We start from the raw sequence: 461,373 nt of genomic DNA, 5'->3' as shown, positions 1-461,373 counted from the left end.
CCCGCTAAATGAATCGAGCGATCCGCAGCACTTAACTGTAACTCAGGATAAATTATTTTTCACCGTTGCCACCGCTTCAGGGCGAGAACTGTGGGTGAGCGACGGTACGCCCGATGGAAGCCGACGCTTAGCCGACGTAGTGGGCGTTTCGGTAGGGGCCAATGATCCGACAGGGTTGACTGCGGTAGGCAATAAACTCTTTTATACGGCCACAGTAGTTGTTAATGGCGATAGAAGCCCCGGTTTATGGGTAACCGATGGAACGAGCGGTGGTACTCGTCTGGTAAAAGGAGGGCGGGAATCCATAGGGCAAATGGACCCTTTCTGGCGTACCAACCCAAGATCATTGACTGACTTCAACGGAAAAGTTGTATTTGTTGCCAGTGGAAGAAATAACGCTAATCAGGTTACCGACGACGAACTATGGGTTAGCGACGGAACCCCCGAAGGAACTGATGGCTTCGATCTACATGCTTTCTCCGGCGTATTTGTTGGGGTTAGTGCACCCAATTTTACCGTGTTGAATAACCTGGTTTATTTCCGGCCGAACGATGGTAAATTGTGGGTTTCTGATGGAACCTTTGCCGGTACAAAAGCTTTAAAATCAGTTGTTGGCTTTGAATCTGCCCGCGCTTTTGGAGGTAAACTTTTTTTCTCGGCGGGTAATGAGTTGTGGGAATCCGATGGTTCGGAAGCGGGCACGCGGGCTGTGAGTGGCGCTGCGGGCGGAGCGAGAAATCTGACCGTAGCCAACGGTAGGCTTTATTATACCAGTACTACAGGCAGTCCGGGAGGAGCTTTGTGGAGTACCGATGGAACAGCTACCGGAGCGTATCGGGTAGCTGAAGGAAGTGGTATTCTGGAAAATCGCGTTAAATCGCTACTTGTTTTCAACGACCAGCTTTATCTGACGGCGTTTCCATTTAGCTCGGCATCCATTGCCGAACTGTATCGATTGAATGCCAATCGCCCACCTATTGCGCCAGCCATTGCCAATGCAACCGGCACTGTCGGAACCTGGTTTAATCAAGTCATACCAGCCTTTACAGATCCTGATGGAGGTCCATTGTCCTATAACGTAGTGGGACTTCCGGCAGGTCTTTCGTTTAGTGGAGGTTCTGGTGGGATTGTAGGCGGAAATCCAACTATGGCTGGCGTATATACAGTAACGGTAACGGCCACAGATCGTGGTGGTTTATCGGCTAGTGCTACGTATACACTCACCATAAATGCCAGTGGTAGCGGAAATTTGGCTCCTATTCCGGCTCTTATTCCTGACCAGACTATTGGTGTAAATCAGCCTTTTAGTTTTGATATTCCGGCATTCACTGACCCTGAGGGGAGGTCGTTGGCTTATTTAGTGACGGGGTTGCCTGCCGGTTTCAGTCATTTTTGGAGTGCTGTAAATGGCGGACGGATTAGTGGTCAGACGCCGGTGGCTGGGCGTTATACAATAACCGTTAAGGCAACCGATCCGCAGGGAGCTTTTGCGATTGCTACGTTTCAGTTGACTGTTGGTACATCATCGTCGACATTACAGTTACTAACACCGAGCTACGAGTGCTGGAATGGATTCATTCGGTTCAATACCAGTGGGGGCGATGGATCACCCATTACCTACGTAACACCAGGTATTACCCGTGTTTCGGCCACAGCCAATACGGGTATAGTGGAGGCAGACCTTCGGCGAGACCCTAAACCGATTGTTATTCAGGCCATTCAAAATGGGGTTTCCGTTAGCTATACGTTCGATTTGCCCAATGCCTGTCGGGGCGGTGTTTCTCAGGCTCTTCAACTACTAGCGCCCACTTATGATTGTAGTACAGGAGCCATTCGGTTCAATACCAACGGCGGCAATGGAATGCCAATTACCTACGTAGCACCGGGTATCAGCCGGGGGGCACTTACCGATAATTTCGGTATTGTAGAAGCCGACCTTCGACGAGACCCAAAACCGATTCGTTTACAGGCTATTCAGAATGCATACACTGTCAGCTACACCTTCGATTTGCCCAATGCATGTGGGCGCGCTCGTGTGGCAGTTGCTGAAGAACTTACTACTGATCTGTCGGTGAAAGTGCTGGGGAATCCGGTAATCGGCGAAACGGTCGATATCGAAATTCGGGGTGCAGAAGGTAAGCCTTTAGTACTGAATGGTAGTGATATGAAAGGGAATTCCTTTGTGAATCAGCGAATTGAACACGCAACAGCCGTAGAACGGCATACAATCCGTCTGGGTCAGACGCCGGGCGTTTACCTGCTTCGCGTTGCTACGCCGACTAAAAATCAGGCCATTAAACTAATCAAGGCTCAGTAAACCAATTAGTTTGGAAAGCCAACGCTGCTATGTTTTGAGGACGTAGCAACGTTGGCTTTCCAAACTAAACTACCTATCGAATCGCTGCCAAAACAGTACGTAGCACACAAGTATTAACCAAAACTCAATGGAACTAACTCTACATCGTCTGTTGCTGGGCTTGTTGATGATAAGTGGTGTTTGGGCACAGGCGCTTGCGCAACCGTGTTATGCACCCTCATCCGTATGGATTACCAACACTAGTTCAACATCGGCCCAGATGAACTGGGCTAGTGGGTATACAACTGATGCTACGTATGAAATTAGCATTAAAGAAGGCGTAAACGTGCCGAATTCATACACTTATGTGGGCAGTGTCGAATCGGCCACTACGTCTACTTATGCGCTTACGGGGCTCACCAACAATACCGAATACACGGCCCGAATACGCACGTTTTGCGGGAATGGCGGCATTTCGGATTATAACTATGCAATCATACGAACGGGTTGCCGGGAAGTTTTCAGCCTGTATGCGGGTGGAGGCACATCGACAACCAAAATTTTGCAGTGGACGGGGCAGGGTGATCCTCTACATCAGGCGTTTAACATTCGCTATCGGCAGGTTGGAACCGCAGACTGGACATTGATTCCGAATCTGACGCTTGCACCAACATACAATTATAGTTATACACTGACCGGATTGACCGGCAACGTTACCTATGAATGGGAGTTACAAGGCGTCTGCGACTTTGGCCCATCGGCATACGTAGCAGGCAATACGTTTCAGACGATTTGCAACGTGAATAATTTTTATACAAGTGTTGGGCCTTCCTATTATCAGATAGCCTGGACGCCCAACGATCCGGGCCAGACCTACACTATAAGTTGGGCTCCGCAAAGTAACCCAACGAGCGTAAGTACAGCTACAGGTGTAACAACATCATACTATAACTTTACCGGGCTGATGCCAGCCACAACATACACCTATAGTTTTCAGGCTTTTTGCCCCAATGGAGCACAACCTACAACAGGAACGAGCACGTTTCAAACAACTAGCTGCGTCAACCCATTTAATTTAACGACTAGTAATCTGACCGGAACAACGGCCCGGCTGGCCTGGATAAATCCCTACCAGAACGCAACTGCGGCTGCCCAGATTCGGTATCGGCCAACGGGAACAGGAAGTTGGAGTAATCCTGTTAGTACCACCGTAAATTCGCATACGCTTACCGGTTTATCGCCTGCTACTACGTATGAATGGGAGGTGGCGGCAGTTTGTGCACCGGGTTATCCATCAGCATATGTAACAGGCAGTAACTTCACTACGTCCAGCCCGCCACCTTGTCCTCCGCCAATTGTTTATGGCAATAGTTCCGGCTCTGACCGAGTCTGGACTGTAAACTGGGGTAGAACCACTGGCGAGTTGTATAATGTGCGCTATCGTCCTGTTGGTTCGTCGGTGTGGGAAACCAAAAATCGTGTATCATCTACATATGGTTCGTATACTATTCGAGGGTTAAGTGCCAGTACTACGTATGAATATCAGCTACAGACAGAATGTTACGACGCGGGCACATTTTCGGGCTGGACAGCATCCAATACGTTTACAACTTCAGCGCAACAGCCTTGTCTGGTGCCAGTGAGTGCTGGGATTGACCAAGTTACAGATCGCCGGGCGTACTTATATTGGACGGATGGGGGGTATTTAAATGCTTACGAATTTGACTGGCAATGGCGATCTGTGGGTAGTGCTACGTGGCAACCGTCGACCTCTATTCCCGTAAATTACTCGACTCTCACGGGGCTGAACGCCAACACGGCTTATGAGTATCAGGTACGTGCCGTTTGTTCGCCGGGCTACTTTTCCGCATTTACGACACCAGTTTCGTTTACTACGTTGCCGCCTATTAACTGTGCTACGTTGACCCCAACAAACCTCACCAATAGCGAAATAACCCGTAGTAATGCTCGGTTTTCATGGAACGATATGATTTCAGGAACAACCGTAGAAAGCTATAATCTACGCTGGAGACCTATTAATATGAGCAACTGGATAGGTAACGTAACCAATCACATGGTCAATACCTACCCACCCGGTTTTCAGAATCTGACACCGAACACTACGTATGAATGGCAGGTACAAACGGTTTGTCCGGAAGGTGATTTTTCGCCCTGGTCGGGACTGGCGCAGTTTACGACTCCGCTTTGCGAAGAACTGACTGAACCCACTACGTTGGTTTATAATGAAGGAAAAGCATTGCTTCAATGGACGGTGCAGATTGGTTCAACTACGTATCCGGTTACCGTGCAATACCGAACCAAAAGTCCGGTTGGGGCATGGATTCTGGTTTCTAATTTTAATAACGGTGGGTTCTTAACCGGACTAACCCCGAACGTAGCATATGAATGGCAGGTACGTAACAATTGTAGTAACCCAGTCTCTACCTCCGACTGGACGCCCATTCAGTCGTTCACGGCTTTAGGCTGTATTCCTCCGCCAAATGCGAATCTGATTGATGGTGGAATTAGTGGAAATGTGGCGTATGCCAGTATTGTCTGGCGCCGGGGTTTTAATTTCGACAATCAGACAACGTTTAACACGCGCTGGCGGAAACTAGGGTCTGCTACGTGGCTCACGGCCAACAATATCACGGCGGGTGGTTTTGGGCAATACATTGGTAATCTGGACGTAAACGCTACGTATGAATGGCAGATTCAGACCAACTGCACAGGTGGTGGTACGTCGGCGTTTAGTAACTCATACATCTTCAGCATCATTCCGGGATTCTATCCATCCGGCAATTTCTACACCGTAAAAAACGGCGACTGGTCTGACTACAGCGTTTGGTCGACGGGGCGGGTGCCGGAGTTGAGTTTTCCGGGTGGTTACGCCACTCCCGTCGAAATCCGTCATCAGATTACGCTTCCTGCAGGCTACGTAGCACCGGCACGTACTGTTCGATACACGGCGGGCAGCCGCCTGTTGTATGGAACGGGTGCGCGAATACTGCTTGGTAACTGATTTTGTACTACGTAATACCCAAGTTTCACCTAAACCAATTCTTTATCGTGAGAAATTTTCTGGTTATTATCATTGCTCTCCTGACAAATGTAGGTACCTATGCGCAACAATCGTGGGCATTGAAACCCTATGCCATTACGTTACCCAAAGTAACTACCGCTCAACAGAGTTCAACCGCAACGGTACCTCAGCAGGTTGGTAATATGGTTTATAATACAGAACAACAGGCTGTTGCGGTGCATAACGGTTCTAACTGGGCATACCTTGATGTGGGTGATACTGGCGAGTTCAAGAATTTTAAAGCGTTTCCTTATATCGGCTATCCATTAGCTGAAACCTATGTCTGGTCGATTCCGGCAGGCGTAAAAGAGTTTATGGTAGAGGTTTGGGGGGGCGGTAGCGCGGGAGGGCGTTATAATGCTTTAGTTGGCGTAGGTGCACTTCAGATTGCCTGTGTTGGCACCATTGGCAATGGCGATGGATACTCGGGTGGGTATGCCAGACTACTGGAAAATGTAGTACCGGGTGTAAACTCAATGACCATTACAGTTGGAAAAGGGGGAGTTACATCAACAACTGCTGTGATAGGTTCATTAAGCTGGGTGAAGTATAATGATAAATTTATAGTTGGTTATGGAAGTGATTATTATGGGAGCCAATATGGCGGTTCTTATAAAGCAGGCGCGTTATTTGGGGAAAATGTAACTGATGCTCGTACCATGTTTGTGCGGTCTAGGTCCATGGGTAATTCTACTATCGTTAACTATGTTCAGAAAGACGCAAGTAACTACCTCATAGGCGTGAAACTAGCCAACGGAGGGTTGTCTTACGGAGCACTGCCAGAACAGGGAAATCAGGGTGGTACGGTCGTGGCTTTGAACGGGGGCAGTGCCGTGGCTACAACTAATCCTACAAGCAGTTTTGCCTATCCGGGCGTTGGTGGGGGATGTGGCTTTTGGGGCGGGTCAAACGGTTCTGATGGTCTGGTTATCATTCGCTGGTAATAATAACCAGACTATCAGATGTAACGGTTTTATTCGTCAGCTATGAAATAAAAGCCCATCGGATGTTCCTGCGTTCGTAAAGCTCCGCCCAGCTTTAGAATTGTAAAGAAATGATGCGCTTCGTGAAGCAGAAAAAATTCGGTCCAGCCTTCTACCGTCATGGGGCCAAAAGCCGGATGAAGCCCAACACACATAAGCTGCTCTTCATGTAGAATACTCAAAAACGCATTTAACGTAGCGCGTTCGAGATGCATCCGGTCAACTAAGGTCGGGAAAGACAACTGTGTCCAGTCGGCAAAACCGGGGTCTTCATCGGCAACGTAGCGGCTAAAGCTTGGCGTTTCGTTCGCAATGATACGTTGTAAACGATCTGTGAAAACTTCCTGATAACGACCCAGATGCGCCAGATTTTCGAAAATAGACCATTTATCGGGCTGAGGGCGTTGCCGGATTTGATCTTCGCTGAGATTAAAAAGCAAATGATTAAGCGCATGAGGCTGTTCGGCCAGCCGAGTCAATAAGGATTGTTTCACAGCGTACTTTTTGTTATTGGTTGATAATTGCCCGTTCCATCAAATCGTAGAAACCTTCTAAACTATTTACTGAAGGGGAAGTTCTCTACAAAACAAATGGAGTAAACTAATAAAACAAATTACGTTATGAGCTATATTAAAGCAGGCACCGATGCCTCCGGTAATGACATCAAGCTTTTTTATCAGGATTTAGGCACTGGCAATCCTGTTGTTCTTATACATGGCTGGCCACTCAGTCACGAAATGTGGGATTACCAACTGGCCGAATTGCCAGCGCATGGTCTGCGCGTTGTTGCTTATGACCGGCGTGGTTTTGGAAAATCCTCTCAAACCTGGGATGGCTATGATTATGATACGTTGGCCGATGATCTGAAAGCGGTTCTGGACGAGCTAAATCTCCAGAACGTAACGCTGGTAGGCTTTTCGATGGGCGGTGGTGAAGTGGCTCGTTACATGAGCCGTCATGGTGGAGCACGCATAGCAAAGGTAGCTTTTGTTAGTGCCGTAACACCCTATTTGCTGAAAACAGAAGACAATCCAGATGGTGTGGATAAAGAAGTTTTCGACGAAATTTCGGAGAACATAAAGAAAGATCGAGCCGATTTTCTGCAAACCTTTGGTAAGCAGTTTTATGGCGTAAATTTGATTAGCCAGCCTGTGAGTCAGGCGCATCTCGATGGTGATTTTGCGCGGGCATACGTAGCATCGCACAAGGCCACACTGGAATGTGCTACGTCATTTTCGACAACAGACTTCCGTGACGATCTGGCCCAAATCAACGTACCGACGCTAATCATTCACGGCGACTCCGACAAAACAGTTCCCATCGAATCGTCGGGTGAATTAACGGCAAATGCAATTCCAACCGCCGAATATATTGTGTACGAAGGTGCTCCACACGGCTTGTTTGTGACCGAAAAAGATCGACTGAACGGAGATCTGCTGACATTTATTAAATCAGGCGTTTCGATTCCTGAGCCAGCGAGTTCTGTAACGTATTAATAAGGTGGTTGTAGAGACAAGGCATGCCTTGTCTCTACGCTATTCACAACTCCCGATATGTTTTAACGTAGTTGGAAGGCGTTTGGCCGGTTATATCTTTAAACTGACGATTGAAATTTGAGAGTGTTCGAAATCCGCTTTCAAAGCTGATTTGCGTAATATTCAGCTTCCCCCTCATCAACAACTTGCAGGCATGGCCAATACGTACTTCCGACACAAATTCGGAGAACGTTTTGTTGGCACGTGCCTTAAAATACCGACAGAATGCCGGTGGTGTCATCCCAGCCAGATCAGCCACCGTATCTAAACTAAGATCATCCGGAAAATGCTCTAATACGTAGTCATGCACAAGCTGCATCCGATCGGTCTCGGAGGGTTTCACCGTATTCGTGTAGCCCGCACTGGTCAGAATACGGTAATCCGGTGCATGAGATAACGTACTGAACAGACTTAATAAACTAATTACCCGGTCAAAATCAATGGTTTGCTGGGCCATCTGACGTAGTGCCGCTTCTACCTGATTACGCGTTTTGCCAGTCCACTCAAGACCTTGCCTTGACTGATCGAGCAGTTGCCGGATAAGCCTCATTTCCGGTTTATGGAAAAAATCACTTCCCAGAAAATCCTCCGCGAAATAAATAACAATGCCTTTTGTTTTCAGGCCCGAAAGTTTGTCAAAATAAGGCTGGTCACTTCGCCACAGATGCGGTAAATTGGGTCCCAGAAAAACCAGATCGCCTGGCCCAAACGGTTTTATCGAATCACCAATAAAACGCATTCCCGTTCCTTCCTCAACCAGAAACAATTGGTAATGGGGATGAAAATGCCAGTTGGGATCGAAATGTGGCTCTACCAGTTCTTTTACAATGAACGAAGCCGCTACGGGTTCAATGTCTTTGCGTAAAGGTTGTTTCATTGTTTTTATTTAACGTAAACTGGGACAAAAGTAGCGTTTTTGTGTGAAAAAAGAGTCGGTATTCGCTAATAAAAGCTAAGCGATATATTTAGTTACTGATTAAGTTTGTGTAATTTTTTAGAGACGTAATATGAATAAGATAGGAATGAATCTGTTCGTCTGGACAGCTTCGATGAACGAAGACTTGTCGGAAACGTTCGCGTTTCTGGAAGAGAATGGATTCGATTTTGTGGAAGTGCCCATCAGCGAACCCAACGAAACCCCTGATCTGGCAAAATGGCAACGAATAGGTCAGCAACTAAATAAATTAGGGTTAGGTATTCAGGCCTGTACCATCTGTGCACCTGAAGTGAGCCTTATTAGCCCCGATGAAGCTATTCGGCAAGCAGGCATTACGTACCTGAAAAAAATAATTGATTGTGCGGCAGCTATGGGAGCAGCGATTCTGATGGGTCCCATGAATGCTGGTTTCAAAACATTTACGGGCAAACCCGCGACCGAACAGGAATGGATGTGGTCGGTAAAGGGCATGCGCGAAGTAGCTGAATATGCCCAGAAGAAGGACATCGTGCTGGCGGTTGAATACCTGAATCGGTTCGAGACGTACCTGCTTACGTGTGCCGATGACCTGGTTCGCTACGTCGAAGCGGTTGATCATCCCAATTGCCGGGCGGCATTTGATACGTTCCATGCCAATATGGAAGAAAAGAACATAGCCGACGCTATCCGGCATGTAGCACCGTATCTGGTTCATGTTCAGATTTCGGAAAACGACCGATCAACACCGGGGCAGGGGCATATCAATTTCAACGACGTATTCATAACCTTGCAGGAAGTTGGCTACGAAGGCCCGATTGCGATTGAAGCGTTTGGCCCAAATCCGCCCGATCTGGCAGCTGCTACGCATATTTTCAGACCCATGTTTGCCTCGCCCGAGCAACTGGCGGTAGATGGGCTGGCCTTTATTAATAGTCAAATGATTGAATTGTTGAATGATTAATTTAAAACCGTTCAGCATATCCGTCAATAAGTCAATCATTCAGTAATTCAACCATTTTCATGATAAACATAGCCATTGTTGGCCTTGGTTTTGGGGCCGAATTTATTCCAATCTATCAGCGTCATCCTAACGCGAACATGTACGCCATTTGCCAACGTAACGTCGAGAATCTGAACAAGATTGGCGATGCATATGGCATCGAAAAACGATACAGCAGCTACGACGAACTTCTGGCCGACCCAAATGTAGATGCGGTTCACATTAACTCGCCGATTCCGAACCATGCCGAACAAAGCCTGAAAGCGTTACGTGCCGGAAAACACGTAGCATGTACGGTACCGATGGCTACGAGCGTTGAGGATTGTCTGGAAATTGTAAAAGTTACCAAAGAAACAGGCAAAAAATATATGATGATGGAAACGGTGGTGTATAGCCGTGAGTTTCTGTTTGTCAAAGAGTTATACGAAAAGGGAGAACTTGGGAAAGTGCAGTTTCTGAAAGCCAGCCACCAGCAGGATATGGACGGATGGCCGGATTACTGGCCGGGTTTGCCGCCTATGCATTACGCGACGCACTGCGTTGGCCCTGTGGCAGGTTTACTAAAACTGGAAGCTGAATACGTATCGTGCTTTGGGTCGGGCACCATTCGCGAAGAACTGGCAAAGATTCACAACTCGCCATTTGCGGTTGAATCGGCGCATATCAAATTTAAAGACAGCGATTTGTCGGCCTACGTATATCGGTCATTGTTCGACGTAGCACGGCAGTATCGCGAGAGTTTCGAGGTGTATGGCGACAAAAAATCGTTTGAATGGCAGCTTATAGAAGATGAACAGCCAGTTATTCACACAGCTAAGAAACCGGAGCCTGAAATTCCCGAAAAAGTGACGGTGCCCGACTACGCGCATTACCTGCCCGAAGAAATTCAGCGATTTACAACCAAGGGCGTTTATGATGCCGATGACGCGCAGCACCTTTCGTTTACGCAGGGTGGAGGTCACGGTGGTTCGCACCCGCACATGGTGCATGAATTTGTATCGGCTATTGCTGAAGATCGTGATCCATTCCCGAACGCAGCGCAATCGGCCAACTGGACAAGTGTCGGTATTCTGGCCCACGAATCGGCTCTACAGGGTGGAAAACTGATTCCGTTGCCTGATTTTAGCGCGATATGAGTGAGTCGCCGGTTCGTCTTCAATTCGATAAGCATCTTCCCGAAGATTTGGTGAATGGACGACTAGCGGCAGACCAATATCAGATTGTTGAAAAAGAGACGAATCGACAGGCAGGTGCAATTCGCTTACGTGTAGGTAATAGTCTTGAAATTCAGTTATATGCCGGAAATATTGGCTATAATATTAATGAAGAGTACCGAGGCAGGCGTTACGCTACGTATGCCTGCCTCGAACTAAAATCCATTGCCTTACAGCGTGGATTAACGGAAGTTTGGATTACCTGCGACCCGCTTAACCTGGCTTCGCGTCGAACCTGCGAACGTATCGGAGCTGAGCTGGTCGACATTATTGATCTGCCAGAAGATATAGATATGTATCGCGATGGCGAACGACAAAAGTGCCGTTATCGGTGGCGACTCAAATGAAACAGCTTTATTGAAACAAACAGACCTATGTGGAGTAAGCAAACAAAATTTTTGCTGGGTATCATGCTCATGGCAGCGTTTACCCAATGCGCCCGTCAGTCGGCCAGTCATACGTCTGTCCGGCAGGAATCTACGCGGCCCCGCCGGGTCGAGATTCTATTTCTGGGCGATAACGGCCATCATCGACCCGTTGAGCGGGTGCCGCAACTAATGGCCGCGCTGGGCAACAAGGGTATCAACATTACGTATACCGATAAACTTGAAGACCTGAACCCCGACAACCTCAACAAGTACGACGGCCTACTGATCTACGCCAACTGGGATAGTATTCCGAAACCGCAGGAAAAAGCCTTGCTCGACTACGTAGCATCGGGCAAAGGCGTTATTCCGGTGCACTGTGCGTCGTACTGTTTCCGAAACTCAGCCGAATACGTCGATAAAGTGGTTGGGGGCCAGTTCTGGCGGCACCGAATGGATACCATTCAAACCCGGTTTACGCAGCCTGAGAATCCACTCGTGATGGGGTTGCAGTCGTTCAAGGCTTACGACGAAACGTATCTGCACAGCCATCTTCAGGACGATAACAACGTACTGGCTGTTCGCGAAATCAAGGAAGATCAGCGTCAGGATCGCCCCGACCAGAAAGAGGAACCCTATACCTGGACCCGGAAATATGGAAAAGGTCGCGTTTTTTACACGGCTTATGGCCACGACGAACGTACCTGGAGCCAGCCCGGTTTTCAGCAATTGCTCGAACGCGGTATTCTCTGGGCCGTGGGCGATAAAGTGAAAAAACTTCACGACGATCTGAATCCGCAACCGTTTGCCTATAGCGAAGCTGTTCTGCCAAACTACGAAAAACGGCCCGGTACGCAGTATCAGCAGGCGCCACTTTCGCCCGAAGAGTCGATGAAACACATTCAGGTACCTGTCGATTTCACGCTCGAACTGTTTGCGCACGAACCCAACGTAATGCACCCTATTGCCATGACGTGGGATGAGCGGGGCCGGTTGTTTGTCCTGATTACGAAAGATTATCCCAACGAGCGCAAGCGTGAAGGAGGTTCTGATTACATCGTCATTTGTGAGGATACCAACAAAGATGGTAAAGCCGACAAGTTCACCAATTTCGCCGAAGGTCTGAGCATTCCAACTGGCATGGTGTTCGCTAACGGGGGGCTATACGTATCTCAGGCACCACACATGCTGTTTTTGCAGGACACCAATGGTGACGATAAAGCTGATTTGACCAAAATTATGTTTACGGGTTTTGGTACGTTCGATACCCATGCCGGACCAAGCAATCTGCACTACGGCTTCGACAACTGGATTTGGGGGAGCGTTGGGTATTCAGGTTTCAAAGGAAAAGTTGGTGCCGATAGCGTTAAATTCGGTCAGGGATTTTTTCGATTTAAAGTCGATGGCTCAGAACTGCAATACGTAACAAGTACCTCTAACAATACGTGGGGCTTGGGCTTCACTGAAACTGGCGATATTTTCGGCTCGACCGCTAACAATTCGCACGGCTGGTACATGGCCATTCCGAACCAGTATTATAACGGAGCCCCTCACATCCGCGAAAACGGTAGCCGAAGCACCGATACGCACAAAGACATGAAACCCATCACTGAAAAAGTACGGCAGGTCGATGTGTTTGGCGGATTTACGGCGGCAGCGGGCCATAATTTTTACACAGCCCGTGCTTTCCCAAAAAAATACTGGAACAACGTAGCATTTGTATCCGAACCAACTGGCCACATTCTGCACCAGAACGTAATGCAGAAATCCGGTACCGATTTTGCCGATGCCGATGGGTTTAACCTGATGGCCGGTGCCGACGAATGGTTTGCGCCCGTTTTTGCCGAAGTAGGTCCCGACGGAGCTGTTTGGGTTGTAGACTGGTATAGCTTTATCATTCAGCACAATCCAACACCAAAAGGTGGTTCTAATGGCAACGGTAATGCCTACGAAACGCCATTACGTGATTTCACGCACGGACGAATCTACCGGGTGGCTTACAAAGATGCGCCTTCGTATACGCCCATTACGTTGAGCAAAGAGCAGCCTAATCAACTGGTAGCCGCGTTGAGAAACTCAAATATGTTCTGGCGTATGACGGCCCAGCGACTGCTTATCGAACGTAACAATAAAGACGTAGTGCCGCAGTTGCTCGAAATCCTAAATGATACGTCGCTTGATGAAATCGGTAATGCACCCGGCGTTCTTCATGCCCTCTGGACGTTGCACGGACTGGGTGCACTTACTGATCCTAACGTATCAGGAGCGGTTACGAAGGCATTGCACCATCCGGCTCCTGCTGTTCGTAGAGCGGTGGTACGTATGCTGCCCACCGACCGCGATGGCTGGCTAGCTCCCTACGTTTTGCGTGAAAAATTGCTGGAAGACAAAGAGCCGCTGGTTGTACTTGAAACATTACTAAAGCTTTCGAAAACAACCATCGATCCTGTAGCTCAGCAAGCAGTACTGACGCATCTTCAGAACAATAATTTCGTGAACGACCGCTGGATACCCGAAGCGTTTGCGTTATTGCTGAGTGGCAATAATGGCGAACTGTTGAAAACCTATATGCGTCAGTTGGCTCAGAAAGGTTCAGGTTCTTCTTCGGCAATGCAACACGACATGAGCGCTCATAACCATGCTGAACAACAGACTGCTACGTCGACGTCGGTCAGCCAGCAAACAACTTCGCGCAACCAGCCCGATTTGTTAGTGGCGGCCATTCGGACAACGCCAGCAGCGCCTTCAGTTCGGGAACGGGCACAGTTATTCGTAGATGTAAAAAATGCGGGTGGCGTAGCTATTCCGGCTGGAACCCCGATTCCGCTATCGCTACGTGTCGAAGGTCCATCGGGACCGGGTGAAAAAGCTAAAATTGATTTTGTGAGCGTAACCCATGAGTCAGGAATTGCTCCCGGCGAAACCGTCACGATTAGCAAATCGAACAATGGCCCGTGGGTAGGCGATATGGGTGTGATGTTTGAGCGGGCTGGGCAATACACTGTTACGGTTATGCTCGATCGTGACAATAAAATTGCTGAAGGTAATGAGCAGAACAACAATGCTACTCATAAACTAACGTATCGCGCTCCGCAAAGTCTGGGTACTTTTGCACTCGAACGGGCCACCCGCAGTTACGTTTCTGTAGCTCCGCTCGATTCGGTAGTGGCGTTGTTACGTCAGGTTCAAAAACTACCAACGGCTGAAAGCGAAGCATTGGTGAAAGGCGTAGCAGAAGGCTGGAACATGAAGCAGAAAGGTAATATAGCGGAAGCTGACAAAGCATTTCTGGCAAGCTTAAGCAATACCGTTTCGGTAGATAATAAGGAACGTCTGGCGCGTCTCTACGAGGTTTGGGGAATGAAAAAGGCTGAGCCAGAAGACCCTAACGTTGAAGTAGTACGTCTGAAAACGGTTCGGGAAGAGATGCGTTACGACAAAAAAGAATTTACAGTAACGGCTGGAAAACAAATCGAACTGGTGCTGGAAAATCCTGACGCTATGCAGCATAACCTGGTAATTGGTAAGCCAAGAAGTATGGATGCTATTGGAGCGGCTGCCGACAAGATGATAACTGCTAAAGATGGTGCTGAACGGAATTACGTGCCCTCCATTTCGCAGGTGATTGCCTCAACGCCACTGGTAAACCCTGACCAAACGTATCGTCTGAAATTTACGGCACCAACCACGCCGGGCGATTATCCATACATCTGCACATTCCCTGGCCACTGGCGGCTGATGAATGGTGTGATGAAGGTCGTAAAAGCTGGACAGGCAATGAATAGCAAGTAAGTACTGGAGAGTCATAAAAGTAAAGCCGTTGATACGTAGCAAAATCTAGTACGTTTCAACGGCTTTATTTATAGTTACTCGAATTTGTAATCGACGTATGTTTTCTGTCGATTACAAATTCGAGTAACTAATGATCGGCCTTTCGGGATAGCGATTCGTGGTCCTTAGCTGTGATAGAAAGGAGGGAAGATGGAGGTATCTGAATCATAAATTCGCTGCCTTTACCAACTTCACTTTTGACCCAGATTGTCCATTTGTGCGCATGTACAATACGTTGGACATAGCTTAATCCAAGCCCAAAACCTTTTACACTAGGCTGATTTTGGTCGTGTACCCGGAAAAAAGGCTGAAAAATCTGAGTAACCAGCTTGGGAGGAATGCCAACGCCCCGATCTTTCACGGCAATGGTAAGGCCATCCCGGTTGGTTGTAGTCTGAATTGTTATTACCGGGTCGCCTGCACTATATTTTATGGCATTATCCAGCAGATTATAAAACACGTTGGTAATGTGGAGCCGGTCGGCAAGCATGTGGGGTTCGGTACCCATAAGCGTTAGCTGGAGGTAATCGCCGTGACGCTCGGCTACGGAGCGTAGCAGTTGGTGTACCTGAATCGGTTCGGGGTTTAATACCAGCGTATTACGGTCGGCACGTGCCAGCGTGAGCATGGTTTCAACCTGTTGCTGGAGCCGATCCGCTTCTTCCCGAATAATTCGGACGTATTTTTCCGTGCGCTCAGGTTGATTACGGGCAATAGGGGAGTCGAGAATATCGACAGCCATGCGGATAGCACTAATTGGAGTTTGAAACTCATGCACAAGCGAGTTCAGAACGTCGGTTTGTACAACTGATGACGGCCGACGACGAAGGAGCCACCATACAAGGTAACCAATAACGGATTGGGTTAGTAGTACCAAACCGAATAAGGTCAACCAACGCACTGACGGAGATAGGGACGAAACGGTTGCAACCAAAGCATCCCAGTTCCAGAAGACCAATCCTGCCGTGCCAAAGAAGACCAAAAGCAGTATAGTTAATATTCGATAGGCTGTAGAGCGATGCAGCATATAGCTGTCTTTTGTGGTACGTAAAGAAGCTAAATTAATTACATAGGCACAAAATAAAACGAGTTAAAAGCCAATAAATGTTACGTTGACATCTATTAACTATGCGTTCTTACCAAAAGAGCCAGCATGTGCTGGCTCTTTTGGTAAGAACAGGAAGCTTAAGCTTCACTATCAGTCGTGGCTGCTGCTGGTGCCGGAGTTGCGGGAGCTTTTGGCTTAGGGGCTGGCGATTTCTTTGGTGCTGCTTTGGTTGTAGCGGCTGGCTTAGGCGCTGGAGTAACTGCTTTTGCGGTTTCTTTTGCTGATTCGGCCGCTTTATCGATCGCTTTATTGGCGGTACGTTGTGCGTTTTTCTCAGCTTTCGCTACATTTTTCTTTGCTTTAGCCGCTTCCTTTTTTACTTTCTTAACAGGTTTAGCTGTTTTCTTCTCAGCTTTGTGCATGAGTTTGGCTAGTTTCTTCGCCAGTTTGTCTGCCGATTTCTCGATAGACTTTTTCATTTTCTTAGTGGCTTCACCGGCTTCGCTAAGCTTCGTTTCAATCGAACTAACGATTTCAGAGGCTAACGACTTCTGTTTCGTTTTTATGGTTTTGTTTGCCATTGGATTGGTAGGAAAAAAATTTACAAAGAAATACGAATTTTTTGGGACAATCAAAAGCCTAATGTTAAGTTTTTGTTACATTTTCTGTAGAAAATCCCAGCAAATAATGCCCGTTGTGACAGCAATATTCAGCGAGTGTTTTGTGCCGAATTGAGGTACTTCGAGAACCAGATCTGCCTGTTGCACAACCTCATCCCGAACACCCGCTACTTCGTTACCCAACACAAAAGCATACCGTTTGTTTGATTCCGGCACAAAATCATTTAAAAGGGTGCTTCCTTCGGCTTGTTCAACAGCGGCAACTGCCCAGCCATCAGCCTGCAATTGATCGACAAGTTGCGTAACGTCTGCAACGTACTCCCATTCGACCGATTCGGTAGCACCAAGGGCTGTTTTTGTAATATCGCGGTGGGGAGGCTGGCCGGTAATACCACATAAATAAAGTTTCTGAGCCCGAAATGCATCAGCCGTCCGAAATACCGATCCAACATTGTTCAGGCTGCGAACATCGTCTAGAATAAGACAATAAGAAAATTTGGAAGACGCTTTAAAATCGTTGACCGATAAACGATTTAGTTCAGTTAGTGAAAGTTTACGCATTAGTTTGATTAAGATTATCACGGAGAAGCTGCCGAATGTCGTTCAACGTATCACGCATTTCAGACAGAACTTTCTGCTCCGTGTCAACAGGTGTTTGGCCGGTTCGTGAAGCCAGTAATTTCTGCCGTTGCTCGAGAATCTGGTTTCGGAAATTTTGCGCGTCGATAATACCAATCAATTCCATATTATGCGCTTGATTGGGGCTCTGTCCGGCTGTTTCAAATTTGAGAATACAAAGATCGAAGTAACGTAACAGCGGGCCTGCAACAAACGTAACATCATGAATATTTTCGAGCGGAATCGTTTTCTCTACGTGCACAAGAATACCTTTCTGGAAACGTAGCGAACGTTCGGTCAATTCACATTCGAGATTTTTGAAATAATGCCCACTCCACCATTGCCCAACACCTAACAACCAGAACGGTAGCAACACAATACCGATTACGGTTATCAATAACATAAACGCAATGTAGAGTAATAAGTACGTTCGAATGATTGGATTGAAGCGTACTTTTATGGGTAGTGTTACGTCCGATTCCGTCATGGTTGGTGACTAGTGAATATGTTTGTCATGTACCTAATAAAGGCGAAAATGGCCATTTTTTCGCTAAAATTTGTTATTTTTGTTTAGTACATTCCCGCAGAAATCAGTGAAAACCGCCACCGCAGCAAAACCCCAGTCGAAGAAAAACGAAACTCCCCTCAACCGTCAATACAACCAGATTAAAGCCAAATATCCCGGCGCTCTGCTGCTGTTTCGCGTTGGTGATTTTTACGAAACCTTCGGCGAAGATGCGGTAAGAGCCAGTAAAATTCTGGGCATTACCCTTACCAAACGGAACAACGGAGGCTCCAACGAAGAACTGGCTGGTTTTCCGCATCACTCCCTCGATACGCACTTGCCCAAACTCGTTCGGGCAGGCGAACGAGTAGCCATCTGCGATCAGTTGGAAGACCCTGCACAGGCCAAAGGTATTGTTCGGCGGGGGGTAACAGAACTCGTAACGCCCGGTGTGTCATTTAACGATAATGTACTCGATACCCGCCGTAACAATTATCTGGCTGCGGTTCATTTTGGTAAGGGCGATGACCAGTTTGGTATATCGTTTCTGGATATTTCAACCGGCGAGTTTCTGGCGTCGCAGGGTAATGCGGCCTATGTCGATAAACTGCTGCAAAGTTTTAATCCGTCGGAAGTGCTTTACTGCAAACGGAATCGGGTAGAATTTGGCGCGTTGTTTGGTGATAAATTTCATACCTACACACTCGAAGACTGGGCGTTTACCTACGATTTTGGCTACAATTTCCTGAAACAACATTTTCAGACTACGTCGCTGAAAGGGTTTGGTATTGAAGGATTACCCGATGGCATCGTTGCGGCTGGCGTTATTCTACATTACCTCAACGAAACCGAACACAAAGATCTTCAGCATATTACCCGTGTTACGCGGCTTGAAGAAGACCGCTACGTATGGCTCGACCGTTTCACGATTCGCAATCTTGAACTGACGGCGGCACAGCAGGAGGGGGGCGTTCCGCTCATTCAGATTCTCGACCAGACCGTTACGCCAATGGGGGCACGGTTGCTACGTAAATGGCTGAGTCTGCCACTGAAAGAAAAAGCGTTGATCGATGAACGACTGAACATGGTGGAGTTGCTCGTTAACGATATCGATCTGTCGGAAACGCTGGTGAATCACCTTCGGCAAATTGGTGATCTGGAGCGACTGGTTTCTAAAGTGGCAGTTCGACGTATCAATCCGCGGGAGTTGTTGCAGTTAAAGCGTTCGTTACAACACATATTGCCCATTAAGGAACTACTGATTACGGCGCTTGGCCAGACGGCATCGCCATCGCTACGTAAATACGCCGACCAACTTAATCCCGTCGCGTTTCTGCTCGACCGGATCGAAGCCGAACTGCGCGAAGATCCTCCAACGCTGTCGAATCAGGGTGGTATAATTAAGGCCGGAATAAATGCTGAGCTGGACGAACTAACCGCCATTGCGTATTCGGGTAAAGATTATCTGCTTCAACTTCAGGAGCGAGAGGTAGAACGTACTGGTATTAGTTCACTGAAAGTAGCATACAATAAAGTGTTCGGGTACTACTTGGAAGTAACCCACGCTCACAAAAACCGCGTACCTGAAGACTGGATTCGGAAGCAGACACTCGTAAACGCCGAACGCTACATTACGCCCGAACTGAAAGAATACGAGGAAAAAATCCTGAATGCGGAAGAGCAGATTTTCCAGATTGAGGCCCGGATGTTCAATGAAATGATATTGGCGGCTGGCGAATACGTAGGAGCGATTCAGCAGAATGCCCGCGTATTGTCGGTGCTGGACGTACTGGCATCGTTCGCTCGTATTGCTGTGAAGAATAGATACGTTCGCCCACAGATTAATGAAAGTAAAAAGCTGAATATCAAAGATGGTCGTCACCCCGTTATCGAGCAACAGTTACCACCGGGGGAGCCTTACATTCCGAACGATATTTTTCTGGACGACGAAACCCAGCAGATCATCATTATTACAGGGCCAAACATGGCTGGTAAATCGGCTTTGCTACGTCAGACAGCGCTAATTGTACTGATGGCGCAATCGGGAAGTTTCGTACCTGCTACGTTAGCTGAAATAGGTCTTGTCGACAAAATTTTTACGCGCGTTGGTGCCAGCGACAATCTGTCACGGGGGGAAAGTACGTTCATGGTCGAAATGACCGAAACGGCAAGCATTCTGAATAACCTGAGCGAACGTAGTCTGGTGTTGATGGACGAAATTGGCCGGGGAACCAGTACGTACGACGGTGTGTCGATTGCCTGGGCCATTACGGAATATCTGCACAACAAAACCGACTGTCGCCCTAAAACGCTGTTCGCTACACATTACCACGAACTGAACGATTTAGCAACGGATAACCAACGAATCAAGAACTTTAACGTAGCGGTTAAAGAGCTAGGTAACAAGGTTATTTTCCTGCGAAAATTGAAAGAAGGCGGTTCTGAACACAGCTTCGGAATACACGTAGCACAAATGGCCGGTATGCCTGCTCAGATTGTGAGTCGCGCCAACGAAATCCTGAAACAACTCGAATCGTCGCACCGACGTGAAGATAACAAAGAGCGTATTCGCGAGGCTGTTCCGCAGGAACGTGAACTGGCGCTACGTATCATCGAATCGGGTGACCCGAAATCCGAAGCCATCAAAGAGAAACTGCGCGCTATCGACGTAAACCGGCTTACACCTATTGAAGCACTTCTGAAATTGAACGAGTTGATGAAGTTATTGGAGTAATGGAAAAGAGACAGTTAACCTTTGATAGTAATGGCTATTTGTTTCCGTATGATGTTATTGTGATTGATTGGGAAGCCATTATAAATACGTTTGGCGTTACTCTAGTACGACAGAGTTTACTAGCTGACTATGAGCGTTTTCTTGATGCGCTACGTACTTTTTTTCCTATTCCACATAAACAGTGGATCGACGGGAGTTTTATTAGTAAACAAGAAAACCCTAGAGATATAGATGTGGTACTGTTTATACCATATACTCATTTTTCTACCATTGCAGATAAGCTAAAACAGCTAAAAGCAGAATGGGTAGGTAGAATAGACTGTTACTTTGTAGAAATCTTTCCGCCAGATCATATAAAATCTGATATTGGTAGGGCTGACGAGTTAACTTGGTATTACTTTTTACGAACTGATCGTCGGAAACGACAGAAAGGACTTCTAGAGTTACACATCGGTTATGGAAATTAATGATGAACTAGAGATTCGAATTTTTCATACGCTTGAACAGGTAAAGCGAATGAACGAGGCCATTCGTCGTCATCAGCAAACTGACGAGCCAAACGGATTTATAATAGAGCAATTCCTAGAAGTTCGGCAGCGACTTAATATCGAACTTCAGGATTTACTATCTCAGGTAACTGAAACCCGCTGGCAAATAGCCGCTTGAACTGGCGCTACGTATCATCGAATCGGGCGATCCAAAATCGGAAGCCATCAAAGAGAAACTGCGAGCCATTGACGTAAACCGGCTTACACCCATTGAAGCACTTCTGAAATTGAACGAGTTGATGAAGTTGCTAGAGTAATTAGTGATTGAACAGCAAATACATAAACTAAATGGAGTTGAACGTACTAATAGCCCCCATATCGGCACAGGAAATAGAATGGCGCGTACAGAGCCAAACCAAAGACGGTCAGAAGATTATTGTGGTGCCGTATATTACAAACCGTTGTGTCATGCAGCGCTTCGACGATCAGTTTGGCTGGGCGGGCTGGCAAAATGAAATAAAGGAGATTGAGGGCGGTTTCCTGTGTACTATTTCGGCCGTATTGCCCGGTGGTGAAATTATTAAGAAAACCGACGGAGCAAGTCGAACAGCCGTTGAACCCGTGAAAGGCGGCATTAGCGATGCTATGAAACGTTGTGCTGTTCAGTTTGGATTAGGCCGTGCATTGTATGACTTTCCGAAAGTGATGATCGAAACAACCGATAAATACATTCCAAATTGGGCCACCCCGCTACTTGATAAAATGGTTGAGAAAATAAATGGCGGAGGTCTTGTGCGCGACGTAGTGGTGCTTAAGCCTGAACATGCCAAACCAACAACTAAATAAGTTAGTGTAAGTCTGTATACGTAGTTTGTAACGTATCGCGAATTTACTACGTTGTTTGTTTCTGTAAAATGCTGATTGATTGGCTGAAAGGTCGCTTTTTAGAGACTTTTTGCAGGGATTAACCTAACAACAGTACTGCCAGCCAATTAGAGAAACAAGTTGGGCATATACTACCCAACTTGTTTCTCTGTCTGCTCACTTTAATTTGATTAAACAGGTCAAACTGTTCGCGACCATGCCTGTCGTGCGTGTATAACGACCGTAGCGAAGCTCGAAACTCTGCCAATGCCCAATACCAAGCATTCCTTCGGGTGGAGCCAGTCGGATACCTAATCCCATAAACTGGCTGTTGAATCCCGAAATGTCGTAATCGCTGGTGAAGTACGTTTGTTTCTGAGTATGCTGTCCATAGGGCGCAAAATACCGAACGGCGGTCTGATGGCTGAACCGATAAAATGGACTTACTGACACAAATGAGGTGACTTTAATGGGCGCTTCCAGATTGATTGTATGCGCCTGCATACCCCAATCATCGACGTAATATCGGTAAAAGGTTCGGACGATAACCCGGTCGCCCATAAAATAGTGCAGCCGGACACTAATGGGCAGTTTCATTCGATTTCCGGGCAATCGTTCCACCGTTTCGCCCCCATCCTGAAAGTAAATTCGGTGGAAAGGTGTACTTAACAAACCTTGCTGAAAAGCGGGTTCAACGGTAATCAGCATCTGCAAACGCTTATTAATAACCTGCGACAGTGCCAGTGCTACGTTGTAGGAATTACGGGGCTTGTAATCAATCGGATCTCTATCGCGCTCGGCCCCAGAGCCGTAACCATCGGGCCGAAGTTCGGGCGGTAAAATTGCTTTCCACGTATCAAAAAAAGCACCTGCTTTGAGGCTTATTTCGCGGTTGTTATCGGCTGATGCTTTCACAAAACTGAGATTGATGCCATACGATTTGTAGTCATATTCGGTCGAATAATTCAAGGCAATTCCCTTAGTTGTGCGGTTGTCGTCGTTCCGTACGCTCCAGGCAATCGACGGATAAATATGGGTGTCGCTGCGGGATGCTGACGAAACCGTGAGCGGGTCGATGTTGTCGGAAGAAGCCGAGGTGTAGTGGTCAATATTGAAATCGAAGGCCAGTGTATGCTGCCGATTACGCCGGTCTGTTGTTTTCAGGACCAGATCAATCGACTGGGCAACATCCGTGAGTCGTTCGGTTCCGATGCCTCCCGTAACGGCCGAATTATTTCCGTCCTGTTGGTAATAGCTCGTTACCAGATTTACTTCTTCGACCTTCAGTTTACGTATTTCGTAGGTTGGTTGAGTGACCGATTGGCTATAGCCAGCTTTGAGCAAACTGAGTAGAATGCCTGCTGATATCCAGATTTTTTTCATTGTCTCTGTCGATTAATTACAGCCGCATCCGCCACCACTTTTGCCACCATTAGCGCCAGCGGCCCCTTCGCGATAGAGATAAAAATTTTGCTCAAACTTTTCGGACTTACGGGCCGAGAGTTCCATTTCCGAATCGTTGATCCGGTTCTTCTGATATTCTTTGACGGATACACAACCCGACACGCTCACCAGAAGAAAACTGCCCATTAGGAGCGATAGGCGACTTAAATTATTCATCATCATAGGTTTAAATGCTTGGTCAAGTTGCAGTTGGGGCAACAAGTCGAATAGTATTCGACGTATAAAGCGTATCGTTATCATCAATAATAATGCAGGCGATGTGCTTCATCTGGTTAATCATATCCAGACCCACCCGAACGCCCATCACCATCACCGGAGTGGCCAGCGCGTCGGCTAGTTCAGCGTTTGGTGCAATGATGGTCACGCTTTTGATACCACTCACCGGATAGCCCGTTTTGGGATCTATGGTATGGGCGTAGCGTTTCCCATTAATGAGGACGTATTTCTCGTAATTCCCCGACGTAGCAACGGCCATATTGCTGATAGCCAGCCAAGAAAAGGCCTGCCGAGCCATACCGTTAGGATCGGCAATACCGATGGTCCAGTCCTGTCCGTTAGGTTGTTGTCCCCACGTAGTCAGATCACCGGCGGCATTCACAATGCCACTTTCAACGCCTTCCTGACGTAGCACCTGTCTGGCTCGTTCGGCAGCGTAGCCTTTTCCGATACCGCCAAAGCCTATACGCATCCCTTTTTCTTTGAGAAATACGGTGCCTTCTGCGGAATTCAGCACTACGTTCCGGTAGTTGATAAGCCGGACTAACTGCTGAGCCGTTTTCGGACTTGGTAGCGCGGTCATGGACGTATCGAAATTCCAGAACCGCTTGTCAATAGAGCCATATGTAATATCGAAAGCGCCCTGCGTGAGTGCCGATAAACGAAGCGACCGTTCAATCAGGGCAAACAATTCCGGATCTACTTTTACAGCGCAAACGCCCGCACAGGCATTTATCTGAGCCGTCTGGCTATCATCACGATACGTTGTCAATAGCTGTTCAATGCGGCTGATTTCTGCGACGGCTTTATCCAGCCAGGTATTGGCCTGACCCTCATCTGAACCGACAACACTTAGTTCAAATCGGTTACCCATCAGCCGCTGAACGCGCTGAAAGATGTGAAGCGATGGCGTCATTTAGGGCCAACAACAGACTGGATCGACTCGACAAAAGCCGCCGTTGTAAGCGATGGCTTGTAACCATCCCACTCCTTGAGCACTTTCCCGTCGGCATTCAGCAACACCGTAAACGGAAATTTTCCCTGCCGGTTGTATTTTTCGGCCAATGCTTCATTGTGAGCAACCTGTTGCGCATCGAGCTGATTTTTAGCTAATCGTGGAAAATCGGCCCGTACAAGCACTAAATAATTCTGCGCATACTGATTAAATTCGTTCGATTCGAAAATGTCGCGCTTCATTTTTATACAGGGCGCACACCAATCGGAACCCGAAAAATTGAGAAGAATAAACTTATGGTTCTGTGAGGCTTCTGTTTTAGCCTGATCGAAATTAAGCTCCCATTTGGGCGTCATAAACCACAGGAAAAAGAGGCTGGTTAAAAGCGTTTTCATGGTAATTTTTTAATAGGTTGGTTAACTATAAACGACGAGCGTTTTGCCATCGGTGGCTACTTTATACACAGCAATGCCTTTGCTGCCAAAGCTATTTTTCCCTTTACCCGTCAGGTCGAAGCGAGCGCCGTGCACGGTGCAGTAAAATTCGGTCTTGTTGAAAATGATATTTTTTTTAGGCTCATGGCTGCACGTTTGCGTTACCGCTACGTATACACCTGCACTGACCTGTGCCACCACAATACCACTCTGTGCCAGATAGCCGCCAACGGTTTTCAAGGCTGAAGCAGCCGCTGATGTCAAATCAATGGTTAACAACCGATTGGTAATTTTACTCAAATCAACTCCGGTCGACGTAGTATTAGTTGTTGGCGTCGATGTTGTGCCACTTGTGGGGGCTGTAGTTGTTCCATCTGTCGGTGTTGTTGTCGTCCCGTTCTGGGTTCCAGATAGTGTCAGGGCATTTACTACCGTATCTTCCTTATGAATACAGGATGTTAAAGCCGCCATGAGCGCAGCACCTGTAAATCCCATTGATTTTAAAAAATCGTAACGTGTCATCCTTGCCGAGCTAATTTATCATAGGTATTTATACTAGCTTACGCGGAATCGTTTCAAAACGTGGAGTTATTAACTGCTTTTTAATCTCTTTTGTCGGCAATGCCTTTGGGGACGATTTCTTCGAAGTACGTCTCCGTAGTGGCGGGGTCTAGTAATTGAACAATTCGTTTGGTTGGACTAATCCCTATTTGTAGCTGGCGAAACAGGCTGTCCGGGTTTTTCCAGTCATCAGGATGCACCAAAAACGGTTTGATGACGGAATCAAGGCGCTCAAAAATGGCTCCATCAACATAGAGCGTACCATCAATCCAAATTTGATATGTTGGTCTTAGGCGGTTTAGCTTACTTCGCACTACGTCCGAAATAGGCGTTGGATGCCGTCGTCGCTTGGTTAGAGATGACCGGCGAACAGGCCATACCGTCTGGCTCGTCTGAAGTAACCCGATATAGTCTTCCAGATTATACCAGACAGCGTCCTGATACCGAAAAAAACGAATAGGTTTCATTTCGTAGATGTTAACTGAAAAAACGAGCTACGCCAAACGCGGCCATAGCCGCTAATGCACCGATAAACATTACCTTAAATGCGCCCTGCAACGGTGGTTGACCGGTTACTTTACTTTTGAAATACCCGAATAAAAACAGACAGATCAGGGTCAGACCAGCGGAAAAAAGAAGCGCCGACTGCGGTGAGTCGATAAAAAAATACGGGGCCAGTGGCAGCAAACCACCCGCTATGTAGGCTAGTCCAATCGTGAGGGCACTTTGACTGGCTCGGTTCGGATCTGGCTCGTCGAGCCCCAATTCGTATTTCATCATAAAATCTACCCATTTCGTCTTGTCTTTGGCAAGCTCGTCGGCAATGGCGATTTGCAAAGCGGGTGATAAACCCATATCGGCAAATACCTCTCGCACTTCTTCTTTTTCGCGTTCGGGCACGGTTTCTACTTCTTGAATTTCACGCCGACGTTCCGATTCATAGTGATCTACTTCGGTTCGGCCCGCCAGATAGCCTCCCAATCCCATAGCAATGGAACCGGCTACGATTTCGGCAATGCCCGCCGTAACGACCAGCGATGAGCTGGCAACGGCACCGCTTAGTCCTGCGGCCAATGCAAACGGAACAGTGAGCCCGTCAGACATACCAATAACGATATCGGCAATGAAGTCGGAACTTCGCAGGTGCTGTTCGTGATGATGCTGATTGTTCGTTGCTTCCATATCACTCTTCTTCACTATTGTTAAGTTTTGCCAACAGACTATAAGCTCCTTTTACCACAACAGGCGTTTTGGCAGGGTTGATGGTAGGCGGCAACGTAACGGCTAAGTAGCCATTTTCGCGAATACCGGTTTTCAGCTCTATTTGCCGAAACTGATACGTAGCAGGGCTGGACTGTTTTTTCTCCAGTACGTAGATAAGTGCTTTTCCGCCATAGCTCACAATAGCTGATTCGGGCAGAGAAGCCATTGGTTCTGTTTTCACCTGAATCTGAGCCGCTACGTATCCTCCCGGAATCAAATCAGTCGAATAGGTTTCCGGGTGAGCCAGTACGTTGATGGTTCGGTCTTCGGTAATGGATTTTCCGATTAGGAAAATAGTGGCCGGATGAATCAGCGATGCGTCGCCACCCATGCCGAAACGTAGTTTTTGCCCGACCTGTACGCGGCTGATGTCTTTCTCGAAAACACGAAGCTGTACGTGCAGATGGTCCAGACTGACAATTTCAGCCACTACGTCGGAAGGATTGGCAAACCGGCCTTTGTTGACGGGTACGCTGGTAATAAACCCCGCAACGGGCGACGGAATGACAACGGTACGGGTAAGGCGCTCCGGGCTCAACGTAGTAGGATTGATACGTAGCATAGCTAATCGCTGGGCGAGTCCGGCCAGTTGAGCCTGTAAGCTCTGACGGGAGGAACGAGTCTGCTGAAAAACTTTCAATGCCGATACGTTGTCCCGGCTCAACTCCAGCTGGCGCGCAAATTCCAGGTCGGCATATTCCAGTTTGGCTTTCGTGTCCAGATAATCCTGCTGAAGCTGGATGTAATCGGGATTTTCGAGAACCACCAGCGACTGCCCTTGTCGGACTTTCATGCCCGGCTCCAGATTAATCTGTCGGATATACCCCCCAAACGGAACCGACACCGATACCCGGTTTTGAGCCGGTACGTCAATTGTTCCGTTTACTTTCAACGTAGTACTTAACGTTCGGTCGGTCGGTGCGCCCAGTTCTATACCAGCTACGTCGTATTGAGCCTGCGTCAGCGATACCGCAACGGGGCTTTGGGAGGATGAATCAGCCGACGTTTTAGTTGAATCTGTTTTCTCGGACAGATCAGTCGTATGGGTCGCGTTTTCGTCGGATTGGCACGCCCACAGCAGACCGAAAACGATCAGCAAAACGGCGACAATGCCACAATGGCGTATGCAGAAATTAACTAAAATCATGATGAGCTTAGGCATTGCCTAGTAAATAATTGATGTACAAGACCGATTGATTGTATTGGTTCAGTAAGTCGAGAAAGTTCGACCGGATGGTAAACGCCTGTTGCAGTGCCAGCGAAAACTCTACGTAGCCAATATCGCCCGCGTTAAACGCACGTCGGGCATTTTGCTGAATAAGCGTTGCCTGCTGAAGCCCATTTTGTTCGTAATACGTAAGCGCTTCCCGATACTTATTGTATTGCTGAACGGCTTGCCGGAGTTGCTGATCAAGCTCAAAGCGTTGATTCTGAAGGTCTGTCTGCGCCATTTGTTCGCCTATTCGGGCCGCATTTACGCGCGCTTTCTGCGCTTGACTCAGCAACGGAAACGAAACGCCAACCTGTCCGCCATAGAACCGATAACCCGGACCGAAGTAAAGCTCCTGCCCGCCAATGAGCTGATTGCCAGTCAGTGTCTGACTAAACATACCAACAATAAAGTCGGGTTTCAGGCGTGCCTGTTCCACCCGACGACTTTCTTCTGCCACTGAAATTTGCTGCTCGCGTTGTTTTACGAGTGGATTACTGACTAGCATCGTGCTGTCGGGCAGCGCGCTCAACTGCAAGCGGGGTAGTGCCTGCGTTGACACCGCAATTGGCTGGTTGCTGTATAAAAGTGTTTGTAATTGACTACGAGTTGCGGCCAGACTGGCTTCGTGTTGGGCCAACCGAACGCGGTGGTCGGCTAGCTGGCTCTCGGCAGTTGCTTTTTCAAGACTACCACTTTCACCTGTTCGAACGCGAAGGGTGGCTGCTTTCACAAATTCACGGAGCAACGTATCCTGTTGTTGTAAAACCTGCGTTTTCTGGTAGAGGTAATTTAGTTCATAATAGGCCGATTTGACCTGATAGTGAATTGTGTTACGGGTTACCGCCACGCCCGTCTGCTGCACCGCCACCGTTCGGTCGTTTAACGTAGCCTGCCGACGCATCAGTGCCGGATTCGGAATGGTTTGATTGAGTGTCAGGTTGTTATCGAAGTGGCGACTGTTATACTGACCGAGCATGGCCACTACCGACAATCGGTCGATTTCGAAAGCCGTAGAACGTAGCGCCTGTTGACGATTTACGATCAAACCGGAAAGTTGCAACTGTCCGTTTCGATTCGTTGCCTGTTGCACCGCTTGCTCTAGTGTAAGACCCGGAATCTGTGCCCAACCGTTTGTTGCCAGCGAAAGCAATAGCACAATCACACCTGTCGACATGACCGATTTCGTTCCCGACCGACTTGCCGCCTGCGCTTCTCTGGCAATAGCTTTTCGTTCAGAAAGCGAGTATAGAATGGGTAATACAATCAGTGTCAGCAACGTAGCGGTAAACAGGCCGCCGATCACTACGGTAGCCAGCGGCTTCTGTACTTCGGCCCCCGCCGAGTTGGAAATCGCCATCGGAATAAACCCAAACGAAGCCACCAGCGCCGTCATAATGACCGGACGCAAACGCACTTCGGCACCCTGTCGAATAATTTCGGTCAGGTCGGTAAGCCCTTCTTCGTGGCGAAGTCGGTTGAATTCAGCAATCAGTACAATGCCATTGAGCACCGCTACGCCAAACAGAGCGATGAACCCGACGCCCGCCGATATACTAAACGGCATACCACGTAGCAGCAAGGCAAAAACGCCCCCAATAGCCGCCATTGGAATAGCCATAAAAATTAACAGACTCTGGCGCACCGAACCGAACGTGAAAAAGAGCAGCGAAAAAATGAGAGCCAACGCAACGGGTACGGCAATAGCCAGGCGTTTTTTCGCATCGAGCAGGTTTTGAAATTGCCCCCCATACGTAATCGAATAGCCCGGCGGGAACTTGATCTTCTGACTTACTTTTTGCTGTAACTCGGTCACGATACTTTCCACATCGCGCCCCCGCACGTTGAAACCTAGCGTAATACGTCGGTGCGTATTATCGCGCTGAATCTGGTTTGGGGCCAACTCCATCGACACCTGTGCAATCTGCCCCAGTGGAATTTGCTGCTCCATTGTGTTGCCGCTGGCCGGTACCGATACGTACACATTACGGATATCGTCTATACTTTGTCGTTTGTCGGCGGCCAGACGTACTACTAAATCAAAGCGTTTTTCACCTTCAAAAACCAGCCCCGCCGATTGTCCGGCAAAGGCCGTATTGATGACCCGGTTCACATCCGTTACGTTCAGGCCATATTTGGCAATCTGTGCCCGGTCGAGTTTGATCAGAATTTGCGACAGTCCCCCAACCTGCTCAACGTACAGATCCTTGGCCCCGGTAATGGTGTGTATAATATTTCCGACTTCACCCGCCAGTTTGGTCAGTTTCCCTAAATCATCGCCGTATATTTTGAGTGCTACGTCCTGACGAGCCCCGGTCATGAGTTCGTTAAACCGCATCTGTACGGGTTGCTGAAAACCGAACGTAACACCCGGTATTACCGATAACGCTTCGGCCATTTTTCCCGCCAGTTCGTCGCGCGTTTTCGCCGAAGTCCACTGATCTTTGGGTTTAAGAATCACCATCTGGTCAGCCGCTTCAATCGGCATCGGGTCGGTAGGAATTTCGCCGGAACCGATTTTAGCGACAACCTGCTCTACTTCAGGAAATTGCTTCAACAGAATCCGTTCGGCTTTCAACGTAGCATCTACCGTTTCAGAAAGCGAACTCCCGGTTAAGGTTCGGGTATCAACGGCAAAATCACCTTCGTCTAGTTGAGGAATAAACTCTCCGCCCATGCGGCTAAACAGAAAACCCGCTAGAATCAGCAAGGCCACCGCGCTGCTCAGGATCAGCAATCGATGTTGAAGCGAACGTAGCAACACGGGCTCATAAACCCGCTGGATTCGCTTCATGAACCGGTCTGACAAGGTTTCTTTGTGTTCGATTTTTTTGTTGAGCAGCAACGCCGAAACCATCGGAACGTAGGTGAGTGAGAGAATAAAAGCGCCCAGAATGGCAAAGGCCACCGTCAGCGCCATTGGCCGAAACATCTTACCTTCGATACCCGATAAAGCCAGAATCGGCAGGTATACGATCAGAATGATGATCTCGCCAAATGCCGCCGATGACCGAATACGCCCTGCCGACAGAAACACTTCTTCATCCATTTCATCCTGCGTCAGTGTTCGGTTCAGGTTACGTAGCGTGATGTGGTGCAGCGTGGCTTCAACAATAATAACGGCCCCATCCACAATCAGCCCGAAGTCAATAGCGCCCAGACTCATCAGGTTTCCCGATACGCCAAACAAATTCATCATGGCAATGGCAAACAGCAACGCAAGCGGAATAACGGACGCCACCACAAAACCCGCCCGAAAGTTGCCCAGCAACAGGACCAGTACCACAATGACAATAGTTGCGCCTTCGAGCAGGTTACGCTCAACAGTGCCGATGGCGCTGTTGACCATCTTGGTCCGGTCCAGAAACGGAATGATCTGTATGCCGGGGGGAAGGGTTTGCTGGATTTGGGCGATTTTCTCTTTCACCCGTTTAATTACCGCCGATGAGTTTTCGCCTTTAATCATCATCACAACAGCGCCAACGGTTTCGTCCTGTCCGTTACGTGTCACCGCACCGTAGCGAACCGCTTCGCCAATACGTATCTGCGCTACGTCGCGCACCCGAACGGGTAATCCTCTCGCGTTCAACCGGATAACAATGTCAGCAATATCATCGGGCGAATGAATCAGGCCATCCGACCGGATAAAAAAAGCATTGGGTTGCTTATCGATGTAAGCCCCGCCCGTGTTCTGATTATTTTGCTGAAGAGCCGTAAAAATCTCGGACATAGAAACCCCAACACTCTGGAGCCGATCAGGATCTACAGCGATTTCGTATTGTTTCAGTTTCCCTCCGAAGCCACTTACATCGGCCACGCCGGGCGTACCGAGCAGAGCCCGGCGAATAGTCCAATCCTGAATCGTTCGGAGTTCTGTTAGCGAATAGCGGCTTTCAAACCCTTTTTTTGGCACTACTGTATACTGAAATATCTCACCCAGTCCGGTGGTTACCGGAGCCATTGTGGGGGTGCCAACACCGGGTGGAATTTGCCCCGTTACGTTCTGTAACCGTTCGCTGATTTGTTGTCTGGCCCAGTACACATCGGTGGCATCGGTAAAAACGACCGTAACAATAGACAGGCCAAATCGGGAAAAAGAGCGAATCTCGGTCAGCCCCGGAATGTTCGACAAACTGACTTCAATCGGAAACGTAACCAGCCGTTCAATATCTTCGGCCGCCAGCGACGGACTACTGGTAATAACCTGAACCTGATTGTTGGTGATATCAGGAACAGCATCGATAGGAAGTTGCGTGGCAGACCAGGCTCCCCAGCCAATCAAGGCCAGCGTAAGCAAACCGATCACCACTTTATTCCGGATGGAGAAATAAATAATTGCGTTCAACATGAAAGCGCGAAGGAAGAATTTTATCAGGGCCTCGTCTGCAAATCGAGCGTTACTGAATCGGTCTATACCACTACGTAGTACGACGTGTGCCGAACCATTAGCCGCAACAAACCGACAGCAGTATGCTCCTGAAAGCTAAATGAGGTAAGAAATCTGAATAGATTGATACTAAGTATGTTACCGCAGAAAAGGGCACAATACGGCCAACAGGCAACTTTTTACTACGCTCGGGGTGGATTGATCAGCGACGTAACGCTGACAAAGGAATAAAGATTGGCGTAGTTGAAACGCGCTTTTCGTCTCAATAGAAGAATGACCGAAGCCGCCAGCGTAAAAAACTGTGTCGCAAATGAGGTAAAAGTTGGAACCGCGTGGCCTACTGTCGGTAAATTGTGATGACTATGATTAGGGTGTTTGTGGTGCTCCGAATTAACTCCGTAGTGCATCACAATAAAATCGAGAAAGCCCAACTCTGGCTCAGTTTGTTGGTGCTCTTTGTAATGTTTGAGCAAATCGACCACTTTATATGACTGATCAACGCCAAACCCTGGAAGCAAACTGCTTCCGAGCATGAACATTGCCAACCATAAAGCCAGTATCGATTTCATCACAACTATCAATATACGTCCTTAACGTAAAGATTGTCAGAAAGTTTACTATGAGCAACTACATAGTTTAATTTAGAAATAGACCATTCATCAGTTGTACCTGAAGAAAGCCCGAACCCTTATTCTGGTTTTTGTTTTGCAGGATAATTAGGAGCCTGATTGGTATCAGGCAAATTGGGTTCGAATAAAAGGGGCATAAATAATTAATCCGGTGTACATACTAAAAAATATGTACACCGGATTGGCAGACTCAAAGACTATCTTTAGCTATTTCCCTCCACCAACTGAGGCTGGTGAACCCATACCCTGTGAGAGTGCTAATAATTTGTCGCTCAATGTTTGAATCGCCTTTTTATAGCGAGCTTCCAGATCGGGTAAGTTGGCCGTTGATTTAAGTGAAGCTTCATAGAGTAGCCCCGGCAACATCCATGATGCGTAACCGCTGTTCGGGTCCGAAGAAGCATAGAGCGATTTATACCAGCCGCCGAATGCGTTGCCTTTAGGGTCGATAAATGACCGCTCGAGCAAACGTAGTTCTTTATTTAACTCAATCAATTTGTCAGTACGTCCGGTCTGAAGATACGTTTGGCGAGCTGTTTCACAGGCGTCGGCATTCTTTTTCAGGGCGTCAACAGCTGTGAGCAACGTAGCAATTGAATACGTTGGCGCATACGCCTGAATTGCTTTTTCGGCAGCTTTCAGGTGAATGGCCAGATCGGCGGGGTAACGTGCTACGTCGTAAGGAACCAGATCGGCGTTGGCGAGACGTAGCGTCATCGTTCCTACCACCTGTTCCATCGTTGGCCCCATTTTGTAGGTCGGATCAGCGAACTTATCGTAGAAATATAAATCGTCGTATTGAGAGTGATAAAGCGTTGGTCCTTCCATGCCAGCGCTTAGTGACGGAATGCCAATGTGCATATAGGGAGCAATGTGGTCGGAACCACCGCCGAGGTTGCCAATGGTTGGTTCGCCAGCCAAAACTGCCGGAGCTGATGAACCCGTTACGCGGGTTGGATTTCCTGCCGCTTTTTGCCCCATCCAGTGCTGATAAACCGTTTTGTTCGAATCGGGATATTGAACCGACTGCGTGGCTTCGATGATGAGTTTTTTCATCGAGGGAGATGCACTGGCACCGAATTTACGGCCCGATACGGCGGCATCGTAATTCATATACGCCACTGCCTTCTGACTTAATTCGTCGCGGAATTGCTCGCTCCACTCAGCCGAACCAATCACACCCGGTTCTTCGGCATCCCAGTGGCACACCTTAATTGTTCGGCGGGGACGTTGCCCTGCTTTGGCTAATTTGCCCAATGATTCGGTCATACTCAGCAACATAGCCGTGCCTGAGTTTGGATCAGTAGCTCCGTAAGACCAGGCATCGTAATGGCAACCGGCAATAATCCATTCATCTGGAAATTCGGCTCCTGTTAACGTACCAACAACCTGGTAAATACGCTGAATCGCTTTTTCCTGCTTCACCATCAGGCGAACCTTCAGTTCTTTGCCACCTTCGAGCCGATACGTATACGGCAAACCGCCTTGCCAACCAGCCGGAACAGCCTGAGCACCAGTCATGCGTTTCAGGATTTCCGTAGCAGAACCGTAGGGGAGGGGTGTTACGGGAATCTTGTGAAGTACTACGTCCTTTAAATCCAACCGTTTTGGTGTGTTTTTAGCGTCCATTGGCAGAGCCGCTTCACCGGGTGTTAACGGATCGCCGGTGTAAGGCGTTGTGATTAACGAACCCCGCTGAATTACACTTTCGCTGTAGTATGGCCCTTCGGGAAAGGTAAGCCCGCGCATGTAACCACTGTCGGCCGGGTCGGTGAAAATGATAACGCCGATGGCTCCGGCAGCCTGCGCCCATTGTGCTTTATAGCCCCGAAAATTACCTCCGTAGCGTGTCAGCACAATTTTATCCTTTACCGAAATGCCTAATGCTTTCAGTTGCTCAAAATCTTCTTTGCGACCGTAATTTGCATACACAACTTCAGCCGTTACGTCGCCCGAACCAGACCAGGCATTATAACCGGGAGTTAGTCGTGGGTCGCTGCTGTATTTATCTTCCTTGAATAAAAACTCTCTGATATTTAGTGGCTGACGTATTGGTTCGACCAGTTCAACAGCAATGTCGCCGGGGCCTTTGGGAAGCAGTACGTCGTGCGGATAAATATCGACCTGCCAGCCAGCCCGACGCATGGTTTCGGCAATGTAATCGCGTACCTGTTCATTTTCTTTTGACCCCGTAATGTGCGGTACGCTGCTGAGCTTTTCGAGATGATTTTTAAACGCAGCCGACGATTGCTTGGTTTTAAACTCCGATTCGAGCTTGATTTGAGCCGCTTGTCGATTTGGTATAAAACCGGACAGGTTCTGCGCATATGTCCCTACAGCAGCCACGCTCAAAATAGCAATAGAGAAACTAAATTTGGATTGTAACGCCTTTCTCATATAGTTCAGGTTGTAATTGGTCAAATATCGGAATTAGATTTTGTAATGCTACTAAACACATACTGAATTGACTACAATAAAAAAAGAGACGCATTATACGTCTCTTTTATAAAGGAAAAATGAAATTTATTACTTCGGCATCGCGAAAATAGCAGGGTCTACAGTCGGATTTAGCGCAACATTTGATACCGTGAGGGTGAGCGAGCCAGGCATACTGGGGTTTTCTAAATCAAGCGAGGTTGGAAGTGTAAGTCCTTCCAAGGTTTGGTAATTGCTATATTTAATCTTTATTTCTCCCGATTGTCCTTGCACACTAACCTTCGCTTTCATACCCGCTAACTGATACGTAGTAGCATCGACGTAGTAATTTGCTTCACCCTCAGGCCGGGTTACTTTCAGGTTAAAAGCATCTTTGTTGTCTATTTTTTCTTTGCCAACCAGTTCAATCGGGTATTTTTTTGCCTTAGCCACAGCCAGATCGGTGCCGAAAAGGTGCATATTACCCTTCTGCATTTTTAGCTGATCTTCTGGGAGCGGTTGAGGAGTTGTGCCTCCCGACATAGGGTTAATACTCCAGCCCTTATCGCCATCTACAACGGTAGTCATTTGCTGACCCATTGCCGAAACATCGTTACGTATCGACTTGTCGACAACAACGGTTGTTTTTCCCGTCATATCCATGCCCATGATGCTAAGCTTCTGGTCGAACTTAAATGATTTGATGGCCGCAAGCTTGTCAGCACCACCGAGGGCCGCAATATTTTTATCAATAATTTCATTGGCTGTCTGAGCGAAGGAAAGAAGCGGTATAGCGACAAACGTAACGAGAGTAATGAGTTGTTTTTTCATGAATATTTTCATCGGAAGTTAGTCCAAATATACTTATTCCAAGATGCAAAACTGTGATACGTTCAGGGTAAATGAATAGGAGTGAAGTCCGTTTTTGCTGCATTAGAAACATTCAAACGCAATCAGCTTGCAGGGCTGACGAGTGTTTTCTACCTTCATTGGTTAAAACCTTAAACGTATTAATTTCCGATGTTATCAACGACTCGTGTCAAACTTTCCGTTATGATGTTTCTCCAGTTTTTTGTTTGGGGAGCGTGGTACGGTCAGATGAGTAAATATCTCTTAACCGAATTAAAAGCCACTGGCGATCAGGTGGGTAATGCGTATGCTGCTTTTTCGCTGGCCATGATTATTGCGCCTTTCTTTGTGGGCATGATTGCCGATCGTTATTTTGCTGCCCAGAAAGTGCTTGGTATTCTGAATTTGTTGGGCGCTGTTATTCTCTATTTTATTACTCAAAACACCGAAGCTGATAACTTTTTTTACCTGATTCTGGCCTATTGTATTACGTTTGCCCCCACGCTGGCTCTGGGTTCGTCGATTGCCATGCAGCAAATGACAAGTCCCGAAAAAGAATTTCCGGGTATTCGGGTGCTGGGAACGGTGGCCTGGATTATCGTTACGAACATTGTAGGTTTTTATGGCTTCGGAGATAAGGTAACGATTTTCCAACTGTCAATGTATTCGGCGGCTGCGCTGGGCGTTTTTTCGTTCTTCCTGCCCGATACACCTCCCAAAGCCACTACGTCGACATCGTTTTCACAGATTCTTGGCCTCGATGCATTCAAACTATTTAAGGACCGCTCGTTTGCGATTTTCTTTCTGTCATCTGTATTGATCTGTATCCCCCTGTCTTTCTACTACGCTATGGCAAACCCATCGTTGACCGACGGCGGTATGCAAAATGTAGAAAATAAAATGTCGCTGGGGCAGGCTTCGGAAGTGATATTTATGCTCCTTATTCCGCTGGCGTATACCCGGCTTGGCGTAAAGAAAATGCTGATCGTTGGGTTGATTGCCTGGATTATTCGCTTTGTTTGCTTCGGTTATGGCGACGCATCAACCGAGTGGATGCTCTACATTGCTATTGTACTACACGGCGTATGCTACGATTTCTTCTTTGTAACGGGCCAGATTTATACTGACAACAAGGCCGGAGAAAAAATTAAATCGTCGGCACAGGGGCTGATTTCTCTCGCTACGTATGGTATTGGAATGGGTATCGGCTCCAAAATTTCGGGTATCGTGCTCGATATGTATACGCGTCCCGATGGGAGCAAAGACTGGTTGAGTGTATGGCTGGTTCCGGCTGGTATTGCCGCCGTAGTTCTGATCCTGTTTTTGCTGCTGTTTACGGATAAAAAAACAACGCTGGCAAAAGAAGACGAACTCGTAACCGGTACGATGTAAATAACGCAGTAATCTGCTACGTAGTGGCCCGTCTGCATCAGGCTTTATGCTGGGATGTCGACGGGTTGTTTTTTGCGGAAAACTGATCGCCGATTTTTCTCCTTGGTCGCGTTGTCGAACAGTACGGTTTTAAGCGTCTTTGCTTGTGTCGAAAATTTCTCCCAGGTTTCAATGTTCAGAAATTTGAGTGTATAATCGCTGAGGAGGCCAATTATAACGGTAAGCGCCTTGAAGATTGATAATGCCTATGGCCAAATCCGACGAAACGCAAAATTCATTTTCATGCTGGCAGAGGAATAAAAACGGTGTGAACCAATCAGTCAGGAAGAACTGTATTATTTTAAAAATTAACTAAATAGTAATCGAGTGCAACTTATCTCCTATAACCTGAATGGTATCCGGGCGGCCATGCGTAACGGCCTGATTGACTGGTTGTCGCAACATTCGTTCGACATTCTTTGCTTTCAGGAAGTGAAAGCTACCGCCGACGTAGTAGACCTTACGCCGTTTGAGCAATTGGGCTATCAATACCACTGGCACGCTGCCGAAAAGAAAGGGTATTCGGGCGTGGCTACGTTCTCGAAAATTGCGCCGACAAACGTAGTACTTGGCTGCGGCTTGCCGGTTTACGACTGCGAAGGGCGCATACTACGTACCGATTTTGGTGACATTACGTTACTGAACTGCTACTTCCCGTCGGGAACGAGTGGCGATCTGCGGCAAGGCGTGAAGATGGAATTCCTGCGTGATTTTCATGAATACGTACTGAATCTACGAAAAACGCGCCCGAATGTGATTATTATTGGCGATTATAACATTGCACATACTGCTATTGATATTCACGATCCGGTACGTAACAAAAACACAACGGGTTTTCTGCCCGAAGAACGAGCCTGGATGGACCAATGGTTTGGTTCAGGAATAACGGATGCCTTTCGCTATAAAAATCCTGAATCAGTCGGCTACAGTTGGTGGAGTTATCGGGCGGGTGCTCGTGCGAATAACAAAGGCTGGCGTATTGATTACGCTTCGGTGAGCGATACAATGCGCGATCAGATTATTGATTGTCAGATGCTTCCCGATGCCGTTCATGCCGACCATTGCCCGGTGTGGCTGTCAATGAGCGAAGGAGTGAATGAGTGAAAGAGCGATTATTGTTTGCGTCAGCTTTTCGCCCTTTCACTCATTCACTTTTTCGCTCGTTAACTATGTATTTCCTCATCTACAAACCCTACCTGATGCTGTCGCAGTTTAGCCGGGAGGGCGATAAACCGACACTGGCCGATCTGGACTATGATTTCCCGAAGGATGTTTATCCAGTTGGGCGGCTCGATGCCGATAGCGAAGGTTTGCTATTGCTCAGCAGTGATAAACAGTTGAACCACAGGTTGCTAAATCCAAAATTTCGGCATAGTCGAACGTACTACGTACAAGTAGATGGCGCACTGACCGAAGAAGCCTGTCGACAGTTGTCGGACGGGGTAACGATTTCGGTTGATGGGAAACCGTATCATTCGTTACCGGCTCTGGCGAAGGTAATTGATGAGCCAATATTACCAGAACGGAATCCACCGATACGTTATCGGGCGTCTGTTCCTACATCCTGGTTGTCTATTTCATTACACGAAGGTAAAAATCGGCAGGTGCGTAAAATGACGGCGGCCGTTGGTTTCCCGACGCTACGTCTGGTACGGTGGTCCATTGAAAATCTGACTGCCGAGAATATGATATCCGGACAGATACGTGAGTTGAGTAAAGCGGAGGTGTTACGTGGGTTGAGGTTAAGCTAAACGTAGCACTACGTAGATTTCGCCGAGACTTATAAAATTCCCTCATCGGCAAAGCTATAATATGCTTTGTCGGTGAAAATCAGGTGGTCGAGAACCGGAATATCGAGCAAACGCCCGGCGTCTTTGAGCTTTTTGGTAAGGTCTTTGTCTGCCTGAGAAGGTAATAAATTGCCCGATGGATGATTATGAAATAGAATCATCGACGAAGCCAGATGCTCAATCGCTTGTTTGAAAATGAGCCTTGGGTCGGCCACAGTCCCTGAAATTCCACCTGTACTGATTTGGACGGGACGTAGCACTTCGTTAGCCCGATTCATGAGCAAAATCCAGAATTCTTCGTGCGGTTTATCGATCAGATGTGGAACCATCTCGTTATACGCATCGCGTGAACACGTAATACGGGCACGTACCGGCCGATCCTGTTCTTTACGTCGGCGTCCGAGTTCAAGTGCGGCCACAATACTGATCGCTTTTGCTTCGCCAATGCCCCGAAATTTCGAGAGGTCTTTGATACTTAGTCTGGCTAGCTCATTCAGATTATTGTTAACGCTTTTCAGAATAATCTTTGCTACGTCAACGGCTGTCAGGTCAACCGTTCCGGAATTTATTAGGATTGCAATCAACTCTGCTTCCGACAAAGCCGCTTTGCCTTTAAGCATAAGTTTTTCGCGGGGGCGATCCTCTTCGGCCCAGCTCTGAATGGTACCAGAAGTTTGATACGTCATAAGTGCAAGTAATCGATAGGTGAATTCCTGGCGACAAAATGCACAAAAAAACCTTACCCACAAAAAGGTAAGGTTTTGATGGAAGCAGAATTTGACTCTATTGAAAAGATAGGGCCAAAATGCCTAAAAATTAAGCCGTAGCTAAACCGTTTACAAAGCGAGCCAATTTCGATTTGTTATTGGAAGCTTTGTTTTTATGGATGATGTTGCGTTTTGCGAGTTTGTCAAGTGCAGAAGCAACCGTTTTGAACAGCTCAACAGCCATTGCGTGATCGGTAGTAGCACGAAGTTTTTTCACCATGTTCCGGGTTGTAACGTGCTGATAACGGTTCTGAAGCCGCTTCTTTGCGCTTGACCGGATTGCTTTTTTTGATGACTTGTGATTTGCCATTGGTATATAAATGAGATCGTTGTATCGATATGAGGGCGCAAAAATAAAAAATTCGGCTGGAATAGTCAATATCCCAAGCCGAATTTCTTTTACTTATCTGTGGTTTACTGCCGGATGTCAGCATTGACAGTTAGGGTTGTTTCCCAGATGTCCTTGTTTTGCTGAACGAATTCTTTGTAAGGTTCGCTTTTTTCAAAAGTTTTTATGTCATCGATTGACTGAAACGTAATGTAATGCACTACGTCATAGTCTGAAACGGCCTGATTTGGCAAAATTGTCTCGCCAGATGCATAACCAATCACCTGTGGAATTTCGTGCTTTAGGGCTGCAAAACTGGCCATATGCTGTTCAATGGCTTTGCTTTCGACACCTTTTTTGAATTTTATGCACACAATTTGCTGTTTCTGGGCTTTTCGCGCAGGTGAGTATGCACCATAGATTATTAAAGCGAAAGCAGAAAGTAACACAATGACTAAGGTATATCCCTTTGATTTAGCATTCATGATTATTCGAGGTTTCTCTATTTTTCGAAATATTATTCTGAATAACATGGTCGTTTAAATGAATAGTTAATTATTTTCTCTTTAAAGTACCACGTTTTGTCAAATGTACAACTGTTTTATTTGGTTGTTGGTTTCGAGTAATATTTTTTTTGGAAGTTTAGTAAATGGTAGGCCTGTTCCGTCTGGAGAATTGCCCGAGAGCCAGAGATTTCGGCCGGTATGGGGCTTCTATGGGCATCAGCAAATAAACCGCTTGGCCGTGTTTACGTTGCCGACTGATATGATGCCATTTTTTAAAAAATATATTGTTTATCTCACCGATAATGCCGTCAACCCAGATAAACGCCGGTATGCAGTGGTTGGCGAAGCACCCCGTCATTTTATTGATCTGGATGTGTATCCTGATACATCGACGGCTACGTTGCCGCGCTATTATAAAGATGCAGTAGAACGTTACGGAGCTGATACGTTGGCATTACATGGCATTGTGCCGTGGCAGATTCAACTCACAAAATATCAGCTCACTGAAGCGTTTAAACAGCGAAACGTGCGAAGAATTCTGCGTCTGTCTGCTGATTTAGGCCATTATATTGCCGATGCCAACGTACCACTCCATACCACTCGTAACTACAACGGTCAATTAACGAACCAGCAGGGAATTCACGGATTTTGGGAGTCGCGTTTGCCCGAATTGTTCAGTACTTCGTATGATTTTCTGGTTGGGCCAGCCGAATACGTAGAGTTGCCACAGAAAGCGGCCTGGCGTGCTGTATTCAGGGCAAACGCGGCTTTAGATTCTGTGCTACGTATTGAGCAACAACTGACAGCCGATGTAGGAGAGGCCCGTAAGTTTGGCTTTGAAGAACGTAACGGTATAACGTCGAAAATGTATTCGACCGATTTTTCACGGCAATATCACGAACAGTTAAAAGGGCAGGTCGAACGCCAGATGCGGGCTTCAGTAAAAATGGTCGGCGATTTTTGGTATACCTGTTGGATAGATGCTGGACAGCCAGATTTACGCACGCTGGCAATGTATCAGTTTACTGAAAGCGAGCGAAAAGAAGAAATAGAAGAGAAAAAAACTTGGCTGAAACGTTTGTTTTCAGCACGGGAAGAGTCAGAACCATGATTGTTTCAGGATTATAAAGATTTTCGAGATTTTGTTTTTTCGCTATTTCTAACAATCTAAACCAATCCTAACAATCTTTATAATCCTGAAAAAAATCCCGGTTCGGAGATTTAGATACTTAATTTCTTCATGTATTCTGCATCGTTTTTCATACTGACCATGGGCGATTGCGGGTATTCTTCCTGTTCAACCAGAAAATATTTGATACCGCTGTCTTTAGCCACACGTAGCGTTTTTGTGAAATCGACGCTGCCTTTGCCGAGGTCGTTCTGCACCGGCTTGCCGTTTTCTTTCTTGTAATCTTTTATGTGGCAAAGTTCATACCGTTTGCCGTATTTCTGAAGGTGCTCCGCTGTATTAACACCTGCTACGTCGATCCAGCATAAATCTAACTCAAACATTACGTTCTTGGGGTCGGTGTTGTCGAGCAGATATTCCTGCGGAAGTTTTCCATCCAGCGGGCGGAATGAATAATCGTGGTTATGATAGCCAAATTTTAGATCGCTTTTCCGGGCTTCTTCGCCAAACGTATTCAGTTCGTCGGCAATTTTTTTCCAGTCATCCCATGTTTTTTGTGGACCAATGTAAGGGCACAACAGATAACTCAGTCCAGCACCTTTAGCCATCTCGATGCTCTTTTGGAGCGCGCCGGGTTTGCTCAATTCACCGCGAAAATTAAAGTGCGTACTTACCATCTCTACGCCCAATCCGTCGAGAAAAGATTTTATTTCTTTCGGTTCCATGCCCCACAAAAAACCCTGCGGGCCACCATAGCTTTCAAACTGTTTATAGCCCATTTGTGCCAGTTGGGTCATAATACCTTTGGGATCTTTTGGTATTACGTCGCGAACGCTATAAAGCTGAACACCAAACGGATTGATAGGTGCTACGTTATTAGTCAGGAAGTTAGCGGCTGTCGATACTGACTGGCCAAGGGTTAGGGCTCCGGCTGCTACTAAGCCAGATTGTTTCAAAAAACTACGTCGTTGCATAGGTTGAAAAGTTTACGCAGATAAAACGAAAACGGTTATTGATTTTATCTGCAGCGGAAAAATAGAGAATAAATCGGACAATGCGAACGGTAATGATTTCTACGTTATCCTGAACGTATCGCCTTCAATTGTCGGCATCCTGTCTATCTTTGCGATCTTTTCTGAATACGAATGACGTTTTCTAAAATCTATCTGCAAGCCGGGCGTGATGAGGCTGTTCGACGGTTTCACCCCTGGATATTTTCGCGGGCTATCAGCCGTTACGAAGGTAACCTGGCCGATGGCGACGTAGTAGAAGTATTCGACAACAAACAGCGGTATCTGGCTACTGGTCATTATCACGATGGAAATATTGTGGTTCGGCTTTTTTCGTTTGCTGCTACCTCAGATGGGCCCGTTACGCCCGATTTGCCATACTGGACTGAAAAACTGACCCACATACGTAGCATTCGTCGATCCACAGTAGGCAGTAATCCGGCCAATGGCCTAACCAACTGTTACCGGCTTGTGCACGGCGAAGGCGATAATTGTACTGGCCTGATCATCGACGTATATAATGGTGTGGCTGTGTTACAGGCTCATTCTATTGGTATGCACCGCGAACGAATGATTATTACGGATGCGTTGAAAGCCGTTTATGGCGATGAGTTAGAAGCCGTTTATGACAAAAGTGCCGATACGTTGCCTGACGAATATGGTGCTACGGTTACAAATGGGTATCTGTATGGTCGTACTCCCGTGCCGCATCCGGTTCAGGAAAATGGTAACACGTTTCTGGTGAACTGGATTACGGGCCAGAAAACCGGCTTTTTTCTCGATCAACGCGATAACCGGGCGTTGCTGGCGCAGTATGCACGTAGCAAGCGGGTATTGAATGCCTTCTGTTATTCAGGTGGTTTTTCGGTATACGCGCTCAAAGCTGGTGCCGATCTGGTACATTCGGTCGACGTATCGCAGAAAGCTATCGACCTGACCAATCAGAATATTGTTGCCAATTTTGGGGAAGAAGCCGTTCCGCACGAAGCGTTTGCTGAAGATGTGATGCACTATTTAAAAGCGCACGACCATGAGTATGACGTAGTGGTGCTCGACCCGCCAGCGTATGCCAAAAGTATGTCAGCCCGTCATCGGGCAGTGCAGGGCTATAAGCGTCTGAACGCCGAAGGATTTCGCCGGGTGGCTAAGGGGGGAATTTTATTCACGTTTTCGTGTTCTCAGGTTGTAGACCGCGAACTGTTTTATAATACGGTTGTAGCGGCTGCCATTGAAGCAGGCCGACAGGTACGCGTACTGCATCACCTGAGCCAGCCTGCCGACCACCCAGTGAATCTATTCCATCCAGAAGGAGGATATTTGAAAGGACTGGTGCTTTGGGTTGAATAGTAGAGATAAACGATAAGAGATGAGTGATGAATAGTAGTTTTATTTTTCACTCATCTCTTATCGTTCATCACTCATCACTATTTTCGCTAATTTTGGGTCTCAACCGGAGCGCCGGACCGATCCTTTTGTATAACCCGATTACATATAGCTAAATTATGGCTGAATTGATTCGAATGCCCAAGATGAGCGACACCATGACCGAAGGCGTCATTGCGGAGTGGCATAAAAAAGTGGGCGATAAAGTGAAATCTGGCGATGTGCTGGCCGAAGTTGAAACCGACAAAGCCACCATGGATCTGGAGTCGTACGAAGAAGGTACGTTGCTCTATATCGGTGTAGAAAAAGGAGCATCGGTACCTGTTGACGGCGTACTGGCTATTATTGGTGCTGAAGGTGAAGATTATAAAGCTTTGCTAAATGGTTCGAGCGGTGGAAGTCAGGAAGCTGCTCCTGCCCCAAAACCAGAACCCGCTCCGGCCCCCGCCAACAGCGCAAGTGGTGAAGTTGCAACTAAATTACCCGAAGAAAAAGCGGTTTCGGCGGCTCCTGCTGAAAATGTGAACGCATCGGTAATTCGGATGCCGAAAATGAGTGATACCATGACCGAAGGTACCATTGTAGCCTGGCACAAAAAAGAAGGCGACACGGTGAAATCGGGCGACGTACTGGCTGAAGTTGAAACCGACAAAGCTACTATGGACCTCGAAGCCTATGAAGAGGGTACATTGCTTTATATCGGCGCCAAGGAAGGTTCGTCTGTAGCGGTTGATGATGTAATTGCTGTTGTCGGCGAAAAAGGCGCAAACTTCAAAGTGCTTCTTGAAGGAGGTAGTGCTGCACCTGCTCCCGCTGCAGAAAGTGCTCCTGCTACGTCGGATGCGTCAACTTCTCAGCCTACGGCTGCGCCTTCTAACGATAACGGAGCCGATTCGAACGGTCGTGTGAAAGCGTCGCCATTAGCGAAAGCAATTGCTGCTGAAAAAGGTATTGATCTAGGACAGGTAAAAGGAAGCGGCCCTGAAGGACGTATCGTGAAAAGCGATGTTGAATCGTTTGTTCCGGGTTCGGCTCCTGCTGCAAAACCTGCTACGTCTCAACCCGCTGCTCCACCTTCTCAGGCGCCAGCCGCTACGTCGGCACCGGCAGCTCCAACCCCATCGGGCGAATACGAAGACATTCCGGTGAGCCAGATGCGGAAAACCATTGCCCGTCGGTTGAGCGAAAGCCTGTTTACGGCTCCGCATTTCTACCTGACCATGGAAATTAACATGGATAAAGCAATGGATCTGCGCGGAACTGTCAACGGCCTTAGCCCAGTAAAAGTATCGTTCAATGATTTCGTTATCAAGGCCGCTGCTCTGGCGTTGAAACAACATCCGAACGTAAACTCATCGTGGCTGGGTGATAAAATTAGGAAATATAAATACGTAAATATTGGCGTAGCTGTGGCCGTTGACGAAGGTCTATTGGTTCCCGTAGTACGTAACGCCGACCAGAAAACACTGTCGACCATCTCTGGCGAAGTAAAAGATCTGGCTGGTAAAGCGAAAGACAAGAAACTCCAGCCGAAAGATTGGGAAGGCAGTACGTTCTCGATCTCTAACCTGGGTATGTTTGGCATTGACGAGTTTACGGCGATCATCAACCCACCTGATTCCTGTATTCTGGCCGTTGGCGCTATCAAACAAACCGTGAAGTTTGAGGGAGACGTGGCGAAACCAACTAACGTAATGAAAGTAACGCTCTCCTGCGACCACCGCGTAGTGGATGGCGCAACAGGAGCCGCTTTCTTGCAAACGGTGAAGCAACTCCTCGAAGATCCGATGCGGATGCTGGTATAACGTTTAATTTTGTACTTTTTCTCAACGAGAAAAAGTACAAAATCCTACAAAAAGAGCCGTCCCGAAATTCGGGACGGCTCTTTTTGTAAAAACCTGAACGGTTAAACTTTAGCAGGCTCCATTGCACCTTGTAGCTTTTGCTCCAGTACGTTTTTGGGAACTGCTCCAATTACTTTATCGACTAACTGACCATTTTTGAAAATCATCAGTGTTGGAATGCTGCGGATACCGAATTTGGCAGGCGTCTGCGAATGTTGATCAACGTCCATCTTAGCGACAACGGCTTTACCATCATATTCGCCAGCAAGCTGCTCCACAATTGGACCAACCATCCGGCAAGGACCACACCATTCGGCCCAGAAATCTACTAAAACAGGTTTGTCAGAATTTATGAGTTCGTTGAAGTTCGCGTCGGTCGCTTCTACGGCAAGAGATCCTGCTGCCATGACTGAAATGAGTTTATGTATGTTTAACTTGTTTCTGCTACATAAACCCTTTTCATGGCGTTTAGTTCCGATTATTTGGTAACCCGACTTTTCTGGATATTGAGACTTTGCCTATTCGCCGTAACCTGATAAAATAGGGAAGTTCATTATTGAAAATCGGATAAAAACGCTAGTTGTGAGATAACAAGATAGCTTTCACCCTGTAGAAATTCAAAATGACTATACCTCACATTCAGAACTCAAAAAGCATCAGTCATGGCATATCCCTGGCTTCTATTCTCTTTTGATAGAAAATGTATTACCCGCCTTAATGACTGCCTGATTTACTTCACGAATCCGATCTACATCCATTTTTTCAACCTCGCGGTCGTAGGTGAGCAAGCCATTCACTTCATGCTCAACATCCGTGGTTTGCGTGTAAATGGCTACACTAAGTCCCCGATAACGTATCAACTGTTCTACCTGATCAAGTAGAAAAATATAACGATCTGTCAGGGCTGTTTTGGTTGGTTCGTATGCGTATGCATTGTTTTCAACCGGCCACATATGACCGCGTACAAACAGGCCAACCCCGCCAAATTCGCCTAGTGAAGCAGCTCGCTGGCTATCGGGTACTGATGCTTTATAGGGCCCAACATAGATGTGGGTATCCACAAAATCGCCGTTTTTAGGATCACCATACGCTTTTTGATAAGGTGGATTATTATTAAATCCGGAGTTGCCATTGACCAGACGTGAAGGATCGTATTGTTTGACCCAGTCGGTAATATTCTTGACGTCGAAAGCGCCCCAGTTTTCATTAAATGGAACCCAGCAAATCACCGATGGTGAGTTATAATGATCATCAATAATCGCTTTGAACTCTTTGCGGAAAGCAGACCGAGAGTTTAACGTATCTTCATCGGGGTACCAGATGGCGGGCATATCCTGCCAGACCAGCAGCCCCATCTTGTCTGCCCAATAATAAAACCGCTGAGGTTCGGTTTTCATGTGCTTGCGAATCAGGTTATACCCGGCTTTTTTCGTAAATTCAATATCCGATTTTAAGGCATCCTCTGTGGGAGCTGTTAAAATGCCGTCGGGCCAGTATCCCTGATCAAGCAAGCCAAGTTGCATCACAAAACGACCATTCAGCAAGGGACGGACAATGCCATTTACTTTGCCAAGTGCTACGTCGCGCATCCCGAAATAGCTCATCACTTCATCCGAAGTTGTTCCATTAGCAGATTTGAGCGAGATTTTTAGATCATACAGGAAGGGCGAATCCGGGGTCCAGGTTTGGGGATTAGCAATTGGAATGTAGAAAGCTGTTCCGGTGTTTCCTTCTGAGCGGGTAATTTCTCTTTTGCCATCAAGAACGAGGGTGAATACCTTAGCTGGAGAATTGGAATTTACCTCAATTTTCAGCCGTTTACCGGCCAGATCAGGCAGTATGCGTATGTTTTTGATGTAGGTTTTAGGGACTGGTTCGAGCCATACCGTCTGCCAGATACCGGACGTAAAGGTATAATCGCCACGAGGCCCGTTTTTTCCTGAAGGTGTGCGTCCGTCATTTGAATCATAAGCAGCCACCACCAGACTGTTTTCTCCATTTACTAGCAGAGAGGTAATATCGAACGAAAAAGCATCGTATCCACCGGTATGACTCCCCGCTTTTTGACCGTTGACAAATACAGTCGTATTATAATCGACGGCCTCAAAGTGAAGAATGATCTGGTTATTTTTCCAGGCTGAAGGAAGGGTAAATGTGCGTTGGTACCACATATTGATTTCCTGCTTTCGCTTGACTCCCGACAGAACAGATTCAGGGCAATAGGGTACCCGTATTTTTTCTGAATTGGTTGAGAAGCGCAAGGCTGTTACTGGATTGAGAGCAGATGAGACTGATTTACCGCCCTGATAATTCCAGGTGCCGTTCAGGCAGAGCCATTCGCTACGTTGAAGTTGGGGGCGTGGGTATTCGTTCAGGGGTATTTGAGTGGCCATGGCCGATTTTGTCCAGCGAGTTGGCAACTCGGCCTCCTGTGCTTGAGCGTTTTGCCCGAAAAAAACAGGAGTTATAGTGAAAAGGATAATTGAGATAAAAATAAAATTCTTCATCAATTTATCAGGAGCTTTTAGCGGTAGCTAACGTTTGAAATAAGCAAGTTGTCTGTATAGTCATCTTCGATCAAACGGCTTTTTAGAAGCCAGATGATCTATCTTAAAAAATTCTTTTGGGGTTGATTTGGTGCTACGTTGCCAGTAGTGCAGGGCTTATTTTTTGAGCCAGTCGTTACGTTTCATCCAGCTAAAAAGGGGGTGCATCCATTCGTCAGTGGGAAGTTTTAAGACAAATCCGTGGTCGCCCTTGGGGTAGAGATGCAATTCCGCTGCTACGTTGTGATGACGTAGTGCTTCATAAAAAACGATGCTATTGTCTACATCAACAACTTTATCATCACCGGCATGTGTAAGATAGGTAGGCGGAATTTGGTTCGTTACGTGCAATTCATTCGAAAACCGTTCGATCTGAACAGGGGTAGGGGTGGCTCCCAATAGGTTCGTTCTTGACCCTTTATGACCGAGTGTCTCATTCATGGAAATGACCGGGTAAATGAGAATCATAAAATCAGGTCGTAAACTGGTCTTGTTTGTATTTTCGATTAACGGTTCCTGAAATTTCGTTCCGGCTGTCGCTGCCAGATGCCCACCTGCCGAAAAGCCCATGATACCAATTTTGTTGGGATTTATTCTCCATTCGGCGGCACGCTCCCGTACTACTTTTATGGCCCGTTGAGCATCCTGAAGTGGGCCAATGCTTTTATCGACCATTATCGAATCGCTTGGTAGGCGGTATTTTACGATAAAAGCCGCTACTCCCTGTTTAATAAACGCTTCAGCAATTTTTAACCCTTCTGCATCATAGCTTTCCCCTGAATAACCACCTCCCGGAAAAATAATAACCCCGGTACCATTCGCACTCTCTTTTGCTGGTAAAAAAATGGTCAGTGTTGGTTTCGACACCTTTCTGTACCAAACTATTCTACCATCTTTTTCCTGCACCAGTTCTTTCATCTCGTATGACGTAGCATTCGGAATCGGATCTGTATATAAGGGGGTTATCTGCTGAGCATTAACGTGGCTGGTTAGTAGCAGTATGAAAAAATAAAAACCAAATTTCATTGTGTTAAAGTAGTTGTAGAGGAGCTTCATGCTGATTTTTGATAACTTTTGTAGGAGACCAATAGTGCTAGTTAAATGTAATTGATTTGATGGCTAACAAAGGCCTGCCAGAGAGTTAAGCTAAATGAGCCGTCAGTTTATGAATTAAAAGAGTAGAGAAAAGGATTATCGGTAGGTTTCTCAGGTCGAGAAAAATCTAGTATCAGCTTGTTTGAGGGTAAATACAATGGCTTGGGTCGCCCCGTCGCGCTTCAATAAATTTAGTCTTCTTCATGGCAATCGTTTGTTTGTTAAAGTACAACAAATAGCCCGTTTTTCCCTACTTTAAGTTGGTGCGCTTTTCTGAGGGATGTCAGTAGTTGGCTTACATTCTGGTACTTAGGCCAACATATTTATCAGTAGAAACGTGACGCTGACAATTCATCGAAAGAATAAACTCCTCCACTAAAGACAAAAGGTCCTTGTTGTTCCATTTTTAGTCATACAGTTGTTGCGCACAACTTTATGCAACCGCTTACTCTTTATTTAGTTTTTGTGGATAGTAGAGCATTCACAAAACAGATGAGTTAATCGTTGGGTTGTAGAGCAGAATCAGAAACATCTTTATGCAATTTGACTTAAAAAACCTGTTAATCCGTGATCTGGATTGGCTTATGGCGGTTGAAATTGTGACCAGAACGTTGGTCATGTTTACTCTAATTCTTGTCTTTCTACGCATGACAGGAAAGAAAGGCATTCGGCAGTTATCCATTTTTGAGGTAGCCATTATCATTGGGCTGGGATCAGCGGTTGGCGACCCTATGGTAAATGAGGAGCATGCTATTCTGCCGGCTTTTCTGGTCATTGTGACAATTTTACTTCTTTACCGATTGCTAACCTGGCTAGCGGCCCGGCGGGAACGCTTTGAGCGGCTTTTGGAAGGAGAACCTTTATATATTATTGAAGAGGGCAAGTTTGTGCTTCAGACCCAGGCTGATCACACCTACGCAAAGGATGAGTTTTTTGCCGAAATGCGTCAGCAAAACATTGAGCACGTAGGCCAAGTGCGATTAGCCATTCTGGAAACCAGTGGCAATGTAAGTTTTTATTATTACGCAAACGAAGATGTAAAGTCAGGATTACCCATACTACCCAAAGCCTATCAGAAACGGCGGAAGGAAATTCAACAGGCCGGTAAGTATGCCTGTACAACTTGTGGGCAGATAGAAGAAATTACCGCCAGACAACATGCCTGTCCGCGCTGCCAGCAGACGGAATGGGTGGAAGCTATACAAACAATAAGGAGGACATAATCCTTACGATCATAGTTGAGATGATGGGGTATTGTGGCCATTCTTTAGCAAAAGTGAATCGGCCTAATTCAACGATCTAAAATCTATGGTCAACCGCTTCTACTACAATAAAAATTGGTAGATATTCATTAAATGCTTTTCGGTTGTTTGCCTTTGGCTAATTTCCATTCATAACGAAGGATATCCGCTTGTTGAATAGCGTCATATAATGCCTTGTCGCTTTCGAAGGTCAATTGTTTTAATTGAAAGGCTTCTATACCAATCACAAACGAACTAATCTCAAAAGGCCAGGGGTCCACGCATAACGAATGGTCGTCTCTTTGAGAGACGTAATACGGTATCTCATCTGGCCCGGGACTTATTTCTAATCGACGGCCACCGGGCGGTACCAGGTCTTGGCATAAGAGTAACGAAAAGGCATCGCACCATTGCAGAAAGGCATACGCATAACGTGCCTCCGCCAACGTTACTTTCATCGTACGTAACCAATCTCGCTGATTCTGCCGTTGCTGGTCCAGAAAGTCAGCCATGGCCTTTTGGTCTTCTCGTAGTGGTTCATATAAAAACGACGCATGCATCGAGACCATCAGCGCATTCCAGCGACTTTTCTCCAGAGCGATTTCGACCATTCGGCGTGCCTGTTCCACTGAATACTGCTGAATGTTAAAATCCAGCGGAGCACCCACCTGGGTGAGATGATGGCGCCCTTCCCAATTATCCTGTCCGTCATCGTGTTCGGTGAGCGCCACTAGGGTCTCCGCCCAGTTCACCGGCCGTTTGTCTGGCGCCCAGTGAAGGGCAAGCTGGAGGGCCAGCAAGCCATGAGCCTGCTGATGAATAACCTCCCAGCCAAAATCTTTACTGCGAACTATCATAGAGTTGGGAATGCTACGTCTACTTTTATTTTGCTACGTTATCGTCAGAACGTAGCACGTTTGAGCTAAATCATCAGGCTTTCGGATTGTCCTTCAGTAGCCGTTGACCAATGCGATCCGAAGCGGCTTCCGCAAAATCCAGCCCTGAGTAATCGGGATTGTAGCCCCCGATATGAGGTACTGCCATAATATACAGCCGAGGGTTGGGTTGGCCCTGCGAATCGATTACCTGAAAGTGGTCATTGATGGCCAAACCAGGTACGGTCAGGTAATACGTACCGTCTGCAAGTTGCTCCACTTCGTCATTACCTTCTTGCTGAGCAACCCGGCCCCGCTCCTCTGATTGAAAGGCTAAACGGGCTGGACTAATCACTTGATCAACGACTAAGCTCTTGAATGGAAAATCCTCAAACGCCAGATGTGGTTGCCCAATACAATCGACGAATGTTTGATAATGCACCGATTGCGTCTGATCGGCTGGTTCCATGTAGTGATACGTTGCTCCGCCTTGTGGATGGGGCGTAACAGAACTATCTTCTCCAGCCGCTTTCAGGGTTAATACTCCGGCTTCATGCAGCGCTAACAGCTCTCGGGCTGACTGTTGAGGCACAAAAGCGATGACAATAGAAATCAATGGCATCAGCACTTTTTTCAACCGCTGCCAATCTTCAGCTGAAAAATATTTGGCCGGGTAATTCAATGCATAACTCAGTACCGCTAGCATTTCTTTCCAGTATATAGACTGGTGTTGGTTAATAGACTGTTCGGCCTGTTGGTATTCGTTGGCAAAAAGTACAAATGGATCCTGTCGCTCCCGCATACCCATCATTGCGTCGACGAAAGATTCCAGATTCAGGTCTTTGATCTGCGCATAAAAAGCTGGATCTTTTTTCCGGAATGCATCTTTGAATGCTTTTTCAAAGACAAAATCAAGAGAGAGAAATCCTTGATTTTGCTGCCGGTTGGCTTCGATCAACTCCGTACTGAGTTGGTCGTCCGGCGAGACCAGTGGTTCTTCAAGGTGAAAACGAATGGCAGGTAACAGGCCTTCCCGAGAATGTAGCACTAACTGGAAGGCAGGAGATGTTTCTGATCGGGAATACCACAGCCGGCCCGTTGAATCGCTTTCGAATTGCCCATTATGACGCGCCAGCGTACGTATGGCATCAATAGCCGTCAGCGAAGCTCCCCGAATGGCAACCGCATGATTGAGCGACAAAGCCAATTTGGTCGGCGGGTACGGCGAATCAAAATACCGAGGGACAGTACCTTCGTGTCGGATCGGCCAGTGATGACCCGTACAAACGATTACCACGTCAAAACTGTGTTTTTGTTGGTCTACCGTTTCTATCCATATCGTCTGGCTTGCTGGTTCATCATGGATGTCTGTTACGTTGCAGTTGAGATGAACACGAGTTTCTACGCCCCGAACCAGTGCCCGCTGTCGCAGCATATCAAACTGAGCCGTTAGGTATTGACCAAATAATAACCGAGGTACGACGCGGTATGGACTAACTTGTTGAGGATCGAGTTGAAACGATTCTAGCAACTTGGCTGGTTGGGTTTTTAGCCAGTCTGGCAGAGCGGTTACCAATGGGGGAATCTCATTGCCGGATACATTAGTTACATGTTCGGTGTTAGCTCCAGCTGTACTATAAGGCATCCCGGCGCCAAGTTGGTTGGATCGTTCAAAAATCTCAATATGCAGGTCCGACCGCTTGGATTCGATTAGGCGTTTATACATAAATAATGCGCTAGGCCCTCCACCCAGAATGGCAATGCGCTGTCGACGTACTAGCGATAACATACTAATACGTGAATAGAGCTTTATATTTAGTAAATCCAGAAATAGTCACTTGGGATACTGAATCAAGTGTAACTAAAAATACATTGACTTGTAGAAAAAAGCAGGTGTTCATTTGAATTAATGGTTTACAGCTTAAGTCCATGATGAACCAAATTGTTTTTACGGGATGATCAACAATTCCTGTGCTCCTCCAGTCTACAAAGTCAGTTCCTTTATGTAGCAGTCCTTTAGTTAAGCAAGTTTAATGAATGGTAATTCTATAAACATTGAGGTAATGGCCCCTTCCATTATCTCAAATTCCTTGATCCCGATTCAGTATAAATCGTTTGATAGAGTTATGTTGGATCTATACACGAATAATGTGATAGGCTGACCTTGATTAATCTTATAACAAACTACAATCCACTCGGCAAAATTGCCAGTCAACGCATCAAATACTTGTATTCAGGTTGCTTCGATTTTCGTTAAGGATACTCTATTACGTATTTTGAGTTTATAAATCAAATAAAGGCTTGCCTCAGCGTAAGCAGTTGTAGTCATCACCACGGGTTTCAAAATGTTATGCTAGGTGGGTAGCAGTAGACTTCTTGCCAACAATTCATGACGCCATTGCTATTAGCAACAATGCCCAAAGTAGCCATCAATAATGCAATCGTTCTGGAGGGCAGAAAACACCAGTATAGCAGCCGACATTAGTCCCCAATTTTCGCTGGATGTGCGGGGACAATTAATTTGTGGGATAACGGTTAAGTAACCACTTGTTTGAAGGCACGACTAACCGATTCCTGACCGTTAATGTGCAGGGTGAAACGGTGCTTGCCAAACACTGACTAAAGATTGCCCATGTGAATCAGAGGATTGATAAAGTGTTTGCTTCTGTTGTAGCTTTCATAAAGCAACATGGTTATTTGCCCGGTATCCCATCAGCGGGTGAGGTGCTAAAAGCAGGAGGGGTAGATCTGGTAAAAATGAACGCTTCGTTACTGGAAAATATAGAAGAGTTGACTCTATGTAGCCTTCAGCACGGAACATCAACAGCAGCGCGTAGATCAACTAGAACTGCTATACAAAAAGAAATCGCCGAAATCACAGCGCTAGTCAAATAACTCGTGAAGAAAAAGTAGGAGTTGTTTGACTAGAATAACTTTCACAGGTAGTTCAACATATTTTTGTCCTAACTGATTTTTAAACACGTAGTGCTCATACTCATAAAATGCTCAGCTTTCAAACTGAAAAATTTGCTCCATGAGCACCCATTTCTCGCCTGTTTTAGCCCAGGGTAATGGTTGTTGAAACCGCCACATCAGGTGTTCCCATTCCTGCACGTGCGGATTGTGAGCATCCATTTCCATTTTCTTTTCGAACGTAAACTGATCGTCCGTTTCCAGAATCATGAACATTCGATTACCAGTTCGATAAATCTGAAGATCCAGAATACCGGCATTCAGATCATTCTGTCGCACCTCTGGCCAGCCTTTCCCTTTAGCATGCCACTGTTCATATTCGGCAATTAATTCAGGGTCATCTTTCAGGTCGAGCGCTAAGCAAAATCGTTGCATAGTAAAGTTGATTAGTTAATGGGAGCCTTGTGGTTGGTAATCAAGCGACTTACCGAAAGAAGGTTTTGAAGGATGAAATGGTCTGTTGGGCGGCCAGGTCGGGCGTAGGAAAGGGGAAGGCTTCGGCCGAAACGTAGCCATTATAACCGATCTCTTTCAACGCTGTGGCTATCTCCGCCATAGCAAGGTGACCCAAACCTATGGGGCGACGGTTGCTATCGGCAAAGTGAACATGTCCAATCGAAGAGCCTGCCAAACGGATACTGTCGGGCAACGAAATCTCTTCAATGTTCATGTGAAACAAATCAGCCAGCAACACGACATGCCTTGTATTTAATTCATTGATAAAACCCGTAGCTGTCCCCAGATCATTGATCAGATTGGTTTCATAGCGATTTAAGGGTTCATAAATCAAGTTTACACGTTGTTCTTCTGCCTGTTTTCCAAGAATTTCTAGTCCATCGGCCAGCCAACGTAGCGCCTGCTCTTTTTCTACGCCCGGTGCTACGTTCCCCTGCATAGAACCTATGATAGCTGGAGCACCAAAGTTGGCGCCGAACGTGATCATATCGGCAATAAAGGCAATCGCTTTCGTCCGAATTGTCGGATCGGGATCGGTTAGCGTTAGTCCCTGAATGACTTTTCCTGCTCCTGTGCCCACAGCCGCGAGTTGAAGATTCGTGTGTTCGAGCAGGCTAGTCAATCGAGTTGGATTGATTGCGTCTGCCGAAGCCGTAAACAACTCAACTGCATCAAATCCTAGCGAAGCCGCTTTAGTCAGACTGGTTTCCAGATCATCCCAGTAGATCCATGGGCCGGTTTTGATCTGTGGTGCCAGAGCAATTGTTACACAGGATTTCATTGGGTAGACTCGTTATCAAGATTGACCATGATTTTTGTAATAGGCCCTGGATTCGCCGACCAGTCGGCCAGTGCGGCTCCGGCTTCGGTCAGTGACACCTCCCGGCTAATTACAGCATCGACGGGGAATCTTCCAGATTCTAGGTAGTTAATCACGTCAGGGAAATCGCCAAGACAATTTCGTGATCCCAAGATTTCGATTTCCTTACGGACAAACGTACCAGTATTATAATCCACCGGCTTTTTAGCATACCCGATATAAACAACGCGCCCGGTGTAAGCAACCTCGTCGACGGCGGCACGATACGTAGCGGGATTGCCAACTGCTTCGATAATTACATCCGGCCCATCGCCATTCGTGATTTTCTGCAATGCCTCATGCAGATCGACGGTGGTTGTGTTGATGGTATGGGCTGCCCCAGCTAGTTTGGCTATTCGCATTTTGGCGTCGTCAATATCGATGGCAATTACCTCGGCACCCCGATGAACTGCAGCGGCTACAGCTCCCAAACCGACAATACCACAGCCAATAACAGCTACTTTTTCGCCTGCTATCACACGCCCTCGATCTACGGCATGAAAACCCACAGTTAGCGGTTCCACCAGGGCCAATTCGCGAACGGATAACTGGGAGGAAGCATGTAGTTTTTGCCAGGGAACACTGATAAATTTTGTCATGGCACCGGGTCGACGTACGCCCATCGTTTTGTTATCCTGACAGGCGTTGGGGCGACCTCTACGACAGGAAAGGCAGGTTCCGCAATTTAGATACGGATTTAACGTAACGTGCATTCCGGGCTGAAATTGATCTGGCACCTGGCTGCCGGTTTTCAGAACTGTGGCCCCCACTTCATGGCCCAGTACATTCGGGTATTCCTGAAGTTCGAACAACCCCCGAAAGCCGTTGAGATCGCCCCCGCAAAACCCGACCCGATTGATCTGTAACAATACGTCCTCTGGGCCGGGTTCGGATATCTCAATCTCACGTATTTCTGTTTTTCCTGGTTCTACTAATACCAGAGCAGGTTGTTTATTCATGTTGACCGTTCGATTTAGGAATATTGTTTTCTGATTTCCCTTCAAACCACATCTGATTTTTTACCGGAGCAACCATTGTCTCAATACGTAGCAGCAATTCATCAGGAATACTGATCTGGAGTGCGCGCAGATTCTGTTCAACCTGATGCTGCTCCGACATACCCACGATGGTGGTCGCAATTACCGGATGCTGAACAGCAAAGTTCAACGCTACGTCGCTCAATGCCAGACCGTATTCGCTGCACAGGGCCACTAGTTTCGGTTGCATATCTTTCACTGCCTGTGGAGAACTTTGCCAGGAGGGAACTGGAGCATCTGATAAAATCCGCTGCATCAGCGGAGCGGCATTCATCAACCCAAACCCTTTCTTTTGAGAAAGTGGCACCAGTTCGTCATTAATTTCATTTTCCAGCAGGTTATAATGCCCCCAGGATAAAACCGTATCGACATCCACTTGCCGGGCAATCTGCGCCAGATAACGTACCGGTAGCCCTGAAAAACCAACGTAGCGCGCTTTACCTATCTCCTTGACCTTTAGCGCTGCGGGAATAGCCTCAGATAGCACCTGCTGCCGGTCGCCAAACTCAATGTCGTGTACTGTAAGTAGGTCAACATAATCGACCTGTAATCGCTCCAGCGACTCATCGATGCTTCTCAGAACCCGCTCGTAGGAAAAATCGAATACACTGTTGCCATATCGACAGCATTTTGTGGCCAGAAATACGGAATTTCGTCTATTTTTCAAGGCTTTACCTAACCTGATTTCAGCCAACGTATCGCCATAAAACGGGGCTACGTCAAAGAAGTTAATGCCGTGATCGATGGCTGTATGGACGGCTCGTATACTTTCGGTCTCGGTAACGTCATTAAACACATTCCCCAAAGGTGATGCCCCAAAGCTGAGCCTCGAAACGGTTAAATTGGTATTTCCAAGTTGGCGATACTGCATTGTTTATGTTTTGTAGCCAATTTCTATAGTGGTAGACAGCCTACTTCATAGCGATTATAAAACGATTGAACTGGCTCCCCGGTACACTGATAGCAAATACTCCTAAGTAGCATTTCTACTACTCAGTAGTATTTATTCAACGTTTACTTAACGATTTAGTAAGATAAGTGCTTGATTAATAGTAAAATGAAGTAATCTGTTTGTTATTCAGCTTATAGATACGGCAATAACTAGGGTTGCAAAACTATTATTCATTAACTATGTGCCGGAACATGACGAGTTTTCTTTTCAAGCTGAGAACTTGAAATCATAGAATAGATCGCTTAAAATGGCTACAAGTATTGAGGCTTGAGAGTCGCATTTAAGCTAAATCCAGTATATAAGTGATAAGTAGCTCTCTGCTATTCAATATCTATCACCCCTGAGTCAATCTGCTTCTGGTTTGCTTAGACGTAATTGAAGAAGGCCGTCTATACTGGAATTTCGCTCGTTTGATTATAGCTTCTACAAAACTTGTTCGCCCTCATACCGAAGTAGTTGCATTTCCTGAATAATCTGAAACCCCCAAACAGGCGATTTTTGAGGTAGAAAAAGTAAAGGGTAGCCGTTGCAAACTAATTTGCAACGGCTACAAACGCTTTTGAGCATTATTATTGACATCCTCAGGCAAAACTCTAACTGCGTATGAGCAAAGTCTGTGTCGGTAAACCGCCTGCCTACTCTCATCTTAGAGTCAGTTATCCTAACAGCGGTTCGGTAGGCGTTACTTACTGGTAAGTGATTGTATAGGTAAAGTGACCCATAACGCCTACCGGAGCGATCCGGCTAAGAGGGAAACCAGCCTCATTGACTTGTATTGTCTCACATTTTAACGTACTGGTCTGACAACCATACAAAGCAGTACAATACTTTTTAGTACGACTGAGCAGGTTATTACTAGTGAGTACATCTAAACCAGTCAATCCCGTGGATGACGCGACACTTCGATTGAAAGAGGCCAGTAAAGCCGCCAGAATCTGATATTCTTTACTCTGGGCAAATACCGTCTGGTAGTGATCATACTGCTGATCAAGCACTTCATAGAAGACATTTGGATTACGAGACTTACTATCTTTTGATTCCGCTTCCAGATCAAAATGGCCTTGGTTATTCAGATAGAGTCTGCCTAGCTTAACATTGGATTTTAGGGGATAACCTTCCTGGTCGAGCCCAAAGCTGACCCTTTTCACTTCCTGATTATCAATGACCAGACGAGCACTAAGAGTTTGGCCTTCATAAGTTAATTCGAAGCGGGCTGGTTTGTCCCAGCTATAGGCGATCGAATCCAGATCGTTAGATAAGGATCGTAGACTAACGCCGATTAAGCGATTATTCAGATAGGAAAACTTTACCCAGGGGATAATGGGTCTACTAACCGCTGAGGGCGCGAGCAACGAATCGCGAACGGACTCAAGTTGATTGACCGAGTTATAGGTAAATTGAGCCCGATAAACCAGATGAGATAATGTTCCGTCAGCATGGTAATCAATAAAAGCCGGACGAGTTAACCCCTTAGTCGATTTACCAGGCTCGATACGCGAGATAGTCTGACAAGATGCCATCAGAATACCTACACTACTAAGCAGACAAAGAAAAGGGAAGCGGGAAAAACAAAGCATAATAATTCGCATAAAAGGATTGATTGTTGGATCGGGGCGGTTGGTTTGCTGCCCCTTCCCAAAGACTAGTACCAACCGACAAAGTGTTGCAGTAGGAGGCATAAAAATTAAGATTCTTTGCAACACTTTGTCGGTCAACGTCAGTCTATACAAGTGACAGGGATTTAAAACCTATCCATCTCGCCTGTCGAGCGAACTACATAATTGCCCTGCTTATGAGACCATCGCCTACGTTACGGTTTTTCGTGCTGTGTCTGCTGGCTAGTGCCTGCAACCGTGTGATTGACTCCCAACAGACGCCTGTGCCAGCCGATAAGCTGATTCCCACTAGTGCCATCCAAGCTCTGGTGGCCCGTTTTCCTCAAGCGGAAATGATGGTGTTTACCCCCTTGGAGAAAAACCAGGTCTGGCGGGTTAGCTTCCAGCAAAAAACCGTACCCTACCAAGCCGTAACCAATTCCCAGCAGTTATTAGTAGCCTTCCAAACTGATAAGTCTGCCATACCAGATTCGCTGCAAGCTACCCTGACCAACTCGGTGGTGGAGGGGGGCGTCTTATCGAACCTACGACTTCAGGCCTATAGTCCTCTGACCAGTCCTAACGACCGCGTGGTGCTGGCGGATTACGACTGGCAAAACACCCGTTATACGTTTCGCTGGACCATTACGAACTTAAGTGGCCAGATAACCTACCTGACCGAACTCCTGCCCGAACTCCAGCTTCAGTTTCGCACGGAAGCCCTGAACGATCTGCCCCCCCTGATTCAGCAATCGCTGGCCGAGCAACAAGTTGATTTCGACAATGCGCAGGTGCAGGTGGATGGGCAGGGTAAAAAACGGTACAGCCTGACGGTACGCCAAAACAGTTCGTTTTATACGCTGCTGTATGACGACGCGGGCCAGCTACTGGGTGCGACCAACCTGAGCATCGCTCAACGGTATACGACCGTCGAACAACTACCTGCCGATATTCGAGCCTATCTAAGCCGTACGCCCGAACTGGCTAACTTTACCCTGGGAGGGCAATTTAGTCTCCTTGCTAAAACAACCTATCGCGGACTGGAAACCTATACAGTCAATTTGCAGAAAGGGCGGCAGGCTTGGTTGATGACCTTCAATGGGCAAGGGCAATTTGTGACGCGTTTGTATGTAAATAGGGTGTAATTTACCCGCAACCAACTTTACTAAATGCCCCTGTTTGGCAAGAAAAAGTATTCGACCTTATCGGCCTTGGTAGTGGGTTGTCAGCAACTGGAGCCCCGGGCGCAGCACCTGTTTTATGAGCGCTATAAAGGGCGCTTATTAGGCATGTGTCTGCGCTACGCGCAAACCAGAGCCGAAGCCGATGATATTTTCCAAGAAGCGTTCGTCAAAATATTTGCCCATATTCACGAACTTCAGCAACCGGAAGCCGCCGATAGATGGGTCAAGTCGATTGTCGTACGAACGGCGATTACGCACTACCGCAGTAACCTTCGTTCCACCCAACTCCGTAGTCCGCTCGAGGAGGAAATAGAAACCCTAGCCAGCGATGAATATGACCAATTTATTAAGCAACTGACGCTGGACGCCCTGACGGTATTCATTAAAAGCCTACCAGACAGCCAACGGTTGGTCGTAAATTTGTATTTGATTGAAGGCTACACGCATGCCGAAATTGCCGAGCTGCTAGCCTTCCCCCCAGCCACGGTCCGCTCCCAGTATAGCCGGGCTCGTCAACGGTTGCTTACCTTGTTTCAGCAAAACGGTCTTACGCGACATGAACTTTTCGAATGAACCACTAGATAAGCGGTTGCGGCAACGTTTTCAGCAGCTCTTTGCCAGCGAGCATGCCGAAGTCGATGATGCGCTCAAGCAACAAATTTGGAACCGACTTCCCCCGCCTGCCCCGCGTAATTACCTGCCCATTGGCTTCTTGTTCTTGGGGGTGTTGTTTTGCGCAAGCATTGCCTTTTATTACGGGGCAGCGCCAGTTGTTAGGGCGTCGAAGTCGGCTTATTCATCAATGCAGTCCTCCACTGGACAGCCCACAGCCAGCCACGCCCATACCATACGGACTAAACCATCCAGCCCTCCAGTGGAGTTGGTGGGTACTCGTCTACCAGAAGCTATATCCAATAACGACTCAAAGTCCGCCACCCTTTCAATCGGGTCGCCCGATGCGCCCGTAGTTAATGTGGCCGTGGCTACCCTACCCACTATCAGAAGCGGTAGCGTATTAGCTAATTCGGTTGTTGTCAGTGGTTGCAAGGATCGTAGGCAGATTGGTTTACAACTGAACAGTTTTCGTTCGGTTGATCCCGTAAGTGGTACTAGACTTTCAATCAGTCAATTAGTTGGCAAACGTAACCAGCATCGTGTTCTAGCTTTGTCCACGGCTGGCGCAAACAAGCTAGCTGGTTCATCGGTGAAGAATGATCGTAGAAACAACTCATTAACCAACGAGCCTGTAACCAATAGAGTAGCATTACCACTAGCCTCTCTTGAGGTTGTCGGACAATTAAGTAACACGCTTTCGGCTCGTTTAAGCCGGCAGATGGACTTTATCCCTTTGGTAGATAGACCCACCAAGACGACATCTAGCTATCCCATCAGCCCGGTCGACTGGTTTTTCACGGCTGCCCCCTTCAGTACATACCAGCGCATGACGATTGTCTCCAAAACGGACACCTACGTGCAGCAGGTAGCATCCCCTGCCCCCTGGTCCTCCCAAACATGGGGCTACCAGCTCAGCGGGGGTGTTCACTGGTCTGGGTGGGATGTAGCCCTGTCCTATGGGCAACTTCGGCGCTGGGCGTATTATGAGCGAGCCACCGAAGCCTATCAGGTTGAGCCATCAGGCCCCACCGCGTATCAGGTAAGGCGTCGGACCGAAGCGGTGGTAGAAAACGTTTCGCTATCACTGGTGGGTGTGGGCATTGCCCGGTCCTATGAGTGGGGTAGGCACCAACGGTACTTCGCGCGAGCCGGGGCTCAGCTTTCTTATGTCTTGCCGACTCATCAGGAATTGGGATGGCTAGAGGCTAGTTGGGGTCTAGCCCTACCTTTAGGAAATCGACACCAGCTTCTGGTTGGGCCAAAGCTAGCCTATAGTCTGAGCGATGTGTGGAGCACCGACCGGCAGCTTCGCATTCAACCGTACACAGCGGGTGTCTCGCTAACGATTCGTCCCTAGGCCGTCTCCACGCCGTGGAGCATCTACTTCATAGACTGCCCTATGGTTAACTCGCGATGAATCACCTTGACCAAGCCACAAAAACCTGGCTCGATATCACACAAAAGCTAGCATTTCTGCATACGACCTGTAAGTGCCGTTATGTTAGCTAAAGTACAGAAAGTTAGGTCATTACTTGAATTGTCCGTCTCTTCAAACTCCCCAGTGATAGACGAAGACACTGCCAGGTAACTGTTTATATAAACGGTTCTTAAAAAGATAGCGAAACCGCAAGAGTCTAACGTAGACATACTTCAGTTGGCTGTCTGGGCTGTTTTAGAAAAATTGAAGTTGGCTTAGAAAAACATAGCCTGGCTTACCGGAGTAAACCAGGCTAATTCCCCTCCAAATAGCTAAAAATCTTTGGGGGTGGCTTGAATCAACAAGTTTATTCCTCCTTCTCATCCTGGTCGACGTGTCCATGAATATAGCCGTCAGCCAATTCTTCCTGATCGTCTAAAGGCGTATTTCCGGGTTGGTGCTGTTCTTGCTGATCCTGAACAGACGCACTGTCATTACCCGTATTGCCACCTTGTTCTGCTTCGCCCCCCGGTGAATACCATCGAATCGTTTTCATATAAGTTTTAAGTTTAGTTTTAAGCAAGTTATTTCCTGCAAAACTCAGGAATGAAGATAAAGTTTAGTCCGGAGCAGATTTAGCGAATGCACAATGCAATATCTATACATATACAGTTCATCATAAGCCGCTCAAAATGAACCAAGCCGTTTTCTTTTGACTTATCTCAGTAGAGCAAACCTATTTTTCATCTAATTACAATCAGTATGAAAACCATTGCGTTGCACGGGTTCGGCCGTATCGGACGACAATTTCTTCGAGTTGGACTTGGAAAACATCTGTTTATTCCCCGATCCATTTCCGATATACGGGATGAACCTACCTTGGCTGCATTGTTTGAAGTAGATACCAATTATGGTCGTTGGCCGGAATCTGTTTCAGGCAACGAAGGTTCCATCATCATTGGTGGCCAGCAAATTCAATACATTAATTCATCGAAGGAAATTCCGGACTGGGCAGCACTCGGTGTCGACCTGGTTGTTGATTGCACGGGTAGGGCGACCACACGGGCTGGTGCTCAGGCGCACCTCGATCGGGGAGCCAACTATGTACTTGTCAGCGCTCCCAGCAAGACGTTGGCCGACTGCGATGCGGTGTTGCTGAAAGGAATCAATCTGGATGATTTTGACCCAAAAAAGCACCAGATTATCAGTATGGCTAGTTGTACCACCAATGGTCTGGCGTCTCCGATCAAAGTCATTAAAGAGAATTTTGGTATCCAGTATGGCCTTTTTTCGACCGTGCATTCATATACTAATACACAGTCGCTGACTGACCAGCCAATGAAAGACCGACGTGATTCTTGGGCTGCCACCGAAAATATCATTCCGTCTTCATCGGGGGCTGCGCGTGCGTTGCAATTCATCTGGCCGGATCTGAAGATTACTGGTAAGGCCTATCGGGTTCCCACCCGAACCGGAAGTATTGCTGAATTAAACCTGATCACGGAAAAATCCTGCACGGTACAGGAAGTCAACGATGCCTTCCGTCAGGCTGCCGCCGAAGGTCCATTGAAAGGTGTAATGGCCGTATTGGAAGACGAATGGGCCTCGTCTCGTATTGTAGCCGACCCTCATTCCTCCCTGATCGATCTACCGCTAACGGCTAAAGAAGGCAATTTGCTGTCGGTGGCTTCGTGGTATGATAATGAGTGGGGATTCTCGAATCGGTTAGCTGAGGTAGCGGCTTATATCGCAGATCGGATTTGATCAGCATTTTCCTGATGCGTATTTGGTCGCAATTGTAACGAATACGCATCAGGAAATTACAAACGGAAGTCCATCTGACAGAAAATCTGATCAAAATTAGCTAGTGGCTTATAGTACGTTCTGGTTAGGCCTGTTTGGCTGGACACTTTACTTATGAGAGTTTAATAGAAACAGTTTGATAAAATTGATTTTCAAAGTCAATTGGTGAACGGTAGCCTAACGATGAGTGCAGCCGATGGTCGTTATGATACCCTCGCTCCGCGCCCCAGCCAATATAATTAAACAACTCATTATGGGCATCCTGTAGGTTCATAAAACAGCCGCACGGGCGCCCCGCATCCTACAACAATTCCGCTTGTCATGGCTAGATAACTATCTGCCCGAGTGAATGTTGCTCTATTACGATGTGTGTGTAATGTGGAATATTGTTGATATTCAACATTTTATAGGAAAATATTGCGGGAGAGCTGGCCTCCTAAGTCTAAATAAACCCATAAGTCAGCTTCAGGTTTGTTGACTGAAAATGGCGACAGCTTTTTTAATATCTCGCGCTCCATCTCCGATTGCCTCAGTTGCCGACGTAAGCTATCGACTTCTTGCTGAAGATCTAGATCGGTTTTCTATCTCCCCTTTTTATTAATAGAACTGCTAGCGAAAAATTGTTAACAAGGCGAACAGCAAAAAATCTTTCAACTGCAGACGTAATAGTTTTAGTGCCCGTGTAATATGGTACTCAATCGCTTTTGGCGATAAATTCAGACGTTGGGCAATATCAACTACAGGTAAGTAATCGAATCGACTTAGTTTGAAGATTGTTTGCGTCGGTTGAGGAAGCTGAGCCACTGCCTGGGTGAGTTGCGTTTGTAAATCGGTATAGGCTACAATTTCATCGGTCGTATAAATGGCCTCTGTTCCCAATAAGCGTAATTGCTCATGGACCCGGTGACGAACTGCCTGTTTATCCAGGTGGTCGTAGATGTGATTCCGAATGGCTCGAAATAAATAGGCCTTCAGTGAACTTTGAATAGTTAGTTGATGCCGCTTCAGCCAGAGCGTAGTGAATAAATCCTGGACCATTTCTTCAGCCGTAGCCTGGTCCCGAGTATAATTATACGCCACCGAGTAAAGACCGGGCCAAAACCGTTCGTAGATGGCTCTAAACGCCTGCTCATCACCAGCCTGTAAGCCAGCTAGCCAAGTATCCTCCTTATCTGAGTCGGCGTTGATGAACATGGATTTAGGAAAGGCTTTTCCGAGTAAAGCAGCTAACAAAGGTAAAATTTATCCTCGCTAATACGCCTTGGCTCAATAATTTTTTGAATAGTTCGAAGATTTTATAAAAAAGTTTAGGGTTTAGACGGACTGAACCGTCTTACAGGAAAGAGGCCTCGTAAAACCGTATGGACCCTAAAAAACTACAGGAATTAATTCATCGCTATCAAAATGGGTTAGCAACGCCCCAGGAGCATCAACTTCTTGAAGCCTATTGGCAGCAGATGCTTCAGCAAGATGCGCTACGGAACGTATCAGATCAAGAAAAAGGGAAGCTTGGTCATAAAATGTATCAGACTATCCGGCAAACGATTCAAACCCAGGAACCAGCCAGTTTCACACCGATGCATCGTTGGCTGGGACAACCCTGGATGACAATGGCCGCTAGTCTGACAGGGTTCTTGCTTCTGTTAGGGGCAATATGGCTTTGGTTATATCCCCGCTCTTCCGCTCTGCACTATGAAACCGCTTACGGAGAAAAACAGCATATTGTTTTACCTGAAGGGTCTGAAGTCTGGTTGAATGGTCATTCAGTTTTACGCTACGTCCCTGACTCAGCAGGAAACCGGCAGGTCTGGTTAGAGGGAGAAGCGCAATTTTTGGTAAGACATACGGCTACGCACCAGAAATTTATTGTGCATACAGCCAACCAACTTGCGGTCGAAGTTCTGGGGACGGTCTTCAATGTGGTAAATCGCCGGGGGGCAGTAAACGTAGTATTACACTCGGGCTCGGTGCGTATTGTTGATGGAACTCATCTGCAACCCGATGTGCTGCTAAAACCCAATGAGATGGTCAGTCAAACCCGTAAAAAGGTATTCTTGACCAAAAGCTCAGTAAAAGCTCAACAACGGCTAGCTTGGAAAGACGGGGCTATGTATGTAGAAAATAAACCGTTGGGAGAGATTTTTGACTGGATTCAAGATACTTACGGCATATCAGTAACCTGTCCGCCCAGCCTACGCGACGAAACGTTCGCTGGAACGGTTCCGACGGACTCGATCGAGTCGTTCTTCACTATTATTCCTAAACTCTATCAGGTAAACGTCCAGAAAGACGGGCAGCTCTACCGGATCGAGTAACGATATCCGCCTGCCCTCCGGTCCCGGCCAAGGTTTGGAGCAGCAGGCGGTACTTTAATCAATCATAAACCCTAAAATTAGGCATACCATGAAAAAAAACCTACTCGTTTGTAGTAGTTGGTTCCTGCTTGGTGTCTGTATGTTCTCCCATACGTACGCAAATGCCCAAACATTAGCCCGGCTGAATCAGAATCCGCCGTACGCGAATCCGACTCAGTCCACTCAGTTGGCCTTGCCGAAAGTGCTAAAAGAGTTAGCCAGACGGTATCACGTCGACTTTACCTACAATTATCGGCAACTTAGTCAGAAGGCCGTTGATGCCTCCCTGCTTGGTCGGCCGAATGAGAAGCTGGAATCGGTATTGGCGGACGTATTAACGCCCCTGTCCTTAACCTTTGAGAAGTTTAATGAACGGACTTATTTAATCTATCCCCGTACATCGCCAGCAGGCCAACCGCATTCCTCAATCCCTCAGCCCAAACCGATTGGTGTTAACGACAACATCGCTTCTGCTCAGACGGACAATTCATCCGATCAGACGATTGTGGGGAAGGTCAATGATGAAAAGGGAAGCGGCTTGCCCGGCGTTAGTGTCGTGATAAAAGGTTCTTCCCGAGGGACAACTACCGATTCCCAGGGACGATTTCGTCTGGACGTTGCGGATGCAAACGCCGTACTGGTATTCAGTTTTGTCGGTTACCAAACGCAGGAAGTAACCGTTGGGAATCAAACTGATCTGACTATTCAGATGGCTACCGATGACAAAGCACTGAACGAAGTCGTGGTGATAGGCTACGGTGCCGTCAAAAAGCGGGACTTAACAGGCTCGGTCAGTTCAATTGGAGCGACTGAGCTGAAAGCCCAACCCATCGCTTCCTTCAACCAGGCTTTACAGGGCCGTGTGGCGGGAGTACAGATCACCAATTCATCCAATGCACCAGGTGGGGGTATAACGGTACGAATTCGGGGTGGTAATTCCATTTCAGCCAGCAACGACCCCTTGTATGTCATTGATGGGTTTCCTGTCACCAATCCGGCCTCGGCACAGGGGGCTGGTAATTCCACCAATTTTCCCAACGTCTTATCGACCATTAACCCCAACGACATTGAAAGCATTGAGGTGTTGAAAGATGCCTCAGCCACCGCTATTTATGGGTCCCGTGGAGCTAATGGGGTTGTGCTGGTGACGACCCGGCGTGGCAAGGAGGGCCAGTCTAACATTGATTTTGAAGCCTACTACGGTGTTTCGACTATTACTAAAATGCTCGATCTGGCCACGGCCGAGGAGCAAACGGCGCTCAAAAATGAACAATTACGCAATCTTGGCTTTGCCGAACGATATGGCTACACACCTGCCTATCCCAAAAAACCGTCGGAATATGGCGTTGGTACCAATTGGCAGAAAGAGATTTACCGGGCAGCTCCTATGCAGAATTACCAACTTTCGGCTTCGGGCGGCACGGAAAAACTCCGCTACATGGTAAGTGGGAATTATTTTAATCAGGATGGAATCGTCATTGCCAACAATTTTAAGCGTTATACAGGGCGCATGAATCTGGATGCCAAACTCAGCAACCGGCTGAAAATCGGAACCTCCTTCCTGATTACCTACAGCATCAATAATGGTATTAATGAAGTTGGGACCAATGGACCGGTTGGCGCGGCACGTACCATTTCTCCTGCTAGCCCGGTCTATGATGCCAATGGCAACTGGCAATTGCTGAATGTTGGCCCTGGCTCAGGCATGGCCAGTATTCCTAATCCTGTGGCGGTGCTACGTACCTCCACCAATACATTATTCACCAACCGGACGTTGGGTAATGTTTTCGGTGAATACCAGATTATGGATGGTTTGACGGCGCGTATTAGTGCCGGTGCTGACCTGCTGACTACCCGACGCTACGTATTCTATACGCCCCAGACACTGGTTGCCAATACGTTAAATGGGTATGGCTCGAATGGAAACGCCAGCAATATTAACCTGCTCAATGAAAATACCCTTACCTACTCAAAAGCCCTCGGCACGGATCACGCTTTCGACGTAGTGGCAGGGGTAACCTTTCAGTCGAACCGGGAAGATCGAACGTATCAGGAAGCTCAGAATTTTGCCAACTATACTCTGGGAGCGAATAGTTTAGGACAAGGTTCGGTACTGCTTGCTCCTACCACATCCATTCAGAAATGGGGACTGAACTCGTATTTGGGCCGTGTCAATTACCGATTCAAGGACCGGTACCTGTTTACCATAACCGGACGGATCGACGGCTCATCCCGATTCGGTATCAACAGTAAGTATGGCTTTTTTCCATCCGGAGCCTTCGCCTGGCGCGTGTCAGACGAGCCATTCTTGAAAGCAATACAAGCGATAAGCGACCTGAAACTGCGTCTGAGTTACGGATTTACCGGCAACGATGGCATTGGTCTTTATAACTCGCTGTCCTCCTACGTAACGTCACGTACTGTTTTTGCGGATATGGAAGTGCTTACGACCCAGGCTGGTACGATTGGCAATCCGGATTTACGCTGGGAAAAAACGGGCCAGTTTGATGCTGGCCTTGATTTGGGTTTATTCAATAACCGCTTACAGCTAACGGCGGATTATTACCTCAAAAAAACGACAGATTTGCTACTCAGTGTCGATCTGCCCGCCACCACTGGTTTCACGACGGTAACCCGCAATATTGGTAGTCTCCAGAATCAGGGAGTTGAACTAGGTATTACCTCAGTCAATGTAAACGGAAAGATCAAGTGGACTACGTCGGGCAACATCTCGGCCAACCGGAATAAAGTGACCCGGCTGGCCGATGCCGACCAATATCTAGTGACTGATCCTAATTCAAGTATGCAGACGATTGTGAAAGTGGGCGAACCGATTGGCTCATTCTATGGACGTGTTTTCGACGGTGTATGGCAAACTACAGACGCCGTCAAAGCGGCTGGCCCACTGGCACAGGCGGGCGATATCGGCGGAGCGCCCCGCTTCAACGATGTCAACGGAGATGGCGTGTTCAACAACGCTACCGATCGCACCATCATCGGTAATGGCTTGCCAAAATTCATCTATGGACTAACTAACACCGTATCGTTTAAGGGGGTAGACTTTTCTGTTTTCATTCAGGGTGTAAAGGGGAATCAAATTTTCAATTATACCCGTAGCACAACAGAGATTGATCCGGGTGCAACGGCCCTGAAAAGCTTTATCGATGACCACTGGCAACCCGAAAAACCATCGAATAATCGCCCTTCGGCCCGGCAATGGAATTTTACCAATAGTTCGTATCTGATTGAGAGTGGGTCATTTTTACGGATAAAAAACGTATCGCTGGGGTATCGGCTCCCCTTGAAAACAAAAGCCATCCGAGCCGCCAGGTTGTATGTCAGTGGGCAAAATCTGTTTACTCTCACCAACTATACGGGCTACGATCCGGAGGTAAACTCAAGCTTTACCAGCAACACTACCTATGGGATTGATAACTACGCTTATCCCGCATCCCGTACGTACACGCTGGGAGGGACCATCACATTCTGATAACTTATTTTCTACCAAAATATAAACCTATTATCACCATGAATCGATTTACCTATCTACTCAACCTGTTACTGCTAGTGGGCGGCTGCCAGAGTAATCTGGAAGAAGTGCCGATCAGTTTTTTGAGTGAATCCAACTCATTCAATTCGGCGGCTGATGCAACAACGGCCATCAATGCCGTATATGACCGGGCAAAGGTTATTTATCAGATACCGATAATTATGCTGGGCGATTTAAGTGGTGATGATCTTATGGTTCGGCCCGATGGCGATCCCATTGCCAACGAAATTGATCAGTTTAAATATACCGCTTCGACAAACTACTTCGATAGCTTTTATACGTTTTCCTACATTGCTATTGACCGCTCCAACCGGGTCATTGAAAACGTACCACGGATTGCGATGGATACCAAACTCCGCGACCAGATTGTTGGCGAGGCTAAATTTCTGCGGGCTTTGCATTACTTTAATCTGGTTCGGGCATTCGGCGACGTACCACTGGTGATTAAAACCAGTTCGGATGTCGTCAACGTCAAAGTCCCCCGCGACCCGACCGAGAAAGTATACCAACAGATTATTCAGGATTTACAGGACGCCGAGAAGGTTCTCCCAGTAAGTTACACGACCACTGGTGAAGTGGGTCGGGCAACTGTAGGCGCAGCTAAGTCGATACTGGCAAAGGTGTATCTGACGCGCAAGGACTGGACCAATGCGGCTGCCAAAGCCAAAGAGGTGATCGACTCAAAAACGTATAGCCTGGTGGCTGACTTTCGGGATGTATTCCTACCCGAAAAAGAGAATGGCCCTGAACATATTTTCTCTATTCAATTCAGTTGCGTGCAGCCGAAATACGGAAGTTCGATGGCCGAAAATTTTGCCATTTATTTCAGTTATCCAATCAACCTAACTGGTGGTTCTTTGCAGGTGACTGAATCGTATGCCAATTCGTTTGTAGCTGGCGACTACCGGAAACAGGTGGCTGTGATTACCCAGAAAACCATTGCCAACGGTACGGTTGTTCAGTCGCGGACAGGACCTCATCTGGATAAATATTGGGACCCACAGGCCTGCGGTGCCAGCGCTGCCCGAAATAATTTTCTGGTCATTCGCTACGCAGACGTACTGCTATTGTATGCCGAAGCTCTAAATGAGTTGAATGGCCCTAATGCCGACGCCTATAACGTCATCAATCAGGTGCGGACGCGCGCCCGAAAAGGCGTAAACACAACTGGACCGCAAGATCTTAGCGGTCTTACGCAGGCGCAGTTTCGCGATGCCGTTTTACAGGAACGTAGTTGGGAACTAGCCGGAGAAGGGCATCGTCGATGGGATTTGCTACGTACCGGAAAGCTGCTGGAAGCTGCCCGGAAACAAGGCTACAACGTAGCAGAAAAATACCTGCTCTTCCCAATTCCTACGTTTGAGCGCGACGCTAATCCTGCGTTGAGCCAAAATCCTGGATTTTAAAAGAGTTAGGTTGGCTTTCAGCTAGTCATCAGCTGGTGGCTAGCTGATTTATCCAATGTATAATTCCATTCAATACGTATCTAAACAGTTACTATGAAACTCATTCTCTCCGTTTGTCTCATACTTCTCTCCTGTATTTTACAATCATTTGCACCGCATCAGACCAATTCATACGATGTGGTCGTCTATGGAGGAACACCCGGTGGAGTCATCGCTGCGGTGGCTGCTGCCCGTGAAGGAGCCAGAGTCGTTTTGCTGGAACAGACCCGACATGTTGGGGGCTTAAACACAAGTGGAATTGGCACGGCGGAATCCGAACACATGATTGAGGAAACTATTTCCGGATTACCATTGGAATTTTACCAGCGGCTGGGCAAATTTTATGGGAAAGATGGTCCTGCGTTTTATTTTGAATCGCACGTAGCTGAAAAAACGTTTCTTGATTTATTGAAAGAAGCCAACGTAACAGTTGTTTATGACGCCTGGGTGCAGTCGGTAGCCAAGCAGAATACCGCGATTCAGTCGATCTCGTTAACAAATGGCAATCGGTATTCAGGCAAGGTGTTTATCGACGCTACGTATGAAGGCGATTTGATGGAACGGGCTGGTGTTTCACATACGCATGGCCGGGAAAGTCGGGAGCAATATGGAGAGTCATTGGCTGGGGTTCGGTTTATTGATACGCCTATTGAAGCGGCTCCCTATGATGACAACGGCAAGTTACTTCCCGGTTTCGTTGAACGATCTACCTTAACCGAAGGACAAGCCAGCGACCGAGTTATGAATTATAATTTCCGGCTGATGCTGTCGTCCAATGCTGATAGACGTCCGTTCCCTAAACCGGCTGCGTATAAGCCTGAGCGTTATGTTTTGTTGACCCGATTGCTGAAAAATCATCCAGAAACGAAATTGCAAGACATTATCGATATGTATTCCTGGACTTACCCTAAGGGCAAGTTCGAGACGAATAATAAACAAAAAGCCGTCATATCATTAGGTCATTTTGGTGGAAATGTCGATTACCCCGATGCGAGTTACAGCCGTCGAAAAGCCATTTATGACGACCACAAAGCCTGGTCACTTGGCCTAATGTACTATCTGGCTAACGATCCGTCAGTACCGGAAACGCTACGTACCGAAACTGCTTCATACGGATTTAGTGCTGACGAATTTACTGATAACGAAAACTTCCCGTATTACCTCTACGTGCGCGAAGCCCGGCGTATGGTGGGGGCTTATGTACAGAAGCAGAAGGATATTTTAGAGGAACGTACTAAGCCAGATGCCATTTGCCTGGGCTCGCACTGGATCGACAGTCATCATGTGCAGCGGGTAGCGGTTTCTAAAACGCAGTTTGTTAATGAAGGACGAATCTGGGAATCAATAACGCAACCCTATGAAGTATCCTATCGAGCCATCACCCCCAAAGCTGCTGAATGTACCAATCTATTGGTACCTGTTTGTGTATCAGCCTCACACGTTGGTTTTTGTTCGTTACGTGTCGAATCAACCTGGATGCAACTGGGAAATAGTGCTGGCTTGGCAGCGGCTTTAGCTATTCAACAGAAAAAAACCATTCAGGCCTTATCAACGACCGAACTGCAAAACAAGCTTAAGCAGAAAGGGGTCATTATCAGTATCAATCATCAAGTCTGGGACGGCACAAAAGATATTAAATGATTGTAAGAATCACTAATCGTTGCCTTAGTATAAGCTTAGCCAAACTATGAATTGATTTAGACCAGTGTTTATTCATACAGATGCTGGTCTAAAACCCCGTTATTCTTTTTGGATATAGTTAGTTGTGTGGGTCACGACCAAGGCTCACAAAAAAAGGACGTTTATATTTACTCCTTACTATCCGTACAGGAAAGTCAAGTACGGAAATGTACAATACAAGGTCGCTTATTGGTGATTTTAATATCTGTCCCACTCAATCAGTGGTATAGGCTCCTTTTCGGTAATTTGAATGGCGTCAGCTTTGAAGGATTTTATTTTCTTCTTTAGTATCGGCCAGTAGTTGTTCCAGAGCTTTTACATAGGCGTCTTTGTCATGTTTTTTCATGGATTTGTAACAGCGATATGGATACAAATAAGGGGCTAATTTCTGCTTAAAATACTATCGGTTCAACAGCCTTCGGTCAGGGCAATGTGCAGGTATTGCTGAATGTGTGCAGGCCGAGCGATTTTAGCTCGATAGACTTCCACAACTAGTCGCTTAAAATGAATGGTTTTATAATACCGTACGGAGATGCTTTCGGGCATTTTACCTGCTGTCAGTCAAACTCTTACTATTTGTTTCGTATTCATCTACCTAAAATCAATTCACTTTAATCAGTACAGTCAATTTACTCATAACCATTTGATCTTTGGCGAGTTTTACTATAACTCAACGATATTTAATGAACTATGGATTTTCAGGAACTTATGCTCACTTACGGCTACCCCATGCTGTTTTTCGGCGTAATGCTGGAAAGTGAAGCGTTTTTATTAGTAGGGGTATATCTAGCTCACCGAGGCTACTTTTCCTTACCAGCGGTCATTACGCTGGCGGCCTTTTCTTCGTTTTGTGTCACCCAGCTCTGTTTTCTACTGGGTTATCGCTACGGCCCGACCTTTATTCGAACACGGCCTCGCTGGCAGCTTCGTTACCAGCGAATTGAACAATTGATGAATCGATACGGTACGGGGCTAGTGATCGGCTTCCGTGCATTTTATGGCTTACGTGGTGCTATACCAGCTGCTGTGGGGTTGGCCGGATTTTCCTCGAGTCGGTTTATGATTTACAACGCACTAGGTGCGTTTATTTGGTCGATTACGATAGCACTTTTGGGCAACAACTTAGCTCAGGGGCTTCAGCAGCTTTATAATGACTTCCAACTTTCTGAGACAAGTGCACTTTCTGCTATGGTCGCCTTAGTCGGTCTTATACTTGTCTATCAACTGGTCAGACGATTTCGTTTGAAAAAACAGCCGATTAGTAAGTCCGTGGTTCGGCAACTGGATAACAAAGGTTTTTCCGACATTAATAATCTTGGCTACAACCTGGCTTTTCAGAAGATGCCTGAGAAAAGTGCACTCCCTGCGGATAGTACTATGTCAAAACCCATAAAAACATAAATGGACTAATCTAACGAGAATAAGGGTTGGCAACGGCCTACCAGCCAGTCATGCCTTAACTGTAGAACTACCTCCCTATACCCATTCAATGTTGTCGGTTTTGAGATAAAGTCATTGGCCTTTAATTGCCGGGCTTGCTGTTGATCTTGGGCCTCGGATGAAGTCGTTAATATGACAACCGGTAGCTCTTGATTGGTAGCCTTTTGGCGAATAGCGTGCAATGTTTCAAATCCATTCAGGAGAGGCATATTCAAATCAAGCAGAATCAAACTAGGTAGGCTACCCCTACTTGCTAAGCTGTTCAATAGTTCAGCTCCATTATCTAAAAGCTGAAGCTGGCATTCGGGGCTATAGTGACGGAAGGCTTGTTCAATGATAAAGCGGTCATCTGCATCATCATCGACTACGATCACACAAAAAGAACAGGACTGAAGCATTTAGTATTGATTTACAAATACTTGGCAACGTGGTCGTCTATAGTTAAGTTCCTATCTCAGCTAGGGTAGAAAACCAGTTATCCATATATAAAAAATGGCTTGCTGCTGCCAGCAGAACAGAATCTCATACGTAGCAGCAAGGATTTTACATCAGCTTGCAAACAGAAAAATAATCAATTGCAGCCTATCTTCCCTAAAGTGTATTTACTTGATATTTGTACATTATACTGGCCTTTAAAGCGGATTGTAATTGTTTCGCCAATGCATCCATATAAGAAAACGCTAACCACTGTGCAGAATTGCGACTTTTGGCGAATAGAATTGGCGTACCTTGGGTAGATGAGGGTAGCGTTTCGTCAGTTGGAACTTCCATCAACCGACCTGTTAACTCAACCACTCCCGCATTTATCTTTAACTGCCCCAAAAACACCAGTCCGCTGGCTGCAAAGGTCGACTTGCTTTGTGAACGGATTAGCAGCCGGTTTTCGGCACCAGTAAAGGAAAGCGACTGCTGGGTCAATACCGCTGAAACGGCAGCGTGTGCCTGCTTATCGGCTAAAAAAGTAGACAATAAAATTGTGTTGGCCCCCACAAATGGAGCATACTGAGCTTGAGCCTTACCCGCAAATAAGCAGAGAAATAAGGCTAGTCGGAAACTTGTTGGAACGTAAATAATGTGTTTCATACTTGTAAAGACGTAATGGTTTTTAGACTGCTTAAGGCGATACATCTGATAAAGACAATGAGCACTAAAAACGCAGCCAGTTGGCTGCGTTTTTACGTATATTGGCTCAACTAACATTTGGTCACTAACTAAATTTATCTTAGTCGACTCCGGCCGCCTTTTTAGTTTTATCCTTGGCAACGGCTTTCAGTTCTTTCGCATCACTTTTCAATGCTTTTTTGTGGGCATGTTTCATTTTTCGATCAGCTTTTGCGTTACGTGTTTTCGCATCCGAAACACCGGCAATTTCAATGCCTTTGCCGGTAGCTGCATTTGATCGAAGCTCACGGGCTTTAGCCACTTTTTTCTCAGCCTTTTGTTCTTTCTTTTCAGCTTTAGCTACCTGAGTTGCCTGACCAAAACTAGTTTGAGCAACAGCTAATAGGGCAATAAGTGAAGTGGTTAAAATGATCTTTTTCATAACTGTAGTTTTTATTTAGTGATAGGTTTATTTACGCTGCATTCTGTTTATTGGTAAGTAGTGAATTGTGAGTTGGAAAGCGAAACAGCTAACTATTTCAGGCGTTGTGAACGAGTAGACAGCCAGCTAGTTGATTCCGCTCCTGGCTTTGACAGAGTAGCTGACGCCGTCATCTTACGGAGTAGGCTATACGAATGCCTTAACGAACGACTCTTACGGTCTTGATTCTGAGTGTCGTTAGTATGCTGAGTGCTAGTCATTCTCGCCTGAATAAATCGGTAGGCCAGATAACAATAAGCTACGATTACTCCCATCTCAACCAACGTATTTATAGGCTCTCGTTCATAGCGTCCCAATTTCATATCCTGAAGCCAATCAATGAGTAACCAGCCATAACCGATAAACACCAACACACTGGCCAGAATGATACTTTGCTTTATTCTTGAGTTTTTCATAATCGGATTAATTAAGGTTACTAACTGTCCGTTGTGAATAGCGCAGGGAAAGTCGAAACACCTTCAGTTTGATCAGGACAGGCTCAATACGTCTGCGAGAAACTTTGATGACCAGTTGGTTAGGCAGACTTAAGTTGAGTGTTTTGGTGTTGAGGCAATCCAGTGTTTGCACGAAACAGGGGTTAATCAAATCTGACTTATGGACACGCACAAAGTCGGGTAAGAGTTGCTCAAACCAGATCAGACTTTTAGCGACCAGCAATGGTTTATCCGCCTGCTGGTGAATCCAGGTGTAATTACCAAACCCTTGCAAACGAACAATAGTGTTTAATTGAATTGGCCTTTCGAAACCTGGGATTTTGATAGATGCGTCGAATGGATTGGCAGCAGGAGCCATAACAAAACTGATTGACAATAAGAGTGAGTGATAAATACGCGTACACAGTTGCTCGTCCAACGAAATGCATCGTTGAATACAGACCCTAGAAAATGTGAGCCTAAGCCGACTTAGTTGATTCGGTATACTATCACACGGCACACACCCGCTCAACCAGCGTTATTTCATTACGTTAGCTGATTGGAAAGTATAAATAATCAACTGGCCCTTAAGGGTAAATCGGCAGATAACAAGTAAGATAGACAAGAGAGGAACGACTCATAGCCGCCAGACGGCAAGCATTACTTGTGGGCGCTTACCTTTAGGGGGACGATGTTCCCTACAGACGTACATAGCCAGCGGAGCTAATGCTAATACAAATGCCCAATTTACAGACAAAGATAATGGACGTTTGTATGGGGTTATAATCGGTTGAGCTGGCAGAAATTTTCCACAAGCACCCATCGTTGGTTTGGGCGTTTGCACCGGTGCTGAGTGCATATACGTATCATATACATCCCCAAAGCTATCACCAGTCTCGCCCAGATCAACCTCCAGTACCGCACTCATAAAAAACATACCCACCAGCACTGCCGTCAGTTGAATCGTTATCTGACGTATCCAACCAACCAGTATAGCTATCCGCTCGAGCGAATTGTACTGAATGATCGGGTTATTAGTGGCGTAAGCTTTCGTGGTGCTCAACATAGACGATTAACAACTGAGATGACGTAACACAGATTGACTGCAAATAGATTAAGTATTAATTGAGCCATTGCTAAAATCGCAAAGCATTCTTATATACGTACTAATCACATTTGGTGAATTAGAAGTTTTGTCAATCGGGAAGTTGAACTGGATGGCTAATATGTTGGCAAAACACCTGCCAACTCGTTGGTTGAAGGCGACTGATTGTAACACTTTGATGAAAAAACGTGGATGCTCTCATAATTAGCTAGTTTTTGCTATTTAATTATAGGCATATATTACTTCAATTTGCTATGTATCATGGGGGTTTTAATGGCTAAGTAGTACTACTTATGTAGAAATTATTCTACATAATTGAGAAGGATCTTGGTCGGTGTGAAAATATAAATAAATTTATTTGTTCTAAATTAACATGTATATCTGTAAGTAATTAATTTTTATTTATTTTAATTAAAATGTTATCATTATAGTAATTAGGTCATAACAATAGACTGACTTTCTGACAAATCAGACGGAGCGCTATTTTTAAAATTTCATGGATTAATACTCAACAAAACAATATAAATCAGTTGTGAGTTAGATATGACATTCACTAAACACACGTCAACTCATGGGTAATCTCTTGTATACAATCGCTGTTGTTTTGATCATCATTTGGCTCTTAGGGTTCTTAGGAGTTTTAGGAGCCGGTATCGGTGGTAGTGGGCTAATTCACATTCTGTTAGTTATTGCAGTGATCGCTATCATTTTGCGATTGATTCAGGGGCGTGGTATCTGAAAGCTTTTACCTATACAACTGGCCAATTTTATAGAGCATACCAGTAGTGCTAGTTAAATGTAATTGATTTGATGGCTAACAAAGGCCTGCCAAAGTGTTCAGCTAAATCGGTTTGGGTGTGAGCAGTCAGTTTATGAATCAGCCGATTCCTCAAATCCCAAGCCGATTTAGCTCGAGTATAGACACATTGAATTGTTCAATCCACTAGATATCGGTCGTCTCACTCAATTGATGAAACTGAACCAGAAAGGCTCCTAAGAGCTTGGTTTCGCAAGGTGATTCTATTTAATGGGCATGATGATCTGACATTTTGATGAGTAAGCCCTTTAGGCAACAACATAAAACCTTTGTCAGCACCGACCACAACACCTGACCGATACGTCTCTAGTAATTCGCTGGCAACCGTGATGTCATATTGTACTGGCAGGAGCCAACACAAAATGAGTAATAACTCTTTGAGTTGTAATAAGCATCTGGAGAGGAAAGTCATAAAAAATTGGTTGTTTGAGGGCACAATAGCTATAGAGTGCGTTATGACTGCCCCAAAATCAGCGGCAAACCGATAGGTACGTCCAAGGCGCGTTTAACCACAAACCGACACGGGCATATCTCTTTCGGCTCTATTTTACAACTAGCAATATTGATAGGATTTTTCAGATTATAACAAATCCTGTATTGTAAGGTCTACTAGGTTTATTTACATTAAATCGCTCAGACACCAAATGTAAACCCTGACGTATTCGTACTAAAAGAGTGCGAATACGTCAGGGTTTACAAGTTTGTTAGTCGTAACCGGAGAGGATATTAATCAATCCGACGAGTTTGAGAAATCATCGTGGCATAATAACTGTTTTAATACCCCGGATTTTGAGAAAATTCGCCTTGGTTCAGATCCAGCGCACGCGTAGGAATCGGCCGTAAAATCTTGTTTTGTCCGCCAATGCCCTGAAACGGATCTACGCCGTTGTTATACCATTTGTTCACATCTTTATTATACTGACGGGCGCGGGCAACGAGCGTTCCGGTACGTTTGAGGTCGAACCAGCGGTGATATTCACCAACCAGCTCCCGTCCTCGTTCGTCCAGAATATAGTTAATCGTTACGTCCGAAGCTTCAATTTTCATACTGGCTTCGGCACCGGCTTTGGCTGCCCGACGTCGAACCTCGTTGATACGTTCGGCGGCTTTGGCCGTATTGCCCGATTTAAAATACGCTTCAGCCGCAATCAGATACGTCTCCCCTAAGCGGGCGATGAAGAAATCGCGGGTGCTGGTGTTACCACCAAATTGGGCCGTAGGGTCATCAAACTTTTTAACTGATGGGGTGAAGTTATCCAGTGTTACGGTCTGGCTGGCTTCCCAAAGCGTTCCTGAATATGGATACACAATGGCGTTATTCCGTCGAGTCGGATCAGCCGCTTTCCAGGCCGCAATGGCGGCTGGTGTATTAGCCCATTTCGGAGCGTAATAGTATTTCACGTTCAGGGTGTTACGTTCATTCTGACGGGTATAATAGTCATAATACCGTTGGTAATACGTAATCATGAACGTAGCGTCGAAGCGGGCGTCGTTCTGCGTGAACAGATCGAACGTATACATCGTTGGGCAAAGGGTATAGGTCCGGTACGGATATCCTTCTACAGCGCCTTGTCCTCCAAAATAAGGCCCAAAGAAAGCAGCCTGCGAGTTACCGCCTGTAGTTGCCGTTGGCAGTGAGGAAGCATCCCATTGAATTGAGAACAGAATCTCTGAGTTCTTTTCATTGCCAGGATAGAACAGCGTCTCGAACGACGTAGTGAGCGCTTGTGACGCAATGGTGGCATCGGCAAACGTAGCCGCGTTTTTGAAATCGTCGGCACCGGCAAAGGTTTCGTAACCCCGCGTCAGGTAAATTTTTGACAGCATATGCCGAACTGCCCGTTTAGTGACGCGGCCGAAATTTGGCGTTGTTTCTGGAACCAATTCCAGCGATTCGGTCATCTCTTTGATAATGAAATCATACACTTCCTGCGCCGTATTGCGCTTGAATGATTCGACCGGTGCCGTGAAACGATCCGTAACCAGACTCACTCCCCCAAACGTCTGTACCAGAAGGAAATAATCGTAAGCTCTCAAAAACTTCATTTCTCCTTTGCGCGCACTCAACGTTGATACGTTGGTCGTTTTATCATTGAAATAAAGAGCCGTATTGATGAGCTGAAGTGATTTGTAGACGTTCGTGTAAAACGCCAGCACTTCCGGATCGTCGGGAATCAGGTTTCGGTATTCACTCAGGCCCTCAGGTTGTGTAGAACGACCCGTTACGTACATGTCGGTTCCGGCACAGAACACCCAAGGCTGGGCGTAAATGGTACGTAGCGACGAATAGGAAGCGTTAATTAGTTTTTCGTAGCCTTCATTGGTTGCATAATATTGATCAGCAACGATATTGGATTTATTCTGTTCGTCCAGAAAGTCTTTACAGCCGCCTGCCGAAAATAGCAGACCGAATAGCAGTCCGGCAATTTTTATAGTCTTCATAAGTTTGTGTCTCGATTAGAATTTAAGGTTCAGGCCAAACTGATACGTAATTGTGCTGGGACCTGTGTTATTCACCGAACCAGTGGTGGTATTGGTAACTGTCGAGCTGGTTGTAGGATCGATACCACTTGCGTATTCAGGGTCGAAACCGTCATATTTGGTCCAGACGAACGGATTCAGTACGTTGGCATATACACGCAGACTACGAACGCCCACCCGGTTCAGCAACGTCGATGGGAGATTATACCCCAGCACAATATTCTGCACTTTCACAAATGATACGTCTTTATAGAATCCCACACCCGAAACACCTGTCCAGTAAGGGCCGATATTGTTTGGTTGTGGATACGTATTAGATGAGCGGGTTGGCGTCACTTTGTTGGCCGACATGTAGTAATCCGTGTACAGCTTATCCGTGCCCCGGTCAGAATAGTTGAGGAACTGGCTGTGAAACGCACTGAAAACCTGCGCACCCTGACGGGCAAACATAGAGGCCGATAAATCGAAATTCTTGAACGTTAATTGTGTTGAGAAACCACCAGTCCATTTCGGATCTTTCTGCCCAATGATGGCCCGGTCATTGGTGCTACTGATTTTGCCGTCATTGTTAAGGTCTTTCACCTTCGCCTGGCCGGGCGACTGACCGAATTTCAGGGCTTGTTCGCGCTCGCTTTCCTGCCAGATACCATCAAAAACGTAGGTGTAGTTAACGTTAATTGGCTTGCCGATGAACCACCAGTTACCCACCAAATCTTCTTTTTTGTCGAGAAGATCGACGATGGCATTTTTATTATGAGAGAACGTAAACGTAGTGTTCCAGGTGAAGTTTTTAGTCGATACGTTCACCGTTCGTAATGAAAACTCAACCCCCTTGTTACGTACCGAACCAACGTTATCCTTGATGGCTGTCCAGCCGGTTTCAATAGGAATATCCCGGTTCATCAATACACCCCTCGACAGCTTATCATACACGTCGATAGTACCAGAAACCCGCCCATTTAGGAACGCATAATCCAATCCTAAATCAAACTCACGGGTACGTTCCCAGGTGAGAGAGGGGTTCGGTAATCGGCTTGGCGCGTAACCAAGTGCAACCGTGCCACCGTAGTCATAAAAAGCTGGATCGCTCAGTGTCATCTGGCTTTCATAGGGGAAAATGTTGTTGTTGTTACCTGCAATCCCAGCGCTGAAACGTAGTTTTAATTCCGTAATATAACTCGCCGATTTGAGGAAGTTTTCGTCAGACATCTGCCAGGCAACAGCCGCCGATGGGAACGTCGACCATTTGTGTCCATCGGCCAGTTTCGATGAGCCATCCCAGCGGGTAGCCAACGTAGCGAAGTACTTGCCTTTGTATGCGTAATTCAGGCGGGCCATGTACGAGATGATCGAAAACTGGCTGAATGCGCTATTTCCCGACTGGCGATTGGTTGACGATCCGAGGTTATAGAACGACGAATTGAATGGCAAATCATTCACCCGTAGACCGTCGCTTTCGAACCGATCTTTCTGCATACTATACAGTCCCGTAACGGTAAAATTATGCTCGCCGATGGACTTACGAATGGTCGCTATGTTGTCGAAAATATAGGAAAGTGTCTGCTGGTTTGTGCGTTGAGCATCTGGTAATAAACCTTCACCTACACCTGTAAGAGAGCCCCAATAGCGGCCATTACGTTCAAAATTCATGCTTGGCGAAAACGTCGACTTCAAGTCAAGCCAGCTCACCGGCGCAAACTTCAGATAGATATTACCAACCCCGAACATCCGGCGGGTGTTGTTTTCGCTGTTAGGGATTTCGAGTAATGGGTTAACGGTACTGGTTATACTCGATATGGTCGTACTACCCGGCACCGGAATCTGGCCAGGCCGGAAGATCAGGTTGCCATTATCGTCGTAGGGCTTGAAAATTGGGGCCATGTTAAACGCATTGCGAACGGCATCATCGCTACCACGTTCCGTTTGAGTTAGCGACAGGTTTACGCTCATTCCTGCCGACCAATAATCATTGATTTTGCCGTCTATGCTGGCTTTGAAATTATACCGGTCGAGGTCTTCATTGAGCAAATTTCCTTTTTCTTTCTGATACCCGGCCCCGATCAGATATTGAATAGTATTCTTGTCGCTAGCCCCCGAAAACGTCAGCCAATGGTTTGCCTGTGTTCCGGTACGTAGCACCAGATCGCGCCAGTTGGTATAGTCATTGTTTGCCACACGTTGCTGAACGAGCGGGTTGCCCAGTGAGCCAATTGTATTATCATAGTTGGTACGTCCGGCAATTAATTCTGGCGAAATGAACGTATTCTGGCGATATTCCCACCATTCTGGGCCGGTCATGAAACGTGGCATACGAGCTACTTCGCGGATACCCATGTAGCCATCGTAGGAAATGGTGGAACGACCTTTAACCGATGCCCCCCCTTTGGTGGTTATCAATATTACCCCATTAGACCCCCGAGATCCGTAAATTGCTGTCGATGCCGCATCTTTCAATACGTCCATTTTGGCAATATCCTGCGGATTCAGGAAGTTGATATCCGGCACAATAACCCCATCGACAACGTAGAGCGGCTGCCCGCCTGCCAGTGAATTCTGGCCCCGAATCTGTACGGAATAATTACTGCCCGCCCGTCCGGAACCTGCCGAAATATCGACACCCGCAATCTGACCCTGAACAGCCTGCATGGGGTTTACCGTACCGCGCTCGGCAATAGTTCGGCCTTCTATACTACCAACCGCCGTTGCCACTTCGGCTTTTTGTTGCGTACCATACCCAACAACAACTACCTCATTCAGCGATTTTGTATCGGTTTTGAGGACAACATTTAAGGTCGAATTGTTTCCCAGAACAATCTCCTCCGTGAGGTAGCCAATGTAGGAGAAAATCAGTGTGACACCCTCTCCGGTGATTGGAAGGGAGTATTTTCCATTCGCATCAGTTGTTGTGCCCTGTTGTGAACCCTTCCTGACAATGCTTACGCCGGGTAATGCGACGCCCTGTTCATCAGCTATCTGTCCGGTAATTTGTCGTACTCCCTGCGCCTGTACGGAAACGACGATCAGGAATAGAAGTAAAGTAGAAAAAACGTATCTCACTTGGTATGAAGTTTACTTATTTTAAGAATGAAGCTAACGGTCGTTTAGCAGTGCTTTAATCATTTTTTAACAAGGCTACATCTATATAGGATTTATCCCAAGGTGATATTTGATTATTTCTACGCAATCGTTCCCGGTATCGATTGCAGTTTGGCTGTTTCAAAGAAAATAGTGTCTTTATGTAATATAGTTTGTGAACTGTTATGCCAAAAATATCCTGTTTTATTAGGCTATTGAATAGGATTATTTTAATATGAAGTGTGTATCTATTGGCACAATAATATAGTTTAAGTTAGAATGACAGCCAGCGTTTTTACTCAAGAGCTTGGGAGTTACCGTATGAATACAATTGAGAAAATGGACAGCCAACAGAACGATATTAGTTCGGGTAGGAGAGGACTGGAAGTAGTATGCCTGAATAGATAAAATAAGCCTAACACTTATTGGACTTTCACTCCAACAAGTGTTAGGCGACTTACTCAATTGGCCAGTAAAGCGATTTAAGAATTTAGAAGAATAAAGCCTAAGCCACCTTACACGTAACGCCATCGATGGCTTCTAGTGCTTTTAGAAACGAGTTGGCGGGGGAGACTTTCAACGTTTTCGCCTGCAAACTTATTTCGATACGTTCGATGGGATCAACTACGTTGAACGAAAGCGTACAGGAGCCGGGGTGCGCATTGGCTAACTCGTTAATTTTGGCTATAAGCTGTGCGTTTAGCGAGTCAATGGTTAAGGATACGCGGAGTTCCTTACAGAATTTCTCACGCATATCGTTCAATAAGCGGATACTTACAGGCTTAAATTCCAGTTGTTCGGAACCCCATTTATTTTGCGTTTTTCCTGTAATGTGAAGGAACCGGCCTACCTCGATGTATTGCACCAGCCGAACGTAGTCATCGCCAAACAGGGCCATCTCCAATGAGGTATTGTAATCTTCAAACTTGAAGATACAGAAAGGGTTTCCGCTTTTAGTAACGCGCATTTGTACGGCCGATACAATGCCGCCCACTTTAATTTCAGCTTGTTTTGTTTCGAAAAGATTGGTCAGGTTGCAATTGCAGAAACCGTCCATTTCGAGTTTAAACTCGTCAAGTGGGTGGCCCGTCAGGTAAAAGCCTACTACGTCTTTTTCGTACTTCAGTTTTTCAATCTGATTCCATTCCTCTACAGTAGGAGCTTTGGGTCGGTTAAGCATTGGCTCACCGTTCATCATTGCGCCAAATAAAGACTGCTGAGCGGCTGCCTTTTCAGCGTGGTAATTGTTTGCATAGCGAATAATTTTATCCAGAAATGGCGACGTATCGCCCTCGCCCATAGCAAAATACTGTGCCCTATGATAGTCTTCGATAGCGTCGAATGCACCCGCGTAAGCCAACGATTCCCAGGTTTTCTTGTTCACCGTACGAAGGTTAATCCGGGTGGCAAAGTCGAAAATATCTTTAAATGGCCCACCTGCTTTACGCTCTTCGATAATCGCTTCAACAGCCGCATCGCCCGCGCCTTTGATACCGCCCAAACCAAACCGGATTTCACCTTTACTATTCACGCCAAATACCCGTTCCGACTCATTCACATCGGGGCCAAGCACTGGAATGCCGAGGTTTTTACACTCTTCGAGGAAGAACGTAATTTTCTCGATATTGCCTAAGCTGCTGGTTAATACAGCAGCCATATACTCAGACTGGTAATACGTTTTTAGGTAGGCAGTCTGATATGCTACGAAGGCGTAACAGGTTGAGTGCGATTTGTTAAAGGCATACGATGCGAACGCTTCCCAGTCTGTCCAGACCTTTTCACAGGTTTTCAGAGGCAGGTTATTGGCTGCGCAACCGTCCATAAACTTGCCCTTCATCTTATCGAGCGTAGCGCGGTCTTTCTTACCCATGGCTTTCCGCAGTACGTCGGCATCACCTTTGGTGAAATTGCCGAGTTTTTGAGAAAGCAGCATCAACTGCTCCTGATAAACCGTAATGCCGTATGTATCTGCCAGAAATTCTTCCATTTCCGGCATGTCGTATTTTACTTCCTCACGGCCATGTTTGCGGTTGATGTAGTTCGGAATGTACTGAATTGGCCCCGGTCTGTACAAGGCGTTCATAGCAATGAGGTCCCCAAAACGGTCGGGTTTTAGGTCCTTCATGTGCTTCTTCATTCCGTCGGATTCGAACTGGAAAATGGCGTTGGTTTCGCCCCGTTGGAAGAGTTCGTATGCCTTCGGGTCATCGAGCGGAATATCGTCAATGTCAGTTTCGACACCATTGATCAGCAGACCGCCATGATTTTGTTTGAGTAACCGCAGACATTCCTTAATGATGGTCAGGTTTCGCAGACCCAGAAAGTCCATCTTAATAACGCCCGCATCCTCAATTACCTTTCCCTCATACTGGGTGATAATCAGGTTTGTATCTTTCGACGTAGAGACGGGTACGATGTTCGATAGATCGTCGGGAGCAATGATAATACCAGCCGCGTGAACGCCTGTGTTACGTACTGTCCCTTCGAGCCGACGAGCCTGTTGTAATACGTTCTGTACCTTTTCGGTATCGATCAGCTTCATGCTACGTCCTACCGACTGATCACCCGCTTCGAGCGCGCGCATCCGCTTCACATTGTCAACTTCCTCCGGTTGAATAATGCCCGCAAGTCCGCCTGGCCCGTCGATCGGGTCTTCGAAAATGCGTTTCAGCGTCATGTTGTAGGTCGGCTTGTCGGGCACGAGCTTCGCCAATGCGTTGGCATCCGACAGGGGTAAATCCATTACCCGGCTTACGTCTTTGATCGACGATTTAGCGGCCATCGTACCATACGTAACAATAGCTGCAACCTGCTGTTTGCCGTATTTATCGACTACGTAATCAATAACCCGTTGGCGACCTTCGTCATCGAAATCGGTATCGATATCGGGCATTGACTTCCGGTCGGGATTCAAAAACCGCTCGAACAGCAAATCGTACTTGATAGGGTCAATATTGGTAATACCTATACAGTACGCTACGGCACTTCCGGCGGCACTTCCCCGGCCGGGCCCTACCATCACACCGAGGTCACGTCCGGCCTTGATAAAGTCGGCCACAATAAGGAAGTACCCGGCAAATCCCATTGTTTTAATGGTAAACAACTCAAAGTCAAGACGCTCCTGCGACTTCTGGTCGATGTCAGTCCAGCGTTTTTTTGCACCCTCGTAGGTGAGGTGTTTGAGGTATTCCCACTGATTTGCTACGTCGTCGGTATGGATCTGAAATTCTTGCGGAATCGGGAAGTTGGGCAGGAGAATATCCCGCTTTAACTTCAGCACTTCCACTTTATCGACAATCTCGTTGGTATTATCGATGGCTTCGGGCATGTCATGAAACAGGGTGCTCATCTCCTGCGTGTTCTTGAAATAGAACTGATCGGAGAAGAACGCAAAGCGCGTATTCTTGGGCATTGCTTCCTCGTCGTTGAACTCCTTCATCGACGGCGTACTCTGCTTTTCGCCCGTATTTACGCAGAGCAGAATATCGTGTGCAACCCAATCATCGCGGTCAACGTAGTGCGAGTCGTTCGAGGCAATGATTTTGACATTGTATTTTCTGGCAAACTTGACCAATACCTCATTAGCTTTAATCTGGTCAGGAATTTCGTGCCGTTGTAGCTCAACGTAGTAATCTTCGCCAAAGCGGTCGAGCCACCATTTAAATTCGATTTCGGCGGCTTCCTCGCCTTTTTTAAGAATCGTTTTCGGAACAATAGCGCCAATGCAACACGTAGTGGCAATTAACCCCTCTTTGTACTGATCAATCAGCGCTTTTGTAACTCGCGGATATTTACCGTACAACCCTTCCATATAACCCAGCGAACAGAGTTTCGCCAGATTTTTATAGCCCTGCGGATTTTTGGCCAACAGCAACTGGTGATACCGAATGTCTTTCTGCTCTTTGGTAAATTGTTTGCGGGTATGGTCTTCTACTACGTAGAATTCGCAGCCAACAATGGGCTTGATCCCCTGCTTGCTGGCTTCGGCCACAAACTCGAATACACCAAACATATTGCCATGATCGGTGATAGCAACAGCGGGCATATTGTCACCTTTCGCCTTCTTTATCAGCTTTTTAATGTCGGCCTGACCGTCGAGCAGAGAGTATTGTGTGTGGCAATGGAGATGAGAGAATTGCATATTCTAATCCGGGATTTATCAGATTTATGGATTAAAGCTGATTTTGTTCCTTTGGTAAAAATAGTCAATCCAGTGGGTTCTGCGGTTGATATGAAAAGGGAAATTTGAAAAGATTCTGGTAAGATACTGACCGTGAAAAGGGTACATAAAAACAAAATGCGTTCGAGAGAATGAATTTCCAAACGCATTTTCACTACGTTGTTTAGATGAACTTTATGGCACAAACAGGCTCCGGCTGTTTAGCCGAAGGCTAATCGTTTGCTATTCAAACAGCCGGAGCCTGTTTGAGCCACACCTTAAGCTGTTACAGCAAAGCCGCGCCAAAAACACCCGCGCTGTCGCCGAGTTTGGGTTTGAGAAACAACGTATTGAGCCGTCCACTGTTGAATACGTATTTTTTTGCACGTTCCACCCCTTCGGTATATAACAAGTCGACATTACCGACACCACCACCCAGCACAATAGCATCCGGGTCGAGCATATTGACGATGGTTGATATGGACCGGCCGAAATTCTCCAATAATCGCTCTACAGTAGCCGCAGCAAACGTATCGCTGCCAGTCTGATAGCGGTCGAGAATGGCTTTTAGATTATGGCTTTCACCGCTTTGTTCGCGATAAAATCGTTCGAGTGCTGGACCAGAAATGACCTGCTCATTACAGCCACGTTTGCCGCAATAACAGGGATAGCCATTTTCTTCCAGAATATTGTGGCCCCACTCGCCACCGATTCCCTGCCGACCCGCCTGAACTACGGCTCGTCCGTCAAGACCACGAAAAACGACGCCCCCGCCAACGCCTGTTCCCAGAATAACGCCGAAAACCATCCGAAAATCAGGAATGACATCCTGCACGCTGCCCATCGTTGCTTCAGATAGGGCGAAACAGTTAGCATCGTTGGTTGTTAGTACGTCGACGCCTAGCGCACGAATCAGATCATCGCGGAAAGGTTGCCCATTGATACAGACCATGTTGGAGTTTTTCATGGTAGCCGTTCCGGGGTCGATTGTGCCAGGTGTGCAGAAGCCAATTTTCTCAGGCTTGAGGCCTGTTTCGGCTCTAAGCTGATTGATTAGCTTGGTAATCTGACTAATAATATGCTGGTAACCGAGATGCGCTTCGGTGGCAATTCGTCTACGGATAATAATAGCATCGGGCGAAGGTGCACTCAAAATAACCGCTTCGATTTTGGTCCCTCCTAAATCAACCCCCCAATAGTTCTGCATGCGCTACGACACAAAAAAGCAATAAATGATAGCAGAGAAGCAACCAGTTGTGGTTGCTTCTCTGTAAAATGACAAAATTATACGGGAGCGCGATATGTTTATTTGACTTTGTAAAATTTTGCTCCGAATAGAAAAATAACCGCGTAGCAGATGATTGGCAGATAGTAGGCATTTGCTACGTCTTTTTCGGCAGCCATACCCATTAAAAACGGAAAAACAGCCCCCCCAACAACACCCATCGAAATAAACGACGATGCCTGTTGCGTGTGCGCTCCCAGATTTTTCAGACCCAAACTAAAGATGGTCGGGAACATGATACTGAAAAAGAAATTCAGCATCAATAGGGCAATAAAGGAAGGCCAGCCCAGACTCTGACTGATAATGAGACACATCAGAATATTGCAGGCGGCAAAAATGGCCAGCAATGTATGGGGTGCTATAATCCGCATCAGAAACGTGCCAACAAAGCGTCCGGCCAGCATAAGCCCCATAAACAGCACCATGTAGTTTCCTGCAACAGCATCTGAAAACCCCATTTTTTCATGACCATAGTTGATAAAGAACGCCCATGTTCCGCCTTGTGCCGCTACGTTGAAAAATTGGGCAATAACAGCCCAAATGAAATGGGTATGCTGAAAGAGGGTTTTACCCGGCTCAACGTCTACATTGGCGGCTTCAGGATCAGCTACTACCGCATGTGGATCGGTTACGGGAGGAACTTTTACGAATGAAAAAAGAATCGCAATTGTTGCGATAACACTGCCAATGGCAATATATAACACCTTTACCGAGGTCAGGTCGGTGCTGCCTTCAGTGTTGTTTCGTAACAGGAAAAAAGATCCGATTGCTGGCCCGATAATGGCACCCAACGCATTGAAAGCCTGCGCAAAATTGATACGTTGATCACTAGTACGCTGATCGCCAAGAGAGGCCACGAACGGGTGGGCAACGGTTTCGAGGGTGGATAGTCCGCAACCAAGAATAAAGAGAGCAATACCAAAGTAGGTAAAGGACGCAGCGGCTGCGGCAGGTACAAACAAAAATGCCCCTGTTGCAAAAAGCGATAGTCCTAGTAACACGCCGTTTTTGTACCCAAATCGCTTCATAAATAAGCCCGCCGGGATACCCATAACAAAATAAGCACCAAAAATAGCGAACTGGACAAAGGCCGATTGAGTCTTGGTGAGGTTCAGTACGTGTTGAAAGTGCTTGTTCAAAACGTCGCCCATAGTGATTGCAACTCCCCAGAACATGAAGAGCGACGTAACAAAGACGAGCGTAACGAGGTATTTTTTATCGGTAAAAGCGGCTTTGGTTGCCGGATTAACTGCGGTTGCCTGCATGAGAAAGGATAAGTGAACGTAATAACCGGCTTGCTATTACAAGCCTTCGTTGCCTGATACATTGTTTGACGGAGTAAAGTAAAGTATTTTCATAGGCTAAACTACCTTTCTCTAAAGAGGATAATTACGGGCAACGTATCAGCCCACTCATGCGTATCCTATTACGTATGGTATCTCAAGCAGTCGCTCCAAGCAATTGGTAAAGCCCTGATTCTATGAAAAACACACCAGTTACGATAAAGGACATTGCCCGGTCGCTGAATATCTCGATTTCAACGGTTTCGCGGGCACTACGTGGTATGCAGGAAATTAATTCAGACACACGTAACGCCGTTTTGAAGGTTGCTGAAGAACTTGATTATCAGCCGAATCAATTAGCGAAAAATCTGGCAAAAAGCCGAACGAAAACGATTGGCGTAATAGTGCCTAACCTGAGTTATCATTACTTTTCAGCTATGCTTAATAGTATCGAAGAGGCTGCACTACAGGCGGGTTATAGCGTACTGGTTTGCCAAACGAATGAGTCGTATCTGCGTGAGATGACTAATATTCAGAATCTGCTACGTAGTCAGGTCGAAGGATTTATTATTTCACTTTCGCGGGATACCGATAATTATGATCATGTGGAGCGACTAGTACGTAAAAATGTGCCGCTAGTATTATTTGATCGCTACGCAGACAGCATCGACGTATCGAAAGTTATTGTCGATAATTATGCAGCTTCGTTCAAGGCAACCGAGCATCTTATCGAAAATGGCTGTCAACGGATTGGTTTTCTGGCAGGGCCTTCGCAACTGGTGTTAAGTAATCAGCGCATTGCAGGATATAGAGCAGCTCTGGAAAAACATAACCTGCTGGTTGGCGATCAGTACGTAGTGCATTGCGATTACACGCAGGAAACAGCAATTATGCAGACACTCGCGCTGATAAATTTGTCGCAACCGCCCGATGGTATTGTTTGTATAAGCGACCGAATGGCGTTTTCGGCTATCTACGCCATGAAGCAGAAAGGGATGCGTATTCCTGAGGACATAGCCGTTGTAAGTTTCAATAACGAGCCAGTTTCGGCTTATTTCTCGCCCCCATTGAGCAGTATTAGCCAGCCTATTCAGGAAATGGGTACTGAAACGGTTCGGTTGTTGCTCAACGAAATTAACGCTGTAGAAGATATAGTGCCGAAAGAAACGAAGATTATGGAGACGCAGCTTATGGTCCGGGCGTCGTCAATGAAAAAAGGGTAGGTTCCTCTTCAGGACCTACCCTTATATAATCAATTGGGCTCGTCAATCATCGATGGGTCAGGTTCAGTACCATCGTTATTCCCTAATGTATCGCCATTACCGTAGTCTCTGGTGTCAGGCTCCATATTGGGACTTCCCGAAAAGGCACCTGCATTGCCCGATTGCTGTTCCTGCTCATCGGTTGGCGTAGAAGGCACCGTATTGGCATCGCCCGAAAGATCAGTTGGGTTGTAGTCCTGATTCAGCATTTCACCCTCGTCGGGAACTTGAATCGGCCCACCTGTTTCGGGGTTGACTGTTTGCGACTGTTGGTTCAACATCGCATCCTGATTTACATTTTCCATGACGTATTGCTTTACGTAGTACATATTATGTTCTACGATAGACGAATTCCTACCCCCTATTGTTTAGAGAATTTCGCTTAACTGCATTCGCTGTAGAAACCGTATGCACCTATTAGCCACGAGTGAAAACCTCCCAAAGTCGACTGTGCAGCTTGGTGGCATAGGCCCGAATGTCATTGCAGGATGTATGAATTGAAAACGCCGAAAATTGATTCGAAGCGCTGGGTAATGGTTCAACCTGAATTGTTCGCTCACTGGCTCCGCGACCTGCCTGCCGACGTACTGTTCCTGTTAGCCGAAGGCCCGCGTCCATCAGGTCTGTTTGAAACGACTGTGACTGACTGGCAGCAATAATTTCCCGCGAAAACCGCTGAAGCCGGTTGGCGTCGAACCAGGTAAGTGTAGGTATCTGCAACTGGCGGATGTATCGGTTCTGACGGCATAACACCTTTACCGATAATAGCGATTGGTCGACGCTACGTCGAGACGAAACCTGAAGGTCCAGAAATTCCAGCGGAGCGACTTCGGATGCGGTGGCGAGTTCAATTTCCATAGTTGATGAACGAATAAACAGTTGCAGCTAAAGACAACAAAGGTAATAGGTGTATCAATGGGCTGGCCGTTGCATGTAGTAACACTTATTGAGTGGCCCTTGTTAGCTGACTAAATACATTTTTGTTTAATCGTTAGACATAGATCATTTTGCGGGTCATGCCGCCGTCGACAATAAAATTCTGTCCGGTAATAAAACTGTTCTCAGGGGCAATCAGAAACAGAATCATACGGGCAATATCGTCGGCCTGCCCCACACGCCCGGCTGGGTGCTGGAGGTGATCTTCGGGGGTAAGGTCTTCTGACTTTGCTTTAGCTTTTTTCTTCAGTACCGATACGTCGATCCAGCCCGGACTGATGGCATTTACTCGCACATCAGGCCCAAGACTTACGGCTAATGAATGTGTTAGAGCCAAAATTCCGCCTTTACTGGCCGAATACGCAAACGTATCGGATTCTGACTGCATTGCCCTTGTAGAGCACATATTAATGATGGTTCCTTTTTGAGCGGCCAGATAGCTCGCCGTATGTTTAGCGCACAGAAATGCTCCCGTTAAGTTTGTGCCAATCACACGATTCCATTCATCGAGAGTAAACTTATCGAGTGATCGCTCAATCATAATAGCCGCATTGTTGATCAGCGCGTCGATCTGGCCGAAATGAGAAATGGTTTGTTCGGCAGCCTTACGGACATTGGCCTCACTCGATACGTCGCAGTTAACGAATAAAATCTGGGCCGACGACGCTTTGAATGCTTCCCGCAATTCGGCAAGTGCGTCGGTGTCCGATTCCCAGATGGCTACCCGGTAGCCATGAGTCAATAAGTATTGGGTAGTAACGCGGCCAATTCCCTGGCCACCTCCGGTAATGATAGCAGTTTTCATACGAGTTGGATAAACCCTATCAACGAACAATTGACGTGTCTTGGTAACACAAGCCGACGGAGATGCGTTAAAGAAAAGCATATCCTTATCGAACGGGACAAGCCTGGCTTATCTGCTCATCGCATGCTTCAAATTGCTTTTTCGCCGGTTTATCGGCTTCGATTACCTGAAGGACATCGGTTTCCGATGCTTAAATACGAGTTGATTTACGAACAGTTAGTATACGAAGGCACTTGTACCGACGCTAATTTTTTTGCCCCCGATCCTGTCGATGACCATTGGGTTTTGGGCGTACATACACCCGACTACGTTCGGTCGCTGAAAGAGTTGACTGTATCTCCTGCCATGATGCGTCGGATTGGTTTTCCGTTAACCGCCGAACTGATTGCGCGTGAATGGATTATTACGCAGGGAACGATTGACTGTACGCAAATTGCCCGTCGGGAGGGTGTAGCGATGAACGTAGCGGGCGGTACGCATCATGCTTATCCTGAACGGGGAGAAGGTTTTTGTATGCTCAATGATGCAGGCGTAGCGGCTCATTATCTGCTCGAAACAGGACAAGCTCAGAAAATTCTCGTTATTGATTTAGACGTGCATCAGGGCAACGGAACGGCGGTTATGTTTCAGAATGAACCACGTGTGTTTACGTTCAGTATGCATGGGAAAGACAATTATCCGCTAAAGAAAGAAACGTCTGATCTGGACATTGAGCTACAGACCCAGACATCGGACGCGGATTATCTGAATACGTTGTCTGATACGTTGCCAAAACTAATCCAGCGCGAACAACCTGATTTTCTGTTCTATAATTCGGGTGTTGATATACTGTCTTCTGATCGACTTGGAAAATTAAACGTAAGCCGGGAAGGGTGTAAACAACGTGATACGTTTGTATTTGAACAGGCGATAAAAAACGGACTGCCTATTGCAGTTTCGATGGGTGGGGGCTATTCTCCTCGCCTTGCCGATATTGTAGAAGCTCATTGCAATACGTTCCGGGTAGCTTCCAGTCTGTTTTTCTAAACGGAAAAGTGCGAAAGCCGCTCCTTTAGAACGGCTTTCGATACGTGACGATACGTAGTTGAAGACTTACTTACGGGTGTGGATAGAAGCCTTACAAATTTCGCTACGTAGCAGATAGTCGTCAATACCATGATCATGGTATATTTTGCGTAACATACTGATTTTTTTGGCAGTTTGGAATCTTTATTTCGGCTCGAATCGCGTTTGATTCACGTTTCTGCCAACTTTTTTAGTTATTTGGTCATGTTGTTACGTATCATCAATACGTAGTAGAACACGAGTGCGATGGCGTTTTAGAAGTAATTATGAAGCAAAATATTGTGAAAACCCGGCTGAAAAACGGCCAGCCTGTATTAGGTGTCTTAGCGAACAGTACCGATCCGACCATCGCCGAAATTTGCGGCTTTTCTGGATTGGACTTTTATATGATCGATGGCGAACATGGGGCTGTTTCGATGGCGCAGGTTCTGGATATTGTTCGGGCTTGCGAAGTGAGCGGTATTACGCCATTAGCCCGCGTACGTAGCAATGATCCCAAATTGATAGTACAGTTTCTGGATGCTGGCGTTATGGGTATTATGATGCCGGGCATCAGTACTGTTTCGGAACTCGAAACGTTAGTCAAAGCTGTCAATTATCCGCCAGTGGGCACACGCGGATTCGGCATTGTACGAGCGAATGATTATTTGCTGGGAGAAATGAATCAGGGTGAGTACGTAACGTTCGCCAACGAACAAATACTGGTGTTGCCTCAGATTGAAACCAGGGAAGCTGTCGATAATCTGGATGAACTACTTCAGGTTGAGGGTGTTGATGGCTTTATTATTGGTCCGCGAGATTTAGCGATGTCAATGGGTTATTATGATGGTTTAGGCCATGACGAAGTGAAACGTACCATTGCGGGTGTGGTAGAGAAAATCAAAAAAGCAGGTTTAGTGGCCGGAACCACAGCAGCAACTGGCGATCAGGCCCGCGCGCTTATTGACCGGGGTGTATTGTTTTGCTTAAATACGCTCTCAGGCTTAATGAAATCGGCTGCCAGTGATTATATGAAGGGGAGAGAGTGATGAGTGATGTTCCTTTGGGGTCTGATTAGAAATCATAAAATAATTCATCATTCATGGTTCATCATTCATCATTTTATGCTTACCTTTGCACCCTCATTTCCAAATTTATACAATAAAATGTACGCAATCGTAGAGATCGCAGGGCAGCAATTCAAGATCCAGAAAGGACGCTTTATCTATACCCACCGGTTAGAGGGCGACGTGGACGCTGCACTTGCCTCCGACAAGGTGAAAGTTCTCCTTGTTGACAACGAAGGGAGCATTACCATCGGTGCTCCAACCGTAGCAGGCGCTTCGGTATCGGTTAAAATCGTTGAACACCTGAAAGGCGAAAAAGTACTCGTCTTCAAAAAGAAACGCCGGAAAGGATACAAAAAGAAAAACGGTCACCGTCAGTACCTGACGAAAGTCCTGATTGAAGATATTACACTCTAAGTTATAAAGTCGTAAGGTTATAAAGCTGTAAATTTTGCTTCGGCTCAACCCAACTCTATAACGCTACAACTGTAAAACTTTACAACTTCTTTAAAAGAAAATGGCACACAAGAAAGGTGTAGGTAGTTCCAAAAACGGCCGCGACTCGATAAGCAAGCGCTTAGGTGTCAAATTATACGGCGGCCAGTCAGCAATTGCTGGCAATATCATTGTCCGTCAACGCGGTACAAAACACCATCCTGGCAAAAATGTCGGATTGGGTAAAGATTATACATTGTTTGCATTGGTCGATGGTGTTGTAAAATTCCGTCCTGGCCGTGCAAGCCGTTCTTACGTAGACATTATTCCTGCAGGTCCGTCGGCTGTTGAAGCCGCTCCTGTAGCTGCGGCACCGGCAACTTCGGCTAAAGAAGCTGCTGCTGAAGCCTAATCCGTAAGTTATAAAGGTAAAGAACCCGTCAGCCCCATACTGACGGGTTTTTTTATGCGAAAAAACTAAAAAAATACTTGGGGTGTTACCCATACGCACATACGATTGTTGAAACGCACATATAGCTTATGAATCCGACATTAAGCCGCCCCGTATCTATATTTACCGAAGGAAGTCCGAACCCAAACTCGATGAAGTTTGTGGTTAATTTTGAACTTGTACCAACCGGACTTTCGTTCGATTACGCTACTCCGGGCGATGCATTGCTGGAAGGAAAAGCATCGCCATTGGCTGTTGCTTTATTTGGTTTTGACTTTGTTCGTCGGATATTTATCTCCGGTAACTTCGTTACGGTGACGAAAGACGACGAAACCGAATGGGACGACGTGCTGTTCGAAATGAAGTTATTCCTGAAAGATTATTTCAGCGAGCAGAAGCCTGTTTTTGCGCAACGGACTATGGATGCCAACACCACCAAGCTGGACATGGATTCTGAAACCGTGCAAAAAATCAAAGCCGTTCTGGATCAATACATTAAGCCTGCTGTTGAATCAGATGGTGGCGCTATTAACTTTTACTCTTTCGATGAGCCCAGCGGTACTGTTAAAGTTCTGTTACAGGGTTCATGCAGCGGTTGCCCATCATCGACACTTACGCTCAAATCGGGTATCGAAAACTTACTGACCCGGCTGGTTCCCGAAGTGAAACTGGTGGAAGCGGAAGGCGTGTAAATTTTTAGTGAAATAGAAGAATAATTGGTGCGGGAATTTAGCTTTTACTAAATGATTTAATATCCGTGACCGTTCAAAAAGGAATCCGTCATTGGTTAATGCCAGTGGCGGATTTCTTTTGGAAAAACGTTCTAATATGTATTGTAACCACAGTTTAGTTGCTTTCCTTTCCTCGATACGTAGCCAGGTTTACAATAAGAATGACACTGGAACGTATATGACTCATAGTACAGAATTTTGAACAATCTTGCCCAATTAGACTTATTTATTACATGAAATATTCACTCTGGATTGGGTTGTTTCTAGCAGGCACAACGCCCATTTTTGCGCAGAACTTACTGGGGATTTCAACAAGTCGTTTTGGAGGAACCAACCAATTATATATTAATCCGGCGTTGGCTGCCGATTCGCCGAGCAAATTTCATTTAAATATTGCTACGGTTAATCTGCACGCAAATAACAACTACGTTCGGTACCAGGCTCCGTTTTCGTTACTTACCCTGATTAGTGGGAACGTACCAAACCAGTACCGAAATTCGGATGGTACAGTGCATTTCGAAACGAGTTATACGCGTGAGACACTTGATGGAAATCCTAAAAATGGAATGCTGGCTGGCGAGGTACGTGGGCCAGCGTTTCTGGTTCGGTCAGGCGAACGTAGTGCTTTTGCTGTTACAACCCGTTTTCGGGCGGTAGGGCAGATTACGGGCGCGTCGGAGTCGATGCTGGCGGCTGTGCGGGCTGGGTTGGGTGATGGCGCTTTGTATGGAATTCCGAGTGGAAACAATCAATTTGCGGCCAATACCAACACGTATGCCGAGCTAGGATTTACGTATGCAGGTACCGTTTGGGATAATGAAGATGGGCAGAAACTTTTACTGGGTGCAACTGCCAAGTTCTTGCTGGGTTATAATGCTCAACAACTTATCAATCGGGGAATGCAGTACCGGATTGCTTCCGATCCTAATAATCCGAACAGTGCCTTTTTGGAGGCTACTCAACTCGATGCTACGTTGAATTATACTACGTTTCTTCAAAATCGTAAACTATCTATCCCCAATTTATTAAGCTCATCGTTGCCGGGCCGTGGTCTTGGCCTTGACTTAGGATTTACCTACATCAATCAGTACGATGCTGACAGCCCAGCGCTACGTTTAGGTGCCGCAATGACCGACATTGGCGGTATATCATATAAGGGAGAAGCCTATAATTACGCTAATATTGAGCAAAATCCGGTTCGTTTCCGAAGCAGTGATTTTAACAATCTGAATGGTAGCTTAGATATTGTTCGGGTGATCCAGACTAAACTTAACAACGGACGTAGTCCTGATAAAAACAGTTTTCAGGCAGGCTTACCAACTTCGTTGAATCTGTCTATGGATTATCAACAGCCTGGTGGCTTAGGTATCAACGTAACGTATTGGCAGGATATGCGGGCACAGTCGGCAATGGCGATTCACCAGCCGAGTATGTTGGCCGTTACGCCCCGCTATGATGTTCGTTGGCTAGGCATTTCTATTCCGATTGCTTATCTGAATCGGGGGCTCACCGCCGGCGCATCGCTACGTGTAGGACCCGCCTGGCTAGGAACCGACAACCTGCTGGGACTGATGGGAACCCGGTCGAATAGTATAGCCCCTCGTGGTTTAGATATTTATGGAGGGCTGTCGTTTGGCATTGGTGAAGTAGACGATTAACGTAGTGAATTTATCGGGAAATGCGTATTTTTGATCAAATCACGATGTATACCGCGATTTGATGGTCAATTCAAATCCGGCCCGTTATGACCGAACGAGCTACTTTTTTTGATACACCACTTCTTTACCTGAAAGGGTTAGGCCCCCAGCGAACCGAAATGCTCAATAAAGAGCTTAACCTGTTCACGTTTGGCGACCTGATCCAGTATTATCCGTTTCGTTACGATGACCGGAGCCGTTATTATACCATCAGCGAGCTAATGGAATCGATGCCGTCGGCGCAGATAAGGGGGCGGCTTCGCGATTGGTATCTTGAAGGTGAAGGACCTAAAAAGCGACTCGTTGGTACGTTTGAAGACAGTACAGGGTCGATGAGTCTGGTCTGGTTTCAAGGTATTACGTACATCGAGAAAACACTACGTCGCGACGGTGAATATATAGCGTACGGCAAACCCCAATCATTTAACGGCCAGTTCAGTATTGTTCACCCGGAGTTGGAGAACATGGCCACTAGTTCGGAGCAGGAAGCGGGCTTCTTCCCGGTTTATAATCTCACTGAAAAGCTACGGAAGCGACATCTCGACAGTAAAGCCATTGCAAAAATAATGCGAGGGTTGCTGGAACAGTCGTGGACGCATATTCACGAAACTCTACCGACGGCGTTGGTAGAGCAATATCGGTTAATTGGAAAGCGAGAAGCTATCTGGAATATTCACCTGCCTCAAAATCAGGGATGGCTGAAGCAGGCACAGCGCCGGTTGAAATTTGAAGAACTATTTTATAATCAGCTACGACTGATTAAGAATAAGCTTATTCAGAAAGAAGAATTTCCGGGGCAGATTTTTCGTGATACATCGCTGATGAAGCATTTCTATAACGAATTGCTGCCATTTGAATTGACGAGTGCCCAACAGCGGGTAATCAAGGAGGTTTATGCCGACTTTCTGACGGGTAAACAGATGAATCGGCTTCTTCAGGGCGATGTGGGCAGTGGTAAAACCATTGTGGCTTTTATTGCCTGTCTGCTGGCCATTGGCAACGGGGCGCAGGCTTGCCTGATGGCTCCAACCGAAATTCTGGCCGATCAGCATTATAATGGACTAAAGCCGTTTGCCGATGCGATGGGCTTAAACCTAGGTATTCTGACGGGTTCGACCAACAAGAAACGACGGGTGGTTATCCATGATGAGCTTCAGTCGGGCAAAATGCATATTCTGGTCGGCACGCACGCGTTGCTGGAGGACGTAGTGCAGTATAAAAATCTCGGCTTATGTATTATTGATGAGCAACACCGTTTTGGCGTAGCGCAACGGGCTAAACTCTGGCGTAAAAACGAAGTTGTTCCACCACATATTCTGGTGATGACTGCTACCCCAATTCCCCGTACACTGGCTATGACGCTCTATGGGAATCTGGACGTATCGGTCATTGATGAATTGCCGAAAGGACGGAAGCCAATTAAAACGGTGCATAAATTTGACAAACACCGCTCCGAAATATTTGGGTTTATTCGCCAGCAGATTGAACTGGGGCGTCAGGTATACGTAGTATATCCGTTGATTGAAGAATCGGAGAAGCTGGATTACAAAGACCTGATGGATGGTTTTGAGAGTATGCAGCGTGCTTTTCCTCGCCCAAAATACGAGATTGGGATTTTGCACGGTAAAATGTTGCCCTACGAAAAAGACGATGAGATGAAGCGGTTTCTGAAAAACGAAACCCAGATTTTGGTGGCTACTACGGTTATTGAAGTTGGAGTGAACGTACCGAATGCCAGTGTGATGATTATTGAGAGTGCCGAACGGTTTGGCCTATCGCAATTGCACCAGTTACGTGGCCGGGTTGGCCGTGGCGCTGAACAGTCGTACTGCATTATGATGACGGGCTACAAACTGAGCAGCGACACGCGCACCCGGCTTGAAACAATGGTGCGTACTAATAATGGCTTTGAGATTGCTGATGTTGATCTGCAGCTACGTGGCCCCGGTGATTTGAGCGGTACGCAACAAAGTGGCGTAATGGATCTTATGATTGCTGATCTGGCAAAAGATGGTGCTATTCTAACTGCCGCCCGAGAGTCGGCACAAGCCATTCTGACTGAAGACCCCGAATTGGTATTACCTCAACATGCCCCAATTCGGAACCATCTGGATAACATCAAAAAGACAGACAGTAACTGGGGGCGCATTAGTTAACGTAGTTCTTATTTCCTGTTTTACATCTAATAGGCACACCAGAAGGCTTAAAAGTAACTAGTTGCTTTTAAGCCTTCTGGTGTGTTACTGTTTAAAGCTAATCGTATCAAACTAAGTTATACTTAAGTAATTAATTTATGATACTTTATTGATAGGATAATAATGGGTTTGTATAGGAATATTGTTAAAAAAAAGTAGAAATTGGGTAATAAAAGCTAAGTATATTTAACTAGAAACTAGGCTTTGTACTACGTAATTACGCTTAAAAACCTATGCTTATGCAAAACCAATCTACCAAACAGAAAGTCCTCGAAAAAGACAGGGCCAACTGTGTAGACCACGCAAACTGGCTTCAGCGAAGTGCGTTCGGTTTACTGCTTTTACTTTTTTGTTCAGTCAGTGCAATGGCTCAGTCGAAGGTTACTGGAAAGGTGACCGATGATCAGGGGCAGGGACTCCCCGGTGTGAGTATTGTAGTAAAAGGAACAACAACCGGTACCGTTTCATCGGCCGATGGTGGTTATACGGTAAACGTTCCAAGTCGTACTACTACGTTGATTTACTCGTTCATTGGCTACACTAGCCAGGAAGTGCCCGTAAATAACCGGACCGAGATAAACATCACTTTAGCTTCCGACGATAAAATGTTGAATGAAGTTATTGTGGTGGGTTATGGCGAACAAAAGAAAGAAACCGTAACTGGTTCTGTGGCTACCGTTAAAGGTCAGGATCTGGTAAAATCGCCAGCCGTTAACCTGACAAATTCCATTGCTGGCCGGATGCCAGGCGTTATTGCGACTAACCGCAGTGGCGAGCCTGGTGCCGATGGGTCGGCCATCCGGATTCGTGGCTCTAATACGTTGGGGAACAACGATGCGCTTGTCGTAATTGACGGAGTGCCGGCGCGGGCTGGAGGTATCGACCGTCTGAACCCAGCCGATATTGAAAGTATTTCAGTACTGAAAGATGCGTCGGCTGCCATTTATGGTTCGCGGGCGGCTAACGGCGTTATTCTGGTAACAACCAAGCGTGGTAAAACGGGTAAACCTGAACTGTCGTATTCTTTCAATCAGGGTTGGGCACAGCCGACGGTTATTCCTAAAATGGCGTCAGCCGCTGAGTATGCGCAGTTGAACAACGAAATCAACGCGTACAACCTGCCTTCGCAGTATTGGAAGCCAGCGCTCGATGCGTTCAACACAACGGGAACATACACCCGCCCCGACAACGGTGCTGTGGCTAAAGCTGCCTTTACGCCTGACGAAATCAAAAAGTTTCAGGATGGCTCCGATCCATGGAAATACCCCAACACCGATTGGTTCGGTGATGCGTTGAAAACCTGGTCTCCGCAGACGCGCCACACGTTGCAGCTCAACGGGGGTGGTGAAAATATCAAATACCTAGTTTCGGCCAACTATCAGAATCAGGATGCGTATTACAAAAACTCGGCAACGGGGTACAAGCAGTATGACTTCCGTCTGAATCTGGATGCCAAGATTAGTAAGCACATAAGTTTGGTAACGGGTGTGGTTGGTCGTCAGGAAAATCGCTTCTACCCAACCGTAGGTGCGGGAGCCATCTTCCGGATGCTGATGCGGGGGTATCCTAACCGGCCTGCTTACTGGCCTAATGGCTTACCTGCTCCCGACATTGAAAACGGTCAGCAACCGGTACTGGTAACAACGAGTGCCACGGGCTACGATAGAGACACACGCTACTACCTCCAAAGCAATGCCACCGTGAACGTTACAAACCCCTGGATTCCCGGTTTGAAATTTAGTGGTAGTATTGCGCTGGACAAATACATCCAGCAGGGTAAGCGGTGGCAGACACCCTGGTACGTTTACAGCTGGGATTATACATCCTACGATGCCAATAAACAACCCGTTCTGACGCGCGTTGCCAAAGGCCCAGCTCAGGCTGAACTCAACCAGTATACCAACGATCAGTTTAACTCATTGCTGTCGGGTATCCTGTCGTATGACCGCACCATCGCTGGCGACCACGCCATTACGTTGCTGGCTGGTATTACGAAAGAACAGAGTAACTCAAACGGCTTCTTCGCGTTTCGGAAGTACTTTGCGTCAACGGCAATCGATCAGCTGTTTGCTGGTGGTAGCGCCGAGAAAAACTCTGGAAACAGCCCTACACAAACCCCACTCTGGGAGCGTGCGCGCATGAGCTATTTCGGTCGTGCTGCGTATAACTACAAAGAACGTTATCTGGTTGAATTTCTGGGCCGTTACGATGGGTCGTACATGTTCCCAGCATCTAGCCGATGGGGTTTTTTCCCTGGCGTATCGGCGGGCTGGCGTATCTCCGAAGAAAATTTCTTCAAGAAAGCCCTACCCGTGGTCAGCAACCTCAAACTGCGCGCATCATGGGGGCAGTTGGGTAACGATCAGGTTTACTTCAATGACGTACTGCGTGAATATGATTACTTACCAACTTATGCCTACGGGGACGTAGTAAATGCCAACTGGGGCTATGTGGTTGGTAATCAGGTTGCTCAGACGCTTTATGAAAACGGAGTGCCGAACACAAACCTGACCTGGGAAGTAGCGAACAACGCCAACATCGGTCTGGAAGGCTCATTGCTGAACGGCAAAGTCTTTTTCGAATTCGACGTCTTCCAGAACAAGCGCTCGAACATTCTGTGGCGGAAAAGTGCTTCTATTCCCCAAACAACGGGCGCTACGTTACCCGCTACAAACATCGGGAAAGTTAGCAACAGCGGATATGAATTCAACGTGGGATACAACGGTCAGGCTGGTGATTTCAAATACAGTGTGAGCGTAAACGGTGGTTATGCCAAGAATACCATTACCTTCTGGGACGAAACTCCGGGAGCTCCCGAGTGGCAACGGTCGACTGGGAAGCCTATCCCGACGAACGTTAACGATCCGAACCAGCAAAATGGATCGCTGATGTACCAGTATGATGGTATTTTCTCGACCCAGGCTGAGATCGACGCCAACAGAATCGACTATAGTGGAGTAGGAGCCAGCACGTTACGTCCAGGCGACATGCGGCTCAAGGACATCGATGGTAACGGTAAAATCGACGCTCAGGACCGAGTACGCGCCGACCGGAACAACCTGCCGCGCTTTCAGGGTGGTATCAATGGAAACATCCGTTGGAAAAACTTCGATCTGACGGTGCTGTTTCAGGCTGCAACGGGTGGGCAAATCTTCCTGCAAACTGAGTCGGGTACGATTGGTAACTTCCTCAAATACAACTACGATAATCGCTGGACGGTAGATAATCCGAGCACGGTTCACCCCCGTATCGTTGACCGTAGCAACCAGTATTTCTCGAACGGAACTACGTACTGGCTGAAGAGCACGGACTACATCCGCCTGAAAAACCTGGAGCTGGGCTACACGCTGCCTGCCGCAATAGGCAACAAGATTGGCCTGAGTAGCCTGCGGGTTTATGTAAACGCGCTGAACCTCGCTACGTACGCACCGGATATGAAAGGATTGTTCGATCCGGAGTCGGCTGGAGGTAATGCTCAGTACTATCCGCAGTCGCGTATTATCAACACGGGTCTGGCTTTGAGCTTCTAATCAATGAGTTTAATGGCTGAGGATCAGGATTCGATTGCGTCAATAAATACCAAGAAAAGTACTGATTATCAGCCTTAAAATAAGAAACACAAATGAATCATATAGTAAAAAACCTGATTGGGGGAGTGCTGCTGGGGGCATCGATGATCAGTTGTAACCATGAATTCCTCAATACCCAGCCCGTTGATAAGGTATCGGGTAGTGCGGTCTGGTCAGATCCTTCCTTGTCGGACGCTTTTGTAACAGACGTCTATAATGGTCTGAGGGATGGTATTCTGGATCAGATGAGCTTCGATTGCCAGACCGACAATGCCTTGTACAGCTTCGGTAAGCAGGATGTAAACGAAGCGAACGTGAGCCCTTCCAACATAGGAACGGTTAAAACTACGATGGATTGGGCTTCCATGTACCAGCGCATCCGGGCCGCCAACATCGCACTGGCGAACCTGGCCAAGCCGAAGTTTGATAACACGAACGGCATTGCCGACCGAATGAAAGGCGAAATGTATTTCTTACGTGGCTATTATCACAATCAGTTGTTGCGTTACTATGGCGGTATCCCGATTGCCAAAACAGCCTACACACTAAACGAAGCCGACTTCAACGTCTCCCGTAATACGTATGAGGAATGTGTGAATGCTATCGTTAGCGATCTGGATTCGGCTTCGATTCTGCTCAAAGGCAGAACGATGGCTGCCGGTCGGGCTACACAAGGTGCCGCTATGGCACTGAAAGCTCGCGTACTGCTTTATGCCGCCAGTGATTTGCACGACATTCCGACGGCTAAAACCAAGTCGAGCGTAATCGCTGCTGCCGCCAATCCGGAACTGCTGGGATACGTCAGTGGTGACCGGGCTGCCCGTTGGCAGAAAGCCAAAGATGCTGCGAAAGCCGTTATGGATCTGAATCAGTATGGCTATAAGCTCAACCTAAGCGCGCCCGTTACGGCTTCCGAAGGCCAGCAGAACTACCTCAATATATCGTTGTCGCGTAATGGCGGAGAAGCCGATGGTATTTTCCTGAAATACTACATCCGGGCATCGTTCGACGATTGGGGTTCCTGGTATCCACGTAACAACATGCCCAACGGTTACCACGGCTGGACGTCCAGCCAACCGACGCAGCAGCTTGTTGATAGCTACGAGATGATGGACGGCTCGAAGTTCGACTGGAAAAACCCAACACACGCGGCTGCTCCTTACGAAAACCGTGATCCCCGTTTTTACCAGTCGATTCTGTACGACGGAGCACAGTGGAAACCCCGGACGCCCGATGCCATAGGTATCGACCCGGCTGGTCAGATTCAGATGGGCTTCTACGAAACCGGAACAGGTGGCGGAACGGTTACTGCATTTGCTGGGCTAGACACACGTAACAGTACTATCGAAAACTGGAATGGCACCTGGACGGGCTACGGTATCCGTCGCTTTATGGACCCAGATCCGGCGCTGGTCGACATGAGCATCCGTCAGGAAGTTCCATCGATTCAGATCCGGTATACGGAAGTTGTGCTGAACTACGCTGAAGCTTGTATGGCACTCGGTCAGGATGCCGAAGCAAAAACCTGGATCAACCGGGTTCGTTTCCGGGCAGGTATGCCAGCGATAACGGAATCGGGTGCTGCTCTCATGACCCGTTATCAGAACGAAAGAAATGTTGAGATGCTTTTCGAGGATCAGCGGTTCTATGATGTCCGGCGTTGGATGATTGCCCCAACGGCCTTGGGTAGCCAGGCAAAAATCATCGTGATCAACGGCAAACTCAAAGCGGGTAAAACGGTATCGACCTACAAGTACAGCAAGGATAACTACAATTATACCTATAGTGTACAGGATCTGGGCGTCGGTAAAGAAAACCGGAAGTGGAACGACAAGCTTTACTTCCTGCCGATCAACCGCGATGAAATAAACCGAAACAATAAACTGGTACAAAATCCAGGTTATTAAGTAAATAAATAATGGATAATGTAAAATGAATAATGCTCGGTCTTACTAATTCTTCATTATCCATTTTCATTAAACTAATGCCTTCAAAAATGCCAGTACTACGTGGGTGCTGGCATTTTTGGCTTATTTTTATAAAAAGATAAAATTACCCTTCTGTGAATACAATTAGCCGTTTCGTTTTAGTATTTGGACTTATTTATGTTGCTGGTTGTCAGTCATCTGATAAAACTGAACAAACAAGCGATAAAGATGGCCCTCCTCTGTTTACGTCACTCACGCCCGAACAAACGGGCGTTACGTTTGCCAATAATTTGAACGAAGGACTGAATACGAACGTACTGATGTACGAATATTTCTACAATGGCGGTGGAGTGGCTGTTGGCGATCTGAATAACGACGGGCTGGAAGATATTTTCTTTACCGGAAACATGCTGCCAAACCAGCTTTACATCAACAAAGGAAGCTTAAAATTTACCGACGTAACAGCTCAGGCAGGTGTGGCTGGTCGAGAAGGCCCCTGGCGAACGGGGGCGTCGATGGCCGATGTAAATGGTGATGGGCTTCTTGATCTATTTGTTTCGTATTCGGGTAGTTTACCGCCACATAAACGCATCCCTCAACTCTTCATCAACGACGGCCCTGATACACAGGGTGTACCGCATTTTTCCGAACGAACAATTGAATGGGGCCTTGATCAACCGGGTCAGACAACACAGGGAACGTTCTTCGACTATGACCGCGATGGCGATCTGGACCTATTTCTGTTGAACCATAACCCCCGCCTTTTACCCGTACTTGACCCCGGTCCAACGGCCGCGCTTCTCAAAGAAAAGAATCCTGAAATTGGTGTTCGGCTATTACGTAACAATGGCAAACGATTCGAGGACGTAACGGCAAAAGCTGGACTGAGTAGTTCCGTGCTGACGTATGGATTAGGGTTGGGTGTATCTGATTTCAACGCCGATGGCTGGCCAGATTTCTATATTTCCAATGATTACACGATTCCTGATTATCTCTACATCAATAATCAGGACGGTACGTTTACCAATCAACTCGAAAACAGCATTCGGCATACGTCTCATTTTTCGATGGGGAACGACGTAGCAGATCTAAACAATGATGCGCTCCCCGACATCATGACGCTCGATATGTTGCCTGAAGATAACCGTCGGCAGAAACTGCTGATGGCCCCCGACAATTACGAAAAATTCGATTTGGCCGTAGCGTCGGGATTTCACTATCAGCATATGCGGAATATGCTGCAACTCAATACAGGCACAGGGCAGGGGGCTATAGGTAACGGGAAAGCGAAATTGCCAATGTTTTCCGAAACAGGTCAGTTGGCCGGAATCTCGAATACCGATTGGAGTTGGGCTCCGTTGCTGGCCGATTATGATAACGATGGCTGGAAAGATATCTACGTAACAAACGGCTACGTTCGCGATTATACCAATCTGGATTTTCTGAAATATATGACCGACTATATGCAGAATCGTCCGCCTAATTTTAGCCGAAATGATGTGCTGGAACTGGTGCATAAAATTCCGTCGTCGAACGTAATGAACTATATGTTTCGCAATCGGGGAGGGGAGTCGGCCGGAAACGTTACGTTCGCGAATGTAGGAGCCGCCTGGGGGCTTTCGCAAACGTCGAATAGCACGGGTGCCGCCTACGCCGACCTAGACAATGATGGCGACCTCGATCTGATTGTTAACAATACGAATCAACCTGCATTTATTTTTCAGAACGAAGCGAATAAAGAGCGTAAACACCATTATCTGTCGGTAAAACTGGTCGGACTGGGCGGTAATACGCAGGGAATAGGAGCAAAAATGACTGTATATCAAGCTGGTAATCAGCAGTACGTCGAGCAAATGCCGACACGTGGCTATCAGTCAACCGTATCGCAGCGGTTGCACGTAGGTTTAGGAACAAAACCGACTATCGATTCACTACGTATCGTTTGGCCAACTGGAAAACAGCAGCTTCTTAAGAATGTAAAACCCGACCAGTTGCTGACGCTTCAGGAGAAAGACGCGCAGGTAACGTATCGGGCTTCACTTACTTCGCCAACGGCGTTTAATGAGGTAAAATCGCCTATTGCGTTTACGGATGCGATCAATAAAACAAACGATTTCAAGCGGCAAGCCCAACTCGTTAATGCGCAATCATTCAGCGGGCCGTGTATGGCGAAAGCCGATGTGAATGGTGATGGCCGCGAGGATGTATATGTGGGTGGTGGCAATGGTCAGGCAGGAGTTTTATTTATTCAATCGGCTGATAACCAGTTTTCTCGAAAGGCTCAAGGCGCATTTGAAGGCGACAAAACCAATATGGATACCGATGCCGTGTTTTTCGATGCCAATGCCGACGGCTTTCCTGATTTATACGTAGTGAGTGGCGGCTATGGCGACGTATTGCCTGACGATCCACTACGTTTGCAGGATCGACTTTATCTGAACGATGGTAAAGGGAATTTTACGAAAAGTCCGAACGCACTCCCTGCATTACGTTCGAGTAAAAGCTGTGTTCGGTTAAGCGATCTAAACGGCGATGGTAAGCCAGATTTGTTTATTGGAGGGCGGGTTGTACCGGGTCGTTACCCCGAAACTCCCCAGAGTTATCTGCTCATTAACGATGGTAAAGGCAAGTTTACCGATCAAACCGCTACGTTGGCACCGACTCTTGCAACTATCGGAATGGTTTCGGATGCGGCCTGGGTCGATCTGAACGCCGATAAAAAAGCCGAACTGGTGCTTGTAGGTGAGTGGATGCCTGTAACGGTGCTTGGTTGGTCAGAAGGTAAACTTATTGATCAGACCAAAACCTATTTCGAGAAAGAATATCGGGGATGGTGGAATAAATTGCTGATCGACGACCTGAACGGCGACGGGCGCCCTGATCTGGTTGTTGGTAATCAGGGGTTAAACACTCAATGTCGGGCCAGCGATGCCGAACCAGCCGAACTGATTTATAAAGACTTCGACAACAACGGTAAACTCGATCCGATTCTTTGCCTGTACGTACAAGGCAAAAGCTATCCGCACGCCACCCGCGACGAAATCCTCGAACAGGTTGGTATGCTACGTCATCGCTTCACCAATTACGACAGTTACTCCAACGCTACGTTGACTGATGTGTTTAAGGAGGAAGAACTAAAAGATGCTCAGAAACTAACGGCGAATGATCTGAAAACCAGTTGTTTTCTTAGTACGCCAGCTGGTAAACTGACTGAAAAACCGTTGCCGCTGGCCGCTCAGGTATCGCCTGTTTTTACCATTACATCCTTAGATTATGATCGGGATGGACATAAAGATCTGTTATTGTGTGGAAATACAAATCAGGTTCGATTACGTTTCGGTCGGGCAGATGCCAACTACGGGTTGTTGTTGCATGGCGACGGTCGCGGTAATTTTACGGCCGTGCCACAATCGCAATCTGGGTTCCATCTGACGGGAGATATACGTAGCGTACTACCATTGGGTAATACGCTACTGTTTGGCATTAACCAGCAAGCGCTCCGTGCCTACCGGCTAAAATGATTGATTACGTTTGCAAGTAATATATGGCAGTAATCTATTCTGTACCTGAAAATGGGCTGGTTGGTAGTGTACATCAATGGGCCGATGCACCTCCGGGCGGTGTGCTGGTACCAGATGATGCGTTTCAGTTGCTACGTCGGTTTGCGTTCGAAGCGGAGCAGGCCGATGCCCTGTTGACCTATACGATACAGAAAGGGCGTGAATTGATTCGTGTGCGGAATTATGTGGGGCTGCTGCCGTTGTCGAGTCGGGTGTATCTCGAAATTCTTCCTAAGATCGATACGGTAGCCAGTACGCGGTCGGTGTTGCTCCGAATGCTACGTCGGTTGCGCAACAGTCCGTTTCGGGTACTTTCCGATACAAATACCGGAACTACTCAATTGCCGTTGTGGGACGTTTTTATCGGTGCTTTTCTGGCAGCAACCGAAACTGTATTACAACAGGGCGTACAACGGGCCTACGTAGCCGAAGAAAGGAATGAGCGATTCTGGAAAGGAAAACTTCAAATACCTCGCCAGTTACGTGAAAATAGGCTACACGCTGAACGGCTGGCTGTAGTTTATGATACGTTAACTGCGGACGTAGCACCGAACCGAATCCTGAAAACCACACTGGTTTACTTGAAAAATCAGACGGACTCACAGGCAAACCTGCGACGTATCGAGATGCTACTGAGTCTTTTGGGTGAGATTCCCGTTGCTACTTCGATTACCCGCGATCGGAATGCAATTCGGCGTGCCGGGCGTCTGTTTATGCGTTACGAGCGGGCACTAGCCTGGGCCGATGCCTTGCTGAGTGGTCAGGGAATGGGTATTGAAACTGGCTCAATCAACAGCTTGTCGCTACTGTTTTCGATGGAGCGGGTTTTCGAAGATTACGTAGCGTATGGTATCCGAACCTATTGGTCGGAAAACAGCGAGGTGCGGATTCAGGAGTCATCGGCACATTTAGTTGAGGAACATGTAGGCGTCCCTAAGTTTAAACTCCGCCCCGATATTCTTATTCGGCATGAAAACCGCACGTTAGTTCTTGACACAAAATGGAAAGAAATAAATGGCAACGTAACAGGTTATGGTATTGAACAGGCCGATTTATACCAGTTATATGCGTACGGAAAGAAATACGGAGCAGACGATCTGTTTCTGGTTTATCCGGCCAATGATACGTTCCGAAAACCACTCGACGTGTTCGGCTACGATGCTACTACCCGGCTGCACGTAGTACCGTTCGATTTAGCTAATTCGTTGGCCAGTGAAGTAGAAAAGCTGGCACAATACGCTTTGTCTTATCAGCAATAAGCCGTTTATTGGGTCGTTTAAGCTGCCAATTTCCTTATTGTTAATTGACCATCATCCATCGTAACAGACTTTACTTCTCCATTCATGCCCTTATTTCTAACGCTTATCGGCATTCTAACGCTCGTTTTACTCGTTGCTTTCGTGCGGTTAGATACCTTCATTTCGTTTGTTATTGTCTCGCTCGGTATTGGACTGGCATCGGGTATGGACGTAATGGCCGTCGGAAAATCTATTCAAACTGGAATCGGCAGTACTCTTGGCGATCTTGTGTTAATTATTGGTTTTGGTGCCATGCTGGGCCGTCTGGTTGCCGAAAGTGGAGCCGCCCGACGAATTACCAATGTATTAATTGGCCTTTTTGGTATTAAAAATATTCGCTGGGGGTTGGCACTCGCGGGTTTTGTGGTTGGTATTCCACTTTTCTATAATGCCGGTTTTATTATTGTAGCGCCATTGATTTTCACGATTGCCGCTTCGTCGCGATTGCCATTGTTGTCGGTTGCGGTGCCAATGTTGTCGGCCCTTTCGGTTGCTCATGGTTATCTGCCTCCCCACCCATCGCCTTCGGCGGTAGCAGCACAGTTGAACGCCGATATTGGTCAGACACTCCTTTACGGAATCATCGTTGCGATTCCAGCCATTATCATTGCTGGGCCGATATTTGGTAAAACGCTGGTGAACATGAAGATTTCGCCCGATAAGGATTTGTTTGACATTAAGGAGGTGCCAAATGAAAACCTGCCGAGTGCTGGTATCAGTTTTCTGGTTGCGTTACTGCCGGTGTTGCTGCTCACTACGTTTGGCCCGCTAAAAGGTGCATTACCTGATGGGTCGCCCTTTAAAACGGCCGTTGTAATGTTGGCTGAGCCTTATATCGGCATGATGTTATCAGTATTGGTCGCGATTTATTTTCTGGGAATTCGGCGGGGACAGTCGATGAAAGCCGTAACGAAAGATCTTGAAGAAGCGGTAAAAGCGGTAGCCCCGATTCTGCTCGTTATTGCTGGTGCTGGTGCATTGAAACAGATTTTTACCGACAGCGGCACGAGCAAATACATTGGTAGCCTGCTGGCCGATGCATCGATTCCGCCATTGGTGCTGGCCTGGGGTATTGCCGCATTCATCCGGGTTTGTGTTGGTTCAGCTACAGTAGCGGGCCTTACTACGTCGGGAATTATCTGGCCACTTATTCAAAATCAGCCTATTAAACCTGAATTGATGGTGCTGGCCATTGGCTCGGGAAGCCTGATGTTTTCGCACATCAACGATGGTGGCTTCTGGCTGTTTAAAGAGTATTTTAACCTGACCATTGGCCAAACCATTCGTACCTGGTCACTGATGGAATCCATCGTATCAATTGTTGGGTTGCTCGGTGTTCTGGCATTGAATATGGTGGTGTAATCGTCTGTGATTCCATCGGTGATCTAGCATTCTTATCTGTATTAAACGAAGTGAGGAGTTGGCGATACGTCAAAAACGTATTTCCAACTCCTCACTTCGTTTAGGTAGCTGGAAATTTTTCCTGCAAGTAAGCTTCCCAATTTTTAGATCCGACTGCTTTTTCTGGGCATGTATTTTCGCCTTTTTCCAGACTTTTCATGAGAACCCCTACAGTTGGTATTGAGACAATAGGTTTCGAAATATTCTGCGCTTTCATCCAGAGTTTTGCCATTGTTCCCAGATCGTACAGCTCCGGGCCACCCAGATTTCGGACATTTTTTTGAGGTCCCGCCTGAGCCAATCGATATAATTCAATCGTAACAGCTTCTACGTGTATCGGTTGTACCAGCAGCTTCTTCGGCACGAATCCGATGGGTAGAGAAAGCAGCTTACTGATAACAAAATCGATCAGGTTGTGAAACTGAGTGGCGCGTAAAATGCTGAATGGAAACCCACTTTGCTGAATCAATTTTTCAGCGTCCAGCTTAGACCGATGATAGCTAAATGGTATTTTGTCGACACCCACAATAGAACTATAAATCAGGTGCTTGACCTCCGATTTCTTTAGCGCGTTCAACAGATTTCGCGTTGTTACGACCTCGAAGGATTCTTTACCAATTTTTGTAGGAGCACTGGCCAGATGAAAAACCGTATCGACATTTGTTAGCGCTTGGGCCAACCCTTCGCCAGTGGTCAGATCAATACGTGTCCAGGCTACCTGTTGAGACTGAATCAACTGGCTAAAAGCACCCGTTTTGATCGGATTTCGACTGCCAATGACAAAATCAATAGTATGCTGTTGCAACGTATTGACAATCGACGTACCTAATACGCCCGTTCCGCCAATGACTAAAACTTTTTTCATGACGTACTACTGATTTACAGATGATTGGTGAGAGGTCAGTTGAGTTAGCAAGAGAGGAATTGGGAGCAAAGCCGCGAGTGATAGAACCACTACGTTGCCCACCTGATCGATTGGCGGAAGCATGTGCAGGTGTTGAAGATGATAGAGCAGATGCGGTACGTTGAATACCAGCAGGCAAATTGCCGTAGCTTTTATCAGCAGAGGCTGACGCAAGGCTAGAACACAGAGTGTAGTTATAGCCATAAAGAATGCGCCTACATCTCGAATAAGATGCTCATTGTAAGGGCCATCTACAGAAACCCACGTGTGGCCGAAGCCAGGGAAATGAGCATAAAACTCATACGGAAAAAATAAAGCCCAAATGCCCGGAACGCTATTGGTGATGGCAAAGTACAGTAATAGAAACTGTATTTGGCGAGTTTGTTTGGTCTGCATAAAACACGAGAAAGTTTTGTGCTAGACAAACCAACTCGAACTTTTGTGACAGAACGCTATAAAAAAAAATTACTGAACATGGACAAGTTTGTCAGGATTGCGAACCGTAAAAATCTGACTAATACCTGCATCATCAATCTCAAAGACCATAACTGTATCTACTTGTCCGGTCTCTTTTTGAGTAAATAAAAGAGCTATTTCCCCATTGATCAGGGTTGGCTCAACGGTCAATGCATGCCCATATTTTTGAGAAATTGAGCGAAGGAACTGACCAACTGCCTGAGCACCAATGAGCGGACGAACAGCCGCAATTGCTTTTCCGCCACCATCGGAATAAAGCACTACGTCGTTTTTGAGCAATTGAACCAGTTCAGAAACGTCTCCCTCTTTACTGGCATTTGTAAATGCCTCTAGCAGAAACGCTTTTTGTTGATTATCAAGAGAGAAGCGTCGTTTTTCGCTGGCTATTTTTTCTTTTGCCCGTCGATAGAGCTGTCGGCAATTTGCTTCGTTGGTGTCGAATAATTGAGCTATCTCGGTATAGGGAATGTCGAAACTTTCTTTGAGAACAAACACCGCCCGTTCCAGTGGCGAGAGTTTTTCGAGCAGGAGCATGAAACCATAGGAAATGTCAAGTCTGGCATCAACAGCGCGATGACTTTCCAGAACGGGTTCGGCAAGCCAAATGCCCTTATAGGCGTCGCGCTGTCGTTTCATCTGAGCCAGATGATTCAGCGCGGCATTGGTAACGCTTTTGGCGAGATACGCGTTCGAGTCCTGAATATCGGTTTGCGAATGATTGAGCCATTTCAATAATACGTCCTGAACAATGTCTTCGCTCGTCATCACTTCGCCCGTCATACGATACGCAATACCGAGTAACGTTGATCGGAACGTAGCATTTACTTCGGGTGCATTCATAAACAATCAGCGGTTGCTACGTAGTAATCTGCGCAAATTACTACGTAGCAACCGCTGATTGGAATTCGGTCTGCCAAAATTTATAATCAGTACGTTGGTTGTCGTTAAAACATGAATTCTGGAAAGGAATATTTATGGGTATCTTTTTCGGTCTGCCAGGGCGCAACCGGAAAGGTCCAGTAAGGTTGATCGTCGTTCAGAAAATGGCAATCGCCCCACTCATATTCGAATGGAATGGCGTTTTCGTTGGGGGTAAGAAGGGTGCCGGTTACCAGCGTCGTTTGTACGCTGCTCATACCGTTCTTGAAGAGTAATACTTTCTCAATCTGAAGGTTAGTTCCAACCGCAAGTGTACGAATGTGTTTTGCTTCATCATTAAGCGGGATGCCGGGCTCTGTTAGGGTATACGGGTTTATTTTAACGTCGTTCTGGTGATTTCTGACCAGCCACATTTTCCGTTTTAAGACCATCGTTTTTCCCTTGATTCCAGCAAATGGAGCTTTTCCGGTTACATCCTTTTTTCGGGTACGTAGTGCTATGTAAATTACGGCTATAAACAGCAAACCCAATAGAATAAGAATGATGACGATTTTGTGAAGCAGTAGCATAGGTAAGTAGAGGTGTTTATTCAAATAGACTGATTTTAGTAAGTTTACTAGAATAGGTTAATTGTATTCTTGAGCTATAATGAGAACCTTATTTTTCGATTACTAGCACGAGTATTTTAACCGTTGGGCAAATTTAATCACATTAGTTTTAGATTAAAAAGTTATTAAAAAGTCATTTTTCAGATTGAAAAAAAATGCTTCAGGGCTGCTGAGGGATCTTATTACGTCCGATCAACCAATGAGCCCGAAGGGCCGGATATTCGCAAATTTGAAAGTTTGGGTACACGTTCGTTTGCAACGGAAATAGCCATTGGTACGGCGGTCGATTTTCAGAATACTCTTGGTACAGCCGTAGTACAGCCCGTAAATTTGCTCGTGCACATTATCTTAAAAACTACTGGATGGAGCGGGTTCGAAACGTACCGGGCGTGAAAATCCATACTTCACTCAAGCCGCAATATGCCGGTGCTGTTGGTTTATTTTCCATCGGTGGTATGAAACCGGCCGAGATTGACGGGCAGTTGATGAATAAATACAAGATTCATACGGTGAGAATCGAGTGGGAGAATATTCGCGGGGTTCGGGTGACGACACACGTATATCACTCGCCCAAAGATTTAGATCGGCTGGTAACAGCAATTAAGGCCATTGCAGAGAAACAAGCGACAGCCAGTAAGCAGAAAAAAAGCTGAGGATAGGCATGCATCATGGTGAAGCTCGAAGTTTCGTCCGCGATACAATCGCGGACGAACAGAAACGCTACGTATAAATTATGGCTTCTTGTGATATCGATTTACCTGAATACCTTGTCCATTGATGGCTGTCAGTAATAGTTTAGTGTTTTCTGAAGTCGCTATAAGTTTAGAGGTTCGGGCGTCTCCTTGAATAAACAAGCCATTTTCCCGATTGGGGGAAACGTTGAAATTGCCGTGTCCGTCTCCCAGCAACAGCATCCCAATCGAAGCATCCTGGCGGCCCATATTTACTTCATTTGGGTGAAAATTTCCTGTTAACATTACGTCTAAATTTCCGTCCTGATTAAAGTCGTAGGGAACGATGCCGTAGATAGGCGATTGTTGAGCAAGGCGGGGGAGGGGTTTGATACGGAATTGTCCGTTTCCCCGATTTTCGATGTAAGCACTTTGCAAATAAGTTGCCTGTGTTTGATAAGCTCCTTTCAGGTCGTCGTCCGAAAAAAGATCAGCATACGTAACGGTAGCGTAGTCGGCATAATGCTGGTATTTCCGCCGATACTGAATTACTTGCTGGATAAGCGCATCGCGCGGCACGGCTGGATAAGAAGTTCCTTTTATATAATATCCCATAATTGGGTCGAACGTACCGTCGTTGTTAAAATCCTTGGCAGTCATTCTGACAGGCTCCCTTTCCGATGCTGAATAAAGAGTATTCAGCCCTTCATTTCCAACAATAAAGTCCATATCGCCATCATTGTCGAAATCTCCCTGAGCCAGACTCTGCCACCAACCAGTAGGCAAGGATAGCTTAGATGGCGAGGGTTGCAAGGTATAATTAACCTTACTTTTTCCAGCTCCCTGCAAAATCGTAATTGGCATCCATTCCCCCGCAAGTACCAGATCGGCCAGACCATCGCGGTTTGTATCAGTCCAGAGGGCACTGCAAACCAAACCTGCCTGCATCAGCCAAGGACATACTTCTTTTGTTACGTCGGTAAACTTGACCATGCCGTTTTGCTGATCGTTTCGGAGTAGATAGCTACGGGCTGGAAGTGGATATTGACCGGGAATCATTCGACTACCCACAAACAGATCCATATCGCCATCTTTATCAAAATCCTGTGCTACCACACATGAACCGCTGCCCGACAAATCGGGTAAAGAATTAGGCGGAGCCGGACTAAAATTGCCTTTGCCGTTGTTGAGGTATAGTTCATCCTGATAAAACGCTTTATCTGATGCAGGACGCTGACAGCCACCACGTACTACGTATAAATCCAGATCATGATCGCCATCCGCATCAAAAAGCAAAGCAGCCGTATCGTCGTGATCGGCCTGAATAGGAAAAGCTTTTTGCACAAAACGCCCCTGTTCTGTTTGTACCAGAAAACAGGCATGGCTACCCTGATACGTACCGCCTACAAAACAATCATCGAGTCCATCGCCATTGATGTCGCCCGTTGCTAATGCAAAACCACTACGTGACAGCATTTTATGTAAAGCGGCCGTCTGCTTGAAATCGACAAAACTGGTAGATAGCTGATGCTGAAAAGCTGGTTGGATCGGGGTTGCTACGTTTGTAAATAACGGTTGTGGAAACGATTTTTCGGGCGTTACGTTGTTGGCGTTAGCCTTTTCGTAGTCAAATGGTAGCGCCTGATCAACAGGAAGTTTATAACGAGTTTCGGTTTTTCCACCGGGCCATTCGATACGTAGTGAGTCAATCTGTTTGGTTTCTCCAAGGCCAAAATGAAGAATGGGTTCAACTGACGATTGAAAACCACGTACTACGGATAATTCGGCGTATTGCATTTGTCCATTCGCCCACAACGTAGCTTTCAAGCCAATACCCTGACGATTTCCCTGAGGGCCGGTAGCACGTATCGATACGTAGTGCGAATTCGATTGCTGGCGGGTGTGATTCTGGTAAATAAGTGATTCAGAATCAATAGTGTTGACTACTAAATCAAGGTCGCCATCATTGTCCAGATCGGCGTAGGCTGCGCCATTTGAATACGCCACAGAATTCAACCCCCACTCATTTGCTACGTTGGTAAACGACAAATCGCTGGTGTTGCGAAAAGCATAGTTTGGTACCTGTACTTCCGGGACTTTCTTCATTAACTCTTCCCGCTTTTCCTGCTGCACTTCCGTGGTACCGAACCCCGAAAACTCCTCGGTATACTGGATGAAATCACGATCTGTTACGTCCCGACGATAGCCATTCGTGATAAACAGGTCTTTATTTCCATCGTTGTCATAATCGGCAAACAGCGCGGCCCAGCTCCAGTCGGTTTTGGCAACGCCAGCCAGCAAGCCAATTTCAGAGAACAAAGGCGTAGTGCTTAGAGCAGAGGGCGAAGGGCTGTTCTTAGAAGATTCCCCATGCCCCATACTCCACGCCCTTTTCCCAACCCCCAAATTCAATTGCAATGAATTCCGCATGTACTGCATCTGGTAGTTATACGGAGGGTTGATACTTAACTCTTTACGGTCGTAATCCTGACCGGCCAGCATCTTTTTCTGTCGTTCGTTTTCTTCGGGCAGCATGTCGAGCTGAAAAATATCGGGTAGCCCATCGTTATTGAAATCAGCAATGTCTACGCCCATACCATATAAACTAGTATGAGCCGTTGCGTCGTGAATTACGTTGGCAAAAGCGAGCTCACTTCCACCGGCTGATGATTTTCCCTGATTTAGGTAAAGTATATCGCTGCTAATGAAGTCGTTGGAACAATAAATATCTGGGTAGCCGTCTTTATTCAGGTCACTAATGGCTAATCCAAGGCCCAGCCCTTCATAGCGAATGCCAGCCTGTTTTGATACGTTGGTAAACGTTGGATGACCTTTGGAGCCAAAACCATCGTTCCGATACAGTTTGCCGGTGCTGGGATACGTACCATCGTTGTAGGTTTGGCGGAGAATGTTCGGGTTTTGCAGATCGGGGCCTGTATTGAGGAGGTAAGCGTCTAAATCGCCGTCGAGGTCATAATCAAAAAAAGCCGTTTGAGTCGTATAAGCGTCATCGGCCAATCCATAGGCTTCCGCCATGTCGAGAAAAAACGGTTTTCCATTTTTTAGACCCTGATTAACAAAAAGCTGATTTTTCGAATTGGGCATTCCAGCATGTTTGGCCACACTTACGTAAATATCAAGCCAGCCATCGCCATTGAGGTCAATCATTGAAATTCCCGTACACCAACGATTGGTTGAAACGCCCGCCGATTCGGTGATGTCTTCAAATTTCCACTGATGAGTAGTGGAGTCTATCTGGTTGATATACAGCCGGCAGCTTACCTGATTTCCACCCAGAAAGATATCGGGTTTTCCATCTCTGTTCACATCGCCAATACCCACTCCGCCACCGCTGTAAAAGTTGGTGAATGTAAAAGCGTTGAGTGCATTGGTTTGTGTAAGTGTGTTGGTAAACGTAACGCTCGTCTGGCTGGATGGCATCGATTCAAACCGGGTTGGGTTGGTCTGGCGACAGGACGTAGTGAATAAACCTAAACTCACCAGTAAAACAGAGACAACAAATCGACGCATAGTACTCCTTTTTGTTACGATAAGTATTGGTCAGAAAAGCGAAAAGGAGCCATACTATAATGGACTCCCTTCGCTACTCTATCAAATCAACAGGTTGGTTGTTCCTGATTAATAGCCGGGGTTCTGATCGGCAGGTTCAATTTTCGGATTGTTGTCGACTTCGGTTTGCGGAATCGGTAGCAATTCGTGTTTCCCTTTCTGGAAGTACGAGAACGGTTCGGTCGTTAGTTTACCCGCTTTCCGCCAGCGCAGAATGTCGCGATTCCGAATTTGCTCACCGCTTAACTCAACCCGGCGTTCGTGAACGATAGCGGCAAAAACCTGATCCTTGGTACTGACCGGATAGGTAGCCGTTGGGTATGCAGGCATGGCTACACTTTTACGGGCACGCGTCATGTTCAGGTAATTAACCGCCGATGCAATATTACCAAGCTCATTTTCGCATTCAGCCATCGCCAGCAAGGTTTCGGCGTAACGCATAACCCGTTGGTTGATTCCGCCCGTCATGAACGACTGGTCGGTTTTGTACATCAACGAGAATTTCCGCCAGCTTACTTTCAACGTAGCACCACCCACCAGCGATGCGTTGCCATTTTGCGCGGCATCGGTCAGCGTGTTCTTGTCACTATTGTACTTGTCGCCGGTAAAATAGAACGACTTAGCGTAGCGAGGGTCGGTTTTGGCATCGCCTTTGGTCGTTTTCTCGAACTCGTTCAGAATGCTATTCGACGGAATGACGTTACGCCAGCCGATGGCCGAATACTCCTGCGTACGTACCGTTTCTGTACCTGCTGTGGCACCGTTACCATCGGCATCCCAGTTATACGTACCATTCGACGGATAAAAATTAATCTCCCAGATCGACTCTTTGTTGAACTCGGTTTCTTCCAGAAAATTGTCGCTGTATTCATCAACCAGACTATAAGTGCCCGACGTAATGATTTTCTGAAGTTCGGTTTTAGCGTTCGTGTAATCGGCTTGTTGCAGGTATACTTTAGCCAGTAGCATCTGGGCAGCTCCTTTGGTGGCACGACCGAAACTGGCGGCTTCATACGTAGCGGGTAGGGCATCCTGAGCCGCCTTCAGGTCGGCAATGATGAAATCATACACGTCTTTCTCCGGAGAACGGGCTAACGAGCCTTCTACCGACGTTACGTAGTTTTTATAAAGAGGCACACCGCCCCACATCGCAACCAGATCGAAATAAGCCCAGGCACGCAGAAAACGGGCTTCGGCCAGCAAACGGCTTTTAGTTGCGGCTGCCATGTCGGTCACTTTGGTCGATAGGTCGAGAACCGAATTGGCCCGGTGAATAAGCCGGTAATAACCTGCCCAAACGTTGCTCATTACCGCATTGCCGGGATCATGGCTTCCGAGCAGCAACTGGTTGCGGGGTGTTTCCAACTGCCCTCCGCCCGATGTTACGTCGTCGCTACGCAGGTCGTGCAGGAAAAACCATTCGCGTGAGGTCAGGAAGTTGGACTTGGCCGACGCGTAAATAGCAGTTACGGCGCTGGTTAGTTCGGTACCATTTTTATAGAAATTATCGACCGTTACACCATTCGGGTTCGATTTCTCCAGAATGTCGTCTTTACATCCGGAAATCAGGCCCAGAAATAAGATTCCAGTTATTAAAAATCCTTTTTTCATGTTCTTCTCAAATTTATTATCCAGAACGGAATGCGCTTAAAAACCAAAGTTTAACCCAACCTGCATCGTGCGTGGCTGCGGATATTGCCCGTAATCGATGCCATTGGTCAGCAGTGTGCTGGTATTCCCGGAGGAACCATTTACACCTATCTCAGGGTCTAGACCTGTGTATTTCGTGAACGTAAGCAGGTTAGTTGCTGATACGTAGACACGTAGTTTGCTCAGGGTATTTTTCGATATACGGTTCAGCAATTCGGTCGGTACAGTGTAGCCGATGCTCAGGTTTTTCAGACGCATATACGAACCATCTTCAATGAACCGGTCGGATGTACGGCTGTTGTTGTTAGGATCGCCATTTACGGCCCGTGGTACGTTGGTGTTCGTATTGGTTGGTGTCCAGGCGTTTAATACGTCGGTACCAGCGTTGAACAAACGTAGCATACCTTGTTCAATCACTTTCGTACCATTATAAATTTTGTTGCCCTGCACCCCTTGCAGATAAAGCGTCAGGTCGAAATTTTTATAGTTTCCACCGAAGTTGAGGCCGTAGCTGAATTTAGGAATGAAACTGCCCAGATACGTCCGGTCGTTTGCATTAATAACCCCGTCGCCGTTCAGATCTTTAAAGCGAATATCACCCGCCGATGTGTTTTTGGTCGGATCGTGCGCATCACGGGTAGCGGCCGGATTCTGACGAGGTGACGAATATACCTGATCAACCGACTGGAAAATACCATCGACCTGCCAACCATAGAACGACTGAATAGGCTGTCCTGCTTCCGTTTTGGTAATATCGAATCCGCCAAAATCCTGATTTAGACCCGAATAAATCGTAGCGCTGGGTGTCGCCAGGCTTAAGATTCGGTTCCGGGTAATATCGAGGTTGCCGGAAACATTCCAGCGGAAATTCCCTTGATTCTGATTGTAACCCACCTGAAACTCATAACCCCAGTTTTTCATGCTGCCAATGTTGGCCAGCGGGGCCGACGTATACCCGAGCGAACTTGGAATCGGTACGTTAAGCAACAGACCGTCAGTTAGGCGATTATAAACTTCAGCCGTAAAGGTGATTTTGTTATTAAACAAGCCCAGATCAACACCCACATTCGTCATTTTGGTTGTTTCCCACTTTAAGTCGGTGTTACCAATAGCGTTGAAGTAAGAACCCAGATTGCGGTCGGTTCCGAAGATGTAGTTGGTATTATCGGCCTGCACGAGCGACTGCCAGGCGTAGCTGCCAATACCGTTGAATCCGGTTTCGCCATAACTGGCCCGTAGCTTCAGTTCCGAAATGCTTGGAACGGATTTCAGGAAGCTTTCTTCACTGATCCGCCAGCCTACCGACGCGGAGGGGAAAGTACCCCATTTATTGCCAGGAGCAAAACGCGATGAACCATCGCGACGTACCGATGCACTTAACAGGTATTTGCCGCTAAACTCGTAGTTAACCCGTGCTACGTAGGAAATGAGCGCACTTTCATCAAGCGAACTGGTTGTTCCGGGGTTTGTAATGCCCTGTAAAACAGTAATGTCATTATTTGGGCGATAACCTGTAGAGTTAAGGTTTGAACTGCGGAATGTTTGCTGTTCCGCAATTACGGTTGCATTCAGAATGTGCTTGCCAAACGTTTTATCAAACGTTAACTGATTGGTTAGTATAGGCGAATAATAGAGCGTCCGATTGTCGTTTAGTTGTTGTTGCGGACGGCTCTTATAGCCATCGTTGTAGATAGGGAATATATCGTTGGTGCGAGCCGAAACAATATCTGCCCCAAAACTAAACCGATACTTCAGGAAATCGGTAAACTTGATCTCGGTGTATAGCGAGCCCAGTAGTTTAATACGTTGCGTATAGCTCTGGTCCATCAGGGCGATACGTACCGGATTGTCGGGGTCCGAACCATCGGCTGCCGTTGGCGAGCTGTAACCGCCGGGCTTGGTTGGGTCATTCACAGGCCAGTATGGGAGATTTCGGATGGTTTGCATGACAGCCGTACGACCACCGCCAAAACCTTGTTCACCCCGCATTTTATCATACGAAATCATCAGCGTTTGACCAAACGAAATGGCTTTGGTAATCTGATGATCAGAGTTGAGCCGAACGTTGCCGCGCTTGTAGTTGGTACCAATTAGAATACCTTCCTGATCGAAATAGCCTGCCGACGCAAAAAAGCGCGATTTCGCACCACCGCCCGACACCGAAACCTGATGCTGCTGAATCGGAGCGGTGCGGAACATAACACTCTGCCAGTCGGTATTGGTTTGCGCAAACGTTTGCGAAGCACCGTCATAGATTGGCGTATTCAGGTTGCCAAGCCGACCGGGAAGAGCGATTCCTGCATTGCCATTCAGGGCTGTTGCGTATTGAACGTATTGCTGCGTATTGAGTAGATCCAGGCGTTTCCAGGCACTCTGTGAACCAACGTATGAATCAAAATTAACGTGAAGTTGTCCGTCTTTAGAGCCCCGCTTCGTGGTAATGATAACCACACCGTTCGATGCCCGCGAACCGTAAATAGCGGCTGAACTGGCATCTTTCAACACCTCCAGCGACTCGATGTCTTTGGGATCTAAGTTATTCAGATCACCCGATGGAATGCCATCGATAACGTAAAGCGGCCCCGACGCAAAGTTGATGGAACCAATCCCCCGGATACGAACGATAGGTGCTTGACCGGGGCTACCATTGTTAACCACCCGAACACCGGGCACGCGCCCCTGTAAAGCCGATTCTGCACTAACTACAGGTAATGCCGTTAAATCTTTCGGTGTTACTGATGATACGGCTCCGGTTACGGATGCCCGTTTCTGAGTTCCATAACCAACCACAACTACTTCTTCCAGTGCCCGGTCGTCCTGTTGTAGCGTTACGTTGAGGATGCTACGTCCGTTAATTTGCATTTCCTGCGATACGTATCCAACAAAGCTGAAAACCAACGTAGCGTTAGCATCGGCGCTGAGTGTAAAATCGCCTTCGCTGTTAGTCGTAGTGCCACGGGTTGTTCCCTTAATGACAACGCTAACGCCTGGAATGCCCTGCCCATTGGCATCCGAAACTTTGCCCCTAATATCGGCCAGCGGGCGTTCGCTCGATAGCAGCGAATAACCGGCATTTTGCAGACGGGCTACGTTTACCGTACCAGAACTCAGTTCGTCGGGAGCTTGTTTGTCAAGCCCTTTTGATTCAATTTGATTGACTTTCGGCGAAACGCTTTTGTCAGATTCTTTGCTGGTAATTACGTAAAAGTTGTTTTGGATTTTTGCGAATTTCAGGCCCGTATCGTCCAGCAAATTCGTTAACGCATTCTCTAAAGACCATTTACGACGAGACGTCAACACGACTTTAATGTTGACCTGATCGGGGCGGTAAAGGAACGATACGTTATATTGTTTTTCTAATTCTGCCAACGCATCCTTAAGCATCAATACGTTACGCTCTTTGGGTTGCTGAGCATTATGGCGCGCGTTAAACGCCAATAGCTGAGCCTGGGTCGGTACGTTACCAACCAGCATCAAGCCCATTATACAGAATAGTAAGTGCTTCATATAAATTGGATTTACTCGATTATTACTTGGTTATTTTGCTGGGTAATAGTTAGGTTGAAAAGCCCTGACAGGCCTTTCAGGATTGTGGCTACGTTTTTACTGGGAATAGTACCCGAGAATTTCTGATTGCTTAACTTTTGATCCCGGATTTGAACATCGAGGCCGTAGGTGTCGTGAAGTAACGTAGCGATTTCGGCCAGTGTCGTGCCGTCGAAAATCAGCTTGTCCGTACGCCAGGATGAATGAGCCTGCGCATTAACGATCTTTTTATAAAAAACCTTATTCTGTTTATCGGCAAAGAACATCTCTCCCGGCTTCATGTCGAGGTGATTGTTCTGGTTATCAGCTACCTGTAACTGAATATGCCCTTCATTTAAGACCACTTTGGTTGCCTTCGAACGAGTGTACACATTGAAGCGTGTGCCTAACACTTCCACATTCATCTGGTCGGGCAAATGCACCCGAAAGGGCTGGTGGTTTTTGGTGTGAACCACCTCGAAGAAGGCTTCTCCATCCACCCATACTTCACGGGGTGTAGTAGCCTGCCAGTCTTTCACGTAGCGGATCGACGAGTTGCCGTTCATCGTAATTACCGATTGATCGGGCAAAACAATACGGCGTATCTGTCCATACTTGGTACGTTCGGTGTACCACGTATCGGCCTCGTTACGTTGGGTAAGCCACCAGGTTCCGGTAGCCAAGAGTAGCAGACTTACGGTAGCTGCAACCAGCCACGTCCATCGTTGCCCGAAGACGTTTCTGGAATGATCTGGAGTTGCTACGTCATAGAATGACCCATACAGTTTTGCCGATTTGCGCGCCTGAATCTGTGAGAAGAGTTGTTCTGCCCGTTGCTGATCGTCGGCTGTTGGCGAACTTGGCTGTAACGTAGCGAGGTCATTCTCCAGCAGTGTTTGTAATTGCTGTTGGCCTTCGTCAGTTGCCAGGTATTGCAGAACAATACGCGATTCTTCGGGTGTGCAGTTGTTTTGTAAATACTTCTGTAGAAGCTTTATATCCATTCGAATTTAGGAATAGTTCAACTTGTTCCTAAATGGATACACAATAGGCAGGCGAAAGTATGATTGGTTGAAGAAAAAAAATTAAAAAATAAATAGGATGCACAACGAGAGCAGCGCACTTTCCAGATCGGCGTGCTTACTCAGATAGTCTTTGATAAACTTGGTAGCCTGCGAAAACTGGAATTTTACCGTATTGACCGAAATAGCTAATTGTTGGGCTATCTGTTCGTTATTAAGCCCGTTGAACACCCGGAGCCGGAAAATCTTCTCCCGTTGAGGTGGGAGTTTCTTCAAACCCTGCTCCAGAATGGACCGATACTCCTGTAATTGATACGTATTGCTGGTCGAATCTTCGCCGACTAGCTCTGCTGAATCGTTATATAAATACTCCCAGATGGCGGCATGATTGTCCCGAATAATATTCAGAACATGGTTTTTCATGGTAACCGATAAAAAACTCTTGATTGAATATGCCTCGTTCAGCGTGTGGCGGTTATCCCAGAGTTTCAGAAAAACGTCCTGCACGGCATCGTCGGCCAGATCGGGGCTTTTCAAAAACTTCACCCCAATTGAGTGCAAATGTGTGAAGTATCGAAAATAAATCTCCTCAAACGCTTTTTCGTCTCCTGTTTTCAGGCGTAGCGAAAGAGCCGTTTCCGAGTCATGCTGCAAAATGGTTGGGCGTCTTCGGATGCGCATGAAGAGGATGGGTAGTGGTAGTGGTTGAGTCAATAAGACCAGTTTGGATAGCAAATTATAAAAATTTCTACCACAAATGGTTCTCTTTATAAAATTAAGAGGATTAAAATGGATAAAATGCTTGTAAGAAGTATCCTTAAATTAATACAAAGTTGTCGTTGTTAACAGTTTTAATGCTGCTACGTAGTACATTTTTCCACGTATCAGCCTTGGCCACGACGTAGTAGAATATGAATGCCGACCAGAAGTGAAATAAGCGTATCAGCGCGCAAAAACTTTCTTGAGTCTGGCTACCCAACCCGGCTCTTCAAGTTCATTTTCCAGTAAATATCGATAAGGGCTTAGTTCTGGTATGTGTGCGCATATAATACGGGTAACAGCAAAAAGCGGTTCGAAAAGAATCATGCCGGGAACTCCCCAAATCAGTTCGCCCAGTACAACCGCAATGATGGTGAATATGGGGCTTAGGTCTAATTCGGCCCCCATCACCAATGGTTCGATAATATTATTGTCGATCACCTGAGCCGATACCAGAACGGCAACTGTTGGAATCAACAAATCGGGCGTACCAGTGAGCAAGGCCATAAGCACCGGAAAAAAACCACCGACAAACGCGCCAACATACGGAATCAGCGTGGGCAGAACCGCAACCATACTCATCAAAATAGCTTTGTCGAGTCCTACTATAGAAAGGCCAATGCTATAATAAATGCCTAGAAAAGCCATTGAGAAAATACGCCCTGACAGGTAGCGGGCCGATACGCGGCTAATCTGGCCGAGTGCATCAGCCATAGCGGCTTTATTCTCTGCCGGAGTAAGCTTGAGAATGAAATTTTTATACTTTTCCCGTTTCCAGAGCAGAAAGAAAAGATAAAGCACGATAAGCACCAGTTCTGTTATAATCGTTCCCAGAACACCCATAAAGGCAGATATGGAACGGCCTGACGACTCTAGTAACGTAGCGAGTTTCTTTTTTATAAACTGCAACTGTTCTTCCGAACTAATGTCGAAACGTTGCTCAATCTGGGCTTGTAACTGATTGAATACCTTAACCAGTCGGGGAATATCTTCGGCGAAACTGGCTGCCTGTGCGTAGAGAACTCCCAGAAAAACAGCGATAAACAAGAGGAAAAGTAAAACGCATAGGAACGTAGCCCAGATTCGTCCGATACCCCATCGCTCTAATCGCCGACTAATCGGAAGAAGCAGCAAGGCCAGCAATCCTGCAAAGGCCAACGGTATCAGAAATGGACGGCCAACATACAGAATGAGCACACTTAAGACGGCAAATGCCAGAACCGCATTAATTCGGCTCAGCGGGATCAACTTCGTAAAATCAGGCTTCATAGATGGTGAGCTATCGGCTCGAAATTATTCCTCAGCGTGGTATACTGGCATGAGCCGGTTAAACCTATATCTCTGAAACTGTCATCAGGACGGGAAGTTTTAACTCATATTTATAAGACTAGCTCACCTAGTTCTATAATATCTCTGATCAACAGAGTTAGCGCGCTCGTCTGCGATTGCATCGCGGACGCTTGAAAACAGCCTATAAATTCATCGTAGTGATTACCAAAAACAATGATTCTAAATTTTACATACAAATACTGAATTAATCATTTTTATTTTACATACATTTGATGAATTAATAGCATTGTCTGAAAATTATAGCCAATGAAAGGAGAAAATCTGGGTGAATTTGAGGAACTGGTTCTGCTAACCATTGCCGCACTGGTGAACGATGCGTATAGCGTAGCCATTTGCGATGAACTGGAAAAACATACTGGCCGGGGTGCTAAACTGGGCGTAGTACATGCCGTTCTGAATCGACTGGAAGAAAAGGGGCTGGCAAAAAGTCGGATGGGTGAAGCAACCAGTGCGCGAGGGGGCAAACGTAAACGCTATTACGAAGTCACGCATGCGGGCAAAGTGGGTCTGGTAAAGGCCAGAGAAGCTCGTGAATCGCTGTGGAATAGTATTCCCGGTTTTAATCTGGAAGGCTCGATATGAAACAGGTAACCAGCGCCCAAAACCAGCCCAAATCCGAACGTAACGCAGAAATGAGGCACACCATCGACAAAACTAGTAAGCCACCCCGGTTGGCGCAGCGGCTGCTAAACTGGTACTGTCGGCCGGAGATTGCAGAAGATTTACAGGGCGACCTGAATGAATATTTTGAGCGTAATCTGAAAACAAAAAGTCTTCGCCGGGCGCGGCTCATTTACTGGCTCGACGTACTGAAATTCTTTCGACCCTATACTGTCCGTAAACTCAATTTCATTCACCTTTTCATTCACTGGATCATGCTAGGCAGCTATCTCAAAACGTCCCGACGGAGTCTGGTACGTAACAAACTGTTTTCATTTATCAACATAATCGGGCTGGCTGTCAGTATGTCAGTTGGTTTGCTGGTTATTGGCTTTGTTACGGATTTACGTTCCTACGACGATTTTCAGGAAAAGAAAGACCGAACATATCGGGTAATTACTACGTATAAAACGCCCGAAATACCGCCTGTAGAGTTGGCTTCTACGTCAATAAAAATCGGAACCAGCATTCGTAAGAACGTAGCAGGTGTAGAAGATGTAACGATTCTACGTAGTGGTTTCTGGAGTGATGCTACGGTAGGCGAAACAACCCTGCCGCTCGGTGCTCTGTGGGCCGATGCTTCCTTTTTCAACGTGTTCACATTTCCCATGATTGAAGGCAATCCGGCAACGGCGTTGAAAGAGCCTTATTCGTTGGTATTGACCGAAAAAACGGCGAAAAAGCTATTTGGCGAAGAAAATCCCGTAGGTAAAACAGTCCGGTTCGATACGTTGGCTTACAAAGTGACGGGACTATTGAAAGATATTCCAAAACTGTCGCACATGCAATTCGAAGCGTTGGTTTCGTTTGCAACTGTCGATGCACAGCATGGAGCAAAAGACCCTAGTTTTTATAGTTGGGATAACATCTGGCAGAATTATGTGTATCTGACATTGCCAGAAAATAGCGCGCCCGAGCCGATGTTGGCCAGTTTAACTAACATAAGCAAAGCAGAAAATGCACAGCTTACCGGACATAGATCGGTGAACGTAACGTTGCAGCCGCTCAAGGAAATAGCACTTGGCCCGAAGCTCGAAAATCAGATAGGACCGAATCTGATTCCTTTAGTAGTCTGGATTCTGGCGGGACTAGCCTTTATTATTATGCTGTCGGCCTGTTTTAATTACATGAATCTGTCCATTGCCCGGTCGCTACGTCGCTCGCGCGAAGTGGGCATTCGTAAAATTATGGGTGCTTTGAAAAGTCACGTACTGGGCCAGTTTATGACCGAATCGGTACTTATAGCCCTGATGGCGCTTGTTTTTTCGTTTGTGCTGTTTCTGTTTTTACGCGGCCAGTTTCTTGCGCTCGATCCGAAGCTCAGCGAACTGGTTGCTCTGGAGATGTCTCCAGAAATGATTCTTTACTTTATCATGCTGGCTATTGGGGTGGGTTTGGTAGCGGGCTTTCTGCCAGCCGTGTATTTTTCCCGAATCAACGCACTTCAGGTCATCAAAGACGTATCGGCCCTGAAAGTATTCCGACGAGTTACGTTGCGTAAAGCCTTGATTACGATTCAGTATACTTTTTCGCTGGTCTTCATTGCTACTACGTTGGTTGGCTACTCGCAGTATCGGGGTTTTCTGTCGTTCGATTTGGGGTTTACTACCGATAATATTCTGAATATCAATTTGAAAGGTAATAAGGGCGACGTACTGAAAAAGCATCTGGCCGAAATTCCGGAAGTAACCGAACTGTCTAAATCAATGATGATAACTAGCCTGGGCAGTATGCATGGCAGCACCATGAAATACACCAATCCGAACGATTCGGCAATGGTATGGCTCAATATGGTTGATGAACAGTATTTACCCATTCATAAACATAAACTGCTGGCGGGCAACAATTTTCGATTACGTCCTCAGAAAGGGGAGGAGAGTGAAGTGATCGTTAATGAGCAGGTCTTGAAACGGTTCAATATAGCCAGACGAAATCCCGAAAAAGCCATCGGCGAGCGTGTAACTGTGGATAAGAAAAAACTGACCATTATTGGGGTGCTGAAAGATTTTCATTACGGCACTATGGACAAGCAGATTGAGCCCGTTATACTACGTTATTCGGCGGAACCCAGTGGCTATCTGAATGTTAAAATTGCCTCGTCAGATTTACCGGCTACAATGGCTAAAATTGAGAATGTCTGGCGGGAAATTGATAAAATACACCCGCTCGAAGCCAAATTCTATAACGATCAGATTGAACATGCCTATCGTCAATTCTCGGTTATGATTAAGGTGATTGGCTTCGTGGCTTTTCTGGCGGTTTGTATCGCCTTTCTTGGATTGCTCGGCATGGTGGTATTCACTACCGAAACCAGATTGAAAGAAATTAGTATTCGCAAAGTGCTGGGTGCGAGCGAAGAAGGCCTGATTTTTCTATTAAGCAAAGGCTTTTTGGGCTTATTGTTGCTAGCCGCTCTGGTAGCCCTTCCGGCAACCTATCTCTTCTTCGACCAATTTTTGCTGACCAAATTTGCTTATCATCAACCCGTTGGCCTTACTGAACTGCTGCTCTGCGTGATTATTGTACTGCTGCCGGCCATTTTGATGATTAGTTCACAAACGCTACGTGCTGCCTGTAAAAATCCGGCCAACGTATTAAAAAGCGAGTAAGCCAAATTGAGAATTATAGAAATACTCCAATGCCCGTTCGTAATCATATCGCGAACGGGCATTGGACTTAAAACGGATTCATTTATAAATCTGCGCAAGCCTAATTAGCTAGTTATCAATTAGTACTACTATTGCGCATTACCCCCACTCTCCGGAGGAACGGTGGGGGTAATGCGCAATAGTTCGTTTAAAATGGTACAAAATCTTCAGTATGAATACAAATGGGAGTATATGTTGGCAAATGCATCCGAATAGTAAATAATAACTTACATTAATGTGAGTACCTGTATTTTCGTTTTATCGAACGGCTTTCAACACCATATTCGACGGATTTAGTAGTTATGTTCGCCCACCTTCCACTCTCAAATTCTACGCAATGGCAACAACGCAGGCACAGTACACCAAAACCCAGCAAGGTAATGGATACGTTTTTTATGTAACGCCAGCTTCGGTTCCCAAAAGTATCTTTCTACTTTTCGTTGTGGGCATACCAAGCTTTGTACTAATTACATTAGTGTTTTCCATGACTAATAGTATTATTTATAAGTTAATCGTATTGGCTCTGGTATGGTATGTATTTAAATGGGCATTGTCTGACAGACGTCCCAAAAACCACCATAATCCCAGCACGTTTATGGTAACATCTGATTATGTTGACGTAAATGGGAAGCGATTTGCCAAATCAGACATTCATGCCATACTGACGCAAAATATCTACAACGATAATGCTCCTAATATGGCTTATATGACTAGTAATCAGCAAATGGGGGCAGGCGTTCGCGAAGAATCAGCCAGAGTAAGTTATGCGTTGAATCTGGAGTCTGGGGGAAGGCCTATCAACTGGCAGGTGGTATGGACGACGTAACGGCCCGAGGATTACAAACCGACGTGAATCGTATTATTGGGATTGCCTAAATCAGCGCTACGTTATACATCATCACTGCTTCTCTTCTATCCATGTATTTTAAATTACACAGCACACTCAGTGCTACGTTAGTATGTTTCGGGCTGTGGCTTCATCCGGCAAAAGGTCAATCGGAACAGAACCTGATCAAAAACCCCGATTGTGAACTACCGCTGGTAAACAAACAAATTCCTTACTGGACAAATGTGCAGGGAAACCGTTGGGGAGTTCGTTCGCGTGATCCGCTGCCTCAAAGTGGTAAGAATTATTTTTTCCCCTGGGCGGTGCCCGAAGCCGAATTGGCGCAAACCGTTGACGTAGCAAATTACGCTGATTTACTAGCGCAAAATGGTATTCGCTTTCGCTTTTCGGGGTATGTTCGGTCGTGGCCGCAACGGCCTGCCGATCAGTCTCAAATCATTATTGACTTACTCGATAACCGTGAGACTGTGTTGATCTCGTACGACTTAGGGGTATACGATCAATACAGTGAATGGAAGTTGTTAACCAAGTTGTTTGTTCCTCCTGTTCAAACGAAGCAGATTAAAATCAGGTTGTTGAGTCACCGTAAAAACGGCGCAAACAATGATGGCTATTTCGATAATTTGTCGTTAGTGCCAGAAATAACAAAGGGAAATTCGACTCCAGCAATCGCTACGGTGCAGTCGACAATATCGGGGCAGGTTTTTGATAAGCAAACGCTAAAACCACTAAACGCCACACTGGTTGTTGTTGGTGATAAATCGCCCATGCAAACGATTACTACGAATCGTGATGGTACTTACGCTCTTACATCATCCACGAAAGACACATATATCGTTTCCATAACAAAAGACGGCTACCAATCACTACGTGAATCGGTTTCTATTGATAAAGCCAGTCAGATCAAGAACTTTTTCCTGTCGCCAGCTATAACCGAACCGAGGAAAGAACAAGAACCCATCCTTAATGAGCATGTAGTTCTGAAAAACGTACTGTTTAAGCTATCGACGGCAACTCTACTGTCAGAATCATTCCCTGAATTAGATAAACTGGCCGATTTGATGCAATCGAAGTCGACAATGAAAGTTCGTCTGGAAGGCCATACCGACCGAATAGGGGATGCCGCCAGTAACCTCAAACTGTCGCATGATCGGGTTGCGGAGGTCAAGCGTTATTTAACCAGAAAAGGAATTAATGCTACCCGCATCACAATAAAAGGATATGGGGATATGAAAACGATTTGCGCTCCTCCCTGCGAAGCCAACCGACGGGTCGAATTTATCATCACAGACCAATGAAAATTTGCCTTTTTACGCCTTCCTGAACGTAGCACTTCAGTACCATACGAGTGTAGCCAGACTCCATCCTAACAAAAACCAAACACCAACGGGCAGGCCAAACATGATAACGAGTAAACCAATGGCAAAGGCAGCAATAATACCCGTTAGCCAGTTATCGGGCATAATCTCATATCGATAAGCGAGACTGTGCATCATCAGCAACCAGCCCCAGCCTGTTAGCCATGCCAGAACAACGTAGTAAAGTGATACGTCAACAGGGCAGTTACGTAGTAAAATAAGGAGTTCGGGAAGCCAGAGCAGGCCATATGTCACTACGTATCGTCCGAAACGTTGAGCCCATGACAGCGGCAGGTTGGGTAGCAAAAGCAAATATTTTCGTTCGAACGAACTCACTTGCCCACCCACCTGTGCGTGCCCGAGAACAGCTAATAAAAGCCCGATCAGTAAAAGCCGTTCATCATAATCATCGGTCGGGTATAACCTGCAAACACCTGCGAGCAACAAACCCGAAAACGCTTTTGTCAGCACCAGCGAAAGGGGTTCATAGCGGAGCCAGTAAGCCGGAAAGAAAAGCTCGTAAGGTAACGTAATACGTAGTTGGGGTAGTCGAATGGCTTCGGGACTTGGGTTTCGAAGTCGGTAATCGTTGAGCCATGTTCCCCCCAGAATCAGGCAACTAATATAGCTTATTATAGCACTTAGCGAATCCCATTTCTGATACGTAGTAGCCAACTGAACCATCCAGCCAGCGTAAATAATAATAGGTGCCAGCAAACCGATTTGAATCGTCAGCCAGAGTGTCCATCGTTTAAAAGTTGGAACCAGCCAGAAGGTTTGCAGAAAGAGGTGTTCGGGAGCCGATAATTCCTGCCAGACAAACGAAACGGTTTTTAGTAGATATAAACTCCAAAGCACAAACACCAATGCCAGCAAAAACGGCGAGCCCAGTGCGGCCGTAATCAATGCCTTATGCTCACGGCCACTTAAAAAACCAAAAGCCAGCAAAACCAGCACGAGAAACGTACCAGCGTTGCGAGCATAAAACGGCCCTACGAAAACCCGATTGAGAAACGTAAGCATTAGCCTTGTATGGTTACAGGTGAAATAACGCCGTTTCCAACCTGCCAGATGCCTGTTAATTCCAGGCCCGTCAGTGCAACATCCTGATGTGATGTCAGAAAGAACGTAACGTTTTGTTCAGTGCGTAGTTGCTGAATGTATCCGAACAGTTTTGCCGCCGTTGCTACGTCCAGCGTAGTAAGCGGCTCGTCGAGTAAAACCAATTTGGGCGTACCGAGCAGTGCCAATAGCAGCGATAACTTTTTAAGCATACCACTCGAAAAGGTGCCCGTAGGTTGCGTCCAGAACGCATTTACACCCAATACGCCGGTCAATAAGTCAATTTGGCCCGCTGGCGACTGTTTAGCTTTTCCGACAAACTCCACCAGATCGCGAGGGGTTAGAAACGACGGATACAACGGTTCGGCTTCGGCATAGTTTACATACATCCGATAATCTACCGGATTCCGATTAATCTCATACTGATTGTTCAGTAAGACCTCTCCTGAAAAAGGCAGAAGGCCCGCCACAGTCCGAAAAAACGTTGTTTTACCAGAACCATTGCCGCCCCGGAAATAATGAACGCCAGCAGCCAGATGCAACTGCGGAACAGTCAAAACAGTACGCCCAGAATAGGCTTTGGTAAGATTGGTAATAGTGAGCACGAGGGAAGAAAAAATTGCGATTACGAGTTGGCAAAGTAACGGAATGGTTCTAAATACTTGTCCCCATTCGGCCCAGATATAGGCCATTTGTCAAAAATGAGCGTCCTTATACTCGTGAATCGGTTTGCAAAAACGTATCAATTCCACACTCTCAAAGCTGCTTACGAACGGATTCTATAGTGAATGATAATATCCTATACATTGGCGAAAAAATGATATAGATATTCCGCTATTTTTTAGCCTTATTTTGAACTTGATATACAATCTGAACGGACGCCTAAGTCAAGAAACTGGCCCCATGCAGATTTTTTCGTTAGAAATTAGCGATTATGAAAAAGCTGACTATTCCTGTTGCCCTTGCTGCTGCTCTACTTTTTATACAATATTCGGCTTCGGCCCAATACCCGACCATTCCGGCGGATGTGCAGAAAGAAAGCGATGAACTTCTGAAAGAAAGTCGTCGTCAGTCAGATGTCGCCTGGGAAAAAGCGAAACCGATCATCGAAAAAGAAGCAAAGGAAGGAAAACCGTACATTCCCTGGGCAGCGCGTCCGGTCGATCTACCACAGGCGAGCATTCCGGCATTTCCGGGTGCCGAAGGTGGTGGTGCTTATACGTTTGGCGGACGCGGTGGGAAAGTTATTGTAGTAACGAGTCTGGCCGATAGCGGCCCCGGTACGTTGCGCGAAGCCTGCGAACAGGGCGGTGCTCGCACAATTGTTTTCAACGTAGCAGGTATTATTAAACTGAAAACTCCACTGATAATCAGAGCACCATACATCACCATTGCGGGTCAGACGGCCCCCGGTGATGGTGTTTGTGTGGCCGGTGAATCGGTCTGGATCAACACCCACGACGTACTGATTCGGTTCATGCGTTTCCGGCGGGGTGAAACTGGTGTTGGCCGTCGCGATGATTCGATTGGTGGTAACCCGATTGGCAACATCATGATCGACCACGTATCGGCAAGCTGGGGTTTAGACGAGAATATGTCGATGTACCGGCACATGTACAACGATAGCACTGGCAAGACGATAGAAGAGAAACTGCCCACGGTGAACATCACGATTCAGAATTCGATTTTCTCGGAAGCGCTTGATACGTGGAACCACGCATTTGGCAGTACGTTGGGTGGTGAAAACTGTACGTTTACACGCAACCTCTGGGCCGACAACGCGGGCCGAAATCCGTCGATTGGCTGGAATGGGATTTTCAATTTCACCAACAACGTAATCTTCAACTGGGTACATCGCTCGATTGATGGCGGAGATTACACAGCTATGTACAATATTATCAATAACTACTTTAAGCCCGGTCCGCTAACCCCGAAAGATTCACCCCTTGCATACCGCATTTTGAAACCCGAATCCGGACGTAGCAAACTGCCGTATCGTGTCTACGGACGAGCTTTCGTTGCGGGCAATATTATGGAGGGCAACGAAAAAGTAACGAAAGATAACTGGGCAGGTGGTGTTCAGGTCGAAGATCTAGCCGATGCGGGTCAGTACACAGCCAATATTAAGTGGAAAGAACCGCTTCCGATGCCCAAAATGACGATTTTGCCAGCCAAACAGGCTTACGATTTTGTGCTGGCTAATGCTGGAGCGACGCTTCCCAAACGCGACCCAGTCGATACGCGCGTCATTGAGCAGGTACGTACTGGCAAGATTACGTATAAAGAAGGTGTGAAATTGCCCGAAACTCAGTTCAAGCATCGTCGTCTGCCAATTGATTCGTACAAAAACGGAATCATCACCGATCCGATTCAGGTAGGTGGTTACCCTGACTACAAAGGCACGCCGTACGTTGATTCAGACAAAGACGGCATGCCCGATGCGTGGGAAACCAAAAACGGCCTGAATCCTAAAGATGCCTCTGATGCGAGTCAGGACAAGAACAAAGATGGTTATACCAACATCGAAGATTACCTGAACAGCGTAGTATCGGTGCAACAGGTAAGACCGAGAACGTAGTAAAGATTGTCATCGTGTCGGACGGTCGGCTGCTGCCGTTCTCAAACCCGATACAATACTTAGCAATATGTCGGACGGTCGGCCACTGCCGTTCTCAAACCCGACACCATAACTTTCCAAACCCGTGCTTAAACCTATTCTTTTTGCCGCAATCACTACGTTACTTTTCGCCTTTTTGCGAATTGAAGAAACGTATGCGCAAAAGAATAAGCCAGTTCCGCCCAAACCGGTGGCGTTGGGAAAAGATGGACGCTTGACGTACACACCTGATGAACGAGGGAATCGTATTCCTGATTTTTCGTACTGTGGCTACAAAGCTGGCGAACAGACTATTCCGAACGTAGCGATTAAAGTTGTTGTACCCGCTCGGAAAGGCGACGCAACTCGGCGGATTCAGGCCGCAATCGACTACGTAGCATCGCTGCCCGTGGATAAAGATGGTTTTCGTGGGGCTGTTTTGCTCGAAAAAGGAACGCACGAAGTGGCTGGCAGCTTAAGAATTACAGCTTCAGGCGTAGTGCTACAGGGTAGTGGGATCAATGCTACTACGTTGCTTGGCACCGGATTCAGCCGTGATAATCTCATCACTATTTCTGGCAAAAACGACCGTCAGCTTTCTGCATCAATCAAGGTTTCGGATCACTACGTTCCAGTCAATTCTACTAAAATCAACGTAGCAAATTCAACTGATTTTAACGTTGGTGATTACGTTCAGATTCGGCGGCCATCGACCAAAGAGTGGATTCAGAAACTCGATACCGATACGTTTGGCGGAGGGATTTCGGCGTTAGGCTGGAAACCCGGCCAGCGTGACCTGTTCTGGGATCGACAGATTACAGCCATCAACGGTTCCGAACTTACCCTCGATGCCCCATTGACAACGGCACTGGATTCGGCCTATGGTGGCGGAACGGTTTCGCGCTACGTATGGCAGGGACGTATCAATCAATCAGGTATTGAAAATCTAATGCTTGAATCAACTTACGATAAAACCAATCCCAAAGACGAAGATCATCGCTGGATGGCCATTGTGATTAATAATGTGCAGGATGCGTGGGTTCGACAGATAGTTTTTCGGCACTTTGCGGGTTCGGCGGTGAACGTACAGGAAACGGCAAAACGAATTACCATAGAAGATTGTCAGTCGCTAGAGCCGGTTTCGGAGATCGGCGGAGAACGACGTAATACGTTCTTTGTGAGGGGGCAACAAGTTCTTTGTCAGCGAGTTTATGCTGAGTCAGGTATTCATGATTTTGCCGTTGGCTATTGTAGTGCGGGGCCGAATGCCTTTGTACAGTGTGAATCGCATTTGCCTTTCAGTTTTAGTGGTAGTATTGATAGCTGGGCATCGGGCGTGTTGTTCGACGTAGTGAATATAGATGGCAATGCGCTACGTTTCGCCAATCGGGGGCAGGACGAGCAAGGTGCGGGATGGAATGCTGCGAACAGCGTTTTCTGGCAATGTACAGCTTCGCGCGTCGATTGTTACCAGCCGCCTACAGCGCAAAACTGGGCGTTCGGTACGTGGGCGCAGTTTGCGGGCGATGGCTATTGGGATAACTCAAACGAGCATATTCAACCTCGTAGTTTGTATTACGCTCAGTTGAAAGACCGACTGGGGGATCAGATTGCAGGTAGAACAATTCTGTTGCCCGTTGAGTCAGAAGCGTCGAGCAGTCCGAAAATCGACGTAGCGGCCGAGTTAACAAAACAGGCGGTTAAGTCCGCACCGACATTATACGATTTTATCACTGCCGCATCTCAGCGTCAACCCATTCCTGCTACGTCATCGGCAAAGCCAATCGACGTTATTGGATTACCCAAAGAGCAGCTAGCTAAAAAATCTGAGCCAATGCTGATTCAGCAGGGGAAACTGGTTCGTGGCGGTACGTTGCTGACGGGGCGTCGGCAGGAAATTCAGTGGTGGAATGGTAGCGCCCGCCCGCATGGACTCGCCAATGCTAAACCGCATATCACACGCTACGTGCCGGGTATGACGGGGCGCGGATTGACCGATGATCTGGACATAATGACCGATTCTATGAAGGCCGACAACGTACTGGCCATCGATCATAACTACGGACTTTGGTACGACCGTAGGCGCGACGATCACGAACGAATTCGCCGGATGGATGGCGATGTTTGGCCCCCGTTTTATGAGTTGCCTTTTGCCCGAAGTGGCAAAGAAACCGCTTGGGATGGTCTCAGTAAATACGATTTAACGAAATACAATCACTGGTACTGGAATCGCCTGAAGCAATACGCTGATCTGGCCGACCAGAAAGGGCTGGCGTTGATTCACGAAAATTATTTCCAGCACAATATCATCGAAGCGGGCGCGCACTACGCCGATTTCCCATGGCGACCCGCTAATAACATCAACAATACCGGCTTCCCCGAACCAGTCCCCTACGCGGGCGACAAGCGAATTTTCATGGCCGAACAGTTTTACGACGTAGCACATCCGGTTCGTCGGGCGTTGCATCGGGCTTACATTCGTCAGTGTCTCAACAATTTTGTTGGCAATTCGGGGGTCATTCAGCTTATTAGTGCCGAGTATACCGGGCCGTTGGCTTTCGTGCAATTCTGGCTTGATACGATTGGTGAGTGGGAAAAGGAAACGGGTAAAAACGCTATTGTTGGCCTGAGTACGACCAAAGATGTGCAGGACGCAATTCTGGCCGATGCCAAACGTAGCGCAATCGTTGATCTGATCGATATTCGGTACTGGCATTATCAGGCTAATGGCACTACGTATGCACCCGCTGGTGGACAAAATCTTGCTCCACGCCAGCACGCCCGACTGACGCCACCTAAGAAAAGTTCGTTTGAGCAAGTCTATCGGGCGGTGCAGGAATATCGGCAAAAATTTCCCGCCAAAGCCGTTACGTATGCCGCCGACAGTTACGATTTGATGGGCTGGGCGGTGCTGCTGGCAGGCGGTTCCATGCCCAATGTTCCGTCAATAAGTGATCCGCAATTTCTGGCCGATATGGCTCAAATGCAGCCATTCGAATTGTCACAGAAACCAGCCAATCAATGGGCAATGGGTAGCGAAAAAACAGGATACGTGTTGTACAACGAATCACCCAACCCGACCGAACTTGACCTGAGTAAATCAGTTGGTTCGTTCACGGTAAGTTATATCAATCCCAAAACAGGTCAGATTTCAAAATCGAAAGAAGTCCTGAAAGGCGGAAGCGTCGTCAACCTAAAAAAGCAGGGCGACGGTGCGGAGGTAATTTGGGTTAAAAAAACTAAAGGATTATGAAGTTTATCCGCAAAAAATACTCAGAGGAAACCCCACCCCAACCCCTCCCTCGTAGGGAGGGGCTTAAAAAGCTACTGAAGGCAAGCCCCTCCCTGCGGGGTTGGGGTGGGGTTTTATTGGGGTTCATATTCTATTCCCTCCAAACCCACGCCCAGGACACCGTTCGCTACGTTGGTACTACGTTGTCGAACGTTGATTATCATCATGGGCAGTTGAGCCCGGCGGTGGGTGTGCATAACATTCAGGTATTTCGTGCCAATCGCGAGCATCCAGAACTGGCGGGTGGTCTGAACTGGACGTACAACCACGCGCCCATGCTGGCTTACTGGAATAGTACTTACTACGTTCAGTTTCTGAGCAATCCGGTTGGCGAGCACGAACCTCCGGGCGAAACGCTGCTGCTTAGTTCGAAAGATGGTCAGACCTGGTCGAAACCGACGGTGGTTTTTCCGCCTTATAAAATTCCCGACGGTTGGAAAAAGGAAGGTCGGCCAGAAGTTGCCAAAAACTTATCGGCGGTTATGCACCAGCGGATGGGTTTTTACGTAGCGAAAAACAAACGTCTGTTGACCCTTGGCTTTTACGGTATTGTGATGGGGCCGAAAGATGACCCCAATGATGGAAACGGCATTGGCCGGGTTGTTCGCGAAGTATATCCCGACGGCAAATTCGGACCAATCTACTTCATTCGAAACAATACGTCCTGGGACAAAAGCAAGTTAGCATATCCATTTTACACGACTTCGAAAGACAAGGGATTCGTGGAAGCCTGTAACGAACTACTGGCTAATCCGCTGATGATGCAACAGTGGCTCGAAGAAGCTGATCGCAACGACCCGCTTGTAAATCTGAAAGGCGAATTCAAAGCATTTAGTTACTATCATTTGCCTGACAATCGGGTGGTTGGTTTGTGGAAACATGCCTTAACCAGTATTAGCCCCGACGGTGGTAAAACGTGGTCGTACAAGCCGGTTCGGGCGCCGGGTTTTGTGAATAGTAACGCCAAAATATGGGGCCAACGTATCGCTGATGGTCAGTACGTTACGGTTTATAATCCATCGGAGTTTCGCTGGCCGCTGGCGCTGTCGACCAGTAAAGACGGCCTGAATTATACGAATCTGTTGTTGGTCAATGGCGAGATTACATCCATGCGTTACGGTGGCGCTTACAAATCATATGGCCCGCAGTACGTTCGGGGTATCGAAGAAGGAAATGGTACGCCACCCGACAATAATCTCTGGGTGACCTACAGTGTGAATAAAGAAGATATCTGGGTATCGAAAATTCCGGTGCCAGTCGCCGACAACGTAACGACTCATTCGAACGAAACCTTTGCTACGTTGCCTGCGGGGGAGGAATTGAAATTCTGGAACATCTATAGTCCCGTTTACGCATCGGCCAAAATCGAATCCAGCAATGGTGCCAAAGCACTGGTGCTACGTGACAAAGACCCGTTCGATTACGCCAAAGCTGAGCGCGTAATTCCTGATTCAAAAAAGCTAACCGTCGAGTTTTCGATAGTGCCGCAGCAAGCCAATAACGGTACGTTGCAGATTGAATTTCAGGATGCGAAAGGCAACGCAGCGGTACGGCTGATGTTCGATGCCGACAGCCTGTTCAAAGCCAAAGTGGGCTATCGTGATGCAACCATTCAGAAATACGAAGCAGGGAAACAATACGATGTTCGTATTGAGCTGGACCGCGACAAACGGATGTTTACAACGTTCGTGAACGGCCAGTCGAGAGGTAATCGAATCTTTTTTGCGCCTGTAGCTTCGTTTCAGCGAGTGGTTTTTCGTACTGGCGGCATTCGTCGTTTCCCCGATGCCGATACGCCGACTGATCAAAATTACGACCTGCCGAAAGGTGGAGAACTAGAAACTAGCGAAGCCGTCTACGTAATCAAGTCATTTAAAACGAGTTCGTTGCAAAATCGGGCGGAGTGATAGCTTAAAATAATAGAACGCGGATTATTATGATCGTTTATGATTCTAAATGAGCTGCTTTCTATACCCTGATAATCATAATCATCATAAAAATCTGTGTTCCATAAACTGTTAGCTACCACTCTCTTTCTCCTTTCAGCCCAACTGAAAGCGGAGATTGTGTTGCCTCGGATTCTGGGGCATAACATGGTGCTGCAACAGGGAAAACCATTGGTTATTTGGGGGAAGGCGTCGGTAGGTGAAACCGTAACGGTACAGTTTGCCGGTCAGAAGCAGCAAACGTCTGCCGATGTTTCGGGCAACTGGCGCGTTACGTTACAACCGCTGAAAGCGTCGGCTACACCTTCAGAATTAGTGATTTCGGGGACGAATACTATCCGACTGCAAAACATTTTGGTAGGAGAAGTCTGGCTTTGTTCGGGGCAGTCGAATATGGAGTACACGATGCGGAAAAACAGCAAAGTGAAACCATCGCTGGCCAACGATTCTATCGATGGGCACAACCCGGTTGATGAACTGAACTTCGCCAACAATCCGCAGATTCGAGTCTTTCTGGTCAATCGGAAAGAGTTAAACAAACCCGATTCGCTGCATCGTGGCTGGAACGTTGCACAGGATTCGGCACTACGTTCGTTCTCGGCTCCGGCTTATTTTTTCGCGAAAGAACTGCACAAAAATCTGAACGTACCGATTGGTGTGATTTCGTCGGCGGTTCCCGGTAGCCGCATTGAGCCGTGGGTTTCGGAGACTGCTTTTCAGGATGATACGTATTACGTTGGACAAAAAATAGACGGTGAACCGGGTAAGTTTTACGAGCCAATGATACGTCCGCTGGTGCCGTTTGCGCTGAGTGGTTTCTTGTGGTATCAGGGTGAATCTAACTGCTTCCTGAAAGAAACCACTACGTATTCGCACAAGCTCAAAACGCTCATTACCAGTTGGCGAAGTGCTTGGCAAAATCAGACTCTGCCGTTTTACTACGTATCGCTGGCCCCGTTCAAGTATTCCGAATCGAAGCAAAAAGTCGCGCTGAACACCCAAACATTACCGGAGTTTCGGGAAGCGCAGGAACTGGTGTTAACGCTTCCGAAAACGGGCATGATCGTGACGACGGATTTAGCCGATGATCTGTCCGATATTCACCCGCCCTTTAAATGGGAGATTGGTAAGCGGCTGGCGTTGCTGGCTCTGGTCGATACGTATCAGAAAAACGACGTAGTAGGCGAGGGGCCAGTTTACGAAAAAATGAAACGCAAAGGCCGATCACTAGAACTGCATTTTACGCATATCGGCAGCGGATTGACGAGCCGAGACGACAAACCACTGACAGGCTTTACGATTGCGGGGAGCGATGGCGTTTTTGTTCCGGCGAAGGCCCAGATTCGGGGCAAACGTATCGTAGTGTCGTCGGCTGACGTAGCGCATCCGGTGGCGGTACGTTTTGCGTGGGATGAAACTGCCCAGCCGAATCTGTTCAATAAAGAAGGATTGCCTGCGCGCCCATTTCGAACCGATAATCCATTGAAAGCGAGTTTGCTGTCTGACGAAGTTTCAGGGCAAACGCTCTCCGCTACCACAAATTCCAAACCCCAATAACCAGCATGAATCGTAAACTCATACCGATTGCCCTACTCATCAGTCTGACCCTGTCTGGGACTGCCTTTGCGCAGTTAGCCAAATGGCAATCGGGGCTGGTTGTCGATGAATTTGTGGTCGAAAATCCGCCGTTCCCGGAGAGTCACGCATCGACCATTGTTGAGACCCCAACTGGACTCGTATCGTCCTGGTTTGGTGGTACAAAGGAGCGGAATCCAGATGTCTGTATCTGGGTAAGTCGGCAGGAAAAAGGCAAATGGTTACCCCCGCAGAACGTAGCGAATGGTATCATCAACGATACGTTACGGTATGCCTGCTGGAATCCGGTTCTGTTTCAGATTCCGAAAGGCGACCTGATGCTGTTCTACAAAGTCGGGCCAAGTCCGTCGAAATGGTGGGGCCTTTTGAAAACGTCGTCAGATGGTGGTCGAACGTGGTCGGAAGCGAAAAAATTACCGGAAGGCTATCTCGGACCGATTAAAAACAAACCGGTTCTACTGTCGAATGGCAACCTGTTTTGCCCGACCAGTACGGAAGGTGACGGCTGGAAAATACACTTCGAAGTAACGCCTGATTTCGGCAAAACCTGGCGAAAAATAGGGCCACTAAACGACGGTAAATCGCTTAATGCCATCCAGCCAAGCATTTTGTCGTATGGAAACGGAAAACTCCAGATTCTGGCCCGTAGCCGCGACCGCGCCATTCTCGAATCGTGGTCGACGGATAATGGCGAAACATGGTCGCCCTTGACAAAAACTAATTTGCCGAACAACAATTCCGGCACCGATGCTGTGACACTGAAAGACGGCCGGCAAGCGCTGGTGTATAACCACGTATTGCCACCGGGCAATCTGGCGAAAGGGCCACGCACGCCGTTAAATCTAGCTATTTCGAACGATGGTAAAAACTGGTCGGCGGCTGTGATTCTGGAAGATTCGCCTATCAGTCAGTATTCCTATCCGTCTATTATTCAGACCAGTGATGGCATGATTCACGTGATTTATACCTGGCGTCGACAAAAAATTAAGCACGCGGTTGTTGACCCGAAAAAGCTAAAACTAAAACCCATCGAAAAGGGCATCTGGCCACAACTCGATGGCTACTCAGCACCTATTGCAAAGGAAATAACGAAAGATTGACGAGCGGCTTAGAAGTGGCTGAGCATTTATTCTAATGACACAACTACTAAACATACATTTTCCCGGTAAACTGGTCTTTGGCAACGGCTCGCTGGCGAATCTGGCCGATGAGGTGATTCGTCTAGCACCCAAAAAGCTATTGTTGGTGACGATTAGTCCGTTGCTGGAGCAGCTTAAAAATCTGGTGAATACACTGGAAGCCAACGCTATTGCTGTTCAGATTGACACCAGCATTGTACAGGAGCCTACGTTTGCCGATTTCACTACGTTGATGCAGACCGTTACACCGTTCAATCCCGACGTAGTGCTGGGCATCGGTGGCGGAAGTGTGCTGGACGTAGCAAAACTGGTTGCGGCCCAACTTGAAAACGACCAGACGCTGGCCGATATGGTGGGCATTGGCAATCTGAGTGGACGTAGCAAGAAACTCATTTGCGTACCCGCTACGTCGGGAACGGGTAGTGAAGCATCGCCCAACGCGATTCTGGTCGATGATGCTGATAATCAGAAGAAAGGTATTATTAGCCCATATCTGGTGCCCGATATCGTCTACGTCGATCCGCTGCTGACTATCAGCGTACCGCCCGCCATTACAGCCGCTACCGGCATCGATGCGCTCACGCATTGTCTGGAAGCGTATACCAACAAGTTTGCTCAGCCCTTTATCGACATGTATGCCTACGAAGGCATGCGCCTGATTGCTAGTAACATCGTTCAGGCCGTTCGCGAGGGAGCAAACGAAGAAGCCCGGTCGCAGGTGGCAATGGGCAGTTTGCTCGGTGGTTTTTGTCTGGGTCCAGTCAATACAGCGGGTGTGCATGCATTGTCATATCCGCTGGGCAGCATGTTTCACTTAGCGCATGGCCTGTCGAATGCGTTGCTGCTGCCTTATGTGATGGAGTTCAACATTCCATCCGCAACCGATCGGTATGCACAGGTGGCCGTAGCATTAGGTTGCGAACGTACTGCCGATTCACTGGAAACAGCCATGAATGGCGTACTGAAAATTAGAGAGTTGATTCGTGAGTGTGGCATTCCGGCCCGTTTGCGCGATGTAAATATTCCAAAAGAAGCTATTCCACAAATGGCCGACGATGCTCTGAAAATCACGCGATTATTGAAAAATAATCCGCGTGAGATTAGCCGGGAAGACGCCATTGCCATTTATACAGCCGCATATTAGCTATGACTATGAAAAAGAAATACCGGGGTGTTGTTGTTCCGCTGGTTACGCCCTTAACGGAAACGTATCGGTTGGATGTGGGTGCTGTCGAAAAGATGGTTGCCAACCTTCAATCGAATGAGGCCCAGCCATTTGTGTTAGGAACAACGGGAGAAGCGACGTCATTGCCATTAGCGGTGAAAAAGGCTTATGTGAAGGAAACGGCCCGACTGAAAACGGCCAATACGGTTCTTTACGCAGGAATTTCGTCGAACTGTCTGGAGGAGTCCGTCGATTTTGCCAACTACTGTTTCGATGTCGGAGTCGATGCGGTTTGTGCTACGTTGCCCAGCTATTATACGTTGTCGGAGAGTCAGATGCATCGTTATTTTGAACAGTTGGCCGACAAGCTGAATGGTCCGCTGATTATCTATAACATTCTGGCAACCACTCGGATGTCGATTCCTATTCCGTTGATTGATGAGTTGAGCTATCACCCAACTATTGTTGGTGTGAAAGATTCCGAACGTAGCACCGACCGGCTAACCGAATCGCTGGCGTTGTGGGCAAATCGACCCGATTTTAGCCATTTTATGGGATGGGCCGCTTGTTCGGCGCAGGCATTGCTGGAAGGCAGCGACGGCTTGGTGCCAAGTACGGGCAATCTATTTCCCGGCATCTACCGCGATATGGTGAAAGCGGTGGAAGAAGGGGATACCGAAAAGGCGTTTTTCTACCAGAATCAGTCCGATGTGTTCGGCTCTGTTTATCAATCGGGTCGAACGCTGGGCGAGTCGTTATGGGCCTTGAAAGTGCTGATGCAGGAACATGGTTTGTGTGGACCAACCATGATGCCGCCGTTGCAAATGCTTTCGGACGAGGAAGAAATACAGCTTAAAGCAAACTTTGCCGAAGCATTACAAAAAGAAGAAATACAACTTTGAACTGAGAACCGAAGACTGTTTGACTATGAATACGAACAACAAACCAATCGTCGGTATTACGATGGGCGATCCGGCTAGTATCGGGCCTGAAATCGCCGTCAAAGCGTTATTGAATCCGGCCATTTACGATATCTGTAACCCGATTCTGGTGGGCGATGCTGGTGTTTTTCAGGATATTTCCTCCCGATTGAACCTGAACGTTACGTTCAATACGGTTCAATCAGTGGCCGACGCTACGTTCCAGTTTGGGGTAGTTGACGTATATGATCTTAACAACGTTGATCTGAGTCAATTGAAGTTTGGCGAAATTTCGGCGATGGCGGGCGAAGCGGCTTTTGCGTCGGTAAAAACCGTTATTGATCTGGCGTTGGCCGATGAAGTCGACGCGACCGTAACGGGGCCGATCAACAAGAAATCCATTAACGAAGCGGGTCACCATTTTGCGGGTCATACCGAAATCTACGCGCATTATACCAACACAAAAAAGTATGGTATGTTGCTCGTTGAGGACAATCTCAAAGTTATTCACGTATCGACGCACGTATCATTACGTCAGGCCTGCGATCTGGTGAAAAAAGACCGGATTCTGGAAGTTACCGAGTTATTGCACAACGGCTTGATTTCGCTGGGTGAAACGAACCTGAAAATTGGCATTGCTGGACTAAATCCACATGCTGGTGATTCGGGCCTTTTCGGTACAGAAGATGATCAGGAGATTGCGCCAGCCGTAGAAGAAGCCAAACGGCGTGGTTTCGATGTAGAGGGCCCAGTTCCGGCTGATACGTTGTTTTCGAAAGCAGCAACGGGTTATTACGGTGGTGTAGTGGCGATGTATCACGATCAGGGTCATATTCCATTCAAGCTTACGGGTTTCAAATGGAACGCCGAGAAAAAACAAATGGATAGCGTAAAAGGCGTAAACATCACGATGGGTCTGCCCATCATCCGTACATCAGTCGATCACGGAACGGCGTTTGAGATTGCCGGAAAAGGCGTCGCCAGCCCCGATGCAATGATTCTGGCGATAGAATCAGCCGTTCAATTATCAAAAGAGCGAAAGGGCAAAAGAGCGAAAGAGCGGCAGTTCGCCTAAGCATCTTCGTTCATTCATTCTTTCGCTCTTTCACTCATTCAACCATGATCGCCGTCATTGCAGACGATTTAACGGGAGCCGCTGAACTGGCGGGTATTGGCAAAACGTATGGTTTGACCGTTGAGCTTGCTATTGGGCGGCACTCCGCGTCAGTCAATCAACAATCAACGGCCGATTTGCTCGTTATTGCTACCGATGCCCGGTCGGTTTCGGAAGCAGAAGCGGTACAGGAAATGACCGCCGTGAGCGAAATGCTACGTACCATGAAGCCCCAATTGATTTTCAAAAAAGTCGATTCTGTGCTACGTGGTCACGTTGTTGCCGAAACCAAAGCGCAACTAAAGGTTCTAGGTTTAGCCAAAGCACTTATCGTTCCGGCAAACCCGGCGCTGGGTAGAATTCTGATCGACGGACATTATTACGTTCAGGGCGAGCTCATTCACGAAACCCACTTTTCGAAAGATCCGGAATTCCCGATCACCGAATCGAACGTACTGAAACGGCTGGCTGTCAACGATGCTTCACTGAGTGTACAACCCCCTACGGTACCTTCGCTCCAGTCCGGAATTGTGATTGGTGAAGTGGGAACACAGGGCGATTTGAAAGCCTGGGCTAGTCGAGTTGATGAGCAGACGTTACCGGGGGGCGGAGCTGGTTTTTTTACCGCAATCCTGAGTACAGCTTATACCGCCAGATGCTCGTCGGTACCTTCGTTTGGTAGCTGCAAGCTGTTTGTGTGTGGAAGTGCGTTCGGGTACAGCGTTGATTTAGTGAAAAAAGCGGCTATGACCGGCAATTTCGTTTGCTACATGCCGAAAGCTTTGATGCAATCTGACGATCAGGAACCCGTCGAACTGGCGAATTGGGTCGCTCAAATTGTTAGCTGTTTTCAGCGAAATGAACAAGTTATTATGGCTGTTCCTGCCGAATCGGTCGTAGATTCCTGTAAGCCTGCCGTTTGTCTACGTACATTGATGGCAAAAGCGGTGAAGCAGGTTCTCGATCAGGTTTCTGTTGATGAACTGATCATTGAAGGCGGCTCGACGGCGTCGGCAGTACTACGTGAAATTGATGTAACGCGGCTTGCCGTGGCACAGGAACTGGCGGCTGGAGCTGTGCGAAGCCGAGCCCTTGAAAAACCGGAATTACACATTACCGTAAAACCCGGAAGCTATCAATGGCCGACGGATTTGTGGACATTTTGATTCTCTTTTTTGATAGGATTTATTTTGCTGTAATCCTGTCAAAAATAATCCTAGACTACATGTCAGACCCAACCTTGAGCGTAATTGATTATCTGATAATCGTTACGGTATTGATTATCAATCTATTTTTCGGACTACGGTACGCTAAAAACCAACGTACCACCGAAACGTATTTTGCCGCGAAAGGCCGGGTTCCTGCCTGGGCTATTGGCATGTCGTTGCTGGCTACGTTGATCAGCAGTGTTACATTTCTGGGTTACCCAAGCGAAGGCTATTCCTCGAACTGGATTTTGCTGGTGCAGGGGCTGATGGTGCCCATTGTGTTGCTTGGAACGATCTGGTTTATTGTGCCGCTGTATCGCAAGGTGATTGGCCTGAGTACGTACGAATATTTTGAAAAACGGTTTGGTGGCTTTGCTCGTTACTATAGCTCTATTGCCTTCGTTCTCAGACAGTTTTCATCCATGGGGACTGTCTTCTTTTTGCTTTCGGTTGCGCTTACCAACATGACCGGAGCCGATACGTTCTACATCATTCTTGTGGTCGGGCTGATAATCATTACCGTTAATTTATTGGGTGGTATTGAGGCCGTTATCTGGCTCGATGTGTTTCAGGGATTCATGCTTTTTGCCAGTGGAATACTCTGCGTAACGGTTATTATTTTCTCAGTAGAAGGCGGTCTGCCTGAAATTTTCAATATCGCATCAGCCAACAATCGAACGGGTTTTGGGCCGTATGACATGGACTTTACGAAGCTCACGTTCGTCGTTATGGTAATTAACGGCGCGTTTTACGCAATCCAGAAATACGGTACCGACCAGACCGTAGTACAACGGTATCTAACCGCCAAAACCGACAAAGCCGCCATCAAAGCATCGATTCTGGGCATTTCGCTGACGGTGCCAGTTTGGGCATTATTTATGTTTATCGGAACGGCCCTGTTCGTGTATTACAAACAGCAACCACTACCCGAAAATATTCGTCCTGATGCGGTTTTCCCGTATTTCATCATGACCAAATTCCCGACGGGCGTAGTTGGTTTCATTCTGGCGGCTATGATTTCGGCGGCAATTTGCAGTCTGAGTGCTGACCTGAATTCACTGGCGGCTGTTGGTCTGGAAGATTTCTATAAAAAATTCCGCCCGGCACGCGCTGATAAAGAATACCTGACCGTCAGCAAAACGATTGTGGTTATCTCTGGGCTGATTGCCATTGGAATTGGTGCAATTTACTTACAGGCTGGAAATGAGGGTGTTTTGGGGATTGTCTTTACGCTGTACGCCATTTTTTCGGGTGGTATTGTCGGGATTTTTTTGTTGGGGATTTTCAGTGCACGAGCCAATCGGCAGGGCGTCAACATCGCCATTATCGTCTGTATTTTATTCACGTCCTACGCCTTCCTGACCTCGACGCAAATTGGTATAGGCGATAGTAAAAAACTTCTACTTGATCTGGGTAATTACAATTTCACGCATCATAAACTGATGCTGGGCGTTTATAGTCACTTGGTTGTGATTGGCGTGGGTTACGTAGCGAGTTTGTTTTTTCCGAAACCTGAACTAGATCAAAATCTGCTCTACAGCGGCTGGCGAAATTCGTCCAAAGAAAATTCGTCAAAGCTCGAAACAGTTGGAAAGGCAGGAAAGATTACCGCTCTGCTTCTGCTTGTTAGCAGTCTTACTACGTTTGCACAAACGGCTGACGAGCAGTTTAAAAAACCACTAAAAGACGTAATTACTCAGATTGAAAACCGTTATTCGGTGAAGATTCGTTATCCCGAAGAACTGGTAAAAGACAAATTCGTTACGTATGCCGACTGGCGTTTTCGTCCGGCCGATGTCGAGAAAACGATGACGAATATTCTGTCGTCGCAGGACATTACGTTTGCCAAAGAGGGCGATAAAAAATACAAGCTTCAGCCGTTTCAATATCACCTGAAAACGCCCGAGGAAGGCAAACTACAACTCGACTATCTAGCTACGTTGTATCAGGACGTAGCGAGTTGGGAGAAACGCAAAACCGAACTACGTAACTGCATTTCGGATGCGTTAAAACTCTCGCACCTGCCCGCCAAACCAAACAGCCAGCCTATCGTTACCAACAAACGTACATACGATGGTTATACTGTTGAAAACGTAGCGATTGAAACATTGCCGGGTCTATACGTAGCGGGTTCGCTTTACAAACCGCTGAATACAAAAAGTCTGATGCCGGTGATTCTGAATCCCGACGGCCATTTCGGCGATGGACGTTACCGGGCCGACAGCCAATATCGTTGCGCGATGCAGGCACGGATGGGCGCGATGGCATTCAGCTATGATCTCTTTGCATGGGGCGAATCAGAATTGCAGTTTTCTTCTGCCGATCACCGAAAAAGCCTGGCTCAAACGGTTCAGATTCTGAACGGAATGCGTATTCTCGATTGGCTATTGACGCAAAAAAATGCCGATTCCAAACGGGTAGCCATTAGTGGCGGTTCGGGCGGGGGCAGTCAGACAATGTTGCTCACGGCGCTGGATGAACGTATTACGTTGAGTGTGCCCGTCGTGATGCTGTCGTCGTATCATAGTGGCGGTTGCCCTTGCGAGAGTGGTATGGGCGTTCATCTGTGCGGCAGTGGCACCAACAACGTAGAGATTGCGGCTATGGCCGCTCCGCGTCCGCAACTGGTGATTTCTGACGGAAAAGACTGGACGCAGCACGTACCGGAAACCGAATTCCCGTTTCTGCAACGCGTTTATGGTTTCTACGGAAAAACGGACGTACTGAAAAACGTACATCTGCCGCAGGAAGGCCACGATTATGGCAAAAACAAACGACTCGCTTTATATGATTTTCTGGCGCAAAACTTCTCGCTCGATCTGAAAAAAGTAAAAGACAGCGCCGGAACTATCGACGAATCGAAATGTACGATTGAGAAATACCCCATGATGTACGTCTTCGGCGAGAAAGGCGAAAACCTGCCTGCCAACGCCATTCGCAAATTTGAGGATTTAGAAAAGTTAGTACAGTAATCCCGAAAGAAATGCTGAAATTCACTCGCCGTCAATTCATTACGTCTGGATCGCTACTTGCTGCTGGCTTATTATTGCCCGATGAATGGCTTCTGGCAAAATCTGCCGATAAGCAACCCTATAAAATCGCCGTAGTCGATTTGATGATTCTGAAACGGCAGAAATTAGGTGCATTTCAACTGACAAAAGACATTGGTGCCGATGGGCTGGAACTCGATATGGGCGGTTTAGGTCAGCGCGAAACGTTTGATAATCAACTCGCCAACCCCGAAATCAGGCAGCAGTTTCTGGACAAAGCGAAAGAACTGAATCTGCAAATCTGTTCGCTGGCCATGACGGGTTTCTATGCCCAGTCATTTGCAACGCGACCAACGTATCAGCGCATGATTCAGGACTGTTTCGATACCATGAAGGCCATGAACGTGAACGTAGCGTTTCTGCCATTAGGCACGCAGGGCGATCTGGTGAAAAATCCCGAACTGCGCCCGGCTATTGTTGAACGGTTGAAAGTGGTGGGCAAGATGGCGAAAAAAGCGGGTGTCGTCGTGGGTATTGAAACGTCGCTGGATGCCAAAGGAGAGGTGGAATTGCTACGTGAAATCGGCTCAAAAAACATTCAGATTTACTTCAATTTCTCGAATCCACTCAAAGCTGGTCGCGATCTACACGAAGAGTTACGGATACTCGGTAAAAAACGAATTTGTCAAATTCACTGCACCGATGAAGATGGTGTCTGGCTTCAGAACAACCCACGTATCGACCTGAAAAAAGTGAAGCAAACCCTCGACGATATGGGCTGGACAGGCTGGCTGGTCATTGAACGGTCGCGCGACGCCAACGACCCACGTAATGTCAAGAAGAATTTTGGTGCCAACGCTACGTATCTGAAATCAGTGTTTCAGGTGAGTTGATTTAGGCTCAGTGAATTGAACACGATTGGTCTATTAGTCTTCACGTTTTTGTAAAGTAGCGATTTGTATTTCGTTGATTATGAGAAGGATAGATCGAAATTTTAGTCAGTTTTAGGACGTATCGGTTTGTTAAACGGGAGGCAAAAACCAGCGGAATTCATGGGTTCGGGTTATGGCGTCATATGTATACGTAGCCGTACTACCATGTTGTTCAGCAATTTGTTTAACCAGTGCTAAGCCCAAACCAGTTGATTCGGGCTTACCCGGATTTTTTACGAAGCGCTGAAAAAGCTGATCTGCCGGAAATGGTAAAGCAGGTGCTACGTTCCGGGTAATTAAATTAGTTTCGGTCAGAATCACTTCTGCATTGGTAGATTTATCGGCATGCATTAGCGTATTTTTCAACAGATTAACAAGTAGAATATCGACCAGATACGGGCTTAGATTTCGGTAGATAGCCGGGCTGATCTGACTGTGCCAGTTGATGTTGCGATAGTCGGCATACGGCATAAACTGGCGAAACTGATGCTGGACCATATCGCTAAGATTGACCGTTTCTCGTTCCGAAAACTGCTGATTGTCGAGCTTCGTTAATAAAAGAAGCCCTTTGTTCAGGTTTGCCAGTCGACGGATGGCGTGTTGAGAAAGCTCCATTAATTCTACCTGCTCGCCCGTAAGCGGTTCTGTTGCCAGTAAGTTGTCGATCTGTGTCGTGAGTAAAGCAAGTGGTGTCTGCATCTCGTGCGCGGCATTATCGGCAAACTCTTTCTGCGCTTTGTATTGATGATAAACATTGCTGCTCATGCTGTTCAGTACGTTGCTCAACTGGTTGAACTCACGAATCGTACTCGGTGTGAATGTTGTAGGCACCGGATCATCGAGCCGATAGCGGCCTAATTCTTCAATGAGCTGATAAAAAGGTTGCCAAAGCTTACGCGATACCCAGCCGTTGAGCAGAACCAGTAACCCTAGCAAAAGCACCAGTCCAACCGTAACGATCAGCGATAACAATCGCGCAATTTCGTTCAACTCGCCCATCGCATGGCGGACTGTGATTCGATAGGCTTTGTTGTTGACAAGAATCGTTGCCACGAGCTTGCGAACAGGTATTTGTTGATTTTCTCGCCAATCAAATTCCTGTGTGTTGGAGAATACGGGTGAAACAGGCGTTGTTGCAGAAATGGGTTCAATTTGCGGATTGTCTAACGGGAATTGCCCGTTTAATGAGTGTCCCTGTTTTAGTTGCTGGTGAATAAAGGCCAGATCGCTGCTGAGTTGTTCATCAATTTCGTACTGAATACCTCTGTCGATGAGCAGATGAAACAGCCAGCCACCCCCAACCACAACCGGTATGGATGCTAATAGTAAGTATAACAGGGTTTTATGGAGTAGGCTCATGCGAGAGTGCTGAAGATATAGCCCGCTCCATACCGGGTTTTAATGTAATCCGGACAACCCTGATCCATCAATTTTCGTCGCAAATTCCGAATGTGTGTATAGAGAAATTCGTGGGAATCGGCTCCGTCCATATAATCGCCCCAAACCGACTCGGCTATGGCCGATTTGGTCAATAACCTATTGACGTTCGCAATAAAAAACAAAAGCAATTGATACTCTTTTTCAGTCAGTTCCACTCGGTTTCCCTGAACGCTTACACTGTGCGCCTGGGTGTTGATACCGATAACACCCGCCGTAAGCTGTAAATGACCATTGAACGAACGCCGACGTAGCACGGATTTGATACGAGCATTGAGTTCGGGCAGGTGAAACGGCTTGGTCAGGTAGTCGTCGGAGCCGAGTTCCAGCCCCATTAGTTTGTCGTCTAGTGAATTTTTGGCAGAAATAATAATCAGGCCGGGAGTCGCTATTTCGGAAGCTGCTGAACCGGAAATCGACGTAGCATTTGACTGACTCTGCTGTTGCGTAGTACGTACCTGCTGAATCAAATTGAGGCCGTTGCCATCGGGCAATCCAATATCGACCACAATGCAATCATAATCATAGTCGTGAATGGCCCGACTTGCCTGCGCGTAGGTCGACGTGGCCGTAACAACGTACTTCTCCGACTCCAGAAAAGATTGCATGGCCTTCAGTAAATCGGGTTCGTCTTCAACCAACAGGAGTTTCATTGTCTTGATAATTTACCAATAATACGGCTGAAATCTGAAGCAAATCTGTATCCATACTTCAGATTTGCTTCGGAATCTAGCGGTTATTTCGTGGGTCAAGTTAACCGAATACGCCGATGAAAATAGCTCATATTGTTATCCTGTTTCTTATGTCGATGCCTGTTGCGATGGCCCAGATGCCCAGCGTAACCTTGTCGGGTACTGTTAAAGAAGCCAAAAACAAAGCCCTGCTTCCGTTTGTGAACGTAACACTGCTGACACCAGCCGACAGCGCGTTTGTGACGGGAGCAATCACGAACGAAGCGGGTATTTTTTCAATCACGGGTGTAAAACCGGGCGACTATCTGTTGAAAGTTACGTACATCGGCTACCGAACCCAGATCCAGCCCGTGTTGGTGGGCCAGTTGAACGCATTTCTGAATCTGGGAACCATTGAACTGACGGAGGAAGAGGCTCAGTTGGGAGAAGTGGTTGTAACAGCTCAGCACGAAGCCATTGCGAATGCGATGGATAAAAAGACGTTTACGCTGGCCGAAAATCTCAGTCAGGCGGGTGGTTCGGCGCTGGAAGCCATGAAAAATTTGCCGGGGGTTACCGTAGCCGACGATGGCAAGCTTCAATTGCGCGGCAGCACAAACGTAATGGTGCTCATCGATGGGAAGCAGACGGCATTAACGGGTTTTGGTAGCCAATCGGGGTTGGACAATATTCCGGCATCGGCCATCGAACGAATCGAAATCATCAACAATCCGTCGGCTAAATATGACGCCAATGGCAATGCCGGGATTATCAACATCATCTATAAAAAAGAGAAAAAAGAAGGTTTCAATGGGAAGATTGGGCTGGCTGGAGGGCTGGGCGCACTCTGGATAAAACAGGAAAATTACCCAACCATTCGTCCACAGTATCAGCGAACGCCCAAAATAAATCCCTCACTTTCGCTCAATTACCGCAAAAACAAAGTCAATCTGTTTTTACAGGCCGACAATCTCTACACACAAACGTTGAACAAAAATGAATTTGCCGACCGATTTTACGATACGGGCGAGGTAGTGCGTCAGCAAACAAAACGGAACCGAAATACCAATATTGTTACGTCGAAAGCGGGGCTTGACTGGTATATCGATCCCGATAATACGATTACCGTTTCGGGGCTTTTCAGCAGCGAAAAAATCATTGATCGGGGCGATGAACCGTTCTTTAATGCTACGTTGTCGGAGCGGCTGCGGCTGTGGCAGTTTCTGGAAGATGAGTTAAAAACGACCGTAACCGCTACCGCTAGCTGGCAACACCGATTTAAACAACCCGGCCGACTGCTTAACGTGGGACTGAATTATACCTTTCATCGGGAAGATGAGAAGTATTTCTTCACTAATATCCTGCCGACCTATACCGGCACCGATTCGTTTAAATTGCTGTCGGATGAGAACGTAGCGGATTTAACGGTCGATTATGTTCAGCCACTAAAATACGGTCGTCTGGAGTTGGGTACTAAATTTCGCCGTCGCTACATTCCGACTAATATGCAGTTTTTTCCGGGCCTGAATTCGCCCATTGACGTGAATGCGGGCGGCTGGGCAACGTACAGCGAAACCATTCCGGCTCTGTATGGAACCTACGTACTGGAAACCCGTCGGCTTGAGGTGGAAGCGGGCCTGCGAACAGAATACGTAGACCTGCGTTATAACGTAAACCCGAATCATAATACGTATCGCAGCGATGGCTATCACTACGGTCAGCCGTTTCCGAATGTGCGGATGGCGTACAAACTCAACGACCGTGCTCAGCTATCGCTCTTCTACAACCGACGCGTAGACCGCCCTAATGAGGTGGATATTCGCATTTTCCCGAAGTATGACGATGCCGAAATTATTAAAGTGGGTAACCCCGGTCTGCGTCCGCAATTCACGACGTCGTATGAGTTAGGGTTCAAACAAAACTGGAAAGCGGGCTATCTCTATCTAGCTGCTTACCACAAGGAAATGCAGGCAACCATCACGCGGATTGCCAGTATCGTTCCCGGCAGCACGCTGATTTACAATATCTTCCAAAACGCGGGCAACAGCCGAAATTCGGGTGCCGAACTGGTTTTCTCGCAGAAAGTAGGGAAATGGACGACGCTGAACCTGAACCTGAACGGATATCAGACTACAATTGATGCGTTTTCGGTTGTTAATCTGTATCCGGTCGTAAATACGTTTTCGGCCGAGCGCCAGCAATTGATTTCGGGAAATGTGAAACTGAATGGCGTGTTCCAGCTTCCCCGCCAGTTCGACGCGCAGCTTACCATGATCTATCTGGCTCCCGATCTGGTTCCGCAGGGCCGAATCGACTCACGATTTTCGATTGATGTGGGGCTGAAAAAAAGCGTTCGAAAAGGGGAGTGGTTCCTGAATGCCACCGACATTGCTAATACGCTACGTATCCGACGGAATGTGCAAGGCGACGGTTTCCGCTACGTTAGCACCGATTATTACGAGACACAGGTAGTACGTCTGGGCTACAATCATAAGTTCTGAAAACCCCACGGCAACGGCCGACCGTCCTAAATCTCTGCCTACAGGCTAATCTTGTCGGGGTTTTGATTTTAACACCCCCTGCCCCCTCCTAAAACAGTAGGGGGTGAGAGAAAAGGGCCGCTTCTGTATGTTCCCCTCCTGTTTTAGGAGGGGCTAGGGGTGGTAAGTCCTGCCACGCTAACATTATACAATATTTCGGGAAAATGGTAGAGAGGTATGTTCTTTATCGCGGATAGTTTTGTATTCTGAAGTTGTCAGATGCTTTAACCAGCCCGCGTAATGATTTCCCGGTTCCTGCGAATTGTACTTCTTTGCCTTGTATCCATATCCGGTTTCGCGCAACATCTCCCCATTTCTGACGCGGAGATGCAGCGTGTTTATGAGGAAGTCAAAACGCCGTTCAAGTACGGATTGGTGATGACGCCCGCCGATAACGACCACAAAATGGATTGCCCAACGGTATTTCGGAAGGGGAAACAGTGGTACATGACCTATCTGCTCTACAATGGGCGTGGTTACGAAACCTGGCTGGCGAAAAGTAAAGACCTGCTGAACTGGGAAACGCAGGGACGTATCATGTCGTTTTCGAGCGATACAACATTGTGGGATGCCAATCAGAAAGCGGGTTATAATGCCTTGCAGAATTACAAGTGGGGCGGTTCCTATGAACTGGAGAAATTCCAGAATAAATACTGGATGTCGTATTTCGGCGGTTCGGCCAAAGGCTACGAAGCGGGCGATCTGTCGATTGGTATAGCCAGCACAACAAAAGACCCGGCAACACCCCACGAATGGCAGCGACAGCCGAAGCCCGTATTAACAGCCAAAGACACCGATACGCGTTGGTGGGAAAACCGGAAACTCTACAAAAGCACCGTTATTCGCGATCCAAAAAAGCTAACGGGTCACCCGTTTGTGATGTACTACAACGCCAACGGCGACACGACGGGCGTACCAAAAACGCGCTGGTTCGAACGGATCGGAATGGCCGTTTCTGACGATATGATTCATTGGCAACGTTTTCAGAAAGAGCCGGTTATGATGCATCCCGTTGGCATTACGGGCGATGCCGTAATTCAGCAAATAGGCGACCGCTACGTTATGTTCTATTTCGGTGCGTTCTGGCAGGATCGCAAAGGCGCTTTTAACCGGTTCGCGGTGTCGAATGATTTAGTAAACTGGACCGATTGGACGGGCGAAAACCTCATCGAACCATCGGAAGAATACGATAATCTTTACGCCCATAAGTCGTACGTACTGAAACATAAAGGTGTCGTTTATCACTTCTATTGTGCTGTAAATAAGCACGATCAGCGCGGTATCGCTGTTGCTACGTCCGCCGATTTAGGAAAAAGTAAAAAGAATTTTGTACCCGCTCCACCGAAGAAATGAGAAACGTATTTGGCTTTCTTTTTGACAGGAAAAACATGAAGAGTTTAGTAGGAAAAAAATCATGTCAGAAAATAATTTTACTCCTGTCATTTATCACAACCGCTACGTTTGCTCAACCACGTAGCGTTCAGGATTTCAACAAAAACTGGCGGTTTTATCTGGGTGATGAGCCGAACGCAAAAAATGCTACGTTTGCCGACGCTGACTGGCGAAAGCTGACTTTACCGCACGACTGGAGCATCGAAGGCCAATTCAGTGAACATCACCTCGGCACAACGCAGGAAGGCGCATTACCAACGGGCATTGGCTGGTATCGGAAAACGTTTACCGTACCCGCTACGTCCAAAAACAAAAGCGTTTTTATCGAATTTGATGGCGTTTACCGGAATAGCGAAGTCTGGATTAATGGCCAATCGCTGGGTGTTCGTCCGTATGGCTATAGTTCGTTTCGGTATGAGTTAACCAAGTATCTGAAATTTGGTAAGGCTCCGAACGTAGTGTCTGTTCGGGTCGATAATTCGGCGCAACCTAATTCACGCTGGTATTCAGGATCAGGTATTTATCGGAATGTGCGGCTGGTCACTACGTCGCCCGTAAGCGTTGCGCAGTGGGGTACTTTTGTAACAACGCCAAACGTGACAGATCAGCAGGCTACGGTGTTGCTGGAAACGCAGATACGTAATGCTGTCGGTCGGCGCTCCGATGGGAAATCGCAAACGGTTCGGGTGGTGAGTGTGATTCAGGACGTAGCAGGGCAAGAAGTAGCCACGGCTGCTACGTCGTCGGTTCGATTAGTCGATACGTTAGCTACCGTTTCGCAGTCGTTCACCGTGAAAAATCCGATGTTATGGACCATCGAAAAACCGTATCTCTACCAGATCGTAACCCGGATTTATAACCAGAATCAACTGGAAGACAGCTACGTAACGCCGTTGGGGATTCGCTATTTCAACTTCGATGCTGCAACGGGTTTTTCGCTGAATGGTAAACCGACGAAAATTCTGGGTGTTTGTCTACATCATGATCTGGGAGCCTTGGGCGCGGCTGTCAATCTTCGGGCCATGCAACGGCAACTCGAATTGCTGAAAACAATGGGTTGCAACGGCATCCGAACGGCGCACAATCCACCCGCTCCCGAGTTTCTCGATCTCTGCGATCAGATGGGTTTTATCGTGATGGATGAAGCCTTCGATATGTGGAAGAAAAAGAAAACGAAGCAGGATTACGGCCTGAACTGGGATGCGTGGCACAAAACCGACCTGGAAGCTATGCTACGTCGCGACCGCAACCATCCGTCGATTTTTATGTGGAGCATCGGCAACGAAATTCGCGAACAGTTTGATTCTACGGGTATTACAATCACGAAAGAACTTGCTAGTATCGTTAAAAAACTTGATGCTACGCGCCCCGTTACGTCGGCGTTGACTGAGAACATTGTCGAGAAAAACTTCATTTATAAGTCGGGAGCGTTGGATTTGCTGGGGTTCAATTACAAACACGAAGCCTATGCCGATTTGCCCAAACAGTTTCCCAATATTCCGATAATTGCTTCAGAAACAGGCTCGTCGCTGCAAACACGCGGTCATTACGATATGCCGTCCGATTCGGTACGGTTCTGGGGAAAAGGCGGCCCGGCAAATTTCAAAGATGGGAATCCCGATTGGACAGCTTCGGCCTATGACAACGAAGCGGCTTACTGGGGTTCGACGCACGAAGCCGTTTGGAAAACAGTGAAAAAATACCCACACATGGCTGGTATTTATGTCTGGACTGGCTTCGATTATCTGGGCGAACCGCATCCGTATCCGTGGCCTGCCCGAAGCTCGTATTTCGGTATTTTCGATCTGGCCGGATTTCCGAAAGATGCGTATTACCTCTATAAGTCGGAGTGGACAAACGAACCGGTTCTGCAAATTTTGCCACACTGGAATTGGAAAAAAGGGCAGACCGTAGATGTGTGGGCGTATTACAGCCAGGCCGATGAAGTAGAGTTATTTTTAAATGATAAATCACTGGGCGTCAGAAAGAAATCGGGCGACGATATGCACGTACTATGGCGTGTTACGTACGAAGCCGGTACGTTGAAAGCCATCTCGCGAAAAGATGGAAAAACGGTGCTAACCCAGACCATTCAAACCGCCGGAAAACCTGCCAAAATTCAATTGATTGCCGACCGCACTACGTTAAAAGCAACTGGTAAAGACTTGTCGTTTGTAACGGTTAACGTAGTGGATGAACAGGGAAATCTTATTCCCGACGCGAGCCATCTCGTTACGTTCAAGCTGGAAGGAGAAGGCGAGATCGTTGGTGTCGATAATGGCTATCAAGCCAGTCTGGAACCCTTCAAAGCCAATTACCGACGCGCTTACAATGGAAAAGCACTAGCCATTATTCAGACAACTGAAAAGGCGGGAAAGATTGTCTTGAAAGCAACGTCGGAAGGGTTACAGAACGCTGTGGTTGAGCTGGTTAGTAAATAGATAAATAGAACACAGATTTTTATGATGGTCATGATCATAACCATCATAAAAATCTGTGTTCCATAAATACCGTTTATGAAAATCCGTTTTAAGCTTGGAATTGTAGGGGTACTCTTATTTGTAACGGCTAATACGTTTGCTCAATCGTCGGGCGGATTATCAAAAATAATCTCTATTGAAAAGCAATCGAAAGATGCCAAGCCGTGGGTGTTCTGGTACTGGATGCAGGGCGGTGTGTCGAAAGAAGGCATTACCGCCGATCTGGAAGCCATGAAAGAGGTGGGGATTGGCGGGGCGTATCTGATGCCAATTAAAGGTGTTCCAAACCCACCTGTTTATACGCCTGCAACCGAGCAACTGAGTCCACGCTGGTGGGAGATGGTTCGGTTTTCGATGCAGGAGGCCAAGAGGCTAGGATTGGAAATGGGTATGCACGTAAGCGATGGTTTTGCGCTGGCGGGTGGCCCGTGGATTACGCCCGAATTGTCGATGCAGAAAGTTGTTTATTCGTCAGTAAAAGTGTCTGGTAGCCAGCGTATTTCGCCGAAAATACCGCAGCCTGTAACCAACGAAGGCTATTACAAAGACATTGCGATACTGGCGTTTCCGTCGCTGGTACCGGGACAGCTATCAGCCAAGCAGTTGCCTAAAATAACGTCCAGCAAAACGGGCACAAATCCGCAATTTCTGGCCGATCCGACAAATAAAAAAGAAAGTTTTCGAAGTGATACAGCTTGCTGGATTCAATACGCGTTCGATCAGCCGTTTACGTGCCGATCCATTCTAATTCGAACGGGTGGCAATAATTATCAGGCGCATCGGCTGAAAATTGAGGTGAGCGACGATGGTAAAACCTTTCGTTCAGTTGGCAGACTAGAACCACCCCGGCACGGCTGGCAGGACACCGATGCCGACGTAACACACGCGATTCCGGCTACGACAGCACGTTATTTTCGGTTTGTGTATGACAAAGCCGGGTCGGAACCGGGTGCCGAAGATCTGGATGCGGCCAAATGGAAATCCAGTTTGAAATTGATCGGGCTGGAATTGTCGTCGGAACCGCGTATCAATCAGTTTGAAGGAAAATCAGCGGCTGTCTGGCGAGTTGGAAAGCGCGATTTGCCGGGTGGAACTGAAAATCTGGCGATCCCAGCTAACAAAATCATTAATCTGACCGACAAGCTGACCAACGACGGGCAACTAAACTGGGAAGTGCCTGCGGGTGAGTGGACTATACTACGTATCGGATATACGTCGACGGGGCATACCAACGCAACGGCTGGAGCAGGTAAGGGACTCGAATGTGATAAATTCAATCCGGCGGCTGTTACGTTACAATTTAATAGCTGGTTCGGCGAAGCGGTAAAACAGATTGGGCCAGAATTGAGAAAAGACGTATTGAAAGTTTTTCACGTCGATAGTTGGGAGTGTGGGAGCCAGAACTGGTCTGCTACGTTCCCGGCGGAGTTCAAAAAACGGCGAGGTTATGATCTGATGCCGTATTTGCCCGTCATGGCAGGAATTCCGGTGGAGAGCATGACCGTTTCGGAGCAGGTGCTGTACGATATTCGCCGGACGGTGGCCGAACTGATTGTGGATGTTTTCTACAAAACGCTGGCCGATCTGGCACATCAGAAAGGTGCTACGTTCACGGCTGAAAGTGTTGCCCCAACAATGACCAGTGATGGATTAGCTCATTACAAGCTGGTTGACGTACCGATGGGCGAATTCTGGCTCAACAGCCCCACACACGACAAACCCAACGACATGCTCGATGCTACGTCGGCGGCTCATATCTACGGAAAAAATATTATTCATGCCGAAGGGTTTACGACAGTTCGAATGGACTGGAGCGAGCATCCGGGTATGTTAAAAACACTTCAGGATCGGAACTATGCACTGGGAATCAACAAACTGGTGTATCACGTCTTTACGCATAACCCGTGGACCGACCGTAAGCCGGGGATGACATTGGATGGGGTAGGGCTGTATTTCCAGCGAGACCAGACCTGGTGGAAATCGGCCAAAGCGTGGGTCGATTATGCGCAACGTTGTCAGACGCTATTGCAATGGGGAAAACCCGTTGCCGACGTAGCGGTTTTTACGGGCGAAGACATCCCACGCCGTGCCGTATTGCCCGACCGATTGGTTGCTACGTTACCCGGAATTTTTGGAAAAGACGTAGTAGAAAAGGAAGCAAAACGGTTGGCTAATCAGAGCGAGCCACTACGTCAGAAACCGGCTGGCGTAACGCATTCGGCCAATATGGCTGATCCCGAAAACTGGGTCGATCCGCTACGTGGGTATGCCTATGATTCGTTTAGCCCCGATGCACTTACTACGTTGGCGAAGGTGCAGAATGGCAAAGTCTCGTTTGCGCCGGGTACGGATTATTCGCTGCTGGTACTGCCCCGTCGAAATCCGCTGCAAGTGAATACTACGTTTGCCACACCCGAAACATTGGAAAAATTGACTAGGTTGGTGAAAGATGGTGCAACGGTTTTGATCGGTGAAAAGCCACTCTATACGGCAGGAAAGACGGCTGGCAGTCAGGATAAAATCAAGTCGTTGGCCGACGAACTATGGGGTGGATTATTTCAGAGCGTAACAGAAGGAGACGCTACGTATCAGCAGAAACGCTTGGGGCAAGGCAAAGTAATTCGGACACCTTTTGCCGGAAATACGTTTGATAAGCTAGGAGTAATACGTGATGTCGCATTTACAGATTCGGCGGGGCAATACGTTCGCGATATGGCCTGGACACACCGTAGTGATGGCGAAACAGATATTTATTTCATTGCCAATCAGCAGAATAAACCACGCAATCTGATGGCCGCTTTTCGGGTGATTGGTAAAACGCCTGAACTTTACAATGCCGTTACCGACGACTTGACCGATGCACGGGAATGGAACTTGCGGGGGTCTCATACACACCTACCAATTCGGCTGGAACCGAACGAATCGCTGTTTGTGATTTTTCGAAAACCGACCCGCCAAATCAGCCAGGTACTTAAAAACAAAACTACTTTGCCGACGGCACAAACGCTTGATGCTACGTGGCAGGTGCAGTTTGATACGGCTTACGGTGGGCCAAAAGAAAAACAGTTATTCGCTCAGTTGACCAATTGGGGTAAATCCACCGATTCGTCGATTCGGTATTATTCTGGTACTGCTACGTATACAAATACCTTTACATGGTCGGGTGCTACGTCGGAACAAATTTGGCTGGATTTGGGACGTATCGCCAACATCGCGAACGTAACACTAAACGGTCATTCCTGCGGTACCGTCTGGACGGCCCCTTATCGAATCGATATTACCAAATTCCTGAAATCGGGCCAGAATCAGTTAACGATCAACGTTAGTAATACGTGGGCTAATCGGCTGATTGGCGATCAGTTTCTGCCCGAAACAAAACGGATTACCCGAACAACAGCACCGTTTCGGTTGCAGGGAAAGCCTTTGCTTGAAGCCGGTTTACTGGGCCCAGTTCGGATTGTGACGGTGGACTAATTGATTCAAATGCTCGTTTGCGAGACAATTGCGTATGAGCAGGCTATTTGTTAAACAACCATTTCGGAATGTCGGAAGAAAGCAGGAAAGGTATAGTAATGTTGTTGTGATCTAGGTTCGAATACGTTGTAAAAAGTAGTTTTTTGTTCTTATTGAGTTTATCGAATAAAGCGACACTTCCCGCATATGGATTTTCATCATCCCGTTTGCCGTGAATCAACCATATTTTTTTCTTGCTCATCTCGTCAATATTGGAAACGTCGGGAACTCCAGCCATCGACACCACAGCCGCAAATGTTTCTGGCTCACGATTGAGTAAATTTTGTGCAGTTGACCCTCCCATAGAATAGCCTACAAGATAAACCCGTCTACGATCAATAGCGGGGTATTCTTTTTTGAGATCTTTTATAAGTTCTAATACGTTTGGAACGTCGGAAGACGGTGTGGAAACAAGGATATTTTCAGCGTTTGGTTTATAATTCGAGGAGCGTTCTTTGAACTGTGGTGCTACAACAAAACACTTATAGTTTGTGTAAATATCGGCTCTCAACCAGATTCTGGACAGAGGTTCTAGTTGGTTTTCATTATCAGAACCCAGCCTGGTCGAATTATGCAACGTAATGACTAATGGGTATGTCTCGTTAGGTGAATAATCGCTAGGGAGCAACAAACGGTAAGGGATTTCTACGCTGTTTTTATTGAAAATTCTTTTTTGAAATTTATCAGTTGGGATGGCATTAACTGCCTGTCTTGTTTTTGCGAAAGTCAAGCTATCAATTTCAATTTCGTTATGTGTGTGTGTTTGAGCAAGCGAATAACTTGAGGTGAATAATGGTAAAAAACTGAACGCTAAAAATAGGCTTCTCATGTAAAAATGGGTCGTAAAAATGGCGGTTAATTCTCAACTAAATCCCTATTCTGATTTGCATTGCAATAGTAACTAAAAACTGAAATAGTGAGATATATTTGATTGAATGTAAGCTTCGTTTCACCAGATACTCTGCTGGAAGCCGGTTTGCTGGGGTGAGTCCGGATTGTGACAGCGCAATAATTGACAGTTCTCGCCCGCGATTGCATCGCGGATGCTTGAGGTTCGCGTCTGCGACGCACAGGACAAGCCAATACATCGCGTCATAGACGCGGTTCTCGAGCATCCGTGATGCAATCGCGGACGAGCACCCTACTTTAACAAATTCACTACGTCGCTACGTCTCGATTCAGGTGTTACGTTCAGCGATTCGAGCTTGCCGTTTTTGAGAACAGCTTCAACGGTAGTGTTGTATGGCGCGTGCAGTTTGACATGTACATCCCAGTTTTTGGGCCAGGCCGGAAACAGATAGATTTTTTTGCCGTCGGTTTGCAAGAGCATCTCCTGAAGGCCAATCATACCCGAACCACCCCAGTTATGATCGGGCGTCCAGTCGAAACCGGGGCCCCAGAAGGTAGGAAATCGGCGGGGGGCGTTTCCTAATTTGAGGAGTGTCAGGCGGGCCGCTTCATCGGTCAGGCCCAAGCGAGCCGCGAAAATATTGTCCTGCTTCCAGCCAACATGACTCCGAAATTTCAACGCGTCTTTGTCGTACCGATACGTATTGATGGCCGTATCCAAACCTGGTTTGCCGATGCCGTAAATACCCCACGGATAAACCGGATAGAGTTGGGGCGATTCTACATTGTTGATACGTTCCCAAAGTTTGGCGGGCGCAATGGTCGGATGCCCATCGAACGACCGGAACGAAATGGCTGGAATCCGGTCGAGCATGGCCTTCCAATTCACTCGTTTTTCGGTTGTCAGATACGTATCAGGAAGTTCCAGTAATCGGGTTAAAACAGTACGTAGCGCCGAAACGGTTGAGGTCGAATTATAGGTCATTTTGTACGTTTCGGCGGCCGAACCGGGATACAGAATCAGCTTTTTATCGCCATCCAATGCTTTGCTGCCGCGTTTCCTGGCCAGATACTGGTAATGTTCATCAAAGAACGTCAGACAGCTTTCAATGAACGGTACGTATTCCGCTACGTTCTGACCGGCGTAACGTTCAGTTTCGAGCATCATCAGGCAAAACTCCAGTACCGTATCCCATTCATATTCGAGCCAGGCGTTGTATTCCATGCCTTTGTCGTAACCTGCTGGACGTTTGGTGCCGTATTCAGCAAAATTGGGCAGGCCAAAGTTTTCGATCTGTTCGGTAAAACTCGCTCCTTTGTGTTTCCAATAAAACTCAGTTCGTAACTCCGCATTTTTGAGCATGTTCAGGTAAAAATCGAACTGTGGTTTCATCAGTTGCCAGTCGCCACTTTTGAGCATCGGCCAATAAACGAGTCGTTGATTCTGAGCCGTATGAATGCCACCACCCCAGTTGCGGAAATCGGGCGTAAACCGCATCGTAGAGTCAATTGTCGACGGATCGTAGGTAAACAAGCCACCGTTGAATTTAGTCGGGTAGTTGCCAAACGCGTTGCAGCCGAGCATGTAGCGAAATAACTGATAATTACGTGCGATTTCCCATTCGGGTGAGTTTGGTGATGCGTTGATGTAGATATAACTTTTCGACCAGAAATCCTGCCACCACTTTTGCGTTTTCAACTGAGCCGTTTTCGCCGACGTAACGACTTCTTTTTGAACCTCCTCCAGCCCCTGTTTCCAGTCGGCTACGTTGGCCGATTGAGCGGTATGCACCGTAAGAACAAGCGAATGATTTCGGGCGGGTGACGTACTGGCGAGTTTCCAACCCTGAAAATCAGCGTCCAGATACCGACCCTGATACGTTCCGGCGGACTTCATCCCGTTTCCTGATAAACCTCCGCCAAAGGTCAAATTCTTGATGGGGTTATATAGATGATTCTTAATGCTATCCAAGCCTTGTTGCTCTACTGTTGCGTCGAAAGCGGAGCGTTCTGAGCCGTTTCGATGGAAAAACAAAACGGTGTTATTGTCAAAGTCAATCGAATCTTTCAGCGTTTTTACCTCTCCCTGTGGGGCAAATTTGTACGAATTGGCATTGTTTTCTTTGCCTTTCGTTACGTGGTCGACATAGCGCCAGCTTTCAAAAGCGGCTTCCGCCTTGATCGCTCTATTGCTCGCTACGTCAACGTGAACAACCGGCCGGAACACATCGACCCAAACCGTTACGTTAGCCGACAGCCCCGACGTAGCACCCTTGATTTCAATGTGTCCTTTGTTCAACATTAATTCCTGCCGGAACGTAGCACCGTCGGCAAACGGATTGGGTGAAAGTTTCAACCGAACACGTCCGAGTTTCAGGACCGTATTATTGTGATCGAACGTACCGCTTTTTGCTACGTAGAACAGCAAGTCGCCGTTTTCAACCCAGACATTCAGACCAATATCGCCACCACCGCAAGGCATTGATTCTGACGAATTTTTGCTTTGACTCGTCCACGCTACGTTATACTGATCGATTGGATTTACTTGCGCAAAACCGTTCGTTAATACGTTTATAATTAATGAGATAACCAGTAATAAACGTAGTATATTTTGATACGTTGGCTGGCGGTTAGTGATGCGTGTCAAGGCTAATATGGTATAATTAAAAGGGAAAATAGTAGAGATTGAGGACAAATTTAGGAAGTAGCTTTGTGAAGAGCCTTTATGCGTTGATAGTTTTGACCTGAGATGCTGAAAAATTATTGTTTACTGATTTGCTTACTCCAAACCACGCTGGGCTGGTCGCAGTCGGCGAAGGTGTTATCGACGGAACCTCTGAAACAGTACGTTATGTACTTCAATGTGCTGGATCAGGAAGAAGCGGTGAAGAATTACGTGCCTAATGATCAGTCGTTTGCGTGGTTGTCTAACAATATTCCGTTGTTCGATTGCCCTGATACGTCGCTGCGGGAGATGTACTATTACCGTTGGTGGGCGTTTCGGAAACACCTGAAAGAAACGCCGGAGGGCTTTATTTTTACCGAATTTATTACGCCCGTCAAACACGCCGGAAAATACAATGCCGTCAGCAGTGCGCTCGGTCATCATATCTACGAAGGTCGCTGGCTGCACAATCCTAAGTTCATAGACGACTATATTTCGTTCTGGCTCTATGTCGATCCGAAGCATACGGCGCAACGGTTTCATGGATTCAGTAGCTGGGTCGATGATGCCGTTTACAATCGCTACCTTGTTAATCTCGACAAGACATTTATTCAGAAAAATCTGCCTGCACTTGATGCCGATTACCGGAAATGGCAGGAGGAAAAACAACTGCCGAGCGGTTTGTTCTGGCAGTTCGATGTGAAAGATGCCATGGAGGAATCCATCAGCGGGTCGCGGAAGGATAAAAATCGTCGGCCAACGATCAACAGCTATATGTACGGCAATGCCAAAGCACTGGTGGCAATGGCCGAACTGGCGAAAAACGATACGTTAAAACGTCGCTATGAACAACTTGCGGTTAATCTGAAAAAACTGACGCAGGATAGTTTGTGGAATACGACGAATCAGTTTTTTGAGGTAAAACATCCCAACGGTACGTTCGCTAACGTCCGCGAAGCGATTGGCTTCATTCCCTGGTATTTCAACCTGCCCAACGATACGCCCGAATACGCCAAACAATGGGCGCAACTGACTGATACAACGGGTTTCTGCGCGCCTTGGGGCATTACCACCGCCGAACGTCGGCATCCGCAGTTTCGCACGCATGGATCAGGGCACAGTTGTGAATGGGATGGTGCATTATGGCCATTTGCCACTACCCAAACGTTGAAAGCGTTATCGAATCTGCTCACGAATTATACGCATCAGAGCGGTATGACGAAGGATGTGTTTTACAGAGAGTTATTGAAATACAGTCGTTCGCATACCATGAACGGAAAGTTGTATCTGGGTGAATATCAGGATGAAAAAACGGGTGAATGGCTGAAGGGTGATAACCCACGTAGCAAGTTTTACAATCATTCCGGTTTTGCGGATCTGATCATTAATGACCTGATTGGCCTGAAGCCGCGCGCCGACAACGTACTGGAAATTCAGCCACTCGTTCCCGATAATAAATGGGGTTGGTTTTGTCTGGACAACGTACTGTATCACGGCAAAACCCTGACCATTCTTTACGATAAAACCGGAAAACATTACGGTAAAGGAAAGGGGTTCATAGTCTTTTCGAACGGAAAGCAAGTATTTAAAGGAAATACGTTGCAGAACGTAACGATTCGTAAGTTTTAGCCTTCCATGAAAAACCTACCCTTATTCGACCTAAGTATTATTGCCGCTTATCTGGTGGCAATGGTGCTGGTGGGCGTGTACTTTTCCCGAAAAAACAAAAATGCCGATCAGTTTACGACGGCTTCAGGCCTGATTCCGGGCTGGGCTACGGGCCTGTCGATTTATGCTACGTTCCTGAGTAGCAATACGTTTCTGGGCGTTCCGGGTAAGGCATTTGGCGGAAACTGGAACTCGTTTGTGTTCAGCTTGTCGATGCCGATTGCTGCCTACGTAGCGTCGCGGTTTTTTGTGCCATTTTACCGGAGTACGGGCGAAGTGTCGGCCTATACCCATTTCGAACATCGGTTTGGTCCCTGGGCCAGAACCTACGCCGTCGTCTGTTTTCTGTTAACGCAATTGGCCCGTATGGGGTCGATTTTTCTTGGAATCGCGCTGAGTTTACAGGCACTCACAGGCTACTCGATGCAAACGATTATGCTGGTGATGGGCGTTTGTATTATCATTTACACCGTAATGGGCGGGATTGAAGCCGTTATCTGGACCGAAGTGGTGCAGGGCGTTATCAAAACGTTCGGGGCCCTTCTGATTCTATACCTGATTGTTGAAGCTATGCCGGGGGGCGTTTCTACCATTGTCGATATTGGCAACGCGAACGATAAGTTTAGTCTGGGAAGTTTATCGCCCGATTTTACACAATCGACGTTTTGGGTCGTGTTGTTGTATGGTTTCTTTATTAACCTGAACAATTTCGGGATGGACCAGAATTACATTCAACGGTATCATACTACGGCATCGGCGGAAGAAGCGCGGAAATCGTTGTGGTTGTGTGTCTGGCTCTACGTACCGGCGTCGTTGTTGTTTTTTATTATTGGTGCCTGTCTGTTTGCGTACTATCAGCAACACCCCGAATTACTTGAAACTATCCGACGGAACGTAGCACTCGAACGCTTACCCGCTTCGGCATCGGCTGCGGAGATTTCGCGACTGGCTGCTACGTTGCAGCCCGCTGATTATGGCGATAAAGTGATGCCGAATTTTATGGTGACCAACGTACCGGCTGGCTTGATGGGGCTAATTATTTCGGCCATTCTGTCAGCGGCCATGAGCACAATTAGCTCGGGCATGAACGCATCAGCAACGGTCTTTACCGAAGATATTTACAAACGCTACGTTAACCCGAATCCATCGGCCAAAAAACAGCTTCGGCTTTTACACATTGCCACCGTTATTGTTGGCGTGATGGGATTGGGAGCAGGATTGGCCATGATTGGGGTAAAAAGCATTCTGGATGCCTGGTGGACACTGTCGGGCATTTTTGCGGCTGGTATGCTTGGTCTGTTTTTACTTGGTCTCATCAGCCGACAAACGCAAAACCGCGAAGCTATTCTCGCAACTACCATTGGCGTGCTGGTGATTGTCTGGATGACATTTTCGAGCAAACTACCCGACGAATATGGCTATCTCCGCAATCCGCTACACAGCAATATGATTATCGTGATCGGTACGCTCACCATTTTTCTGGTTGGTGTGCTGCTTACAAAACTAAAAGGTCGTTCTCTTGAACAAACAAAGGAAGCTACGCTACTCTCCAATGAATAACCCACATTCCGCCCAAAAAGGATTTATTCCTGTAATGCTTACGCCATTTACCGACAGTGGCGCTATTGATTTCGATGCACTGACCCGACTCACCGAGCTGTATTTGCAAGCCGGAGCGGCTGGTCTGTTTGCCAATTGTTTATCGAGTGAAATGTTCGAGTTAAGCGAAGCCGAACGGATTCAGATTATCGAACATGTAATTAAGGTAACGAATGGAGCCGTGCCGGTGGTGGCTACCGGAACCTTCGGTGGACCTATCGATACACAGGCTGATTTTGTGAAACGCGTACACGCTACAGGTACCGACGCCGTAATTCTGATTACGGGTTTGCTGGCTGAGGAAAGCGATTCAGATGCGGTTTTCAATGAGCGAGTTCTTCAATTGCTGGATCGTACGGAGAACGTTCCAGTTGGGTTTTACGAATGCCCGGTTCCTTACAAACGACTGATTTCACCTGACCAACTGAAGCTTTTTGTTGATACAGGACGGGTGATTTATCATAAAGATACCTGCCTTGATATTGAGCAGATCAAGGAAAAACTTCGGTTAGCAAGCCGTCCCGGTTTTGGCCTTTACGATGCCTACATGGTACACGCCGTTGAGTCGTTGAAAGCGGGTTCGGCGGGGCTTTCGTGCATTCAGGGTAACTTCTTCCCTGAACTCATCGTGTGGCTTTGTCAGAATTATAACAACACTGATTTGCAGGGCAACGTAGCAAAAGTGCAGCAATTCCTGATCGATAGTATGGACGTAATACATAACGTATATCCTACCGTATCGAAGTACTTCCTGCAATTGCGCGGCTTCGAGATGTCGACGTTTACCCGACGTAACGTTGGTACATTCGCACCCGCCGTTGCGAAACAGGTGGAAGAATTGTTTGCTACGTATCGCCAATTGCAGGAAGAACTGGAGTTGGAAATAGCGTAATGTGACTGCTTATAGGTAGTAGAGCGAGCTATTGATGCACTAAGTAGATTTTAGTAGTGTATGCTGGATTTTTTGGATATTCCCCGTAATTTGGAAGCCAACTCTTAAAATTCGATTAAAAGACTAGGTATGAATTTCGAGACAATATTCAAAAATAACGGGGATTGGATAAAACGACAATTATCGCTTGATCCAGAGTATTTCAATACACTGTCTAAGGGGCAAAAGCCTGAAATACTGTACATTGGCTGTTCAGATAGCCGCGTTACGGCCGAAGAACTGATGGGGGCAAAACCCGGCGAGGTGTTTATTCATAGAAACATTGCCAACATGGTGATTTCTATTGATTTAAGCTCTATGTCGGTGATCAACTACGCGGTTCGGCACCTGAAGGTTAACCATATCGTTGTTTGCGGACATTATGAATGCGGAGGTGTGAAAGCATCGCTGGAAGCTGCCGATTTGGGTATTCTGAATCCCTGGTTGCGGAATATTCGGGATGTATACCGGATTCACATGGACGAACTGGACGCTATCGAAGAAAGACAAAAACGGTTCGATCGGTTAGTTGAACTAAACGTGCAGGAGCAGTGCATCAACGTACTGAAAACGGCCGAAGTACAGGAAGCTTTTAAAGAAAGAGGACTGACCGTAAGCGGATGGGTATTTGATATTCGCAGTGGAAAAATTGTTGACCTGAATATCGATTCTACTGCTGTGATGAAGAATATCCAGAAGATTTACGATCTGGGTTAATTCAAAAATCTGCAATAAATAAAATTACCCCGCCCAAAGTCCCTACGGGGGAGGACTTTGGGCGGGGTAATTTTTGAAGTCCCTACGGGGGAGAGACTTAGGGTGGGGTAACTGCGAATAAGAATGAGCGTTCTGTCTAGTTCTTGTTTCCTTTTAGAATATAACTTAGGGCGACTACCACTAATAGCAATGCTAAAAGCCCTAAAGCCGTAGTCAAGGAAGAACGCTGGGCGATAAATCCTAGCAATGCCGGACCAGCCAGCATACCTGTATAGCCCATGGTTGTGATGGCCGATAGACTTACCGTGGGCGCAATACCGGGCAGTCGTCCGGCTGCACTGAAAAAGATTGGAACAATGTTGGCTGCGCCCAAACCAAGCAATATAAAACCCGCCAGCGACCCGTATGCCCACGGACTCAAGATCGCTATGAACAAGCCCGCTGCACCCAGCAAACTACCGCCTACTACTACCGTTCTCCCGTTCAGTCGAGAAACGATTTTGTCGCCAATAAGCCGCATCGTTGCCATAGCGATAGAAAAAGCGGCATAGCCTGTACCGGCCAATTCGGGTTCTATTCCTTTCGTGTCGCGCAGAAAAATGGCGCTCCAGTCGAGAACGGCACCTTCGGCCAGAAAAACGGCGAAACACATCACACCCAGAAATAAAACGCTGCCGTTCAACCAGCTAAACCGCGTGCTACGTTCGGCAGGCTCATCGGTTGTTGCTGAAAAACTTGCTATGATCTTTTTTTCTTCATCGGCGGGGAATAAATTGTTGTACTGAGTGAACGTGATAATGAGCATTAACGCGGCAATGCTGATGATGGCGTAGACCGGATTCAAACCCAGCTTGATAAGAAAGCCCAAACCTAATGAACCAAACAGGCCGCCCACGCTAAAAAGACCATGCAACGACGACATGATGGGTTTATCGTACAAGTTTTGCACCTGAACGCCATGCGAATTCATCGCTACGTCGATAGCACCCACACCTGACCCGAACAGAAACAACGTAACAGCCATCGCCGTGACAGACGATAATGTAAGTAGTAACGGCAGGGTAATAGCCAGCATCAGCACCGAACAGCCCATAACGACGCGGCTCCCGTATCGACTCACGAGCCAGCCCGACGTAGGCATCATCACCATAGCCCCAGCGCCTAACAACAGTAGTAATAAGCCGAGATCTGCATCATTAAGTGCCAGCCGATCTTTGGCATACGGAACCATCGGTGCCCAACTGGCCATGCCCAGACCACAGACGAGAAAAATTAATTGAGTGGCGATACGTGCCTTTGTAATACGTACTGACGGAATTGCTACGTCCATTGAGGGGTAAGAACTGGTTAAATCAGCCAAAAGTAGATAAACTTTTAGAAGGGGCTACACAGCAGGATTCACTGTTTATAAGCCCCTCCTAAAACAGGAGGGGGCAGGGGGTGGTAAAATCCTAACAGCAAAAGCTATTTTCTATCGTCAAACAACTTTTATAATACGTAGGAGACTCGAGGATGGGTTCAGGCCATTACAACCGTTCGGCCTTTTTTCAGATACTGCCGTTTGTATTCGAGTGGAGTTAGGCCCGTTACTTTTTTGAAATGACGGTAGAAATTCGATACGTTGTTGAATCCACAGTCGAAACAAATCACTTCCGTCGGAATTTTGTCTTCGATCAACGCCCTACACGCGTGACTGATACGTATCTCAATCAGAAAATCGTAATACGTTTTGTTCGTCATCAATTTAAAATAACGGCAAAACGACGTAACACTGAGGTTACTAACGGCGGCAATATCCTCTAAGGTAATGTCCTGTTTGTAATTCGTGAGTGTGTAATTACAAACCTTATTCAGACGTAACGTATCGGATTCGTTCGATTGGTAGAAAGCTGTTTGCCCGTTCACAATGGTTTCATATTCATCGGTTTCGGCCAGCATCTTAAGAATCGAGAACAGAATCAGTATTTTATCAAGATTGGTTGCGTCGATAGCCCGGTGCATCAGTTCTGCCAGTTTCTCGCTGGTTTTGCCAGTGAAAACCAGCCCGCTTTTCGCCTTCTCGAAAAGCCGGGGTAGCAGGTAAGCTTCGGGAAGTTTCAATAAATGATCTCCCAGACAGTTTGGCAGAAAATGAACAACGATAATCTCGATGTTCCGGTCGGGATCGTTCTGAAAATATTCGTCACTGCTACGCCACGTATGCGGCAGATTTTCGCCCACTAAAACAATCTCTCCAGGTGAAAAATTGCTGATTTTGTCACCGATAAACCGGACACCTTCTCCCTTAATAATATAGTGCAGCTCAAGTTCAGGGTGGTAATGCCAGATGTTTTTGAAATGAGGTAATACGTCGTGCCGCGCGCTATACGAGCTGGCTGAACTGGCAGTTACTTTCCGAAAAAGAGGTTTCATAGTAGAAGTGGGTATTTTGGTTTTGTTGTTTCCGGCTACATGTTGACCGATGCGTACACGAACCCAGAAATTTGAAAACCGAAACAGTAAATCATTTTCTAATACAAACCTAAACGAAATATCGTAGATAATTCATATTTTCTCTATGATAATTTCCTATAATGAATTGGTAAAAAAATGCATTTGTAGCCATAAAATGTACTATATTTTTGTGTCGTATTATAGAAAAGTATTGTTTATTCCTGTTTTCGTCTGCTTTTAGTGAAGATTGTTAGCTAGTAGAAGTAGCATTGACAGCATTGCCTGAGCCACTTCCAAATATCCACCGTCAGGAAGAAAATAGAAGTACATATTCCGTTCAACATAGCCGAATTTATCCATGAATTATCGCCTGAAATACGTATTCCAGACTGCTCTGTTGGGCTTAATCAGTATGACTTTGGTGTTTGGTCAGGAAGTAGCTTCGGAGAGTAAAGAAGCTGCTTATACGCGTGTCACCAACGAACGAGCCGGAAAAATCATAACAGCAATGGGGCTTTCCGATTCACAAAAAGCGGAGCGGGTTAAAAATACAATTGCACAACAATACTGGAATCTCAATGCTATTCACGAAAACCGGAAAGCGGCCCTGAGCAATCTTACAGAACAGGCACAAAAAGAGAAACTGGAGAAAGAAACGGCTAGCAAAATCGCAACTCTGCATACAGCTTACCTGAAGAGCCTCGCTGTCGATCTTACCCCTGAGCAGATTGAACAGGTAAAAGACGGCATGACCTACGGTGTAGTACCTATTACGTATAAAGGCTACCAGCAAATGCTGCCTGATTTGACCGACGAACAGAAAAAGCAGATTCTGGCCTGGCTGACTGAAGCGCGTGAACGTGCTATGGACGAAGGCACGTCGGATAAAAAACACGCCATGTTCGGCAAATACAAAGGACGTATCAATAATTACCTGTCGGCGGCTGGTATCGACATGAAAAAGGCCAGCAAAGAGTGGGAGGCACGTATTGCACGAGAAGCCGGAAAATCCTCGAAATAACAACCTTAGTAATCTATAGACACCTTTTTTACCAGACCTTATTTAACATGAAATTGGCTTTGCGAACGCAGAAACAACACCTGTTCACCAGCACCGTGAAGCTGGTTTGTGCGCTGGTGATCAGTGGCCTCGCCGAAGAGTCTGCTTATGCCGAAACCGGAACCCGTACTACGTATCGGCATTCGGTAAACGTAGCGGCTCCGCTTGAAAACATCACCGGAACCGTAAACGACGATAAAGGACAGCCTCTACCGGGCGTAAACGTATTGATCAAGGGTACCAAAACCGGTACGGTGACCGATATAAAAGGAAACTTCCGTATCAATCTGCCAACTGGCAATGAGACGCTGATTTTCAGCTACATTGGGTTTAAGCCTCAGGAAGTTGCAGTTGGTGGACGTAAATCAATCAGCGTTCAGCTTGAGGAAGATGCGGCTGCATTGGGTGAGGTTGTGGTGGTTGGTTATGGCGTCCAGAAAAAAGTGAGCCTGACCGGAGCCGTTGCAACTGTTGATATGAAATCCATTCAGGATTTACCCGTAAACAGCCTGTCGGCGGCATTAACTGGCCAGTTGCCGGGTGTGGGCGTTTCGGGTGGAACGAGCCGTCCGGGTGAAAATGCCCAGATTACGGTACGTAACCCAATTGTTCTTTCGAAAGACGGCGGAACGCTACGTCCGCTCTACGTTATCGACAACGTAATTCGTTCGGAAGATGATTTCAACGCGCTCGACGTATCGGAAGTTGAAAATATTTCGGTGCTGAAAGATGCCGCTGCTGCCATTTACGGTGCTCGCTCGAACCAGGGCGTAGTGGTAATCAGCACCAAACGCGGTAAAGCAGGCGCACCGAAGTTCAGCTACAGTGGCTCAACAGGTACGTCAACCGCTACGTTGCCAAACATGATGAACGGGGTTCAGCACGCTACGTACATGAACGACCTCAACTACGCGGCTGGCCGGCCTGCTACTGATCCGCTTATTTATACACCCGACGAGCTGGCTCATTTCCAGAATAACAATACCGACTGGTTACGGATGGCGTGGAAACCTTCGACAGTACAGCGTCATGCGCTCAACGTGAGCGGTGGTAATGAGAAAGCAACATACTTCGCTGGTGCCTCGTACAATGCACAGAATGCCAATTTCGATAATATCAATTTCGATAAATGGACGTTCCGCGCCAGTGTCGATATGCAGGTGACCAAAAGCCTGAAGGCAGCTCTCTCGTTGAGCGGTGATTTGTCGAGTAAGCGGATGTATTATCTCAAACAGGGGGGCGAAAATGCCGAAAACGACATGAAGAGCCTGCTTTATACGCCCCAATTCAATCCGCCTTACGTAAACGGGTTGCCTGTTTTGTTGTCGAATAACAGCAATGTCAACACCGTTGATGCGTTTCACTTTTTTGAGATTCAAAACTCAAACAACTACACCCAGACACGTAACAGCGGTATAAACGTAACAGCTAATCTGGATTACGAAGTGCCATTTGTAAAAGGGTTGAAAGCCAGACTTTTATATAGTCGGACGTATGATAACAGCTTCGGAAAACAATATGGTACCAAATACAACGTATACAGCTTTTCGATGCTGGGAGACCATAAACATATCTACGGTGGCGACGTACTAAGATTGGTTACGCTCAACAACGGCGACCGTGTACGTATCAATCCGGGTTATACCGATACGTATCAGTTAAACGGGTATCTGAACTATGACCGTCAGTTTGGGAAGCATCAGCTATCGGCGATTGCGTTCTTCGAGCAGTCAGAAATGCATTCCGATCAGGTGGCGGCTATGGCAGAAGGTGTAATTATCGGTGGTTTGGATAATATGCGCTACGCGATTGGTACGCAAACCGCCAACGAAACCGAAACCGAAGCCGGATTTTTGTCGTATGCCGGACGTATCAATTACAACTACGCCAACAAATACCTGTTCGAAACGGCTATCCGCTATGATGCCTCGACCAAATTTGCACCTGAATATCGTTGGGGCCTTTTCCCTTCGTTCTCAGCGGGTTGGGTAATGTCGGAAGAACCATTTTTCCGGAACAACGTACGCTTTGTCGACTTCCTGAAACTGCGTGGTTCGCTAGGTTTCTTGGGTGGAGATGCTACCAAACCATATAACTGGCTGACCAGCTATTCGATTCAGACGGGTAAAGGCGCTGTATTTGGCGGTAATACCGACCGACCACTGGTGGTTACCCCAAACAATGCAATGGCAAACCGCCAGGCTCGTTGGGATGATAACACGAAATACAACATCGGTATCGACGCACAATTCCTGAAAAATCGTCTGTCGTTTGGTTTCGACTGGTTTTACGATCACCGATACAACATGCTGACGGCGCTAACTTCTTCGGTTCCACTGGTGGTAGGTGCTACGTTACCATCTGAAAACTACGCTACGGTCGATGGATTTGGAACAGAAATTTCGCTGGGATGGAGCGATAAGATTACTAACGACTGGTCGTATAAAGTGAACGCCTTCCTGAGCTGGAGCGACAACAAGCAAGTTAAAATAGACGTCGAGAGAGGTAAAATCGGTACGTATGAAGACCCGATTGGCAAATCGTCGGATATGGGCGTGCAGGGCTACAAATACGCCGGGATGTTCCGCTCGCAACAGGAAGTAGAAACGTATCTGGCCGCAAATCCGGGCTACACGCTGTTCGGTGCTGTACCGAAACCGGGTATGTTGTACTATGAAGACGTACGCGGACCGAAAGATGCTTCGGGTCAGTACACGGCACCAGACGGAAAAATTACCGACGCCGATATGCAGTTTCTGACCCGCAAGGCGAACAACCATTACGGATTTGGTTTCAATTTCAGTACGTCATACAAGAATCTGTCGGTAGCGGCTGTGATCAGTGGTTCGTTTGGCGGACAGGACGTAGTGGAGTCGACAGCCCGGAATCAGGCCACGTTGACGGCGAACCGTCCGGCTTTCTGGGCCGATCACTGGACACCCGAAAATCCGAATGCTACGTATCCGAGCCCGTTCTACAAAGACACGTATCAGGTAGTGTCGGATTACTGGTTCCGCAGCTCAACGCAGGTGGCCGTCCGTAATATCAACGTCTCATACGGCATTCCCTCTCGTATTTCCAGCAAGCTGGGTATGAGCAACGTACGGGTTTATCTGGTGGCAACTAACCCGCTAAACCTGTATAATCCTTACGATTATAAATCGTATTCGGGTAGCTACGATGCTTATCCGGTACTACGTTCTTTCTCGCTTGGTTTAAACCTTGGTCTCTAAATTCCAGCCGATACCAATGAAACGATCTTATAAATATCTCCTTACCTGCTGCACCGCGCTGAGCCTGACGGGCTGCATGAAAGTACTCGACAAAACCGACCTCAATTCGACCAACGGTGAGTTGATCTTCAAGGATTCGTCGCTGGCGCAGATGAATCTGGATTATATCTACGACCAGAATCTACCCGCCGGAATTCCGACGCTTGGGCCCAATACGCCCAGCATTACAACCCTGACAGATGAATCATTTGGGGAAAGTAAACTGCTTGAAGGGTCGTTGCTGGTCAATGAAGTGGGCGATTTTGGTACAGCCTTGAGTGCCACCAACAACTACGGTAAAATACGGGTAATTAACATGTTCCTGAACGATGTGAACGCCGGTACGTTGCTCCAGTCGACCAAAAACAAACTACGTTCGCAGGCCCAGTTTTTCCGGGCGTGGCGCTATTTCGAACTGGTACGTTTGTATGGCGGTGTGCCGTTGGTGTTATCGCCACTGGCTGCCGTAGGCGTTGAAGCACGGGATAAAGCGTTTTTACCACGTAACACCACCGCCGAAAGTTTTGCGCAGATTGTGAAAGATCTGGATTCTACGATGATGTATGTACCGGGCCGCTGGACGTCGGCGAGCGATTGGGGACGTATCACCAAAGGTTCGGCCGCAGCATTTAAAGGTCGGGTTCTGCTCACGGCTGCCAGCCCGCAGTTTAACCCAACCGATGACGTAACGAAATGGCAGGCTTCGTACGATGCCAACAAACAGGCTCTTGACTTGCTGACTGCCAACGGATTCGGCCTAAATACATCATTCGATCAGCTTTGGTTTCAGGAGGTCAATAACCCGGAAGCGGTACTCATAACTGGCTATAACACCGCTACGGGTGATCAGACCAGAAAAAACAACGGCTACGATAACGCAACGCGCCCATCGTATACCGGAACCGCTGGCGGCTCGAACCAGCCATCCTGGGAAATGGTGAAAGCGTTCCCGATGCTCGACGGTAAGAAACCCGGTGAATCGACCAAGTACACCTATTCCGATCAGCTTTTCTATAAAAACCGCGATCCTCGTTTCGACAAAACTATCGCTTATAACGGCGTCACGTGGCCATTGAACGGCAATAACTCGTATAAACTCTGGACGTATTTCGTTGGTGGCAAAACTATCGAACCAAAGGCAACAAACACAGGTTTTTATGCTCGGAAAGCCGTTAATCCAATGCCTTCAATTGGTGATGCACAGTTTTCGGGTACCGACTGGATTGAACTTCGGTTTGCCGAAGTGCTGCTCAATCTGGCCGAAAGTGCTGTAGGTGTCAGCAAGTTAGATGAAGCGTATACGCAGTTGAAAGCCGTTCGCAAACGGGCCGGAATCGAAGCCGGAACTGACGGTTTGTATGGTCTGAAAGCCAATATGACCCGCGCTGAATTGTTTGATGCCATTCTGTACGAACGTCAGATCGAATTTGCGTTCGAAGGCAAGCGTTTCTGGGATCTACGTCGTTGGAAACTCATCGAAAAAACCCTAAACGGCACACGCAGAACGGGTGTAACCATCAATCTGAAAACGACGGGCGTACCTGCCGATTTCGCTACCACCCGCGACAATGTGAATCTGGATCAGGCGTATACCAATTATTTCACGCTCACGTTCAAACAGTTGGATACACGTTATGCAATTGCTTGGAAACCTGAGTATTATTTCTTCCCAATTCCGCAAAGCGCCATAGATAACAACCCCAAATTGATTCAAAACAATACGTGGGGTGGGGCATTTGACCCTTTAAAATAAATATAGGTTGGAGTTTTTACTGCCCGAGCGTCTGGAACACTCGTTCAGTTTTATACAGAGAGTAAGTAGGTTTGCATTCACCCTGCCCGCATGGCACTTTGCTAGCTGTTGGCAGGGTTGATTTTTTTCAATCGTATGAGACAACTTCTGTTATTTCTTTTCTGCATTCCGGCTTGTTTTACTACGTCGGCGCAGCAATCGGGTATTTACCACAACGTAGTGCAATACGGCGCTAAAAACGATAGTAGCCAATTGGCAACAACGGCGATTAAAAAAGCCATCGACGCGGCCAGTAAGGCAGGCGGGGGCACAATTTATTTCCCGCCCGGCAAATATCTGACCGGGGCAATTCACCTCAAAAGCAATATTACCATCCTGATTGATGCCGGTGCCGAATTACATTTTAGTGACAACTTCGATGATTATTTGCCAATGGTAGCGTCGCGCTGGGAAGGTACCGACGTAACGAATTTTTCTCCGTTGTTCTATGCCTACAAAGCCGAAAATATAGCTATCAGAGGGCGTGGGTTAATTGATGGACATGGCAAAAATTGGTGGAAGTATTCGGAAGTAACCGTTAAAAAAACACCGAATTCGAAATGGCAGGATGAGTTTCATCGGGTAAACAAAGACATACTCCGGCCCGATTTGCCCGGCTGGGTCGAAAAAGGTTTTTTGCGTCCGCCATTTATTCAGCCTATGCATTGCAAGAACGTATTGATTGAGGGCATTACCATTCGTAATTCGCCGTTCTGGACCGTAAATCCGGAATTTTGCGAGAACGTAACGATTACGGGCGTAACGATCAACAATCCACAATCGCCAAATACTGATGGCATCAATCCCGAATCGTGCCGCTACGTTCATATTTCAAACTGCCATATCAGCGTGGGCGACGATTGTATTACGATCAAATCGGGCAAAGATCGGGCTGGTCGAAAAATGAACGTACCGGCAGAGAATTATACCATCACAAACTGCACGATGCTATCGGGACACGGTGGTGTAGTAATCGGGAGTGAAATGTCGGGTGGAGTGAAAAAGATTGCTATTTCGAACTGCATATTTGATGGCACCGACCGGGGAATACGTATCAAAACGGCTCGCGGTCGGGGAGGGGTTGTCGAAGATATTCGGGTCGATAATGTTATCATGAAAAACATTCGGGATCAGGCAATTGTGCTGGATATGCAATACGCCAAAACGCAGCCTGAACCGGTTTCGGAACGCACGCCCGCTTTCCGGAATATTCATTTCAGCAATATCACCGCCGAAACCAATCAGGCTGGGTTCCTGAACGGACTGGAAGAAATGCCGATTGAAAATGTTAGTTTTAGTGGTCTGGAGTTTCGGGCGAAAACCGGCTTTGTGATCAATCAGGCGCGGCAAATTGCGTTTCACAACGTAACTGTCAATACGTCGACTGGTGCGAGCATCAAGGCCAATACGGTACGTGATCTGGAAATTGATGGCGTAACAACCCGAACTCCACACGCCAACGTACCAGTTGTTGAGCTGACCAATGCCGAAGATGTGTTTGTCTACGATTGTTTCCCGAAGGCAGGAACCGATGTATTTCTGAAACTGGATGGGGAACAAACCCAAAACATTACGGTAAGCGGCAATAATTTTCGGCACGTTAAAACGCCCATTCAGAAAGAAGGCAAACTGGAAAGCCTGAAGATTGACTAGAGAAGACCTACACTCCAGTTTGGTGGTATTTGTTCTGAAGGAGCCAAGCCAGAGCTTGGCTGAAACAAAAACAGCCCGATACGTTGAAGGTATCGGGCTGTTGTCAATTAGAATAGGGAGGTTGAATCAGGTTGTACTCTTGAAATCAGGTATGATTTAGGCGGCTATTCCGAGGCTTCGCTGAATGGTACGTTCGGCTTCAACACTGGCGTTCACCTTCTTGTGATAGAAGTAATACGAAGCAAAACCCAACGCCACAAAAATAAAAATAGGCGCCCACTGGTCGATAGTTTTACCGCTATTCGCGACGGAATACGTAGCGCCCAATAAATCAAACATAAGTCCGGCATAGGCCCACTCTTTAAGCCTCGGAAAACCCGGAACCAGAATGGTAATGCCACCCAGCAACTTGGCCCAGCCCAGAAACGGAATGATATAAACGGGGTAGCCCATTTCCTTAAAACCCTGCACCGACATCGGGTTGACCATAATATTTGGAATGGCCGAGCCAATCATGACGAAAGCAAATAAACCAGTCAGAATCCAATAGGTGATTTTTATCTTTTTCATGGTTTTGGGGTTTGCGTTTAACGAACGAATACGTGCCATTATAGTAGTTGTTGTCTAATTGATTACCTATCAAAATTACCACTTTTGAGAGTGTAAATAGGGGTTGAAAACGGCAATAATGGGGTGTTTTCCGACATTTTACTATTTACCAATCAGACACAATATGCCGCCCGAAGTAACCCGATACCAGGTTTACTACGTGTAAATGATACGAAGCAAAAAATTGACTAATTTGTGGAAAAGACCTGTTCGTTGTTGCTCGCTCGTGATGATCAGGTACGAGCAATGCATTTACACCGGCACCTGACTAATATGCGCTGCGGTTACTCGCCAGCGCCCCTGTTGTTGTGTCCAGACGCGCGTATACCGAAACCGGCCAGAAGCTGGTTGGTTGTTAATGGAGCCTTGAATATCCATCAGCACAAACGTAACCACAATCCCATCCTGAATGGGTTTTATGGTTAAATCCTGCCGATTTATAGTTTCAATCCGAAACACCTTTGCGCGATGCGCAGCCAGATCGTCCGCTTTTCCCAACAATTGTCCATCTGGCCCAACTGCAATGAGATCGTCGGCTAAAAGAGCATCTAACGTATCGACGTCGCTAATCAATTGAGCGTTCATGAGTTGATCTTCAACGGCTTGAATCAGTTCTGAAACATTCATAACTACGTAGTGTAAATTCCTACGCAAGAATAGCACTAATCGTCAGGTAGTACCCTCGGCCTGAATTGATTTTTTATCGATAAAAGCGATGGAATGAGCAGGGTGGCACGTAGCATGACTACGTGCCAGAGTGAATCTGTAAAAGAGATAGCTACGTTACGTTTACGCAGGTAAATACACGCTGAACGTAGCGCCCTGTCCTGGTTTGCTGGTAGCGGAAATAGCCCCACCGTGATTGGTTACTACTTTTTCGCAGATGGCCAGTCCAATGCCTGTTCCGGCAAATTCACTACGTCCATGTAATCGCTGAAATACCTGAAAAATCCGATCCAGATACTTTTCATCAAAACCAATGCCATTATCCGTTACGTCGATCTGATGGAATTGTGCTGAGGAACGGTTCGATTTTATAATAGAGGGTAAGTCGCCTGCGTCAACCAGTTGATGACGAACAGTTATTTGCGGGATGGCCGGATTACCTGACGTATTGACCCGGCTAAACTTCAGGGCGTTGCTGAGCAGGTTCTGGAAAAGCTGACCCAATTGAGAGGAATCACCTGAAATCTTCGGCAATGGATCGACGTGAATCTGCGCACCCGTTTCGGAAATGACCAGTTCTAAATCAGTTAATACGCTACGTAGTACGTCATCGAGCGAAAGAAGGCGGCTTTCATCAGGGCGGGTGGAGATACGCGAAAAGTTGAGCAAATCTTTAATGAGCATTGACATTCGGCGAGCTGCCGACTGCATTCGCTCCAGATAATTCAGTTGATCTGTAGTCGAATCGGCAAGTTGTGTTTTTAAAAGATCACCGAATTGCTGAATTTTACGGAGGGGTTCCTGCAAATCATGGCTGGCAACGTAGGCAAACGTTTGCAGGTTTTCATTGGAGCGGCTTAGTAGCTCATTAGCTTCCTGCAACTCTTCGTTGAGGGCTTCATATTCTTCATTACTGGCTGATAGTTCTTCGTTGATAGCTGCCAGTTCTTCGTTGGTAGAGGCCAGTTCTTCATTGGTAGAGGCTAGTTCTTCGGTTCTGTTTTGTACCTCATACTCTAGTGCCAGTTTTAGTTCCTGTTGTATGGTTACGTCCTGTGCTGTACCAGACAGTGAAAGAGCGTTACCGTCGTTGTCAAATAAAACCTGCCCATTAGCATGAATGATACGTTCCTGGCCAGTAATGGCATGTGTAATGGTATATATTTCATCATAACGTCCGGTCCCACTTTTTTCCAGGGATTTATCTAGTGCAAGTTTGATACGTTCCCGGTCTTTTGGGTGCACGCGGGGAGAAGCTTCTTTTCCCAACACAGCGCCCTGAACACCCAGCCAGCTTTGCATGCGTTCTGAATAGGTCATTTGACCGGTGGCTACATCCATTTTCCAGGTACCTAATTCGGCCAGCTCAATGGCGTTACGTAGGGTAGATTCATTTTCCTGAATTGTCTGACGTGCCGTTTCCAGTGGTGTTACATCTGCTGCCGTATTCATTACCCCATACACCTTTCCGCTGGCATCAAATAACGGGGTGAAGTTGTAGTTGAAATAGTAGGGGACGAGTGCTCCGTTATGTTCAATATCGACCCGGCGAGTGCCGCTGTCGAAGGGTATACCCGTATCGTAAACGGCTCTGAGTTGTTCAAAGATTTCCTGAGTTGCCAGTTCCGGCAATATTTCCGTATAGAGTTTGCCAATAACATCATTGCCTTTGCCATATACGTCTATGATAGCCTGATTAGCGAACTGGATACGCATTTCTCTACCAATATAAACCCCAATTGGAAATGGCGCACTTTCAACCATGCTGCGCATCTGATTGGTTGATTCTTCCAGTGCTTGCCGCGAAAGCACCTGCTCTGTTACGTCGACAGCCATGCTGATGATTCCGTATACTTCACCAGTCTGATTGCGTACGGGTTTGTACGTGAAATCGAAATAATGAATGGATGCTATACCATCGGCCCACAATTCGCCCGGCATCGCTTTGGCTTCATGGGCAACACCCGAGGAGTATACCTTGTCAAGCAGTTGCAGATAGCGTTGAGAGGCTAATTCCGGTACGGCTGCAGTAGCGGGCTGCCCTACAAGTGACGACCCTTTACCCAACATTTGAACCATCGTTTCGTTGGCGATCTCAATTGTATGATTGGGGCCAACCATGAGCATTGTGGCCATGGGTGCTTCCTGAATCAGTGTTCGGAATTTGGCTTCGCTGGCCCGTAGAAATTCTTCAGCTCGTTTTTGATCTGTAATATCCTGAAGTGTACCATTCAGGCGAAGTGCCGTCTGGTCACTGCTAAATTGTGTTTTGCCTTTAGCGCGTACACGCCGTTCCTGCCCTGTGTGTGGGTGAATAATGCTATATTCTGAATCATACACTCCGCCCGATTCAAAACGTAGCGCGTGTTCTATAGCGTCTGCCACACGCTGACGATCTTTGTCGGCAATAGTTTGAAGTGCCAGCGTTAGTGGAATTTCTTCGTGGGGACGTAGTCCAAACCAATCTTTCAGACGGGCATTGCCTTTGAAGCGATTCGTCAGCGGGTCTAAATCCCACACGCCCAGTTCTGCTGCATTAATGGCAAAAGTTAATTCCGCTTCACTCTCCTCAATTTTTTGCCGGGCTATTACCTGATCGGTGATTTCGTTAGCTACTACGGTTACGCCGATGATGGAACCGTCTTCACTACGTAGTGGATGATAGGTAAAGTTTAGATAGACCTTTTCCATCTGACCTTTACGGAGCAATGGAGCGCTTAATTCCAGCGCATAGTATGGCTGGCCAGTTGCCAGTACGTTGGCCAGTAACTCTTCATAGCCATAGCCTTTTATTTCAGGCATCGCATCAAACATCGGCTTACCCAGCAAATCGTTTGCCTTCCGTCCTACCAGTTGTTGATACGCTTCATTGGCCATTTCGATAATATGGTCAGATCCACGAAATACAGCCATGGCAACCGGAGTCTGATCTATCATAGTTCGAAAACGCTGCTCAGATTCCTGTAAACGTTGCTGACTAATAACAATGGATGTAGTTTCTGTGCAGGTCACAAACACGCCAGCAATCTGGCCAGCATCGTCATAGGCCGGGCTGTAGCTAAACGTCCAATATACATCTTCCAGTTTGCCATTGCGGTAGATAGGCACCAGTTGGTCTTCATACCAGACTGGTTGGCCGGTAGCCATCACCTGCTTAATAATTGGGCCGATAAAGTCCCAGGTTTCAGGCCATACCGTCTTTGCGGATTTACCGAGAGCTGGATGTTTGCCGTTGGTGCCGAGGCTGGGCCGATAAGCGTCGTTATAAAAACAAAGCAAATCGCTACCCCAGAACAGGAACATAGGAAATGCAGAATGCAAAATAAGTCCTAGTGTAGTTTGCAGGCTCCGGGGCCATTGATCGGGCGTGCCTAAAGCAGTTTTCGACCAGTCGTAGGTTCGGGTGAGTTCCCCCATTTCCCCACCGTCCTGTAAAAATGGATACGGTTCCGGACTAAATTCAGACATGACAAATGACTTGATTCAATGTGAACAGGCGAAAAGTAGGAAAACCTGTTTTTTGACTACTATAATCTGATAATTGACGAGCATTAACCGTATCAGATCGACTGGTGTGTGTATTAAGTAAACTGAAGAACGGTAGATGGTCGGTCATAGAAATTGATTACATAACAAAGGTTCGGCCACCCATGACTGGGCTAAATTGCGCAATTTTTAACGTAAACGATTAAATGAACATGAAAGTTAGGGCAAAATTGATTTTCAGGTGCCCAACCTCAATCCAGAAGCGTTTCCTGCTCAATTGTATTTACACTCTGTGGGCTATTTAGGAGTGAAGGAGTTAGTTTATAAAGGCATTTGTCTTATATAGACTCAATCTCTACTTTATATGGTTCTCAGACTATCTGCGTTTAGTTTTTTTATGTGTCTTTGTGGTGTAATCGCTCAGGCACAATCCCTCAATACGTTGTCGGCTCAGGAGAAGAAGGAAGGCTGGAAACTGTTGTTCAATGGCCGTGATCTGACAGGCTGGCACCGCTACAATGGTAAAGACGTACCGTCGTCCTGGAAGGTGGAACAGGGCGTATTGCATCTGGACGTACCGAAAACTGCTACTGATAAACCACGCGATTCAGGCGATCTGGCAACCGATGCCGTGGTGTCGGGCGATTTTGAATTTAAGGCTGAATTTAAGATCGAAAAGTATACCAATAGTGGCTTCTTTTTCTTTGTGGAAGAAGCACCTAAAAATGAGAAGATTTATACGACAGCTCTTGAGGTTCAGGTCGGTGATGATAAACTCTATCAGAAAGCCGTTGAGCATCCACATAGTTCGGGCGATCTGTTCGGTATTGCCGATGTGCGTATTCAGGAGCCACAGCCGCTCGGAAGCTGGAATAAAGTTGACGTTTCGTTGAAAAAAAATAAGCTCATCGTTACTATCAATGGCTACGTAGTGCAGGAACATGACGTAACTAGTGCTGATTGGAAAAAACGTGTGGCTGCCAAGGCGCAAAAAGGCGTACCGTTTGCCAATGGTAAATTTACCGGACGGATTGGCTTACAGGATTGGAACACAAGCGTTTGGTTTCGAAACATTAAACTGAAGACCCTTTAATCAAACAAAACATGGAAAATCAATCATCACGCCGTCAGTTTTTAGGAACTACGGCAGCGCTTATTTCAGGCATAGTTGTCAGCAACAGCAAAGTTTTTGGTATGCCTGCTCTGATCCGTAGCCTGGGCGATAAACCCAACTCGCTATTGAAAGGTGTGCAAATTGGCGTCATTACGTATTCGTATCGCGACATGCCCGATCAAAGCGCCGAAGCTACGTTGCAATATATTCTCGACAGTGGCATAAGCGCTATTGAGCTAATGGGCGGCCCAGCCGAATCATTTGCGGGTGCGCCAAAAAATACGGTCGATATGAAGGTTATGTTTCCGTTGATGCGTAAAAAACGCGAAAATCAGACCTTAACTGAAGACGAGCAAAAGACGTTATCCGAACTGGAAACGCAGCAGAAAGCGTATCGGCAGGAAGTGGCCAAATGGCGTGAGTCGGCGTCGATGAGCAAATTTGAGCAGCTTAAGAAAATGTATAATCAGGCAGGTATCCAGATTTACGGCTTTAAACCCGATGCCTTTGGTATGCAGAATTCAGATGCCGAAATTAATTACGGTATGAAAGCGGCTAAAACATTAGGAGCCAATCAGGTTACGCTCGAGCATCCTGCTAACGACGCGCATACGTTGAAGCTGGGTAAAATGGCCGAAAAGAATGGTATCCGTGTCGGCTATCATGGTCACGAGCAGCAAACGCCAACTTTCTGGGATACGGCACTGGCACAATCACCCGGAAATGCCATGAATTTTGATCTGGGTCACTACGTAGCAGCTGGTCAGCCCGATCCGATTGGCCTGATCAAGCAGAAGCATACCCGTATTTCGAGTATGCATATCAAAGACCGGCAGACAGCCGCGCACGGCAAAGGCAACCTTCCGTGGGGGCAAGGCGATACGCCATTGACCGAAGTACTGAAATTGATGAGCGATCAAAAATACACGTTCCCCGCTACGGTTGAACTGGAATACAAAGTGCCAGAAGGCTCAACGTCAGTGGCGGAGGTGAAAAAATGCGTGAACTACTGCAAGAATATCCTGAGTTAGATAAAACGGTTTTTCGACAGGATTAACATGATTTACAAGATTTTTACACCGGACCAATCTTGTAAATCATGTTAATCCTGTCAAAAAAAGAACTGGTAGTATATTTGTAACTACCCAAACAAAAAGGGTTGTATAGTATGCAAACAGACGTATTACTAAAGCAGATTGAGTTCATCAAAGAGATTGATAAACTCAAATATATCCAGCGAAAGACTAAGCTATTTAATAGTGATCGAAACGAAAATGATGCTGAACATAGCTGGCATCTGGCCGTGATGGCGATTGTACTGGCCCAACACGCCAATTTCCCCGTTGATACGTTGAAAGTTGTGAAGATGCTGCTGATTCATGATATTGTTGAAATCGATGCGGGCGATACGTTCATTTATAATACCCAAAAAAGCCATGATAACACGGAAGAGGAACGCTTGGCGGCTAACCGTATTTTTGGCCTGTTGCCTGCGGAACAAGCCGCTGACTTTATAGACGTTTGGGAGGAATTTGAAGCACAGCAGACCAACGAAGCCAAGTTTGCCCGCGCCATGGATCGACTCGAACCGTTACTTCAAAATGTGTCCAATAATGGAGGAACCTGGCTGGAATTTGGAATCGATTTCGATAAAGTTTATCAGAAAAAGCAAGTCATAAAACACGGTTCTACTTCGATATGGGACTATGCCGAACAACTGATTAATGACAGCGTTGAAAGCGGTATTCTGCAAAAACGTAACTAATAGCATCCTGAATTGAATCAATACTACTATCAAATAGATGTCAAATTGTTATCCAACCCAGGCTAAACCTCATTTTGCATAACTTCTATTTCTCTCTTCAAATAAGAGAGACTCCTCAAATATGTCGATTAATAAACGTGTAATCGGTTTGGGGGGCATCTGTTTTTTTTTACATTTGCCTAAATTTTTAAAAGATTATGTACGTTTCAGCTCTGGTTAGACTCAGAAAAATTTTACCATCTTCTGTCTACAATATACTTAAACCCATCTCTAAATCTATACAAAAAGGGTATTTCAGTTTTCTAGATGGTGTTGAAAGCCTTCTTAATCTACGCGATCCGCTAATTCCACCCCGTACTATGATCTTTGTTGGTCACGGTGATTTTAAACAGACTGGAATTGAATTCAAAAGCCATTTTATAAAGCTGGCAGGATTAAAACCCGACGAACGAGTATTGGATATTGGTTGCGGAATCGGGCGAATCGCTGTACCATTAACTAGCTATTTAAGTAATAAAGGCTCCTACGAAGGATTTGATATTGTTCCGTATGGTATTGAGTGGGCTCAGAAAAATATTACTTCTCGACACCCAAATTTCCGATTTCAGCTAGCAGATATCCATAATGACCATTATAACCCTAAAGGCCGCTATCAGGCAAAGGAATATAAATTTCCGTATCCTGATGGTAGTTTTGATTTCGCTTTTTTAACATCAGTTTTTACCCACATGCCAAAACTGGAGGTTGAACATTATATAAGTGAAATCAGTCGGGTATTAGCTCCTAATGGCCGGGCACTGATCACTTTCTTTCTCCTGAATGATGAATCGCGGGAACTGATGAAAACTAGTGACAGTACGCATAATATTCAATATCCTGACAATGGCCGTTATATCGCATATCCCGATGATCCCGAAATATGCGTTGGTTTTGACGAATCGCTTGTGAAAGAGATATTTAATAAGAATGGTATGGAAGTTCAAGTCTATCCTGGAGCTTGGTGCGGCCGGAAATCATTTACGTCATTTCAAGATATTGTCATAGTTAGAAAAGCTTGAATATTCCCCATCAGAACCTAGTACTAATTCTGTAAAGATTGAGATATTTTGCTGGTGTCTGATGAGTCCCTTGCGTCGATATGGGATGATTAACGATGGAGCCAGATCGACACTTGTTGACTAAGTAAATCCGTTATATAGACTTTTGTCACCTACCAATTCGCACTCTCTTCGAGAAAGACCACGATAGTGCGAATTGGTAGGTGACAAAAGTGCGTTACAAAAAACAAAACCGTTTAGAGCGAACTCGATAGCAAAGCGCATCTAAATATTGGGAGCCTTAGTGGGCTACTATCTTTATAAGAGTACATTCTCTCGTTTACGTAGATCTTTCGTTCTTAATCTTGAGTTTACGTTAATCTAATTGTAACAGTAACATTTCATCGAGCCGATACGTTTTGCCTTTTTGGGTGGTGAGCTGAATTTGTCTTTCGCCGTAACGTAGCACGCAAGGCTGTCCTGCTTTCGACGTAATATCAACCCCGCTTAATTTTCCGTTTTGCCAGCGGATGTTCAATACAAAACCACCGTTTGCGCAGATACCGTTGATATATCCCGTTGGCAAATCAGATGGTAGAGCCGGTAGTAAATCAATCGTTTGGCCTTGACTTTGAAGCAGCATTTCGCCAATTCCGCTCGCTCCGCCGAAGTTGCCGTCAATCTGAAACGGCGGATGTGCATCGAACAGATTCGGATAGGAGCCGCCACCTGTTGTTCCTTCGGGCGAAATAGCCGGACGAAAGAGCAATTTGAGCATGTTGTAGGCATGATTTCCATCGCGAAAACGTGCCCAGAAATTGATTTTCCAGGCAAGGCTCCAGCCGGTTCCGTCGTCACCACGTTCCAGCAACGATTGTTTAGCGGCTTTCATCAGGTCGGGCGTATCATTCCACGTAATGTCAGTGCCGGGATGCACTCCCCAGAGGTGCGATACGTGTCGGTGATGGTCGTTCGGATCGTCTATGTCCTGAAGCCACTCCTGTAATTGACCGTGTTTGCCAATCTGATTTGGCGCAATCTGTCTATACATCGTTTTTAACGTATCGCGAAACGTAGCATCGGTGTTTAGGACTTCACTGGCTGCTATACAATTTTTGAACAAATCACGAATAATCTGATGGTCCATTGTTGGGCCAGCCACCAGACCACCATGCTCAGGCGAATTAGATGGCGTGCTGATTAACCAACCAGTTTTTGGGTCTTTTACCAGAAAATCGACGAAAAACTGAGCAGCCTCTTTCATGATCGGATACGCTCGTTTTTGCAGAAAACCCCGGTCCTGTGAGTACCGATAATGTTCCCATAAATGCCTGGATACCCACGCGCCACCTGTCACCCAGATACCGTGATTGGATGCATTGATTGGAGCCGTTCCACGCCACAAATCCGTATTATGGTGTAATACCCAACCGCGTGCGTTGTAGTGTGCTTTCGCCGTTTTTCGCCCCGATTCAACCAACTCGTCAATGGCGTTGAAAAGCGGTTCGTGACAAGCCGACAGGTTCAGTATTTCGGTGGGCCAGTAATTCATTTCCATATTGATGTTCGTGGTGTATTTACTGCCCCAGGGCGGTGTCAGCAGATCGTTCCAGATACCCTGTAAATTGGCTGGTTGCGCCGATATACCGTTGCGGTTAGGTCGTGAAGCTGAGATCAGCAAATATCGACCGTATTGGACGTATAAAGCTGCCAAATCCGGGTCGGCCGATTGTTCAAAACGTTGAAGTCGTTCGTCGGTTGGAAGCACTTCATTCGGTGAATGCCCCAGATCGAGTGACAACGTATTGAAATACGATTGATAATCTCGTACGTGCTCGGTCTTGACCGTAGCGAATGATTGAGTACGTAACGCCTGCAACGGTTTCTGACTCAATACCGATGGGTCGCCTGATACGTCTTTATAATTTTTGAAGTTCGTACCCGCCGTCAAATACAACGTAGCGTCGTCAGCACCAGTTACGACGAGCTTCCCATTTGATACGTTTATCTTCCCTTTTTTGGTCTGGATACGTAGTAGACTTTCGCCTTTCAGTGCGCCATTTTTTACCTCAACGGTCAAGGCGATGGTTTGATTATCAACGATACGTATCAACGATTTTTGGTGTGGGCTTGTTAACGTAGCGTCAAAGCTGATTTTACCCGGCTGGCTGGCCGTGAGATGAATGGCAATGGTTTGTGAAGGAGCGCTGGCCAGATACTCGCGTGTAAAGCTGACACCGTTTGCCTGATACGTAACGCGGGAGAGTGCCGTAGCCAAATCCAGTTCACGCCGATAATTCGTTACGTTATTCTGGTTTTTAAAATTGAGCCACAAATCGCCAAATGGCTGATAGTCGGCCTGATAGCGAGGTGATGCAGGCGGATTATCATCCTGAATCCAATACTTGAATGGCCGAGCAAGGGGAATGCCATTGGCTGGTTGCTGGCCATCCTGATAGACTACAAACGTTGGCTGACTGGTTTTTACGCCAATGAACCCGCCTTTATCGAACAGATTGATCACCTGAATCGCCAATTGATTTTTTCCGATACGTAGTTTACTCGCCGGTATTTTGTAGCGCCGATTTTTGGCTATCCCTTCTTCAGAACCAATGAGTTCGCCGTTCAGATATGTAAAATCCTGATCGCGAATCCGACCCATGTCGAGCACTACATCCTTGCCAGCCCAGGTTTCGGGCAATTCGAACGTAGTACGAAACCAAACCGCTCCGTCTAGTCCCTCAAATCCTGCTTTTTCCCAGCCGTCTGGTGTGGGAATGGGCATCGTTTTCCAGGCCCGATCATCAAACGTAGCAGACGTCGGATTGGTCGTTACGTTGTTCAGGTTTCGAACGCTGGAGAACCAGGCCTCTTTTTTATGCGCATACCCGTCTTCATTGCTTTGTTTGCCCATAAACTTTTCCTGCGCCAGTTTTTCGGCTTCTGCCTGTTTCCCTTCGGCAATCAACTGACGGATTTGAGGCAGATACGTAGCGGCTCCTTCGCGCTGATACTCACGTGGTTCGCCCGTCCAGAGCGTTGCTTCATTAAACTGAATATGATCGGTTTCAAGGCCACCAAACACCATTCCGCCTAATCGCCCATTCCCAATTGGCAGAGCCTCAACCCACTGGCTGGCTGGCTGTTTATACCAGAGTACAAGCGACTTTTTAGCCGGTGGTTGAGCCTGGGCAGTCTGGATAGTTAGTAGTACTAAGACGCTTAATCGAAACATGGTTTGTCGGTTTACTGTGGTGTCGGACGGTCGCCCGTAGGCGTTCTCAAACCCGACAATCTGATACTCAGTATACTATTTTAATGAAATGCTACGTATAACCCCACCATCACGATAGCCAGCAAAATCCAGACAATCCAGACGGTTTGAGTGGGCTTTGCCATTGTGCTACGTTCCGTTTCATCGGCTATGTATACAGATGGATTCTTATCGAGCAACGAAACCAGTATGGCGCTCAGGAATAACGTAGCAAAAATGCTGAACGACAACAGCAGGTAATGCGGCCAGAAGCTGTGTTGGGCAGCAGGGAAGACCCATAAATACAGAATGCCAATGCCCAGACTAAATACTGAACCAAGTGATAATATGGCGTTTACAGCCGTTCGTGTAGTGCGTTTCCAGAAAACGGTTAGCAGAAAAACAACAGATAGGGGCGGAGCGATGAACCCCAGTACCGACTGAAAAACGTCGAATAGATTCAGGCCTTTGATACTGTCTATTGCCAGCGCCATGCCAATGGCAAATACGCAACCTGCCAACACCGTCAGCTTCCCGACACGTATCAAATCCTTATTAGTTGCCTTTGGATTTATTTTCTTGGCGTATACGTCCATTGTAAACACCGTACTCAGCGAATTCAATGACGAGCCAATAGTACCCACTAGCACCGCAATCAGCACCACAATAACGAGTCCGTTCATACCCGGTGGAAACAGGTTTGTCACCATCGTCATGTAGGCTTCGTCGGGGTTTTTAAGATTTGGGAACAGAATAAAACACAGAATACCGGGCAGGATGAACAGCGGCAGCGACAGAATTTTGAGCCAGCCGATAAAGCTGACGCCCAGTTGCCCCTGTTCCAGATTTCGCGCGCCTAGCACCGACTGCACCATGGCCTGATCGGTGCAGAAAAACGCAATGGCGGCCACCGGATAGCCGAGCAGAATGGCAGGCCAAGGGTATTTTGTATCGCTGGCCGGGTGAATCAGACTCCAGTAATCAGTTGGCGCTTTCTGAAAAACGGCATCTAAACCACCCACTTTATTGATGCCCAGAATAGTTAATGTCAGCGATACGCCAATAAGCAACAGCATCTGAAATACGTTGACGCGCGCAATGGCTTTCAGACCGCCGGTATACGCAAATAATCCGGCAAATAGTACCAGCACAATTACTGACTGCCACATCGAAATGCCCAGAATCTGACGGACCAGAAATCCGCCCGCAAACAATCCGAGCGATAGCCACGAAATCAGGATTTTGATCAGCGCGTACCACGCCAGAATCGTTTGGGTCGATTCGCCGTAGCGTTTTCCCATAAACTCGGGCATGGTCATTACGTTGGCAGCCAGGTATTTGGGAGCAAACACGATAGCCAGTAAAAATAGAAACACAAAGGCGTACCAGTCGAAATTAATGGCGACGATTCCTGTGCTGTAGCCGATACTCGCAAATGCCAGTAGCATCGACGGCCCGACGTTGGTGCCCCACATATTGAACCCAATACTCGTCCACCCCAGCGATTTATTGGCCAGAAACAGCGTTTCGTCTCCCTGCCCTTGTTTCGGACGGCTGGCTCGATACCCGATGATTGCCAGAATGATCAGGTAAGCCAGTACGATACCGTAGTCGAGTAGGGTTAACCGGTCGGTGATGTTGTTCATGGTTTAGGAAATGCTGGCAGGTAACGATACATTTGAAAAGCCCTTATAAATTCTTTCGTTAAGTGAAAAAAGTTAAAATCTTAGCCCTTGATTTTGAAGTTGATAGATTAACCAACTCGATTGAAAATGTACGTACTGGCGAAGTTTTCGATACGGAGGTTATTAGGCTGACTGATAAGGACACGCAACAGATTAAACAAGTAAATTGGTTGTTTAACTGGCATAAAGAACTTCGGGATAAAACCAAAGAGGTCTATAAGCTCACAACGGTTAATAATCCGTCTATCATTCAAGGGCTTATTAGCATTGAAGACAAGCAGGATCACGTTTTTATGCATCTTATTTTCAATAAAGGAGCCGAAAAGGTTTACGTTGGCGTTCCGGGAAACCTTGTAGCCTATGCCTGTAAAGTATCGGTCGACAAGGGGTATGAAGGCTTTGTGGCCTTTGATGCTAAATCGGCTTTGATCAAACATTATCAGGAATCGCTTCAGGCTACTCATTTTCGTGGGTTAAGAATGTTTATTGAAACTCGTGCAGCTTTACGCTTGATTGCTCACTATTTTAAAAGCTAACGTTATGGGACTTATAAAAGAACCGCTGGAAATAGATATGTCAACTAAGTCGGAACCCTGGACTGAGCAGGAGCTGGCTGAATTCCGCGAGATCATGCAGCAGATTAAAGCCAGAAATGCGAAACAGAAAACCAACACATCGCGCCTGAAAAAGAGTGAGAAACAGAACACGTAAACGCGTGCTAGTCTGCCCTACGCCCCTTACCCGTTGCTTTTTACAAACCGTGTTCGCTCAATACGTCCTGCACCTTTATGGGCTGACCGGTTTGCAGTGATTTGTCCATCGCCTGCAAAAGTGCTACGGTGCCGATGCCTTCGCGAATGTCGGGGTAAGCGGTTTGGTTGGTTTCGAGACACGTAGCGAAATAATCGAGGTAATTCTGGTACTCGCCCGCGTGGTGGCTTTTGCCCTCAAACCGGAAATAATGCTTCAATTTATGCTCCCAGGTCTGTACAATTTCTTCGCCCGTGTTGGTTGTGATGGCATAGCGCAAATCCATGTAATCGGCCTGACTACACCCTTCCGTACCACGTAGTATACAACTCATTTCTGAGTCGCGCACGACGGGCTGGACAGGACCTGTGTACGCGCCACTCACCCGAGCGATACGTCCGTCGGTGGCTTTGAAAATGAAGTGCATGGTATCGGCGTTTTTCAGTCCGCCTTTTAACCCGTTGGCGCTGAGCATTCCGTAGCCCATCACCTCTTCAATGTTCGGCAAATACCAGCGGATAAAATCGACCGGGTGGCTCAGTCCGCCGTACAGCCACTTGAACGCATTTTCCAGCGACCAGCCTTTGGCCAGAAACCAGCGATGATCGGCGTGGTAATACCCTTCAATCGTGATCAGTTCGCCAATCAGGCCGGCTTCGAAATCACTACGTTGCTTTTTCATTGGCTCGAAAAAACGGGAACTCTGCCCGACGAACACCTTTTTACCAGTTTTTTCACTGATGTCGATTAGCTCTTTCGCTTTTGATAAATCATCAATAAATGGCTTTGTACACACGACGTGCTTACCGTGCAGCATAGCCTGTTTGGTATGTTCGGCGTGAAGATGATCGGGCGTATAAATGGCGATGACGTCGATGGTTGGATCATCGAGCAAGTCCTGATAATTCGTTGTATAGCTGTGAAAATCAAACTCTTTTTCACGTTGCTGGCACATTTCCAGTTTCTGATCGCAGACTCTGACCAGTTCATAATTCGGGCTCGACAATGCCGCCGACATCGTGCTACGTCCCTCGCCTAATCCTAAAATACCTAATCGTAACATAGTTTTGGTTTTATCATTTCTCCAATTCACCCCTCCCTAAATCCCTTCCCTTGAAAAAAGGAGAGGGACTTCACAGAGTCCGAAGACAAAGCCCCTCCCCTTATTTCAAGGGGAGGGGTTGGGGAGGGGTAATTAATTAACCACTTTCAATTCCACCCAAACCTCGCCCAGCTTTGTACCCGGAATCCCTTCCTGATATTTTTTCATTCGGGCGTTCCACTCATCGACGCGCGGGTTGTTTTCGGTGGTTTTGGGATTGAGTTTATCCAGACTTTCGCCTTTCGGAATGCTGATTACCAGCATCAGTTGCCGACCGTTTCGGTACAGAAGCAGTTGCTGAAACTGAGCATTGCAAAAGCCTTTCGATACTTCTGGCCACTTCTCAAACTGTGTTGCGTGGTAGTCCAGATATTCCTGCTGAAGCTTCGGATCGGCAACCAGATTGGCGGTTAAAATCGTGTGTTCCCAGTCACCGGAAGCGGGTCCGTTGGCGCAGTGACTGCGGTTGAATTCGTAGAACAGGTCGTAATACGTTTTGACGTTTGCGGTGGGAAACGTGGCCTTCAATCGCTCGCTGAGTACGAAAACATCGGGCACTTTGTCGAAAATAACGTAATGATTTTGCCACTGATACACCGCATTTGGATTGACCTTGCTTTTCACCAGAACCGCGTTTAATTTCTGTCTGTCAAGCGATTGGTTATCCTTCGTGGTCAACTCCACAATGACCGGATTTTCTTTGTTAATGCGCCAGTTGGCATCCATCGGCGCTTTTTCACGTAGCAAATACTGATACGTTGGCTGTAAACCCGCTTTCGTTCGGATGCTGTCGGCTACGGTCGGGCCGTTACGTTCCCAGACATTGTTGGGGCCGTTGGCGTTTTGCAGGTATTTTTCCGAAGGCGTCCAGTTGTCTCTGATCGTGAAATACGACGAACCTTCGTCGGTATAGAGATAAAACCAATGCGCAGGCAAATGTGCGTAAGGCGCTTTATAGACGCTGTCGATGTAGTTTTCGGCGATGATCGAACCGGGTTGCGCGGAGAGCGTATAAATGGCGGCTGCATCGTACATGTGTTTGGCGTAGCGATGTATTTTGTTTGCCACGACCTTGTTATTGCGCATGGCGTTGATGGTGCGTGTCCAGCCCCATCCCATACTAATCCCGCTATAACCGACTTCGCTGATGTCGTTGTGTTCAATGTTGATACTGCGAACGTAACCCGCCCCGATGCCTACCGCTCCCCAATCTTCATTCGTTACGTTGGTAATCAGGTTGTTGCTGATGACCAGATTCGTACACACTTCCCGCTCATCGCTGGGATTGTAAGGTAAGTGAATCTCCGTGGCTTCGTCGGCAAAAACACCCACTTGAATGCCCGTTCCGCCAATGTCGCTGAACAGATTTCCGCGAATCAGATTGTGCTGAACGCCTTTGTGATAATCCAGACCCGTAGCGGCCAGGTGTTCAAATCGGCAGTTTTCGAACGTAGTGTGCTGCGCAAAATTGACATCGACCCCCGCAGACGGGCGACCTACCCACGCCTGATTTTCGAGCGTTTTTTTATCGGCCGTTCCGGGAATTTTCAGTTTGTAGGCATCGAGCATCGGCAAACCGGCCTGATGCGGTACGTGCCCCTGCTGCGATGGACGTAGCCAACTCGTGTGCTGAAAAGAAACTCCTTTGAACGCTACGTTGGTTACGGGATAATCAATCGTTCCGGCGATACGTACCAGCGTTTCGAGCGCGGGAGCAATGACCTGAGCAGTGACGATATTTTCGTTCGGACGCGGGATGTAATAGATTTTTTCGGCTTTACTGTCCAGAAACCACTCGCCCGGCTGGTTCAGAAACTGAATGGCGTTGGTCAGATAAAAGGCGGAGTTACCCGTTTCTTTGGAAATCCAGGGCGCGGGCCACGGATGCTCCGATTGAATCCGGCTTTCGGGCTGATGAAACCATAGTTTGGCACTATCTCCCTGTACGTCAATCCGTTTGACGCGCAGATTCGCAATTGCCCACCACTGATGAATGAGCATTTCCAGTCCGTCGGCCTTCGACAGATCGTTGAATTTTGGGACCGGAATCCAGCAGGTTTGCTCCTGTTTATTCCACGACAGAATCCGGTTCATGAGCGGGTACGGCGTGTCTTTGGCACGTATCGCTTTGTCGCCGTTCACCCACAACTGCCGAAATTCCAAGAGTCGTCCACCTACTTTCGGCGCATCAGCCACCCAGACTTTCCCAGCCGCTTCTTTCGGCAAACCCGCTACGTTACCTGTCAGTTTTTGCCAGTTTTTGATCGCTACGCCACCACTCAAAACCGGCTTCTCATTCGGAGCCGCTTCAATAATCGTGGGGCTGGCAGACGTTCCCGAATCCTCTGGTCGAATGAAAACGGGTTCGCTCAACGCATACAAACCGTTACGTAGGTAAATGTGCGCGCCGTTCGCTACGCTTGCATCATTCAGCCGTCGTAATTCGCGAACCTTACGAATCGCCAGTTGCAAACTCGCCATCGGCTTTTCTTTCGTTCCCGCATTCGCATCCGACCCATCCGGCGCGACCCAGATTTCAGCCTGTTGCGCCAGAAGAAGTGAAGGAAAGAGATAGAGTATGATAAAGACAAATTTCATAAGACTGTTAGAATTAATAGAACGCTGATTTTTATGATGATTATGATCTGTGTAAATCATAATCATCATAAAAATCAGCGTTCCATCACTTCCCCGAAAAGTCAAAATACAACGTCATTTCGATAGCGCGGGCGGGTTCTTTTTCGTAATCGTAAAACGCATATTTCTGGCCCATTGGTCCGGTGGTTTCGTTCCGTTGGGTTTTCGTTCCGATGCTGGGAATTCCCTGCATGAACGAAATGTCGCCCGACGGAAAAATGGGTTCGTAGTTGTGCCACTGGTCGGTTTTCCAGGCGGGTGTGAAGAGTCGGAAAAATACATCCTCGTTCTCGGTCGCTACGGTAAACGGATTGCCATTGGCTTCAAATCGACACCAGTACATATTGGCGTGATAGCCTTTAAATTCAGGGTAAACCAGCGGTTGTTCGCCGGTTTCGGTGTTGTTATAGGTTTTGTTCCAGACGCCCAGGGCACCACCTTTCAGCCGATTTTTCCAGACGCGGTAAGGCCCTTTGCCCATCCACGTAACGGCTTTCATCTCTTTTTCGGGAAACGAAAAATTGACCCCGTTCATAAACGTGAAATAGGCATTCGGGAAATAGCGCACCTTCATTTTTACCCAACCCGACGGATAAATAGTCCATTGTAACGTATTGAAAGCCGTTTTTCGGTCGAAGGTCGATTCGATGATAAGATTTTTACCGTCGCTACGTTGTGTGAAGTTGCTGAAATTGTTGGCGGCTTCCTGCAAAATTGGTCCGTTGGTCAGCAACACGTTTCCATTGGCATTCGAAACCTGACGTAACGCGCCGTTCCGCCTGCTGATTGATACCTGAATGCCGTTTGCTACTACGTTATACAGAGAATCGGTTTCGGTGAGTGCTACGTTGCCCGCGTCTTCGGTTTTTACCAGTGATGCCGCTACGTTGGTTGGCAGCGAAATCGCGAAACTCCACGTGAACAGCTCGCGTTTGTGTGGGTCGATGGCGGTGATGTACAGAAAATCGTAACCCTTCCAATCCGTTGGCAGATTGGCTTTTAGCAACCCTTTCTCCAGCGGTTTCAGATTCGGCGACGTAACGGCAAATGTCTTTTCAACGGGCTTCGCTACGTTGTATGGCCTGGAGACTTTTACCAGTTTTCCGGTAAACGAGCACTGCGCTACGTTAGTATAATGATAGCGGTTCTCAATCGGGAACGTACCGTCGAACGAGGGCGTAATTTCCCGGCGTGCCAGCTTTATGGGCGACCAGACTTCCTTGATCGTAAAGAAACTGCCTTCCTTTTCCCGATACGGCCCTACGATGCCATCGGCCCCGCGATTTTTGTCCGTATCGAGCGGGCCTTTTCCATTGTTCAGATCGGTACGTACTACGCCCTGATCGGCAAAATCCCAGAGGAAACCACCGGCCGCCAGGGGTTCGTGCCACATCGTTTCCCAGTAATCATCCAGCCCCGCGCCGTGACCGCCATCGTACATACCATGCAGAAACTCGGTGGGTAACGTAATGGAATGGCCCAGGTTGTAGTTGCCAATTCCGTAGTTGAATTCGCGGTAATGCTGCGTATCAAAACCGTTGAAATCTTCCCAGGCATGCAGTACGTGCCGTTTCTGAATATCCTGGGCGAAAAGCGCGTCGAGCTCGCGATTATGACCCCCCTCGTTGCCGTTGATCCAGCCAATCACCGACGGATGATTGACGTCGTGCGTAATGAGTTCGTTGAGCAGTTTCGTTCCGGTGGGCGTGTCGTAATGGCCGTGCCAACCCGCCAGTTCATCGAATACGAACAGGCCCAGCGAATCGCAAACGTCCAGAAAATGATCGTCGGGCGGGTAGTGCGACATTCGGACGGCGTTCATGTTCATGTCTTTCATCAGATTCACGTCCAGCACGCTGATTTTTTTGCTCAGCGCCCGGCCCGATGTTGGCCAGAACGAATGCCGGTTTACACCCTTAAGCTTGATTTTTGTACCATTGACGTAAATACCGTCTCGCTGTCTGATCTCCACCGTCCGAAAACCGAACGTCTTTGTTACAACATGAACGGGCTTGCCAGCCTGCCGTAACTGGAACTCAACTTTGTAACGATTCGGTGTTTCGGAAGTCCATAACAGCGGGTTGTGAATCATTTTTGTCAACGTAACAGACTTGGTTCCGGCACCGATTTTTTCGGTAAACGGTGTACCGACCTTTTGCCCGGACGTAGTGAATAGCTGGGCCGCTACGTCGGTCGCTTTGCTGCTTGTGTTCAGTTGAAGCTGGGCCATAAACGTACCGTTCGCTTTGGCGTCAATTGCTACGTTCGCTACGTGATCGGCGGGAAGAATTTCGAGATAAACGGGCCGGAAGATGCCGCCGAAAATCCAGAAATCGCCCTTGCGTTCGGCTTCGTTGACCGATGCGTTGGCGGAGTGTTTCGATACGGTCGCTTCGAGCAAATTACTTGCGCCATAATTGAGTAAATCCGTTACGTCGTAGTTGAAGGCGTAGTACGCTCCCTGATGAATTGGCCCGGCTGACTTACCGTTTATTTTTACGTCGACGTCGGTCATAACGCCCTCAAAAACAAGGTTTATGCGTTTGCCTTTCCACGTAGTGGGAGCCTGAAAGTCGTATTTATAAAGTCCCTGTTCCTTGCCCTTCGCGCTGTCTTTCGCAAAGCCATAATTGTATTTTCCGAAGCCCTGCAACTCCCAGTTCGACGGTACAGGAATGGTCGTCCACCTGCCCGAATTTTGTCCGGCCGTGCAGTAGAATTGCCAGTTCACGGTGTTGTCGTTCCCCGTTCCTGACAGGTAGCGTTTTTCCGTTTGCTGGGCTTGAGCGAACTGAGCGAGGGAAAGCAGTAAGATTATGACCCCACCCCAACCCCTGCCCCTGAAAACAGGGGAGGGGCTTAAAACAACCCGGAGGCAAAGCCCCTCCCCTGTTTTCAGGGGCAGGGGTTGGGGTGGGGCTTCTAAGTGTATTGGTCTGAAATTCATTAAAAATGATATTGTTACTCTTTCAACAATCCCTTCAAAATCGTTTTCTTCGCTTTGAAAATCGTACCGTGTTTGTGGCCTTCCGGAATGGCTATTTCTGACTTCACATCGGTAAAGGTTTTGAAGTCGCGGGTTCTGACAGCATCGTAGGTTTTATCCTGATACGAATCGAAATAGATCAGCCACTCGTTACCGACTTTAGCCACGGATGGGCCTTCGGTAAATTTCTTCGTGAAGGGCGCCGATACGTTCGTAAATGGACCGGTTGGTTTATTGCCGAAGGCTACTTTGATGTTACGTTCCGGGCGGGTATTATCTTTCAGAACCAGTACGTAATCAGACGATTTGCGCTTCACAATCACGGCGTCGATCACGCTGAATTTTGGATCGAGAAAGAGTTTAGTCGGTGCGAACGTAGTGAAATCTTTGGTCGTCGTGTAGTACATCCGGTGGTTGTTGTTCTCGTCTTCAACACCCCGTTCAAAGCGGTTGGGGATCGTTGATGCCCAGATGATCACAAATTCGTTGGCTTCGTCGTCGTAAAACAGTTCGGGTGCCCAGACATTCACGGTTGTAGGCTCGTGTTCCATTACCGGAAGAAATCGCTCCGGCGACCAGTGAATCAGGTCTTTAGAGCTGGCATAACCAAAGCCTTTGTCGCCTTTCCAACTACTCGTCCAGACCAGATGAAACGTACCGTCTTTCCCCTTTGCCATCGACGGGTCTCGCATCACTTTCTGACTGCCGATTTCGGGTTTCAGAAACGTGCGATTTAGATCGGTCCATTTGTAGCCATCGTAGCTATAGAGCATCCGAAGTCCTTCGTTTGCAGGCTCATGGAAGGACGTGAACATGTACACATCTTTGGAGCAGGACGTGAGGAGGAAAAGGAGAACCGTAGCGATATACCCCACCCTAAATCCTTCCCCTTGAAATAAGGGGAGGGACTTTAAAACGACTGAGGGCAAGTCCCTCCCTTGTTTTTCAGGAGAGGGCGGTCCGGCGGTCCGGTTGGAGCGGGATTGACTTATGGTCTTCATTTCTTCTGAATAACTAATACCCAGTCGTTGCCATTTTTGGGTTCGGCGGGTGGGTTGAACTCCTTAATACCTGTGTTTGCTACGTCGCCAATGGCGGTTGTTTTGCCATCGCGCGGGCTGAACCACGACGCTGCTACGTTGTCGCCGGGAAGTTGGCCCATATTCAGTTTGATGTTACGTCCGGTATATGTGTAAATCAGCGCGTGATCCGGGCCGCGACTGGCGACCAGATAATCGTATCGTTCGCCCTGATTGGCGATGAGCGATTGATCAGGGACGCGGTCGAAAAAGGAGTGAGCCAGCATTAGATTTTTTAGGTGAACCATCTGATTCGCTCCCGGCGAATCAAGTGCTTTTGTCCAGTCGTCGATGGCTCCAAACGAACTCTTTTTGTCGCCTTTTCTATAAAACTGCATGATCGAATTATGCCCGTAGGTGTAACCGAATGCACCTGACAGAACGGACCAGTATCCATATCGACGCACATCATCGGCTGTCCAGCGCGGGTCTTCAGGATTGTGCAAACCGTGTGGAATCTGCTCATAAGACGGCTCGCCGTCGATAGTTGGTTTGGTTGGTTTCAAGGCTAAATCGTATTGGATATGCCGCCAGTTGTCTTCACCGTAATGCTGTTTGTCTTTTGCCGACGTGTCTTGTGCGTACGATTTATGACCCGATTGCACCATGTTGAAATCTAGCCACGGCTCATTATGGAACCACTCCGTAGAGGAAGAACGTCCGCGCGGATGGAACGTAATGAGATGGGTTGAATCAAGTTGATTAATGGTGTTGCCAATCGTTTTCCAGACTTCCAGCGAGTCGTTGCCTTTGATGTCGCCCCCGTCCAGCCAGATGATGTTTGGCCGGTTCTTGTAGCGATTGGCAATGAAATCGGCATAAGCTTTGGCGCGCTCCTGATTGACGCGCTTACTTTTTACATTGTTGCCCCAAAGTGGTACAAGTGCCATGTAAATCCCTTTTTCGGCCGCTTTATCGACCACAAAATCAACGTGATCCCAGAAATCGTACTGCGTTGAATCGGTAAACGAACTCCCCTCCGTTAGTTTGGGCGTGGCAATATTTTTACCAACCAATGCAGAATCGCCGTAAACGTTAGTGGCACCTAACGTATGAAGCACCATTACCTGAACCACATTGAAGCCTTTTTGCTTCCGGTTTTCCAGATACGTTTCGGCTTCTTCACGGTTTAATCGAGTAAATAACAGCCAGCCCGTATCACCCAGCCAGAAAAATGGTTTGTTGTCGCCCTGCGCCACAAAGCGATTATTATCGGAAACCTTCAATTGGTTTGGATCGGTTTCGTCAGCCTTTTTTTCGGATGTACAAGCCCAAAAAGTAGCTAGAAAGAAGACAAAGCTTAAGGCTCGGTAAAAACTACAAATTCGCATGTACAAAGAATGCGTTTTTTTAGTGTTGCATTCTGTATGATTTTTTCGATGGATTGTATGATTTTATCAGCCATGTATTTTTCTGAAATGGCCCATAGTTATGGTCATTCGGATAGGTTCTCAGCTTATTTACCCCTAAATCCCCTGAAGGGGACTTTGTTCAAATGCGAGCAAAGTTCCCTTCAGGGGATTTAGGGGTGTTCGTGTGTGAAAACTATCTGTACACAGCCTAATACCCCGGATTTTGCGTGATAGCTTCGTTTTGAGTCCGTACAATTTGCGGAATGGGCCACAGCAATTTCGTCTGGCTGATAGCTTTGCCTTTTGCCGTCAGTACGGTAATGGCGCGGTTCGTACGCTTCAGATCGAACCAGCGATTGAACTCAATTGCCAACTCTACCCGACGTTCGTGTTCGATGGCTAAATCGAGTGTAGCATATTTGGCTGATGGATACGTAGCGTCGCCGAATTTAGGAAGTTTAGAACGAGTCCGAACCAGATTTAGGTACGTAGCGTCGCCGGTCGCTTCAGTCAGAAGCAGTAGCGCGTCGGCATAACGTAGTATCATGAAGTTGTTGTTAGACAATGGGTTGCCGCCAACCTGTGTCGCTTTTGTATCGGTCCATTTGATGGTATATTTCTGCGCAACATACGTACCAGCGTTGTTGTAGCCCGGTGCAATTGACAAATCCCGACGAGGGTCGTTCGCTTCGTATTCGTTAAACAGATCGTCGGTTACCTGATTCATACCACCGCCGTAGAAGCCCAGCGTATTGGTATTTGGGTAAAAGAATTGATAGTAACGGCTATAGGGTGCCGACGCATTTCCGCCCAGAAACTGAACCTCAAAAATCGATTCTTTCGTATTTTTCACACTTGGCCCCCACAAATCGGCATAGTTAGGGAGCAACGAATATTGATTACTATCATACAGACTTTTTAGTACTGTAGCCGCCGATGTTTTGTCGCCCAGAGTAAGGTAAACCTTTCCCAAAAGCAGTTGAGCGGCCCCTTTCGATGCCCGACCCGCCATTGTAACCGCCGATGCCAGTGGAAGCTTATCAACGGCAAACTGGAGGTCTTTTTTGATCTGATCATAGATGGCAGTTTGTGGCGAACGTAGCACCGCATAACTCTGCTCACCAGTTAACGGAGTGGTTACGAGCGGCACATCGCCCCAGAGCTGAACCATGTTAAAATAGTATAATCCACGAAGGAACATCATCTGCGCTTTCACGCCGTCTTTATACGTAGCGTCGAGGGTTGCGCCTTCAATTTTATCGAGTACAATGTTGGCGTTGAAAATGGCTTTGTAATATTCCTGCCAGAACTGATACACCATCGTATTCGACGTAGCGAGGCTGTAATCTTTAAATTGCCATTTATCGGCCTGAATTCCCGAAATGTTGAACATAATGGCGTTATCGCTCATTTGCTCGTTGGCGTACGAAACCGCACCTTCGGGATGATAAATTGTGTAGAGCGACGCATAGGCTGCGTTGACGGCCAGCTCGAAATCGTCTCTCGACCGGAAGTTATCGGCCGTTGGGTTAGAGAGGGGCTTCAGTTCCAGAAATGATTCTTTGCAACCCGTTGCTAACAGGCCAACGCAAAGAAGTGTAAGAAGTGATTTTATGGTTTTCATCGGATTAAAGAGCGAATGAGTGAATGAGCGAAAGAGTGCCATAATGGACAAATACGACTAAATTCACTACGTTAATTCAAGTTTTTCTAAGCGTATCAGATCGTTAAAAATCAAGCTTTAAGCCCATCGTAACAACGCGAGGTAACGGATACGAACCGTAATCCACACCGATGAAAGCTCCGTTTGGCGCGTTCCCTGATGCATTCAACCCATTGCCGCCACTGCTGAAACTACTTGCGCCATAGGTCGTATTTTCTGGGTCATAATTGGTATACGAACTCCACAGATACACGTTCTCGGCATTCACATACACACGGGCAATTTTGAAGGGTGTTTTGCTCATCAGACTCGTTGGAAGCGTATACGAAATGCGGATGTTTTTCAGGCGGGTAAAGGATGCGTCTTCAACCCACATGCTATGAAACTGATCCTGCAAACCGGTCAGGCCCAACGTAGCGCGGAAGTGCTTGCCATCGCCCGGATTAGCTTCTGACCGCCAACGATTATCGACGCTGGTAAACATGTTACGTCCGTTGTTCCAGAAGCCCAGATAACGGAAATTCTGATTCACAATTTCGCCACCGTAGGCACCTTGCAGGAAGAACGAAAAATCGAAGCCTTTCCAGGAAAATGAGTTTGTAATACCGGCCATAAAATCAGGCTGAAAATTGCCGAGACTGGTACGATCATCGACCGTAATTTTACCGTCGCCGTTCACATCGCGGATAATTGGATCGCCGGGTTTGGTAGTGCTGTAGTGCGGATAGGCATCAACGGCAGCCTGATTTTTAAATACGCCATCCACTACGTAGCCAAAGTAGTTCGAAATTGGCTGACCTACTTCGGTTTTCACTGCTACTACGTAATCCGTATAAATAATCGGCGCATTGCCGGGGCCTAACTGGAGTACTTTGTTGCGGTTGAGACTGAAATTGAAATCGGTGGTCCAGACGAGTTTGCCCGTTGTATTTTTCGTGTTCAGATTCAACTCGATACCCTGATTCCGCATCCGGCCGATGTTGGTCAACTGAGTCGAGAAACCGGAAATGTCGGGCACTGGTACATTCAACAGCATGTCGCGGGTAATGGAACTGTAATATTCAGCCGACAGCCCAATCCGGTCGCCCAGCAATCTGACATCCAGGCCAATATTCAATTGTCCAGTACGTTCCCATTTCAAGCCCGTATTCGCAATATTGCCAATTGCCAGCCCCGATGCGAGGGTTGCGCCTGATACGTAATTTGATGCATTCAGTAGACTAATTGCCCCGTAGTTTGGAATCTGATTATTTCCGGCAATACCATAGCTGGCCCGTATTTTTAGGCTGTTAATCAGTTTGATATTCTTCATGAAATTCTCGTCTGAAATCAACCAGCCTGCCGATACCGACGGGAAATAACCCCAGCGTGTGTCGGTTCCGAAGCGAGAGCTACCATCCCGACGAATGGCACCGGTCAGGAAATATTTGTTCTGGAAATTGTACTGAGCACGAGCCAGATACGAAATCATAGCCCATTCAGAAGCCGTACTGGAGCCGCTTGTTACCACACCCGCGTTGAGGGTTTCAACCAGATCATTAGGGAAACTTCCCGACGTAACAGTAGCAAATTCGTCGCGCTGTTGTTGTACCGAATAACCGGCCAATACGTTCAGATTATGGTCGCCAAACTGCTTGTCATACGTCAGCGTATTTTCCGACAGCCAGTTCAGCATGTACGATGTTTGAACATTTCCTTCGGCTGGTAGTAAACTCGAGTAGCCATAGCCTTGATTTTTAACCCGATACGAGTTCAGACGGGTATTGAACAGGTTGCCGCTGATGCTTGTCCGAAACTTCAGGTCGTCGGTGATATAGTACTCGGCAAAAGCCGTTGCCAACGTATTGAATGATTTATTCTGCTTATGATAAAAACGAGTGAGCGAATACGGATGCCAGAGATTTAAGTCATTGTAGGCGAGGTATTTATTCCAGACTGAATTGGGGTCGCGATAACCGAGATTACCGTTTTCGTTGTAGACCGGAAAAATTGGGTCACTTTGTTGAGCAAGGCTAATTACGTCGCTTTTTCCCTGCGTACCTTCAGTACGGTCGAAGATGGTTGTTGCGCCCAGATTCAAGCCAAGGCTGAATTTATCCGACACTTTATGCTTGATATTGGTACGTAGCGATAGTCGTTTGTAGTAGTTCTGATCCAGAACTGCCTGCTGATCGAGGTAAGCGCCTGAAAAGAGGAATTGTGTTTTTTCCGTGCCTCCCGAAACCGACAATTGCGCATTATGTGAGGGCGCTACGCGAAACATAACATCCTGCCAGTCAGTGCCATTGCCAAACTGTTGCGGGTTGGTAATGAACTCGTCGGGAATCCGGTAAGCGGCTGTACGAACACTGTTGGGGTCCGTTGCTTTATTTACGGCTGGATTCAGATCGACCCAGGCGTTGTTGTGTGCATCGACGTAGTAATTAATCCACTGCTGGGCATTCATGAGAGGCACTTTTCGAGTAACTTCCTGAATACCATATTCATATCCTGCACTGATGTTTGTTTTACCAACTTTACCCAGCTTAGTTGTTACCAGCACAACCCCGTTGGCACCCCGCGAACCATAAATAGCTGCCGACGATGCATCTTTCAATACGTCGACCGACTCAATATCCTGTGGGTTAATCAGATTGAGGTTAAAGTTTTCAAGCGGAACGCCATCCACAACGAATAGGGGAGTCGTTCCTGCCGTAATCGAGCTTACTCCCCGAATTCTGATTATGGGCGAAACACCCGGTGCACCTTGTCCTTGTGTAATGTTTACGCCAGCTACTTTACCCGCCAGCGATTGTGCTACGTTGCTAAACGAGCGGTCTTTAAATTCACCAAAACCAATCGAAGAAACGGCTCCGGTGATGGCGCGTTTACTTTGCGTACCGTAACCAACTACCACTACTTCATTCAGCGTTTTGTTGGAGGGCTGCATCGCTACGTCAATTACAGACCGATTGCTAACCGGAACTTCCTGTGTTTCGAAACTAATGGAGCTAAATACTAACACCGCATTTTCAGGAGCCGAAATCGTGAATTGGCCATCCTGATTCGATATCGTTCCGGTTGTTGCCGACTTCACCACCACTGATGCGCCCGGTAAGGGTTTGCCTGCCTCATCGGTAATTTTACCGCTTATCGAAACTGATCTTCCTTGCCCAATTGCCTGAGCAAAAGAAAAACAAAGCAAAAGGAAGGCTATAGAAAATAGCCGCAATCGCTGTAAAGTTAGAATTGGATACATACAGGTAGATTTATTCGTAAACAAAGATGGGAATCACGAAAAATTGCTAAAAAATATACGTAAATGTACGTATTTCTGCTGATCCTAGCTCTCCTGTACTCTCCTGTATTTTCTGTTATTTAATTTCTATTTGTTTCTTTTACTTTTTTATTTTTATGTTTTTCTATCAAGAAAGTTCGATTTTTGAATTGGAACTTATAGTATTGGTATGTGTTGTTTACGGTTTTTATCAATCGTTTCGATCACGTATAGGCTTTGTATATGAACCGAAACTAACACGAACCAGCATAACGACATGAACGTAACGAGCATCGATTACGGTGTAGTGGATACGTAGTATAGACGAATTTTGGGGAGTTTTGAACAAGTTAGTATACAGATCAAATTCGATACATATACCAACCCTTTACATTATACAGAAGCATAGCTAACCGTTAGTAAAGATCAGTATATCGATGTGCTATCTAATTGGAAAGAATTGGTAGGATATTTGAAATGAGTTATTTATTTCTATTGCTTTCTTTTCCAAGATCCCTCTCAAAGGTTTTAAAATCTTTTCCCCGTAAATCAATAATTTGGCTCTAACTGAATAGGAATTCACTATTTGCTTCATGATTTATTAAAGCTAAAATTACAGTGATAGTCTGCTCTTTTATGTTCCCTTCACATTTTACTAAGCGAACTCCAATGTCATCCTGCTCCAGTAATTTTATTGGTTTTAAAACATTGATAGATTTTCTCCGATAATCATTTTCTGCTTGAATTTTTTGTCCATTCGCATTACAAATAGCTAAATCAGATTTAAGCAAGCGAAGTCGAAGAAAAAAGAGTCATTAATCCCACAATTGTGGTTTTCATAATTAAAATTAAGATTGTACTTAGCAAGCAAAAGTTAGCTTAAGGAATGTTTGACTTGTGGTAGAAGGCTGGTAAACGTACATCAGACCCGTCTAACCGGGCGTTTCCTTTGTCAACTACACCTGCTAATTCAAGCTTAGACATGCATTGTAAGATGGGCAATATATCAACCAAAATCCGAAAAATAGAAACCTAAGCTCAAAGGCAGGAGTTTTTGACTTGTCAATCGAAGTCGACTAATGAGCCATAAAGCTGCCTGTCGGAGACTTACAACCTATCGCACGGAACCCAGCTCACAAGCACGGCTTTTTGGTAACACCCAACATATAGTTTGATGGAAAAAGTGGAATATGAGACGGTCTTATGTGGGTAACGATCTATTTCTATTTTGCCTAGCCAGATGACTATGAGCAATATTTAAAACTGTCAATTTTGTTCAAACAGGTTCTATGTTTACTACAAAGCTCACGAAGTGAATTTACCTGACAAATTCTGCGAAAAACGTAGCACTCTTTGCAGCTTTAAACGTTAAATGCTTTTCGTACTTACATGAATTTTGACCTGATTGCCCCGGTTTATGACATATTGGCGACGCTTGTTTTTGGCCGACGGCTGCTGCGGGCACAGGTTGTATGGCTTACTCAAATTCCGGCCAATGCATCGGTGCTTATTGTTGGCGGAGGAACTGGTTGGTTGCTGGAACAGGTGCTGAAACGCTGCCAGCCTAAACGGGTTGTATACCTCGAAAAATCACAAAAAATGATTGATCTGGCCACGCAACGGATGGCGAAACGTAAGTTGCTTGGCCGGGTTGAATTTAGGGTAGGAGATGAGTTGTTGCTCAGCGCAGATGAACGTTTTAACGTAGTAATGACCCCGTTTGTACTCGACCTGTTTACGGAGAATACGCTACGTAGTCGGTTCATTCCTCAACTCAGGAATGTACTGAAAACGGATAGCTATTGGTTCGTAACAGATTTTGTGCGGCCTCTGGTTTGGTGGCAGAAACTATTGCTCTGGTTGATGCTGCGATTCTTTCGTACAACGGCCCATATCGAAGCAAAGCAACTGGCCGACTGGCAAAAACTACTTACTGAAACAGAACTAAAGTTACTACTACGTAGCGCACAGGTGAGCGGCATGGTTTCGTCCGAAGTATGGATTTTACAGAGTGAAACCCCAGTTTAGTCATCCTACTTATTTAAGCGATTGTATTTTTTTAATACGTAACGCAATCGGTCGTGAGGCAGGGCATAAACTTTGTTATGATCAATACCTTCCATTGTTTCGGCAGAAACTAGCGCATTGATAATGGCCTCTTCGGTGGCTTCAACAGTTACCTTAAATACTGGATCAAGGCTCGATTTGTCGAAGGCTTTATACGTAGTAACTTTTGTAATGGGGTCTGTTTGAGTTGATTGTGTTGAAAAAGCTAGGAAAATATCGCCGGAGCTATTGGTACCATACGTACCGGTGCGGGCAATGCCCATCGTAACGCGTTTGGCAACTAGATTCAATTGCGACGAAACAAGTGGTGCATCTGTACCTACAATGGCAATTATCGACCCATCTTTTTCATTAACCACCGGCGTCAAATCGCTGATTTCCTGCCCTATGGGTGAACCCGCAATGAGAAGATCAGCACGTCGCCCAAAGTTCGCCTGAACCAATACGCCCACTGTATACGACTGATTACCAATTTTGAAAATGCGCGACGACGTACCAGTACCTCCCTTGAAACCATAACAGATCATCCCCGTTCCGCCACCAACATTACCCTCCTGAACCGAGCCCGACGTAGCACCGTTCAGCGCCGACGTAACGTGGTCTTTCTGGATATGTAAACCGTTGATGTCATTCAGTGCACCATCCCAGGTTTCGCCGACAAGAGGAAGGCCAAACGAAAAGTCAAGCGCACTTTTTGACTTGAACTGCTGATAGCACCAGGCTCCAATAGCATCACGAACTACACCCACACTGTTGGTATTGGTAATGCCAATAGGGCCAAATCCCGATCCATAATCATGGACGTAAGAAATTCCGGTCATTTCACCATCGCCATTGAAAATGAAATAACCTGCCGGGTAAGTTTTATCCGTCTTTCCTGTAGGCATCACCACCGTAACTCCTGTTCGGATAGGCCCATTACCTACCTTCCAAACGCCTTCGCCCTCAATTAGCGTCGTATACCCAACCAGCACGCCTGGTATATCAGTAATTGCGTTGAATTTACCCGGCTCCCCATTAAAAGGAACGCCTAAGTCACGCGCTCTCGATTTTTTGGGTTGCGCTATACCAGTTGATACGTTAAAAAGCAGAGCAATAAGCAGATAACGCATAGTGTGGACGGAGATTGTTAGCCTTCAATAAGGCGACGTAGTGCTTTTTGCAAGGCGGGTTTGTCGCTCACATCATACCATTCTTCGCTGCCAATATTCAGCCACTGACCATCGCGACGGGGTCGTTTGGAAAGTGCTTCCTCCGGATCGTAATCGTACTTATAAACTTGAGACATAATCTGTTGTAATGACGACCAGGGCACTGTTCGTGTACGCTCCTGACGATTTAAGGTCGTGTTGAGCGTGACACTACGTTCGGCAAAAGAAGCTGTCAAATGAAGTTCGGTATCAGTCCGGCGACTGTTTAAATCCAGAAATGTTAACCGAAAAGGGTGCTCGCGCCCAATGGCTTCATAGGACGCCTGTATTAATTCCTGCGTCAGATATTGCCATTGATCAGCATTGGCAGGCGTTCCCTGCTGCTCATCTTTGCCCGAACTATCGAGCGTAATTTCCCAGAAATCATCGTCTTCGCCCAGTTCATCTTCATTGAGCGATTGAAGGCGGGTTTTCGTAACTAACGTAGTGATTGTGTCCAGCCATGTTTTGGGTAATACGCCCGACCAACTGAAATCATCGTCGCGGGTGTATCCTTCGGCAATCAGCTCGTCATCATCAATATCGTCGCGGTCGGGATACGTAATGGCTAAATCTACCTGTATGGCAGACGAACCCGAAGGTGTCATTGCAAGTGTGTAGAAATAAGCGTAAGGTGCTGGCAATGAGCGAGCTGTCTGGTAGCGAATCTGGAGACGTTTAAATGCCATACGTTATGTGCAGTGCAAAATCGGAACTACGTAAAAATAGCAGCTTCGGTAGCTTTTCGGTCGATTTTTCCCGTAGCCGTTTCTACAAAGGTACTACGTAACAAAATGGTTTCTTTCGGAACGGCATACGGACCGATGCGATTTCGTATGACGTTGGCAATACTGGCCTTGTCAATATGGTCAATTGTGGATGAGGACGGAACTTCGTAAACAGCCGTAATCCGTTGGCCCAGTACGTTGTCTGGTCGACCAAGAATCAGCACCCGCCACGATAAACCGGCCTGACGTAGTACGTCGCTGATGATCTGTTCAACCTGTTCTGGCTGGATTTTTACGCCACCACTATTAATAATTGTATCGGCACGACCCAGCAATCGAAAGTGCGTATTGTCGATTAATTCCACTACGTCGTTGGTCTGAACAAGCTCCAAATTTGTAGCTGCCGACCGGATGTGCAGACAGCTACGTTCGTCGGTGCCCAGTTCAACTCCGTTGAGAGCGGTAAATATGTTTGTTGCAGAAGGGCCGTTTAGCCGACGTAGTGCAATATGTGACACCGTTTCGGTCATACCGTATGTAGCATAAACAGGCGATGTAATCACCTGTAACGCTTCTTCAAGTGCCGGACTTGTGGCCGCACCACCCACGATAATCGCACGCATACCGTTCAGAATCGGTACTTTTTCGGGAGAATCGTTCAGAATGGTTTGCAACTGAAGCGGAACCAGTGCTGTAAATCGAAATAAGGTATCCGCCACATCAAAACTCACCAATGGATTACTGGCTGGTTCAATTATGACCATTGGCAAGCCTAGTTCAAGCCCTCGAACAAGCATCATAACACCTGCTACGTAGTGAATATTGAGGCAAACCAGTGACGTATCATTGGCTTGTAAACCAAGGGTTTGGCCGGTTAAGTGAGCACTGGCTTTCATCTGCGCACGGGAAAGCAGAATTGGCTTGGGTGTGCCGGTTGAGCCAGACGTATGAAGTGTAAAAGTTGATTGCTTGCTTAGCCAGGCATGGCAAAACGCCAGCGCATCGGCTTCATACGGAGTTTGGGGTAAAGGCCACTTATCGGGCGAAGAAGGTAAAAGTAACATGGGTTTGGGGCAGGGATGGCATAGAGTGCAAGGATTGAATGAATACCACGCGTCATCCCTGCCCTTTGTCCCATGCCTAGTTATGTATGCGCAACGTACCGGCGGTCAGATTAGAATCGATGGTGTAAACAGAAAGCGGTTTTGCGGCCGGACCAGCTATGACTTTACCCGAAGCATCAAAACGGGATAAGTCAAGTGCGCAGTAAAATTCATTCTGGGCTGCCCGGTAAACGAGCCGGGTTCCTTCGTGCGTACATTTAGACGAAACGGCCAAAAATTTGCCATCGTTCGTTTGGGCAACCAACACGTTATTAACCACCACATAGCCGCCTTTGGTTGCTAAATTCTGGTTGGCGTTGTCGTCGAGACGTAGTGTAAAGTCAACTTTCTGGATAGCCTCACCTTCTACCGTCGGATTTTCTTCCCAGGCGCAACCAGAGGCAGATTGCGTTAATAGAAAAGCGCCGATGCTGGTGCCAAGAAGGCGGAAAAAGGTATGCCGGGGCATAACCGGCTGTTCGTTGGAGGAATATATGGTTTCCATGGCGGTTTTCGCGTATTTTTGTGGCTCTGTACCGAAACTCGGTATAAATATGCGTTATTTTTTGTCATTCAACGACAGTGAACCACTACGTTCGCCGGGCGGTTACCCCAATTAACAGTTATGGAAGAAGCGAAAGTTTTTATCAACCCGATTTCGCCAGATAAAGTAGCGGATGCGCCGGGATTACTGGAATATGCGCACACAGCCGGTGGGGCTGTAATCCGGCCCGAAGATAAAGGTAAAATTACGGGTCGTGCGGTTGCCGCCATGCGTGAGCAAACGGATATGCAGCTTAGCCAGCTTTATAAGCAGATGCAGTTGCTGGCCGAGCAAGCCACGGCAATACGGCACCGGGTCGAAATATCGGAGCGGATTTATGCCGCACAGATGAGTTTTGAACCCGTAGTAGGTCACACGTATCATTTTTATACCCGCAAAAATGGTCAGGACGTACTGTCGATGGTTGGGCCAACCGAATGGGGACGCATATTTCCGTTCGAACGTTGTCTTGCCACCGTCCGGATGATGGCCGACCACACCTGGGATGTGCAGTATCACGAAGTTTCATATAATGAGTGAAAGAGTGAAAGAGCAAAAGAGCGCGTTGAATGAGAGGCTCTTTCACTCTTTCACTCTTTCGCACTTTCTTTCTTTAAAATATGCAAAGTAATTACCCCTGGCAAACCATTAAAGAATATCAGGAAATCCTGTTTAGTTATTACGACGGTATTGCCAAAATCAGTATCAATCGACCTCATAAACGAAATGCCTTTACGCCCCAGACCGTAAAGGAAATGTCGGAAGCAATGGAAATTGCCCGGCAAGACGAGCGCGTTGGCGTTGTTATTCTGACTGGCGAAGGTGGCGAAGCGTTCTGCTCCGGTGGCGATCAATCGGTGCGTGGCCATGGCGGTTACGTTGGCGAAGATAAAGTGCCCCGTTTGAACGTACTGGATTTACAAATGCAGATTCGGCGGATTCCGAAGCCAGTGGTGGCGATGGTAGCCGGTTATGCCATTGGTGGCGGACACGTATTACACGTAGTATGCGACCTGTCGATTGCTGCTGAAAACGCTCGTTTCGGTCAGACTGGCCCTAAAGTGGGTTCGTTCGACGGTGGATTTGGTGCCAGCTATCTGGCGCGGGTTGTTGGTCAGAAAAAAGCCCGCGAAATCTGGTTCCTCTGCGATCAATATGATGCTCGGGAAGCTCTGGATATGGGACTGGTCAATAAAGTTGTACCGCTCGAACAGCTCGAAGAGACAACAATTGCGTGGTGTCGGAAAATGCTGGAAAAGAGTCCTATTGCGCTACGTATGCTCAAAGCATCGTTCAACGCCGAACTTGATGGACAAGCTGGTATTCAGCAACTGGCGGGCGATGCTACGTTATTGTATTATCTGTCGGAAGAAGCGAAAGAAGGAAAAGATGCCTTTCTGGAAAAACGGAAACCTGATTTCAGTAAGTTTCCAAAATTTCCGTAGTTAGAACTCATATTATAATTAATTGAACTAGGTTTCATGGGCGATAAATACGTATTTGCCCGATGAAACCTAGTTCATTTTATAGGTACTACAGGTAGTCACTTTGTGTTTTTTTAGACACTTTATTGAAGGGCTGATTTTCTATTTTTTTGAACTTGTATCTATTTTTTATAACAGACAAGCCATTTGGCCTGCTTCGAAAGTAAACCAACGAGTTCATCAAACGGATTGGTGGACTCGGTCGTGTGGTTAACTAAGCTATATGCTATGGGAGTAATCATAAGTAGGGTGCTGCCCATAGTAGCTATAGTTATTTGTTTTATCTGTTCCTCCGTAAAAGCTCAAAATGTCCCTATTCCGCAAGAACTGAAACAACAGTTGCGTGTTGCTGAGGCTCACTTGCTGGCATTTAGGAATGATAGCGCAATTGCCATCACGGGAAAGTTGCTGAAAACAATAAACGCGAGAAATCGGGTTGATAGTCCTTTTGGGATTCAGACAGAGTTGATCGAAGCGATGGCCTACGAAAACGATGAAAAGGGCGACCTCGCTTTGAATAAATTGCTACGTGTAGAGCAGCAGAGCAAGAAAAAAGGTCTTAGAGAGATCCATGCCAGAACCTGTCTGGCACTGGCTTTATTATATGAAAAGAATGGCCGGAAAGCAAGCAGTAATGACCAACTGAAGTTGGCTAAGGCCGACATTGATCGCTACGGGTTAGATTCGATATTTCCGTATTACGCTATCCGAAAGGCTTCATGGGAACGTTTGTTTGGGACCAACGCTACCGCCCTTTATTTTGCCTGGTCGGCGCTGAATTCAGCAACGAAATACAAGTTAGTTTTTGAGGAAGCAGTTAGTCATATGCTTCTGAATATGTTATTGCCTAAATCGGCCTTAGCTGAACGGATGCGCCACAGTCAGGCTGGTGTTAAACTTTATCAGCAATTGGGCGATCACACGGGCACGAGTTATATGTTTGGCGCCATTGCCAGCCTTTATTTTCAACAAAAGCACGTTAGGCAGGCTCTGGCCTATAATGATTCCACTATTATTTCGGCCAATCGGGCCATTGCCGAAGGGAATGAACAGCATGTAAGCATTGCGGGAGTATATCGATTTCGCAGCGAGATTTACAAACAGATGGGCTTGTTAGATTCAGCTATGATAAACCTTCAAAAAGGGTATAAGATGGAGCTGGATTTAAAAGAAAAAGATGTTAGGGATAAGATAGCCGAGATCGATGCACGCTATCAGACTAAATATAAAGAACAACTGCTGGAGGAAAATCAATTGGCGTTGCGACTAAAGAGCAACCAGCTCCGATTTTCTATTATAATCGTGTTTCTGGTTTCTGTTTCGGCTATGGTCTTATTGTTCGGGTATCGAAAACAACGGCAGGACAAACGTAAACTGATCGAACAAAACACGCTTATTCATAATCAGGCAACCAAACTCAAGGCACTTGATGCAACCAAGTCCCGCTTTTTTGCCAATGTTTCGCATGAGTTGCGTACGCCACTTGCGTTAATGCTTGGCCCGGTTAGTACATTGTTGAACGAGAATCGACTTACGGCAAAACAAACCAGTCTGTTGCAGTTCGCCCACCGGAGCGGTAAACAGCTCGAACAGTTGGTTACCGATATACTGGATCTGGGCAAAATAGAAATGGGTAAAATGGAGCTGGACAAGAAACCTACCCATATCGCCCCATTTTTTTGCAGTCATTTCGCCCAGTTTGAGTCATTGGCCGAAAGCCGAAACCTGCATTACTCGTTTGTTATAAATGTGCCGGACGATGCATGGGTCAATCTTGATCAGATTAAATGTCGTCAAATCCTGAATAATCTGCTCAGTAATGCGTTCAAGTTTACAACGGCAGGAGGGCACATCACCACTCATTTAGCATTGTCGGATGGTATGCTGCAACTGGACATTGCCGATACTGGCTTGGGTATCCATCCCGACGATTTACCCCATATTTTCGACCGTTATTACCAAACCATGCGGCCCGATAGGTCGGCTGAAGGAGGTACAGGTATCGGGCTGGCACTTTGTCGCGAATATATTCAGTTAATGGATGGTAAAATCGCTGCGACAAGTACCGTTGGAAATGGCTCAACTTTTCATCTGGTTTTTCCGGTTGTGCTCATTGCTGATGCCGACCTTCCTGAAATTGATAAAGAAATTTTCCTGCAAACCGTTAGTGCCTTCGGCAAAGAAGACCCATTACGCGACTTAGCCGAAGGTAAAACGGGGGGAGCTTTGCCGCAAACCACAAAACCCACCATTCTCGTTGTTGAGGATAATACCGATCTACAGGGCTATATCAATCTGATTTTGTCAGAGAAATATCGGGTAGTAACTGCCGAAAATGGAAAAGCTGCATTGGAATATTTACGGGCCGAAAAAACGGAAGTCTCGCTCATTCTCTCCGATTTGATGATGCCTGTGATGGATGGCTACCAACTGCTTGAACAACTCAAATCAGAAGATGCCACTCGTCATATTCCCATTATTATGCTCACTGCCAGAGCTGATGTGCAGGATAAATTGCGGGCGCTACGTATTGGAGTTGACGATTATTTGCTGAAACCCTTTGAGGAGGAAGAACTGCTGGCTCGTATCGAAAATCTGCTAATTAATCGCTCGGCTCGTTTACAGGCCGTTGCCGAAGCATCACAAGCTGAGCCGCTACGTCCTCAGATGTCACAAGCAGACCGGGAATGGCTGGAAACCTTTGAGGAGTATGTACAGATCCATCTTGCCGACCCTACACTTACAGTGCCGGGATTAGCGTATCGATTTGCCATGAGCGAATCGACTTTACTACGTCAGTTGAAACGTCTTACAGGACTTTCGCCTATGCAATACGTGCAAACTGTCAGGCTCGAGAGTGCTCGACGTTTGCTGGAAAAACGTACCTATCAGTCAGTTACTCAACTTGCGGCTCAGGTAGGCTACGATGATGTTCGTTCGTTTTCTCGCAGCTTTCGAACTCGGTTTGGCAAACTACCCTCTGAACTGCTTGCGACCTAAACAAATCCTGCCTGATTAAATGTATTTATTTAAGCAGGCAGGAGCAGGAACGTAGCAACTAACTATTGAATGCGCTCAAACTTCCAGAGCTGGCCCGAAACGTTTTGGCACGTATTCAAAAAAGCATTGCCGTTTTTAATACCCTTCATTTGGTTACCTTCCAGGCAGTGATCCTTACCTTGAAACAGCGTACTTAAGCGGTAAAAATTTCCTGAAGGTTCCAGCTTCCAAAGTTGCCCGGTAACATTCTTACAAGGCATCATAAACGCAACTCCGTCTTTTACGTTGCTGGATTTTTGATTGCCTTCAAGGCATTCGTTTTCACCACGATCCATTGTTTTTAAGCGGTAGTAGCCCTGCTTTCCCGGTTCTGCTACAACCTTCCAGCGTTGGCCCGTTGCTCCTTTTTGTGGCGACATAAACGCTGATCCGTTCATGGTTGGGCTAGCAGATCCATTGCCTTCTAATGATTCGCCATCGCCCCGAAACTGGGTTTTCAGCAGATAATATCCTTTGTAATTAGGATCGAACTGTGCTTGTAAATTTGAAAGACTAATTGCTACAAAAAGAGGAGCGAGGAGCAATCGGGAAAATTTCATTGAGGGAATAAGTTAAATAAAAATTAGTGCTTACTCTGATTCGGGATTTTCAGCTTTCTCCCGTTGTTGATCTGGTGGGCTTGTCAACAACGCTGCAAACATCCGCCAGCTCAAGGGACTTTTTCCGTCAATTGTGTCGCTTTTTCCGTCAAATCATTGTCGTTTTGATGAAAATGGATGAAAGAATACTCATTCCAAAGCGTTTTTCATTAGATCACCTGTGTAAGGCAATAGGTTGACCTTTACCAGAATAATGCAAACAGCTTCTAAAGAAGATCGTGATCAATAAAGTAGTGGGTTGAATCTCTATTCTTTTGGTACTGATCAGGTGGAAGATTGGCGGTGTAGACCGACTTTTTTAGCCCTACTGCCTATATTTGTGTCAATATATTCCTGAAAACGTACAATACGTAGCGTTTTTAAGGAAACTAGTTAATTAGTCGACATGCGCATCTGGCAACATCGAACATACGGGAATTTAATAGGCTGGTGTATCGGACTTTTTCTGTTGGTGCAGGGATGTACGAGCGTTGACAAACCCGCCGAAATTGCGCAACTCGACGATCAACTGCCGGAATCTATCGACTTTAATCGACATGTAAAGCCAATTTTATCGGACAAGTGCTTTTTCTGTCATGGACCTGATAAAGCCAGCCAGAAAGGCGGGTTGGAACTGGCAACGGCCGAAGGAGCGTATGCCGCTCTGAAAAAGTCGAAGGGTAAGCACGCCATCGTGCCCGGCGATCTGGGCGAAAGTGAAGTATATCATCGGCTCATTGCTACCGAACCCGATGTGATGATGCCCCCGCCATCGTCGAACCGTTTTCTGACGCCTTACGAAAAAGCGGTGTTGATGAAATGGATTGAACAGGGCGCTACGTATAAACCGCACTGGGCACTTATCAAACCCGAAATTGCTACGTTACCCACGGTGAAAAACACAAGCTGGCCCAAAAATCCTATCGATTTTTTTGTGTTGAGTTCGCTGGAAAAAGCTGGCCTTAAACCATCGCCCGAAGCCGATAAAGAAACGTTGCTACGTCGGGTTACGCTTGACCTAACAGGCTTACCGCCAACCGTTGAGGGGATCGACGCGTTTCTGGCCGACCGTTCGCCCAAAGCCTATGAGAACGTAGTAAACCGATTGCTTAATTCTCCGCATTACGGCGAAAAAATGGCCGTCGACTGGCTCGACGTATCCCGCTTTGCCGATACGCACGGCTATACCGTTGATCGGTACAGACCTATGTGGCCCTGGCGCGACTGGGTCATAAAGGCGTTTAATCAGAATATGCCGTTCGACCAGTTCACGACCTGGCAACTGGCGGGCGATATGTTACCCAAAGCCACAAAAGAACAGCGACTGGCGACGGCGTTCAACCGGAATCATGCGCAAAATATGGAAGGGGGTATTGTGAATGAGGAGTTTAGGGTAGAATATGTTGCTGATCGGACCAACACTGTAGGGACGGCATTTCTGGGGTTGACCGTAGAATGCGCCCGCTGTCATGACCATAAATTCGATCCGATTTCGCAGAAGGATTATTACTCGCTCTTTGCCTTTTTTAATAACGTTGACGAAGCCGGACAGATTTCCTGGGATAATTCGATGCCCGTGCCCACCATGCTGCTGACTGAGTCTAAACAGGATAGTTTGTTGAACTTTCTGGATGGTCAGATTCGGGTTAGTGAGGCCGCACTACGTAGTACTGCCGAACAGGAAAAAGCTGCTTTTGAAAACTGGCAGATTTCGGGAGGTAAAAACCCGACGTTTGATTTACAGAAAGGTTTACAGGCGCATTATACGTTTGATGGACTGGTGAATGGGCAGTTTGTGAACAAGGCTTCGGCGAAGGACAAAGGCGTAGTCGAAGAGCCTAAATTGGTAGCTGGAAAGGTAGGTAAGGCGTTTCAATCGAACGGTGACGACGTATTAAAACTGGGCAAAGTTGGCATTTTCGACCGGGCGCAACCGTTTTCGGTCGGGCTGTGGGTGAATATTCCGAAAGAGCTAAATAAAGGCGTAATTGCTCACAAAGGGATGGGCGATATTCTGTATAATTTCCGGGGCTATTTTCTGAATCTGCGCGATGGTCGGGCCGAATTGCTGATGGCGCACACGTGGCCCTATAACAGTATTGTTCGCGTAAGTCGTCAGGTACTCCCGAAACAGAAATGGGTGCATCTGATGATGACTTATGACGGTTCCAGCAAAGCCAGTGGCCTCCGGCTTTTTGTGGATGGGCGAGAGACGCAAATGGTTACTGAAAAAGATAATCTCTATAAAGACATTCTGCTCAGCAAGGAAAATCTGATTGGCAATGAACAACCGGGTTTGCAACTCGGGGCCGATATGCGCGGAGCTGGATTCAAAAATGGGCTGATGGATGAACTGGTCATTTACACCCGCGAACTTACCGCACCCGAAGTGGCACAACTGGTTCGAATACAGGGTAATACGAATCCTTTGCCGACCTTTTCTGCCAGTGATTTAACAAAATACTACGTAGCAAATCATTCGAAGACGTATCAGGAGCAAACTGCTACGTTACAGCAACTACGTACCCGTCGAAATCGCTACGTTGAGGACATTCCTGAAATTATGGTGATGGACGAAATGAAAACGCGCCGTCATACCTACCTGCTCAAACGGGGCGTTTATGATGCGCAAGGCCCAGAGGTTCAGCCTGATGTTCCAGCGAGCGTGTTGTCATTTCAAACGTTTCCGAAGAACCGTGTCGGCCTGGCGCAGTGGCTGCTTCATCCCGATAATCCATTGACGGCGCGGGTTATTGTGAATCGGTATTGGCAAAACTATTTTGGGGCTGGACTTCAGAAAAATGCCAATAATTTCGGGAATCAGGGTGGTTTACCATCGCATCCCGAACTGCTCGACTGGCTGGCCGTTACGTTCCGGGAACCGGCAGCAGGACAGTCGCATGGCTGGAACGTAAAAGCGTTACAAAAACTGATTGTACTGTCGGCAACGTATCGCCAGTCATCGCAGGCATCGCCCGAATTACTCCGAAAAGATCCCGATAATACGTTGCTGGCTCGCGGCCCGTCGTTTCGGCTGACGGCTGAAATGGTACGTGACAATGCACTCGCTGCCAGTGGATTGCTGGTACGTCGGATTGGTGGGCCGAGTGTAAAACCCTATCAGCCTGAAGGACTTTGGGCGGTCAATAATGCTGTTTATGAACCTGATACGGGTTCTGGTTTGTACCGACGGAGCTTGTACACCTTCTGGCGACGTACCAATCCTCCGCCGTCAATGAATACGTTCGACGGGCCTTCTCGTAGCTATTGCGTAGTACAACGTCAGAAAACCAGTACACCGTTGCAGGCGCTCGTATTGCTGAATGACCCGCAATTTGTGGAGGCCGCCCGACGGGTTGCCGAACGTAGCGCGATACGTTATTCAACTCCTAAAGAACAGATTCAGTATAGCTATCGACTGCTTACAGCGCATCAACCAATTGCCCGTGAGATGGACGTATTAATGCAGTTGTATCAGTCTGAATATAAGAAGTTTAAACAATCACCCGCGAAAATGGCAGGTTGGCTCAAGGCCGGTACGTATCATGCTCAGAAACAGACTGATTTACCTGCTTTGGCGGCTACAACGGTAGTGGCCAGTGCAATAATGAATTCGGACGCATTTATCACCCGACGTTAGCTTTTTTACGCAATAGTGAAATGAAAGAACAACTGGATCAGGTCATTGCCGATACGTTCAACCGACGGGCTTTTCTTCAAAAAACATCGTTGGGTCTGGGCGCTATGGCGTTGGGTTCGCTCTTGCCCGAAACACTACGTTCGGCTCCATTGAGTGATGGAACTTCTCCACACCGGGCTCCAAAGGCCAAACGGGTAGTTTATCTGTTTCAGAGTGGCGGGCCATCGCAACTGGAAATGTTTGATTACAAGCCGATGCTTACGAAAATGCATGGGCAGGATTTGCCAGCATCGGTACGGAAAGGCCAGCGACTGACCAGCATGAGCGCCCAGCAATCGGCGTTGCCGCTGGTACGTTCGCCCTATGCTTTTCAGCAACACGGTAAAAGCGGAGCCTGGATGAGTGAATTGTTGCCGTATACGAGTCGGGTTGCCGATGAGTTGTGTATCATCAAGTCGATGTACACCGAGCAGATCAATCATGACCCGGCGTTAACGTTTTTTCAAACGGGTAATCAACTGGCAGGGCGGCCCAGTATTGGCTCGTGGGTGAGCTACGGACTTGGTTCGGCCAATCAGAATTTGCCTACGTTTATTGTGCTTGTCTCGAAAAATGCCCCGCAAGATCAGCCATTGTATGCCCGGTTGTGGGGAAATGGTTTTTTGCCGTCCAAACATCAGGGCGTGCAGTTTCGATCCGGTGCCGACCCGGTTCTTTATCTCAACAATCCGGGAGGGTACGCTGGTAACGACCGGCGGGCCATGCTCGATGCACTGAAGCAACTAAATCAGGTGCAGGCCGACCGATTCGGAGATCCTGAAATAGCCAACCGGATTGCCCAATATGAAATGGCGTATCGAATGCAAACATCGGTGCCCGACGTAACAGACTTGTCGAAAGAACCTGATTGGGTATTTGATCTTTACGGCCCCGATGCCAGAAATCCCGGTACGTATGCATCTAACTGCCTGATGGCCCGTCGATTGCTGGAGCGTGATGTACGGTTTGTTCAGTTATATCATCAGGGCTGGGATCAGCATGGAAACCTGCCGTCGGGCTTAACCAAGCAGTGTAAAGCCACCGATCGGGCATCGGCTGCACTGGTTCTCGACCTCAAACAGCGTGGTTTATTAGATGATACCGTAGTTGTTTGGGGTGGTGAGTTTGGCCGGACAAACTACTCACAGGGAAAACTTACCAAAGACAATTACGGTCGCGACCATCATCCGCGTTGCTTCACGATGTGGATGACCGGGGGAGGAGTAAAATCGGGTATTACGTATGGCGAAACCGACGAATTTGGCTACAACGTTGCTAGGAATCCAGTACATGTTCATGATTTTCAGGCCACGTTGCTCCACTTGCTTGGTATCGAACATGAAAAACTAACCTATGAATTTCAGGGTCGTCGGTTCCGGCTGACCGACGTAGCAGGAAAACTGGTAAAAGGAATTCTTGCCTGAATAGAACTTTATCAACAGCGTTAACTATATCGCTGGGTTTACTGTAAAATTGGACGTTCAATAAGAAAACAACGGAATCACTACGCGAAATACGGAGCAGGTACCCGTAGACACCTATTGTTTGCGAAAAGTAATGTATTTTTGGGTGAACCAAATCAACTCGTTTTGATAGTTCGTTCCTTGTTTACTCGCCCGGTTTCACGCGGCCCCTCTCTTTACACGCTGTCTTTCTGGTTATTGTCGGTCAGCAACTTCCTGTTTTCGGCTAGTTTTTCGATGATGATTCCTGAGTTGCCCAACTACCTGACAAAACTGGGTGGTCGGGAATATGTCGGGTTGATAATTGCACTTTTTACATTGACGGCAGGCGTATCGAGACCGTTTAGCGGTAAACTTACCGATACCATTGGGCGGGTGCCGGTAATGGCCTTTGGCTCACTGGTCTGCTTTGTCTGCGGTCTGCTTTATCCCTATCTGATTACGGTGTGGGGATTTCTGACGCTCCGGCTCATTCACGGTTTTTCGACAGGCACAAAACCAACGGCAACCGCAGCCTACGTTGCCGACGTAGTACCAGCCAACCGACGGGGCGAAGCGATGGGTATGCTGGGTTTGTTTACGGCCATGGGTATGTCGCTGGGACCAGCTATCGGGAGTTGGCTGGCAACCGATTTTTCGATGAATGTCATGTTCTGGACGTCGTCGGCTTTCGCGCTTCTTTCCATTGGTATTCTGCTTAGAATGCCCGAAACACTGATCAATAAGCAACCATTTCGGTTCGGTTTACTACGTCTGAAAAAAGCGGAAATTTTTGATAAGCAGGCACTTCCGCCTTTCATTGTTCTGCTACTGCAATCGTTTTCTTCGGGCGTAGTGCTGACGGTTATTTCTGACCTGAGTGCTACGTTGGGCATTGCCAACAAAGGGTTGTTTTTTACCGTCTACACTGTTGCCTCACTGGCGGTTCGACTCGTTTTCAGCCGCACTTCCGACCAGTATGGACGTGTGCCGGTATTGGCTATTTCAACGGCCGTACTGGCGGTGTCGATGGGAATCTTAGTGATAACCGATACTACGTTTCTGTTCTGGACGGCGGCTATTTTCTACGGAATGTCATGGGGAATGAACTCGCCAACGGTACAAGCCTGGACAGCCGATTTAAGCGATGAACATACGCGAGGTCGTGCTATGGCAACCATGTATATTGCGCTGGAAGCTGGTATCGGGCTGGGTGCGGTTGGGGCTGGCTGGATGCTAAATCATGTAGGTGAAGTCGGTATTGAAGCGTCGTTTGGTGCTTCGGGCTTGATGGCGTTAGTAGCTGTGGCGTATCTGGCCTGGTTCTGGCGCAAAGACCCAAAATCCGGAAAACACGTAATGAACGATGCCGATGAAGTGGCTTTGCTTGATAATGATCCCTCATGAATGATCTGGAACCCAAAATCAGACCCCTTGTCGATGTCTTGAATCAGATTGGTATCATTCAAACTTTTTCGAGCTGTGAGGGACACTTTGATACGTTACGTAGCGATGGTTCCACTACGTCACTCGTTGATCGGAGCCACGCTGAAGTTCGATTCGTACCCGCTCCTAATGTAGCATTATCTACGGTAGAACAACTACTGGCTTTTGTACTGACGCGATTTAAAGCAAAACATGGTTTGATTCCGGTAAAAATCAGCGGCTACAAACTCTATACACCCATCGACGAAAAAACGGTTGAAGAAACGTTCGTACTCGAACTACGTCCCTTCAACCGTTTCGATTCGCCCGAACGCAAACGTAGCGACATAGACCGGGCAATCGAGCAAACAACAGAACTGGTAAAGATGTATGAAGTATGATATAGGATGTATAAACTGTAATTGAAAAACATCATATATCATACTTCCTATTTCCTATTTCCTACATCATAATATATACTGGCTCAAATCCCGATTTTTGACTAGCCCGCTCAGTTTTTCGCTGACCAGTTCGCGGGTTACAACCACTTTTGCGTTGGCACCTATTACGTCGGGAATGTCGAACATGAAGTCGTTCATCAGATGACTGAGTACGGTTTGTAATCGACGGGCACCAATATTCTCGACTTCGCCGTTGACTTCGAAGGCAATACGTGCCAGTTCGCGCAGGGCTTCATCCTGAAACGTCAATTCCACATCCTCAGCAGCGAGCATCGCTTCGTATTGCTTCGTTAACGCGTTACGTGGCTCTTTCAGAATATGGTAAAAATCATTTTCCGACAAGCTTTGAAGTTCTACCCGAATCGGGAAACGACCCTGTAACTCAGGGATTAAATCGCTGGGTTTTGCTACGTGGAAGGCACCTGCAGCGATAAACAGAATATGATCGGTATGAATAACGCCGTACTTTGTATTTACGGCGCTGCCTTCAACAATGGGCAGTAAATCGCGCTGAACACCTTCGCGGCTTACGTCGGGGCCACTTCCGTTGCCCGAACGGGCCGACGCTACTTTGTCGATTTCATCGATAAAAATAATACCCGCATCTTCCGCTTTTCGAATCGCTTCTTCTTTTACCTCATCCATATCGATGAGTTTAGCGGCTTCTTCTTCGAGCAGAATTTTTCGGGCTTCGGCAATACTTACCTTGCGCTTTTTACCGCGTTTGGGCATCATATTGCCAAGCATTTCCTGAATATTCATCATCGAAAGATCGTCAACAGCACCGCCCATAACTCCAATATTTGGCGTCTGACTTTGTTGAACGTCAATATCGATTTTGCGGTCGTCCATTTCGCCGGAGCGGATTTTTTCGCGGAACCGTTCGCGCGTCCGTTCGTTCAATTCGGCGTCCGGATCATTTTTTTTCTCGTTCTCGAAGCCTAAATGGCCATTTGCCGATTTAACGGGGGGAATAAGAATGTCCAGTATCGCATCTTCAACTAATTGCTGAGCCTGTTCACGAACGGCTTCTTTGCGGGCCGCACGAACCAGGTTTACTGATTGCTCAACCAGATCGCGAACCATGCTTTCGACATCGCGACCGACGTAGCCAACTTCGGTGAATTTAGAGGCTTCAACTTTAACAAAAGGCGCATTGGCAATTTTAGCGAGCCGTCGGGCAATTTCGGTTTTACCGACGCCCGTTGCACCAATCATCAGAATGTTGTTAGGAGTTATTTCGCGCTGCATGTCTGCCGCACTGTTCATCCGGCGCCAGCGATTTCGCAACGCAATCGCTACGTTACGTTTGGCATCGCCCTGACCAATAATGTACTGGTCTAGTTCGGCAACAATCTGCCGGGGAGTAAGGTCTTTAAGTGATAGGGTCATTGACTCTTGATAGCGTTATGAAACCGACGCTTTAGAGAAAGTAACGCAGGAATTTTAAAATTGTGCCAAAACGTACAGGAAAAGACTTTAAAAAGAGTGCACAATACAACAAATTCCGTTTTATGGAAATGTGATATTTAGCTGAAAATTCGTTTCCAATTACACAAAAAACATTGCTGTAATGAAGAATAAAATAACCTGTTATAGCAGGTTTAGCGCGCTCGAATCGATGAAAGAATAATAGTATTACAACCTTGCCGCGATGGATCGCCCTGATAGGTTATCCAAACGGGTAGGTTCTCTTTCTGGTAATCCTTTGGTACACTATTTTCTAAGCCGTACACTCGGTATTCTTCTTTGTCAATCTGAATAAGCCAGCTAAATCCACAATAGTGCTTCGATGCGTTGAATCGTAGGATGGTGGCGGGCAACTCTTGCGATGAAGCCATTAATGGAGTAGGGGTTGCCGTTTCAGACGCAGTCTGACAACTCCAAAAACTACCGACAGCTACCAGTGTAAAGAATAACTTTTTCATGCTACCAAGACCCACTATAGCACGAAATAGTTGTAGGTATTAACGTTAATTTGTTGACTGTCAGTTGCATGGAAAAAGCGACAACCAGTTTGGTCATCGCTTTAAAAAAATAGTTGCTAATTGACTCAGTAATTACGCCAGTCTGGTAATTCATCGCGAGTAATTACATCATTGTCAAAGTAAACGGATTTTAGCCGGTCGATAGGTTGTTTTTTAATCCAGTCGGAGCCATTCCAGACAGCAAACCACGACCACCACGTATTGAGTCCGCGAATCTGATCGGGTTGGGGGAGGTGGCCTGTCTCGGAAAGAGCAACCAGTTTTTTGCCGTTGAAACGAGTCTGTGTGTCACTCCAGTTATTGTTTAACGTAGCAGTTGGATCACTGTAAATATCAAGACTTACGATGTCAACGTATTGATCGCCGGGATACCATTCCTGAGCCAGCTTGTCCGTACCTGTATACACCCAGATGAGGTTATGGAGTTGATGATGATTTGTCAGACGGTCATGTAAAATTTGCCAGAGTTCCTTTAATGGCTCTGCACCTTTGGCACCCCACCAGAACCAACCACCAGCCGCTTCATGGAGTGGTCGCCAGAGCACAGGTACATCGGCGGCCTGAAATTTCTTCAACTGTTCGGCAATGGCGTCTATATCACGTAGCAAAAGTTTGTACCGTTCGCCCTGTTTGTCTGCCAGCGTATTGGCTAGGTCGAAGGTTGTAGCTCTTGTATAAAAACCACTCCACCAGAGTTTATCCGGTGCCTGATTGAGTAGGTCGGTTGGAGCGTTCCAATGCCAGCATAGGCTAACAATTCCCCGCCCATTCCCCTGTTTTGCCCACTTTATACAATCTTCTGTGCTACGTAGTGGCTTGCTCCCAAATGGAACCCGACTGGGCGAATAGTCCATCAAATCGAATGCGCCAATAGCGGGCTCTCTGCCCGTTTTCTCCACTACGTATTCAATATCATCCTGCTGCCCCGAAATTACTTTTTGACCGTATTGACTCACCAGAAAACTGTAAAGCCCTTTTGTTGACGTAGTGGCTTGATTATCTGAAAGGTGATTTTTAGGTGCAAGTGGAAGCGACGATTTGGTAGCCTTTTGCACGCTATCGGATAACGTAACGGATTCAGCAGCTTTACAGCCTGATAAACTGCCGAAAATGCACCATGCGAGTAACAAAGCGGGCAGTTTCCTACGAACTAATTTGGTTCCTGTCCGTATAAATAAATGCATAATATAGGAGAGTCTTTGTAACTCGGTCGGACTGGCGTACCAGCATTCTGTCCGCACTGATTAAACACTTATCAGTGTGGTTAGAATCCTGGTACGCCAGTCCGACCGAGTTACTTATTTGACCAGCATAATGTCGTCGAAATAGAATGTTTCGTCTTTTGCATCGGGACCTTTGATGCGGAAACCGACTTGCTTCAGCGTTTTGCCAGCCAGCCAGAAATCCATGTCCGACAGCTTAATCTTGAAGTAATTCCAGACGCCCGCTTTGACATCAATCTTGTTTGCTTCCACGAAATCACCAAAACCAGCTTTACCGGCATCGGTCGTTAAATAGAGCGAATAATCGGCCGAAGCACCTTTAATCCAGCCCGTTACGTAGGTGTAATCCGGTGAGTAAGCAATGGCCGACGAAGACCAGTTGGCAAACACAACCATGTGCCAGTTGCCTTTCTGGTAATTTTTGCCAGCCGAAGCGGTTCCCGAAATAAATTCTTTTGTCGATATAGCACCCGCATCACCCCACGAACCATCCTGGAAACCCGTTCCATACGTATCGGTGAAAATCTTGTACGCTTTGTCGACGTTAATAAACTCCTGCTGCGTCCGCAAACGGCCCGTTCCGTTTGTAATCACCAATTTTCCGCGATCAAGCGTAGAGGTGGGCATCTGAACCACCAGTTGCGTTTTGCTTTTCGATACCACCGTAGCCGCGTCAGAAATGCCTTTCACCGAGTCGGCAATGGCCACGGCTGTTACGTCGTCGAAGTTGTTGCCGGTCAACGTAATGACGGTTCCTTTCGTGAAATTGTAGTTCGATACCGACGTAACGCTTGGATAAGCCAGTGCTTTAAAAGCTACTTTTAACGTATTACCCGCGCTGTTGGTAAAAATGATGTTCTGTTGGCCGCCCAGTACTTCGGTCGGTATCCGGAAAATCAGTACGTTGTCGGTGTTGAGCGTAGGCTGAAAACCGGCCGGTACGTTCTGTTTCTCGAAAACGATGGTTCGCATGTCGCCAAGTCCGGTTCCGGTTAGCGTAACCATAGAGCCTCCGGCGGCTGAGTCCGGCATGATCTTAGTGGCAACGGGATTCCCCGGCGAAATCTGTGGTCGCCCGTCAGTATCTTTCGTGCAGGAACTCATCCAGAAACCGCTGATTACGGTCAGGAGAAAAAGCCCTGTTAGTTGGTTTATTTTATTGATTTTCATGGATGTTGCTCAGTAAGGTTTAGTTGTAATACGGAACCGGATCTTTTCCTAATTCGGGGTCCTGTACGATCTCGCCCGCTGGAATTGGAAGAAACATTTTGTCTTCCGTGAAATTGGTTAGATACGTAGCGCCCGTAACCGTACCACGATTCTGTTTTTCGATGATAGCTTTGGCCTTCGCGAAACCCTGCCGCTGAATGTCGTACCAGTAATCACCTTCGAACGCAAACTCAACCCGACGTTCGTGCAGAATGTCATCGTTTGTAATCGACGTTTTTGGCGTCAGTCCAGCCCGGCGTCGTACTTGATTCAGCGCATCGAGTGCTTTGGCATCGTTAGTCGAAGCGCCACCTGCCAATACTGCTTCTGCATAGATCAGCAGAATATCAGCATAACGTAGCAGTACTACGTTATTGCCCGAATTCTGGCCCAGAACCGGATCGCCACCAAAGCTTTTACCCGGACCGGCGAAGTACTTGACAATGTTGGAACGGGTGGCGTTTTTGTTACCGCCGTCGTCTGCTGGCTGCAACGTATCGTACTTGAAACCGTTGGCCATAAACGCATTGTATTTGGCTGCGTTGGTACGTTGGGGTTTCCAGGTCGGGTTCGTCCAGCCGTGTTCCATAACCGACCATTTCCGGCGTAAATCACCAAATTCATACTCTTTCAGCATATCGAGCGAAGGAACGTACATTTCCCAGGCATCGGCTTCGGCAGTACGTAGTGAACCCGCGCCCCGATCAGGATTTTTGATGTTGCCCGTGCCCCAGGGGTCCTGCGCAAACTGATGCTGAATCGAGAAAATTGATTCGGCGTTGTTGTTCATGCTCATTTTGGTGAACATGCCCGTGTAGTCTTCTACTAGCCGGTACTTGCCCGAATTGATAACCTCTTCGGCTTTTATTTTGGCATTTGCGTAGTCTTTGCTGTACAAATACAGCTTCGACATCATGCCTTTCGCGGAGTACTTCGTCAGCCGACCCGGTACGTCCGATTCAGGCAGACCCGCTTCGGCCATTTTCAATTCTTCGAGCGCGAAACGTAGTACGTCTTTCTGGAGATAACGCGGAATGTTGAAGTTGCCCGACAGCGCCGTAGCACCCGGATCGGTGATAATGGGAGCGGCTCCCCAGGTCCGGGCGATGTAGAAATACAACGTACCGCGAATGAAATGGCATTCGGCAATGGCTGGGTCGAGGTAAGCGGCTCCACCACCAGCGGCTTTCTTTTCCTCGAACGTTTTAATCATTACGTTGGCATAACCAATGATTTTGTAAAACGCGCCCCAGGCCGCTCCAATCCGTTCGGAGGCCGACGACACCGAGAAATTCAGGTATTCGACGTCGGTATAGGTGAACATATTACCCGACATTACGTCGCCAATGGCGTCTTGTGCTCGGCTTTCGTAATTGCGCCAGGGCAGACCGCTATATAACGTACTGGTAGCCGCCCGAACTTCGTCGGCATTGTTGTAATAGTTGCCCGTGGTTGTTCCCGACAGCGACGGACGTTCGATAAAGTCCTTCGAACAGGCCGATAAAAGCACTGCCGGAAGAATCAATGTATATAATGGCTTGATTTTCATTTTTTAATAAGCGAAAGAGTGAATGAGCGAAAGAGCGATTACCGCTTCCCGGAAAGAGAAATGAAGTGTCAGGGGCATGCGTCAGCAATCCGCTGGAACGCCAGCCCGGTCTTTCACTCATTCGCACTTTCGCTCTTTAGTTTTAGAATTGCAAATTCGCGCCTACCGTAAACGTCCGTGGGTTCGGATAGTGGCCCGTGTCTACGTTCATGAGTTTGATACTGTTGTTGAACGCGCCGATTTCGGGGTCATAGCCTGAGTAGTTAGTGAACGTTTTCAGGTTCTGGATCGATCCGTAAATCCGTAGATTCGAAATTTTAACCTTGTTCAACAGCGTTTTCGGAAGCCGATACCCCAACGTAATGTTCTGAATACGAGCATACGATGCGTCCTCTACGTAGCGGTCCGACATGGCCGTATTGTTTTTGTTCGTATTCGTAAAGCGTGGCAACGCTCCATCAGTATTATTGGCTGTGTACCGATCGTTAACGGTTTTCAACTGATTGGTATAGGCATTGTTAAGCCCTTCCAATTGCCAGCGCAGGAAGTTATAGGCTTTAGCACCCTGACTGCCTTGCAGGAACAGCGAGAAATCGAGGTCACCGAAGTTTAGAGTGTTGGTGAAACCCCAGGTGAATTTTGGCAGCGGACTTCCGATGAAGGTGTAGTCTGATGCGTCGATTTTCTTATCACCGTTAATGTCTTTGTAACGAATGTCGCCCAGCCATGTTTCGGTTTGATTTACCTTATAACCAAATTGAGGCAGACTGGCATCCAATTCGGCCTGTGTGCGGAATAATCCATCCGTAACCAGTCCCCAGAACGAACCGACAGGGCGGCCCGGTGTGGTGTGCGTAATCAAGTAGTTGTTGTAATATACTTTTCCATCCAAAGCAGAGGCTGCACTGGCGGCCCGGTCGTAGCGGTTGGTAAACTGGGTTACTACTACGTTGGTCTTCCAACTGAAATTGCCTTTCTTGATGTTGGTGCTGGTCAGACCAATATCAACCCCGGTGTTGGTCATTTGTCCGGCGTTGCCTAGTGGTGCTTTCAGGTCATCCCATTGGTCACCCACGCCAATCAGGTTGGGGCCAGTCAGGAAGATAATCATGTCAGACGTTACTTTTTTGTATACGTCAATCGTTGCGTCGATACGTCCGTTCAGGAAGCCGAGATCAACACCTGCGTTGGTCGTTTTAACCGATTCCCATTTCAAATTCGGGTTTGGAATACCGTTGATCATGTTCGACGAACCGAAACCCACCGGACCGGTGAAGAACTGAACAGCACCTACGTAGGCAGGGTTTGGCGCACCACCTGGAAAGTTCTGGTTACCAACAGCACCGTAACCAACCCGGAGTTTCGCGTAATTGAGCACTTTCGAAACGGAACCTTTCATGAATTTCTCGTTCGAAAGAGTCCAGCCAGCCGATACGCCGGGGAAGTAGCCCCAACGGTTGTTCGGGCCAAAGTTGGACGAACCATCAGCACGGAAACTTGCCGACAACGAGAACCGATCGTCGAAAGTGTAGTTGGCGCGGGCGAAAAACGATTCCATAGCCCACTGACCTTTTCCACCGCTCAAGCCCCAGGTTGTCTGGTCGGAACTACCCGTGTTGAGGTCGAAAATATTGGCTTGTAAATCAACTTTCGTACCCGAAATCGACTGATAGTAAGAATTTTGAGCCTGATGACCCACCGTTACCTGAACACCGTGTTTCTTGATGTACTTGTTATAGGTCAGGTAGTTTGTTAGCGACCAGTAATAGCTATCCGAACGCGAATCGATCAATTTACTCCGAAACGACGTACTGCCCACGTTCCCCGCTTTTTGATACGCTACGTTGTTGTCCTGGCCAAGCGAATACGATAGTTCGTTACGTAGCGAGAGGTCTTTTAAAAGTTGTACTTCGGCGTAAAGGCTACCAAATACGTTGTTGGAGGTTTTGGTGTTTCCCCGGAACTGGCTGTTACCCACCAGATTGGCTCCGAAATATTGTACACCACCCACTGTCTGTCCACCTCCCCAGCTACCGTCCAGATTTTTTACGGGCGTGAGCGGACTGGTCGAAGCACCCCACCAAATGGTTCCTTCGGCAGCATCGGCCAGTGATACGTTCTGAATGCTACGTGAAACGTTGGCACTCAAGCCTACTTTAATCCAGCTTTTGAGCTGATTGTCGAGGCTGAAACGGCTGGAGTACCGTTTGAAATCGGAGCCAAGCAGAATACCTTTCTGGTCGAAATAGTTCAGCGACAGATAATACGTAGTACGATCTTTTCCGCCCGAGAAACTCAACTGATGGTTGTTGATACGTCCGTGCTGAAACATAGCCTCCTGCCAGTCGGTACCGGTACCTAACAAATCCGGATTTTTGAACTCGTCGGCTACGGGGTTGCCGATAATGGGCAACACCTCGTTCTGGTAACGGGCAAAATCCCGAAGGTCCATCAAATCCAGCCGCTTAGCCACTTCCGAAACGCCCGTATACATTTCGTAATTGACCTTACCTTCGCCCGATTTGCCTTTCTTGGTCGTGACCAAGATTACACCATTAGCCGCTTGTGAGCCATAAATAGCCTGCGCCGATGCGTCTTTCAGTACGTCGATACTCTCAATATCATTGGGGTTTAGCATCGCCATAACGCTGTTCCCGGTTTGACCGTCGCCACCGCCCAGACCAGCATAACCTGTACTGTTCGACGTATTGCCACGAACAAATGGAACGCCGTCGATTACAAAAAGCGGGTCATTGCTGTTGATCGACGTAACGCCACGTACCTGAACCGATACGCCACCGCCCGGCTGACCGCCGTTGCTGGTAACGGTTACACCTGCGGCTTTACCCTGTAACAATTGGTCGATACCGGCGGCAGGAATATCTTTTAAATCCGTCGTTTTTACAGTCGTTATAGACGACGTAACGTCTGCACGTTTGGCCGTTCCATAACCAATTACCACCACTTCATCCAGCGATTGATCGCCCGTTTGGAGGGTGATATTCAGCGTAGTACGTGTGCCAACCACAACCTCCTGCGTTTTCATGCCAATAAAGGAGATCACCAATACCTTGGCACCGTCGGGCATAGTGATCGAGAAGCGGCCTTCTACGTCGGTGGTGGTACCCAATTGCGTGCCTTTTACCGAAACGGTGGCACCGGGAAGGGTATTCCCTTTCTCGTCGGAAACGACACCACGTACCAGTGCTTTTACATCGGAAGATGCGCTGGCAGTTGATTTGGGTCGTTTTATAGTGGCTAGTACAGACGGGTTTTGGGCCTCGGCTGCGCTGTTCATGGCTCGCTCCTGTGCGTGGATGCTTATCCAACTGCTCAGGACGAAGGCCCCAGAAAGCACATGTTTAATCATAGACTATAAATTTGATAGTTAACTTGTTTTATAGAAAAAGTAGGGTATTTTGGTTTCTGACTGTTGATTGGCCTGATGTCATTTTCGGGATTATTCTAGTGGAATGGCTGCGGATTTGATGAGTTTCTGCATCGGTAGAGAAATCATGACCGACGTACCTTTGCCTACTTCGCTTTGCCACATCACCTGACCGCCCAGATACGAAATCCGGGATTTTATGTTTGCAATACCGTTGCCCTGTGTTGCTTCATCCGCAAAATTTCCGCCCTGACCGTCGTCGTCTACACTGATAAGCGCGGTTTCGTCATTGGTAACAATTTGTATTGTAATGGTCTGAGCATGAGCGTGTTTTAAAGCATTGTTCAATAACTCCTGCACCACCCTGTACAACATAGCCGACGCTTCTTCGCCCAAAGGAGGTAACTCGCCGTAATGCTCCATGACCAGCGTTGTTTCGTTGACCAGATTGAGCTTCTGTACTAAATCTTCCAGCGCAGGAATCAGACCAAAAGTCGATAAAGCGTAAGGGCGTAAATCGTTGGAAATCAGGCGAGTTTCGTTGCAGGCTTCGTCCAGGAACTGGTTGAGTGGCTCTTTCACCGAGTAGGGCAACTGCTCCTGATGAGCCTCAACAAACAGCTTGATTCGGGATAATTGAATACCCAGCCCGTCGTGCAGATCGCGTGCAATCCGGCTACGTTCGCCTTCCTGTCCTTCAATCATGGCACGTAGCGATTTTAGTTCCAGTTGTCGGATTTGTTGCTGGGCAATTACCGCCTGCTGCCGGGCAATCAATTTCTGCTGACGACGTAGAAAAACTAGAGCCGCTACGCCTACAATGCTGATTATCAGAATACCGACAAGCACAGAGTTTAAAAAACGCTCGCTCTGGTTCTGTTCTTCGGCTAGTTGCTTTTCAACGGCCAGCGTTTTGATCTGACTGTCAAGCTCCTGCAAACGAATGCTTTTGGTTTGCTCTGACTGATAAAACTGATTGGCAAAATCGAGCGTTTTCAGCGACGATTCATAGGCACGTTTGTAATCGCCCATATGAAAGTAGCTATCTGCCGAATGCTTCGACAATTCACGTAGCATAGCTACGTTATGCTCGACTTCGGCCAGTTGATAACTCTTTTGATAGGTGCCAATCGCTTTCTTCGACTCATTTCTGAACTGCTCTACAATACCCAGATAAAAATAGTTGAGGCTAATTAACCACTTGACATTCAGGCGTTCGGCAATTGTCAGGCTGCGACTGGCGAAATACTGAGCCGAGTCGGGGTTTTTGAGTCGGGAATACGAATTGGCCAGCAGATTCAACGCGTAAGCCTGCGAAAATGCCTGCTTATACTGGGCACTCAGGCGTTCTGTATTTCGTAATTCCGTCAGCAGATTAGCCGGAAGCGGGTCTTTTTGTTGGGCGATGTTAGCCAATCCGAGCCGGCACTCAATCAGTTTAGGAATGTTCTGGGTTCGTTCAAAAAATGACTTTGCTTTGTTCAGATATTTTTCGGCGTGGGGTTGCATAAAGTCATCATGCGTATAATAATCGCCGATTACCAGATGCTGAGTATAGTATCCTGTCGAATCGCCCATCAGATTGTAGTATTTCAAACTGTTGAAATACGAATCCATGGTATACTTGTTGTATCCATACAATTGATGATATAACCGCCCTAAACGGTCATAGGCGTCAGCGGCTGGCCCGTATTTTTTCTTCTGAATTAACTGCCTGATTTCCCGTTTTAGACTGTCGATAGTAGGCGTATCTGTTTCACTACGTACCGACTGCCCAAACAGATTCACACTCAGGAGTAGCAAAACTCCTAAGCTTGTCTGGTGCATGAACATACGTAGTGCAATCATAATTTAGTAAAAACGTATTAATCGATATACTGCATTTCCATGGCCGTTTTAATAAGCAGAGCCGTGTTTGGTACGCTAAATTTCATGAGTAAGCTACTACGGTGAAATTCAACCGCTTTGGCACTAACAAAGAGTTGGGTCGCCATTTGTTGAGTGGTAAGTCCCTGGGCAATGAGCGTAAGAACTTCTGATTCACGCGGAGTCAGGCTGGGCCGCACACCGGCTGCAGCCGTAGGTTTTTTACTACGTGGGCCATCGTGCAGGAGAATCGACGTAATGGCTTCGTTGAAATATTGTTTTCCCTGATGCACCATCCTGATGGCCTGAAGAAGCTCCATTTTGGTGGTATTCTTTAGTAAATAACCTTTTGCCCCTTTTTTGACCATTCGTTTAATCAAACTGGCGTCGTCGTGCATGGTTAGGGCAATTACGCTTGTTTGCGGATACGTGCGGGTGATGTATTCGCAGAGCCCAAGGCCATCGTCGATTTGTGGAAACGAAATATCCAGTAACACTACGTCGATAGGTGTTATAGCCAACTGACCGATAACAGACGATACGCTATAACAACGCTGCGTCACTTCAATTTCAGGAGAACCGGAAATAAGCGATTCGATGCCTTCGACAAACACATTATGGTCATCTGCTATTAATACCCGTATCATACCTTCACTACTAATAATTGCCGCCATTCGTACATACTCATTGTTAATTTACAGTTAACCAATCAACCAATTTAAACGTGCAACGCACGAACGAACAATTAGTAAATAGAATTTTGTTTAGCAAAATTAGGATTTGGTGTAGTGGTTTGGGAATAGTGAAAACCCGACTTTGGATAAATTTAGGGAAAACCCTAAGTACAAAAAAACGCTTGACGTGATTCGGGTTTGTAGCGATTTTACCTTCAACTGCTCCGTTATACGTAACGTTTATGGAAAATAATGAGAGTGATTTACACGGTAACGTACCAGACGTATCGTCGGTGGTATTACTGATTATTGACATGATTAATGACCTGGAATTTCCGGGAGGAGAAGAATTATTGGAACCAGCCTGCATTATTGCCGAGCGCATCGCTGCGCTAAAACGAAAGGCTAAATCACTACGTATCCCAGTCATATACGCCAATGACAATTTTGGCCGCTGGCGTTCCGATTTTAGGGAAGTTATCGACCACGTATTAAAAGACGGCGTTCGGGGGCAGTTGCTGGCGGAAGTTTTAGAGCCTGAAGAAGACGATTATTTTGTGCTAAAGCCAAAAAACTCTGCTTTTTACGCCACTACGTTAGATACGTTACTGACTTATTTAAAAGCGAAACACCTCATTCTGACGGGTCTACGTGCCGATTCCTGTGTGCTATTTACAGCCAATGATGCATTTATGCGCGACCTTACTTTAAGCATACCGTCAGACTGTGTAGCTGCCATGAAACTCACGCACACTAGCGATGCACTAGCGTTTGTGAAACGCGTACTTCAGGCTGATACAACAGCCACAGACGAACTTGATCTGAACGTATTAATAAAGCGTGAATGTTGATGAAATTACCCCACGGCAGCGGCCGTCCTAAATTCCTCCCCCGTAGGGAGGAATTTAGGACGGGGTTTCAAACTGACTGATAAACAGTAACGTAGCATTTGACGTGCTACGTCAACGCTGATTCTGACTAAGCGAACTCTTACCGAAAACCATCGGATGTCCTTCTTTCGGAACCACAAAACGATCGGGGGCTACGTTCTTTTCCTGAAGTGCCTTTTTTAAATCATCGGCGGGTTCAAACAATCCGTCGTCGCCCTGTTGAAACGTGCCAAAGTGAATACCAACGGCCTGTTGCGGATTAAGGTCGATAAAGGCTTGTACGGCACCGGCGGGTGATACGTGTACGGGAGCCATAAACCATTCGGGGCGGTACGAACCGATGGGCAACAGAGCGAGTTTGATAGGGCCAGTTGTGCTACGTTCGGCCAGTGCGGCAATCTTCTTGAAATGAGGGCCATAGCCGCTGTCTCCGCAGAAATACGTAGTGCCGAAACTAGTATGAAGCAGATAGCCACACCAGAGCGTTTCGTCACGGTCGCCCATGCCCCGGTTGCTGAAATGCTGCGCCTGAGTACAAGTCAGCGAGAGTTTATCATTGATACGTAACGTATCGTTCCAATCGAGTTCACGCGTGGTACGTCCATCTACCGATTTAGGAAGATAAGATACACCCAACGGCGTAACAAACAGTGGGTTATGGGTCTTTGCTAATTTTTTAATTGTGGGTAAATCAAGATGATCGTAGTGATTATGGCTCAGTAGCACTACGTCGATAGGAGGAAGTTCGTCGAGTTTAAGCCCCGGTGGGCGTTTGCGCTTAATGCCTAACCACGATGTAGGACCAACCCGTTTCGACCAGACCGGGTCGGTCAGGATATTCAGGCCATTGGTTTGAATCAGAAACGTTGAATGATTGACGAAGGTAAGGACCAGACTATCGCCTTCGATTCGGGTGGCGGGTTTTGAGCCAACATAAGCGTCGGGTTGTTCGGGCCAGGGGCCTTTATCCCGGTTGAACATCCATTTCAAGACTCCGCCTTCACTACGTTCTGGCATTCCCGGATTAAAAAATTTCTTACCATTGAAATGATCCGTTACCGGACCTTTATATCGTGGAGCGCAAGCCGACATGGATAGTAGAAAGAAGGCCACAACAGCCACAGAAATAAATGAATTCATGCCCTCAAAATACGAAGAATGTGCAACTTTCAAACGTAGCGAGTAACGTAACAGATATGCCAGCCTATTTTGAACAATTACTGTGAACCTGATTCGCCAGATAATTGCCAATCGCTGAAACACATCCTATCTTTGGGTTATCCCGTTCCTCTACACTGATCCACGTACGTATGTCCACACCCATTCGCGTTGTTTTAACCGATGATCATGAAATTATTTTAGACAGTTTGTCGCTGTTGCTGAGCCGTATTGATGGAATCGAAGTGGTTGGTACGTTCAATGACAGCCGGGACGTAGCTGGTTTTCTGGAAGAGAATGAGGCCGATATTCTGCTGACCGATCTGGATATGCCCGATCTTAATGGCATCAATCTGACCTTACAAATCCGCCAGCAGTATCCGCAACTTAGAGTGTTGATGCTAACCGTTTCGGAAGATGCCGACAAAATTCGGGAAGCTTTTCGGGCTGGTATTTCAGGGTACGTGATGAAAAAGGCCGGTAAAGCCGAGCTGGAACGTGCGCTGAAAACACTGGCCAGGGGCGAAAAATATTTCTCGGAATCTGTAATGACGCAACTGATGGCATTACCCGTTGAATCGGCACGTCCGACCGACGAAGCGCCTGCTCCGCTGGTTCCACTCACCGACCGCGAAATTGAAATTATCAAACTGATTGCTCAGGAATTATCGACCAACGCCATTGCCGAAAAGCTATTTATCAGCCCTGGAACTGTTGAGACGCACCGACACAATATCCTTCGGAAGCTAGGTGTCAAAAATTCAATCGGTATAATTAAATATGCTGTGAAACATGGGTTGTTGTAAGGAAATATGGCTTACGCAGCAATCGGAATCTGAATATTGACCTGCGTACCACCCTGTTCCCGATTTGAAATTCGACACGTACCGCCCAGCCGTTCTAACCGCGACTGGATATTTTGTAAACCTATACCATTCTGGGTTTTCCCATTGGGTATGCCCTGACCGTCGTCCTGAACGGTTAAAGCGAGGAAGCCATTCCGACGTAGCAGGGAAATATCAGCCTGACGTGCTTTAGCGTGTTTGAGAATGTTATTGACCAATTCGAGCGTAATGGCATAGATTTCATAAGCCGTTTTGCCCCGTACATCCTCGCCCGATTGCTCTACTTCGAGCAAGAACCGGGTTCGATTTTGAACATTCAACGTATCGGTTAATTTAATAAGTGCAGCCTGCAACCCCTGTTTCTCCAGAATTTCGGGCATCAGGTTGTGCGAGATGGCGCGTATATCATCGTAAACTTCTCCCATATGATCGAGCAAGCGAGCATGCTCCCGTAACTGGCCTTCATCGAACCGGGCCATATCGAATGCTTCGAATCGCCATTTTAGGGCCGATACTTTAGCGGCTACGCTGTCGTGCAGCTCGCTGGCAACTCGCTTGCGCTCAATGGTTTGTCCGCGATAAAGTGCTGCTTCGATTTCGGCGTTTTTCTCTGATAATTCTGCATTTTTATTCTTTAACTGTCGATTGGTCCAGAATACGTAACCAAGTGCCCCCGCGCCGACAACGAGTGTAGCAATCAGAAAATTACGGAGTTGTTCGAGCTTGTCGTTTTCCAATGATTGGATGCGAGTTTCCTGTTGAGCCTGTTTCAGGCGTGTTCCTTGTTGTTTTTTCTCAAAATCGAATGTCATGCTGGCAACCGTAGCCTTTTGCAATGCTTCTTCATTTAGCATGGTATCGGCTTCGGCTTTATACCATTTAAAATAACGTAGTGCCTGTGCTGGTTGCCCTAAATGATCGTAAGCTTCAGCTAGTTGATGGAGGTATTCAGTACGTTCGGGGCGCATTTCTCGAACGTCTTTCGTCCAGGCAAGGCCAACTTTAGCAGATTCTACGGCCTTGGCGTATTGCTTTTTGGCCAGATATATCTGGCCAAAATTAGATTGTGCACTGTGGTCGAGCGTTTCGATATCTTCAGCCACAATCTTTCGGTTGAGGTCTTGGGCTAGATTGCTATAATAAAGTGCCTTGTCGTATTGATTTAGCTTAATGTACATTCGACCGATAGCACCATAAAGGCGACAAAGCGAATTCGACTGTTCGGCTTTGGCCCATTGTTTAGCGTCTTTCAGATAGATGTCTAACGCCTGCTGATACTTGCCTTCTTTTTCGAGCACTTCGGCCTTTCTGCGCACAATGAAGCTCTTGACCGTATTGTCATTCAGACGGTCGGCAATTTTTTCGGCTTCGTTGAAACAGGCCATCGCATCAGTATAACGGTTCAGCTTCAGGTAAACGGCCCCCAGATTCGGCAACGTACTGCGAAGACTTTTCCAATCCTGCATCGACTCCTGAATACGTCGGGCATCGAGCCAGAGGTTAATGGCATCGACGTACTTGCCTTCGCCCATTTGCATGATGGCCATGTCGTTATATACCTGCGCTTCCCAACGGCGGTCGCCAGCTTTTTTTAGTGTCTGTAAGGCTTTGTCCAGTAATTTTCTGGATTCAGGCATCTTGCTTTCCAAATTTTCGTACAACTGCGCCCGTCGAAAATAGACCTGTCCCTCCAGCGATAAATTGTGAATGGCAACCGCCATTTTATAGGCTGTATCGAGCTGTGTATGAGCTGATTTTGTGTCTGATAAATAATCTGCTTCGATACGTGCCAAAGCTAGTCGCGCCCGAATTTCGCCTTCTGGGTACTTAATACGTTTGGCGATGGGCATGATTTGATAGAGTGTTTGGCGAGCCACTGAATCATAGCCATTCCACCAGAGATTTGTCGACAGTTCATGCATGGTTTTCACCCGATTGCTATCGACAGGTAGTTTGGTGAGCTGGGTACGTAGTGAATCTATCGTTGGATTCTGGGCTGCGGCTACGTTAGCTATCAACCAGAAGAGGAATACGTAACGCATGAGAAAATAAAGAGCGAAAGAATGAGAGAGCGAAAGAGCGATCAATTCAATCAAGTATTCGCTCTTTCTACTCATTACCTTTCCAAAATAGCCATATAACGTAGTCACTCACAAGCGTTAGCCGAAAAATATAGGTTTTCCTATAGATGAAAAATATAGGTTTTCCAGACCTTAAATCCGGGCATTCCCCGATTTCTCACCGACATAGCATCCGCCAACTTTGTATCAGTCAAAACGACAACAACTTTTCACCTCAAGACATAGATAAAAGCTCATGGCAACCCTCGTTAACCGCTACGTTATTCGTCACCTGACCGGCACGAAAGCCAATCAGGTTGAAGAGTTCGATTATAAGAAATACAATGAACTGACCTTTGGCCGGGCCGCAACCAACGTAGTGCGGTTCGATCCCGAACGTGACGCGGCTGTTTCGCGTGAACACGGGAAAATTGTTCGGGAGTCGGATAAGTCGTTCGTCTTTACGTTGTTCGATAACAATTCGCGCAACGGCATTTTCGTCAATAAAAGCCGCATTGCCGGTTCAGCCCAGATTCAACCGGGCGATGAAATTCAACTCGGTCAGGGTGGTCCCGTTTTCCAGTTCGATCTGAACCCACGGCCTGCCGAACTGATGATGAGTACGCGGGTTGTCGATATTCCGGTATCGATCAAACCAACTACCGAGCTTCTATTAACAGAGCCTGTCCAGTCTTCGGCCGAAAACGAATTCGCTGGGCCGCCCAAAGTTGGTTTGGGCAAACAAACCGTTGAACGGATGATGAATACCGAGCGTCGGAAAACCAATAAGTCGGTATTCCTGAGTGTTTCAGCTCTGTTGGTGGTGCTTTCGGGCGTAGGGTTTCTGTTTAAGGATAAGCTAAAAGCCGACACCGTTCATGTGCATCATCACGAAAAAACGGAAGTAGTAAAAGCTGCTGAAAACGGACTTTCTGCCGAACAAATCGCTTCGGTCAACACGAGTAAAGTTGTCTTCATTGAATTTGGCTATAAACTGATCAATACCAGCACTGGCGATGATATTTACCATGAATACATGCCAATTCGGCTGTCGGACGGACGGACCGTTAACAAAGCGGTTTATATCGAAACGGCACCGGGAAAAATTGAACCGCTGTTGGGCCTGAAACGGAACGTAGCAGTTGGGAAACCCATTGCTATGGCAGGAGCAAGCGGAACAGGGTTTGTAGTTTCGCCACAGGGGCACATCATGACCAATCGGCACGTAGCGGCTGCCTGGAATGCGTACTATGATTTTCCGCAGGATGCTTTTCCCGGTATTTTATTGGTTGAAGGTGCTAAAGGCTGGGAAATTAGTGCCCAACCCGTTCAGGAATTCCGTTGGGTACCTTCCGAAACGCAGTTCTTTGGCCGCAAACCAATGTCGGGCAAGTTGATTGAAGGTGTCAATACCTATATGGACGTAACGTTCAATAAAAACGAGCAACGTTTCCCCGCCGAAGGTAAACCAATTGTTTCGAGCAAACACGACGTAGCACTGATCAAAATTGGCCTCGCCGAAACATTGACGCCTGTTAAACTGCGTGATGCCGACAAATCAATAGCTCCGGGTCAGCCAATTACGGTTATGGGATACCCCGGCATTTCGCCCGATGTATATGTTGGTGAATATTCGGGCGATTTCGCCAATCGGAATCCGCAGATTGTGAAAGTGCCCGACGTAACGGTTACGCCCGGTAATGTAGGTAAAATACTACGTGGTCAGGCGGTTGGTAAAGCTGCCGCATACTACAGTGAATTCGGTGATTACTACCAGCTTACGGCCAATGCAACCGGTTCTGGCAACAGCGGTGGCCCTGTTTTCGACAAAGATGGAAATGCCATCGGAATATTCTCCGCCAGCACCAGCCGCGACGATGCAACCCGCATCACATTCGCCGTACCCATCAAATATGGTCTCGAATTAATGGGCCGTCGGCAAGTAGTTGAGTAGGGTTGTTTCAGGCTTCAGATCGAACGCAACTGGAGCCTGAAAACGCAATTCTGAACTTGAACCATCATCTCCAACTTGTCATGTCACACGCTCATTCTCTACTCAACCATATTGTTGCTGGCTATCGCCTGACGGATTATGTCGGAGCGGGTGGAATGGGCGAAGTGTTTAAGGCGGCCCATATTGAAACGGGTCGGCTGGCTGCGGTGAAAGTGTTGTATCGTCCGGAGTTTGCGGCCCGGTTTCAGAACGAAGCGATGGTTCAGGCATCGGTTTCCCATCAGAATATAGCGGCTCTTTATGAATTCTGCATGATCGACGAACGGCCAGCGTTGGTGATTGAATGGGTTGACGGACAATCGTTGGATGAGGTGATTCGGCGAAGAGAGCGGCTGAACAACGAAGAGGCTACCAAAATCATAAAACAGATAGCCAATGCAATGGCTTATCTGCACCAGAAGGGAATTATTCATCGGGATCTGAAGCCGTCGAACGTTCGGATTCAACCCAACGGTCAGGTAAAAGTTCTTGATTTTGGCATTGCAAAAGGTCAGTACACACCACAATTAACAAAAGTTGGGCATGCCGTTGGAACTGCCGAGTTTATGGCCCCGGAGCAGTTTCGCGGACAGGTTGATGCCAAATCAGACGTGTGGGCACTGGGTGTCCTGCTCTATGAAATGACAACGGGCCATTTACCATTTGATGCGGCTAATCCGCTTCTCCTACGCCACCAAATCGAGCGGGCGCAGTTTACACGCCCGCAAGTACTGAATCCGGCCATTTCTCCAGAATTGGCTACGTTGATAACCAGTTGTTTGCACATGAATCCGACGAAGCGACCTGCTGCCGTCGATATGGAGCCAATGCTGGTGAAATCGGCCGGTCAGTCATTTATTACCAGCAATACGTTGTTGCAAGTTGCGGCTCCTTTACTTAACTGGTCTACTTCTATCCGCCCATTTCGTTACGTCCTATTGGTTCTTCTTCTGGTTGGTTGCTTATTTGTCTGGCGCGCTAATCAAATGCCAGATACGCCGACAAAGGTTGAGCAATCGCTGATTACGACCGAAACGCCAGCTACTCAGTATGAGCAGATTCAGGTTGAGGTACTGAATGCCGACTATGATATTGAGCTGGTTATGCCCGATGGTTCGGTTCAATCGAAAGAACCCTTTCTTGTGAAACGAACACCGGGGCAGGCATTACCGATTACCATCCGACATCAGGGAGTTGAGCAGCAGTTTATGATTGAACCCGAAGTCCAGAAATTGTACCAATGTTATTTTGACCGATAGCAATAAAACCATATGAAAAATATCATTAAACGGATATTCGGGCAAAATAACCCCGCTACGTTCCCTGAAACTGCCGATTCGTTAATCATACCCACTACGTTATCGACGGTTAGCTCTGAAGAATCATCATTCCTGAGTGAAGTAAATGCTGTTGTGGTGTCTGACCTGGGCAATGTGCGCCAGAATAACGAAGATACCGGATTGTTTGTCCGTCTGGCCGATGAAGGTATTCGCCGAACAAAAGGCTATTTACTATTGGTGGCCGACGGTATGGGCGGGCATCTGGCGGGTGAAGTGGCCAGTCAGATGGCGGCCGAAATTGTAAATCGAGAATATTTTCAGCATAACGACAGTATCGAAAAATGTCTGTTGCTAGCTTTTCAGCTAGCAAATCGTCAGATATACGAAGAAGCCCGGCAGCATGATACGTTCCGGGGAATGGGGACAACCTGCACGGCCATCATCGTTCACGAACAGCAGCTTTATTTCGCGCACGTTGGCGACAGTCGGGCGTATCTGTTCAAATCTGGACAGCTTATCCAATTAACCCGTGATCACACCTACATTCAGGAGTTGCTCCGAACCGGAAGCATCACTCCCGAAGCGGCTGCCATTCACCCGGAACGTAACGTATTGACGCAGGCAATGGGAACGAAAGCAAACGTACAGGTAGACATTGGTCGGTGCATTCTTCCGTTCGATATCAACGACCGATTGATGTTGTGTTCCGATGGCTTGTATGAGTATTGCGTTGAAGCCGATTTTGTTCGGATATTACAGGAAAATAGTTTGCACGATGCGGCAGATGAACTGGTTAATCTGGCGAAAACCCGGGGCGGACATGATAACATCACGATTGTACTGGCCCAACGAATCAATCCAGACCCGAACCCATCGGCGAAAGAAACGCGCGAAATAGATTCTCCTTTCACCCGTGACAGCGAACTTCCTCAATGACCACTACCATGCAATCATCAATGCACGGCCGACTAATCCATCATTATCGCGTTGAATCACTGCTGGGCGAAGGCGGCATGGGTACTGTTTATCAGGCAACTGACACACATCTCGAACGGCCTGTAGCCGTAAAAATGCTGCACACCCATCTGGTTAATCAGGCTTCATTTACCGAACGGTTTCGGAATGAAGCCATGATTCTGGCGCGGCTCAACCATCCAAATATTGCCGTCGTTTACAATTTTTTGCAGGATGGTGGCGACTATTTTATGGCGATGGAATACGTAGCGGGCGATAGTCTGGAAACCATCGTCCGGAAAACGGGGGCGTTATCGGCATCGGTAGCCGCCGAAATTGTGAGGCAGGCACTTGAGGGGTTAACCCATGCGCACCGAAAAGGCGTTTTGCACCGCGATATCAAACCCGCGAACTTGATGCTAACGCCCGATGGAAACGTAAAACTGATGGATTTTGGAATCGCCCGCGTTGTTGGAAACCAACGGATGACACAGGCAAATCGATTAGTGGGCACACTCGAATACATGGCTCCCGAACTGGTGCGGGGTGAAGCTCCCTCAACCGCTTCCGATCTGTATGCCATTGGTATCTTACTATATGAACTGCTTTCGGGAAAATTGCCCTTTGCCAGCCGAACCGATTTTGCGCTGATGCAGGCCATTATTCAGGAAAAACCGATTGCGCTTCGAAAACTGAACAACAATGTACCGAAAGAACTCGAAGCGATTGTAAACAAGGCACTTGATAAAAATCCCGCCAAACGATTCGCTGACGCAAAAGAATTCCAGAAAGCCTTACAACCCTATTTTTCGCAACTCAGCGTACTAGACCCATCACAACTGATTCCAGCTATTCCGACAACCGACGTATTAAATATGCAGCCTGTTCGTCGGACAATGCTGGCTGAAACCAAACTGGTATCAGACCTAATAGAACCGACACGTAGTACTACGTTCATGGATTGGGCTTCCGATAATTGGCAAACATTACTAGGAGGAGGTCTAACACTTATGGCGCTGCTCTTTATTGGGTTGATTTTAGTTGACCGAACGGATGATAGACCGATTCAAACTAGAAAACCGGAATCCACAGTTAGTCAGCTAACTCCTAAAACGGAGCGTAGTGAATCCTACGTAGCAGAAAACCAACCTGCTCAGGCAGTTCCTTCAACTGGCGATAACGTAACGCCTGTCTCAACTCCCGATGTCAGAAACGTAACGGCTACTCCTATCGAAAATAAACTAGCGGTAAAAAAGCCTAAAACCGAAACTCCGCGTTCGTACAATACTCCTGGTAGCGTTAAAAAAGCAGAAGTGGTTGCCACAGTACCGACAACAACTCCTACTGAAACACCCACTACGTTAACACCTGAGCCTGTAAAAACAGAGCCAGCACCTGAGGTTGTAACCCCAAAAACAACTGGTCGTAAAACGGTTGCCATTCGCCGATTGCGGGTAAACTTAAGTCTGGTCGATGGGCTTTCATCCGACGTAGCACATGAAGGTCAATCGATTCGATTCCGGGTTACGGAACCAGTTGTAAGTGAAGGCGAAGTGGTGATTCAGAGTGGTGCTACAGCCTACGGCGAAGTGAGCCGTATTAAACGGGCAGATGGAGATGTATTTCGGAAAAAGAACCTGCTCGAATTTCGTATCAATAGCGTTGAAGCCGCCAACGGCAAACGGGTTTTGTTACGTTCGGCCACAATCAGCGAAGAAGCAAAAGGGCAGCCTGTTCAGTTTCGGTCGGGGCAGACGTTCGAAGTACGTACCGCCGACGATGTTATTACGTTCTGATCCCCTAATTAGCACTACTCAAATATTCTTACTAGAAACCAATTCGCTATGAAATTTTTTCGATTTACTCTACTAACATTTTTCGCAACCCTACTCGTTCTGACTAATTCTCGGGCGCAGACTATTCGCCAACGATCAACAACAGAGGGACTTAGTATAGGTATTCAGGGGACATACATGGGCTGGTCGTCTGACTATTTTCAGTTTTTAGACGAAAATTCAGGCAGCGGTCCCGGTTTCAGCGGACGTATCGGATATGGTTTCAACCAACGCTATGAGCTTTTTGCGCAGTACGACTGGACTACGTTAAATGCTGATAATATTGCCGCCAAATCGTTTGATTTTTCGCACATGACAGGCGGTTTACGGTTCAATTTTTCGGCTACGACCCGCGCACTACGACCGTTTGCTGAACTCGGTTATACGTATCAAACAGGGAAGGCCGATCAGGTACTTGGCTACAATGGCGCTCGCGATAATCTACTGTTTAAAGGTGGGGCGTTACATGTTGGAGCCGGGTTAAATTACTTTGTTGCGTTACCAGTTGCCATTACCCTAAACGCTAGTCTTCAGGCCGGCGCTAAATCGCCAGTTATCATAAACGGCTTTACCTCTGCGGATCGCGCTGATGTGGCGGCTTTTCGGCTTTCGGCTGGGGTAATTTTCTTTGTCAGCGAATTGTTTTGAGGAGTTTGTCATAAAGTAAAAAAGCCCAACGTTAAACGTCAGGCTTTTTTGCTTTATGGGTTAGATTTGTTGATGTTGTTTCTATGACGGAGAGCTCTCAAAAAGGTAACGTAGCATAATACTAGATTTCTGTTTTGAACTATGGCTTTCTGATTTTCTTCCAGAAAATGAAAAAGAGCACTACCAGCATTATTTCGCCCAGAAACGACCATGCCTGAGCTTCTGTTTTTTTCCAACTATAGGCTTTCCAGTCGCCAGTCAGATAAACCACAACAAGGTAACTGACTACGAGGCTAATTGCGATCAGGATGAATACTGGTTTTAGTTTCATCTTTCTTACGGCTATATATCTAATCGTTAACCGTTTACAGATGCCACCTGTTTATGGTCGAAGCAGTTTACTATTAGTTTGACTATTGTTTTGATTGACGTGGATTTACAGGAGTTTCGGAAAATCATACTGTAACCAATAAGGATTCATTACTTGGGTACCTTGATGTTTTATGCCGCTAGTAAAGCAAATTTTTAATCTTGAATATCAGAAGTTATTTTTGTGACAAAAATATTAGTGGATTTTCTGTCAGGCCGCTTTAGTTTAAGGCGGTCTGATTTGTTTTTAGGTGTTCTGGAAGAAGTACTACAGCGTTTTTTTCAAGGAAGAGGTAAGGACAATGAGTTACAGAATGTAATGCTTCTAGTAATATTGATAGATTGGTATGAAAAATGTTACTGTTTTGGTAAAAGTGTAATGCCGGAACTATATCCAATATGTTAGCGCAATACAAACAGCAGCAACCATACTTATTGGCATTGGACTCGATAATCTTCGGGTTCGACGGCGAAGGATTAAATGTTCTTCTTGTTGAACGAGGAATAGGGCAGGGAACATGGTCGTTGGTAGGGGGCTGGCTCCAACCAGACGAAGGGCTGGAACAAGCGGCTGCCCGTATTCTATATGAACTTACTGGCCTAAAAAAAGTATATCTGGAACAGCTTCATGCCTTCGGTGAGCCTAACCGCGACCCTGTTGTACGCACTATTTCGGTTGCTTACTTTTCGTTGGTACGTGTTGCCGATTACGCATCAAAAATTACAGAAACCTTTCAGGCGCGCTGGTTTTCGATATATAATATGCCCACGCTGTTATTTGATCATGGAGAGATGGTAACCCTGGCTATCAATCGGTTGCGCTACAAAGCATCGCAGCATCCAATTGGTTTTGAGTTACTTCCCGATAAATTTACGATTCCGCAGTTGAAGAAGTTGTATGATGCCATTTATCATACTGACTTCGACAAGCGAAATTTTAGCCGAAAAATTCTTTCAACCAAGCTTTTAATCAAGCTTAATGAGAAACAGAAAGGCTATTCAAAAAAAGGAGCTTATTATTATAAAGTCGACATAGCCAGATATCGGAAAATGACACATTCGTTTCTTAACGTTATTCCGCATTCCGACACAATTGTCTGATACGTTTGTTCTTCTGACTAAGTAGATTGACTGAAGCGCAGAAAGGATATTTACTCTCGTTGAATTCGGCTACCTTTGCCATTAATGAAAGATAAAATTGTAGTAATTACCGGTGCGTCGTCGGGTATTGGTCGGGCGTTGGCGTTCGCTTTTGGTCGCGAAGGTGCCCGGATCGTAATTTGCGGTCGTAAAGCAGATGCACTCTATATTGTGCGCGATGAACTTCAACAAGCGCACATTGACGTGCTGGCCGTGATCGCTGATGTTAGCATAGAACATGACGTAAAGCAACTAATCAATCAGACAATTGCGCATTACGGTCGGTTAGATATACTGATTAATAATGCGGGAATATCGATGCGATCGATGTTGATCGATACAGATCCGGCTGTTATTCAGAAGGTGATGGATATCAATTTTATGGGTTCCGTCTATGCCACCCGTTATGCATTGCCTTATCTATTAAAGTCGAAAGGTTCTATTGTCGGCATATCGTCCATTGCAGGCTATCGCGGCCTGCCGGTACGTAGCGGATACTCAGCGTCTAAATTTGCTTTAAATGGTTTTCTGGAGGCTGTACGTACCGAATTGTTGCATACGGGAGTACACGTATTAACGGCTTGTCCCGGATTTACGGCTTCAAATATTCGTTTTTCGGCACTAGATGCACAAGGACAGACGAAAGGAGAAACCATGCGGGATGAATCGTCGATGATGAGTGCCGAAGAGTGTGCAGATCACATTCTGAAAGCTGTTAAAAAGCGCAAGCGTGAACTTATTCTGACGTCGCAGGGGAAACTGACGGTTTTTATCAACAAGTGGTTGCCGTCTATTGCTGATAAGCTGGTTTACAATACGTTAGCTAAGGAGAAAGATTCGCCGTTAAAGCAGAAATAACAAACAGGACGGACGTAGAGATTAAATTAGCCAAACATTATCCTGACGGATGAAATATAGCTCATTATGCCAGAGTACGCGAAGATAGATGTCTTTACGTCCGATTATATTGATTTTGTGACCTTTACCGATGATTTCAACTACTGGAGCCGCTGCAGATGGGTCTGTACGTAGTAAAACCTGGTCGTGACTGGTAATCCCTGATTGCACTCCTTGTGGAAGATTCGTAAAAACGAGCAACAAAAGTAGGTACGTAAATACAGCTCCTTTTTGTCGACCGGAAATGGGCTGTTTACGAATTAACTTAACCATCAATACGCTGAACACATAAACTGCCGGAATCAGAAGAAAAAGCAGAAGGTATATACCATATTTTCGGTAAAACAGATAAAAATAGTTAAGGTCATCTGTCTCATATCCACTTAAATTATTGGCTTTAGCGATATCGCTCAACCGACGTAGCACGGTATCGTCGGGATGGCGATCAAAATAAACACCGAGGTAATACAGCAAACGCGGTACGTCGTTCTGACGTTCATAGGCATTGGCGAGTTTCAAAAGCATCGGATCGGTCAGGGCATGGCCTTCGGCTAATGCTTTTTTATACAACTGAACAGCCTGGGTCTGATCACCAGTTCGAAATAGTGAATCCGCTTTATGGATTGTCTGTGTTGGGCTAACCTGCGAAAACGTAGCCGTAGCCAGAAAACTAAGTAACAGGCTAATTTTCAGGCAAATGGCTTTTACAGGAGAAAAAGAGGCCATATAGGTTGCCAGAAGGAGATATAAAGGATCACAACTCAGCAGGAGAAAATGTTGTTTTGCTTCTGCTGAGTTGTAATAAAATTAAAACGGTAAATCGTTGCTTTCTTCATCAAAAGCAGCATTGAATGCTGCGTTGGCTGGATGTGCTGGTTGAGCTGGCCGTGTCTGCGGCTGAGCTGCTGGGCGTGGAGAAGAAATAGGGCTACTATCGTTACCACCTTCGGCTAACTCGAGACGAAAAGCACGTAATTCGGTATACCAGCGGTCGTTATATTCTCTTGATTCAGCGCTAAAGGTTGCTTTTAGCATATCACCATCAGCAAATTGCTTCAAATCACCGGTCTTTTCACCCCAGATAGACATACAAACTTTTTTGGGGTATTGACTATCAAGGGTTTCAAGAACAAATTCCTGTTTATTCCAAGGGCCGTTTTTCCCTTGACCTGTAACTTCCGGTAATACTTTTATAAGTTTCCCGACGATTTCGAGTGCCATTTTTGTGTTATTTTAAAAAGCTAAAATACGGAAATTCGGCCAGATTTTGAATGAAATTGACAAAAAAAATGAAAAGAGTTGAGCCTTGTTTGGGAATCAAAAATGAACCAGTTATATTTGCACCGCGATTCAGAAATGGCCACGTGGTGAAACTGGTAGACACGCCATCTTGAGGGGGTGGTGCTTCACGGCATGGGAGTTCGAGTCTCCCCGTGGTCACTGAAAATAATGCTCAAATCAGTCTGATTTGGGCGTTTTTGTTTTTAGGCGGAGTGTTAATGGCAAAAAAATGGCAGAAATTCCTTGTTCATAAACTTGGATTACATCGGCCAGAAATGCCAAAGAATTGCCTCCTACAAATCTCCATGTCTTTCTAAACCGAGTAACCTAAACCCGAAATGGGTGGTTGAGTATACAATTTAATAATACGAACAATTAATACCATTTTAGAATAGTATAACAAGTCACTTGCTTTTGCCAAACAGGTGAGCGTAGTGTGCCGAATAAAAAACGGCTGATCCTGATCGAACCAGCCGTTTGGAGAATACAAATCAATCCCTTGTTATTTTTTCGCTGAAGCGATCAGGTCGTTAGCCATTTTTACATAATCGGCGTTTTTGGCGGCAGTTGCCAATTCAACCGTTTTTTCGGCGCTGGCTATCGCACTGGCTTTTTCTTTTAATTTCAGTTCAATCCGGGCTTTGAGTAACATGATCCAGAAAGCTTTCGGATTTTGCTCAGTTGCTTTGGTCACCCAGCCGAGAGCCTGTTTTAAATCACGGTTCGTTTCATAGTAATAGCTGGCTGCCTCAAAATAAGCGGGTTTGTCTGAGGCTAGCGAAGCCTCGATATTTTTCAGAATTGTCTGATCAATATCGGCTGTAATGGCAACCGGAACGCGGGTTTTGTCCCACATAATTTCGAGCACAGCCGAATTAGGTTTGATATCAGCGATATTGATTGTGAAATTCTCAATTTTATTGGCTAGTGTAGTCGGTTTCACCTGAACACGTACTACTTCGTTCTCTTTCTTATAATCGCCAACGTTTGCACCCAGCGCGAGATCTTTAGATAACATCACCTCCCAACTGTTCTTGCCTGGAATGGTGAACAAGCCATAGGTACCTGCTTTCACCTCTTTACCTTCCAGCTTAACATCCGATGAAAAAGTAATTTTAGACGTAGCGTTCGCACCAGTGCGCCATACTTTATCATATGGTACCAAATCACCGAAAACGGTACGTTCTTTTATCGCCGGTCTAGAATACTCAAGCGTTATTTCGCCTAACGCGAAACTTTGTTTGGTGGTTTGAGCTGGACTGGCGGCCGGTATTTTGAGCTGAGCCTGTGCAATCGAAAGAGTGCTGAATGTCAATAAACTAGCTACGGCAAGTGTTGAGAGTGTTGAACTCTTCATAATACAGAATTGAAGAAATAAATGGTTAATGTTTGCTTTTCGATGCCCAAAGGTATACACCGCTTACGGTTTTTTTGAAGCCCGGTGAAGTTAAATTAGTACTACTCTATAGAATATTGGGTAAATTTATCAGACGTAGCATAGCTATATAAATGCTACGTTTCATCTGAATTTAAATAAACCAACTCAGTTTATCGTAAATGAGCTACGAATGTGGTTCAGTGTCATGTTGCTACGTTACCGGGCGAAATTTTACCATAATTCCGAACGGAATGGCTGAGTGTGGGCTACTAATTCGGGCCAGAAAGTGGAAAACTGTTTGCCAATCAGATCGTAATACGTAGTAAAATCCTCTATCGCCGTGTCAAGACCCGATGGGTAAGCCGTGCGTCTGGAAATGCCTTTAAGCGAACGGTCGATGCCTTCGGTAAACTGATAACTGCTGAGCCAATCCTGACGTATCATGTACTCGGCCATTCGGGCAGCGGCTGTAGGCAAACGAGTCTGGTGTGTCTCTATTGTCTGATAAAACTCCTTGATGAAGGACGAAAGTTTTTGGCCGCTAAACGTCTCGAAATTGGTGGCCAGAAAATGATCGAAAAATACATCGACAGCAGCACCCGCATACTTATGGCAACGAGGATGGAGCAAGTCCCGTACTACGTCGACGGCGGGGTGGCTATCGGTAAATGAATCAATGGCACGGTGCAGCCGTATGCCTCTTATTTCGCTGGGGCTGAGTTGATGACGAGGATGCACGGGGTCGCCCTTAATGAAATCGCCAATAAAATTGCCGATAATCAGGCCCTTGTCTCGTCCAGACAAATAGCTGTGTGCCAGAATGTTCATGAATTTTGTAATCGTACGTAGCGTTCGACTGTAACGCCAAATCGCTGTAAAAAATCTACTCCTTCGTCCGTACCAATACCTTTATATTCGGCGTATGAGTTCAGGTAAACAACCCGTTCAATTTTCATACTATAAATAATACGGGCACAGGCGATGCACGGCGAAAGCGTTACGTAAATTGTAGCTCCTTCAATTTCTGAGCCGTTTTTGGCGGCATATAAAATGGCGTTCTGTTCGGCATGGAGTGCCAGTGAACATGACCCCTTCGAGTCGCGGGGGCAGCCTACTTCCGGAAATTCTTCGTCGCAATTGTGCGTACCGGCAGGAGGGCCATTGTATCCTATAGAAATAATTCGGGTATCGCGCGTTAATACGGCTCCTACCTGGGCTTTAATGCAGTGCGATCGGCGAGCCAGGTTAATCGCGAGTTCCATGAAAATATCATCGAAACGCGGCTTTGGATCAAGTTTGGTAGCCGTATTGGCGGGTTGGGCTGTTGTGGGCATATTCGAAAGAACGTTGCCGTTTCTGTGATTATTGGTAAGTCGGTTAGTAGTGCGGCAATTTTCGCTCCATAAAAGTAAGCAGCTTCTACGTACTGTGTAGCCTGAGAGAAGGGGAGGAACACTAAAAAAGCAAACCCGACGAGGTTTTTGATCCGTCGAATTTGCTTTTTACTAGTAGTTAATCGTTTGAAATTGAGTTTATTGGGCTTTCCATGTCATAATGAGCCGGAATGCTTCGCCACTGCCGTCAGCACCAACTTTTGCTTTCAGGCCACTTGCCGATTCTTCCAGAATTTCCCATTCCGATACGTTCTGCTTTGAGTCGACAATAGTAATCAGACGAAGAATGTGAGTTTTACTGTCATACGTCCACGTACCCGGATTGGCGTCAGTAGATGTTTCTGAACCGTCGTTGCAATCGAGAGAACCACTATTTCCTGACAGACGGCCGTTTTTCTCAAAGCGAATCGTATTGTCCATGTCGCAGGGGCGTAGGAAGGGTAACAAATCTTTGTCGACTTTACCATCGCCGTCGATGTCAATAAGCGGGTCGGACGTAACAGCGGTGATACGTAGGTTTTTATCGGCAAAAGCTGGTAAATTACCAGTGATGGGGTTAACCGGGTCGTTTTCCTTCTTGCAGGATGACATCGATAACAGAAGGCCAAGCACGCAAAGGCTAAGCAGGCGGGATGTAAAAGAAGATGTGTTCATTGTATGTGTTGTTTCTGGTAAAAAAAAGAGGATGGTTTGGGCTACGTATTACCGTATTGCCGATTCAAAATTGGCCTTTGAAACATTGTTTGGAAACAGACTTACGGACGAATCGGAAGAAGTAACCGCCGAAGTGTGGCAAATGGTTAATCAAGTGTAGTCAAGCTGTTTGATACGAGCTGATTTTGCTAAACCAGTGTATAGAACACGGATTTTAGAAGGAATTATGAGGGAATCTTAAAGAATCATAATGTAAGTTGAAAATCTGAACACTGCCTGTTTATCAAAGTGGAATGATACTGCCAGTTGACTCCTGCCTTCATCCATTTCAGCATACACAAATACCGCTTCGGATGAATCACCATTGATAAACAAGTCAGGTAAACGCCACTTTTGCTAAAACCTTTCTCGAACAACTAAGCAACAACTGGTGATGACATCCCGAAAAATACTTTTTGCAACCATGCCTATGGACGGGCATTTTAATCCGCTGACAGGGCTGGCGGTTCATTTGAAGCAGAAGGGCCATGATGTGCGCTGGTATACGGGCGGTACGTATGCCGACCGGGCCGAACGGCTGGGAATACCCGCGTATCCATTTCGCAAAGCTCAGGTTATTAATCAGGAAAATCTGGATGACGTATTTCCTGAACGGACGCAGTTGAAAAGCTCGCTGGCTCGCATTCGGTTCGATATAAACAATGTATTTGTGAGACCCATTGCCGATTATATGGTCGACCTGCGGCATATTTATCAGGTATTTCCATACGATCTGGTTGTGTGCGATATTGGTTTTTCGGCTATATCGGTCATACAACATGTTTTTGGCGTACCTGTAGTGGTAATGGGAATTGTGCCGCTCCCGCAAAGTTCCCGCGATTTGCCGCCGAATGGAATTGGCATGACCCCCGCCAAATCATGGCTGGGACGTAACGTGCAACGTTTGCTACGTAGTGTGGTTGGGCGAATGATGCGGGAATGTACCAATGTCTATAATGAAATTACGGCACCGTTTGGCTTGCCGCCTGAGAAAGCACTTCTTTTCGATATCGCTGTTACAAAAGCGAGCCGTTATCTGCAAAGTGGTACGCCCGGTTTTGAGTATAAACGCTCTGATTTGAGTGATAACGTCCATTTTGTCGGCCCCTTATTACCGCACAGTTCACGGGTTAAAAATCCGTTCCGTCATGCCGAATTGGCCTGTAGGTATCGGCGCGTTGTACTGGTAACGCAAGGTACTGTTGAGCGCGACCCATCGAAAATTATTATTCCGACCATCGAAGCGTTTAAAAATGATGAAAAAACGCTGGTGATTGCCACAACGGGGGGCGCACAAACCGACGAGCTTCGGAAGCAATATCCACAGGCAAATATTGTTATCGAAGATTTTATTGACTTCAATGCGGTGATGCCCTATGCCAATGTGTTCGTAACCAATGGCGGTTATGGTGGTGTGCTTCTGAGTATTAAAAATGGGTTGCCGATGGTTGTTGCGGGTGTTCACGAAGGTAAAAACGAAATCGCGGCTCGTTTAAGCTACTTTGGCTTAGCTGTGCGGTTGAACACCGAAACACCGAAAGCCAATCGGATACGCCAGAGTGTTGAAGAAGTGCTAAATCAGTCGGAGTATCGGAATAACGTAGCACAGCTTGCGGGTGAATTTAACCAGTATGCTACGTTGTCGCTATGCGAGCAGCATCTGATAGACGTATTAGTCGAGCATGAGCAGATACGTAGCGCGATTCGGTAGGTTTAGATCTGGTATTTTGTACAGACAAGCATAAAGCTCTCTTAAAAAGCTACTATTTATTAGTAGTTTTGATAACTACGTAGTAATTTTTTTTGTACCTTTGCGGCCACGTTTTACAAGGGGGATGCGTCTCCCATCAAAACTAAACAAGCACAAATGGCTGTTAAAATTCGTTTAGCGCGTCGCGGACGCAAAAAAAAGGCGATTTACGACATCGTAGTAGCTGAATCAGTTGCTCCACGTGATGGCCGGTTTATCGAAAAAATCGGTTCGTACAATCCCAACACTGACCCGTCGACGGTCGTATTAAAATCAGAGCGTGCATTGCATTGGCTCATGGTTGGTGCTCAGCCAACCGATACCGCTCGGGCCGTACTGTCGCACGAAGGTATTATGTACAAAAAGCACCTACAGGTAGGTGTGAACAAAGGCGCTATTTCGCAAGATCAGGCCGACGAGAAATTTGAAGGCTGGAAAGCTGACAAAGAAAATCGCAAAGCTGGTGCTGCTGATACCAAAGCCCAAACCAAAGAAGAGGCTCGTGCCGCTCGTTTGGATGCTGAGAAAAAAGTAAGTGACGCTCGCGCTGAAGCGATTGCTAAGAAAAACAAAGTAGAAGAGCCTGTAGTAGAGGCTGCTGCTGAAGAAGCTCCAGCAACTGAAGAGGCACCGGTTGCTGAAGCCGCTGAAGAAACTCCTGCTGCAGAATAATTTTCTGGTCGCACCAGCGAATCGAAAAATTGGTTAAGTGAGAGCCTGTCCATAAAAGGGCAGGCTCTTTTTATAAACAAAGCACTACGTATGACAAAAGACGACTGCTATCAGCTCGGCCACATAACCAAAACCCACGGCGTAAGCGGGGAACTGGTGCTTTTTCTGGATGTAGACGAGCCTACTGAATATGCCGACCTCGAATCGGTATTGCTGGAAGTAAAAGGGGAACTGATTCCGTATTTTATCGAATCCATCGCAATCGTGAAAGGTAGTCGGGCTATTGTTGCGTTTGAAGATGTTGACACAATTGAACAGGCCGAACGGCTTATCAATTGTGGAGCATTTCTGCCGCTCGATGAATTGGAGCCTATAACAGACGAAACCCGATTTTATTTTCATGAAATCGTTGGTTATCAAATCATTGATTCCAACGCGGGCGAACTGGGTATTGTAAAAGGCGTATATGCTATGAATGCTCAGGATTTGATTTCGATGGAGTATGAGGGAAACGAAGTATTGATCCCAATTAACAGCGAAATCGTTCATACAGTTGATCGAACAAATAAGAAGCTGAACGTTGTGCTGCCCGATGGTTTACTGGAAATTTACATGGATGATGCCAGTAAGGAAACTCCCGAAACCCACGGCGACGAAGCTGACGATACCGATGAGGATTGACATTATTACCTGCCTGCCAAAGCTGCTGGAAAGCTTTTTCGCGCATTCGATTCTGCAACGGGCGCAGCAGGGAGGTTACGTAACGGTTGTGGTTCATGACCTGCGCGATTATACGCTCGATAAGCATCGGCGTGTAGATGATTATGCGTTTGGCGGGGCAGCCGGTATGGTGATGCAGATTGAACCCATTGCCCGTTGTATTCGCTCCTTACAAGCGGAACGTAGCTACGATGAGATTATTTATATGACGCCCGATGGCGAACGGCTGAACCAGAAAACGGCCAATACGTTGTCGTTACGTCAGAATCTGATTATTCTTTGTGGCCACTACAAAGGTGTGGACGAACGGGTTCGCGAATTGTTTATCACCAAAGAAATCAGCATTGGCGACTACGTATTGAGTGGTGGAGAACTCGCGGCCTGTGTGGTGTCGGATGCAATTATTCGGTTGTTACCGGGCGTACTGAATGACGAAACCTCGGCGTTGACCGATTCTTTTCAGGATAATTTGCTGGCTCCGCCCGTATACACACGACCTGCCGAATTTGAAGGACACCGTGTTCCCGATATTCTGCTTTCCGGTCACGAAGCAAAAATTGACGAGTGGCGTCATGAACAGGCGTTGGCCCGGACACGGGCACGACGCCCGGATTTGCTGGAGTGAAATTGAAAATAGTCTTATATAAAAAAAGGGGTTAATCTGAGTACATTTCAGATTAACCCCTTTTTTTTGCCCGATTCTTTCGGCGACAAATCCGACTTATTTGACCGAGTAAGCTTTGACTGTGTTATGGAAAAAAGTGGGAATAAACAATGTCTTGGATTGAGGATCATACCCAAGATCAGCCGAATTGATCTTCTCCGCCGAGGTGTCAATTTTTAAGTCAGTCTTTCCGTCAGAACTTACGTGCCAAACTTTTCCCCGCCATTCTGTAACGATGTAACTCTTATTTCCCAGTGCAATAATGCCGTCAATACCGCCCGAAACTTTAGCAATCGTTGTGAGTTGCTTCGTATCTGGATTCATACTGAACAGTGAGCCATCGCCGTTACCAATCAGCAATTGATTGTTTTCAAACAAGAGTCCATTTGTGCCTTTAAGTGGATCACCACTTAGAACAAGACTGGCTTTCCCGTTGGTTATAGACCACACTTTATGATCATTTGAGTCAGTAATATATATGATACCTTTTTTAGTATCGACGGCAATATCATTTAGAAATTTAGCACCTTCAATTGGGTAACGATTCAGAATTTTTCCCGTAGCCAGCGCTATTTCGGCAACCTGTGTCATCTCGGTCACATATAGCTTATCGCCAAGAATGCCCATTCCCTTGGTTGAATTCAGATTATCCGCAAATTTCATCTGAATCACTTTGCCGTCAAGACCAACTTTGGCAATGTAACTACCCTTGTTGTCCAGACTTGGACCACCGTTGATACAGGCAACATACAGTACTTTCTGCTTCGGTTCAAATAGAACGCTTTCAGGAGTACGTACTGTAGTGTCAGTTTCCCAAACGGGCTTTAAATCGACCGACTGTGCATGGACCAACGTAGTAAGGAAGAGGCCAGGTAATAGAAGTATTTTTTTCATGTGACGCTAAGGTTTGAGGAATGAAAGTAGAGAGTATTCTTTAACTTGTTCTGATTGATGAAAAGCTTAATGCGGATGCGAACTAACGATTTTACAGTCACAACGTTTGGTTTCAGCGGGCAACGTAACAGGTTTATCGAAAGTGCTATTTGGAGATAGGGTACGCGAAAACGTAGTAAACTTCTCCTTGATTACCTTATCAGAAGCATCATAAGCCACCAGTTTTACGGATATATCGGAATGCGTTCTTGACGAAAAATTGCGAACTACTACGTTAACCGTCGACGTAACCAGTACGTTATCCAGTTCCGAACAGTCAACACTTAGGTCGATGGTTTTGGGTGAAAAAGATGTATTGTTACGTTGTGTAACGAAGTAAAGAATTACACCACCCACAACAAGAATAATTAATAGTAATCTTATTAGTGCTCGCATTTGTAAAGCCGAATATATATCTGATCTGTAATAGGTTATATAATAAAGCCAGCCCCATCAGTTACTGATTACCTGACTTTTCCTGTAATTCCTTTGCCTCACGCTCCCGTCTTTTTTGTTCCCGTCGTTCCTGCCGAAGCTGTTTTCGCGTTTTAACAGTATCAGTTGCCACAGCTTCATTTGCGAACGAATTATTTTGTTGAGGTTCGGCCACAGGTTCATCATCGCGTTTTTCTTCGCTTTTTTTCCCTTTGAACAAACGACGAAAAAAATTGCCGATGCCTGTGCCTTCATCATCGTCAACGTCGTCTCCATTAGGATCGGGAAACAACATATCCGGTTGGAAGAGTGAATCAACAGGGGCTACCTGACGTCGTAAACCTTCGCGAAGCCGGACATTATAAAACCCATAAGCACCAGAATCAGGAGCGGTCAGGCCGCGTCGGGCCATGATTCGACCGATAAGTTTGAAATAACCGCGTACGTTACGTACCTGCAACGTACCATCGGGCACAAACCAATCAAGCGCCCGTTTGGGTCGAGGAACTACAAAGGCTAGAAAGATACTTTCGCCTAAATCCAGATTAGCCGGACTTTTGGCGAAATAATAGCGTGATGCTTCACCAATACCATAAATGTTACGTCCCCATTCGATGATGTTCAGGTAAACCTCATACATCCGCTCTTTGGGGATAATTCGCTCATTTTCAATAAGCCATACAATTAGAATTTCTTCTACTTTACGCGAAAGCGTTTTGTTGCGGTTGAGGAATACGTTCTTCACCAACTGCATCGAAATAGTGCTGGCTCCACGCTTGAACGATTTCTCTTTGAAGTTAGTCGCGATGGATACGCGGAAGGCTTTTTCGTTGAAACCTTTGTGGGTAAAAAAATTGTAATCTTCCGAGGTCAACAGGGCGTTGCGCAGGTCGGGCGAAATCTGGTTTAACGGAGTATAATCCGGATTTCCGGGGCCAACAATAATATCACGAACGGGTTTTTCTTTTTCGTAAGGCGTATAGGTAAATGGACGATTGATAGCTGCAAAATCAGTACGGCCCATGCGAAGAATCCGAAATCCTTCCGACGTCATTCCTGAATTAAACTTAACCGAATCGGGTAAAGCCGTGTCGAGCTGAAAGTTCATGTCATATTTCAACTTGCCCGCTACCTGCATTCCTTCCAGCGATTCGAACAGCCCTTGTGGAAACGAGTTGAATAATGCCTGCGCATCCATCGGTTCACTATGTAGCTGTAATTCATACACTTTGTTCGACGTTGGTGCCTGTTCCGACGATTCGTTACGTACCGTTTTAACGGGCGTCTGCTGGCTATCTTTCGAAATGGTATATTTTAGAAACGGATGGGCACTAACCTGACCCAGATGTAACGTCGATGAACTATCGATACCTACGTAGTTTTCGCCAACAAACAGATTTGCATCCATGGCGGCCCGTTTCACCAGCACATCGGTACGGGCAATAGCCGGATGATTGATACGTAAATTTTGTACCGAACCAGCGCCGGCCATCCGGAACTCTCCACCCGAGCGGTCTACTTCATTGAGTTGGGCACGTAACGTATCGACTTGAAGTTTGAGTTTGTATTTTTTCTGGATAAAAGGAAGTTCAATGGGTTTCCCATCAGCGTATAAAGCCAGATCATATTCGCGGGCACTAGGATCTGCTGTACCTGCTACGTGCCAGGTTGCCTGATTGCCGTTTACTTTGATGGTAGACGTAACCGCTTCGTTGTCGATAACGGCTGATTGGGTTAACAGACTTAACGTATCGTTACTATCCATCGCCCGAAATTCCAGATTATTAACGTTCAGATCGTCCGGAATTTTAGAAAGAATATTTTCGATCAGATTTTCAGCTACTTCCGACAAATCAGTACGTCGCCTAGATTCGCTGGGTGCGCTGGAAACAGACGTAGAGTCACGTTTTTTACGTAACAGAAAGTCGATATTGGTCAGCGAATCGCGCTTAACGACTTGAATCAGACCATTTTCAAGGGTCATACCTGACAAGCCGACTTTTCCGGCCAGTAAGGGCCAGAAACGTACAGAAACTTCGACCTGCTGGATACGGGCCAGGCTGTCGCGTTTTTCGGGCACAACCGAAATGTTTGAGAAAGCAACCGAAGTGAGTCCCGTAAATTTAGCAGAACCAATATGTACGTCGAGATTGTAATCGCGCTTGGCCTTCCGAATGGCGCGTTCGAGGGTGGACTGTAGGAGTTTCTCCCGTTTTGAGTAGGCAATGCCAGCCCCCACACAGGCTATTAAGAAAATACTTAAAAATACCCACCCCGCAATTCGGATGGCTTTTTGTTGACTATATGTCATGCTTTGTCACTATTCGCGAAGCACAAATATAGGGAATTATAGGTAGTATTAGGAGTGAGAAGTGAGGAGTGAGAATGGTTATTATGCAGTGTTGGAAAATGGGATTGAGGCTGGCTAACACGTATTTTTTGTTGCTTGGGATAGTCTCACTCCTTATTCCTCGCTCCTAATACTAGTTTAAAAATCTAAATGGCAGTTTGTCCAGCCGTCGTCGAAACGGGTGCCAAATTGTTTATAGAAACCAATGGCGGGTTCATTCCAGTCGAGAACCTGCCACATCATGCCCGTACAATTGGTTTCGCGGGCTGTTTCGATTGTAGCATCCAGCAGTAGTTTTCCGACGCCATAACCCCGAAAGGCTTCGGTAACGATAATGTCCTCAAGATAAAGCCGTTTCCCTTTCCAGGTCGAGTAACGAAAAAAGTACAACGCCATCCCGACAATCTTTTTGCTTTCAGAATCTTCGGCCATAATCATACCGAACAGCGGATTAGGACCAAAACCATCTAGCGCCATTTGCTCGACCGTGTTTGAAACCTGATCGGCGGCCCGTTCATAAATGGCCAGTTCCATAACTAATTCAAAAGCTTCGGGTACATCAGTAAGAGTGCCGGGACGGATAATAATCATATAGAAATTCCGGGAATAAGTTGATCAAGTTACAGTAAAATAGGCTGCAAGATACTGAATTAACGAACTTGACTCACTCTGTAATAAATTTCCGCCATTTATTTAAAGCAGCCTGAAAATCGTCGGACAACTCGGAGTCGAATTGAAGCCATTGTTTGGTTTTAGGGTGTATAAAGCCCAACGATTTTGCATGCAATGCCTGTCGGGGAAGTAATTTGAACGCGTTCTCAACAAACGCTTTGTAACTACCCACTGGATTGCCCCGCAAAATCCGGTCGCCACCATACATGGCATCGTTGAAAAGAGGATGGCCAATGTGTTTCATATGCGCCCGAATCTGATGGGTGCGGCCAGTTTCCAGATTACACTGAACCAATGCAACGTAGCGTAAATCCTCCAGCGTTTTGTAATGCGTAACGGCCCATTTGCCTTTGGTTTCGTCGTCGTAGATAGCCTGCACTTTACGGTCACGTACCGACCGGCCGATATAACCCGTAATTGTACCATCGGCAGACGCTGGAACACCCCACGCCAGCGCGTAATACGTTCGCTCAATGGTATGCTCGAAAAATTGCCGGGCCAAATGCGTCATGGCGTATTCGGTTTTGGCAATTACCATCAGGCCAGATGTGTCTTTGTCGATTCGGTGTACCAACCCCGGCCGTATGTCGCCGTTACGGGAAGTAGGCAGATTTTGAAAATGGTAAACGAGCGCATTGACCAGCGTACCATCCCAGTTGCCATGGGCCGGGTGAACCACCATGCCCGCTGGCTTATTCAGCACCAGTAACTCATCATCTTCGAAAACAATATTGAGCGGAATGTTTTCGGGTTTAATATCGGTATCGCGGGGTGGGTGAGGCAACGAAACCGTGATGATATCCAACGGTTTAACTTTATAACTGGCTTTTGTTACGTTGCCATTAACACGTACCGACTCTACGTCGATGGCGGCCTGAATTTTAGTGCGGGTAGCATTTTGCAGCCGGTCCATCAAAAATCGGTCGACACGTAACAACCCCTGACCTTTATCGACCACAATTCGGTGGTGTTCGTATAATTCTTCCTCTTCCGAAAATTCTTCGACGGCTTCTGTCATTGTAATGGCTATCTCAATAAGTTTGCAAATTTACAGGCTCAGACGTAACGCTTACAATCTGACTAGATATTGACTAGCAAAGTGAACGTTCTATCTGTATTTCGCAGCTCAAAAACACGTAGTGAATTTACCCAGTCAATCACCATTACAATACCTTGAAGATCCGTTTCCAGAACGGACAGCGATTCGCCTGTATCTAAAGCGCGATGATTTGCTGCATCCATTCATTTCCGGAAATAAGTGGCGTAAGCTCAAGTACAACCTGCTGGCTGCCCGCGAACAGGGATTTACTACGGTGCTGACATTCGGTGGGGCTTTTTCCAATCATTTGTATGCAACAGCCGCAGCCGGACAGCATTTTGGTTTCCAGACTATTGGCATTGTTAGGGGCGATGAACTGGCAACGCAACCACGTAATGCTACGTTAGCCGCCTGTGAAAATTTCGGTATGCAACTGCATTTTGTGAGCCGGGTGGATTACCAGCGTAAAGAATCGCCCGAATTTTTGGCTTCATCAATGACACAATTTGGTTCGTGCTACGTAGTACCGGAAGGGGGAACCAACGCATTGGCCATACGTGGTACGTCCGAAATTATGCCTGAAATTACGGCGCAACTGGGTGATGAACCTCGCTACGTCTGTTGTCCTGTCGGAACGGGCGGTACGGTGGCTGGATTGGCGCAAACGGCTGAAAAAGAGACAGAAGTGATGGGGTTTATGGCGCTTAAAGTGGCTGATAAGGAGTTTAAACTTCAGCTTTCTGATGCTACGTCAGCAAGCCCGAGCGAATTGGAATCGCGAAAGCTGAAATTTATCTATAATTATCACTTTGGCGGATATGCCAAAACGACACCGGCACTTTTGGATTTTATTCGGTCATTTGAGCAAAAGACCAACATTCAGCTAGAGCAGGTTTATACCGGCAAAATGCTTTATGGAATCTATGATTTGGCCCGTAACGGATATTTTTTGCCCGATTCAATAGTGGTAGCTATCCATACTGGTGGATTACAAGGTAGAAGTTCGCAACTGGATACTTGACAAAATGTGAATTACCTGACATCGTGATTCCGCTACGTTACATCGGAAATTCAATAACTTGCTCGCATGGAAACGATTTTTACCACCGAACGCATACGGCCACTTCTGGCGAAAGTTCGCGAATTTGTTGATTCTGAGTTGATTCCGATGGAGGCAGGTTTCTCGCATCATAATCTGGCCGCAGTCATTCCCATTCTCGACCAAAAACGGAATATGGTAAAAGTCGCAGGTTTGTGGGGATTACACCTGCCTGAAGAACAGGATGGCCACGGCTTGACTTTGTGTGAATTTGGGCAGATTAGCGAAGTGTTAGCCTATGCCCCGTTTTTCGGCCACTACGTATTTGGCTGTCAGGCGCCCGACATTGGCAATACAGAATTGCTACACAAATTTGCTTCTGCCGAGCTAAAAGAGCGATACCTAAAGCCGCTGATGGCAGGGAAAATACGTTCCTGTTTTTCGATGACTGAGCCTGAATTTGCAGGCTCAAACCCGACTCGTATGGCTACAACGGCTGTTCGGGAAGGAGGTGAGTATGTTATTAATGGCCGTAAATGGTTTACTTCTTCGGCCGATGGAGCCGCTTTTGCTGTAGTCATGGCCGTCACTAATCCTGATGCGGCACCTCACCAGCGCGCCAGTATGATTGTGGTCCCGACTGATACGCCCGGCTTTACGATTGAACGTAACATTCCTGTATTTGGCGAAGCTGGCGAAGGCTGGTTCAGTCATTCCGAAGTGCTGTATTCCGATTGTCGTGTGCCCGTTTCGAACCTGATTGGGGGCGAAGGGATGGGATTTCGGCTGGCGCAGGAAAGACTGGGGCCGGGCCGTGTACACCATTGTATGCGCTGGATCGGTAATGCCGAAAAAGCACTGGATTTACTGTGTAAACGAGCCGCCACGCGCGAAATCGAAGATGACGTAATGCTGGGCGAAAAGCAGTTTATTCAGGATTTCATCGCCGAAAGCCGAGCCGAGATAGATGCCAGTCGGCTTTACGTATTAAACACGGCTCACATGATCGATACGGTGGGCGTGAGTAATGTCCGCGAAGCGGTTTCGGCTATTAAGTTTTACGTAGCGAATGCCTTTCTGCGTGTTCTTGATCGGGCCATTCAGGTGCATGGAGCTTTGGGCGTTACCGACGATACGGTATTGTCGGCGATGTACAGGCACGAGCGTGGTGCCCGAATCTGGGATGGTGCCGACGAAGTTCATAAACAGAATCTGGCAATCAGTATTTTAAAAAAATACGGACTGGATATTAAACAGAAAGCAAAAGAGCTTCGGCAGTTAAAAGAAAGGGCAAAATTGATAATGAGTGAAAGAGAGAAAGAGTGAAAGAGTGCCAAAACGCTAGAAATAGTTTTTGTTTTATAAGCTGTCTGCGCTTTTATGAACATTTCAAACAACACCACTACTGTTCGACCCGGCGAAGAACTTGACTTAGTGGCCCTCAATAATTACCTACATGAAAATGCTCCGGCGGTTGGTGAAGTGCTAGCCGTAACGCAATTTCCCGGCGGATTCTCGAACCTGACGTATTGCCTGAAAACCACCGATCAGGAATACGTACTACGTCGCCCCCCGTTCGGAGCCAATATAAAAGGTGGTCATGACATGGGTCGCGAATTTCGGGTGTTGTCATTTCTGAAAGGAAATTATGACCAGATTCCGCAGCCGGTTGTATACTGCGAATCACCGGACGTAGTAGGGGCACCATTCTACGTAATGACGCGCGTTTCGGGAATTATTTTACGGGCTTCGATGGCGTCGAAACTTGCTCTTCCTGAAGCGCGTATGCGCCAACTCTCGGAAGCACTAATCGACAATCTGGTAGCAATTCATGCATTAGATATTACTAAAACCGGCCTGGCTCAGCTCGGTAAACCCGATGGTTATGTACAACGTCAGGTGGAGGGCTGGAAACAACGATATCAGAATGCCGAAACCGATTTGATTCCGGCTATGAATCGTGTAGGGGAGTGGCTACCGCAAAATTATCCTCCCACCCAAAAACCGACATTATTGCATAACGATTACAAGTTCGACAACGTATTATTTGCGCCTGATTTCAGTAACTTCGAACCTAACCCATTGATTACTGGTGTATTGGATTGGGAAATGGCAACCGTTGGCGACCCGCTGATGGATCTGGGTGCTACGTTAGCCTATTGGTCTGAAATTGACGATAGTCCGGCGTATCGAAATTTTAACCTCACCTGGTTGCCCGGAAATCTTAAACGTCAGGAGGTAGTGAAGTGTTATGCCGAACGTAGCGGACGCGATGTGTCGGCTATCCTGTTTTACTACGTGTTCGGGCTCTATAAAAACGCCGTAATTGCGCAACAGATTTACGCTCGCTGGAAACAGGGCCACAGCCAGGATGCTCGATTTGGCTATTTGCTTCCCATGATTATCGAACTCGCCAACAAAGCCGTTAACGCAATAGAGCAGGGTAAAGTATAATGCGGGCTGATTGTCGTACTAACAAAATACGCGACGCTTCATTATACATTTTTCATTGTACATCAATCATTCCCCTGCACGCTGGCTCGGCGAAGTCGGTCGTTCATAGCGAAACCGAGTCCCTGGTTGGGCAACGGTTCGGCGTAGATAATGTTGACGGACAACGTATCTAACGCACGCAGGTAAGCAAACAGGTTTTTAGCCGCTTCATTTAAATTGCCAGTGGGCGAAAGAACGAGCTGATTGTCAGGGTTAATTCCGCCGAATGGTTGACGAAAAACCAATGCGCCAGCCGATACGTTTGGCTGTGGAGTTTCGCCCGGAGACAGCAAGACCAACGGTTTCCGGGGAGCGTAGTGACTGCTCAACATACCGGGTGCTTTCGGGTTTGATGTAGAATGTGTACGTACCGAAACTGGACCGATAACCTGTTCAATCTGATCAAGTGCCATACCTCCGAGCCGAAACACGGTTGCCTTGTCATCTTCAAATCCTACAATGGTCGACTCCAGACCAATACCGGCCGGGCCTCCATCCAGAATATAAGGTATTTGGTTTCCTAACTGATCGGCTACGTGCTGGGCTGTTGTAGGACTGATATAGCCAAACGGATTCGCACTTGGAGCCGCTAGCGGAAAATCGAGCGAACGTAGCAGGGAAAGCGTAAGCGGGTGATTTGGAATCCGAACCGCCACGCGCGAAAGACCAGACGTAACAAGATCTGGAATCAAATCCTGTTTCGGCAGTAATAACGTAAGCGGACCCGGCCAAAACGTTTCAGCCAGTTTTCGGGCCGCTTCGGGAATATACGTAACGTAACGGTCGAGTTTTTCGAGCGAATCGGTATGTATAATGAGGGGGTCGAAGGAGGGTCGATTTTTGACCCGAAAAATAGACAGAACTGCGTCGGGGTTGAGCGCGTTTCCAGCGAGCCCGTAAACTGTTTCTGTTGGAATACCTACTACGTTGCCGGCTTCCAGAAATGTTTTTGCTGTTTGCCAGTCAGTACCGATTTGTGCCATGATTTTGTGGCACAAAGATAACGGTTTATGGGAAAGCAAGGTGAGACAAAGGGCAGTAGAGTAGTGGTTAATTTACCCTTTGCCCCATGCCCTTTGCTACCCCTGCCTATTAATGGTGCGCTCCGCCGGGGCCATGAACGTGCCCATGGGCAAGCTCATCGGGGGTAGCTTCACGAACAGCTATAACTTCTACGTCAAAATGGAGAGTTTGGTCGGCTAATGGGTGGTTTCCATCAACAATAATGAATTCGGGTTCAACACCTACAACCGAGATAACCTGTCCGTCGTTGGCCTGAAATTGCATACCAACTTCAACGTTTTGACCACCAAAAGCTTTACGGGGTACACGCTCTGTCAGGTTTGGATCACGTTTGCCGTAGCCTTTTTCAGGAGCGATTTCAACCTGAAAATGATCGCCGGTTTGGCGGCCTTCCAGACTGTCTTCCATTCCTGGAATCAGATTATGTGCCCCATGTAAATAATACAGTGGGTCGCGGCCCTGGCTGCTGTCTAAAACTGTGCCACTGCCATCGCGAAGTGTATAATGGATGGCAACGACTGCATCTTTTGAAATTATCATAATGGATTGGTTTTGAAGGGTACCTGCCGTAGTTTCTTCTATTACGTACAACAAGTAAAGGGGCAAAGTTGCTTTAATTCCGTCATAATTTGTCGGTCTTGCTCAAATTATACCTCAACGTTGGATTTCATCCATCGCTAAATCATTCCCTATAATTCATAGTGTTCTTATTGGTTTGGGGAAGAAAATGGAGTGAAGTATCGATTTTCTGCTAAATGCAACGAGAGTGTTAATAAATGCGACGAGAGCGTTAGCAAATAGAGAAGCGTATTCGGTATTTGCATGTGCTGTTTTTAGTGACAAAAGATATGGATACCTGCGAATATCGCTATGAAGAGAAACAGACTTGAGGACGAAGAATTGATTGACGCTTTTCGGGGAAATGAATCGACGAACCATTTTGGGGTTCTTTATAATCGCTACGTCAGCAAAGTATACAGGACGTGTTTTTCACTGACGAACAACATGTCGACAGCCGAAGATTATACTCAGGATATTTTCATTAAAGTATATGAGCGACTGGACTCATTTCATAATCGATCTTCCTTTTCTACGTGGTTGTACGCTATCACCCGGAATTATTGTCTTGAGCAAATTCGCATCAGCAAACACCTGATTTTTGAGCCATTAGTATATCCTGTAACTCAAGAAGAGATTCCTGACGATACGGATGAATACGGGACCAACCCGCCCGAATGGCATTTCTATGTGCTGGATACCCTGCTAAAAAAACTATCGGTTGAAGAAGCCACATTACTCCGGCTTCGCTATGAACATGGCTTGTCGATAAAGACGATTAGTGAACAATATCAATTGTCGGAAGGAAATATTAAAGTACGTCTGAATCGCACCCGCGATAAGCTAAAAAGAATGTATGGTACCGTATAGTTATTAAATAGGTAAATAAGAGTAGTAAAAGATGTAATTTGTTTTTAACATCAAAGATAAGTAAATGTAATGTTGCTGTTAATTCAGTAGGACGAACATTTATGAGGCTCAGCTGTGCATGATACGTGGAAGGATATGAGAGACTGGTTGAGTTAAAAACGTAAGACAAAAAAGCTTTACCTCCATTTTTTACCTCAATCAATTTTCAACAATGAAAAAAACTTTATTTTCTGTCTTCCTCTTTACGTTAATTGGCTCAACTGTCTTTGCGCAGGTTGGTGTTGGTACTAACACTCCAGATGCTAGTGCTGAACTTGAGGTTCGTTCTACTTCCAAAGGATTATTAATTCCCCGTGTCAATAGTACTGGCGACGTAGCGAATCCCGCCAAAGGGTTGCTGGTGTATCAGACATCGGGTAGTGAAGGTTTTTACTACAATAGTGGTACACCCGCTTCTCCAGTATGGTTGCCATTACGCACAAATTCGTCAGGGGGGCCTACTGGTGTTGCTGGTGGCGATTTGACAGGAACTTACCCCAATCCGACCATTGCTAATGAGGTAGTTACGAGTACGAAAATAGCGGCAGGGGCTATCAGTTCAAGCAAAATTGTGAATGGAGCGGTGATTACACCACTGTTGGCAGATGAAGCTGTAAGTACGCTTAAAATCGCTAATAACGCCGTTACACCGGCTAAAATAAATTCTTCCGGCGCAACTTCTGGTCAGGTGCTTACCTATGATGGAAGTAATGTGGTTTGGAGTAATCCGCCTAGCAGTGGCGGAACAATAATTCCATATGCATCAGGTCTTCCTATAACTATTGCTACGCTGCCTGGAGGGTCAGTTGGAACGGTTGCCTCATTAGGTTTTGGAAGCTCTGTCTCAGCGCTTGTACCCATAGGTGGCAACATCGTTTTAAGTATTCAGGCAAATAGTGCATTTTCGATACCGCGTAATGGTACCATTACTTCCCTCTCTGCCTACTTTAGTGCATCTCTCCTGACGCTCGTCTCCTCTGGTAGTGCTACGGTTACGGCTCAGCTCTATCAATCCACTACACCCAACAATACTTTTTCTCCTATTCCTGGAGCAACAGTAGTATTTCCTCCATTTACGAGTACTATATCAATTGGTACAACTAGGAATGGAATTACAAATGGGCTGAATATACCAGTAACAGCAGGAACTCGAGTAATGCTTGTGTATTCAGTAACGGCTTCTGGAATTACGTTGCCCATTACAGTAGTCGGACATGCCAGCGCAGGTGTAAGTATCAATTAATTGATGTTGGGATGCGTGTAGGCACGCACGCTGGTTTGCTACGTATCAGAACTTAGCTGCTACGTATACCACCTGCCTAGCATGCCGAATTCCAAGTTTCTTAGACCAATCTTTATGAAATATAGTCTATTTATTATCAGCCTATTGACATTGCTGACTTCACGAAGTACGGCACAGTTTGTCAATCAGGGCGTATTTTCGGTTAGTCCCGGCTCTCTGGTATCGACACCCGCATCGTTTACCAATACGGGTACGGTAACCAATAGCGGCATCATGTCGCTTGGAGCAAACGTTACGAACAATGGTACGTTCGATGCTACGCAGGGTGAACTAAAACTGGTAGGTGGAGCTATGCAAACGCTTGATGGCTCAACGGGTATTACATCGCGAACACTCACGTTACAAAACTCGGCGGCAGGAGAGTCAATTGTGCTGAACGTACCATTGACGGTTAACCAGTTGGTGAATTTTGCCGATGGTATTCTGAAAACCAATACAACAAATCAGTTGATACTGGGCGATAATGCACTGGCAGTAGGTGCAGGAGATGCGTCGCACGTAGTTGGCCCCGTTCAGAAAATTGGTGACGATAATTTTACATTTCCGCTCGGTAATGGTACTACGTACCGACCAGCGTCAATTGCTCCGCAAGGAACGGCTTCTGATGCGTATACAGCGCAGTATGTGGAGTCGGCTCCTGCCAATTCGATCAGTTTGGCATCCTGCTTATCCGCTATTTCTGGTAACGAATATTGGCAGATTGATCGCACGGCAGGAAGTGGTGTGGCTACAGTTGGTTTAGCGTATCAGAACGTAGCAACCAGCCCAGCTATAGCCAATTCGCCATTACTGCGTGTTGCCCGGTATAACGGCAGTTTATGGGAACCTATTTCCTGTTCGGCTAATGGTGGAACAGCTTCTGGTCTAGTGTTGACAAATGGTAGTACGGCCAATTTCGGTGCGTTTACGCTAGGAGTTCAGGCATTAGCGCCCACTATTTCCGGTCTTGCAGCTAGTTCGGCCACAACGTGTGTGGGAAGCCCCGTTACGTTTACTGCAACTATCGGTAATGTAACAGGTGCATATAATTTTACCTTGACAAACGGCAGTAGTACCACAACGGGTAACAGTGGTACTACGTCCTTCGGTCAGAGTTTAGTCGCTTCCGGCTCAGGCCCACAGACGTTTACATTAACAGTGGAAGCTGGTGGTCAGCAGGCAACGTTTACTACGTCTGTAACGGTCAATGCACTACCTGTTGCTACGTTGTTGGCTAATTTTGGCGGTACGCTTACCTGTGCGCAAACTTCCCTGACGCTGACAGCATCGGGAGGTGATACATATACCTTTAACGGCCCTGGAGTTATAAGTCAGAATGCTACGTCGGGGACGGCAATCGTAAATGCGAGTGGTATTTATTCCGTTACTGTGTCATCGTCTGGCTGCATCAGTACTACTAACATTACAATTGGTCAGAATACTACGCTCGCTACTGTAAGCATTACCCCCTCGAGCGCTACGTTAACCTGTTCAACTACTTCGGCGAGTTTGAGTGCGGTGGGAAGTAGTGGTACGTATCTGTGGAGTACTAATGAAACAACGCAGAGCATCAGCACTACGGCAGCGGGTACCTATTCGGTTACGTTGACCGGCACTAATGGCTGTACGGCTACGGCTCAGGCACAGGTCTTTCAGAACAATACGGCTCCTTCGGTAAGTGTGTCTCCTTCAAGTGCTACGTTATCTTGCTCCACCCCAACCACTACATTAACGGCTACTGCAGGAGTGGCATATTTATGGGACACAGGAGCGACCTCTCAGACAATTAGTGTTGGCTCATTAGGTACATACTCGGTAACGGTGACGGCTGGCAATGGCTGTACGGCTACGGCTCAGGCACAGGTCTTTCAGGACAATACGGCTCCTTCGGTAAGTGTATCGCCTTCGAGTGCTACGTTGTCTTGCACGAACTCGACAGTGAGCTTAAGTGCGGTGGGTAGTGGTACGTATTTGTGGAGTACGGGCGCGATCTCTCAAACGGTCAACGTTAGCTCGTCGGGTACGTATTCGGTAACGATAACGTCTGGTAACGGCTGTACGGCGACGGCATCTGCCCAGATTGTTCAGGACAATACGGCTCCCTCTATAAGTGTATCACCTTTGAGTGCTACGTTGTCTTGCTCCACCCCAACTACTACGTTAACAGCTACTGCAGGAGTGGCATATTTGTGGAGTAATGGGGCAACATCTCAGACAATTAGTGTTGGTTCAACGGGCACGTATTCAGTAACGGTGACGGCTGGCAATGGGTGCACAGCTACGGCGCAGGCACAGATCTTCCAGAATAACACGGCCGCAAGCGTCAGCATTACGCCGTCAAGTGCTACGTTGACTTGTTCGACCACTTCGGTAAGTTTGAGCGCGGTAGGCAGTAGCGGTACGTATCTGTGGAACACTGGTGCAACCACGCAGAGCATCAGTGCTACGTTGGCGGGTGCTTATTCGGTAACGCTGACGGCCAACAACGGCTGTACAGCTATAGCGCAGGCGCAGATCTTGCTCGATAACTCGGTGCCATCGGTGAACATCTCGGCTACTCCGTCGCTGACCATCTCCAGTGGACAAAGTACTACCCTAACTGCCACAGGTGCTACGTCCTATACATGGTCAACAGGTGAAGTTGCCAATTTCATTGTCGTCAGTATAGGCGGACCTTTTTCTGTGACGGGAATTTCTGCCGGAGGTTGCCGGGCTACTGCATCGGTCGTCGTTAGTCTGACCACTGGCCCAGCCGGGCCATTTGCCATTACAGCAGTTACTACTAACAGCTGTCAGCAGATCGCAGCAAACCGTTACGTCATAAGCTTTACTCCACAGTATAGTGGTGTAAACGGGCAGCCGATCAGCTTTTCGGTTGTTAATGAGTTGTTTCCGACTACGGCACCCGGCCCCTATACCTTACAGCTTTATACTGATAATTCGGTGATTGTGTTCAAAGCACAACAGGGTGGTACGTTGGGTGAAGCCAGCTTTACCTACAATTGGTTAGCCGCCTGTAGTAACCCCGTACCAAACACACCCCCACGAGTGAATCAACCCCTGACCGACCAGACGGCTCGGGTGGGTGAAGGTTTTGGGTATACTATACCACAGACTACGTTCACCGACAATGAATCACCTCAAAGTCTGGTTATATCGGTGGTTGGGTTGCCTGCTGGACTCAGTTTTAATCCGCCTGCTCAGATTGGTGGTGTACCCATTGTGAGTGGTGTAAGTAGTGTGACTGTTACGGCTACCGATCCGCAAGGACTTAGCGTAAGTACTAGTTTCAGACTGACAGTCGTGGAATCTTCGGCAACAAACACACCACCGACGCTGGTTAATCCGGTAGCCGCTCAGGTTGCTACACAGGGACAACCGTTTGGGCTGGATTTGAGCAATACATTTACAGATGCTCAGACCCCTAATGCCCTGACTTTAACCGTAAATGGGCTGCCTTCAGGTATTCAACTGGTTGGTAGTCAGTTATCGGGAACGCCTTCAATGACCGGAACCTCTACGGTTACTTTAATAGCGACTGATCCGGGTGGTTTGAATACGAGTACCCAGTTCAGTCTGGTGGTTCAGCCGATCTCCCAAACGGCCAGTACACCTTTTGCTATTACGGGTGTGAGTCCGATTACCTGCAACCAGATTTCTGCCAACCGCTATGCCATCAGCTTCCAACCTCGCTATGCAGGATTGAATGGACAGGTGGTTAGTTTCTGGGTCGTTAATGAACTAGTGCCCACTACGGCAGCGGGGCCTTATAGCCTGCAACTCTACAACGACAATCCGGTAATTGTGCTGAAAGCCCGCCAGGAAGGCAGCGCAGGCGAAGCTACATTTAGCTACAACTGGCTGGCTGTATGCGGCAATCCGGTTCCTAATACTCCTCCACGGGTGAATCAACCGCTTACCGACCAGACGGCTCGAGTGGGCGAAGCTTTTGGGTATACTATTCCGCAACTAACTTTCACCGATAACGAATCGTCCCAGAGTCTGGTGTTGTCGGTAATTGGATTGCCTGCGGGATTAAACTTCAGTCCGCCTGCTCAGATTGGCGGTGTACCCAGTGTGAGTGGCGTAAGTAGTGTGACTGTTATTGCCACTGACCCCGGTGGGCTGATTGTGAGTACACAGTTTAGTTTGACAGTATTGCCAGCAGGTGCGCCGAGTGGTTTTGCCATTACGGGCGTACAAACATTGAGCTGTGTGAGCATAAGTGGAGGACGTCGTTCACTTACATTCACCCCACAGTATAGTGGATTAAACGGTGGTCCGGTTAGTTTTTCGATTGTCAACGAGCTATTGCCGACTACGGCATCCGGTCCTTATACGTTAGCGTTATACCCCGACAACCCGGTGCTGCGGTTACGGGCACAGCAGGGCGGTTCGCAGGCTGGTTACGACTACAACTGGCTGGCTGCCTGTAATGCACCTTCCCGACAGGGAGTGGCCGAAACGGGAACTGGTTTACAGGTGAAGGTGCTGGGAAATCCAGTCGAAGGCTCTACCGTTGCCATTGAAGTTCGTGGTGTTACTGGATTGCCTGTAGGAGTCAAACTGATGAGCATTCAGGGTGTATTGAGTGCACAACAGTCTATTGAATCGGCTGGCTTCATCGAATATATTCAATTGTCAATGCCTTCAGATAGTGGTGTTTACTTCTTACAGGTGAAAGCTGCCGATCAGATTAAGGTGTTGAAAGTTATTCGGCGGTAAACGGAACGTAGTAAAACATGAAGTGGACGCTTCAGAGAATGGAGCGTCCACTTCATGGGTAATTGCATGCATGTCGAACTTATCTATCATAGATGGATAAATTCGACATTGTTGTTTTTAAGTGATACTCGCCCATTAGTAAGTGCGTTTCTTGAAGCACCTTGTGGTTTATATCCACCAAAACTTATGCGATAAAAGCTCTGGAGTTTTGCTGAAAAGATCCCGGCATTCAGTACCCGAATTAATTTTTGAAAAAAGTTTTAGTCGTTTGTCCAATTCTGAAAAGTCGATTGTCAATAGGTTTTAAAATCGTAAAACTCAGAAAAATGGAACAACGACTAAACGTCCAGGAGAAAGGACAAAATGCGCTCAAAACTCTTTTTGGTATTGGTAATTATCTAAAAAAATCACCGATTGAGGAATCGCTTCGCGAACTGATCAACTTCCGCGTATCGCAGATAAATAAATGCGCCTATTGTCTGGATATGCATTACAAAGACGCTCGTGCTAAAGGCGAAACAGAACAACGGCTCTATGGGCTGAGCGCCTGGCGTGAATCGCCCTACTATACCGAGCGCGAGCGTGCGGCCTTGGCATGGGCTGAAGCGGTTACTGACTGCCATATACCCGACGAAATCTATACCGAAGCTAAAAGTCAGTTTTCGGACGAAGAATTGATTGATCTGACATTGGCTGTTACGACCATCAATACCTGGAATCGCCTGAACCATGCTTTCGCCAATACACCCGGAAGCTATCGGGTAGGCCAGTTTGGTTAAACCAGTGTTAAAAATGGTACAAGCTAAACGTTCGACCTCGTCAATTGGCAGGAAGGTCGCTATGGGTTTGTCGGGTGTGTTCCTGATATCGTTTTTGATGCTGCACGTTAGCCTGAATATGACATCGGTCATCAGTAAGGACATGTTCAATTCGGTCTCGCATTTTATGGGCTATAATCCAGTTGTGCAGTATTTACTACAGCCAATACTGGCTTTCGGCCTGGTTTTTCACTTTATCGCAGGCATTTTGCTTGAGCTAAAGAACAGACAGGCAAGACCAATTGGCTACGTAGTAAATAACGGCGCGGCAAACTCGTCCTGGCCTTCCCGAAATATGATTGTTTCGGGGCTGGTTATTCTGGCTTATTTCGGTCTACACTGGTACGATTTCTGGTTCAGTGAACTCAACTACAAATTCGTTGAACGAAACGTACCTGACGCTACGCGGTATTACGACGAGCTTGTTCATAAGTTCCAAAATCCGATACGAACTGCTATGTATTGTGTAGCTTTTGTCTTGCTGGGATTTCATTTGTGGCATGGCGTTATTTCGTCCATGCAATCCGTTGGTTTTCGTAATCAGTACTCCAGAGCCTTGGGCAAGCTGGGTCGGGTATTTGCGGTGGCAGTGCCCGCTGGGTTTATTCTGATTGCCCTCGTTCATTATTTTGGTCATTAATGACGGGGTAGTTTCTTATTAATCAATTAGTTAAATAAATTATTGCGCTGGACAATGGCCACGAAAAGAATATGAAAATTGTAATCATCGGCGGGAGCGGACTCATTGGCAGTAAACTCGTATCTAAACTTCGCCAGCTCGAACACAACGTAGTAGCGGCATCACCGGCTACGGGCATCAATACCATTACTGGCGAAGGATTGGCAGAGGCACTTGCCGGAGCCGAAGTAGTTGTCGACGTAGCCAACTCGCCTTCATTTGCTGACGTAGCCGCTATGGAATTTTTCGAAACGTCGGGACGTAATCTGCTGGCTGCTGAAGCCGTGGCAGGGGTGAAACACCATATCGCGCTATCGGTTGTGGGTACAGATCGACTTCTGGGCAGCGGTTATTTCCGGGCGAAGCAAGCACAGGAGAATTTGATTAAAGCATCTCCAATTCCCTACACCATTGTGCATTCGACGCAGTTTTTCGAATTCGTGGGTGGCATTGCTCAGGCCGGTACGCAGGGGCAAACTGTTCATATATCACCAGCTCTCATTCAGCCAATTTCGTCGGATGACGTAGTAGCGGCTATTGTGGACGTAGTACTTGGCACACCGTTAAATGGCATTATTGAAGTAGCAGGTCCCGAAGAATTTCATCTGAATGAACTGGTTGGTCAATTCCTGAACGCGACGAACGATAGTCGGGAGGTCGTTACGGATGTACACGCTTCCTATTTTGGAGTTGAGTTGAATGACCAATCGTTAACTCCCGGTCCGAATCCGCGCATCGGTGCCCTTCGCTACGCAGACTGGCTGCCCCAATCACTAGCGGCTAAATAAGTTATTCTGAACGGATTAATTACTAAATTCCAAACGCCAAAAACAAAACCATGAACGAATTCTTATTAGTAATCCATCGGGATATGACCAGTAAAGACGCCAGCCCATCGCCCGAACAAATGCAAGCGTCCATTAAACCGTTTCAGGATTGGATTGGTGGCATTGCAGCCCAAAACAAGCTGGTTAATCCGCCCAAACGCTGGGATGCAGACGGGCGGGTAATTCGGCAGAATAATACCGTAACAAACGGCCCCTATGCCGAAATTAAGGAGTCGGTTGGCGGTTTATTTTTGATACGTGCTGCCGATTATGACGAAGCGGTTGAGATTGCTAAGGGCTGCCCAATTTTGCAGTGGGGTGCCGTAGTGGAAGTACGTATGGCTATGCCTTCGCCTTCGGTATAATAATCAATAACCCCAACGGCTGATGCAGGTTGCAGAAGCCGTTGGGCCAGCGTATGAAAGAAAGCGAACTGCTGCCGAATCTATTCAGAACAGAGTACCGAAAACTTGTATCGGTGCTCTGTTATCTATTTGGTATTGAGCATATTGAAATAGCCGAGGATATTGTGAGCGATACGTTCCTCTCGGCCACTGAACTTTGGAGTCTGGACCGAGTTCCGGAAAATCCGACGGGCTGGTTATATACAGTAGCGAAAAATAAAACGAAAAATTATTTAAAACGGAATTCGCTATTCGAACAAAAGCTTTCGGTCGATATTCGTTACGCTACGCCCAAAGGTGAAGAAATTGAGATTGACCTGTCTACTAAAAACATTGCAGATAGCCAACTGGCGATGATTTTTACAGTTTGTAATCCGGTAATTTCTCCCGAATCGCAGATCACTCTGGCGCTCAATTTACTCTGTGGATTCGGCGTTCAGGAAATTTCCGATGCTTTTCTGACCAATAAAGAAGTCATTTACAAACGCGTAAATCGGGCAAAATCGAGCCTGAAAGAAGCTCGGATAAAAATTGAACAACCCACTCTACGAGAGATAAACAGTCGATTAGAAACCGTTCTGACAACGTTATACCTGCTGTTTTCGGAGGGCTATTTCTCAACGGCGCAGACTATTCCGCTACGTAAAGATCTCTGTGCCGAAGCCATGCGTCTGACATATTTACTGATCGAAAACGAAACAACTAATAAACCGGCGGTCAATGCGTTGTTTGCCCTGATGAGTTTTCATGCATCTCGTTTTGATGCCCGAACTGACGAACGGGGAGAAATCATTTTGTATCAGGATCAGGACGTAACACGCTGGAATCAGGAGTTGATTGCGCAGGGAACGTATTATTTAAACAAGGCATCGAAAGGGGAGAAGCTGACCAAATTTCATCTCGAAGCCGGAATCGCCTTTTGGCACACCCAAAAAGAAGATACGCCCGAAAAATGGGAAAATATCCTGCAGCTATACAACCAGTTGCTTATCCTCAACTATTCGCCACTGGCCGCATTGAACCGTACGTTTGCACTGGCAAAAGCGAACGGGAAGGAAGAAGCTATTCGAGAGGCTGAGAAGATGAAACTTATTGATAATCAATATTATTATTCGCTGCTGGGTTATCTGTATACCGATTTAGATACCGAAAAAGCTATTGGACACTTTAAGACGGCATTAACGCTTACAAACTCGGCGGCTGTTAAAACGACCCTCACCAAAAATATCGACCGATTGACGAAACCTGTCAACGTAGCGTAAGCGTATTGAGACGTATTGGAAAAACGTTGCTTCTGATTGGGCGTAACGTAGCAAAGCCAATCAGGAATAGCCGTATTTTTGCTCAAAACAAAACCATTTATGTCTTATTGCCACGCCATCGAATCGATGCCGGCCGAACGCAAAGCTTTACATAAAGCGTATCACGACCATCTTTACGGCTTTCCTATTCACGACGATAACGAACTTTTCTGCCGACTCGTACTCGAAATTAATCAGGCTGGGCTTAGCTGGGAAACCATTCTGAAAAAGGAAGCAACGTTCCGAAAAGCCTACGATAATTTTGATCTAAAAACGGTGGCGGCTTATACCGAAGCTGATCGTGACCGGCTCATGGCTGATCCTGGTATTATCCGGAATCGCTTGAAAATTAATGCCGCTATCGAAAATGCGAAAACCATTTTGCGGATTCAGGATGAACATGGGTCATTTGAAAAATGGCTGGAACTTCATCATCCCAAAACGAAAGAAGAATGGGTAAAACTCTTCAAAAAAACGTTTCGGTTTACGGGTGGAGAAATTGTGAATGAGTTTCTGATGAGTATCGGGTTTCTGCCCGGTGCGCATACCGAAACCTGCCCGATTTATACAAACGTACTGAACGAAAAACCGCGCTGGCAACAGGTTAGTTGAACTGGCGCGAATAAACTAAATGACAATAGGGAGGTTTCTGAGTTGATGTTTCAGGTTGTGCAAGACAAAACTAACTTGGAACCCGGAATCAGAAATCAGCCACAACAGCTTTATGTCGAAACGTCGACGCTATCATTCGGCCGAGAAAACCCTCGGTACATCGCCCGGTACGCTTACCTACGTAGGGGAAGAAATTGAACACGCCACTAAAATCAAACGTATCGATTTCAATACGGCTGATTATCAGATCGATGATAGTAGTAAGCTTAGTGGCTGTCGATTGCCCGTTGCCGATACACGCTACGTTAGCTGGCTCGATGTTGATGGTATTCACGAGCCTAACGTAGTGGCCGCGCTGGGTAAACAGTACCATTTGCACCCGTTGCTGCTGGAAGACGTACTGAACGTAGAGCAGAAACCCAAAATCGATATTTACGACGATGCTCCCCCGAAAACAGATAATGGTATCGCGTACCATCCGGCTGGTCCTGTGGTTTTTGTGACCATGAAAATGCTGCACCACAGCGCCCGGCGGCAGGAAATCGATAGCGAGCATATCAGTTTTGTGTTGGGAAAAAACTTTCTGATTTCGTTTCAGGAGGAACGTACCAAAGATATTTTCGAACCTGTCATCGACCGGATTAAGGCATCTTCGGGCAAAACCCGACGTAACGGAGCCGACTATCTTTTATACGCGCTGATGGACGTATTGGTCGACCATTATTTCCTGATTACGGAACGTATCGGCGAAAAAATGGATGAGCTGGAAGAAGAAATTGTTCAGGAACGGGTTACTCAGCAGGCACTCGCTACGTTGTATGCGCTGAAGCGGGAACTGGCCATGATCCGTCGAACGGTTTATCCGGTACGTGACATTATCAGTACATTGCTTCGGGAAGAATCAGAATTGATTCAGCCGGGAACGATGCCTTATTTGCGCGATCTGGCCGACCATGTGAATCAGGTTATTGAATCCCTCGAATCGTATCGAGAATTAATTGCGGGTCTGATGGACGTGTATTATTCCATTGTCAACAACCGAATGAATTCGGTGATGAAAACGCTGACCATTATTTCGTCAATATTTATTCCGCTGACGTTCATTGCCGGAATTTATGGTATGAATTTCAATTATATGCCCGAACTCCGCGAACCTTATGGCTACTTTGGCGTGCTGATTGTCATGGCGTTAATTGCCGTTGGTGAAATTATTTATTTCAAACGGCGTGGCTGGATGTGAACGATACGTTCGGTTTGGATGTAGCTGTACTACGTATGATAGTGAACGATAACCAACAGATCAACCAGTTGTGGTTTACCGATTCGCGGCAGGTAACCGGCTCAACAGCCAACTTAGCCGACGGGATATTTTTTGCCATCAAAGGCGATCACCACGACGGCCATGCCTTTATTGCCGACCTATACAGCAAAGGAATTCGCCAGTTTGTGATTGAACGAGCCGCTTTAACACCCGAACGGCGTGCCGAGTTGCTCAACTATACCGATGCTACGTTTATTGAGGTAGATAGTAGTCTGCAACTGCTTCAGAAACTGGCCGCCGAACATCGAAGTCAGTTTCGGATTCCGGTTATTGGCATTACGGGCAGCAACGGAAAAACCATTGTGAAGGAATGGCTGGCGCAATTGCTCGATGGAAGCGATGCCACGGGTTCGTTTGTGGTGGCTAAAAGCCCGAAGAGTTATAATTCGCAATTAGGAGTACCCTTGTCGGTGCATGAACTGAACGAAAGCCATACGCTGGGTATTTTTGAAGCCGGAATTTCGCGGACACACGAGATGACAGCACTGGAAGAAATCATTCGCCCAACCATCGGTATTTTCACCAATATCGGCACCGCACACGATGAGGGCTTCCGAACCCGAAAGCAGAAAATTGCTGAAAAACTACGCTTGTTTATTCATGCTAAAACGCTGATTTACTGTGCCGATTACAGTGATATTGACGAAGAAGTGAATTTGCTTCTGAAAGCTGTAAACCCTGAAATGGAGCTTGTTACTTGGTCGTTGACGGGCAAAGAAGCCGTTTATCAGGCCAGTTGGGAAAAGCAGCAACTCCATTTGTCGGGCAGCAACGTAGCAACCATGCAACTGACGCTTCCGTTTCAGGACCCGGCATCAGTCGAAAATCTGATGCATTGTATCGTAACCATGCTGACGCTACGTAGTTGGGATGCGGCTACTATTCAGTCGCGGCTGAATAAATTACGCCCGGTGTCGATGCGGCTGGAGCAGAAAGAAGGCATCAATAATTGTGAACTGATTGACGATTCATACAACAACGACGTAGCTGGATTGCAACTCGCGCTTGGTTTTCTGAACCAGCAAAGCACCCGTAGTCGACGGACGGTTATTTTGTCGGATGTGCTTCAGTCTGGCCAACCCGAAGCCGAATTATATGAGCAGGTTGGCGGATTGATTAAGTCGAATAACGTTGAACAGTTCATCGGTATCGGACCGGTATTAAGCCGAAATGCAGCCTATTTTAATCCAGACAGCCTTTTTTACCCGACTACTGAAGCATTTTTAGCAAGCTTTCCACTAAGTACGTTTCGAGATAGCTCTGTGCTGATAAAAGGTGCACGGCCCTTTTCGTTCGAGCGGATTGTACATCGACTGGAGCGAAAAGTACATGGTACTATTCTCGAAATAAATCTGGATGCGCTGACGTATAACCTGAACTACTACCGCGAAAAAGTGGGCAGCGATACGAAGCTGATGGTGATGGTAAAAGCGTTTGCTTACGGAAGCGGTAGTGCTGAGGTAGCCCAATTGCTGCAATTTCACCGGGTTGATTACCTCGCTGTTGCCTATGCCGACGAGGGTGTAGCACTTCGGCAAAACGGCGTTCATTTGCCGATTATGGTAATGAATCCGGCTCCGGAAACCTTTGCTACGTTGCTCGAATATCGGCTCGAACCCGAAATTTACAGTATGCGGCTGTTGCGTGAGTGGGCCGCTTTTGTCGTCAGAAGCGGTGAGCAGAATGTCGAGAACGGCATGGATGCTTCTGCAACACGTGCCATACATCTCAAAATCGACACCGGTATGCACCGGCTGGGGTTTCTGGAAAGTGAGCTATTAGACGTAGCAGCTTATCTGAACGAACGGCCAGATTTGCGGGTAGCAACCGTTTTTAGCCATTTGGTAGGTGCCGATGATGCAAAATTCAATTCGTTCTCGCAGCAACAATACGAAACATTCAAACGTAGCACATACACGCTGGAAACGGCTTTAGGTTATCGACCAACTCGCCATTTACTCAATTCGGCGGGCATTGTCCGGTTTTCGAATTACAAATTCGATATGGTTCGGTTAGGTATTGGCCTCTATGGCGTTGAAGCGAGCGGTATTGATAGAGGGGCTCTGCAACCCGTAGGTACGCTACGTTCGGTAATTAGCCAGATCAAAACAATACCAGCAGGCGAATCGGTTGGTTACAGTCGGCGGGGTGTTCTAGAGCATGATGCACGTATTGCAACCATTGCTATTGGGTACGCCGACGGTTTCGACCGACGGTTGGGTAATGGCGTAGGAGAGGTTTGGGTGAACGGTACACGCTGCCCAACGGTAGGAAACGTATGTATGGATATGACGATGGTCGATGTAACGCAAGCCTCTGCAAACGAGGGCGACGACGTAGTGATTTTCGGCGATACGTTGCCTATTGCCGAACTGGCCGAGCGTATAGGTACGATTCCTTACGAAATTCTCACAGGTGTTAGTGAGCGGGTAAAACGGGTCTTTTTTAAGAACTGAGTGACTTGGTTGTCTCAGACAGCAAGAAGCTATTTGAGACAACCAAGTCACTCAGGTTAACTATCGACTTAATTTTTCTTCGCTTTAACGGCTTCGATGTTCTTTTTGCGGCTCTCCAGTTCAGTTAGCGCATTGGTTTGATCAGTTTTATTAGTTTCTATATCTTTCTGCAATTGCTCGAGTTCTTTGGCGTTCTCTTCCAGGCGCTTTTGGAGCTTTTCTTTTTCTTTTGCATTCTGTTCAATAGCGCGCTGAAGCTGCTCACCCCGGCGAACCGTCTTTTGATGATTTTTCTGAGCTTCGTCAAAACTTCCTTCGGCCGTGCGCACTTCACTGCCGTATAACGTATTATCGGCAAAGTTTTTCAACAGACTTTCAGCGGCCGAATAGCCTGTGCTACCGGGAGTTATAAAATTACCATTACCCAGATCGAACGATGCAAAAATAGTGGCCGATGTTCGTGATGATTTTACGGTGCTGGCCAGATTGATTGGTTCCGACGAAATGGCAGAAATGTCGGCATTGGTAACGCGGTACGTTCCTCGCGAAGAAATCATCGTACCGTATTTTTTTAGTTCGGTTTCCCAATCTTTTTCAATCTGCTTGCCGTCGCCCTGGATCGTCAGGTAAAGGCCCGATAATTTGGCTTTATCAATCGTACTTTCTCCCGCATAAACTGTCTGGGCATGAGAATGATACGTTACTAGAATGAAAAATAGTAAGATCAACGGACGCAATGGGGTGTTCATGGATTTTTCAGGTTTGTGAATAACAAGTTAATGGGTTGTTTGACGACAAGTAAACAAAAAAGTATTGACTGAGAATCGAGTTTTCTTTTTTCAGTCCAGGCTTCTACTCAGAGCTTCGCACTTTTTGGGTAATCAATAATCGTTTATCGCCATTCATGAGCGTGGTGGCGAAAATATAAACAGAGCCTCCCTCGCGCAAATTCAACTGTTTCCGTAATACGGCTACTGTCTGCGGAAAGTTGCGAACAGTAAGGTTTGCCTGTAGAGTTGGTAGCTGTGCTTTTAATGCTTTAGCATCGGGTTTTACTACGTCCGTCAGTTCAAACACCCGACCCGGAAAGTCGGGCTGCAACGTATCACTCGTATACAAATGGCTATTCGGAGAAAGCTTCGTCAGGCCAAACCGTGTACCCACCAGCCGAAAGGCTCCTGCTTTCAGAACGGCAGCATTTGGCTCATAAACGTAACGTAGCGGATTGCCTAACGTAACGGGTGCATTCTGTTCTTCGTGGCGAAAATAAGTTAGTGAAACGGTACGTGTAGGGAACAGATTGACCGCGTTAATCTGTACGTTTTCGTGTGGAATTAGCTCATTACTAATGGTAAAGAGGATTTCTTTTACCTCACCCTGAACTGAGACAATATGCACCGAATCGACGTACTTCAATTGCCGGATGGCCGTATCAATGTCAAGTAATGGGGATACTTTTACTAAAATCTGTCGGGCTTTGCTACGTAGCAGGTCCACAAAACCGGGTTGCAATAGATTGGGCTCACAATCGTCTAGCCGGACAACCTTGCCACCCTGTTCGTTACGTCGATGTGGGTCAAGATAAAGCCAGTCGGCGGGTTGTGGTAAAAAGTTCGGATCATTCAGCATCAACAGACCATCGCCTTGCCAGACATGTATGTTATCCGCATCTAGTAAAGGAAAATTATGAGCGGCCAGTTCGGCCAGTTCGGGCTGGCGTTCTACGTAGTCAACCCGTTCAGTACGCTGGGAAAATGCCCAGGCATCGACACCCATACCACCTGTTATATCTACCAGTGTTTTGCCGTTAATGAGCGATGCTTTGTAGTGCGCAGTCAGTTCTGACGAAGCCTGTTCAACTGATAACGTAGGAGGGAATACTAATTTGTCATTAGCATACCAAAATGGAAGTTTTTCGCAGGCTTTCTGGCGGGCCGAAATCTGTGAAGCTATTTTTTTAATATCTAGATTATCAGTACGTTGACTACGTAATACAAGTGCCTGAACGTCGGTACGTAGGTTCGCCTGAATAAATGCCTGCTCGTTGGAAGAAAGGTAATTCAATATTCGAAAATTAATAATTAATCTTATTTTAATTTATTTCTACTTTTGTAGGAATCTGTCTCACGATTGCATAACCGTTCGATGAATGTTAAGCTACTGAACAGCTTTGAAATTATCAACTAAATCACCTTCTGATTAACACTACGGTTCATGGAACGAGTTAGCCCTATTCGAACATTAAGCAATTATAAATCGGCGTATTTCCGCCAAGACCTGCCTGCGGGCCTGTCGGTTTTTCTGGTAGCATTGCCACTTTGTCTGGGTATTGCTCTGGCGTCGGGCGCACCCCTATTTTCGGGGCTGGTAGCCGGAATGATTGGTGGAATCATCATCGGTACGTTATCGGGTTCAGAGGTCAGTGTTAGTGGTCCGGCAGCCGGTCTGGCTGTAATCGTGGCCGATTCCATTGCAAAATTAGGCGCTTATGAGGCATTTCTGGTAGCAGTTATTCTGGCGGGAGTAATACAATTTGTGTTAGGGATTATAAAAGCTGGGCGTTTCAGCAGCTTTTTTCCTGACAGTGTTATCAAAGGAATGCTGGTTGCCATTGGTATCGTAATCATTTTGAAGCAGATACCGCACGCGCTAGGTCGGGATAATGACTATGAAGGCGAATTTGAATTCCAGCAATTGGCCGATGGCGAAAATACGATCTCAGAAATTTACCGGGCTATTGAAACGGCTAGTCCCGGTGCGGTGATTATTAGTGTGATTTCGCTCGCATTTCTCATTATGTGGGATAAAACGGTTGGACAGAGCCGGAAAACAATGCTGAAAAATTTTCCGGCTCCGCTGGTTGTAGTTTGTGGTGGTGTGGCGCTGAATGAGTTCTTTAAGGTGGCTGTTCCCGAATGGTATCTGGGCGATACAGCGCATCAGCACATGGTGCAGATTCCGACCATTGCACCCGGTAAAAGCCTGTTTTCGATCTTCGATTTTCCTGATTTCAATGCATTAAGTAACCCACAGGTTTACGGTGTTGCCGGTACAATTGCGATTGTTGCCAGTTTGGAAACGTTGTTGAATCTCGAAGCTTCTGATCGACTTGATTCTCAAAAACGGGTTTCATCGACCAATCAGGAATTGATTGCGCAGGGTATTGGTAATACGTTGTCGGGGCTGATTGGAGGTTTGCCTGTTACGTCGGTGGTGGTACGTACATCGGCTAACGTATATGGGGGAGCGCGCACGCGGATGTCGGCAATTCTGCACGGTATTTTTCTGCTAATTGCCGTGTTTTTGGGCGGCCCACTGCTAAACCTGATTCCATTATCCTGTCTGGCTGCCGTGCTGATTATGGTAGGCTACAAACTGGCGAAACCTACTATTTTCAAAAAGACGTATCAGGACGGCTGGAGCCAGTTTATTCCATTTATCGTAACAGTTATCGGAATTATCTTCACCGATCTGCTAATTGGTATCGCATTAGGGGCTGTTGTCGGGATCATTTTTGTGCTTTATACCAATGTCCAGTCTAGCTTCCATATCGTTCGCGACGGGCATAAAGTGCTTATCGAATTTGAAAAGGACGTTTATTTTCTGAGTAAGCCCCAATTGAAAGAAGCACTGGGGTCGTTACACGCTGGCGACGACGTAGTGATCAATGGGCGCGATGCACAATTTATCGATCACGATATTTATAACATGCTACAGGATTTTCGCGAAACCGCTCACGTGCAGGGAATCCGCTACGAATTACAGAACGTAGTGCTAAGTCATAAAAAGAGTAAAAGACGGGAGGCCGTTGCTGGATAGGCAAATACCCGAACAAATTATGAGTAAGTTTTGGTCGTATTTAGTTTACGAATAAAGGCACTTTGGGTAATTAGCGAAGTCCAGTACGTTTATGCGGCAATACAATATCAATTTGTTACGGGGAATTTGCGGAATAATTCTTTCGCTTTTGGGTACGATAAGCTTTAGTCAAACTGCTCAGAATAAGACGAATACCGACCGAATTGAGTACTGGCTGACAGACCCAGCTCGGTCGATTCTGTTTCAGAAACAGGGCTCGCTGTCTTTTACGAAAGGCGCTTCTGCTACAAAGACAATTCATATCGACGTAGCGAAAACGTATCAGACTATCGACGGATTTGGCTATACGCTTACGGGTGGGAGTGCTATGCTTATTCATAAGATGGATGCAAAGGCACGTACTGCTCTGCTGAATGAATTGTTTTCGACAGAAGGTAAAGGTATTGGCGTTAGTTACCTGCGCCTGAGCATCGGAGCTTCCGATCTGGACGAGCGTGTGTTTTCGTATGATGACTTACCAGCGGGTGAAACTGATCCGACATTAGCCAAGTTTAGTCTGGCTCCCGATCAGGAACACCTGATTCCGGTTCTGAAAGAAATTCTGGCTATAAATCCGGCTATAAAATTGATGGGTTCACCCTGGTCGCCACCTGCCTGGATGAAAAGCAATAATAACTCGAAGGGTGGAAGTTTAAAATCAACGTATTATGATGCCTATGCCCGCTATTTCGTGAAATATATTCAGGGAATGGCGAAGGAAGGAATACGTATTGATGCGGTTACGATTCAGAACGAGCCGTTGCATCCGGGCAATAATCCTAGCTTATTGATGCTTCCGGCCGAACAGGCATTGTTCATTAAAAAGAGTCTTGGCCCAGCGTTTAAAAAGGCGGGGATTAAATCGAAAATTATTATTTACGATCACAACGCCGACCGGACCGATTACCCGATTTCGGTGCTTAACGATGCCGAAGCCCGGAAGTATATTGATGGTTCGGCGTTTCATTTATATGCCGGGCCAGTGAGTGCGCTTTCGGAAGTTCACAAAGCATATCCTGATAAAAACCTGTATTTCACCGAGCAATGGATTGGCGCTCCGGGTAATATGAAAGGTGACGTAGCATGGCATGTACGCGAACTTATTATCGGTGCCACCCGCAACTGGAGCCGAACGGTGTTGCAGTGGAATCTGGCGGCAGACCCGGATCAAAAACCACATACCGATGGCGGTTGCACCGAATGTCTGGGAGCCCTGACCATCAAAGGAAATACCATAAAACGAAATCCGGCTTATTATAACGTAGCGGTTGCAGCAAAGTTTGTTCGGCCCGGTTCAGTGCGTATCGAGTCAGATACGCCTGATTCATTGCCAAACGTAGCGTTTAAAACTCCCGACGGACGGTACGTATTGATTGTGCTCAACGATAGCCCTGCTACACAAAAATTTAGCATTGATGCGCAAAACAGGCAGGCCACCATGTCTTTAGCTGCTGGTGCCGTGGGCACGTATGTATGGTGAAAAAAGAAAGCCAGACAACCGAAGTTACCTGGCTTTGGGTTTCGCTCTCAATAGTGCGTACTAAAATAGAAAATGCACTGATTTCAAGCGAAAGACAATTATATAACTACGTAGCGTAAAGAGTTGTTTAAAAAAGTTTGAAGAAAAGAATCTGCCTTATTCACTACGTATCGTTGGTACGTTTATAAAACCCATTTTCCCTGTTGTTTCGCTACCTCGATAAGACGTTGCCCATGTTCAGTCATTCGGCCTTCTAAAATCATTCGTTCGGCACGTTCGATGTTGGGTTTGCTCCATTTGCTAGTTTTGGGGTTGCGAGGACTGAACGTTAGATAATAACTTTCCGCGTCGCGTTTTTTGCACAAGCTATCAATCCAGCCAAAGCACAAAGCTTCTTCAGTGGCGTCGATCAGATTAATGCCGGGAACATTACTTTTCTTATGATAAAAGATTAGCCAGACCGATTTTTCTGTTTGGCAGTTGGCTGTGAGCCAGTTACGCCATTCATCTTGGGTTTTAGCGTAAACTGCCAGCTTCCCATCCTTCGTTTCCATTGGGCTACGTTAGTTCTCTTTTTGAAGAATAGCCAGATAATGTTTGTTCGTCATGATACCCAGAATATTGCCAAATGGGTCAATTACCGAAGCGGTCACAAAGCGTCCCTGCCCCTGACTATGATCGATAATAGGCTGATAAAGCGTGGCGCCTAATGAAATAAGCCGGTCGAGAGTAGCCTGTAAATCGTCGACATGCCAGTACGCAATCGCTCCCGCAGGTTTTTCCGTTGCTCCAGCGGGAGCGTATTTGCTATCAATCAGGCCAAGTTCGTGCTGAAAATCACCAATGCGAAACTCGGTATAACCCGGTACGTTGAAATAAGGCTCAACGCCTAGAAACTGGCTATACCATTGCTTGGCCGCTTCATGATCAGTTGCATAGAAATTTATCGTTGCCAGCCCACGTAATACGTGTGTATTTCCCATTTTGATTCTGTTTTTTTATTGATTGAGCAAAATTATTGTGTCCTAATGACAGCCCTATGTCAGGGGTATCAGACTTATTTTTTGAAGATGTCAATCGGTTATATTTTGTATCAATTTATCTGTAAGTGTATATAAATATTAAATATTTATCTTTTTTTGAGAAAATACATTCCTCAATGTGGGGTAAAATATCAAAACTTTGTCTTAGAATCACCACATTTCATAGTGAACTATAAATCAGTAGGAGTATAGTTCTATAAATATCAATTTGATTGAGGATATATAAACCAAGATCGGTACGCTCACTTAGGAGTAAATAAACACGAGCATTGAATTTCTTTTTAGTACAAAAGCTTTTTGCATCCGTAACAATGGTACATGAAGAGGAAGGAAGAGATAGGTTTTCTTATAAAAATGAGTCTATTGGCATCTCAAGAAAGCTGATAGAAGCTAAAGTATTTTCTGACGAATATTTTATCAAAAATTGCTTTACTAATTCTCCAAAAGAAGGCTTTGAACTCCTTTTTAGAAAATACTATACAAACTTATGTAATCATGCTATTCGATATGTATACTCAAAAGATATTGCAGAAGATATAGTTGCAGAAGTGTTCACAAATTTTTGGAATTACAAAATTCACGAAACAATAACAACTTCATTTAGATCATATTTATACATTTCTGTGAAGAACAGAGCAAATAATTATATAAAATCAGAGCTAAATCGTAATACAAATTTTGATAATTCTGCAATAGAAGTTCAACATAATAATATTGATCCAGTATTAAGGCCAGATGAAATTACCCATTTTCATGAGTTAAGTCAGAAACTTGATCTTGCCATACAACATCTTCCACAACAAGCAAGACGCGCTTTTCAATTAAATAGGTTGGAAGGGAAAAAATATAGTGAAGTTGCTTCTGAAATGCAACTTACTGTAAGCTCTGTTGAACGACTTATTAGTAGAGCTTTATCAAAAGTCCGAGAGGAATTGAAATCACAGTATATATTAACTATTATTTTATTCTACACTTTTTGCTAATAGAAATAAGGTCTGAATAAATACCAACGACATGAAACCTGTCTTAACGAAGAAAATAATATTTGATTATATTGATGGAAAAGCCACATCAATTCAGCGAAAATTTATTGAAGAATGGCTCGAAGATTCGAAAAATAAAGAACTATATTTTCAATATTTAGATGAATGGGAACAGAACCACCCACAATATATTTTTAATATTGAGGATGGTTTAGAAAAAGTATATAAAAATATTGAAAATCCATCTAATGAAATAAAAGAAAGTGAGCTTAACTCGAAAAGAAATAATTTATTCTTCTATTTACAGTGGGCTGCCGCTGCCGCTATTTTTCTTACATTCGCCTGGTTAGGATGGTCTCGTTTTAACAAACCTTCTTTTGTTACTTATGGAGAGCTTGTAAAAAATACCAAAGCTCAAACCGGTGAAATTTATGAAAAAGAAAATTTAACAGCTAAGCCTATACTTATTAATCTGCCAGATAAAAGCTCAGTTATTTTACAGCCTAAAAGTAAAATCTGTTATTCGCCCAAGAGTTACAACAAAACAAAACGCGAGATAATATTAGCCGGAGAGGCCTTTTTTGAAGTACAGAAAAATTCAAAAATTCCTTTTTTTGTTTATGCTAATGAATTAATAACCAAAGTGTTAGGTACTAGCTTTTCTATAAAAACCCAGCCTGCAAAGTCTGAGATAGAGGTTGTAGTGAAAACAGGTAAAGTTGCTGTTTTTTTACAATATGACCGAAAGAAAAATCAAAAGCTAGAAAGTAACACGTTGGATGGATATATTTTAAAACCCAATGAGAAAGTAAAAATCAATCGAAATAATTATAAAATCGATAAGCCTACCCATGTTGATCAGTCAAAGCTTACGCTTCCTATTCAGCGACTCTCATTTAATTTTGATGATACACCAGCTATTGACGTATTTAAAGATTTAGAAAAAGCATATAATATTCAAATCGTTTACAATAAAGAAAAGCTTGCTCATTGTAAACTAACCGCACATCTATCAGACGAACCTCTTGCCGAAAAAATAGAGTTAATCTGCACAGCTTTAGAAGCAACGTATAGGAAAACGGATAATCAAATTACGTTAATATCCAACGGGTGTAGATAAATTAAATGCATTTGGTTAATCAGCCATTTTGCATTCGGGTTCTGTTATTTTTTAGAATAATAAATTATTCCTACTCTCCAATCAACCACAAAACAGAAATCTATGGATAACCCACTACGTATCTTTAGAATGAATAGTAAATTTTTACAAATACTATTCACACAACTTGCTCTATCAATACTGTTTTTTAGCATGGCAATAGCTCATGGGGTATATGCGCAGGAGCTGTTGAATAAGCGAATCAGTTTGAAAGTTGAAAATAGATCAATAAAACAGGTTTTAAGCGAAATTGAAAAGTCGGCTGAGATTCGATTTATATATAGCTCAAGCCTTATTCGCTCTGAGCGAAAAATAACCCTTGCCCTTGATAATTCAACATTGGGAGAGGTCTTGGATAATCTATTAAAGCCATTACGATTGGAATATAAAGTCCTTGGCAAACAGATTGTTTTGAATCGGGTAGAGTTGAAAACAAGTTTAATTCAAACGGTAGCCCCAGATTTAGCGATAGAAAGCCCAGTTGATATGCCCGTTAAAGGTACTGTAAAAGATGATAAAGGCGAACCAATAATTGGGGCTAGTGTCATCATAAAAGGACTAAACAAAGGGACAACGACAGATGTTGATGGCAAGTTTTTACTTTCTGTCGATAATCAAAGTGCCGAGTTAATTTTTAGCTTTATTGGTTATGAATCTCAGAGTATTTCGATTGGAAACAGAACAATATTTGACATCGTTTTAAAGACCGATTTAAAACAGTTAGAAGAAATTGTTGTGGTCGGCTACGGTGAAATAAAAAAATCAGATTTAACGGGTGCTGTCGCTTCAATTCAATCAAAAGATATTACCCGAGCGAACCCAGTTGTAGCCGCCCGAGCGATTCAGGGTCAGGTAGCCGGGGCCACCGTTACGAAGTCGAGTAATAAACCAGGTGCGGGTTATAGCATCACCATTCGGGGAGAAAACACGATCAATAACTCAACTGAACCATTGGTTGTCATTGATGGATTAATTGGCGGAGATCTTAACAACCTTAATCCGAATGATATCCAAACAATGGATGTGCTGAAAGATGCCTCTTCAACAGCCATTTATGGAGCGCGTGGTGCCAATGGCGTTGTGATCGTCACCACGAAGAAAGGGCTTTCGGGGAAGCCAAGGGTGAGCTATGACGGCTACGTGGGTATGAAAACCCCAGCGCATCTCCCACGATTAATGAATGCTCAGGAATTTTATAAAGCTACGTATACCGACAGAGTTCTCGAGGGGGCTACAGGTGCTACGTTTACGGCTGCTGAGCTGGACATGATCAAAAGTGGTAAATCGACCGATTGGGTAGGTCTGATTACGCAACAAGCCCTGCAAATGAGCCACAATTTGAGCGTATCGGGCGGTAGTGAAAAAACAACGTATCGATTTTCGGGCGGGTATTTAAACGAAAACGGAAATGTGCTTGCAACCGGGTTTAAGCGATATAACTTAAATGCAGGTTTAGATAGCAAGTTGGGGAGTCGTTTTAAAGTCGGCTTCACATCTTATTTGACCTATAGCAATCAGGATGTAGGCTCTCAGGAGTCGTTACGGGGAGCTTATCGGTCTCGGCCAACGGGGGTACCCTATTATAAAGACATTGCTAATCCGTCTGAGAATGGGGACATAAATGTTGATGGACTTGCTTTCTGGATGGGCATTAACGACAAGCAGGTACCCAACCCGTTGGCCGATGTTGATCCCAATAATTCGAAGCTTCAAACAACCGTGATGACCGCTTTGGGTAATGCTTACGCCGAGGTTTCATTACTCAAGGGATTAACCTTTCGCTCGTCACTTTCTGCATCGTATAGCGCTACCAAAATTGGTGATTTCAGAGGCCAATGGACGAAATCCCAGATTGGGTCCAAGCCAAGAGCCCAGTATGATAACAGAACAATGGGCAATTATACGATTGATAATATCATGAATTATAATCTGGATTTAGGAAAGCACAAAATCATGGTAACGGGCTTGCAAAGTGCCTTTTACCAACGTAATGAAACCTATACGATAGCCGCCAAAGACTTACCGTATGCATCCGATTGGCACGCGCTGGCAACAGGAACGATTACGTCGTATGCCAGTACCCTTACCGAACGCTCGCTTCTTTCCTTCATGGGCCGGGTTAATTATGGCTATAACGACAAATATTTATTAACCCTAACAGGCCGTTCCGACGCCGCTTCACAATTAGCGGAAGGTAACAAATGGGCATTTTTTCCGTCGGTGGCACTGGCCTGGCGGATGGGAGACGAACCATTCATTAGTAATTTAAATGTATTCTCTAACCTCAAAATGCGCCTTAGCTATGGGCAGGTAGGGAATTCAACCGTCAATCCATACAGTACGCAAGCGACATTGCTCAATACAGGTTACGATTTCGATGGCACCGCTGCTTATGGATTTGCGCCTGCTACGTTGGCAAACAAAGATTTGCGCTGGGAACGTAGTAAAGAATTTAATCTGGGTATCGATTTTGGATTCTTCCAGAACCGAATTGCGGCCTCACTCGAGTTATATAACCGAAAAACGGTTGACCTGATCTTGAATCAAAAAATTCCGACTGTTACCGGGTTCAATCAGGTGGTAGCTAATGTGGGAACTATTGAAAATAAAGGGATTGAGCTAACCCTGAATACAGTCAATATCGCGAAAGAGGATTTTAGCTGGAATAGTACGTTTGCTTTCACGCTGAATAGAAATAAACTTCTCTCGTTATACGGTGATGGTCAAACGGTTGATAAAGGGAACAAGCTTTTTGTTGGCTCCCCTATCCGCTCAAACTTCGATTATCAGTTTGCGGGCATCTGGCAAACTGCTGACAAAGAGTTAGCGACAAAATACAAACAGGAACCCGGTTCGGTACGTGTCGTTGATCAGAACAATGATGGACAGATTTCATCGACCGATGCCATCGACGATCGGGTTGTTTTAGGTACGCAACTACCGAACTGGATTTTGGGGATTACGAACCGTTTCAGATACAAAAATCTGGATTTCTCGTTCTTTACCTACTACCGAAACGGAGTTCAGTACAACAACAGCACGCTATCGGGGACGTTTGGGGAAATGAACAGTGTCCGGTATAATAAGCTGGCGTCGCTCGATTACTGGCGGAGTGATAACCCCTCCAATACGTATTTTGGCGTGGTAGCGGCCAATCCGTACCGAAGTGCTATCAACTATCAGGATGCCAGCTTTTTACGGATTTCTGATATTACACTGGGCTATACCTTACCCAGAAAAGCACTTGACGTGCTGAAAATTTCAAATGCTCGTTTTTACACGCAGATTCTGAATCCGTTTGTGTTTACCAAATTCACCGGATTCGACCCTGAGTTTAATTCGGCAATTTATCAGGATGACGTACCATCGGCGGTGTATTCACTGGGCGTAAACGTCAGCTTCTAACCTCGAACCCACTCTAACAAAACCACCATGAAATCACCACGATATATACGGTTTACTACGTTCGCCGTCGCCCTGATGGGGATGGTTGTAGCAGGTTGTAAAGAGGATTTTCTGACTGAAAAGCCAGTCACTACGTTAACTACCGACGTTTATTATTCAACAGAGGCCGGTTTTGAAGACTTAGTACGTTCCTGTTATCCGTTGTTGCGAAATATCCATCAGGCTCGTACGCTTGTATTAAATGGCACGGATATTTTTTCACAGTCGGGCTTTTCTGATCCCAAATTTGCAACCCTGTCGACAAGTGCGCTGGAACATTATGACGTTCGTCTGAACGCTACGTTAGGCGATTTACAAACTCTCTGGACTTTACTGTATGCTGAAATAGCTCGTACCAATACGGTTGTTAGTCGCGCAACTGGAATCACTACAATGACTGCCGATGCCAAAGCTGTCCGGGTTTCAGAAGCTAAGTTTTTACGGGCGTTGGCTTATTTCTATCTGGTTCAACAATGGGGCGATGTGCCCATGCCGCTCAATGAAACGCTCAGTCCGAGTAAAGAGGCAAAACGGATACCATCAGCCGATATTTATAAACAGATTCTTACTGATTTAGTCGAAGCCGAAGCGAAACTCCCGGTTACGGCCAGTAATTACGGACGGGTGACCAAAGGTGCTGCTCAATTTTTGTTATCCCGCGTTTACCTAACGCGTGGCTGGAATTTCAACAACTCGCAGGGTGGATCGGCTGCCGATTTTGATCTGGCCTTACAATATGCCGATAAGATCATCGAGGCTTACCCGCTGGCAACTGCCTATAGCCAACTGTTCCCGACACGTTCGGAAAACCCGCTGAAGCAATATACTGGTGCTCAAAATGATAAGAACGCCGAAATCGTTTTTGCTGTCCAGTATAATTCCGATGTGTTGACCAACAAAACCGACGCAGCTTTTACACAGGATGCTGCCGGAGGAAACAATTTGCACTCTGTTTTTGGCGGTAGCGGTGATGGTTATCCCGGAACGAAAGGTAGAACGACGGATTACAACCGTTATCAGCCAGTTCATATAACAAATCCGGCCATGTATCGGCTGTTTGATCCGGAAAATGACTCCCGCTACGATTTGAATTTTGTAGAAGTGGGCTATGCGTTATTACCCGTTGCCGGTTTTAAACCCCTTCCAGTGGTTAATCCGAATCTCAAAATTGACATAAAAGCAGGCGATACGGTCGTGTACTTCCGTCCCTGGAACAAACCTGCTGTTACGTTAGCTGAGCGGGGCATTGATCTGGGTGGCAAAAAGAATTATTCGGTTGTGAATTTAGAAGAGTATAGCGGTGGGTATGGATTCGTAAACGGAAGCACTGTAAATATCAGCGGGTTTCCTGGCGACCAACCACTGATGTGGAAATTCTGGCAACCGGGTATTGCCTATGGCGATGCTTTTGGTACGTTCAATGAAGCTGTTTTTCGGTCGGCTGAAGCGTATTTAATTGCTGCTGAGGCCATTGTTAAAGGAGCAAAGGGCGGTAAGCTAGGAAGTGCAGACGTATACTATAACAAAGTATTGGATCGTGCATTGGTAAAAAAAGGGAGCGATCCTCAATGCGCGAAGAGTCCGGAAAATGTAAAATCGCTTGAAGCCGTTTCCTATCGCGCTACCCCGTCGAACATTACGATAGACCTGATTCTGGATGAACGAGCCCGCGAATTGATGGGTGAATATTCAAGATGGTTCGACCTGAAACGTACCGGCAAACTGGTTGAGCGAGTGAAAAAATATAATCCTTGGGCGGCCAAAAGTGCGTCAATATCGGACAAACACAATCTGCGACCAATTCCACAAAGCGAAATCGATTTATCATACCCTGCGATGCCGCAGAATCCGGGGTATTAAGGTATAGCAATTCCCCTCCCCTTGAACTAAGGGAAGGAGCCAAAAAACGGTCCAGCCTGCTCCCCTCTCCTTAGTTCAAGGAGAGGGGTAGATACGGTCGGCCGCTGCCGTGAGGTAAATTGACAACCCTATCTGACTGTTCCTCCCTACAACCTACTAGTTAAAATGAAATACTTCCTTTTCGTAATCTTTACACTGTTAACACTCAATGCTTCTGCTCAGGTTAAGTGGAAGGAACTTTTTAACGGAACCGATCTAAAAGGATGGGTGCAACTTAATGGCAAGGCTGAGTACAAGATTGTCAATAAAGCAATTGTCGGTGTTACGCAAATGGACACGCCCAATTCGTTTCTGTGCACCGAACAAACCTACAGTGATTTTGTGCTGGAGTTGGACGTGAGAGTTGATCAGGGATTAAACTCAGGCATTCAAATCAGAAGCTTAAGCGACCCTGCGATTTTGAATGGGCACGTATATGGCTATCAGGTTGAAATCGATCCGGGCGACCGAGCGTGGAGTGGGGGTATCTTTGACGAATCCCGAATGGGCTGGCTTTATCCGTTGTCGATTAATCCCAAAGGGCAGAAAGCTTTCAAAAATGGGCAATGGAACAAGTACCATATTGAAGCGATTGGCCCCCGGATAAGAACCTGGATCAACGGAATTCCCTGTGCAAATCTGCTCGATTCACAGACGGCTCGCGGGATAATTGCCCTACAGGTTCATAAAATCAAAAAAGAAGAACAGAAAGGGCTTACCGTTCAGTGGCGTAACATCCGAATTGCCACCGAAAATCTGAAAGATGCAGTATGGCAGGTTGGCGATGACATTGAGGAGGTAAACTACCTCCCAAATCAACTCTCGGATAATGAGAAACGTAAAGGCTGGCGTTTACTTTGGGACGGCAAAACATCCGCAGGCTGGCGAGTCGCCAACGGTGATGCATTTCCCAAAGAAGGCTGGGCAATTCGAGATGGCGAATTAATCGTTTTGGGTTCGAAAAAAGATAGCCTGCGCAAGGGCGGGGATATTGTTTCGGATCAGGCATTCACAAACTTCGAATTAGAACTCGATTTTAAGGTAAGCACGAAGGGCAACAGTGGGGTTAAATATTTCGTGGTTGAAGATCGAACGAAAAAGCCGGGTACTGGCGCAGGGCCTGAGTTTCAGATTCTGGACGACAAAGAGCACCCAGATGCAAAAGAGGGCGTTAACGGTAACCGTACAACGGGTTCGTTATATGACCTCATAACAGCCGAAAATATCTCAGAAGGTAAGACGGCACGACGTATGAACCCACCGGGCAAATGGAATAAATTACGCATCAAAGTAAATGGTGGTCATGTTGAACATTGGCTCAATAACCTCAAAGCGGTAGAATATGATCGGTATTCACAGATATTCCGTAACCTGGTCGCCAAAAGTAAATACAAGACGTACCCCAATTTTGCACAGGCACCGTCTGGACATATCCTGTTTCAGGATCATGGCGATGAGGTCAGTTTCAGGAGTATAAAGATTCGGGAATTTTAGTTAGGTATCTAGTTCTTTTGTCTTTTTCATTTCGACCCAAGAAAGGATTTCAACTAGACTAGCTTGAAACTTGACTTTCCTTCCTTCGGAGTGAAAAAAACTCTAATCAACGCATTCCCCACAATAATGAATAGACGGAATTTTGTAGCCCTCAGCGCAACATCTCTTTGCTTACTTCCGGCAATGGGATTTAAAAGTTTTACCAGCATAGCTCCAGCCAAACCAGCCTGGCTCCTTGATTGGATAAAAATCAACGATCAGCAATTTGGTAATTATAAGTCCATAAAAGTCACGGACCCAGCCAATAAATTTGTGGGTGGCTACGTAAACGATATGGATATGCCAAATCCGCATTCTACCAGCGGGTTTATCATGCGGGCAAGTATGCTAATCGCCTGCCAGGAATCCACTCATTATCAGTCGAAAGAGCTGGTGAAAGAAGTAGAAGATGCGACTCGGGCTTTGCTTAAGATGCAGCACGAAGATGGTACGATTGATTTGCTGGATACCAATTTCCATTCAACGCCCGATACAGCTTTTCTGTTAGAGAATATCGTTCCGGCCTATAAATTTCTGAAGCAAGCCAATGTTAAGGGGGCCGAAACAACGCTTGCTTTACTAACGACATTTTTAAAGAAAGCGGGCAATGCACTTAGCGTAGGTGGTATTCATACGCCAAATCATCGTTGGGTTGTATCTGCTGCATTGGCCAAATTAAACGAAGTTTTCCCTGATCCTCGGTACATCACCCGTATCGATCAATGGCTGGCCGAACACATTGATTTAGATCCTGATGGACAGTTCAATGAAAAGAGCACGAATACCTATTCTCCTATTGTCGATCGGTCATTGATTATCATGGCTCGGAGTTTGAAAAAGCCGGAGCTGTTTGAGCCAGTTCGCCAAAATCTGATGATGACGCTGTACTACGTTCACCCGAACGGTGAGGTCGTAACAGAGGCATCGAATCGGCAGGACAAGGGTACCATTGGTAACATGGCCAGGTATTACTATTGTTACCGCTTTATGGCCCTGCTCGATAAAAACGGCGAAATGGCGGCCATGTGTCGGTTAATCGAAAAGACATGCCCCAAAGAGCAATTGGCGGGTTATCTCGATTATTTTCTGGAAGACCCAACCCTCTGGAACGAACTTCCGGCCAGTAAGCCTTTACCGACCAACTATGCCAAAGCGTTTCCATACTCAGGCGTAGTACGTATCCGACGGGATAACTGGGACGCTACGTTGTTATCAAACAATGCCAGTTGGCTTACTTTTCATAAAGGAAATGCCGTTTTGCAGGGCATGCGTGTAGTAGCTTCCTTTTTCGGCAAAGGCCAGTTTCAAACCGAAAAAATTGAGCAGCAGGGTAATTCCTGGGTGATGCGCAAATCGTTGGATGGACCTTATTATCAACCGATCGCTAAAGATCAGATAGATCCCAAGGGCGATTGGGACAAAATGATTCGGGCAAATCGTCCACAAAGTGAGGTACAAAAGCTCGAAACGACCGTAAAGGTTACGGAGGAATCGAAGGGTTTGAAAATTGACATCGACATCTCCGGAACAGAGGGCGTCCCGGTAGCTTTAGAACTCATTTTTCGTCCCGGCGGTACGCTGGCGGGTGTTAAAAAACACCCAAAGAAGGATAACGCTTACCTTTTAGGGAGCGAATCAGGTTCGTATACCGTTGGGGCAGATAGTATCCAGTTTGGGCCCGGAAAATCCGAACATACGGGCGTGCAATTACGGGGGGGCTTACCCACGATGGATGCACCAAGCGTGTACATAACAGGCTATACACCCTTCCATCATCTAATTACTTTATCGTAATTGATAATTGATTGGCTAAAGAATCGAACTCAGCATGTCTAACTTTTCATCGGTTGCCCTTTTACTGTTGATTATTGCCGGCGCCGGACGTAACAGTTCCTTCGCTCAACAAAAGGCCAGGCAACCCGTTGATTTGGTAAATCCGCTTGTCGATGCGGCCAATTCGCGCTGGTTCTTTTTCAACTCGGCTAGTCGGCCATTCGGCATGGTCAATTTGAGTCCTGATAATGCGATTGATGCCGACTGGAATGCGGGTTATCGGTATGCCAAAGACAGCATCAAATGTTTCAGCCATGTTCACGGCTGGCAGCTTTCGGGTATTCCGGTACTCCCCACAACTGGTGATTTTAAAGGCCATTTAGGATCAAATCAATACGGTTCCCGATTTTCACATACCAAAGAAGTAATCAAAGCGGGATACCATAAAGTTGTTCTAGATGCTTACGACATAACGGCGGAATTGACCTCGACTACCCGCGCTGGTTTTCATAAATACACTTTCCCAAAGTCGGAGCAAAGCCATATTTTGTTTGATTTCGCCACTTTTTTAGGACCATCCGACACCGAAAAAGGTCATGTGAAAAAGGTTAGTAATCAGGAGTTGGAAGGCTATGCGATTATGGCGCCAACAGTACGTCGGCCCAAAACACTGACAGTCTATTTCGTTGCTACGTTCGATAAGCCGTTCGAGTCATTCAAAGGTTGGCGCAAAGGAAAACTGGAAGAACTGACTAATGAAATTGAGGGAGAACGTATCGGCGCGTATGTTAGCTTCAAAACCAAGACGGGTGAAGTACGGAAGATGAAAGTAGCCATTTCGTACGTCAGTGCGGAACAGGCACGGCTCAATCTCCAAACCGAATTGCCGCATTGGGATTTCGAACGTACCGTTCAGGAAAGCCGAACAGATTGGAACAAGTGGTTAAGTCGTATAGAAGTAGAAGGCGGTAACGAAACCGAGCGTAGTCGTTTTTATACAGACCTGTGGCACGCGTTACAAGGACGACGTATAGTGTCGGACGTTAACGGGAAATATTCCGATATGACGGGGCCTACACAACGTATTGGCCAGATACCGCTGGATGCGAACGGAAAACCCAAATACACACATCATAATTCGGATTCTTTCTGGGGAGCACAATGGACGATCAACACACTCTGGCATTTGGTTTATCCTGAAGTCACGGAGTCGTTCGTCAATTCGATGGTCATGATGTATCAGGATGGTGGGCTTATTCCTCGTGGTCCGGCGGGTGGCAACTATACATACGTAATGACTGGTGCAGCTACAACTCCCTTCATTGTGAGTGCTTATCTCAAAGGAATTAAAGGCTTCGACGTAGCGAAAGCGTACGAAGGCTTGCGGAAAAACCATTTTCCCGGCGGGATGATGAGCAAGGCGGGTTATGAACATACTACGTTCAAGGGTGGTGGTATCGAATACTATATTGATCGGGGATACGTACCACACCCATTGAGCAAAACCAAATACGGCTTTCATCAGGACGGCTCCACGCAAACGCTAGAGTATGCGTATCAGGATTTTACACTAGCGCAGATGGCCAAACAGTTGGGCAAGACAGATGATTATGCGCTATTTATGAAGCGAGCCGAGAACTACAAAAACATCTGGAACCCCGAAATAGGCTGGATGTGGAACCGAACGCTGGATGGAAAATGGGCCGAACCTGTCGATATTTTACGGTACGATAACGGTTGGGAAGAAGGCAATGCCGCTCAGTTTACGTGGTTTGTGCCGCATGATATACAAGGCTTAATCAACTTAATGGGTGGTCGTGAAGCGTTCACATCCAAACTAAATGGTTCGCTGGAGAAAGCGCAACAGCATGATTTCGTTTCGGGTAAATCGCACGATAAAGAGACGCTGGAAGAATTAAGGCGCGTGTACATCAACTACGGCAATCAGCCAAGTATTCAAACGGCCTTTTTGTTCAACTATTCTGGAGCCCCCTGGCTCACGCAATATTGGTCGCGGCAAGTAATTGAGAAAGTATACAGCGGTATTTCGCCACAGTTCGGTTATAGTGGTGACGAAGATCAGGGATTGATGGGAAGCTTAGCAGTACTGATGAAAACGGGTATTTTCTCGACCAACGGTGGCACAACAGCGAAGCCATTTTATGAAATCAGCAGCCCGATTTTTAACAAAATCACTATTCATCTAAATCCCGCTTATTACAAAGGGAAGCAATTGGTGATCGACGCGAAAAACAACTCGGCTCAAAATCTGTACATCCAATCGGCTCAATTGAACGGTAAAGACTTTAACCAACCATGGATGGCACATGAAACGGTTATTAACGGCGGCACGCTAACCCTACAGATGGGTGACAAGCCAAACAAATCATGGGGGAGCAAACCAGAACAAGCCCCCGAGTCCATGTCATCGAAGTAGCAGGACAGATACTATCCCGACTTTTGTTGATCCCGAATCGTGGTAAAACTACATGTTAGGTGAATAGAAAAGCTAACTAGCTGCTGATTCGAAATAGAGGAAAAGACATTGATATCTTTACTGGTTCATTAAAATTCGAAATCCGGCATCAAGGAGTTGTATTACGTCGGATATTTCTGGGAAAGCAACCTAACGTCAGTCAGCAGTATGACTAAGAAACGATCAATTAAACGAGTACTTGCCTCATTAGTAACATTTTCCGTATTCATGGCGGGCTTTAGGCTAATCGCTTATGAAGCTCCCGGAATTTCGCTCGAAGATTACAAGATTGAAGATGGTTTTCAATTGAAATTAATTGCTTCTGAGTCGTTGTTAAAAGCTCCTGTCAGCATGGATTTCGACAATAAGGGGCGAATGTGGGTGGTTGAAATGATCAATTACATGCCCAATCTGGAAGGAATTGGCGAAGAAGAACCTACAGGCCGGATTTCAATACTGGAAGATGTAAATAAAGATGGCGTGGCCGACCGTGCCAAGGTGTTTTTAGATAAGCTCGTTTTGCCCAGAGGATTAGCGCATGTATACGGCGGATTGTTATATGTCGATGGCCCTAAACTTTGGTTCGTCGAAATAAAAAACGACAAGCCGGGTAAAAAAACGCTGGTTGACCCGATTTATGCCGAAGGTGGAAATGTAGAGCACTCATCGAATGGACTGATGATGAACATCGACAACTGGATTTATAACGCCAATTATAATTTCAGGTATCAGTTGAAAAATGGCAAATGGCTGAAAGAACCCACCTCGCCAAGAGGCCAATGGGGGATAACGAGAGATAACTTTGGACGGCTCTATTACAACAATAACTCGGTCAACTTACAGGGCGATTATGTATTGCCGAACAAAATCATCAATAATAAATACTTTAAACCAACAATCGCAGAGAATAAACGATTCGCCAGTAATCGAGTATATCCAATCCACCAAACTTCTGTAAATCGTGGGTATCAGAATGGAATTCTGGACGAAAAAGGGTATTTAATAAACGTTACGGCTGCCTGTGGGCCATTAGTTTACCGAGGAGGGATTTTTCCGGAAGCCTACAATCAAAATGCGTTTGTCTGTGTTCCCGAAGCCAATCTGATCAAGCGAAACGTACTGCATTTAAACGGTATTCAAACAACCGCCACTCAGGCAATAGAGGGCAAAGAATTTCTGGCATCTACCGATGAAGGTTTTCGCCCGGTCAATTTGTTTACCGGTCCCGATGGTGCCATGTACATAGTCGATATGCACCGTGGAATTATCCAGCACAAGGCCTACATTTCGCAATACCTTACCGAACAGCTTGCGCTTAAAAGACTGGACACCCTACAAAATGCTGGGCGTATTTTAAAGGTAACCAGTAAATCCATAAAGCCCCATGCAGTACCCGACTTATCGAAAGCTTCGAGTGCGCAGCTCGTGGCATTGCTGAGTCATTCAAACGGTTGGGTAAGAGATCGTTCTCAACAACTGCTGATTCAAAAGAAAGATCTTTCGGTTGTTGGTCAACTCACAAAACTGACAAGACTAAACAATTCATTTTCGACTGCAATTCACTCACTTTATGTGCTAGACGGGTTAAATCGCCTTTCATTTGAAAGCCTAAGCGATCTGGCCAGTCTAGCAAAAAATCCGGAAACCATTGCCCATGCACTTGGCCTGTTAGAGCGATTTGCCACACCGCTACGTGTTGACAAAATGAAAGCGTTAAGCACGCAACTGCTAGCGCAGAACAATGAAACGATAGACCTTTATCTGTCGATGTCATTAAATTCCTGGCTCAACGTATCGGATGCTACGTTCCTGCCCATTCTGGCCGAAATAGATAAAAAATACGCGAGTCAGGGCATTTTTCAGGAGGCTATTACAAGTGGTCTTGGCGGTAAAGAAGACACGTATCTGGCTTCGATGAATCCAACCGATCAACTGAAAAAGAACTTAACGCTGGCCGTAAGTAATCGACAGAAAAAAGAGATGAATCCTATTTATTTAGCTGAGAAAATCAGAGTTGATCCGCGTACAAAAGGGCTAAAACTTTTCAGAAGCATTTGTGCTACGTGTCATGGTGCCGACGGGAAAGGTATTCAGGATTTAGCCCCCCCGCTCAAGGGTTCTGAATACATCGATGGATCAATGAAACGACTGGCTGCCATTATTTTACACGGTGTAAGTGGACCAATTCATGTGAACGGAAAGCTATATCAATTGAATAACGAGATGCCCGCATTACTCAATAACAAGGATATCAGCGATCAGGATATTGCCGATATAATTCGATTTACCCAGAACGCATTTGCCAAAGTCGGGAAAGGGATTTCTGCCGAAGATGTAAAAAAAATGCGGGAGAAAAAGCCTGCTGGAAATGGCATTTTCACGGAGAAGCAACTGCTCGAGAGTGATTTTGATAACTAATTAATCTGCTTTTGAGGTCGATTATCAGTAACCGACGCTACGTTCAATAATTAATATCATGCGTATCTTTCTCGTCCTTTGCATTATTGTCTGCTCCTTGACTAAAAGCATTGTTTTAGGGCAATCAAGCGAGAAGAGCGATGCTGTTTATGTTAAAAAATACACGTACAAAACGCTTACTACGTACCAAAAAAAGTTGTTCGAAGACTTTCTAGCGAATGAACTTCCAGATGGCCAAAAAGTAGCTGATATCTTAACCAATCATACCAGTCTGAGAAACAAAACCCGTTTGGCAGAGGCTCTTTTGTTTCGTAATAAGCCGGGTGATAAAGAAAATGCAGCGGAGATTTTGACGTGGATTCTAAAAAATCAGTATCGTGACGAGAATACGAAGATTTACGGGATATGGAAAACGTCTATCGAAGACGACAAGTTTGATCAGAACTGGCGGGAGTTCATCGGTTGCGATCTAATCATTATTCGTCAGAAATATAGCCTGTTACTACCCACCGATCTTCTGAAAGAACTGGAAGTTGGTTTGGTTCATGCCGCTCGTGGTGCTCTGAAACGAAACGTTGCTCCTGACTACACAAACATCTCGATTATGAGTTCATTCCTGATGGACTACGTCGGTACTGAGTTCAAAATAGGCGAGTTAAAAACAGCAGGTTTACAAAAAGCACGCGCCATTTTCAAGCTTTATCAATCGCACAAAACCTTCAGTGAATACAACTCGCCAACGTATTACGGCGTTACGCTGATTGCCATTGCCTTCTGGCGTGAACTGGCTTTTTCTCCTGAAATGAAGCAAATGGGCCAAACGCTTGAGCGGGAATTCTGGCGCGAGGCAGCAACCTTCTATAATCACAACCTCAAAAATATGCCTGGCCCTTATTTTCGAGGTTATGGCATGGACATGCAGAAGTATTTTTCGATCATGGGCATCTGGATTGCCATTGCCGTAGATAACGAAAAACAAGCACCGATGCCTGCGATGTCTCAAGGACCTAAATATGGGGAGATGAGCAACATTGCTCCTATTTTCAATCTGGGTCTTTCTATTCCAAAAGCAGATTTAGCGGCTCTCAAGCGGTTTTCATCTCCTCGATTTATTAGCCGAACGGTGCCTAACAACTATGTAGGTGACAGCCTCAAGCAAGTCACAACTACGATGTATAACGACTGGATGATGGGTGGTGTCTGGGGCAACCGACGCGTATGGAATCAGTTCAAAACGGGCACAATCCACTGGATAACGACCAACGGTGATGTGGCATGGCTGTTGGTGCCCGGCGATGGAAAGAACAATGTGAAGGTGAGCAAAACGACGATGAGCCTTTATAAAGCCGATCCAAATGCCAAAACAGTTGAGTTATATATATGCGCTAAAAATGCCGTAGCTGATTCGTTCACGAACAATCAATGGACGTTGCCATCAATGACAATGACCATAAACACTACGTTGATACGTACCCTTACAGAGAAAATAGATTCGTCAATTTTTGAAAAAGACTGGGCTGTTTCGGAGTCCTGCCCCAATGTTATAAAAGTCGTTTACGACATTCCATCCTCCTGGGATATCGTGAATCCATTATTGGAAATCACGCCTAAAAAGTAAGGCTCGTTTTTCAACTCATTTCTATGAAAACCTAGTGCCTAGGTAAATAAGATGGCTAGAAATTGGCTCCTTTTACTATTCTCCATTTTTGCCGACGTAGCAAAAAGTCAACAGCTAACTACACCACCCATCAAGTTGCGGTGTGATTTGTTAGTACACACGAATGTTGTCAGTAAAAATGGAGTAGTAGTAAATACAACACCGGAGTCAGCCAGCCAGCAACCGCAGCAATACCAGTTTGCGACGATTACCAGTAAACAACCGACGTTTAGCTGGGAGGTCGACACTCTAATCAAAGGAGTTTCCACTTATCGTGTTTTAGTGGCTTCATCAGAGCAGGCACTAAAGAATAATAAAGCTGATTATTGGAATTCCAATAACGTAAAATCAACGCAGAACAGGGCGATTTACGAAGGTAAACCGCTGGAAATCGGTAAGGTCTATTATTGGAAAGTTCAGGTCTGGAACGAGAAAGGAGTACAACTTCCCTTCTCACAAACAGCCTCGTTTTACTATGGTGAGCCAAACCCATCGGAGCTTTTTGCACATTATCCACTCACTACTGACAAGCAAAATCCGATCGATGTAAAAAAGACAGAATCAGGTGCTTACTTTTTTGATTTTGGGAAAGCCGCACTTGCTCAATTAACGTTACGTCTTACAAGCGAGGTTGCTGATACAGTATGGGTTGAGGTAGGCGAAGCCATAGAGAAACCATACGCGATTCACAAAAATCCAGGACGTAACATCCGCTACCTTAAAACGCCGTTACTCATTCAAAAAGGCACGCACGCGTACGCGATTCAATGGCCGATCGACGCCAAACGTAATAGCCGGAATCCGATTCTAATGCCCGATTATATTGGTGAAGTGTACCCCTTTCGCTACGTATCAATTACAGGATATACCGGTAAGATTGACAAAGAATTGGTGCAACGACAAATGGTTTATTATCCATTCGATGAACAGGCTTCGAGCTTTACGTCGAGCGATACGATTTTGAATCAGGTATGGGATTTGTGCAAATATTCGATCAAAGCAACCAGTTTTACCGGTTACTACGTAGACGGAGATAGAGAACGAATTCCCTACGAAGCGGATGCGCTCATCAACCAGTTGTCGCACTATGCCGTTGATGCTGAATATAGTATGGCCCGTCGTACAATGACATACTTGCTCTACCATCCGACCTGGCCAACCGAATGGAGTCTGCAAAACGTACTTATTGCCTGGAATGATTATCTGTATACAGGTGATGACCGACTGATTAATACGTACTATCCTGAATTACAGAAGAAAATGCTTATGCCTCTGGCAGGCGAAAATGGCTTAATCAGCACCAGAACCAACAAGCAGACCGATGATTTTTTGAACTCCATCCACATAACTAAGCCGTTCGACGGACGGCGAGGTCTCCATGATAATGTCGACTGGCCCCAAACCGGCAATTATATTGGCCCCGAAAAGGAATATAAAGGCGAAACAGATGGCTTCGTCTATCGACCTTACAACGCCGTTGTCAACGCATATTATTACCAAAATTTGGTCTTGATGCAAAAGATTGCTCATGCCTTAAACAAACCCGATGATGCAGCCTTCTATTCTAGAAAATCCCGTGAGGTATACGACTCATTTCGAGTCATGTTCAGAGACCCCGAAACACGCCTGATTCACGACGGAGATAGCACAAATCATTGCTCGCTCCACGCCAACATGTTTGCTTTAGCGTTTGGACTAGTTCCTGCGGAAGATATCGACGTAGTAACGCAATTCATTAAAAGTCGAGGAATGGCATGTAGCGTATATGGCGCTCAGTTTTTACTGGATGCCCTATACGATTCTGGCATGAGTGATTACGCCCTGTCACTCCTGACTGCTACAACACAACGTAGCTGGTACAACATGATTCGTACTGGATCGACTATCACCCTTGAAGCCTGGGACAAAGTGTATAAGCCTAATCTGGACCTAAATCACGCATGGGGGGCCGCTCCAGCGAATGTAATTGTCAGGAAATTAATGGGAGTTGAACCGCTTACGCCCGGTTTTGAGAAATTACGGATTAAACCTCAACCCGGAAATCTAACCTATGCGAGTTTAAAAACACCAACTGTAAAAGGTAACGTAGTAGTGACTTTTTCGACGAATAATTCTCAGGCGATACTGGACGTAGTAATCCCCGGTGGCATCACTGCCGATGTCTATATGCCCAATCCATTGGGTCGGCGAAATTTATCTTTAGATGGAAAATCTATCAAAAATGAGCTGGAGGATGACTATCTACTGCTACGAAATGTGCCTTCAGGAGAACATACGATACGCTTGAATTGATCATCCGTCAGTAAAAAATATCCCCTAAACAAACAATCCTTATACCTTACTAAACATGGTCAGATTCATTAAATTAGGTATTGTCGGGCTTATAATTGGCACCGGAATTCTTTGCCTAAGCATGGCAAACCAGAAGCAGCAAGCGCCTAACATTATCTATATTCTGGCAGATGATCTAGGCTATGGCGATTTGTCTGCCTATAACCCAACAGGTCAAATTTCTACGCCTAACATTGATAAACTGGCTGCACAAGGTATGCGCTTTACCGATGCCCATTCACCCTCTTCGGTCTGTACACCAACCCGATATTCGATCCTGACAGGCCGTTATCCTTGGCGAAGCCGTTTGCCGGTAGGCGTTTTACGTGGCTATAGCCGCACGTTAATCGAAGCCAATCGAGTGACCGTAGCTTCTTTCTTGAAAAGTAATGGATACCAAACTGGGGTTATTGGTAAATGGCATTTAGGGTTGGATTGGGAGCTAAAAAAGGGGAATGAAAAATTGCTTGAATCCGCAAATTATGGGATAAAAAACGAAATGGATACCGCCGTTATCGACTTTTTGAGAAAGCCCGTTCAAGGCCCAAATACCGTTGGATTTGACTATTCTTATATTCTTCCCGCTTCGCTCGATATGCCACCTTATTGCTATCTTGAGAACCAGAAGCTGACCGAATTACCAACGGCCTACACCGATGGCAATAAACTGCAAACAGGGTATACAGGGCCATTCTGGCGGGCAGGAAAAATGTCGCCTTCCTTCGATTTTTATGGAGTTTTACCCACGTTTATTACCAAAGCCACCGATTTCCTGAAACAACAAACCAGTAAGAAACCATTCTTTCTTTACTTACCCTTAGCGGCACCACATACTCCTTGGGTACCTTCCAAAAACTATAAGGGCAAATCAAAAGTGGGGGAGTACGGTGATTTTGTGCAACAGGTAGATGCCGCCGTTGGCGAAGTACTACAGACGCTGGAACAATCGGGACTAGCCGATAATACCATTGTGCTGTTTGCCAGTGATAATGGCCCTTATTGGCGCGAAAATTTTGTGAAGCAATTCAATCACAAAGCCGCTGGGAATTTCCGGGGTATGAAAGGAGACGCCTTTGAGGGGGGGCACCGTATACCACTTATCATTCGCTGGCCAGGTAAAGTGAAAGCTGGCGCGGTAAGTAACGCTACCACCACTTTAGCCAATTTACTAGCAACTTGTAAAGAAATTCTTGGCAACAAAACCCCAAATTCAGAAGATAGCTATAGTATTCTGCCAGTACTACTGGGGAAAGCAAAACAGGTATCCAATCAGCTAGCCGTTGTTCATAGTTCATCTATCGGCTATTTTGCCATTCGTCAAGGAGATTGGAAACTCATAGAGGGTTTAGGGTCGGGTGGTTTCACTGAGCCGAGAGATGTGAAACCTCTGGCGGGAGAACCTGCTGGTCAGTTATATAACCTGGCCACTGATCAGCTCGAAACGACTAACTTATACCAGCAAAAACCGGAAAAGGTAAAGGAGCTAACAGCTCTTTTAGAACAGATCAAGCAAAATAAAACGAAATAATGCAACTTTAATGTTAATCCATAATTCGTATTATTAATGCCAATTGTTTGGCATTAAGTTACCGGAAATTGCCCGAACTCTATCTTTTCATTGCTGCGAAAAATACTCCTGCAACGTCATTTTGTGCGGTTTAAACTTTTCTGAATGAACCTGAAGCTGTTGAATACGGTCGAGTCGGAAAAGTCGGAATTCGCTACGTAAACGACACCATGCCAGTAAGAGCCAGTTACCTTGTGTACTCAGTAATGCAAATGGTTCTACGTATCTGACGGTAGTTTCGGTAGTGTCCTGCTTTTGATAATCGATTTTGGCTAGATTAAAATTAGTCAGTGCGAGCTGTAAACTAGCCAGATACGTGCTTGTTACGTCGCCAGCAACGGGTTGACTGACGATCATTCGATTCGAGAGCAGTTCTACATTATCTTTAGCGGTGGTTTTTAAAACCGCTTTTATCTTTTCAACTGCACCGGAAAATTCTCTGACAAACGACGTATCGTTATTGGTCGATACTACTTTTTCGGCTGTAATAAGTGCGTTAGCTTCGCTTTCGGTAAATGAGACAGGTGGTAATCGATAGCCATCCATTAGGTAATATCCTTTACCTTCTTCGGTCAGAATCGGTACGCCCGATTGTTCTAAAGCCCTTATATCCCGATAAATTGTGCGGACACTTACGTTAAATTTGCTGGCGAGCGAGGGAGCTGTGGTTAGCCTTTTGGTTTGAAGTTGGGTAAGAATTGCCGTTAGTCGCGAAAGTCGGTTCGGTTCGTTGTCATTCATTGAATTAAAGTCGCTTCTTGATTAGCTCTTCAGGGCCAATTGATTCAATGGGTGGTGGTCCGGCAGGATAAGAACGATACGTTGAGTTGGAAATGCGGGTGGGGTATGGTTTGAACGTAAGCCAACGTAGTGGCCATTTACGCAGCCACAATGCTCCATTCGTTAACCCGACAAACCAGCTCGGTGGACGCTGGTAACCAAAAGCGATACGTAGTTTTTCGGGGATCAGGGCGGCAAAAGTGGGTTGAACTAAACCGTGAAGAAAGCCGGGAAACCACCCCTTCACAATCTTCACCGTAGCATCCGCCACCTTACGATTGCTCTCTGTAAAGCGGAAGAAACGCTTTTCGTAATCGGCTGTAAACGCTTCTAAATCTGCTACGTTGTCGGGAAGATTGCTGAGATTCATTCGCTTGCCAACTTCCCGAAAAAAGTAAAATATGGCCAGTTCTTCGGAGGGGGCCAGTTTTCGCCAGCCATAGCGATTGATCCAGTCAATGGGGTAGAAAACGAACGTAGCGAGTACAAACAGAAAGTCAGTATTGTCGATATGATAATGACCGTGAATCCGGTTCATGTGCGCAATAGCCCGCTGCCCGTTCTCACTATCATATCCCGACTCCATAAATTCCCCAATCAGCAGGCTGGTATCATCGTATCGTTTCTGACCATGATGTTCAAATTCACCCGTTCGGGCTAGCAATCCCGAAACCCGAGGACTCGCATAGGTGTGAAATAAGGCCAGCTCAAGCGCACGAGTCATGTCGAATGGGAATTCATAAGCCGTGAGCAGGTGTACGATACGTTGGTGATCGCGAAGTGGGTCGAGCTGTTGCAGTTCTCGCCTAACAGCCGGATTGCGGAACAGGCCAAGTTGTTTCCTGTAGGTGGCATTCATAAGATAATGAATAATGTAAAATGGATAATGCAAAATGAAGAATATGCGTCAGCAGTCAAGCCCAGTCTACATTATCCATTCTACATGCTTCATTAGTTAAACAGCGGGTAATTTCCAGCCGTTGTGATAGTGGGCAGCCATTAGCGCGTTGGCTTGTGTATCGTTTTTGAAGCCTTTTGCAGTAGCGTCCCAGTACACTTTTCGTCCGGTTTTATAAGCAATATTGCCCATGTGAGCATTAATAGCGGCAATACTGCCAGTTTCTATTCCACATTTAAGAATACTAGCATCGTTAGACTTAATGGCCTGCACAAAATTTTTCGTGTGTTCGCCCAGATAATCGCCATTGCGAACCTGTTTAGGAATGTCTTCTACTTTATAAACTTTTATACCATTCTTGGTTTCTGTTTCGGGTAGTAGTTCCCAGCCATCCCGGTTCAACACTAACGTAGCGTTATTACCAATAAAAGCAATTCCTTCAGTACGTCCGTAATTGCCGCCATCGATACCCGTTGCATGTTCCCAGAGCATATTGAAGCCCTCGTATTCATAAACGGCCTGCAACGTATCGGGCGTTTCTGAAGCATCATCGGGATAAGCGAGTTTGCCACCGGAAGCCATTACGGATTTGGGAGCTTTCGCATTCATGGCGTAAAGTGCAATGTCGATTTCATGCACACCCCAATCGGTCATTAACCCACCAGCATAATCCCAGAACCACCGAAAATTGAAATGGAAGCGATTTGGATTAAAGGGACGTTTGGGGGCAGGACCAAGCCACATGTCGTAATCGACACCAGCGGGTGGAGCACTGTCGGGACGCACCGGAACGGGATTCATCCAGCCCTGATAAGCCCATACTTTTACCAAACGAATATTGCCTAGTTTTCCTGAACGGACGTATTCAATTGCTTTTGCGTAGTGCGAGCCACTACGTTGCCATTGCCCGATCTGAATCATTTTATTGTACTTACGGGCTGCTGCCAGCATCAGATTACATTCTTCGATGCTATTAGCCAGCGGTTTTTCGCAGTAGACATGTTTACCCGCTGATAATGAGTCGATCATGGCCATACAATGCCAGTGATCGGGGGTGCCGATGATAACCGCATCGATGTCCTTATTTTCCAGCATTTTTCGATAATCCTTAAATAACTGGGGCTTTTTATGCTGCATTGTATCGACGTCGGCGGCACGTTTATCCAGTACACTCTGGTCAACATCGGCAAGGGCTACGCATTCTACGTCGCTCATCTGTAAGTGGGAGCGAAGATCCGACCAGCCCATGCCATTACAGCCAATAACGCCAAGTTGTAGTTTGTCATTTGCTGATACGTGTTTTCGCTCACTGGCGATAGCTTCGAGCGATGGTAGGCTTATCAGGCCCGCTCCAGAAGCGGTTAGGGCTGAGTTACGCAAAAAATGTCTGCGTGAAGTTTTCATTCAATTATCGGGGTTTAGAGAAAAAGGGTAGGTGGTTTATCGATATGTAAAAGCATTTATAATCGCTTCCCTAATCACCGATTATTACGTATCAACACGGGCTTGGTTAAAATGACATACTAGTTTATTTCTTATTGGTGAGTATTATAAACAAAAAAGCCCCAATGGGGCTTCGGTTGTGCAAAAAGTAACAAAATCTTAGCCTCTAGTACGGCTGTCTTTTTGTTTTACATTGCTGTTATCAGTAGTAGATACTTTGGCAAGCTGTGGCTGTGAACCTTCGCCAGCAATAACTTTGGTTTCAACGGTTGACTGTTGCGCATTCAGAAACGGTAACGTGATGCCAACCTTATCACCGGCCAGTTTGTAGAAACAAACCAATAAAGAGAAGGCGAATGAAATGCCCAGAACAATACCTAATATCTTTTGCATAGCTGTCTTTGTTATCAATCTATACTTTAGACTTTCGGTTTTTACTCGGGTTACATTTTCTTAGATAAAAAATGTTTCTGATATTCTTATATGGTAACTTTTAGATTGATTTTAGTTGATTTTTACTCGTTTTAGGGTATTAATATGATGTGTATGTTAAATAAATTTGTTTTTTATTTTTCAAAAGGCTGAGCTGAATGGGCTTCTATTTGAGAAATGACCTACTGGCTATACGTACTTGAGTTTGGTCTTCGGTAACTATGGTAAAAGATGAAGAAGACGTTTCACAGCTTTTTCCTGGGTTGTTTCTTTTAAAGCGTAGAAATCAACTTGACCCTGTTCAGTCAAAAGTACACCATCCCAATTGCCAATCTGATCGCGATAAATAATCGCATAGCCTGATAAATCGCTTTTAAGCTCACGTCGGAGATCATCGAAAATATTTTCAATGTCATGATATACGCTGCGATTTCCCAAATTCAAATCAACAATAGCAATAACATTTCCCTGAATAGTGTATACATAATCTGACCGAAACTCAGCATTCATTGTGAAGAGGGTGTGTTATACTAGTCCTATAACCATTTGTCTAGCGATATAGTTATCAATAGGTTCATTTTTATCGATTATAAATAAACGGGCTGGCTTATTTCGACTACTGTGTCAATCATTAATAATGACTAACGGATTGATTATACGCCATCAGGAAAATGTACATTTTAGAACGTAGTAGTGGTCAATAAGATAATTTACTTTACGTACTTTTGCTGCATGGAAGTAGACTATATGGACGTAGAAGTGCCTGCAATGGAAATTCTTAAGAGTAATCGTCTTGTTCACCTGAAATACGATATTCGCGGCCCGATTTACGAGAAATCGCTTGAACTGGAAAGTCAAGGTTATAAAATCATCAGTCTCAATATTGGCAATCCTGCTACGTTTGGCTTTGATGCGCCCGATGAAATTGTCCATGATATTATCCTGAATATACGTAATGCGCAGGGGTATTCTGATTCGCGGGGCTTGTTTGCAGCCCGAAAAGCGGTGATGCACCACACACAGAATATTGGCTTACCCGGAATTACTATTAATGATATATTTATTGGCAACGGCGTTAGTGAGCTGATTATGCTGTCGATGCAGGCGTTGCTCAATGAAGGTGACGAAGTACTGGTTCCATCGCCCGATTATCCCCTATGGACAGCCTCTGTAGCTTTTTGCGGGGGTAAACCGAAGCATTACGTATGCGATGAAGATTCGGACTGGAATCCGGATCTGGCCGATATTGAACGGAAAATTACCCCTCGTACACGTGCTATCGTTGTAATAAATCCAAACAATCCGACAGGAGCCGTTTATAATAAAGACGTATTGGCTGGGATTGCCCGGATTGCTGAGCGGCATAAACTCATTGTTTTTTCGGATGAGATCTATGATCGGATCCTGTATGATGGAGCGGTGCATTATCCTATTTCCAAAATGATTAATGACACCCTTTGCATCACCATGGGCGGCCTTTCGAAAAATTACCGTGCCGCTGGTTTTCGGGGAGGGTGGATGATTCTGAGCGGTGCCAGACATCGGGCAAAATCATATATCGAAGGCTTAACATTGCTGGCCAGTATGCGTCTTTGTGCCAACGTTCCGACTCAATATGCTATTCAGACAGCGTTGGGCGGATACCAGAGTATCAACGACTTAGTAATGCCGACGGGGCGTTTACACCGTCAGATTATGTTGGCTTACGAACGGATGATTGCCATTCCGGGCGTCACCTGCGTAAAGCCTAAAGGTGCCTTATATATCTTCCCTAAAATTGATTTGTCGCAATTTAATCTGGCCGATGACGATGATTTTGTATTGAACCTGCTGACCGAGCAAAAAGTATTGGTTGTGTCGGGGAATGGATTCAATTATACCCATAGCGACCATTTTCGAATTGTGTGCCTTCCTTCTATTGATGAGATGACAGTTGCTATGGATCGTATTGAAACGTTTCTGGAAAGTCGACGGCGGTCATATCAACAAATTCCTGAATTAGTTTAATGTACAGCGAAAAATGGAAGGCTGGATGGCTTTTTACCGAATAAAGGAAAAATGTAGGCGATAGAAACGATTTATCTTGCCAGTTCGTTATAATGTTCCGCTCCATAAAAAAACAAGTCTGGATTAATAGAAACTTGATTTTTTAGATAGAGCGGTTGTATTATTGACGATATGGTGAGTACGTTTCGCGCCCACTACCTTTTTAAATAGCCACATGGAAGAAACAAAAGAAAATGTTCATCGCTCTGAAACGCAGAGTACCGAACGTATTGCCCACGATTTACCCAAGCGCGACGAGTTACTCTTAACCCCCGACGAACAACGTATTAAGGAAGCCTTTCAGGATCACGACTGGAACGAAATCAAAACAGCCGACTCATGGGTCATTTTTAAGGTGATGGCCGAGTTTGTTGAAGGCTTCGATAAATTGGCTAAAATCGGCCCCTGCGTGTCTATTTTCGGCTCGGCTCGTACCAAACCCGATAATCCTTACTATAAGATGACCGAGGAAATTGCCGCCAAGCTAGTTCGGCATGGCTACGGAGTTATCACGGGTGGAGGACCCGGTATTATGGAAGCCGGTAATAAAGGAGCTTTCGAACAGGGCGGCAAATCGGTTGGCCTGAATATTCATCTACCGTTCGAGCAACACAGCAATATTTATATTGATCCTGACAAGAACATTAATTTCGATTTCTTTTTTGTCAGAAAAGTCATGTTTGTTAAATATGCTCAGGGCTTTGTTGTGATGCCCGGTGGTATGGGAACACTCGATGAGCTATTTGAAGCGATGACGCTGATTCAAACGCGTAAAATTGCTCGTTTCCCCATTGTTCTCGTTGGCCGGTCTTATTGGCAGGGTTTAATTGACTGGATAACCAATGTTATGTTAGGAGAGCAGCATAATATTAATCCAGAGGATATGAAACTTATCAGCATTGTTGATACGCCTACCGAGGCAGTCAGCGTAATTGATGAGTTCTACAATAAATACCTGTTGAAACCTAATTTTTGATACGTAGTACCGAACCAAAAGAGCCCAGTTGAATGAGTTTCAACTGGGCTCTTTTGGTATAATTTATAATGATATCAGAACGTAACAGGCGTTTCAACGAGTGTATTATCCCAGCCGATAATCATAACTGCTTCATTCATCTTATCCCCTGATTTTTTGAATTGTATAGAAAGGTTTTCAACTGGCTCATCTGATCTCTTAACAGGTACGTTGACACGTAGCACATCCAGATCCTGTTTATAACTATATGCTCCCCATTGATCCAGATCGGTGTTGAAAATGAGTGTCCATTCTGTTTCGTTCGGAATTGCGTAGAAAGAATAGATTCCTGCTTTTATCTTTTTGCCCTGAACTGTAGCGTCGGTGAAAAACTTGATTTCTGTAGCTTCGTTGGCCCCCACTCGCCAAACCTTGCCATAAGGAATTAGCTTTCCGAAAATTTCCCGATCTTTCTTGGCAGGGCGGCTATACGTAACACGGGCGTAAACTTTATCACCTACTTTCGCTGGAGCAAACTTACGATCATGAGCAAAATCATCAGGATAATAAGCCATATCCATTGGACTTTTATCCAGGCCTCTTAATTTTTGAGCGTCAGCAGTTCCGGCAAAGCAGAGAAGAAGGCACGCAACTATGCCAATGTATTTCATTGTTTAGAGATTAACAGGTGAATAATGGAATGTTACTACGTTAAAAAGGCGTTTCCTGACTTGGGTCTGCGTTTCCAAAGTTCGACATATCATTGGCTTTGCTTTTGAACACGCTACCCGCCGATGGGCCATCGAAGCTACTTAAGCCATTCACATCTGAACCAAATCCTTGCGCCTGTACAGGTTCAAAATATGAATCGAGATCGCAGAATTTAGTGAACTTACCGACAAACTTAAGCTGAACTGTATCGAGAGAACCTGAGCGGTTTTTAGCAATAATGACTTCACCGACCCCGAGTGTCGAGTTGCCGTTTTCATCCTGAGTAATATTGTAGTATTCAGGGCGATACAGGAAGCAAACCATGTCGGCGTCCTGCTCAATAGATCCCGATTCCCGAAGGTCAGAAAGCTGCGGTTTTTTGTCGCCACCACGGGTTTCAACGGCCCGGCTCAACTGCGAAAGAGCAATAACCGGTACGTTCAGTTCTTTAGCCAGGTTCTTCAATGCCCGCGAAATCGAAGCAATTTCCTGTTCGCGGTTGCCACCAGCCCGGCCCGACGTATCGCCCGACATAAGCTGGAGATAGTCAATTACCACCATCTGAATGTCGTGTTGCGCTTTCAGACGACGGCATTTGGCACGTAGTTCAAGAATCGATAGGGCAGGGGTATCGTCAATAAAAATAGGCGCTTCGGTTAGCCGCTGAATTTTATGGTGCAGTTGCTGCCATTCGTGCGGAGCCAGGGTGCCTTTTCTGATTTTCTCCGAATCGATTTCTGCTTCGGCCGAAATCAAGCGATTCACCAGCTGTACTGACGACATCTCCAGCGAGAAAATCGCAACAGGTTTCCCATGATCGACGGCTGCGTTACGTAACGCACTGACTACAAATGCAGTTTTCCCCATGGCTGGCCTAGCTGCCAAAATTATTAATTCGGTTGGTTGCCAGCCCGACGTAACCCGGTCGAGATTGGTAAAGCCAGATGGTACGCCAGTGAGCCCTTCCTGATTTTTCTTGGTTTCAAGTTCATTAAGAGCCATCCTGACGATGGTACTCATATCGGCGTAGTTCTTCTTGATGTTCGATTCCGAAATCTTGAAGAGCGATTGCTCAGTACGGTCGAGAAGCTCAAATACATCGGTCGTATCCTCGTAAGCATCACGGAGAATCGTAGACGACATGGTAATAAGTGCCCGCTTCAATGCCTGTTCTGAAACGATACGGGCATGATACTCAATGTTAGCCGCAGAATTGACCCGGAATGTTAATTCCGATACAAAACCTCCGCCACCTACTAATTCAATTTCGCCGGTTTTACGAAGCTGCTGCGTAACTGTCAGTAGATCGATTGGATCGGAGTTGCCGAATAGCGTCAGAATGGCGCTGTAGATGCGCTGGTGAGCCTCTTTATAAAATGTCTCTGGCTTTAAAATGTCGACAACCTGCGACAGTGCATCTTTTTCAATCATTAACGCACCCAGCACTGCTTCTTCCAGATCGAGAGCCTGAGGGGGTAGTTTGCCGAGACCTGTATCAAGCCAATGATTACCAGCCTGCTGGCGACCACCTGCAAAGCTTGTGTTTTTGCGAAAGTGTTGGTTTGGACGTGCGCTATTCTCCATATTCTTACTGCAAGTTTACGCAATCACCACCCCATAAGGCAAATCCTGTTAAGCTGACGTATAGTCTTTTTAATTTCCTTACAGGTCGTAACATTCTGGTAATGTTCGTTCTATAAGGCCAAAAAATTTTTTGATAAATTTTAGGGCAGGATGCTGGAAGAGGTGCGAACATGTTATGGAGAGAGGCAGTAAGCTGTCCATCAGAAAGATACGCACTTATTTATAACAAAACCTTGTTTTATGCAAAAATTAAGTAACCGTATTAATAAATCCTCTAAGGAATAAATTTTTCACAAAATACGTTGTAGAAGCAAACAAATCGCTTATTTTTCGGAATAACCAACTAAATCAATTTATCATTTGGTCGAAAAAGTCATCACCCTCGACAATGTCTCGCTCATCGACTTTCTGGGCGTGGAAAATAATAATATCAAAGAGGTGGCAGCCGCCTTTCCGATGAGTAAAATTATTTCGCGCGGAAATGAAATCCGGATAAAAGGTACTACGTCGGAAATTAGTCGAATCAGCGATATTTTGGAATCTCTACTTGAGCATTACCAGAAATATGGGAAACTAACCCAGGAAAGTATTCAGAATTACATTAGCCACAGTGGGCAGCCAATAAGTGGAGTAACTCCGCCCATACCGCCCGAAGATGATGAAGTTCTGGTATACGGAAACCGGGGTATAGTGGTTCGGACCCGTACCGATAACCAGAAACGCTTGGTTGAAGCCGCCGAAAAACACGATCTGGTTTTTGCCGTTGGGCCAGCCGGAACCGGAAAAACCTACACGGCTGTGGCTATTGCCGTACGGGCGTTAAAAAACAAGGAAGTAAAAAAAATCATTATTACCCGCCCTGCGGTTGAAGCGGGCGAGAATTTAGGATTTTTACCGGGCGATTTAAAAGAAAAGATCGACCCTTATTTGCGTCCGATTTATGATGCGCTCGATGATATGATTCCAGCCGAGAAACTTAAGTTTTATACGGAAAACAGAATCATTGAAATTGCACCACTGGCTTACATGCGTGGTCGTACGCTCAACAATGCATTTATTCTGCTCGATGAGGCTCAGAACACGACCACGATGCAGATGAAGATGTTTCTGACGCGGATGGGGCCAACCTCAAAGGCGATTATCACCGGCGACCGATCGCAGATTGACCTCCCAAATCGGCAGAAATCGGGACTTATTGAGTCGGTCGATATTTTGAAAAATATCAAAGGGATTGCCTTCGTTGAACTTGATGGGCGCGACGTAGTGCGTCACCGACTCGTTCGTGAAATTATTAATGCGTATGATAAAGCAGGGCAACAATAGCCTGACTTCACAAAAATGGAAACGAATCGGTTGGCTGGCCGGTTCGTTTCTGTGTATGTTCACATCAATCGGTTGGACCCAATCAACCTCAGCAAACGTAACAGATGAAGACGTAGCAAATCGCTGCGCTACGTCGGTTCGTGAACAGATTCTACAACAGCGCGATCCCAATCGTCTACGATTGATTAACAAACTGAATCGTCAGCTTCAGGAACTGGAAGATAGGTCTCCTTCGCTACGTCAGCAGGCCATCGATACCGTTTATCGAATACCAATTGTTGTACACGTAGTACATAACAATGCTTCTGGCTCAACTGGTGGATCAAATAACAGCAATATTTCAGACGAACAGATTCGGTCGCAGATTCAGGTGCTGAATGAAGATTACCGGCGCAAACCGGGCACAAACGGCTATAATACCAGCCCGATTGGAGCCGATGCCGGAATCGAGTTTTTTCTGGCTACAACCGACCCAAATGGCAAGGCTTCAACAGGAATAACCCGGCACTATTACCCAAATAAAACATCATTCAACGTATTTACAGACGATCGGCTACTGTCGCAAATTGCCTATTGGCCCAGCGATCGCTACCTTAATATCTGGGTAACTACCGTCGAAAGCTATTTAGGTTTTACGCAGTTTCCGGTAGCAGCCGATACGTTAAATGGCTTGATAGCACCGGGCGATGCGAACGAATTTACGGACGGCTCAATCATTGATTATCGCTATTTCGGTAAGCAAATTGGTACCGTTACCAGTTCGTTATATGCGCTCGGACGTACTACTACCCATGAAATCGGTCATTGGCTGGGCTTATTTCACCCAAATGGCGATGGTATCTGTGGCGATGATTTTGTTGTAGATACACCCCCTACCGAGAGCCTCAATCAGACTCGCTTTTGTAACGATATTTTTTCGAACTGCACAGGGAGACCCGTACGGTCGCTCATCGAAAATTACCTGATGTATTCGCCAGATGTTTGCATGAATATGTTTACCGCCGGTCAGGTAGCCCGGATGCGACGGGTGCTAATGCTCAGTCCACCACGTGCCCGACTTATTAAATCGGTGTCCGCTCCTTTGGCCGAAACAGAAGCATTAACAATTAATGTTTACCCGAACCCCGCCGTTAGTGATCCCACAATTGATGTGCAGTTAAAGGGTTATCAATCGTTTATGATTGACTTGCTCGATCTGAACGGTCGTTATCTACGTAGTTCATCTTATACTGATTCTCCAAGCACGCGCGTTTCCTTATCTGTCAACGGATTGACTAAAGGTGTGTATATTGTCCGGGTAAAAACAGATAACGAAGTTACCAGTAAGCGCTTACTGGTACTGTAGTTGCCGTTAACTGAAAATTATCCTGGTTATGATTGACGTATTACCTATTTCCAATCCCGACGATCTTGAACAGGCTTTTGCCATACGACGGAAGGTTTTTGTTGAAGAACAGCGCGTATCCGCACGGGAAGAGTATGACGAATTTGAGGAAACCAGCCGCCATTTTCTGGCTCGTGCCAACGGTGAACCCTGTGGAACAGCCCGTTGGCGCCGAACTTCAGAGGGAGTTAAACTTGAACGATTTGCCGTATTAAGTGGCTGTCGGGGTAAAGGAGTGGGTAAAGCATTAGTTCAGGCTGTTCTTGACGACGTATTCAGTCAGCAACCCGAACCCATTGAGCGAATCTATCTTCACGCTCAGGTAACCGCGATGCCGCTCTACGCTGGTTTTGGCTTCGTTCCGGTTGGTTCAATGTTTGAAGAGGCCAACATCCAGCATTTCAAAATGGTGTTACCCGGATCGGCCTATAAAACAGAATGAGAGGGCTTCCTTTTGTTCGCTACGTAGCGGCATTGGCAACCGGAATCATACTTTATGTACTATTGCCTGATTTTTATCAGGTGCCTTTGCTCGCTTTATTGATTGGGGCAGGTCTACTGGCTTGGGCTCATCTCCAGAATACGCTAAAACGTATTAAACCTGTCCGTCTGACGTCAGGTATTGGTGGTTTGCTTCTTTTACTTGCCTTAGGCTGGGAATTTACCTGGCAACGTACTGCCAGCAATCGGCCTGATAACCTTGTTCATCTGGTCGATACGCTCAAGGCTTATGAAGGTGTTGTAGTCGCCCAACCCGAAGCGAGAGCCAAAACCTTTCGGGTTGAATTAGAAATTCGACGAGGGCAATGGCAAAATAATAAGCTGACAAGACGTAGCGAAACGGCCTTGTGGCAGCCGTTAACTGGACGAGTAATTGTTTATCTGGACAAGGCTGGTCAGACTATGCCACGCTATGGCGAAGTTTGGCTGGTTTCTGGGGCTCCGCGAGTGATTGACCCACCCTTGAATCCAGGTGAGTTCAACTATAAGCGATATCTTAGTTATCGAAATATTTACCACCAGCAATATCTCCGTCCTTACCAGCGACAACTTCTCGGCTTAGAACCACCCAGCCGTTTGATTCAACTTGCTACGTTGGTGAATCGATGGGCCGACGTTACGTTTATTCAGCAGATCGGTTCTCGCGCGGAGTTTGGTATTGTCAATGCCATGCTTCTGGGCGTTCGCGATGATCTGGATACGGATACGTACCGGGCTTATTCAACGGCTGGGGCTGTTCATATTCTATCTGTTTCTGGGCTGCATGTCGGCATTTTGTTCAACGTACTAACTCTTGCGCTTGGCTTTCTGACAAAGCGACCACGTGGCAAACTGCTGATGGCTGGTATTCAACTGGCTATTTTGTGGTTCTACACACTTGTTACGGGATTTTCTCCGCCAGTGTTACGTTCCGCCTGCATGGTCACGCTGGTAATTCTGGCCAATGCAATGGGACGCCAGCAACAGGTGCTCAATTCATTAGGAGTTTCTGCATTTTGTATCCTTTGTTTCGATCCATATGCTTTATTTTCAGCCGGCTTTCAGCTTTCGTGTTTGGCTGTAGCGGGTATTGTAGCTTGGGAGTCATCACTTTATCAGTCTGTTACGTTATCCAATAAGTGGATAGACAAATTCTGGAAACTTACGTCTGTAGCGTTAGTAGCGCAGTTAATCACGTTTCCACTGGGTGTTTTTTACTTCCACCAGTTTCCGACCTATTTCCTGCTGGCTAATCCGCTGGTTATGCTACTGTCGGCGGTGTTGCTTCCATTGGCAATGGCTACGCTGGCACTGAGTTGGTTGCCCTATGTAAGCAACGTGCTGGGATGGCTTCTGCAAAAAGTTGCCTTGTTACTCAACTACGTAGTGACACAAATAGGGGAGTTGCCGGGGGCTAATTGGGATGGATTATGGCTATCTCCGCTAGAAATGCTGCTGGTTTTTGCGGTAATTCTAACCGGTGTGAATTTACTGCTAACTCGCCAGAAAGTTTATGTATGGGCGCTTTGCGGCTTTGCTACGTTGCTGGCAGGGCTAAATCTATGGCGGGAATACACGCAAAATCAGCAGGAACGTCTAGCGGTGCATTTTTTGCCACATCGCACGGCTATAAGTCTCACCAATGGACACAGTAGTACGTTATTGACCGATCTCGACACCACTGATACCCGCTCTTTTGATTTCTATCTTAAAAATACGTTTGGGCAATGGGGTGTTTCAAACCTGACAGTAGCCAACCTAAAAAAGGAATTGCCAACTAACGTAGCGGCTCATTACCAGAGCAAAGAGTACATTTTGTGGGTATGGAAAGGTAAAACCTTTCTGCTTGTCAATACATTGAGTGGCTCACGAGGAAAGAATAGTTCAGGAGCCTGGCGTTTACCAGCTGTAGTCGATTATCTGATAATCAGACGTAATGCGCTACGTAGCTGGGAACAACTCAATGGGCGCGTAGTGGCCCGCCATATTATTTTCGACGATTCTAATAAAACGCCACTTACCGACAAACTACTGGCCGAAGCAAAAGAACGTAGTATTACTTGTTACTCGGTTCGACAAATGGGTGCTTACGTAGCGGAACTGGAGTGAACGAGTGCACTAAAATTTCATGACCGGATTTGGTCGGGTGAAAGGCGGTTGACGTAGCAGGTTAAACGAATTTTCATCACCAAGCATAACGGCCCTGCGTAAATCGTTTTCTGCCTGAGGGAGTTGACGTAATCGAATACGTGCCAAAGCGCGCCAGCGGTAAGCATCTGGTTTTTCATCTCGAAAATACCAGACGGCTTTGTCGAATTCTCGAAATGCCTGCTGAAATTCGTCGGTATGATAAAGGGCAACTCCCCGATCTAAGTAACAATCTGCTAACGTATTATCGCGACTGATAGCTTCGGTCAGATCGTAAATAGCCGAGTAATAATTTTGCTGATCAAGCTGGCATTTTCCCCGATAGGCGTAAGCGATGGCCGATTTTGGATATTGACGAACGGCTTCGTTGAAGTACGTATGTGCGTCATCGAATTTTCGCTGTCTAATTAATTCAACCCCCTTCTGAAATCGTTTCAAGTCTTTTTCGGCTGATGTATCGTGGTCTATCCAGAAATACCGGATGGTCATGTAGACTCCGAACAGCAGACTCAACAACATCACTTCCATAACTAAGTCAGGTTGGTTGTATTAGGCGAATTTACAACGTTTTTAGCTTTTCATCCAGCGTAATATCATCAAGTCAGTGTCGCCAGCACTGCTTTGGGTAAACTTTTTCGAACAAGTTCATACGAATGGTCAATCCATTCCTGAACATCACTGCTACGAACCTGGCCATCGACCGTTACCGTGTTCCAGTGTTTCTTATTCATGTGATATCCCGGGGCAACGGCACTATGTTCGTCGCGCAATTGAACGGCCAGTTCGGGATCGCATTTGAGATTGATCGTTGTTGGGCGACTTTCGGTGGAAAGCAAAGCAAACATTTTTCCGCCAACTTTGAACACCAGTGCATCACCCCCAAACGGAAACGATTCGGTTACATTAGGTTTGCTCAGGCAATAATCACGCAGAGTTTCAACATTCATCGGCTACAGTGGCGAACAGAGTACACAATGATTGCAATCAGGAACATGACGATAGATACCCGATTGATACCGTGCATAATACGTAGGTTTGTACTACTAGGCTGATTGGGGTCAGGTTTCCGGAAAACACGGATGAAGTAAGTAAAAACCGGACCAATTTTGAGATAATCAATGAATCGATTCACAAGTGGTTAATGTATAATTGACAATGTGAAATGAACAACGACATGTTTAGTAACGTAACAAAGTTGGAGGTAAAAACATTGGCTTTACTTCCTCATTCATTCACTAAAGTTGGTTCAATCCAGCGGGAATCTTCTCGAATCAGCTCAATCAGTTCATCGACAGCACGGTCTGCATGAACTGATTTTTTGACGACCTGCTGGCCCCGATAGAGCGCAATCTTATCCCGACCAATGCCTACATAGCCATAATCAGCGTCGGCCATTTCGCCGGGGCCGTTTACAATACAGCCCATTATGCCAATTTTAACTCCTTTCAGATGGTCGGTACGTTGGCGAATAAGGGCTGTTGTTTCCTGTAAATCGAACAACGTTCGGCCACATGATGGACATGAAATGTATTCCGTTTTAGTGATACGTGTCCGGGCGGCTTGTAAAATGCCAAAAGCCAGATTGTTGAGCGATTTTAGCTGGTCATTTGCCGACGACGATAACATAATGCCATCGCCCAATCCATCTATCAATAATCCTCCTGCGTCGGTTGCGGCATATAACGCTACGTCTTCATTTGGTACGTTGGTGTAATTACGTTGAACCACTACTGGAAGCGTAATGCCCTGATTAATAAGTTCAACAAAAAACCTACGAAGCTCCGCCATCGCATGTTCATTCTCCGTAGTGATAACCAGTACGGCCGTCTGATCATTACGTAGCGTTTGGAGCAACTCTGTCGATAAATCAATTAACGATAGCCGAATAAAATTCAAACGCTGATGTAAAAGCGAGTGGTTATTCAGGACTTCCAGATACGCATCTGGGTTGAGTAATGGATACGTATTGATCTGATCAGAAACCGTTTGCCACGTAGCATAATCCAGAATCTGTCTCAGTCCGTTCGGAAGCATAAACGTTGCCGGATACGACCCGGTATAGATATAGTCGGCCCCGAGATCGTTCATACGCCACTTATCTGGCTCAGGCAGGTAAAAGTGCCCTATGGGTTTTAAATCGTCGTGCTGGGTTACGGGCGATTGACTGAAATCGGCAATCACACGCGGTACGTTCTGTCCACCGAAGTTGGCTACTTCGTGGGTTGTGCGACGAACGTACTGAAATGGATTGATCGGATACGTAGTAATTTCCGGAATAGGCTGGCTATTGGCTGCCCGATTTGTATATCGTTCAATAAGGGCCTGTGCTACAGGGGCTTCTCGTTCGGGTTCTTCGGTAAGCGATACGCGGACGGTATCGCCAATACCATCTTCCAGTAACGTACCGATACCTAACGCTGATTTAATACGTCCGTCTTCGGCTTCACCGGCTTCGGTAACACCGAGGTGAAGCGGATACGGCTTCAGCCCTTCTTCGTCGAGTCGTTGAACCAGCAGCCGATAAGCCTGAACCATTACCTGCGGATTACTCGACTTCATCGACAGGACGATATTGAAATAATTTTCGTCTTCGCAAATACGCAGAAACTCCAGCGCCGATTCAACCATACCTACTGGAGTATCGCCATAACGGCTTAAAATCCGGTCGGATAGCGAACCGTGATTGGTTCCGATACGCATGGCCGTACCATACTCTTTACAGATACGTACCAATGGTAAGAATTTAGCCCTGATACGTTCCAGTTCGGCAGCGTATGCGGAATCTGTATAATCAATGAATTCAAACCGCTTGCGGTCGGCGTAATTGCCCGGATTGATACGTACCTTTTCTACGATTCGGGCGGCTAGTTCAGCAGCGTTGGGCGTAAAATGGATATCAGCAACCAACGGCGTCGTATAGCCACGGGCACGTAACTCTTTTCGAATATTTTCCAGATTCTGCGCTTCTTTCACGCTGGGAGCCGTGATGCGTACATACTCACAACCCGCTTCAATCATTCGGATCGTCTGCTCCACCGATCCCAGCGTATCCATCGTATCGATGGTTGTCATCGACTGCACACGAATTGGAAAATCGGAACCCATTGGTACGTCGCCAATAGCTACCGGAATCGTTTTCCGACGAACGTACTGCGTCAGCGAAGGTGTGTAGAGAACAGGTGAACCCGCTTGTGCTGGGGTTCTGGCTGTGATGGGTAATGAAGGAGTAAGAATCGAATCGGACATACAGGTATCGGCATAGCCGTTTGACCAGACAAAGGTACGGAAAAACACGCGGTTCGGTTTCGTACCCACTATCTGGAAAACGTAGAGAAATCGGTTAATGTTCGTCTAAATGGTATTTATTCCGTTCCAAAACTGTATTTATAGAGAATTGACTTCTTGCTTGATTATGAATTGGTTAGGTAGATAAATGCAAACAAAAAAGTCTTATACTGGTTAATTAATATAGATTGGATCGCTTGATTGATGTTGAATTTGAGCGAATTCCAGATACGAAATACAACCAATTAACTAATACGTTACGTTATGAAAACCAAACTAATCGGTGCATTGATGCTGGCGTTTTGTATCAGTGTAGGAGCTTACGCACAGGATTCGACTGCCATGAGCAAGAAGGAAATGCGCAAACAGGAACGTGCCGAGCGAAAAGCCCGTGTGAAAGAGAGCCTTAATAGTGCCGGTGAAGATATTGGCGATGCGGCTACTGAAATGAAACGGGGTGCTAAAAGAAAGGCGAAAGTAGCGGGTGAAGCAGTCGATAGTGCAGCTACTAAAACTGGCCGTGCCGTAAACAAAGGATTGGATAAAGCAGAAAACGCCATCATTACTGAAGGCGATAAAATTAAAGCAAAACGTGATTCGTCGCGTGCCGCGAAAGCTGAGCGTGATACGTTGTAAACGTGATGCTGATGTAGTTCAGAACGTAGCAGACTGAATCGTATGGTTCACGAACTGTATTCATAAAAGAGATTACTCCGATCTATCCCAACGTAAGGAATAGGCCGGAGTAATCTCTTTTATAGGGTATTATAAGTTGATAACTGGTTAGCTATCAAAAAGCTACATTTTTAATCCTGATCAGTTTGCCGTTTACTTCATCAGAAAGAAGATATAATTTCCCCGCAGGACTTTGTATCACTTTACGGATTCTTACCCTACTATCCGTAAAAAGCTCCTCGGTACTTTTTACAGTTTCCCCGTCAATTACCAGCCGCCATAAACTGCCTCTGGATAATCCTCCTACGAGCAGGTTACGGTTCCACATCCCGAATTCGTTGCCAGAGTAAAAATGCAAACCCGTGGGCGCTACGGTTTGTATCCAGTGCCATATAGGGTCTAAATAACGTATCGTTGGGTCAGGTTGTGGTGCATATTCTGAGTAGCGGTATTTGCCTGTCGTTTTTATCGGCCATCCATAGTTGGCACCAGCTTTCAGTACATTGATCTCATCGCCCTGATGTGTACCATGTTCACTAAACCACAAGTTGCCAGTAACGTTATCTAGTGTAATTCCTTGTGCGGCCCTGATTCCTGTAGCAAACAATCCCGGCACTGATTTATCGCCAAAATTAGGATTGTCATTTGGGATCGTTCCATCTGAATTAATACGATAAATTTTACCGCGCTTGTCTTGAATATTCTGAGCTATTGGAACGTTCGGTTGATCTTTTTCTGAAAACAGGCGCTCTCCAATTGTGAAATATAATTTCCCATCCTTTCCAAAAACCATTCCGCCACCATAATGGTATCGCTCGGTAGTGTACGGCTCGGCGACAAACAACGTCTTGATTTGCTTCAACGAATTCGTTTCAAGTATAGCCCGGATGATTTTTGTGGTTTTGAGATTTCCTTTTTGAGCAGCATACGAAACGTAGATAAAATTGTTCTGCTTGAAATTAGGATCAAGCAGAATTTCGAATCGGCCAGTGTTATCGCCAAATCCGATTAAACTGTCAGCCATATCGGAGGGGAACCCGACAATTTTTGTTTTCTCTTTACTGAGTAAATTAATCTTCACCAGCTCGCCATCTTTTTCCGAGACCAGAGCTTCATCTTCCGATAGAAAGGCAATGCTCCATGGGCGTTTCAATCCCTCCATTACTGTTTCTTTTTCAGGTCGTATGGCGTTGATGTCGAAAACCCGATGGGATATACGGGTTGAAACCTTATCGGCAATCACCCAGCCTTCGTTGGTTTTCATCAGATTGAAATAATCGGTAAACAGATCCCGTTCAGTACTGATTTCCACTTTTGCACTTCCCATGTTGCTCGTAATATCGACCGATACGATACGGGTAATCAGGTTCTTGGGTCGTTCATGCGGTTTGAACAGGCTGAGATACTGACTACGAGAAAAGTCGGTGAATTTTCCATCCCGGTAATTCTTCAGATGGCAGGAAGCATGCATGGCTTTACCTAGCTTCGTAGTGTCGCCGGTTGCCCACCCGTCGAAATACAATTGTATCGTATTTTCTATTAACAGTCTTTCAGTGGGGGGAGCTTGTGAAAATGTGGGGAGATACGTTGTAAATAAGCCAATTAATAAAATCAGTTTTTTCATAGTGAAACTAGTTTGGTTGCCCGAAGTGTACTAACTGTTCGGTCGGCCAAAACTAGAAACTACTTTATCTGTGAAAGTCTTATAAACTGGATCAGTAGTACGGATTTATAAATCTGGAGTAACGGACTGCTGATAAACGCTCGGCGTAGTGCCTTTGATCTTTTTGAACGTAGCAAAAAAAGTAGACTTCGAATTAAAACCGACCTCGTCTCCAATTGCTTCGATGGTCAACTTTGTTGGTTGAGAAAGTATAGAACAAGCTTCGGTAATCCGGTATTCATTAACAAAAAGGGTGAAATTCTTGTCAATGTTTTCATTCAAAATGCGAGATAGATAATGGCCGGAAATATTGATTTCTTTAGCCAGGTCATTCACCTTAAGATTCGGATTTTTAAAAAGCTTTTTTTCGATCATAATCTGCTCTAATTGCTCAATCAGTAGATTAATTTCCTGTTGTTCGGGCTTCCTGTCCGTATATCGTTGGGCAGATGACGAAAAAAGGTCATTCGTTTTTTTGCGATACAGTAAGGTGAACACGACTAGATAGATGATTAAAGAAAACCAGAGCGCACCGTTAATGTAACTGCCTTTGGTAATACTTAGAATTGCCCAGACGTAAGACACGAACAAGATGGTGATGGCTACGCAGATTGTAAGCACCCATTTTTCAAACGGTTTTACTACTTCGTGTCTGGTTATTTTTTTTAGGATCGGAATCACTGAAAATAAGGCGAAAGCAACATAGGCTCCCCATTGCAGGTAGATTAGCGGAATTACCACCTTGCGCCATATCTGAGGATGGTACGTATAAGGATATGTAATACCTACTCCCAGAATGACTATCGTCCATAGAAAAAGCTGTCTGCTCCACGCATCGGGCAATTTTCTGATCTGACTCATTTCTGCCTTCGTAAAAAAATACAGAAATGGCCCTATAAAAAAGCAGGCAGTGAGACCAATCTGGAGATAAGTCTTCGGTAAACTGTAATCAAAAAAATAAGCTACTGATTTTCCAGTCCTGATGCTAACCATAAACAACAGCGCAGCCAACAGATAGCTCGATAAATGTTTCTTGGCTGTAAAAAAGCAGAAGTAAATACTCAACAGTAAGCCATTGAATGCTCCCAGAAAACTGAAAAAGAATAAGGCTTTGTCACTGAAGTTCATCCTGACCTGTTATGTCTTAGGTATTACGTACACAATATATTGAAGTTGTCACCTTTAGTTAAGAAATAGATATACTACGTTCGGTTCGCTACGTTGCAAAGGATATTAATTCAGTTTCGCGCCAACCTTAGGGTATTTACCCCGCCAGTGTTTCCAACGTTTGTGCGACCAGAGCCAATCGGACGGATGCTTTCGGATGGTTTCCTGAAGCAAATCGCGGTAGCGTTCCAGAATAACACCAGTTGGTAAATCATTATAGGGTGGCTCGCCAATGCAGGTAAACGTAACGGCATAGTAACCACGACGAACTCTCGCCAGTTCGGTATAAATAACCGGGAGATTTCTACTACGTGCCAGCCGTTCGGTACCCGGATAAAAAGGGGTATCGCGATGCAAGAAGTCCGTCCAATACGCCTGTTCGGGTACGTCGGGAACCTGATCAGCAACGAGCGCAATGATACGTGCTACGTCTTTTTGCGCAGCCATTCTTCGGGGGAGTTGATTCATTGGCACAGGAACAGCTCCAAAACTTGAACGTACTTCCCGCATCAGTTCTTCAAAAAACGGATTATTCAGTGTTTTATAAATACTGTCGGTTGGCATACCGTTAAGAACCGAAGCCGATGGAATCCACTCCCAATTACTCTGATGTGAAGCCATACCAATAACAGCCTGACCAGCTTGTAGATATTTTTTGACGACTTCTGCGTTAGTAAATTGTACGCGTTTTCGAAGTTCGTCTGGTGACAAAGAGGGCATCTTAATCGTCTCAACCAGTAAGTCTGTAAGGTTTTTGTAGAAGCCTTTGGCAATCTTGTTAATAGCTTCCGGTGTTTTTTCCGGAAAGGATTGGCGCAGGTTATCGAGCACTACCCGACGACGATAACGTAGTACGTAGAGCAGTAAAAAGTACAAAAAATCGGACAGCCTATATAATAACCAGAGTGGCAGGTATGAAAGCAGACGAAAAAACAACATGCAATAAGCTATAGCGGATTAACAAACAGGAATCGCCGTTTTGTTGCAACGCCAATAAAAAATTAAAAATGTATAATTTACGTTGGTGGTATTGATTTTTTGCTTTATTTGTGAACAGATACCTATGCCATTATTGGAAAAGTACCAGTTACAGTCTCAGTCTATCGGTTTATTAATCGAATTACATTATTTGCCCTCTATCGATTATATCTCGGGGTTAATGCAGTTCGAACACGTTCAGATTGAGGCAGAGGAACATTACCAGAAGCAAAGTTACCGAAATCGTTGCTATGTTCTGACGGCAAATAAAGTGGATGCTCTGGCCGTACCTGTTCAACAGGGAACCCACCACCAGCCTATTCGGAATCTTCGTGTTGATAACGGTCAGCCCTGGCAGCAACAGCATTGGCGCTGTTTGCGGGCCGCTTACGGGAAAGCTCCGTTTTTTGACTACTACGCGCCTGAACTGGAACCTGTTTATCAAAAAAAATGGACGTTCCTGTTTGATATAAATTATGAACTGCTGACAATTTGTCTGAAACAGCTACGTGTAAAAGTGCCGTTCAGCCTGACAAATTGCTATGAAAAAGAAGTGGAAACCGGCGTTTTTGACGCTCGTTCACGCTTAAATCCACGGCAACGGACCGAATCGTATGTATTCCACCAGTCAGTGGCCTATCAGCAGAACTTTGGCGTTGATTTTGTACCAAACCTTAGTATTATAGACCTGATATTTTGCCAGGGGCCAGCCGCTCTGGATGTGCTCAAAGCAGGTTTCAGGAATGAACAAATCCTTTAAACTCTTCGTTAGGCCAGTAGTACGCTTACCTAAGGAGACACCTAAATCGAATGGAAGCAAAATTTTCAAATCGCGTTAAGGAAGTCATCTCGCTGAGCCGGGAAGAAGCCTTACGCTTAGGCCACGATTACATCGGCACGGAACATCTGTTGCTGGGTATGATACGTGAAGGTGAAGGTGTGGCAGTTGGACTACTGAAGAAACTCGGGATATCACTCGACGAACTCCGGGTCACTATTGAGCAGGCCACCAAAGGAACCGCAACCAATAATGTGAAAAATCTGGCTAATATTCCACTGACTCGTCAGTCGGAAAAAACCCTGAAAATCACCTATCTGGAAGCTAAGATTTTTAAAAGCCCGCTCATTGGTACGGAGCACCTTTTATTATCGATTCTGCGTGATGAAGACAATGTCGCTACGCAGATTCTCAACAAGTTCAATGTTAATTACGAAGTCATTAAGGAGATGCTGGAGTATCAATCTTCGGGAAGCCGTCCGGTGATGGGCCCTGAAACCGATGATGACGACAATGACCGTGGTATGTTTGGCGGTGGTGGCGGAACGGGGCAAAGTAAAGATAAAGGTTCCGAAAAATCGCGGACACCAGTATTGGATAACTTTGGCCGTGATCTGACTAAACTCGCAGAAGTTGGCAAACTTGACCCGATTGTTGGTCGTGAAAAAGAAATCGAACGTGTGGCTCAGATTCTGAGTCGACGGAAGAAAAACAACCCGATTTTGATTGGCGAGCCGGGTGTAGGTAAAACGGCTATTGCTGAAGGACTTGCGCTACGTATCGTTCAGAAAAAAGTATCGCGGGTGTTGTTTGGCAAGCGTGTTGTAACACTTGATCTGGCATCGCTCGTAGCGGGTACTAAATATCGTGGACAGTTTGAAGAGCGAATGAAAGCCGTGATGAACGAGCTGGAAAAATCACCCGAAGTAATCCTGTTCATTGATGAGTTACATACAATAGTTGGTGCCGGTGGTGCATCGGGTTCACTCGATGCGTCGAATATGTTCAAACCTGCTTTAGCACGGGGCGACATTCAATGTATTGGTGCAACTACGCTTGATGAATACCGTCAGTACATTGAGAAAGATGGCGCATTAGCTCGTCGTTTCCAGATGGTTATGGTAGATGCTACGTCGATTGACGAAACCATCGAAATCCTCAACAACATCAAGGATAAATACGAAGAACATCACCACGTTAATTACACCAAAGAAGCTATTGAGGCTGCGGTGAAATTATCTGAACGGTATATTTCGGATCGTTTCCTGCCCGATAAAGCAATCGATGTACTGGATGAAGTGGGGGCACGTGTTCACATCTCAAACATTACGGTTCCTGAAGATATTCTGAAACTGGAAGAACAGATTGAGAATATCAAGAAAGAGAAAAATCAGGTAGTTAAGAGTCAGAAATACGAAGAAGCGGCTCAACTCCGCGACAAAGAAAAACGACTCATCGACCAGCTTGACCGTGCAAAACAAGCTTGGGAAGAAGATACCAAAAAGCGTCGCTACACAGTTAACGAGGATAACGTAGCAGAAGTGGTTGCTATGATGACAGGTATTCCTGTAACCAGCGTTTCGAACGATGAAGGCAAGAAACTTGTCAACATGGGCGAAGAGCTGAAAGGAAAAGTTATCGGCCAGAACGTAGCGATCGAAAAACTGGTAAAAGCCATTCAACGGACGCGCGTTGGCTTAAAAGATCCGAAAAAACCGATCGGTTCGTTTATCTTCCTTGGTCCTACCGGGGTTGGTAAAACCGAGCTGGCCAAAGTACTTGCTACGTATCTGTTCGACAAAGACGATGCGCTGGTACGTATCGATATGTCGGAATACATGGAGAAATTCAGCGTTAGCCGTCTGGTTGGCGCCCCTCCGGGCTACGTTGGGTATGAAGAAGGCGGTCAGCTAACTGAGAAAATCCGTCGGAAACCATATAGCGTAGTATTGCTTGACGAGATCGAAAAAGCACACCCAGACGTTTTCAATATTCTGTTGCAAGTGCTCGACGATGGTATCCTGACAGATGGCCTTGGTCGTCGGGTCGACTTCCGAAATACGATCATTATCATGACTTCAAACATTGGAGTGCGTGATTTGAAAGATTTCGGAGCAGGTATTGGATTCGCTACCAAACGTTCGGCTGAGTCGCAGGATGATCTGATGAAGAGCACGATTCAAAGCGCGCTTCGGAAGGCGTTTTCTCCAGAATTCCTTAATCGTCTGGATGATGTGATCGTGTTTAACTCGCTGCAACGCGAAGATATTCACCGGATCATCGATCTGATGTTGGGTAAACTGCTGGCTCGGGTAACGAACCTTGGGTATGCGGTTGAACTGAGCGACAAAGCGAAAGACTTCCTGTCAGAAAAAGGATATGATCAGCAGTATGGTGCTCGCCCACTGAGCCGTGCTATTCAACGTTACCTCGAAGACCCCGTTGCAGAAGAAATTCTGAAGGGCGAGCTGAAAGATGGTGACGTAATTATGGCTGACTATGATGGCGAAGGTGAGAATCTGACCATTACAGTAAGAAAACCAGAAGCTGTAGTAGAATAATCTGAATTAAATTAAAACAAAAAGACCGGACGCAACGTCCGGTCTTTTTGTTTTAATTTAATTCAGATTATTCCTTGAGCAAGAATCAGCTTTTAGTGTTGTTGACTTTCGTACTGTCTAATAGTTCGACCGTTTTTGCTATTCTTCCTTTTTTAGTATATAACAGTTCAACCTCTCCTCGTAGATCAATAAAAAAACAATGGACACCTAGGCTGAAAGTCTCTTCAATAACTTTAAAATCTTTTTTATTCTTGTGCTCCTCAATTAATTTATGCGGTCTTTCATGATTATAAATTCTTGCAGCAAGCTCAACGGCGAACTTTTTATGCCCTTCCTTTTCTTCTTCGATGGATAGAAATTTGCCTTTACCATTCTTAATAAAGTGGGTGTATGCTCCGCAATCCTGATGTTCAACAATATACACATCACTTATTTTATGCAGATCTATGGCAATATTTATATGCTCCAAAAGCGTATTATACCAACGTTCATGGTTTTTATAGGGCTCCTCCTCAATCTCATTTTTATAGTCTTTTGTGCAAAGCAATGAAGCCCCGGCCAGAATAAAATGATCGTAGCGATTTTGTAAATTATCTTTATTTAAAAAGGCTACAAGTTCATCGGTCAGTCGTAAATCAATACAGCTTAGTACGAGAATATTCTTTTTGGGGAGTTTATCGCTCGACAGCTTCTTTGCTGACTTTTCCATTTTTAGATGTGAATTTGATATAGTTTGGTCTTTGAGAGGATTGTAACAAACAACCCGTAAATCCAGCTTTTACGGGTTGTTTGTTACGGAGGAATTTTAACTATTCTAGATATTCTTCTGTTTGACCTGATCGATAAGGTACTCAGATGTACGCATCGAAGCTGCCAGAATAGTCCATGTTACGTTCTTGTCACCTTGTGAGACGAACGGAGCCGCATCTATGACGAAGAGATTTTTTACTTCGTGAGCCTGCTGGTATTTGTTAAGAGCCGATGTTTTCGGATCATTTCCCATACGTACCGTCCCTACTTCGTGAATGATACGTCCGGGAGCGGCTAAGCCATAACCATGTGCGGTATCAGGACCGGGTTTAGGCCCAAGTGCAATACCGCCCATCGCGTGGATAATCTCCTCGAACGTGTCCTGCATGTGCTTAGCCTGCTTCACTTCATAATCCGACCATTTATAGTGGAAACGTAGTACCGGAATCCCGTATTTATCAACTTTATTCGGATCGATTTCACAGTAGTTACTTTCGAGAGGTACAGGTTCTCCGCGCCCCGACATGCTGATATAAGCGCCGTAGAAACGACGATAGTCATCCTTTAAGCCAGCTCCGTAGCCGCCAGCAGTCTTCATCTTTCCATCGCGACCCGGAATCATGCCATTGAGCGATTCAATACCTGCGCCGAAACCATTAGCAGGCATTCCAAGCCCTCCGCCATATTCGATATGGTAGCCACGAGGGAAGTCTAATTTGCTGTTATCGAGCCACCATGGAGTAAATACGTGCATACCACCAACACCATCTTCATTATAGCGTTTACGGTCCATCAGCGCCGGAACAAAGGCCGAACGGCTGGCCCCAGTTGAGTCGTTCAAATATTTGCCAATTACGTTGCTGCCATTGGCCAGACCATTCGGGAATCGGGATGATTTCGAGTTAAGCAGAATCCGGGCCGACTCGCACGTACTTGCACCAATCATAACCGCTTTAGCCCGAACCGTTATTTCCTGCAACGTAGCTTTATCAACGTAGCTGACCCCTGTTGCCAGACCTGTTTGCGGATCAGTGAGGACCTCGCGGGCCATTGCGCCATTGATTAACGTAACGTTGCCAGTTTTTACTGCCGGAATACAAAGCACCGATGACGCTGAAAAATCGGCATAGGCTTGGCAACCCCGATTACATTGTCGGCAATAAAAGCATTGCCCACGTTCGTTATTGATTGGTTTCGTGAGAATACTCAGGCGGGATGGAATCACCGGAATACCAATGCTACGTGCTCCCTTCCGAATCATTAACTCGTGAAGACGAGGCTTAGGAGGAGGTAGGAAAATTCCATCAGGTTCGTTGGGAATATTTTCAACTGAGCCGAAAACGCCGATGAGCCGGTCTACACGGTCGTAGAATGGCTTCATGTCGTCATATGTAATTGGCCAGTCATCACCAACACCACTGAGCGAGCGACGTCGGAAATCATCAGGGCCAAAACGCATTGAAATACGTCCCCAGTGGTTTGTACGGCCACCTAACATACGCGACCGGAACCAATCGAATTCCGTTCCATCTTTAGCCGAGTAAGGCTCACCATCGATTTGCCAACCACCCCAGGCTGCATCGAAATCTCCCCCCGAACGGAATTCAGTAGCGGCACCACGACGAGGGGATTCCCAAGGCCATTTTAACTGGGTAATATATTTGGGGTCAGCAGGGTCATAATAACCACCGGCTTCGAGCAGCACAACCTTAGCGCCAGCTTTGGCAAGTGTATAAGCGGCCATACCGCCCCCTGCGCCAGAGCCAACAATGGCAACGTCGTAAACGATGGGTGCTTTTTTGAGTTGTGGGGTATCCATTCGGCAATAAATCGTTAGTAGGAGAGTATACCCGCTAAAAGGCAGTTTTTAATCTTGTTTACTCTTGCCAAATCTTGTATTCATGCCAATGATGCAACCAAAGATAAACCGCAGCGAATCGAATGGATTTCTGGAATTGAAAAGGGTGATTTTCCCGGCTATTAGTTGTCAAAATTTATGGACTTTTAATATATCTATTTTGCCAGACGTAATTTTATTTAATTATCGAAAGTACCTCTATGACTTCTAAATCATCTAATGAAGGCTTTCTTGAGCCGAACTATAAGACAACTGGGGATATTGTCTTAAAAAGGCAAGATACCCTTAGACAACTGGTTGGTATTTTAGGTATAACACTACCAATTTGTCTGTATCTATTTTTACAAATAGACAGTGGTTTCTCGTCGGTTTTACCATCAATAAGCCATTATTATTACACACGTGCCTGTGGAATTTTCATTATCAGTGTTAGTGCTCTGGCTATATTCCTACTTATTTATAAAGGAGAAGATACTGTCGACTTTTACGCATCTGTTATAGCCGGTTTTTCTGCATTGTGTGTACTGCTTTTTCCTACTGATGATTTAGCTAGTTTATCAGGTGGGAAATATGTTACCGTGAATGTGACAGATTTAAAAGATAGCGACTTTAGGAAAGGATTTCATTACTTATCAGCAGCTATATTTTTGCTGAGCTTAACCTACATGGCTTTGTTTCTATTTACAAGGTCGGCTTTACCTCCTAGTAAACGACCCAAAGCAAAGATTATACGTAACAGAATTTATCGTGTGTGTGCTGCTACTATGCTTGGTGCATTAATCGTTATTTTTTTAGGTTATCTGGGTTTTATTCCTGAAGATTATTACAACACTTATTGCTTAACTTTCTGGATGGAAGTGCTTGCTGTAGAAGCATTTGGTTTTGCCTGGATGGTAAAAGGAAAAGCTTTTTTTACTGATCGACCCTAATATAATACAAGAAATAAAGGGGTAAGTCGACCTAATAACTTACTGGAAAATGAACCGACACAATAAAAAAATCCCCGGCTATATTGGCCGGGGATTTTTGGAATGACTAAGCAACTATGGCCTGCCGATGAATTATGGCTTCCCGGTCGGGGCTTGTCGAAATAAAGTTGATCGGTAAGCCAAGTGTATCTTCAAGATAATACACGTAGTCGGCTAATTCGGCTGGTACATCGCTAAATGAACGAATGTTGGTCAGGTCGGTTTGCCAGCCTTTAAATGTTCTATAGACTGGTGTTACGTCTGTATCGCACAGGTCATAAGGCATTTGTTCGGATGTTGATCCATCGGGAAGTACGTAGTGTGTGCAAACCTTGATCTCGTCGAAAATATTCAATACGTCGACTTTCATCATCACCAGTTGCGTAACCCCGTTGATCATAATGGCGTATTTCAGTGCTGGTAGATCGAGCCAGCCGCACCGCCGTGGACGTCCGGTTGTAGCACCAAATTCGCGACCTTCCTGACGGATACGTTCGCCGGTTTCGTCCGATAATTCGGTAGGGAAGGGGCCGCTTCCAACACGGGTACAATAGGCTTTAAAAATGCCAAACACTTCACCAATTTGCTTTGGTGCCACGCCCAAACCTGTGCAGGCTCCGGCTGTCATGGTATTCGAGGACGTAACGAACGGGTAAGATCCGAAGTCAATATCGAGTAACGAACCCTGCGCTCCTTCGGCCAGAATTTTCTTTTTGCTGCTCAGTGCATCGTTTATGGCGTATTCGCTATCGGTAAGCTGGAATTGCTTCATAAACTCCACTGCCTCAAAGAATTCGGCTTCAGCCTGAGGCAATACACTCGCATAATCGAATTGGTTTTGCTCCAGAATCGTTTTGTGAGCCGCCACGAGTTTAGCATACTTCTCCGGAAAGTTTGGCGATAATACGTCTCCAACACGTAAGCCTTGCCGCGCAACTTTATCCTGATAAGCTGGCCCGATACCACGTAATGTAGAGCCAATTTTCGACGCTCCTTTAGCTTGTTCATAAGCTGCATCGAGAAGGCGGTGGGTAGGGATAATGATCGAAGCTTTCCGGGAAATCTGGAGATTTTTTGTAACGGGTAAATTGTATTTGGCTAATCCGTCAATTTCTTTTTTGAAAACTATCGGGTCAAGCACAACGCCGTTACCAATAATATTGAGAATATCGTCGCGAAAAATGCCTGATGGAATCTGGTGAAGCACATGCTTCAAACCGTTGAATTCGAGTGTATGACCAGCGTTAGGGCCACCCTGAAAACGAGCAACCACCTGATATTGTGGCGCCAAAACATCCACAATTTTACCTTTTCCTTCGTCGCCCCACTGGAGGCCCAATAAAACATCAATCATTAGAAAAAAGAGTTTGGAAAACGCGCAACCGGGCGCATCCAGTCATAAAAAAAGTATAGCCTTTGTGCTATTGATATGATACTAAGCTAGATAGTTGGCCGATGATGTGTTTTTCGGTACAAAGCAAGCGAGTTTTTTGGTTCGCTGGTAAGCCAAACGTAAAAAAAGGCAATAGACACCCTTAAAAAGGAGTATCTATTGCCTGTTGAATTCATGATGTTTTAATTCTCTACCGTTTCTATAACCTCTTTTTCTACCTGAGCGGCCAACTGGCGATTTTCGCAGAGATCGCGGGTGCAGGAGCCATAAAAAATCAGCGAGTGATGCAATACGTTAAATTTGAGCATTTCGCCAACCATGTTCTGGATGTTCTGTACGCGCGGGTCGCAGAACTCCATTACCTTATGACAATCGGTACAGATCAGGTGGTCGTGCTGACGATATCCATACGATTTCTCGTACTGAGCCAGGTTACGGCCAAATTGGTGTTTTGTTACCAGATCGCAGTCGACTAGTACGTCTAACGTATTGTAAACCGTAGCACGGCTAACCCGGTATTTTTTATTTTTCATAGAGATATACAACTCGTCCACGTCGAAGTGGTCCTGACGATTGTATATCTCTTCGAGGATTGCAAAGCGTTCGGGAGTTTTCCGAAGTCCTTTCCGTTCAAGATAGGCTCGAAAAATCGATTGGGCAGCCTCTAAATTTGTTTCAGTCGGCGTAGGCATATCCGGTTCCGATTAGTTTAAAAGACAAAGGTAAGTGTTCGGCGTAGGATTTAGGCGTAATGACGTAGAGTAAAGCAGTCAAGTTTGGTAATCTACATACCGAAACCTGAAATTTAGAATGCTTCTACGAGTCAAAACGTACTACTTCAAACACACCTTTAACTTGTTCTAGTTTTTTCATCAGAATATCGAGGTGAGCAGTATCGTGTACGTAGAGCTTTATGTTCCCTTCAAAAATTCCGTCTTTCGAATCAATAGCAAACGAGCGCATGTTTATATGTAGTTCGTTGCTAATCACCCGTGTTACGTCGTTGATGAGGCCAACCCGGTCGGTTCCTGTGATACGTAACCCGGCCAGAAATGCCAGCTCTTTCTGAGACGTCCATTTGGCTTTTATAATCCGATTGCCATGATTCGACATTAACTCGACGGCGTTGGGGCACGTAACGCGGTGAATTTTGATGCCGTCATTTACTGTCACGAAACCAAACACGTCGTCGCCAGAAATTGGATTACAGCATTTGGATAGCGTATAATCAATACGATCCATATCCTCACCAATCAACAGCATATCAGCATCCGCCCGTTCGCCATGAATTTTCTTCAATTCTTTTACGAATGCCTTTGCATCGGGCAACGTATCGGTATTGAGTTTGTTCGTACGGTTTTCTTTGGCTTCTTTGTCGGCTTTGAACTTTTTTAGTTCGCCAACGTCGATGTGACCTTTTCCGATACGATAGAAGAAATCATCCGAGGTTTTTGAGCCGAAATAAGCCCGTAACTGGTTGATAACCTCGTTGGTCATCTCCATACGGAGAATACGTAGTTTTTTGGAAACTGTTTCGCGGCCGTCGGTAACGTAGCGTTTGTTTTCTTCCTTGATTAAATCCTTAATCTTGGTTTTCGCTTTCGACGTAACAACAAACCGCAGCCAGTCTTCATTCGGTTTCTGCCGATTCGACGTAATGACTTCTACCTGATCGCCATTTTGTAATACGTAGCTGAGCGGTACCAACGTATTGTTAACTTTTGCGGCCATGCATCGGGCACCGATCTGGGTGTGAATGTCGAACGCAAAATCAAGCGCAGTTGCTCCCCGTTGTAATACCTGAAGATCACCTTTTGGGGTAAAGACAAAAACTTCTTCACTATATAGATTGCTACGGAAATCATCGACAAATTCAATGGCGGCTTTCTTATCACCACTTCCGGCCGATTCAATCATATCGCGTACCTGACTGATCCAGGCTTCAATGCCGGCGCCGGTCTGGGTTTCGTTACCTTTATATTTCCAGTGAGCAGCGTACCCCTTTTCGGCAATGTCGTTCATGCGCTCAGTACGTATCTGTACCTCAACCCACTGACCCTGCTTACTCATTACGGTTGTATGCAGCGATTCATAGCCGTTAGCACGGGGTGTGCTGATCCAGTCCTTAAGTCGGTCGGGGTTAGGTTTAAAATGGTCAGTTACAATTGAATAGGCACGCCAACAAGCCGCTTTTTCTTCTTCGGGTGGTACGCTGAGAATGATACGTACGGCGAACAAATCATAAATTTCCTCGAATGGTTTTTTTGATTTGTTCAGCTTGTTCCAGATTGAATAAATCGATTTTGGCCGACCCTTAATCACGTATTTGATTTTGGTTTCGGCCATATCTTTTTCGATTGGCTCAATAAATCGGTTAATAAACCGATCACGCGCCAGCCGGGTATCCCGTAATTTTTTAGCGATTTCCTTATACGCTTCTGGCTCAACATGCTTCAGGTACATGTCTTCCAGTTCCGACTTGATAGTATATAAACCAAGCCGGTGAGCTAGAGGAGCGTATATATATATGGTTTCAGAAGCGATTTTTAACTGCTTATCGCGGGGCATTGAGTCCAGCGTACGCATGTTGTGCAATCGGTCGGCCAGCTTAATCAGAATAACCCGCACGTCGTCTGACAGGGTCAGGAGCATTTTTCGGAAATTCTCGGCCTGCTGCGACGTACCATACTCGAAATAGCCCGAAATTTTAGTTAGTCCATCAATAATCCTGGCTACTTTGGGGCCAAATGCTCGGTCAATATCAGCAATCGTTGTATCGGTATCCTCTACTACGTCGTGGAGCAGCGCAGCTACAATACTGGTGGTGCCTAATCCTATTTCTTCGACGGCAATCTGGGCAACAGCTAACGGATGGTAAATGTAGGGTTCGCCTGACCGACGTCGCATGTTTTTATGTGCTTCGGCAGACGTGTTAAACGCTTTTTTGATCAGCTTCGCGTCATCGCCTTTTAACATGGGTTTAGCGGCTCTCAGCAATCGTCGATAACGTTTCAGGATTTCCTGCCGTTCCAGTTCCAGATCTATAACCGGCTCTGGATTGGTTCGGCGATCGATTGTATTCATCATGATGGTTTCGTTGCAGGTAATGGCATCTGTAGTACAAGTAATACCAAGATAACAAAATAATCGCCGAAAAATGACGTGATATTATCTAAAAATAAAACCTTACAAGATTTCTGGGAAATCGCTTGACGTGTTGATTTTTTTTAATACCTTTGCACTCCCAAACACGGAGATATACGGTTATAGAGGTATAAAGTTGAAAGGTTATTGAGTTCCTTTATCGGAATAACTTTGCAACACTACAACTCTAAAACGTTATAACTTCAAAGGCCATGCGGGCGTGGCGAAATTGGTAGACGTGCCAGACTTAGGATCTGGTGCCGCAAGGCATGGGGGTTCGAGTCCCTCCGCCCGTACTAAAGTTAAAAGCGAAAGAGTGAGAGAGCGAAAGAGCGTTTGTCCATAACAATTCACTCTTTTAACCTTTTACTCTTTCGCTCTTTATTTTTAAACCGATATACACGTGGATATTACCTTAGAAAAAGCCAGCGATACCAACGCTTCGCTGAAAATTACATTGACCCCTGCCGACTATAAGCCGGAAGTTGATAAAAAACTAAAAGATTACGGTCGGAAGGTTCAACTAAAAGGTTTCCGCCCTGGTCACGTTCCTGCTTCTTTGGTTCAGAAAATGTATGGCAAGAGCATCCTGGTCGATGAGATCAATGCCATGCTTAATAAAACGGTTACCGAATATATCCGCGATAATAAACTTCAGGTAGTGGGAGACCCCGTTCCAAATCGGGAACAGGCCGACGCTATCGATTGGGATAATCAGACCGATTTTGCTTTTAGTTATACACTGGGTCTAGCTTCAGAATTCGATATTGATTTCAACGATTTGCCAAGCGTTACGCAAAGCAATATTCAGGCGGGTGAAACCGAAGTGAACTCTACGATTGCTGATTTGCAACAGCGTTTTCATACGCATGCACACGGTGAAGAAGTAGGGGATGGTGACACGATCTACGGTGAACTTAATCAGGTAAACGTAGCAGAAGGCGAAACAGGCTTTTCGGCTAAAACAGCTCTGCCTATGAATAAAATGGCGGAGGAATCGAAAGGTGAGTTTATCGGTAAGAAAAAAGGTGATACCGTTACGTTCGTGCTTGATCAGGCGTTCCCTGATGAGAAAGCACGGGCAAATGCAACGGGAGCAAAAGCTGAAGAAGCAGCTAACCTGACCGGAGAGTTTTCGTTTGTAATCGATGATATTACCCGCCACGAACCTGCTGAACTAAATCAGGAGCTGTTCGATAAAGTGCTCGGTGCTGGTGCGGTTGAAGATGAAGAACAGTTTCGTACTAAAGTAGCTGAAATCATTCAGGGCAACTATGCTCGCGAATCTGCACAACTGCTTCGCTTAGACATCGAAAAAACGCTGCTCGAAAATACGCCAATTTTGCTCCCCGACGAGTTTCTGAAAAACTGGTTGCTGGAAGTGAACGAAGGTAAATTCACGCCTGAGCAGGTTGACGAGCAATACGACGATTTCTCGAAGTCAGTGAAGTTGCAGCTTATCAAAAATAAAATTGCTGACAAAGCCGATATTAAAGTTGATTTCGAAGAAGTTCTGAACGTAACACGGGCGATGGTTCGCGATCAGTTTGGTTTTGCGAACACGGACGATGAAGAGATGAATCAAACCATCGACCGGATTGCCCGCAATTACCTGATGGACGAGAAAAACAACGGTCAGAATTACACCAGCACGTTCAACCAAGTGTACGACGACAAAATCATCGAGTTCGCTAAAACGCAATTGACTATTGCTAATCAGGACGTAACGGTTGAAGAGTTTAAAGCGCTGGTAGAAAATCGTTAATACGTACTATCTATCTAAATAAAAGAAGGGCCATCAATTCAATTGATGGCCCTTCTTTTATTTAGTAGTTATGATCTTAAGGAACAACGGTGATATTTATTGAACATCCAAGTAAAGTGTTACTTGATCCGGGAATAAATATTTGTAAGCTGCTGGGGAAAGTACCAGTTTTCTTAGGCGTACCACTTCCAACTAGCGTGATTGTTTGAGGAGTACCTATCTGTGCCGCTGTAAATGTGACGGTTTTGGAAAGCGAGAACGGTTCGGCTAACACATCGTATTGGTACACAAGGAATAGAAAGGTATGGTCACCTGCTACGTTGGGCACATACGTTATCTGTTTCGTATTCGTATTGTTAAGTGGCGTATCGAGCTTGTAAGTGCCGGTGAGTGGGCCGCTACAGTCGTAAGGAGGAAGCGGATTGACGTCAAAACTACAGGTCTGTGAGCCAATTGCTAGAGTGAATGTATCAGGCAGGTTAGGTGATTTTGTTTGCGGAGTTCCGCTTGCCTGAAGCGTAATCGTTTGAGTGACACCCACCTGTGCTGCTGTAAACGTACCCGAAGCTGCGAACGAATAGCCATTCACTACGTTCGTAGAAACAGAATAAGGCCCGGCTGTTGCGGGTACATACGTAATCTGTTTGGTATTAGCACTAGTGAGCGGTACGTTCGCCTGATACGTACCAGCCAATGGGCCACTACAGTCAAGTCCACCTAATACCGTTACGTTGAACGTGCAGGTTTGCGTTCCAACTGTTAAGTTAAACGTATTGGTTCCAGCAACTTGTGGCGTACCTATTCCCTGCAACGTAATAAGCTGAGAAACACCAATCTGTGCTGCCGTGAATACGCCTGAGGCTGAGAATGAATAGCCATTTACTACGTTAGTGGTAGCAGAGAAAGGACCAGCAGAAGATGGGGTAATACGTATTTGTTTGGTGTTAGAAGCCGACAAGGCCACCGACGGATAATAGGTACCTGTGGCTGCCGTGCTCTGCTGACAGTCTACAGAAGTGATAATGGCTGGATTGATGACCGAGAGTTGGCGATTCCATTGAACGTTATACCAACAATAAATTCCCGGACTTACTGAAAAATCACCAGTTGTTGTAGCTGTATTAAAGACCAACATACCATCAACCGGTGATCCCGCCAGACTCCATGTTGCGTAGTTAGTGAGAACAACACGTGGAAGAAGTAGACCCTGATACGTAGTAGTACCGGTGGGTTGCCCTACTACGTCGAGAGAGGCTCCCGGATTGATTGGGGTAGAAGAAGTGCCTATCCGTAGCTGAGCATGTGCATCATGCCGGCCTATTACCAAAGAGGTTACCAGCAGAAAAGATGTAAAGAGTTTTTTCATAATTGAAAATTTAACGTTTTGTTGAAAAGAAGAACAAATAATAATGCCCATTTAGCCGAATTGTTAAAAGGAGTTATGAATAAACCCCTGAATCTATGAGAAACTAAATACTCACAGGTTCAGGGGTTTATTTACGGAAAAACCAATTTACTGGTACTGAATGTACATGGGTTTTGGTGTCAGCCCCAATACTTCTTCAGGGGTCATGATACGCGAACCTGGCTTGCGGAAATCATTTTTATAGAACAGTTTGAAACCAGTGTATTGAACAGGTTCTTTCTGGATATAGTCGTGATAAGAGTCCTTCTTAAGCACAGGAGGGCCCCAGCCGTCCATATCCATCACAATTTGCACATTGGGATTGAGCTTAATGTTTTTATAGTTCTTGATCATGCCCTGTGTGAATCGGTGTACAACCAGCACTTTTGGGGGAATATTGTTTTCTTTCACCACTTTGCTCAGAAACTCGACAGCCTGATTGATGTCAGCAGCATCGTATGAGCCAATTTTTGTTCCAGGCTTATGACCCGTTACCATCGAAAACTCAGGGTCGATACCCAGATGAACAAAAGGAAGCTTCAAATATTTCTCCAGATAGGCCATCTCGCCACCCAGTGGAGCATGACCCCGCTGAATATCCAGAAATACAATTGCTTTGTGCTCATCGCCCCATTTGATAACTTTTTTGATGGTTTTGTCTGACATCCGTAATCGATACCCACCATCCTTACCTGGAGCGCCCTGCGCCGAAATGGCCACTAAGTGAAGGGCAGGCTGAATGGGAGTGGCTGGATCGGCTTTCTGCCAGTTGCTGATTTCTTTATCCAGCCTTTCCAGCATTTCTTCTTTCGGGTATTCACCAAGTGCACCCATTTTCTTGGAATGAGGATTCCCGTAATAAGCAAAAATCCGCTTGCCAGGAAGAATAGCACCTTTGGGGGAATAGCTCATCGAATCGAGTGTCGAATCGCCTGTGTTAAAACCGCTTTTCGACGCTACTGGCTCGGCTGCCGGGGTAGCTGAGGAGTCAGTTTCTGTACTTGATTTGGCAGGAGCTGCAGTGGCCGTTGTGCCGGTTTTGGATGCTTCTTCTTTCGACTGAGAAGAACAACTCGTTACGTGACAAAGAGCCAGCAAAGAGAGTGCGGCCAGAGTAAAACGCATACTACTATAGAATAAATAGATTAAGATTCATAAAAAAAGGGCTAAACTCCGCTAAGAGTGTTAACCCTACAATGCAAGTATAAACGGTTACGAGAACATTTCAAAGTGTAAGCTCGCCCAACCCCTGCCGAACAATCGTAAAATCGTCATCTGTTGCATCAATGATTGTTGACGGAATATTGCCGCCATAACCGCCATCAATCACAATGTCGACCTGATGCTGAAACTTCTCGAAAATCAATTCGGGGTCGGTCGAATATTCGATAATTTCATCCTCATCCCGAATCGACGTAGTGATAATAGGATGGCCGAGTTGATGCACAAGCTGGCGGGGAATATCATTGTCAGGAACCCGAATACCCACCGTTTTTTTGTTTGTATTCAACAGCTTCGGGACGTTACTAGTTGCCTGAAGGATAAACGTAAAAGGCCCCGGAAGAAGACTCTTCATAAGCTTAAATGCTTGGTTACTAACACGAGCATAATCAGCGATATGACTTAGGTCGTAGCAGATAAATGAGAAATCGTTTTTGGTAGGTTTAATGCCCTTTATACGGGCAACCCGCTCAACGGCCCGAGCATTGTGAATATCGCACCCCATACCATAAATTGTATCGGTTGGGTAAATCACAACAGCGCCGTCACGTAGCGCGTTCACTACGTATTCAATCCGACGAAGGTCAGGATTTTTAGGGTACAATTTGATGAATTCTGCGGCCATTGAAATAAAACGAATAATGAACGTAGTAACCGTGAGGTGGGTCATGAACGCCCACTACCCATTGTTTCTACACTTATTAACCCGTTTAGGTTTTAAAAAGTTGGCGAACCTACTAAGGCGATTTTTCAGGTAAAAACGATAAAGCGGGTTGATCGGTGTGTGCAGTCTGCAAAAAAACAGAACCATACGGCTAAGTAAATCCGGTCGTTCGAGTTGGCTTAGTAACGCTCCAGATTCCTGTGCAAGATCGAATTGTTCAACATAAAAGGCTTTACGAATAAGCTGGCGCAAACGATGGGCAAGTGCTTTATACTCCTCCGGCGTATGACAAAGTAAATGAGCCTTACGACATACTTCCAACGTTGAGCGCAGGATCGTATTTTCTTTTTGGCTAACCTGCATCGACATAGAAGTCGGTATCAGTCTTTTCTGGGTCAATACGTCGTCGAGATAAGCGTAGTGATACGTTCGGCTTGATCGCACCCAGAAGTCAAAATCCTCATAAGCTAACATTTCATCATAACCACCTAATTTGGTCAATACGTCCCGACGTATTAACATGGTTGGTGTGCAGATGAAATAGGATCTCAAAATGTGCTCAAAAACACCTCCAGATGGTACATGAATCTGTACCCGATCGTTTATATTTACGGGGTAGTGGTAACTTATATGTTGACCTCTAGCATCGATATAAGCTGCATTGGTAAATACAACGCCGTAGGAATCGGGAAGCGTATCGAAGAAAGCAACTTGCCGGGCCAATCGTTCTGGAAGAAGAATGTCATCAGCCGATAAATCCACTACGTAGCGTCCACGTGCCAGAGCAAGCCCTTGATTAAATGCACGATTCAAGCCCTGATTCGTATGATTCTGAAAGAATTGAATTTCTGGATGATTAGCTACGAAATCAGTAATCCGCCCAACCGAAGAATCCCTGCTGCCATTGTCAATTACAATTAATTCTATGGTAGGAAGAGATTGATCGATCACCGATTGCAGCGCCTGTATAACGTACTCCCCCTGATTAAAACATATACAGATAACCGTTACTGCAGGAGTGTTGTCTTTTTTCGATAAACTAATTGGAGCCAGAGCCGAATTTGGATCAATAAAACGCATAATGGAGCAACTTCAGTGCCAACTTTATCCATACTTATTGGTAAGCGAAACTATATTTAATATACTAGTATGCCAAACAAAATATATACTAACGGTTGTATTTAAATATACTTTTTTATTGTAAATAAGATCGCTATGGTGACAAATGGGTAATTTGGCACACTTTTCGTTAGTTTTTGTTTGAACGCATTCCGATTGTGCCAAACTGACACGTCGTGATGTGTGCTATTACATTTATGGGTTAGGTTTACAAACGCCACCTCAACTTTTGAGGGTGGCGTTTGTTGTTTTACCCACAGATTTAGGACGCTTATCGGCCTCCAGATCGTAAAGTGCTACGTTCATCTCAAAGCCTAAAATCAGTAAAAGTGAGATCAGATTGATCCAGATCATTAGGGCAATCAACGTACCGATTGATCCGTACACTTTGTTGTATGAACTGAAATTTGACACGTAATAGGAGAATCCCAACGTAGTAAGCACAATTAGAACAGAAGCTGTAACGGCTCCGGGCATAATATGTCGCCATTTCATCGTTACGTTTGGCCCAAATCGGTATATAACTGATATAGTAGCGACAAACACAGCAAATACGACCAGATACCGGCCCACTGCCAGCAAATTCACAAAAACAACATTGTTCAGAATGCCGAAGTGAAGTAGATAATCACTCACAATACCCCCAATAATAAGGATAACAACGGCTAGAATAAGCGCAATAGCAAGCATGAAAGTCAATAAGATGGCGATGCCCCGGATTTTGAAAAAACCTCTTTTCTCTGCCGAATGATACGACGAATTGAACGCCTGCATGAGCGCCACAAGACCGCTCGTAGCCGAGTATAAGGCTAGAAAAAAGCCGAACGATAACACGCCACTACGTTGAATGCTGATAATATCACGAATGGTTGTATCTACCATCCCAAACGTATCGCCGGGCAGCACTTCTTTCAGAAACTGCATAATCTGACCTTCCAGATCACTGATAGGAATATACGGTATCAGCGTGAAAAAAAAGATAACCGTTGGGAAAATGGCCAGTATCAGGCTATAGGATACCGAAGCGGCTCGTTCGCTCGTATCATTATCAACAATCTGGTGTATCATCCGCTTCAGGAATGCGTACCAGGTTGTTTGCGAATTGAAGGGATGATGGTCGTGGAGCCAGATTCGTAATTTTCGAAATGGCCTTAAATCCAGTAGTTTGTCGAGCATAGTAATGGTAGATCAGCAGCCGATTGCTGTCGGTCGATAGGGAAGCTAATAGCCTATTTCGCCACATTCAACTGTTTTCTATCGCCCGACAACTACTAAAGGTAACCTGCTGGTTAAAAGAAAGGTTTGGCCGCATCCACCAAATCGGCAGGTGCTGAACAGGGGCGACCTGTGTCGGTACGGACAAAAACCAGCGTGGTTTGTCCTGTATTTAGCAATTGACCATCCTGATTAAAAATCTCGTACGCAAACATGAGCCGGGTTTTAGGCATTTGCGGGATTGACACTCGAATCGTTAACAGATCGTCGTATTTGGCAGGACGAATAAACCGGGAGTTTAGATCATAAACGGGCATCGAAATACCCCGTTCCTCTATTTCTTTATAGGTAAGTCCGAGGTGACGTAGCGCTTCAACCCGGCCAATCTCGTAGTATCGGGCGTAATTGCCGTAGTAGACAATACCCATCTGGTCGGTGTCGTAATAACGCACCCGAATGTTCGTAACGTCGTGAATAATCATAGGTTGTATAAATCGAATATTGTGAGCCAATCATAATTAGCAATTGGCTCACAATCAGCACTTTATTTCATAATCTTCATCCGGGTAAGCGCCTGCTGATACAGACGTGCATTAGCCAGATGCTCCGATAATGTTTTAGAAAAAGTATGATAGCCATTGAACCGAGCGTCGACAACGAAGTATAGATAATCGTGTTGTTCGGCATTCAGAACAGCATCAATTGTGGCCGGAGCCGGGAGGTTAATCGGCCCAGGAGGCAAACCTGCGTAACGATACGTATTATACGGCGAATCGACCGTTAACTGGCGATTCAGCAAGCGACGAATGGTGAAATCTCGTAGCGCGAAAATTACGGTTGGGTCGGCTTCGAGTTTAATACCACGTTTTAGTCGATTCAGGTAAACTCCGGCTACACGGGGTTGCTCGTCGCGTTTGTTGGTTTCTGAAGCCACGATAGACGCCAGTACCTGCGTTTGTGTTTGTGATAATCCAAGCGCTTTCGCTTTTGCCTGACGGTCGGGAGTCCAGAATTTTTTGTATTCGGCTCCCATCCTTTCCAGAAACGCTTCGGGCTTGATCGTCCAGAAAAATTCGTAGGTGTTTGGCAGAAACAGGCAGACAATGGTTGTAGTATCGAATCCAAACTTCTGACAGGTAGCTGGTTCGTTGAGCAACTTGCCAAGTGCATCGGGGCCAAACTCGAATTTGTTTCCTAAACGCTGAATCAAATCGCTTTTTTGCCGAATGTTATTGAACGTAACAGGCATGGCATCCTGATTGCCGCTACGTAGTTTCACCAACGCATCGCGGTTGCCCATTCTGGGTTTGATCTCGTAACGTCCCTCTTTCACCTTTTCGGGATAGTTCATCATCTTGGCCAGAAAGCGAAACGAGGTTTCATCGTTAATAACCTTATTTTTTTTGAGTGTATCCATCACCGACTCAAACGTAGCACCACGCGGAATGAGCAGGGCAAATGTTTTGTCGTTATCGTTTACCTGAAGATTTGGACTTTTAAAAACCTGCCAGAAATAGAAAGTAAACGTAGTAAGCAGGATGGAAACGGTGAGAAATATGCCGATTTTAAGGTTACGAGACATGTTGTAAATGTTCAATTATGGCCAATGAATCATGAATAATTAACTAGAAACAGATGCTTTTATTCAACGATTCGCAATACAGGAGGCAAATTTACGCCAAAACCTAACCAATCAATTCATCAGATGTAAAGTAGGTGTTATTGAATCGGTCTCTGATTTGACACAATAGACTATGATGTTGGCTCGTGAATCGAATTTTATCTGGCTTATAAGCAGGCGCTATGATCTTATTAGCTTCGTAAGTACATATATATGTTAAATATGCTACATAAACAACGCTTTCGATCATCGGCCTTAACAAACTTTAACAGCGCTTACTAGCCCCACCGAGCTTCTTTTGCTATTTTTGACCCAGCCATAATTGGCCGCTACTTATACAAAAAGTACTCTTAAGTTAATATTTCACTGATATGCAGTCATTCAAACGCCTGAACACACTAGCGGGCTGGATTGTTTTTGTCATTGCGCTTGCTACTTATGCAATGACTGTGGAGCGAACCGCCAGCTTCTGGGACTGTGGCGAGTTCATTGCGTCTTCGTTTAAATTACAGGTACCTCACCCGCCTGGTGCTCCGTTTTTCCTTCTGCTTGGCCGAATTTTTTCCATGTTGTCGTTTGGCGATGTGCTGAAAGTAGCCTATTGGGTTAACATGGGATCAGTTCTGGCCAGTGCCTTTACCATTCTTTTCCTCTTCTGGACCATCGCTATGCTGGCGCAGAAACTTCTGGGGAAAGCGGAATCAGACTATTCTTTCGGTGATACGTTGCTTATTTTGGGCACGAGTGCTGTTGGTGCGATGGCGTATACATTTTCTGATACGTTCTGGTTTTCGGCAGTCGAAGCAGAGGTTTATGGCATGTCGTCGTTTTTTACGGCCATCGTCGTATGGGCAGCGTTTAAATGGGAACGTATCGATGATGAAGCGGCTGCCAATCGCTGGCTTATTTTGATTGCCTACCTAACCGGGCTTTCTATTGGTGTTCACTTATTGAACCTTGTTACGTTGCCTGCGCTGGCTCTAATCTATTATTTTAAAAAGCAGCCTAAACCAACGTTCTGGGGGGGCGTAATGGCGGGTGGAATTGGCCTTATAATCCTCGGCATTATTAATGCCGGTATTATTCCAGGTTTGCCCGGTATGGCGTTTGCTGTTGAGCGTTTCTTTGTCAACATACTCGGAATGCCTTTTAATACGGGCGTTATTGTTTTCATCGTTGTATTTTTGGGGGCTATCGTTTACGGTATTATATGGTCGAGCCGCACCAAGCGAGTTGTCTGGAATACGGCCTTATTGTCACTGGCGTTTGTCTTGATTGGCTATGCTTCATACCTGCAGGTACTGGTACGTGCCGACTTCAATCCGCCAATTAACGAAAATGACCCGAGCGATGCTCTGAACTTTCTTTCTTATCTACGTCGGGAACAATACGGTAGCCGTTCGCTTCTTTACGGCCCAGTTTTTACCTCTCGCCCGGTCGATCAGAAACAGGGAGCAGCTATCTGGAAAAAAGAAGGCAATAAATACGTTGTGTTCGATCATCAGCCCGAATACGTTTACGCTCCCGGCGACGAAATGCTGTTTCCACGCGTATACAGCAGCCAGCAAAACCATCCGGCTCTTTACCGGCAAATGCTTGGTCTGGCCGAAGGTCAGAAACCGACCATGGGCGATAATATTAAATTTTTGTTCAGTTATCAGTTGGGGCATATGTGGTGGCGTTACCTGATGTGGAACTTCGCCGGTCGCGAGAGTGATGAAGAAGGCGCTGGATATTTGCTGCCCTGGTCGTCGGACAGTGGCGTTCCCGACATGTTGAAGAACAACAAAGCACGCGACAATTTTTATATGTTGCCGTTTGCACTGGGGCTCTTTGGTATTGCCTTTCAATACTTCCGCCGTCGACGCGATTTTCTAATTGTAGGATTGCTCTTTTTGTTCACAGGCATCGCCTTACAGGTGTTCCTGAACTCTCCGCCATCCGAACCGCGCGAACGGGATTATATTTATGTGGGCTCATTCTATTTCTTCGCTATCTGGCTTGGGCTAGGTGTAATGGCATTAGCCGAAGGCCTGCGCAATACGCTCAAATCTGACGTAGCACGTAACGGCCTTGTTGCTGGCCTGTGTCTGCTCGTTCCCCTAATGATGGGGGCGAAGAGTTGGGATAATCACAACCGCGACAAACGTTACCAGTCGGTCGATTTCGCGAAGAACCTTCTCAATTCCTGCGCTCCCAATGCGGTACTTTTCACTGGTGGCGATAATGATACGTTCCCTCTCTGGTACGTTCAGGAAGTTGAAGGTTTCCGGCGCGATGTGCGTGTGTGTAATCTGAGTCTGCTTGGCACGGAATGGTATATTCAGCAGATGAAGCGGAAAGCGTATGAATCGGATGCGCTGCCTATTTCTCTTGAGTTCGATAACTTCAATAAAGGCAAAAATGACATTGTGCCGTTTTATGAGGTGGCGGGTGTAAAAGATGGTATCGACCTGAAGCAATTTATCAACCTGATCAAAACGAACAATCCGGCTGTGCAGGTTCCGCTTACCAATGGCGATATGACTAGTATTCTGCCGTCGTCGGTGCTGTTCTTACCTATTGATAAGGGGGCTATTGATAAGGCTAATTTTGTACCGTCAATGCTACGTCCGTTGGTGAAAGATACCTTGCAGTGGACCATCGGGAAAAAGGATCTCTACAAGCCCGACCTGATCATGCTCGATATTATTGCAACCAATAACTGGCAGCGTCCTATTTATTTCTCGAGTACACTGGCGAGTGATAACTACTTGAGTCTCAAGAATTATATGCAATTGGAAGGCTATGCTTATCGGTTAATGCCGGTAGCTGTTCCGGGAGCAACAGATGGTTACGTGAACTCGAGTATCATGTATAACAACATGCTTAAGAAGACATTCTGGCGTGAGTTCGACAACCCGAATGTTTATTACGATGAGACCTATAAAGGACCTCCAGTAATTTCGGCACGTATTGCCTTCTTCCGATTGGCCGACCAGTTTATGCGTGAAGGTAACAAGGCAAAAGCCCGCGAAGTACTTGACTATTCGCTGAAGGTAATTCCAGATAAAAGCATTCCATACGATCAGATTTCGTCAAACTACGTTCGGTTCCTGTTTGAAGTAGGCGATACGAAGAAGGCGCTGGAAATTGCTGAAACAATGGCTAACCGTGCTGATCAGAACCTGACCTATGATAAGACTGGAAATCGATTTGGGAGCCCCGATTCAGATCTGTATATCCTGCAAACAATTGTTGAAGCGTGTAAAGATGCCAAACAAACAGTAGCAGCGACTAAGTACGAAGCTATTTTCCAGAAGCATATCAACTCGTTCGGTTAGCAGGATATATTAAATAGTTTTGTAAAATGATGTAAATACGCTGTTCGTAAATGGACGAAAAACAGGTTGGCTATAATCTGTTTTTCGTCCATTTTTAGTAGCAATCAGCAGGCAGCGTTATGGGTAATTTCATAATGCCCGGTTTATGAAGGTTGGGTAAACAGGTTGCTTCGAATCAGTTTGATTAAAAAGTCTTAAAATAGATACCGCTTAATAAATATCAATTCGTGGGTATTCGATTTCACAACAGCTATGATAGCTAATATTTTTTTGTAAAAGTCGTTCATTGCCATACTTTCTATGGTTATGACTAGAGAAATATGTATTTGTATTTGCAATAGTTTGGCAATAAGTATAAAGTATTTGTTTCTGAAATTATCATACGGTAAACAAATACGTGTATATACTTATATTTTATCTTACCTTTGTAACCATCAGTGACTTAACTAACCTGTGATTGCACAATTCACTAATGGCACAACCTACACACGTCAAGAAACATACCCACATAATTGATAATACAGACCCTTTTGAAGCACTTTATAATCAGTACGTTAACAAGGTATTTCAGAAATGTCTTACTATGGTTAAAGACCCTGAGAGCGCACAGGATTATACGCAGGATATCTTCATGAAGGTATTTTCAAAAATGGATCAGTTTGAGCAAAAATCGTCACTGTCAACCTGGTTGTTTTCCATTACGCACAACTATTGCCTGGATCAGATTCGAATTTCTCGCCGAAAATCGACCGAATCACTGACGTATGAAATGGCAGATAGCGTACAGGAGACAGTTAGTGGCAGACCAACCGATGAGGAATTGACTATGCTGAATAACGTAATGGCACAGTTGCCGCTTGAGGAAGCCACATTGCTACGTCTGAAATATGAGCAGAACTTATCCATTGCTGAATTGAGTGATTCATACCAGATTTCGCAGAGTGCAGTGAAAATGAGACTAAAACGCTCCAGAGAAAAACTAGTCTCTTTATATGCACAGAAATATGAGCGATACGCGTAAATGATACGTTGATCTTCGCCCCCATAAAAGCCCAGATGTTACGTAACATCCGGGCTTTTATGGGGTTAGCGCGTGAACAGTATTAGTTCTTCTGCATTTGCTTTAACAGCGTCTTTAGTTCAAGCATCTCTGCTTCTAACTGGTTGATTTTCTGGTGCTCAAGCTGACGTTGTGCGTCACTAGCAAGCATTTTCTTTTCTAGCTGAATACTATAAAGGGTTAATTCCTCCACTTTTTCCAGCAACGTAGCATTCATCCGGGTCAGGTCAATTCCTTCTTTCACTACGTCCTCTGCCGAGGGCACACCGGGTAAATGACCGTGCTGCTGAATATAGGCGTCGACTGAGGTGAGCGGACGTAACGTATAGCCTTTCTCAAATACTTTATCGCTCCACTGATTCACGTTAGCGATACGTAGTCGATGGCTGGCCAGTACCGTTTCGCCCTGTTCATTGACGGTTAAGAATTGATCGGTAGTGCCGTTACGTAGCGGGTTAGACAAGTGACTAAACTTGATCGTACCGTTATTCTGTAGGCGAATAATTCCCCGCACATCAAGCGGAAACTGGGGAGAGTCGGTACCAATGCCGACGGTAATATTAGGGTTAGTAGGGTCGCCCAAAACAATTGCATTATCCACCGCAACTTTGGCATTGGCACCAACGGCAACAGCATTCTGGATGTTGCCATTCGTAGTTTCAGCGCCATATCCTATCATTACATTATAATGGCCGGATTCAATTCCTTTGCCTGCCAAATAGCCAATTGCGGTATTAAAGTGCCCTGATGTATTGGTGTATCCAGATGTACCGCCTATAAACGTATTCCGTGAACCTGTTGAAGTGTTAGTTCCCACCATGTAACCCAAAAAAGAGTTACTTTCTCCTAATGTATTTTTAGTCCCGGCTAAATAACCGACAAGTGTATTACTGCTGCCAGTGGTATTGTCTCGACCCGCTGCATAGCCCAAGAATGCATTAAAATTACCTGTTGTATTAGCGGGACCAGCTTGGCTCCCAATAAAAGCATTTGCGAAACCTGTGGTAGTGGAAATACCGGCTGTATGTCCAACAAATACATTATTCGAGCCAGGGGTAGCCGAATTTCCTACGTTGGCTGTGTAATTGGTAGGTTGTGCCCAGAGTGTAGTAGTAATAAAAGTAAGGGTAACACTGTATAGTAGTTTCATATTACAAATTGTGGTTTTATAGAAAGGGTAAAATAAAGGATTGAATTGGCTAAAACATAGCTTTAAGAGTAGCAAAATAAAAAGCCCGCTACGTTGGTGGAACGTAGCGGGCTGGGGAATGGTGTTGGCCGACTTGTCCGAAAAGACCGACCAAACGAATGTTGAGAAAGTGTAATGAACTGGGCTAATACTACGTATCGACCCGGTATTTCTTAGTGACGAATGTCGATACGCGACATGAACTGCTTCAGATCAGAACCTACAACGAATGTATAAGCACCATCTGGCAGAGCCGAAAGGTCGAACCGGCGCGATTCACCTTTGAACGTATCGGCTTGAACCAACACATTCTGTGCGTCATAAATCGCTACGTTAGCTTCGTCAACACCTTTAGAAGGCAGAGATACTTCGATTTTATTTTTACCGTAGGTTGTCAGCGTTGGTTGAGCTACCTGACGCAGGTTACGCTCGTCTACGTTAACGTTGTTACCTTGAATCGTCAGACCTTGCGACATCCACCAGGCATCGTTACCGGCTGTCAGGTAATACTGACCGTCTGGCAGATTGCCTAAGTTGAACGATGTTGGCTTCTGATTGTTTTTGCTGATGGTTCCCCGGTACAGGATCGTGCCTTCCGTATCGATAATCGCTACGTCGACAGCCGCTCCTGGCTTAGTATATACACGTACTTTTTTCTGCTCGGACTTCTGCACTTTCACACCACCCATTCCTGAACCACTGTCGGCTTTAGCATCTCCCATGCCTGCCAGACCCCATACTGACAACAGTACTGCGATTGATAAACGGAACTTTTTCATTGGCTTGAAATTTTGTTTTAACCGTTACAAAGGTGGTCGGTTTTCTAGGTTTAATGCAATAGATGAAACCCTTTCAAGCCTCTAGTCGATGAAACTTCTTTTAAAAATTCAATTCTCTATTTGTTAAATAGGGTAATTATTGAAAAAGTACAACAAGTCCCTATAAATAGCGTATGAATTGTATTTTTCTAATATTTGTAAATAGTTGGACTATATACGTTTCCAACCCTAATTTTCAATTTAATAATCCTATTTTTAAAAATAGGCCATTTTTTAGCGCATAATATTCGGTTAACATTGGGGTAAGGTTCAATAAAATGAACGTTGTACTTGTAGTTGATCGAATTTTATTTGGTTACATCAAAATGTTGTCGACGGCCTGCATTCGTTGGGGTAGAGAGGTTTCGCCAAGCATATCGCGCAGATCAATTTCGATGTTCCGGCAGATGGCCGTCATCGGTACGTCGTTGATGCTGTTTTCGAACGGATTTTCGCTCGTATCGCCCACAATTTCCATCGTATTGAACACCCACGCAATGACCGTATAAAATGGAACCGTTAGCCAGACGTGCCAGCCGCTAACTCGCGCCATTTCGGTAAGTAGCCCATAAGGCAACACAGCAATGAATAACCACGTAAATACGTAGCTGAAAAAAGCGTACTGACGCGGAAACGGAAACGACTTGATACGTTCGCAGGCGCCTTGTTGATTGTAGAATTCGGCTAGCCAGCGCTCCAGTTCGACATGATAATAGTCGGATAAATAGTTGGCGTTACGTAGCTCCCGAAGTTGAGCCGATTGTTGTCGAAGTAGATACGTTGCCGGATTCGGGTGTTTTATAAGCAATTCAATTTCATCCGGAGCTAGAAATCGGCCCAGCTCTAGGTCGAGGCTGCACTGCCGAAACGCTTCGATACGTTCGATAACGTCATGGGCCGGATCATGGTGAAGTTGCCAAACGGGTTTTTGTCGAAGTTGAACACGTAACGCGGTGATATAGGCCAGATGTCTGTAAATAAGTTGTTGATGAATCTGGTGAATGCTACGTTCCGTAATTGGCTGAGTGGCTGGATTTTCCTGAACATAATCAAGGAGCATAATTGCCCAAGAACGGCTGGCGTTGGTTATACTTCCCCAAACTCGTCGGGCTTCCCAGAGTCGGTCATAGGACGAATTATTTTTAAAACCAACGTAAAAGGCAACCGCCGTGCCAATGGTGGCAATCGGTACGAACGGCATGGCGAGAAATGTCCAGCCCTCTATTTTGTAGAGAAAACAGACAACAGTTGAATAGGTCAGAAAAAGCAGCACGGAGCGCCAGGCAAAGGGAAAAATGATGTGTAGTGGTACGCGTTTGGTTGTAAACATAAAGAAGAGGAGTAAACAGGTTGTTGAAAAGGAGCTAAAATAAGGTCTAAATGGCTGAAAACGCGTAAAATACTATTGAATGAACGTAACAGAAAAACGATATTTACGACAACACCTATCCTGAATCCGATGCGGGCATTAGACTGGCAACGATCTATTTATCTAAATGGCTTTTCGGGTAGACTCCCCGAAATTTCTCCCAATGCAGCAGAGTTGGAAGAGGCCGCTATCCGACGTATGACACCGACTGCTACGTCGTATATTCTGGGTGGGGCTGGTCATGATCATACCGTCAAGGCAAATCGGCGAGGTTTCGAAAGATGGCAGATTGTGCCACGAATGCTACGTAACGTCGAAAACCCAGACTTAAGCGTCGATTTGTTCGGGCAAAAACTATCGTCTCCATTGTTATTGTCGCCAATTGGTGTGCTCGAAATGGCTCATTCAGATGCTGATTTGGCGGTTGCACGCGCTGCGGCCAATATGAACGTACCGTTTATCTTTTCAAATCAGGCATCGGTGCCAATGGAAACCTGCTCAGCCGAAATGGGCAATTCGCTACGTTGGTTTCAACTGTACTGGAGTCGTTCGCGTGAGTTGGTAGCCAGTTTTGTGAGTCGGGCCGAAGCCTGTGACTGTCAGGCTATTGTACTCACACTTGATACTACGATGCTGGGATGGCGAACACACGATCTCGCTATGGGACATCTGCCGTTTCTGCATGGAAAAGGTTTGGCACAGTATACATCCGACCCAGTTTTTCAGCAATTGCTGGATGAGTTTTTACAAAAGCCACCGGCTGCTCGCCCACGTATCACTACCGCTACGTTGCGAAATTTAATTGCAGCCGTTTGTAAATATCCAACAGGCAGGTTTCTGGAGAAACTACGTTCAGGCCGGGCAATGGGGGCGGTTTCATTGTTTTCCAGTATTTACACCAATCCAACCATAACATGGGACGACCTCGCATTTTTGCGGCAACAGACTCGTTTACCCCTTGTACTTAAAGGTATTCTGCACCCCGACGATGCTCGAAAAGCGGTTGATTATGGGGCTGATGGTATCATTGTTTCCAATCACGGCGGGCGCCAGGTCGATGGAGCGATTAGTACTATCGAAGCCTTACCCAACGTAGTGACAGCGGTAAATGGTCGGCTACCTGTGTTGCTCGATAGTGGTATTCGGGGCGGTGCTGATGTGATTAAAGCCTTGGCGTTGGGCGCAAAAGCTGTTTGTCTGGGCCGCCCTTACGTGTATGGTCTGGCATTGGGTGGACAACGGGGCGTAGAGACGGTAATACAGCATTTACTAGCCGATATTGAACTGACTTTGTGCCTGAGCGGCCACAAATCTTTAGCTGAACTGTCGCCTGAAAGCCTTCGCCGAGTTTAGCTGGTTTCGTCCTGAATCCAGTCTTAGCTGGTGTCTACGTATTATTAAATTTCGTTTAATATAATTTCCGTCGACAGTATCGACCAGTAATAGTTTGTAGTTTTCCCGTCGAGCCTGAACACCGGTTACTTTTTTGAGTTGATTTTTTAGTCAAAGTATTTATTCGGGCTGCTGACTAAACAATAAGATTATACTATTCATGGAAAACGTATTAAAAGGACAAATCGCCCTCATAACAGGAGCAAGTAGTGGCATTGGTGCAGGTGTAGCAAAATCACTGGCAGCCGCCGGGGCAACTGTTGTGATAAATTATCCAGCTGATTCATCAAAACCTTCGGCAGATGCTGTACTGAAAGAAATAACCGATGCGGGTGGTACCGGAATGGTAGCTCAGTGTGATGTAAGTCAGGAGGAGCAGGTGATCCGGATGTTTGCCGACGTAGTAAGTACATACGGAACGGTAGATATTCTAATCAATAACGCTGGCTTACAGCGTGATGCGAAATTCGACGAAATGACTATTGACCAATGGAATACAGTCATTAACGTAAATCTCACTGGTCAATTTTTGTGCGCCCGTGAAGCTATTCGCGAATTCTTGCGTCGGGGGCCACGCCCGGAGGTGTCGGTGGCAACAGGTAAAATTATCTGCATGAGTTCGGTGCATGAACTAATTCCCTGGGCAGGGCATGTCAATTATGCCGCATCGAAAGGAGCCATTAAAATGTTGATGCAATCGCTGGCGCAGGAATATGGCGACCGTCAAATTCGCGTCAACAGCATTTGTCCGGGAGCCATTCAAACGCCCATAAACCGGCCCGCATGGGAAACGCCACAAGCGCTAAACAGTTTAATGTCGTTGATTCCTTATAATCGCATCGGTCAACCGAAGGACATTGGTAATCTTGCCGTTTTTCTATCGTCCGATCTGTCCGACTATATTACAGGAGCCAGCATTTTCATTGATGGCGGCATGACCGTTTTCGAAGGGTTTGCCACAGGAGGATGATTAATCTTATAATGAATAATGGATAATGAAGAATGTATAATGGAAAGTGGAATTGAAAAATAGCTAGTAAGGCGCACGACTGGCCATTCTACATTGTTCATTATCCATTAAATTATATGACTACTGAGCAGGAGCGACTTGAAAATCCAGCATGGCGGCAGTGGGGGCCTTATGTTTCCGACCGTCAGTGGGGGACCGTGCGTGAAGATTATAGCGCAAATGGAGATGCCTGGAATTATATCACGCACGATATTTCCCGGAGTTACACGTATCGTTGGGGTGAAGATGGCATTGCCGGATTTTCGGATGATAAACAACAGCTTTGCCTTGCGCTGGCGCTCTGGAATGGAAAAGATCCTATTCTGAAAGAACGTTATTTCGGACTCTCCAATCATGAAGGTAATCACGGTGAAGACGTAAAAGAACTGTATTACTACGTCGATAATACGCCAACGCACTCGTATCAGCGAATGCTCTACAAATATCCGCAGCAGGCGTATCCGTATGAGCAATTAGTAGTTGAAAATAAACGCCGGACACGGCTGGAATCTGAATTTGAATTACTCGACACCGGAATTTTCGATGACGACCGTTATTTCGACGTCTTTGTCGAATACGCAAAAGCGAGTCCACAGGATATTTTGATGAACATTACCGTGCACAATCGTGGCCCCGAAGCTGCTGATTTGCACCTGTTACCTACACTCTGGTTTAGAAACACCTGGGCGTTTGGTGACGATACCGATGGCGTACCTAACTACCGGCCATCGCTGATTTTACAACCCGATGGCGCTGTTTCAGTGGAAGATTCGGCTTTAGGCCGCTACGTACTTCATGCCGATGGTGAGCCCGAATGGTTGTTTTGCGATAACGAAACCAACGTAGTGCGGCTATACGATACACATAATGGTTCGCCCCATCCGAAAGATGGCATCAACGACTACGTAGTACAGGGATCTAATGCGGTAAATTCGGCCCATACTGGCACAAAAGCGGCTGCACACTACGTATTGAACGTAGCGTCTGGTACATCTGCTACGTTACGTCTTCGACTGGAAGCGGCCGGAAATACGGACACCGGATTAACACAGCCTTTCGCAGATTTCGACCAGATTCTGGCAGAACGGCAAAGCGAAGCTGACGAATTTTATAAAGCCATTCAGCCAGTTCAGGCTACCGACGAAGAAAAACGAATTCAACGTCAGGCATTTGCGGGGATGCTCTGGAGTAAACAATATTATTACTACGACGTAACCCGTTGGCTGACAGGTGACCCCGACAATCCGCCACCGCCAATCGAACGATGGCGAGGACGTAATCACACATGGCTTCAACTCATTAATGCGGGCGTTATTTCGATGCCCGATAAATGGGAATATCCGTGGTATGCTGCCTGGGATTGGGCGTTTCATTGCGTTACACTGGCCGTTATCGATCCAGGATTTGCCAAGCAACAGCTAATGCTGCTTACGAACGAATGGTTTATGCATCCGAACGGACAATTACCCGCTTACGAGTGGAATTTCTCGGACGTAAATCCACCCGTTCAGGCTTGGGCCGCTTGGCGGATTTACCAGATGGAAATGGAACGTAGCGATTCAGAAACAGGGTCAACCGAAGACGAAACGCGGAAGAAAGCGGATCTCACGTTTCTAAAAGCCATCTTTCATAAGCTGATGCTCAATTTTACCTGGTGGGTAAACCGGAAAGATGAAGTTGGCAATAACATTTTCGAAGGTGGGTTTCTGGGGTTAGACAACATCGGCGTTTTCGACCGCAACACCGTTTTCCCGAACGGGAGTCATCTGGAGCAGGCCGATGGTACGAGTTGGATGGCGATGTATGCGCTGAATATGATGCGAATGGCAATGGAACTGGCGCGTCATGACAGCGTTTATGACGAAATGGCAACCAAATTCTTCGACCATTTTCTGTACATCGCGGGAGCCATCACCAACATGGGCGAACACCATATTGGACTTTGGGACGAAACCGACGGCTTTTTCTACGATCAGTTACGCATGAGCGACGGTAGCGTGCTACGTCTACGAGTTCGGACATTGGTTGGGTTGATACCGATGTTTGCGGTCGAGATTTTGGATGATGAACTCCTGAAAGCTAATATGCCTTTTTGGGAGCGTATGAACTGGTTTCAAAGCCATCGACCCGATTTGTATCATCAGGTTTCACGATATACCGAAAAAGGGCAAAACGAAAAACGACTGCTGAGTCTGCTACGTGGTTTTCGGCTAAAGTCGTTGCTTACCAGAGTACTCGATGAACGTGAGTTTCTGAGTCCACACGGTGTTCGGGCAGTTTCTAAAATCTACGAGAACCAGCCTTATACGTTTACATTAGACGGTACTACGTTCAAGCTGACTTATACGCCTGCCGAAAGTGATAGTGGTATGTTTGGCGGAAACAGCAATTGGCGTGGCCCCGTCTGGATGCCAACCAATTACCTCATCATCGAAAGTCTGATGCGTTTTTACAATTATTTCGGCGATGATTTTACCGTAGAATATCCAATCGGGTCAGGTCAGCAAAGCACGCTCAAAACGGTTGCTTGTGAACTCACAAATAGACTCATTTCACTCTTTACAACTGATTCAACCGGAAATCGTCCCTCGTTCGGCCAGCATCCAAAATACCGAGATCCACACTTTCGTGATTACGTACTATTCTACGAATATTTCGACGGGAATAACGGTAGAGGAGTAGGGGCAAATCACCAGACCGGCTGGACGGGTCTTATTGCTGAGTTGATCAGCCGAAAATACGATATGCTGAGTTAGGCAGTTTACTTTTAGTACTGGCTAAGAAGTTTTGTGGGTAATTTGCCATAAATTATCTTTGGTTAATACCACAACTGATTTTCTTGCAATGACTGAAGTTCGTAGCTGGTTTATTCAAGCTTTACTGCACTTTCTCTGTCGGAAAGGAGCGTTCAAGACCAGACTCAGCTTCGTATTATATGGGATTTGCTGGCTACTCAGTGGTTGTCATACTGCTGAATCAGATCGGGTGTATCGGATTGGTTTTTCGCAATGCACCGGGGGCGATGAGTGGCGAAAAACACTGCTCCATGATATGAAACGGGAGCTGGCGTTTCACCCGAATTACACGCTTCTTTATGAGGATGCCGCCAACAGTACGGCCCGACAAATTCAACAGATCCAGAAACTGGCAAGCCAAAACGTCGATTTATTAATTATCTCCCCTAACGAAAGCGCTCCTTTCAAACAGGTAGTCGAGTCACTATTTCAGAAAGGAATTCCAGTGATTTTGCTAGATAGAAAGGTGAATTCCGAATTGTACAATGCTTATATCGGTGGTGATAATGTCGAAATTGGTCGGATGGCTGGCGACTTTGTCGGCAAATATCTCAACGGGAAAGGACGTATCACCGAAATATGGGGTTTACGAAGCTCGTCACCCGCTCAGGAACGTCATCAGGGATTTCTGGAAGCCCTGAAAAAATACCCTGCTGTAGAGATTTTGGCCGAAGTCGATGGAAAATGGGAACGCGACACGGCCCGGAATGTGCTGAAAAATGAGGTTACTAAACTTGATAATGCCGACCTTATATTTGCTCATAATGACGTAATGGCCATTGGTGCTTATGAAATTGCCCGGCAACAACATGTTAGACATAAATTAGATTTTATCGGGATCGATGCCTTGCCGGGGCCTAATGCGGGCATTCAGGCAGTAGCCGATGGTATTCTGAAAGCCAGCTTTTTATATCCAACAGGTGGCGAAGAAGCCATTGAAACGGCTACCCGTATTCTGGAACGTAAATCATTTGAGCGGGAACAGAAACTTACATCGATTCAGGTAGATGCCTCAAATATTCGCGGGTTGAAAGCGCAGAGCGATAAATTACTATCGCAACAGGCTGATATTGAGAAACAAAGTAAGGTTATTGATCAGCTCACCCAAACCTATACATCACAACAGACGACCCTATATGTTGCCTTGTTTAGTTTGTTGGTTGCTGTTGGTATGGGCGTCTGGGTGTATAAATTGTTTCGAACACAAAAAACTGCTTATCAGAAACTTGAACAGCAAAATCAGGAAATTCGCCAGCAGAAAAGCCAGATAGAAAACGTGTCGCAACAGGCGCGTCTGGCTACAGAGGATAAACTGCGTTTTTACTCATATATCTCGCACGAATTTAACACGCCCCTCAGCTTGATTCTGACGCCAACAGAAGACTTATTGGCAAAAAAGACAGTTAGTGCGCATGAGTTGCACAAAAACTTATCGCTTGTTCAGAAAAATGCCTACCGATTACTACGTCTTGTGGATCAGATGCTCGATTTGCGGAAAACGGATGCCGGGAAACAACAACTTCAGGCGGCTGAACAGGACGTAGTAGCGTTTATACGTAGCATTGTGAAAGATTTTAGCCAAAAGGCTGAAAAACAACGTATTGATTTGCAATTCATCACAGCCCTATCCGCCCAGCCGCTCTGGTTCGATGCCGAAAAACTCGATAAAGTACTTTTCAATCTGCTGTCGAACGCGTTTAAATACACACCTAAAGGAGGGCTGATTCACTTGAAACTGGAAAAGCAAGATGAGCAAATTAAAATTCAGGTGATGGATAATGGCGAGGGAATGACGTCTGAAGAACAGGAACATGCGTTTGATTTATTTTTCAGCGGTACCCGTCCATTCAATCTAGCTAAAGGAATAGGGCTTGCTTTGTCGAAGGAATTTATAGAATTGCATCGCGGTGTTATTCGTGTAGAGTCAACGTCTGGACAGGGAACGGTATTCACAATTCTATTGCCGCTTGGCGATGCTCATTTGCTTGATAACGAACGGGGGTCTGTGGTGGATGGTAAGCGCAGCGTTGCATTAGAACGTAGTGTCGAAACCGATTTTGAACCAGAAAGTGCTACGTCAGAAAAACAGCCCCAAAAAGATTTGGCAACGGTTCTTATTGTTGAGGATAACGATGAACTAAGAGAGTTTTTGAGCGAAAGACTGGCAAACGAGTTTGCTGTTATTGCCGAACGTAATGGTCTGCTGGCCTGGGAACGAACGCTGGAAACGATTCCGGATTTAATCATCAGCGATGTAATGCTGCCAGAAATGGATGGACTGCAACTTACCCAACGCATAAAAGCAGATATGCGTACTGCTCAAATTCCGGTGATACTGCTCACGGCCAAAGGACAGTTGGAGAACCAGATTGAAGGAACCCGTGCTGGTGCCGATGCTTACCTGACCAAACCCTTTAACACTACGTTTCTGCTGGAAACAATACGGACTATATTAGCCAATCGCCGGAAGTGGCAACAACGTCTGACGGCCGATGTTTCATCGCAGGTAAGTAATCGACAGGATAAGAAGTTTTTAAATGATCTGACAACACTTATTGAGCAAAATCTGAGCGATTCGTCGTTTAACGTTGAAAAATTAAGTCGTGAAATGGGTGTGTCGCGGGTACAACTCTATCGGAAAGTGCAGGCCTTGCTTTCAATGAACGTAATGGATTATCTGACCGAAATTCGATTGAAACGAGCAAAATACCTTCTTCGGGAAACCAACCGCACTATGGCTGATATTGCGACAGAAACGGGCTTTAACTCCCCCGCCTATTTTACTACGTTCTTCAAACAACATACACAGAAAACACCATCCGAATACCGAAAATCACCAATTCAGACCTAGCAGAACAAAAAAAATCCCCCAAACACTACGTTCGGGGGATATAGACTACGTATTACCTACCAATTAGGGCGCTTGACTCAGCAGTACCCGGTCGATAACGTGGATAACCCCATTCGACGCACTCTGGTCGGTCTGAACAATGTTGGCCGCGTTTGTGCCGTTTCCTTTTCCGGTTATAGTCACCTTACCGTTACTAACATTCAACCGAACGCTGGCTCCCTGTGCGGTTACAATATCAGCTCCATTCTGGAAAGTTTGAGCAAATGCTCGGTATTTCAGTATGTGATAGAGTAATAGATCCGCTATTTTTTTCGAATCAGCGGCTTTAATGGCAGCCTCACTAGCATAACCAGCCGCTTTAAACGCATCGTTGGTCGGAGCGAACAGCGTATATCCAGTTTTCGTACTCTGATTAATAATATCCTGAACTGGAGCACCAGCCCGTTCGATAGCTGCCGTTAGGAATGACAGATTATTGTTTGCCTTAACTGTGCCTGTTAGGTTTGCTGTTGCAGGCGCCAGCACTTGACTAATTACATGAACAACGCCGTTAGTAGTAGGCAAATCTCCTTCCGCAATTTTTGCCTGATTCACACTTATATTGGTCAGACTTGTTTTGTAAACCGAGATTTGATTATCGGCTAACGCAGTCTGATACTCCGTGTTCACTGCCGTTGGAATGGACGATTGGTCGATCCGTGAACCAACGATGTGATACCGCAAAATCCGTTGAAGGTCGGCAACAGGTGCCGCAGCAATAGCCGCTTCACTGGCATAGCCAGCCGCTTTGAACGCATCGTCGGAAGGAGCAAAAACCGTGATTAGACTAGTATTGAATTCGCTGGCGAGTCCTGCACGGGCAATGGCTGCTTCCAGAAAATTCAGATTGCTTTTCTCCGAAATAAATTGAACCGAATTAACGACTACCAGCGTACCTGTACCGGGTGTCGACGTAGTGCTGGTTCCGGGCGTTGTAGTAGTTCCCGTACCGGGTGTTGTGGTGGTTCCTGAGCCTGGGGGCGTTACTACTGTGCCATCTGGATCAGGCGTGTCCATCCTACAACTTGAGAAAAAAGGAGCTGCTGCACAGAGCAGAACAAACGCAGTCCATCGGAGGGATTGCGCGTGAAAAAAACGGTTCATGTGTTGAGTAAGTTAAGTGAACTTTTATACAAAATTCTCGGCCTAATACGTACTGCCATTTGCATGGAATACCTACAAGACGTCTGAATACAAAACGCACTTCGGGCGGGTATGTTTTACAGATTGCTATAAACTGATTATATAGGCTCGCCGAATAGTACCATTTTGTAAATAATAAATTGTTGATAACCAGTAATATGTGTTTAAAATTTCTGTGTTCTGTGATTAGGGATGAAATCTATTATTTATATAGATTATTAATTGAGTAATAGCGTTGAAATGATACGTAGCTCATAGAATCATGTAGAAATAACTACCGGAAAATAGGTAGATTGGCATCGAAATCAGCACCTGAAAAGAAAGTTCACAGTATGGCAACAGCTATTCCTAACTATAAACTTCAATCATTTCCCCGGCACGAACCTGATACGTTGTTCTATATGACCCGGCTGGAGAAACTAGTGCAGGAGTTTAAAGGAATTGACAAACCGCATTCACATACTTTTTATTTGCTAATGTGGATACGTAACGGCTCGGGTACACACACGATTGATTTCAAGACCTATCCAGTTCAGCCAAACCAACTTTATTTTCTAACGCCGGGGCAAGTGCATAGCTGGACATTGTCGCCCGATATCCAAGGGTATAATTTGTTCTTTGAGGCTAATTTTTTTCGGGGGCGATTTGGGCAACGGCTGTACCAGTATCCGTTTTTTCACTCCAATCAGCATGTGCCGCTACTTGAAGTGACCGACCATGATGCCCGGCGTACGGACGAATTATTTACATATGCCTATGAAGAGTACGACCAGCAACGCACGAATCGGGCGGAAGTTTTTCTGTCATACGTTCACATTCTTCTGGAAACGGCAAATCGACTCTATAGCCTACAGTTGACGGATTCCGACGCGCAGCTTTATGACCGGATTCGTCAGTATGAAGAGTTGATAGAGCGTCAGTTTCTAACGGTTCGGGAGGTTAAAGTTTATGCTGAAGAAATGAATCTGACCCCGAATTATCTGAATCATATCTGCAAAAAAGTACTGAGCAAAACGGCCAGCCAACTTATTCAGGAACGTATTGTTATTGAAGCCCAACGATGGCTGACACACACAGCTAATTCAATAAAAGAAATCGGGTTTCAACTAGGGTTTGAGGACCCGTCCTATTTCGTTCGATTTTTCAAAAAACAAACGGGTCATACACCCGCCGATTTTCGGGAGACGTTACGTGATCATCGTTGATTTGTACCATACATGGCTTGGTTTGACGTATCAGCTTTGACAATGGACATTGTACCTTTGTTACGTAATAACTGCCCGAAATACGGAATCGTAAATCCGCTATCTTTTCCAGTTTTACGCCCCTAGCCATGCTCACCAATAGCCGAATTTATAGCGTAATAAATAATAAATGCCCCCGCTGTCATCAGGGTGATTTCTTCGTAAAAAACAGTGCATTTAGTCGGAAATTTGATGAGATGCATAGCCATTGTCCGAACTGTGGCGAAAATTTTACTCCCGAACCCGGCTTCTATTGGGCGTCCATGTTTGTCAGTTATGCGCTTTATACCATTTACTCCCTACTCACATTTTTCATTTTTGTGCAGTGGCTAAACATTGATCTGGATTACTATCTCGTTGGCCTGATTCCAACCCTGATTCTGCTTACTCCTTACTTTTTCAGAGTGGCCCGCCGAACCTGGCTTACGTTCTTTATTGAGCCGCGCCCACAAGTTGAAGTTGGGAAATAAAACAAACGCAACTGCTTTCCTCATTCGGTAAGGCAGTTGCGTTTAAATTGAGTGGGTTCGCCTGAGTTATCGGTTATCTTTATGACGCCGGGGTGTCTTTACCCTGCAAGCCGATTCGCCATGTCTATCAAAGTTGCTGTTGTTCAGGCACCTCCTGTCTTTTTCGATATTCAAAAAACCATCGATAAGCTCGAAGCATACGTTTTAGAGTCAGCGCGGCAGGGCTGCCAGTTGATCTTATTTCCTGAATCATTTATTCCGGGCTATCCCCGAAAATTTACCTTCGGCGCAAAAGTTGGATTACGTACTGATCCCGGTCGTGATCTGTATCTGAGATACTGGCAAAACAGTCTACAGTTACCCAGCCCTGAGTTAAGTCGGATTGAACAGATTGCGCGTGATAACGATGTATTCCTGGCCATCGGCGTCACCGAACGGGATGCGCTGCATGGAAGTTTATATTGTACGTTGATATACGTATCGCCAACCGAAGGCTATCTGGGTAAACACCAGAAAATCAAACCGACCGGCGTAGAGCGACTGATTTGGGGCGAAGGTTCCGGGAAAGATTCACTACGTGTTTTTGATACGTATCTGGGGCGAATTGGCGGCTTAATCTGCTGGGAAAATTATATGCCGTTGGCTCGCATGAGCATCTATCAGCAATTTCCGCAAATCTATCTGGCACCCACTGCCGATGCCCGCCCAACCTGGTCTGCTACGCTTCAACATATTGCCTGCGAAGGTCGGTGCTACGTACTGGGCTGCAACCAGTTTTTCCAACGTAGCGACTACCCCGAAGAGTATCAGCAGTTTCTCGACAAAGACGAAATTATTGTAAGTAGGGGAGGTAGTGCCATTGTATCGCCACAGGGCGAGTTTTTAGCTGGGCCGCTTTGGGACAAAGAGGGTATACTGATGGCTGAATTGAATCTGGATAACGTAATGAAAAGCAAACTCGACTTCGACGTAGTAGGACATTACACGCGCCCGGACTTGTTTGACTTAAATACCACTACGTAGCTGCCGTTCCAGCACATGACCAGCCCGGTCGATTCGCAACGTAGTATCTCCTTTAGAAACCTGTGCCCGATTTCGGCTGAAGCCACTGGCTTTATCAAACTGATAGCCGATTATGGTTTTGCCTGTCTGATCAACGTAACCGTATTTGCCATTTTTTCGAACTGGTGCCAGCCCTTCTTTAAACGATAAATCGCTATCGAATTGAAAGTCGATAACTGGCGTTCCCGTTTGATTAATGTAGCCGTATTTTCCATTCTTTCGAACGGCAGCCAGCCCTTCGCTAAACGAACGGGCAAATTCATATTGAAACTCAATGGCTGTTTTCCCTTTGTGATCAATAAAACCCCACTGATGCTCTTTCAGTACAAGCGCCAGCCCTTCGCTAAACGGATACGCTTCCAGAAACTGAATGTCGATGACAATATTTCCAGTCTTATCGATATAGCCATACTTGCCGTTTTGCTCGGTTAAGGCCAGTCCTTCATGAAACGTGTATGAGCTGGCTACCGACGTATCAATGTCGAACGCTACGTTGATAATTGGCTGACCCGACGGGTCGATATAAACCCACTTCCCGGCTTTTTTGACAAGTGCCAGCCCATCGCTGAATAACGTAGCATAGTCGAACGTAGCGTCGATGACGGTTTTGCCCGATTTGTCGATGTATGCCCATTGGTTTCCTTTCCGAACAAGCGCCAAACCGTTGCTGAATGATTCTGCCTTATCAAACTGAAAATCTATAACGAGCTTCCCCAATTTATCGATAAAGCCTGATTTTCCTAATGTGTTACTGACTACTGCAAGTTCTTCACTAAAAGATTCAACCAGACCTTTTATTGTATCGCTACGCCATTGACCATCAGCTCCTAAAACCCGATACGTATCGGGTTTTAGTTCGATAAGCATTACGTTATCACGTAGCGAATCTGCCCATACAAATTGAGGAGTAAAAATGAAATTGCCTGATATTGAGTTTTTTATACCGTACTTACCATTTTCGGTAAAAGGCACAATGGTTTCTTTTTCCGGCCCATACGTAGCCCAAAGAAAGTAGCCGCCAACGAGAAGCACCAAAGCTAAAAGCAATCCATAAATAACCCTTTTTATGCTGGTTGGCCGATTTTCGATTGCATTATCTTCTGGCAATGTAGCACCGGGTACAGGTTCAAGTGAAAATTGAATGGTCGGTGGCGGGCCTGAAAAAGCTGGTTCAAGTGGTATTTCAACTGTGGGTGGAGGAGATTTCCCAGGCGTTTTGTCTGGTTCCGCAATTATTTGAACGATTGGCGTAGAAACAGGTACTGACGATGGCCGCTTAAGCACCTGGGTTTTATCTTCTTCTGAATGGATTGGTGGAGCGACTTGTCGTAATGGCGTTTTGAGCGCATTGATCAGTGCTTCTGAAAGTAGCTGACAATTCTGATAACGGTTGTCGATGGCTTTGGCTGTGGCCTGTTGAATTACAGGGTTCAGCAACGCTAATCTGCCTTCGAGTGGAGGCAAGAGCTGGTTCACAATTCTGGTCTGAATCATGAAATCGCTCTCGTTGCCGCTTTCACCAGAAAATGGCCGATGGCCGGTAAGCAGTGCCCACATCGTTACACCCAGTGAGTAAATATCGCTTCGATGGTCGACCTGTTTGGGCGTCAGAATTTGTTCGGGACTCATGTAGCGGGGCGAACCGATCATTTGCTGGGTAAATGTCAAATCCTCCCCCGAGCTAAGCACTTTGGCAATACCAAAGTCCAGCACCTTTATCTGGCCCTGTGTGGTCAGATAAAGATTTGCGGGTTTAATATCGCGATGTACTACGTCCTGTTTATGTGCATAGCCAACCGCCAGTAATACCGGCTCCATCCAGGCAATCAGTTGTTGCGGACTAATGGGGCCATTTATGCGAAGAAACGTAGCCAGATTCTCGCCCTGAAGGTATTCCATTACCAACGCTACGTAGTGCGGAGTCACTTCCAGATCATCGACCTGGCAAATGTGGATGGTGTGTTCGCCCAACTTGACCATAATCTGCGCTTCTTGCTCAAAACGCTGTCGAACGTGCGGGTCGCTGGTGAATTCGGGTTTGAGAACTTTAATCGCTTTTTGCTTTCCCAGCGGATTCGTGGCCCGATAAATCGTAGCCATCCCCCCTTCACCAATCACTTCCTGAAGGGTGTAGCCTAAGATACGTTGGCCGAGGGTAATCATAATTGCAGTCTTGTGGTGCGAACAAAAGAGTAAAGCCAAAACTAGGTTCTAAGCCGCTCATTTACAAATGCAGGTGTGTTGTGACCATGGTAATTACCGTTAAATAGAATGCAAACAACTTGGTTCATTAGCCGGAATTACTGAAGTATCTTTCATAAGCTTTTAACCATAACCAGTCTCCAATACTTATGAAATCTTTCACTCTTTTTGGGGCACTTTTGCTATGCTCTCCGTTGCTGGCTCAGATTACGACTAATTACGTTGTTCGTGCTCCGAACTCAACCACACCGGCTGTTTATAATACGTTGATAGGCAGCTTTGTCGGTAATACCACAATGTCGGGCAGTTATCATGTTTACTTAGGGCCATTTGCGGGCGCTAAATCAACTACTGCCGCCAATAATATCTTTATCGGGTATCAGGCAGGGCATGAAACTACGATCGGAAGTAATAATGTATTTACAGGCAGTATGGCTGGTTTTAACAATACAAACGGAGCCAACAATGTCTTTGTAGGGCATGAATCAGGTGAGTTTAATGGTTGGGGTTCAGGAAATGTCTTTTTAGGATATCAGTCGGGGTATTCAAATTCGAATGGATCAGGTAATGTCTTCACTGGACATCTGTCAGGTTACGCCAACCAGGCTGGAACCCAGAATGTGTTCAATGGCAATCAGGCCGGATGGTCGAATACAAACGGGAGTGAGAATGTATTTGTGGGAAACGAATCAGGGTACACCAACACACAAGGAGTTGCCAATGTTTTTACAGGTTATGCTTCGGGAAATAAAAATACGACGGGTGCTTATAACACCTTTGTCGGGTATTCGGCAGGTTATCGAAATACAGTCGGTGAGTACAATACATTTTTAGGGTATCTGTCTGGAAACCGTAATTCAACTGGAGGAGGGAACGTTTTTCTGGGAAAAGAGGCAGGCTTTTATAATACCACAGGAAGTAACAATATAATTATCGGCCCTAAATCCGGCACCACTGTTACGACTGGTAGTGATAACGTATTGATGGGATATAATAGTCAGGCCAGAGATGGTTTATCGAACGCAATCGCTATCGGAGCCAACAGCTACGTAGCAGTCAGTAACGCGCTTATTCTGGGAAATCAGGCCAACGTCGGAATTGGTACGTCTGCACCAAATGAGCGACTGGAAATTGTGAGTGAGCAAGCGGATAAAAGTGGTTTACGCCTGACGAAACTAACCGCCAAAAGTAAACCATCGCGGGCGACAGATCAATTTTTAACCGTTAATGAGCAAGGCGACGTGGTGAAAGCTCGTTTCCAGCTTCGGATAAATACCGAAAATGACTGGAGTGATCATGTGTTTGATCCAACGTATCAGCTGCGACCTTTATCGTCGGTCAGCAATTTTATTCGCCAACATGGACACCTTCCCGACGTACCATCTGCCAAACAGGTTGTTCGGGAGGGCGTCGATCTCACACAGTTAAATGCTACGTTGCTGGCAAAAATAGAAGAGCTTACGCTGTATAGCATTCAGCTGGAGAATAAAAACAAGCAGCAGCAACAGCAACTTTTGGCAATGGAACGCAGGCATAGTGATGAAATCAATGAAATTAAGCAACTGGTAAAACAGGTGTTGCAGAAAAAATAGGCTCATCTTCACGGTCAATTATGCAGTCTTGGGCTGATTAAACAGGTTTTACATTTCCTTTACAAGGTTTTACAGAACTTTACCTGCGCATCTGGCGGCTGCTTATAGATTTGTCATGGTATCATTAAAACCAGCTATCATGAAAAAAATAAGCCAATTACTCATCGCTATTTCCTGTGGCCTCCTCTCAAACGTAAGTCTGGCCCAGCAAACATTTAATAACTGCTCTGCGGCATTTCTGGGCCAAAAAATGGTTGTTGACCGTTACACACCTGCAGGCAAATGCAGCGTAGCCTCGACCGCAAAAGGCGAGTTAACGGTAAACACCGTTAACCTGTCGCCAACGGAAAATAAAGCCGTCGACCGGATTCCGTTTACAGTAGCCATCCGCGACAAGAATACGAAAACGCTGGTGATGTATGGGCAAGAAGCCGTTAAACAGATTCCCATCGAACGGGTGCTAACAAAGTGCCGAAAGGGCGATCATATTGTTTTGATCACCACCAATAACCAGTATGCCTTACCACATAATGAAATTCTGGTACGCTAACACAAAATGTATAGTGTATTTATTGATGTATTGTTTAGCGTTTTTCGACCATTACAACCGTTTAAAGACATGCAAAAAACCTTGTTTTTAATAGCTGCCTGCCTGATACTGCTGACAGTGCAGGCAAATAACCTGAGTGTAACCGAGCCGCTTACCGATAATAAACCCGAAAAGACGGTTTTCTATTCGAATCCGTTGTTACTGAACGGAAAACTGCTGAATTATGAAACCTTCTGGCTCTATAGTCAGGGCACACTGGCGTTGGTGAGTGGTAATCCTGAATCTGAAGAAGCGGTTAATGTGCCGTTTAAGATTTATCTGAACCGGAATGGTACGTTCATTCAAAAAGGCGCATCCGATAGCGAACGTATCGTGTATTCGGTCGACGTAGCGACTGTGCTGGCACTAGCTAAATCCGGCGACGAACTAATTATTGAACCCGCTCGCAAAACCGACTGGCAAGCTCGTAGACGAATCGTAATACGGAATTATAGCTGGCCTTTTCCGCAAAACTGGCTGATACAGAAAAGAGGGGATGGTTGCTAATTGCGGTGGTTAATACTGGTGCATTTTTTGTTCTAGTATCTTCATATTCCCAAACGGTGATGTTTTTCTAAAACGCTACCTTTTGGGAATACTGGAGTATATACGAACTGTGAAATCATTAGCAGATTTTAGACAAATTTACGACAGTATTGATCGAGGCTTGGTAAGATTATTTTTAGGCCACCGATCAACTATGTCAACCAGATTATGGGAAAATTTATCGTATTGATCGGAATTATGAGCGTTACGTTAGCGGGCGGTTTTGCTACGTTTGTTGGTCAACCAGTAAATGCTACGTACGAAAATGCCGATTTCTCCCGAAAGGTGAATCTGGCGCTACGTCGAACGGCTCACCAGTTACTACGTCGGGCGGGCGATGCTACGTCGCGTATTGAGCCTGTCAAACAACTCGATACCCGCACGTTTGTTGTTCGCCTAAACCGATCGTTCGATTACAATCGGCTACCTCAATTGTTAAAAGCATCGTTTCAACAGCATGCTATTCAGGGTGATTACGACGTAGCCGTACTAGACTGCGCCAAAGGTGAGTTACAGTTAGGGTATAATGTTCAGGATTTGTTAAAACCCGACGGCGTAGCCTGTGGAGGTCGAAAACAGGTGGAAGGCTGCTATACATTACAGGTTACGTTCAATAAACCTGAACCAGTTAAATCACTGCCGCTATTAGGCTGGGGGGTGGGTATAGGAACCGTGTTGTTGGGTTTGGGGTATGTTTTCTGGCGAAAAACTGCACGTAGTAGTGATTCATCAATATCACCTGAAACCGCCAGTACAGAACCTGAGCCTGAAGGACTAATACGCCTGGGCCAATCAACTTTTGAGCCAAATTCACTGGTGCTAAAAGCTGGCGGTCAAGCGCATAATTTAACATATCGGGAAGCAAAATTGCTTCGCTTTTTTCTACAACAGCCCAATCAGGTTATCGAGCGTGATGCAATCCTCAAAGCGGTCTGGGAAGATGAAGGAATCACCGTCGGACGTAGCGTCGACGTGTTTGTGTCGCGCCTTCGAAAATTGCTTCAAAACGACCCAACGCTACGTCTCGTTGCTGTTCATGGTGTAGGGTATCGTCTGGAGGTGCGAACTCAGCCTGATTCAGTATCAGATTTACGCAATGCCTGATTATCTGCCCACGCTTTTTTATGAAACAAATCTGAAAATCAACGTAACATTTTCAATATTCTCACAAGGATTAATAGGATTAATGTATTGATTTTTAGAGTTTTAAGTTTTTGGGCTTTTTCGAAATTATTTGAACATTTTTCCAAACATAGAGTCTGATCGCTGTAGTAGGTTTGTAGAGTGAGTCCACAGTGGCTCGCGGCAATTAACCTATGATGAATCAGAAGCAGCGCCTGTTCTTTTGGTCTGTTACAGCCGCTCTGGGTGGTTTCCTGTTTGGGTTCGATACTGCCGTTATTTCAGGCGTCGAACAGTCAATCCAGAGTTTGTGGCAGCTAGATGTCTGGCAGCATGGCCTGACGGTTTCTATCGCCCTGATAGGAACCGTCATTGGCTCGCTTGTTGGCGGTATTCCGGCAGAACGGCTTGGCCGCAAGAGAACACTCTTCTGGATAGCTATTCTGTATCTGGTTGCATCTCTCGGAACGGCTTTGGGGACGAGTTGGGGCAGTTTTCTGATTTTTCGATTTCTGGGCGGCTTGGGCGTTGGAGCATCATCGGTAGCGGCACCCATGTACATCACCGAAATTTCGCCCCCACAATCACGTGGTAAATTGGTGGCTTTGTTTCAGTTCAACGTAGTGTTGGGCATTCTGATCGCCTATCTGTCGAATTATCTGTTACAGAATATAGGAGATGACTCGTGGCGTTGGATGCTGGGTGTTCAGGCCGTGCCGTCCCTAATTTTTCTGATCGCCGTGCTGAATATTCCCGAAAGCCCACGCTGGCTGTTACTGAAGAAAGGAGAAGTAGGCGAAGCACTGGCTGTATTAACAATGATTGATCCAGCAACAGCCACACAAACGCTGACGGCCATTCAGCAGAGTAATCACCAGACTACTGGCTCTACCCGGCTTTTCTCTTCCGAGCATAAGACGCCTATCATTCTAGCGGTTTTGTTTGCGGTGTTCAACCAGGTTTCGGGAATCAATGCTATTATTTACTACGCACCCCGAATTTTTGAAATGACAGGATTGGGCAAAAGTTCAGCCTTGTTATCATCGACCGGAATAGGACTAATAAACCTGATTTTTACCCTTATTTCGCTCAATCTGATCGACAAATACGGGCGTCGGACACTTATGAAAATAGGCTCAGTCGGCTTGATTATCACCTTAGGCCTGGTTGCCAGAGCATTTTATGTCGAGGAGTTTGGTTTAACCGTACCAATATTACTATTCGTCTATATTGCCTTTTTTGGTTTCTCGCAGGGCGCCGTTATCTGGGTGTTTATCTCCGAAATTTTCCCAAATGAAGTTCGAGCTAGTGGTCAATCATTGGGTAGTTTCACCCACTGGCTCATGGCGGCTATCATTACGTTTACGTTCCCCTACCTGGCCGAACGGTTTGGCGGAGGCAATACTTTCCTCTTTTTTGCGATTATGATGGTGCTCCAATTGGTGTTTGTACTACGTCTGATGCCTGAAACAAAAGGGACGAGTCTGGAGCAAATTGAAAAAACGTTTGTCGTTCACTAAGAAAAAATACGAATTGCCAGTCTTTGTTCGTATTAAAGAACTCCTGACATCACTCACTAAAAGCTGAGAATGCCAGGAGTAACGTTAAACACAGGTTGGTAATACGGTTTAAAGTGGGAAGCGTTGACTTCCCACTTTTTCTAGTACGTCAAATCAATTTTGTTTGTTGCAAACGTAGCTGATAAACAAGCTACATTTCGAGGCTGAGTAGTTGCGAAATAGAGTTAGTCTGCGCAGGTTCCGCTTCTTCTTTGTTACGTAGTGCCTGTGCAATATGGATAATATGGCTTCCTAATTTCCCCTGCTTTTCAATACTGGATTTATCGTATTGGTGTTGCCGGTCAGGTTCCCAGTAGAAAAGCTCTGTTTTGGCGTCATAAATACCGATTGGCTTACATTCGTCTTGGGCAGCAAGCTCTGCAAGAAGCGCATCGGCATCTGCATGGGTTTCGCAATCAATATGGTGATACTGCCTCTTTTGCAGGTAGATAACAGAAAAACGGTGCATAGTGATGAAGATTAGTGGCAAGTGCTAAACCAGGATTCAGCACTGAATCAATTCAATCGAAGTTGCTTCGCTCATAAAAGACAGCGATTCGATTGAGTAAATGTGTGAGAATTAACGATTAGTGAGTAAAATGGAATGGAAAAAATCAGGCATTTAAAGCCAGTACATTCCTGTTAATACGTTCAGACAGAACACTATCCGAAAAGTTGAGTAAGTACAAATATACGAACGTGGTACGTATATTTAATGTAGCTACATTATTTAATTGTATGGCCAGTTTCATAACGTTTGTAAATAATTTAATCGCGAGACTGCAATCGTTGTCTGGTTGGCCTGTGATTTTGTTAACCTATTAACAGTATGTATATGGCTGATGGTTTTGGTATATTAGAAAAATGCAAAAAGTACTTCCTGTTTTTCATCGAAAAGGTAAATAATGCAAGAGATTCTTTATGAAAGAATATTACTTTCACGCTCCAACGTCGCAGAAACCTTAACCAGACCCGAACCTAAACGTTAGTTTTTTTATGTTGCCGACTATTACCTGCTTTGGCGAAATTCTTTGGGACGTATTGCCAACCAGCAAACAACCGGGTGGAGCGCCCATGAACGTAGCCGCCGATTTACGAAACTTTGGCCTGAATGCCCAACTGATCAGCCGCGTCGGTAATGATGATTTGGGTCACGAACTTCTCGACTTTCTGCATAAGAAAGGAATACCATTGGAGTTGGTTCAGACAGGACAAACCCATCTGACGGGTGTTGCAAAAGCTAATGTTTCCGACAGTAATGAAGTTACGTATAAACTGGTTCATCCGGTAGCCTGGGATTATATTCAACTGGAGTCTGAATTGCTGGATGCTGTACGTAACAGTGGTTTGTTTGTATATGGAAGTCTGGCTGCACGTAGTCCGCAAACGCGCGATACGTTGTTGGCTTTACTGGCTGTGGCCAAGCGCAAAGTTTTCGATGTGAACATTCGTGCTCCGCATTACGAACGCACGCTGGTAGAAGAACTCATGCATCAGGCCGACATTGCCAAGCTGAACGAACATGAATTGGCCGAAATTTGTGGCTGGCTCAATGGACCAGATCAGGTAGAACCAGCTATGGCGTTTCTGCGCGAGCATTTCAGTCTCGACGTACTATGTGTTACCTTGGGAGAGAAAGGGGCTATTCTCCTGGATACCAACGGCTATGTAAAACAGGCCGGTTTCCCTGTCGAGGTGGCCGATACGATCGGTAGCGGTGATGCTTTTCTGGCTGCTTTTCTCTTCAAAACCTTGCAGGGTGAATCGCCACAGGAAACGCTGTCGTTTGCCTGCGCTACTGGCGCTTATGTAGCAACCAAACAAGGCGCTACGCCAGAGTTTTCCGAGAAAACCATTCAGGATTTCCGCCAATAGTAGCGTAGTAACTTCTACGTAGTATACTATAGCTCTCCCGTCCAGATATGGACAATTAGTCGTCCGAAACCGGACGACTAATTTATTTTAAGCCATTCCAAAATTGCTAATCACGCCTACAATGCCTGTTTTCGGGAGTTGGCCCACCATTTGATATGCAAAGAGGAAAGATATATTTAGAAGCAGTAAGAAATCACAAACGAGTATGAAAGGCACCCAATTGGGCGAGTTTGAGGAGATTGTTTTGTTGACGATTGCGCGGCTCTATGATGATGCCTACGGTGTAGCCGTGCTGGAAGAGCTTAGTGAACGTCTGGAACGACCCATGAGCTTAGGCGTTGTTCATCGGACTATGCAACGGTTAGAAGAAAAAGGGCTGGTCCATTCGCGTTTTAGCCAACCCATTGCCGAACGGGGTGGACGTAGCAAACGATTGTTTACGGTAACTATGGCGGGTGAACAGGCCCTGAAAGAAGCGCGACGCATTCGGAATGAGTTGTGGGAAGGAATTCCAAAAACCGCTTTTGATCACCTAACATGAACCAGATAAATAAAACCCGGCAGGAACGTCAGCCGACACCCCCTCGATGGGCCGAGCGTCTGCTGACACGTATCACGGCTCCGCACATTCGGGATGAGGTGTTGGGCGATTTATATGAATTGTTTCAAAAACGAGTGCAGCGATATGGGCATACCAGAGCCAGCATGTTGTATGTGCTGGAAATGCTACTGCTTCTGCATCCACGTCTTTGGCGGAAACAACCAACCCATGTATACAATAGACCCACTGATTTTTCACAACCAAATCCAATGGACATGCTAAGCAATTATGTTAAAGTAGCCATAAGAAAACTGAAACGGCACAAATCCTACGCGCTGATCAACGTAGTGAGTTTAAGTCTGGGCATTGCCTGCGTCATTCTGATCTTTACGATGGTTAAATACCATCTGAGTTTTGATACGTTCCATGCTAATCAGGATCGGATTTATCGCATTTACACCGAGTTGCATACTGAGAAAGTTAATTATAGTACGGGTGTTCCGAACCCGCTCGGAGAAGCGTTTCGCAATGGGTATGACGTAGCAGAAAAAGTTGGGCGAATTGCTTTTTTGAAAAAGCGGGTAGTGGCCGTATCGCCGGAGAAAAAGTTTGAAGAAGAACTTGCATTTGCCGATCCAGATTTTCTGGCCATTTTTAATTTTCCGTTACTACGTGGTAATCCGCAAACTGCATTGCAGGAACGTAACACGGCTCTGATTACAGAACGTATCGCCCGGCAATATTTTGGAAATGAAGACCCAATCGGCAAGTTGCTACGTATTGATGAATCGTTGGTGGTTAAGGTCAACGGCATTTTACAAAACCTGCCAGCAACTACTGATTTTCGTTCCGAGTTATATATCCCTTTCAGCAATTTGGAGGATCATAGCCCCTGGATGGTTGAGAAAGATTGGTGGCTGGGTTACAATAAGGAAATGCAGTGCTTTATTCGGCTTAAACCCGGTATATCGGCGGCTTCTGTCGATGCCAATGTTCTTACTTCTATTTCAAAAAAATACTATGATACGGAGCGGGCGAAGCAGTTTCAATTCAAACTCCAACCGCTTGACGATGTTCATTTTAACCCTAAACTGCGAGGTCATACTGAAAAGAAAAATCTTTGGGCATTTGGCTTAATCGGCTTTTTCCTGATTCTAACAGCCTGTGTCAATTTTATTAATCTGGCGACGGCGCAGGCACTGGGTCGCTCTCGGGAAATTGGCGTTCGAAAAGCACTGGGAAGCGAGCGGGGAACACTTTTCTGGCAGTTTATCACCGAAACGGGCCTTATTGCCGGAATAGCAATGATTATTGCCTTAGGTTTAGCTTATCTGATCTTGCCTTTTGTCAATCAATGGTTTGATATACAATTGACTATAAATCCGTTGGCCGACCCGTATTTGCTGGCCTTTTTATTCGGTCTATTGCTGATTGTGATTTTTTGTTCGGGAGCCTATCCCGGTTTGATTCTAGCTCGTTTTCAGCCCGTTCTGGCATTGAAAGGTAAAATCTCTCAACGGTCGATAGGTGGTTTATCGCTGCGAAAAGGGTTGGTTATTTCTCAGTTTGCGATCTCCCAATTGCTCATTATCGGCACGCTGATTATTACGAATCAGTTACGTTACTCGCAGCAGGCAGACATGGGTTTTCGGAAAGATGCGATTGTGATTTTGCCCATCCCCGACAATAAAAAGGCGAAAATCAATACGTTAAGCGCACAGCTTTCGGAAATGTCTCAGGTGGAGAACGTAACGTTTTTCAATACTCCTCCCGCATCCGAAGCTATCGGCAGTACTTCGATTCGTTTCGATTCCCGCCCTAAGGCAGAAGATTTTAATATATCTACCAAGTCGGCTGATGATCAGTACGTTCCAACGTTCAAGATTCCTATTCTGGCCGGACGAAACCTGAATCCTTCAGATACCATAAGGGAATACCTGCTCAACGAAACAGCCGTAAAAGCGCTTGGACTCGCTTCTGCACAGGATGTAATCGGTAAATCCGCGTCCATTAATAACCATACCGGAACTATTGTGGGCGTAGTGAAAGATTTTCATTTTAAATCACTACGTACCGCCATCGAACCTCTTTGCCTCACAACCTGGAGCGAGGTATATGGTAGCTGTGGGGTAAAAGTAAATCCGGCTAGTCTGGGCCCGGCGTTGGCAGGTATAGAAAAAGCCTGGAAAACTGCCTATCCGTCCTCAATTTTTACGTATAGTTTTCTGGATGAAGATATTGAGCGTTTCTACAAACTGGACAGCATGTTGCTTCGACTCATTCAGGCATTTGCCGGAATAGCCATTTTTGTCGGTTGTCTGGGACTTTACGGGTTGGTATCGTTTATGGCAGCTCAAAAAACAAAAGAGATTGGCGTACGTAAGGTGTTGGGTGCCAGCACGTCTAGTATACTTTGGCTATTTGGTAAAGAGTTTATCCAGTTACTGTTGATCGCATTTGTGTTAGCAGCTCCATTGGCGTGGTGGGTGATGAAAGAGTGGCTGAATAATTTTGTGTATCGGATTGAATTGGGAGTTGGCATTTTTATTCTGGCGATTCTGATCACCTTCATCATTGCCTTGTTAACGGTTGGTTTCCGAAGTGTGAAAGCCGCTCTGGTAAATCCAATAAAAACATTGCGATCAGAGTAAACTGAAAGAAAATTGCTCATCAAAAGCTTCGAAATAAAACGAAGTAATTGAGGAGCAATTCTATATGATTTTTACTAGTCTTATTGCGGGAACTGTTTAAACCAGATATAAAACTCCTAAATCCCCTGAAGAGGACTTTGTCTAAGCATAAGCAAAGTCCTCTTCAGGGGATTTAGGAGTTTTATACTAAGTAATTGACAATTTTATCGCTTATGCTTAAAAGCTTAAACAGCTTTGCGATTAATAGTCAATGCATTAATTGCTAAAAATGAACTAGTTAGGCTTCGTGCTTGCCGTTACCATTAGCTGGAATCGGTTGATGTTTATCAGATTCGTTTTCGGTCTCCTTAGCTTTTTTGGCAAGCTCTGCTAATCCCTTTTTGCCATACGCCAGCCGTGTAATACCTACGTACAATACAGGCACAACGAAAATAGCAATCGACGTAGCAGCCAGCATCCCGCCTAAAACAGTACGTCCGATGGTAGCACGAGCTACACCACCAGCACCACTGGCGATGGCAAGCGGAACTACGCCCAGAATAAACGCAAGCGATGTCATTAGAATTGGACGAAGACGTAGCCGAACTGCTTCGAGCGTCGAGGCAACCAGTTCTTCCCCTTTATCGACGCGCTCTTTGGCAAATTCCACAATCAGAATTGCGTTTTTAGCCGCCAGACCAATCAGCGTAATTAAACCAATCTGAGCATACACGTTATTACTCAAGTATGGGAACAGAATCAGCGCAACGATAGCGCCCAGCGCACCGATTGGTACCGACAAAAGTACCGAAAATGGCACCGACCAGCTTTCGTAAAGAGCCGCCAAAAACAGGAATACGAAGCCAATGGATAGGGCGAAGATGAAAATGGAGCTGTTCCCGGCACTAATTTCTTCACGACTCAAGCCCCCAAAATCATACGCATAACCAGCCGGAAGCACTTTAGCCGCCACCTCACGTAGCGCATCATTTGCCTGACTGCTACTGTAGCCGGGTTTAGCACTACCGTTCAATTCGACAGATCGGAATAGGTTAAAGTGCGAAATCAGGGGAGCGTTTTCAATAATACTGGTTTTAATAACCGCGCTGATCGGCACCAGTTGCCCGCCCTGATTGCGAACGTAGTACTGCGATAGCCGCGTTATGTCGTTGCGATACATGGTGTCAGCCTGCGCAACTACCCGGAACTTACGACCGTAAATAATGAAGTCGTTGACGTACTGACTACCCAGATACGTTTGCATGGTTCGGTATACATTGCTGACTGATATACCCAGTTTTTTACATTTATCCCGGTCTACGTCAACGCGATAGGCAGGAGTTTTAGCCGTAAAATAGGAGAACGCACGACCGATTTCAGGTCGTTTGTTGGCTTCGGCCAGGAAATTCTGTACTACGTTGTCGAAAGCTCGAACATCGTCGTTGGTTTCGCGCTGCTGAATCTCGAACGTAAAACCAGACGACTGGCCAAGACCCGGAATAGCGGGCGGCTGAATAACCTGTGGTCGGGCATCGTTCAGTACAGATAGCGCTCGTTGAAGTTTAATTACCAGTGAGTCGGCCTGCATCCCCGGCTCTTTGCGCTCTTCCCACGGTTTCAACTGAATAAATACCGTGCCGCTGTTCGATTTTGACGCAAACGTAACAGCATTCAAACCGCCCAACGCCGAAAAGTGTGCTACGTAGGGTTGCTGCTTCAGAATAGTCATGATTCGGTTGAGCACCGTCAGACTTCGCGACGTTGAGGCCGCTTCAGGAATCTCGTACGTCACAATCAATCGTCCTTCATCTTCTGTAGGAATAAAGCCGGTTGGTTTTGCTCTGAACAGCAAGCCTGTTCCAATGTAAAGAACAACTAATCCGACAAGTACCAGCGGAGTTGCTTTGATTAAACGCTTCACGCCGTTTGTATACGAGTTAGTTACGCGATCAAACCATTGGTTGAACTTATAGAAAAGCTTATTCAGCCCTGTAGCTTTTTCGTCGATGTGCATCGGACGTAGCAAAATCGTACAAAGAGCAGGGGTAAGCGATAAGGCGACAAAGGCCGAAATCAAAACAGACACAGCAATGGTAATGGCAAATTGCTGATACAACCGCCCAACAATACCGGGAATGAAACCAACCGGCACAAATACGGCCGCCAGAATCAGCGCGATAGCAATAACCGGAGCCGAGATTTCGCGCATGGCCTCTCGGGTCGCTTCTTTCGGCGACATGCCTTTGTCGATATTCACCTGCACAGCTTCCACCACCACAATCGCATCATCGACCACAATTCCAATAGCCAACACAAAGGCAAAGAGTGTCAACGTATTGATGGTAAACCCAAGCGGCACGAACAGCGCAAACGTACCGATGATCGATACCGGAATAGCCAGCAACGTAATGAGCGTGGCCCGCCAGCTTTGCAAGAACAAAAAGACCACCAGCACCACCAGCACCAACGCTTCCATCAGGGTTTTGACAACCTCCGAAATAGAGACCTGAATAACCGATACCGACTCGAAAGGCACTACGTAGTTGATATCTTTCGGGAAGGTTTTTTTCAGATTATCCATCGCGGCATAAACTCCCTTAGCCGTTTCGAGCGCGTTACTGCCCGGCAACTGGTAAACAAGCAGATAAGCCGCCCGGTTGCCGTCTACAAAGGAGTTGCTGGCGTAAGAAAACTTACCCAGTTGAACCCGTGCTACGTCGTCGAGATAAACAAGCGACCCACGAGACGGATCACTACGTACTACGATTTTCCGGAATTCTTCTTCCTTACTCAGTCGACTGTTGGTGAAAACGGTGTATTCAAACGCCTGAGTAGCTGGTTGGGGAGACGCACCGACGGCACCGCCAGCCACCTGAAGATTTTGTTCCTGTAACGCTGCAACAACATCATCGGCAGTCAGGCCAAGTTGCGCCAGCCGGTCTGGTTTGAGCCAGATACGCATACTGAAATCGTCGGCACGGCTGAAAATATCCCCCACACCCGGCACCCGTAACAGCGCATCGCGGATGTAAATGTTCGCGTAATTATCGAGAAACGATACGTTGTGCGTCTTGTTGGGCGAATAAATGGCCACCAGCATAAACAGCGACGGATTCCGTTTCCGCACCACAACACCAAGTCGGGTCACTTCTTCCGGAAGCTGAGGCTGGGCAATACCAACGCGGTTCTGAACGTCGAGCGCAGCAATGTTTACGTCAGTTCCTACTTTAAACGTAACGTTCATCGTCATCCGACCGTCGTTAGTAGCGTTGGTCTGTACGTAGTCCATTCCCGGCGTACCATTCACCTGCGTTTCGATGGGCGTAGCAACGGTTTGTTCAACGGTTTGCGCATCGGCCCCCGTATACGTACCGGTCACCTGCACAACCGGAGGGGTAATGTCAGGATATTGACTGACGGGTAAGCTCAGCAAGGCCAATATACCCAACGCCAAGATGACGATGGACGTAACAATTGCCGTTACTGGCCGATTTATAAATATTTCTGCGAACATGTTTTATTGAGTAATGAATGATAACTGATAAAGGATGAGTAATGGTTGATCGACAAACTCATAACTCATCGTTCATCACTTATCACTAATTTTTACTTTCGCGCCATCTCTAATTTTCTGCGTGCCTTCGGTGACCACTAATTCACCTTCTTTCAGGCCATCTTTTACAATTACCTTGTCATTAATACGTGCGCCGAGGGTTACTTTTTTCTGGCTAACCTTGCTGCTGTCGCCGACTACAAACACAAAGTATTCGCTCATCTGCTCGGTAACTGACTGATACGGAATCAGTAACTGTGGTTCTCCTGTGCTGTTTTTGACCCGCAAATTTCCGTTTAAGCCGGGCTTCAGTAAGCGATTCGGATTTGGGAAAGCGATTCGGACACGTAACGTACCAGTTTGCGGGTCGATAGCCCGGTCAACGATACGTATCGAACCCGGATACGGATACGGTTGTCCGCTGGGTAACATCAGTTTAAACGTAGTATCCTGCGCTACGTTCGGTTTGCCTTGTAAAGCTGAAAAACGCGAAATCTGCGATTCATCGACCTGTACATCAGCCGAAATCGGGTTATCGGAAGAAATGGTGTTGAGTGGCGTAGAACCCGGTGCTACGGCTGCGCCCAGACGAACCTGCGAAATGCCGATGGTTCCATCCAGAGGGGCATATATTGTCGTGTATTTCAGATTAGTAGCAACTTGCTGGATACTGGCCTGAGCAGCTTCAACCTGCATTTTGGCCGCTTCTAACGTAGCGTTGGCATTATCGACCAATTGTTTGGCAACCGCGTCCTGTTGAGCTAGTGTATTATAGCGGTCGGCGTCTTTTTGAGCGCGATTCAGATTTGCTTTTTGGACGTTGAGATTGGCTACTGCCTGATCGTAACTAGCCCGATATTGCTGAGGATCAATTGTATATAGTTTCTGCCCCTTACTGACGTGCTGCCCATCCTGAAAGAAAATACCCGTAATATTTCCCGCCACTTGTGGCTGAATTTCTACTTCCAGCAAAGCCGTTACGGTAGCTGGGAATTCATCATAATATGTAGCGCTTCCTTTTTCCGCTTTTACGGCAGTTACAGGTGTTGGAGGAGGAGGGGCTTGCTGTTGGTCTGCTTTTTTATCGCTACAGGCCGTGAGAAAACCAAGTAAGAATATGGCTGCTATCGATGGATTTATAAATTGCTTCATGATGCTACGTGTACGTTTATCAGGCAAATGGTAATGTTTCTAACTTGTTGTGAATGAACTGTTTATTGGCCCGATAATGGCTAAAATTGTATGGAGCCCAACGACCGTTGTACGTCGAGCTTACTAATCAATACCTGATACAAAGCGTTGAATACGTTGAGCCGGGCTGTGCGGAGATCGGCCTCAGCAATTGTTACGTCGAGATAGGTTTTTATGCCAGATCGGTACTGAAGATTAATGATGCGATATACATCTTCGGCCAGCGTCTGATTCTCCTGCAAGGCGAGGTAGTTCGCAAGATTACCCTTGTAATTGGCCAGCGCCTGTGCATATTCGGCGTCAACCGCACTCGTTAAAGCCGCCAGATCCCACTGTAATCGTTTGACCTGTAACTCAGCAATTTTGGTTTGCTGTATCCGGCGGCCACCCTGAAAAATAGGAAGCGCCACCGTTAGGCCAATCAATGAGTTCGGGAAGCTCTGGTTGTAAAGTTGACCGAAAACGTTGTTCTGATACAGGAAATTATAGTTGGCATTGGCGCTCACCGTGGGCAGATACGACCACCGATTATACCGAACATTAGCATCGAGAAGTTGCCCCTGCGTGCGTAACAACTGGTATTCGATCCGGCTCTGCGGATTTGCCAGTTGTAAGGTGTCGATCGTAACTTCGTTGGCTAGTTGCAACGTATCGTAAGCAACATTAAGTTTACTGGTAGGCGGGTAGCCCATCAACTGCTTCAGTGTCTGGTATTTTGACGTAGCAAGGTCGCGGAGTTGCTTGCGTTGAGCCAGCGAGTTATTCAGCGCAATCCGGGCTCGCTGCGAATCCGTTTTATCGACAACGCCACTCTGGTACTGGTTTGTTGCATCCTGCAAACTACGTTGGAGTCGGGTAATATCTTCGTTCAGAATTTCGGCCTGCCGCTGAGTCAGAATCAGATCGTAATACGCTTTGCTAACGTTAATTACTACGTCGATTTTGTTGCGGTTGGTGATCTGATTGGCCTGTAATCTATAAGCGTCGGCCGTTTTACTCGCCAGCAATAAATCCCGATTGAAAATACTTTGGGTCATCGAGAACGATACCGTCGATGTATTTTGAGCACCCAGTGCAACAGGCCGTCGTTCGCCAGTAGCCGCATCCGGAATAAGCGTAACCGGCAGCTTGAGGTAATGGAGCAGATTGTAACTACTGCCGATTTGTGGATACCAGGCCGCTAAATTACTTTGAACAGTACGTTCCGCAATTTCCTGGTCGATAACTGATTGACGGACAATGGGCTGGTGTTCTAATGCGTAATGAATGCAATCGTTGAGAAAGGCTTGCTTTGATAATGAATCGGATGTTTTCTGAGCCGAAGCGTCAGTCGATAAAAACCACCCAATGATGAGCAGCAAGCCGATATATGCTTTTTTCATAAAGTACGAATCCTGATAACGCCCTGGTAGATAGTCAACGGCGTGTACTATCCAACAACTCATTCGAATAACCATTTTGTTCGCTGATTAATAAGAAATTAACGAACGGTTTTGTTTACTTAAGTAGTTTTTCTGAAGGGTATTTGCGTAAAATGACGTGCTGGTTTTACCCTACTTATGAGTACCAAACAGACAGTGGCGTTGGCCATTTTAGCAGATACACAATACGTCTCTTTAGTGTTCTGTTTGCCAAACACAGGCAAAGGCTGTAATTTCGGCCTTCGACTGAATTGATTAAGTAATATGGCCGACGTAGTGAATGAATCAGAAGGAGTTGATCGCAACGATGCTGGGGTTAGCAGCACGGGTGGCTCCCTTAACTTTATAGAGCAAATTGTTGAAGAAGATATCGCTGCCGGTAAAAACGACAGCCGTGTGCACACGCGATTTCCGCCCGAACCGAACGGTTATCTTCATATTGGTCACGCCAAGTCGATTTGCCTGAATTTCGGTTTGGCCGATAAATACGGCGGAAAAACCAACCTACGTTTCGACGACACAAACCCCGTAACGGAGGACACCGAATACGTTGATTCGATCAAAAACGACGTGCGTTGGCTGGGTTTCGACTGGGAAAATGAATTCTACGCATCCGACTATTTCGAACAGATTTATCAATTCGCCGAAACGCTGATCCTGAAAGGGTTGGCTTATGTCGATGATTCGACAGCGGAAGAAATTGCTGCTCAAAAAGGTACACCAACCGAACCCGGTCGGATGAGTAAATACCGCGACCGTAGCGTTGACGAAAGTCTGGATTTATTTCGCCGGATGAGAGCGGGAGAATATACCGATGGCGCTAAGGTGCTACGTGCCAAGGTTGATATGTCATCGCCGAATATGCAATTGCGCGATCCGATTATTTATCGGATCAAACACGCGCATCACCACCGCACAGGCGATGCATGGTGCATCTATCCGATGTATGATTTTGCGCACGGTCAGTCTGATTCCATCGAACACATCACGCATTCGCTTTGTACGCTTGAGTTTGAAGTACACCGACCTTTGTATGAGTGGTTCATTGAGCAACTGAACATCTTCCCATCCCGACAAATCGAGTTTGCGCGGCTCAATCTGACCTACACGGTCATGAGTAAACGGAAGCTGAAACAACTTGTCGAGGAAGGACACGTAACTGGCTGGGACGACCCTCGTATGCCAACCATTGCTGGTATTCGTCGGCGCGGATATACGCCTGCCAGCATTCGCGAATTTGCCGACCGTATCGGTATTGCCAAACGCGACAACCTGATCGACGTTGGTTTGCTGGAGTTCTGCATTCGTGAGGAACTGAACAAAACAACACACCGGGTTATGGCTGTTGTGGACGAAAAACCGCTGAAACTTGTCATTACGAATTACGAGGTTGGCCGGGAAGAAATCATGCAGATTGAAAACAATCCTGAAGACCCAAATTCGGGCGAACGGAACGTACCGTTTAGTCGGGAAGTGTACATCGAGCGTGACGACTTTATGGAAAACCCGCCGAAGAAATTCTTCCGGCTGTTTCCCGGCGGTATGGTACGTCTGAAAGGAGCCTACATTATCAAGTGCGATGAAGTGGTGAAGGACGATGCTGGTGAAATTATCGAACTACGTTGCTCGTATATTCCTGAAAGCCGGAGTGGTTCCGATACGTCGGGTATCAACGTAAAAGGTACGATTCACTGGGTATCTGTTCCCCACGCGGTAGAAGCTGAAGTACGTCTGTATGACCGCCTGTTTTCGGTCGAGAACCCCGCTGCCGACGAACGGGAATTCCGCGAACTGCTGAATTCCAATTCATTGAACGTAGTACGTGCTTTTGTTGAACCTGCTCTGGTAGAAGCCGCAAGCTCGGGTGCCCTGCGTAATTTCCAGTTTATGCGCAAAGGCTATTTCATTCTTGATAGCGATTCAACTGCTGAACGCCCCGTTTTCAACCGTACTGTTACGTTGAAAGACGCCTGGGCGAAAGAGCTGAAGAAGGGTTAATAAAGCGTGCGAGGAATCATTTTTGTACATTTAGGGCGATCTTTCCAGGTCGCCCTAACTATTTTTACAATGAGCAGTGTCCGTAAATCGAACAATCCGGCCGAAAACGCTACGTATGATCGAGAATACTGGTGGTCTAAAACGCCAGAGGAACGATTGGTAGCTGCGTTGAAACTGATTCGAAGAGCCAAATCAATTTATTACGCCAATCCTAACAACCCCCCTTTGGGCGATGGAAGACAGGTACTTAAATCTGATAAGCCTATTCAACGTACAAAACTTCCATTAATTCACTACTTACTTCCCACAAGCTAAACTGCCAGAGCAATTCAAGCTGACGAATAATTCAGAGCGAATTTTCCAGCACGAATCCGATTTTCGCCACATGGCCAGATACGTTCCTGTAATTGTTTGAATTCCGTCTTGGCGTTGGAAACGACCAATCCAATGTCCATGTTCAGCAGCGAGCGGGGCCGATGTACTGATATTGATACGGTCGGTGATGCGTGTGTAACCCAGAAACGTTACGTCTTTAAACTGAACCGATACCGAAGCGAGTACCGAATCCCGACCCGATACATGAGATCCACTGCCCCTCGTCACCTCAATTTCTGGAAGCATGGTTTCACCAAACGCAGATAGATTCCGTGAGGCAATCGCCTGATTTGATTGCAAACGTAACGCTCGGATAATTGCTACGTCAGGTGAATCTTTCCGACGCGCCAGTTGGCCTGACTGAGCCTGCATATGGTTAGAAATCAGCAGGTGAATCGATAGCCAGATAAAAAATAGTATTCTCATATTGAGTTAGTTGAGCCTATAGACCGGATATCGGTTGTGTGTTTTTTCGTAGTAAGGCGTATGCCGATAAATAAAGTCCAGTTGCGCGTCTGCATTTTCGGCAAAAGCTTTGTCTGATTTTCGCTTTTCTTCCAGTTGCTTACGTAAAGTCGGGTCTTTTTGGATGATTTCTGCCGCAGTGTCTTCGAAAATATAATTGGAAAAATACTCTTTCTGATCAAGGATACTATCGAAGAAATTCCAGTTGAAAAACGAATCAATGCCTTGTGGTTCAAGTATTTCGATGATGTATCGATTGCTGGTCTGGTTGGTTGGAATCAGGTAGTCGCCTTTGTAAAACTGAATTCGCTGAGTTTCTGAACGCACCTTTACACCTGTATGCACGAAATGACCTTCGTAAGGGCGTTGTCCGCTTTTGAAATCCGTAATGTAATAGGCCGACACGGTCAGTAACGTATCGTTTTGAAGTGGTTGTACGACTACGCCATTTCGTTTAAGCAAGCCAATCACTTCGCGCCATCCCTGCGGAATGATATACGATTTTGGTTTTTCAACCTGAACATCAACGCCGAACGTATTGAAGTAAGGTACACGTTTCGTGAAAGGCTTTGTTCGGTCATAATAAAGCCTCTTTAAGCCCGATACGTCGCTGGGTTTGTAGGCTGCTTCATAGCCAAGAAACGTAACCGAATCGACTTTATTCCGGTCGAGTTTGTAGCTGAGCGGGAAGGTTTTTTGCTGACGAACAGATTCATTGGCACGTTGCTGATTCGCCAGAATGGTGCTGGCTTCCCGTTCACAGAGACGTAGCACCGCTTCATCGAAAACATACGATGCTTTAACCCGCGCCGGATAGGGTTTCCACATGTGCGTTTCGAGGGTGAAGCCAAAACAGTTGAACAACGTAGCATAACCGGTTGAATAACGGGGCGAATCGTTGTAGCCAATCAAACCACTTTCGGGCGTGTCGCCAGCATGATTCACGTAGGGTGCGGGAGGGAAGCCACTGGCAGCGAGCATTTTATCCAGAGCAGGCTGGAAGGTTTGAACCATATAACCCGATACGTCCGGATGTAATTTATCTTTCTGTGTTGCAAAGTAGGTTAGTACGTGCTGATAATCAGCACCATCGCTTGTATGATTATCGATAAAAACCTGTGGTTTCAGCGACTGATACATAGCCTGAAAAGCACGGGTATTTTCGGCTTCGGCCTTAATAAAATCGCGATTTAAATTCAAATTGCGCGCATTGCCACGAAAACCGTATGACTCAGGGCCGTTCTGATTGACGCGCGAAACGCCCCGGTTGAGCGATCCGCCGACGTTGTAAACGGGCACAATAGCCAGCAAGACGTTTTTTGGTAATTTATTGGCTTTCAATAGATCACGCGCCAGCATCATACAGGCGTCAATACCTTCCGGTTCGCCGGGGTGGATGCCATTGTTGATGAGCAACGTAATACGATTGGGACGAGACGTAAATTGTTTGTCGGCAGCCAGCAAAAACAAGTGCAGGGGTTTACCAATATCGGTTTTCCCGATCTCAATTAATTTGGCCTGTTCATATTGCTTATCCAGTTGCTGATACCAGCTAATAATCTGGGCATAGGTGGCCGTTTGAGTTGTGTCGCGCTCATAAGGCGTCAGGTCGTTACGTTTGGTTTGAGCAAACGCGCCGAACGTGAGCACGAGAAAAACGGTAACACTACATAGAACGTAACGTAGTAAGAAAGACGTAGCAAAAATCATGAGCCGGAACGTAGCGGTTGTCTTCTTTTTTTGATGCTAGAAGATTGTTTCTAAAATAGCCGATACGCCTGACAAATAGACACGTAGTCTGTCATTATCTAACTTTCTCTTTGTTTTTTCGCTTTTTCCGAACGTATTGACCTTGGCAGTACGTAGTGTTCGGGTTTTCGTTTTCGGCGAATTTTTCAGGTCTTCTAAAACGGTATCTCATCCTTTCTCGCAGAAAGGAAAAATCAGGGAGCATACTTTATCGCGCAGCTTAAATTATCAACTATTTAAACAATTTTATAAATAAAACAAACCATTAAAATTCGCCTGATTACCGGAATCTTCTTTGGGCGATATAGATAAAGGCGCGTGCATTTCCGTAATTTTGAATCTTTACCAGAATCATCAACCAATCATTTTCATGCAGAAACATTTCCTGAATGGGTTGTTTGCACTGGCGCTTACCTATACGGCTCAGGCGCAGACAACTTTTCCGCAGAATGGAGTTCATGACGAACGACCCGGTCTGTACGCGTTCACCAATGCAACCATTGTTGTTGACCCACAGACAACGCTGCAAAAAGCAACTCTGCTGATTCGTGACGGCAAAATCGAAGCGGTAGGAACAGCTGTAAGTGTTCCCGCCGGAGCGGTCGTCACTGATCTGACCGGGAAACGAATTTACCCGGCTCTTATTGATATGGATTCCGATTACGGAATGCCCGACGTAACACGCAGTCCGGGTGGACGTGGCGGTGTTCCACAATATGAATCGAATAAGAAAGGACCATATTACTGGAATCAGGCTATTCAGCCCGAAAACGACGCCAGCCTGATTTTCAAAGCGAATTCGGCAAAGGCCGACGAGCTACGAAAAATGGGTTTTGGGGTTGTGCTGACGCATCCGCACGATGGTATTGCACGAGGAACAGGCGCTATCGTTACGTTGGCCGATGATCGCGAGAATATGCTCATGATCAAGCCAAACGCAACGGCACATTATTCGTTTAGCAAAGGCAGTTCGACACAACAATATCCAAACTCGATGATGGGCGTAGTGGCCCTGCTTCGGCAAGCATTTTACGATGCTGACTGGTATAAACGGGCTGGCAATAAAGAACAGTCGAACTTATCGCTCGATGCCTTTGGGCGAATTCAGACGTTACCCACCATTTTTGAAGCAACCGATAAGTTAGGCATTTTGCGGGCTGATAAAATTGGTGATGAGTTTGGTGTTCAATACGTTATCCGAACTTCGGGCGATGAATACCAACGTATTGAAGAGGTGAAAGCGACAAAAGCTGCCTTGATTGTTCCACTCAATTACCCACAACCATACGACGTAGAAGACCCATGGGATGCTGATAACGTATCATTAGCGGAGTTGAAGCACTGGGAAATGGCGCCGATGAACGCGGGTCGGTTGGCAAATGCCAACGTAGTGTTTGCACTCACCACGGCCAGCCTGAAAAACAAAGCCGATTTTTGGGCAAATCTGCGTAAAGCCATCGAAAATGGTTTGTCGGAACAAAAAGCACTGGAAGCATTGACTACGGTACCGGCTCGGCTGATGAAGGTTGAAGATCAGATTGGTACGTTGCAAAAAGGTCGGCTGGCAAACTTTCTGATTACGTCGGGTAATTTATTCAGTGCTGATAATGTGATTCACGAAAACTGGATGCGCGGAAAGCAACATATTATCAGCAATAAAAATATCGCTGATCTGCGCGGTACCTGGAATCTGACCATCGGGCAGCAATCGAATCTGAAGCTAAACATTACGGGTAAAACCCCTGAGAAACCAGAGTATCAGATTCTGGTCGATACAGTAAAAGTGACGCCCAAAGTAGCCGTTTCGGGCGATGTGGTTTCTATTCAGGTTCAATTGAACAAACGGACTCCCGGAACAACCCGACTGACTGGTTATCGTACCGGAACGACCATTAAAGGCGATGGTGAATCGCCTGATGGGAAAGTCATTACCTGGACAGCCGTTCGGACGGGTGATGCGCCACAATCAACATCGGCAGTTTCGACAACCGCAGGAAGTTCAACGTCAACAGTTGCTACGTCGGGCACAGCAACCCGGCCCGGTAGTGCTACGTCGGCAACGGTGATTTATCCGTTTGTCGGGATGGGTAATGCACAGCTGCCAAAAGCAGAAACGATCCTGATTCGGAACGCTACGGTCTGGACTAATGAAAAAGATGGAATTCTGACCAACGCCGATGTTTTTGTTACGGGGGGGAAGATTTCGAAAGTTGGTAAAAACCTGCCAGCACCTGCCGATGTAAAAGTGATCGATGGAACGGGTAAACACCTGACCAACGGCATCATCGACGAACATTCACATATTGCCCTATTGTCGATTAACGAAGGCGGTCAATCAAGTTCAGCAGAGGTTCGCATGGCCGATGTGATTAACCCCGACGATATTAATATTTATCGTCAATTGGCGGGCGGAGTTACTACGTCGCAGTTGTTGCACGGTTCTGCCAATTCAATAGGTGGTCAGTCGGCTATCGTTAAATTGAAATGGGGTGAATCGGCAGACGGTATGCTGATCAAAGGTGCTGATGGATTTATCAAGTTTGCGCTGGGCGAGAACGTAAAACAGGCTAACTACCCAAATCCGAACGTATTGACGCGGTTCCCACAATCGCGGATGGGCGTTGAGCAGGTTTATATGGATCACTTCACTCGTGCCAAAGAATACCTGCGTATGTGGCAGAATTACAATACGTTGAACGTGAAAGCGAAAGGATTAGCACAGGCTCCCCGACGTGATATTGAACTGGATGCACTAGGCGAAATTCTGGAAAGTAAGCGATTTATTACGTGTCACTCTTACGTACAGTCGGAGATCAATATGCTTCTTAAAGTGGCTGATTCACTGGGTTTTAAGGTTAATACGTTTACACATATTCTGGAAGGTTACAAGCTGGCCGATAAAATGGCGAAACATGGTGCTGGTGGCTCGTCGTTTGCTGACTGGTGGGCGTACAAGATGGAAGTACATGATGCCATTCCGTACAATGCTGCGCTTATGCACAAACAGGGTGTAACGGTTTCGATTAACTCCGATGATGCTGAAATGGCGCGCCGATTGAATCAGGAAGCGGCTAAAACGGTAGAATATGGCGGTGTTTCGGAAGAAGACGCCTGGAAAATGGTTACGCTGAATCCGGCAAAATTACTGCACCTTGACAGCCGTATGGGAAGCATTAAAGTTGGAAAAGATGCTGATCTGGTACTGTGGAATGCGCATCCGCTATCAATTTACGCCCGCCCCGATATTACTATAATTGAGGGAGCTATTTACTTCAGTTTGAAAGACGAAGATGCCAAGCGCGATGCCGTACACGCCGAAAAAGCCCGGATCGTACAGAAAATGCTATCGGCCAAAGCAAGCGGTACACCCACCGTAAGGCCAACGTTCCGACGTGCGCGGATGTGGCATTGTGAAGATGTTGAAGGTCTAATTGCTGAAGGGGAGGAAGAAAAATAAGGAGAAGAAAACATGAAAAAGATATTCATATTATTGGCGTCGCTGGCGGTATTTCCGACATTAGCGCAAAATCCTGCTCCAGCAAAACCGCAAACCAAAACCATCGCATTGATGGGTGCTACGGTTCACATCGGCAATGGACAGGTAATTCCGAATGGCATTGTACTGTTTACCAACGGTGTGATTACCAACGTAGTGGATGGCACGATTGTGAAGCTAAACCTGACCGATGTAGAAACCATCGACGTATCAGGAAAGCATGTTTATCCGGGTATCATTTCTCCGGCTTCGACGGTTGGTCTTCAGGAAATTGGTTCGGTTCGGGCCACGGTCGACAAACAGGAAACAGGTATTCTGAATCCCAATGTTCGCTCGCTGATTGCCTATAACACCGATTCAGAAATTATTCCGACGATACGTAACAACGGCGTTTTACTGACGCAGGCTATGCCGCAGGGTGGCGTTGTATCGGGAAGCTCCAGTGTGATGATGGCCGATGGCTGGAACTGGGAGGATGCTGTGTTGAAAAAAGATGATGGTATCTGGCTGAACTGGCCTACGTATCTGGCGCGTGAGTTCAATTTCGAGGATTTTACGTCGGTAGTTCGGAAAAACGAGCGACGGGCGCAGGCTATCGAAGCGTTACGTACTACGTTCATGGATGCAAAAGGATATTCAGCTTTAGTGAATCCGATGCCGATGAACCTGAAACTTGAGTCGATGCGTGGACTTTTTACGGGTAAACAAAACCTGTATATCCGGGCCGATTACGGAAAAGACATCATCGAAGCTGTTACGTTCGCCAAGTCTTTGGGTATTCCGAACGTAGTGATTGTGGGTGGAGAAGAAGCGAATCGGGTGGTTGGATTTTTGAAAGAAAACAACGTGCCGGTTATTCTGAGCGCGTTGCACCGACTGCCAAATCGCGAAGATGAAGATGTTGATTTACCGTATCGTATGCCCGGTATTCTGCACAATGCCGGTGTTTTGGTAGGTCTAAGCTACGCAGACGAGTGGTGGCGGACGCGGAATCTGCCATTTTTAGCTGGTACTGCTGCTGGCTTTGGCATATCGGATAAAGAAGAAGCGTTGAAACTCGTTACGTCGAATAACGCTAAGATTCTTGGTATCGATAAACTTGTCGGTACGCTCGAAAAAGGTAAGCAAGCAACATTGTTTGTGTCGGAGGGTGATGCACTGGATATGCGTACAAATGTGATCGAACACGTTTTTGTGCAGGGCCGTAAGGTGAACCTTGATGACCGCCACAAGCGATTGTACAAAATGTATAAAGATAAGTACGAACAGAAATAATTCGTTTTGTTCTCTAAACGGGGTCTGACTGGCATTATTTTGTGCTGGTCAGACCCCGTTTAACGTCCTAGCCAGTCTTTGAAATCAGACATGCGACTCACGCTGACAAATAGCTCATGTCGGGATGCGGGTTGTAGATCAACTTTAAGCTTGCCTGCTGAGTATGCCTGAATGGTTTGTATGGCCGAGCGGGCGACTAAAAACTGCCGATTGACCCGAAAAAACTGCGCTGGATTTAATAAACCAGCTAATTGGTCGAGGCTATATTCGAGAGGGAGGAACTGGCCTTCCCGCGTCATCAGGAATGTCGCTTTTTCTTCGGAATAGAAATAAGCAATGTCAGCGGTTTCGATACTACGTATTTTTGTGCCGATACTAATCATAAATCGCTCTTTAAAAGGCGATTCCCGAAATTGTTGCACCACTTGCAGGAGTTGCGTAATATCGGGGCTGTTGGCTACGCTACGTAGTGTTTTTAACTTGGTCAGTGCATTCACCAGTTCATCCTCATCAACAGGTTTCAGCAGGTAATCGATGCTGTTGACCTTGAATGCCTTTATCATGTATTCATCATAGGCCGTTGTGAAAATGATTGGCGTTGTCAGATGAATCTGTTCGAAAATAGTAAAAGCCAATCCATCTTCCAGATGAATATCCATCAAGATCAGATCGGGCGAAGGATGTTGCGATAACCAAGCAATAGATTCCCGAACAGACGGAAGCTGAGCCAGAATATGAATACTGGAATCATATCGTTTAAGCATTCGTTCGAGCTGTCGGGCCGAACGGGCTTCATCTTCGATAATTAGTACGTTCATAGTTTTTAAAGAGCAATTTTAAAGAGCGAAAGTGCGAATGAGTGAAAGAGCGAATAGTTAACATAAGCTTTTTCGCTCTTTCACTCATTCGTACTTTCACTCTTTAAGTAGTGGTATCTTAACGATAAATGAACCGGCTTCCTGACCGAATTGAACCTTGCGGTCTGTCAGCATCGTATAACGATTCGTAATATTTTGTAAGCCAATACCTGTCGATGGTTCGGGCTGATCTCGCGGCTGAATTGGATTTTCGACCATCAGCCAGTCGTTCTGGACGTATATACGTACCTGAAGCTGCTCCTGAAGCGACATTCGATTGTGCTTCACGGCGTTTTCAACGAGCAATTGAAGTGTAAGCGGAGCAATTCGGGTCTGTAGCTGGTTTTCCTGAGACACATCTATGTGAACCTCAAATTTATTTTCGAAGCGAATCTGGAGTAGAAACGTATACGCTTTTATGAAATCCAGCTCCGTTTTCAGTAAAACCAACTCCTGATTTCTCTGCTCCAGAATATAGCGATATGCTTTTGACAATCGCTTGATAAACTGCTCGGATAACTCAACATCTTCATGAATCAACGATGTTAAAATACTCAGGCTGTTGAACAGAAAATGCGGACTAAGCTGATGCTTCAGGGCTTCGAACTGGCTGAGAATGGCTTCTTTTTCTAATCGCTCGGTTTTGAGTTGTGCATCGTTGAGTTGCTGAAAAGCCCGTAGGTTAATTGTAAGGTAAAAAGCGGAAAGCATCACAACGACCGAAAGAACACTATTTGCCCGCTGAAGGTAAGCCATCACTTCCGGCCTGAACGGCAAATCTTTTGATTTATACGTTACCGAATGATCATAGTGTTGTACGATAAATGCGATTGAGCTTAAAATCAGTCGCAGTGATTGGGTAAATAAAATGGAGATAGCCAGCGAAATGAGAAAGGTAAGAATAAATGATCTTGCGCTGAATGTCATCAGCACATCCTTCCCAAACAGACGTAGCAGTTGCCGCTGACTCCAATCGGTAGCCGTAATGCCGAGGAAATAGAGGACCAGGTTTATTAGCAGGAAAAGGCCGATAAAAGGAGTTGCTTGAGTAATGGCAGTCCAGTTGCGGGCCGAATCCGGTAGGTTAACGTAAAGCAGCAAAGGTGAAAAAAGCCCTAATAAATACAGGGCCATCTGCCATTTCTGCTTAGAGGTAAGTCTGTCTTGCATGGTTTGTATTGACTTACAAAAAGGTATTCGATAGCCTGACTACTAGAAGGGGAGGACGTACGATTTCTCCTGATTCTAATGCCGATAAACACAGAAACCGGAGGCTACCCGGTCTCTGCGATCAACTAATCAGAATTGAGCTTGATAATCAAGATTCCTGCACAATAAAACTTTGATTTGGGGCAGACTGTACAACAAACGTTTTTGTAATAGTTTGACTATCAGTTTTGACCTGAAGTTGATACGTACCGATACCCAGATTCGAAAAATCGAATGCTTGGCGTAATCCTTTCTGAAGCGATACGTTGGCGCTGTAAATAGCGTGGCCGTTGGCATCCCGGATAGCAATTTGCCCTTTGGTCTGAACTGGCTGAACGTAAAGCTTTAGTTTATGGTCTGTTGTCATAACAACATGTGCATCCGAATCAGCAGGTTGATGAGTTGTTTGGTGAGCGAAAGATGCGGTGCCGATTGTTAGGCCGAGCAGGAGGGTGAGCAATTTTTTCATGGCTTTTCTTAAAAATTAGTTTGTTTATCTCGTTTGGTGAGACAAAGTTGCAATGGTGATGGAAAGCCAGAAAATCAAAAGCGATGAGCGTTGGAATATCTCCGATGACTGTGGGTTTTTGCGGGATGACGTACTTGAGAAGCGACGTAGTAGCCAATAAAAAAATCCCGAAAGCTTCAGCCTTCGGGATTTTCAAGAAGAGGTTAAATACTCAATGCACTCGTAATTTCTGACCGGGCCGCAAGCGAGAGCCTGAAATATGATTCTTGCGCTTAAGTGTCGATACCGACATGCCATAACGGTCAGCAATGGAGCTAAGCGTTTCGCCCGAACGTACCCGATGTAAGACTGTCCGCTTTAAACGGGGCCGTGAACCACCGTCGGATGAAGGACGACCACCTCGTAAATAATCCCAAACAGAACTGGTGAGCAGAAAGTGATCGGAGTTTACAGTGTTTTCGGGGAATGAGTAAATATTCAGCGGACTGAAGGGGTTTCCTTCATAGCGCGTCTCAAAGTGAAGATGTGAGCCGAAGCTACGCCCGGTACTGCCTCCTAAACCAACCTGGTCACCCGCTTTAACAAGCTGCCCTGTTTCAACGGTTTGCTTCGACATATGCCCATATAGCGTTTCAAGACCGTTATAATGACGGACGAGTACGTAACGTCCCCAGCCGTTCCCGTCCCAGCCAACCACCCGAACAATACCGTCGAAAGCTGTATAAACAGGCGTACCGGTTTCAAGATCCAAGTCGACTCCAGCATGCCAGCGACCCCAGCGATAACCAAAATTGGAAGTCATTTTGCCCTCATCCAGCGGAGAAGACCAGTATCGGTTTGCTGGTGGGTCATATAGCTTGATATCGATAGCTTCGTCGAATTCAAGCGGGTTAATATTGTAAGGGTCAACGGTTCGAGAATCCCATACAGCATAGTAATCAGCGATTTTTACCCATTCGGTACCAACAAGAACGGAATCGATAACTTCGACAACGCTGGTTTCCCCTTGGTCTATCTGGCTGGTATCTTCACTAACAACCGGATTTAATTCTTTTTTCGGCTCAAACTGACTGTTAAAGCGCAGTTGTGGAGTTTCTTGTTCGAACTGGTCGTCCGCTTTTTGCGGCTGTTCGACGACCGTATTGTTCGGTTTTTCCTGATTTTTGGGTGTAATGCGCAGGTTGTTTTTAAATCGCCCGCGCTCCTGCGCCTGCGCTGGTAAAGCCAGATACAGGCAACACCCAATGGCCAGCAGCCATTGTGTAGCGGTTTTTCTCATCAGATATATAGACGAGTTTCAGGTTTACGATTTCCGAATGGCTTATGCAAAACAGAAAATCGTAAACCTGAAACCTGAAAAAGATTGTCTCTTAAATTTCTTCGGCCTCCATTTCAAGGGTGACCAGATAACGTTCGGCATCAAGCGCAGCCATACACCCTGTACCGGCGGCTGTAATTGCCTGACGATAAATGTTATCCTGCGCGTCGCCACAAGCAAAAACGCCCGGTATGTTTGTTCTAGTACTACCTTTCTCAACAATGATGTAGCCATTATCGTCGAGGTCGAGGTAGTCTTTGAAAATAGCCGTGTTCGGCGTATGTCCGATGGCTACAAAAAATCCGGTTACGTCCAGAATCCGGTCTTCGCCCGTTTGTGTGTCTTTCAGACGAACACCCGTTACCGCATCGTCGCCCAGAACTTCTTCTGTAACCGCATTGTAAATAATTTCAATATTATGCGCCGATTTCACACGTTTCTGCATAAACTGAGAAGCCCGCATTTCATCGCGACGTACCACCATATATACTTTCCGGCAAAGGTTGGCCAGATAGCTGGCTTCTTCGGCGGCTGTATCGCCCGCACCGACAATTGCTACGTCCTGACCCCGGAAAAAGAATCCGTCGCAAACAGCACAAGCCGATACGCCCAGACCATTCAACCGCATTTCGGAAGGTAAGCCAAGCCATTTGGCCGATGCGCCTGTCGAAATGATAATAGAATCAGCGGTGATTTCGTGTTTATCGTCGATAATAGCCCGATGTGGATTATCGTGACTAGGCTGATCTACGAACGTTACGTTCGTAATCATACCGTAGCGAATGTCCGTACCGAAACGCCGTGCCTGAGTTTCCAGATCCTGCATCATTTGCGGACCCTGAACGCCATTGGGGTAACCGGGGAAATTATCAACTTCATTGGTGATGGTCAACTGACCACCTGGCTGACCGCCCTGATACAGAACGGGATTCATATTAGCGCGTGATGCGTAAATGGCCGCTGTGTAACCGGCTGGGCCAGAGCCTATAATTAAGCACTTAACGTGTTCGGATGTCATTGCAGGTAAACGAGGGCAAAATGAAAAATACCCCCTGTCCATTTTTTCCTGGATGAGGGTATTCTGACAACATACACAAAATTGAAAAAAATCCCGCAGGAAAGCAAAAAAGTAGGCTTTGGGTAGGGGGCAGTGATGGTATGGGTTGCTGGGATAGCCCGGGGGGAGAACTTAATAGCATCCGGGCTATCCCAGCAAATCCCAGCCATCCCCACGCGAAGCATTTACAAAACCCGCCATTCAATACGTCGATTCATACGCCGATTTTCGTCGGTTGTATTGGGTACTACCGACTTAGTTTCGCCGTATCCAACCGCTTTAATACGTGTTGACGTTATTCCCGCTTTTGAGAGATAGGCGGCCACTGATTGAGCGCGTTTCTGCGAAAGCGTCAGATTAGCTGCGGCATCACCTTTATCATCTGTATGGCCCGAAATTTCTACGTTCAGGGTCGGGTTAGCTTGCAAAAAGGCCGACAGTCGATCAAGTTCGGTACGTGATTTATCGGCTAAGTCGTAACGGCCTGACTCAAAAAACAGATTGTTGAGCGTTTCGTTAGCCGATGAACCAGCCGCTACCGGCTCCAGCGGCACGCTTAGTGCCAGACCGTCGCCCTTGGTTTTCTGCGTAAAATCGAATGACAGGCTTTTGAAAAGGTAACCCGGCACGCTTACGTAAAGCGCATATTCGCCACCGCTGGGAAGTACGGCTGTGTATTGACCTGTCTGCGCATCGGCTTGTACACGCGAAACGACCTGATTTGTTTTCAAATCAACCAGTTCAACAAAGGCTGGTAATGGCTTTTTTGATTTCGCATCGGCAACTACGCCTTTCAGATAACTGACTGGTTTGACCCGATCACGTAGCGACTCGGGTAAATCAAATGCATAGAGTCGGGATTTTTGCGAAACCCCATCTTTTTGCTCTTCGAACGAATAATAGGCGCGGGTTCCGTTGGCAGCAACAAAAAGTGATGCCTGATCTTCTGACGTATTGATTGGGTAACCAAGATTAGTTGGGGCTGACCAGCCCGACGTGTTACGGTCGGCTACAAACAGATCATAACCGCCTAGACCAACATGACCATCGGACGCAAAAAACAAACTTTGCCCGTTTGCGTGAATGAAGGGTGATGCTTCATTAAAGGGCGTATTGACCGGTGCCCCCAGATTAACAGGCTCGGCCCACGTATCGTCGCTATTGAGATCACTTTGCCAGAGATCACGCTGCCCTTTTCCGCCCGGCCGATCCGATACAAAATACAATCGCCGACCGTCGGCCGATAAAGCTGGCTGCGATTCGTAATAACGTGTATTGATTGTAGACCCTAAATTTTCAGGTGTAGACCAGTCATTTCCGGTTTTATGACTCACGTATAAATCACAGCTACCAAATCCTTTACGTCCCTGACAAGCCGTGAAAACCAGCGTACGCCCATCGGCCGATAAGCTGGCTGTACCTTCGTTTTCAGGCGTATTAATGTCGGGTGATAAAGATACTGGTGGAGACCAGACTTCGCCATTGAACGTAGCAACCATCAGATCTTCATCGCCTTCAGGTTTTAGTGCCGTAAAAACAAGCGTTTGCTCATCGGCTGTTAGTACCGGAAAATATTGCGAAGGAGTGGTTTGCAGAACCGACGAAATAGGTTTGGGTTCAACAGCCTGTGGATGCTGTATGGCTTCCAGCCCGAAGCGAGCAATAGAAATCTGACGAGCTATTCGTTTGGCCTGTGCCGACTGTGGAGCAAATAATGCCTGATATTTTTCGAGATAGGGGAGAGCTTCGCTATACTTACCCAGACGTAGCAGAATACTACTTAGCGAATGATAAGCTGCACCAGAAGCCGGGCTATCTGGCTGCAACTGAATCGCATCTCGGTATGCAGCTACTGCAGGTTCGAATCGTTTCGTGAATTCGTAAAGTTGACCCAACTTGAGATGGGCATCTGCGAAGTTTGGGTCTTGTTTAACCGCCTGTTCCATAAACGGAATGGCTTCGCCAGCTTTACGATCCCCAAACAATTTGATGGATTGCGCATACAATTCCCTTGCTTTCTTATCCTGCGCCCGAAGCACGTAGCAGGGGGCAAAGAATAGGGTGAAAAGCAGGAAAACTCGAAAAGAAAAGGCTCTCGGTGATCGGCAGGCTACCCGCGCAATCCATGCGCAAAGCTCCCTGCTCCGTGCTCCCTGACTCAGGGAATGTCCATATACTTGTGAGTCTGCAACGAAATTTGCCATTGCGGATTATTTTTTACGTAATCAACGATGCGAGGTAGCATTTCATTGGAACGACTCCACTCAGTTTGTAAAAAGAGTTTGCAGTCGGGACGTAAAAAGGGCACAAATGACTCTGCAAAGGCAAAATCAGACGTATTATAAATGATAACTTTTAATTCATCAGCCAGCTTAAAAATGTCCGGATTCGGCTTTTTGAACTTCTTCGGCGAAAAACAGATCCAGTCCCACGAGCCAGTAACCGCCTGACAAACGCCCGACGTTTCTATATTTGTTTGAAAACCGGCTGCCTGTAATTTTTCGGTCAATTGATCTAAATTGTGCATCAATGGCTCTCCACCCGTAATAACAGCCATGCGACCTGGATACTGTAAGGCCTCATCGACAATGGCATCGAGCGTAAGTTGTGGATGAAGCGTTGCATCCCAGGATTCTTTTACGTCGCACCAATGACAACCCACATCGCAGCCGCCTAGTCGGATAAAATAAGCAGCCCGACCCGTGTGAGCCCCTTCGCCCTGTAGGGTATAGAAAGCTTCCATCACAGGAAGCGTTGCTGTTGATTCAGGCTGCGTTATAATTGAATGTTGTTTCTGTTCCAGCACCATATTGCAAAGATACACACTTGCTGTGCAGAAAGGTTTCAAAAAAAACTTTCCGATTCAGGTTTATAGCTGTACATTCGCGCCATGATTTCCCAGCGGGCCACGCATTCTCCCTTCCGACATCGACGCCATCATCGCGCCTGATACGCTCATGCGTCGGTAATTGCCCGTTTTTCCTATTTTTGCCCCCAAATCGATCAGACCAAGGTCTGGCTATCTGTTGAAGGCTGATTTTTCCTATAAATTAATACGTTACGTGGTGTATGTCTTTTGGGCATACAGCAAATCCTACATCTGTTAATGTCCTCTCTGTTACGCATTGCCCTGCAAAAATCCGGTCGCTTAAGCGAAGATTCCTATCAGCTTTTTAAAGAATGCGGCATCCGCTTCGACTATGGAACTGGTAAACTAAAATCGGTTTCATCGAACTTCCCTGCTGAGTTCCTCTTTCTACGTGACGACGATATTCCTGGTTATGTTGAAGATGGTGTCGCTGATTTAGGTATCGTTGGCGAGAACGTAGCGGTCGAAATGGGTCGTCAAATACAAACGATTCATAAGCTTGGCTTCTCGAAATGCCGGTTGTCAATTGCCATTCCACGGGGTGTCGACTGGACTGGAATTCAGGATCTAGAAGGGAAAAATATTGCTACGTCGTATCCGAATCTGCTGGGTAATTATCTGGCTGGCGAAGGCGTTCGGGCGCACATTCATGAAATTAGCGGTTCTGTCGAAATTGCGCCGAGCATCGGTCTGGCCGAAGCCGTTTGCGATATTGTGAGTTCGGGTAGTACGTTACTGAGCAATGGCCTGAAGGAAGTTGAAACTATTTTCCGTTCCGAGGCCATTCTGATTGCTCGTAACGAACTGGATGCTGAGAAGCAGGCATTGGTCGATAAGCTATTATTCCGAATTAAATCGGTACAGGCGGCTAAGAACAACAAATACATTGTGCTGAATGCACCAAACCACTCCCTCGATCTGATTACATCCCTATTGCCCGGAATGAAAAGTCCAACCGTAACTCCGCTGGCCACAGAAGGATGGAGTTCGGTTCATTCGGTGCTTAATGAAAATGAGTTCTGGGAAAATATCGAAGCGATTCGGGCTGCTGGCGCCGAAGGAATTCTGGTTATTCCGATTGAGAAAATGATTTATTAATTAGTATGTAGGAGCGAGGAGTGAGTAGTGAGAATAGCTGGTGCAAAAGATTACTGCCGGATAGATTCTCGCTCCTTACTCCTCACTCCTCGCTCCTGAAAGAATGAATATCATCCCGTTTCCACAACGTAGTGAATGGTCGGCTTTGCTGGCTCGGCCCGTGCAGGCAACTGAGCAGATTGAAGCGGCTGTGGCACCAATTCTGGCACAGGTAAAAGCCAATGGCGATGCCGCTCTGGTTGAATTAGCCAAAAAGTTCGATAAGCTGGACGTAGCGCCGAACGAACTGGAAATAGACGTAGCAGAGTTGGATGCGGCTGAAAAAGAGCTTAGCGACGTATTGAAACAGGCCATCCAACAAGCCTATCAGAACATTCGGCTATTTCACGAACGGCAGAAACAGCCTGTCGAGAAAATAGAAACGATGCCTGGTGTTACGTGTTGGCGTAAAAGCGTTGGTATCGAAAAAGTTGGGCTTTACATTCCGGGTGGAACGGCACCGTTGTTCAGTACGGTGTTGATGTTGGGCATCCCCGCACAACTGGCGGGTTGCCGGGAGATTGTTCTTTGCACGCCCAGTAACCATCCGGCCATTTACTTCGCAGCTAAACTGGTTGGTGTAACGAAGGTATTCCGTATTGGTGGAGCACAGGCTATTGCAGCAATGGCCTACGGAACTGAGTCGGTGCCACAGGTATATAAAATCTTTGGTCCGGGCAATCAATACGTAACGGCGGCCAAGATGCTGGTAGCGAAAGAAGGTATTGCTATAGACATGCCAGCCGGACCCAGTGAGGTTGCGGTTTATGCAGATGATTCGGCAGTGCCTTCCTTTGTGGCGGCTGATTTACTCTCACAAGCCGAACACGGTGCCGATAGTCAGGTGTTGTTGGTTTCGACCAGTAAAACGCTACTTAACAGTGTTAACCTAACGTTGACAACGCAACTGAGCCGCTTACCCCGACAGGCACTAGCTGCTCAATCGCTGAAAAATAGCAAGATGATTTTGCTTGATAATGAGGTTGATGTGATTGATTTACTAAATCAATACGCTGCCGAACATTTGATTTTAAGCGTCGAGAATGCTGAATCTGTTTCTGAACAGATCATAAACGCTGGTTCCATATTTTTGGGTAATTACACGCCCGAATCAGCAGGTGATTATGCATCAGGAACAAACCATACGTTGCCAACCAACGGATTTGCCCGAGCCTACAGTGGTGTATCGCTAGACAGTTTCGTGAAAAAAATAACCGTTCAGCATATTACACCTGAAGGTTTGCGGCAGGTCGGCCCTGTTGTAGAAGCAATGGCCGAAGCGGAATCGCTCGACGCCCATAAACGAGCTGTTAGCCTGCGTCTGGCCAGTCTGGAAGAAACGAATCCAGCTTGATTTCGTTATCTTGCTAAAAACAGTATTTTATGGAAAAGATACTCATAGAAGTTGATACGATACAGGATAAAGAGCTTCTGCTTGCCCTGCTTCCTCGATTGAATGCGCGGGTCGTTGACCAGCAAAATGTTACCGAAAAGAAAGCAGCCTTTATCAAAGCTTTGGAAAACATTGCCGCGCGGGGAGGGGTTGGTGAATCATTTGGTGATGCATCTGAGTGGCAGCGAGAAATACGTAGTTGGGACCGTGTACTGGATGGGAGAGAAGAATGATATTAGATAGTAATATTCTTATTTACTCCGTTGAGCCAGGGTACGATTCGCTGCGAAACTATTTAGCACGGAATGAAGACCTTCCTTTTATCTCTTTAATTACAAAGCTTGAAGTCTTAGGGTTTCATAGGATTCAGATTAGGCATAAGATGGAATTAGAGCGGTTTTTTACTAAGGCTTTTATTCTGCCTATTACCGACGACATCATCTCCGAAGCCATCCGCCTGCGCCAGCAACGCAAACGCTCACTGGCCGATTCCCTGATTGCCGCTACGGGTTTGCTCTATAACCAGCCGATTCTGACTAACAACGTAGCCGATTTTGCCGATATCGATAAGTTACAGGTTATTGCGTTAGCGGATATTCTACACGTATGAAACACCTCGGTGATCTACTGCTTCTGGGCGACGCTCGCCTGTACGAAATCTGCGAACCCGTTCTGGAAGACGAGTTGGCGATGGTGCCGGGCTGGGTTGCTGATTTGCACAACGTAATGGAAGAAATTCGGGCAAAATACCAGTTTGGACGTGGCATTGCAGCTCCACAATTAGGAATCATGAAACGCCTGATTTATCTGAACGTAACAAAACCGCAGGTGATTATTAACCCCGAACTCGTTTCGGTTAGCGATGAAACCGACGAACTCTGGGACGATTGTATGAGTTTCCCGAATCTGCTGGTACGTGTCCGACGACATTGTAAGCTGACCATAACGTATCGTGATGAGCATTGGCAATCACATATCTGGAACGTAACGGACTGGAATCTTGCCGAACTGATTCAGCACGAGTACGATCATTTAAATGGGGTCTTATGCACGATGCGGGCTATCGACGATCAATCGTTCCGGTGGCGGCCAACGCCGGTTTAATTTTAATCTATTTGCAAAATTTTATGTTTAACCTTCAGTCTATTCTTCGCTCGCACATTCTTTCAATAACGCCATACTCGTCTGCCCGCGACGAATACACAGGTTCAATCGGCGTGTTTTTAGACGCCAATGAAAATCCATTTGGCTCAGTGGTTTCGACGGAACGTATCGACGAGAACGATTTTAACCGTTATCCTGACCCGCATCAATGGGCTATTAAAGAACGATTGGCTCCGATTAAAGGCGTTCGGAAAACACAGATATTTCTGGGGAACGGCTCCGATGAGCCCATCGATTTGCTAGTTCGTGCTACGTGTGCGCCGGGCGGACAGGACAATATCTTGATCATGCCACCAACCTATGGCATGTATGAAGTATCGGCGGCCATCAACGACGTAGCAGTTCTGAAAGTGCCGCTAACGCCCGATTTTCAGGTCGATACCGATGCTGTACTGGCTGCAATTACAGAAAATACAAAAATCATCTGGCTCTGTTCGCCCAATAATCCATCGGGAAATCTGCTTCACCAAGATGCAATACGTACCATCATCGAATCCGCTACGCAGTCGTTGGTGGTTGTCGATGAAGCGTATATAGATTTTGCCGACAACCCATCCTGGACGAATGAACTTGATACGTATCCGAATCTGGTGGTGTTGCAAACGTTTTCAAAAGCATGGGGACTGGCCGCGCTACGTCTGGGAATGTGCTTTGCATCAGAAGAGTTGATTCAGGTGCTGAATAAAATCAAGCCACCCTATAACATATCGGCGCCTACGCAATTGCTGGCATTGAAGGCACTTGACAACGAAGCTGAAAAGAATAAAATGGTGTCGCAAATTTTGCAGCAACGGCAAGAATTGGTCGAAAAACTGCGTTCTTTGCCTTCTGTGCGGGCCATTCATCCGTCAGATGCGAACTTTTTACTGGTTCAGTTTGACAAGGCAAAAGACGTATTTGAACACTTGATTGAGCAACAAGTTATTGTTCGCGACCGTTCGAAGGTTATACTTTGCGACGATTGCTTACGGATTTCAATCGGTACGCCAACTGAGAATGAGCGGTTGCTGAACATGTTACAAACAATGAGCAGCGTACCGATAACGGGTAATTTACCACTGGCAACCGCTGAAGATGCGTCGAAACCGGAACCCGTGTCGAACGCCTAATTCCTGCCCAGACCAAGTGCAGTTTGTTACGTGTAGTGAAACCTGAAGTCTTAGAGAAAGACGAATAACAACTTTATGAAAAAAACGTGTATAACCACGCTTGTAGCAATCTGGGGATTGCTTCTGTTGCCGGGGCTGGCATTAGCGCAGTATAACAACTGGTCGGTTGGTTTTCGAATTGGCGAGCCATCAGGGGCAAATATTCGCAAGTATTTTGGCGGTAATCATGCGTTCGATTTAAATATTGGTACCTACGGTGGTATCTACGGTACCAATCGAAGCTATGGTTCCGGTGTCTATAAAAGCGTTGGCCTTTCGATTCAAGGCCATTACATCTGGCATACAGCACTGACAAAAAGCGAAAGTGTACGGGCTTATTATGGATTTGGGGGCCAGATTAATACACGCCGTTTCTATCCACCTCGGCTGAATGGTGAATACGAAAACGCGCTTTCACTTGGTGGTTCAGGAGTAGGCGGCATTGAAGTTTTTCCGGCTGGTAAACCGTATTCCTTTTTTCTGGAAGGCGGAGGGTATGTCGAGTTGCTTCAGGCGCCATTTTTCCTGAATCTGAATACAGGATTGGGATTGCGCTATAATTTTTAAAAGGCAAAGGGCAGCGGGTATGGGATAACCCGATCTGCTAAATGCCCACTGCCCTTTGCTTTCATGTTTAAAATCTACAGTTCTTCGGCGGGGTCGGGTAAAACGTATACACTCACGAAAGAGTACCTGAAACTGGCACTCCGACCGGGCAAAAACGACGACTATTTTCGGCATATTCTGGCGGTTACGTTTACCAACGCAGCCGCTAACGAAATGAAGAGCCGGATTCTGAAAAATTTGGCCGAGATTGCCGAAGGTAAGGAGTCGCCTTTAGTTGATGAACTTACGGGTGAATTATTCGGTGCTCAATCGGGAACAGATTCATTCGAAATTTTAAAAGAAGAATTACGCCGAAAAGCGGCTTCCGTATTCAAAATTATTCTACACCGCTACGCCGATTTCAGCGTAACAACAATTGATTCCTTCACGCAACGGGTGGTGATGGCGTTTACCGATGAACTCGGTTTGCCGTATTCCTTCGAAGTAGAACTCGAAACCGATGAAGTACTTGAACTTGCTATCGATAACCTGATCGAAAAAGCAGGAACGGACGAGATGGAGGAAATTACGACCATCCTGAGCGAGTATTATACACACGCAGCCGCTGAAGGAAAAAGCTGGAATCAACTCCCTGAGTTACTACGTGAATTTGGCCGGAATCTGACCTCTGATCAGTTCTACGAAGCTGTTAATGCTGCACAGGAACTATCGCCCAGCGCGTTACGTATGATTCGGACGCAACTGCTGGCGCATAACCAGCAGGTAGAAGCCGATATTGTTGCGCAGGGGCAACGTGCCTGGAAACGTATCACCGATGCCGGTTTAGACGAAGCCGATTTCACTTATGGTAATGCAGGTGTTGGCGGCTATTTGCGCGCTATTGCCGAAGGGAATTCTTCTAAAGACGCTGGTACGCGTGTGAGCAACGCGCTTACAAAAGGCGAGTGGTATGGTAAGAAAACACCTTTGCCGGTTCAGGGACTTATTGATGCGATGGCCGATGAACTAAGCGATTGTATCCAGCAGATTCAGGCTATTAAGGAAAAGCGCGGAAAACAAGTGATTTTGTTCGATTGCCTGTTACCGCATTTGCAGAAACTGGCGTTGTTGAAACAAATGCGGGTTGAATTCGATGATTTACTCCGGAAAGATGGGCGTGTTCATATTTCGGAGTTCAACAAGAAAATTCTGAACATTGTATCATCGGAACCAGTGCCGTTTCTGTATGAACGACTGGGTACGAAATACAACCACATCCTTATCGATGAATTTCAGGATACCTCGCGGTTGCAGTTTGCCAATTTACTACCACTCATCGAAAATGCGTTAGGAGCCGATCATTTCAATATGGCTGTGGGTGATGGCAAACAGGCCATCTACCGCTTTCGGGGGGGCGATATGGATCAGATTGTGTCTTTGCACCGTAAGGATTTTAACAGTCTGAAAGCAACACATAATCCGACATCCTGGACTGCCGACCGAATCGGCATGCTCGACGGCCATCTGGACCCCGACTTTCTCAAAGTAAACTGGCGTAGTGCTGAGCCAATTGTCCGTTTTAACAACAATTTCTTTGATTTTGCCGCCCGGAAATTTGAACAGCAACATCCTAAACTGGCCGACGTATTTGATGCTAAGCAGCAATTTCATCAAGATATAACAGACAAATCCAGTAAGAAAGGGCACGTGCAGATTGATTTTGTGTCGCACGATGAAGAAGCAGATAAAGATTTGACGGCCCGAATGCTCGAAACCACGCTGGTACACCTGCAGAAAGCGTTGGCTGACGGTTATAAATACGGCGACGTAGCGATTCTGTGCCGTAAAAAATCGCACGCCCGAATACTGGCCAATGAATTAAATACCCGTCAGATTCCGCTCGTATCAGCCGACTCCCTATCACTTGAGTTTTCGGAGCCGGTAAAATGGCTCATTACGCTCATGCGATTGCTGCAGCGTCCCGATCAACGGTTGCTACGTTATGAACTCCTCTATCTATTTCATCGGGTTGTTCGCGGTGTTTTTCCAGACGACGAACTGACGGAAACGCTACGTCAGATTGCTGAGAATAATGACATTGCCGTGATGTATGATTACCTGACGGCTGAAGGATATCCGCTCGACCCTTACGAACTCGGGCAACTGAATCCCTATGAACTAGCCGAGCGATTAACGGCTCAGTTTGGACTTTTTCGGCAGGCTGAGAACAACCCATTTCTATTCCGGTTTTTGGATGAAGTGCTGACGTTCAATCAGAAACGTAGCGGTCACCTGAGTGATTTCCTGCTTTATTGGGAAAGCGTTCAGGAGAAAATTTCGGTAGAGGGCAGTTCCCGAAATGCCGTTAGTATCCAGACCATTCACAAGTCGAAAGGGCTGGAGTTTCCGGTGGTTATTATTCCGTTTGCCAACTGGCGTGTCGAACCGATTAACGATAGCACCATCTGGCTTGATTTGGCCGAAATAGAAACCGACGCCCTAACGCACATCGTTGGGAATGGGCAGTCCACTCGGCTATTGTCGGCTCCATCGAACACAACCAGTAAATTACGTAGCACACCGGCCGTTGTAGCTGCGCAATACGAGGAAGAACTGACGCGAACGTTTATCGAGAACATGAACCTGCTCTACGTAGCGTTTACCCGCCCGTCGGATCGGTTGTATATCATTGCCAAATCGTCGGATTTTAGTAAAGCAAATAATCAGAAAGATGTAAGCTTTTGGCTGCACGCTTTTCTACGCGATAGCGATGTAGCTCGCCAGTGTGGTTGTACGTGGGAAGAAGGACGTAGCAGTTATGAAATCAGTTTGTGCGCCGATGTTGTTTCAATACCAAAACCAGATGATACGTCCGACGAAATAATTCTGGATGAGATCGTGAGTGGCCATCGCGGACAGGATTTGCAGCTACGTCGTCAGGCTGATCGAATGTTCGACGTTGCTACGTTTGAGCGAACTCGTGAACGAGACCGTAAATTGGGCGCTGCTTTAAGTTTAATTCGGGGGCCAGAATCGGTTGATAACAGCCTGCGAAGGCTGGTGAGCGAAGGACTTGTACGGCAGATGGAGTGCGCCGATTTAAAGCAGACGTTGCTAGCCATAGTTTCGCACCCATTGTTGACGTCGCTGTTTGATGCTACGTTACGTATCGACACAGACAGAACGATTCTGAGTCGTAAACGAATTCATGGTGCTCCGCATCGGGTAGTTTATTACCCTAATGGACAAATTGTGTTGGTTCAGTACGAATCTATACCTACTCCTGAAAATCCCGCAAATGACAGTGCGATAAATTCGTTACGGTATTTCATAGGCCTATACCGTGATATGGACTTTTCTGAAGTGGAAGGTCGACTGGTTTATTTAAGTAATGAACCTGAAGTGATTCGGGTGGTATGATTAATGCAGGAGGGGTAACGAATCATCTGGAATGAATAATGAACATAGCAAGAATGGTAAAATCGAATAAGAGTAGCCTGAAAGAAATCCTGAAGAAAAGACGCATAAGCCTCGCATTATTCATTTTCCATTTTCCATTATGCATTACGTCGCTTAGTGCCCAATCGCCATACGAACTACGTACCGGGCGGGAGCTGACATTGTTAGGAGTGGGTGCTGCTACGTTTGGCGCATCACTGGCGCTTGGCCACGCCATCGACCCGCTAACGCAGGCCGATATTAACGCGCTCAAACGTACTGATATTAATTCGTTCGATCAGAAAGCAACATTTCATTGGTCGAAAACGGCCGGTAAGCTCAGCGACGTAACGCTGGTCGGAACCATCGGCATTACTGGATTACTTACGCTGGGTACAAAACCAATGCGGCAGGATTTGAAAACTGTTGCTGTGATGTATGTAGAAACCATGTTGCTGACTAATGGAGTGAAAGGAATTGTAAAAGGTTTAACTCAACGCACGCGCCCGTTCGTTTACAATCCTGACGCGCCAATGGCTGAAAAGCTGGAACGTGACGCCCGGCAGTCGTTTTTTTCAGGGCACGCTTCGAATGCATTTGCTACTGCCGTTTTTACGGGTGAAGTGTTCCGTCATTATTTTCCGCATTCGAAACTAAAACCAGTGGTCTGGGTAGGTTCTTTAGGATTAGCCACCGCCACCGCCGTGCTACGTTATGAGGGTGGCCTACATTACCCTACCGATTTAATAGCCGGAGCGGCATTTGGTTCACTGGTGGGCTGGGGAATCCCAAAGTTGCACGAAGTAAAAAATCAGACAGCGTTAGGTCGCCGACTCGATATTCAGCCCTGGAGTAACGGATCAGCTAACGGAATCTATGTGCAACTGTCTGTGTTCTCGCGGTAAGTTTCTCCGCTTTTTACGAATCGCCTAGTAACGAAATCACGTAGCGATTCCTGTTTTCAACGATGACCAAAATTACCGATCACATTAAGGCTGCCAACGGCAAACCCATTTTCTCGATTGAAGTTATTCCGCCCATTAAAGGCGATAATCTGAAAAATCTGCTCGACAATATCGAGCCGTTGATGGAGTTCAAGCCACCGTTTATCGACGTAACGTATCACCGGGAAGAATACATCGAACGCCCGCTGCCTGATGGAACCATTCAGAAAATTGTGACGCGTAAACGACCCGGAACGGTCGGCATCTGTGCGGCTATCATGCACCGTTTCGGCGTCGATCCGGTGCCGCATGTCCTTTGTGGCGGATTTACGCGTGAAGAAACCGAAGATTTTCTGATTGATTTACATTATCTGGGCATCGACAATGCGCTCGTGCTACGTGGTGATCCTGCCAAGCCATTTACTACGTTTAAAGCCAAAGAAAATGGTTATTCCTATGCCAGTGAACTGGTAGAACAGGTGGCAAATATGAACCGGGGCGTTTATCTGCATGAAGAAGATACGGCACTGGCACCCAGTAATTTCTGTATTGGTGTAGCGGCTTACCCCGAAAAACATTTCGAAGCTGCCGATCATGATATTGATTTCGATTATTTGAAAAAGAAGGTTGAACTGGGTGCCGATTACATCGTAACACAGATGTTTTTCGACAACCAGAAATACCTGAATTTCGTAGCGAAGTGTCGTCAACACGGAATCACCGTTCCGATTATACCAGGCCTAAAACCATTAAGTACGCGTAAGCAATTACAAATTCTACCCAAGCTGTTCCATTTGGATATGCCTACCGATCTGGTAAAAGCAGTAGAAGCCTGCGAAAATGATCAGCAAGCCCGGCAGGTAGGGGTAGACTGGTGTATTCAGCAAGGCCGGGAATTAATAGCTGCCGGTGCGCCTGTGCTGCATTTCTACACCATGGGCAAAGCCGATAACGTAATGAAAATTGCCCGCGAATTGTTTTAATACAACTTGTCCGGTCGTATTACGTAACACGACCGGACAAGTTGTTGATTAATTGTGGTGAAAAAATTACTTAAATATCTTCCCAATAATATTTCCGATTTCAACGAAATCGCCATGATTGCTCACCGACCGCTGTTCAATAAATTCTTCATCGGTATCAGTATGCGGGAAAACAAGCAGGTAGTTTTTGTCGGTAAATTTTGAATTGAGCATGTCGGGAATAACCCGCATTTGCGGAAGATAAGAGGGCGTATCCCGCTTAGCCATTAACAGAATCAATCCCTCGTCATTGTTCAGCGATTTTGCTGCCCGTTCCATTTCGTGCCAATTTCGAATAGGGGTGAAGTCGGCCTCGATTGCAACTTTCCGGAGGATGTTCTGAAGTACGTCTAACGTAGCGATTTCGGCATAAAAGCTAAGTGTAGCCCCCGAATTGCGGGCAATGTTCCAGATACGTAGCAAGGCATGAAAGAAACCCGGCTCAGTATGCGATTTGGGGGGCAAGATCACAATATGTCTCTTTATGGTAGAGATGGGTTGAACAGCGTGATAAACCAGTACGTTGGCTGTATCATTTTGTAAATAACCATTGTATAAATTATAGACAAACGAAGGCGAAAAACCTTTACTGTTCTCAATTCCAACCAGCAAATCGGTAACTTTCTTTTCCTTGATTACATTGCTGATTCCGTTGATAACATCGTTATCGTAACGGGTTAGCGGATTAATGGCAACATCGGCTGCTGAAGCAATATGAACGGCATTATGCAGGATTTTCTCCGCATTTTTAACCGACGATTCTTTCTTTTCCTCATTAATCACATTCAGCGCAAAAAGGCGGTTGGTATTAGTTTTAGCCTTGATTATGAGCGAAAGATTTACCATTCGTTCTACAGTCTCGGCGTGGTTGACGGCCAGCAAAATGTTCTCTTCTTCCCGACTATTACCGGCAACCGTATCCTCGTGATCGGTTTCGGCAATCTTCTGGGCATTCGCCATCGACACAAACGATGACACGGTACAGGAAACCAGAATCATCAGAATGCTTCCGTTCAGTACGTGTTCGTTCAGAAGCCGCACAGGTTCACCCGCTTCATTCTCCGAAATAATGATGTTATAACCAACCAGAACGGCCGCTAACGTAGCAGCAGCCGATGCTGAACTAAGCCCGAAGATCAATCCGCCTTCTTCCTTCCGAAGTCTGAACGTTTTTTGTGTGGCAATGGCCGCCAGATATTTGGTGCCAATTGCGAGAATGGTCATCAAAGCGGCTACTTTAATGGTTTCAAGGCTTTTAAAGAAGACCGAAAAATCGATCAGCATACCTACACTAATCAGAAAAAAGGGAATGAAAATAGCGTTCCCCACAAACTCAACCCGATTCATGAGCGAGGATGTATGTGGAATCAACCGATTTAAAGCCAATCCGGCCAGAAAGGCACCAATAATGGCTTCGACACCTGCTAACTCCGCCAGCAGCGCTGCCAGATAAATCATGACGAGTACAAAAATGTACTGCGAGATTTTATCGTTTACTTTCTTGAAGAACCATCGGCCGATAATCGGGAAAACAAACAACACAATTAACCCGAAAACTAACACCGATCCCGACAATTTTATCCAGAACGCACTGCCTACATCGCCCTGAGCCATGCCTACCGAAACGGCCAGCACCAAAAGCGCCAGAATATCGGTAATCATGGTTCCGCCAACGGTTATGTTGACCGCGAGGTTTTTGCTTACGCCCAACTTACTGACCAGCGGATAGGCAATCAGGGTATGTGACGAAAACAAACTGGCAAACAGAATTGACGTCAATGGGGTGAAACCCAGCAAATAGTAAGCTCCCAGATAGCCTAATAGCAGCGGAATAGTAAACGTGTAAAGGCCAAAGGTGAGGCTCTTCCATTTATTCCGTTTAAAATCACCCATATCAATTTCCAGCCCGGCCAGAAACATGATATATAACAGCCCCGTTGTTCCTGTAACGACAATACTGCTATCGCGGGCGAGTATGTTGAAGCCATTAGGGCCAATAATTGCCCCGGCAATAATAAGCCCCAGCAAATGCGGAACTTTAATTTTATTGAGCAGAATAGGAGCTGCCAAAATGATAACCAACACTACCAGAAACTTTAAAACAGGGTCTTCAATTGGTAATGATAGGTTGTGAATACTCAGAATGATCATACTGGCTTACTCTTTGGCGTTGCGGCTTAATTCAACTGAAAACCGGGCAGTGCATTTGTTGTCGACCATTACGGTACGTGTCCCTTTTAATTTAGATGCCGAAATTTCATTCAGCAACACATTCATATTTACCTGTTTGGCGGCTGTTGAATCGGTCTTGTAACTGAGATTGATTTGATTATCGGCGTAGTTGGCCCCAAAAACCCGAACGAGTTTATTGTTATTGATCACTTTGGTTACCATCTGCGTTGAATCGCTGCTAAATTCCCATAAATCGGAACGCTGATCGCCAACGGCATAATCAGGGCAGTTCGATTCTATACAAATAACCTTACTATTCCACTGACCGGCAATTGACGAAGGCCAGGCGGCAACAATGGTAGTATCCTGCTTTATCATCAGGCTATCACGCATTTTCGTCAGGCTTTGGTAGTCAGCTTCTTTGAGCGCAAATTGCTTCTCTTTCTCTAATAAAGCCTGTTCTCTTTGTTCAAGTTGTTGCTCTCGTTCTTTGTCATGACAACCGACAAGCAGCAGTCCTGAACCAAGCAATAGGATCGCCACATAATTGGTCATAGTTGTAACATATTAAAGGATATAACTTGAGTAGGTTGGGTTAATATACAATTTTAGACAGATAATTAACCTGTAAAAATGCATAAAAAATTGAAAAAGTATGATTTTTATAGAATTTGGCTACACGATGTCATTAATACGTAACATAATGCACTACGTATTCATCAAGAGCGATAGTTGTGATCGAATTATTGAAACCACGTATACGTAGTAAGGTACACCAGAGCGCCTGCTACGTATCCGGCCAATGCCAGCCAGCTTATTTTGCGCAAGTACCAGCCGAATTCCAGCTTCTCCATACCCATAACAGCAACTCCGGCAGCAGAACCGATTACCAGTAAGCTACCGCCTGTTCCGGCGCAGTAGGCCAGAAATTCCCAGAGTTTGCTATCTACAGGATAGGTTTGAATGTCATACATACCCATGGCGGCCGCAACGATCGGTACGTTATCGACAACGGCCGAGAGCAACCCAATAAGCAAAACAATAAGGTCGAGATTGCCAACGGCCTGATTTAGAGAACCCGCTAATTGTCGTAGAATCCCGCTTACTTCCAGCGAACCTACCGCCAGCAGGATACCCAGAAAGAATAAAACGCTCGACGTATCGATTCGGCTGAGCGCGTATGAGGCTGTAAACTTCTGGCGTTCAGCTTCATCTTTATCGCTGTGAATGATTTCGGAAACAACCCAGATCACCCCTAACACCAGCATCATCCCCATATAAGGCGGAAGGTGTGTGGTTGTTTTGAAAAAGGGAACAAAGAGCATACCGCCTAATCCAACGGCCAGCATTATTCGACGATCACGGCGGGCTGCTGGAGTTACATAGGGCCGACTAATACCATGTTTAGCCGAAACCACTTCGGTCTGCGTTCCGGCTGGATAATAACGTGTAATTAAAAGCAACGGAACCAGCATCGCTACTAAACTCGGCAATAGCAATGTCCGAATGATATTAACGGTCGAAACCTGACCGCCAATCCAGAGCATGGTTGTTGTTACGTCGCCAATGGGTGACCAGGCTCCACCAGCATTCGCGGCAATGATAATCATACCCGCTACCACCTGTCGTTGTTCGGGATTGCGAATCAGTTTCCGGGCCACCGAAACCATCACAATCGACGTAGTAAGGTTGTCGAGTAAGGCCGACAGGAAAAAAGAAAGTAAACTGATAATCCAGAGAAGTGTGCGAATGTTTCTGCTGGCAATGCGGTCGGTTATTACGGTGAAGCCATCATGTACATCAATCAATTCGACGACGGTCATGGCCCCAAGGAGGAAAAATAGAATTTCGGACGTACTGGCCAGGTGTTCACCTAAATGATGTATAACTGACTCATGATCAGAACTAACCAGTATGTAGATAGTCCAGCATAAAACACCTGTTATTAACGCTGTTGCCGTTTTATTGACACGAATAGAGTGTTCGAGTGTAATGAGAACGTATCCAATAACAAAGCATGAGATAAGTAAAATGAGCATCAAGTGAATAATATCTGGTATAGATATAGAATAGCATTATGGTAGTTATTGTTCCCAATTAAACCGTTTTGGTGGTATGACGTATTCCATTTTTGCCTTAAAAACAACGTAGCGTTTCGTACTATGACCGGTTGATTGGCCATGAGTATGAAACGCTACGTTGTACTGAAATCAGGTCTATTAAGCCGCCAGATAATTGCCAATTCCGACAACAACTGTTGAGAGAACTACGGCCAGAATGCCCAGCGTAATGGTACGCATGGTGGCTTTGTTCGCGCCTTTCCACTCGTGCAGATAAAGCCCCCAGAGGCTACTGAATGCAATGATAAAAGCCATGTGAAGCGTCCAGCCCGAGAACTTGTATTCACCCATTTTGCTATCGCCCATGCCGTAAAAAAAGAACTGGAAATACCAGGTAAAACCAGCCAGCGCGCAGAAAACGATATTTGCCAGAACGGGCGTTGAAAAATTCGAATAATCAGTATAGGTGCGGTTGCGAATGTTGAGGAAAATCGTCCAGATCGAATTCGTAGTAAGACCGCCGAGGAGGATAATAACCAACGTAGCATTGTTCATGTAGAGCGGATCGGTACCGTTCTGCACCGCTATTTCGGCAATGGGTTGTCCGGCTGTCTGACCAAACGCAAAGCAGGCACTCATCACCCCCGAAAATATGGCCACCACCAGACCTTTCTTAATATCGAATTCAGCAATAACAGCCTTTTTTTCTTCTTCCGACAAGCTCCGTTCTTTCATCATACCCGCAATACCGCAGATAGCGATACCGACGACGCAGACGCCTACACCCGCTACCACAAACTGCCCGGATGTAGTGCGGATAAGCTCACCAAACTGACCATCCCAGATCGGCGGAACCAACGTACCGAAAACAGCGCATAAACCTAACGTAACGGCCATGCCCAGCGACAGACCGAGGTAGCGCATCGCCAGCCCGAAGGTTAAACCGCCAAAGCCCCACATTACCCCCCAGAAGTACACCCACCATTTGGTTTCGGAAGGGGCTTGTTCCAGCACGCCGAATAAGTTTGGTACGGTTAACGAACCCATGATCAGAGGGGCCGCTATCCAGGAAAACAGACCGCCGATGAACCAGTAACTTTCCCAGGCCCAGCCTTTAACTTTTTTATACGGCAAATAAAAACTGCCAGACGCGAACCCGCCCAGCGCATGAAGAACAACACCCCAGATTACAGCCACGGTTTTTAGTGATTTTTACAAATGTAAGTAGCGTACTATAGCTGAACTTACCTGTTCTCTCCTGTTAATTAGTCCTATTTACGGCCTTCTCGTTTTATGTTTACTACGAAGTGAAATTGACCGCATCAAATTTTTTAATTACAGGAGAGTACATGAAACAGGAGAATTCAAATTAAACGTACTTTGCTTAAAACAAGATTACAGATAGATACTACTTACTAAACTTTTATGAATACGACGCAAGCGTTCAACTACGTTAGCTATCTCTGGGATGAGCAAAAGGCGGCAGAACTCGCCGGCGACGAAGTAGCCCTGTTTATTTATCGGTCCAATCTACTCGGTGCCGACCTGCGCCTGACCAACTACGCGGGTGGTAATACGTCGGTTAAGCTGATGGAAACCAACCCGTTGACTGGTGAGCCCGTTGAAGTAATGTGGGTGAAAGGTTCGGGTGGCGATATTGGTACGCTGACCAAGAAAGGCTGCGCCAATCTCTACGTAGAGCGCCTGCATGCGCTGAAGAGCCGCTATCGTGGTCTGGAGTTTGAAGACGAAATGGTTGGCCTGTTCGATCATTGCCTCTTCGATCCTAAATGTGCTGCACCTTCTATCGATACGCCATTACACGGTCTATTACCTTATAAACATATCGATCACCTGCATCCAGATGCACTTATTGCTATTGCCGCCAGCAAAGATGGCGAAGCGATCATGCACGAAATCTGGGGCGATAAGATGGCCTGGGTTCCCTGGCAGCGTCCTGGTTTCGACCTTGGCTTACAACTGGAAGCGGCTATTCAGAAAAACCCAAATCTGCGTGGTATCATTCTGGGCGGTCACGGCCTGTTTACCTGGGGCGATACGTCGTATGAATCGTATATCAATACGCTGGAAGTGATTGAGCAGGCGTCGGAATACTTGCATCAGAATTTCGGTAAAAAACGGCCTGTTTTCGGTGGTGTTGCCCGCGAAAATACGGATGCAGATACACGTAAGAAACAAGCCGCAGCCCTGATGCCAACGCTACGTGGTATGGCGTCGAGCTACCGCCAGATGATCGGTCATTTTACCGACGATCCACGGGTGCTGGAGTTCGTTAACTCGAACGATCTGCCGCGTCTGGCCCGTCTTGGAACAAGCTGCCCTGACCACTTCCTGCGTACAAAAATTCGTCCGCTCGTACTTGATCCTGAGCAACTGGCTGGAGCCGATAGTGCGGCTTATCTGGAAAAAGCGTTCGAAGATTACCGGGCTGATTATGCCGCGTATTACGAGCGTTGCAAACACGACAACAGCCCCGCCATCCGTGACCCGAATCCCGTCGTATTTCTGTGGCCGGGTGTGGGTATGATTACGTTTGCCAAAGACAAACAGACGGCGCGGGTAGCGGCTGAGTTTTATACCAACGCCATCAACGTAATGAAAGGCGCTGAAGCCGTTTCTGACTACGTTGGTTTGCCCGAACAGGAAGCGTTCGATATTGAATACTGGTTGCTGGAAGAAGCAAAACTTTCGCGGATGCCAAAACCAAAACCACTCTCTGGTAAAATCGCCCTGATTACGGGTAGTGCCGGTGGAATTGGTAAAGCTATTGCCAAGAAATTCCTGTCAGAAGGTGCCGTGGTTGTGATCAACGACAACGATGCTGACCGGCTGGCTGGCGCTAAAGACGAATTTCTGAAGCAGTATGGCAAAGATGCTTACGCTGCCGACCAACTGGACGTAACAAAAGGGGACACGATTTCTGCTACGTTCGATACGGCGGTGCTGGCGTTCGGTGGTGTAGATATTATTGTGAACTGTGCCGGGTTGAGCATTTCAAAACCTATTGAAGAGCATACCGAGAAAGATTGGGATCTGCTGTATGACGTACTGGTGAAAGGTCAGTTCCTCGTCACACAGAAAGGTGTTGAGATTATGCGGAAGCAGAAACTGGGTGGCGACGTAATCAATATCGTCAGCAAAAATGCACTTGTTTCTGGTCCAAATAACGCTGGTTATGGCTCGGCTAAAGCCGCTCAGCTACACCTAAGCCGTCTGAATGCGGCTGAATTGGGCAAAGATCACATCCGGGTGAACGTAGTGAATCCGGACGCAGTTATTTCCGATTCGAAAATCTGGGCAGGTGCCTGGGCCGAAGGCCGTGCCAAAGCGTATGGCATTACGGTTGCCGAACTGCCTGGCTACTACGCCAAGCGGACATTGCTGAACGAAATTATTCTTCCCGAAGATATCGCCAATGCCTGTCTGGCCTGTGTAAACGGTCTGCTGGCTAAATCGACCGGAAACGTACTGAACGTAGACGGTGGCGTTGCTATGGCGTTTGTGCGGTAGAATTTAATGTATAGTGATGATGTACAATGTGTAATGGTAATAATGCAATATAAATAGAAGCATTATTCATTATGCGTTGTACATTATTCATTAATCTAATCCCTTATGCAAATCCAAACTGAACATATAGCCGATTATAACCAGTCTCAACTGGAAGGGCATCAACGGAAACTGTCGTACTGGACAAATGAAGTTGCTAAGGCTGAGCCAATTATTCAGAAATTAATTGATTTTCAGGTTGCTATTCCAAGTTGGGCGTTAGGAACGGGCGGCACTCGTTTTGGTCGTTTTCCGGGCGGTGGCGAACCGCGTTCGCTGGAAGAGAAAATTTCTGATGTGGGTCTGCTTCATGCACTCAACCGGGCCAGTGGCGCAATTTCGCTACACATTCCGTGGGATATTCCGACAGATGCGGAAGCTATCAAACAATTGGCTGCCAGTCACGGACTTCGGTTCGACGCTGTTAATTCCAATACGTTTCAGGATCAACCCAGCCAAGCTTTAAGCTATAAATTTGGTTCGCTGCAACATACCGATGCGGCTGTTCGGCAACAGGCCATCGACCACAATATTGAGGTGATACGTCATGGTATTGCCTTGGGATCGGATGCCTTGACGGTCTGGTTATCAGATGGTTCCTGTTTTCCGGGTCAGCTAAATTTCCGGAAAGCTTTCGACCGTACGCTGGCGAGTCTGGAGGAAATCTATGCTGCCTTGCCCGACGACTGGAAAATCTTTGTCGAATACAAAGCATTTGAGCCGAATTTCTATTCGATGACCGTTGGTGATTGGGGAAGTAGTTTCCTGTATGCCAGCAAACTGGGTCCGAAAGCCTACACACTGGTCGATTTGGGACACCACCTGCCAAATGCCAACATCGAACAGATTGTGGCGATTCTCCTCCATCAGGGTAAACTCGGCGGATTCCATTTCAACGACTCCAAATACGGCGACGACGATTTAACTGTAGGTAGCATTCGTCCTTATCAGCTATTCCTGATTTTCACCGAATTAGTCGACGGTATGGATGCACGTGGCATGAATCACGCCAAAGATCTGGGTTGGATGATCGACGCCAGTCACAACGTAAAAGACCCGCTCGAAGATTTGCTTCAATCGGTCGAAGCGATTCAACTAGCTTATGCTCAGGCTTTACTGGTTGATCGGGATGCGCTTGAAGAAGCACGCGAAGCCAACGATCCGGTTCGGGCGCAGGAAATTCTTCAGGATGCTTTCCGTACAGATGTTCGACCATTGGTTGCCGAAGCACGTCGTCGGGCAGGAGGCTCCTTGAATCCACTTGGTCTTTATCGGCAACAGGGTATTCGCCAGCAACTCATCGGCGAACGCGGTGCCAAAACTTTCGCTACGGGACTGTAAAGAAGTGATAAGTGATGAACGATAAGTGATGAGTTTGCTGACGCATTCTATAACTATTGGCGTCAGCAAACTCATCACTTATCGTTCATCACTTATCGTTTATAATTCATCACACATGAACGTTGTTGCAATTTTCGACATCGGTAAGACCAATAAAAAGCTGTTTCTTTTTGATGAACAGTATCGGATTGTCTGGGAAAAATCAGAGCAGTTTGATGAAATTCCCGATGAAGATGGGGACTTATGCGAAGATGTGAACCTGCTACGTAGCTGGGTCACTACGTCGTTGGCTGATGTGCTACGTATGCCTGAGTTCACCGTAAAGGCTGTTAACTTTTCTACGTATGGAGCTTCGCTGGTTTATATTGACAAAGATGGGGAGCCGCTGGGACAGTTGTATAATTACCTTAAAGCGTATCCCGCTACGTTGTCGAATCAGTTTTTCACTACGTATGGCTCTGAAGTTGATATAACCCGTCAAACGGCGTCGCCCTCGTTGGGAAGTCTGAACTCAGGTCTTCAGCTTTATCGGATTAAATACGAACAACCGGAGCTACTGGCTAAAATGGCTCATGCGTTGCACCTACCACAATACGTAAGCTATCTGATCAGTAAGTGGCCCGTTTCGGATATGACCAGCATCGGTTGTCATACCATGCTCTGGGATTTCGATCAGCAACGTTATCATAAGTGGGTTACGGATGAACAACTCGATAAAAAATTAGCACCGATCGTTCCGTCTGATTCGGTAAAGTCGGTGACTGTAGATGAGTCATCGGTGTTGGTAGGAGTAGGGTTGCACGATAGCTCATCGGCACTGATTCCCTATCTGGCTTCGTTTCTGGAACCGTTTGTGCTCATTTCGACGGGTACGTGGTGCGTAAGTATGAATCCGTTTAACAATCGACCGCTAACGCCCGAAGAGTTGCAATACGACTGCCTGAACTACATGCATTACAAAGGGCAGCCGGTGAAGTCGGCTCGGTTGTTTGCGGGTTATGAGCACGAGCAACAGGTAAAACGACTGGCTGAACATTTTGAGGTACCAATTGACCAATACAAACGAGTCCCTTACATACCTTCCGTGATTGAGCGGTTGCGTCAGCGGGTCAGTCAGGTAACCACCGGAGCAGATGCTAAAGGAAATCAGTTGCTGTCGATGAAGGGTTCATTGTTTGGTCAGCGTAATCTGGCTGATTTTGAGGATTATACCGAAGCCTATCACCAGCTCATGCTCGACATTGTTGCTCAACAATTGATTTCGACGAATCTAGTATTGGCAGGCTCGCCAGTAAAACGAATCTTCGTTGATGGCGGCTTTGGTAAAAACCCGATTTACATGAATCTGCTGGCACTGGCTTTCCCCGATATTGAAGTGTATGCCGCATCGGTAGCGCAGGCTTCGGCATTAGGAGCCGCTTTAGCGATCCACAAAGACTGGAATCCAAATCCATTACCGGGTGATTGTGTAGACCTTAAAAAATACACTTCGTCTGTAACTACACATTGATACGCTTCAGATTACTGATTGGCTCGAACTTGTTTGCTTGAGCCTTTACAGCCAGATGAAATGCATCTCATCTGTCCTCAAATTCTGGGATTAATTTGTGCTGTTACGTTTGTTGCACAAGCCCAATTTTAAGGATTATGGCTCCTTACAACATGAAACAGTAATACGTTGGCCAGACGTAGCAACAAAAGTATACCTGACTGAACCCTTATAAATATGGAAGAAATCGCATTTACAATGAAGCTGAAACCGGGGGTCGAGGCTGAATACCAGCGTCGCCACGACGAGATCTGGCCCGAACTAGCTGCTACGTTGAAAGACGCGGGCATACGCGATTACTCGATTTATCTTGACCGCCCCACCGGAACACTTTTTGCTGTTCAGAAACGAATTCCCGAACACACCGCCGATACGTTGCCCGAATTGCCAATTATGCAGAAATGGTGGGCACACATGGCCGATTTAATGGAAACATACCCCGATAATTCACCTGTAGCGATACGTCTGGAGCGGGTGTTTCATATGGATTAGCCTATTATTGTAAGTCAATACGTAGTGGCACAGAGCGAACGTATCGATACATATTACTATTAACCAGCTCTCATCGGTTTATTTACTACACATGAAAAAATACTGGCTACGCACTATTGCAATTTCTTTAGTGTCCGTTTCTATGGCTTTTGCCCAGCCCGAAAATCCGGCCATTCGTCAACGCGAATTGATTTATGAAAAAGCCCCAACTCCAGAATGTCACGCATCGACACTGGCCGAAACGCCAGAGGGAATTGTTGCGGCCTGGTTTGGCGGTACGCATGAACGCCATCCCGATGTTGGTATCTGGGTTAGTAACCACACAAAATCCGGTTGGAGCACCCCGGTTGAAGTAGCTAATGGTGTACAGCCCGATGGGAAACGACTACCAACCTGGAATCCGGTTCTGTTTCAGGTGCCCAATGGTGAGTTGTTACTGTTTTATAAAGTTGGCCCAAGCCCGTCGACCTGGTGGGGATTGCTGAAACGGTCGAAAGATAACGGCAAAACCTGGTCGGCGGCTGAAAAACTTCCCGATGACATTGTTGGGCCGATCAAAAACAAGCCCGTTTTATTGCCATCGGGCGTTCTACTTTGTCCGACCAGTTCGGAAGATCACAACTGGCGGGTTCACTTCGAAATGACCAGCGATCTGGGAAAAACCTGGACTCGGACGCCTGCTATTAACGACGGTGTTACGGATGGTGCCATTCAGCCCAGTGTCTTGTTTCATCCGAACGGCGAGTTGCAGGCCCTCTGCCGCAGTCAGAAAGCAGGCTTTATTCTGGAGACCTGGTCGAAAGATGGCGGTAAAACCTGGTCGAAACTGGAAAAAACATCGTTACCTAATCCGAACTCAGGTACCGATGCCGTTACGTTAAAAGACGGTCGTCAGGTGTTAGTTTATAATCCTACATCACCCGTTAAAGGTAAATTCGGTGGCCCCCGTACCCCGCTCGATATTGCTATTTCGAACGATGGCAAAACCTGGAAAACACTGGCGGTGCTTGAGAATGCGCCTGGTGAATATTCCTATCCAGCTGTTATCCAAACTGAGGATGGCCTGATTCACGTAACCTATACATGGAAGCGTCAGCGCGTTCGGCACGTAGTACTCGATGCTGGTAAAATGCCCTGATTTTTGTATTGAGATTTGCCGAAGGTAAATCGCAAGACGATTCGAAACTAATCGGGTTTATACTAAAATAGCTTGGTTGACAGAATTTATTTTCTTGTCAACCAAGCTATTTTAGTATTATCTGAGCAGACATTTACGCTCTGGCAAACGTAACAAATGGATAAAACAATTTAGGAATTCATTTCTTCGCTTCTTCTACAATTTTATCGACAGGAATAGCCGCTACGGTACGTTCGCGCTCGGTTTGTTCTACGTAAACTGCATAGTCGGCGGGTTCAATTCGAATACCAAAATGATTGGCGTATGATTGTGTGAATTCGGCACCGAAATAAAGAATAGCGGCTGTGTAATAAATCCAGACCAGAATCACAATCAGCGAACCCGCAGCACCGTATGTCGAACTGGTGCCGGTTGTTTCGATGTAGATACCAATCAAATAACGCCCGAGCATAAAAAGAAGAGCGGTAAAAAAGGCGCCCCAACGAACGTCTTTCCAGGAAATTTTGGCGTCGGGCAGTACTTTGAAAATGGTGCCGAACAGCACAGCCACAACGCCTGTACTAATCAGGAAATTAAATCCACTAATAATATAAACGCCTAAACCAGGTACGAAACGGGCCAGACGGTCGCTTAAAGCCAGAATTAATCCGTTAACAATCAGCGATACAAGCAAAAGAAATCCCAGACTTACCACCAGCGACGAAGAAAGTAGCCGGTCTTTAATCAGTTTAACCCATCCCCGTTTTGGTTTCGCTTTTACGCGCCAGATCAGGTTGACAGAATCCTGAATTTCAATGAAAATACTCGTTGCGCCCAGCACTAACGTAACGATACCGACAGCCAGTGCTACGTTGCTTTTGCCCGACAATTCCACACTTTTAATCATATCCTGAATCTGGGCCGCAGCCTGATTGCCAACAAGCCCATTGATTTGGGAAAATATTTGTCCACGAATGGCTTCTTCGCCTAAAAAAATACTGGCCAGTGACATGATTAAGACCAGCAGTGGAGCCAGCGAAAACACCGTGTAATAAGCCAGTGCTGCACTAAGCTTCAAACATCGATCGTCCAGAAATCCGTTGAATGCATCGCCAACAACCGTCCAGGCATCGGAAAAGAAGTTGTTCTTAGTTTGGGTTGCCATGAAAGTTTTTCGTTTTCGAATCGGCTTAAAATTGTTCTTAGTAGCCGTTCTGCGTTGAGTAATACGATTAATTAACCAAATGAGTGGCTAGTTGTTCCCTTCCTGCTATGAGAATAAGCATTCCGGGTCCATTGTCTGTTTTTAGTAAATTTTTATGAACATCCCAAAGGTTTGGTAGTTCGAAAGCTATATAGATTCAATAGACTTTGCTGAACCTCATGAACCTTACTGTCGAACCATCTCCCTCGCGAACACAACCAACTGCACTGCCCGAAATGCATTCGGTAAGGTTGACTGTCAACGGAAACCAGATAGAATTGCAGCTTGCTCCCTGGACGTCGTTACTTGATGCACTACGTGAATACATGCATTTGACCGGTACAAAAAAAGGCTGCGACCACGGTCAATGTGGAGCTTGTACCGTACTGGTCAATGATAAACGGATCAACTCTTGTCTGACGCTCGCGATCATGCAAGAGGATAAAGCCATTACCACTATCGAAGGCATTGCTCAGCCAACAGAAGCAGATTCGAATGCACTTCATCCTGTGCAACAGGCATTTATTGATCACGATGCTTTTCAGTGCGGCTATTGTACTCCCGGACAGATTTGTTCAGCCATTGGAATGATGAACGAAGGACAGGCTAAAACAACCGATGATATACGCGAATTGATGAGCGGAAACATCTGTCGCTGTGGCGCTTACCCAAATATTGTTACGGCCATTCACTCGGTCATGAACCCCCAAACGGATACGATATGAACGCTTTTTCCTATACCCGAGCTGATGGCGTAGCTACTGCCGTTCGCGAACGAGCTTCCGAAGTAACTGCAAAATTCATCGCTGGCGGTACGAACCTGATTGACCTGATGAAGGAAAACGTGGAGCGTCCCACGCGGCTAATTGATATTACGCGATTGCCATTGGCTACCATAACCGAAACCGAAGGAGGAGGTCTTCGACTGGGTGCTTTGGTAACGAATGCTGATACGGCATACCACCCAAACATAGCTGATCGCTATCCGTTGTTATCGAAGGCGATTCTGGCAGGTGCGTCGGCTCAACTACGTAACATGGCTACCGACGGCGGAAATCTGATGCAACGGACCCGCTGCTATTATTTCTACGATACAGCAACGCCCTGCAACAAGCGGGAACCGGGTTCGGGTTGTTCGGCTATTCATGGCTATAATCGTATTCACGCTATTTTAGGCACCCAAGCTTCAGACCTGAATGTTCATTGCATCGCTACACATCCGTCGGATATGTGCGTAGCGTTGGCAGCTCTCGAAGCTATTATACATGTAACGGGGCCGTATGGTGAACGTAGTATTCCGTTTGCCGAATTCCACCGGCTTCCCGGAGATGAACCCCATATCGATAATACGCTTCAACCCGACGAACTTATTACGTCTATTGATTTACCACCCAACGGATTTTCTGATCATTACGCCTACATAAAACTCCGCGACCGCAACTCCTATGCGTTTGCGCTGGTATCGGTGGCGGCTGCGCTGGAAATTGAGAATGGACGTATTTCAGAAGCCCGGATTGCACTGGGTGGCGTAGCACACAAGCCCTGGCGACGACCCGAAACAGAAATGCTACTGGCCAATAAAGAACCATCAAGAGCTAATTTTCAGCAAGTTGCCGAAGCTATGCTGGAAGGTGCTCAGGGCTTTGGCCACAATACATTTAAAATAGAATTAGCAAAACGGGCAATTGTTCGTGCGTTGATGCAAGCCGCTAAACTCAACAACGTAGCATGACACAATACATAGGAAAACCGCTGAATCGAATCGATGGATACGATAAAGTGACTGGCAAAGCAAAATATGCTGCTGAATTTGAGGCCTCGGATTTGTTGTATGGCTACGTAGTAAACAGTGCCATCGCCAAAGGGAAAATCAAACGAATCAATACAGATGTCGCCCTGAATCTTCCCGGCGTTATAAAGGTTTTTACACATGAAAATCGGCCCAAGCTTGCCTGGTTCGATATGAATTATAAAGATCAGGATGCTCCGCCTGGCTCGCCTTTTCGTCCGTTGCGCGATGCTACGATTCGTTATAACGCACAGCCGATTGCTTTGGTTGTAGCCGAAACATTTGAACTGGCACGGTATGCGGCTTCACTTATTCAGGTTGATTATGAGGAACATAAGCACGAAACAGACGTGCAGTCAAATCGCCAAAAAGCCCGTAAACCTTCGGTAGGGGTAGCGTCGTTACTGAAGCCACCTCCGCCAAAACCGCGTGGTAACTTTGAACAGGCATTTGCCGAGGCTGCGTTTCAGACAAACGCCGAGTACGTTCACGGTATGGAGCACCACAATCCGATGGAGATGTTTGCCTCTACTGTGGTGTATGAAAAGGGGCGTAACAAATCGGGCGGGAAATACACAATTTACGATAAGACACAGGGCGTAACGAATAGCATCCTGTACGTGTCGCAGGTGTTCGATATACCGTTTAAAAATCTCCGCGTTGTTTCACCCTACGTAGGTGGGGCTTTTGGTTCCGGTTTACGGCCTCAATATCAATTGTTTATGGCCGTAATGGCTGCGCGTGAACTAAAACGATCTGTTCGAGTCACACTTACTCGTCAGCAAATGTTTACGTTCGGTCACCGGCCAGCTACGGTACAACGGGTTGCATTAGGAGCCTCGGCCGATGGAATGATGACTGCTCTCTATCATGATGCCGTTTCTGAAACATCACAGTTTGAAGATTATACCGAAGTGATTGTGAATTGGGGCGGGATGTTGTACCCAGCTCCAAACGTAAAACTTGATTACAAACTGGTTCCACTTGACGTAACGACACCGCTCGACATGCGGGCACCGGGGGGCGTAACCGGGATTTCGGCTTTGGAGTGCGCTATCGATGAACTAGCTTTCAAAGCTGGAGTTGATCCGGTTGAGTTTCGGCTAAAAAACTATACAGATCGAGATTTAAACAGTGATTTGCCTTATTCCAGCAAAGAGTTACGGGAATGTTTTCGGCAGGGCGCTGAGCGGTTTGGCTGGTTGAAACGTAACCCCGAACCGCGCTCAATGCGTAAAGAAAACGTATTGATTGGCTGGGGCATGGCTACTGGCATTTGGGAGGCCAATCAGATGCCGGCCCGAGCCGAAGCCGTTTTAATGGTAAATGGTAAACTTCGGGTAAGTAGCGCAACCGCCGATATTGGAACCGGTACGTATACCATCATGACCCAGATTGCCGCCGATACGTTGGGAATGCCGATGGAAGACGTATTGTTCAAACTGGGCGATAGTGATATGCCTGTTGCACCCATCGAAGGGGGATCGTGGACAGCCGCTACGGTTGGTACGGCGGTGAAAACTGTTTGCGAAGATCTAGCTAAAAAGCTTTTCAAACTGGCTCGAAAAATGGTTAAGTCGCCGTTTGCCAGAGTATCTTTTGCCGACGTAGTGTTTGCTGATAAATCGATTCAGTTAAAAAGTGATCCGTCTGTTTTTGTTTCCTTACAGGCGGTAGTCGACTCGAATGGTGGTGCGGCCGTGCGCGAAACGTCGACCGGATTGCCCAAATTTTTGAAACAACGAAAATACGCAAGGGCGGCTCATTCCGCCGTTTTTGTTGAGGTGGAAGTTGATGAAGATTTTGGCACAGTTCGGGTTACACGGGCAGTAAGTGCAATTGCCGGTGGAGGGGTGTTAAACCCAAAAACCGCACGAAGCCAGATAATTGGCGGTATGGTTTGGGGAATTAGCAAGGCGTTGGAAGAAGAAAGCATTATGGACCACCAGCTCGGCCGAATTATAAACCACAATCTGGCTGAGTACCACGTAGCGGTCAACGCCGATATTCAGGACCTCGACGTGATTTTTGTAGAAGAACACGACAACGTAGTGAATCCGCTGGGAATCAAAGGTCTGGGCGAAATTGGCATTGTTGGTATGCCTGCAGCCATTGCCAATGCGGTGTTTCATGCCACCGGAAAACGCGTTCGTGATTTACCCATTACGCTGGATAAAGTAATGTAAAGCAGAAGGTCTAAATCTATAAACGAAACATCCCGAAAGCGTAATACTTTCGGGATGTTTCGTTTATAGATTTACATACTGACCATCAGGCAACAAGTTTCCCGGTTAGCGCTGGCCGTTGCTCCTTGGCTCCGCTTACTTTTACCAGACTTTTCTGGAATTCTACCTGAACACTATCGTCTGAGAAACGGCACGTAACCGTGTCATAGTGAGCCGTTTCAATGAATCGCCAGGTCATAACAAACGTATTTGGATCTTGCCATGTACCACTGCCTGCTACGGTGGTATTGCTTTCGCCGGGTATCGACGTATTGGTCAGGCGAAGTGGAAGGGTAGGGAACGTAGTGCTGCCTTCGATCCAACGGTTTATACCACAGTTCACCTGATGAGAACCTCGATCATCCTGTAGTTTGAAGATACAACCGTCTTTCCCGAACGTTAACGTAACAGATTTGGCTTTCAGGCTATTATCAGCGAGCGAATAGGTTTTACCACTCACTTTTGCTTGCATTGTGGCTGTTGATTCCTGCTTGGGCAACGCAAGCGCTAACGTAGCCAGTTTTTTGGTAAGGGCTGCCTGATTCGTTTTATCACCCGTGCCACGTAGTGCTGGTAGAATATTCTGCCATACTTCATCCAGAACAGCGCCCATATCGGCTGTTTCGGAAGTCATGGCAATAACGGCGTCTTCCTTCGGCAATACGATGCAATACTGCCCGAAAGCACCATCACCCCGATACGCATCGTTTCGGCAACGCCAGAACTGGTAGCCATAGCCCTGTTGCCAGTCGTTTTCTTCTTTCGGGCGTTTGCCACCGCCAGCCGATTGTACTTCAAAACGGGTTGCTTCATCGATCCAGGCTTCTGAAATGAGTCGTTTTCCGTTCCATACACCTTTTTGCAGATAGAGCTGGCCAAATTTGGCAATATCCTCCGTCCGAAGCCGTAATCCCCAACCACCCGTATTGATACCCTGTGGCGATACTTCCCAATCTTCGCCCTCAATACCCAACGGACCAAATAGTTTGGGTTTCAAATAGGAAAGAATGGGTTGTCCCGTCAGTTTCTGTACAATGGCCGACAGCATATACGTAGCACCACTGTTGTAAACAAAATGGGTTCCGGGTTGGTGGTCAACGGGTTGTGCCAGAAATGCTTTAACCCAGTTAGCATCGGCACCACCTTCACGTAGTGCTGGTGTCGTGTCTTTGTCGTGACCAGTCGACATGGTCAGTAAATCTTTCACCCGCATGGCGGCCAGATTTGTGCTAACGGTAGCGGGTACGTCGTTTGGGAAAAACGAAACGACTTTATCCTCAACCCTCAGTTTTTTCTCGGCAACGGCCATGCCAACCGCTGTCGACGTAAAGCTTTTGCTAAGCGAATACAGCGTATGTTTAAACTGAGGAGCATATGGTGCCCACCAGCCTTCGGCCACCACCTGCCCATGCCGCAAAACCATCAGGCTATGTACGTTGAGATTACGTTTTTCGATGGCATTCACAAAGTCGAGTATTCCACTCGGCGAAACGCCCTGCGCTTCGGGAAGGCTTCGCGGTAATTTTCCCGTGCGATACGGGAGCGTAATGGTATTGGCTGGTAACGACGTAGCAACGAACAGGCTGGCCGCACCAAAGCCCAGTTGCTGGAGGAAAGTTCTACGATTCAGTTGCATCGGGTTGGGAATGGAATACGGGGTTTTTCAGTAAAGCTGTAAAGCGTACTGCCCTACTATTTACAACATTGATAGTTATAGCTCTGCTTTAAGCTGGTCGGCTTAGTTTCGATTAAGTTTTACATTTCGTTTACAAGCTTTTACAGGAACAGTGTTTGGTTGAGCGGCCAGAACAATAGGTTTACGCAACTTTTTTTCATTCCCCTCACCGACGGTTTTTCGTTAATTCTTTTGAGTGTATGATCTGTTCTAGAAATAATCAGCACAAAACAACTCCTTACTTTCGACTAACGGTATCAATTCGAATGGTGCTGATTTTACTCATATATTTAACGGGTTGTAAAGCCGTCACTATGAAGAAAACTGGTTCTGGCTTGCAATATTCAATCCTAAAAAAAGGAAGTGGCCCCAAAGCTAGGCTGGGACAGGAAATTTTACTGTTTGAAACAACAAGCTATCGAAACGGGACAGTATTATATTCTAATGAAAATTCCACTACGCCCGTAAAGGTTTTGATTGGTGGTAATCAGGCCACTCAAGCGGTTGACGAAGCATTAAACGGCATGCGAGTAGGGGAGGTTAAGAGAATAATTTCGCCCCCAAATCTGGTAAAAAGAAAGTCTTATCCTCCTAATGTTCATCCTGATTCAACACTTGTAATAAAATTGATCCTCCATAAAATCCTGTAATTGATACGCATTGAAAATGACAAAGCGATGATTGCCAATCTGTTCATAATCATCGCTTTGCTACGTAGTAAATCCGTTTAAGACAGCATTTTTGTCAGATTCTGGTAGCTGGTCTGTACACTGTCGATAGAAGGAACCATGTCCTGTTCTACGAAGAAATATTTCAGGCCAGCAATGTCGGCGGCCGAGAAAGCCTTTTTGAAATCAACAACACCATTGCCCACTTCGGTAAGCGTTTTCAGGTCCTGCTTAATGTCTTTGGTATGCCAGAGCGGGAAACGGCCGGGGTGTTCTTTAAACAACGCAACCGGGTCTTTACCTGCTTTAGTAGCCCAGGCCAGATCCAGTTCCATCTTCACCAGATCTTTATCGGTTTGCGACAAAATAAGCTCGTAAGGCGTTTTGCCGCCGTCGACAGGATCGAATTCGGTAGCATGGTTATGATACGCAAAATCAATTTTAGCCTTCTTGCAGGCTTCGCCCGTCTTCTGAAATACCTCAATCGATTTGTTGATTTCATCGAGTGTAGCGACGGGCGTACTGGCGCAAACCAGATACGTAAGTCCTCCTTCGCCCGCGTCATCGACCAACTGCTGGTAATTATCGCGAAGGCTCATCATGGGGGGCATTTTGCTGAAATCCATGCTGGGACGCTGCGCACTGGCCGGTGCAGGACTGCCCGGTTGAGCGGCTGGCGTTGTGGGACGAGGGCGAAATGGTGCTCCCATGGCGTGATGCGCCCGCCAATGCATGCCCAATCCTTCAACCAGTTGTTTAAATTCTTTGGGTTTGTAACCGTAGTAGCCACCCCGAAGGCTGAAAGCCGATTCTATTTCCTTATACCCAATAGCCGCTACTTTTTCCAGCGTACCTTTTGGGTCTTCGTTCATCTGTTTGAAAAGTGTAAATAACTGAAGACCAACCGGACGGGCCGCAGTAGGAGCGAACAGGTCAGTAGCTCCGGCATAAGAAGCTGCTAAACCGCCTATCGTGAAAAGCCCCGATTTTCTGATAAATTCTCGTCTGGATACCATGTGTGTTTTAGGTTTACTAGTTGGATGAATGGTTATTTTTTTACGTCGTTGAACGTAATGGTCGATAGCGATAACAACGGTTCGATGTTACGGGCTTTATCGTTTTTAAAGACAAAGTAGATGTCATGAACACCATTGGTCGCCTTAAGGTCAGTACGAATCGGACCGGGGCCACGAAACGTAAAGGCAGCCGTTGTTTGACTGGCTGGTGCCGACGTAGCAGCGGCTGTACTCGACGTAGCATTTGGAGCACTTGTTACGCCCCCTGCATTTTGAATGGCTGTAGCTGTAGCAGGAGCGCCCCCCATCCGGCGTTCGGTGACTGCTACGTTGGTTTCGCCAATTAACTCGCCCGTTGGTGAATCCAGCCGGATTTCAATGGTGCCGCCTACGCTGCCATCCCGTTTTTGTGCCGATGCTGCCACTTCAAGCTGTTTGATTCCGGTCAGGTCAATTTGCTTAAAAGCGATGTAGCCGTTGGCACGTGGTATTACGTTGATACCCCGGCCCATACCCTGTCCTTTCAATTCTGCTTCTTTCACAATTGGGGCATCAGATGCATTCAACTGTGGACTACGGAGAATGATACGTTGTTCAGACGTTTGGGTTGGAATATTTTTTACGTCACTGGCCGAATTGCCCCGGTCGGTATAAGCAGCCCGAATAATGACGGAACCACGACCATTATCGCCTTCTGGGATTTTTGGCGTGTACGTACCATCAGTAGGTAATGTGCTGTATGTTTTATCTGTAACGTGCAGAATGTAATTAATAATTGTGTTAGCATCAGCTACCGGCATAGCTGGGTGGGCAGGCATTGCTACGTCGCCCCAAACACCTACTCCGCCATTTCTAACTTTCTTAACAAGTTTGTCCATAATACCTGCATCGCCTTTGTATTTTCCGGCAATATCGACAAACGATGGCCCCACTGATTTGGTCGAAACCTGATGGCAGACTTTGCAATCACTTTGCGTAATGAGAGCCTGAGCCACAGCATATTGTGTAGATGCATCGACGCTACGTTGCCCCTGTGTAACTTCCGCATAATCGAACCCTTCAGATGTATAGTCTATACTCATAGCCACCCGAGCGGGGACAATTTTGCCGGTTGCCAGCGTTCCATCTTCTTTATCTGCTACCTGAACAGCGTATTGAATGGGCTGATTGGGGAAGAAAAACGTCTTATTGCTCGCCAGATTGATGTCGACTTTAGGAGGCTCATTTCCAGCCACGATACGTATTGATTTGCTATTGCTGGCCCCCTTTGGATCGGTAACAGTGAGCGTAGCGGTATAAACGCCGGGTTTGGCAAACGATACGTTCGGATTTGCCGTATTAAACACACGCGGGGCAACTCCTGCCGAAGAAATTTTCCACTGGTATTTGAGCGCATCTCCATCGAAATCTTTCGTGCCATCAGCGGATAATGTAGCCTGAAAAGGCACCGTACCGCCGGTTGTACTGGCAGATGCCTGAACAACCGGTTTGCGGTTCCCACCATTGTATTCGATACGTACCAACCGCGAATTATCGCTTTTTCTGAACCAGTTGCTACCATATTCCAGAATGTACATATCGCCATCGGGACCAAATTTCATATCGATTGGTTCAACAGGATGGTAGCTTGGCAGTACCCGCTCCATCGATACGTAGTCGCCCTGTTCGTTCATAGTGATGGCCATGATCCAGCCCCGTGAAAAATCAGTTGCAATCCATTTGTTTTCGTAATACGCTGGCCAGGGGCGTTTAGGGTCTTTAAAATCAGACCGATGATAAACTGGGCCACCCGTAGCGCTACGTGCCCCTGAACCCACAAGCGGAAACGCTTCTGAAACTCCGTATGGATAATAAATAAACGAATTTGCAACAGGAGGAAGCTCGGTTAAACCCGTGTTATTGGGGGAGGAGTTGATGGTTTTTTTCGGGTCTTTCTTCTCCAGCGGTTTGTTGGTAGCATAGTCGAAAACGGGGAACGCCTGATCGTTTCCGACAAACCAAGGCCAGCCAAAATTGCCGGGTTTACGCGCCTGATTTAGTTCGTCATAACCGCGTGGGCCAATTTCCGAGTCTTCGTTGGCATCGGGGCCAACTTCGCCCCAATAGATATACCCCGTTTTACTGTCTATCGAAATACGCCACGGATTCCGGTGCCCCATACTATAAATTTCGGGGCGGGTTTTTGCCGTACCCTTCGGGAAAAGATTTCCTTCAGGAATAGTATACGTACCGTCGGATTCAGGATGGATACGTAGTATTTTTCCCCGAAGATCGTTCGTGTTACCGGCATGTCCCTGATCATCCCAACTGCTACGTCCGGGGCGCTCGTCGGTCTGAGCAGCCTGCTGATTACCCGTATTATTTCCAACGGTCAGATACAGATTACCCGCGCGATCCCAAACCATACCACCGCCCGTATGGCAGCAAACTTCCCGTTGAGTACCTACTTCGAGCATTACTTTTTCGGAGTTCGGAACCAGCTTGTCGTTCTGTAGAAGCCAGCGAGTCAACAGATGTTTCTTTTCGGTTGGATGAGCGTAATACAGATATACCCAGTGATTTTTATCAAAATTTGGGTCTAGCGAAAGTCCCATTAAACCTTCTTCTGCCTCGCGAGATACGCCTTCTGCACTGACGTATTTGGTGTTGACTGGAATTGTGCCAATCAAGTCGACCGTTTTTGTGACGGGGTCGTATTTCTTAAAAGCTCCTTTACGTTCAACGATATAGGCAGTTCCATCTTTTAGTACTTCAAACGCCATAGGTTCGTCCAAATCTTCGGCAACAACTACCGGCGTGAAGCGACTTTCATCGGGTTTTTGAGGCCCTTCCTGACTTATAAATGCCATTAGCCCGACTGCCACACCAGTTCGGACGATGTAACGTAACGGACGTAAAAAATGCCCGTATTGGAACGGTTGCGTTCTCATAAAAACAAATTACTGAAGAGGTTAAGGAGGGACAATAGGCTATTTTCTGAAACTTGCTACGTAGTTAGTCAGGCAGCTATTCCTATTGTATCATTTTTGTACAATAGTAAACTTATTTCTAAATAGTACAAAATTTTGAAAGATTAAATCTACGTGAATAAAGGCTAGACTTAACTACGTTTTTGAACAATAGTCCGATGTCGCATGGCCAAACAGATTCAGTAAGTTCAATAAATGCTTGATGCCACAATTTTGACTAATGTTCTCGACAATAAAGATTTTATTCGATGATCTACTACGTACTGATATGATACGTATTAAACAGAATTGGATTTTCAGGGAGTTGAGTGAGTTTATTCGTCAGGAATGGCGTGATACTACGTCAGAACTTGAAAAAAGGATTGAGACCCAGCCGAATGGGCTTTAAAAGCGAAGAAAGCAGCAGTAGAGAAATAACTAGAAATCAATTGGCTGAATAGTGGCGTAAATAGGCAATCAACCGTTCAAAATGTACTTGCTCATATGGATTTTGGGTTTGATGAAACAGTATATGTCGGTAACTATCGACAAGGCCATCGAAATGAGCATTATGATTTAATCGGGCTGTTATCAATCCTTTATAACAGCGATGAGTTTGGTTATAAACGTACTGGCAAGGGAATGAAGGCTGTTCATTAAATAGCCGATCGAGTGTTGATAGTGAACACGACGTTGTTAAAAAATCAAAGCCTGCTTTTGTAAAAAAATCTTCAATTTGTTCGCAAATGGTCCGCAATTCATCACCTGAATGTACTACGTAGCGTACAAACTGAAATCCGGTGAATTTGCCGACTGATACAAGTAATGTATTGGCTTCGGGACGTAATTCCAGCATGTTATTTAGAAACTGCTGGGCAATTTGTTCGACCTGTTCATTACGGCAACCAACATGAACATCCAGCATTGTTTCGTTGCCGTGAAAAACGGGCGAAAGCATAACATTTTCGAAGCCGATTGCAGTCTTACGGCGGAATTGTTTTTTTTCGGGGAGCCATGTAAACTGATGCCTAGCAAAAAAAGGTGCCAGACATTGATAAAGGTTAGTTTCAAAAGGGGTAAAGGTCATAGGATTTTAACGTGATTTAGTAGAACGGGTCGTTGCTCGCATAACTAATTCTGTTTGAATAAGTTTAGCTTGTCGGTACTGTATTTTGTATTGTATACATCGTTATGAGCGAACTAAACAGCTTTAACGGTGGTTAGCAGAATACACACGCCCACGACAGCAGTGTCGGCGGGCTTGTCAACCTGGGGACGACCGGAATTGACAGCTTGTTGAGGTCGCGTGTAAGCATGTCGGGAGTTGGCGAAATTTCCTGTCCAAACAAAACGTCAAAACAATAACTGGCGAGTATAACTACGCCATGGCTGCCTAATCCGGAGGATTAAGCAATAGCCATTGTCTCCCCGGCCTACGTGCTGCTGGCTGGATCAGGAGGCACCGACTCGCAGCGCTGGCTCGGTTTATGGTGTTAACGGCCGAGTAAGACACAAGCACCTACGGATGAGGTTTGGTTTGGTACACACCGGGCCGATTCCCGACAATCTTAAGGGTACCTAAGCATGTAGAAAGCACGTCGGTTTCCTGGACTGGACGAGGGTTCAAATCCCTCCGTCTCCACCCGAAAAAGCCCTGTAAATCAAGTATTTACAGGGCTTTTGTTTGTCCTAGCCTCAAAAATGGCAAAAAAATGGCAAAGAAATACGTATAAAACATTGAAAATGCCCACTAAAGAAGACAGTCAGTATCCTTTCAAACAACTTTTTTTATCGAAGCCAGACGACAACGATTTAGCGAAGCAGTGGGTAGTGGAGTATGGAGCCTGGTGATGGTCTCCTAAATACTGGACCGCTCAACGATAGAGGATCGGATGTTCATTTGTTACTCTTTCAGCGCCCATTCCGGCGTCAGTCCGCTGAGTAAACTGTGTGGCCGAAATGAATTATACTCCTGACGCCAATGCTCGGTTTTTTCTCAGGTATCTTCCAACGATAAGAACCAGTGAGCGTTCAGGCACTCGTCCCGAAAACTACCATTAAATGATCGCTCCGATTTCTATGTTCTATGCAAGAACTGAGAGATAAGTTTTATACTATTTCTTTCCCCTTGCCACCACCGCATAAATTCGGTGGATGAGCTTCACAAAATAACTGTAAACCTAGTTAATAGGTGATTTTTATGGCAAAATACCCTACTCAGTTAAGTAAGTTAATCTAAATAAACTGATGTCAGAAGTAGTAGCGATGGGAGGCAGTTTTGTAAGTAATTAATCTAAGTTGTATGTCACAAGTCTGTTTCGAGAGCATAAGCCAGCAAAAACAAACTTGTGACATACAACTTAGATGAATTAATAAAGCAGCAGGGCAATATTCTTTATAGTGCCCTGCTGCTTTATTAATTCTAGCCTACTAGGGCTTAACGATTTTAATCACCTGACGCTGACCAGGAATTTGTACTTCCAGCAGATAAATACCACTTACAGAGCCAACCCGTACGTTAACCCGTTCCTCAGTACCTGCCTGCTCAATTGTCTGTTCATGCAACGGCCGATTCTGTACATTGACAAGGCGAAGCGTCAACGTGTTTCGCTGTGCACCTTTGACCAACACCTCTACCTGTTCATTAATCACCGGATTGCCCAGCACAACAACTTGTAGCGGAAGCTCAGATACCCCCTGTCGGCCCATTGCGGAGCATGCATTCAACCAGTTGTAGTTAAACGTAGCTTCGCTGCTAGTACCCTGTTGGGTTGCCTTTAGCAAAATTACCGGATTATCCGTATACAGGTCTAACTGATAGGGCCCTGATGATGTAGTTGGCAAGAGTTCATTGACCACCGAGAAGCTGATTGGCTGACCATTTAGACCACTATATACAGGTGTAAAACGAATGGATTTACGATTTGGGCTTAACGAAGTACAGCTTACCAACGTAGCTCCTGTGATGGCGAAACTACCTCCCGGGCTGGTCGTAGAACCCGGAGGGTTGACTACCAGAGAAAAACTAGTTCTGGCAGATAAACCTCCGGGATCGGTTGCCGTCACTGTAACCGAATAGGGTGAACCTATTGATGTTGACGGAGTTCCTGAGATCGTGGCGGGTGGAGTAAACCCGAGTCCGGCAGGTAGACCACTGACCGATAGCACGAGGCTGGAAGGTGTTTCTGTATCAGCGAACGTATTGCCTGGAATCGTAAAACTGTACCCTTGATTAATCGTAGCGGATTGAGCCCCGATCGGATTAGCTACCGTAGGTGGAGTATTTGTCGACGGTGTTCCATTGCAAGCGGTTAGCCAGTTATAGCTAAAGGAAACTTCACCAGGCGTATTCTGCTGGATAGCCTTCAAGATAATAACCGGATTGTCGGTGTATAGATTAAGCTGATAAGGACCCGCTGCTGTAGTTGGGAACAGTTCATTGACCACCGAGAACGTGATGGGCTGACCCGTTGCGCCACTATAAACCGGATTAAAGCTGATCGACCGCCGATTAGGACTTAACGTAGTACAATTGACTAAATTGACCCCTGTGATACCAAACGTAGCCGTCGTACTGGCCGGACTAACCGTAAACTGGAAGATTGTTCTAGCCGCCAAACCGCCCGGATCAGTTGCAATAACCGTCACCGAGAAGGGTGTACCTATTGAAGTTGAGGGTGTACCTGAAATAAAGTTTGGTGCATAGAAACCAATACCAGGGGGCAGCCCTATCACTGAATAGGTTAAGCTGCTGGGGGTTTCCGCATCGGTGAACGTACCAGCGGGAATCTCCAGACTAAAGGTCTGATTAACCGTAGCAGACTGGGCTGGAATTGGTACAACCACAGACGGGGGGGTATTTGGGGCTGTCATGCCCATACAAGCGGTCAGCCAGCTATAGTTGAAGGTAACTTCACCGGGCGTACCCTGCTGAGTTGCTTTCAACACAATCACCGGATTATCCGTATACAGGTTCAACTGATAAGGGCCGGTCTGCGTGGTTGGCGCGAGTTCATTAACTATCGAGAAACTGATTGGCTGCCCTGTGAGTCCACTATAAACCGGGGTGAAGCTAATGGATCGTCGGTTTGGAGCAACTGGACTACAACTCAACAGGGTCACATTTGTGATCGCAAAATTGCTCGTCGGGTTGCAGTTCTGGTAGCCAACTGTTACACTAGCAAAGGACCTGCAGCCCGATGCATTGACAGCCGTAACAGAATAAATGCCTGTTGTACTAACCGTGGCTGTATTCGCAGCTGAACTACCTTGCTGAATCGCACCACTACTAAAGATATAACTAGTGAAACCAGGCGTCGCTGTCAAAGTGGCTGTGGAAACCGAACAACTTAGGGGCCCACTGGCTGTCAAGGTAACGGACGTAGCCGTCGTGCTTCCCATCACTGTAATGTTGGTCGTCGATTGACAACCCGATGCATTGATAGCCGTCACCGAATACGTTCCGGCCGTGTTAACAGTAGCCGTATTACTATTTGAACTACCTTGCTGAGTCGCTCCCGTGCTAAAGCTGTAACTGGTGAAGCCAGCTGTAGCCGTCAACGTAACACTTGGGTTTGAGCAACTTAACGTACCGCTAGCGTTCAGAGAGATTGGACTAGAAGTCGTACTACCTGTAACCGTTACGTTGGTCGTCGATTGACAACCCGATGCATTGGTCGCTGTCACCGAGTATGTGCCTGAAGTAGTTACAGTAGCCGTGTTGGTAGCACCGTTACCTTGTTGGGTTGCGCCACTGCTAAATGCGTAGCTTGTGAAACCGGACGTAGCCGTTAAGGTAACGCTTGAGTTTGAGCAACTCAAAGTACCACTAGTGGTTAACGTAACGGGCGTAGCCGTCGTGCTTCCTGCTACAGTAACGCTGGTAGTAGACAAACAGCCTGATGCGTTAATTGCTGATACGGAATAGATTCCAGCCAAATTAACAGTGGCCGTATTCGCTGACGAACTACCTTGCTGAGTCGCACCCGTGCTAAAACTATAACTGGTAAAGCCAGATGTAGCCGTTAAGGTAACACTAGGATTTGAACAGCTTAACGTACCACTGGCATTGAGATTGACCGGAGTGGCCGTTGTACTCCCAACTACCGTTACGTTGGTGGTTGATTGACAACCCGATGCGTTGACGGCTGTTACTGAATAGAAACCGGCAGTAGTAACGGTAGCTGTATTGCTCAAAGAACTACCTTGCTGAGTAGCTCCTGCGCTGAATACGTAGCTGGTAAAGCCAGCTGTGGCCGTCAACGTAACACTTGGATTCGAACAGCTTAACGTACCATTAGAGATTAAATTCACAGGTGTAGCCGTGGTGCTGCCCCCTACCGTTACGGTAGTAATTGATTGACAGCCCGATGCATTGACAGCCGTTACTGAGTATATACCTGTCGTACTAACCGTGGCTATATTGGATGTTGAACCACCTTGTTGAGTCGCACCACTACTGAAAATGTAACTAGAAAAACCAGGTGTCGCTGTCAAAGTGGCTGTGGAAACCGAACAACTTAGGGGCCCACTGGCTGTCAAGGTAACGGACGTAGCCGTCGTGCTTCCCATCACTGTAATGTTGGTCGTCGATTGACAACCCGATGCATTGATAGCCGTCACCGAATACGTTCCGGCCGTGTTAACAGTAGCCGTATTACTATTTGAACTACCTTGCTGAGTCGCTCCCGTGCTAAAGCTGTAACTGGTAAAGCCAGCTGTAGCCGTCAACGTAACACTTGGGTTTGAGCAACTTAACGTACCGCTAGCGTTCAGAGAGATTGGACTAGAAGTCGTACTACCTGTAACCGTTACGTTGGTCGTCGATTGACAACCCGATGCATTGGTCGCCGTCACCGAATACGTTCCAGGTGTATTTACAGTAGCCGTATTACTATTTGAACTACCTTGCTGAGTCGCTCCCGTGCTAAAGCTGTAACTGGTAAAGCCACTGGTAGCCGTTAGTGTCACACTGGAATTAAGACAACTCAGGGGATTACTGGCGGTCAGGTTGATTGGCGTAACGGCAGTGTTGGCAAATACAGTTGTCGTTTGGGTAGCTGTGCAGCCGTTGGGGCCTGTGGCAGTTACCGAGTAAAGGCCGCCTATATTTACGATTGCCTGATTGCCAGTCTGGCTTAACACGCTCGGTCCATTGAAGACATAACTGTTACCCCCATCAGCCGTTAGCGTCACACTGTTCTGCGTACATGTCAATGTACCACTAGCCGAAAGGGTCACTACAGGGGCGGCAGTATTTGACGTAATGGTGGTAGTTTGGGCAACAGTACATCCCTGCGCATTGCTAATGATGACTGTGTAGGTTCCAACCTGACTTACAACCGCCTGGTTAGTGCTACCGATCTGGCTAGCCCCTGTGCTGAAGCTGTAGCTGCTGGCTCCGTCGGCGGTGGCTGAGATGGTCACGCTAGGTTGGCTACAGCTAAGGATGCCTCCAGTCAGGCTAGCGTTGGTTGGTGGCGTACTGACCGTTACCAAAGTAGAGGCCTGATTCGACTGTCCATTGCTGGTGATAGCCAACGTGAAGGTACGAGGGCCTGAGGTGTTGACTGTCAATGATTGACTAAAACTCGTTCCCGTACCATTGCCCGAAATTGCATTCGTACCATCAGACAGCGTGTAGGTATAGCCACTTCCCACATTACCCAATGTGGCGGTAAAGCCTACGACCTGTCCAGCGCAGATAGTTGGATTGGTAGCTACAAAGTTGGTAATGGTAGGGGCAGCCTGATACGTAAAGCTATACGTATTAGATGCTGAATTCCCATTTCCGGCCACATCTTCCGCTACGTTAGTTACTACGTTAATAGTCACCTGCCCACTCGCTGATGGAACGACAGTAAAGGTATAAATACTGCCACTGCCAGAGAAATCCGAAAGTGTAGCGTTAGTTACGCTGATTTCATTGGAAGCTAAACCTGTCACACTTTCGGAGAAGGTGAGCGTAAAGGGAAGAGGACTGGTAGAAGTGGTAGCGCCATTGGTAATTGCTGAGGAACTAATGCTGACCGTTGGGGGCACCGCGTCTACGCGAACGTTAGCTGTTGAGCCTATACTGTTCAAAGTGAGCGTAGCATTATTGCCGGCTGCATCACGAATCGTACCGTCGTTGACCGAAAGAGTGTTTAGAGAAATCCCATCAGTATCGAGTTCACCAGGTTGCACTGTATAGGCGAAGGTCAGGGCTGAAGTGCCAGAACCTACCACATAATTGGCCTGGCGATTGGTTGAGCCGATAGTCAGACCTAATTGCGGAGTGCCTGTTACAGTTACATTCTCAGTAAAATTAACTACAAAACTGAGCGCTTGCCCTGATCGATAGTTGCCGTTAGGAGGTACGCCGACGCTGGACACGGTCGGGATTATTGCGTCTACAAGTACACCAGCTGTTGAACCTACGCCATTTAGGGTGAGCGTTGCGTTATTGCCAACCGCATCACGAATCGTGCCGCTATTGAGCGAAAGAGCGTTTAGCACAATGCCATCAGTATCGAGTTCGCCAGCCTGTATGGTATACGTGAACGTCAGGGACGAGGAGCCACTGCCTCCCGTATAAGTCGCTTGGCGACCAGTTGAGCCGATAGTCAGACCCAGCTGGGGAGTGCCTGTTACACTTACATTCTCAGTAAAATTAACTGTAAAGCTGAGCGTTTGACTTGCCCGGTATAGGCCATTCGCTGGTACGTTTACGCTAGTTACAGTAGGAGCTGTTTTATCGATGGTAAAGGCCTGTCCGGTAAAGGGTATATTAGAAACGTTTGGCGAAATACCTGTACTATTAGCAAGATTCAGCGTTAGTGAGCCACTACCGCTTCCCGTATTTACCGTTACTGTGTAGGAAGTGCCTGAGCCTGACACATTGCTGACAACAGCCCCATTAATACCGCTTGGTGTTAGCGAGAAATTACTGGGACTCAGCCCTGTCACACTCGCGGCAAATACCACATTATAGGTAACGCTGCTCAAGTTGGTGGGGTTAGCATCGATGCGGTTAATTGACGTGACTGTGGTAGGTGAAGGACCAGCAATAGCGATACCCGACAGGGTGGACGTAGTGGCACCATTGATGGGAGCCGGCGTTAGAAAGGTGCTCACCGCTGAGTTAGTCAGACTGATGGCGACAATCTTGGGCTGGTTGTTCCGTACATCAATAGCCAGAATGCGGTTGTTGGCCTGATCAACGACCATCGCTCCCGGTGAAGCTGCTACGTTACTGGTCAGTGTAGTTTCTGAAGCGCCACTTAAGGGTGTCCGTCGTAGCTCATCCAGTGTGGCGGTGGCCGCACCATCATTCATAAAATAATAGAGAAAGCCGCTCGCATTGTCGATAGCAATACCCGACAGGGTGGACGTAGTAGCACCATTGATGGGAGCCGGCGTTAGAAAGGTGCTCACCGCTGAGTTAGTCAGACTGATGGCGACAATCTTGGGCTGGT

General features: G+C 46.4%; 345 protein-coding genes, 2 tRNA genes, 1 other RNA gene and 1 pseudogene (1 of these 349 cut by a window edge). 180 read left to right on the top strand and 169 right to left on the bottom strand.

Annotation, left to right across the window (positions count from 1 at the left end):
• The 3 genes from ACYVD4_RS21175 to ACYVD4_RS21165 all read left to right on the top strand — a co-directional run.
• Positions 1 to 2,317, top strand: the 3' portion of a protein-coding gene (locus ACYVD4_RS21175) for a putative Ig domain-containing protein (protein WP_460949139.1). Its footprint begins 413 nt before the window's first position; 2,317 of the gene's 2,730 nt are visible here — the last part of the coding sequence; its start codon lies off the left edge, out of view; it ends in the stop codon at positions 2,315 to 2,317.
• A 127-nt stretch (positions 2,318 to 2,444) separates the two neighbouring features.
• Positions 2,445 to 5,318, top strand: a complete 2,874-nt coding sequence (locus ACYVD4_RS21170; protein ID WP_460949137.1) for a fibronectin type III domain-containing protein — start codon at positions 2,445 to 2,447, stop codon at positions 5,316 to 5,318.
• A 47-nt stretch (positions 5,319 to 5,365) separates the two neighbouring features.
• Positions 5,366 to 6,322 (top strand): glycine-rich domain-containing protein, encoded by a 957-nt coding sequence (locus tag ACYVD4_RS21165; protein ID WP_460949135.1) that lies wholly within the window; start codon positions 5,366 to 5,368, stop codon positions 6,320 to 6,322.
• Between the two features lie 29 nt (positions 6,323 to 6,351).
• Here ACYVD4_RS21165 and ACYVD4_RS21160 read toward each other — a convergent pair whose 3' ends face one another.
• Positions 6,352 to 6,855 carry a DinB family protein gene (locus tag ACYVD4_RS21160; RefSeq protein WP_460949133.1) on the bottom strand — a complete coding sequence of 168 codons (504 nt, stop codon included), beginning with the start codon at positions 6,853 to 6,855 and terminating at the stop codon, positions 6,352 to 6,354.
• 126 nt (positions 6,856 to 6,981) lie between these two features.
• Between ACYVD4_RS21160 and ACYVD4_RS21155 the strand changes: the two genes are divergently transcribed.
• Positions 6,982 to 7,857 (top strand): alpha/beta fold hydrolase, encoded by an 876-nt coding sequence (locus tag ACYVD4_RS21155; RefSeq protein ID WP_460949132.1) that lies wholly within the window; start codon positions 6,982 to 6,984, stop codon positions 7,855 to 7,857.
• A 43-nt stretch (positions 7,858 to 7,900) separates the two neighbouring features.
• Here the strand turns inward: ACYVD4_RS21155 and ACYVD4_RS21150 are convergent, their stop codons facing one another.
• On the bottom strand, positions 7,901 to 8,773 hold the full coding sequence (locus ACYVD4_RS21150) for an AraC family transcriptional regulator (RefSeq protein WP_460949130.1): 873 nt from the start codon (positions 8,771 to 8,773) through the stop codon (positions 7,901 to 7,903).
• Between the two features lie 130 nt (positions 8,774 to 8,903).
• On the opposite strand from ACYVD4_RS21150, the gene ACYVD4_RS21145 reads away from it, so the two are divergent.
• From ACYVD4_RS21145 to ACYVD4_RS21130, 4 genes are read left to right on the top strand one after another with little or no spacing between them, the layout of a single operon-like run.
• Positions 8,904 to 9,773, top strand: a complete 870-nt coding sequence (locus ACYVD4_RS21145; RefSeq protein WP_460949129.1) for a sugar phosphate isomerase/epimerase family protein — start codon at positions 8,904 to 8,906, stop codon at positions 9,771 to 9,773.
• Between the two features lie 59 nt (positions 9,774 to 9,832).
• Positions 9,833 to 10,948 carry a Gfo/Idh/MocA family protein gene (locus ACYVD4_RS21140; protein WP_460949127.1) on the top strand — a complete coding sequence of 372 codons (1,116 nt, stop codon included), beginning with the start codon at positions 9,833 to 9,835 and terminating at the stop codon, positions 10,946 to 10,948.
• Positions 10,945 to 11,373, top strand: coding sequence for a GNAT family N-acetyltransferase (locus ACYVD4_RS21135; RefSeq protein WP_460949125.1), 429 nt, complete (start codon positions 10,945 to 10,947; stop codon positions 11,371 to 11,373). Before ACYVD4_RS21140 ends, ACYVD4_RS21135 begins: the two co-directional genes overlap by 4 nt.
• A gap of 27 nt (positions 11,374 to 11,400) precedes the next feature.
• On the top strand, positions 11,401 to 15,183 hold the full coding sequence (locus ACYVD4_RS21130; protein WP_460949124.1) for a PVC-type heme-binding CxxCH protein: 3,783 nt from the start codon (positions 11,401 to 11,403) through the stop codon (positions 15,181 to 15,183).
• Positions 15,184 to 15,310: 127 nt separating this feature from the next.
• Here ACYVD4_RS21130 and ACYVD4_RS21125 read toward each other — a convergent pair whose 3' ends face one another.
• From ACYVD4_RS21125 to ACYVD4_RS21110, 4 genes are all read right to left on the bottom strand, one after another.
• Positions 15,311 to 16,249, bottom strand: a complete 939-nt coding sequence (locus ACYVD4_RS21125) for an ATP-binding protein (protein ID WP_460949122.1) — start codon at positions 16,247 to 16,249, stop codon at positions 15,311 to 15,313.
• A 158-nt stretch (positions 16,250 to 16,407) separates the two neighbouring features.
• A complete protein-coding gene (locus ACYVD4_RS21120; protein WP_460949121.1) occupies positions 16,408 to 16,851 on the bottom strand; it encodes a hypothetical protein in 444 nt (147 codons plus the stop codon).
• Positions 16,852 to 16,926: 75 nt separating this feature from the next.
• Entirely contained in the window at positions 16,927 to 17,451 is a 525-nt protein-coding gene (locus tag ACYVD4_RS21115; RefSeq protein WP_460949119.1) for an RNA methyltransferase, read from the bottom strand.
• Positions 17,444 to 17,995: a PH domain-containing protein gene (locus tag ACYVD4_RS21110; RefSeq protein WP_460949117.1), complete on the bottom strand. Its 552-nt coding sequence runs from the start codon at positions 17,993 to 17,995 to the stop codon at positions 17,444 to 17,446. The genes ACYVD4_RS21115 and ACYVD4_RS21110 overlap by 8 nt, the downstream gene beginning before the upstream one ends.
• 106 nt (positions 17,996 to 18,101) lie before the next feature.
• Between ACYVD4_RS21110 and mutS the strand changes: the two genes are divergently transcribed.
• The 4 genes from mutS (at position 18,102) to ACYVD4_RS21090 (ending at position 22,081) form a co-directional block, all read left to right on the top strand.
• Entirely contained in the window at positions 18,102 to 20,747 is a 2,646-nt protein-coding gene (mutS, locus tag ACYVD4_RS21105; RefSeq protein ID WP_460949116.1) for a DNA mismatch repair protein MutS, read from the top strand.
• Positions 20,747 to 21,214, top strand: coding sequence for a DUF6932 family protein (locus tag ACYVD4_RS21100; RefSeq protein WP_460949115.1), 468 nt, complete (start codon positions 20,747 to 20,749; stop codon positions 21,212 to 21,214). The genes mutS and ACYVD4_RS21100 overlap by 1 nt, the downstream gene beginning before the upstream one ends.
• Positions 21,204 to 21,413 (top strand): hypothetical protein, encoded by a 210-nt coding sequence (locus ACYVD4_RS21095; protein WP_460949113.1) that lies wholly within the window; start codon positions 21,204 to 21,206, stop codon positions 21,411 to 21,413. The genes ACYVD4_RS21100 and ACYVD4_RS21095 overlap by 11 nt, the downstream gene beginning before the upstream one ends.
• Positions 21,414 to 21,583: 170 nt before the next feature.
• Positions 21,584 to 22,081 carry a Rad52/Rad22 family DNA repair protein gene (locus ACYVD4_RS21090; RefSeq protein ID WP_460949111.1) on the top strand — a complete coding sequence of 166 codons (498 nt, stop codon included), beginning with the start codon at positions 21,584 to 21,586 and terminating at the stop codon, positions 22,079 to 22,081.
• Between the two features lie 195 nt (positions 22,082 to 22,276).
• On the opposite strand, the gene ACYVD4_RS21085 is transcribed toward ACYVD4_RS21090, so the two are convergent.
• From ACYVD4_RS21085 to ACYVD4_RS21030, 12 genes are all read right to left on the bottom strand, one after another.
• Positions 22,277 to 23,482 (bottom strand): DUF3570 domain-containing protein, encoded by a 1,206-nt coding sequence (locus ACYVD4_RS21085; protein ID WP_460949109.1) that lies wholly within the window; start codon positions 23,480 to 23,482, stop codon positions 22,277 to 22,279.
• Positions 23,483 to 23,494: 12 nt separating this feature from the next.
• A complete protein-coding gene (locus ACYVD4_RS21080) occupies positions 23,495 to 23,689 on the bottom strand; it encodes a DUF4266 domain-containing protein (protein ID WP_460949318.1) in 195 nt (64 codons plus the stop codon).
• Positions 23,690 to 23,741: 52 nt separating this feature from the next.
• Entirely contained in the window at positions 23,742 to 24,695 is a 954-nt protein-coding gene (locus ACYVD4_RS21075) for an FAD:protein FMN transferase (RefSeq protein ID WP_460949107.1), read from the bottom strand.
• Positions 24,692 to 25,129 (bottom strand): thioredoxin family protein, encoded by a 438-nt coding sequence (locus ACYVD4_RS21070; protein ID WP_460949106.1) that lies wholly within the window; start codon positions 25,127 to 25,129, stop codon positions 24,692 to 24,694. The genes ACYVD4_RS21075 and ACYVD4_RS21070 overlap by 4 nt, the downstream gene beginning before the upstream one ends.
• A 21-nt stretch (positions 25,130 to 25,150) precedes the next feature.
• The gene (locus ACYVD4_RS21065) at positions 25,151 to 25,690 is read right to left on the bottom strand and encodes a Rieske (2Fe-2S) protein (protein WP_460949104.1); all 540 of its coding nucleotides are present in this window, start codon (positions 25,688 to 25,690) and stop codon (positions 25,151 to 25,153) included.
• A gap of 80 nt (positions 25,691 to 25,770) precedes the next feature.
• A complete protein-coding gene (locus ACYVD4_RS21060; RefSeq protein WP_460949103.1) occupies positions 25,771 to 26,196 on the bottom strand; it encodes a hypothetical protein in 426 nt (141 codons plus the stop codon).
• A gap of 10 nt (positions 26,197 to 26,206) precedes the next feature.
• Positions 26,207 to 26,911 carry a VIT1/CCC1 transporter family protein gene (locus ACYVD4_RS21055; RefSeq protein WP_460949316.1) on the bottom strand — a complete coding sequence of 235 codons (705 nt, stop codon included), beginning with the start codon at positions 26,909 to 26,911 and terminating at the stop codon, positions 26,207 to 26,209.
• A 1-nt stretch (position 26,912) separates the two neighbouring features.
• Positions 26,913 to 28,139: an efflux RND transporter periplasmic adaptor subunit gene (locus ACYVD4_RS21050; RefSeq protein ID WP_460949101.1), complete on the bottom strand. Its 1,227-nt coding sequence runs from the start codon at positions 28,137 to 28,139 to the stop codon at positions 26,913 to 26,915.
• 7 nt (positions 28,140 to 28,146) lie between these two features.
• A complete protein-coding gene (locus tag ACYVD4_RS21045; RefSeq protein WP_460949099.1) occupies positions 28,147 to 32,550 on the bottom strand; it encodes a CusA/CzcA family heavy metal efflux RND transporter in 4,404 nt (1,467 codons plus the stop codon).
• A 221-nt stretch (positions 32,551 to 32,771) separates the two neighbouring features.
• On the bottom strand, positions 32,772 to 33,158 hold the full coding sequence (locus ACYVD4_RS21040; protein WP_460949097.1) for a hypothetical protein: 387 nt from the start codon (positions 33,156 to 33,158) through the stop codon (positions 32,772 to 32,774).
• Positions 33,159 to 33,425: 267 nt separating this feature from the next.
• On the bottom strand, positions 33,426 to 35,615 hold the full coding sequence (locus tag ACYVD4_RS21035; RefSeq protein ID WP_460949095.1) for a M28 family peptidase: 2,190 nt from the start codon (positions 35,613 to 35,615) through the stop codon (positions 33,426 to 33,428).
• 129 nt (positions 35,616 to 35,744) lie between these two features.
• On the bottom strand, positions 35,745 to 36,464 hold the full coding sequence (locus ACYVD4_RS21030; protein WP_460949093.1) for a LolA family protein: 720 nt from the start codon (positions 36,462 to 36,464) through the stop codon (positions 35,745 to 35,747).
• 189 nt (positions 36,465 to 36,653) lie between these two features.
• Here ACYVD4_RS21030 and ACYVD4_RS21025 point away from each other — a divergent pair, with 189 nt between their 5' ends.
• From ACYVD4_RS21025 to ACYVD4_RS21015, 3 genes are all read left to right on the top strand, one after another.
• Positions 36,654 to 37,874: a nucleoside permease gene (locus ACYVD4_RS21025; protein WP_460949092.1), complete on the top strand. Its 1,221-nt coding sequence runs from the start codon at positions 36,654 to 36,656 to the stop codon at positions 37,872 to 37,874.
• A 366-nt stretch (positions 37,875 to 38,240) separates the two neighbouring features.
• Positions 38,241 to 39,017 (top strand): exodeoxyribonuclease III, encoded by a 777-nt coding sequence (locus ACYVD4_RS21020; protein WP_460949090.1) that lies wholly within the window; start codon positions 38,241 to 38,243, stop codon positions 39,015 to 39,017.
• A gap of 65 nt (positions 39,018 to 39,082) precedes the next feature.
• Positions 39,083 to 39,664, top strand: coding sequence for a pseudouridine synthase (locus tag ACYVD4_RS21015; protein ID WP_460949088.1), 582 nt, complete (start codon positions 39,083 to 39,085; stop codon positions 39,662 to 39,664).
• Positions 39,665 to 39,693: 29 nt separating this feature from the next.
• Here the strand turns inward: ACYVD4_RS21015 and radC are convergent, their stop codons facing one another.
• The 3 genes from radC to ACYVD4_RS21000 form a co-directional block, all read right to left on the bottom strand.
• Positions 39,694 to 40,389, bottom strand: coding sequence for a RadC family protein (gene radC / locus ACYVD4_RS21010; RefSeq protein WP_460949086.1), 696 nt, complete (start codon positions 40,387 to 40,389; stop codon positions 39,694 to 39,696).
• Between the two features lie 130 nt (positions 40,390 to 40,519).
• Entirely contained in the window at positions 40,520 to 40,780 is a 261-nt protein-coding gene (gene rpsT, locus ACYVD4_RS21005; RefSeq protein ID WP_460949084.1) for a 30S ribosomal protein S20, read from the bottom strand.
• A 104-nt stretch (positions 40,781 to 40,884) separates the two neighbouring features.
• Positions 40,885 to 41,283 (bottom strand): Dabb family protein, encoded by a 399-nt coding sequence (locus ACYVD4_RS21000; protein WP_460949082.1) that lies wholly within the window; start codon positions 41,281 to 41,283, stop codon positions 40,885 to 40,887.
• A 103-nt stretch (positions 41,284 to 41,386) separates the two neighbouring features.
• Between ACYVD4_RS21000 and ACYVD4_RS20995 the strand changes: the two genes are divergently transcribed.
• Positions 41,387 to 42,415, top strand: a complete 1,029-nt coding sequence (locus tag ACYVD4_RS20995) for a zinc dependent phospholipase C family protein (protein WP_460949080.1) — start codon at positions 41,387 to 41,389, stop codon at positions 42,413 to 42,415.
• Positions 42,416 to 42,525: 110 nt separating this feature from the next.
• Here ACYVD4_RS20995 and ACYVD4_RS20990 read toward each other — a convergent pair whose 3' ends face one another.
• The gene (locus ACYVD4_RS20990) at positions 42,526 to 43,407 is read right to left on the bottom strand and encodes a sugar phosphate isomerase/epimerase family protein (protein ID WP_460949078.1); all 882 of its coding nucleotides are present in this window, start codon (positions 43,405 to 43,407) and stop codon (positions 42,526 to 42,528) included.
• A gap of 171 nt (positions 43,408 to 43,578) precedes the next feature.
• Here ACYVD4_RS20990 and ACYVD4_RS20985 point away from each other — a divergent pair, with 171 nt between their 5' ends.
• Together ACYVD4_RS20985 and ACYVD4_RS20980 are read left to right on the top strand one after the other, a co-directional pair.
• Complete coding sequence (locus ACYVD4_RS20985; protein WP_460949076.1) at positions 43,579 to 44,790, top strand: class I SAM-dependent rRNA methyltransferase; 1,212 nt, start codon at positions 43,579 to 43,581, stop codon at positions 44,788 to 44,790.
• A 155-nt stretch (positions 44,791 to 44,945) separates the two neighbouring features.
• The gene (locus ACYVD4_RS20980; RefSeq protein WP_460949075.1) at positions 44,946 to 46,631 is read left to right on the top strand and encodes a pyruvate dehydrogenase complex dihydrolipoamide acetyltransferase; all 1,686 of its coding nucleotides are present in this window, start codon (positions 44,946 to 44,948) and stop codon (positions 46,629 to 46,631) included.
• 101 nt (positions 46,632 to 46,732) lie between these two features.
• Here ACYVD4_RS20980 and trxA read toward each other — a convergent pair whose 3' ends face one another.
• The 3 genes from trxA to ACYVD4_RS20965 form a co-directional block, all read right to left on the bottom strand.
• On the bottom strand, positions 46,733 to 47,077 hold the full coding sequence (trxA, locus tag ACYVD4_RS20975) for a thioredoxin (protein ID WP_460949073.1): 345 nt from the start codon (positions 47,075 to 47,077) through the stop codon (positions 46,733 to 46,735).
• Between the two features lie 273 nt (positions 47,078 to 47,350).
• Positions 47,351 to 49,177, bottom strand: coding sequence for a glycoside hydrolase family 2 protein (locus ACYVD4_RS20970; RefSeq protein ID WP_460949071.1), 1,827 nt, complete (start codon positions 49,175 to 49,177; stop codon positions 47,351 to 47,353).
• Positions 49,178 to 49,333: 156 nt separating this feature from the next.
• The gene (locus ACYVD4_RS20965; protein ID WP_460949069.1) at positions 49,334 to 50,272 is read right to left on the bottom strand and encodes an alpha/beta hydrolase; all 939 of its coding nucleotides are present in this window, start codon (positions 50,270 to 50,272) and stop codon (positions 49,334 to 49,336) included.
• Positions 50,273 to 50,847: 575 nt separating this feature from the next.
• On the opposite strand from ACYVD4_RS20965, the gene ACYVD4_RS20960 reads away from it, so the two are divergent.
• Positions 50,848 to 51,534, top strand: a complete 687-nt coding sequence (locus tag ACYVD4_RS20960) for a DUF421 domain-containing protein (protein ID WP_460949067.1) — start codon at positions 50,848 to 50,850, stop codon at positions 51,532 to 51,534.
• A 128-nt stretch (positions 51,535 to 51,662) separates the two neighbouring features.
• On the opposite strand, the gene ACYVD4_RS20955 is transcribed toward ACYVD4_RS20960, so the two are convergent.
• Together ACYVD4_RS20955 and ACYVD4_RS20950 are read right to left on the bottom strand one after the other, a co-directional pair.
• A complete protein-coding gene (locus ACYVD4_RS20955) occupies positions 51,663 to 52,409 on the bottom strand; it encodes a DUF3891 family protein (RefSeq protein WP_460949066.1) in 747 nt (248 codons plus the stop codon).
• Positions 52,410 to 52,482: 73 nt separating this feature from the next.
• Positions 52,483 to 54,216: an FAD/NAD(P)-binding protein gene (locus tag ACYVD4_RS20950; protein WP_460949064.1), complete on the bottom strand. Its 1,734-nt coding sequence runs from the start codon at positions 54,214 to 54,216 to the stop codon at positions 52,483 to 52,485.
• Positions 54,217 to 55,061: 845 nt separating this feature from the next.
• On the opposite strand from ACYVD4_RS20950, the gene ACYVD4_RS20945 reads away from it, so the two are divergent.
• Complete coding sequence (locus tag ACYVD4_RS20945) at positions 55,062 to 55,322, top strand: hypothetical protein (RefSeq protein WP_460949062.1); 261 nt, start codon at positions 55,062 to 55,064, stop codon at positions 55,320 to 55,322.
• A gap of 111 nt (positions 55,323 to 55,433) precedes the next feature.
• On the opposite strand, the gene ACYVD4_RS20940 is transcribed toward ACYVD4_RS20945, so the two are convergent.
• The 5 genes from ACYVD4_RS20940 to ACYVD4_RS20920 form a co-directional block, all read right to left on the bottom strand.
• Entirely contained in the window at positions 55,434 to 55,775 is a 342-nt protein-coding gene (locus ACYVD4_RS20940; RefSeq protein WP_460949060.1) for an L-rhamnose mutarotase, read from the bottom strand.
• A 49-nt stretch (positions 55,776 to 55,824) separates the two neighbouring features.
• Positions 55,825 to 56,637 (bottom strand): TIM barrel protein, encoded by an 813-nt coding sequence (locus tag ACYVD4_RS20935; protein WP_460949059.1) that lies wholly within the window; start codon positions 56,635 to 56,637, stop codon positions 55,825 to 55,827.
• Entirely contained in the window at positions 56,634 to 57,674 is a 1,041-nt protein-coding gene (locus tag ACYVD4_RS20930) for a zinc-binding alcohol dehydrogenase family protein (protein ID WP_460949058.1), read from the bottom strand. The genes ACYVD4_RS20935 and ACYVD4_RS20930 overlap by 4 nt, the downstream gene beginning before the upstream one ends.
• Positions 57,667 to 58,623, bottom strand: a complete 957-nt coding sequence (locus ACYVD4_RS20925; protein ID WP_460949056.1) for an aldo/keto reductase — start codon at positions 58,621 to 58,623, stop codon at positions 57,667 to 57,669. The genes ACYVD4_RS20930 and ACYVD4_RS20925 overlap by 8 nt, the downstream gene beginning before the upstream one ends.
• 767 nt (positions 58,624 to 59,390) lie before the next feature.
• The gene (locus tag ACYVD4_RS20920; protein ID WP_460949054.1) at positions 59,391 to 60,383 is read right to left on the bottom strand and encodes a hypothetical protein; all 993 of its coding nucleotides are present in this window, start codon (positions 60,381 to 60,383) and stop codon (positions 59,391 to 59,393) included.
• A 113-nt stretch (positions 60,384 to 60,496) separates the two neighbouring features.
• Here ACYVD4_RS20920 and ACYVD4_RS20915 point away from each other — a divergent pair, with 113 nt between their 5' ends.
• From ACYVD4_RS20915 to ACYVD4_RS20905, 3 genes are read left to right on the top strand one after another with little or no spacing between them, the layout of a single operon-like run.
• On the top strand, positions 60,497 to 61,444 hold the full coding sequence (locus ACYVD4_RS20915) for a hypothetical protein (RefSeq protein WP_460949053.1): 948 nt from the start codon (positions 60,497 to 60,499) through the stop codon (positions 61,442 to 61,444).
• A 24-nt stretch (positions 61,445 to 61,468) separates the two neighbouring features.
• Positions 61,469 to 62,056, top strand: coding sequence for an RNA polymerase sigma factor (locus ACYVD4_RS20910; RefSeq protein ID WP_460949051.1), 588 nt, complete (start codon positions 61,469 to 61,471; stop codon positions 62,054 to 62,056).
• On the top strand, positions 62,040 to 63,455 hold the full coding sequence (locus ACYVD4_RS20905) for a hypothetical protein (RefSeq protein WP_460949049.1): 1,416 nt from the start codon (positions 62,040 to 62,042) through the stop codon (positions 63,453 to 63,455). The genes ACYVD4_RS20910 and ACYVD4_RS20905 overlap by 17 nt, the downstream gene beginning before the upstream one ends.
• A 427-nt stretch (positions 63,456 to 63,882) precedes the next feature.
• Here the strand turns inward: ACYVD4_RS20905 and ACYVD4_RS20900 are convergent, their stop codons facing one another.
• On the bottom strand, positions 63,883 to 64,071 hold the full coding sequence (locus ACYVD4_RS20900) for a hypothetical protein (RefSeq protein WP_460949047.1): 189 nt from the start codon (positions 64,069 to 64,071) through the stop codon (positions 63,883 to 63,885).
• Between the two features lie 206 nt (positions 64,072 to 64,277).
• Here ACYVD4_RS20900 and ACYVD4_RS20895 point away from each other — a divergent pair, with 206 nt between their 5' ends.
• Positions 64,278 to 65,279: a type I glyceraldehyde-3-phosphate dehydrogenase gene (locus tag ACYVD4_RS20895; RefSeq protein WP_460949045.1), complete on the top strand. Its 1,002-nt coding sequence runs from the start codon at positions 64,278 to 64,280 to the stop codon at positions 65,277 to 65,279.
• A 151-nt stretch (positions 65,280 to 65,430) separates the two neighbouring features.
• Here the strand turns inward: ACYVD4_RS20895 and ACYVD4_RS20890 are convergent, their stop codons facing one another.
• On the bottom strand, positions 65,431 to 65,592 hold the full coding sequence (locus ACYVD4_RS20890; protein WP_460949044.1) for a hypothetical protein: 162 nt from the start codon (positions 65,590 to 65,592) through the stop codon (positions 65,431 to 65,433).
• A gap of 335 nt (positions 65,593 to 65,927) precedes the next feature.
• Positions 65,928 to 66,551: an RNA polymerase sigma-70 factor gene (locus tag ACYVD4_RS20885; protein WP_460949042.1), complete on the bottom strand. Its 624-nt coding sequence runs from the start codon at positions 66,549 to 66,551 to the stop codon at positions 65,928 to 65,930.
• A 128-nt stretch (positions 66,552 to 66,679) separates the two neighbouring features.
• Here ACYVD4_RS20885 and ACYVD4_RS20880 point away from each other — a divergent pair, with 128 nt between their 5' ends.
• From ACYVD4_RS20880 to ACYVD4_RS20865, 4 genes are all read left to right on the top strand, one after another.
• Positions 66,680 to 67,633, top strand: a complete 954-nt coding sequence (locus ACYVD4_RS20880) for a FecR family protein (protein WP_460949040.1) — start codon at positions 66,680 to 66,682, stop codon at positions 67,631 to 67,633.
• A gap of 88 nt (positions 67,634 to 67,721) precedes the next feature.
• Entirely contained in the window at positions 67,722 to 71,162 is a 3,441-nt protein-coding gene (locus tag ACYVD4_RS20875) for a SusC/RagA family TonB-linked outer membrane protein (RefSeq protein WP_460949038.1), read from the top strand.
• Positions 71,163 to 71,200: 38 nt separating this feature from the next.
• Entirely contained in the window at positions 71,201 to 72,628 is a 1,428-nt protein-coding gene (locus tag ACYVD4_RS20870; protein WP_460949036.1) for a RagB/SusD family nutrient uptake outer membrane protein, read from the top strand.
• A gap of 93 nt (positions 72,629 to 72,721) precedes the next feature.
• Positions 72,722 to 74,308: an FAD-dependent oxidoreductase gene (locus tag ACYVD4_RS20865; RefSeq protein ID WP_460949034.1), complete on the top strand. Its 1,587-nt coding sequence runs from the start codon at positions 72,722 to 72,724 to the stop codon at positions 74,306 to 74,308.
• Between the two features lie 447 nt (positions 74,309 to 74,755).
• Here the strand turns inward: ACYVD4_RS20865 and ACYVD4_RS20860 are convergent, their stop codons facing one another.
• The gene (locus ACYVD4_RS20860; protein ID WP_460949033.1) at positions 74,756 to 74,893 is read right to left on the bottom strand and encodes a hypothetical protein; all 138 of its coding nucleotides are present in this window, start codon (positions 74,891 to 74,893) and stop codon (positions 74,756 to 74,758) included.
• Between the two features lie 144 nt (positions 74,894 to 75,037).
• Here ACYVD4_RS20860 and ACYVD4_RS20855 point away from each other — a divergent pair, with 144 nt between their 5' ends.
• Positions 75,038 to 75,748, top strand: coding sequence for a DedA family protein (locus ACYVD4_RS20855; protein ID WP_460949031.1), 711 nt, complete (start codon positions 75,038 to 75,040; stop codon positions 75,746 to 75,748).
• A gap of 5 nt (positions 75,749 to 75,753) precedes the next feature.
• Here the strand turns inward: ACYVD4_RS20855 and ACYVD4_RS20850 are convergent, their stop codons facing one another.
• The 6 genes from ACYVD4_RS20850 to ACYVD4_RS20825 form a co-directional block, all read right to left on the bottom strand.
• Entirely contained in the window at positions 75,754 to 76,185 is a 432-nt protein-coding gene (locus ACYVD4_RS20850) for a response regulator (RefSeq protein WP_460949029.1), read from the bottom strand.
• Positions 76,186 to 76,378: 193 nt separating this feature from the next.
• Positions 76,379 to 76,870, bottom strand: coding sequence for a hypothetical protein (locus ACYVD4_RS20845; protein WP_460949028.1), 492 nt, complete (start codon positions 76,868 to 76,870; stop codon positions 76,379 to 76,381).
• Positions 76,871 to 77,009: 139 nt separating this feature from the next.
• Positions 77,010 to 77,330 carry a hypothetical protein gene (locus ACYVD4_RS20840; protein WP_460949026.1) on the bottom strand — a complete coding sequence of 107 codons (321 nt, stop codon included), beginning with the start codon at positions 77,328 to 77,330 and terminating at the stop codon, positions 77,010 to 77,012.
• A 92-nt stretch (positions 77,331 to 77,422) separates the two neighbouring features.
• Positions 77,423 to 77,785, bottom strand: coding sequence for a hypothetical protein (locus ACYVD4_RS20835; protein ID WP_460949024.1), 363 nt, complete (start codon positions 77,783 to 77,785; stop codon positions 77,423 to 77,425).
• Positions 77,786 to 77,792: 7 nt separating this feature from the next.
• A complete protein-coding gene (locus ACYVD4_RS20830; protein ID WP_460949022.1) occupies positions 77,793 to 78,182 on the bottom strand; it encodes a LytTR family transcriptional regulator DNA-binding domain-containing protein in 390 nt (129 codons plus the stop codon).
• A 258-nt stretch (positions 78,183 to 78,440) separates the two neighbouring features.
• Positions 78,441 to 78,869, bottom strand: a complete 429-nt coding sequence (locus ACYVD4_RS20825) for a hypothetical protein (RefSeq protein ID WP_460949021.1) — start codon at positions 78,867 to 78,869, stop codon at positions 78,441 to 78,443.
• A gap of 610 nt (positions 78,870 to 79,479) precedes the next feature.
• Here ACYVD4_RS20825 and ACYVD4_RS20820 point away from each other — a divergent pair.
• Positions 79,480 to 79,647 carry a lmo0937 family membrane protein gene (locus ACYVD4_RS20820; protein WP_460949019.1) on the top strand — a complete coding sequence of 56 codons (168 nt, stop codon included), beginning with the start codon at positions 79,480 to 79,482 and terminating at the stop codon, positions 79,645 to 79,647.
• Positions 79,648 to 80,499: 852 nt separating this feature from the next.
• Here the strand turns inward: ACYVD4_RS20820 and ACYVD4_RS20815 are convergent.
• From ACYVD4_RS20815 to fucP, 5 genes are all read right to left on the bottom strand, one after another.
• Positions 80,500 to 82,167, bottom strand: coding sequence for a RagB/SusD family nutrient uptake outer membrane protein (locus ACYVD4_RS20815; protein WP_460949018.1), 1,668 nt, complete (start codon positions 82,165 to 82,167; stop codon positions 80,500 to 80,502).
• Positions 82,168 to 82,182: 15 nt separating this feature from the next.
• Positions 82,183 to 85,263, bottom strand: coding sequence for a SusC/RagA family TonB-linked outer membrane protein (locus tag ACYVD4_RS20810; RefSeq protein WP_460949017.1), 3,081 nt, complete (start codon positions 85,261 to 85,263; stop codon positions 82,183 to 82,185).
• A 523-nt stretch (positions 85,264 to 85,786) separates the two neighbouring features.
• The gene (dnaE, locus tag ACYVD4_RS20805) at positions 85,787 to 89,422 is read right to left on the bottom strand and encodes a DNA polymerase III subunit alpha (RefSeq protein ID WP_460949015.1); all 3,636 of its coding nucleotides are present in this window, start codon (positions 89,420 to 89,422) and stop codon (positions 85,787 to 85,789) included.
• 304 nt (positions 89,423 to 89,726) lie between these two features.
• Entirely contained in the window at positions 89,727 to 90,647 is a 921-nt protein-coding gene (locus ACYVD4_RS20800) for an ROK family protein (protein WP_460949013.1), read from the bottom strand.
• Positions 90,648 to 90,745: 98 nt separating this feature from the next.
• Complete coding sequence (gene fucP / locus ACYVD4_RS20795; protein WP_460949011.1) at positions 90,746 to 91,990, bottom strand: L-fucose:H+ symporter permease; 1,245 nt, start codon at positions 91,988 to 91,990, stop codon at positions 90,746 to 90,748.
• A gap of 215 nt (positions 91,991 to 92,205) precedes the next feature.
• Here fucP and ACYVD4_RS20790 point away from each other — a divergent pair, with 215 nt between their 5' ends.
• On the top strand, positions 92,206 to 93,231 hold the full coding sequence (locus ACYVD4_RS20790) for a LacI family DNA-binding transcriptional regulator (RefSeq protein ID WP_460949009.1): 1,026 nt from the start codon (positions 92,206 to 92,208) through the stop codon (positions 93,229 to 93,231).
• Between the two features lie 29 nt (positions 93,232 to 93,260).
• Here ACYVD4_RS20790 and ACYVD4_RS20785 read toward each other — a convergent pair whose 3' ends face one another.
• The 3 genes from ACYVD4_RS20785 to ACYVD4_RS20775 form a co-directional block, all read right to left on the bottom strand.
• Complete coding sequence (locus ACYVD4_RS20785) at positions 93,261 to 93,575, bottom strand: hypothetical protein (RefSeq protein WP_460949007.1); 315 nt, start codon at positions 93,573 to 93,575, stop codon at positions 93,261 to 93,263.
• A 112-nt stretch (positions 93,576 to 93,687) separates the two neighbouring features.
• Entirely contained in the window at positions 93,688 to 94,128 is a 441-nt protein-coding gene (locus tag ACYVD4_RS20780; RefSeq protein ID WP_460949005.1) for a hypothetical protein, read from the bottom strand.
• A gap of 133 nt (positions 94,129 to 94,261) precedes the next feature.
• Positions 94,262 to 95,011 (bottom strand): SDR family oxidoreductase, encoded by a 750-nt coding sequence (locus tag ACYVD4_RS20775; RefSeq protein WP_460949004.1) that lies wholly within the window; start codon positions 95,009 to 95,011, stop codon positions 94,262 to 94,264.
• A gap of 123 nt (positions 95,012 to 95,134) precedes the next feature.
• Between ACYVD4_RS20775 and ACYVD4_RS20770 the strand changes: the two genes are divergently transcribed.
• The 12 genes from ACYVD4_RS20770 to ACYVD4_RS20715 all read left to right on the top strand — a co-directional run bounded on the left by ACYVD4_RS20770 (position 95,135) and on the right by ACYVD4_RS20715 (position 114,348).
• Positions 95,135 to 96,037, top strand: coding sequence for a histone deacetylase family protein (locus tag ACYVD4_RS20770; RefSeq protein WP_460949002.1), 903 nt, complete (start codon positions 95,135 to 95,137; stop codon positions 96,035 to 96,037).
• 305 nt (positions 96,038 to 96,342) lie between these two features.
• The gene (locus ACYVD4_RS20765; RefSeq protein ID WP_460949000.1) at positions 96,343 to 97,104 is read left to right on the top strand and encodes an HpcH/HpaI aldolase family protein; all 762 of its coding nucleotides are present in this window, start codon (positions 96,343 to 96,345) and stop codon (positions 97,102 to 97,104) included.
• Between the two features lie 117 nt (positions 97,105 to 97,221).
• A complete protein-coding gene (gene rplU / locus ACYVD4_RS20760) occupies positions 97,222 to 97,539 on the top strand; it encodes a 50S ribosomal protein L21 (protein WP_460948998.1) in 318 nt (105 codons plus the stop codon).
• A gap of 100 nt (positions 97,540 to 97,639) precedes the next feature.
• The gene (gene rpmA / locus ACYVD4_RS20755) at positions 97,640 to 97,969 is read left to right on the top strand and encodes a 50S ribosomal protein L27 (protein ID WP_460948997.1); all 330 of its coding nucleotides are present in this window, start codon (positions 97,640 to 97,642) and stop codon (positions 97,967 to 97,969) included.
• Between the two features lie 128 nt (positions 97,970 to 98,097).
• A complete protein-coding gene (locus tag ACYVD4_RS20750; protein WP_460948995.1) occupies positions 98,098 to 98,700 on the top strand; it encodes a NifU family protein in 603 nt (200 codons plus the stop codon).
• Between the two features lie 272 nt (positions 98,701 to 98,972).
• The gene (locus ACYVD4_RS20745; RefSeq protein WP_460948993.1) at positions 98,973 to 100,397 is read left to right on the top strand and encodes a DUF5723 family protein; all 1,425 of its coding nucleotides are present in this window, start codon (positions 98,973 to 98,975) and stop codon (positions 100,395 to 100,397) included.
• A gap of 86 nt (positions 100,398 to 100,483) precedes the next feature.
• Complete coding sequence (gene recG / locus ACYVD4_RS20740; protein ID WP_460948991.1) at positions 100,484 to 102,592, top strand: ATP-dependent DNA helicase RecG; 2,109 nt, start codon at positions 100,484 to 100,486, stop codon at positions 102,590 to 102,592.
• Between the two features lie 278 nt (positions 102,593 to 102,870).
• Entirely contained in the window at positions 102,871 to 106,161 is a 3,291-nt protein-coding gene (locus ACYVD4_RS20735) for a SusC/RagA family TonB-linked outer membrane protein (RefSeq protein WP_460948989.1), read from the top strand.
• A gap of 92 nt (positions 106,162 to 106,253) precedes the next feature.
• Positions 106,254 to 108,107, top strand: coding sequence for a RagB/SusD family nutrient uptake outer membrane protein (locus ACYVD4_RS20730; protein WP_460948987.1), 1,854 nt, complete (start codon positions 106,254 to 106,256; stop codon positions 108,105 to 108,107).
• Between the two features lie 155 nt (positions 108,108 to 108,262).
• The gene (locus ACYVD4_RS20725; protein ID WP_460948985.1) at positions 108,263 to 111,649 is read left to right on the top strand and encodes a VCBS repeat-containing protein; all 3,387 of its coding nucleotides are present in this window, start codon (positions 108,263 to 108,265) and stop codon (positions 111,647 to 111,649) included.
• A gap of 23 nt (positions 111,650 to 111,672) precedes the next feature.
• Entirely contained in the window at positions 111,673 to 112,947 is a 1,275-nt protein-coding gene (locus tag ACYVD4_RS20720) for an McrC family protein (RefSeq protein ID WP_460948983.1), read from the top strand.
• A gap of 84 nt (positions 112,948 to 113,031) precedes the next feature.
• Positions 113,032 to 114,348: a gluconate:H+ symporter gene (locus ACYVD4_RS20715; protein ID WP_460948982.1), complete on the top strand. Its 1,317-nt coding sequence runs from the start codon at positions 113,032 to 113,034 to the stop codon at positions 114,346 to 114,348.
• Positions 114,349 to 114,448: 100 nt separating this feature from the next.
• Here the strand turns inward: ACYVD4_RS20715 and ACYVD4_RS20710 are convergent, their stop codons facing one another.
• From ACYVD4_RS20710 to ACYVD4_RS20695, 4 genes are all read right to left on the bottom strand, one after another.
• Positions 114,449 to 115,252, bottom strand: a complete 804-nt coding sequence (locus ACYVD4_RS20710; protein ID WP_460948980.1) for an SDR family oxidoreductase — start codon at positions 115,250 to 115,252, stop codon at positions 114,449 to 114,451.
• Between the two features lie 6 nt (positions 115,253 to 115,258).
• The gene (locus ACYVD4_RS20705; RefSeq protein WP_460948978.1) at positions 115,259 to 115,687 is read right to left on the bottom strand and encodes a hypothetical protein; all 429 of its coding nucleotides are present in this window, start codon (positions 115,685 to 115,687) and stop codon (positions 115,259 to 115,261) included.
• Positions 115,688 to 115,756: 69 nt separating this feature from the next.
• The gene (gene sigJ, locus ACYVD4_RS20700; protein WP_460948977.1) at positions 115,757 to 116,608 is read right to left on the bottom strand and encodes an RNA polymerase sigma factor SigJ; all 852 of its coding nucleotides are present in this window, start codon (positions 116,606 to 116,608) and stop codon (positions 115,757 to 115,759) included.
• A gap of 104 nt (positions 116,609 to 116,712) precedes the next feature.
• The gene (locus ACYVD4_RS20695) at positions 116,713 to 117,216 is read right to left on the bottom strand and encodes a hypothetical protein (RefSeq protein WP_460948975.1); all 504 of its coding nucleotides are present in this window, start codon (positions 117,214 to 117,216) and stop codon (positions 116,713 to 116,715) included.
• A gap of 401 nt (positions 117,217 to 117,617) precedes the next feature.
• On the opposite strand from ACYVD4_RS20695, the gene ACYVD4_RS20690 reads away from it, so the two are divergent.
• Entirely contained in the window at positions 117,618 to 117,908 is a 291-nt protein-coding gene (locus ACYVD4_RS20690) for a hypothetical protein (RefSeq protein WP_460948973.1), read from the top strand.
• A 78-nt stretch (positions 117,909 to 117,986) separates the two neighbouring features.
• On the opposite strand, the gene ACYVD4_RS20685 is transcribed toward ACYVD4_RS20690, so the two are convergent.
• From ACYVD4_RS20685 to ACYVD4_RS20660, 6 genes are all read right to left on the bottom strand, one after another.
• Positions 117,987 to 121,457, bottom strand: coding sequence for a VCBS repeat-containing protein (locus ACYVD4_RS20685; protein ID WP_460948972.1), 3,471 nt, complete (start codon positions 121,455 to 121,457; stop codon positions 117,987 to 117,989).
• A 108-nt stretch (positions 121,458 to 121,565) separates the two neighbouring features.
• Positions 121,566 to 123,107: a RagB/SusD family nutrient uptake outer membrane protein gene (locus tag ACYVD4_RS20680; protein WP_460948970.1), complete on the bottom strand. Its 1,542-nt coding sequence runs from the start codon at positions 123,105 to 123,107 to the stop codon at positions 121,566 to 121,568.
• A 36-nt stretch (positions 123,108 to 123,143) separates the two neighbouring features.
• A complete protein-coding gene (locus ACYVD4_RS20675) occupies positions 123,144 to 126,653 on the bottom strand; it encodes a SusC/RagA family TonB-linked outer membrane protein (protein WP_460948968.1) in 3,510 nt (1,169 codons plus the stop codon).
• Between the two features lie 11 nt (positions 126,654 to 126,664).
• A complete protein-coding gene (locus ACYVD4_RS20670) occupies positions 126,665 to 127,675 on the bottom strand; it encodes a FecR family protein (RefSeq protein WP_460948966.1) in 1,011 nt (336 codons plus the stop codon).
• A gap of 81 nt (positions 127,676 to 127,756) precedes the next feature.
• Complete coding sequence (locus tag ACYVD4_RS20665; RefSeq protein WP_460948964.1) at positions 127,757 to 128,374, bottom strand: RNA polymerase sigma-70 factor; 618 nt, start codon at positions 128,372 to 128,374, stop codon at positions 127,757 to 127,759.
• Between the two features lie 261 nt (positions 128,375 to 128,635).
• The gene (locus ACYVD4_RS20660) at positions 128,636 to 129,721 is read right to left on the bottom strand and encodes an AI-2E family transporter (RefSeq protein WP_460948962.1); all 1,086 of its coding nucleotides are present in this window, start codon (positions 129,719 to 129,721) and stop codon (positions 128,636 to 128,638) included.
• Positions 129,722 to 130,048: 327 nt separating this feature from the next.
• On the opposite strand from ACYVD4_RS20660, the gene ACYVD4_RS20655 reads away from it, so the two are divergent.
• The 4 genes from ACYVD4_RS20655 to ACYVD4_RS20640 all read left to right on the top strand — a co-directional run bounded on the left by ACYVD4_RS20655 (position 130,049) and on the right by ACYVD4_RS20640 (position 135,255).
• Positions 130,049 to 130,384: a PadR family transcriptional regulator gene (locus ACYVD4_RS20655; protein ID WP_460948960.1), complete on the top strand. Its 336-nt coding sequence runs from the start codon at positions 130,049 to 130,051 to the stop codon at positions 130,382 to 130,384.
• Positions 130,381 to 133,071 (top strand): ABC transporter permease, encoded by a 2,691-nt coding sequence (locus tag ACYVD4_RS20650; RefSeq protein ID WP_460948958.1) that lies wholly within the window; start codon positions 130,381 to 130,383, stop codon positions 133,069 to 133,071. The genes ACYVD4_RS20655 and ACYVD4_RS20650 overlap by 4 nt, the downstream gene beginning before the upstream one ends.
• A gap of 376 nt (positions 133,072 to 133,447) precedes the next feature.
• The gene (locus tag ACYVD4_RS20645; RefSeq protein ID WP_460948957.1) at positions 133,448 to 133,936 is read left to right on the top strand and encodes a hypothetical protein; all 489 of its coding nucleotides are present in this window, start codon (positions 133,448 to 133,450) and stop codon (positions 133,934 to 133,936) included.
• Between the two features lie 92 nt (positions 133,937 to 134,028).
• Positions 134,029 to 135,255, top strand: a complete 1,227-nt coding sequence (locus ACYVD4_RS20640) for an OmpA family protein (protein ID WP_460948955.1) — start codon at positions 134,029 to 134,031, stop codon at positions 135,253 to 135,255.
• Between the two features lie 36 nt (positions 135,256 to 135,291).
• On the opposite strand, the gene ACYVD4_RS20635 is transcribed toward ACYVD4_RS20640, so the two are convergent.
• Together ACYVD4_RS20635 and ACYVD4_RS20630 are read right to left on the bottom strand one after the other, a co-directional pair.
• Positions 135,292 to 136,338, bottom strand: coding sequence for a hypothetical protein (locus ACYVD4_RS20635; RefSeq protein WP_460948953.1), 1,047 nt, complete (start codon positions 136,336 to 136,338; stop codon positions 135,292 to 135,294).
• Positions 136,338 to 136,982, bottom strand: a complete 645-nt coding sequence (locus tag ACYVD4_RS20630) for an ABC transporter ATP-binding protein (protein WP_460949314.1) — start codon at positions 136,980 to 136,982, stop codon at positions 136,338 to 136,340. Before ACYVD4_RS20630 ends, ACYVD4_RS20635 begins: the two co-directional genes overlap by 1 nt.
• Positions 136,983 to 137,311: 329 nt before the next feature.
• Between ACYVD4_RS20630 and ACYVD4_RS20625 the strand changes: the two genes are divergently transcribed.
• The 11 genes from ACYVD4_RS20625 (at position 137,312) to ACYVD4_RS20575 (ending at position 155,236) form a co-directional block, all read left to right on the top strand.
• Positions 137,312 to 138,955 carry a pectate lyase family protein gene (locus ACYVD4_RS20625; RefSeq protein WP_460948951.1) on the top strand — a complete coding sequence of 548 codons (1,644 nt, stop codon included), beginning with the start codon at positions 137,312 to 137,314 and terminating at the stop codon, positions 138,953 to 138,955.
• A 124-nt stretch (positions 138,956 to 139,079) separates the two neighbouring features.
• A complete protein-coding gene (locus tag ACYVD4_RS20620) occupies positions 139,080 to 142,226 on the top strand; it encodes a DUF6298 domain-containing protein (RefSeq protein WP_460948949.1) in 3,147 nt (1,048 codons plus the stop codon).
• Positions 142,223 to 144,172, top strand: a complete 1,950-nt coding sequence (locus ACYVD4_RS20615; RefSeq protein ID WP_460948948.1) for an exo-alpha-sialidase — start codon at positions 142,223 to 142,225, stop codon at positions 144,170 to 144,172. Before ACYVD4_RS20620 ends, ACYVD4_RS20615 begins: the two co-directional genes overlap by 4 nt.
• Before the next feature lie 96 nt (positions 144,173 to 144,268).
• Positions 144,269 to 145,768: a sialate O-acetylesterase gene (locus tag ACYVD4_RS20610; RefSeq protein WP_460948946.1), complete on the top strand. Its 1,500-nt coding sequence runs from the start codon at positions 144,269 to 144,271 to the stop codon at positions 145,766 to 145,768.
• 5 nt (positions 145,769 to 145,773) lie between these two features.
• Positions 145,774 to 146,907: a sialidase family protein gene (locus ACYVD4_RS20605; RefSeq protein ID WP_460948944.1), complete on the top strand. Its 1,134-nt coding sequence runs from the start codon at positions 145,774 to 145,776 to the stop codon at positions 146,905 to 146,907.
• A 34-nt stretch (positions 146,908 to 146,941) separates the two neighbouring features.
• On the top strand, positions 146,942 to 148,090 hold the full coding sequence (locus ACYVD4_RS20600; RefSeq protein WP_460948942.1) for an iron-containing alcohol dehydrogenase: 1,149 nt from the start codon (positions 146,942 to 146,944) through the stop codon (positions 148,088 to 148,090).
• An 8-nt stretch (positions 148,091 to 148,098) separates the two neighbouring features.
• On the top strand, positions 148,099 to 149,013 hold the full coding sequence (locus ACYVD4_RS20595) for a dihydrodipicolinate synthase family protein (protein WP_460948940.1): 915 nt from the start codon (positions 148,099 to 148,101) through the stop codon (positions 149,011 to 149,013).
• A 25-nt stretch (positions 149,014 to 149,038) separates the two neighbouring features.
• The gene (pdxA, locus tag ACYVD4_RS20590) at positions 149,039 to 150,106 is read left to right on the top strand and encodes a 4-hydroxythreonine-4-phosphate dehydrogenase PdxA (protein ID WP_460948938.1); all 1,068 of its coding nucleotides are present in this window, start codon (positions 149,039 to 149,041) and stop codon (positions 150,104 to 150,106) included.
• Between the two features lie 44 nt (positions 150,107 to 150,150).
• Positions 150,151 to 151,311 carry a four-carbon acid sugar kinase family protein gene (locus tag ACYVD4_RS20585; RefSeq protein ID WP_460948936.1) on the top strand — a complete coding sequence of 387 codons (1,161 nt, stop codon included), beginning with the start codon at positions 150,151 to 150,153 and terminating at the stop codon, positions 151,309 to 151,311.
• A 59-nt stretch (positions 151,312 to 151,370) separates the two neighbouring features.
• Positions 151,371 to 154,325 (top strand): sodium:solute symporter family transporter, encoded by a 2,955-nt coding sequence (locus ACYVD4_RS20580; protein ID WP_460948934.1) that lies wholly within the window; start codon positions 151,371 to 151,373, stop codon positions 154,323 to 154,325.
• A gap of 11 nt (positions 154,326 to 154,336) precedes the next feature.
• Positions 154,337 to 155,236, top strand: coding sequence for a sugar phosphate isomerase/epimerase family protein (locus ACYVD4_RS20575; RefSeq protein ID WP_460948932.1), 900 nt, complete (start codon positions 154,337 to 154,339; stop codon positions 155,234 to 155,236).
• 129 nt (positions 155,237 to 155,365) lie between these two features.
• On the opposite strand, the gene ACYVD4_RS20570 is transcribed toward ACYVD4_RS20575, so the two are convergent.
• Complete coding sequence (locus ACYVD4_RS20570; RefSeq protein ID WP_460948930.1) at positions 155,366 to 156,634, bottom strand: sensor histidine kinase; 1,269 nt, start codon at positions 156,632 to 156,634, stop codon at positions 155,366 to 155,368.
• Positions 156,631 to 157,365, bottom strand: a complete 735-nt coding sequence (locus ACYVD4_RS20565; RefSeq protein WP_460948928.1) for a response regulator transcription factor — start codon at positions 157,363 to 157,365, stop codon at positions 156,631 to 156,633. Before ACYVD4_RS20565 ends, ACYVD4_RS20570 begins: the two co-directional genes overlap by 4 nt.
• Positions 157,366 to 157,481: 116 nt before the next feature.
• Here ACYVD4_RS20565 and ACYVD4_RS20560 point away from each other — a divergent pair, with 116 nt between their 5' ends.
• The 4 genes from ACYVD4_RS20560 (at position 157,482) to ACYVD4_RS20545 (ending at position 167,269) form a co-directional block, all read left to right on the top strand.
• A complete protein-coding gene (locus ACYVD4_RS20560; RefSeq protein WP_460948926.1) occupies positions 157,482 to 159,884 on the top strand; it encodes a TonB-dependent receptor in 2,403 nt (800 codons plus the stop codon).
• Between the two features lie 279 nt (positions 159,885 to 160,163).
• Positions 160,164 to 161,276: a glycoside hydrolase family protein gene (locus tag ACYVD4_RS20555; protein WP_460948924.1), complete on the top strand. Its 1,113-nt coding sequence runs from the start codon at positions 160,164 to 160,166 to the stop codon at positions 161,274 to 161,276.
• Positions 161,277 to 161,311: 35 nt separating this feature from the next.
• On the top strand, positions 161,312 to 163,756 hold the full coding sequence (gene galB, locus ACYVD4_RS20550) for a beta-galactosidase GalB (RefSeq protein WP_460948923.1): 2,445 nt from the start codon (positions 161,312 to 161,314) through the stop codon (positions 163,754 to 163,756).
• A 75-nt stretch (positions 163,757 to 163,831) separates the two neighbouring features.
• Positions 163,832 to 167,269 carry a glycosyl hydrolase gene (locus ACYVD4_RS20545; protein ID WP_460948922.1) on the top strand — a complete coding sequence of 1,146 codons (3,438 nt, stop codon included), beginning with the start codon at positions 163,832 to 163,834 and terminating at the stop codon, positions 167,267 to 167,269.
• A 43-nt stretch (positions 167,270 to 167,312) separates the two neighbouring features.
• Here ACYVD4_RS20545 and ACYVD4_RS20540 read toward each other — a convergent pair whose 3' ends face one another.
• Positions 167,313 to 168,137, bottom strand: a complete 825-nt coding sequence (locus ACYVD4_RS20540) for a carboxylesterase family protein (RefSeq protein ID WP_460948920.1) — start codon at positions 168,135 to 168,137, stop codon at positions 167,313 to 167,315.
• A gap of 312 nt (positions 168,138 to 168,449) precedes the next feature.
• On the bottom strand, positions 168,450 to 170,804 hold the full coding sequence (locus tag ACYVD4_RS20535; RefSeq protein ID WP_460948918.1) for a DUF5703 domain-containing protein: 2,355 nt from the start codon (positions 170,802 to 170,804) through the stop codon (positions 168,450 to 168,452).
• A 102-nt stretch (positions 170,805 to 170,906) separates the two neighbouring features.
• Between ACYVD4_RS20535 and ACYVD4_RS20530 the strand changes: the two genes are divergently transcribed.
• The 4 genes from ACYVD4_RS20530 (at position 170,907) to ACYVD4_RS20515 (ending at position 175,737) form a co-directional block, all read left to right on the top strand.
• Positions 170,907 to 172,451, top strand: coding sequence for an MGH1-like glycoside hydrolase domain-containing protein (locus ACYVD4_RS20530; RefSeq protein ID WP_460948917.1), 1,545 nt, complete (start codon positions 170,907 to 170,909; stop codon positions 172,449 to 172,451).
• Between the two features lie 6 nt (positions 172,452 to 172,457).
• Positions 172,458 to 174,050, top strand: a complete 1,593-nt coding sequence (locus tag ACYVD4_RS20525) for a sodium:solute symporter family protein (RefSeq protein ID WP_460948915.1) — start codon at positions 172,458 to 172,460, stop codon at positions 174,048 to 174,050.
• Entirely contained in the window at positions 174,043 to 174,981 is a 939-nt protein-coding gene (locus ACYVD4_RS20520; protein ID WP_460948913.1) for a dihydrodipicolinate synthase family protein, read from the top strand. The genes ACYVD4_RS20525 and ACYVD4_RS20520 overlap by 8 nt, the downstream gene beginning before the upstream one ends.
• A 129-nt stretch (positions 174,982 to 175,110) precedes the next feature.
• Complete coding sequence (locus tag ACYVD4_RS20515) at positions 175,111 to 175,737, top strand: carbonic anhydrase (RefSeq protein WP_460948911.1); 627 nt, start codon at positions 175,111 to 175,113, stop codon at positions 175,735 to 175,737.
• Between the two features lie 136 nt (positions 175,738 to 175,873).
• Here the strand turns inward: ACYVD4_RS20515 and ACYVD4_RS20510 are convergent, their stop codons facing one another.
• Both ACYVD4_RS20510 and ACYVD4_RS20505 read right to left on the bottom strand, forming a co-directional pair.
• Positions 175,874 to 177,097: an MFS transporter gene (locus ACYVD4_RS20510; RefSeq protein ID WP_460948909.1), complete on the bottom strand. Its 1,224-nt coding sequence runs from the start codon at positions 177,095 to 177,097 to the stop codon at positions 175,874 to 175,876.
• 158 nt (positions 177,098 to 177,255) lie between these two features.
• Positions 177,256 to 178,149, bottom strand: a complete 894-nt coding sequence (locus tag ACYVD4_RS20505; RefSeq protein WP_460948907.1) for an AraC family transcriptional regulator — start codon at positions 178,147 to 178,149, stop codon at positions 177,256 to 177,258.
• A gap of 379 nt (positions 178,150 to 178,528) precedes the next feature.
• Between ACYVD4_RS20505 and ACYVD4_RS20500 the strand changes: the two genes are divergently transcribed.
• The 4 genes from ACYVD4_RS20500 (at position 178,529) to ACYVD4_RS20485 (ending at position 185,947) form a co-directional block, all read left to right on the top strand.
• Entirely contained in the window at positions 178,529 to 179,191 is a 663-nt protein-coding gene (locus tag ACYVD4_RS20500; protein WP_460948905.1) for a DUF3826 domain-containing protein, read from the top strand.
• 47 nt (positions 179,192 to 179,238) lie between these two features.
• Entirely contained in the window at positions 179,239 to 182,463 is a 3,225-nt protein-coding gene (locus tag ACYVD4_RS20495) for a SusC/RagA family TonB-linked outer membrane protein (RefSeq protein WP_460948903.1), read from the top strand.
• 16 nt (positions 182,464 to 182,479) lie between these two features.
• Positions 182,480 to 184,255: a RagB/SusD family nutrient uptake outer membrane protein gene (locus ACYVD4_RS20490; RefSeq protein ID WP_460948901.1), complete on the top strand. Its 1,776-nt coding sequence runs from the start codon at positions 182,480 to 182,482 to the stop codon at positions 184,253 to 184,255.
• A gap of 135 nt (positions 184,256 to 184,390) precedes the next feature.
• Positions 184,391 to 185,947, top strand: coding sequence for a glycoside hydrolase family 28 protein (locus ACYVD4_RS20485; RefSeq protein WP_460948900.1), 1,557 nt, complete (start codon positions 184,391 to 184,393; stop codon positions 185,945 to 185,947).
• 156 nt (positions 185,948 to 186,103) lie between these two features.
• Here the strand turns inward: ACYVD4_RS20485 and ACYVD4_RS20480 are convergent, their stop codons facing one another.
• The 3 genes from ACYVD4_RS20480 to ACYVD4_RS20470 form a co-directional block, all read right to left on the bottom strand.
• Entirely contained in the window at positions 186,104 to 186,517 is a 414-nt protein-coding gene (locus tag ACYVD4_RS20480; protein WP_460948898.1) for a DoxX family protein, read from the bottom strand.
• Positions 186,518 to 186,808: 291 nt separating this feature from the next.
• Positions 186,809 to 187,183: a nuclear transport factor 2 family protein gene (locus ACYVD4_RS20475; protein WP_460948896.1), complete on the bottom strand. Its 375-nt coding sequence runs from the start codon at positions 187,181 to 187,183 to the stop codon at positions 186,809 to 186,811.
• 162 nt (positions 187,184 to 187,345) lie between these two features.
• Complete coding sequence (locus ACYVD4_RS20470; protein ID WP_460948894.1) at positions 187,346 to 190,690, bottom strand: PAS domain-containing protein; 3,345 nt, start codon at positions 190,688 to 190,690, stop codon at positions 187,346 to 187,348.
• A 382-nt stretch (positions 190,691 to 191,072) separates the two neighbouring features.
• Here ACYVD4_RS20470 and ACYVD4_RS20465 point away from each other — a divergent pair, with 382 nt between their 5' ends.
• From ACYVD4_RS20465 to ACYVD4_RS20450, 4 genes are all read left to right on the top strand, one after another.
• Complete coding sequence (locus tag ACYVD4_RS20465) at positions 191,073 to 191,801, top strand: 3-keto-disaccharide hydrolase (protein WP_460948893.1); 729 nt, start codon at positions 191,073 to 191,075, stop codon at positions 191,799 to 191,801.
• A gap of 11 nt (positions 191,802 to 191,812) precedes the next feature.
• Positions 191,813 to 192,853 carry a sugar phosphate isomerase/epimerase family protein gene (locus tag ACYVD4_RS20460; RefSeq protein ID WP_460948892.1) on the top strand — a complete coding sequence of 347 codons (1,041 nt, stop codon included), beginning with the start codon at positions 191,813 to 191,815 and terminating at the stop codon, positions 192,851 to 192,853.
• Positions 192,854 to 192,990: 137 nt separating this feature from the next.
• Complete coding sequence (locus ACYVD4_RS20455) at positions 192,991 to 193,587, top strand: HD domain-containing protein (protein WP_460948890.1); 597 nt, start codon at positions 192,991 to 192,993, stop codon at positions 193,585 to 193,587.
• 197 nt (positions 193,588 to 193,784) lie between these two features.
• Complete coding sequence (locus ACYVD4_RS20450) at positions 193,785 to 194,645, top strand: class I SAM-dependent methyltransferase (protein WP_460948888.1); 861 nt, start codon at positions 193,785 to 193,787, stop codon at positions 194,643 to 194,645.
• A 355-nt stretch (positions 194,646 to 195,000) separates the two neighbouring features.
• Here the strand turns inward: ACYVD4_RS20450 and ACYVD4_RS20445 are convergent, their stop codons facing one another.
• Positions 195,001 to 197,859, bottom strand: coding sequence for a glycoside hydrolase family 95 protein (locus tag ACYVD4_RS20445; RefSeq protein ID WP_460948886.1), 2,859 nt, complete (start codon positions 197,857 to 197,859; stop codon positions 195,001 to 195,003).
• 80 nt (positions 197,860 to 197,939) lie between these two features.
• Positions 197,940 to 199,523, bottom strand: coding sequence for a sodium:solute symporter family transporter (locus ACYVD4_RS20440; protein WP_460948885.1), 1,584 nt, complete (start codon positions 199,521 to 199,523; stop codon positions 197,940 to 197,942).
• 62 nt (positions 199,524 to 199,585) lie between these two features.
• Here ACYVD4_RS20440 and ACYVD4_RS20435 point away from each other — a divergent pair, with 62 nt between their 5' ends.
• Together ACYVD4_RS20435 and ACYVD4_RS20430 are read left to right on the top strand one after the other, a co-directional pair.
• Positions 199,586 to 200,098, top strand: a complete 513-nt coding sequence (locus ACYVD4_RS20435) for a hypothetical protein (protein WP_460948883.1) — start codon at positions 199,586 to 199,588, stop codon at positions 200,096 to 200,098.
• Positions 200,099 to 200,102: 4 nt separating this feature from the next.
• Complete coding sequence (locus tag ACYVD4_RS20430) at positions 200,103 to 200,273, top strand: hypothetical protein (protein ID WP_460948881.1); 171 nt, start codon at positions 200,103 to 200,105, stop codon at positions 200,271 to 200,273.
• Positions 200,274 to 200,313: 40 nt separating this feature from the next.
• On the opposite strand, the gene ACYVD4_RS20425 is transcribed toward ACYVD4_RS20430, so the two are convergent.
• The 7 genes from ACYVD4_RS20425 to ACYVD4_RS20395 form a co-directional block, all read right to left on the bottom strand.
• Positions 200,314 to 201,375, bottom strand: coding sequence for a Gfo/Idh/MocA family protein (locus tag ACYVD4_RS20425; protein WP_460948879.1), 1,062 nt, complete (start codon positions 201,373 to 201,375; stop codon positions 200,314 to 200,316).
• 132 nt (positions 201,376 to 201,507) lie between these two features.
• Positions 201,508 to 204,012: an L-rhamnose mutarotase gene (locus ACYVD4_RS20420; protein ID WP_460948877.1), complete on the bottom strand. Its 2,505-nt coding sequence runs from the start codon at positions 204,010 to 204,012 to the stop codon at positions 201,508 to 201,510.
• An 85-nt stretch (positions 204,013 to 204,097) separates the two neighbouring features.
• Complete coding sequence (locus tag ACYVD4_RS20415; protein ID WP_460948875.1) at positions 204,098 to 206,998, bottom strand: glycoside hydrolase family 2 TIM barrel-domain containing protein; 2,901 nt, start codon at positions 206,996 to 206,998, stop codon at positions 204,098 to 204,100.
• Between the two features lie 14 nt (positions 206,999 to 207,012).
• A complete protein-coding gene (locus ACYVD4_RS20410; protein ID WP_460949312.1) occupies positions 207,013 to 207,912 on the bottom strand; it encodes a glycoside hydrolase family 43 protein in 900 nt (299 codons plus the stop codon).
• Positions 207,913 to 208,034: 122 nt separating this feature from the next.
• On the bottom strand, positions 208,035 to 209,447 hold the full coding sequence (locus ACYVD4_RS20405) for a glycoside hydrolase family 140 protein (protein ID WP_460948873.1): 1,413 nt from the start codon (positions 209,445 to 209,447) through the stop codon (positions 208,035 to 208,037).
• A gap of 229 nt (positions 209,448 to 209,676) precedes the next feature.
• Positions 209,677 to 211,134 carry a RagB/SusD family nutrient uptake outer membrane protein gene (locus ACYVD4_RS20400; RefSeq protein ID WP_460948871.1) on the bottom strand — a complete coding sequence of 486 codons (1,458 nt, stop codon included), beginning with the start codon at positions 211,132 to 211,134 and terminating at the stop codon, positions 209,677 to 209,679.
• Positions 211,135 to 211,195: 61 nt separating this feature from the next.
• On the bottom strand, positions 211,196 to 214,369 hold the full coding sequence (locus tag ACYVD4_RS20395; RefSeq protein ID WP_460948869.1) for a SusC/RagA family TonB-linked outer membrane protein: 3,174 nt from the start codon (positions 214,367 to 214,369) through the stop codon (positions 211,196 to 211,198).
• A 1,407-nt stretch (positions 214,370 to 215,776) separates the two neighbouring features.
• Here ACYVD4_RS20395 and ACYVD4_RS20390 point away from each other — a divergent pair.
• A complete protein-coding gene (locus ACYVD4_RS20390; protein ID WP_460948867.1) occupies positions 215,777 to 216,415 on the top strand; it encodes a class I SAM-dependent methyltransferase in 639 nt (212 codons plus the stop codon).
• A 5-nt stretch (positions 216,416 to 216,420) separates the two neighbouring features.
• On the opposite strand, the gene ACYVD4_RS20385 is transcribed toward ACYVD4_RS20390, so the two are convergent.
• The 4 genes from ACYVD4_RS20385 to ACYVD4_RS20370 form a co-directional block, all read right to left on the bottom strand.
• Positions 216,421 to 217,566, bottom strand: coding sequence for a DmpA family aminopeptidase (locus ACYVD4_RS20385; RefSeq protein ID WP_460948865.1), 1,146 nt, complete (start codon positions 217,564 to 217,566; stop codon positions 216,421 to 216,423).
• A gap of 17 nt (positions 217,567 to 217,583) precedes the next feature.
• The gene (locus tag ACYVD4_RS20380) at positions 217,584 to 218,333 is read right to left on the bottom strand and encodes a hypothetical protein (RefSeq protein WP_460948863.1); all 750 of its coding nucleotides are present in this window, start codon (positions 218,331 to 218,333) and stop codon (positions 217,584 to 217,586) included.
• A 26-nt stretch (positions 218,334 to 218,359) separates the two neighbouring features.
• Complete coding sequence (locus ACYVD4_RS20375; RefSeq protein ID WP_460948862.1) at positions 218,360 to 219,436, bottom strand: AMP-binding protein; 1,077 nt, start codon at positions 219,434 to 219,436, stop codon at positions 218,360 to 218,362.
• Between the two features lie 76 nt (positions 219,437 to 219,512).
• Positions 219,513 to 219,980 (bottom strand): QcrA and Rieske domain-containing protein, encoded by a 468-nt coding sequence (locus ACYVD4_RS20370; RefSeq protein WP_460948860.1) that lies wholly within the window; start codon positions 219,978 to 219,980, stop codon positions 219,513 to 219,515.
• A 120-nt stretch (positions 219,981 to 220,100) separates the two neighbouring features.
• On the opposite strand from ACYVD4_RS20370, the gene ACYVD4_RS20365 reads away from it, so the two are divergent.
• From ACYVD4_RS20365 to ACYVD4_RS20355, 3 genes are all read left to right on the top strand, one after another.
• On the top strand, positions 220,101 to 220,559 hold the full coding sequence (locus ACYVD4_RS20365) for a DUF2452 domain-containing protein (protein WP_460948858.1): 459 nt from the start codon (positions 220,101 to 220,103) through the stop codon (positions 220,557 to 220,559).
• 80 nt (positions 220,560 to 220,639) lie between these two features.
• Complete coding sequence (gene menB, locus ACYVD4_RS20360; RefSeq protein WP_460948857.1) at positions 220,640 to 221,464, top strand: 1,4-dihydroxy-2-naphthoyl-CoA synthase; 825 nt, start codon at positions 220,640 to 220,642, stop codon at positions 221,462 to 221,464.
• A gap of 378 nt (positions 221,465 to 221,842) precedes the next feature.
• On the top strand, positions 221,843 to 224,503 hold the full coding sequence (locus ACYVD4_RS20355; protein ID WP_460948856.1) for a response regulator: 2,661 nt from the start codon (positions 221,843 to 221,845) through the stop codon (positions 224,501 to 224,503).
• Positions 224,504 to 224,565: 62 nt separating this feature from the next.
• Here the strand turns inward: ACYVD4_RS20355 and ACYVD4_RS20350 are convergent, their stop codons facing one another.
• The gene (locus ACYVD4_RS20350) at positions 224,566 to 225,102 is read right to left on the bottom strand and encodes an RICIN domain-containing protein (RefSeq protein ID WP_460948855.1); all 537 of its coding nucleotides are present in this window, start codon (positions 225,100 to 225,102) and stop codon (positions 224,566 to 224,568) included.
• 445 nt (positions 225,103 to 225,547) lie between these two features.
• Between ACYVD4_RS20350 and ACYVD4_RS20345 the strand changes: the two genes are divergently transcribed.
• The 4 genes from ACYVD4_RS20345 to ACYVD4_RS20330 all read left to right on the top strand — a co-directional run bounded on the left by ACYVD4_RS20345 (position 225,548) and on the right by ACYVD4_RS20330 (position 232,088).
• Entirely contained in the window at positions 225,548 to 228,781 is a 3,234-nt protein-coding gene (locus tag ACYVD4_RS20345) for a DUF1553 domain-containing protein (protein ID WP_460948853.1), read from the top strand.
• Between the two features lie 20 nt (positions 228,782 to 228,801).
• Positions 228,802 to 230,244 (top strand): DUF1501 domain-containing protein, encoded by a 1,443-nt coding sequence (locus ACYVD4_RS20340; RefSeq protein WP_460948851.1) that lies wholly within the window; start codon positions 228,802 to 228,804, stop codon positions 230,242 to 230,244.
• A 165-nt stretch (positions 230,245 to 230,409) separates the two neighbouring features.
• On the top strand, positions 230,410 to 231,669 hold the full coding sequence (locus ACYVD4_RS20335) for an MFS transporter (protein ID WP_460948849.1): 1,260 nt from the start codon (positions 230,410 to 230,412) through the stop codon (positions 231,667 to 231,669).
• A complete protein-coding gene (locus tag ACYVD4_RS20330; RefSeq protein WP_460948848.1) occupies positions 231,666 to 232,088 on the top strand; it encodes a hypothetical protein in 423 nt (140 codons plus the stop codon). The genes ACYVD4_RS20335 and ACYVD4_RS20330 overlap by 4 nt, the downstream gene beginning before the upstream one ends.
• A gap of 66 nt (positions 232,089 to 232,154) precedes the next feature.
• Here the strand turns inward: ACYVD4_RS20330 and hslU are convergent, their stop codons facing one another.
• From hslU to ACYVD4_RS20290, 8 genes are all read right to left on the bottom strand, one after another.
• Positions 232,155 to 233,540, bottom strand: a complete 1,386-nt coding sequence (gene hslU / locus ACYVD4_RS20325; RefSeq protein ID WP_460948846.1) for an ATP-dependent protease ATPase subunit HslU — start codon at positions 233,538 to 233,540, stop codon at positions 232,155 to 232,157.
• A 212-nt stretch (positions 233,541 to 233,752) separates the two neighbouring features.
• Complete coding sequence (locus ACYVD4_RS20320) at positions 233,753 to 234,076, bottom strand: hypothetical protein (RefSeq protein ID WP_460948844.1); 324 nt, start codon at positions 234,074 to 234,076, stop codon at positions 233,753 to 233,755.
• A 125-nt stretch (positions 234,077 to 234,201) separates the two neighbouring features.
• Positions 234,202 to 235,320, bottom strand: a complete 1,119-nt coding sequence (locus tag ACYVD4_RS20315) for a glycosyl hydrolase (protein ID WP_460948843.1) — start codon at positions 235,318 to 235,320, stop codon at positions 234,202 to 234,204.
• A 114-nt stretch (positions 235,321 to 235,434) separates the two neighbouring features.
• On the bottom strand, positions 235,435 to 236,529 hold the full coding sequence (locus ACYVD4_RS20310) for an IPT/TIG domain-containing protein (RefSeq protein WP_460948841.1): 1,095 nt from the start codon (positions 236,527 to 236,529) through the stop codon (positions 235,435 to 235,437).
• A 19-nt stretch (positions 236,530 to 236,548) separates the two neighbouring features.
• Positions 236,549 to 238,117 carry a RagB/SusD family nutrient uptake outer membrane protein gene (locus ACYVD4_RS20305; RefSeq protein ID WP_460948839.1) on the bottom strand — a complete coding sequence of 523 codons (1,569 nt, stop codon included), beginning with the start codon at positions 238,115 to 238,117 and terminating at the stop codon, positions 236,549 to 236,551.
• Positions 238,118 to 238,259: 142 nt separating this feature from the next.
• Positions 238,260 to 241,487 (bottom strand): SusC/RagA family TonB-linked outer membrane protein, encoded by a 3,228-nt coding sequence (locus tag ACYVD4_RS20300; protein ID WP_460948837.1) that lies wholly within the window; start codon positions 241,485 to 241,487, stop codon positions 238,260 to 238,262.
• 90 nt (positions 241,488 to 241,577) lie between these two features.
• Positions 241,578 to 243,353 (bottom strand): tetratricopeptide repeat-containing sensor histidine kinase, encoded by a 1,776-nt coding sequence (locus ACYVD4_RS20295; RefSeq protein ID WP_460948835.1) that lies wholly within the window; start codon positions 243,351 to 243,353, stop codon positions 241,578 to 241,580.
• A gap of 17 nt (positions 243,354 to 243,370) precedes the next feature.
• The gene (locus ACYVD4_RS20290; protein WP_460948833.1) at positions 243,371 to 244,045 is read right to left on the bottom strand and encodes a response regulator; all 675 of its coding nucleotides are present in this window, start codon (positions 244,043 to 244,045) and stop codon (positions 243,371 to 243,373) included.
• A 242-nt stretch (positions 244,046 to 244,287) separates the two neighbouring features.
• Here ACYVD4_RS20290 and ACYVD4_RS20285 point away from each other — a divergent pair, with 242 nt between their 5' ends.
• Positions 244,288 to 244,896 carry a cysteine hydrolase family protein gene (locus tag ACYVD4_RS20285; RefSeq protein WP_460948831.1) on the top strand — a complete coding sequence of 203 codons (609 nt, stop codon included), beginning with the start codon at positions 244,288 to 244,290 and terminating at the stop codon, positions 244,894 to 244,896.
• Positions 244,897 to 245,007: 111 nt separating this feature from the next.
• Here ACYVD4_RS20285 and ACYVD4_RS20280 read toward each other — a convergent pair whose 3' ends face one another.
• Complete coding sequence (locus tag ACYVD4_RS20280; RefSeq protein WP_460948829.1) at positions 245,008 to 246,075, bottom strand: MBL fold metallo-hydrolase; 1,068 nt, start codon at positions 246,073 to 246,075, stop codon at positions 245,008 to 245,010.
• 170 nt (positions 246,076 to 246,245) lie between these two features.
• On the opposite strand from ACYVD4_RS20280, the gene ACYVD4_RS20275 reads away from it, so the two are divergent.
• On the top strand, positions 246,246 to 246,899 hold the full coding sequence (locus ACYVD4_RS20275) for a response regulator (protein WP_460948828.1): 654 nt from the start codon (positions 246,246 to 246,248) through the stop codon (positions 246,897 to 246,899).
• 11 nt (positions 246,900 to 246,910) lie between these two features.
• Here the strand turns inward: ACYVD4_RS20275 and ACYVD4_RS20270 are convergent, their stop codons facing one another.
• Positions 246,911 to 248,980 carry a tetratricopeptide repeat-containing sensor histidine kinase gene (locus tag ACYVD4_RS20270; protein ID WP_460948826.1) on the bottom strand — a complete coding sequence of 690 codons (2,070 nt, stop codon included), beginning with the start codon at positions 248,978 to 248,980 and terminating at the stop codon, positions 246,911 to 246,913.
• Positions 248,981 to 249,254: 274 nt separating this feature from the next.
• Here ACYVD4_RS20270 and ACYVD4_RS20265 point away from each other — a divergent pair, with 274 nt between their 5' ends.
• From ACYVD4_RS20265 to ACYVD4_RS20245, 5 genes are all read left to right on the top strand, one after another.
• Positions 249,255 to 250,952, top strand: coding sequence for a trypsin-like peptidase domain-containing protein (locus ACYVD4_RS20265; protein ID WP_460948824.1), 1,698 nt, complete (start codon positions 249,255 to 249,257; stop codon positions 250,950 to 250,952).
• Between the two features lie 80 nt (positions 250,953 to 251,032).
• Positions 251,033 to 252,250 carry a serine/threonine-protein kinase gene (locus ACYVD4_RS20260; RefSeq protein ID WP_460948823.1) on the top strand — a complete coding sequence of 406 codons (1,218 nt, stop codon included), beginning with the start codon at positions 251,033 to 251,035 and terminating at the stop codon, positions 252,248 to 252,250.
• 12 nt (positions 252,251 to 252,262) lie between these two features.
• Positions 252,263 to 253,207: a Stp1/IreP family PP2C-type Ser/Thr phosphatase gene (locus tag ACYVD4_RS20255; RefSeq protein ID WP_460948821.1), complete on the top strand. Its 945-nt coding sequence runs from the start codon at positions 252,263 to 252,265 to the stop codon at positions 253,205 to 253,207.
• Positions 253,204 to 255,021: a serine/threonine protein kinase gene (locus ACYVD4_RS20250; protein WP_460948819.1), complete on the top strand. Its 1,818-nt coding sequence runs from the start codon at positions 253,204 to 253,206 to the stop codon at positions 255,019 to 255,021. Before ACYVD4_RS20255 ends, ACYVD4_RS20250 begins: the two co-directional genes overlap by 4 nt.
• 48 nt (positions 255,022 to 255,069) lie before the next feature.
• Positions 255,070 to 255,708, top strand: coding sequence for an outer membrane beta-barrel protein (locus tag ACYVD4_RS20245; RefSeq protein ID WP_460948817.1), 639 nt, complete (start codon positions 255,070 to 255,072; stop codon positions 255,706 to 255,708).
• Positions 255,709 to 255,847: 139 nt separating this feature from the next.
• Here ACYVD4_RS20245 and ACYVD4_RS20240 read toward each other — a convergent pair whose 3' ends face one another.
• Positions 255,848 to 256,039: a hypothetical protein gene (locus ACYVD4_RS20240; RefSeq protein ID WP_460948816.1), complete on the bottom strand. Its 192-nt coding sequence runs from the start codon at positions 256,037 to 256,039 to the stop codon at positions 255,848 to 255,850.
• 437 nt (positions 256,040 to 256,476) lie between these two features.
• Between ACYVD4_RS20240 and ACYVD4_RS20235 the strand changes: the two genes are divergently transcribed.
• Positions 256,477 to 257,178, top strand: a complete 702-nt coding sequence (locus ACYVD4_RS20235) for an NUDIX hydrolase (RefSeq protein WP_460948814.1) — start codon at positions 256,477 to 256,479, stop codon at positions 257,176 to 257,178.
• An 84-nt stretch (positions 257,179 to 257,262) separates the two neighbouring features.
• Entirely contained in the window at positions 257,263 to 258,075 is an 813-nt protein-coding gene (locus tag ACYVD4_RS20230; protein ID WP_460948812.1) for an SDR family oxidoreductase, read from the top strand.
• Between the two features lie 21 nt (positions 258,076 to 258,096).
• On the opposite strand, the gene ACYVD4_RS20225 is transcribed toward ACYVD4_RS20230, so the two are convergent.
• Positions 258,097 to 258,840, bottom strand: a complete 744-nt coding sequence (locus ACYVD4_RS20225; RefSeq protein WP_460948810.1) for a tetratricopeptide repeat protein — start codon at positions 258,838 to 258,840, stop codon at positions 258,097 to 258,099.
• Positions 258,841 to 258,921: 81 nt separating this feature from the next.
• Positions 258,922 to 259,335: a DUF3127 domain-containing protein gene (locus ACYVD4_RS20220; RefSeq protein ID WP_460948808.1), complete on the bottom strand. Its 414-nt coding sequence runs from the start codon at positions 259,333 to 259,335 to the stop codon at positions 258,922 to 258,924.
• 137 nt (positions 259,336 to 259,472) lie between these two features.
• Between ACYVD4_RS20220 and ACYVD4_RS20215 the strand changes: the two genes are divergently transcribed.
• Positions 259,473 to 259,554: transfer RNA gene (locus ACYVD4_RS20215), tRNA-Leu, on the top strand.
• Positions 259,555 to 259,897: 343 nt separating this feature from the next.
• On the opposite strand, the gene ACYVD4_RS20210 is transcribed toward ACYVD4_RS20215, so the two are convergent.
• The 4 genes from ACYVD4_RS20210 to ACYVD4_RS20195 form a co-directional block, all read right to left on the bottom strand.
• A complete protein-coding gene (locus ACYVD4_RS20210) occupies positions 259,898 to 260,752 on the bottom strand; it encodes a DUF2911 domain-containing protein (protein ID WP_460948806.1) in 855 nt (284 codons plus the stop codon).
• 252 nt (positions 260,753 to 261,004) lie between these two features.
• Complete coding sequence (locus ACYVD4_RS20205) at positions 261,005 to 261,601, bottom strand: acyl carrier protein phosphodiesterase (protein ID WP_460948804.1); 597 nt, start codon at positions 261,599 to 261,601, stop codon at positions 261,005 to 261,007.
• Positions 261,598 to 262,107, bottom strand: coding sequence for a deoxycytidylate deaminase (locus ACYVD4_RS20200; protein ID WP_460948802.1), 510 nt, complete (start codon positions 262,105 to 262,107; stop codon positions 261,598 to 261,600). The genes ACYVD4_RS20205 and ACYVD4_RS20200 overlap by 4 nt, the downstream gene beginning before the upstream one ends.
• A gap of 198 nt (positions 262,108 to 262,305) precedes the next feature.
• On the bottom strand, positions 262,306 to 262,821 hold the full coding sequence (locus tag ACYVD4_RS20195; RefSeq protein ID WP_460948800.1) for a hypothetical protein: 516 nt from the start codon (positions 262,819 to 262,821) through the stop codon (positions 262,306 to 262,308).
• Positions 262,822 to 263,254: 433 nt separating this feature from the next.
• Here ACYVD4_RS20195 and ACYVD4_RS20190 point away from each other — a divergent pair, with 433 nt between their 5' ends.
• The 4 genes from ACYVD4_RS20190 to trmD all read left to right on the top strand — a co-directional run bounded on the left by ACYVD4_RS20190 (position 263,255) and on the right by trmD (position 266,627).
• Positions 263,255 to 264,571, top strand: coding sequence for a glycosyltransferase (locus tag ACYVD4_RS20190; protein ID WP_460948798.1), 1,317 nt, complete (start codon positions 263,255 to 263,257; stop codon positions 264,569 to 264,571).
• A gap of 156 nt (positions 264,572 to 264,727) precedes the next feature.
• Entirely contained in the window at positions 264,728 to 265,282 is a 555-nt protein-coding gene (locus ACYVD4_RS20185) for a 30S ribosomal protein S16 (protein WP_460948796.1), read from the top strand.
• Positions 265,283 to 265,372: 90 nt separating this feature from the next.
• A complete protein-coding gene (gene rimM / locus ACYVD4_RS20180) occupies positions 265,373 to 265,963 on the top strand; it encodes a ribosome maturation factor RimM (RefSeq protein ID WP_460948794.1) in 591 nt (196 codons plus the stop codon).
• Positions 265,953 to 266,627, top strand: coding sequence for a tRNA (guanosine(37)-N1)-methyltransferase TrmD (gene trmD, locus ACYVD4_RS20175; RefSeq protein ID WP_460948792.1), 675 nt, complete (start codon positions 265,953 to 265,955; stop codon positions 266,625 to 266,627). Before rimM ends, trmD begins: the two co-directional genes overlap by 11 nt.
• Before the next feature lie 96 nt (positions 266,628 to 266,723).
• On the opposite strand, the gene ACYVD4_RS20170 is transcribed toward trmD, so the two are convergent.
• From ACYVD4_RS20170 to ACYVD4_RS20150, 5 genes are all read right to left on the bottom strand, one after another.
• Positions 266,724 to 267,560, bottom strand: coding sequence for an SMP-30/gluconolactonase/LRE family protein (locus ACYVD4_RS20170; protein ID WP_460948790.1), 837 nt, complete (start codon positions 267,558 to 267,560; stop codon positions 266,724 to 266,726).
• Positions 267,561 to 267,626: 66 nt separating this feature from the next.
• Positions 267,627 to 267,995, bottom strand: coding sequence for a hypothetical protein (locus ACYVD4_RS20165; protein ID WP_460948788.1), 369 nt, complete (start codon positions 267,993 to 267,995; stop codon positions 267,627 to 267,629).
• Between the two features lie 61 nt (positions 267,996 to 268,056).
• Complete coding sequence (locus ACYVD4_RS20160) at positions 268,057 to 270,345, bottom strand: transglycosylase domain-containing protein (protein ID WP_460948786.1); 2,289 nt, start codon at positions 270,343 to 270,345, stop codon at positions 268,057 to 268,059.
• A gap of 177 nt (positions 270,346 to 270,522) precedes the next feature.
• Positions 270,523 to 270,975: a GNAT family N-acetyltransferase gene (locus ACYVD4_RS20155; protein ID WP_460948784.1), complete on the bottom strand. Its 453-nt coding sequence runs from the start codon at positions 270,973 to 270,975 to the stop codon at positions 270,523 to 270,525.
• 73 nt (positions 270,976 to 271,048) lie between these two features.
• Positions 271,049 to 272,074 (bottom strand): RluA family pseudouridine synthase, encoded by a 1,026-nt coding sequence (locus tag ACYVD4_RS20150; RefSeq protein WP_460948782.1) that lies wholly within the window; start codon positions 272,072 to 272,074, stop codon positions 271,049 to 271,051.
• 121 nt (positions 272,075 to 272,195) lie between these two features.
• Here ACYVD4_RS20150 and ACYVD4_RS20145 point away from each other — a divergent pair, with 121 nt between their 5' ends.
• The 3 genes from ACYVD4_RS20145 to ACYVD4_RS20135 all read left to right on the top strand — a co-directional run bounded on the left by ACYVD4_RS20145 (position 272,196) and on the right by ACYVD4_RS20135 (position 275,588).
• Complete coding sequence (locus tag ACYVD4_RS20145; RefSeq protein ID WP_460948780.1) at positions 272,196 to 273,116, top strand: 1-aminocyclopropane-1-carboxylate deaminase/D-cysteine desulfhydrase; 921 nt, start codon at positions 272,196 to 272,198, stop codon at positions 273,114 to 273,116.
• 66 nt (positions 273,117 to 273,182) lie between these two features.
• The gene (locus tag ACYVD4_RS20140; protein ID WP_460948778.1) at positions 273,183 to 274,460 is read left to right on the top strand and encodes an acyl-CoA dehydrogenase family protein; all 1,278 of its coding nucleotides are present in this window, start codon (positions 273,183 to 273,185) and stop codon (positions 274,458 to 274,460) included.
• Positions 274,461 to 274,514: 54 nt separating this feature from the next.
• Positions 274,515 to 275,588 carry a phosphotransferase family protein gene (locus tag ACYVD4_RS20135; protein ID WP_460948776.1) on the top strand — a complete coding sequence of 358 codons (1,074 nt, stop codon included), beginning with the start codon at positions 274,515 to 274,517 and terminating at the stop codon, positions 275,586 to 275,588.
• Between the two features lie 62 nt (positions 275,589 to 275,650).
• On the opposite strand, the gene ACYVD4_RS20130 is transcribed toward ACYVD4_RS20135, so the two are convergent.
• Positions 275,651 to 276,610: an L-threonylcarbamoyladenylate synthase gene (locus tag ACYVD4_RS20130; RefSeq protein WP_460948774.1), complete on the bottom strand. Its 960-nt coding sequence runs from the start codon at positions 276,608 to 276,610 to the stop codon at positions 275,651 to 275,653.
• Between the two features lie 109 nt (positions 276,611 to 276,719).
• Positions 276,720 to 277,190: an FKBP-type peptidyl-prolyl cis-trans isomerase gene (locus ACYVD4_RS20125; protein ID WP_460948773.1), complete on the bottom strand. Its 471-nt coding sequence runs from the start codon at positions 277,188 to 277,190 to the stop codon at positions 276,720 to 276,722.
• Between the two features lie 330 nt (positions 277,191 to 277,520).
• On the opposite strand from ACYVD4_RS20125, the gene ACYVD4_RS20120 reads away from it, so the two are divergent.
• From ACYVD4_RS20120 to ACYVD4_RS20070, 11 genes are all read left to right on the top strand, one after another.
• Positions 277,521 to 278,078 carry an RNA polymerase sigma factor gene (locus ACYVD4_RS20120; RefSeq protein ID WP_460948772.1) on the top strand — a complete coding sequence of 186 codons (558 nt, stop codon included), beginning with the start codon at positions 277,521 to 277,523 and terminating at the stop codon, positions 278,076 to 278,078.
• Positions 278,079 to 278,289: 211 nt separating this feature from the next.
• Complete coding sequence (locus ACYVD4_RS20115; protein WP_460948771.1) at positions 278,290 to 279,360, top strand: exosporium glycoprotein BclB-related protein; 1,071 nt, start codon at positions 278,290 to 278,292, stop codon at positions 279,358 to 279,360.
• Between the two features lie 114 nt (positions 279,361 to 279,474).
• Positions 279,475 to 284,124 carry a putative Ig domain-containing protein gene (locus ACYVD4_RS20110; protein WP_460948769.1) on the top strand — a complete coding sequence of 1,550 codons (4,650 nt, stop codon included), beginning with the start codon at positions 279,475 to 279,477 and terminating at the stop codon, positions 284,122 to 284,124.
• A 326-nt stretch (positions 284,125 to 284,450) separates the two neighbouring features.
• Positions 284,451 to 284,903 (top strand): carboxymuconolactone decarboxylase family protein, encoded by a 453-nt coding sequence (locus ACYVD4_RS20105; RefSeq protein ID WP_460948768.1) that lies wholly within the window; start codon positions 284,451 to 284,453, stop codon positions 284,901 to 284,903.
• A 13-nt stretch (positions 284,904 to 284,916) separates the two neighbouring features.
• On the top strand, positions 284,917 to 285,582 hold the full coding sequence (locus ACYVD4_RS20100) for a succinate dehydrogenase cytochrome b subunit (protein ID WP_460948766.1): 666 nt from the start codon (positions 284,917 to 284,919) through the stop codon (positions 285,580 to 285,582).
• A 71-nt stretch (positions 285,583 to 285,653) separates the two neighbouring features.
• Positions 285,654 to 286,409 (top strand): SDR family oxidoreductase, encoded by a 756-nt coding sequence (locus tag ACYVD4_RS20095; RefSeq protein WP_460948765.1) that lies wholly within the window; start codon positions 285,654 to 285,656, stop codon positions 286,407 to 286,409.
• Between the two features lie 50 nt (positions 286,410 to 286,459).
• The gene (locus tag ACYVD4_RS20090) at positions 286,460 to 286,813 is read left to right on the top strand and encodes a YciI family protein (RefSeq protein ID WP_460948763.1); all 354 of its coding nucleotides are present in this window, start codon (positions 286,460 to 286,462) and stop codon (positions 286,811 to 286,813) included.
• 53 nt (positions 286,814 to 286,866) lie between these two features.
• Positions 286,867 to 288,114, top strand: a complete 1,248-nt coding sequence (locus ACYVD4_RS20085) for an RNA polymerase sigma factor (protein ID WP_460948761.1) — start codon at positions 286,867 to 286,869, stop codon at positions 288,112 to 288,114.
• Between the two features lie 99 nt (positions 288,115 to 288,213).
• The gene (locus tag ACYVD4_RS20080; protein ID WP_460948759.1) at positions 288,214 to 288,765 is read left to right on the top strand and encodes a DNA-3-methyladenine glycosylase I; all 552 of its coding nucleotides are present in this window, start codon (positions 288,214 to 288,216) and stop codon (positions 288,763 to 288,765) included.
• A gap of 112 nt (positions 288,766 to 288,877) precedes the next feature.
• Positions 288,878 to 290,005 carry a magnesium/cobalt transporter CorA gene (gene corA, locus ACYVD4_RS20075; protein ID WP_460948758.1) on the top strand — a complete coding sequence of 376 codons (1,128 nt, stop codon included), beginning with the start codon at positions 288,878 to 288,880 and terminating at the stop codon, positions 290,003 to 290,005.
• Positions 290,006 to 290,040: 35 nt separating this feature from the next.
• Positions 290,041 to 292,542 carry a bifunctional UDP-N-acetylmuramoyl-tripeptide:D-alanyl-D-alanine ligase/alanine racemase gene (locus ACYVD4_RS20070; RefSeq protein WP_460949311.1) on the top strand — a complete coding sequence of 834 codons (2,502 nt, stop codon included), beginning with the start codon at positions 290,041 to 290,043 and terminating at the stop codon, positions 292,540 to 292,542.
• 68 nt (positions 292,543 to 292,610) lie between these two features.
• On the opposite strand, the gene ACYVD4_RS20065 is transcribed toward ACYVD4_RS20070, so the two are convergent.
• The gene (locus ACYVD4_RS20065; protein WP_460948756.1) at positions 292,611 to 293,291 is read right to left on the bottom strand and encodes a hypothetical protein; all 681 of its coding nucleotides are present in this window, start codon (positions 293,289 to 293,291) and stop codon (positions 292,611 to 292,613) included.
• Between the two features lie 103 nt (positions 293,292 to 293,394).
• Entirely contained in the window at positions 293,395 to 294,606 is a 1,212-nt protein-coding gene (locus tag ACYVD4_RS20060; protein ID WP_460948754.1) for a THUMP-like domain-containing protein, read from the bottom strand.
• Between the two features lie 150 nt (positions 294,607 to 294,756).
• On the opposite strand from ACYVD4_RS20060, the gene ACYVD4_RS20055 reads away from it, so the two are divergent.
• Together ACYVD4_RS20055 and ACYVD4_RS20050 are read left to right on the top strand one after the other, a co-directional pair.
• Positions 294,757 to 296,361 carry a SulP family inorganic anion transporter gene (locus ACYVD4_RS20055; protein WP_460948752.1) on the top strand — a complete coding sequence of 535 codons (1,605 nt, stop codon included), beginning with the start codon at positions 294,757 to 294,759 and terminating at the stop codon, positions 296,359 to 296,361.
• Between the two features lie 91 nt (positions 296,362 to 296,452).
• Positions 296,453 to 297,880, top strand: a complete 1,428-nt coding sequence (locus ACYVD4_RS20050; protein WP_460948750.1) for a glycoside hydrolase family 30 protein — start codon at positions 296,453 to 296,455, stop codon at positions 297,878 to 297,880.
• 182 nt (positions 297,881 to 298,062) lie between these two features.
• On the opposite strand, the gene ACYVD4_RS20045 is transcribed toward ACYVD4_RS20050, so the two are convergent.
• Together ACYVD4_RS20045 and ACYVD4_RS20040 are read right to left on the bottom strand one after the other, a co-directional pair.
• On the bottom strand, positions 298,063 to 298,434 hold the full coding sequence (locus ACYVD4_RS20045; RefSeq protein ID WP_460948748.1) for a YdeI/OmpD-associated family protein: 372 nt from the start codon (positions 298,432 to 298,434) through the stop codon (positions 298,063 to 298,065).
• A 9-nt stretch (positions 298,435 to 298,443) separates the two neighbouring features.
• A complete protein-coding gene (locus tag ACYVD4_RS20040) occupies positions 298,444 to 298,863 on the bottom strand; it encodes a VOC family protein (RefSeq protein WP_460948746.1) in 420 nt (139 codons plus the stop codon).
• Positions 298,864 to 299,192: 329 nt separating this feature from the next.
• On the opposite strand from ACYVD4_RS20040, the gene ACYVD4_RS20035 reads away from it, so the two are divergent.
• From ACYVD4_RS20035 to ACYVD4_RS19985, 11 genes are all read left to right on the top strand, one after another.
• Positions 299,193 to 299,906, top strand: coding sequence for an RNA polymerase sigma-70 factor (locus tag ACYVD4_RS20035; protein WP_460948744.1), 714 nt, complete (start codon positions 299,193 to 299,195; stop codon positions 299,904 to 299,906).
• Between the two features lie 31 nt (positions 299,907 to 299,937).
• Positions 299,938 to 301,026: a FecR family protein gene (locus ACYVD4_RS20030; protein ID WP_460948742.1), complete on the top strand. Its 1,089-nt coding sequence runs from the start codon at positions 299,938 to 299,940 to the stop codon at positions 301,024 to 301,026.
• A gap of 192 nt (positions 301,027 to 301,218) precedes the next feature.
• A complete protein-coding gene (locus ACYVD4_RS20025) occupies positions 301,219 to 304,470 on the top strand; it encodes a TonB-dependent receptor (RefSeq protein WP_460948741.1) in 3,252 nt (1,083 codons plus the stop codon).
• A 27-nt stretch (positions 304,471 to 304,497) separates the two neighbouring features.
• Positions 304,498 to 306,369 (top strand): RagB/SusD family nutrient uptake outer membrane protein, encoded by a 1,872-nt coding sequence (locus ACYVD4_RS20020; RefSeq protein ID WP_460948740.1) that lies wholly within the window; start codon positions 304,498 to 304,500, stop codon positions 306,367 to 306,369.
• 165 nt (positions 306,370 to 306,534) lie between these two features.
• The gene (locus tag ACYVD4_RS20015) at positions 306,535 to 307,902 is read left to right on the top strand and encodes a 3-keto-disaccharide hydrolase (protein ID WP_460948739.1); all 1,368 of its coding nucleotides are present in this window, start codon (positions 306,535 to 306,537) and stop codon (positions 307,900 to 307,902) included.
• Between the two features lie 126 nt (positions 307,903 to 308,028).
• A complete protein-coding gene (locus ACYVD4_RS20010) occupies positions 308,029 to 309,735 on the top strand; it encodes a hypothetical protein (protein ID WP_460948737.1) in 1,707 nt (568 codons plus the stop codon).
• Between the two features lie 34 nt (positions 309,736 to 309,769).
• On the top strand, positions 309,770 to 312,151 hold the full coding sequence (locus ACYVD4_RS20005) for a GH92 family glycosyl hydrolase (protein WP_460948736.1): 2,382 nt from the start codon (positions 309,770 to 309,772) through the stop codon (positions 312,149 to 312,151).
• A gap of 207 nt (positions 312,152 to 312,358) precedes the next feature.
• Positions 312,359 to 314,608 (top strand): DUF7133 domain-containing protein, encoded by a 2,250-nt coding sequence (locus tag ACYVD4_RS20000; protein ID WP_460948735.1) that lies wholly within the window; start codon positions 312,359 to 312,361, stop codon positions 314,606 to 314,608.
• Positions 314,609 to 314,666: 58 nt separating this feature from the next.
• On the top strand, positions 314,667 to 316,226 hold the full coding sequence (locus ACYVD4_RS19995; RefSeq protein ID WP_460948733.1) for a hypothetical protein: 1,560 nt from the start codon (positions 314,667 to 314,669) through the stop codon (positions 316,224 to 316,226).
• Positions 316,227 to 316,277: 51 nt separating this feature from the next.
• Complete coding sequence (locus ACYVD4_RS19990) at positions 316,278 to 318,557, top strand: alpha-L-rhamnosidase-related protein (protein WP_460948732.1); 2,280 nt, start codon at positions 316,278 to 316,280, stop codon at positions 318,555 to 318,557.
• Between the two features lie 55 nt (positions 318,558 to 318,612).
• Positions 318,613 to 320,124 carry a sulfatase family protein gene (locus tag ACYVD4_RS19985; protein WP_460948731.1) on the top strand — a complete coding sequence of 504 codons (1,512 nt, stop codon included), beginning with the start codon at positions 318,613 to 318,615 and terminating at the stop codon, positions 320,122 to 320,124.
• An 87-nt stretch (positions 320,125 to 320,211) separates the two neighbouring features.
• Here the strand turns inward: ACYVD4_RS19985 and ACYVD4_RS19980 are convergent, their stop codons facing one another.
• The 5 genes from ACYVD4_RS19980 to ACYVD4_RS19960 form a co-directional block, all read right to left on the bottom strand.
• Positions 320,212 to 320,904 carry a helix-turn-helix transcriptional regulator gene (locus ACYVD4_RS19980; RefSeq protein WP_460948730.1) on the bottom strand — a complete coding sequence of 231 codons (693 nt, stop codon included), beginning with the start codon at positions 320,902 to 320,904 and terminating at the stop codon, positions 320,212 to 320,214.
• A gap of 4 nt (positions 320,905 to 320,908) precedes the next feature.
• Positions 320,909 to 321,802 carry an oxygenase MpaB family protein gene (locus ACYVD4_RS19975; protein ID WP_460948729.1) on the bottom strand — a complete coding sequence of 298 codons (894 nt, stop codon included), beginning with the start codon at positions 321,800 to 321,802 and terminating at the stop codon, positions 320,909 to 320,911.
• A gap of 96 nt (positions 321,803 to 321,898) precedes the next feature.
• Positions 321,899 to 323,245: a Gfo/Idh/MocA family protein gene (locus ACYVD4_RS19970; RefSeq protein ID WP_460948728.1), complete on the bottom strand. Its 1,347-nt coding sequence runs from the start codon at positions 323,243 to 323,245 to the stop codon at positions 321,899 to 321,901.
• A gap of 198 nt (positions 323,246 to 323,443) precedes the next feature.
• Positions 323,444 to 323,677, bottom strand: a complete 234-nt coding sequence (locus ACYVD4_RS19965) for a hypothetical protein (protein ID WP_460948726.1) — start codon at positions 323,675 to 323,677, stop codon at positions 323,444 to 323,446.
• A gap of 258 nt (positions 323,678 to 323,935) precedes the next feature.
• Positions 323,936 to 324,226, bottom strand: coding sequence for a hypothetical protein (locus tag ACYVD4_RS19960; protein WP_460948725.1), 291 nt, complete (start codon positions 324,224 to 324,226; stop codon positions 323,936 to 323,938).
• Positions 324,227 to 324,484: 258 nt separating this feature from the next.
• Here ACYVD4_RS19960 and ACYVD4_RS19955 point away from each other — a divergent pair, with 258 nt between their 5' ends.
• Both ACYVD4_RS19955 and ACYVD4_RS19950 read left to right on the top strand, forming a co-directional pair.
• Entirely contained in the window at positions 324,485 to 325,723 is a 1,239-nt protein-coding gene (locus ACYVD4_RS19955) for a pyridoxal phosphate-dependent aminotransferase (RefSeq protein WP_460949310.1), read from the top strand.
• Positions 325,724 to 325,937: 214 nt separating this feature from the next.
• Positions 325,938 to 326,738 (top strand): LOG family protein, encoded by an 801-nt coding sequence (locus ACYVD4_RS19950; RefSeq protein ID WP_460948724.1) that lies wholly within the window; start codon positions 325,938 to 325,940, stop codon positions 326,736 to 326,738.
• A 74-nt stretch (positions 326,739 to 326,812) separates the two neighbouring features.
• On the opposite strand, the gene ACYVD4_RS19945 is transcribed toward ACYVD4_RS19950, so the two are convergent.
• Together ACYVD4_RS19945 and dnaB are read right to left on the bottom strand one after the other, a co-directional pair.
• Positions 326,813 to 327,388 (bottom strand): DUF2911 domain-containing protein, encoded by a 576-nt coding sequence (locus tag ACYVD4_RS19945; RefSeq protein ID WP_460948722.1) that lies wholly within the window; start codon positions 327,386 to 327,388, stop codon positions 326,813 to 326,815.
• Positions 327,389 to 327,428: 40 nt separating this feature from the next.
• Positions 327,429 to 329,012 carry a replicative DNA helicase gene (dnaB, locus tag ACYVD4_RS19940; RefSeq protein ID WP_460948721.1) on the bottom strand — a complete coding sequence of 528 codons (1,584 nt, stop codon included), beginning with the start codon at positions 329,010 to 329,012 and terminating at the stop codon, positions 327,429 to 327,431.
• Positions 329,013 to 329,372: 360 nt separating this feature from the next.
• On the opposite strand from dnaB, the gene ACYVD4_RS19935 reads away from it, so the two are divergent.
• Genes ACYVD4_RS19935 through ACYVD4_RS19920 form a run of 4 tightly spaced genes read left to right on the top strand, consistent with a single transcriptional unit; the run spans position 329,373 to position 334,308 of the window.
• Complete coding sequence (locus ACYVD4_RS19935; RefSeq protein ID WP_460948720.1) at positions 329,373 to 330,335, top strand: PhoH family protein; 963 nt, start codon at positions 329,373 to 329,375, stop codon at positions 330,333 to 330,335.
• Positions 330,313 to 331,680: a M43 family zinc metalloprotease gene (locus ACYVD4_RS19930; protein ID WP_460948718.1), complete on the top strand. Its 1,368-nt coding sequence runs from the start codon at positions 330,313 to 330,315 to the stop codon at positions 331,678 to 331,680. The genes ACYVD4_RS19935 and ACYVD4_RS19930 overlap by 23 nt, the downstream gene beginning before the upstream one ends.
• Before the next feature lie 28 nt (positions 331,681 to 331,708).
• Positions 331,709 to 332,161 carry a GNAT family N-acetyltransferase gene (locus tag ACYVD4_RS19925; protein ID WP_460948716.1) on the top strand — a complete coding sequence of 151 codons (453 nt, stop codon included), beginning with the start codon at positions 331,709 to 331,711 and terminating at the stop codon, positions 332,159 to 332,161.
• Positions 332,158 to 334,308, top strand: coding sequence for a ComEC/Rec2 family competence protein (locus ACYVD4_RS19920; RefSeq protein ID WP_460948715.1), 2,151 nt, complete (start codon positions 332,158 to 332,160; stop codon positions 334,306 to 334,308). The genes ACYVD4_RS19925 and ACYVD4_RS19920 overlap by 4 nt, the downstream gene beginning before the upstream one ends.
• A gap of 9 nt (positions 334,309 to 334,317) precedes the next feature.
• Here the strand turns inward: ACYVD4_RS19920 and ACYVD4_RS19915 are convergent, their stop codons facing one another.
• From ACYVD4_RS19915 to ispG, 4 genes are all read right to left on the bottom strand, one after another.
• Positions 334,318 to 334,875, bottom strand: a complete 558-nt coding sequence (locus ACYVD4_RS19915) for a tetratricopeptide repeat protein (protein ID WP_460948714.1) — start codon at positions 334,873 to 334,875, stop codon at positions 334,318 to 334,320.
• 68 nt (positions 334,876 to 334,943) lie between these two features.
• On the bottom strand, positions 334,944 to 335,294 hold the full coding sequence (locus ACYVD4_RS19910; RefSeq protein ID WP_460948713.1) for an MmcQ/YjbR family DNA-binding protein: 351 nt from the start codon (positions 335,292 to 335,294) through the stop codon (positions 334,944 to 334,946).
• Positions 335,291 to 335,479: a DUF6728 family protein gene (locus ACYVD4_RS19905; protein ID WP_460948712.1), complete on the bottom strand. Its 189-nt coding sequence runs from the start codon at positions 335,477 to 335,479 to the stop codon at positions 335,291 to 335,293. Before ACYVD4_RS19905 ends, ACYVD4_RS19910 begins: the two co-directional genes overlap by 4 nt.
• Before the next feature lie 92 nt (positions 335,480 to 335,571).
• Positions 335,572 to 337,593 carry a (E)-4-hydroxy-3-methylbut-2-enyl-diphosphate synthase gene (gene ispG / locus ACYVD4_RS19900; RefSeq protein WP_460949309.1) on the bottom strand — a complete coding sequence of 674 codons (2,022 nt, stop codon included), beginning with the start codon at positions 337,591 to 337,593 and terminating at the stop codon, positions 335,572 to 335,574.
• 303 nt (positions 337,594 to 337,896) lie between these two features.
• Between ispG and ACYVD4_RS19895 the strand changes: the two genes are divergently transcribed.
• Positions 337,897 to 338,268 carry a hypothetical protein gene (locus tag ACYVD4_RS19895; protein ID WP_460948711.1) on the top strand — a complete coding sequence of 124 codons (372 nt, stop codon included), beginning with the start codon at positions 337,897 to 337,899 and terminating at the stop codon, positions 338,266 to 338,268.
• Between the two features lie 154 nt (positions 338,269 to 338,422).
• Here ACYVD4_RS19895 and ACYVD4_RS19890 read toward each other — a convergent pair whose 3' ends face one another.
• The 3 genes from ACYVD4_RS19890 to ACYVD4_RS19880 all read right to left on the bottom strand — a co-directional run bounded on the left by ACYVD4_RS19890 (position 338,423) and on the right by ACYVD4_RS19880 (position 342,076).
• The gene (locus ACYVD4_RS19890; RefSeq protein WP_460948710.1) at positions 338,423 to 339,931 is read right to left on the bottom strand and encodes a PQQ-dependent sugar dehydrogenase; all 1,509 of its coding nucleotides are present in this window, start codon (positions 339,929 to 339,931) and stop codon (positions 338,423 to 338,425) included.
• A 105-nt stretch (positions 339,932 to 340,036) separates the two neighbouring features.
• Positions 340,037 to 341,098, bottom strand: coding sequence for a helix-turn-helix domain-containing protein (locus tag ACYVD4_RS19885; protein ID WP_460948709.1), 1,062 nt, complete (start codon positions 341,096 to 341,098; stop codon positions 340,037 to 340,039).
• A gap of 105 nt (positions 341,099 to 341,203) precedes the next feature.
• Positions 341,204 to 342,076, bottom strand: a complete 873-nt coding sequence (locus ACYVD4_RS19880) for a lysophospholipid acyltransferase family protein (protein WP_460948708.1) — start codon at positions 342,074 to 342,076, stop codon at positions 341,204 to 341,206.
• 124 nt (positions 342,077 to 342,200) lie between these two features.
• On the opposite strand from ACYVD4_RS19880, the gene ACYVD4_RS19875 reads away from it, so the two are divergent.
• Positions 342,201 to 342,875 (top strand): WbqC family protein, encoded by a 675-nt coding sequence (locus ACYVD4_RS19875; protein ID WP_460948707.1) that lies wholly within the window; start codon positions 342,201 to 342,203, stop codon positions 342,873 to 342,875.
• A gap of 50 nt (positions 342,876 to 342,925) precedes the next feature.
• On the top strand, positions 342,926 to 345,454 hold the full coding sequence (locus ACYVD4_RS19870; protein WP_460948706.1) for an ATP-dependent Clp protease ATP-binding subunit: 2,529 nt from the start codon (positions 342,926 to 342,928) through the stop codon (positions 345,452 to 345,454).
• Between the two features lie 85 nt (positions 345,455 to 345,539).
• Here the strand turns inward: ACYVD4_RS19870 and ACYVD4_RS19865 are convergent, their stop codons facing one another.
• Both ACYVD4_RS19865 and ACYVD4_RS19860 read right to left on the bottom strand, forming a co-directional pair.
• Positions 345,540 to 346,163, bottom strand: a complete 624-nt coding sequence (locus ACYVD4_RS19865) for a hypothetical protein (RefSeq protein ID WP_460948705.1) — start codon at positions 346,161 to 346,163, stop codon at positions 345,540 to 345,542.
• A 105-nt stretch (positions 346,164 to 346,268) separates the two neighbouring features.
• Positions 346,269 to 348,023: a GMC oxidoreductase gene (locus tag ACYVD4_RS19860; protein ID WP_460948704.1), complete on the bottom strand. Its 1,755-nt coding sequence runs from the start codon at positions 348,021 to 348,023 to the stop codon at positions 346,269 to 346,271.
• Positions 348,024 to 348,262: 239 nt separating this feature from the next.
• Between ACYVD4_RS19860 and ACYVD4_RS19855 the strand changes: the two genes are divergently transcribed.
• Complete coding sequence (locus tag ACYVD4_RS19855; protein ID WP_460948703.1) at positions 348,263 to 348,991, top strand: hypothetical protein; 729 nt, start codon at positions 348,263 to 348,265, stop codon at positions 348,989 to 348,991.
• A gap of 106 nt (positions 348,992 to 349,097) precedes the next feature.
• Here the strand turns inward: ACYVD4_RS19855 and ACYVD4_RS19850 are convergent, their stop codons facing one another.
• The 3 genes from ACYVD4_RS19850 to ACYVD4_RS19840 form a co-directional block, all read right to left on the bottom strand.
• A complete protein-coding gene (locus tag ACYVD4_RS19850; protein WP_460948702.1) occupies positions 349,098 to 350,384 on the bottom strand; it encodes an adenylosuccinate synthase in 1,287 nt (428 codons plus the stop codon).
• Positions 350,385 to 350,605: 221 nt separating this feature from the next.
• Positions 350,606 to 351,115, bottom strand: coding sequence for a Fur family transcriptional regulator (locus ACYVD4_RS19845; protein ID WP_460948701.1), 510 nt, complete (start codon positions 351,113 to 351,115; stop codon positions 350,606 to 350,608).
• A 124-nt stretch (positions 351,116 to 351,239) separates the two neighbouring features.
• Positions 351,240 to 353,510, bottom strand: a complete 2,271-nt coding sequence (locus ACYVD4_RS19840; RefSeq protein WP_460948700.1) for a RelA/SpoT family protein — start codon at positions 353,508 to 353,510, stop codon at positions 351,240 to 351,242.
• Between the two features lie 271 nt (positions 353,511 to 353,781).
• Here ACYVD4_RS19840 and ACYVD4_RS19835 point away from each other — a divergent pair.
• Together ACYVD4_RS19835 and tig are read left to right on the top strand one after the other, a co-directional pair.
• Positions 353,782 to 353,863: transfer RNA gene (locus ACYVD4_RS19835), tRNA-Leu, on the top strand.
• A gap of 107 nt (positions 353,864 to 353,970) precedes the next feature.
• A complete protein-coding gene (gene tig, locus ACYVD4_RS19830; RefSeq protein ID WP_460948699.1) occupies positions 353,971 to 355,332 on the top strand; it encodes a trigger factor in 1,362 nt (453 codons plus the stop codon).
• A gap of 76 nt (positions 355,333 to 355,408) precedes the next feature.
• Here the strand turns inward: tig and ACYVD4_RS19825 are convergent, their stop codons facing one another.
• From ACYVD4_RS19825 to mltG, 7 genes are all read right to left on the bottom strand, one after another.
• Complete coding sequence (locus ACYVD4_RS19825; RefSeq protein ID WP_460948698.1) at positions 355,409 to 356,698, bottom strand: hypothetical protein; 1,290 nt, start codon at positions 356,696 to 356,698, stop codon at positions 355,409 to 355,411.
• 147 nt (positions 356,699 to 356,845) lie between these two features.
• Positions 356,846 to 357,862: a hypothetical protein gene (locus ACYVD4_RS19820; protein ID WP_460948697.1), complete on the bottom strand. Its 1,017-nt coding sequence runs from the start codon at positions 357,860 to 357,862 to the stop codon at positions 356,846 to 356,848.
• 100 nt (positions 357,863 to 357,962) lie between these two features.
• The gene (locus ACYVD4_RS19815) at positions 357,963 to 358,583 is read right to left on the bottom strand and encodes an L-threonylcarbamoyladenylate synthase (RefSeq protein ID WP_460949307.1); all 621 of its coding nucleotides are present in this window, start codon (positions 358,581 to 358,583) and stop codon (positions 357,963 to 357,965) included.
• Between the two features lie 54 nt (positions 358,584 to 358,637).
• Positions 358,638 to 359,702 (bottom strand): glycosyltransferase, encoded by a 1,065-nt coding sequence (locus ACYVD4_RS19810; RefSeq protein ID WP_460948696.1) that lies wholly within the window; start codon positions 359,700 to 359,702, stop codon positions 358,638 to 358,640.
• A 261-nt stretch (positions 359,703 to 359,963) separates the two neighbouring features.
• A complete protein-coding gene (locus ACYVD4_RS19805; RefSeq protein ID WP_460948695.1) occupies positions 359,964 to 360,917 on the bottom strand; it encodes a YihY/virulence factor BrkB family protein in 954 nt (317 codons plus the stop codon).
• Between the two features lie 113 nt (positions 360,918 to 361,030).
• Positions 361,031 to 361,438, bottom strand: coding sequence for an acyl-CoA thioesterase (locus ACYVD4_RS19800; RefSeq protein WP_460948694.1), 408 nt, complete (start codon positions 361,436 to 361,438; stop codon positions 361,031 to 361,033).
• 62 nt (positions 361,439 to 361,500) lie between these two features.
• On the bottom strand, positions 361,501 to 362,538 hold the full coding sequence (gene mltG, locus ACYVD4_RS19795) for an endolytic transglycosylase MltG (RefSeq protein WP_460948693.1): 1,038 nt from the start codon (positions 362,536 to 362,538) through the stop codon (positions 361,501 to 361,503).
• A 410-nt stretch (positions 362,539 to 362,948) separates the two neighbouring features.
• On the opposite strand from mltG, the gene ACYVD4_RS19790 reads away from it, so the two are divergent.
• Positions 362,949 to 365,900, top strand: a complete 2,952-nt coding sequence (locus ACYVD4_RS19790; RefSeq protein WP_460948692.1) for a glycosyltransferase family 117 protein — start codon at positions 362,949 to 362,951, stop codon at positions 365,898 to 365,900.
• Positions 365,901 to 366,372: 472 nt separating this feature from the next.
• Complete coding sequence (locus ACYVD4_RS19785) at positions 366,373 to 366,921, top strand: RNA polymerase sigma factor (RefSeq protein ID WP_460948691.1); 549 nt, start codon at positions 366,373 to 366,375, stop codon at positions 366,919 to 366,921.
• A gap of 82 nt (positions 366,922 to 367,003) precedes the next feature.
• On the opposite strand, the gene ACYVD4_RS19780 is transcribed toward ACYVD4_RS19785, so the two are convergent.
• Positions 367,004 to 368,110 (bottom strand): hypothetical protein, encoded by a 1,107-nt coding sequence (locus tag ACYVD4_RS19780; protein ID WP_460948690.1) that lies wholly within the window; start codon positions 368,108 to 368,110, stop codon positions 367,004 to 367,006.
• 40 nt (positions 368,111 to 368,150) lie between these two features.
• On the opposite strand from ACYVD4_RS19780, the gene ACYVD4_RS19775 reads away from it, so the two are divergent.
• Entirely contained in the window at positions 368,151 to 368,285 is a 135-nt protein-coding gene (locus tag ACYVD4_RS19775) for a hypothetical protein (RefSeq protein ID WP_460948689.1), read from the top strand.
• A 37-nt stretch (positions 368,286 to 368,322) separates the two neighbouring features.
• Here the strand turns inward: ACYVD4_RS19775 and ACYVD4_RS19770 are convergent, their stop codons facing one another.
• Together ACYVD4_RS19770 and ACYVD4_RS19765 are read right to left on the bottom strand one after the other, a co-directional pair.
• Positions 368,323 to 368,928 carry a T9SS C-terminal target domain-containing protein gene (locus tag ACYVD4_RS19770; RefSeq protein ID WP_460948688.1) on the bottom strand — a complete coding sequence of 202 codons (606 nt, stop codon included), beginning with the start codon at positions 368,926 to 368,928 and terminating at the stop codon, positions 368,323 to 368,325.
• A 355-nt stretch (positions 368,929 to 369,283) separates the two neighbouring features.
• Entirely contained in the window at positions 369,284 to 370,297 is a 1,014-nt protein-coding gene (locus tag ACYVD4_RS19765; protein ID WP_460948687.1) for a bestrophin family protein, read from the bottom strand.
• A 75-nt stretch (positions 370,298 to 370,372) separates the two neighbouring features.
• Here ACYVD4_RS19765 and ACYVD4_RS19760 point away from each other — a divergent pair, with 75 nt between their 5' ends.
• The 4 genes from ACYVD4_RS19760 (at position 370,373) to ACYVD4_RS19745 (ending at position 378,383) form a co-directional block, all read left to right on the top strand.
• Positions 370,373 to 371,689 (top strand): alpha-hydroxy-acid oxidizing protein, encoded by a 1,317-nt coding sequence (locus tag ACYVD4_RS19760; RefSeq protein ID WP_460948686.1) that lies wholly within the window; start codon positions 370,373 to 370,375, stop codon positions 371,687 to 371,689.
• A 199-nt stretch (positions 371,690 to 371,888) separates the two neighbouring features.
• Positions 371,889 to 372,698, top strand: a complete 810-nt coding sequence (locus ACYVD4_RS19755) for a glucose 1-dehydrogenase (protein ID WP_460948685.1) — start codon at positions 371,889 to 371,891, stop codon at positions 372,696 to 372,698.
• A 116-nt stretch (positions 372,699 to 372,814) separates the two neighbouring features.
• Positions 372,815 to 375,493: an MGH1-like glycoside hydrolase domain-containing protein gene (locus ACYVD4_RS19750; protein WP_460948684.1), complete on the top strand. Its 2,679-nt coding sequence runs from the start codon at positions 372,815 to 372,817 to the stop codon at positions 375,491 to 375,493.
• Positions 375,494 to 375,581: 88 nt separating this feature from the next.
• A complete protein-coding gene (locus ACYVD4_RS19745; protein WP_460948683.1) occupies positions 375,582 to 378,383 on the top strand; it encodes a substrate-binding domain-containing protein in 2,802 nt (933 codons plus the stop codon).
• Between the two features lie 63 nt (positions 378,384 to 378,446).
• On the opposite strand, the gene ACYVD4_RS19740 is transcribed toward ACYVD4_RS19745, so the two are convergent.
• Positions 378,447 to 379,526 carry a fasciclin domain-containing protein gene (locus ACYVD4_RS19740; protein ID WP_460948682.1) on the bottom strand — a complete coding sequence of 360 codons (1,080 nt, stop codon included), beginning with the start codon at positions 379,524 to 379,526 and terminating at the stop codon, positions 378,447 to 378,449.
• Positions 379,527 to 379,897: 371 nt separating this feature from the next.
• Between ACYVD4_RS19740 and ACYVD4_RS19735 the strand changes: the two genes are divergently transcribed.
• From ACYVD4_RS19735 to ACYVD4_RS19725, 3 genes are all read left to right on the top strand, one after another.
• Positions 379,898 to 380,770 carry a helix-turn-helix domain-containing protein gene (locus ACYVD4_RS19735; RefSeq protein ID WP_460948681.1) on the top strand — a complete coding sequence of 291 codons (873 nt, stop codon included), beginning with the start codon at positions 379,898 to 379,900 and terminating at the stop codon, positions 380,768 to 380,770.
• Positions 380,771 to 380,898: 128 nt separating this feature from the next.
• Positions 380,899 to 381,279 (top strand): DUF983 domain-containing protein, encoded by a 381-nt coding sequence (locus ACYVD4_RS19730; RefSeq protein WP_460948680.1) that lies wholly within the window; start codon positions 380,899 to 380,901, stop codon positions 381,277 to 381,279.
• A 120-nt stretch (positions 381,280 to 381,399) separates the two neighbouring features.
• The gene (locus ACYVD4_RS19725; protein ID WP_460948679.1) at positions 381,400 to 382,302 is read left to right on the top strand and encodes a carbon-nitrogen hydrolase family protein; all 903 of its coding nucleotides are present in this window, start codon (positions 381,400 to 381,402) and stop codon (positions 382,300 to 382,302) included.
• Here ACYVD4_RS19725 and ACYVD4_RS19720 read toward each other — a convergent pair.
• Positions 382,285 to 384,504 carry a WG repeat-containing protein gene (locus ACYVD4_RS19720; RefSeq protein ID WP_460948678.1) on the bottom strand — a complete coding sequence of 740 codons (2,220 nt, stop codon included), beginning with the start codon at positions 384,502 to 384,504 and terminating at the stop codon, positions 382,285 to 382,287. The two genes, ACYVD4_RS19725 and ACYVD4_RS19720, sit on opposite strands and share 18 nt — an antisense overlap.
• Positions 384,505 to 384,692: 188 nt before the next feature.
• Here ACYVD4_RS19720 and ACYVD4_RS19715 point away from each other — a divergent pair, with 188 nt between their 5' ends.
• The 5 genes from ACYVD4_RS19715 to ACYVD4_RS19695 all read left to right on the top strand — a co-directional run bounded on the left by ACYVD4_RS19715 (position 384,693) and on the right by ACYVD4_RS19695 (position 389,912).
• On the top strand, positions 384,693 to 386,135 hold the full coding sequence (locus ACYVD4_RS19715; protein ID WP_460948677.1) for a hypothetical protein: 1,443 nt from the start codon (positions 384,693 to 384,695) through the stop codon (positions 386,133 to 386,135).
• Positions 386,136 to 386,274: 139 nt separating this feature from the next.
• Complete coding sequence (locus tag ACYVD4_RS19710) at positions 386,275 to 386,685, top strand: hypothetical protein (protein WP_460948676.1); 411 nt, start codon at positions 386,275 to 386,277, stop codon at positions 386,683 to 386,685.
• Between the two features lie 69 nt (positions 386,686 to 386,754).
• Complete coding sequence (locus tag ACYVD4_RS19705; protein WP_460948675.1) at positions 386,755 to 387,231, top strand: hypothetical protein; 477 nt, start codon at positions 386,755 to 386,757, stop codon at positions 387,229 to 387,231.
• Between the two features lie 207 nt (positions 387,232 to 387,438).
• The gene (locus tag ACYVD4_RS19700; protein WP_460948674.1) at positions 387,439 to 388,374 is read left to right on the top strand and encodes a helix-turn-helix domain-containing protein; all 936 of its coding nucleotides are present in this window, start codon (positions 387,439 to 387,441) and stop codon (positions 388,372 to 388,374) included.
• Between the two features lie 215 nt (positions 388,375 to 388,589).
• Positions 388,590 to 389,912: a sugar porter family MFS transporter gene (locus tag ACYVD4_RS19695; RefSeq protein ID WP_460949305.1), complete on the top strand. Its 1,323-nt coding sequence runs from the start codon at positions 388,590 to 388,592 to the stop codon at positions 389,910 to 389,912.
• A 190-nt stretch (positions 389,913 to 390,102) separates the two neighbouring features.
• Here ACYVD4_RS19695 and ACYVD4_RS19690 read toward each other — a convergent pair whose 3' ends face one another.
• The gene (locus tag ACYVD4_RS19690) at positions 390,103 to 390,420 is read right to left on the bottom strand and encodes a hypothetical protein (protein ID WP_460948673.1); all 318 of its coding nucleotides are present in this window, start codon (positions 390,418 to 390,420) and stop codon (positions 390,103 to 390,105) included.
• A 527-nt stretch (positions 390,421 to 390,947) separates the two neighbouring features.
• On the opposite strand from ACYVD4_RS19690, the gene ACYVD4_RS19685 reads away from it, so the two are divergent.
• The 3 genes from ACYVD4_RS19685 (at position 390,948) to ACYVD4_RS19675 (ending at position 395,018) form a co-directional block, all read left to right on the top strand.
• Positions 390,948 to 391,826 (top strand): carbohydrate kinase family protein, encoded by an 879-nt coding sequence (locus tag ACYVD4_RS19685; protein ID WP_460948672.1) that lies wholly within the window; start codon positions 390,948 to 390,950, stop codon positions 391,824 to 391,826.
• Between the two features lie 205 nt (positions 391,827 to 392,031).
• Positions 392,032 to 392,367: a PadR family transcriptional regulator gene (locus tag ACYVD4_RS19680; RefSeq protein ID WP_460948671.1), complete on the top strand. Its 336-nt coding sequence runs from the start codon at positions 392,032 to 392,034 to the stop codon at positions 392,365 to 392,367.
• A complete protein-coding gene (locus ACYVD4_RS19675) occupies positions 392,364 to 395,018 on the top strand; it encodes an ABC transporter permease (protein WP_460948670.1) in 2,655 nt (884 codons plus the stop codon). The genes ACYVD4_RS19680 and ACYVD4_RS19675 overlap by 4 nt, the downstream gene beginning before the upstream one ends.
• A 277-nt stretch (positions 395,019 to 395,295) precedes the next feature.
• Here ACYVD4_RS19675 and ACYVD4_RS19670 read toward each other — a convergent pair whose 3' ends face one another.
• The 3 genes from ACYVD4_RS19670 to ACYVD4_RS19660 all read right to left on the bottom strand — a co-directional run bounded on the left by ACYVD4_RS19670 (position 395,296) and on the right by ACYVD4_RS19660 (position 401,123).
• The gene (locus tag ACYVD4_RS19670) at positions 395,296 to 398,511 is read right to left on the bottom strand and encodes an efflux RND transporter permease subunit (RefSeq protein WP_460948669.1); all 3,216 of its coding nucleotides are present in this window, start codon (positions 398,509 to 398,511) and stop codon (positions 395,296 to 395,298) included.
• A gap of 75 nt (positions 398,512 to 398,586) precedes the next feature.
• On the bottom strand, positions 398,587 to 399,702 hold the full coding sequence (locus ACYVD4_RS19665) for an efflux RND transporter periplasmic adaptor subunit (protein WP_460948668.1): 1,116 nt from the start codon (positions 399,700 to 399,702) through the stop codon (positions 398,587 to 398,589).
• Positions 399,703 to 399,782: 80 nt separating this feature from the next.
• Positions 399,783 to 401,123, bottom strand: a complete 1,341-nt coding sequence (locus ACYVD4_RS19660; protein WP_460948667.1) for a TolC family protein — start codon at positions 401,121 to 401,123, stop codon at positions 399,783 to 399,785.
• 303 nt (positions 401,124 to 401,426) lie between these two features.
• Between ACYVD4_RS19660 and ACYVD4_RS19655 the strand changes: the two genes are divergently transcribed.
• Both ACYVD4_RS19655 and ACYVD4_RS19650 read left to right on the top strand, forming a co-directional pair.
• Positions 401,427 to 403,160: a glutamine--tRNA ligase/YqeY domain fusion protein gene (locus ACYVD4_RS19655; protein ID WP_460948666.1), complete on the top strand. Its 1,734-nt coding sequence runs from the start codon at positions 401,427 to 401,429 to the stop codon at positions 403,158 to 403,160.
• 69 nt (positions 403,161 to 403,229) lie between these two features.
• Positions 403,230 to 403,475, top strand: a complete 246-nt coding sequence (locus tag ACYVD4_RS19650; protein WP_460948665.1) for a hypothetical protein — start codon at positions 403,230 to 403,232, stop codon at positions 403,473 to 403,475.
• Here the strand turns inward: ACYVD4_RS19650 and ACYVD4_RS19645 are convergent.
• Both ACYVD4_RS19645 and ACYVD4_RS19640 read right to left on the bottom strand, forming a co-directional pair.
• Positions 403,458 to 403,961, bottom strand: a complete 504-nt coding sequence (locus tag ACYVD4_RS19645; protein WP_460948664.1) for a YybH family protein — start codon at positions 403,959 to 403,961, stop codon at positions 403,458 to 403,460. The genes ACYVD4_RS19650 and ACYVD4_RS19645 overlap by 18 nt on opposite strands.
• Positions 403,962 to 403,967: 6 nt before the next feature.
• Positions 403,968 to 405,710: a M14 family metallopeptidase gene (locus ACYVD4_RS19640; RefSeq protein ID WP_460948663.1), complete on the bottom strand. Its 1,743-nt coding sequence runs from the start codon at positions 405,708 to 405,710 to the stop codon at positions 403,968 to 403,970.
• A gap of 409 nt (positions 405,711 to 406,119) precedes the next feature.
• Between ACYVD4_RS19640 and ACYVD4_RS19635 the strand changes: the two genes are divergently transcribed.
• The gene (locus tag ACYVD4_RS19635; protein ID WP_460948662.1) at positions 406,120 to 409,206 is read left to right on the top strand and encodes an amidohydrolase family protein; all 3,087 of its coding nucleotides are present in this window, start codon (positions 406,120 to 406,122) and stop codon (positions 409,204 to 409,206) included.
• 12 nt (positions 409,207 to 409,218) lie between these two features.
• Positions 409,219 to 410,520: an amidohydrolase family protein gene (locus ACYVD4_RS19630; RefSeq protein WP_460948661.1), complete on the top strand. Its 1,302-nt coding sequence runs from the start codon at positions 409,219 to 409,221 to the stop codon at positions 410,518 to 410,520.
• A gap of 59 nt (positions 410,521 to 410,579) precedes the next feature.
• Here ACYVD4_RS19630 and ACYVD4_RS19625 read toward each other — a convergent pair whose 3' ends face one another.
• From ACYVD4_RS19625 to ACYVD4_RS19590, 8 genes are all read right to left on the bottom strand, one after another.
• A complete protein-coding gene (locus ACYVD4_RS19625) occupies positions 410,580 to 411,338 on the bottom strand; it encodes a LytR/AlgR family response regulator transcription factor (protein ID WP_460948660.1) in 759 nt (252 codons plus the stop codon).
• Between the two features lie 96 nt (positions 411,339 to 411,434).
• The gene (locus ACYVD4_RS19620; protein ID WP_460948659.1) at positions 411,435 to 412,547 is read right to left on the bottom strand and encodes a sensor histidine kinase; all 1,113 of its coding nucleotides are present in this window, start codon (positions 412,545 to 412,547) and stop codon (positions 411,435 to 411,437) included.
• A gap of 148 nt (positions 412,548 to 412,695) precedes the next feature.
• Complete coding sequence (locus ACYVD4_RS19615) at positions 412,696 to 413,055, bottom strand: T9SS type A sorting domain-containing protein (protein ID WP_460948658.1); 360 nt, start codon at positions 413,053 to 413,055, stop codon at positions 412,696 to 412,698.
• 211 nt (positions 413,056 to 413,266) lie between these two features.
• Entirely contained in the window at positions 413,267 to 414,334 is a 1,068-nt protein-coding gene (locus tag ACYVD4_RS19610; RefSeq protein ID WP_460948657.1) for a peptidoglycan DD-metalloendopeptidase family protein, read from the bottom strand.
• A gap of 91 nt (positions 414,335 to 414,425) precedes the next feature.
• Entirely contained in the window at positions 414,426 to 415,391 is a 966-nt protein-coding gene (gene trxB / locus ACYVD4_RS19605; protein WP_460948656.1) for a thioredoxin-disulfide reductase, read from the bottom strand.
• A 224-nt stretch (positions 415,392 to 415,615) separates the two neighbouring features.
• Positions 415,616 to 417,634: an OmpA family protein gene (locus ACYVD4_RS19600; protein ID WP_460948655.1), complete on the bottom strand. Its 2,019-nt coding sequence runs from the start codon at positions 417,632 to 417,634 to the stop codon at positions 415,616 to 415,618.
• Complete coding sequence (locus tag ACYVD4_RS19595) at positions 417,589 to 418,239, bottom strand: 7-carboxy-7-deazaguanine synthase QueE (RefSeq protein ID WP_460949303.1); 651 nt, start codon at positions 418,237 to 418,239, stop codon at positions 417,589 to 417,591. The genes ACYVD4_RS19600 and ACYVD4_RS19595 overlap by 46 nt, the downstream gene beginning before the upstream one ends.
• Positions 418,240 to 418,299: 60 nt before the next feature.
• The gene (locus ACYVD4_RS19590) at positions 418,300 to 418,428 is read right to left on the bottom strand and encodes a hypothetical protein (RefSeq protein ID WP_460948654.1); all 129 of its coding nucleotides are present in this window, start codon (positions 418,426 to 418,428) and stop codon (positions 418,300 to 418,302) included.
• A gap of 108 nt (positions 418,429 to 418,536) precedes the next feature.
• Between ACYVD4_RS19590 and hisG the strand changes: the two genes are divergently transcribed.
• From hisG to metF, 10 genes are all read left to right on the top strand, one after another.
• A complete protein-coding gene (hisG, locus tag ACYVD4_RS19585) occupies positions 418,537 to 419,397 on the top strand; it encodes an ATP phosphoribosyltransferase (RefSeq protein ID WP_460948653.1) in 861 nt (286 codons plus the stop codon).
• 103 nt (positions 419,398 to 419,500) lie between these two features.
• Entirely contained in the window at positions 419,501 to 420,790 is a 1,290-nt protein-coding gene (gene hisD / locus ACYVD4_RS19580) for a histidinol dehydrogenase (RefSeq protein WP_460948652.1), read from the top strand.
• Positions 420,791 to 420,819: 29 nt separating this feature from the next.
• Positions 420,820 to 421,062 carry a hypothetical protein gene (locus tag ACYVD4_RS19575; protein ID WP_460948651.1) on the top strand — a complete coding sequence of 81 codons (243 nt, stop codon included), beginning with the start codon at positions 420,820 to 420,822 and terminating at the stop codon, positions 421,060 to 421,062.
• Entirely contained in the window at positions 421,059 to 421,439 is a 381-nt protein-coding gene (locus ACYVD4_RS19570; RefSeq protein WP_460948650.1) for a type II toxin-antitoxin system VapC family toxin, read from the top strand. Before ACYVD4_RS19575 ends, ACYVD4_RS19570 begins: the two co-directional genes overlap by 4 nt.
• Complete coding sequence (locus ACYVD4_RS19565) at positions 421,436 to 421,933, top strand: peptide deformylase (RefSeq protein WP_460948649.1); 498 nt, start codon at positions 421,436 to 421,438, stop codon at positions 421,931 to 421,933. The genes ACYVD4_RS19570 and ACYVD4_RS19565 overlap by 4 nt, the downstream gene beginning before the upstream one ends.
• Positions 421,934 to 421,956: 23 nt before the next feature.
• Positions 421,957 to 423,102 (top strand): histidinol-phosphate transaminase, encoded by a 1,146-nt coding sequence (gene hisC, locus ACYVD4_RS19560; RefSeq protein WP_460948648.1) that lies wholly within the window; start codon positions 421,957 to 421,959, stop codon positions 423,100 to 423,102.
• 75 nt (positions 423,103 to 423,177) lie between these two features.
• Positions 423,178 to 423,708, top strand: a complete 531-nt coding sequence (locus ACYVD4_RS19555) for a hypothetical protein (RefSeq protein ID WP_460948647.1) — start codon at positions 423,178 to 423,180, stop codon at positions 423,706 to 423,708.
• A 63-nt stretch (positions 423,709 to 423,771) separates the two neighbouring features.
• Positions 423,772 to 427,107, top strand: coding sequence for a UvrD-helicase domain-containing protein (locus ACYVD4_RS19550; protein ID WP_460948646.1), 3,336 nt, complete (start codon positions 423,772 to 423,774; stop codon positions 427,105 to 427,107).
• 53 nt (positions 427,108 to 427,160) lie between these two features.
• On the top strand, positions 427,161 to 428,030 hold the full coding sequence (locus ACYVD4_RS19545; RefSeq protein ID WP_460948645.1) for a phosphatase PAP2 family protein: 870 nt from the start codon (positions 427,161 to 427,163) through the stop codon (positions 428,028 to 428,030).
• Positions 428,031 to 428,092: 62 nt separating this feature from the next.
• Positions 428,093 to 429,052: a methylenetetrahydrofolate reductase [NAD(P)H] gene (gene metF / locus ACYVD4_RS19540; RefSeq protein ID WP_460948644.1), complete on the top strand. Its 960-nt coding sequence runs from the start codon at positions 428,093 to 428,095 to the stop codon at positions 429,050 to 429,052.
• A gap of 66 nt (positions 429,053 to 429,118) precedes the next feature.
• On the opposite strand, the gene ACYVD4_RS19535 is transcribed toward metF, so the two are convergent.
• The 4 genes from ACYVD4_RS19535 to rhaT all read right to left on the bottom strand — a co-directional run bounded on the left by ACYVD4_RS19535 (position 429,119) and on the right by rhaT (position 434,520).
• Entirely contained in the window at positions 429,119 to 431,242 is a 2,124-nt protein-coding gene (locus ACYVD4_RS19535) for a cation:proton antiporter domain-containing protein (protein ID WP_460948643.1), read from the bottom strand.
• Between the two features lie 6 nt (positions 431,243 to 431,248).
• Complete coding sequence (locus tag ACYVD4_RS19530) at positions 431,249 to 431,818, bottom strand: hypothetical protein (RefSeq protein WP_460948642.1); 570 nt, start codon at positions 431,816 to 431,818, stop codon at positions 431,249 to 431,251.
• Positions 431,819 to 432,006: 188 nt separating this feature from the next.
• Positions 432,007 to 433,302: a sodium:proton antiporter NhaD gene (nhaD, locus tag ACYVD4_RS19525; protein WP_460948641.1), complete on the bottom strand. Its 1,296-nt coding sequence runs from the start codon at positions 433,300 to 433,302 to the stop codon at positions 432,007 to 432,009.
• A 180-nt stretch (positions 433,303 to 433,482) separates the two neighbouring features.
• On the bottom strand, positions 433,483 to 434,520 hold the full coding sequence (rhaT, locus tag ACYVD4_RS19520) for an L-rhamnose/proton symporter RhaT (RefSeq protein WP_460948640.1): 1,038 nt from the start codon (positions 434,518 to 434,520) through the stop codon (positions 433,483 to 433,485).
• 228 nt (positions 434,521 to 434,748) lie between these two features.
• On the opposite strand from rhaT, the gene ACYVD4_RS19515 reads away from it, so the two are divergent.
• The 5 genes from ACYVD4_RS19515 (at position 434,749) to ACYVD4_RS19495 (ending at position 441,413) form a co-directional block, all read left to right on the top strand.
• Positions 434,749 to 436,854: a bifunctional aldolase/short-chain dehydrogenase gene (locus tag ACYVD4_RS19515; RefSeq protein WP_460948639.1), complete on the top strand. Its 2,106-nt coding sequence runs from the start codon at positions 434,749 to 434,751 to the stop codon at positions 436,852 to 436,854.
• Positions 436,855 to 436,959: 105 nt separating this feature from the next.
• The gene (locus ACYVD4_RS19510; protein WP_460948638.1) at positions 436,960 to 438,234 is read left to right on the top strand and encodes a TIM barrel protein; all 1,275 of its coding nucleotides are present in this window, start codon (positions 436,960 to 436,962) and stop codon (positions 438,232 to 438,234) included.
• Between the two features lie 115 nt (positions 438,235 to 438,349).
• Positions 438,350 to 439,744, top strand: coding sequence for an FGGY-family carbohydrate kinase (locus ACYVD4_RS19505; protein WP_460948637.1), 1,395 nt, complete (start codon positions 438,350 to 438,352; stop codon positions 439,742 to 439,744).
• A 216-nt stretch (positions 439,745 to 439,960) separates the two neighbouring features.
• On the top strand, positions 439,961 to 440,275 hold the full coding sequence (gene rhaM, locus ACYVD4_RS19500; RefSeq protein ID WP_460948636.1) for an L-rhamnose mutarotase: 315 nt from the start codon (positions 439,961 to 439,963) through the stop codon (positions 440,273 to 440,275).
• Positions 440,276 to 440,417: 142 nt separating this feature from the next.
• A complete protein-coding gene (locus tag ACYVD4_RS19495) occupies positions 440,418 to 441,413 on the top strand; it encodes a sialidase family protein (RefSeq protein ID WP_460948635.1) in 996 nt (331 codons plus the stop codon).
• 178 nt (positions 441,414 to 441,591) lie between these two features.
• On the opposite strand, the gene ACYVD4_RS19490 is transcribed toward ACYVD4_RS19495, so the two are convergent.
• Positions 441,592 to 442,557 (bottom strand): YihY/virulence factor BrkB family protein, encoded by a 966-nt coding sequence (locus ACYVD4_RS19490; RefSeq protein ID WP_460948634.1) that lies wholly within the window; start codon positions 442,555 to 442,557, stop codon positions 441,592 to 441,594.
• A 218-nt stretch (positions 442,558 to 442,775) separates the two neighbouring features.
• Between ACYVD4_RS19490 and ACYVD4_RS19485 the strand changes: the two genes are divergently transcribed.
• The 3 genes from ACYVD4_RS19485 to ACYVD4_RS19475 are packed head-to-tail and all read left to right on the top strand — an operon-like array spanning position 442,776 to position 446,571.
• Entirely contained in the window at positions 442,776 to 443,321 is a 546-nt protein-coding gene (locus tag ACYVD4_RS19485; RefSeq protein ID WP_460948633.1) for a (2Fe-2S)-binding protein, read from the top strand.
• Positions 443,318 to 444,328 (top strand): FAD binding domain-containing protein, encoded by a 1,011-nt coding sequence (locus ACYVD4_RS19480; RefSeq protein WP_460948632.1) that lies wholly within the window; start codon positions 443,318 to 443,320, stop codon positions 444,326 to 444,328. The genes ACYVD4_RS19485 and ACYVD4_RS19480 overlap by 4 nt, the downstream gene beginning before the upstream one ends.
• Positions 444,325 to 446,571, top strand: coding sequence for a xanthine dehydrogenase family protein molybdopterin-binding subunit (locus ACYVD4_RS19475; RefSeq protein WP_460948631.1), 2,247 nt, complete (start codon positions 444,325 to 444,327; stop codon positions 446,569 to 446,571). The genes ACYVD4_RS19480 and ACYVD4_RS19475 overlap by 4 nt, the downstream gene beginning before the upstream one ends.
• 85 nt (positions 446,572 to 446,656) lie before the next feature.
• Here ACYVD4_RS19475 and ACYVD4_RS19470 read toward each other — a convergent pair whose 3' ends face one another.
• A complete protein-coding gene (locus ACYVD4_RS19470) occupies positions 446,657 to 448,246 on the bottom strand; it encodes a serine hydrolase domain-containing protein (protein ID WP_460948630.1) in 1,590 nt (529 codons plus the stop codon).
• A 353-nt stretch (positions 448,247 to 448,599) separates the two neighbouring features.
• Between ACYVD4_RS19470 and ACYVD4_RS19465 the strand changes: the two genes are divergently transcribed.
• Positions 448,600 to 448,935 carry an FKBP-type peptidyl-prolyl cis-trans isomerase gene (locus ACYVD4_RS19465; protein ID WP_460948629.1) on the top strand — a complete coding sequence of 112 codons (336 nt, stop codon included), beginning with the start codon at positions 448,600 to 448,602 and terminating at the stop codon, positions 448,933 to 448,935.
• A gap of 77 nt (positions 448,936 to 449,012) precedes the next feature.
• Here ACYVD4_RS19465 and ACYVD4_RS19460 read toward each other — a convergent pair whose 3' ends face one another.
• From ACYVD4_RS19460 to ACYVD4_RS19450, 3 genes are all read right to left on the bottom strand, one after another.
• A complete protein-coding gene (locus ACYVD4_RS19460; protein ID WP_460948628.1) occupies positions 449,013 to 449,969 on the bottom strand; it encodes a sugar phosphate isomerase/epimerase family protein in 957 nt (318 codons plus the stop codon).
• Between the two features lie 32 nt (positions 449,970 to 450,001).
• Entirely contained in the window at positions 450,002 to 452,899 is a 2,898-nt protein-coding gene (locus tag ACYVD4_RS19455; RefSeq protein ID WP_460948627.1) for a PQQ-dependent sugar dehydrogenase, read from the bottom strand.
• A gap of 463 nt (positions 452,900 to 453,362) precedes the next feature.
• Positions 453,363 to 454,004: a hypothetical protein gene (locus ACYVD4_RS19450; RefSeq protein WP_460948626.1), complete on the bottom strand. Its 642-nt coding sequence runs from the start codon at positions 454,002 to 454,004 to the stop codon at positions 453,363 to 453,365.
• A 184-nt stretch (positions 454,005 to 454,188) separates the two neighbouring features.
• Here ACYVD4_RS19450 and ssrA point away from each other — a divergent pair.
• Positions 454,189 to 454,562, top strand: a transfer-messenger RNA (tmRNA) gene (gene ssrA / locus ACYVD4_RS19445).
• Positions 454,563 to 454,820: 258 nt separating this feature from the next.
• Here the strand turns inward: ssrA and ACYVD4_RS19440 are convergent.
• A pseudogene (locus ACYVD4_RS19440) lies at positions 454,821 to 454,982 on the bottom strand (integrase core domain-containing protein); the annotation flags it as partial.
• 365 nt (positions 454,983 to 455,347) lie between these two features.
• Entirely contained in the window at positions 455,348 to 461,332 is a 5,985-nt protein-coding gene (locus tag ACYVD4_RS19435) for an Ig-like domain-containing protein (RefSeq protein ID WP_460948625.1), read from the bottom strand.
• Between the last annotated feature and the right edge of the window lie 41 nt (positions 461,333 to 461,373).

The organism is Spirosoma daeguense, from assembly GCF_054776875.1.
The sequence above is the reverse complement of the archived record's forward strand: the minus strand, read 5'-3'. Positions and strand labels throughout refer to the sequence as shown.

Coding starts and splice junctions, on each gene's coding strand:
- ACYVD4_RS21170 (WP_460949137.1), top strand. CDS start 2,445: ATGGAACTAACTCTACATCGTCTGTTGCTGGGCTTGTTGATGATAAGT.
- ACYVD4_RS21155 (WP_460949132.1), top strand. CDS start 6,982: ATGAGCTATATTAAAGCAGGCACCGATGCCTCCGGTAATGACATCAAG.
- ACYVD4_RS21150 (WP_460949130.1), bottom strand. CDS start 8,773: ATGAAACAACCTTTACGCAAAGACATTGAACCCGTAGCGGCTTCGTTC.
- ACYVD4_RS21145 (WP_460949129.1), top strand. CDS start 8,904: ATGAATAAGATAGGAATGAATCTGTTCGTCTGGACAGCTTCGATGAAC.
- ACYVD4_RS21140 (WP_460949127.1), top strand. CDS start 9,833: ATGATAAACATAGCCATTGTTGGCCTTGGTTTTGGGGCCGAATTTATT.
- ACYVD4_RS21135 (WP_460949125.1), top strand. CDS start 10,945: ATGAGTGAGTCGCCGGTTCGTCTTCAATTCGATAAGCATCTTCCCGAA.
- ACYVD4_RS21130 (WP_460949124.1), top strand. CDS start 11,401: ATGTGGAGTAAGCAAACAAAATTTTTGCTGGGTATCATGCTCATGGCA.
- ACYVD4_RS21125 (WP_460949122.1), bottom strand. CDS start 16,249: ATGCTGCATCGCTCTACAGCCTATCGAATATTAACTATACTGCTTTTG.
- ACYVD4_RS21120 (WP_460949121.1), bottom strand. CDS start 16,851: ATGGCAAACAAAACCATAAAAACGAAACAGAAGTCGTTAGCCTCTGAA.
- ACYVD4_RS21115 (WP_460949119.1), bottom strand. CDS start 17,451: ATGCGTAAACTTTCACTAACTGAACTAAATCGTTTATCGGTCAACGAT.
- ACYVD4_RS21110 (WP_460949117.1), bottom strand. CDS start 17,995: ATGACGGAATCGGACGTAACACTACCCATAAAAGTACGCTTCAATCCA.
- ACYVD4_RS21100 (WP_460949115.1), top strand. CDS start 20,747: ATGGAAAAGAGACAGTTAACCTTTGATAGTAATGGCTATTTGTTTCCG.
- ACYVD4_RS21095 (WP_460949113.1), top strand. CDS start 21,204: ATGGAAATTAATGATGAACTAGAGATTCGAATTTTTCATACGCTTGAA.
- ACYVD4_RS21090 (WP_460949111.1), top strand. CDS start 21,584: ATGGAGTTGAACGTACTAATAGCCCCCATATCGGCACAGGAAATAGAA.
- ACYVD4_RS21085 (WP_460949109.1), bottom strand. CDS start 23,482: ATGAAAAAAATCTGGATATCAGCAGGCATTCTACTCAGTTTGCTCAAA.
- ACYVD4_RS21080 (WP_460949318.1), bottom strand. CDS start 23,689: ATGGGCAGTTTTCTTCTGGTGAGCGTGTCGGGTTGTGTATCCGTCAAA.
- ACYVD4_RS21075 (WP_460949107.1), bottom strand. CDS start 24,695: ATGACGCCATCGCTTCACATCTTTCAGCGCGTTCAGCGGCTGATGGGT.
- ACYVD4_RS21070 (WP_460949106.1), bottom strand. CDS start 25,129: ATGAAAACGCTTTTAACCAGCCTCTTTTTCCTGTGGTTTATGACGCCC.
- ACYVD4_RS21065 (WP_460949104.1), bottom strand. CDS start 25,690: ATGACACGTTACGATTTTTTAAAATCAATGGGATTTACAGGTGCTGCG.
- ACYVD4_RS21060 (WP_460949103.1), bottom strand. CDS start 26,196: ATGAAACCTATTCGTTTTTTTCGGTATCAGGACGCTGTCTGGTATAAT.
- ACYVD4_RS21055 (WP_460949316.1), bottom strand. CDS start 26,911: ATGGAAGCAACGAACAATCAGCATCATCACGAACAGCACCTGCGAAGT.
- ACYVD4_RS21050 (WP_460949101.1), bottom strand. CDS start 28,139: ATGATTTTAGTTAATTTCTGCATACGCCATTGTGGCATTGTCGCCGTT.
- ACYVD4_RS21045 (WP_460949099.1), bottom strand. CDS start 32,550: ATGTTGAACGCAATTATTTATTTCTCCATCCGGAATAAAGTGGTGATC.
- ACYVD4_RS21040 (WP_460949097.1), bottom strand. CDS start 33,158: ATGAAATCGATACTGGCTTTATGGTTGGCAATGTTCATGCTCGGAAGC.
- ACYVD4_RS21035 (WP_460949095.1), bottom strand. CDS start 35,615: ATGAGAAAGGCGTTACAATCCAAATTTAGTTTCTCTATTGCTATTTTG.
- ACYVD4_RS21030 (WP_460949093.1), bottom strand. CDS start 36,464: ATGAAAAAACAACTCATTACTCTCGTTACGTTTGTCGCTATACCGCTT.
- ACYVD4_RS21025 (WP_460949092.1), top strand. CDS start 36,654: ATGTTATCAACGACTCGTGTCAAACTTTCCGTTATGATGTTTCTCCAG.
- ACYVD4_RS21015 (WP_460949088.1), top strand. CDS start 39,083: ATGTATTTCCTCATCTACAAACCCTACCTGATGCTGTCGCAGTTTAGC.
- radC (WP_460949086.1), bottom strand. CDS start 40,389: ATGACGTATCAAACTTCTGGTACCATTCAGAGCTGGGCCGAAGAGGAT.
- rpsT (WP_460949084.1), bottom strand. CDS start 40,780: ATGGCAAATCACAAGTCATCAAAAAAAGCAATCCGGTCAAGCGCAAAG.
- ACYVD4_RS21000 (WP_460949082.1), bottom strand. CDS start 41,283: ATGAATGCTAAATCAAAGGGATATACCTTAGTCATTGTGTTACTTTCT.
- ACYVD4_RS20995 (WP_460949080.1), top strand. CDS start 41,387: ATGTACAACTGTTTTATTTGGTTGTTGGTTTCGAGTAATATTTTTTTT.
- ACYVD4_RS20990 (WP_460949078.1), bottom strand. CDS start 43,407: ATGCAACGACGTAGTTTTTTGAAACAATCTGGCTTAGTAGCAGCCGGA.
- ACYVD4_RS20985 (WP_460949076.1), top strand. CDS start 43,579: ATGACGTTTTCTAAAATCTATCTGCAAGCCGGGCGTGATGAGGCTGTT.
- ACYVD4_RS20980 (WP_460949075.1), top strand. CDS start 44,946: ATGGCTGAATTGATTCGAATGCCCAAGATGAGCGACACCATGACCGAA.
- trxA (WP_460949073.1), bottom strand. CDS start 47,077: ATGGCAGCAGGATCTCTTGCCGTAGAAGCGACCGACGCGAACTTCAAC.
- ACYVD4_RS20970 (WP_460949071.1), bottom strand. CDS start 49,177: ATGAAGAATTTTATTTTTATCTCAATTATCCTTTTCACTATAACTCCT.
- ACYVD4_RS20965 (WP_460949069.1), bottom strand. CDS start 50,272: ATGAAGCTCCTCTACAACTACTTTAACACAATGAAATTTGGTTTTTAT.
- ACYVD4_RS20960 (WP_460949067.1), top strand. CDS start 50,848: ATGCAATTTGACTTAAAAAACCTGTTAATCCGTGATCTGGATTGGCTT.
- ACYVD4_RS20955 (WP_460949066.1), bottom strand. CDS start 52,409: ATGATAGTTCGCAGTAAAGATTTTGGCTGGGAGGTTATTCATCAGCAG.
- ACYVD4_RS20950 (WP_460949064.1), bottom strand. CDS start 54,216: ATGTTATCGCTAGTACGTCGACAGCGCATTGCCATTCTGGGTGGAGGG.
- ACYVD4_RS20940 (WP_460949060.1), bottom strand. CDS start 55,775: ATGCAACGATTTTGCTTAGCGCTCGACCTGAAAGATGACCCTGAATTA.
- ACYVD4_RS20935 (WP_460949059.1), bottom strand. CDS start 56,637: ATGAAATCCTGTGTAACAATTGCTCTGGCACCACAGATCAAAACCGGC.
- ACYVD4_RS20930 (WP_460949058.1), bottom strand. CDS start 57,674: ATGAATAAACAACCTGCTCTGGTATTAGTAGAACCAGGAAAAACAGAA.
- ACYVD4_RS20925 (WP_460949056.1), bottom strand. CDS start 58,623: ATGCAGTATCGCCAACTTGGAAATACCAATTTAACCGTTTCGAGGCTC.
- ACYVD4_RS20920 (WP_460949054.1), bottom strand. CDS start 60,383: ATGCCTCCTACTGCAACACTTTGTCGGTTGGTACTAGTCTTTGGGAAG.
- ACYVD4_RS20915 (WP_460949053.1), top strand. CDS start 60,497: ATGAGACCATCGCCTACGTTACGGTTTTTCGTGCTGTGTCTGCTGGCT.
- ACYVD4_RS20910 (WP_460949051.1), top strand. CDS start 61,469: ATGCCCCTGTTTGGCAAGAAAAAGTATTCGACCTTATCGGCCTTGGTA.
- ACYVD4_RS20905 (WP_460949049.1), top strand. CDS start 62,040: ATGAACTTTTCGAATGAACCACTAGATAAGCGGTTGCGGCAACGTTTT.
- ACYVD4_RS20900 (WP_460949047.1), bottom strand. CDS start 64,071: ATGAAAACGATTCGATGGTATTCACCGGGGGGCGAAGCAGAACAAGGT.
- ACYVD4_RS20895 (WP_460949045.1), top strand. CDS start 64,278: ATGAAAACCATTGCGTTGCACGGGTTCGGCCGTATCGGACGACAATTT.
- ACYVD4_RS20890 (WP_460949044.1), bottom strand. CDS start 65,592: ATGAACCTACAGGATGCCCATAATGAGTTGTTTAATTATATTGGCTGG.
- ACYVD4_RS20880 (WP_460949040.1), top strand. CDS start 66,680: ATGGACCCTAAAAAACTACAGGAATTAATTCATCGCTATCAAAATGGG.
- ACYVD4_RS20875 (WP_460949038.1), top strand. CDS start 67,722: ATGAAAAAAAACCTACTCGTTTGTAGTAGTTGGTTCCTGCTTGGTGTC.
- ACYVD4_RS20870 (WP_460949036.1), top strand. CDS start 71,201: ATGAATCGATTTACCTATCTACTCAACCTGTTACTGCTAGTGGGCGGC.
- ACYVD4_RS20865 (WP_460949034.1), top strand. CDS start 72,722: ATGAAACTCATTCTCTCCGTTTGTCTCATACTTCTCTCCTGTATTTTA.
- ACYVD4_RS20860 (WP_460949033.1), bottom strand. CDS start 74,893: ATGCCCGAAAGCATCTCCGTACGGTATTATAAAACCATTCATTTTAAG.
- ACYVD4_RS20855 (WP_460949031.1), top strand. CDS start 75,038: ATGGATTTTCAGGAACTTATGCTCACTTACGGCTACCCCATGCTGTTT.
- ACYVD4_RS20850 (WP_460949029.1), bottom strand. CDS start 76,185: ATGCTTCAGTCCTGTTCTTTTTGTGTGATCGTAGTCGATGATGATGCA.
- ACYVD4_RS20845 (WP_460949028.1), bottom strand. CDS start 76,870: ATGAAACACATTATTTACGTTCCAACAAGTTTCCGACTAGCCTTATTT.
- ACYVD4_RS20840 (WP_460949026.1), bottom strand. CDS start 77,330: ATGAAAAAGATCATTTTAACCACTTCACTTATTGCCCTATTAGCTGTT.
- ACYVD4_RS20835 (WP_460949024.1), bottom strand. CDS start 77,785: ATGAAAAACTCAAGAATAAAGCAAAGTATCATTCTGGCCAGTGTGTTG.
- ACYVD4_RS20830 (WP_460949022.1), bottom strand. CDS start 78,182: ATGGCTCCTGCTGCCAATCCATTCGACGCATCTATCAAAATCCCAGGT.
- ACYVD4_RS20825 (WP_460949021.1), bottom strand. CDS start 78,869: ATGTTGAGCACCACGAAAGCTTACGCCACTAATAACCCGATCATTCAG.
- ACYVD4_RS20820 (WP_460949019.1), top strand. CDS start 79,480: ATGGGTAATCTCTTGTATACAATCGCTGTTGTTTTGATCATCATTTGG.
- ACYVD4_RS20815 (WP_460949018.1), bottom strand. CDS start 82,167: ATGAAGACTATAAAAATTGCCGGACTGCTATTCGGTCTGCTATTTTCG.
- dnaE (WP_460949015.1), bottom strand. CDS start 89,422: ATGCAATTCTCTCATCTCCATTGCCACACACAATACTCTCTGCTCGAC.
- ACYVD4_RS20800 (WP_460949013.1), bottom strand. CDS start 90,647: ATGCAGAACTATTGGGGGGTTGATTTAGGAGGGACCAAAATCGAAGCG.
- fucP (WP_460949011.1), bottom strand. CDS start 91,990: ATGCAGGCAACCGCAGTTAATCCGGCAACCAAAGCCGCTTTTACCGAT.
- ACYVD4_RS20790 (WP_460949009.1), top strand. CDS start 92,206: ATGAAAAACACACCAGTTACGATAAAGGACATTGCCCGGTCGCTGAAT.
- ACYVD4_RS20785 (WP_460949007.1), bottom strand. CDS start 93,575: ATGGAAAATGTAAATCAGGATGCGATGTTGAACCAACAGTCGCAAACA.
- ACYVD4_RS20780 (WP_460949005.1), bottom strand. CDS start 94,128: ATGGAAATTGAACTCGCCACCGCATCCGAAGTCGCTCCGCTGGAATTT.
- ACYVD4_RS20775 (WP_460949004.1), bottom strand. CDS start 95,011: ATGAAAACTGCTATCATTACCGGAGGTGGCCAGGGAATTGGCCGCGTT.
- ACYVD4_RS20770 (WP_460949002.1), top strand. CDS start 95,135: ATGCTTCAAATTGCTTTTTCGCCGGTTTATCGGCTTCGATTACCTGAA.
- ACYVD4_RS20765 (WP_460949000.1), top strand. CDS start 96,343: ATGAAGCAAAATATTGTGAAAACCCGGCTGAAAAACGGCCAGCCTGTA.
- rplU (WP_460948998.1), top strand. CDS start 97,222: ATGTACGCAATCGTAGAGATCGCAGGGCAGCAATTCAAGATCCAGAAA.
- rpmA (WP_460948997.1), top strand. CDS start 97,640: ATGGCACACAAGAAAGGTGTAGGTAGTTCCAAAAACGGCCGCGACTCG.
- ACYVD4_RS20750 (WP_460948995.1), top strand. CDS start 98,098: ATGAATCCGACATTAAGCCGCCCCGTATCTATATTTACCGAAGGAAGT.
- ACYVD4_RS20745 (WP_460948993.1), top strand. CDS start 98,973: ATGAAATATTCACTCTGGATTGGGTTGTTTCTAGCAGGCACAACGCCC.
- recG (WP_460948991.1), top strand. CDS start 100,484: ATGACCGAACGAGCTACTTTTTTTGATACACCACTTCTTTACCTGAAA.
- ACYVD4_RS20735 (WP_460948989.1), top strand. CDS start 102,871: ATGCAAAACCAATCTACCAAACAGAAAGTCCTCGAAAAAGACAGGGCC.
- ACYVD4_RS20730 (WP_460948987.1), top strand. CDS start 106,254: ATGAATCATATAGTAAAAAACCTGATTGGGGGAGTGCTGCTGGGGGCA.
- ACYVD4_RS20720 (WP_460948983.1), top strand. CDS start 111,673: ATGGCAGTAATCTATTCTGTACCTGAAAATGGGCTGGTTGGTAGTGTA.
- ACYVD4_RS20715 (WP_460948982.1), top strand. CDS start 113,032: ATGCCCTTATTTCTAACGCTTATCGGCATTCTAACGCTCGTTTTACTC.
- ACYVD4_RS20710 (WP_460948980.1), bottom strand. CDS start 115,252: ATGAAAAAAGTTTTAGTCATTGGCGGAACGGGCGTATTAGGTACGTCG.
- ACYVD4_RS20705 (WP_460948978.1), bottom strand. CDS start 115,687: ATGCAGACCAAACAAACTCGCCAAATACAGTTTCTATTACTGTACTTT.
- sigJ (WP_460948977.1), bottom strand. CDS start 116,608: ATGAATGCACCCGAAGTAAATGCTACGTTCCGATCAACGTTACTCGGT.
- ACYVD4_RS20695 (WP_460948975.1), bottom strand. CDS start 117,216: ATGCTACTGCTTCACAAAATCGTCATCATTCTTATTCTATTGGGTTTG.
- ACYVD4_RS20690 (WP_460948973.1), top strand. CDS start 117,618: ATGGAGCGGGTTCGAAACGTACCGGGCGTGAAAATCCATACTTCACTC.
- ACYVD4_RS20685 (WP_460948972.1), bottom strand. CDS start 121,457: ATGCGTCGATTTGTTGTCTCTGTTTTACTGGTGAGTTTAGGTTTATTC.
- ACYVD4_RS20680 (WP_460948970.1), bottom strand. CDS start 123,107: ATGAAAAAAGGATTTTTAATAACTGGAATCTTATTTCTGGGCCTGATT.
- ACYVD4_RS20675 (WP_460948968.1), bottom strand. CDS start 126,653: ATGAAGCACTTACTATTCTGTATAATGGGCTTGATGCTGGTTGGTAAC.
- ACYVD4_RS20670 (WP_460948966.1), bottom strand. CDS start 127,675: ATGGATATAAAGCTTCTACAGAAGTATTTACAAAACAACTGCACACCC.
- ACYVD4_RS20665 (WP_460948964.1), bottom strand. CDS start 128,374: ATGCGCATCCGAAGACGCCCAACCATTTTGCAGCATGACTCGGAAACG.
- ACYVD4_RS20660 (WP_460948962.1), bottom strand. CDS start 129,721: ATGAAGCCTGATTTTACGAAGTTGATCCCGCTGAGCCGAATTAATGCG.
- ACYVD4_RS20655 (WP_460948960.1), top strand. CDS start 130,049: ATGAAAGGAGAAAATCTGGGTGAATTTGAGGAACTGGTTCTGCTAACC.
- ACYVD4_RS20650 (WP_460948958.1), top strand. CDS start 130,381: ATGAAACAGGTAACCAGCGCCCAAAACCAGCCCAAATCCGAACGTAAC.
- ACYVD4_RS20645 (WP_460948957.1), top strand. CDS start 133,448: ATGGCAACAACGCAGGCACAGTACACCAAAACCCAGCAAGGTAATGGA.
- ACYVD4_RS20640 (WP_460948955.1), top strand. CDS start 134,029: ATGTATTTTAAATTACACAGCACACTCAGTGCTACGTTAGTATGTTTC.
- ACYVD4_RS20635 (WP_460948953.1), bottom strand. CDS start 136,338: ATGCTTACGTTTCTCAATCGGGTTTTCGTAGGGCCGTTTTATGCTCGC.
- ACYVD4_RS20625 (WP_460948951.1), top strand. CDS start 137,312: ATGAAAAAGCTGACTATTCCTGTTGCCCTTGCTGCTGCTCTACTTTTT.
- ACYVD4_RS20615 (WP_460948948.1), top strand. CDS start 142,223: ATGAAGTTTATCCGCAAAAAATACTCAGAGGAAACCCCACCCCAACCC.
- ACYVD4_RS20605 (WP_460948944.1), top strand. CDS start 145,774: ATGAATCGTAAACTCATACCGATTGCCCTACTCATCAGTCTGACCCTG.
- ACYVD4_RS20600 (WP_460948942.1), top strand. CDS start 146,942: ATGACACAACTACTAAACATACATTTTCCCGGTAAACTGGTCTTTGGC.
- ACYVD4_RS20595 (WP_460948940.1), top strand. CDS start 148,099: ATGAAAAAGAAATACCGGGGTGTTGTTGTTCCGCTGGTTACGCCCTTA.
- pdxA (WP_460948938.1), top strand. CDS start 149,039: ATGAATACGAACAACAAACCAATCGTCGGTATTACGATGGGCGATCCG.
- ACYVD4_RS20585 (WP_460948936.1), top strand. CDS start 150,151: ATGATCGCCGTCATTGCAGACGATTTAACGGGAGCCGCTGAACTGGCG.
- ACYVD4_RS20580 (WP_460948934.1), top strand. CDS start 151,371: ATGTCAGACCCAACCTTGAGCGTAATTGATTATCTGATAATCGTTACG.
- ACYVD4_RS20575 (WP_460948932.1), top strand. CDS start 154,337: ATGCTGAAATTCACTCGCCGTCAATTCATTACGTCTGGATCGCTACTT.
- ACYVD4_RS20570 (WP_460948930.1), bottom strand. CDS start 156,634: ATGAGCCTACTCCATAAAACCCTGTTATACTTACTATTAGCATCCATA.
- ACYVD4_RS20565 (WP_460948928.1), bottom strand. CDS start 157,365: ATGAAACTCCTGTTGGTTGAAGACGAACCCGATTTACTGAAGGCCATG.
- ACYVD4_RS20560 (WP_460948926.1), top strand. CDS start 157,482: ATGAAAATAGCTCATATTGTTATCCTGTTTCTTATGTCGATGCCTGTT.
- ACYVD4_RS20555 (WP_460948924.1), top strand. CDS start 160,164: ATGATTTCCCGGTTCCTGCGAATTGTACTTCTTTGCCTTGTATCCATA.
- galB (WP_460948923.1), top strand. CDS start 161,312: ATGAAGAGTTTAGTAGGAAAAAAATCATGTCAGAAAATAATTTTACTC.
- ACYVD4_RS20545 (WP_460948922.1), top strand. CDS start 163,832: ATGAAAATCCGTTTTAAGCTTGGAATTGTAGGGGTACTCTTATTTGTA.
- ACYVD4_RS20540 (WP_460948920.1), bottom strand. CDS start 168,137: ATGAGAAGCCTATTTTTAGCGTTCAGTTTTTTACCATTATTCACCTCA.
- ACYVD4_RS20530 (WP_460948917.1), top strand. CDS start 170,907: ATGCTGAAAAATTATTGTTTACTGATTTGCTTACTCCAAACCACGCTG.
- ACYVD4_RS20525 (WP_460948915.1), top strand. CDS start 172,458: ATGAAAAACCTACCCTTATTCGACCTAAGTATTATTGCCGCTTATCTG.
- ACYVD4_RS20520 (WP_460948913.1), top strand. CDS start 174,043: ATGAATAACCCACATTCCGCCCAAAAAGGATTTATTCCTGTAATGCTT.
- ACYVD4_RS20515 (WP_460948911.1), top strand. CDS start 175,111: ATGAATTTCGAGACAATATTCAAAAATAACGGGGATTGGATAAAACGA.
- ACYVD4_RS20505 (WP_460948907.1), bottom strand. CDS start 178,149: ATGAAACCTCTTTTTCGGAAAGTAACTGCCAGTTCAGCCAGCTCGTAT.
- ACYVD4_RS20500 (WP_460948905.1), top strand. CDS start 178,529: ATGAATTATCGCCTGAAATACGTATTCCAGACTGCTCTGTTGGGCTTA.
- ACYVD4_RS20495 (WP_460948903.1), top strand. CDS start 179,239: ATGAAATTGGCTTTGCGAACGCAGAAACAACACCTGTTCACCAGCACC.
- ACYVD4_RS20490 (WP_460948901.1), top strand. CDS start 182,480: ATGAAACGATCTTATAAATATCTCCTTACCTGCTGCACCGCGCTGAGC.
- ACYVD4_RS20485 (WP_460948900.1), top strand. CDS start 184,391: ATGAGACAACTTCTGTTATTTCTTTTCTGCATTCCGGCTTGTTTTACT.
- ACYVD4_RS20480 (WP_460948898.1), bottom strand. CDS start 186,517: ATGAAAAAGATAAAAATCACCTATTGGATTCTGACTGGTTTATTTGCT.
- ACYVD4_RS20475 (WP_460948896.1), bottom strand. CDS start 187,183: ATGAATGTTTCAGAACTGATTCAAGCCGTTGAAGATCAACTCATGAAC.
- ACYVD4_RS20470 (WP_460948894.1), bottom strand. CDS start 190,690: ATGTCTGAATTTAGTCCGGAACCGTATCCATTTTTACAGGACGGTGGG.
- ACYVD4_RS20465 (WP_460948893.1), top strand. CDS start 191,073: ATGGTTCTCAGACTATCTGCGTTTAGTTTTTTTATGTGTCTTTGTGGT.
- ACYVD4_RS20460 (WP_460948892.1), top strand. CDS start 191,813: ATGGAAAATCAATCATCACGCCGTCAGTTTTTAGGAACTACGGCAGCG.
- ACYVD4_RS20455 (WP_460948890.1), top strand. CDS start 192,991: ATGCAAACAGACGTATTACTAAAGCAGATTGAGTTCATCAAAGAGATT.
- ACYVD4_RS20450 (WP_460948888.1), top strand. CDS start 193,785: ATGTACGTTTCAGCTCTGGTTAGACTCAGAAAAATTTTACCATCTTCT.
- ACYVD4_RS20445 (WP_460948886.1), bottom strand. CDS start 197,859: ATGTTTCGATTAAGCGTCTTAGTACTACTAACTATCCAGACTGCCCAG.
- ACYVD4_RS20440 (WP_460948885.1), bottom strand. CDS start 199,523: ATGAACAACATCACCGACCGGTTAACCCTACTCGACTACGGTATCGTA.
- ACYVD4_RS20430 (WP_460948881.1), top strand. CDS start 200,103: ATGGGACTTATAAAAGAACCGCTGGAAATAGATATGTCAACTAAGTCG.
- ACYVD4_RS20425 (WP_460948879.1), bottom strand. CDS start 201,375: ATGTTACGATTAGGTATTTTAGGATTAGGCGAGGGACGTAGCACGATG.
- ACYVD4_RS20420 (WP_460948877.1), bottom strand. CDS start 204,012: ATGAAATTTGTCTTTATCATACTCTATCTCTTTCCTTCACTTCTTCTG.
- ACYVD4_RS20415 (WP_460948875.1), bottom strand. CDS start 206,998: ATGAATTTCAGACCAATACACTTAGAAGCCCCACCCCAACCCCTGCCC.
- ACYVD4_RS20405 (WP_460948873.1), bottom strand. CDS start 209,447: ATGCGAATTTGTAGTTTTTACCGAGCCTTAAGCTTTGTCTTCTTTCTA.
- ACYVD4_RS20400 (WP_460948871.1), bottom strand. CDS start 211,134: ATGGCACTCTTTCGCTCATTCACTCATTCGCTCTTTAATCCGATGAAA.
- ACYVD4_RS20395 (WP_460948869.1), bottom strand. CDS start 214,369: ATGTATCCAATTCTAACTTTACAGCGATTGCGGCTATTTTCTATAGCC.
- ACYVD4_RS20390 (WP_460948867.1), top strand. CDS start 215,777: ATGAATTTTGACCTGATTGCCCCGGTTTATGACATATTGGCGACGCTT.
- ACYVD4_RS20385 (WP_460948865.1), bottom strand. CDS start 217,566: ATGCGTTATCTGCTTATTGCTCTGCTTTTTAACGTATCAACTGGTATA.
- ACYVD4_RS20380 (WP_460948863.1), bottom strand. CDS start 218,333: ATGGCATTTAAACGTCTCCAGATTCGCTACCAGACAGCTCGCTCATTG.
- ACYVD4_RS20375 (WP_460948862.1), bottom strand. CDS start 219,436: ATGTTACTTTTACCTTCTTCGCCCGATAAGTGGCCTTTACCCCAAACT.
- ACYVD4_RS20370 (WP_460948860.1), bottom strand. CDS start 219,980: ATGGAAACCATATATTCCTCCAACGAACAGCCGGTTATGCCCCGGCAT.
- ACYVD4_RS20365 (WP_460948858.1), top strand. CDS start 220,101: ATGGAAGAAGCGAAAGTTTTTATCAACCCGATTTCGCCAGATAAAGTA.
- menB (WP_460948857.1), top strand. CDS start 220,640: ATGCAAAGTAATTACCCCTGGCAAACCATTAAAGAATATCAGGAAATC.
- ACYVD4_RS20350 (WP_460948855.1), bottom strand. CDS start 225,102: ATGAAATTTTCCCGATTGCTCCTCGCTCCTCTTTTTGTAGCAATTAGT.
- ACYVD4_RS20345 (WP_460948853.1), top strand. CDS start 225,548: ATGCGCATCTGGCAACATCGAACATACGGGAATTTAATAGGCTGGTGT.
- ACYVD4_RS20340 (WP_460948851.1), top strand. CDS start 228,802: ATGAAAGAACAACTGGATCAGGTCATTGCCGATACGTTCAACCGACGG.
- ACYVD4_RS20330 (WP_460948848.1), top strand. CDS start 231,666: ATGAATGATCTGGAACCCAAAATCAGACCCCTTGTCGATGTCTTGAAT.
- hslU (WP_460948846.1), bottom strand. CDS start 233,540: ATGACCCTATCACTTAAAGACCTTACTCCCCGGCAGATTGTTGCCGAA.
- ACYVD4_RS20320 (WP_460948844.1), bottom strand. CDS start 234,076: ATGAAAAAGTTATTCTTTACACTGGTAGCTGTCGGTAGTTTTTGGAGT.
- ACYVD4_RS20315 (WP_460948843.1), bottom strand. CDS start 235,320: ATGCATTTATTTATACGGACAGGAACCAAATTAGTTCGTAGGAAACTG.
- ACYVD4_RS20310 (WP_460948841.1), bottom strand. CDS start 236,529: ATGAAAATCAATAAAATAAACCAACTAACAGGGCTTTTTCTCCTGACC.
- ACYVD4_RS20305 (WP_460948839.1), bottom strand. CDS start 238,117: ATGAAAATCAAGCCATTATATACATTGATTCTTCCGGCAGTGCTTTTA.
- ACYVD4_RS20300 (WP_460948837.1), bottom strand. CDS start 241,487: ATGATTAAACATGTGCTTTCTGGGGCCTTCGTCCTGAGCAGTTGGATA.
- ACYVD4_RS20295 (WP_460948835.1), bottom strand. CDS start 243,353: ATGATTGCACTACGTATGTTCATGCACCAGACAAGCTTAGGAGTTTTG.
- ACYVD4_RS20290 (WP_460948833.1), bottom strand. CDS start 244,045: ATGGCGGCAATTATTAGTAGTGAAGGTATGATACGGGTATTAATAGCA.
- ACYVD4_RS20285 (WP_460948831.1), top strand. CDS start 244,288: ATGGAAAATAATGAGAGTGATTTACACGGTAACGTACCAGACGTATCG.
- ACYVD4_RS20280 (WP_460948829.1), bottom strand. CDS start 246,075: ATGAATTCATTTATTTCTGTGGCTGTTGTGGCCTTCTTTCTACTATCC.
- ACYVD4_RS20275 (WP_460948828.1), top strand. CDS start 246,246: ATGTCCACACCCATTCGCGTTGTTTTAACCGATGATCATGAAATTATT.
- ACYVD4_RS20270 (WP_460948826.1), bottom strand. CDS start 248,980: ATGCGTTACGTATTCCTCTTCTGGTTGATAGCTAACGTAGCCGCAGCC.
- ACYVD4_RS20265 (WP_460948824.1), top strand. CDS start 249,255: ATGGCAACCCTCGTTAACCGCTACGTTATTCGTCACCTGACCGGCACG.
- ACYVD4_RS20260 (WP_460948823.1), top strand. CDS start 251,033: ATGTCACACGCTCATTCTCTACTCAACCATATTGTTGCTGGCTATCGC.
- ACYVD4_RS20255 (WP_460948821.1), top strand. CDS start 252,263: ATGAAAAATATCATTAAACGGATATTCGGGCAAAATAACCCCGCTACG.
- ACYVD4_RS20250 (WP_460948819.1), top strand. CDS start 253,204: ATGACCACTACCATGCAATCATCAATGCACGGCCGACTAATCCATCAT.
- ACYVD4_RS20245 (WP_460948817.1), top strand. CDS start 255,070: ATGAAATTTTTTCGATTTACTCTACTAACATTTTTCGCAACCCTACTC.
- ACYVD4_RS20240 (WP_460948816.1), bottom strand. CDS start 256,039: ATGAAACTAAAACCAGTATTCATCCTGATCGCAATTAGCCTCGTAGTC.
- ACYVD4_RS20235 (WP_460948814.1), top strand. CDS start 256,477: ATGTTAGCGCAATACAAACAGCAGCAACCATACTTATTGGCATTGGAC.
- ACYVD4_RS20230 (WP_460948812.1), top strand. CDS start 257,263: ATGAAAGATAAAATTGTAGTAATTACCGGTGCGTCGTCGGGTATTGGT.
- ACYVD4_RS20225 (WP_460948810.1), bottom strand. CDS start 258,840: ATGGCCTCTTTTTCTCCTGTAAAAGCCATTTGCCTGAAAATTAGCCTG.
- ACYVD4_RS20220 (WP_460948808.1), bottom strand. CDS start 259,335: ATGGCACTCGAAATCGTCGGGAAACTTATAAAAGTATTACCGGAAGTT.
- ACYVD4_RS20210 (WP_460948806.1), bottom strand. CDS start 260,752: ATGAAGAGTTCAACACTCTCAACACTTGCCGTAGCTAGTTTATTGACA.
- ACYVD4_RS20205 (WP_460948804.1), bottom strand. CDS start 261,601: ATGAACATTCTGGCACACAGCTATTTGTCTGGACGAGACAAGGGCCTG.
- ACYVD4_RS20200 (WP_460948802.1), bottom strand. CDS start 262,107: ATGCCCACAACAGCCCAACCCGCCAATACGGCTACCAAACTTGATCCA.
- ACYVD4_RS20195 (WP_460948800.1), bottom strand. CDS start 262,821: ATGAACACATCTTCTTTTACATCCCGCCTGCTTAGCCTTTGCGTGCTT.
- ACYVD4_RS20190 (WP_460948798.1), top strand. CDS start 263,255: ATGACATCCCGAAAAATACTTTTTGCAACCATGCCTATGGACGGGCAT.
- ACYVD4_RS20185 (WP_460948796.1), top strand. CDS start 264,728: ATGGCTGTTAAAATTCGTTTAGCGCGTCGCGGACGCAAAAAAAAGGCG.
- rimM (WP_460948794.1), top strand. CDS start 265,373: ATGACAAAAGACGACTGCTATCAGCTCGGCCACATAACCAAAACCCAC.
- trmD (WP_460948792.1), top strand. CDS start 265,953: ATGAGGATTGACATTATTACCTGCCTGCCAAAGCTGCTGGAAAGCTTT.
- ACYVD4_RS20170 (WP_460948790.1), bottom strand. CDS start 267,560: ATGAAAAAAATACTTCTATTACCTGGCCTCTTCCTTACTACGTTGGTC.
- ACYVD4_RS20165 (WP_460948788.1), bottom strand. CDS start 267,995: ATGCGAGCACTAATAAGATTACTATTAATTATTCTTGTTGTGGGTGGT.
- ACYVD4_RS20160 (WP_460948786.1), bottom strand. CDS start 270,345: ATGACATATAGTCAACAAAAAGCCATCCGAATTGCGGGGTGGGTATTT.
- ACYVD4_RS20155 (WP_460948784.1), bottom strand. CDS start 270,975: ATGATTATTATCCGTCCCGGCACTCTTACTGATGTACCCGAAGCTTTT.
- ACYVD4_RS20150 (WP_460948782.1), bottom strand. CDS start 272,074: ATGACAGAAGCCGTCGAAGAATTTTCGGAAGAGGAAGAATTATACGAA.
- ACYVD4_RS20140 (WP_460948778.1), top strand. CDS start 273,183: ATGGAAACGATTTTTACCACCGAACGCATACGGCCACTTCTGGCGAAA.
- ACYVD4_RS20135 (WP_460948776.1), top strand. CDS start 274,515: ATGAACATTTCAAACAACACCACTACTGTTCGACCCGGCGAAGAACTT.
- ACYVD4_RS20130 (WP_460948774.1), bottom strand. CDS start 276,610: ATGGCACAAATCGGTACTGACTGGCAAACAGCAAAAACATTTCTGGAA.
- ACYVD4_RS20125 (WP_460948773.1), bottom strand. CDS start 277,190: ATGATAATTTCAAAAGATGCAGTCGTTGCCATCCATTATACACTTCGC.
- ACYVD4_RS20120 (WP_460948772.1), top strand. CDS start 277,521: ATGAAGAGAAACAGACTTGAGGACGAAGAATTGATTGACGCTTTTCGG.
- ACYVD4_RS20115 (WP_460948771.1), top strand. CDS start 278,290: ATGAAAAAAACTTTATTTTCTGTCTTCCTCTTTACGTTAATTGGCTCA.
- ACYVD4_RS20110 (WP_460948769.1), top strand. CDS start 279,475: ATGAAATATAGTCTATTTATTATCAGCCTATTGACATTGCTGACTTCA.
- ACYVD4_RS20105 (WP_460948768.1), top strand. CDS start 284,451: ATGGAACAACGACTAAACGTCCAGGAGAAAGGACAAAATGCGCTCAAA.
- ACYVD4_RS20100 (WP_460948766.1), top strand. CDS start 284,917: ATGGTACAAGCTAAACGTTCGACCTCGTCAATTGGCAGGAAGGTCGCT.
- ACYVD4_RS20095 (WP_460948765.1), top strand. CDS start 285,654: ATGAAAATTGTAATCATCGGCGGGAGCGGACTCATTGGCAGTAAACTC.
- ACYVD4_RS20090 (WP_460948763.1), top strand. CDS start 286,460: ATGAACGAATTCTTATTAGTAATCCATCGGGATATGACCAGTAAAGAC.
- ACYVD4_RS20085 (WP_460948761.1), top strand. CDS start 286,867: ATGAAAGAAAGCGAACTGCTGCCGAATCTATTCAGAACAGAGTACCGA.
- ACYVD4_RS20080 (WP_460948759.1), top strand. CDS start 288,214: ATGTCTTATTGCCACGCCATCGAATCGATGCCGGCCGAACGCAAAGCT.
- corA (WP_460948758.1), top strand. CDS start 288,878: ATGTCGAAACGTCGACGCTATCATTCGGCCGAGAAAACCCTCGGTACA.
- ACYVD4_RS20070 (WP_460949311.1), top strand. CDS start 290,041: ATGATAGTGAACGATAACCAACAGATCAACCAGTTGTGGTTTACCGAT.
- ACYVD4_RS20065 (WP_460948756.1), bottom strand. CDS start 293,291: ATGAACACCCCATTGCGTCCGTTGATCTTACTATTTTTCATTCTAGTA.
- ACYVD4_RS20055 (WP_460948752.1), top strand. CDS start 294,757: ATGGAACGAGTTAGCCCTATTCGAACATTAAGCAATTATAAATCGGCG.
- ACYVD4_RS20050 (WP_460948750.1), top strand. CDS start 296,453: ATGCGGCAATACAATATCAATTTGTTACGGGGAATTTGCGGAATAATT.
- ACYVD4_RS20045 (WP_460948748.1), bottom strand. CDS start 298,434: ATGGAAACGAAGGATGGGAAGCTGGCAGTTTACGCTAAAACCCAAGAT.
- ACYVD4_RS20040 (WP_460948746.1), bottom strand. CDS start 298,863: ATGGGAAATACACACGTATTACGTGGGCTGGCAACGATAAATTTCTAT.
- ACYVD4_RS20030 (WP_460948742.1), top strand. CDS start 299,938: ATGAAACCTGTCTTAACGAAGAAAATAATATTTGATTATATTGATGGA.
- ACYVD4_RS20025 (WP_460948741.1), top strand. CDS start 301,219: ATGGCAATAGCTCATGGGGTATATGCGCAGGAGCTGTTGAATAAGCGA.
- ACYVD4_RS20020 (WP_460948740.1), top strand. CDS start 304,498: ATGAAATCACCACGATATATACGGTTTACTACGTTCGCCGTCGCCCTG.
- ACYVD4_RS20015 (WP_460948739.1), top strand. CDS start 306,535: ATGAAATACTTCCTTTTCGTAATCTTTACACTGTTAACACTCAATGCT.
- ACYVD4_RS20010 (WP_460948737.1), top strand. CDS start 308,029: ATGAATAGACGGAATTTTGTAGCCCTCAGCGCAACATCTCTTTGCTTA.
- ACYVD4_RS20005 (WP_460948736.1), top strand. CDS start 309,770: ATGTCTAACTTTTCATCGGTTGCCCTTTTACTGTTGATTATTGCCGGC.
- ACYVD4_RS20000 (WP_460948735.1), top strand. CDS start 312,359: ATGACTAAGAAACGATCAATTAAACGAGTACTTGCCTCATTAGTAACA.
- ACYVD4_RS19995 (WP_460948733.1), top strand. CDS start 314,667: ATGCGTATCTTTCTCGTCCTTTGCATTATTGTCTGCTCCTTGACTAAA.
- ACYVD4_RS19990 (WP_460948732.1), top strand. CDS start 316,278: ATGGCTAGAAATTGGCTCCTTTTACTATTCTCCATTTTTGCCGACGTA.
- ACYVD4_RS19985 (WP_460948731.1), top strand. CDS start 318,613: ATGGTCAGATTCATTAAATTAGGTATTGTCGGGCTTATAATTGGCACC.
- ACYVD4_RS19980 (WP_460948730.1), bottom strand. CDS start 320,904: ATGAATGACAACGAACCGAACCGACTTTCGCGACTAACGGCAATTCTT.
- ACYVD4_RS19975 (WP_460948729.1), bottom strand. CDS start 321,802: ATGAATGCCACCTACAGGAAACAACTTGGCCTGTTCCGCAATCCGGCT.
- ACYVD4_RS19970 (WP_460948728.1), bottom strand. CDS start 323,245: ATGAAAACTTCACGCAGACATTTTTTGCGTAACTCAGCCCTAACCGCT.
- ACYVD4_RS19965 (WP_460948726.1), bottom strand. CDS start 323,677: ATGCAAAAGATATTAGGTATTGTTCTGGGCATTTCATTCGCCTTCTCT.
- ACYVD4_RS19960 (WP_460948725.1), bottom strand. CDS start 324,226: ATGAATGCTGAGTTTCGGTCAGATTATGTATACACTATTCAGGGAAAT.
- ACYVD4_RS19955 (WP_460949310.1), top strand. CDS start 324,485: ATGGAAATTCTTAAGAGTAATCGTCTTGTTCACCTGAAATACGATATT.
- ACYVD4_RS19950 (WP_460948724.1), top strand. CDS start 325,938: ATGGAAGAAACAAAAGAAAATGTTCATCGCTCTGAAACGCAGAGTACC.
- ACYVD4_RS19945 (WP_460948722.1), bottom strand. CDS start 327,388: ATGAAATACATTGGCATAGTTGCGTGCCTTCTTCTCTGCTTTGCCGGA.
- dnaB (WP_460948721.1), bottom strand. CDS start 329,012: ATGGAGAATAGCGCACGTCCAAACCAACACTTTCGCAAAAACACAAGC.
- ACYVD4_RS19930 (WP_460948718.1), top strand. CDS start 330,313: ATGATAAAGCAGGGCAACAATAGCCTGACTTCACAAAAATGGAAACGA.
- ACYVD4_RS19925 (WP_460948716.1), top strand. CDS start 331,709: ATGATTGACGTATTACCTATTTCCAATCCCGACGATCTTGAACAGGCT.
- ACYVD4_RS19920 (WP_460948715.1), top strand. CDS start 332,158: ATGAGAGGGCTTCCTTTTGTTCGCTACGTAGCGGCATTGGCAACCGGA.
- ACYVD4_RS19915 (WP_460948714.1), bottom strand. CDS start 334,875: ATGGAAGTGATGTTGTTGAGTCTGCTGTTCGGAGTCTACATGACCATC.
- ACYVD4_RS19910 (WP_460948713.1), bottom strand. CDS start 335,294: ATGAATGTTGAAACTCTGCGTGATTATTGCCTGAGCAAACCTAATGTA.
- ispG (WP_460949309.1), bottom strand. CDS start 337,593: ATGTCCGATTCGATTCTTACTCCTTCATTACCCATCACAGCCAGAACC.
- ACYVD4_RS19895 (WP_460948711.1), top strand. CDS start 337,897: ATGAAAACCAAACTAATCGGTGCATTGATGCTGGCGTTTTGTATCAGT.
- ACYVD4_RS19890 (WP_460948710.1), bottom strand. CDS start 339,931: ATGAAAAAACTGATTTTATTAATTGGCTTATTTACAACGTATCTCCCC.
- ACYVD4_RS19885 (WP_460948709.1), bottom strand. CDS start 341,098: ATGAACTTCAGTGACAAAGCCTTATTCTTTTTCAGTTTTCTGGGAGCA.
- ACYVD4_RS19880 (WP_460948708.1), bottom strand. CDS start 342,076: ATGTTGTTTTTTCGTCTGCTTTCATACCTGCCACTCTGGTTATTATAT.
- ACYVD4_RS19875 (WP_460948707.1), top strand. CDS start 342,201: ATGCCATTATTGGAAAAGTACCAGTTACAGTCTCAGTCTATCGGTTTA.
- ACYVD4_RS19870 (WP_460948706.1), top strand. CDS start 342,926: ATGGAAGCAAAATTTTCAAATCGCGTTAAGGAAGTCATCTCGCTGAGC.
- ACYVD4_RS19865 (WP_460948705.1), bottom strand. CDS start 346,163: ATGGAAAAGTCAGCAAAGAAGCTGTCGAGCGATAAACTCCCCAAAAAG.
- ACYVD4_RS19860 (WP_460948704.1), bottom strand. CDS start 348,023: ATGGATACCCCACAACTCAAAAAAGCACCCATCGTTTACGACGTTGCC.
- ACYVD4_RS19855 (WP_460948703.1), top strand. CDS start 348,263: ATGACTTCTAAATCATCTAATGAAGGCTTTCTTGAGCCGAACTATAAG.
- ACYVD4_RS19850 (WP_460948702.1), bottom strand. CDS start 350,384: ATGATTGATGTTTTATTGGGCCTCCAGTGGGGCGACGAAGGAAAAGGT.
- ACYVD4_RS19845 (WP_460948701.1), bottom strand. CDS start 351,115: ATGCCTACGCCGACTGAAACAAATTTAGAGGCTGCCCAATCGATTTTT.
- ACYVD4_RS19840 (WP_460948700.1), bottom strand. CDS start 353,510: ATGATGAATACAATCGATCGCCGAACCAATCCAGAGCCGGTTATAGAT.
- ACYVD4_RS19825 (WP_460948698.1), bottom strand. CDS start 356,698: ATGAAAAAACTCTTTACATCTTTTCTGCTGGTAACCTCTTTGGTAATA.
- ACYVD4_RS19820 (WP_460948697.1), bottom strand. CDS start 357,862: ATGCGTTTTACTCTGGCCGCACTCTCTTTGCTGGCTCTTTGTCACGTA.
- ACYVD4_RS19815 (WP_460949307.1), bottom strand. CDS start 358,583: ATGGCCGCAGAATTCATCAAATTGTACCCTAAAAATCCTGACCTTCGT.
- ACYVD4_RS19810 (WP_460948696.1), bottom strand. CDS start 359,702: ATGCGTTTTATTGATCCAAATTCGGCTCTGGCTCCAATTAGTTTATCG.
- ACYVD4_RS19805 (WP_460948695.1), bottom strand. CDS start 360,917: ATGCTCGACAAACTACTGGATTTAAGGCCATTTCGAAAATTACGAATC.
- ACYVD4_RS19800 (WP_460948694.1), bottom strand. CDS start 361,438: ATGATTATTCACGACGTTACGAACATTCGGGTGCGTTATTACGACACC.
- mltG (WP_460948693.1), bottom strand. CDS start 362,538: ATGTCTCGTAACCTTAAAATCGGCATATTTCTCACCGTTTCCATCCTG.
- ACYVD4_RS19790 (WP_460948692.1), top strand. CDS start 362,949: ATGCAGTCATTCAAACGCCTGAACACACTAGCGGGCTGGATTGTTTTT.
- ACYVD4_RS19785 (WP_460948691.1), top strand. CDS start 366,373: ATGGCACAACCTACACACGTCAAGAAACATACCCACATAATTGATAAT.
- ACYVD4_RS19780 (WP_460948690.1), bottom strand. CDS start 368,110: ATGAAACTACTATACAGTGTTACCCTTACTTTTATTACTACTACACTC.
- ACYVD4_RS19770 (WP_460948688.1), bottom strand. CDS start 368,928: ATGAAAAAGTTCCGTTTATCAATCGCAGTACTGTTGTCAGTATGGGGT.
- ACYVD4_RS19765 (WP_460948687.1), bottom strand. CDS start 370,297: ATGTTTACAACCAAACGCGTACCACTACACATCATTTTTCCCTTTGCC.
- ACYVD4_RS19755 (WP_460948685.1), top strand. CDS start 371,889: ATGGAAAACGTATTAAAAGGACAAATCGCCCTCATAACAGGAGCAAGT.
- ACYVD4_RS19750 (WP_460948684.1), top strand. CDS start 372,815: ATGACTACTGAGCAGGAGCGACTTGAAAATCCAGCATGGCGGCAGTGG.
- ACYVD4_RS19745 (WP_460948683.1), top strand. CDS start 375,582: ATGACTGAAGTTCGTAGCTGGTTTATTCAAGCTTTACTGCACTTTCTC.
- ACYVD4_RS19740 (WP_460948682.1), bottom strand. CDS start 379,526: ATGAACCGTTTTTTTCACGCGCAATCCCTCCGATGGACTGCGTTTGTT.
- ACYVD4_RS19735 (WP_460948681.1), top strand. CDS start 379,898: ATGGCAACAGCTATTCCTAACTATAAACTTCAATCATTTCCCCGGCAC.
- ACYVD4_RS19730 (WP_460948680.1), top strand. CDS start 380,899: ATGCTCACCAATAGCCGAATTTATAGCGTAATAAATAATAAATGCCCC.
- ACYVD4_RS19725 (WP_460948679.1), top strand. CDS start 381,400: ATGTCTATCAAAGTTGCTGTTGTTCAGGCACCTCCTGTCTTTTTCGAT.
- ACYVD4_RS19720 (WP_460948678.1), bottom strand. CDS start 384,504: ATGATTACCCTCGGCCAACGTATCTTAGGCTACACCCTTCAGGAAGTG.
- ACYVD4_RS19715 (WP_460948677.1), top strand. CDS start 384,693: ATGAAATCTTTCACTCTTTTTGGGGCACTTTTGCTATGCTCTCCGTTG.
- ACYVD4_RS19710 (WP_460948676.1), top strand. CDS start 386,275: ATGAAAAAAATAAGCCAATTACTCATCGCTATTTCCTGTGGCCTCCTC.
- ACYVD4_RS19705 (WP_460948675.1), top strand. CDS start 386,755: ATGCAAAAAACCTTGTTTTTAATAGCTGCCTGCCTGATACTGCTGACA.
- ACYVD4_RS19700 (WP_460948674.1), top strand. CDS start 387,439: ATGGGAAAATTTATCGTATTGATCGGAATTATGAGCGTTACGTTAGCG.
- ACYVD4_RS19695 (WP_460949305.1), top strand. CDS start 388,590: ATGAATCAGAAGCAGCGCCTGTTCTTTTGGTCTGTTACAGCCGCTCTG.
- ACYVD4_RS19690 (WP_460948673.1), bottom strand. CDS start 390,420: ATGCACCGTTTTTCTGTTATCTACCTGCAAAAGAGGCAGTATCACCAT.
- ACYVD4_RS19685 (WP_460948672.1), top strand. CDS start 390,948: ATGTTGCCGACTATTACCTGCTTTGGCGAAATTCTTTGGGACGTATTG.
- ACYVD4_RS19680 (WP_460948671.1), top strand. CDS start 392,032: ATGAAAGGCACCCAATTGGGCGAGTTTGAGGAGATTGTTTTGTTGACG.
- ACYVD4_RS19675 (WP_460948670.1), top strand. CDS start 392,364: ATGAACCAGATAAATAAAACCCGGCAGGAACGTCAGCCGACACCCCCT.
- ACYVD4_RS19670 (WP_460948669.1), bottom strand. CDS start 398,511: ATGTTCGCAGAAATATTTATAAATCGGCCAGTAACGGCAATTGTTACG.
- ACYVD4_RS19665 (WP_460948668.1), bottom strand. CDS start 399,702: ATGAAGCAATTTATAAATCCATCGATAGCAGCCATATTCTTACTTGGT.
- ACYVD4_RS19660 (WP_460948667.1), bottom strand. CDS start 401,123: ATGAAAAAAGCATATATCGGCTTGCTGCTCATCATTGGGTGGTTTTTA.
- ACYVD4_RS19655 (WP_460948666.1), top strand. CDS start 401,427: ATGGCCGACGTAGTGAATGAATCAGAAGGAGTTGATCGCAACGATGCT.
- ACYVD4_RS19650 (WP_460948665.1), top strand. CDS start 403,230: ATGAGCAGTGTCCGTAAATCGAACAATCCGGCCGAAAACGCTACGTAT.
- ACYVD4_RS19645 (WP_460948664.1), bottom strand. CDS start 403,961: ATGAGAATACTATTTTTTATCTGGCTATCGATTCACCTGCTGATTTCT.
- ACYVD4_RS19640 (WP_460948663.1), bottom strand. CDS start 405,710: ATGATTTTTGCTACGTCTTTCTTACTACGTTACGTTCTATGTAGTGTT.
- ACYVD4_RS19635 (WP_460948662.1), top strand. CDS start 406,120: ATGCAGAAACATTTCCTGAATGGGTTGTTTGCACTGGCGCTTACCTAT.
- ACYVD4_RS19630 (WP_460948661.1), top strand. CDS start 409,219: ATGAAAAAGATATTCATATTATTGGCGTCGCTGGCGGTATTTCCGACA.
- ACYVD4_RS19625 (WP_460948660.1), bottom strand. CDS start 411,338: ATGAACGTACTAATTATCGAAGATGAAGCCCGTTCGGCCCGACAGCTC.
- ACYVD4_RS19620 (WP_460948659.1), bottom strand. CDS start 412,547: ATGCAAGACAGACTTACCTCTAAGCAGAAATGGCAGATGGCCCTGTAT.
- ACYVD4_RS19615 (WP_460948658.1), bottom strand. CDS start 413,055: ATGAAAAAATTGCTCACCCTCCTGCTCGGCCTAACAATCGGCACCGCA.
- ACYVD4_RS19610 (WP_460948657.1), bottom strand. CDS start 414,334: ATGAGAAAAACCGCTACACAATGGCTGCTGGCCATTGGGTGTTGCCTG.
- trxB (WP_460948656.1), bottom strand. CDS start 415,391: ATGACATCCGAACACGTTAAGTGCTTAATTATAGGCTCTGGCCCAGCC.
- ACYVD4_RS19600 (WP_460948655.1), bottom strand. CDS start 417,634: ATGGCAAATTTCGTTGCAGACTCACAAGTATATGGACATTCCCTGAGT.
- ACYVD4_RS19595 (WP_460949303.1), bottom strand. CDS start 418,239: ATGGTGCTGGAACAGAAACAACATTCAATTATAACGCAGCCTGAATCA.
- hisG (WP_460948653.1), top strand. CDS start 418,537: ATGTCCTCTCTGTTACGCATTGCCCTGCAAAAATCCGGTCGCTTAAGC.
- hisD (WP_460948652.1), top strand. CDS start 419,501: ATGAATATCATCCCGTTTCCACAACGTAGTGAATGGTCGGCTTTGCTG.
- ACYVD4_RS19575 (WP_460948651.1), top strand. CDS start 420,820: ATGGAAAAGATACTCATAGAAGTTGATACGATACAGGATAAAGAGCTT.
- ACYVD4_RS19570 (WP_460948650.1), top strand. CDS start 421,059: ATGATATTAGATAGTAATATTCTTATTTACTCCGTTGAGCCAGGGTAC.
- ACYVD4_RS19565 (WP_460948649.1), top strand. CDS start 421,436: ATGAAACACCTCGGTGATCTACTGCTTCTGGGCGACGCTCGCCTGTAC.
- hisC (WP_460948648.1), top strand. CDS start 421,957: ATGTTTAACCTTCAGTCTATTCTTCGCTCGCACATTCTTTCAATAACG.
- ACYVD4_RS19555 (WP_460948647.1), top strand. CDS start 423,178: ATGAAAAAAACGTGTATAACCACGCTTGTAGCAATCTGGGGATTGCTT.
- ACYVD4_RS19550 (WP_460948646.1), top strand. CDS start 423,772: ATGTTTAAAATCTACAGTTCTTCGGCGGGGTCGGGTAAAACGTATACA.
- ACYVD4_RS19545 (WP_460948645.1), top strand. CDS start 427,161: ATGGTAAAATCGAATAAGAGTAGCCTGAAAGAAATCCTGAAGAAAAGA.
- metF (WP_460948644.1), top strand. CDS start 428,093: ATGACCAAAATTACCGATCACATTAAGGCTGCCAACGGCAAACCCATT.
- ACYVD4_RS19535 (WP_460948643.1), bottom strand. CDS start 431,242: ATGATCATTCTGAGTATTCACAACCTATCATTACCAATTGAAGACCCT.
- ACYVD4_RS19530 (WP_460948642.1), bottom strand. CDS start 431,818: ATGACCAATTATGTGGCGATCCTATTGCTTGGTTCAGGACTGCTGCTT.
- nhaD (WP_460948641.1), bottom strand. CDS start 433,302: ATGCTCATTTTACTTATCTCATGCTTTGTTATTGGATACGTTCTCATT.
- ACYVD4_RS19515 (WP_460948639.1), top strand. CDS start 434,749: ATGAATACGACGCAAGCGTTCAACTACGTTAGCTATCTCTGGGATGAG.
- ACYVD4_RS19510 (WP_460948638.1), top strand. CDS start 436,960: ATGCAAATCCAAACTGAACATATAGCCGATTATAACCAGTCTCAACTG.
- ACYVD4_RS19505 (WP_460948637.1), top strand. CDS start 438,350: ATGAACGTTGTTGCAATTTTCGACATCGGTAAGACCAATAAAAAGCTG.
- rhaM (WP_460948636.1), top strand. CDS start 439,961: ATGGAAGAAATCGCATTTACAATGAAGCTGAAACCGGGGGTCGAGGCT.
- ACYVD4_RS19495 (WP_460948635.1), top strand. CDS start 440,418: ATGGCTTTTGCCCAGCCCGAAAATCCGGCCATTCGTCAACGCGAATTG.
- ACYVD4_RS19490 (WP_460948634.1), bottom strand. CDS start 442,557: ATGGCAACCCAAACTAAGAACAACTTCTTTTCCGATGCCTGGACGGTT.
- ACYVD4_RS19485 (WP_460948633.1), top strand. CDS start 442,776: ATGAACCTTACTGTCGAACCATCTCCCTCGCGAACACAACCAACTGCA.
- ACYVD4_RS19480 (WP_460948632.1), top strand. CDS start 443,318: ATGAACGCTTTTTCCTATACCCGAGCTGATGGCGTAGCTACTGCCGTT.
- ACYVD4_RS19475 (WP_460948631.1), top strand. CDS start 444,325: ATGACACAATACATAGGAAAACCGCTGAATCGAATCGATGGATACGAT.
- ACYVD4_RS19470 (WP_460948630.1), bottom strand. CDS start 448,246: ATGCAACTGAATCGTAGAACTTTCCTCCAGCAACTGGGCTTTGGTGCG.
- ACYVD4_RS19465 (WP_460948629.1), top strand. CDS start 448,600: ATGAAGAAAACTGGTTCTGGCTTGCAATATTCAATCCTAAAAAAAGGA.
- ACYVD4_RS19460 (WP_460948628.1), bottom strand. CDS start 449,969: ATGGTATCCAGACGAGAATTTATCAGAAAATCGGGGCTTTTCACGATA.
- ACYVD4_RS19455 (WP_460948627.1), bottom strand. CDS start 452,899: ATGAGAACGCAACCGTTCCAATACGGGCATTTTTTACGTCCGTTACGT.
- ACYVD4_RS19450 (WP_460948626.1), bottom strand. CDS start 454,004: ATGACCTTTACCCCTTTTGAAACTAACCTTTATCAATGTCTGGCACCT.